General features: G+C 70.7%; 402 protein-coding genes, 1 other RNA gene and 8 pseudogenes (2 of these 411 only partly in view). 169 read left to right on the forward strand and 242 right to left on the reverse strand.

The genetic code is table 11. From position 1 onward, the window contains the following. From ABGA98_RS00545 to ABGA98_RS00570, 6 genes are all read right to left on the reverse strand, one after another. A protein-coding gene (locus ABGA98_RS00545; RefSeq protein WP_347616159.1) for an acyl-CoA dehydrogenase family protein crosses the window boundary here: on the reverse strand, positions 1-429 show its beginning. 744 nt of this gene lie to the left of the window's left edge; the window shows 429 of its 1,173 coding nt (coding positions 1-429); the start codon lies at positions 427-429; its stop codon lies off the left edge, out of view. Positions 430-451: 22 nt separating this feature from the next. Next, entirely contained in the window at positions 452-1,651 is a 1,200-nt protein-coding gene (locus ABGA98_RS00550) for an FAD-dependent oxidoreductase (protein WP_347616160.1), read from the reverse strand. Next, positions 1,651-2,769 carry an alpha/beta hydrolase gene (locus ABGA98_RS00555; protein WP_347616161.1) on the reverse strand — a complete coding sequence of 373 codons (1,119 nt, stop codon included), beginning with the start codon at positions 2,767-2,769 and terminating at the stop codon, positions 1,651-1,653. The genes ABGA98_RS00550 and ABGA98_RS00555 overlap by 1 nt, the downstream gene beginning before the upstream one ends. 86 nt (positions 2,770-2,855) lie before the next feature. Further along, positions 2,856-3,356 carry a VOC family protein gene (locus tag ABGA98_RS00560; protein ID WP_347616162.1) on the reverse strand — a complete coding sequence of 167 codons (501 nt, stop codon included), beginning with the start codon at positions 3,354-3,356 and terminating at the stop codon, positions 2,856-2,858. A 93-nt stretch (positions 3,357-3,449) separates the two neighbouring features. Then, the gene (locus tag ABGA98_RS00565; RefSeq protein ID WP_347616163.1) at positions 3,450-4,535 is read right to left on the reverse strand and encodes an alcohol dehydrogenase catalytic domain-containing protein; all 1,086 of its coding nucleotides are present in this window, start codon (positions 4,533-4,535) and stop codon (positions 3,450-3,452) included. Between the two features lie 27 nt (positions 4,536-4,562). Then, entirely contained in the window at positions 4,563-6,065 is a 1,503-nt protein-coding gene (locus ABGA98_RS00570; protein WP_347616164.1) for an aldehyde dehydrogenase family protein, read from the reverse strand. A 146-nt stretch (positions 6,066-6,211) separates the two neighbouring features. On the opposite strand from ABGA98_RS00570, the gene ABGA98_RS00575 reads away from it, so the two are divergent. Further along, positions 6,212-7,231, forward strand: a complete 1,020-nt coding sequence (locus tag ABGA98_RS00575) for an aldo/keto reductase (protein ID WP_347616165.1) — start codon at positions 6,212-6,214, stop codon at positions 7,229-7,231. A gap of 33 nt (positions 7,232-7,264) precedes the next feature. On the opposite strand, the gene ABGA98_RS00580 is transcribed toward ABGA98_RS00575, so the two are convergent. Genes ABGA98_RS00580 through ABGA98_RS00600 form a run of 5 tightly spaced genes read right to left on the reverse strand, consistent with a single transcriptional unit; the run spans position 7,265 to position 12,163 of the window. Beyond that, positions 7,265-8,146, reverse strand: a complete 882-nt coding sequence (locus ABGA98_RS00580; RefSeq protein WP_347616166.1) for a CoA-transferase — start codon at positions 8,144-8,146, stop codon at positions 7,265-7,267. After that, entirely contained in the window at positions 8,143-9,726 is a 1,584-nt protein-coding gene (locus ABGA98_RS00585; protein ID WP_347616167.1) for an AMP-binding protein, read from the reverse strand. Before ABGA98_RS00585 ends, ABGA98_RS00580 begins: the two co-directional genes overlap by 4 nt. A 20-nt stretch (positions 9,727-9,746) precedes the next feature. Then, entirely contained in the window at positions 9,747-10,517 is a 771-nt protein-coding gene (locus tag ABGA98_RS00590; protein ID WP_347616168.1) for an alpha/beta hydrolase, read from the reverse strand. After that, a complete protein-coding gene (locus tag ABGA98_RS00595; protein ID WP_347616169.1) occupies positions 10,517-11,362 on the reverse strand; it encodes an alpha/beta hydrolase in 846 nt (281 codons plus the stop codon). The genes ABGA98_RS00590 and ABGA98_RS00595 overlap by 1 nt, the downstream gene beginning before the upstream one ends. 6 nt (positions 11,363-11,368) lie before the next feature. Beyond that, a complete protein-coding gene (locus ABGA98_RS00600; RefSeq protein WP_347616170.1) occupies positions 11,369-12,163 on the reverse strand; it encodes a CoA-transferase in 795 nt (264 codons plus the stop codon). Between the two features lie 192 nt (positions 12,164-12,355). Between ABGA98_RS00600 and ABGA98_RS00605 the strand changes: the two genes are divergently transcribed. From ABGA98_RS00605 to ABGA98_RS00630, 6 genes are read left to right on the forward strand one after another with little or no spacing between them, the layout of a single operon-like run. After that, positions 12,356-13,246, forward strand: coding sequence for a DUF6282 family protein (locus tag ABGA98_RS00605; RefSeq protein WP_347616171.1), 891 nt, complete (start codon positions 12,356-12,358; stop codon positions 13,244-13,246). A 17-nt stretch (positions 13,247-13,263) separates the two neighbouring features. Further along, positions 13,264-14,199, forward strand: coding sequence for a hypothetical protein (locus tag ABGA98_RS00610; RefSeq protein WP_347616172.1), 936 nt, complete (start codon positions 13,264-13,266; stop codon positions 14,197-14,199). Continuing rightward, positions 14,196-14,963, forward strand: coding sequence for an aldolase/citrate lyase family protein (locus ABGA98_RS00615; RefSeq protein ID WP_347616173.1), 768 nt, complete (start codon positions 14,196-14,198; stop codon positions 14,961-14,963). The genes ABGA98_RS00610 and ABGA98_RS00615 overlap by 4 nt, the downstream gene beginning before the upstream one ends. Continuing rightward, positions 14,960-15,370, forward strand: coding sequence for a lipocalin-like domain-containing protein (locus ABGA98_RS00620; RefSeq protein WP_347616174.1), 411 nt, complete (start codon positions 14,960-14,962; stop codon positions 15,368-15,370). Before ABGA98_RS00615 ends, ABGA98_RS00620 begins: the two co-directional genes overlap by 4 nt. After that, positions 15,367-16,233, forward strand: a complete 867-nt coding sequence (locus ABGA98_RS00625) for an amidohydrolase family protein (protein WP_347616175.1) — start codon at positions 15,367-15,369, stop codon at positions 16,231-16,233. Before ABGA98_RS00620 ends, ABGA98_RS00625 begins: the two co-directional genes overlap by 4 nt. A gap of 20 nt (positions 16,234-16,253) precedes the next feature. Next, entirely contained in the window at positions 16,254-17,036 is a 783-nt protein-coding gene (locus ABGA98_RS00630; protein ID WP_347616176.1) for an amidohydrolase family protein, read from the forward strand. Positions 17,037-17,110: 74 nt separating this feature from the next. Here ABGA98_RS00630 and ABGA98_RS00635 read toward each other — a convergent pair whose 3' ends face one another. The 10 genes from ABGA98_RS00635 to ABGA98_RS00680 form a co-directional block, all read right to left on the reverse strand. Beyond that, positions 17,111-17,998: an SDR family oxidoreductase gene (locus ABGA98_RS00635; RefSeq protein WP_347616177.1), complete on the reverse strand. Its 888-nt coding sequence runs from the start codon at positions 17,996-17,998 to the stop codon at positions 17,111-17,113. Positions 17,999-18,014: 16 nt separating this feature from the next. Continuing rightward, positions 18,015-19,553, reverse strand: a complete 1,539-nt coding sequence (locus tag ABGA98_RS00640; protein ID WP_347616178.1) for an ABC transporter substrate-binding protein — start codon at positions 19,551-19,553, stop codon at positions 18,015-18,017. A gap of 179 nt (positions 19,554-19,732) precedes the next feature. Next, positions 19,733-20,929, reverse strand: coding sequence for a cobalamin-independent methionine synthase II family protein (locus tag ABGA98_RS00645; protein WP_347616179.1), 1,197 nt, complete (start codon positions 20,927-20,929; stop codon positions 19,733-19,735). Beyond that, positions 20,926-22,017: a peptidyl-alpha-hydroxyglycine alpha-amidating lyase family protein gene (locus tag ABGA98_RS00650; protein ID WP_347616180.1), complete on the reverse strand. Its 1,092-nt coding sequence runs from the start codon at positions 22,015-22,017 to the stop codon at positions 20,926-20,928. The genes ABGA98_RS00645 and ABGA98_RS00650 overlap by 4 nt, the downstream gene beginning before the upstream one ends. Beyond that, on the reverse strand, positions 21,975-23,225 hold the full coding sequence (locus tag ABGA98_RS00655; protein ID WP_347616181.1) for an amidohydrolase family protein: 1,251 nt from the start codon (positions 23,223-23,225) through the stop codon (positions 21,975-21,977). The genes ABGA98_RS00650 and ABGA98_RS00655 overlap by 43 nt, the downstream gene beginning before the upstream one ends. Before the next feature lie 95 nt (positions 23,226-23,320). Continuing rightward, entirely contained in the window at positions 23,321-25,849 is a 2,529-nt protein-coding gene (locus ABGA98_RS00660; protein ID WP_347616182.1) for a CoA transferase, read from the reverse strand. Further along, positions 25,846-26,868, reverse strand: a complete 1,023-nt coding sequence (locus ABGA98_RS00665; protein ID WP_347616183.1) for an oligopeptide/dipeptide ABC transporter ATP-binding protein — start codon at positions 26,866-26,868, stop codon at positions 25,846-25,848. Before ABGA98_RS00665 ends, ABGA98_RS00660 begins: the two co-directional genes overlap by 4 nt. Then, positions 26,861-27,892, reverse strand: coding sequence for an ABC transporter ATP-binding protein (locus tag ABGA98_RS00670; protein WP_347616184.1), 1,032 nt, complete (start codon positions 27,890-27,892; stop codon positions 26,861-26,863). Before ABGA98_RS00670 ends, ABGA98_RS00665 begins: the two co-directional genes overlap by 8 nt. After that, a complete protein-coding gene (locus ABGA98_RS00675; RefSeq protein WP_347616185.1) occupies positions 27,889-28,779 on the reverse strand; it encodes an ABC transporter permease in 891 nt (296 codons plus the stop codon). Before ABGA98_RS00675 ends, ABGA98_RS00670 begins: the two co-directional genes overlap by 4 nt. Beyond that, complete coding sequence (locus ABGA98_RS00680; protein ID WP_347617682.1) at positions 28,776-29,711, reverse strand: ABC transporter permease; 936 nt, start codon at positions 29,709-29,711, stop codon at positions 28,776-28,778. The genes ABGA98_RS00675 and ABGA98_RS00680 overlap by 4 nt, the downstream gene beginning before the upstream one ends. Positions 29,712-30,117: 406 nt before the next feature. Between ABGA98_RS00680 and ABGA98_RS00685 the strand changes: the two genes are divergently transcribed. Beyond that, complete coding sequence (locus ABGA98_RS00685; protein WP_347616186.1) at positions 30,118-31,452, forward strand: helix-turn-helix domain-containing protein; 1,335 nt, start codon at positions 30,118-30,120, stop codon at positions 31,450-31,452. Here the strand turns inward: ABGA98_RS00685 and ABGA98_RS00690 are convergent. From ABGA98_RS00690 to ABGA98_RS00730, 9 genes are all read right to left on the reverse strand, one after another. After that, on the reverse strand, positions 31,442-32,344 hold the full coding sequence (locus ABGA98_RS00690) for a VOC family protein (protein WP_347616187.1): 903 nt from the start codon (positions 32,342-32,344) through the stop codon (positions 31,442-31,444). The two genes, ABGA98_RS00685 and ABGA98_RS00690, sit on opposite strands and share 11 nt — an antisense overlap. Positions 32,345-32,423: 79 nt before the next feature. Continuing rightward, complete coding sequence (locus ABGA98_RS00695) at positions 32,424-33,416, reverse strand: PfkB family carbohydrate kinase (RefSeq protein WP_347616188.1); 993 nt, start codon at positions 33,414-33,416, stop codon at positions 32,424-32,426. A 22-nt stretch (positions 33,417-33,438) separates the two neighbouring features. After that, positions 33,439-34,305 (reverse strand): formyltetrahydrofolate deformylase, encoded by an 867-nt coding sequence (purU, locus tag ABGA98_RS00700; RefSeq protein ID WP_347616189.1) that lies wholly within the window; start codon positions 34,303-34,305, stop codon positions 33,439-33,441. After that, on the reverse strand, positions 34,302-35,531 hold the full coding sequence (metK, locus tag ABGA98_RS00705) for a methionine adenosyltransferase (protein WP_347616190.1): 1,230 nt from the start codon (positions 35,529-35,531) through the stop codon (positions 34,302-34,304). Before metK ends, purU begins: the two co-directional genes overlap by 4 nt. Then, complete coding sequence (locus ABGA98_RS00710) at positions 35,528-36,601, reverse strand: hypothetical protein (RefSeq protein WP_347616191.1); 1,074 nt, start codon at positions 36,599-36,601, stop codon at positions 35,528-35,530. Before ABGA98_RS00710 ends, metK begins: the two co-directional genes overlap by 4 nt. After that, positions 36,601-38,088, reverse strand: coding sequence for a hypothetical protein (locus ABGA98_RS00715; protein WP_347616192.1), 1,488 nt, complete (start codon positions 38,086-38,088; stop codon positions 36,601-36,603). The genes ABGA98_RS00710 and ABGA98_RS00715 overlap by 1 nt, the downstream gene beginning before the upstream one ends. Further along, positions 38,078-39,043 (reverse strand): methylenetetrahydrofolate reductase, encoded by a 966-nt coding sequence (locus ABGA98_RS00720; RefSeq protein ID WP_347616193.1) that lies wholly within the window; start codon positions 39,041-39,043, stop codon positions 38,078-38,080. The genes ABGA98_RS00715 and ABGA98_RS00720 overlap by 11 nt, the downstream gene beginning before the upstream one ends. After that, complete coding sequence (locus ABGA98_RS00725; RefSeq protein WP_347616194.1) at positions 39,040-39,543, reverse strand: methylenetetrahydrofolate reductase C-terminal domain-containing protein; 504 nt, start codon at positions 39,541-39,543, stop codon at positions 39,040-39,042. Before ABGA98_RS00725 ends, ABGA98_RS00720 begins: the two co-directional genes overlap by 4 nt. Before the next feature lie 1,027 nt (positions 39,544-40,570). Further along, complete coding sequence (locus tag ABGA98_RS00730; protein WP_347616195.1) at positions 40,571-40,876, reverse strand: hypothetical protein; 306 nt, start codon at positions 40,874-40,876, stop codon at positions 40,571-40,573. A 523-nt stretch (positions 40,877-41,399) separates the two neighbouring features. Between ABGA98_RS00730 and ABGA98_RS00735 the strand changes: the two are divergent. From ABGA98_RS00735 to ABGA98_RS00765, 7 genes and pseudogenes are all read left to right on the forward strand, one after another. Continuing rightward, a pseudogene (locus ABGA98_RS00735) lies at positions 41,400-41,786 on the forward strand (transposase); the annotation flags it as partial. 89 nt (positions 41,787-41,875) lie between these two features. After that, positions 41,876-42,175 (forward strand): hypothetical protein, encoded by a 300-nt coding sequence (locus ABGA98_RS00740; RefSeq protein WP_347616196.1) that lies wholly within the window; start codon positions 41,876-41,878, stop codon positions 42,173-42,175. Between the two features lie 578 nt (positions 42,176-42,753). Then, positions 42,754-43,287, forward strand: coding sequence for a MauE/DoxX family redox-associated membrane protein (locus ABGA98_RS00745; RefSeq protein WP_347616197.1), 534 nt, complete (start codon positions 42,754-42,756; stop codon positions 43,285-43,287). Positions 43,288-43,335: 48 nt separating this feature from the next. Further along, a complete protein-coding gene (locus ABGA98_RS00750) occupies positions 43,336-43,857 on the forward strand; it encodes a hypothetical protein (RefSeq protein WP_347616198.1) in 522 nt (173 codons plus the stop codon). Positions 43,858-43,882: 25 nt separating this feature from the next. Further along, the gene (locus ABGA98_RS00755) at positions 43,883-45,742 is read left to right on the forward strand and encodes an ABC transporter ATP-binding protein (RefSeq protein WP_347616199.1); all 1,860 of its coding nucleotides are present in this window, start codon (positions 43,883-43,885) and stop codon (positions 45,740-45,742) included. Further along, positions 45,739-46,188 (forward strand): S26 family signal peptidase, encoded by a 450-nt coding sequence (locus ABGA98_RS00760; RefSeq protein ID WP_347616200.1) that lies wholly within the window; start codon positions 45,739-45,741, stop codon positions 46,186-46,188. Before ABGA98_RS00755 ends, ABGA98_RS00760 begins: the two co-directional genes overlap by 4 nt. Positions 46,189-46,234: 46 nt before the next feature. Continuing rightward, positions 46,235-47,017, forward strand: a complete 783-nt coding sequence (locus ABGA98_RS00765; RefSeq protein WP_347617683.1) for a fused MFS/spermidine synthase — start codon at positions 46,235-46,237, stop codon at positions 47,015-47,017. 107 nt (positions 47,018-47,124) lie between these two features. Here the strand turns inward: ABGA98_RS00765 and ABGA98_RS00770 are convergent, their stop codons facing one another. The 3 genes from ABGA98_RS00770 to ABGA98_RS00780 all read right to left on the reverse strand — a co-directional run bounded on the left by ABGA98_RS00770 (position 47,125) and on the right by ABGA98_RS00780 (position 50,512). After that, positions 47,125-48,432: a cytochrome P450 gene (locus ABGA98_RS00770; protein ID WP_347616201.1), complete on the reverse strand. Its 1,308-nt coding sequence runs from the start codon at positions 48,430-48,432 to the stop codon at positions 47,125-47,127. Positions 48,433-48,719: 287 nt separating this feature from the next. Continuing rightward, the gene (locus ABGA98_RS00775; RefSeq protein ID WP_347616202.1) at positions 48,720-49,376 is read right to left on the reverse strand and encodes a response regulator transcription factor; all 657 of its coding nucleotides are present in this window, start codon (positions 49,374-49,376) and stop codon (positions 48,720-48,722) included. Continuing rightward, a complete protein-coding gene (locus ABGA98_RS00780) occupies positions 49,373-50,512 on the reverse strand; it encodes a sensor histidine kinase (protein WP_347616203.1) in 1,140 nt (379 codons plus the stop codon). Before ABGA98_RS00780 ends, ABGA98_RS00775 begins: the two co-directional genes overlap by 4 nt. 184 nt (positions 50,513-50,696) lie before the next feature. Here ABGA98_RS00780 and ABGA98_RS00785 point away from each other — a divergent pair, with 184 nt between their 5' ends. Further along, the gene (locus ABGA98_RS00785) at positions 50,697-51,095 is read left to right on the forward strand and encodes a hypothetical protein (RefSeq protein ID WP_347616204.1); all 399 of its coding nucleotides are present in this window, start codon (positions 50,697-50,699) and stop codon (positions 51,093-51,095) included. A 330-nt stretch (positions 51,096-51,425) separates the two neighbouring features. Next, a complete protein-coding gene (locus ABGA98_RS00790) occupies positions 51,426-53,816 on the forward strand; it encodes a tetratricopeptide repeat protein (RefSeq protein ID WP_347616205.1) in 2,391 nt (796 codons plus the stop codon). A gap of 239 nt (positions 53,817-54,055) precedes the next feature. Here ABGA98_RS00790 and ABGA98_RS00795 read toward each other — a convergent pair whose 3' ends face one another. The 6 genes from ABGA98_RS00795 to ABGA98_RS00820 all read right to left on the reverse strand — a co-directional run bounded on the left by ABGA98_RS00795 (position 54,056) and on the right by ABGA98_RS00820 (position 60,232). Next, entirely contained in the window at positions 54,056-54,604 is a 549-nt protein-coding gene (locus tag ABGA98_RS00795; RefSeq protein WP_347616206.1) for a dihydrofolate reductase family protein, read from the reverse strand. Positions 54,605-54,688: 84 nt separating this feature from the next. After that, complete coding sequence (locus ABGA98_RS00800) at positions 54,689-55,519, reverse strand: alpha/beta hydrolase (protein WP_347616207.1); 831 nt, start codon at positions 55,517-55,519, stop codon at positions 54,689-54,691. A 787-nt stretch (positions 55,520-56,306) separates the two neighbouring features. After that, positions 56,307-57,539 carry an erythromycin esterase family protein gene (locus ABGA98_RS00805; protein ID WP_347616208.1) on the reverse strand — a complete coding sequence of 411 codons (1,233 nt, stop codon included), beginning with the start codon at positions 57,537-57,539 and terminating at the stop codon, positions 56,307-56,309. Positions 57,540-57,596: 57 nt separating this feature from the next. Next, positions 57,597-57,929: a methylenetetrahydrofolate reductase C-terminal domain-containing protein gene (locus ABGA98_RS00810; RefSeq protein ID WP_347617684.1), complete on the reverse strand. Its 333-nt coding sequence runs from the start codon at positions 57,927-57,929 to the stop codon at positions 57,597-57,599. A gap of 24 nt (positions 57,930-57,953) precedes the next feature. Then, positions 57,954-59,465 (reverse strand): amidohydrolase family protein, encoded by a 1,512-nt coding sequence (locus ABGA98_RS00815; RefSeq protein WP_347616209.1) that lies wholly within the window; start codon positions 59,463-59,465, stop codon positions 57,954-57,956. Beyond that, complete coding sequence (locus ABGA98_RS00820) at positions 59,462-60,232, reverse strand: TetR/AcrR family transcriptional regulator (RefSeq protein ID WP_347616210.1); 771 nt, start codon at positions 60,230-60,232, stop codon at positions 59,462-59,464. The genes ABGA98_RS00815 and ABGA98_RS00820 overlap by 4 nt, the downstream gene beginning before the upstream one ends. A gap of 364 nt (positions 60,233-60,596) precedes the next feature. Between ABGA98_RS00820 and ABGA98_RS00825 the strand changes: the two genes are divergently transcribed. From ABGA98_RS00825 to ABGA98_RS00845, 5 genes and pseudogenes are all read left to right on the forward strand, one after another. Beyond that, on the forward strand, positions 60,597-61,985 hold the full coding sequence (locus tag ABGA98_RS00825) for an MmgE/PrpD family protein (protein ID WP_347616211.1): 1,389 nt from the start codon (positions 60,597-60,599) through the stop codon (positions 61,983-61,985). Beyond that, positions 61,985-62,914 (forward strand): ABC transporter substrate-binding protein, encoded by a 930-nt coding sequence (locus ABGA98_RS00830; protein WP_347616212.1) that lies wholly within the window; start codon positions 61,985-61,987, stop codon positions 62,912-62,914. The genes ABGA98_RS00825 and ABGA98_RS00830 overlap by 1 nt, the downstream gene beginning before the upstream one ends. A 169-nt stretch (positions 62,915-63,083) precedes the next feature. Next, positions 63,084-63,719, forward strand: a pseudogene (locus ABGA98_RS00835) (amino acid ABC transporter permease); the annotation flags it as partial. Between the two features lie 117 nt (positions 63,720-63,836). Further along, on the forward strand, positions 63,837-64,595 hold the full coding sequence (locus ABGA98_RS00840; protein ID WP_347617685.1) for an amino acid ABC transporter ATP-binding protein: 759 nt from the start codon (positions 63,837-63,839) through the stop codon (positions 64,593-64,595). Between the two features lie 2 nt (positions 64,596-64,597). Continuing rightward, positions 64,598-65,761 carry an FAD-binding oxidoreductase gene (locus ABGA98_RS00845; protein ID WP_347616213.1) on the forward strand — a complete coding sequence of 388 codons (1,164 nt, stop codon included), beginning with the start codon at positions 64,598-64,600 and terminating at the stop codon, positions 65,759-65,761. A gap of 339 nt (positions 65,762-66,100) precedes the next feature. Here the strand turns inward: ABGA98_RS00845 and ABGA98_RS00850 are convergent, their stop codons facing one another. Beyond that, positions 66,101-66,973, reverse strand: a complete 873-nt coding sequence (locus ABGA98_RS00850) for a LysR family transcriptional regulator (protein ID WP_347616214.1) — start codon at positions 66,971-66,973, stop codon at positions 66,101-66,103. A gap of 152 nt (positions 66,974-67,125) precedes the next feature. Here ABGA98_RS00850 and ABGA98_RS00855 point away from each other — a divergent pair, with 152 nt between their 5' ends. Both ABGA98_RS00855 and ABGA98_RS00860 read left to right on the forward strand, forming a co-directional pair. Next, positions 67,126-68,004 (forward strand): oxidoreductase, encoded by an 879-nt coding sequence (locus ABGA98_RS00855; protein ID WP_347616215.1) that lies wholly within the window; start codon positions 67,126-67,128, stop codon positions 68,002-68,004. A 138-nt stretch (positions 68,005-68,142) separates the two neighbouring features. Beyond that, on the forward strand, positions 68,143-68,418 hold the full coding sequence (locus ABGA98_RS00860; RefSeq protein WP_347616216.1) for a hypothetical protein: 276 nt from the start codon (positions 68,143-68,145) through the stop codon (positions 68,416-68,418). Here ABGA98_RS00860 and ABGA98_RS00865 read toward each other — a convergent pair. Together ABGA98_RS00865 and ABGA98_RS00870 are read right to left on the reverse strand one after the other, a co-directional pair. Continuing rightward, entirely contained in the window at positions 68,381-68,767 is a 387-nt protein-coding gene (locus ABGA98_RS00865; protein ID WP_347617686.1) for a TraR/DksA C4-type zinc finger protein, read from the reverse strand. The genes ABGA98_RS00860 and ABGA98_RS00865 overlap by 38 nt on opposite strands. Before the next feature lie 137 nt (positions 68,768-68,904). Further along, on the reverse strand, positions 68,905-70,017 hold the full coding sequence (locus tag ABGA98_RS00870; RefSeq protein ID WP_347616217.1) for a winged helix DNA-binding domain-containing protein: 1,113 nt from the start codon (positions 70,015-70,017) through the stop codon (positions 68,905-68,907). A 415-nt stretch (positions 70,018-70,432) separates the two neighbouring features. Here ABGA98_RS00870 and ABGA98_RS00875 point away from each other — a divergent pair, with 415 nt between their 5' ends. The 4 genes from ABGA98_RS00875 to ABGA98_RS00890 are packed head-to-tail and all read left to right on the forward strand — an operon-like array spanning position 70,433 to position 72,886. Then, on the forward strand, positions 70,433-71,149 hold the full coding sequence (locus ABGA98_RS00875) for a GntR family transcriptional regulator (RefSeq protein ID WP_347616218.1): 717 nt from the start codon (positions 70,433-70,435) through the stop codon (positions 71,147-71,149). Then, positions 71,146-72,036 carry an ROK family protein gene (locus tag ABGA98_RS00880; RefSeq protein ID WP_347616219.1) on the forward strand — a complete coding sequence of 297 codons (891 nt, stop codon included), beginning with the start codon at positions 71,146-71,148 and terminating at the stop codon, positions 72,034-72,036. The genes ABGA98_RS00875 and ABGA98_RS00880 overlap by 4 nt, the downstream gene beginning before the upstream one ends. After that, complete coding sequence (locus ABGA98_RS00885) at positions 72,033-72,203, forward strand: hypothetical protein (RefSeq protein ID WP_347616220.1); 171 nt, start codon at positions 72,033-72,035, stop codon at positions 72,201-72,203. Before ABGA98_RS00880 ends, ABGA98_RS00885 begins: the two co-directional genes overlap by 4 nt. Next, the gene (locus ABGA98_RS00890) at positions 72,200-72,886 is read left to right on the forward strand and encodes an N-acetylmannosamine-6-phosphate 2-epimerase (protein WP_347616221.1); all 687 of its coding nucleotides are present in this window, start codon (positions 72,200-72,202) and stop codon (positions 72,884-72,886) included. Before ABGA98_RS00885 ends, ABGA98_RS00890 begins: the two co-directional genes overlap by 4 nt. A gap of 13 nt (positions 72,887-72,899) precedes the next feature. On the opposite strand, the gene ABGA98_RS00895 is transcribed toward ABGA98_RS00890, so the two are convergent. Then, a complete protein-coding gene (locus ABGA98_RS00895) occupies positions 72,900-76,931 on the reverse strand; it encodes a glycosyl hydrolase 115 family protein (RefSeq protein WP_347616222.1) in 4,032 nt (1,343 codons plus the stop codon). A 202-nt stretch (positions 76,932-77,133) separates the two neighbouring features. On the opposite strand from ABGA98_RS00895, the gene ABGA98_RS00900 reads away from it, so the two are divergent. Beyond that, positions 77,134-78,126 carry a LacI family DNA-binding transcriptional regulator gene (locus ABGA98_RS00900; protein WP_347616223.1) on the forward strand — a complete coding sequence of 331 codons (993 nt, stop codon included), beginning with the start codon at positions 77,134-77,136 and terminating at the stop codon, positions 78,124-78,126. A 25-nt stretch (positions 78,127-78,151) separates the two neighbouring features. On the opposite strand, the gene ABGA98_RS00905 is transcribed toward ABGA98_RS00900, so the two are convergent. Then, positions 78,152-78,730, reverse strand: coding sequence for a TetR family transcriptional regulator (locus tag ABGA98_RS00905; protein ID WP_347616224.1), 579 nt, complete (start codon positions 78,728-78,730; stop codon positions 78,152-78,154). 92 nt (positions 78,731-78,822) lie between these two features. Here ABGA98_RS00905 and ABGA98_RS00910 point away from each other — a divergent pair, with 92 nt between their 5' ends. After that, the gene (locus tag ABGA98_RS00910) at positions 78,823-80,220 is read left to right on the forward strand and encodes an MFS transporter (RefSeq protein WP_347616225.1); all 1,398 of its coding nucleotides are present in this window, start codon (positions 78,823-78,825) and stop codon (positions 80,218-80,220) included. Positions 80,221-80,396: 176 nt separating this feature from the next. Further along, positions 80,397-81,506 (forward strand): YbdK family carboxylate-amine ligase, encoded by a 1,110-nt coding sequence (locus ABGA98_RS00915; RefSeq protein WP_347616226.1) that lies wholly within the window; start codon positions 80,397-80,399, stop codon positions 81,504-81,506. Positions 81,507-81,585: 79 nt separating this feature from the next. Here ABGA98_RS00915 and ABGA98_RS00920 read toward each other — a convergent pair whose 3' ends face one another. The 6 genes from ABGA98_RS00920 to ABGA98_RS00945 all read right to left on the reverse strand — a co-directional run bounded on the left by ABGA98_RS00920 (position 81,586) and on the right by ABGA98_RS00945 (position 89,338). Beyond that, positions 81,586-82,470 carry a carbohydrate ABC transporter permease gene (locus tag ABGA98_RS00920; RefSeq protein WP_347616227.1) on the reverse strand — a complete coding sequence of 295 codons (885 nt, stop codon included), beginning with the start codon at positions 82,468-82,470 and terminating at the stop codon, positions 81,586-81,588. Continuing rightward, on the reverse strand, positions 82,467-83,408 hold the full coding sequence (locus ABGA98_RS00925) for a sugar ABC transporter permease (protein ID WP_347616228.1): 942 nt from the start codon (positions 83,406-83,408) through the stop codon (positions 82,467-82,469). The genes ABGA98_RS00920 and ABGA98_RS00925 overlap by 4 nt, the downstream gene beginning before the upstream one ends. A 78-nt stretch (positions 83,409-83,486) precedes the next feature. Continuing rightward, positions 83,487-84,848 carry an extracellular solute-binding protein gene (locus ABGA98_RS00930; RefSeq protein WP_347616229.1) on the reverse strand — a complete coding sequence of 454 codons (1,362 nt, stop codon included), beginning with the start codon at positions 84,846-84,848 and terminating at the stop codon, positions 83,487-83,489. Positions 84,849-85,017: 169 nt separating this feature from the next. Further along, complete coding sequence (locus ABGA98_RS00935; RefSeq protein WP_347616230.1) at positions 85,018-87,189, reverse strand: alpha/beta hydrolase-fold protein; 2,172 nt, start codon at positions 87,187-87,189, stop codon at positions 85,018-85,020. Positions 87,190-87,377: 188 nt separating this feature from the next. After that, positions 87,378-88,364, reverse strand: coding sequence for a LacI family DNA-binding transcriptional regulator (locus tag ABGA98_RS00940; RefSeq protein ID WP_347617687.1), 987 nt, complete (start codon positions 88,362-88,364; stop codon positions 87,378-87,380). Positions 88,365-88,567: 203 nt separating this feature from the next. Further along, complete coding sequence (locus ABGA98_RS00945) at positions 88,568-89,338, reverse strand: FadR/GntR family transcriptional regulator (protein WP_347616231.1); 771 nt, start codon at positions 89,336-89,338, stop codon at positions 88,568-88,570. A gap of 125 nt (positions 89,339-89,463) precedes the next feature. Between ABGA98_RS00945 and ABGA98_RS00950 the strand changes: the two genes are divergently transcribed. The 4 genes from ABGA98_RS00950 to ABGA98_RS00965 are packed head-to-tail and all read left to right on the forward strand — an operon-like array spanning position 89,464 to position 93,628. Then, on the forward strand, positions 89,464-90,732 hold the full coding sequence (locus tag ABGA98_RS00950) for an extracellular solute-binding protein (protein ID WP_347616232.1): 1,269 nt from the start codon (positions 89,464-89,466) through the stop codon (positions 90,730-90,732). 4 nt (positions 90,733-90,736) lie between these two features. Then, positions 90,737-91,621 carry a sugar ABC transporter permease gene (locus ABGA98_RS00955; protein WP_347616233.1) on the forward strand — a complete coding sequence of 295 codons (885 nt, stop codon included), beginning with the start codon at positions 90,737-90,739 and terminating at the stop codon, positions 91,619-91,621. Then, complete coding sequence (locus ABGA98_RS00960) at positions 91,621-92,448, forward strand: carbohydrate ABC transporter permease (protein WP_347616234.1); 828 nt, start codon at positions 91,621-91,623, stop codon at positions 92,446-92,448. Before ABGA98_RS00955 ends, ABGA98_RS00960 begins: the two co-directional genes overlap by 1 nt. A 1-nt stretch (position 92,449) precedes the next feature. Then, the gene (locus ABGA98_RS00965) at positions 92,450-93,628 is read left to right on the forward strand and encodes a mandelate racemase/muconate lactonizing enzyme family protein (RefSeq protein WP_347616235.1); all 1,179 of its coding nucleotides are present in this window, start codon (positions 92,450-92,452) and stop codon (positions 93,626-93,628) included. Between the two features lie 144 nt (positions 93,629-93,772). On the opposite strand, the gene ABGA98_RS00970 is transcribed toward ABGA98_RS00965, so the two are convergent. Beyond that, positions 93,773-95,014, reverse strand: coding sequence for a cellulose binding domain-containing protein (locus ABGA98_RS00970; protein ID WP_347616236.1), 1,242 nt, complete (start codon positions 95,012-95,014; stop codon positions 93,773-93,775). 94 nt (positions 95,015-95,108) lie between these two features. Next, complete coding sequence (locus tag ABGA98_RS00975) at positions 95,109-96,512, reverse strand: glycoside hydrolase family 43 protein (protein WP_347616237.1); 1,404 nt, start codon at positions 96,510-96,512, stop codon at positions 95,109-95,111. Between the two features lie 561 nt (positions 96,513-97,073). On the opposite strand from ABGA98_RS00975, the gene ABGA98_RS00980 reads away from it, so the two are divergent. The 5 genes from ABGA98_RS00980 (at position 97,074) to ABGA98_RS01000 (ending at position 106,424) form a co-directional block, all read left to right on the forward strand. Then, a complete protein-coding gene (locus tag ABGA98_RS00980; RefSeq protein ID WP_347616238.1) occupies positions 97,074-98,528 on the forward strand; it encodes an endo-1,4-beta-xylanase in 1,455 nt (484 codons plus the stop codon). 458 nt (positions 98,529-98,986) lie between these two features. Next, entirely contained in the window at positions 98,987-101,713 is a 2,727-nt protein-coding gene (locus ABGA98_RS00985; RefSeq protein ID WP_347616239.1) for a beta-L-arabinofuranosidase domain-containing protein, read from the forward strand. Next, on the forward strand, positions 101,710-103,737 hold the full coding sequence (locus ABGA98_RS00990; RefSeq protein WP_347616240.1) for an RICIN domain-containing protein: 2,028 nt from the start codon (positions 101,710-101,712) through the stop codon (positions 103,735-103,737). Before ABGA98_RS00985 ends, ABGA98_RS00990 begins: the two co-directional genes overlap by 4 nt. Before the next feature lie 37 nt (positions 103,738-103,774). After that, positions 103,775-105,247, forward strand: coding sequence for a non-reducing end alpha-L-arabinofuranosidase family hydrolase (locus tag ABGA98_RS00995; RefSeq protein ID WP_347616241.1), 1,473 nt, complete (start codon positions 103,775-103,777; stop codon positions 105,245-105,247). 154 nt (positions 105,248-105,401) lie between these two features. Then, entirely contained in the window at positions 105,402-106,424 is a 1,023-nt protein-coding gene (locus tag ABGA98_RS01000; RefSeq protein ID WP_347616242.1) for a LacI family DNA-binding transcriptional regulator, read from the forward strand. Here the strand turns inward: ABGA98_RS01000 and ABGA98_RS01005 are convergent, their stop codons facing one another. Further along, the gene (locus ABGA98_RS01005) at positions 106,425-108,794 is read right to left on the reverse strand and encodes a LuxR C-terminal-related transcriptional regulator (RefSeq protein ID WP_347616243.1); all 2,370 of its coding nucleotides are present in this window, start codon (positions 108,792-108,794) and stop codon (positions 106,425-106,427) included. It lies immediately after the preceding gene. Between the two features lie 191 nt (positions 108,795-108,985). Between ABGA98_RS01005 and ABGA98_RS01010 the strand changes: the two genes are divergently transcribed. The 6 genes from ABGA98_RS01010 to ABGA98_RS01035 all read left to right on the forward strand — a co-directional run bounded on the left by ABGA98_RS01010 (position 108,986) and on the right by ABGA98_RS01035 (position 115,764). Continuing rightward, the gene (locus tag ABGA98_RS01010) at positions 108,986-109,510 is read left to right on the forward strand and encodes an ATP-binding protein (protein ID WP_347616244.1); all 525 of its coding nucleotides are present in this window, start codon (positions 108,986-108,988) and stop codon (positions 109,508-109,510) included. Positions 109,511-109,597: 87 nt separating this feature from the next. Next, the gene (locus ABGA98_RS01015) at positions 109,598-110,350 is read left to right on the forward strand and encodes a HAMP domain-containing sensor histidine kinase (protein WP_347616245.1); all 753 of its coding nucleotides are present in this window, start codon (positions 109,598-109,600) and stop codon (positions 110,348-110,350) included. Between the two features lie 169 nt (positions 110,351-110,519). Next, positions 110,520-111,935, forward strand: coding sequence for an amidase (locus ABGA98_RS01020; RefSeq protein ID WP_347616246.1), 1,416 nt, complete (start codon positions 110,520-110,522; stop codon positions 111,933-111,935). Positions 111,936-111,999: 64 nt separating this feature from the next. Beyond that, on the forward strand, positions 112,000-113,181 hold the full coding sequence (locus tag ABGA98_RS01025; protein ID WP_347616247.1) for a substrate-binding domain-containing protein: 1,182 nt from the start codon (positions 112,000-112,002) through the stop codon (positions 113,179-113,181). Further along, on the forward strand, positions 113,160-114,722 hold the full coding sequence (locus ABGA98_RS01030) for a sugar ABC transporter ATP-binding protein (RefSeq protein WP_347616248.1): 1,563 nt from the start codon (positions 113,160-113,162) through the stop codon (positions 114,720-114,722). Before ABGA98_RS01025 ends, ABGA98_RS01030 begins: the two co-directional genes overlap by 22 nt. Further along, on the forward strand, positions 114,715-115,764 hold the full coding sequence (locus ABGA98_RS01035; RefSeq protein ID WP_347616249.1) for an ABC transporter permease: 1,050 nt from the start codon (positions 114,715-114,717) through the stop codon (positions 115,762-115,764). Before ABGA98_RS01030 ends, ABGA98_RS01035 begins: the two co-directional genes overlap by 8 nt. Before the next feature lie 63 nt (positions 115,765-115,827). On the opposite strand, the gene ABGA98_RS01040 is transcribed toward ABGA98_RS01035, so the two are convergent. From ABGA98_RS01040 to ABGA98_RS01050, 3 genes are all read right to left on the reverse strand, one after another. Further along, positions 115,828-116,943, reverse strand: a complete 1,116-nt coding sequence (locus tag ABGA98_RS01040; protein ID WP_347616250.1) for an FAD-dependent oxidoreductase — start codon at positions 116,941-116,943, stop codon at positions 115,828-115,830. Positions 116,944-117,037: 94 nt separating this feature from the next. Beyond that, positions 117,038-118,537 carry a long-chain fatty acid--CoA ligase gene (locus tag ABGA98_RS01045; protein ID WP_347616251.1) on the reverse strand — a complete coding sequence of 500 codons (1,500 nt, stop codon included), beginning with the start codon at positions 118,535-118,537 and terminating at the stop codon, positions 117,038-117,040. Continuing rightward, positions 118,530-119,003 (reverse strand): MarR family transcriptional regulator, encoded by a 474-nt coding sequence (locus ABGA98_RS01050; protein ID WP_347616252.1) that lies wholly within the window; start codon positions 119,001-119,003, stop codon positions 118,530-118,532. The genes ABGA98_RS01045 and ABGA98_RS01050 overlap by 8 nt, the downstream gene beginning before the upstream one ends. 119 nt (positions 119,004-119,122) lie before the next feature. Between ABGA98_RS01050 and ABGA98_RS01055 the strand changes: the two genes are divergently transcribed. The 4 genes from ABGA98_RS01055 to ABGA98_RS01070 are packed head-to-tail and all read left to right on the forward strand — an operon-like array spanning position 119,123 to position 123,239. Continuing rightward, complete coding sequence (locus ABGA98_RS01055; RefSeq protein ID WP_347616253.1) at positions 119,123-120,040, forward strand: SDR family NAD(P)-dependent oxidoreductase; 918 nt, start codon at positions 119,123-119,125, stop codon at positions 120,038-120,040. Further along, positions 120,037-120,915, forward strand: a complete 879-nt coding sequence (locus ABGA98_RS01060; protein ID WP_347616254.1) for an amidohydrolase family protein — start codon at positions 120,037-120,039, stop codon at positions 120,913-120,915. The genes ABGA98_RS01055 and ABGA98_RS01060 overlap by 4 nt, the downstream gene beginning before the upstream one ends. Positions 120,916-120,928: 13 nt before the next feature. Further along, positions 120,929-121,381 carry a MaoC family dehydratase gene (locus ABGA98_RS01065; protein WP_347616255.1) on the forward strand — a complete coding sequence of 151 codons (453 nt, stop codon included), beginning with the start codon at positions 120,929-120,931 and terminating at the stop codon, positions 121,379-121,381. A gap of 22 nt (positions 121,382-121,403) precedes the next feature. After that, a complete protein-coding gene (locus ABGA98_RS01070) occupies positions 121,404-123,239 on the forward strand; it encodes an acyl-CoA dehydrogenase (RefSeq protein WP_347616256.1) in 1,836 nt (611 codons plus the stop codon). 16 nt (positions 123,240-123,255) lie between these two features. On the opposite strand, the gene ABGA98_RS01075 is transcribed toward ABGA98_RS01070, so the two are convergent. The 4 genes from ABGA98_RS01075 to ABGA98_RS01090 are packed head-to-tail and all read right to left on the reverse strand — an operon-like array spanning position 123,256 to position 126,981. Next, on the reverse strand, positions 123,256-124,431 hold the full coding sequence (locus tag ABGA98_RS01075; RefSeq protein WP_347616257.1) for an FAD-dependent oxidoreductase: 1,176 nt from the start codon (positions 124,429-124,431) through the stop codon (positions 123,256-123,258). A gap of 23 nt (positions 124,432-124,454) precedes the next feature. Further along, positions 124,455-125,045 carry a maleylpyruvate isomerase family mycothiol-dependent enzyme gene (locus ABGA98_RS01080; RefSeq protein WP_347616258.1) on the reverse strand — a complete coding sequence of 197 codons (591 nt, stop codon included), beginning with the start codon at positions 125,043-125,045 and terminating at the stop codon, positions 124,455-124,457. Further along, positions 125,042-125,866: a fumarylacetoacetate hydrolase family protein gene (locus ABGA98_RS01085; RefSeq protein ID WP_347616259.1), complete on the reverse strand. Its 825-nt coding sequence runs from the start codon at positions 125,864-125,866 to the stop codon at positions 125,042-125,044. Before ABGA98_RS01085 ends, ABGA98_RS01080 begins: the two co-directional genes overlap by 4 nt. Next, complete coding sequence (locus ABGA98_RS01090) at positions 125,863-126,981, reverse strand: cupin domain-containing protein (RefSeq protein ID WP_347616260.1); 1,119 nt, start codon at positions 126,979-126,981, stop codon at positions 125,863-125,865. The genes ABGA98_RS01085 and ABGA98_RS01090 overlap by 4 nt, the downstream gene beginning before the upstream one ends. Before the next feature lie 49 nt (positions 126,982-127,030). On the opposite strand from ABGA98_RS01090, the gene ABGA98_RS01095 reads away from it, so the two are divergent. Next, positions 127,031-127,771: an IclR family transcriptional regulator gene (locus tag ABGA98_RS01095; protein WP_347616261.1), complete on the forward strand. Its 741-nt coding sequence runs from the start codon at positions 127,031-127,033 to the stop codon at positions 127,769-127,771. Positions 127,772-127,823: 52 nt separating this feature from the next. Here ABGA98_RS01095 and ABGA98_RS01100 read toward each other — a convergent pair whose 3' ends face one another. Next, a complete protein-coding gene (locus ABGA98_RS01100) occupies positions 127,824-128,666 on the reverse strand; it encodes a LysR family transcriptional regulator (protein ID WP_347616262.1) in 843 nt (280 codons plus the stop codon). A gap of 72 nt (positions 128,667-128,738) precedes the next feature. On the opposite strand from ABGA98_RS01100, the gene ABGA98_RS01105 reads away from it, so the two are divergent. Further along, complete coding sequence (locus ABGA98_RS01105; RefSeq protein ID WP_347616263.1) at positions 128,739-129,905, forward strand: MFS transporter; 1,167 nt, start codon at positions 128,739-128,741, stop codon at positions 129,903-129,905. Between the two features lie 11 nt (positions 129,906-129,916). Here ABGA98_RS01105 and ABGA98_RS01110 read toward each other — a convergent pair whose 3' ends face one another. From ABGA98_RS01110 to ABGA98_RS01130, 5 genes are all read right to left on the reverse strand, one after another. Beyond that, on the reverse strand, positions 129,917-130,054 hold the full coding sequence (locus ABGA98_RS01110; protein ID WP_347616264.1) for a hypothetical protein: 138 nt from the start codon (positions 130,052-130,054) through the stop codon (positions 129,917-129,919). Beyond that, positions 130,051-130,398 carry a DUF2809 domain-containing protein gene (locus tag ABGA98_RS01115; RefSeq protein ID WP_347616265.1) on the reverse strand — a complete coding sequence of 116 codons (348 nt, stop codon included), beginning with the start codon at positions 130,396-130,398 and terminating at the stop codon, positions 130,051-130,053. Before ABGA98_RS01115 ends, ABGA98_RS01110 begins: the two co-directional genes overlap by 4 nt. Before the next feature lie 66 nt (positions 130,399-130,464). Next, the gene (locus ABGA98_RS01120; protein WP_347616266.1) at positions 130,465-131,664 is read right to left on the reverse strand and encodes a VCBS repeat-containing protein; all 1,200 of its coding nucleotides are present in this window, start codon (positions 131,662-131,664) and stop codon (positions 130,465-130,467) included. Positions 131,665-131,726: 62 nt separating this feature from the next. Next, a complete protein-coding gene (locus ABGA98_RS01125) occupies positions 131,727-133,085 on the reverse strand; it encodes a VCBS repeat domain-containing M23 family metallopeptidase (RefSeq protein ID WP_347616267.1) in 1,359 nt (452 codons plus the stop codon). 132 nt (positions 133,086-133,217) lie between these two features. Next, complete coding sequence (locus ABGA98_RS01130; RefSeq protein ID WP_347616268.1) at positions 133,218-136,274, reverse strand: BTAD domain-containing putative transcriptional regulator; 3,057 nt, start codon at positions 136,272-136,274, stop codon at positions 133,218-133,220. A gap of 137 nt (positions 136,275-136,411) precedes the next feature. Between ABGA98_RS01130 and ABGA98_RS01135 the strand changes: the two genes are divergently transcribed. Further along, a complete protein-coding gene (locus ABGA98_RS01135) occupies positions 136,412-137,413 on the forward strand; it encodes a winged helix-turn-helix domain-containing protein (protein ID WP_347616269.1) in 1,002 nt (333 codons plus the stop codon). A gap of 461 nt (positions 137,414-137,874) precedes the next feature. Here ABGA98_RS01135 and ABGA98_RS01140 read toward each other — a convergent pair whose 3' ends face one another. Genes ABGA98_RS01140 through ABGA98_RS01160 form a run of 5 tightly spaced genes read right to left on the reverse strand, consistent with a single transcriptional unit; the run spans position 137,875 to position 141,073 of the window. Then, positions 137,875-138,060, reverse strand: coding sequence for a hypothetical protein (locus ABGA98_RS01140; protein WP_347616270.1), 186 nt, complete (start codon positions 138,058-138,060; stop codon positions 137,875-137,877). 23 nt (positions 138,061-138,083) lie between these two features. Beyond that, positions 138,084-138,245, reverse strand: coding sequence for a hypothetical protein (locus ABGA98_RS01145; protein WP_347616271.1), 162 nt, complete (start codon positions 138,243-138,245; stop codon positions 138,084-138,086). Beyond that, positions 138,218-140,113, reverse strand: coding sequence for an ABC transporter ATP-binding protein (locus ABGA98_RS01150; protein WP_347616272.1), 1,896 nt, complete (start codon positions 140,111-140,113; stop codon positions 138,218-138,220). Before ABGA98_RS01150 ends, ABGA98_RS01145 begins: the two co-directional genes overlap by 28 nt. Continuing rightward, positions 140,103-140,534: a S26 family signal peptidase gene (locus ABGA98_RS01155; RefSeq protein WP_347616273.1), complete on the reverse strand. Its 432-nt coding sequence runs from the start codon at positions 140,532-140,534 to the stop codon at positions 140,103-140,105. Before ABGA98_RS01155 ends, ABGA98_RS01150 begins: the two co-directional genes overlap by 11 nt. Continuing rightward, a complete protein-coding gene (locus tag ABGA98_RS01160; protein WP_347616274.1) occupies positions 140,531-141,073 on the reverse strand; it encodes a hypothetical protein in 543 nt (180 codons plus the stop codon). Before ABGA98_RS01160 ends, ABGA98_RS01155 begins: the two co-directional genes overlap by 4 nt. A gap of 379 nt (positions 141,074-141,452) precedes the next feature. Between ABGA98_RS01160 and ABGA98_RS01165 the strand changes: the two genes are divergently transcribed. The 3 genes from ABGA98_RS01165 to ABGA98_RS01175 all read left to right on the forward strand — a co-directional run bounded on the left by ABGA98_RS01165 (position 141,453) and on the right by ABGA98_RS01175 (position 144,173). Then, the gene (locus ABGA98_RS01165) at positions 141,453-142,700 is read left to right on the forward strand and encodes a trypsin-like peptidase domain-containing protein (RefSeq protein WP_347616275.1); all 1,248 of its coding nucleotides are present in this window, start codon (positions 141,453-141,455) and stop codon (positions 142,698-142,700) included. Positions 142,701-142,806: 106 nt separating this feature from the next. Then, positions 142,807-143,457 carry a GntR family transcriptional regulator gene (locus ABGA98_RS01170; RefSeq protein WP_347616276.1) on the forward strand — a complete coding sequence of 217 codons (651 nt, stop codon included), beginning with the start codon at positions 142,807-142,809 and terminating at the stop codon, positions 143,455-143,457. Then, entirely contained in the window at positions 143,454-144,173 is a 720-nt protein-coding gene (locus ABGA98_RS01175; protein ID WP_347616277.1) for a haloacid dehalogenase type II, read from the forward strand. The genes ABGA98_RS01170 and ABGA98_RS01175 overlap by 4 nt, the downstream gene beginning before the upstream one ends. 228 nt (positions 144,174-144,401) lie before the next feature. On the opposite strand, the gene ABGA98_RS01180 is transcribed toward ABGA98_RS01175, so the two are convergent. Further along, entirely contained in the window at positions 144,402-145,265 is an 864-nt protein-coding gene (locus ABGA98_RS01180; protein ID WP_347616278.1) for an alkene reductase, read from the reverse strand. 13 nt (positions 145,266-145,278) lie between these two features. On the opposite strand from ABGA98_RS01180, the gene ABGA98_RS01185 reads away from it, so the two are divergent. Further along, positions 145,279-145,638, forward strand: a complete 360-nt coding sequence (locus ABGA98_RS01185) for a MerR family transcriptional regulator (RefSeq protein ID WP_347616279.1) — start codon at positions 145,279-145,281, stop codon at positions 145,636-145,638. A gap of 36 nt (positions 145,639-145,674) precedes the next feature. Here ABGA98_RS01185 and ABGA98_RS01190 read toward each other — a convergent pair whose 3' ends face one another. Further along, on the reverse strand, positions 145,675-146,604 hold the full coding sequence (locus ABGA98_RS01190; RefSeq protein ID WP_347616280.1) for a helix-turn-helix domain-containing protein: 930 nt from the start codon (positions 146,602-146,604) through the stop codon (positions 145,675-145,677). A gap of 93 nt (positions 146,605-146,697) precedes the next feature. On the opposite strand from ABGA98_RS01190, the gene ABGA98_RS01195 reads away from it, so the two are divergent. Further along, positions 146,698-147,009 (forward strand): hypothetical protein, encoded by a 312-nt coding sequence (locus tag ABGA98_RS01195; protein WP_347616281.1) that lies wholly within the window; start codon positions 146,698-146,700, stop codon positions 147,007-147,009. Positions 147,010-147,183: 174 nt separating this feature from the next. On the opposite strand, the gene ABGA98_RS01200 is transcribed toward ABGA98_RS01195, so the two are convergent. The 4 genes from ABGA98_RS01200 to ABGA98_RS01215 form a co-directional block, all read right to left on the reverse strand. Next, a complete protein-coding gene (locus tag ABGA98_RS01200; protein ID WP_347616282.1) occupies positions 147,184-147,654 on the reverse strand; it encodes a TspO/MBR family protein in 471 nt (156 codons plus the stop codon). Between the two features lie 49 nt (positions 147,655-147,703). Next, positions 147,704-149,908: a cellulose binding domain-containing protein gene (locus ABGA98_RS01205; protein ID WP_347616283.1), complete on the reverse strand. Its 2,205-nt coding sequence runs from the start codon at positions 149,906-149,908 to the stop codon at positions 147,704-147,706. Between the two features lie 175 nt (positions 149,909-150,083). After that, positions 150,084-151,115: a LacI family DNA-binding transcriptional regulator gene (locus ABGA98_RS01210; RefSeq protein ID WP_347616284.1), complete on the reverse strand. Its 1,032-nt coding sequence runs from the start codon at positions 151,113-151,115 to the stop codon at positions 150,084-150,086. Positions 151,116-151,258: 143 nt separating this feature from the next. Continuing rightward, a complete protein-coding gene (locus ABGA98_RS01215; protein ID WP_347616285.1) occupies positions 151,259-151,870 on the reverse strand; it encodes a helix-turn-helix domain-containing protein in 612 nt (203 codons plus the stop codon). Positions 151,871-151,939: 69 nt separating this feature from the next. Between ABGA98_RS01215 and ABGA98_RS01220 the strand changes: the two genes are divergently transcribed. Further along, positions 151,940-152,845 (forward strand): DMT family transporter, encoded by a 906-nt coding sequence (locus tag ABGA98_RS01220; protein ID WP_347616286.1) that lies wholly within the window; start codon positions 151,940-151,942, stop codon positions 152,843-152,845. A 27-nt stretch (positions 152,846-152,872) separates the two neighbouring features. Here ABGA98_RS01220 and ABGA98_RS01225 read toward each other — a convergent pair whose 3' ends face one another. Next, on the reverse strand, positions 152,873-153,457 hold the full coding sequence (locus tag ABGA98_RS01225; RefSeq protein WP_347616287.1) for a hemerythrin domain-containing protein: 585 nt from the start codon (positions 153,455-153,457) through the stop codon (positions 152,873-152,875). A 189-nt stretch (positions 153,458-153,646) separates the two neighbouring features. Here ABGA98_RS01225 and ABGA98_RS01230 point away from each other — a divergent pair, with 189 nt between their 5' ends. Then, entirely contained in the window at positions 153,647-154,849 is a 1,203-nt protein-coding gene (locus ABGA98_RS01230) for a hypothetical protein (RefSeq protein WP_347616288.1), read from the forward strand. Positions 154,850-155,001: 152 nt separating this feature from the next. Here the strand turns inward: ABGA98_RS01230 and ABGA98_RS01235 are convergent, their stop codons facing one another. Both ABGA98_RS01235 and ABGA98_RS01240 read right to left on the reverse strand, forming a co-directional pair. After that, entirely contained in the window at positions 155,002-155,247 is a 246-nt protein-coding gene (locus ABGA98_RS01235; RefSeq protein ID WP_347616289.1) for a hypothetical protein, read from the reverse strand. Between the two features lie 51 nt (positions 155,248-155,298). Then, a complete protein-coding gene (locus ABGA98_RS01240; protein ID WP_347616290.1) occupies positions 155,299-155,898 on the reverse strand; it encodes a hypothetical protein in 600 nt (199 codons plus the stop codon). Between the two features lie 410 nt (positions 155,899-156,308). Between ABGA98_RS01240 and ABGA98_RS01245 the strand changes: the two genes are divergently transcribed. The 10 genes from ABGA98_RS01245 to ABGA98_RS01290 all read left to right on the forward strand — a co-directional run bounded on the left by ABGA98_RS01245 (position 156,309) and on the right by ABGA98_RS01290 (position 164,392). Next, positions 156,309-156,509: a hypothetical protein gene (locus ABGA98_RS01245; protein WP_347616291.1), complete on the forward strand. Its 201-nt coding sequence runs from the start codon at positions 156,309-156,311 to the stop codon at positions 156,507-156,509. Between the two features lie 178 nt (positions 156,510-156,687). After that, positions 156,688-157,059 carry a YciI family protein gene (locus ABGA98_RS01250; protein ID WP_347616292.1) on the forward strand — a complete coding sequence of 124 codons (372 nt, stop codon included), beginning with the start codon at positions 156,688-156,690 and terminating at the stop codon, positions 157,057-157,059. Further along, positions 157,056-158,267: a DUF6596 domain-containing protein gene (locus ABGA98_RS01255; RefSeq protein ID WP_347616293.1), complete on the forward strand. Its 1,212-nt coding sequence runs from the start codon at positions 157,056-157,058 to the stop codon at positions 158,265-158,267. The genes ABGA98_RS01250 and ABGA98_RS01255 overlap by 4 nt, the downstream gene beginning before the upstream one ends. Positions 158,268-158,676: 409 nt before the next feature. Further along, entirely contained in the window at positions 158,677-159,684 is a 1,008-nt protein-coding gene (locus tag ABGA98_RS01260) for an ABC transporter substrate-binding protein (RefSeq protein WP_347616294.1), read from the forward strand. Next, positions 159,681-160,781 carry an iron ABC transporter permease gene (locus ABGA98_RS01265; protein WP_347616295.1) on the forward strand — a complete coding sequence of 367 codons (1,101 nt, stop codon included), beginning with the start codon at positions 159,681-159,683 and terminating at the stop codon, positions 160,779-160,781. Before ABGA98_RS01260 ends, ABGA98_RS01265 begins: the two co-directional genes overlap by 4 nt. Continuing rightward, a complete protein-coding gene (locus ABGA98_RS01270; RefSeq protein ID WP_347616296.1) occupies positions 160,778-161,521 on the forward strand; it encodes an ABC transporter ATP-binding protein in 744 nt (247 codons plus the stop codon). The genes ABGA98_RS01265 and ABGA98_RS01270 overlap by 4 nt, the downstream gene beginning before the upstream one ends. A gap of 82 nt (positions 161,522-161,603) precedes the next feature. Then, positions 161,604-162,809, forward strand: coding sequence for an erythromycin esterase family protein (locus ABGA98_RS01275; protein ID WP_347616297.1), 1,206 nt, complete (start codon positions 161,604-161,606; stop codon positions 162,807-162,809). A 109-nt stretch (positions 162,810-162,918) separates the two neighbouring features. After that, positions 162,919-163,266 (forward strand): metalloregulator ArsR/SmtB family transcription factor, encoded by a 348-nt coding sequence (locus ABGA98_RS01280; protein ID WP_347616298.1) that lies wholly within the window; start codon positions 162,919-162,921, stop codon positions 163,264-163,266. Further along, on the forward strand, positions 163,266-163,772 hold the full coding sequence (locus ABGA98_RS01285) for an SRPBCC family protein (RefSeq protein WP_347616299.1): 507 nt from the start codon (positions 163,266-163,268) through the stop codon (positions 163,770-163,772). Before ABGA98_RS01280 ends, ABGA98_RS01285 begins: the two co-directional genes overlap by 1 nt. Continuing rightward, positions 163,772-164,392: a dihydrofolate reductase family protein gene (locus ABGA98_RS01290; RefSeq protein WP_347616300.1), complete on the forward strand. Its 621-nt coding sequence runs from the start codon at positions 163,772-163,774 to the stop codon at positions 164,390-164,392. Before ABGA98_RS01285 ends, ABGA98_RS01290 begins: the two co-directional genes overlap by 1 nt. Positions 164,393-164,424: 32 nt before the next feature. Here the strand turns inward: ABGA98_RS01290 and ABGA98_RS01295 are convergent, their stop codons facing one another. The 4 genes from ABGA98_RS01295 to ABGA98_RS01310 form a co-directional block, all read right to left on the reverse strand. Next, complete coding sequence (locus ABGA98_RS01295; protein ID WP_347616301.1) at positions 164,425-164,835, reverse strand: VOC family protein; 411 nt, start codon at positions 164,833-164,835, stop codon at positions 164,425-164,427. A gap of 10 nt (positions 164,836-164,845) precedes the next feature. Beyond that, positions 164,846-165,286 (reverse strand): helix-turn-helix transcriptional regulator, encoded by a 441-nt coding sequence (locus ABGA98_RS01300; RefSeq protein WP_347616302.1) that lies wholly within the window; start codon positions 165,284-165,286, stop codon positions 164,846-164,848. Positions 165,287-165,334: 48 nt separating this feature from the next. Further along, positions 165,335-165,733, reverse strand: coding sequence for a hypothetical protein (locus tag ABGA98_RS01305; protein ID WP_347616303.1), 399 nt, complete (start codon positions 165,731-165,733; stop codon positions 165,335-165,337). A gap of 344 nt (positions 165,734-166,077) precedes the next feature. Continuing rightward, entirely contained in the window at positions 166,078-166,776 is a 699-nt protein-coding gene (locus tag ABGA98_RS01310; RefSeq protein ID WP_347616304.1) for an ABC transporter ATP-binding protein, read from the reverse strand. Between the two features lie 21 nt (positions 166,777-166,797). Here ABGA98_RS01310 and ABGA98_RS01315 point away from each other — a divergent pair, with 21 nt between their 5' ends. Then, complete coding sequence (locus tag ABGA98_RS01315; RefSeq protein WP_347616305.1) at positions 166,798-166,983, forward strand: hypothetical protein; 186 nt, start codon at positions 166,798-166,800, stop codon at positions 166,981-166,983. A 20-nt stretch (positions 166,984-167,003) separates the two neighbouring features. Here ABGA98_RS01315 and lnt read toward each other — a convergent pair whose 3' ends face one another. Beyond that, entirely contained in the window at positions 167,004-168,560 is a 1,557-nt protein-coding gene (gene lnt / locus ABGA98_RS01320; RefSeq protein WP_347616306.1) for an apolipoprotein N-acyltransferase, read from the reverse strand. A gap of 163 nt (positions 168,561-168,723) precedes the next feature. Here lnt and ABGA98_RS01325 point away from each other — a divergent pair, with 163 nt between their 5' ends. Next, positions 168,724-169,062, forward strand: coding sequence for a YciI family protein (locus tag ABGA98_RS01325; protein WP_347616307.1), 339 nt, complete (start codon positions 168,724-168,726; stop codon positions 169,060-169,062). Positions 169,063-169,134: 72 nt separating this feature from the next. Then, a complete protein-coding gene (locus ABGA98_RS01330; RefSeq protein WP_347616308.1) occupies positions 169,135-169,533 on the forward strand; it encodes a hypothetical protein in 399 nt (132 codons plus the stop codon). 40 nt (positions 169,534-169,573) lie between these two features. Here the strand turns inward: ABGA98_RS01330 and ABGA98_RS01335 are convergent, their stop codons facing one another. Beyond that, positions 169,574-169,741: a hypothetical protein gene (locus ABGA98_RS01335; RefSeq protein ID WP_347616309.1), complete on the reverse strand. Its 168-nt coding sequence runs from the start codon at positions 169,739-169,741 to the stop codon at positions 169,574-169,576. Between the two features lie 32 nt (positions 169,742-169,773). Between ABGA98_RS01335 and ABGA98_RS01340 the strand changes: the two genes are divergently transcribed. Continuing rightward, positions 169,774-170,040 (forward strand): hypothetical protein, encoded by a 267-nt coding sequence (locus tag ABGA98_RS01340; RefSeq protein ID WP_347616310.1) that lies wholly within the window; start codon positions 169,774-169,776, stop codon positions 170,038-170,040. 115 nt (positions 170,041-170,155) lie between these two features. On the opposite strand, the gene ABGA98_RS01345 is transcribed toward ABGA98_RS01340, so the two are convergent. Further along, on the reverse strand, positions 170,156-172,939 hold the full coding sequence (locus ABGA98_RS01345) for a BTAD domain-containing putative transcriptional regulator (RefSeq protein WP_347616311.1): 2,784 nt from the start codon (positions 172,937-172,939) through the stop codon (positions 170,156-170,158). A gap of 146 nt (positions 172,940-173,085) precedes the next feature. After that, complete coding sequence (locus ABGA98_RS01350) at positions 173,086-174,066, reverse strand: hypothetical protein (protein WP_347616312.1); 981 nt, start codon at positions 174,064-174,066, stop codon at positions 173,086-173,088. Positions 174,067-174,401: 335 nt separating this feature from the next. Here ABGA98_RS01350 and ABGA98_RS01355 point away from each other — a divergent pair, with 335 nt between their 5' ends. From ABGA98_RS01355 to ABGA98_RS01365, 3 genes and pseudogenes are all read left to right on the forward strand, one after another. Beyond that, positions 174,402-174,932, forward strand: coding sequence for a GNAT family N-acetyltransferase (locus ABGA98_RS01355; protein ID WP_347616313.1), 531 nt, complete (start codon positions 174,402-174,404; stop codon positions 174,930-174,932). 35 nt (positions 174,933-174,967) lie between these two features. Next, positions 174,968-175,216 (forward strand): hypothetical protein, encoded by a 249-nt coding sequence (locus tag ABGA98_RS01360; protein ID WP_347616314.1) that lies wholly within the window; start codon positions 174,968-174,970, stop codon positions 175,214-175,216. After that, positions 175,213-175,411, forward strand: a pseudogene (locus ABGA98_RS01365) (MFS transporter); the annotation flags it as partial. The gene ABGA98_RS01360 and the pseudogene ABGA98_RS01365, both read left to right, overlap by 4 nt. A 7-nt stretch (positions 175,412-175,418) precedes the next feature. On the opposite strand, the gene ABGA98_RS01370 reads toward ABGA98_RS01365, so the two are convergent. Continuing rightward, on the reverse strand, positions 175,419-176,456 hold the full coding sequence (locus ABGA98_RS01370) for an endo-1,4-beta-xylanase (RefSeq protein ID WP_347616315.1): 1,038 nt from the start codon (positions 176,454-176,456) through the stop codon (positions 175,419-175,421). A gap of 272 nt (positions 176,457-176,728) precedes the next feature. Between ABGA98_RS01370 and ABGA98_RS01375 the strand changes: the two genes are divergently transcribed. From ABGA98_RS01375 to otnK, 5 genes are all read left to right on the forward strand, one after another. After that, on the forward strand, positions 176,729-177,178 hold the full coding sequence (locus ABGA98_RS01375; protein ID WP_347616316.1) for a hypothetical protein: 450 nt from the start codon (positions 176,729-176,731) through the stop codon (positions 177,176-177,178). Between the two features lie 10 nt (positions 177,179-177,188). Then, positions 177,189-177,788, forward strand: coding sequence for a cell wall protein (locus ABGA98_RS01380; RefSeq protein ID WP_347616317.1), 600 nt, complete (start codon positions 177,189-177,191; stop codon positions 177,786-177,788). A 10-nt stretch (positions 177,789-177,798) separates the two neighbouring features. Beyond that, positions 177,799-178,566: a MauE/DoxX family redox-associated membrane protein gene (locus ABGA98_RS01385; protein WP_347616318.1), complete on the forward strand. Its 768-nt coding sequence runs from the start codon at positions 177,799-177,801 to the stop codon at positions 178,564-178,566. Between the two features lie 70 nt (positions 178,567-178,636). Then, positions 178,637-179,560: a hypothetical protein gene (locus ABGA98_RS01390; RefSeq protein ID WP_347616319.1), complete on the forward strand. Its 924-nt coding sequence runs from the start codon at positions 178,637-178,639 to the stop codon at positions 179,558-179,560. A gap of 131 nt (positions 179,561-179,691) precedes the next feature. Next, positions 179,692-180,921, forward strand: a complete 1,230-nt coding sequence (gene otnK, locus ABGA98_RS01395) for a 3-oxo-tetronate kinase (protein WP_347616320.1) — start codon at positions 179,692-179,694, stop codon at positions 180,919-180,921. 105 nt (positions 180,922-181,026) lie between these two features. On the opposite strand, the gene ABGA98_RS01400 is transcribed toward otnK, so the two are convergent. Then, on the reverse strand, positions 181,027-183,870 hold the full coding sequence (locus tag ABGA98_RS01400) for an AAA family ATPase (RefSeq protein WP_347616321.1): 2,844 nt from the start codon (positions 183,868-183,870) through the stop codon (positions 181,027-181,029). 102 nt (positions 183,871-183,972) lie between these two features. Here ABGA98_RS01400 and ABGA98_RS01405 point away from each other — a divergent pair, with 102 nt between their 5' ends. Further along, complete coding sequence (locus ABGA98_RS01405) at positions 183,973-184,587, forward strand: LysE family translocator (RefSeq protein WP_347616322.1); 615 nt, start codon at positions 183,973-183,975, stop codon at positions 184,585-184,587. Positions 184,588-184,631: 44 nt separating this feature from the next. Here the strand turns inward: ABGA98_RS01405 and ABGA98_RS01410 are convergent, their stop codons facing one another. From ABGA98_RS01410 to ABGA98_RS01435, 6 genes are read right to left on the reverse strand one after another with little or no spacing between them, the layout of a single operon-like run. After that, positions 184,632-185,822, reverse strand: a complete 1,191-nt coding sequence (locus tag ABGA98_RS01410; protein WP_347616323.1) for a hypothetical protein — start codon at positions 185,820-185,822, stop codon at positions 184,632-184,634. Between the two features lie 9 nt (positions 185,823-185,831). Next, positions 185,832-186,215, reverse strand: coding sequence for a Rid family detoxifying hydrolase (locus ABGA98_RS01415; protein WP_165975130.1), 384 nt, complete (start codon positions 186,213-186,215; stop codon positions 185,832-185,834). Between the two features lie 6 nt (positions 186,216-186,221). Next, positions 186,222-187,298: an alanine racemase gene (locus ABGA98_RS01420; RefSeq protein ID WP_347616324.1), complete on the reverse strand. Its 1,077-nt coding sequence runs from the start codon at positions 187,296-187,298 to the stop codon at positions 186,222-186,224. Between the two features lie 56 nt (positions 187,299-187,354). Continuing rightward, entirely contained in the window at positions 187,355-188,896 is a 1,542-nt protein-coding gene (locus ABGA98_RS01425) for an amidohydrolase family protein (RefSeq protein ID WP_347616325.1), read from the reverse strand. Positions 188,897-188,904: 8 nt separating this feature from the next. Continuing rightward, complete coding sequence (locus ABGA98_RS01430; protein WP_347616326.1) at positions 188,905-192,378, reverse strand: DUF4153 domain-containing protein; 3,474 nt, start codon at positions 192,376-192,378, stop codon at positions 188,905-188,907. After that, positions 192,375-193,034, reverse strand: a complete 660-nt coding sequence (locus ABGA98_RS01435; protein ID WP_342775717.1) for a response regulator transcription factor — start codon at positions 193,032-193,034, stop codon at positions 192,375-192,377. Before ABGA98_RS01435 ends, ABGA98_RS01430 begins: the two co-directional genes overlap by 4 nt. 96 nt (positions 193,035-193,130) lie before the next feature. Between ABGA98_RS01435 and ABGA98_RS01440 the strand changes: the two genes are divergently transcribed. The 3 genes from ABGA98_RS01440 (at position 193,131) to ABGA98_RS01450 (ending at position 195,410) form a co-directional block, all read left to right on the forward strand. Beyond that, the gene (locus tag ABGA98_RS01440) at positions 193,131-193,985 is read left to right on the forward strand and encodes an arylamine N-acetyltransferase (RefSeq protein WP_347616327.1); all 855 of its coding nucleotides are present in this window, start codon (positions 193,131-193,133) and stop codon (positions 193,983-193,985) included. A 9-nt stretch (positions 193,986-193,994) separates the two neighbouring features. Further along, positions 193,995-195,092, forward strand: a complete 1,098-nt coding sequence (locus ABGA98_RS01445; RefSeq protein WP_347616328.1) for a protein kinase — start codon at positions 193,995-193,997, stop codon at positions 195,090-195,092. A 123-nt stretch (positions 195,093-195,215) separates the two neighbouring features. Further along, positions 195,216-195,410, forward strand: a complete 195-nt coding sequence (locus ABGA98_RS01450; RefSeq protein ID WP_132340063.1) for a hypothetical protein — start codon at positions 195,216-195,218, stop codon at positions 195,408-195,410. A gap of 18 nt (positions 195,411-195,428) precedes the next feature. Here the strand turns inward: ABGA98_RS01450 and ABGA98_RS01455 are convergent, their stop codons facing one another. Both ABGA98_RS01455 and ABGA98_RS01460 read right to left on the reverse strand, forming a co-directional pair. Beyond that, a complete protein-coding gene (locus ABGA98_RS01455) occupies positions 195,429-195,740 on the reverse strand; it encodes a DUF3817 domain-containing protein (RefSeq protein WP_347616329.1) in 312 nt (103 codons plus the stop codon). A 3-nt stretch (positions 195,741-195,743) separates the two neighbouring features. After that, the gene (locus tag ABGA98_RS01460; protein WP_347616330.1) at positions 195,744-196,526 is read right to left on the reverse strand and encodes an SURF1 family protein; all 783 of its coding nucleotides are present in this window, start codon (positions 196,524-196,526) and stop codon (positions 195,744-195,746) included. Between the two features lie 129 nt (positions 196,527-196,655). On the opposite strand from ABGA98_RS01460, the gene ABGA98_RS01465 reads away from it, so the two are divergent. Both ABGA98_RS01465 and ABGA98_RS01470 read left to right on the forward strand, forming a co-directional pair. Further along, positions 196,656-196,829, forward strand: coding sequence for a hypothetical protein (locus tag ABGA98_RS01465; protein WP_347616331.1), 174 nt, complete (start codon positions 196,656-196,658; stop codon positions 196,827-196,829). Between the two features lie 136 nt (positions 196,830-196,965). Further along, positions 196,966-198,414 (forward strand): NAD(P)/FAD-dependent oxidoreductase, encoded by a 1,449-nt coding sequence (locus ABGA98_RS01470; protein ID WP_347616332.1) that lies wholly within the window; start codon positions 196,966-196,968, stop codon positions 198,412-198,414. On the opposite strand, the gene ggt is transcribed toward ABGA98_RS01470, so the two are convergent. Further along, positions 198,404-200,182: a gamma-glutamyltransferase gene (gene ggt, locus ABGA98_RS01475; RefSeq protein WP_347616333.1), complete on the reverse strand. Its 1,779-nt coding sequence runs from the start codon at positions 200,180-200,182 to the stop codon at positions 198,404-198,406. The two genes, ABGA98_RS01470 and ggt, sit on opposite strands and share 11 nt — an antisense overlap. A gap of 47 nt (positions 200,183-200,229) precedes the next feature. Here ggt and ABGA98_RS01480 point away from each other — a divergent pair, with 47 nt between their 5' ends. The 8 genes from ABGA98_RS01480 to ABGA98_RS01515 all read left to right on the forward strand — a co-directional run bounded on the left by ABGA98_RS01480 (position 200,230) and on the right by ABGA98_RS01515 (position 208,619). Beyond that, positions 200,230-201,336 (forward strand): histidine kinase, encoded by a 1,107-nt coding sequence (locus ABGA98_RS01480; RefSeq protein WP_347616334.1) that lies wholly within the window; start codon positions 200,230-200,232, stop codon positions 201,334-201,336. Next, a complete protein-coding gene (locus tag ABGA98_RS01485) occupies positions 201,333-201,980 on the forward strand; it encodes a response regulator transcription factor (RefSeq protein WP_347616335.1) in 648 nt (215 codons plus the stop codon). The genes ABGA98_RS01480 and ABGA98_RS01485 overlap by 4 nt, the downstream gene beginning before the upstream one ends. Positions 201,981-202,035: 55 nt before the next feature. Continuing rightward, entirely contained in the window at positions 202,036-203,511 is a 1,476-nt protein-coding gene (locus ABGA98_RS01490; protein ID WP_347616336.1) for an ATP-binding protein, read from the forward strand. A gap of 156 nt (positions 203,512-203,667) precedes the next feature. Next, positions 203,668-204,432, forward strand: a complete 765-nt coding sequence (locus ABGA98_RS01495) for a class I SAM-dependent methyltransferase (RefSeq protein WP_347616337.1) — start codon at positions 203,668-203,670, stop codon at positions 204,430-204,432. Next, entirely contained in the window at positions 204,416-204,787 is a 372-nt protein-coding gene (locus ABGA98_RS01500) for a VOC family protein (RefSeq protein ID WP_347616338.1), read from the forward strand. Before ABGA98_RS01495 ends, ABGA98_RS01500 begins: the two co-directional genes overlap by 17 nt. 279 nt (positions 204,788-205,066) lie before the next feature. Beyond that, entirely contained in the window at positions 205,067-205,357 is a 291-nt protein-coding gene (locus tag ABGA98_RS01505) for an SHOCT domain-containing protein (RefSeq protein ID WP_347616339.1), read from the forward strand. Between the two features lie 279 nt (positions 205,358-205,636). After that, on the forward strand, positions 205,637-206,575 hold the full coding sequence (locus ABGA98_RS01510) for a sulfite exporter TauE/SafE family protein (RefSeq protein ID WP_347616340.1): 939 nt from the start codon (positions 205,637-205,639) through the stop codon (positions 206,573-206,575). Between the two features lie 658 nt (positions 206,576-207,233). Further along, a complete protein-coding gene (locus ABGA98_RS01515; protein ID WP_347616341.1) occupies positions 207,234-208,619 on the forward strand; it encodes a sel1 repeat family protein in 1,386 nt (461 codons plus the stop codon). Between the two features lie 39 nt (positions 208,620-208,658). Here the strand turns inward: ABGA98_RS01515 and ald are convergent, their stop codons facing one another. Both ald and ABGA98_RS01525 read right to left on the reverse strand, forming a co-directional pair. Then, a complete protein-coding gene (gene ald / locus ABGA98_RS01520; RefSeq protein WP_347616342.1) occupies positions 208,659-209,768 on the reverse strand; it encodes an alanine dehydrogenase in 1,110 nt (369 codons plus the stop codon). Between the two features lie 58 nt (positions 209,769-209,826). Continuing rightward, a complete protein-coding gene (locus ABGA98_RS01525; RefSeq protein WP_347616343.1) occupies positions 209,827-211,209 on the reverse strand; it encodes an aspartate aminotransferase family protein in 1,383 nt (460 codons plus the stop codon). A 265-nt stretch (positions 211,210-211,474) separates the two neighbouring features. Between ABGA98_RS01525 and ABGA98_RS01530 the strand changes: the two genes are divergently transcribed. After that, on the forward strand, positions 211,475-212,830 hold the full coding sequence (locus tag ABGA98_RS01530; RefSeq protein WP_347616344.1) for a dipeptidase: 1,356 nt from the start codon (positions 211,475-211,477) through the stop codon (positions 212,828-212,830). A 256-nt stretch (positions 212,831-213,086) separates the two neighbouring features. Further along, entirely contained in the window at positions 213,087-214,232 is a 1,146-nt protein-coding gene (locus ABGA98_RS01535) for an AI-2E family transporter (RefSeq protein WP_347616345.1), read from the forward strand. Positions 214,233-214,297: 65 nt separating this feature from the next. Here the strand turns inward: ABGA98_RS01535 and ABGA98_RS01540 are convergent, their stop codons facing one another. Further along, positions 214,298-214,816, reverse strand: coding sequence for a hypothetical protein (locus ABGA98_RS01540; protein ID WP_347616346.1), 519 nt, complete (start codon positions 214,814-214,816; stop codon positions 214,298-214,300). Between the two features lie 479 nt (positions 214,817-215,295). Here ABGA98_RS01540 and ABGA98_RS01545 point away from each other — a divergent pair, with 479 nt between their 5' ends. Together ABGA98_RS01545 and ABGA98_RS01550 are read left to right on the forward strand one after the other, a co-directional pair. Continuing rightward, a complete protein-coding gene (locus ABGA98_RS01545; RefSeq protein ID WP_347616347.1) occupies positions 215,296-216,438 on the forward strand; it encodes a GNAT family N-acetyltransferase in 1,143 nt (380 codons plus the stop codon). Then, positions 216,438-217,607 carry a DegT/DnrJ/EryC1/StrS family aminotransferase gene (locus ABGA98_RS01550; protein WP_347616348.1) on the forward strand — a complete coding sequence of 390 codons (1,170 nt, stop codon included), beginning with the start codon at positions 216,438-216,440 and terminating at the stop codon, positions 217,605-217,607. Before ABGA98_RS01545 ends, ABGA98_RS01550 begins: the two co-directional genes overlap by 1 nt. Positions 217,608-217,634: 27 nt before the next feature. Here ABGA98_RS01550 and ABGA98_RS01555 read toward each other — a convergent pair whose 3' ends face one another. Beyond that, on the reverse strand, positions 217,635-218,159 hold the full coding sequence (locus ABGA98_RS01555) for a cysteine dioxygenase family protein (protein ID WP_347616349.1): 525 nt from the start codon (positions 218,157-218,159) through the stop codon (positions 217,635-217,637). Positions 218,160-218,259: 100 nt separating this feature from the next. Here ABGA98_RS01555 and ABGA98_RS01560 point away from each other — a divergent pair, with 100 nt between their 5' ends. The 3 genes from ABGA98_RS01560 (at position 218,260) to ABGA98_RS01570 (ending at position 225,495) form a co-directional block, all read left to right on the forward strand. Then, complete coding sequence (locus ABGA98_RS01560; protein WP_347616350.1) at positions 218,260-219,132, forward strand: LysR family transcriptional regulator; 873 nt, start codon at positions 218,260-218,262, stop codon at positions 219,130-219,132. Between the two features lie 21 nt (positions 219,133-219,153). After that, the gene (locus ABGA98_RS01565; RefSeq protein ID WP_347616351.1) at positions 219,154-219,780 is read left to right on the forward strand and encodes a LysE family translocator; all 627 of its coding nucleotides are present in this window, start codon (positions 219,154-219,156) and stop codon (positions 219,778-219,780) included. Positions 219,781-219,873: 93 nt separating this feature from the next. Continuing rightward, complete coding sequence (locus ABGA98_RS01570) at positions 219,874-225,495, forward strand: hypothetical protein (RefSeq protein ID WP_347616352.1); 5,622 nt, start codon at positions 219,874-219,876, stop codon at positions 225,493-225,495. A gap of 14 nt (positions 225,496-225,509) precedes the next feature. On the opposite strand, the gene ABGA98_RS01575 is transcribed toward ABGA98_RS01570, so the two are convergent. The 5 genes from ABGA98_RS01575 to ABGA98_RS01595 form a co-directional block, all read right to left on the reverse strand. Further along, the gene (locus tag ABGA98_RS01575) at positions 225,510-227,099 is read right to left on the reverse strand and encodes an acyl-CoA synthetase (protein WP_347616353.1); all 1,590 of its coding nucleotides are present in this window, start codon (positions 227,097-227,099) and stop codon (positions 225,510-225,512) included. A gap of 63 nt (positions 227,100-227,162) precedes the next feature. Beyond that, entirely contained in the window at positions 227,163-228,311 is a 1,149-nt protein-coding gene (locus ABGA98_RS01580; protein WP_347616354.1) for a thiolase domain-containing protein, read from the reverse strand. After that, on the reverse strand, positions 228,312-229,331 hold the full coding sequence (locus ABGA98_RS01585; protein ID WP_347616355.1) for a thiolase domain-containing protein: 1,020 nt from the start codon (positions 229,329-229,331) through the stop codon (positions 228,312-228,314). Continuing rightward, entirely contained in the window at positions 229,328-230,227 is a 900-nt protein-coding gene (locus tag ABGA98_RS01590; RefSeq protein ID WP_347616356.1) for an OB-fold domain-containing protein, read from the reverse strand. The genes ABGA98_RS01585 and ABGA98_RS01590 overlap by 4 nt, the downstream gene beginning before the upstream one ends. Continuing rightward, positions 230,217-231,764 carry an acyl-CoA synthetase gene (locus tag ABGA98_RS01595; protein ID WP_347617688.1) on the reverse strand — a complete coding sequence of 516 codons (1,548 nt, stop codon included), beginning with the start codon at positions 231,762-231,764 and terminating at the stop codon, positions 230,217-230,219. Before ABGA98_RS01595 ends, ABGA98_RS01590 begins: the two co-directional genes overlap by 11 nt. Positions 231,765-231,885: 121 nt before the next feature. On the opposite strand from ABGA98_RS01595, the gene ABGA98_RS01600 reads away from it, so the two are divergent. Further along, positions 231,886-232,695 (forward strand): crotonase/enoyl-CoA hydratase family protein, encoded by an 810-nt coding sequence (locus tag ABGA98_RS01600; RefSeq protein WP_347616357.1) that lies wholly within the window; start codon positions 231,886-231,888, stop codon positions 232,693-232,695. On the opposite strand, the gene ABGA98_RS01605 is transcribed toward ABGA98_RS01600, so the two are convergent. From ABGA98_RS01605 to ABGA98_RS01625, 5 genes are all read right to left on the reverse strand, one after another. Continuing rightward, positions 232,692-233,798, reverse strand: coding sequence for a nitronate monooxygenase family protein (locus ABGA98_RS01605; protein ID WP_347616358.1), 1,107 nt, complete (start codon positions 233,796-233,798; stop codon positions 232,692-232,694). The two genes, ABGA98_RS01600 and ABGA98_RS01605, sit on opposite strands and share 4 nt — an antisense overlap. A gap of 83 nt (positions 233,799-233,881) precedes the next feature. Beyond that, positions 233,882-234,619: an SDR family NAD(P)-dependent oxidoreductase gene (locus tag ABGA98_RS01610; protein ID WP_347616359.1), complete on the reverse strand. Its 738-nt coding sequence runs from the start codon at positions 234,617-234,619 to the stop codon at positions 233,882-233,884. Beyond that, entirely contained in the window at positions 234,616-235,935 is a 1,320-nt protein-coding gene (locus ABGA98_RS01615) for an FAD-binding oxidoreductase (RefSeq protein WP_347616360.1), read from the reverse strand. Before ABGA98_RS01615 ends, ABGA98_RS01610 begins: the two co-directional genes overlap by 4 nt. After that, positions 235,932-236,807, reverse strand: coding sequence for a decaprenyl-phosphate phosphoribosyltransferase (locus ABGA98_RS01620; protein ID WP_347616361.1), 876 nt, complete (start codon positions 236,805-236,807; stop codon positions 235,932-235,934). The genes ABGA98_RS01615 and ABGA98_RS01620 overlap by 4 nt, the downstream gene beginning before the upstream one ends. An 8-nt stretch (positions 236,808-236,815) precedes the next feature. Beyond that, on the reverse strand, positions 236,816-237,736 hold the full coding sequence (locus ABGA98_RS01625; protein ID WP_347616362.1) for a DUF3068 domain-containing protein: 921 nt from the start codon (positions 237,734-237,736) through the stop codon (positions 236,816-236,818). A 119-nt stretch (positions 237,737-237,855) separates the two neighbouring features. On the opposite strand from ABGA98_RS01625, the gene ABGA98_RS01630 reads away from it, so the two are divergent. Next, positions 237,856-239,109: an acyltransferase gene (locus ABGA98_RS01630; protein WP_347616363.1), complete on the forward strand. Its 1,254-nt coding sequence runs from the start codon at positions 237,856-237,858 to the stop codon at positions 239,107-239,109. Here the strand turns inward: ABGA98_RS01630 and ABGA98_RS01635 are convergent. Further along, on the reverse strand, positions 239,046-240,875 hold the full coding sequence (locus tag ABGA98_RS01635) for a hypothetical protein (RefSeq protein ID WP_347616364.1): 1,830 nt from the start codon (positions 240,873-240,875) through the stop codon (positions 239,046-239,048). The genes ABGA98_RS01630 and ABGA98_RS01635 overlap by 64 nt on opposite strands. Positions 240,876-240,988: 113 nt before the next feature. On the opposite strand from ABGA98_RS01635, the gene ABGA98_RS01640 reads away from it, so the two are divergent. Beyond that, positions 240,989-241,729: a class I SAM-dependent methyltransferase gene (locus ABGA98_RS01640; protein WP_347616365.1), complete on the forward strand. Its 741-nt coding sequence runs from the start codon at positions 240,989-240,991 to the stop codon at positions 241,727-241,729. Here the strand turns inward: ABGA98_RS01640 and ABGA98_RS01645 are convergent. From ABGA98_RS01645 to ABGA98_RS01680, 8 genes are all read right to left on the reverse strand, one after another. Then, on the reverse strand, positions 241,670-242,638 hold the full coding sequence (locus tag ABGA98_RS01645; protein WP_347616366.1) for a DUF3068 domain-containing protein: 969 nt from the start codon (positions 242,636-242,638) through the stop codon (positions 241,670-241,672). The genes ABGA98_RS01640 and ABGA98_RS01645 overlap by 60 nt on opposite strands. Before the next feature lie 5 nt (positions 242,639-242,643). Then, entirely contained in the window at positions 242,644-244,494 is a 1,851-nt protein-coding gene (locus tag ABGA98_RS01650) for a hypothetical protein (RefSeq protein ID WP_347616367.1), read from the reverse strand. After that, positions 244,491-248,687: an alpha-(1->3)-arabinofuranosyltransferase gene (locus tag ABGA98_RS01655; protein WP_347616368.1), complete on the reverse strand. Its 4,197-nt coding sequence runs from the start codon at positions 248,685-248,687 to the stop codon at positions 244,491-244,493. The genes ABGA98_RS01650 and ABGA98_RS01655 overlap by 4 nt, the downstream gene beginning before the upstream one ends. Then, entirely contained in the window at positions 248,684-249,895 is a 1,212-nt protein-coding gene (locus ABGA98_RS01660; protein ID WP_347616369.1) for a glycosyltransferase family 4 protein, read from the reverse strand. The genes ABGA98_RS01655 and ABGA98_RS01660 overlap by 4 nt, the downstream gene beginning before the upstream one ends. A gap of 103 nt (positions 249,896-249,998) precedes the next feature. Beyond that, on the reverse strand, positions 249,999-250,130 hold the full coding sequence (locus ABGA98_RS01665; RefSeq protein WP_281284010.1) for a hypothetical protein: 132 nt from the start codon (positions 250,128-250,130) through the stop codon (positions 249,999-250,001). Positions 250,131-250,254: 124 nt separating this feature from the next. Beyond that, entirely contained in the window at positions 250,255-251,835 is a 1,581-nt protein-coding gene (locus ABGA98_RS01670) for a hypothetical protein (protein WP_347616370.1), read from the reverse strand. Between the two features lie 74 nt (positions 251,836-251,909). Further along, positions 251,910-254,147 (reverse strand): acyl-CoA dehydrogenase, encoded by a 2,238-nt coding sequence (locus ABGA98_RS01675; protein WP_347616371.1) that lies wholly within the window; start codon positions 254,145-254,147, stop codon positions 251,910-251,912. Positions 254,148-254,208: 61 nt separating this feature from the next. Then, on the reverse strand, positions 254,209-254,991 hold the full coding sequence (locus ABGA98_RS01680; RefSeq protein WP_347616372.1) for a hypothetical protein: 783 nt from the start codon (positions 254,989-254,991) through the stop codon (positions 254,209-254,211). 671 nt (positions 254,992-255,662) lie between these two features. Here ABGA98_RS01680 and ABGA98_RS01685 point away from each other — a divergent pair. Further along, a complete protein-coding gene (locus ABGA98_RS01685; RefSeq protein WP_347616373.1) occupies positions 255,663-257,093 on the forward strand; it encodes an AMP-binding protein in 1,431 nt (476 codons plus the stop codon). Between the two features lie 19 nt (positions 257,094-257,112). Continuing rightward, entirely contained in the window at positions 257,113-258,198 is a 1,086-nt protein-coding gene (locus ABGA98_RS01690; protein ID WP_347616374.1) for a trypsin-like peptidase domain-containing protein, read from the forward strand. An 8-nt stretch (positions 258,199-258,206) separates the two neighbouring features. Here the strand turns inward: ABGA98_RS01690 and ABGA98_RS01695 are convergent, their stop codons facing one another. The 8 genes from ABGA98_RS01695 to ABGA98_RS01730 all read right to left on the reverse strand — a co-directional run bounded on the left by ABGA98_RS01695 (position 258,207) and on the right by ABGA98_RS01730 (position 268,564). After that, the gene (locus ABGA98_RS01695) at positions 258,207-258,743 is read right to left on the reverse strand and encodes an OmpA family protein (RefSeq protein ID WP_347616375.1); all 537 of its coding nucleotides are present in this window, start codon (positions 258,741-258,743) and stop codon (positions 258,207-258,209) included. Next, a complete protein-coding gene (locus ABGA98_RS01700) occupies positions 258,727-259,329 on the reverse strand; it encodes a hypothetical protein (RefSeq protein WP_347616376.1) in 603 nt (200 codons plus the stop codon). Before ABGA98_RS01700 ends, ABGA98_RS01695 begins: the two co-directional genes overlap by 17 nt. Positions 259,330-259,383: 54 nt before the next feature. Then, entirely contained in the window at positions 259,384-262,197 is a 2,814-nt protein-coding gene (locus ABGA98_RS01705; protein ID WP_347616377.1) for a BTAD domain-containing putative transcriptional regulator, read from the reverse strand. A 19-nt stretch (positions 262,198-262,216) separates the two neighbouring features. Further along, entirely contained in the window at positions 262,217-263,824 is a 1,608-nt protein-coding gene (locus tag ABGA98_RS01710) for a serine/threonine-protein kinase (RefSeq protein WP_347616378.1), read from the reverse strand. Between the two features lie 136 nt (positions 263,825-263,960). Then, positions 263,961-264,797 (reverse strand): phosphatidylinositol-specific phospholipase C/glycerophosphodiester phosphodiesterase family protein, encoded by an 837-nt coding sequence (locus tag ABGA98_RS01715; RefSeq protein ID WP_347616379.1) that lies wholly within the window; start codon positions 264,795-264,797, stop codon positions 263,961-263,963. Positions 264,798-264,931: 134 nt separating this feature from the next. Then, positions 264,932-266,107 (reverse strand): GEVED domain-containing protein, encoded by a 1,176-nt coding sequence (locus tag ABGA98_RS01720; RefSeq protein WP_347616380.1) that lies wholly within the window; start codon positions 266,105-266,107, stop codon positions 264,932-264,934. A 68-nt stretch (positions 266,108-266,175) separates the two neighbouring features. Then, on the reverse strand, positions 266,176-267,438 hold the full coding sequence (locus ABGA98_RS01725; protein WP_347616381.1) for an FAD-dependent oxidoreductase: 1,263 nt from the start codon (positions 267,436-267,438) through the stop codon (positions 266,176-266,178). Beyond that, complete coding sequence (locus ABGA98_RS01730) at positions 267,404-268,564, reverse strand: ATP-grasp domain-containing protein (protein ID WP_347616382.1); 1,161 nt, start codon at positions 268,562-268,564, stop codon at positions 267,404-267,406. Before ABGA98_RS01730 ends, ABGA98_RS01725 begins: the two co-directional genes overlap by 35 nt. A 603-nt stretch (positions 268,565-269,167) precedes the next feature. On the opposite strand from ABGA98_RS01730, the pseudogene ABGA98_RS01735 reads away from it, so the two are divergent. After that, a pseudogene (locus ABGA98_RS01735) lies at positions 269,168-269,368 on the forward strand (glycosyl hydrolase); the annotation flags it as partial. A 218-nt stretch (positions 269,369-269,586) separates the two neighbouring features. Here the strand turns inward: ABGA98_RS01735 and ABGA98_RS01740 are convergent. From ABGA98_RS01740 to ABGA98_RS01780, 9 genes are all read right to left on the reverse strand, one after another. Next, positions 269,587-270,774 carry a glycosyltransferase gene (locus ABGA98_RS01740; RefSeq protein WP_347616383.1) on the reverse strand — a complete coding sequence of 396 codons (1,188 nt, stop codon included), beginning with the start codon at positions 270,772-270,774 and terminating at the stop codon, positions 269,587-269,589. After that, positions 270,765-271,928, reverse strand: coding sequence for a GNAT family N-acetyltransferase (locus ABGA98_RS01745; RefSeq protein ID WP_347616384.1), 1,164 nt, complete (start codon positions 271,926-271,928; stop codon positions 270,765-270,767). Before ABGA98_RS01745 ends, ABGA98_RS01740 begins: the two co-directional genes overlap by 10 nt. Next, complete coding sequence (locus tag ABGA98_RS01750) at positions 271,925-272,500, reverse strand: hypothetical protein (RefSeq protein ID WP_347616385.1); 576 nt, start codon at positions 272,498-272,500, stop codon at positions 271,925-271,927. Before ABGA98_RS01750 ends, ABGA98_RS01745 begins: the two co-directional genes overlap by 4 nt. After that, positions 272,497-273,597, reverse strand: coding sequence for a glycosyltransferase (locus ABGA98_RS01755; RefSeq protein WP_347616386.1), 1,101 nt, complete (start codon positions 273,595-273,597; stop codon positions 272,497-272,499). Before ABGA98_RS01755 ends, ABGA98_RS01750 begins: the two co-directional genes overlap by 4 nt. Continuing rightward, the gene (locus ABGA98_RS01760) at positions 273,594-274,295 is read right to left on the reverse strand and encodes a polysaccharide deacetylase family protein (protein WP_347616387.1); all 702 of its coding nucleotides are present in this window, start codon (positions 274,293-274,295) and stop codon (positions 273,594-273,596) included. The genes ABGA98_RS01755 and ABGA98_RS01760 overlap by 4 nt, the downstream gene beginning before the upstream one ends. Further along, positions 274,292-275,797: a lipid II flippase MurJ gene (locus ABGA98_RS01765; RefSeq protein ID WP_347616388.1), complete on the reverse strand. Its 1,506-nt coding sequence runs from the start codon at positions 275,795-275,797 to the stop codon at positions 274,292-274,294. Before ABGA98_RS01765 ends, ABGA98_RS01760 begins: the two co-directional genes overlap by 4 nt. Continuing rightward, on the reverse strand, positions 275,794-277,083 hold the full coding sequence (locus tag ABGA98_RS01770; protein WP_347616389.1) for an O-antigen ligase family protein: 1,290 nt from the start codon (positions 277,081-277,083) through the stop codon (positions 275,794-275,796). The genes ABGA98_RS01765 and ABGA98_RS01770 overlap by 4 nt, the downstream gene beginning before the upstream one ends. A 3-nt stretch (positions 277,084-277,086) precedes the next feature. Continuing rightward, a complete protein-coding gene (locus ABGA98_RS01775; RefSeq protein ID WP_347616390.1) occupies positions 277,087-278,322 on the reverse strand; it encodes a sugar transferase in 1,236 nt (411 codons plus the stop codon). Positions 278,323-278,855: 533 nt separating this feature from the next. Beyond that, positions 278,856-281,750: a BTAD domain-containing putative transcriptional regulator gene (locus ABGA98_RS01780; RefSeq protein WP_347616391.1), complete on the reverse strand. Its 2,895-nt coding sequence runs from the start codon at positions 281,748-281,750 to the stop codon at positions 278,856-278,858. A gap of 68 nt (positions 281,751-281,818) precedes the next feature. Between ABGA98_RS01780 and ABGA98_RS01785 the strand changes: the two genes are divergently transcribed. From ABGA98_RS01785 to ABGA98_RS01810, 6 genes are all read left to right on the forward strand, one after another. After that, the gene (locus ABGA98_RS01785) at positions 281,819-282,280 is read left to right on the forward strand and encodes a carboxymuconolactone decarboxylase family protein (RefSeq protein ID WP_347616392.1); all 462 of its coding nucleotides are present in this window, start codon (positions 281,819-281,821) and stop codon (positions 282,278-282,280) included. Positions 282,281-282,306: 26 nt separating this feature from the next. After that, positions 282,307-282,654 (forward strand): DoxX family protein, encoded by a 348-nt coding sequence (locus ABGA98_RS01790; RefSeq protein WP_347616393.1) that lies wholly within the window; start codon positions 282,307-282,309, stop codon positions 282,652-282,654. Positions 282,655-282,891: 237 nt separating this feature from the next. Then, the gene (locus ABGA98_RS01795; RefSeq protein ID WP_347616394.1) at positions 282,892-283,476 is read left to right on the forward strand and encodes a CDP-alcohol phosphatidyltransferase family protein; all 585 of its coding nucleotides are present in this window, start codon (positions 282,892-282,894) and stop codon (positions 283,474-283,476) included. Further along, positions 283,473-284,267, forward strand: coding sequence for a phosphatidate cytidylyltransferase (locus tag ABGA98_RS01800; protein WP_347616395.1), 795 nt, complete (start codon positions 283,473-283,475; stop codon positions 284,265-284,267). Before ABGA98_RS01795 ends, ABGA98_RS01800 begins: the two co-directional genes overlap by 4 nt. Next, positions 284,264-284,824 carry a lysophospholipid acyltransferase family protein gene (locus tag ABGA98_RS01805; RefSeq protein WP_347616396.1) on the forward strand — a complete coding sequence of 187 codons (561 nt, stop codon included), beginning with the start codon at positions 284,264-284,266 and terminating at the stop codon, positions 284,822-284,824. Before ABGA98_RS01800 ends, ABGA98_RS01805 begins: the two co-directional genes overlap by 4 nt. Further along, positions 284,821-285,642: a class I SAM-dependent methyltransferase family protein gene (locus tag ABGA98_RS01810; protein ID WP_347616397.1), complete on the forward strand. Its 822-nt coding sequence runs from the start codon at positions 284,821-284,823 to the stop codon at positions 285,640-285,642. The genes ABGA98_RS01805 and ABGA98_RS01810 overlap by 4 nt, the downstream gene beginning before the upstream one ends. A 102-nt stretch (positions 285,643-285,744) precedes the next feature. On the opposite strand, the gene ssrA is transcribed toward ABGA98_RS01810, so the two are convergent. From ssrA to prfB, 6 genes are all read right to left on the reverse strand, one after another. Continuing rightward, positions 285,745-286,128: a transfer-messenger RNA gene (gene ssrA, locus ABGA98_RS01815) on the reverse strand. A 361-nt stretch (positions 286,129-286,489) separates the two neighbouring features. Then, positions 286,490-288,343, reverse strand: coding sequence for a penicillin-binding transpeptidase domain-containing protein (locus ABGA98_RS01820; protein ID WP_347616398.1), 1,854 nt, complete (start codon positions 288,341-288,343; stop codon positions 286,490-286,492). Positions 288,344-288,428: 85 nt separating this feature from the next. Continuing rightward, the gene (gene smpB, locus ABGA98_RS01825; protein ID WP_347616399.1) at positions 288,429-288,896 is read right to left on the reverse strand and encodes an SsrA-binding protein SmpB; all 468 of its coding nucleotides are present in this window, start codon (positions 288,894-288,896) and stop codon (positions 288,429-288,431) included. A gap of 53 nt (positions 288,897-288,949) precedes the next feature. Then, on the reverse strand, positions 288,950-289,858 hold the full coding sequence (ftsX, locus tag ABGA98_RS01830; protein WP_347616400.1) for a permease-like cell division protein FtsX: 909 nt from the start codon (positions 289,856-289,858) through the stop codon (positions 288,950-288,952). A gap of 20 nt (positions 289,859-289,878) precedes the next feature. Further along, positions 289,879-290,568 carry a cell division ATP-binding protein FtsE gene (ftsE, locus tag ABGA98_RS01835; RefSeq protein ID WP_132333661.1) on the reverse strand — a complete coding sequence of 230 codons (690 nt, stop codon included), beginning with the start codon at positions 290,566-290,568 and terminating at the stop codon, positions 289,879-289,881. A gap of 379 nt (positions 290,569-290,947) precedes the next feature. After that, positions 290,948-292,063 carry a peptide chain release factor 2 gene (gene prfB / locus ABGA98_RS01840; protein WP_347616401.1) on the reverse strand — a complete coding sequence of 372 codons (1,116 nt, stop codon included), beginning with the start codon at positions 292,061-292,063 and terminating at the stop codon, positions 290,948-290,950. Positions 292,064-292,185: 122 nt separating this feature from the next. On the opposite strand from prfB, the gene ABGA98_RS01845 reads away from it, so the two are divergent. Continuing rightward, entirely contained in the window at positions 292,186-293,208 is a 1,023-nt protein-coding gene (locus tag ABGA98_RS01845; RefSeq protein WP_347616402.1) for a hypothetical protein, read from the forward strand. 236 nt (positions 293,209-293,444) lie between these two features. Here ABGA98_RS01845 and ABGA98_RS01850 read toward each other — a convergent pair whose 3' ends face one another. The 4 genes from ABGA98_RS01850 to ABGA98_RS01865 all read right to left on the reverse strand — a co-directional run bounded on the left by ABGA98_RS01850 (position 293,445) and on the right by ABGA98_RS01865 (position 299,997). After that, entirely contained in the window at positions 293,445-298,319 is a 4,875-nt protein-coding gene (locus tag ABGA98_RS01850; RefSeq protein ID WP_347616403.1) for an NAD-glutamate dehydrogenase, read from the reverse strand. Positions 298,320-298,357: 38 nt separating this feature from the next. After that, the gene (locus ABGA98_RS01855; RefSeq protein WP_347616404.1) at positions 298,358-299,161 is read right to left on the reverse strand and encodes a tryptophan 2,3-dioxygenase family protein; all 804 of its coding nucleotides are present in this window, start codon (positions 299,159-299,161) and stop codon (positions 298,358-298,360) included. An 84-nt stretch (positions 299,162-299,245) separates the two neighbouring features. Then, positions 299,246-299,443, reverse strand: coding sequence for a zf-HC2 domain-containing protein (locus ABGA98_RS01860; protein ID WP_347616405.1), 198 nt, complete (start codon positions 299,441-299,443; stop codon positions 299,246-299,248). After that, positions 299,443-299,997 (reverse strand): sigma-70 family RNA polymerase sigma factor, encoded by a 555-nt coding sequence (locus tag ABGA98_RS01865; RefSeq protein ID WP_201761090.1) that lies wholly within the window; start codon positions 299,995-299,997, stop codon positions 299,443-299,445. The genes ABGA98_RS01860 and ABGA98_RS01865 overlap by 1 nt, the downstream gene beginning before the upstream one ends. A 108-nt stretch (positions 299,998-300,105) precedes the next feature. Between ABGA98_RS01865 and ABGA98_RS01870 the strand changes: the two genes are divergently transcribed. The 4 genes from ABGA98_RS01870 to ABGA98_RS01885 all read left to right on the forward strand — a co-directional run bounded on the left by ABGA98_RS01870 (position 300,106) and on the right by ABGA98_RS01885 (position 304,860). Next, positions 300,106-300,750 (forward strand): DUF4142 domain-containing protein, encoded by a 645-nt coding sequence (locus ABGA98_RS01870; protein ID WP_347616406.1) that lies wholly within the window; start codon positions 300,106-300,108, stop codon positions 300,748-300,750. After that, positions 300,747-302,279: a DUF1996 domain-containing protein gene (locus ABGA98_RS01875; protein ID WP_347616407.1), complete on the forward strand. Its 1,533-nt coding sequence runs from the start codon at positions 300,747-300,749 to the stop codon at positions 302,277-302,279. The genes ABGA98_RS01870 and ABGA98_RS01875 overlap by 4 nt, the downstream gene beginning before the upstream one ends. Before the next feature lie 66 nt (positions 302,280-302,345). Then, positions 302,346-303,209: a ferric reductase-like transmembrane domain-containing protein gene (locus tag ABGA98_RS01880; protein ID WP_347616408.1), complete on the forward strand. Its 864-nt coding sequence runs from the start codon at positions 302,346-302,348 to the stop codon at positions 303,207-303,209. 64 nt (positions 303,210-303,273) lie between these two features. Continuing rightward, a complete protein-coding gene (locus ABGA98_RS01885; RefSeq protein ID WP_347616409.1) occupies positions 303,274-304,860 on the forward strand; it encodes an NADH-ubiquinone oxidoreductase-F iron-sulfur binding region domain-containing protein in 1,587 nt (528 codons plus the stop codon). Positions 304,861-304,886: 26 nt separating this feature from the next. Here ABGA98_RS01885 and ABGA98_RS01890 read toward each other — a convergent pair whose 3' ends face one another. Further along, the gene (locus ABGA98_RS01890) at positions 304,887-305,498 is read right to left on the reverse strand and encodes a L,D-transpeptidase family protein (RefSeq protein WP_347616410.1); all 612 of its coding nucleotides are present in this window, start codon (positions 305,496-305,498) and stop codon (positions 304,887-304,889) included. Between the two features lie 289 nt (positions 305,499-305,787). Between ABGA98_RS01890 and ABGA98_RS01895 the strand changes: the two genes are divergently transcribed. Beyond that, positions 305,788-306,423, forward strand: a complete 636-nt coding sequence (locus ABGA98_RS01895; protein WP_347616411.1) for a GNAT family protein — start codon at positions 305,788-305,790, stop codon at positions 306,421-306,423. A 24-nt stretch (positions 306,424-306,447) separates the two neighbouring features. Here the strand turns inward: ABGA98_RS01895 and ABGA98_RS01900 are convergent, their stop codons facing one another. From ABGA98_RS01900 to ABGA98_RS01950, 11 genes are all read right to left on the reverse strand, one after another. Then, entirely contained in the window at positions 306,448-307,197 is a 750-nt protein-coding gene (locus tag ABGA98_RS01900) for a GntR family transcriptional regulator (protein WP_347616412.1), read from the reverse strand. Next, positions 307,194-307,508 carry a hypothetical protein gene (locus ABGA98_RS01905; protein ID WP_347616413.1) on the reverse strand — a complete coding sequence of 105 codons (315 nt, stop codon included), beginning with the start codon at positions 307,506-307,508 and terminating at the stop codon, positions 307,194-307,196. Before ABGA98_RS01905 ends, ABGA98_RS01900 begins: the two co-directional genes overlap by 4 nt. After that, positions 307,508-307,951, reverse strand: coding sequence for a cupin domain-containing protein (locus ABGA98_RS01910; protein WP_347616414.1), 444 nt, complete (start codon positions 307,949-307,951; stop codon positions 307,508-307,510). Before ABGA98_RS01910 ends, ABGA98_RS01905 begins: the two co-directional genes overlap by 1 nt. Positions 307,952-308,106: 155 nt before the next feature. Next, positions 308,107-309,024 (reverse strand): VOC family protein, encoded by a 918-nt coding sequence (locus ABGA98_RS01915; RefSeq protein WP_347616415.1) that lies wholly within the window; start codon positions 309,022-309,024, stop codon positions 308,107-308,109. Between the two features lie 219 nt (positions 309,025-309,243). Then, complete coding sequence (locus ABGA98_RS01920; RefSeq protein WP_347616416.1) at positions 309,244-310,320, reverse strand: alcohol dehydrogenase catalytic domain-containing protein; 1,077 nt, start codon at positions 310,318-310,320, stop codon at positions 309,244-309,246. Between the two features lie 100 nt (positions 310,321-310,420). Continuing rightward, entirely contained in the window at positions 310,421-311,254 is an 834-nt protein-coding gene (locus tag ABGA98_RS01925; RefSeq protein ID WP_347616417.1) for an SDR family NAD(P)-dependent oxidoreductase, read from the reverse strand. Then, positions 311,251-312,180: a fumarylacetoacetate hydrolase family protein gene (locus ABGA98_RS01930; RefSeq protein ID WP_347616418.1), complete on the reverse strand. Its 930-nt coding sequence runs from the start codon at positions 312,178-312,180 to the stop codon at positions 311,251-311,253. The genes ABGA98_RS01925 and ABGA98_RS01930 overlap by 4 nt, the downstream gene beginning before the upstream one ends. Before the next feature lie 95 nt (positions 312,181-312,275). Continuing rightward, positions 312,276-313,265, reverse strand: a complete 990-nt coding sequence (locus ABGA98_RS01935; RefSeq protein ID WP_347616419.1) for an ABC transporter permease — start codon at positions 313,263-313,265, stop codon at positions 312,276-312,278. Between the two features lie 18 nt (positions 313,266-313,283). Beyond that, entirely contained in the window at positions 313,284-314,801 is a 1,518-nt protein-coding gene (locus ABGA98_RS01940; protein ID WP_347616420.1) for a sugar ABC transporter ATP-binding protein, read from the reverse strand. Between the two features lies 1 nt (position 314,802). Continuing rightward, positions 314,803-315,840, reverse strand: a complete 1,038-nt coding sequence (locus ABGA98_RS01945; RefSeq protein ID WP_347616421.1) for an ABC transporter permease — start codon at positions 315,838-315,840, stop codon at positions 314,803-314,805. A gap of 31 nt (positions 315,841-315,871) precedes the next feature. Further along, positions 315,872-317,017, reverse strand: a complete 1,146-nt coding sequence (locus tag ABGA98_RS01950) for a sugar ABC transporter substrate-binding protein (protein WP_347616422.1) — start codon at positions 317,015-317,017, stop codon at positions 315,872-315,874. A gap of 535 nt (positions 317,018-317,552) precedes the next feature. Here ABGA98_RS01950 and ABGA98_RS01955 point away from each other — a divergent pair. Continuing rightward, positions 317,553-318,623 (forward strand): LacI family DNA-binding transcriptional regulator, encoded by a 1,071-nt coding sequence (locus tag ABGA98_RS01955; protein ID WP_347616423.1) that lies wholly within the window; start codon positions 317,553-317,555, stop codon positions 318,621-318,623. Positions 318,624-318,644: 21 nt separating this feature from the next. Here ABGA98_RS01955 and hisD read toward each other — a convergent pair whose 3' ends face one another. The 6 genes from hisD to ABGA98_RS01985 all read right to left on the reverse strand — a co-directional run bounded on the left by hisD (position 318,645) and on the right by ABGA98_RS01985 (position 326,009). After that, positions 318,645-319,970, reverse strand: coding sequence for a histidinol dehydrogenase (hisD, locus tag ABGA98_RS01960; protein ID WP_347616424.1), 1,326 nt, complete (start codon positions 319,968-319,970; stop codon positions 318,645-318,647). Between the two features lie 349 nt (positions 319,971-320,319). Next, positions 320,320-321,390, reverse strand: coding sequence for a rhamnose ABC transporter substrate-binding protein (gene rhaS / locus ABGA98_RS01965; protein WP_347616425.1), 1,071 nt, complete (start codon positions 321,388-321,390; stop codon positions 320,320-320,322). Then, positions 321,387-322,373 carry an ABC transporter permease gene (locus ABGA98_RS01970; RefSeq protein WP_347616426.1) on the reverse strand — a complete coding sequence of 329 codons (987 nt, stop codon included), beginning with the start codon at positions 322,371-322,373 and terminating at the stop codon, positions 321,387-321,389. Before ABGA98_RS01970 ends, rhaS begins: the two co-directional genes overlap by 4 nt. Further along, a complete protein-coding gene (locus ABGA98_RS01975; RefSeq protein WP_347616427.1) occupies positions 322,366-323,409 on the reverse strand; it encodes an ABC transporter permease in 1,044 nt (347 codons plus the stop codon). The genes ABGA98_RS01970 and ABGA98_RS01975 overlap by 8 nt, the downstream gene beginning before the upstream one ends. Continuing rightward, positions 323,406-324,902 carry a sugar ABC transporter ATP-binding protein gene (locus ABGA98_RS01980; protein ID WP_347616428.1) on the reverse strand — a complete coding sequence of 499 codons (1,497 nt, stop codon included), beginning with the start codon at positions 324,900-324,902 and terminating at the stop codon, positions 323,406-323,408. Before ABGA98_RS01980 ends, ABGA98_RS01975 begins: the two co-directional genes overlap by 4 nt. A 114-nt stretch (positions 324,903-325,016) precedes the next feature. Further along, positions 325,017-326,009 (reverse strand): AraC family transcriptional regulator, encoded by a 993-nt coding sequence (locus ABGA98_RS01985; protein WP_347616429.1) that lies wholly within the window; start codon positions 326,007-326,009, stop codon positions 325,017-325,019. A 101-nt stretch (positions 326,010-326,110) separates the two neighbouring features. Between ABGA98_RS01985 and ABGA98_RS01990 the strand changes: the two are divergent. Continuing rightward, positions 326,111-327,115 (forward strand): annotated as a pseudogene (locus ABGA98_RS01990) (NAD-dependent epimerase/dehydratase family protein); the annotation flags it as partial. A 659-nt stretch (positions 327,116-327,774) separates the two neighbouring features. On the opposite strand, the gene ABGA98_RS01995 reads toward ABGA98_RS01990, so the two are convergent. From ABGA98_RS01995 to ABGA98_RS02005, 3 genes are read right to left on the reverse strand one after another with little or no spacing between them, the layout of a single operon-like run. Further along, on the reverse strand, positions 327,775-329,739 hold the full coding sequence (locus ABGA98_RS01995) for an acetoacetate--CoA ligase (protein ID WP_347616430.1): 1,965 nt from the start codon (positions 329,737-329,739) through the stop codon (positions 327,775-327,777). Positions 329,740-329,797: 58 nt separating this feature from the next. Next, positions 329,798-330,655: a serine hydrolase gene (locus ABGA98_RS02000; protein WP_347616431.1), complete on the reverse strand. Its 858-nt coding sequence runs from the start codon at positions 330,653-330,655 to the stop codon at positions 329,798-329,800. A gap of 43 nt (positions 330,656-330,698) precedes the next feature. Then, positions 330,699-331,628: a LysR family transcriptional regulator gene (locus ABGA98_RS02005; RefSeq protein WP_347616432.1), complete on the reverse strand. Its 930-nt coding sequence runs from the start codon at positions 331,626-331,628 to the stop codon at positions 330,699-330,701. An 87-nt stretch (positions 331,629-331,715) separates the two neighbouring features. Between ABGA98_RS02005 and ABGA98_RS02010 the strand changes: the two genes are divergently transcribed. After that, positions 331,716-333,326: a penicillin-binding transpeptidase domain-containing protein gene (locus ABGA98_RS02010; RefSeq protein WP_347616433.1), complete on the forward strand. Its 1,611-nt coding sequence runs from the start codon at positions 331,716-331,718 to the stop codon at positions 333,324-333,326. Positions 333,327-333,369: 43 nt separating this feature from the next. Here ABGA98_RS02010 and ABGA98_RS02015 read toward each other — a convergent pair whose 3' ends face one another. The 7 genes from ABGA98_RS02015 to ABGA98_RS02045 all read right to left on the reverse strand — a co-directional run bounded on the left by ABGA98_RS02015 (position 333,370) and on the right by ABGA98_RS02045 (position 338,819). After that, positions 333,370-334,077, reverse strand: coding sequence for a haloacid dehalogenase-like hydrolase (locus ABGA98_RS02015; RefSeq protein WP_347616434.1), 708 nt, complete (start codon positions 334,075-334,077; stop codon positions 333,370-333,372). A 119-nt stretch (positions 334,078-334,196) separates the two neighbouring features. Beyond that, positions 334,197-334,823, reverse strand: coding sequence for an HAD hydrolase-like protein (locus tag ABGA98_RS02020; protein ID WP_347616435.1), 627 nt, complete (start codon positions 334,821-334,823; stop codon positions 334,197-334,199). Between the two features lie 88 nt (positions 334,824-334,911). Beyond that, a complete protein-coding gene (locus ABGA98_RS02025; protein WP_347616436.1) occupies positions 334,912-335,349 on the reverse strand; it encodes a DUF2690 domain-containing protein in 438 nt (145 codons plus the stop codon). Between the two features lie 115 nt (positions 335,350-335,464). Then, a complete protein-coding gene (locus tag ABGA98_RS02030; RefSeq protein ID WP_347616437.1) occupies positions 335,465-335,965 on the reverse strand; it encodes a hypothetical protein in 501 nt (166 codons plus the stop codon). A 125-nt stretch (positions 335,966-336,090) separates the two neighbouring features. Beyond that, positions 336,091-336,738 (reverse strand): HAD family phosphatase, encoded by a 648-nt coding sequence (locus ABGA98_RS02035; RefSeq protein ID WP_347616438.1) that lies wholly within the window; start codon positions 336,736-336,738, stop codon positions 336,091-336,093. Between the two features lie 54 nt (positions 336,739-336,792). Next, positions 336,793-337,464, reverse strand: coding sequence for a response regulator transcription factor (locus tag ABGA98_RS02040; RefSeq protein WP_347616439.1), 672 nt, complete (start codon positions 337,462-337,464; stop codon positions 336,793-336,795). Continuing rightward, on the reverse strand, positions 337,461-338,819 hold the full coding sequence (locus ABGA98_RS02045; RefSeq protein ID WP_347616440.1) for a sensor histidine kinase: 1,359 nt from the start codon (positions 338,817-338,819) through the stop codon (positions 337,461-337,463). The genes ABGA98_RS02040 and ABGA98_RS02045 overlap by 4 nt, the downstream gene beginning before the upstream one ends. 135 nt (positions 338,820-338,954) lie before the next feature. Between ABGA98_RS02045 and ABGA98_RS02050 the strand changes: the two genes are divergently transcribed. The 3 genes from ABGA98_RS02050 to ABGA98_RS02060 are packed head-to-tail and all read left to right on the forward strand — an operon-like array spanning position 338,955 to position 342,216. Continuing rightward, positions 338,955-339,872 carry an ATP-binding cassette domain-containing protein gene (locus ABGA98_RS02050; RefSeq protein WP_347616441.1) on the forward strand — a complete coding sequence of 306 codons (918 nt, stop codon included), beginning with the start codon at positions 338,955-338,957 and terminating at the stop codon, positions 339,870-339,872. After that, entirely contained in the window at positions 339,869-341,443 is a 1,575-nt protein-coding gene (locus tag ABGA98_RS02055; RefSeq protein ID WP_347616442.1) for an ABC transporter permease subunit, read from the forward strand. The genes ABGA98_RS02050 and ABGA98_RS02055 overlap by 4 nt, the downstream gene beginning before the upstream one ends. Continuing rightward, entirely contained in the window at positions 341,440-342,216 is a 777-nt protein-coding gene (locus ABGA98_RS02060) for an ABC transporter permease (RefSeq protein ID WP_347616443.1), read from the forward strand. Before ABGA98_RS02055 ends, ABGA98_RS02060 begins: the two co-directional genes overlap by 4 nt. 25 nt (positions 342,217-342,241) lie before the next feature. Here the strand turns inward: ABGA98_RS02060 and nagZ are convergent, their stop codons facing one another. From nagZ to ABGA98_RS02090, 6 genes are all read right to left on the reverse strand, one after another. Continuing rightward, positions 342,242-343,543, reverse strand: a complete 1,302-nt coding sequence (gene nagZ, locus ABGA98_RS02065; protein ID WP_347616444.1) for a beta-N-acetylhexosaminidase — start codon at positions 343,541-343,543, stop codon at positions 342,242-342,244. A 64-nt stretch (positions 343,544-343,607) separates the two neighbouring features. Beyond that, positions 343,608-345,260 carry a phosphoenolpyruvate--protein phosphotransferase gene (gene ptsP / locus ABGA98_RS02070; protein ID WP_347616445.1) on the reverse strand — a complete coding sequence of 551 codons (1,653 nt, stop codon included), beginning with the start codon at positions 345,258-345,260 and terminating at the stop codon, positions 343,608-343,610. Positions 345,261-345,271: 11 nt separating this feature from the next. After that, positions 345,272-345,532, reverse strand: a complete 261-nt coding sequence (locus ABGA98_RS02075; RefSeq protein WP_347616446.1) for an HPr family phosphocarrier protein — start codon at positions 345,530-345,532, stop codon at positions 345,272-345,274. Positions 345,533-345,647: 115 nt separating this feature from the next. Beyond that, positions 345,648-346,094: a PTS glucose transporter subunit IIA gene (locus ABGA98_RS02080; protein WP_347616447.1), complete on the reverse strand. Its 447-nt coding sequence runs from the start codon at positions 346,092-346,094 to the stop codon at positions 345,648-345,650. Between the two features lie 10 nt (positions 346,095-346,104). Then, complete coding sequence (locus tag ABGA98_RS02085) at positions 346,105-346,341, reverse strand: glucose PTS transporter subunit EIIB (RefSeq protein ID WP_347616448.1); 237 nt, start codon at positions 346,339-346,341, stop codon at positions 346,105-346,107. A gap of 51 nt (positions 346,342-346,392) precedes the next feature. Then, positions 346,393-347,427 (reverse strand): SIS domain-containing protein, encoded by a 1,035-nt coding sequence (locus ABGA98_RS02090; protein ID WP_347616449.1) that lies wholly within the window; start codon positions 347,425-347,427, stop codon positions 346,393-346,395. A gap of 124 nt (positions 347,428-347,551) precedes the next feature. On the opposite strand from ABGA98_RS02090, the gene ABGA98_RS02095 reads away from it, so the two are divergent. The 3 genes from ABGA98_RS02095 to ABGA98_RS02105 all read left to right on the forward strand — a co-directional run bounded on the left by ABGA98_RS02095 (position 347,552) and on the right by ABGA98_RS02105 (position 350,456). Next, the gene (locus ABGA98_RS02095) at positions 347,552-348,277 is read left to right on the forward strand and encodes a GntR family transcriptional regulator (protein ID WP_347616450.1); all 726 of its coding nucleotides are present in this window, start codon (positions 347,552-347,554) and stop codon (positions 348,275-348,277) included. Positions 348,278-348,308: 31 nt separating this feature from the next. Further along, complete coding sequence (locus ABGA98_RS02100) at positions 348,309-349,619, forward strand: PTS transporter subunit EIIC (protein ID WP_347616451.1); 1,311 nt, start codon at positions 348,309-348,311, stop codon at positions 349,617-349,619. A 384-nt stretch (positions 349,620-350,003) separates the two neighbouring features. Further along, complete coding sequence (locus ABGA98_RS02105; RefSeq protein ID WP_347616452.1) at positions 350,004-350,456, forward strand: Rv3235 family protein; 453 nt, start codon at positions 350,004-350,006, stop codon at positions 350,454-350,456. 144 nt (positions 350,457-350,600) lie between these two features. Here the strand turns inward: ABGA98_RS02105 and secA are convergent, their stop codons facing one another. Continuing rightward, entirely contained in the window at positions 350,601-353,390 is a 2,790-nt protein-coding gene (secA, locus tag ABGA98_RS02110; RefSeq protein ID WP_347616453.1) for a preprotein translocase subunit SecA, read from the reverse strand. A 223-nt stretch (positions 353,391-353,613) separates the two neighbouring features. Between secA and ABGA98_RS02115 the strand changes: the two genes are divergently transcribed. Together ABGA98_RS02115 and ABGA98_RS02120 are read left to right on the forward strand one after the other, a co-directional pair. After that, the gene (locus tag ABGA98_RS02115; protein WP_132596035.1) at positions 353,614-353,874 is read left to right on the forward strand and encodes an HGxxPAAW family protein; all 261 of its coding nucleotides are present in this window, start codon (positions 353,614-353,616) and stop codon (positions 353,872-353,874) included. 186 nt (positions 353,875-354,060) lie between these two features. Further along, a complete protein-coding gene (locus tag ABGA98_RS02120) occupies positions 354,061-355,257 on the forward strand; it encodes a crosslink repair DNA glycosylase YcaQ family protein (RefSeq protein ID WP_347616454.1) in 1,197 nt (398 codons plus the stop codon). A 148-nt stretch (positions 355,258-355,405) separates the two neighbouring features. Here the strand turns inward: ABGA98_RS02120 and ABGA98_RS02125 are convergent, their stop codons facing one another. From ABGA98_RS02125 to mtrA, 6 genes are all read right to left on the reverse strand, one after another. Beyond that, the gene (locus ABGA98_RS02125; protein WP_132518859.1) at positions 355,406-356,104 is read right to left on the reverse strand and encodes a response regulator transcription factor; all 699 of its coding nucleotides are present in this window, start codon (positions 356,102-356,104) and stop codon (positions 355,406-355,408) included. A gap of 172 nt (positions 356,105-356,276) precedes the next feature. Then, the gene (gene raiA / locus ABGA98_RS02130; RefSeq protein WP_347616455.1) at positions 356,277-356,945 is read right to left on the reverse strand and encodes a ribosome-associated translation inhibitor RaiA; all 669 of its coding nucleotides are present in this window, start codon (positions 356,943-356,945) and stop codon (positions 356,277-356,279) included. Positions 356,946-357,557: 612 nt separating this feature from the next. After that, a complete protein-coding gene (locus tag ABGA98_RS02135) occupies positions 357,558-358,256 on the reverse strand; it encodes a ComF family protein (protein ID WP_347616456.1) in 699 nt (232 codons plus the stop codon). Between the two features lie 62 nt (positions 358,257-358,318). After that, complete coding sequence (locus ABGA98_RS02140; RefSeq protein WP_347616457.1) at positions 358,319-360,055, reverse strand: LpqB family beta-propeller domain-containing protein; 1,737 nt, start codon at positions 360,053-360,055, stop codon at positions 358,319-358,321. Next, positions 360,042-361,706 (reverse strand): MtrAB system histidine kinase MtrB, encoded by a 1,665-nt coding sequence (mtrB, locus tag ABGA98_RS02145; protein ID WP_347616458.1) that lies wholly within the window; start codon positions 361,704-361,706, stop codon positions 360,042-360,044. The genes ABGA98_RS02140 and mtrB overlap by 14 nt, the downstream gene beginning before the upstream one ends. Before the next feature lie 102 nt (positions 361,707-361,808). Then, on the reverse strand, positions 361,809-362,486 hold the full coding sequence (gene mtrA, locus ABGA98_RS02150; RefSeq protein WP_043620615.1) for an MtrAB system response regulator MtrA: 678 nt from the start codon (positions 362,484-362,486) through the stop codon (positions 361,809-361,811). Positions 362,487-362,979: 493 nt separating this feature from the next. Between mtrA and ABGA98_RS02155 the strand changes: the two genes are divergently transcribed. The 5 genes from ABGA98_RS02155 (at position 362,980) to ABGA98_RS02175 (ending at position 368,563) form a co-directional block, all read left to right on the forward strand. Beyond that, positions 362,980-364,014, forward strand: a complete 1,035-nt coding sequence (locus ABGA98_RS02155; protein ID WP_347616459.1) for a glycerophosphoryl diester phosphodiesterase membrane domain-containing protein — start codon at positions 362,980-362,982, stop codon at positions 364,012-364,014. Then, positions 364,011-364,676, forward strand: a complete 666-nt coding sequence (locus tag ABGA98_RS02160) for a DUF4129 domain-containing protein (RefSeq protein WP_347616460.1) — start codon at positions 364,011-364,013, stop codon at positions 364,674-364,676. The genes ABGA98_RS02155 and ABGA98_RS02160 overlap by 4 nt, the downstream gene beginning before the upstream one ends. After that, a complete protein-coding gene (locus tag ABGA98_RS02165; protein ID WP_347616461.1) occupies positions 364,673-365,848 on the forward strand; it encodes a DUF4350 domain-containing protein in 1,176 nt (391 codons plus the stop codon). Before ABGA98_RS02160 ends, ABGA98_RS02165 begins: the two co-directional genes overlap by 4 nt. Then, entirely contained in the window at positions 365,838-366,818 is a 981-nt protein-coding gene (locus tag ABGA98_RS02170; RefSeq protein WP_347616462.1) for a MoxR family ATPase, read from the forward strand. The genes ABGA98_RS02165 and ABGA98_RS02170 overlap by 11 nt, the downstream gene beginning before the upstream one ends. Positions 366,819-367,189: 371 nt before the next feature. After that, positions 367,190-368,563 carry a DUF58 domain-containing protein gene (locus ABGA98_RS02175; protein ID WP_347616463.1) on the forward strand — a complete coding sequence of 458 codons (1,374 nt, stop codon included), beginning with the start codon at positions 367,190-367,192 and terminating at the stop codon, positions 368,561-368,563. An 81-nt stretch (positions 368,564-368,644) separates the two neighbouring features. Here the strand turns inward: ABGA98_RS02175 and ABGA98_RS02180 are convergent, their stop codons facing one another. Further along, positions 368,645-369,637 (reverse strand): stage II sporulation protein M, encoded by a 993-nt coding sequence (locus ABGA98_RS02180; protein ID WP_132516475.1) that lies wholly within the window; start codon positions 369,635-369,637, stop codon positions 368,645-368,647. Positions 369,638-369,689: 52 nt separating this feature from the next. Between ABGA98_RS02180 and ABGA98_RS02185 the strand changes: the two genes are divergently transcribed. Further along, on the forward strand, positions 369,690-370,673 hold the full coding sequence (locus tag ABGA98_RS02185) for an RDD family protein (RefSeq protein ID WP_347616464.1): 984 nt from the start codon (positions 369,690-369,692) through the stop codon (positions 370,671-370,673). A gap of 248 nt (positions 370,674-370,921) precedes the next feature. Here the strand turns inward: ABGA98_RS02185 and ABGA98_RS02190 are convergent, their stop codons facing one another. Together ABGA98_RS02190 and ABGA98_RS02195 are read right to left on the reverse strand one after the other, a co-directional pair. Continuing rightward, positions 370,922-372,301 carry a hypothetical protein gene (locus ABGA98_RS02190; RefSeq protein WP_347616465.1) on the reverse strand — a complete coding sequence of 460 codons (1,380 nt, stop codon included), beginning with the start codon at positions 372,299-372,301 and terminating at the stop codon, positions 370,922-370,924. A gap of 36 nt (positions 372,302-372,337) precedes the next feature. Beyond that, positions 372,338-373,735 carry a hypothetical protein gene (locus tag ABGA98_RS02195; protein WP_347616466.1) on the reverse strand — a complete coding sequence of 466 codons (1,398 nt, stop codon included), beginning with the start codon at positions 373,733-373,735 and terminating at the stop codon, positions 372,338-372,340. A gap of 165 nt (positions 373,736-373,900) precedes the next feature. Here ABGA98_RS02195 and ABGA98_RS02200 point away from each other — a divergent pair, with 165 nt between their 5' ends. Beyond that, positions 373,901-374,536, forward strand: coding sequence for a DUF305 domain-containing protein (locus ABGA98_RS02200; RefSeq protein ID WP_347616467.1), 636 nt, complete (start codon positions 373,901-373,903; stop codon positions 374,534-374,536). Between the two features lie 85 nt (positions 374,537-374,621). Here ABGA98_RS02200 and ABGA98_RS02205 read toward each other — a convergent pair whose 3' ends face one another. Next, the gene (locus tag ABGA98_RS02205; protein WP_347616468.1) at positions 374,622-375,857 is read right to left on the reverse strand and encodes an adenosylhomocysteinase; all 1,236 of its coding nucleotides are present in this window, start codon (positions 375,855-375,857) and stop codon (positions 374,622-374,624) included. A gap of 241 nt (positions 375,858-376,098) precedes the next feature. Then, positions 376,099-377,526, reverse strand: a complete 1,428-nt coding sequence (gene ahcY / locus ABGA98_RS02210; RefSeq protein WP_347616469.1) for an adenosylhomocysteinase — start codon at positions 377,524-377,526, stop codon at positions 376,099-376,101. 103 nt (positions 377,527-377,629) lie between these two features. Here ahcY and ABGA98_RS02215 point away from each other — a divergent pair, with 103 nt between their 5' ends. After that, entirely contained in the window at positions 377,630-378,055 is a 426-nt protein-coding gene (locus tag ABGA98_RS02215; RefSeq protein ID WP_347616470.1) for a MerR family DNA-binding transcriptional regulator, read from the forward strand. Here ABGA98_RS02215 and ABGA98_RS02220 read toward each other — a convergent pair. From ABGA98_RS02220 to ABGA98_RS02245, 6 genes are read right to left on the reverse strand one after another with little or no spacing between them, the layout of a single operon-like run. After that, the gene (locus ABGA98_RS02220; protein ID WP_347616471.1) at positions 378,010-378,936 is read right to left on the reverse strand and encodes a cation diffusion facilitator family transporter; all 927 of its coding nucleotides are present in this window, start codon (positions 378,934-378,936) and stop codon (positions 378,010-378,012) included. The genes ABGA98_RS02215 and ABGA98_RS02220 overlap by 46 nt on opposite strands. A 48-nt stretch (positions 378,937-378,984) precedes the next feature. Beyond that, complete coding sequence (locus tag ABGA98_RS02225) at positions 378,985-379,422, reverse strand: SIS domain-containing protein (RefSeq protein WP_347616472.1); 438 nt, start codon at positions 379,420-379,422, stop codon at positions 378,985-378,987. After that, entirely contained in the window at positions 379,419-380,093 is a 675-nt protein-coding gene (locus ABGA98_RS02230) for a hypothetical protein (protein WP_347616473.1), read from the reverse strand. The genes ABGA98_RS02225 and ABGA98_RS02230 overlap by 4 nt, the downstream gene beginning before the upstream one ends. Continuing rightward, positions 380,090-380,257: a Trm112 family protein gene (locus ABGA98_RS02235; protein ID WP_106236648.1), complete on the reverse strand. Its 168-nt coding sequence runs from the start codon at positions 380,255-380,257 to the stop codon at positions 380,090-380,092. Before ABGA98_RS02235 ends, ABGA98_RS02230 begins: the two co-directional genes overlap by 4 nt. Then, positions 380,254-381,603, reverse strand: a complete 1,350-nt coding sequence (locus ABGA98_RS02240; RefSeq protein ID WP_347616474.1) for a phosphomannomutase/phosphoglucomutase — start codon at positions 381,601-381,603, stop codon at positions 380,254-380,256. The genes ABGA98_RS02235 and ABGA98_RS02240 overlap by 4 nt, the downstream gene beginning before the upstream one ends. A gap of 42 nt (positions 381,604-381,645) precedes the next feature. Next, positions 381,646-382,014 (reverse strand): DUF3499 domain-containing protein, encoded by a 369-nt coding sequence (locus ABGA98_RS02245; protein WP_106236645.1) that lies wholly within the window; start codon positions 382,012-382,014, stop codon positions 381,646-381,648. A gap of 225 nt (positions 382,015-382,239) precedes the next feature. Between ABGA98_RS02245 and ABGA98_RS02250 the strand changes: the two genes are divergently transcribed. Next, the gene (locus ABGA98_RS02250; protein ID WP_132605991.1) at positions 382,240-382,680 is read left to right on the forward strand and encodes a metallopeptidase family protein; all 441 of its coding nucleotides are present in this window, start codon (positions 382,240-382,242) and stop codon (positions 382,678-382,680) included. Between the two features lie 246 nt (positions 382,681-382,926). Here ABGA98_RS02250 and ABGA98_RS02255 read toward each other — a convergent pair whose 3' ends face one another. Both ABGA98_RS02255 and ABGA98_RS02260 read right to left on the reverse strand, forming a co-directional pair. Then, on the reverse strand, positions 382,927-383,187 hold the full coding sequence (locus ABGA98_RS02255; RefSeq protein ID WP_020546325.1) for a WhiB family transcriptional regulator: 261 nt from the start codon (positions 383,185-383,187) through the stop codon (positions 382,927-382,929). Between the two features lie 319 nt (positions 383,188-383,506). After that, positions 383,507-385,279 (reverse strand): hypothetical protein, encoded by a 1,773-nt coding sequence (locus tag ABGA98_RS02260; protein ID WP_347616475.1) that lies wholly within the window; start codon positions 385,277-385,279, stop codon positions 383,507-383,509. A 181-nt stretch (positions 385,280-385,460) separates the two neighbouring features. Between ABGA98_RS02260 and cofD the strand changes: the two genes are divergently transcribed. From cofD to ABGA98_RS02275, 3 genes are all read left to right on the forward strand, one after another. Further along, positions 385,461-386,399 (forward strand): 2-phospho-L-lactate transferase, encoded by a 939-nt coding sequence (gene cofD / locus ABGA98_RS02265; RefSeq protein ID WP_347616476.1) that lies wholly within the window; start codon positions 385,461-385,463, stop codon positions 386,397-386,399. Next, the gene (locus tag ABGA98_RS02270; RefSeq protein ID WP_347616477.1) at positions 386,396-387,733 is read left to right on the forward strand and encodes a coenzyme F420-0:L-glutamate ligase; all 1,338 of its coding nucleotides are present in this window, start codon (positions 386,396-386,398) and stop codon (positions 387,731-387,733) included. Before cofD ends, ABGA98_RS02270 begins: the two co-directional genes overlap by 4 nt. A gap of 91 nt (positions 387,734-387,824) precedes the next feature. Further along, positions 387,825-388,589, forward strand: coding sequence for a lytic polysaccharide monooxygenase (locus ABGA98_RS02275; protein ID WP_347616478.1), 765 nt, complete (start codon positions 387,825-387,827; stop codon positions 388,587-388,589). A 62-nt stretch (positions 388,590-388,651) separates the two neighbouring features. Here the strand turns inward: ABGA98_RS02275 and ABGA98_RS02280 are convergent, their stop codons facing one another. Together ABGA98_RS02280 and ABGA98_RS02285 are read right to left on the reverse strand one after the other, a co-directional pair. Further along, positions 388,652-389,281: a response regulator transcription factor gene (locus tag ABGA98_RS02280; RefSeq protein ID WP_347616479.1), complete on the reverse strand. Its 630-nt coding sequence runs from the start codon at positions 389,279-389,281 to the stop codon at positions 388,652-388,654. Then, positions 389,221-390,429 (reverse strand): histidine kinase, encoded by a 1,209-nt coding sequence (locus ABGA98_RS02285; RefSeq protein ID WP_347616480.1) that lies wholly within the window; start codon positions 390,427-390,429, stop codon positions 389,221-389,223. The genes ABGA98_RS02280 and ABGA98_RS02285 overlap by 61 nt, the downstream gene beginning before the upstream one ends. Before the next feature lie 18 nt (positions 390,430-390,447). On the opposite strand from ABGA98_RS02285, the gene ABGA98_RS02290 reads away from it, so the two are divergent. Beyond that, positions 390,448-391,443, forward strand: a complete 996-nt coding sequence (locus ABGA98_RS02290; protein ID WP_347616481.1) for a hypothetical protein — start codon at positions 390,448-390,450, stop codon at positions 391,441-391,443. A 144-nt stretch (positions 391,444-391,587) separates the two neighbouring features. Here ABGA98_RS02290 and ABGA98_RS02295 read toward each other — a convergent pair whose 3' ends face one another. The 7 genes from ABGA98_RS02295 to ABGA98_RS02325 all read right to left on the reverse strand — a co-directional run bounded on the left by ABGA98_RS02295 (position 391,588) and on the right by ABGA98_RS02325 (position 401,101). Next, a complete protein-coding gene (locus ABGA98_RS02295) occupies positions 391,588-393,336 on the reverse strand; it encodes a substrate-binding domain-containing protein (protein ID WP_347616482.1) in 1,749 nt (582 codons plus the stop codon). Between the two features lie 79 nt (positions 393,337-393,415). Then, on the reverse strand, positions 393,416-395,989 hold the full coding sequence (locus tag ABGA98_RS02300) for a bifunctional FO biosynthesis protein CofGH (protein WP_347616483.1): 2,574 nt from the start codon (positions 395,987-395,989) through the stop codon (positions 393,416-393,418). Between the two features lie 48 nt (positions 395,990-396,037). Then, complete coding sequence (locus ABGA98_RS02305) at positions 396,038-396,934, reverse strand: DNA-3-methyladenine glycosylase 2 family protein (RefSeq protein ID WP_347616484.1); 897 nt, start codon at positions 396,932-396,934, stop codon at positions 396,038-396,040. A 30-nt stretch (positions 396,935-396,964) separates the two neighbouring features. Next, a complete protein-coding gene (locus ABGA98_RS02310; RefSeq protein WP_347617689.1) occupies positions 396,965-398,056 on the reverse strand; it encodes an NDP-sugar synthase in 1,092 nt (363 codons plus the stop codon). Between the two features lie 20 nt (positions 398,057-398,076). Then, positions 398,077-399,192 carry a glycosyltransferase family 1 protein gene (locus tag ABGA98_RS02315; protein WP_347616485.1) on the reverse strand — a complete coding sequence of 372 codons (1,116 nt, stop codon included), beginning with the start codon at positions 399,190-399,192 and terminating at the stop codon, positions 398,077-398,079. 95 nt (positions 399,193-399,287) lie between these two features. Continuing rightward, positions 399,288-400,211 carry a lysylphosphatidylglycerol synthase domain-containing protein gene (locus ABGA98_RS02320; RefSeq protein ID WP_347616486.1) on the reverse strand — a complete coding sequence of 308 codons (924 nt, stop codon included), beginning with the start codon at positions 400,209-400,211 and terminating at the stop codon, positions 399,288-399,290. A gap of 62 nt (positions 400,212-400,273) precedes the next feature. Then, positions 400,274-401,101, reverse strand: a complete 828-nt coding sequence (locus ABGA98_RS02325) for a class I SAM-dependent methyltransferase (protein WP_347616487.1) — start codon at positions 401,099-401,101, stop codon at positions 400,274-400,276. Between the two features lie 203 nt (positions 401,102-401,304). On the opposite strand from ABGA98_RS02325, the pseudogene ABGA98_RS02330 reads away from it, so the two are divergent. Next, a pseudogene (locus ABGA98_RS02330) lies at positions 401,305-401,499 on the forward strand (SPFH domain-containing protein); the annotation flags it as partial. Between the two features lie 55 nt (positions 401,500-401,554). Beyond that, a complete protein-coding gene (locus ABGA98_RS02335) occupies positions 401,555-401,830 on the forward strand; it encodes a hypothetical protein (protein ID WP_347617730.1) in 276 nt (91 codons plus the stop codon). Positions 401,831-401,873: 43 nt separating this feature from the next. Here ABGA98_RS02335 and ABGA98_RS02340 read toward each other — a convergent pair whose 3' ends face one another. Continuing rightward, a complete protein-coding gene (locus tag ABGA98_RS02340) occupies positions 401,874-403,070 on the reverse strand; it encodes a transposase (RefSeq protein ID WP_347616488.1) in 1,197 nt (398 codons plus the stop codon). Between the two features lie 16 nt (positions 403,071-403,086). On the opposite strand from ABGA98_RS02340, the gene ABGA98_RS02345 reads away from it, so the two are divergent. Both ABGA98_RS02345 and ABGA98_RS02350 read left to right on the forward strand, forming a co-directional pair. After that, on the forward strand, positions 403,087-403,257 hold the full coding sequence (locus ABGA98_RS02345; RefSeq protein ID WP_347616489.1) for an Arc family DNA-binding protein: 171 nt from the start codon (positions 403,087-403,089) through the stop codon (positions 403,255-403,257). A 97-nt stretch (positions 403,258-403,354) separates the two neighbouring features. Continuing rightward, the gene (locus ABGA98_RS02350) at positions 403,355-404,314 is read left to right on the forward strand and encodes a lysylphosphatidylglycerol synthase transmembrane domain-containing protein (RefSeq protein WP_347616490.1); all 960 of its coding nucleotides are present in this window, start codon (positions 403,355-403,357) and stop codon (positions 404,312-404,314) included. Here the strand turns inward: ABGA98_RS02350 and ABGA98_RS02355 are convergent. The 3 genes from ABGA98_RS02355 to ABGA98_RS02365 all read right to left on the reverse strand — a co-directional run bounded on the left by ABGA98_RS02355 (position 404,215) and on the right by ABGA98_RS02365 (position 408,265). Continuing rightward, positions 404,215-405,276 (reverse strand): glycosyltransferase family 4 protein, encoded by a 1,062-nt coding sequence (locus ABGA98_RS02355; protein ID WP_347616491.1) that lies wholly within the window; start codon positions 405,274-405,276, stop codon positions 404,215-404,217. The two genes, ABGA98_RS02350 and ABGA98_RS02355, sit on opposite strands and share 100 nt — an antisense overlap. Positions 405,277-405,279: 3 nt before the next feature. Beyond that, the gene (locus ABGA98_RS02360) at positions 405,280-406,173 is read right to left on the reverse strand and encodes a glycosyltransferase family 2 protein (RefSeq protein WP_347616492.1); all 894 of its coding nucleotides are present in this window, start codon (positions 406,171-406,173) and stop codon (positions 405,280-405,282) included. Between the two features lie 91 nt (positions 406,174-406,264). Next, complete coding sequence (locus tag ABGA98_RS02365) at positions 406,265-408,265, reverse strand: glycosyltransferase family 39 protein (RefSeq protein WP_347616493.1); 2,001 nt, start codon at positions 408,263-408,265, stop codon at positions 406,265-406,267. 159 nt (positions 408,266-408,424) lie between these two features. Here ABGA98_RS02365 and ABGA98_RS02370 point away from each other — a divergent pair, with 159 nt between their 5' ends. From ABGA98_RS02370 to ABGA98_RS02390, 5 genes are all read left to right on the forward strand, one after another. Continuing rightward, a complete protein-coding gene (locus tag ABGA98_RS02370) occupies positions 408,425-409,924 on the forward strand; it encodes a hypothetical protein (protein WP_347616494.1) in 1,500 nt (499 codons plus the stop codon). Between the two features lie 186 nt (positions 409,925-410,110). Then, complete coding sequence (locus tag ABGA98_RS02375) at positions 410,111-411,766, forward strand: LCP family protein (RefSeq protein ID WP_347616495.1); 1,656 nt, start codon at positions 410,111-410,113, stop codon at positions 411,764-411,766. 174 nt (positions 411,767-411,940) lie between these two features. Beyond that, complete coding sequence (locus ABGA98_RS02380) at positions 411,941-413,194, forward strand: acyltransferase family protein (protein WP_347616496.1); 1,254 nt, start codon at positions 411,941-411,943, stop codon at positions 413,192-413,194. Positions 413,195-413,250: 56 nt separating this feature from the next. Beyond that, positions 413,251-414,240: a glycosyltransferase gene (locus tag ABGA98_RS02385; RefSeq protein WP_347616497.1), complete on the forward strand. Its 990-nt coding sequence runs from the start codon at positions 413,251-413,253 to the stop codon at positions 414,238-414,240. Between the two features lie 54 nt (positions 414,241-414,294). Continuing rightward, positions 414,295-415,008, forward strand: a complete 714-nt coding sequence (locus tag ABGA98_RS02390; protein ID WP_347616498.1) for an acetoacetate decarboxylase family protein — start codon at positions 414,295-414,297, stop codon at positions 415,006-415,008. A 2-nt stretch (positions 415,009-415,010) separates the two neighbouring features. On the opposite strand, the gene ABGA98_RS02395 is transcribed toward ABGA98_RS02390, so the two are convergent. The 6 genes from ABGA98_RS02395 to ABGA98_RS02420 all read right to left on the reverse strand — a co-directional run bounded on the left by ABGA98_RS02395 (position 415,011) and on the right by ABGA98_RS02420 (position 420,802). Beyond that, positions 415,011-415,895 carry a glycosyltransferase gene (locus ABGA98_RS02395; RefSeq protein WP_347616499.1) on the reverse strand — a complete coding sequence of 295 codons (885 nt, stop codon included), beginning with the start codon at positions 415,893-415,895 and terminating at the stop codon, positions 415,011-415,013. A gap of 187 nt (positions 415,896-416,082) precedes the next feature. Next, positions 416,083-416,850: a CDP-alcohol phosphatidyltransferase family protein gene (locus ABGA98_RS02400; RefSeq protein WP_347616500.1), complete on the reverse strand. Its 768-nt coding sequence runs from the start codon at positions 416,848-416,850 to the stop codon at positions 416,083-416,085. Next, entirely contained in the window at positions 416,828-417,868 is a 1,041-nt protein-coding gene (locus ABGA98_RS02405) for an iron-containing alcohol dehydrogenase family protein (RefSeq protein ID WP_347617690.1), read from the reverse strand. The genes ABGA98_RS02400 and ABGA98_RS02405 overlap by 23 nt, the downstream gene beginning before the upstream one ends. 27 nt (positions 417,869-417,895) lie before the next feature. Continuing rightward, a complete protein-coding gene (locus ABGA98_RS02410; protein ID WP_132638236.1) occupies positions 417,896-418,630 on the reverse strand; it encodes a phosphocholine cytidylyltransferase family protein in 735 nt (244 codons plus the stop codon). A gap of 127 nt (positions 418,631-418,757) precedes the next feature. Further along, on the reverse strand, positions 418,758-419,366 hold the full coding sequence (locus ABGA98_RS02415) for a DUF5941 domain-containing protein (protein ID WP_347616501.1): 609 nt from the start codon (positions 419,364-419,366) through the stop codon (positions 418,758-418,760). A gap of 11 nt (positions 419,367-419,377) precedes the next feature. After that, positions 419,378-420,802: a CDP-alcohol phosphatidyltransferase family protein gene (locus tag ABGA98_RS02420; RefSeq protein WP_347616502.1), complete on the reverse strand. Its 1,425-nt coding sequence runs from the start codon at positions 420,800-420,802 to the stop codon at positions 419,378-419,380. A gap of 112 nt (positions 420,803-420,914) precedes the next feature. On the opposite strand from ABGA98_RS02420, the gene ABGA98_RS02425 reads away from it, so the two are divergent. Further along, complete coding sequence (locus ABGA98_RS02425) at positions 420,915-422,189, forward strand: bifunctional cytidylyltransferase/SDR family oxidoreductase (RefSeq protein ID WP_347616503.1); 1,275 nt, start codon at positions 420,915-420,917, stop codon at positions 422,187-422,189. A 26-nt stretch (positions 422,190-422,215) separates the two neighbouring features. Next, positions 422,216-423,949: a CDP-glycerol glycerophosphotransferase family protein gene (locus ABGA98_RS02430; RefSeq protein ID WP_347616504.1), complete on the forward strand. Its 1,734-nt coding sequence runs from the start codon at positions 422,216-422,218 to the stop codon at positions 423,947-423,949. A gap of 6 nt (positions 423,950-423,955) precedes the next feature. On the opposite strand, the gene ABGA98_RS02435 is transcribed toward ABGA98_RS02430, so the two are convergent. Beyond that, on the reverse strand, positions 423,956-424,972 hold the full coding sequence (locus ABGA98_RS02435) for a glycosyltransferase family 2 protein (RefSeq protein ID WP_347616505.1): 1,017 nt from the start codon (positions 424,970-424,972) through the stop codon (positions 423,956-423,958). 82 nt (positions 424,973-425,054) lie between these two features. Between ABGA98_RS02435 and ABGA98_RS02440 the strand changes: the two genes are divergently transcribed. The 3 genes from ABGA98_RS02440 (at position 425,055) to ABGA98_RS02450 (ending at position 428,348) form a co-directional block, all read left to right on the forward strand. Beyond that, complete coding sequence (locus ABGA98_RS02440) at positions 425,055-426,488, forward strand: LCP family protein (protein ID WP_347616506.1); 1,434 nt, start codon at positions 425,055-425,057, stop codon at positions 426,486-426,488. A gap of 145 nt (positions 426,489-426,633) precedes the next feature. Then, a complete protein-coding gene (locus ABGA98_RS02445; protein ID WP_347616507.1) occupies positions 426,634-427,473 on the forward strand; it encodes an LLM class flavin-dependent oxidoreductase in 840 nt (279 codons plus the stop codon). 152 nt (positions 427,474-427,625) lie between these two features. Further along, positions 427,626-428,348: a hypothetical protein gene (locus ABGA98_RS02450; RefSeq protein ID WP_347616508.1), complete on the forward strand. Its 723-nt coding sequence runs from the start codon at positions 427,626-427,628 to the stop codon at positions 428,346-428,348. A 9-nt stretch (positions 428,349-428,357) separates the two neighbouring features. Here the strand turns inward: ABGA98_RS02450 and ABGA98_RS02455 are convergent, their stop codons facing one another. The 4 genes from ABGA98_RS02455 to ABGA98_RS02470 form a co-directional block, all read right to left on the reverse strand. Next, positions 428,358-429,119 carry a hypothetical protein gene (locus ABGA98_RS02455; RefSeq protein ID WP_347616509.1) on the reverse strand — a complete coding sequence of 254 codons (762 nt, stop codon included), beginning with the start codon at positions 429,117-429,119 and terminating at the stop codon, positions 428,358-428,360. Positions 429,120-429,337: 218 nt separating this feature from the next. Further along, a complete protein-coding gene (locus ABGA98_RS02460) occupies positions 429,338-430,477 on the reverse strand; it encodes a hypothetical protein (protein WP_347616510.1) in 1,140 nt (379 codons plus the stop codon). A 277-nt stretch (positions 430,478-430,754) separates the two neighbouring features. Then, complete coding sequence (locus ABGA98_RS02465; protein WP_347616511.1) at positions 430,755-431,168, reverse strand: VOC family protein; 414 nt, start codon at positions 431,166-431,168, stop codon at positions 430,755-430,757. Between the two features lie 12 nt (positions 431,169-431,180). Beyond that, positions 431,181-431,870 (reverse strand): C39 family peptidase, encoded by a 690-nt coding sequence (locus ABGA98_RS02470; RefSeq protein ID WP_347616512.1) that lies wholly within the window; start codon positions 431,868-431,870, stop codon positions 431,181-431,183. A gap of 177 nt (positions 431,871-432,047) precedes the next feature. On the opposite strand from ABGA98_RS02470, the gene ABGA98_RS02475 reads away from it, so the two are divergent. Then, the gene (locus tag ABGA98_RS02475) at positions 432,048-433,034 is read left to right on the forward strand and encodes an AraC family transcriptional regulator ligand-binding domain-containing protein (protein WP_347616513.1); all 987 of its coding nucleotides are present in this window, start codon (positions 432,048-432,050) and stop codon (positions 433,032-433,034) included. A 7-nt stretch (positions 433,035-433,041) separates the two neighbouring features. Here ABGA98_RS02475 and ABGA98_RS02480 read toward each other — a convergent pair whose 3' ends face one another. Next, complete coding sequence (locus tag ABGA98_RS02480) at positions 433,042-434,562, reverse strand: nitrilase-related carbon-nitrogen hydrolase (RefSeq protein WP_347616514.1); 1,521 nt, start codon at positions 434,560-434,562, stop codon at positions 433,042-433,044. Between the two features lie 202 nt (positions 434,563-434,764). On the opposite strand from ABGA98_RS02480, the gene ABGA98_RS02485 reads away from it, so the two are divergent. Continuing rightward, positions 434,765-435,382 (forward strand): hypothetical protein, encoded by a 618-nt coding sequence (locus ABGA98_RS02485; RefSeq protein ID WP_347616515.1) that lies wholly within the window; start codon positions 434,765-434,767, stop codon positions 435,380-435,382. Between the two features lie 34 nt (positions 435,383-435,416). On the opposite strand, the gene ABGA98_RS02490 is transcribed toward ABGA98_RS02485, so the two are convergent. Next, positions 435,417-436,040, reverse strand: coding sequence for a DUF4240 domain-containing protein (locus ABGA98_RS02490; RefSeq protein ID WP_347616516.1), 624 nt, complete (start codon positions 436,038-436,040; stop codon positions 435,417-435,419). Between the two features lie 149 nt (positions 436,041-436,189). Continuing rightward, complete coding sequence (locus ABGA98_RS02495) at positions 436,190-436,744, reverse strand: nitroreductase/quinone reductase family protein (RefSeq protein WP_347616517.1); 555 nt, start codon at positions 436,742-436,744, stop codon at positions 436,190-436,192. A gap of 67 nt (positions 436,745-436,811) precedes the next feature. Here ABGA98_RS02495 and ABGA98_RS02500 point away from each other — a divergent pair, with 67 nt between their 5' ends. Then, positions 436,812-437,462, forward strand: coding sequence for a helix-turn-helix domain-containing protein (locus ABGA98_RS02500; protein ID WP_347616518.1), 651 nt, complete (start codon positions 436,812-436,814; stop codon positions 437,460-437,462). 838 nt (positions 437,463-438,300) lie between these two features. Here the strand turns inward: ABGA98_RS02500 and ABGA98_RS02505 are convergent. Together ABGA98_RS02505 and ABGA98_RS02510 are read right to left on the reverse strand one after the other, a co-directional pair. After that, complete coding sequence (locus ABGA98_RS02505; protein WP_347616519.1) at positions 438,301-439,053, reverse strand: ABC transporter permease; 753 nt, start codon at positions 439,051-439,053, stop codon at positions 438,301-438,303. Positions 439,054-439,106: 53 nt separating this feature from the next. Next, positions 439,107-439,754 (reverse strand): annotated as a pseudogene (locus tag ABGA98_RS02510) (ATP-binding cassette domain-containing protein); the annotation flags it as partial. Between the two features lie 87 nt (positions 439,755-439,841). On the opposite strand from ABGA98_RS02510, the gene ABGA98_RS02515 reads away from it, so the two are divergent. Then, on the forward strand, positions 439,842-440,945 hold the full coding sequence (locus tag ABGA98_RS02515; protein WP_347616520.1) for a sensor histidine kinase: 1,104 nt from the start codon (positions 439,842-439,844) through the stop codon (positions 440,943-440,945). Then, the gene (locus tag ABGA98_RS02520; protein ID WP_347616521.1) at positions 440,942-441,571 is read left to right on the forward strand and encodes a response regulator transcription factor; all 630 of its coding nucleotides are present in this window, start codon (positions 440,942-440,944) and stop codon (positions 441,569-441,571) included. Before ABGA98_RS02515 ends, ABGA98_RS02520 begins: the two co-directional genes overlap by 4 nt. Positions 441,572-441,675: 104 nt before the next feature. On the opposite strand, the gene ABGA98_RS02525 is transcribed toward ABGA98_RS02520, so the two are convergent. The 3 genes and pseudogenes from ABGA98_RS02525 to ABGA98_RS02535 all read right to left on the reverse strand — a co-directional run bounded on the left by ABGA98_RS02525 (position 441,676) and on the right by ABGA98_RS02535 (position 443,695). After that, positions 441,676-442,149: a TniQ family protein gene (locus ABGA98_RS02525; protein ID WP_347616522.1), complete on the reverse strand. Its 474-nt coding sequence runs from the start codon at positions 442,147-442,149 to the stop codon at positions 441,676-441,678. Then, a pseudogene (locus ABGA98_RS02530) lies at positions 442,146-443,049 on the reverse strand (TniB family NTP-binding protein). Before ABGA98_RS02530 ends, ABGA98_RS02525 begins: the two are co-directional and overlap by 4 nt. 46 nt (positions 443,050-443,095) lie before the next feature. Beyond that, a complete protein-coding gene (locus ABGA98_RS02535) occupies positions 443,096-443,695 on the reverse strand; it encodes a Mu transposase C-terminal domain-containing protein (protein ID WP_347616523.1) in 600 nt (199 codons plus the stop codon). Between the two features lie 497 nt (positions 443,696-444,192). On the opposite strand from ABGA98_RS02535, the gene ABGA98_RS02540 reads away from it, so the two are divergent. Continuing rightward, a complete protein-coding gene (locus ABGA98_RS02540; RefSeq protein ID WP_347616524.1) occupies positions 444,193-445,068 on the forward strand; it encodes a CDP-diacylglycerol diphosphatase in 876 nt (291 codons plus the stop codon). Between the two features lie 373 nt (positions 445,069-445,441). On the opposite strand, the gene ABGA98_RS02545 is transcribed toward ABGA98_RS02540, so the two are convergent. Continuing rightward, entirely contained in the window at positions 445,442-445,804 is a 363-nt protein-coding gene (locus tag ABGA98_RS02545; protein WP_347616525.1) for a transposase, read from the reverse strand. A gap of 9 nt (positions 445,805-445,813) precedes the next feature. On the opposite strand from ABGA98_RS02545, the gene ABGA98_RS02550 reads away from it, so the two are divergent. After that, positions 445,814-445,960 carry a hypothetical protein gene (locus ABGA98_RS02550; RefSeq protein ID WP_347616526.1) on the forward strand — a complete coding sequence of 49 codons (147 nt, stop codon included), beginning with the start codon at positions 445,814-445,816 and terminating at the stop codon, positions 445,958-445,960. 173 nt (positions 445,961-446,133) lie between these two features. On the opposite strand, the gene ABGA98_RS02555 is transcribed toward ABGA98_RS02550, so the two are convergent. Both ABGA98_RS02555 and ABGA98_RS02560 read right to left on the reverse strand, forming a co-directional pair. Next, positions 446,134-446,388: a hypothetical protein gene (locus ABGA98_RS02555; protein ID WP_347616527.1), complete on the reverse strand. Its 255-nt coding sequence runs from the start codon at positions 446,386-446,388 to the stop codon at positions 446,134-446,136. A gap of 44 nt (positions 446,389-446,432) precedes the next feature. Then, a complete protein-coding gene (locus ABGA98_RS02560; RefSeq protein WP_347616528.1) occupies positions 446,433-452,579 on the reverse strand; it encodes a DNRLRE domain-containing protein in 6,147 nt (2,048 codons plus the stop codon). Between the two features lie 531 nt (positions 452,580-453,110). Between ABGA98_RS02560 and ABGA98_RS02565 the strand changes: the two genes are divergently transcribed. Beyond that, positions 453,111-453,656 carry a winged helix-turn-helix domain-containing protein gene (locus ABGA98_RS02565; protein WP_347616529.1) on the forward strand — a complete coding sequence of 182 codons (546 nt, stop codon included), beginning with the start codon at positions 453,111-453,113 and terminating at the stop codon, positions 453,654-453,656. Positions 453,657-454,251: 595 nt separating this feature from the next. After that, positions 454,252-454,677 (forward strand): winged helix-turn-helix domain-containing protein, encoded by a 426-nt coding sequence (locus ABGA98_RS02570; RefSeq protein ID WP_347617691.1) that lies wholly within the window; start codon positions 454,252-454,254, stop codon positions 454,675-454,677. Positions 454,678-454,808: 131 nt separating this feature from the next. Here the strand turns inward: ABGA98_RS02570 and ABGA98_RS02575 are convergent, their stop codons facing one another. Beyond that, positions 454,809-455,972: an acyl-CoA dehydrogenase family protein gene (locus ABGA98_RS02575; protein WP_347616530.1), complete on the reverse strand. Its 1,164-nt coding sequence runs from the start codon at positions 455,970-455,972 to the stop codon at positions 454,809-454,811. 125 nt (positions 455,973-456,097) lie between these two features. On the opposite strand from ABGA98_RS02575, the gene ABGA98_RS02580 reads away from it, so the two are divergent. Next, positions 456,098-457,411 (forward strand): UDP-glucose/GDP-mannose dehydrogenase family protein, encoded by a 1,314-nt coding sequence (locus ABGA98_RS02580; RefSeq protein ID WP_347616531.1) that lies wholly within the window; start codon positions 456,098-456,100, stop codon positions 457,409-457,411. Between the two features lies 1 nt (position 457,412). Here the strand turns inward: ABGA98_RS02580 and ABGA98_RS02585 are convergent, their stop codons facing one another. The 3 genes from ABGA98_RS02585 to ABGA98_RS02595 form a co-directional block, all read right to left on the reverse strand. Then, positions 457,413-458,408, reverse strand: coding sequence for a GNAT family N-acetyltransferase (locus ABGA98_RS02585; protein ID WP_347616532.1), 996 nt, complete (start codon positions 458,406-458,408; stop codon positions 457,413-457,415). A gap of 65 nt (positions 458,409-458,473) precedes the next feature. Next, positions 458,474-458,983: a 5-(carboxyamino)imidazole ribonucleotide mutase gene (purE, locus tag ABGA98_RS02590; RefSeq protein ID WP_347616533.1), complete on the reverse strand. Its 510-nt coding sequence runs from the start codon at positions 458,981-458,983 to the stop codon at positions 458,474-458,476. Continuing rightward, a protein-coding gene (locus ABGA98_RS02595) for a 5-(carboxyamino)imidazole ribonucleotide synthase (RefSeq protein ID WP_347616534.1) crosses the window boundary here: on the reverse strand, positions 458,980-459,820 show its 3' portion. 308 nt of this gene lie beyond the right edge of the window; 841 of the gene's 1,149 nt are visible here — the last part of the coding sequence; its start codon lies beyond the right edge, outside the window; the stop codon is at positions 458,980-458,982. Before ABGA98_RS02595 ends, purE begins: the two co-directional genes overlap by 4 nt.

The following is a 459,820-nucleotide window of genomic DNA, read 5'->3' on the forward strand; positions in this document are numbered from 1 at the left end:
GTAGGTGCTGATCGCCCCGGCGTCGGACCCCGCGCCCGGCTCGGTCAGCGCGAAACAGCCGAGGCGCTCGCCCTCGATCGTCGGCTTCAGGTACTCCTCCTGCTGGGCCGCGTCCGCGCCGTACAGGATGTTGTCGGCCTCCCCGCCGAAGCGGAAGGGCACACAGGTCTTCGCCAGCTCGGCGTGGATCAGCGATTGGGTGACCGCCGGAAGCGCCATCCCGCCGTACTCCTCGGGCGTGCTGAGCCCCCAGAAGCCGAACTGGCGCGCCTTGGCGCGCAGCCGGCGCTCCTCGTCCCGGGGCAGCCGCGCGCCGCCGTCGCGCACCAGCCGGAGGAAGTCCTCCTCCAGCGGGAGGAGCTCCTTGGTGACGAAGGCGCGCACGGTGCCGCGGATGTCCCGCTGCTCGTCCGTCAGCTCGAAGTCCATCGGCTCTCCTTCGGTACGCCGGTCATCCGGCCCGCGGCGGCAGGTCGTGGGCGCGCACGTTGGAGATCATCGCGGCGTCCATCATCCAGTCGTGCGCCCGCAGCGGATCGGCCACGATCTCCGACATCTGAAGCTGGAACTTGCGCCGCTCCGACTCGTCCTGCTCCGCCATGGCGGTGGTCGTGCGGTGCGTGAGCTCCTGCACCGCCTCGACGGCGGCCTTGCGCCTGCGGTGCGCCCAGGCGTCCAGCACGTCGGTGCCGGCCTCGCCGCGGAGCACCGCGCTGAGCTGGATGGACAGGTCGAAGGCGTCGTGAATGCCGCCGTTGAGGCCCATGCCGCCCATCGGGCTGTTGACATGCGCCGCGTCGCCGAGCAGCAGCACCCGGTCCTTGCGGAAGGTGTCGGCCACCCGCTGGTGCACGGAGTAGATCTTCCGTTCGCGCAGCGGCAACTCGGGATGGTCGCCGAAGACGCCCCGCAGCCGGTCCGCGACGTACTGGTCGGAGAGGGCCTCATCGGTGGTGACGTGCGGCGGCACCGAGACGACGATCCGCCAGACGTCCGGCACCCGGAGGATCAGCAGGTGTTCCACCGGGTCGGCGATGTAGTTGACGTCACAGATGCCCGGCAGCAGCGTCTCCACCGGATAGTCGATGCTCAGCACCAGGTAGCGGTGCTCGTAGGTGAGCCCCTCGAACGAGCTCCCGAGCGCCTTGCGGATGGTGCTGCGCGCGCCGTCGGCGGCGAGCACCCAGCGGGCCGCGACCCGCTCTCCCGAGGCGGTGGTCAGCACCGCGCCGTCCTCGTCCTGGCTCACGTCCACCACACCCGTGGCCAGCCGTACGTCGACCGGGGCGGGGCATTCGTTGATCGCGTCCTTGATGATTTGAGTGTATTTGTACTGTTCGAGCTGCAATCTGAAGGGATAGGCGGTCTCGTCGGCGAGCATGCCGAAGTCGAACTCCGCGATCAGACCGTCGCGGCGATCGTGCACCTGGTACTTCCGCGCGACGATGCCGGCCTCCAGCATCGTGGAGACGACGCCGAGGTCGCGGGCGATCTCCATCGTCGGCGGGTGGAAGGTCGAGGCCCGCCACTCGGTGCTCAGCCGGTCGGCCTCCTCGAAGACGGTGACGGACGCGCCGCGCCTGGCCAGGGCGAGGGCCGCAGTGAGCCCGACCGGGCCGGCGCCGACCACGGCCACGTCGAGGATGCCCATCACTTGCTCCACTCGGCGATGTGGTCGCACATGACCCTGGCCAGATCGGGGCGGCCCTGGAAGTAGTGGTCCGCGCCCTTGATCTCGACCAGCTCACGCCTGTCGTGCGCGACGGCCTCGTACATGGTGCGGGCGTGGCTGGGGAAGGCGGCGCAGTCGGCTGATCCGTAGACGACCATGACCGGCGCCTGCACCTCTGGGAGAGCGACGTAGGCGTTGGCCCGGCTGTGGTCGTAGCTCCACTGGCTCAGCCAGGAGCGCAGGCTCGTGAGGTGGCCCAGCGAGGCCGGCTGGAAGTTGGCCGCCCAGGGGCTGCCCCACAGGGTGCCGGCCTGCCGGTCGGACGGGTCGAGGGCCAGGTCCAGGAAGCGCGGGTCGGCGGCCGTGCCGTGCACGACGAAGGGGAGGTCGTCGGGGGCCACCTTCTCCCCCGCCGCCGGCTCACGGACGTACCCGCGCAGCGCTTCTATCTGCTCGGTCGCCCAGGCGGTGATCCGGCGGTTGCGGTCGATCTGGGCGAGGCGGTAACGCTCGACGAACTCCTCTCCGTAGGCCGGGCCGTTGGCGGGATCGAACATGTCGAGCGAGGCGTCCCGGTCGAAGGGCCGCCGCTCGTCGGTGATGGCCGGGTCGAGCCCCTCGGTGTAGACGACCGCACGGCCGGGGTGCGCCATGGCCATGACGATCTTGTCAGCCGGGATGAGCCCGGCCCCGGCCAGGTCGACGGGGTCGCCGGCCGGGGTGTGGGTGATGGTGGGGTTCTCCGCCTGCGCCTGGTAGAGCGCGGCGAGCCCGCCACCGCCGGAGTTTCCGACCAGGACGACCCGCTGGTAGCCCAGCTCGCGAAGGTGGCGGATCGCCGCGCCGATGTCCAGGAGGCAGTTCTCCATGATGAGCGCGGAGTCGTTGCCCACGTAACGGGTGGCGAGCCCGACCGCGGCCACCCCGCGGGCGGCGAGCTCTTCCAGGGCGTAGTGACCGATGAAGTTGGACGCTGGGTGCACGATCAGCACGGCGGTCGACGGCTTCCGCAGATCGTTCTTCCAGAGGGTGGCCCAGATCTTCCCGCTCATCCGGGCGACGCCGGAGTTGATGTCCAGGCGTCCGCCAGGCGTCATCGGTATGGGGAGTAGGTCGCGGGACAGCACGGGGCGGCTCCTGATCAGCGCGGATGGGGCAGAGGTGGGATCGGCGGGGCCGTGCGCTATCCGCGCGCGGTCCACTTCCGCAGCGTCTCGGCGCCCGCGCGCGCGTCGGCGTCGTCGAGAGGGCGGGTCTGGAACGTCAGCTCGATCCGGACACCGTTCGGGTCGAAGAGGTACAGCGACTCCCAGACCCCGTCATGGTCGACGATGCCCACCGTCTCCACGCCCTTGGCCGCGAAGTGCGCCTTCCACTCGTCGAGCTCCTCCATGGAGTCGACGTTGAACGCGATGTGCCGCACCCAGGAGGGCACCGAGTCGGGGCCGGGGTTGGGCATGTCGTCGACCTCGAAGAAGGCGATGGCGCTGCCGTCGCCGAGCCCGAAGAAGGTGTGCAGGTAGGGCGTGCGGGCTCCGTTGGAAGGCACCTCGTCCAGCTGGATCGCGGTGAGCAGCTCGCACTTGAGTACCTCGGTGTAGAAGTCGTGCGTGGCTTGGGAGTCCCACGTCGGATAGGCGATGTGGTTGAGCGAGCGCGGTGCGCGGAGATCGGCTGTCGCCATCATCTGATCCTCAGTGTGTGTCAATTATCGGACAAGTAGTCCGGAATTTGAATTGATTGTCCGGCTGTGGATGTCAACTTGTCAACTACGACCTCAGGGAACGACCACGCTGCGCAGCGCTTCTCCTGCCAGCAGCCGGTCGTAACCCTCCTGCGCGCCGGTGAGAGCGAACGTCCCCGAGACGTACTCGTCCAGCGGCAGCCGGCCCCCCAGATAGAGGTTCGCGAGCAGCGGCAGGTCCCGCGCCGCGACGCAGTCTCCCCAGATGGAGACCCTGATCGACCCTCCGGTCAGGAACAGCCGGCGCAGCGGCACCTCGGCCACGTCCCCCTGCTTGGGGGCGCCGACGATCACCAGCCGCGAGCCGGGGGCCCGCAGGCCGTCGGCCGTCGCGAAGGTGGCGGGCCCGCCGACCGCGTCCAGGACGACGTCCGCGCCCAGGCCGCCGGTCAACTCGCGGACGCGTTCGCCCGGGTCCTCCTGGGACGCGTCGATGAGGCGGGTGGCGCCGAACCGTTCGGCGACGGCGAGTTTGCCGGGATTGGTGTCGATCGCGATGATCGTCCGCGCCCGCACGTACGCGGCCCCGGCGATGGCCGCGATCCCCACGCCACCGCAGCCGATGACCACCACGTCGTCGGCCGGCCCGGTCTCCGCGGTGTTGACGGCCGCGCCGAAGCCGCTGGGCACGCCGCAGCCGAGCAGCGCGGCGATGGGCGGCGGCACCCTCGGATCGATCGCGATCGCCTGCCGGGCGGGGACGACGACCCGTTCGGCCAGGCCGCCGACGCCGAGCACCGGAGTCGCGGCGGCGCCGTCGCCGAGGGTGACCTTCGGCCGGCGCGGCAGCTTCGACGCGCACGCCTCCGGCCGTCCCGAACGGCAGTGCCTGCAGTCCCGGCAGGCCACCATCGGCGCGACGACGACGCTCTCGCCCGGCGCGATGCCCGTCGCGTCCGGCCCCAGGGCCTCGACGACGCCGGCCACCTCATGGCCGACCAGGTAGGGGAAGTCCGTTCCTGACGTGCCGTGCATGAAGTGCACGTCGCTGTGGCACAGCCCGCAGGCGGTCACCCTGATCAGCACCTCGTCGCCGGTCAGGTCCCGCAGCGGGATGTCCTCGAAGCCCAGTGGCCCGTGCGCCTCTCGGACGACGGCGCCTCGGTAGTGCTCGGACATGGATCACTCCTAGGATCGGGCTGAAGGTCAGTACCAGCGGGGCGCGTCGGCCGCGGCGATGTCCACAATCACCGTCTTGAGCTCCGTGTAGGCCTCGTGCCCCACCCGGCCGAGCTCGCGGCCGACGCCTGACAGGCCGACGCCGCCGATGGGGGCGTCCAGCGCCAGCGCCCCATACGAGTTGATCCAGAAATAGCCCGATCGCACCGCTCTGGCGGTCGTCAGCGCCCGGTCCAGTTCACGGGTCCAGCAGCCGCCGACCAGGCCGAAGGGCGAGTCGTTGGCGAGCGCGACGGCCTCCTCCGCGCCGCTGAACCGCTGGACCGTGAGCACCGGCCCGAAAACCTCGTCGTACACGATGGCGGGCACGCGCGGCAGCCCGGAGGGGATCTCCAGTACGGTCGGCGCGACGAACGCGCCGGCGGGATGGACGCCGGGCGGCCGATCACCGCCCGCCAGGACGCGCGCTCCCTGCCCCACCGCCGTGTCGATCATCGCGCGGACCCTGGCGGCCTCGCCGGCCGAGATCAGCGCGCCCAGCTGGGTGTTCGCCGCGAACGGGTCGCCGACCCTGATCGAGCGCGCCACGCCGGCGACCCGCTCGACGAACGCGTCCGCGATCGACTCCTCGACCAGGAGCCGGGAGCCGGAGAAACATCGCTGCCCGGCGTTGCGGAAGATGCCGCCGACCGTGGCGTGCAGGGCGGCGTCCAGGTTCGCGTCGGCGTAGACGATGTTCGCGGACTTGCCGCCGAGCTCCAGCAGCACGCGTTTCATCCCGTCCGCCGCCGAGCCCATCACCTGCCGGCCGACCGCGGTGCTGCCGGTGAACGACACCATGCTCACCCCGGGATGCTCGACCAGCCGGCGGCCGACCTCTCCCGCGCCCTGGAGCACCTGGACGAGGCCGCCGGGGAGTCCGGCAGCCGTGAGGATCTCGGCGAACACGGGCGCCGCCAGCGGGCTGAGCTCAGGAGCCTTGATCACGATCGCGTTGCCCGCCGCCAGCGCCGGGCCGGCCTTCTGCGCCGCGAACATGAACGTGGTGTTGAACGGGATGACCGCCGCCACCACCCCCACCGGCTCCCGGAAGGTCATCCGCAGCGTGGAGCCGTCCGCCGGCAGGGTGCCGCCTTCGAGGGTGGCGGCCCACCCCGCCGCAGCACGTAGGTGGGCCGCCGCCACGAAGACGTCGCCACGCGCCTCCGCCAGCGTCTTGCCGTTGTCCAGCGCGACCAGGTGGACGAGCCGTGCCGCTTGCGCCTCGATCAGGTCGGCGGCCGTGCGCAGGATCCGCGCGCGTTCGTGCGGGGAGGTGCGCGCCCAGGCAGGCTGAGCCGCGACCGCGCCCGCGACAACTTCGTCGACGAACCCGGCCGTGGCCGCCTCGACCTGCGCGATCAGCGAGCCGTCACCCGGATGACAGGTCGGGAAGACCGCCCCGCCGCCACCGCGCAGCGCCCCTCCGGCGAAGCTGTGCGCCGCCGGCAACTCCGCGACGGCGATGTGCTCGGACAGGTTTGTGCTCATCGAGGAGTCTCCTTGGGCAGATCTGTGCCGTGGCCCAGGTACACATGCGGCCAGAACCGTGACTGCCTGCCGGACCAGCGCTCTTTACCTCGTCTGCACCGGAACGCTACCATCAAAATTCAAATATAGGACTCATCGTCCGATAAATGGAATTCGGAGATCTCATGGAGTTCACTCATCTCGGTCGCAGCGGTCTGACCGTCAGCCGTCTGGTGCTCGGCACGGACAACTTCGGCACCCAGACCACCGAGGAGGACGCGTTCCAGATCATGGATCACGCCCACGAGCTGGGGATCAACCTGATCGACACGTCCGACGTGTACGGCTGGCAGTTCGGCGAAGGACTGACCGAGCAGATCATCGGCCGGTGGCTGTCCACCGGCGGGGGCCGCCGCGAACGCACGGTGCTCAGCACCAAGCTGTACGGCCGCATGTCCGCCTGGCCGAACGACGCCGGCCTGTCCGCGCTGCACATCAGGCGTGCCTGCGAGGCGTCGCTACGGCGGCTGAACACGGACCACATCGACATCTACCAGATGCACCACATCGACCGATCGACCCCGTGGGAGGAGATCTGGGAGGCGATGGACGTCCTCAAGACCCAGGGCAAGATCGTCTATGTCGGGTCCTCGAACCACCCCGGCTGGCACATCGCCGCCGGGCAGGAGGCCGCCGCCCGGCGCGGTCACCCGGGCCTGGTCAGCGAGCAGACCATCTACAACCTGCTCGAACGCACCGCCGAGCTGGAGGTCCTGCCCGCCTGCGCGCACTACGGCGTCGGCATGATGCCGTGGTCGCCGCTCGACGCCGGCCTGCTCGGCGGGATCCTGCGCAAGGAGCGCGAGAACCGGATGGGCGCCCCGCTGCCCGGCGCCAACGTGGCCACCCACCGAGGCAAGCGACTGATCAAACTGGACCGGCACCGCGCCGCCGTCCAGGCCTTCGAGGACCTGTGCGACGAGCTCGGCGAGAGCCCCGCCGACGTCGCGATGGCCTGGCTGCTGGGCCGCCCCGGCGTGACCGCGCCGATCATCGGGCCGCGCACCCTGGCCCAGCTCCACGCCGCCACCCACGCCTTCGAGGTGACCCTGGACGACAAGACGCTCGACCGCCTCGACGCCATCTTCCCCGGCCCGGGCCCCGCGCCGGAGGCCTACTCCTGGTAGGCCCCCCCGGCCCGGGACCCGCGCCGGCCCCGCTCAGCGGAACGTCTGCTGGAGACCCAGCAGACGCCGGGCGCCCATCTTGTCCAGATACTCCTGGTGGTCCTCGACCCCGAACACGTACTCGTCCAGGTACTCCTTGGTCCGGTCCTGGGCGGCGAGATCCCGGTACTCCACCAGCCGCTCCCGGTCGTAGGCGTAGTGCCCCGGGGAGGACAGCGGATGCGAGCCGTAGGGCGCGTGGGCGACGATGTCCACGATCGCGCCGGGGATGGACACCAGGCGCGGGTCGGGGGCCGGAGCGTACTCGTCCAGGATCTCGTCCGAGCTGATGATGACGTGGTCGCTGGCCTTCGCCATCACGTCCTCGAACCGCCGCTGGCCGAAGATCTGCGCGTTGCCCTTCCGGTCGGTGACCTGCGCGTGGAACAGTCCGTAGTCCGCCCGCAGGGCGGGAATCGTGGTCACGGTACGCCCGGTGTACGGATCGATCGTCGTCCGGACGTTCTTGTTGACCTTGGGCAGGTCGGTGCCCTCGTACAGCGGAGGAAGCGGCAGGAACGGCAGCGTGCTCGCGCCGGCGCGGAAGCCGTAGACGATGTACGCCTCATCCCCCTCGACGATCTCGATCGACTGGCTCTCCGCGGCCCGGCGGTAGTTCGGCGCCATGCCGAGGAACTCCAGCCCGACATAGGACACGTGCAGCCGCTTGACACAGCCGGCGGCGATGAGCATGTCGACGGGCGCACCCGCGCTCGGCGTCGGGATCAGCTCCAGGTCCCTGACCCCGCGCCGGATCAGCGCGTTCACCAGCGCCATCGGGCCGTTGTGGGAGTGCACGCCGCCCAGCGCGATCGTGGCTCCGTCGGGGATGCCGGCGACCGCCTCCTCGGGGGTCGTCACCTTGTTCGCGCTCATCGCCTGAACTCCTTAGCCGCGGCGTCGCCGCCGGTGGTCACCTCGCCGAGCAGCCGCGTCCCGGTGACGCGCTTCAGCTCGGCCCTCCTGATCTTGCCGCCCTCGTCGACCGGCAGGTCGGTCACGAACTCCACCTCGCGTGGCCGCTTGTAGCCGGCCAGCCGTTCGGCGCAGTAGTCGAGGACCTGCTGCTCCGTCAGCGCCGCATCCGGCGCCCGCTGCACCAGCGCCTTGACCGACTCGCCGAACCGCTCGTGCGGCACGCCGATCACCGCGGCGCGGGCCACGCCGGGGCAGGCCTGCAGCACAGCCTCGACCTCACCGGCGTACACGTTCTGCGCCCCCGACCGGATGACGCCCTGCGCCCGGTCGGCGAGGTAGATGTAGCCGCGCTCGTCCCGCCAGGCCATGTCGCCGAGCCGGAGCCAGCCATCCTTGAGCACCGCGCGGGTCACCTCCGGCTGACTCCAGTAGCCGGAGAACACGCTGGCCGCCCGGATCCGCATCTCGCCGGTCTCCCGTACGGCCACCTCGCGATCCTCGGCGTCGAAGATCTTGACCTCGGCGAACGCGGCCGGCCGGCCCACCGGGACGATGGAGGCGGCCTCGGTGCGCAGGAAGTTACGGTGGTCGTCCGGGGTGAGCAACGCCACGAAACCCCCCGCCTCCGTCGCCCCGAACGCGTGGTAGAACTCCAGGTCCAACGCCTCCGCCAGGGACCGGATCAGGCTCCACGACACCGACGCGCCGCCGTACCCGACCAGCTTGAGCGCGCTCGCGCGCGTGAGGTCGAGCTCGGGCAGCGCCCGCACCAGGTCGACCAGCATGGTCGGCACCAGGAAGGCGTGCTCGACTCCGAAACTGTCGATGTCGTCGACGAACGCGGCCGGGTCGAAGCGCCTGCGCAGCAGCAGCGGGACGCCGAGGTAGGCGGTGGTCGTCACGAAGGACGCGCCGACCCCCAGCGTCAGCGGCACCGAGATCCAGGTGGGGCCGCCGCGCGGCACGTTGACCTCGCACAGGTAGTTGGCCGTGCTGGCGAGCTGCTGGTCGTGCGTGGCCATGCAGCCCTTGGACGCGCCGGTGGTGCCGCTGGTGTAGCGCAGCGAGCGCAGCTCGTCGCCGGTGCCCGTCTCGGGCACCTCGCCCGGGTCACCGGAGGCGACCAGGTGCACGAACGATCCTTGCTCGTCGTCGCCCAGGCCGATGGTGTAGATGCCGCGGATGCCCGGCACCTGCGTGGCCGCCTCGACCGCGGCGGGAGTGTCACAGATGATGACGGACGCGCCCGAGTGGGTGAGGATGCGGGCGATCTCGGGTGCGGTCAGCCGGGTGTTGATCCCCACGGTGACCAGGTTGGCCTTCCACGCGCCGTGGAAGGCAGTCACGATGTGATGGCAGTTGGACAGCACCAGCGCGACCCTCTCCTGCGCGCGGTATCCGAGCCCGATCAGCGCGTTGGCCAGCCGGTTGGTCTCGACGTCCAGCTCGGCCCAGGACAGCTGGGCCTGGTCGCAGATGACTGCGGGCAGCGGGCCTCGTCGTACCGCGTTCTGCCGCAGCAGGTTCTCGATTCGCATGCGTGTCCGTTCGTCGGTCGTCAGCGGCCGAGTGCCCGCTCGACCAGGTCGGCGATGAGGTCGGGGCGCTCGATGTGGACGTTGTGCCCCGCGCCGGGCAGCACGGTGACCGGGTGCCCGAGCACCTCGGCCATGTCCGCCGGCTCGATGCCGGGATCGTGGTCACCGCAGGCCAGCTCGACCGGGCAGGTCACCCGGCGCATGCGCGCGGCCAGCTCAGGACCGGTGGCCGGGCCGGCCTTGGCGATGCCCGGATCGCCGGAGAGCCCGTAGCCGCCGTCGCGGGCCGTGACCCCGGTGGCGCGATCCTCGTCGGTGAACGCGGGCCCGGTCATCCCGGACACCCGCCCGAACAGCTCGCGCGCCTGCTCCTCGCCGGGGAAGACCCGGACCGGCCGCTCGGCCATCGCGGCCCGCCGGGCCAGTTCCTCCTCGGTCCAGGCGACCTTCATCGCGACCACCGCCAGGGAGCCGACCGTGATGCCGCGAGTCCGGTCCGCGAGGGTCATCCCGATCATCCCTCCGAGCGAGTGGCCCACGACGGTCACCGGGCCCTGGACGCCGGTGAGCGCCGCGGCCACCGCGTCGGCGTAGCCCTCGGGCGAGTAGTCCTGACGATGGCCGGAGCGGCCGTGCCCCGGCAGGTCGGCGACCAGCCACCGGCATCGGGTGCCGCGCTCGCCGAGCCGCTCCAGCACCGGCCTCCAGACGGCTCCGGACGCGCCGGAGCCGTGCAGGAAGAGCACCGCGGGGCCGTCCTCGCCGCCGGACTCCAGGTATACGTCAGCCATCACGCCTCCGCCTTCGTTCGCGCGAGGAACCCGAGCGCCACCTCGACGAACTCGGCCGAGCGCTCGATCTGCGGATAGTGACCGCTGCCGTCGATCGTCTCGGTCCGCACGCCAGGGATCTGCCCCGCCAGTTCCTGCCAGGTCAGCGGCGGCACCAGCCGGTCGTGCCGGCCCCGGACGAGGAGGGTGGGCACGGCGACGCGCCCGTAGTCGCGGGCGGGCGGGCGCACATGCGGCCGTCGTTCGCCGCTGTCACGTCCCGGCGCGCGCAGGCTGCCCGCCGCGGCGGTCTCCCACGCGCCCGGGACCATGCAGTACTCATGGCGGCGGCGCAGGTAGTCCTCGCTGTGCTTCCAGCGCGGGTCGTGGAAGAGGACGTCCATCGACGGGCGCAGGCCGTCGAGCGTGCCGTCGAAGTCCTCCAGCACGGCGCGGGCCTCCGCCACCGGGGCCGCCAGTCCGGTGCCCACCACGACCATCGAGCGGATCGGCCACTGGGGCGACGGCCGGTTGGCGACGTCGAGCAGCATCCGCCCGCTGAGTGAGGTGCCGATGAAGTCCGCCGAGTCGATGCGCAGGGTGCGCAGCACGCCGGCGACCTGCCGCAGCATGAGGCGGCGCTGGCCGCCGAAGTCGCGCAGCTTGTCGCTGTGCCCGAAGCCGACGAAGTCGAGCGCCAGCACCCGATGGTGCTCGGCCAGCGCCGGGACGCAGTTCTCCCAGGCGAGCCGGGCGGAGGCGCCGTACTCGCCGCCGTGCAGGAGGATCAGCGGAGGACCGTCCCCGGCTTCCAGATAGTGGGTCGTGCAGCCGTCGGCGACGACGTACCGATCGTGAAGGCTCATGAGCGCTCAGACCACGGCTGGGTAGCGGCGCAGCACACCGTCGCGATCGACCTGGGTCCGGAGCAGGGTGAGTTCCTCGTCGCTGGGGGCGCTGACAGTCTGCACGTCGTCGGCGATCAGCAGCTCGAATCCGGTCGCCGCCTGGATCTTCTCGATGCTGCTCCACGGGTGGACCTTGATCAGGCGCATCCGCTTGCTCTCCGGCTCGAAGTCGAACACGCCCAAGGGGGTGAACACGCGCCGGGGGCCGTCGGACTCCGGGCGGAAGACCTTGGAGCGGGCGTCGCCACCGTCGAGCCAGCCGGCGCCACTGACGAAGTCGACCTTGTCGACGAAGATCTTCGGCGTGTGGTGCTGGGTGTAGATGTAGCTGGTCTTGAAGCCGCCGAGGAAGATCAGGCCGATGGTGCCAGGGCCGCGCACCTTCGGCTTGTGCCAGTCGCCGATCATGGCCATGTTCAGGTTGCCGTGCTTGTCGATCTGCATGCCGCCGAGGAACGCGAAGTCGAAGCGCATCGCGGTCTCGAAGTCCACGACGTCGTCGAGGCTAAAGTGATACTCGCTGGTCACGAGGTTGCGGTAGTCGGCCGAGGACTCGGTCAACCGCTGGATCTTCGGGTTCATCGCGCCGCTGCCTCCACAGAAGAAGGACAGGTTGGGCGCGTGCGTGAGCTGCGCCAGGCGCAGCCCGGCGGCGGGAATGTGCGATGCGGCGCCCACGGAGCCGAAGGCACCGTCGGCCATCTCGTGCGAGATGGAGATCGCCATCATCTCCGCCCAGGTGTAGGTCGCCTCCGGCACGTGGCCCCCAATCGGGTTCGAGCGACAGCGCAGGTCATCGCGCTGGACATCTCGCCGGGACAAGTACTTGTCAGAACAGCGAGTCGCAATTATCGTACAGTAAGTCCGTAATTTGTAACAATGCTATCGTGGCGGTGTTCCTGTCAAGGGTCATCGCACCCTGGCCGGTGGCTACGCGCAGGAGGAACAACGATGACCCGACCCGCTGTCGAGCGAGTCCTGCACGGCCTTGTCGACCTGCACTGCCACTCCGGGCCCAACCCGCTGCCACGCGCGTTCGACCACGTCCAGGCTGCCAAGGACGGCGAGCGGCTGGGCATGCGCGCCTTCCTGGCGAAGTCCCATCACCACAACACGGTGATGGACCTCCTCGCGATGGGCGACCGCCTGGCCGGCGTGAGCACCGCCGTCTACGGCGGCATCGCGCTGAACAACCAGGTCGGCGGCATCAACCCGCACGCGGTGGAGATGTGCCTGCGGATGGGCGGACGATGCGTCTGGTTCCCCACCATCTCCTCCCGCGCGCACGTCGCACACCACAACTCCGGCGGCGGCTTCCCCAAGCCGACGATCCCGCTGACCACGACCCAGGTCGACGTCCGTGGCCCGGACGGCGAGCTCATCCCCGAGGTCGGCCAGGTCATCGAGGTCATCGCCGAGACCGGGGCGCTGCTCTCCGCCGGGCACATGGCCCCCGACGACATCCGGGAGGTCTTCACCGCCGCGCGCGACGCGGGAGTCCGGCGACTGGTGGTCAGCCATCCGAACTTCGTGATCGGCTCCGACCCCGCGCAGTGCAAGGACTTCATCGAACTCGGCGCCTACATCGAGCACGAGACCAGCATGTACGACTCCGAGGTCGCCCAGGCGCGCGGCGGCCCGGACATGCTGATGGACTGGATCGAGCGGATCGGGCCTGAGCACACCGTGCTCGCCTCCGACCTGGGCCAGGTCGGCCGCCCGATGCCCGTCGACTCCTTCATCCGGGTCGGGTCCGCCCTGCTGGATCTCGGGCTGCCCGAGAAGGACCTGCGGCAGATGGTCCGCGTCAACCCGTCGTACCTGCTCGGCCTGGACGACTGACCGTAAGGACGAATCACGTGTACAGCCCCAACGACCCTCGTGCGGCGCTCAACACGAGCACGACCACGAGCACGACGGATCCGAACGCCCCCATCGCCGCGCTCGCCACCTACGAGTTCCTGACGCTGCCGCCGGACGAGGTCACGGAGCTCGGCAGCAGGACCTGGTACGTGCGCGGCCAGAACTTCGTGCTCGCCTTCACCCGCCTGATCGCCGGTGACACGCTGCGCCGCGACGCGACCGCGCAGCGGGAGGAGTACGTCATCGTCCTGCCCCATGACGAGATCACGATCGACGTGACGGCCGCCGCCGAGAGCCGGGAGGTGACCGGGCGCGGCGTGGTCATCGTGCCACCCGGCGACAGCGCCGTCACCGCCCACGGTGACGCCGACCTGGTCCGCCTGTTCGACGTGCGGACCACCGACCTCCTCGCGCGCTGCGGCAACGCCTCGGCGTACACCGAGGACCATCCGCGCGTCGCCCTGCTGGAGCCGTGGCCCGACCCGCCCGCCGGACACCGCCTGCGCGTCTACCGGAACGCCGACCATCCGCTGGAGCCCGGCCGGTTCGGCCGCATCTTCCGGTCCAGCGCGTTCATGGTCAACTTCGGCGACCCCAGGTACGGCCCGCGCAATCCCGACCGGCTCTCCCCTCATCACCACGACGACTTCGAGCAGTGCTCGCTGACCGTCGCCGGCGACTACATCCATCATGTCCGGACGCCCTGGACGTCGAAGCGCTCACAGTGGCGCGCCGACGAGCACGCGGCCGTCGGCAGCCCCTCGGTCGCGATCATCCCACCGCCCACCGAGCACACCAGTCAGGCGGTCGGCGAGGGCGCCCACCTGCTCATCGACATCTTCAGCCCACCGCGCGCGGACTTCTCCGCCAGGGCCGGATGGGTGCTCAACGCCGATGAGTACCCCGCCCCCGAGCACATCACGACGGCATGACCTTCTTCGCGAACGCCTCCGCGCAGGCGCCACGGCTGGGCACCTGGATCAAGCTGGCGACCACCGAGAGCGTCGACATCATGGCCGGCGCCGGATTCGACTTCGTGGTCATCGATCTCGAACACGCCCCGCTCGATCTCACCCTCGCGGCCCGGATGATCAGCCTCGCCACGGCCCACGGCGTCGACCCCCTGGTCCGCGTGCCCGATCATCAGGGCTCGACCATCCAGCGGGTCCTCGACGCCGGCGCGCGGGGCATCCTGGTCCCCCACGTCGACTCGGTGGCCGACGCCGAACGGGTGGTCGCGGCCACCCGCTTCCCGCCCCTCGGCCGGCGGGGCGCGGGCGGAACCAGCCGCGCCGGCAGATGGGGGCTGACGCCCCGGGACGAGTACATCCGGGTCGGCAACGAGGACGTCGTCTGCATCCCCCAGTTGGAGAGCCCGGACGCCATAGACGCCGCCGCCGGCATCCTCGCGGTGCCGGGGATCGACGCGGTGTTCCTGGGCGCCGGCGACCTGTCCGTCTCCCTCGGGCTCCGCGTGAACGATCCCGTGGTCAAGGAGTCGCTCGACCGGGCGCGGGCCGCCGCCGTGGCCGCGGGCAAGCCCTGCGGCGCGGCCTGCGTGGACGCGCCCTCGGCCGTCCGGACCGCGGCTCTCGGCCACGAGTTCCTCATCATGGGCAACGACGCCACCATGCTCGCCCGCACGGCCCATTCGATGGCGCAGGCGTTCCGTGAGCAGATCGGCGGCGCTTCGTGATCGTCGGCAGCTGGCGGCTGGTCGACTACGTGATGGAGGGGGAGCCCGACGACGGCGCGCGCCCCCTCGGGAACGAGCCGCTCGGCCTGCTCATCTACGGGCCCGACGGCCACATGTCGGTGCAGTACATGGCCGGCGACCGTCCGCCCCTGCGGTCGGACAACTGGCGCTGGGCCACCGACGCGGAGAAGCTCGCCGCCGTGCGGACCTACGGCGCGTACGCCGGACGCTACGAATGGGCCGGCGACCGCGTCATCCACCAGGTGGAGACCGCCATCTACCCCAACTGGATCGGCGCCACCCTGGTCCGCCTCGCCGTCGTGGACGGGGACCGGCTGATCCTGCGCGCCGAGCGAACCCCCGGCCGGCCGCCCACCCCCATCCTCACCTGGGAGCGCATCCGATGACCCTGATCGACGCCCACGCGCACCTGGTGACCGACGACCCGGCCTACCCGTTCGACCCGCCCGGCGGCACGGTCGGCGAGGCCGTACGGAACGACCCGATGACCGCGGAGCGGCTGCTCGCCGCGCTGCGGGAGCACGGGTTGTCCGGCGCGATCGCCGTCCAGCGCGCGCACGTGTACGGCTACGACAACAGCTACGTGGTGGACTCGGCGACACGGCACCCTGACCGGCTCGCCGCCATGTGCGTGCTCGACGCGCAGGCGCCGGACGCGGCGGAGATGGTGCGCCACTGGGCGAAGCGCGGTGCCGTGGCCGTCCGCCTCACCTCGCCGGGCGGTAACCAGCACGGCGGCACGCCCGGCACCGGGTGGTTCGCCGGCGCGCAGGCCCGCCGGGTGTGGCGGCAGGCGAGCGAGCTGGGGCTGTCGATGTGCCTGCACATCTACCGCTGGAACCGCGACGAGAGCCTGCGGGCGCTCGCCGCGGTGACCCGCGAGTTCCCCGGCACGCCGGTCGTCGTCGATCACATCGCGAGCGTCGAGACGGACCGCGCCGCCCCCTACCCGGGGGCCGACGGGCTGCTCGCGCTGGCCGACCTGCCGCAGGTCCTGGTCAAGGTGACGACGCTCAACTTCGCCCGGATCATCGCGGCGGGGATCAGGCCGTCGGTCGTGGTCGAATGGCTGGTCTCCCGGTTCGGCGCCGAGCGGGTGCTGTGGGGGTCGGACGTCACCCAGACCCCCGGCACGTACGCGGACATGGTCCGGATCGCCCGCGAGTCGGTCTCCGGCCTGTCCGACCGGGACGCCGCCCTGGTCCTGGGCGGCACGTCGGCCTCGCTCTACCGCATCGGAACACCATGACGGGCGGCCGCGTACCTCTCGTGGACACTCATGTCCACCTGTTCACCCGCGCGCTGCCCCTCGCGGCGCGGGCGTGGACCCGGCCCGAGGGCGAGCTGACGGCGGAGTCGTTCCTGTCGATGATGGACGAGCACGGCGTCGGCTACGGCGTGCTCTCGGCGATGAGCCTGCTCGGCGACCTGAACGACTACACGATCGACGCGTTGCGCGAGCACGAGCGGCTGCGCGGGACCGTCATCGTCGAGCCCACCGTCGACCGGTACGTCCTGGAACGGATGAAGGCGGACGGCGTGGTGGGCGTCCGGTTCCAGTGGCGGCGGCTCTCCGACCTGCCGGATCTCACCGACCCGGCGTACCGGCGGCTGCTGTTCCGGGTCGCGGACCTCGACTGGCACGTCGAGCTGAACATCGAGCGCGACCGGTTGCCGCCGGTGCTCGACCGGCTGACCGCCTCCGGGGTGAAGGTCGTCGTCGACCACTTCGGCGATCCGGACCGGGACGCCGGCTACGCCGGAGCCGGCGGCGCGGCGCTGCTGCGGGCCCTCGACACCGGCAGGGTGTGGGTGAAGCTGTCCGCGGGCTACCGCTTCGACGTCGGCCCGGACACCCTGGCCGGCCACGCGGCGACCCTGATCGAGGCCGCCGGGCCGGAGCACGTCTTCTGGGGCAGCGACGCCCCGTTCGTCGGCGCCCGCCGCCAGGTCACCTACCGCGACGCCGTGGACTCCTTCGCCCACCTCGTGCCCGACGCCGGACTGCGCCGCCGGATCTCACTGGCCGCGCACGCGTTCTACTTCGGCTGAGCACCATGTCTCGTACGGCGTCCGCGCTGAACGAGCCGAGCCGCCCCAGCACCGGCTGGGGCGGTTCGCGCCGGTCACTTCGGGGGCGGGGTGTGGCTCTGCAGATGCTCCGAGAACCCGGCGAAGTCGGCGGCGAGTTGCTCCGCGCTCCACCCACCGTCGCGATGCGTGACGAACGCCTCCTTCGGGTGCGCCCAGATCGCGAACCGGTCGCCACCGAACCCGAGGTACTGCCCGGTGACGCCGGCCGACTCGTCCGAGGCCAGGTAGACGACGAGCGGCGCCACGTCCTCGACCTTGCCGATGCCGCGCCGGCGCAGGTCGGCCGGGACCGGCCCGCCGGCCTCGACCGAGGCGACGACCTCGGTCAGCGCCGGGATGGTCGCGGCCATCCTGGTCAGCGCGGTGGGCACGATCGCGTTCACGGTCACGCCCAGCTTCGCCGTCTCGATCGACCACACCCGCACCATGCTGATGATGGCCGCCTTGGACGCGGCGTACGCTGTCTGGCCGAAGCTGCCGTACTGACCGGCCGGTGAGCCGACCAGGATCAACCGGCCACCGCCGCCCTGCTCCCGGAACTGGCGCACCGCGGCGCGACCGCAGGTGAAGGTGCCACGTACGTGGCTGTCCACCACGAGGTCGAACTCCTCGTCCGTGACCTTGGCCAGGGTCCGGTCACGCAGCGCGCCGGCGTTCGTGCACATCACGTCCAGGCGGCCGAACTCGGAGACCGCCCGCCGCACCAGCGCGTCGGCCGACTCCGTGGCGCCGACCGCGCACACCTCGGCGACGGCACGACCTCCGGCTGCGGTGATCGCCTCGACGGTCTCCTCGGCGACATCGGCGTCAATGTCGTTGACCACCACGGCGGCACCGGCCGCGCCCAGCGCCTCGGCGTACGCGCGGCCGAGGCCACGCCCTGATCCGGTGACGATGGCCACCTTGTCGTTGAGCCGCATGGGCTTCCTTTCTGCGTTATTTGCTGATCTTCACCGAGGCGAAGTCGTAGTCACCGACCACCGGCGCGTCGAGTCCGGTCACTCCCTTGCGGTAGGCCGCCACGTAGGTCACGCCGCACACCGGAATCACCGGCGGCCCGGCCTCCACGACCTTCTTGATGATCTCCTGCATCGGCGCCGTACGCTCCGCGACGTCCTCGCTGGCCCGTGCCTTCGCCAGCAGCTCGCTGACCCCGTCAAGGGAGAAGCCGCCCGGGTTGTACGAGCCGCCCTTCATGTAGAAGTCCTGGACGAACTGGGTCGGGTCGGGCCGCCCGGCCTGCACCAGCGCCACTGTGGCGGTGAACTTGCCGGTCCGGCGGGCGCTGATCATCTGCTGGAACTCCAGCACCTTGATCGTGGCCTTGATGCCCACCTCCTTCAGCTGTGCCTGCAGCGCCTGGGCCAGCACCTGGTACGACGTGTTGGGGCCGACCTCCAGCGTCAACTCCATGCCGTCCGGGAAACCGGCCTCGGCCAGGAGCTGCTTGGACTTCTCCGGGTCGTGATAGGAGGACACGTCGTTCAGCTCGGGCACGTTCGCCCAGAAGCCCTTCTGGAACGGCTGCACCACGCCGACACAGGTGTTCTCGAACAGGTTCTTGTTGAGCGACTCACGATCGATGGCGTACAGCAGCGCCTGCCTGACCTTCGGGTTCTTGAGCTCCGGCTGGCTGGTGTTCAGCAGGATCCCGTTGAAGGTGGTGTTGGGGGCCTTGATCACCGTCATGCCCGCCGCCTCGGACTCCTCGATCTGGTCCGGCTTGATCGAGGTGCCGTCGGCCTGCCCTGACTTCACCGCGCGCAGCCGGGTCGTCTCATCGGAGTAGACGGTCATCTCCACGCCGCCGATGGTCGTCTCGGCGGCGTTCCAGTAGTCCTCGAACTTCTTGAAGGAGACCTTTCCCACCTCAAGCGAGGTGAGCTCGAAGGCTCCGGTGCCGACCGGCTTGGACGGGAGACTGGGATCGTCGAGCGCACCGGGCGCGACCACGATGCCGGCCTCACCGGCGAGCACGCTGACCATGTAGCCGGCCGGTTCGGAAAAGGTCAGTTTCAGCTCGGTCGGGCTGACCGCTTCGACCTTGTCGAGAACCGACAGCGCCGACGCGAGGTTGCCGCTCTTCTTGAACGCCTCCAGCGACGTCTTGGCGGCCTCGGCGTTGAAGTCCTCACCGTTGTGGAACTTCACCCCCTCGCGCAGCTTGAGCGTGATCACCTTGTTCTCGTCCGAGAACTCCCACTCCGTCGCCAGTCCTGGCTCGATCTCACCGGCCATGCTCCGGCCGATCAGGCTCTCGTAGACCACGTCGAGGAACACCGGGTCGAGCGGGGCGGCCTTACGGGGGTCGAAGGAGGTCGGGTTGCCCGGCACGGCCCAGCGCAGGACGGCCGCACCGTCGGGAGCGCCGGCAGCGCTCGACGACGGCTGGTCGGTCGTCCCGGCGCCGCAGCCGGAGAGGGCGAGACCGGTGGCGAGGACCACGCCGGCCGATGTGACTGCTGCTCGTTTCACGGCTTTTGCCTCCATATTTCAGAAGCGAGCTTGGCTGGTTTGACTGGCGACCCGCGGTGCTCCCCGGCTCCGTCATCGACGTGCCGGCCCGTATCCGCGTGTCCGGTTGTTCTCGGCGACCTGTCTTCAGCCGTGACGCTGAACTCCGCCCCCACCAGGTCCTGGTCTTGAGCCGCGGGCTAGTCGGCCCACAAGCGGCTGCTGGCGATCGCGGCGCCTTCGGAGAGCGCGGCGAGCTTCGCCCACACGATCTCCTCGTGTCCCACGCGCGATCCGATTCCGCAGTCGGTCCCCGCCTGCAGGTTCTCCTTTCCCACCACACTGGCGAAGTTCGTCAGCCGTTCGGCGATCAGTTCCGGATGCTCGACCAGGTCGGTGGCGTGGCTGACCACGCCGGGCACCAGGATCTTGCCCTCGGGCAGTTTCACGTCCTCCCACACCCGCCACTCATGTGCGTGCCGGACATTTCCTGACTCGATGGCGTAAGCCTGTGTGTTGACCTTGATCAGCAGATCCGCGATGTGTTCGAGGCCGATGTCGTGCGTGTGCGGCCGGTGACCACTGCCCCAGCAGGTGTGCATCCGGATCTGCTCGGCCGGCAACCCGTCGATGCTGTGGTTGATCACCTCGACCGCGAACTCGAGGTAGCGGCGCAGGTCCTCGACCGTCCACGACGGGTGGAACTGCCAGGTGGTCGCGAACTCGGGCTCGTCGATCTGCAGCACCAGTCCGGCGTCGGTGACCGCCCGGTACTCCTCGCGGAGCGCCTCGGCGACGGCGAACATGTACTCTTCCTCGCTCGCGTAGTGCTCGTTCCGCGCGCCCGCGCCCAGGCTGAGCGGCCCCAGCGCGGCGATGAAGCCGTCCACCTCCTTGCCGTCGACGGCCGTCCTCATCGCCGCGATGTCGGCGGCGATGGCGTCCTGGCCGATGTACGTGATCGGCGAGGTGCACACCCGGCCCGACGTCGGCATCTTGGGTACGGCGCCAGGGGTCGCGAAGCCAGGCCTGACCGGCCCACCGGCTCCCGACAGCCACAGGCCGGAGGCGTAGGTGCCCGGGAAGTCCGCCCTGTCGCGCGCGGCGACGTACTCGCGCTTCGGCGGGAGGCTCGGGTCGATGGGCAGCGTCTCCCAGCCGGTCACCCGGGCGTGGATGTAGCCGCTGTAGCCGGCCATGTTCGCGGCCTTGACGTACTCGCCGTCGTTCACGGTGTCGATGCCGCACTCGATCTGACGGGCGACGACCTCGGCCACCGCGCCCGGCAGGCGCGCGTCGATGGCCTCCCGGTCGCCCTGGGCGATCAGTTCGTCCAGGTCCTTGGGACGCGGCAGGTTGCCGCCGTGCGAGGTGAGGATCCGGTTTTCGCGCCTCATGCGAGTCTCCTAGCCACGATGTCTTCTCCCGCGCCGACGCGCAGGAACTTCTGCAGTTGGTGCCGGGCGCTCGACTGCGCGACCCAGCCGGGTCTGATGGCGAAGCTGTACGTCACCTCCGCGACGTACAGGTCACCGTGGGAGTCCAGGGCGATCCCGTGCGGTGCGATGAAATTGCCGGCCGCCGTACGATCCGTCGTGGAGTCCCCCCACCGCTCGGCCACGCGGCCGTGCGGGTCCAGCACGGTCAGCCGGGCGGGCTGGTCGTGCTCCGCCTCGCCGTGCACGAAGGACCTCTTGCCCTCCGGCCGCCACAGTTCGACGACGTACACCGAGCCGTCCGGGGCGATGGTGAGGTCGCACGGGCGCCGGATGTCCGTCCACTCCTCGATGAAGCGGCCGTCGGGGGTGAAGATCTGGATCCGGTCGTTCTCCCGGTCGCCGACGAACACCCGCCCGTCCGCCGCGATGTCCAGGCAGTGCGGCAGATGGAACTGCCCGGGGCCGGTGCCGGGCTCGCCCCAGGAGCCGATCAGGTCACCGGACGCGGTGAACCTGTGCACCCGGCTGTTGCCGTACCCGTCGCTCACGTAGAGGTCGCCGTCCGGGGCGACGGCCAGGTTGGTGGGCCGGTTGAACGGCCCGCCCGCGTACCGGACGCCCTCGACGCTGTGCACGCGCACCGGACGGCCGGATGCGAACCCGGTGTCCGACGCCACGCCGGCCGTGCCCAGCGTCATGAGCAGGTCGCCCTCGGGGGTGAACTTGCGGACCGTGTGGTCGCCCGCGTCGACGCAGTAGACGCCGCCGTCCGGCCCGACGGTCAGCCCGTGCGGCGTGGTGAACAGGCCCTTCCCCCAGCTGCGGACGAAGGTGCCGTCGCGCTCGTACACGATGACCTGGCCGTCGAAGCGGGTGAACAGGTAGACGCGGTCGGCGGCGTCGACGTCCACCGCGGCCACGTCCGCGTGCTGGAGGCCGTCCGGCAGCCGCTCCCAGTCACCGTCGACCTCGAACCGGCGCCCGTGCCCGCGCATCACCGCCGTCATGACGCCGCCCCCGAACGCGGCGCCGGCAGCCAGCCCCACGGGTGCGTCCCCCAGCCGGGCGCGATCAGCGCGCCGGCCCGTACGGTCTGCACCGGCCGCAGGCCGAAGCCGCCGTGGAACACCTCCTGCTTGGTGTCGACGAACTCGAAGTCGCCCTCGACCAGGTCGAGCACCGTCAGGTCGGCTTCCCGGCCGACCGCGATCGCGCCGAGCTCATGCTCGGCGCGGATCGCCCGCGCCGCGTTCGCCGTGGTCATCCGGACCACCTCGGACAGGGTGTAGCCCACGGCCATGAACTTCGCCATGCACTCCAGCAGGGAGTGGAAGGTCTCGCCCGCCGCCGTCAGGTCACTGCTGATGGTGTCGGGGAGGAGACCGAGCGCGCGTTGCTCGCTCGCGACCCGGTAGCCGAAGTTCCCCCTGCCCAGCGCCGAATCCAGGGTGATGCCGCGCTCCCGGGCGGCCAGCAGGGCGGGCATCATCCGATCCGCCGCGTCCATCACGCCACCGTGGTTCGGCGTGCACAGATGGGTGAGGATGTCGCCCGCGTCGAGCTGTTCGATGGCGAAGCGGGTGGCCGGTTCGAGCAGGTGCGGATCAGGTCGCCGCCGCGCGGACAGGTCGCCGATGTGCACCATCAGCGGGACCCCGTGCTCCCTGGCCACCGCCTTGGTCGCGGACACGATGTCCTTGCCGTGCGTGGCGACCAGCGGTCCGACCAGCCGCAGTTTGATCCCCTGGACCAGCCCCGGGTTGGCGGCGACGCACCTGGCGATCGCGACCGGGTCGATCTCGGCCAGGTCGTTGACATCGATCATGGTGGGCATGGTGTGCGCGTAGCTGCCGATGTTCAGGTACGGGATGACCCGCGTCCTGGCGTTCGGCTGGATGTAGGCGGAGAAGACGCCGATGTTGGCGACGCCGACGGATCCGGCGTCGACCAGCGTGGTGACTCCCGACCGCACGCCGATGTCGTCGGGGTCGCAGCCTTCCATGCCCACGCCGGGGGTGATCGCCCCGTGCGCGACGTGCGTGTGGATGTCGATCAGGCCGGGGACGACGTAGCGCCCGGAGCCGCTCGCGTCGATCACCCGGCGCGCCGAGTCCGCCGGGATGTCCTTCCGCACCGCCGTGACCCGGCCGCCGGTCACGGCGATGTCCATGACGCCGTCGAGCCCCTGCCCGGGGTCCAGGACCCGGCCGCCCTTGATCAACAGGTCGCACCGGGTGGCCTGGTCCTCGCTCATCAGTCCTCCTGTCAGTGCCGCGGATCGCGGCGTGTCCCGCTCAGCGGGCCGGGGATGTGCTGTTGGCTTGCTCGTCACGGTGGAAATGGCCTGGGTCAGAAGTGGTCCCAACCCGCGGGCAACGCGGACATCTGCACGGCCCAGGCCTGTTCCAGCCTCTCGGCCGAGCCGGCGAGCCCGATCCGGTCCAGCACCTCGTACGCGTCGGCGCCGGGCCGGCGTACCGGATGGCCCAGGCGTGGCGGGTTGCCGTGCACCCGGATGGCGATGCCCGGCATCACCACCTCGCCGACCTCCTCGGAGATCTGGGTGACGGTGAGCCCTTTGGACCGGGCCCACGGGTCGGTCATCAGCTCCGCGAGGGTCGTGACCGGATGCGCGCCCAGCCCCGCCTCGGTGAGGCGGCCGGTCCACTCGCGGGCGGTGGCGGTACGGAAGGCGGTCTCCAGGGCCGCTGCCACCGCGTCGTCGTCGGACCCGTCGAGGCCGGACAGCGCCTGCTCCAGGCCGGGGACCTCGCGGAGCACCGGCAGGGACCGCCGGGCCGTCCCGAGGAAGAACCATCGATCGGCCGCCTGGTAGAACCGATGCCACGCGCCGAGCCCGAGAGCCGCCGGCCCGCTCGGCTCGGCCGCGCGCTCACCCGCGGGAACGTTCCCACCTGGCGTGACGGCCGGGAGCTCACCCGTGGGAACATTCTGGCCTGCTGCGACGGCCGCGCGTTCACCCGTGGACACGTTCTGGCCTGACGGGAGCTCGTGTGCGGGGCGCACCGCGAAACTCGCCTGCTGATAGCCGCCCGTCTGGGTGAGTGAGGTGCGCACCTGCTGGCCGGCGCCGGTCAGCTCGCGATGATAGATGCCCACCGCCGCGGCGAAGGCGGCCATGGCGCCGGTGCCGTAGTCCAGGAGGTTGTAGGGGCCCAGCACGGCCGGCCGGCCGTCGCCGCCCGCCCGGGTCATGATCCCGGTCGCCGCCTGGCCCTGGGTCTCGTATCCCCGGCGGCCCGCCCATGGCCCGCCGTAGCCGTAACAGCTGACGGAGACGTAGACGATGTCCGGGCGGCGGGCCCGGACGTGCTCGTAGCCCAGGCCGTAGCGTTCGGCGGTCCGCTCGGGGAAGTTGTGGGTCAGGACGTCCGCTTCGTTGATGAGCCGCCAGAGGATCTGCTGGCCCTGGCTCGACTTCACGTCCACGAGGATCGTCCGCTTGCCGCGGTTGACGAACCCGTGCGCGCCGACGCGCCGCTGCGGCGAGTTGATCTTCACGACGTCGGCCCCGAACTCGACCAGGATCCGTCCCGCGCTCGGCCCGGCCAGGATCTGGGTGAGGTCGACGACCCGCCGCCCCGCGTAGGGCAGCGCGACCGGATCGGCCTCGACGCGCAGCGGGCGGGCGGGGGACGCGTCGGCGGGCGACACGAGCTCAGCACTCGACAGGCCGGCCGGTGACGTGAGCTCAGCACTCGGCGGGCCGGCGGGCGACGCGAGCTCGGCGAGGATCTCGGCACGGTCCGCGTCGGGCAGGTGCCGGGGCCTGCCGGGCAGCGCGGGTGTGGCGGACAACCACACCGCCGAGCCGGGCATCGCCGTCGCACCCAGTTCCGGATCGTCGACCACGACGACCTGCCCGGAGGCGAGCGCGTGGTCGTTCTCCAGCCATTCGGCGAGCGTCCGGACGGCGGCGAGCGGGACGCCCGCCACGCCGGCGAGCTCCTCCCACTCGCCCGCCGGGCGGGTCAGGAACAGCGCGGTGAGCCGATCGTGCAGCAGCCGGCGCAGCTCCGGGTCGCGGTCCAGCCGGGCACGGTCGGTCAGACCCTCGCCCACCCAGGCCGTCACCCCGGCCGCGTCGAGGAACCAGGCGAGGAAGCGGGGCGTCGCGCCGATCGGGTTGAACTGCACGTACCTGCCGTCCGAGCAGCGGTACGTGCCGCTGCCGTTGGAGCTGATCGCCCGCTCCGGCGGCAGCCCCTGCGCGACCGGGTAGGCGCCGCTCCCCCCGATGGCCTCGAACATCGCGTCGAACAGCGGGACCTCGACCCGGTCGCCACGCCCGGTGCGCTGCCGGGCGGTCAGGCTCGCCACGATCGCGAAGGCGCCGCAGAACGCCGCGAAGTTGGACGCCACGGGAATCGCGGTGTAGGTCGGCCGGGTGTCATCCCAGCCGTCCGGCGCGTGACCGGCCCGGATCCGGCAGTTGCCGGTGGCGGCCGCGATGACGCCCTCCCAGCCGGGGACTCCGGCGCGCGGATCGTCGGCCGCGAAGCCCGGCAGCGAGCAGTAGACGAGCCGGGGGTTGGCGGCGCGCAGCTCCTCCCAGCCGAGCCCGAGCCGGTCCATCACCCCTGGCCGGAAGTTCTCGATGAGGACGTCGGCCCGCTGCACGAGGTCGCGGGCGACGCCGAGGTCCGCCGCGTCCTTCAGGTCAAGGCTGATGCGCCGCTTGCCCCGGTTGAAGAACGCGTCGTGGGCCGGGGGTGTGACGCCAGGACGGTCGACGTGCACGACGTCGGCTCCCTGGTCGGCGAGCATGACCGCGGCCAGCGGCCCGGCGACGTGGTGACCGAAGTCGACGACGCGGATCCCTTGGAGAGCTCCCGGCCGTTGCTCAGGGGTGCTCATCGCGATGTCTCCTGGGGCTCGGTGACCGGCGCGTCGTCCGGCTGGTGCAGGACACAGGCCACGCTGTGCTGGGCGCCGATCCGCAGCAGCGGCGGGTCACGGTGCGCGCACTCGTCCTGGGCGACCGGGCAGCGGGTGCGGAAGCGGCAGCCCGTCGGGGGGTTCGCCGGATCGGGCAGGTCGCCGCTGAGCACGGTGCGGCGCCGCGACCGCTGCACCTCCGGGTCGGGCACGGGCACCGCCGACAGCAGCGCCTTGGTGTACGGGTGTCGCGGGTCGGTCGCGATCTGTTCCGCGGTGCCTTCCTCGACGATCCGGCCCAGGTACATCACCGCGATCCGGTGCGACAGGTGCCTGACCGTGGCGAAGTCGTGGGACACGAGGACCATCGCCTGCCCGGTGTCCTGCTGGATCGACAGCAGCAGGTTGAGGATCTCCGAGCGGGTGGACAGGTCCAGCGCGGAGGTCGGCTCGTCGGCGACGAGGACGCTCGGCGAGAGCGCCAGCGCGCGGGCGATGCAGACCCGCTGCCGCTGCCCGCCGGACAGCTCGTCGGGATACCTGTCGACGAACGCCGGATCGAGGGTGACCCGGCCGAGCAGCTGGGCGGCGCGCTCACGCATCTCGCCCCGGCCGATCTTGCCGTGGACCAGGAGTGGCTCGGCGATGGCGTGGCCGATCGTCTTGGTCGGGTCGAGCGCGCCGTACGGATCCTGGAAGATGACCTGGAGCCGGCTGCGCATCTCCTTGAGCTCGCTGCCGCGCGCCCTGCTGACGTCCTTGCCGTCCACCTCGACCGTGCCCTGGTCGGGCTTGAGCAGCCGGGCCATCAGCCGGCCCACCGTCGTCTTGCCCGATCCGGACTCGCCCACGATGCCGACCGTGGTGCCGGCCCGTACCTCCAGGTCGACTCCGTCGACGGCGCGGACGCTCTCCAGCGTCCGGCCCAGCATGCTTCGGCGCAGCGGGAACGACTTGGTCAGGCCGCGCACGCGCAAGACCACATGATCCTCAGCCACGGACGGTTCCCTTCAGAATCAGGTCACCGGAGGCGACGCGCCCGCACCGGGTGCGGCGATCGTCGCCGATGGTCGTGTCGGCCTGTGGTCGCCGGCAGACGTCGTCGACGCTGTGCCCGCAGCGGGGCTCGAACCGGCAGCCGCCGGGGAACTGCCCCGCGGACGGGACCCTGCCCGGGATGACCGTCAGGCTGGTCCGGGCCCGGCCCGCCTGCGGCACGGCGGCGAGCAGCGCGCTGGAGTACGGGTGCCGCGGCTCGTAGAAGAGCCGGTCGACGGGGGTCCGCTCGGCCATGTGACCGGCGTACATGACGACCACGTCGTCGCAGAAGTCCGCGACCACGCCGAGATCGTGGGTGACCAGCAGGACGGCCAGATCGAGGTCGCGCCGCAGATCGCGCAGCAGCTCCAGGATCTCGGCCTGGATCGTGACGTCCAGGGCGGTGGTCGGCTCGTCGGCGATCAGCAGCTTCGGGTCGCAGGCGATGGCGGCCGCGATCATGACGCGTTGCTGCATGCCGCCGCTCATCTCGTGCGGGTAGGACCCGAGCCTGCGTTCGGCGTTCGGGATGCCCACCCGGCTCAGCAGCTGTCCTGCCTGCTTGAGCGCCACCGACCGCCGCTCACCCAGGTGCAGCCGGCGCACCTCGGCGATCTGGTCGCCGACGGTCATCGTCGGGTTGAGGCTGCTCATCGGCTCCTGGAACACCATGCCGACCGGCCCGCCCCTGATCCGGCGGAGCTCCCGCCGGCTGCAGGTGAGCAGGTCGACCCCGTCGAAGCGGATCGAACCCGCCGCGACCCGGACGGCCGTGGGCAGCAGGCCCAGGATCGCCATGGAGGTCAGCGACTTGCCGCAGCCGGACTCGCCGATCAGCGCGACCGCCCGCCCCTTGCGCACCTCGAAGGTGACGTCCTCGACCAGCCCCGGCTGCCCGACACCGCCGGGCAGATCGATGGTGAGGCCCTCGACGGACAGCAACGGCTCGGCGGCGTCGCTTCGCTGTCCCGGTCCTGCTGTCATGTCCGCCTCCTGAGTCCGACGGCGTCACGGATCGAGTCACCGATCGTGTTGAACGCGAGCACGGTCAGCACCATCGCGATTCCGGACGGCACCACCGAGAAGGGCGAGTGGAACTGGTTGGTGTACGCGGATTTGAGCATCGAGCCCCAGCTGGCGTCGGGTGGCTGGACGCCCAGGCCGATGAAGCTCAGGCTGGCCTCGGCCAGGAGCGCGACGCCCATCAGGATCGTGACCTGAACCAGCAGCGGAGCGGCGATGTTGGGCAGGATGTGCACCCACAGGGTGCGCCGGGTGGACGAGCCGATGGCCACCGCCGAGTCGACGAAGGTCTCCTCCGCGACGGCCAGCGTCGCGCCGCGTACGACTCTGAACAGGCCGGGCGCGAAGATGATGCCGACCGCGAGCATGGCGTTGACCAGCCCCGGGCCGAGCACCGCGACGATGGCCAGCGCCCCGACCAGCGCCGGGAGGCTGAGGATCGTGTCGGCCAGCCGGCCCGCGACGGCGTCGACGACACCGCGGCGCAGGCCGGCCCACAGCCCGAGCGGCAGGCCGATGAGCAGCGCCACGCCCACCGAGATGAGCGGGGCGATGACGGCGATGCGCGAGGCCTGGATGATCCGGCTCGCGACATCGCGCCCGAACTCGTCGGTGCCGAGCAGATGCGTCCAGCTGAGCTCGGCGAACCTGTTGCCGAGGTTCTGCGCCTCCGGGTCGTGCGGGGAGACGGACGGACCGGCGATCGCCAGGAAGACGAGGAGGGCGATGAAGGCGACGGCGGTCGCGCTGGCCGGCCGGCGCAGAATCGTCAGGACGACGTGCCGCGCGGGGCGCGAGCTCTTGGCGGCGACGGCGGTGGGAGTCGTGGTCGTCGTGGTGGTGGTCATGCCGTACGCACCTTCGGGTTGATCCAGCCGTAGGCCAGGTCCACGATGAGGTTGATCGCCACCACGATCAGGGCGCTGAACAGGACGTAGCCCTGGATCATCGGGTAGTTCCGTTGCAGCACCGAGTTGACGGCCAGGGAGCCGAGGCCGGAGATGCCGAACACGGCCTCCACCACGATGACCCCTCCGAGCAGCCGTCCGGTCTGCAGGCCGAGTACCGTCACGACGGGGATGGCCGCGTTGCGCAGGATGTGCCTGCGGACCAGCCAGGCTCCCGACGCGCCCCGGGCCCGTGCCGTGCGCACGTACGGGCGGGTGAGCACGTCGGCGACGCAGCCTCGGGTGTGTCTGGCGAGCTCCGCCGAGGTGGCCAGGCCGAGTGACGTGGCGGGGAGGATCACGTGGGAGAGCCACACCCCGAATCCCTCCCTGATGTCGACGTATCCGGTCGCCGGTAGCCAGGGGTTGGCCAGGGCGAACAGCGATACGAGCACCATGGCCAGCCAGAAGCTGGGCATCGCGATGCCGAGCGTGGCCAGGGCCGACACGGCCCGGTCGATCCAGCTGCCCTGGGTCAGGCCCGCGATGATTCCGGCCGTCACGCCGACCACGACCGCGACACCGATCGCCATCAGGGTGATGATCACGGTCGGCGGCGCCGCCTCAAGGATCGTCGAGGAGACCGACCGGTTGGTGAACAGCGAGTCGCCGAGATCTCCTTGCAGCACGCCGGAGAACCAGCTGACGTACTGCTCCAGGACGGGCTTGTCCAGGCCGAGCTCGGCGCGGATCCTGGCCACTTCGGCCACCGTGGCGTTCTCACCTGCGATCACCTCGGCGACATCGCCGGGAATCAGCTGCACCAGCAAGAAGGTGAGTATCGAAACAAGCCACAAGACCAGCAGACCGCCGCCGAGCCGGCGCATTACCATGCCTGCGCTCACCGCCACCTCCGTCCAGCACTGCGCGGAACGAAGACTGCGTCGGAGCCGGGCGAGACACTCGCCGGGTCCGCCCGTGTCACATCGATCCACCGCGCCGTTGTCCGATAATGGGACAAAATGTGCAATAGTTGTAAACGCAATGCTGCCCTGCGGCTACGTGGGCGTCAAGAGGGAGCCGTTGCGTAAATGGGCGGTTTCAGGATCGTTACCGGATACCCGTCGCAAGGCGGTGACCACCCGAAATGCCGTCATGGTCAGACGGCGGCGGGCACAGGTCAGTTACCACGTATAGCCGACAGGACGAGGGAGGACTGTGGGCCACAGCACAACATGGGGACGTACTCTTTGTCGTCACACACATGGCAACCCCGGCGTTCGACCTTAGGATTCGCTCATGGCCGCAGAGTCACAGTTCACCGGCCTGACCAGTGTCACCAGCGGTTCTACCGAAATCACCCAGGAAAACCGGACTCTCCGCGACCTGGTGGAGATCTACCGCCACCTGTCCGGCCTGGCTCTCCAGGACGCCGACATCGGCACGGTCGCCCATCTCGTCGCCCACCGGACCGACGTGACGGTGGCCGTCATCAGCCAGAAGATGGGCATCCTCGCCGCGGCCTCGCCCGGCGAGAGCTACGAAAGCGCCATCCAGTACGTCCACGACCATCTGATCCATCCCCGGCTGGCGCACATGCTCGCCAACGCCGGCAAGTCCCGCCACCCGCTCCGGCTGCCGGACCCGGCGCGCGGCCGGGCCCGCGTCGTGGCCCCGATCCTGGTCGGCGACACCGTGCCCGCCTATCTCGTCTCGCTCGTCGGGGCGGCCCCTGACCAGGGCGAGGACATCGACCTGCTGATCGCCGAGCATGCCGCGACGATCTGCGGGGTGATCCTGGCCCGCGAGCGTGTCATCTTCTCAGCGGCCAGCCAGGTGCGCGACGACCTCGTCGAAGGGCTGCTGTCCGGGTCCGGCCGGGACAACGACGAGGTCGTCCGCTGGGCGCAGCATCTCGGCTACGACACCGAGCGCGACCACCGCGTCCTGTCGATCATCCTCGAACCCCCCGCGGGCGACACCCAACGCAGCGCCCTGGTCACCGAACGCGCCGCGGGCGCGACCGCGCGCCTGTTCGTCGCCCAGTCCCCGGACGCGATCACCTCCGTCCGCACGGACGAGGTGGTCGTGGTGCTGACCGAGAGCACCACCCCGGGCTCGACCACCAGGGCCGAGCGGCTCGGCACCCTGTGCGTGCAACGCCTCGGGGCGCTGTTCCCCGACGTCGGCGTGTCCATCGGCGTCGGCGGCGCGTTCCGCGAACCGGCGCACATCGCCCGCTCGTACGAGGAGGCGCGGCGGACCACCGAGGTGATCCGGCGGCTCGGCCAGCGCGGCGCCGTGGTCGCCTTCGACAAGCTGGGCATCGGCCGCCTGCTGCTCCAGGTGCCCGACATCGAGACGCTGCGCGAGTTCGCCACGGACATCCTCGGCGAGGTGCTGCGCCACGAGAGGAAGCACCACTCGGAGTTCATCGCCACGCTGATGTGCTACTTCCGGGAGAACAACAGCCCGCAACGGGCGTCGAAGCTGCTGCACGTGCATCCCAACACGGTCACCTACCGGATCCACCGGATCGAGGAGATCACCGGACTGGACCTGAACACCTATCGCGACCGCCTCGCCGCGCAGGTGGCTCTGGAGATCATCGACGCCCTCGACGTCAGTGCTTGACCTCGGAGGAAGGATCGCCCGCCGTCACGACGGCGGCGGCGGAGTAGACGATGCCGGCGCCGGTCGACGAGTCGATGTAACGCGGGATCCAGCTCTCCTCGTCGTCGACCGGGGTCGCACCCCACCCGTAACAGACGTTGAAGCCGGTCGAGGTGTGGACCCGGAACAGGAACATGTTGTCCGACAGCCGGCGTCCGGGGCTGACGAAGGCGTCCATCTCGCTCCTGGCCAGGTCCCAGGCGATCTCCACCTCCTCCAGCGTCGTCGCCTCGATCATCAGGTGTTCGAGCCGGAGGGCGTCGCCCCCTTCGAGCAGGGCGATGCTGTGGTGGCGAGGATTGCACCGGAGGAACCACATCTCGCCGAGGTGCGCACCGAGGTTGATCGCGTCGGACACCTTCATGCCCATCACGCCGGCGTAGAAGTCGAGCCCTCGCTGGAGGTCCGGCAGCCGCAGCACGACGAAGCCCAGGCCGAGCGCGCCGGTGACCGTCCGCGACGTCGGCCGCCGGCCCTGGTAGGAGCCCGCCGTCTCCTCCTGGCCGACGAAGAACTCGTGCCGCAGGCCGAAGGGGTCGTCGAAGAAGATGAGCCGCTCGACGGAGCGCTCGGCCGCCAGCCGCGCCGAGCCCGCCGTCACCTCGAACCCGGCGGCGGTCAGGTGGGCCGCGACGCCCTCCAGTGAATCCTCGGTGCCGATCTCCCAGCCGAGGTAGAGCAGCCGGTCGGAGTCGCCCGGGTGGATCGCGAGGCGGTGGGACCGGTCGCACCAGCGCACCCGGACCGTGCCGTCCGGCAGCCGGTAGGTCTCGAAGCCGAAGACGCGCGGGCCGAAGCCCAGCCAATCCTCCCCCGACGCGGACCGCACGCCGATGTATCCGATGCTTCGCATGCCGCATCTCCTCGCACTTCGTGGCGCACAGGGTGCGCCACGACAAGAATACGCGGCCGGGGAAACGCGGCAGCGCCGCTCAGGTCAGGGCGGCGCGCAGCACCGGCTCGATGTCCGCCGCCGCCTCCTCCCCGTAAGCCTCGCGCAGGCGGGCCACGTCGGTGCCGGCGTCGATGACCCACTCCTGGGCGCCGTTCGACTCCAGCACCAGCGTGGCGACGAGTGCCCCGAGCTGGGCGGCCCGCTCCAGCCCCAGCCCGCCGTTCCCGCCGGCCAGGAATCCGGCCCGGAACCCGTCGCCGACGCCGGTCGGGTCGGCGATCGTCCGGGCCGGCACCACCCCGACGTGCAGCGCGGTGCCGTCGCGGCCGACGATGTCGACGCCTCGGTCGGACAGGGTGGTCACTCGCAGGCCGACCCGGCCGGTGATCTCGTCGGCGTCCCAGCCGGTCTTGCGGATCAGCAGTTCCAGTTCGTACTCGTTGGTGAACAGGTAGGTGGCGCCGTCGACCAGAGAGCGGCACTGGTCACCGTCGAGGCGGGGCAGCTGCTGCGACGGGTCCGCGGCGAACGGCACACCCAGCGACCTGGCCTCCTCGGTCTGCGCGACCATCGCGTCCGGATCGCTGGCGCACACCATGACCAGCTCGGTGCCGTACCGCTCCACGATGGGGGCGAGTGCGATGTTCTTGGTCTCCGTCATCGCCCCCGGGTAGAAGGACGCGAGCTGGCACTGGTCGTCATCGGTCGTGCAGGTGAAGCGAGGGGTGTGGGCAGACTCCACGGTGAGGACCCCGCCGCAGTCGACGCCGTGCCGTTCGAGGATCGCCCGATAGCCGGCGAAGTCGGCGCCGACGGCTCCCACGAGCACCGGGCGTTGTCCCAGGACTCCCATGCCGAAGGCGATGTTCGCGCCGACCCCGCCCCGGTGGACGACGAGATCGTCGACCAGGAAGCTCAGTGCCACCCGGTTGAGCCGGTCGGCCACGAGATGGTCCACGAAGCGGCCCGGAAAGTGCATCAGATGGTCGGTGGCGATCGATCCGATCACCGCGGTCGTCCCTGCGGGCACGGTTACTCCTCAGTGGATGTGGTCAGAAGACGATCGTGGTGCGGCCGTTCACCAGGACGCGGTCCTCGCAGTGCCAGGCCACGGCTCGCGCCAGCACGGTCCGCTCGATGTCCGCGCCGCGCCGCGTCAGCTCGCGCACGCTCGCGCGGTGCGACACCCGGACGACGTCCTGCTCGATGATCGGTCCCTCGTCGAGCTCCTCGGTGGCGTAGTGCGCGCTCGCCCCGATGAGCTTCACGCCGCGCTCCTTCGCCTGTTCGTACGGCCCGGCGCCGGCGAACGCGGGCAGGAAGGAATGGTGAATGTTGATCACCGGGACGCCGATCCGGTCCAGGAAGTCGCCCGAGAGGACCTGCATGTAGCGGGCCAGGACGAGCAGATCGACCCGGCCCCGCAGGAGGTCGAGCTGGCGCCGCTCGGCCTCCGGTTTGGTCGCCCTGGTCACCGGGACGTGCTCGAACGGCACCCCGAAAGCGGCCACCTCGCCGGCGAGGTCCGGATGGTTGGAGACCACCTGGCACACCTCGATGGGCAACTCACCCCGGCGGGCCCGCCACAGCAGATCCAGCAGGCAGTGGTCGTACCGTGACACGAAGAGCGCCACCCGGGTCGGCGCGGAGACGGCGCGGAAACGGAAGTCCGCGCCGAGCCGGACCGCGACCTCCTCCCGGAACTCGCGCTCCAGCCGGGGCAGCTCCTTGTCCAGTCCGGGCAGGTGGAACACGACGCGCAGGAAGAACCGGCCGCCCGCGGGCCCGGTGGAGTCCTGGTCGGACTGCACGATGTTGGCCCCACGCCGATACAGGAACGACGAGACGCAGGCGACGATGCCCGGCCGGTCGGTGCAGGAGACGACCAGCCGGCCGACGTCGGGGGCCGTTCCGGTCACAGCGTGGCGGGGACGGCGTCGGCGGACAGCGCGGCCGCCCGGCGGAGCACGTCGGCCCGATCGGTCCGCTCCCACGGCAGGTCGAGGTCCGTACGCCCGAAGTGTCCGTAGGCGGCGGTCTGGCCGTAGATGGGGCTGTGCAGTCCGAGATACGTGCGGAACGCGGCGGGGCGCAGGTCGAAGTGCTCGGCCACCAGGGTCCGGATCAGCGACCGGCTCACCCGCTCGGTGCCGAACGTCTCGACGAGCACCGAGACCGGCCTGGCCACCCCGATGGCGTACGCGACCTGCACCTCCACCCGGCGGGCGAGGCCGGCGGCGACCACGTTCTTGGCGACGTGACGCGCCGCGTAGGCGGCGGACCTGTCGACCTTGGAGGGGTCCTTGCCGGAGAAGGCGCCGCCGCCGTGCCGGGCGAATCCCCCATAGGTGTCCACGATGATCTTGCGTCCGGTGAGGCCGGCGTCACCCACCGGGCCGCCGATCACGAACCTGCCGGTGGGGTTGACCAGCAGGCTGCGGTGGAGCGCGTCGGCGTCGTACAGCTCGGCCGGCAGCTCCGGGATGACGACGTGCCGCCAGAGGTCCTCGCGGATCCGCTCCAGCGTGGCGTCCTCGGCGTGCTGGGTCGAGATCAGCACCTGCTCCACGCCGACCGGGACGTCACCCTGGTAGCGGACCGACACCTGGGTCTTGCCGTCCGGGCGCAGGTAGCCGAGCGTCCCGTCCTTGCGCACGGCGGCGAGCCTGCGGGACAGGCGGTGCGCCAGCGCGATCGGCATCGGCATGAGCTCGGGCGTCTCGTCGGTGGCGTAGCCGAACATCATGCCCTGGTCACCGGCCCCGGCGCGGTCGAACTCGTCGCCCGAGCGGTCGCTGCGATGCTCGTGCGCAAGGTCGACGCCCTGCGCGATGTCGGGTGACTGCTTGTCGAGCGCCACGAGGACGGCACACGAGTGACCGTCGAAGCCGTAGGCGCCGTCGTCGTAGCCGATCCTGTTGACGGTGTCCCGGACGATCTGCGTGTAGTCGAGCAGCTTCGGCGTGGTGATCTCCCCTGCCAGGACGACCATGCCGGTGGTGATCAGGGTCTCGCAGGCGACCCGGGAGCAGGGATCGAGGGTCAGGGCCGCGTCCAGCACGGCGTCGGAGATCGCGTCGGCGATCTTGTCCGGGTGGCCCTCGGTCACGGACTCGGAGGTGAACACGTAGTCGTCGTCGATCATTGCGCGGGCTCCTCGTGCGATGGGTTGAGCGGGTTCAGGGGGTGGGCGCCGGTCAGCTCGGACCGCACGGCAGCGGCTCCGGCGACCATGGCCGCGAGCTTGGCCCTGGCGACGGGCGCGGAGATGTTACGCAGCCCGCAGTCGGGGTTGATGACCAGCCGTTCGGCCGGGACGAGGCCGAGCGCGGTGCGGATCCTGGACGCGACCGCCTCCGGGGTTTCCACGTCGGAGGACTTGACGTCGATGACGCCGAGCCCGATCGTGCGGTCCCAGCCGAACTTGTCGATCACCGGCAGATCCGCGTAGCCCTTGCGCGCGAACTCCAGGACGAGCTGGTCCACCTCGGCGTCGAGCACGGCGGGGAACAGGAAGTCGTAGTGCCCCTCCCACGAGGGGCGCGCGTAGCGGTTGCCGTAACAGACGTGCAGCGCCCAGGTGACGTCGACGCCCTCGGTGACGATGTTGACGGCCTTGATCGCCGTCTCCACCTCGCCGGGGTAGCCGGCCAGGAAGGGCTCGTCGATCTGCAGCAGCCGCGCACCGCGCGCGGCCAGGGCGCGCGCCTCGGCGTTGAGCACGCGCGCGATCGCCGGCACGAGCTCGGCGGGGTCGTCGTACGCCTCGTTCCGCACCCGCCGCGACAGCGAGAACGGCCCGGTGAAGGAGAACTTGACCGGGTCCGAGGTCTGCTCGGCGGTGAAGGAGAAGTCGTCGGCCAGCATCAGCGGCGCCGTGTCCGTGACCGGCAGCCGCTCGGTGACCCTGGCGTCGTAGTAGTCGAAGTAGAAGTCCTTCGCCGTCTGCGGGATGTCGATGCCCGGCATCCTGGCGAGGAAGTAGTCGATGTCGTTGTCGCGGCGCAGCTCGCCGTCGGACACGATGTCGATGCCGGCCAGCTCCTGGTCCCGGAGCGCCGCCTTGATCGCCATGTCGTGCAGGTCCCGGAGCTGCGCGTAGCTCATCCGGCCGCGGTAGTAGTCGGTTTTCAACCGTTCCATCCACTCCGGGACGGGGTAGGAGCCGACGACGCTGGTGGGGAGCAGCGGCAGCCCGCTCATCAGGTCGGACATCAGTCCCTCACCTGCGCCGTCATCGTGACGATGTTGCCGCCCACCCGGTGCGCGAAGGGCACGTAGCGCACGTCGAAGCCGTTGCGCCGGCCCACGTGCGCCAGCAGCGGCCCGTTCACCCAGTTGACGACCGACCCCTCGTACTTGCCGGGGCCCCGGAAGTTGGTCCGGTACGCCTGCACGTCGGTGACGAACAGGTCATGGCAGACGAGCCTGCCGAACGGATGCAGCAGTCTCAGGCTGTCGGCGAAGCTCGCCACCGCCCCGTTGTTGACGTGCATGCGGATGTCGGCGCCTGATTCGAGCAGCGGCCGCAGCAGCTCACCGCTCATCTCCGGCGCGAGGGCGTAGAGGTCGAGCCCGGCCAACGGGACATACCTCTCCTCCAGCCTGACCAGGTCCCACACCGCCCGCCAGAAGGCGACGGCGGCGTCCACGTCGGCGAACCGGGCCGGATCGACCTCGGCCAGCAGCCCCGGCCCGAGCCGCAGCAGCTTGTGCACCAGGACCGGCAGCTCGTCCACCGCGGCCCCTGCCGACTCGGCGAGCCCGGCCACGCCGGCGTCGTCGAGGTAGGCGCGGACCTGCACGCCGTAGGTCCGCCCGCCCAGCTGGGCGACCTCGTCGGTCGGCAGGTTGTCATAGACGTTGGAGACGTAGACGAGGAAGACCTTGTACTTCAGGAAGCCGAGCGAGGTGCACGGCGCCGTGGCGTCCAGCACGAACGAGCTGATCCGCGCCCGGTGCTCGCCCACCGCCTCGCGGGCCAGGTCGAGCACATGCTGGGAGTAGTCGCACATCATGTAGTGCAGGCGCCGGTAGTAGTCGCGCCCGTGCTCGGCGTCGAGAGCGCGGAACTCGTCCAGGAAGACCTTCGCCTGACTGCCGTTGCCCACCCCGAGCTCGACGACGTAGAGCTCCCCGGGCAGGGCGTCGCCGTCGGCCAGCGCGTCCCAGACCTCGAAGAGGTCACGGATCACGTCCCGCGCGGCGTCGCGGTTGTGCGCGTCGCTCTCCCCGCCCGGCAGCGCCTGCTCGTATCCCCGGCCAGTGGACTTCTCCCAGAGGTCCAGGTCCTTCCAGTAGCGGGCGTTGAACTCCCAGACGCAACTGCCGCTGGCCGGCCCCCAGTCCTCCAGCAGGACCCGGCCGCTCTCCCGCTCCCGCCGCAGGGCGGCGGTGACCTCCTCAAGGGACATGCCGGCACTGCGTCGTACGTCGACCGCGATCTCGATGGCGTCGTCCCGGACGCCCAGGGGCACGATGGCGGGGCCGGGTCCCGCGCTCAGTTGTGGGCACAGCAGGATCGGCCTGACGTCGACCACCTCGCGGAAGTTCGACCTGTACTGGACCCAGTCGCACACGAGCCGGACCTTGCCGAGGTCCGTGACCTCCCGCAACGCCTCGACAACGGGCGCGAGCGAGGTCATGAGGTCCAGGGGACTCGTACCGGTGAGTTTGGCGTGGGGCCGGAAGTCAACGAGCATGACCGATGCCCTCCATGGGGTGGTGGCGGTTGTGATCGGGAAGCGCGGCCGGCGGCCGGGGGATGCCGGCCCGCCGCAGGATGTCGGGCACGCCGTGCTCGAAGCCGAGCGCCATGAGGTGGACGCCCGCGACGCCGGGGATCGTGGCGAGCCGTTGGACGGCCTCCACGCACATCCGGATCCCCTCCTCGGCGACCCGGTCGGCGGGAACCCCGCGCAACCTCCGGGCGACCTCGTCGGGAACGTGCACGCCGGGCACGGCGGTGCGCATGTACTCCAGGGCACGCAGCGAGCGGATGGGGCCGACGCCGGCGATGACCTTGCAGTGGTCGGTCACGCCGAGATCCCGCAGGCCCGCCATCCAGCGCTCGAACACCTCGAAGTCGAACACGTACTGCGTCTGGACGAACTCCGCGCCCGCGCTCACCTTCTTGGCCAGCCGGCGGGCCCGGAACCGCAGCGGCGGCGCGAACGGGTTCTCCACCGTGCCGATCAACCAGGCCGGGCGGGCGGAGACGGCCTCGCCGGAGATGAGCACGCCGTCGTCCCGAAGGGTGCGCGCGGTCCAGACGAGTTGCACCCCGTCGAGATCGAAGACCGGCTTGGCCTCGGGATGGTCGCCGAACCGGGGATGGTCGCCGGTCAGCAGCAGCACGTTCGGGATACCGAGGGCGCCCGCCGCGAGCAGGTCCGACTGCAGGGCCATGCGATTACGGTCGCGGCAGGTCAGCTGCATCACCGGCTCGACGCCGGCGCGCTGGGCGAGCAGGCTGCCGGCCAGGCTCGACATCCGGACGTTCGCCCCCTGGTTGTCGGTGACGTTCGCGGCGTCGACCCAGCCCCGCAGCAGATCCGCCTTACGCGTGACCGCCTCCGCGTCGGCCCCTCTGGGCGGGCCGATCTCGGCGGTGACGGCGAACCTGCCGGCTTCGAACGCGGCACGCAGCCCGCTCATCGCGGGCTCAACCCCAGCTCGCGTCGCAGCAGCGGGCGGGGTTCGTCCTCGCTGTACGCCACCCCCAACCCGTCGTCACGCCCCTGCCAGTAATTCACCCACGAGCTGCGGTCCCATTCGCGATGATCGACCGGGCGCTGCAGCAGATCGAGGTCGGCGCCGTGCCCCGCGCCCCGCGCCCGCTCGATCGCGGTCACCCAGACACAGACCAGATCGGGATGCACCTCACAGCGGCCGTCGGCCGCCACGCCCCCGCAGGGGCCGTTGCGCAGCTGCTTCGGGCAGGTCATCGGGCAGGTGTAGCCGGTGTCGGGCAGCGCGCACTGGCCGCACATGCGGCATCCGTACAGCTGCTCCTTCGCCACCCGCTCCACCCGGGTGAACCACCGGTAGGCCGGCCGCCTGCGTTCGAGCCAGGCCGCGAGCCTCCGGTACAGGAGGTTGGCGGCGAGGACACGGTGCAGGCCGTAACTGAGCCGAGCCCCGGCCCGGGGGACCACAGGGCGAGGCCAACCGCCACCGCCCGCACACTGCTCGCCGAAGCCCACGATCAACTCCCTCTGGCTGAACGGCTCACCGCCGACGCCGGTGAATGTCGTTCAACCGCTGAGATCGAGGCTGCCAGAGCGCTCAACGCGTGTCTTAGGCCCGCGCACCAACGCTGAGGGGCCGTTCATTGTGACGACCCACAGGGCAGGCCAGGAGTCGAGCACCGCGGCGACGGCCTCGATCTCGACGAGTTGCGGCCTGACCCAGTCCCCGACCGCCGCCGTCGAGCCGTCCTCGTTCAGCGGGCACGCGACGGCGAAGAAGATGAGCCGCGACGCGGCGGGCGCCGTGGCCGCGTCGGCGTACTCGGCGACGGCGGACAGAGAGGCTGGCCAACTTCTTGGCCGATCTTCCCCCTAGTGAACGTGATGCGCTCCTCGGCATGAGTGGGTGTTTCCAACCTGAAGCCGCAGGTCGCGGGCATGCTGCGCGGCAGAGCTTGATCGACAAGTAGAAGAGCCCCTGGTAGAAGGGTTGTCGGCCAAGATCAACCGTTAGACCAGAGGCTCCGAATTGCTGTTCTATGGTGCCGCGCTGCCGCCGGCTTCGGCGTCGGCAGCGCAACCGCCTGGCGCTACATCCGCGAGGCCATCACCCTGCTCGCGCGCCGCTCACCCCGCCTGGAGCAGGCGTTACGCGCCGCCAGCGTGCCGGCTACCCGCCCGGCTCCGTCCACGACCTCAGAGCCGCCCGCATCTGGGGCATCGTGCGCCGCCTCAAGGCCGCCGGCCTGCCCGACGTCAACGCAGCCCGCAACATCGCCTCACGCGGTGAGACGGGCTGGGCAGTGAGTCACGCTGCCTGACGCGGACCACACCGTGCACCCCATGCACGGCGAGGAGCTGCAAGCTCGGTCGTTTAGTTTACGGCCGAGAAGCTGACCTCAGGACGACATGGAAGGTCCGCGCCTTCCGAGGTCGGGACCTTCCATGCGAGCCAAGAACATGGTGACGTTGCCTGACTTTGTAGCCAGGCTATCTAGCACGCCGCCACGTGGCTGAAGGAACCGGTCCACCACTGGTGGCGGAACCCCGCCCCCCATTCCAGCGTCCGACAACTGCTGTCGGGGCCCCAGTCGACCACCGCTTTGACCCTGATCGGGCGACCGCCACAGTAGTTGTAGCGGTAATCGATCCACACGCTCAGGCTGCTGGGGTAAGCACCCGTGCAACCCACCACGTCGGCTTGGGAGGTCCCGGCTTGGGCGGGCGTTGCACTGCTCAGCAGCGTGGTCGCAGCCGCTAGGCTGCCGGCGACCGTGATCATCCGCTTGTACAGCGTCATGCTGGTGTCCCCTTCCCCGTGATTTTCGGTCCGGTCAGTGTCTGATACGCGCGTCATAACGGCGTCATAACCACACCGCCGGGGTGCTCCGATCGGAGCCGCACACCGGTGGCGCGGACGCCCGCGTACCGCGAAATTCAGCGGTCTGGAGGTCTGAATCTGCGCCTGACGATCAGCGGAACGGCTGCCGCTGGACTTGCCTCGCATGCCCGAGCCGCCGCGCCTCGTTCGGTCGGCTCTCTGCTCCTGCAGGCATAGTTCCCGTATGTGGCGCGGACCTGGTCCTCGCGAGTCGAAGGCGGTGGCGCGGGCCACCGCCTTCGACGTCCGTGGGAGGGTTACACGAGATCGAGTCCAGCGGCGCGTACGGCTGCGTCGACGGCATCGAGTGCGAGTCGGGCTTCCAGGCGTGCTGGGATGACCAAGCAGTTCGTGAACGCACCGTGTCGTGGGCCGTCGAAGCTCTTGGGGAGCAGGACGTGGTCCTGGTCATCGATGAGACGGGGGTGAGAAGTCCTCCTCCGATGCCGTGGGTGCGGCCCGCCAGTACTCGGGAGCTCTCGGCGGAGTGGGATTGTGCCAGGTGCCGGTGCATCTGTCGTACGCCACCGCGGCCGGGCACGCGCTGATCGACCGGCGGCTGTTCCTGCCGTCGGCGTGGGTCGCCGATGAGGAGCGCCGTGAGTTGGTCGGGGTGCCGGCCGAGACGATGTTCGCCACCAAGCCGCAGCTGGCCGCCGATATGCTCGCCGGTCTGCGCGGACACGGCGCGGGCCAGGCCTGGGTAGCCGCCGATGAGGTGTACGGCGGGCGGGAGATGCATACCGCGATCCGCGTCTGGACTACCGCTACGTGCTCGCCGTCAGGACCGACCATCGGGTGTGGACGGCAGCGGGCATCTCGACAGTGACTGAGCTGGGCAAACGCGTTCCTGCCCGGTCGTGGCAGCGGTTGCGGACCGGCCATGGGACCAAGGGTGACCGCCACTACGACCGGGCGATGATCAAAGTGCTCGCCGACGACACTCCCGACGGGAGCCCCGGCGGCCACAGCACCCTGATCAGCATGATCGCTTACGCCTTACTGGCCATCACGACCAGCCTGGAAAGGAGCCAGCCGCACAGCCAGCCGCTGGATCTCGTCTCGATCAGCTGCCCTGAGCTGGTGAAACTGCTGCGCCGGCTCGCTCTGCCTCGCCCCGGCAGGATATCGACGCCGGCCACGCCCTGCACTGGTCACTGTGGCACCGCCGTCACCAACATCGGGCAGCTGCCTACCACCGCAGGTGGAACGAGGTGACGGCAGCAGCGATCACGTGACCCATCCTTCAAGATCTCGATCTACAGCTGCCGTAACTGAGGAAGAGTTACACCCATCTCGGAACTGAGGACTCCCCTGCCGGCGGACAGCACAATGACCGCTGAACGCCCGTCTGATGGCCTGGTTTTTGCGACCATCACCTCGATAATTACCAAATAACGGCGCAAGCTGGGCTGTTGCCCGATGCCCACTCACTGGAGCATCAGAAACGAATCCAAAAGAGAGGACGCAAGTCATGACATCAGTTCTGACCCGAATAGGCGATCGGCTGCTCGCGCATCTCGCCCCCAAGGAGACCGCCGGCGCAGGAGGGTGCGAGTACTGGAGAGGCTGCGTGTCCGCCTTCGGCTGTGGTCCGATCCACACACAGATATTGACGGTCTACACCAACTGCCACACCGAGAGGGGAGCCTGCTGCTGACCGCAGGCGCCCGAGCCTGACCATTCCGTTCGGTCCCGCGGCCCGCCGCCGAGCCGGCCATGAATGCGCTGCGTCTCGGGGCCGTGCGGAATTCAGTCGAAGAAACAGCCTGAGGGAGTGAATCAACGTCAACGGATTGATCGCCTATATTGGTTTCGGCTGTCGGTTGCTGCTGGCGGTGGTGTTCCTTGTCGCGGCGGCGGGCAAGCTGTTTCGGCGGCGAAATCTGACTGAATTCCGGTCGTCGCTGGCGGCCTTCGGCGTGCGGCCGCGCTGGAGGCCGGCGGTCACGGCGGGAGTGGTCGGGGGCGAGCTCGCCGCGGCGGCCCTGCTGCCGGTCGAGGTCACCGCTCTGGCGGGTCTGGCCATCGGGGCGGCGCTGCTGATCGCCTTCACGTCGGCGATCGCCGTGGCCCTGCGGCGCGGCACGCCGGCCGATTGCCGCTGCTTTGGCGGTTCGGCGCGGCCACTGGGCCTACGACACCTCGTACGCAACGCCATCCTCCTGTCGATCGCGGCCTGCGGAACGGCGGGAACCGTGCTGGCCACGAATCCGGGGGCCGCGGGATGGGACGCGGTTGCCCTGCTGCTCTCCGGATTCGTGGCCCTCTTTCTGGCGGCGATGCTCATCGCCTACGACGACCTCGTGTCCTTGGTGCTCCCTCGTTGACGCCCTGCCCGCCGACCCTCGAAAACCTGACCGATCAGGAGTGTGTCGATGAATGCCGTACTGACCGCCGCGGTCGCCATCATCGGTGCGCTGTGCGGGCTCAACCTGTTACTGATGCTCGCCGTGCTCCGCCGCCTGCGCGATGACAAGCAGAAGAGCCATGACCCTCTCGCGGAGCGCGGACTGGTGCCCGAAACAGGAACCCGCGTCACCGATTTCACCGCGACGACGATCGACGGGGACGAGGTCTCGACGCACGGCCTGGACGGCCCGCTGCTGACCGGGTTCTTCTCCTCGGGGTGCCCGTCCTGCCGGGACGAGCTTCCCGCCTTCGTCAAGTTCGCCGGCGCCCTGCCCGGCGGACGCGAACGCAGCCTGGTGGTGCTCGCCGGGTCGGCCGAAGAAGGCGCGGACATCATCGACGCCGTACGCGAGGTGTCCCGGGTGGTGGTCGAGCCGCTGCGCGGTCCGGTGGAGAGCGCCTTCGGTGTACGGGTCTGGCCCAGCTTCGTGGTGCTCGCACCACGAACGGCACGGTCTCGGAGAGCGTCTCCGGTGTCGACAGGCTGATGCCTGCCCAGGCCGTCATGCGCTGATGGGAAGGGGTGACTACGCGGCCGGCGGCGACACCCGCTGGCCGGAGAGATGCTTCGCCGCCCTGGCCGTGGCGTGGCGTGTCAGGGCGGTGTTGCTGGTGGCCCAGATGGTCATGATGTTCGTCATGGGCGCCGCGCCGGTGGGTGTCGCGTGGGTGACCAAGCAAGTGCTGGACGAGCTGCTGCTGCGGCAGCGCTCCATCGGCTGGCTGGTGGGGCAGGGCGCGCTGCTGGCCGGCCTGGGACTGCTCGCCGCGGCGCTGCCGCACTTGTTCGCGTACACGCAGGCCGAGATGGGGCGGGCCGTCCGCCTCCACAACCAGGACCGGCTGTACGGAGCTTTGTCGCGTTTCTCTGGGCTGGCCAGGTTCGACGATCCGGCCTTCTACGACCGGATCCGGCTGGCCCAGCAGTCCGGGGATCAGGCGCCGCAGCTCGTCCTCGACGCTTTGCTGGCAGGAGTGCGCAGCCTCGTCACCATGACGGGCTTCGTCGTCTCGCTGCTGGCGGTGAGCCCCGTCATGGCGGGGGTGGTCCTGTTGTCGGCCGTCCCGGTCGTGGTCGCCGAGCTGAGCCTGAGCAGGAGGCGGGGCAAGCTGTTGTGGACCACCAGCCCGAACGTGCGCAGGCAGATGTTCTACGCCCAGCTCATGATCGACCGTACCGCGGCCAAGGAGATCCGCCTGTTCGGCCTGGGCGACTTCGTCCGGTCGCGCATGCTGAAGGAACTGCGTCAGGTCAACGACGCCGAGCGGGCACTCGACCGGCGTACGTTCCACACCCAGTTCTGGCTGGCCACGCTCACCGCCACGGTCGCGGGCGGCGGCCTGGTCTGGGGCGTTCTGCTGGCGCGCGCGGGCCGGCTCACCCCCGGTGACGTCGTCATCTTCACCGCCGCGGTCGCCGGGGTGCAGGCAGGGTTGTCCGGGCTGGTCGCCCAGGCGGCGAGAGGACATCAGGCGCTGCTCCAGTTCGGCCACTACCTCGACATCCTGAGCACCGAGCCTGACCTGATGACGTCGGCCGACCCGGTGCCGGCGCCACCGTTGCGGAACGCGATCGAGCTGAAGGACGTCTGGTTCCGTTACGACGAGGACAAACCGTGGGTGTTACGCGGGCTCGACCTGCGGATCTCCGCCGGCGCGCTGCTCGCCTTGGTCGGAACGAACGGCGCCGGCAAGAGCACGCTGGTCAAGCTCCTGTGCCGCCTGTACGATCCCACGCGCGGTCAGATCCTGTGGGACGGCATCGACATCCGGCTCTTTTCCGTCGCCAGCCTGCGAGAGCGCATCGGCACCGTGTTCCAGGACCACATGAACTACGACTTCACCGCCGCGGACAACATCGGCATCGGCGACCTTCCTGCGCGCGACGACCGCGACCGGATTCGCGCCGCCGCCGTCTCCGCCGAGGTACATGACACGATCGCCGGCCTGACGCGTGGATACGACACGCTGTTGAGCCGGATGTTCTTCATGAGCGCCGAGCACGACGACGACAACACCGGCCTGACGTTGTCCGGCGGCCAGTGGCAGCGGATCGCCCTGGCCCGTGGCCTGATGCGGGGACGCAGAGACCTGCTCATCCTCGACGAGCCCAGCTCGGGCCTGGACGCCGAAGCCGAGCACACGATCCACCAGCGGCTGGTCGAGCATCGCCGCGGAAGGACCAGCGTGATCATCTCCCACCGGCTGAACGGCGTGCGCATGGCCGACCATATCGCCGTACTCGACGGCGGCCAGGTGACCGAGCAGGGCACCCACGACCGGTTGATGGCCCGGGACGGCACCTATGCCAGGCTCTTCCGGATGCAGGCCTCGGGATACAGCACCGAGCCGGACGCGCGGACGCTCTCATGATGGTCTGGGCGATCGTCGTGCTCGCCACGGGCGTGACCGTGGCCGCCCTGCTACGACGGCGCATCGTGGTCGTCACGGTGACCGGGATCAGCATGACACCGACGATCCAGCCGGGAAACCGGCTCCTGGTGCGCCGGTGCGGCATCGCCGGGCTGAAGATCGGGGACATCGTGGTCCTGGAGCCGCCCCAGCCGTACATCCCCGACGAGGTCACGCAGCTCGTCCCCATGCCACCGCAACCGCGATGGAACGTCAAACGGGTCGCGGCCCTCCCCGGCGACCCGATCCCTGCGCAGGCTCGGGCCGCGACGGGAGCCGTCCGGACCGTCCCGGCAGGTTCGCTGATCGTCCTCGGTGACAACGGCGAGGGCCGCGACTCCCGCCAGGTCGGCCTCTACCCCGCCGACCGCATCCTCGGAGTCGCCCTCAGAACACTGGCGGTGTGAAATGTCCCTTCACGGCAGGGCGGTAGCGGCGCAGACCGATTTCGGCATGGTCGATCTTGTTCCGGACCAGGGCCGCCCCGGAGCCTGGATGCTGCTGCTGGACCATTTTCCGCAGTCTTTTGTGGATCTCGCCGACCCTCGTCACCTGAAATTCAGGTATATGCGGTGGCTCGCGTCGATCGCCGACATCGTCGCGGAACCCGGCGCTCCGATCAGGGCACTGCACCTGGGCGGCGGTGCTCTCACCCTCCCCAGGTACGTCGCCGCCACCCGGCCGGGCTCGGCCCAACTGGTCGTCGACCGGGACGCGGCGCTGATGGCGCTGGTCCAGCGGGTGTTGCCGCTGCCGGCCGCGGTCGCGCTGCACGTCCACATCGCGGACGCCCGCGACGTGATGTGGACGCTACCCGCGCGATCTCACGACCTTGTCGTCACGGACGTGGTGAACCGGACCGGGGTACCCGCACGGCTGACGAGTGTCGAGTTCGCCACGGAAGCCGCACGGGTACTGGACCGGAGCGGACAGTACGCGCTGAACGTCATGGATTCTGCACCTTTCGCCTTCACCCGAGGCGTGGCTGCGACGTTCTGCGCGGTCTTCGGCGACGTGGGCCTGTTCTGCGAACCGGAAGTGCTTCGCGGCGACCAGATCGGCAACCTCATACTCGTGGGTACGAACGACCGCCTGCCGACGCGGCCCCCGGCCACGCGTGCGACACGTACACCCTCTCCGGTGCGACTGCTGAGCGGTAAGGAGTTGAGCCGCTTCATCGGAGACGCCCAGCCCGTGCCCGACACGGGCGCAGTCGATTCGCCGTCCATCACCTGATCGCTTGGGGCCGACGCGGCATGAATCCCACCTTCCTACGGGAGACCGCAGGTTAGCCTCGGGTCAGCGGGAGCTGAGGGCGCGGATCGCTTCATTGCGGTCCGGCCTCAGCCTCTCGGTGTGAAGCGCGCTCTCAACCCGTCGGGCACCAGGAGTGCCTTCGGATTCGGCAACTTCTCGGTGACGTTCACCGCCTCGATGTCGTACGTGTCTGCCAGCCAGGCGATCGCGAGGGTCAACTGCACCAGGCCGAGCTGGTTCCCGAAGCAGATGCGCGGACCGGCGCCGAACGGGAAGTACGCCCGCCCAACGTAGGGGCGATCCCGGTCAAGCCAGCGTTCCGGCCGGAACTCGTGCGGATCGTCCCACCACCGCGGATCCCGGTGCACGTGGAAGGCGCTGAACATCACCTGCTCACCGCGCCGGAGCCGGAAACCGGCTAGCTCGGTGTCCCGCTGCACCCAGCGCCCCATCAGCCAGGTAGGCGGGAACGCGCGGAGCAGCTCGCTGAGGAACGCCGCCGTGTAGGGAAGATCTGTGACCGTGACCGGGTCGCCGTGCCGGGCCGCCCGGACCGTCGCGCCCTCGGCGCGAACCCTGTCCAGGTGCGCGGGCTGCAGCGCGAACTGCCGTATCGCCCAGGCGAGAGTGGCACCGGGCACGCCGTGCGAGGCACGCAGGACGACGTCGATCAGCCGTACGACGGAGGTCCTGTCGAGGTCTGCTTCCCGGCCGGTCAACAGCACGTCGAGGAGATCCCTCGCCTCCGCTCCGGCCGGCACCGTCCGCCGATCGGCCACGTGCCGTTCGAGGAGTGCCATCGCGCGCCGGCTGGTTCTCTTGATCCGCCGGACGCTGGGCAGCGGCAGCCAGCTCGGCAGGCTCAGTGAGCTGTCCATGAGCCTTACGGACATGGTCGCGCTGGCGTCGACGGCGTCGGCGACCTCCGTGACCCCGTCGCCATGGCCGCCCAGACAGTAGTCGGCGACGGCGAGACCGGAGAACTCCCGCATCAGCGGAAAGATCTCGACAGCCTGATCGCTGGAGCGGCGGACCAGCCTGTCGAGCTGTTCGAGGAAACGCGCGCCGTGGGCCGCGGCGGCCGACTTGTTGGCCCCCCGCCACCCCTTCCTGCGGGCGAGCATGTTGGACCCAGCCTGCGCCTCCCATGGATACCGGTCACCGGAGAACAAGGAGCCCTCGGTGCGGAAGTCGGTATTGGTACGGGTGAAGAGGTCATGGATGACCTCCGGATGCGAAACCACCACGGTCTCCCGGCTGAACCGGAACACGTCACCGAACTCACGCCGGCAACGGGTGATGAAGCCGAGGCGGTCACGCTCGTACTCATAGGTGGCATCCAGCAGCTGACATCCGGATGGGCCCGGTATCTGGCCAGGAACGGGGGCGGTCATTCGGTGCGGCCTTCCGGTTTTCTCCGTGAGGATGGACGGCTAGGAAAGCCGCATCCAGGACCGTCCGCAGTGGAGATCCGTTCATCGGACGGTGGGCGGCGGTGCTGAGCGCGGGCATGTCCCTCGGCGTATCGCACAACGCGGACGTGCCCCATCTGCTCAACAGCCTCGATCCAAGCCGGTCGACCCGTCCGCAGCGCATCACTGCGACTTCCGGAAGCGGCTCCACGGCGGCTCCTGACCCGCGGCGACCTGTTCCGATCCCGCGCCAGGGCCCGCCTGTTTACCTACATCGGCGGGCCCAGGTCCGACTGTATGGCGAACACCACCAGTTGCGCCCGGTCGCGGGCCTTCAGCTTGAGCATCGCCCGGCTGACGTGGGTTCGAACGGTTTCGGTGCTGACCACCAGCTCGGTCGCGATCTCGTCGTTCGACAGGCCGGCGGCCACCCAGGCCACCACCTCGCGTTCGCGCGCCGTGAGATCCTTGACATCCGGGTGCGCGATCAGGGCCGGAGCACGGCGGGTGAACTGGGAAATCACGCTGCGCGTGACCCCTGGTGACAGCAGCGACTCCCCCCGTGCCACCACGCGCACCGCGCGTAGTAACTCCTCAGGGTCGGCATCTTTGAGGATGAATCCGCTGGCACCATCCCGCAGAGCCGCGAAAACATATTCATCCAACCCAAACGTGGTCAGCATGACCACTCGGACCGACGCCAGCGCGTGATCGCCGGTGATCTCCCGCAGCGTTGCGAGGCCGTCCATCTCCGGCATCCTGATGTCCATCAGGACCACGTCCGGCGCAGTGTCGCGAACCACCGCCAGCCCGGCACGACCGTCGGCAGCCTCGCCGACCAATTCCGTGTCCGGCTCGGAGCGCAACAGCGTCCGCACCCCGACGCGGATCAAAGCTTGATCGTCCACGACCACGACGCGGATCATGTCGTCGCCTCCACCGGCATCCGGGCCCGAACGGCGAATCCCCCGCCGGGACGAGGACCTACTTCGAGTTTTCCGCCGAGCGTCTCGACCTGCGCCCGCATGCCTCGGATTCCAAGGCCCTCCTCTTGCACCGACAGCGTGCCCGCACCGGTGTCGGTGACCTCGACCAGGAGTTCGGACCCGTTGCGGCACACCAAGACACGGGTGTTCGCCACACCGGCGTGGCGCAGCACATTCGTCAGCGCCTCCCGCACGATGCGGAACGCCGCCGCGTCCACCGGCCCGGCCAGGCCAAGATTCGGTTGCACCTCCACGGTCACCTCGATCCCGGCCGCCCGCACACGGTCTGCCAACGCAGCCAGGTCATCCAGACCAGGTGCCGGCGCGTGCGGCGCGGACCCGTCGCCGCGCAGCCGTTCCAACTCCACTCGCAAGTTGTCCAGAGCCTCACGACTAGTAGCACGTACGGCCCGCATGGCGTGGCGTGCCTCGGCCGGATCGCGATCGAACACGTGCAACGCCACGCCGGCCTGCATCGCGATGGCCGCCAATCCGTGACCGATGGTGTCATGTAAATCCTGCGCCATCCGCAACCGTTCCTCGGAGGCCACCCGCCGCGCGTGCTCGTTACGCAGCCCATCAGCGGCCTCCCGCCGCACGCGTACGCTGATCCCGGCTGCCAGCGTGACCAGAGCGACCGCAGCCCAGATGAACACGTCAGTGGCCAAAGACGAAGACTCGCCGGCCATTGGAGCGGTCTTGGCGAACAGCGCCACCACCTGCACGCCGAGGTCCGCCGACACGGCAGAGGCCGCCTGGCCGATCGGCCAGGCGGCTGCCACGCTGAAGACCGCGACGGGGAGCGTCAACAGGATCGGGCCGAACGGGTATCCCGCCGCCAGATACGCCGCCACCGCGGCACCGTTGACCGCCAATGCCGCACCCGGCCGACGCCGTAAGGCCAGCGCAAGTGCCGCGGCCACCACCAGGGCGTAGGCGAGCGGGTCCAGCGGGCGAGCCGCCTCCGGCTGAAACGTGGCCGCCGGCCCTGTGCCTATCAAGCCGGCCGCCAGAAACGGCAGGCACGGCCACGCTTCGACCGACCAGCCCTGTGCCCGTTCCCAGACATCCCTCACGTTCCCGACCATAACGCCGGGTGAACGCCGCACGCCGTACGCAACCTTGCGTATACGCGAAAGCCGCAGCCACGGGGATGCCCTGGTCGAAGCTTCCGGCCCATAGTGAGCACTCCAGCTTTCACGAAAGGACGAGGCCATGAATGTCAGGCTTTCGGGAGTCCGCCTTGTCACCGTAGGCGGGTTGATCGCCGGTGCGGCCGGAATGGTCATCCAAGGGGTTTCGGGGGTCTCGATGCCGATCGTCCCACCGGGTCTGGTTCTCCTGGTCGGAGCAGCCCTGCTGATCGCCTTCACCAGGTGGCGCTGGACGCCGGCGCTCGGCGCACTGGTAGGGCTCGCCGAGACCGCGGCCATCGGCATCGGTCAACTGGACACCCTGGCCGACCCGTCCGCGCTGGGGATCTTCCTTGGCACCTGGCTCAGGGCCCTCGGCGTCGTGCTGGCCATCACCGCCGGTGTGCCGGCCACCGTGATCGCGTACCGCGGTGCGAGGGGCAGGCGTTCCGCAGACGACCTCGGCAACGGAGTTTCGCACATTGCGGATGGCGGCCGACAGTCGGCGACTTCCCGCGGCCGTTAGAGGATCGCGGACCGGCCGTACACGGCCACGTCTCCCGCCCCTCCGAAAGCCGGCTGAGACAAGACGGGGTCGGCCCGGATTTCCCGGCTACCGACCATCGGCCCGACCGGGTCGACCGACATGCGGCTCTCCGGCGAGCGTTTCGCTATATGGTTCCGGTGCGCACTTCTTCTTCACCAGCAGCCATTCGGATTTCGGGAGAAATTCGACGGACGATGGGTTGACCGCGGTCCGGTTCGGACAGGTGGATTACAGCGCATGACGCAGACCGGAATAACCCGATGGCTTTCTCACACGCATGTGGGTGGATGTGTTCATTGGAGATGCTTGATGTTCGCAAGAGAACGAGACGCAGCCGATACCGGTCCGGTTGACAAAGAACGAACCCTGGGAGGGCTGCTGCGAACGTGGCGGGAACGGGCACTGCTGACTCAGGAGCAACTGGCTCGCCGTACCGGGCTCAACGCTCGTACTGTCCGCCGGCTGGAACTCGACGAGGTTCATCGCCCGCGCACCGCCTCACTGTACGCGCTGGCCAGGTCGCTGGAACTGAAGGACGCCGAAAAGGAAGAGCTGATCGCCGCGGCTCGCACCGCTTCGGTTCGAGCGCTGAACCTCCCCAAGCTGGGAAATTCCGCGGCCGGAAGCGGCGGAGGGGCCGCCGACGGCGACCTGCGACTGTGTCTGAGCACCACACCGCGGCAACTGCCGCCCAACGCTGCACACTTCGTCGGTCGGCGTACGGAGCTCGCCGTCTTGGGCGGGCTGTTCAAGGAACCAGAATCGGCCGCGGAGCCGAATCTCCAGGTCCTGGTGATCGTCGGTGGCGCCGGAATCGGCAAGACGACGCTGGCGCTTCAGTGGTGCTCGTCGGTCGCGGACGAATTTCCGGACGGGCAGCTGTACGTCAACCTCAGAGGCTTTGGCACGCTCGCTCCCGTCGAGCCGGTGAGCGCCTTGGCCATGCTACTCCGCAGCATGGGTGTAGCCCCTCACGAAATCCCTGACGACCCGGTCGACGCGTCCGCGTTGTTCCGGACCCGTACAGCGAACAAGCGTCTGCTGCTCCTGCTGGACAACGCGCTGGACAGTGAGCAGGTCCGCCCGCTGCTGCCCGCCCCCGGCTGTACTGTCGTCGTCACCAGTCGCGACCAGCTACGCAGTCTGGCAGCGCGCGACGCCACCGCCCGTATCAGCCTTCCCCCGCTTGAACTGCGGGACGCTGTCGAGTTGTTGAGCCGGGTCTCGGGCCGGCCCACGGTCCCGTTCGATGACCCGACCGTTCGCGAGCTCACGGATCTGTGTGACAACTCACCTCTCGCGCTGCGGATCATCGGTGAACGCCTCGCGCGGCGGCCCGATATCCGCCTGTCCGACGTCGTCGACGAGATCACCCATGAGCGGCTCGAAGTCTTCCACAGCGGCGACGACGCCCCGTCGGACATGCGTACGGTTCTTTCATGGTCCTATCAGCACCTCGACAGGGACGCCGCGTGGATGTTGCGCGCGTTAGGCGCGCTTTACCCAGGGCGTGACTTCAGCTTGGCGGCGGCGGGCGCTCTCTCCGGGTTCTCTCTCAGGCAGGCGCGCAGGCATCTGGATCGGTTGGTCTCCACACACCTTGTGCAGGAGCAGAGCCATGACCGCTACAACCTGCATGATCTGGTGCGCGCGTACGCAGCCGAGGAGAGCCGCCGCCACGATGCCACTTCGGTTCGCGCCGACGCAGTCTCACGGCTTCTGACGTGGTTCATCCACGGCTTGTACGCCGCCGACGTCATTTTCACGCCCGGCCGCATGCGGGAGCCTCTGGGCGACCTGAGTGAGCTGAGCGAAACAATGGAGCCCTTCGCCTTTTCCGATCCGTCCGCGGCCCGGCACTGGTGCGAACTGGAACACCAGACGCTGATAGCATTGCCCGCCTGGGCGTACGAAAATGGCGAGTCTCTTGCCGCCTGTCAGATCGCCTTCTTGCAGGAGGTGTACCTTTTCCATTACAGCTACCATCACGAGCTGCTCAGCGGCCACAAGACAGCTGTGAAAGCGGTGCAGCAGATCGGCGACCTCCGGTTGGAAGGGCATCTGCTCAGCGCGATGGGTAACGCGTCCTCCGAGCTCCTTCGCCTGGACGATGCCGCCCAGTATTTCTACCAGGCACTGACGGCGGTCCGAGGATGCAAAGACCGCCGCGGCGAGGCCAAGGTTCTCGGGAACATCGCCATGAATGCCATCGACGTCCAGGACTATGAGACGGCGCGAAAGCGATGTGAGCAGGCAATAGCCGTGGCCGTCGACTCAGGATACGAGCGGGGTCACGCCCACACCCTCGACACGCTCGGCGAAGCGCATTTCGGCCTTGGTGACATCGCTTCGGCCATTCAATGCTGGGATCAAGCGCTCGTTATCAATCGTCGAAGCGGTGCCCTCTTCGTTCAAGCGACGAACATCTCCAACCTGGGGCGTGCCTACTCTGCTCTAGGGGACCACGAGTACGCGATCAAGCACCATCTGGAGGCGATCTCCCTATGCCGGGCGATCGAGAGCCCGCGAGGACAGGCCATGGCTATGTTCAACTTGGGTCATGCTTACCGCTCTCAGGGGAGGTTGGCGGATGCCGAGGCTTCCTGGCAGGAGTCGCTGGCCATTTTCTCCAAAATTCGAGATGCCAAGGCCGATGACGTCTGGCGCGAGCTCCAAACAATCCGCAAGGACACACAATGACACATTTTGATTCCGCGCGGTTCTGCGCGCGACGGGACGTCGGTTCGCGGACGGGATCGGAGTGGCGCTGGGCTGGTCGGTATGTCCGTACGCGACTGCGTGCGCCGGCCGGCCGGCGCCCTGACCCCCATGAGGCCCGCTCATCGCATGGTCGACCTTGCGGACGCGCTGGCCGGTCGCGACGGCGGCGCTAACAGAGCCGGCCCCGGGCAGGCAGGCTGCCTGCCCGTGAGTGCCGGTCAGGTGAGCGGCTGGTAGATCAGATGGAGGACGCCGTTCCCGAACTCCTGGTGGGCCTTCAGGCGCATGGTCAGGGGTGGGGCGTCGGGCGGGAACAGACGGCTCCCCTGGCCGAGGGTCAGCGGGTAGACGAAGAGGTTGAGCTCGTCCACCAGGCCCTCGGCGAGCAGGGCCCGCACCAGGGTGCCGCTGGCGCTGATGAAGATGTCGCCCTCGGCCTCGTCCTTGAGCTTTCGGATGACGTCGGGGTCGTACGGGCCCAGGATGGTGGAGTTTCGCCAGGTCAGCTCGCTCAGGGTGGAGGTGACGATGTGCTTGGGCGTGTCGTTGAAGAAGGACGCGTGCGGATCGCCAGCGCTGGAGCGTGTGGACCACGGCTCCTCGAATGCCTCATAGGTGACTCGGCCGAACACGATGGCGCGGCAACGCCGAGTGATGCCGGCGACGGCCTCGTTCATCGCGTCGGTGAAGGTATAGCCGGCCGACCAGCTCGGATCGTCGATCACGCCGTCGGCGGTAATGAACTCGTGGACCAGGATCTTTCCCAAGGTGATGCCTCCATATGGGGTGCCGTGCGGAAGCGCGGGCGGCACTGGCGGTGGGTGGGTCGTATGACGGGCGATCGAGCCTTGTCAGGGCTGCTTCAGCCACTCGATGAGCGCAACGGCCAAGTGCTCCGGGGACACGCCGTGGTTCTCACCGGGGAGTTCGCGAGCCGTGGCGTCCGGCAGGACGCCGGCCAGGGCGTGGGCCGCCTCCGCGAACCCCGGGAAGGCGCCGTCGCCGTACGCCACCAGCGTCGGCAGCCCGATCCCCGCGAACCGCCCGAGGGTCGCGGGGTCACCGCTCATGGTGTCGCCCATGGCGGCGGCGTCGTTGGGAAGCGAAGACGCGATCCGCTCCAGATCCGCCCAGAAGGGCTCGGCACGCATCCCCTCGACGGACTCCGCGGGGAACGCGCAGGCTTCGACGAAGAACAGGGTGACCGCGTCATCGGGACGTCCGCCGGCCAGCGCCCGCTGGACCCGCTCCCGGTAGCCGGGCGCGAGCGGCGGGCGGGCGTCGGTGACGACGAAGGGCGGCTCCCACAGCGCGAGCGCGGTGATCGGCAGACCCGCCAGCACGCCGTGCAGGGCCAGCACCCCGCCCGAGGAGAACCCGAGCACGGCGGCCGTGCCACCGACCTGGTCGATCAGAGCGGCGATGTCGCCGACCTCCGCCCGGATCGCCGCCTCCGCCGCCAGCGTCGGATCGGTGGGGCCGCTCTCCCCCCGCCCGCGCCGGTCATAGGTGATCACGGTGTGGTGGTCCGCCAGCCGCCGGGCGATCTCGCCCTCGGTGGGCTGGGTGTTCCGATAGTCCATGGCACCGTTGACGATCACGATCCCCGGCCCGGAGCCGACCGCGGTGAACGCGGTCTCGGTCCCGTCGGCCGAGCGGGTGGTGCCATTGATGGCGGTCATGTCCAACTCCCTGGATATTCCTTAGCATGAACCAGCGCGGAAACTTCGGCTCGGTTGATTACCCTCAGCGGAGGCGATCGACGTGCTCCGCGGCTGTGGCAGCCGCGACGCCGGCGTGTACTCACTTTCTGGATGCGGAAGCCTCGGCACGCACCACACGTCCGGATCGCGGGCCGTAACGCTATGGAAGAGATCGTCACGGAGCCTGAAAAGGTCTTCTGACCATCAGAGGCAAACAGCCCTGACGCTTCCGGCGCGGAGGTTGTCCTCAGCGACGCTGCCCTGACGACGCAACACCGCTGATCTCGTGCTCATGAACGCTTACCTCCGGACACTGAAACTTTCTTGAGAGTATGAGCCTTCGGCTCCGCCCAGGAAAGGGCACAGACCGGACAATTGCCGGACATTTCACCACGATCCGCTAGGGGGTCGCAGGAGTGGCGGACCATGATCCGCGTAGCGGACACATTCGCCAAGCTCTCGAACTTCGGTCGCCCGAGCATACCGTTCTGGTGACTTCAGATCAGCGTCACCGACATTCTCGATTCTTGCGGCAACAATTCCAATTAAGAACGCAAATCGTTTTGTGGTCCTGGGCAACTCGGTGACTCCTCCGGTCCCTGAAGGGAGAGCGGCTTCACCAAGCCGCTTGTACGGCCTGGCGTCCGCACGGTGCGGCCAACCCTGATCAGCACCACCGGGCGGCGCACTCCGGTGGTGGCCACGACCGGAGTGCTTCCCGCACCGCCGCATGGCACCGAGACGATGCGACCTCTCGGTGCCGACCCTAGAGCGGTCGGCAGGGGGTGATCACCTGCCGGTGGACGATCACGTCGAACCACTGCGCCAGCGACCCTCCCTCCATGTACGACTTTTGCGCGAACGTCGGGTTGTAGCCGGCGTAACCGCGTACCTTGGCCGGGGCGCGCAACCATTCACGCGCGCCCTCCGGTGCCTCGCCCCGCAGGTCCACGATGTACTCGGCGGGACCGTTGCCGGCGAAGGCGTCGCCGAAGACGCGGTTGGCGAAGCCCGGGTCCGGGCGCGGCACCGGCGCTGGAGCAGCGCCGCAGGTGGAGCCGGTGCCCAGCGTGCCGTGATCGAACTGCACGCCGATCGACCGATAGCGGTCGCCGTACCAGCGGCGCAGGTAGGAGCCGGCGTTGTCGAAGACGAGTGGCGGGCCGCCGAGTGTCAGCCGCAGGCCCGGTGCGGCGGCGGTGTGCGCGGACGACGCCCAGTAGGCGACCTTGTCGCCTGTGCGCTGCTGCCACCAGCGCAGGTTCTCGGCGGCGCGGGCGTCACGGTAGGCGTAGATGTCCTCGAACGACAGGTTGAAAGCCTCGTACCAGGACAGAATCTGGCGGGCGTTGTGCAGGGCCAGTTGCTGGTCATCGTTCTTGGGCAGCCGTTCGACCAGTCTGTACACCGCGCGGGCGTGGCTGATGAAGGGCTGCTTGTTCGTCACGCCGCGGTACCAGGTCAGGTTGGCCTGGGTGTTCTCGTGGCGAGGAGCGATGAACTTCAGATGGCGCCGCAGCTCACGCAGCCGCCACGGCGCGGCCTTGGCCACGTACGAGGAGACGGCATCGTGAGCCAGGGAGCGGGTGGCGTAGTACTCCACGCCGACGAACTTCACCGCACGGTCGGGGTTGCCCGCGTTGTAGGACCGCAGCCAGGCAAGCACGTCACGTACCTCGCGGGTCCGCCACGTCGTCGTCAGCTCGCCCATGAGCGCGTCGAGGTCGCCCTTGCCGGTGAGGACATAGCGGTTGACCCGCACGCTTGTCGTCCAGTCCTCCTCCCAAGCGATCGAGCGGAATCCCATCTCCTCCACCAGGTATTTCAGGAGACCGAACTTGACCACGGCCTCCTCGTGAGTGCTGTGAGTGGACTCGCCCAGGCCGACGATGGTGGCCCCACCGATCGACTCCTTGGTGATCTCCTGCCGGGAGTTCTGCTCGATCCAGTCGATTACCTGAGGGTCGGTGACAGGCGTGGTGGCCAGGACGCCTGCCATGAATAAATGCAACATGAGGACTCCGTTCCGAATGAGGCGATGAACCAAGAGTTCCGCTCACCGGGGTCGGAGACATCCAGCAGGCGACGCATCGCCGACTACACCGAGCGGCGTAAGCAAAGGAGCTTCAGGTCGACTTGCTGCCCGTGGTCGGCTGAGGAGGGCTTGTCCCCATTCGCGGTGATCGACCGGGCGCTGCAGCAGATCGAGGTCGGCGCCGTGCCCCGCGCCCTGCGCCCGCTCGATCGCGGTCACCCAGACGCAGACCAGATCGGGATGCACCTCACAGCGGCCGTCGGCCGCCACGCCCCCGCAGGGGCCGTTGCGCAGTTGCTTCGGGCAGGTGTAGCCGGTGTCGGGCAGCGCGCACTGGCCGCATGCGCCCGGGATTCCCTCTCGCGGGCGACGGCTCGATCACGATTGCCGGCTTCTGAGCACCATGCCGGGGGTGACGCCGCGGAAGTTTCCTGATTCCACGGTGGTGACACCGTTGACCAGTACGTAGTCGATGCCGCTTGGCGCGGCGGGAGTGGCGAAGGTGGCGTTCTCGCCGATGGTTGCCTCGTCGAAGATGACGATGTCGGCGTGGTTGCCTGTTCGCAGCACTCCTCGGTCCGTCAGGCCCATGATCGCTGCCGGTACCGCGGTCATCTTCCTCAGCGCGGTCTCCAGCGGCAGCGCCTGCTTGTCCCTGACGTACTCACCGAGGACCTTGGGGAACGCGCTGTAGTTACGCGGATGACAGGGCGCGAGCCACGGCTGGTTGAAGCCGTCGGTGCAGATCGAGACGTACGGCAGGGCGAGATAACGCTTGACCGACTCGTCGCTGGAACTGATGTCGGTGCCCATCAGGGTGTCCTGGCTCTCGAAGGGGAGCATTTCCAGGATGAGGTCGGCGACGCCTTCCGGTGTCGCTTCAACGCCGCGGGCTTTCAAGATCCCCGACAGCGTTATGCCTTGCCAGCGCTTCTGAGAGGTGTCGGTCCAGTCGAAGACGACTACGAGGTCGCCGTTGCCGTTGTGGTAGCGGGTGATGCGGTCGAGGATGGCGGCTCTGATCTGTTCCGGGTCCTGGCGGTCTTTCTCGATGAGGAGTTCGCTGGGGATGAAGATGGACGGGTTCCAGCCGAAGAACGGGTAGGGGTACTGGTCGCCGGCGACGTCGAGGCCGTCGGCCCTGGCTGCTTCGATCGCGGCGATGACCGCTGCGGTCTTCCACTGGTTACAGGCGCCGTCGGTCTTGAGGTGGGACAGCTGGACCTGGGCGCCGGAGTCGCGGCCGATCCTGATGGCCTCCTCGACCGCGGCGAGCAGGTCGTCCCCCTCACTGCGCATGTGGCTGGCGTAGAAGCCGCCGTGCCCGGCCACCACGGATGCGCACGCGGTCAACTCGGCCGTCCTGGTGGAGAGGCCGGGGATGTACTCCAGCCCGGTCGACATTCCGAACGCGCCGTCCGCCAGTCCCTTCCCGACCATGGCCAGGAGGGCCTGGAGCTGGGCCTCGGTCACCTTGCGCCGGCCGTCGGGGATTCCGCACGCCATACGGGCATAGCCGTGTGCCACGAGCGTGCCGAAGTTCACCGCGGGCGGCTGGGCATCGAGGCGGGAGAGCAGCTCGCCGGGAGGCATCTTGGCCATGCCGCAGTTCCCGGCGAGCACGGTCGTGATGCCCTGCCGCAGATAGTTCTGGAACAGCAGGTAGGAAGGGTGGTCGAACAGGTCGAGATCGGTATGTGTGTGCAGGTCGATGAACCCTGGACAGACGATCCGTCCCGCCGCCTCAATCACCTCGGTATCGGGTCCGATCTCTACAGCGTCATCGCCCACATAGCTGACCCGGCCGCCGGTGATCACCAGAGTTGTGCCGTACGGCCGGGCGGGGTCCATGGTGATGACCTTGCCGCCGCGGATGACGATGTCCGTCATGTGAGCTCCTTAGCTGGGATACCGAGTTGTTCCGCGGTGAAGCGGGCGAGCACGTCGCGTGCCGTACTCGACGACTTGTAACCGAGGGTCGTGCGAAGGGCGAGGCTCTCGGCGATCGCGGTGAACCGTTCGCGCACCTCGGGGAGCGGCGCGACCGGGTGCAGCGTGCCGTTCTCGACACCGGCGGTGAACACGGCGAGTACGGCATCGGCCCAGCGCTGCGACATCCGGACGCACTCGTCGAGGAAGGCGGGATGACGCCTGACTCTGCCCCAGACCTCCAGCCACAGCAGGTACTCCTCGAAGGTGCCCTGGTCACGGGGGATACTGAGCTCGAGCAGATGGCGTACGTGCTCGACGGTTCCCACATCGTCATCGAGGAGCCGCTGCAGGGTGGCGTGCAACTGATCGCCGGCCCAGCGGAACGCGGCCAGAAGCGCCTCGTCCTTGCTTCGGAAGTAATAGTGGATGCTGGCCTTGGAGACGCCTGCCTCGCGAGCGATGTCGGCGATGCGGGTGGCGTCGATCCCGCGCTGAGCCATGATCTTGCAAGCGGCCCGCCGGATCCGGTCCTCTGGACTGTCCGGAACGGGGTCGAGGCTGCCCTGCCCCTTCCAGGCCGCCGCGAGTTCGTGGAGGAGGGCCGCGTCCTCACCGCCCGCATGGAGCGTGGTTTCTATCCGCTTGGTCATCCGCCAGGCCCTGCGGTAGCCGGTGCCGAGCGCCTCCGCCACCCGGTTTGGCCTGGTCTTTCCCGGTGCGTCCACGATGAGGACGACCGCGTCCAGCCAATCTTCGAGGGGTACGGGCGAGCCGGCGAACGGCGTGCTCGCGGTCGGGTAGACGTGCGCGCCGCAACTGTCGCACGCGTAGGCGCGGCGGCGTGAGATGCGATGGAAGGAGCGTTCGGCGTCGCATCGCCTGCAGCGCGACTTGCCGCCGCCGGGTGCGTGGACCGTGGCCCAGAGCAGCGCCAGCGCGGCATCCCCCTTACTTGTCTCTAGTGAAATCTGTACTCACCGTTCTCCAGGCAAATACAAGGAGATTTATCCCTTGACATGCCATATTTCCGAATGGGACTGTTTGCCGCATTAAACATGTACCTGTAGAAGCATCACAAGGGGGATCCGAATGAGTGAGGCCCCGGCCGCGCGGTTCATCACCGAGCTCACCTGGGACGCGCTGCCCCCCGATGTGATCGAACGGGCCGTCATGTGCCTGACCGACACGCTCGCCGCCATGATCGCCGGACGTACGACCACGTCTTCGCTCGTCGCCGACGACCTCGCGCGGACCTGGTGGCCGGCTGGCTCCGCGACCTCGGTCATCAGCGGGCAGCGGCTGGGCACCCCCGGCGCCGCGTTCGCCAACGCGGTCGCGGCCAACGCCGTGGACGTGGACGACTGCGGCATCTACACCTGGGGACACCCGGGCGCCCAGGTCGTACCGACCGCGCTGGCGCTGGCCGAGGAACACCACCTCACCGGTCGCGAACTCATCACCGCGATCGTCGTCGGCTACGAGATCGCCTTCCGCGCCGGGCGCTGCGTCAACAAGGATCAGAGCGAGGTCCACTCGGCGGAGCGCACCTACCGGGCCTGTGGTTCCTGGGGTGCCGTGGCCTGCGCCGCGATCGCCTGCCACGTCCTCGGTCTCGACCAGAAGACGACGACGCACGCGCTGGGCATCGCGGAATACGACTCGCCCCACCTGCCGATGATGCGCGCGATCGACACTCCCGGCATGGTCAAGCACGGCGTCGGGTTCGGTGCGCTCACCGGCCTCCTGTCCACCGAACTGGCCAAGCGTGGCTTCACCGGCATCCAGCCCAGCCTCGACCTTGAGGAGTTCCGCCCGTTCACCGACGACCTGGGCGCGGACTACTACCTGCCCCGCGGCATCACCTTCAAGCGGTACTCCAGCTGCGCCTGGACCCATCCGGCGCTGCTGGCGGTCGAGGAACTACACAAGAAGAACCCGCTGACACCGGAGACCATCGAACGCGTCGTCGTCGAGACCTACCCCGATGCCGTACGGCTGGGCACCCGGATGCCGGAGACGACCGAGGAAGCACAGTTCAACATGGCGTGGCCGGTCGCGGCGATGCTGGCGGACGGCCGGGTCGGCCCTGATCAGATGGCGGACGTACGGCTGGCCGATCCGCTGATCGGGGACCTGGCCAGGCGGGTCGAGGTCGTCGTATCAGAGGAGCTCAGCCGCCTCTACTACCTGTCGGAGGTGAACGACCCGGAGGGCAGCGACTCGGCGATCGTCACGGTCACGCTGACCGACGGCACCGTGCTCGCCTCCGGCCGGGTCGACCACGTTCTCTACCCGGAACCCGGGTGGACGCCAGAGGAGATCCGGGAGAAGTTCACCTGGCTGGCCGCCGACCGGCTGGAGCCCGCGTCGATCCCGCGGCTGCTGGAAGCATTGACGAACGTGGAGTTCGCCGACGACAGTGCCGCCCTCATGGGCGACCTGGCGTCGTCTTTGACACCGCAGCGAGGAGCCCTCTGATGAAGCCGGCGAAGATTCTCACCACCGTTGCCGGGCTGATCGTCGCGCTCAGCGCGTGCGGCGGCCTGGCGTCCAGCCCGCCCGCTCCCGAAGTGGCCGCATCTTCTGCCGCGCCCGCAGGAGCAGCCGACCCCGAGGCGCAGAAGCTGCTTCCCGAGCGGATCAAGTCGGCCGGCGTGCTCAAGGTCGCCAGCAACATCCCGTATCCACCGTGGGAGATGTACACCACGGCCGGAGGGAAGCAACCGACCGGCATCGACTACGACCTGAGCCAGGCGATCGGCGCGAAGCTCGGTGTCAAGGCATCTTTCGATCAGACCGCGTTCGACGCGATCATCCCGTCGCTGCTGGCCGGTAAGGCCGACATCATGATGGCCGGCACCTTCGACACCCCCAAGCGGCGCGAATCGCTGAACTTCGTCGACTACGCCAAGGACGGGTACTCCATGCTCGTCGCCAAGGGCAACCCGCAAGGGCTGAAGGACGTTGCCGACCTGTCAGGCAAGACCGTGGCGGTGCAGTCCTCCACCTCGGAGGAGGCCTCGATCGACAAGCTCAGCAAGAAGTTCAAGGCCGAGGGCAAGCCGGGTGTCGAGGTCCTCCGCTTCCCCGGCGACAGTGAGGCGTTCCTGGCCATCAAGAGCGGCAAGGCGGCGGCCAGGGTCCAGGCGACCTCCGCCGCCGCGTACGCGGTCAAGACCTTCGAGAACGGCACCGCCTTCGAACTCGTCGACGCCCCCTCGGTCACCGCGGAGTTCGGCGGCGGCATGGAGGGCATCGGCGTCAACAAGACCGACACCGAACTCCTCAAGGCCGTCCAGGCCGCACTTCAGTCGCTGATCGACGACGGCACCTACCTCAAGATCCTCACCAAGTACGGCGTGCAGGACATCGCCGTACAGAAGGCAGAGGTCAACCAAGGTGAGTAGCTCAGGAGACCGGCCGCCACCCGCGGCCGTGGTGCCGATCCGCCGTTACGGCCGGTGGGCGGCGGCGATCCTCATCGCGTACCTCCTGTTCTCGCTCGGCTGGTCGCTGCTGCGTAACCCCAACCTCGACCTGCCGACGATCGGGCAGTATCTCTTCGCGCCCTCGATCATGTACGGGCTCGTCGTCACGATCCAGCTAACCGTCATCGCGATGGTCATCGGTGTCGTCGGCGGTGTGGCTCTCGCGGTGATGCGGCTGTCGGGCAACCCGGTGCTGGCCGCGGTCGCCTGGGGTTACATCTGGTTCTTCCGCGGCACACCGCTGCTGGTCCAGATCATCTTCTGGGGATTCCTCGGCGCGCTTTATCCCAACCTGGTGCTCGAAATCCCGCTCACCGGCATCGTGTTCGCCTCCGTGCCCACGAACGCGGTCGTCGGCGCGGCCACCGCGGCCATCATCGCGCTGGCCACGCACGAGGCGGCCTACTGTGCCGAACTCGTCCGCGCGGCGATCATCTCGGTCGACTCCGGGCAGCGCGAGGCGGCCATGTCGCTCGGCATGCCAAGTGCGCGCCGTATGCGGTTCGTCATCCTGCCGCAGGCCATGCGGGTGCTCATCCCGTCCCTGGGCAACGAGTCGATCTCCATGCTCAAGATGACCGCGCTCGTCTCCGTCATCTCCGGTCTCGACCTGATGACCAGCGTCCAGCAGATCTACCAGCAGAACTTCAAAATCATCCCGCTGCTGGTCGTCGCGTCCCTCTGGTATCTGCTGCTGACCTCGGTACTCAGCGTCGGCCAGCACTACGTCGAGCGATACTTCGGCCGCGGCTTCAGCGATGCCCCCGTCCGCCGTAAACCGCGCCGGCCGGTCGAGGACGCGCCCGTCGTCGTAAGAGAGCCGGTTCATCCTGATCAACCGATGGTCCGGGCCGAGCAGGTTTGGAAGTGGTTCGGCGCCACCGACGTGCTCAAGGGCGTCGACCTCACCGTCTACCCACGGCAGACCTTCGTCCTCCTCGGTCCCTCGGGAAGCGGAAAGTCGACCCTGCTGCGCTGCGTCAACGCCCTGGAGCAGATCGACGCCGGCGTACTGGAGGTCGAAGGCGACCGGATCGGCGTACGGCGTGACGGGGAGCGCCTGCATGAGATGACCGAGGCCCAGATCTGCGCCCAGCGGGTACGCATCGGCATGGTCTTCCAGCGGTTCAACCTGTTCCCGCACATGACCGCGATCGAGAACGTCACTCTCGGCCCCCGGCGCGTACTCGGCCTGTCCAGCGACCAGGCCGAGGCCGAGGCCGTCCGGCTGCTGACCCGGGTCGGCCTCGCCGACAAACTGGACAACTACCCGGCCCAGCTCTCCGGCGGCCAGCAGCAGCGCGTCGCCATCGCCCGCGCCCTGGCCATGAAGCCGCACCTCATGCTGTTCGACGAGCCCACCTCGGCCCTCGACCCCGAACTCGTCGGCGAAGTACTCGACGTCATGAAGGACCTGGCCAGGAACGGCATGACGATGATCGTGGCCACGCACGAGATCGGCTTCGCCAAGGAAGTGGCCGACCAGGTCGCCGTACTCGACGGCGGCGTCATCATCGAGTCAGGCCCACCCTCGGAATGCCTGGTCAACCCCAAGGAAGAGCGCACCAAGGCGTTCCTGTCCAAAGTCCTGGAGCTGTAGCCGTGCCTGAAATCCTCATCGTCGGCGCCGGAGTAGTGGGCGCGTCCACCGCGTTCCACCTGGCCGCACAGGAGTCTGTGAAGGGAAGCTCGGTCACCGTGCTCGACGCACGGCACGCCGGCGAGGGCATGAGCAGCCGCTCATCGGCTCTGGTCCGCATGCACTACACCTTCGACCAGGAGGTACGGCTCGCCGTCGACAGCCTGGCCTACTTCCGCGAATGGGCAGAGCGGATCGGCCGTCCCCCGGTCTTCCGCGAATGCGGTTTCATCCGGATCGTCGGCCCAGGCGAGGAGGAGCAGCTCAGGAAGAACGTCGAAATGCAGGTGGCCTGCGGCGCGGAGGCCGAGGTCATCACCGCTGCCGACGTCCTGGAGCTCGAGCCCGGCTGGCAGGTGGACGACGTGGTGGCCGCCGCGTACGAGCCCAGGGCCGGGTACGGCGACGGCGCCGTGGTCGCCGGCGACTTCCTTGCCAGAGCCAGGGAACTGGGCGTCGGTTACCGCCCCAACACCCCGGTCCGCGCCCTCATCGAAGAAGGCGGCCGAGTACGCGGCGTCACCACCGACGACGGTGACATCCTGGCCGACCTCGTCATCCTCGCCACCGGCGTCTGGACTCGCCCGCTTCTCCAGGGCATCGGTGTCGACCTGCCCATCGAATCCGAGTACCACGAGGTGGCCGTCCTGCGTGACGGCGGCAACGGCTCCGCCAGCCGTACGGCCTGCATCGACTCGGGGACCGGTACCTACTTCAGACCTGAGCCCGGGGCGGGCCTGCTCCTCGGCGAGTTCACCGGCCCCAGGGACGGCATCGACCCAGACGACTTCCCTCAGGTACCCGGTGACCTGGCCGTCGAGATGGTCGGCCGCGCCGCCCGCCGCATCCCCGCCCTGGCCGAGGCCGGCATCGCCGGCGGGGTCACCGGCGTCTACGACCTCACCCCCGACGCCCGCCCCCTGCTCGGCCCCACGTCAGGGCTGGAAGGACTGATCGTCGCCGCGGGCTTCTCCGGCATGGGCTTCAAGATCTGCCCCGCCGTCGGCCGCGCCCTCGCCGAACTGGCCCTGGACCGGACCCAGACCATCGACATCTCCGCCTTCAATCCCGACCGCTTCGCTGAAGGGAAGCCGATCACGCCGCTGTACGGATATTCCGACGACTGACCGGACCGACGTCGGCTTCGCCAAGCTGACGACGTCCATCGTGGCCGTCCGGGTCGTGCTCACCTCCATCGAGATCTTCACCCCGAGCCGGCTGCAGGACCTCACCGGGCGGCCGGAAAGCGCGGGCATGATCTACGCCGTGGTCGGCGCCATCGGCTACGCGGGCCGCACCCGAGCCGGTCGGCGCGCAGGCATAGTTCCCGTACGTCGAGGGTGGTGGCGCGGACCTGGTCATCGCGAGTCGAAGGCGGTGGCGCGGGCCACCGCTTCGGCATGCGTGGGAAAGTTACGCGAGATCGAGTCCAGCGGCGCGCGGTGCCCGGAACGTGGCAAAGGTCCTCACGGGTGCGCTCTGTCGCCCCCTTTCAAGCGTCCGGCCGTTTCCACGAGTCCGGCCAGTGCCGGGGAGCGCACGCCGGCCGGCCAGGCGAGGAGGGTCGTGACCAAAGGGGCGTCGAGGACGGGGACCGCGACGTGTTCCGGCCACTGCCAAGCGCGGCTGGAAGCGGGAATGACCAGGAGCGTACGCCCGAGAGCGACGAGTTGGGCCAGCTGGGACTGGCTGTGGACCTCGGGTCCCGGGCCGGGCGGGTAGGTGTCGTCATGGCGTGGCCAACGGGCGATCGGCAGGTCGGGGACATCGCTGACCTCGGCCATGGTCAGGCTGGAGCGCCGGGCGAGCGGATGCGACGCCGGCACGATGGCGACCTGGCCTTCCGTCAGGATCTCAACGCTGTCGAGGCCGGTCATCACGTCGAACGGAGCGTGCACGATCGCCACGTCGGCGCGACCGTCGCGCAGGAGTTTCCGCTGCTCACCGATCTCGCACAACACCACGTCGATGTCCACGGCTCCGGGCCGTGCGGCATAGGAGTCAAGAAGCTCCTTCAGCAACTCGTGGGAGGCGCCTGCCTTCGTGGCGAGCACCAGGGCGGACTGCGCCGATGCGGCGCGGCGAGTGCGGCGTACGGCTGCGTCGACGGCATCGAGCGCGGCGCGGGCCTCCACCAGCATGGTCTCACCTGCGGTGGTGAGCGAGACTCCCCGACGGTCCCGGTTCAGCAGCACGACCCCCAGGCGGCGCTCCAGCTGCTGGATGGCGCGCGACAGCGGCGGCTGGGCCATGTTCAGGCGCTCGGCGGCGCGGCCGAAGTGCAGCTCCTCGGCCACCGCTACGAAATACCGCAACTCGCGAGTTTCCAGGCCGTCCACCAGCGCAGGATACCGGTGATACCGGAGGGGTATCAGGCCTGATCGAACCGGTCTTGGACGGTGTCCCCTCCTCGCCAGCACCATGTGGTGTCGGGAGGCGCCCGGACTGCGAGTACGCCGGCGTCTCCCCCGCTCCTACGAAAGGCCAGAACGTGAGCACGACCTCTCCTTCCCTTCCCGGCGGCACCTGGACCCTGGGCGACCTGACCGTCACACGATTCGGCTACGGCGCCATGCAACTGGCCGGGCCCGGCGTGATGGGTCCGCCCGCGGATCGCGACGAGGCCCTCGCCGTCCTCCGCGAGGCCGTCGACCTCGGCATCACCCACATCGACACCGCCGACGCCTACGGCCCTCGCGTCACCAACGAACTCATTCGCGAAGCGCTGCACCCGTACCCCGGCTCGCTGCACGTGGTCACGAAGGTCGGCGCGACCCGTGACGAGCAAGGTGGATGGCCGCCGGCTCGTGAGCCCGACCAGCTGCGCCACGCGATCGACGCGAACCTCGAAAGCCTCGGGCTCGACACGCTGGATTTGGTCTACCTGCGCCTCGGCAACGCCGAGGGGCCCCAGGCGGGATCGCTGGCCCGAGCCTTCGAAACGCTCGTCGGGCTGCGGCAGCAGGGCCTGATCCGGCACCTCGGCGTGAGCAACGCGACAGCGGAGCAGGTCGCCGAAGCCCAGGCGATCGCGCCGATCGTGAGCGTGCAGAACATGTACAACCTCGCCCACCGCCACGACGACGAGCTCATCGACCGGCTCGCCACCGAGAACGTCGCGTACGTACCCTTCTTCCCGCTCGGCGGCTTCAGCCCGCTCCAGTCCGAGGCGCTTTCCGCAGTGGCGGCGCGGTTGAACGCCACGCCGATCTCCGTCGCGCTGGCGTGGCTGCTGCGGCGGTCGCACAACATCCTGCTGATCCCGGGGACCTCGTCCGTGCGGCACCTGCGGGAGAACGTGATCGGCGCCGGACTTGCGCTCAGTGATGAGGACGTCGCCGAACTGGAAAAGCTCAGCGGCCAGGCCTGACGAACGCAGCCCGCTCCTCAGGCCCGACCACCTCCCCGCGCGATCTCGGGCGGTCGCCAGGCAGCGGTGCTCGGCCGGCATGCTGAGGAAGTATCCGGTCCGGGAGGGGGCCCGTGGGCCGATGATTATCGTGCTGCCGTGACTGTCGATGATCCATACCGCCGTGAATACCGTTATTCGGGAGGCAATTGGCCGTTGGCTGGCCTGGCCGCCCCTCTGCTCGGTGGCGCCTTGCTGGTCGTACGGCTGTCTCTGGACGACGAGGTGCCAACCGCCGTCCCCGTCGCCGCCGGCGTGGCGTTCGGTGTTCCCCTCGAGTACGTTCCCGAGGCGATCGGACGGCCGCCGCGTCCGCAGGTCCAGAAGGCGGGGCAGGTCAGCGGCGGCGGGAGGCGCAATTCACGCAAATCTTGATGGCCGGGAGGACTTTCAGGCGCTCGATGGGGATGCGTTGCCCGCACCTCGCGCAGGTCCCGTAGGTACCATCGCGTAGCCGCTCGGAAGCGAGGTCCAGTTCGGCGAGGTGTGTCAGGGCCTGATCGAGGAGGGCCTGGACGTGGGCCCGCTCGAACGCCGTGGACGTGCCCTCGGGGTCGTGCTCGTCGTCGGAGGCCGTCAGCGCCGAAGATGTGACGATCTCGTCCCGGTCGCGGCCCAGCAGGGCGATACGGTCCGTGGTTCTGCGGCGGTCGGCGTCGAGCAGTTCTCGTATGGTCGCCTGCTCGGAGGGGGAAAGCGCGGCGTCCCGATGGTGTTCGGTCATCACGGCTCCTCACCGTCCCCACCAGATTATTCGCCGCCTTCCCCAGAGATGACCTGGGCTGGTAACAGGGGTGGTCCTGTGCCTTTCGCCCGCGAATGCCACGGACGCGGCCGCACGCCCCAGAGCTCGGCCGCCGGTCACGGCCAGCGCACCTCCGGGGTGCGTTCCACGAACTGCGCGTACTGCTCGAACGCCCGTTCAACCTCCGCCCGGTCGCTTCTGTGGAGTGGTGAGAGCGGCTGCACGGCGATCCGTACCCGGCTCTTCGCGAGGGTGCGTTTCCAGGTGGCCACGACCCGGCCGGCGCGCACCACCGTGGACTGGAAGATCCCGTTGTTACCGGGGATGATGGCCGCCTTGTGCTCGTCGGCGACCATGAGCGAGCGGTCTTTGTAGCCCAGCAGGTATTCGTCGAAGCCCGGCAGCACCAGCACCTCGTCGTCGCCCGCCGAGAGAGGGGCGGTGTCGAGGAGCGCCGCGTCGAGGTACGTCTCCACCCCGTCGACAGTCACCCGGGCCAGCGCGTCGCCGGCCACGGCGATGCCGCGTTTGGCGTCGGCCGCGGTCAGACCGGTCCAGCCCGCGAAGTCGTGCCGGGTGGCCGGCCCGCGGCCGCGGAAGTAGCGCAGGGCGATGGTGCCCAGCGCCTCGTCGCGCTCCGGCCGGTGTGGGTCGGGAACCCACTCGTCGAGCAGCACGAAGCTCTGCTCCTTGCCGATGTTGGGGGCGATGCACAGCAGGCCCCGCTGGCTGGCGTACCACAGCAGGTGGTAGCCGCGCTGGCCACTGGTGTCGATGCCCTTGCCGGCCAGCACGGCCAGGCACTCCGACCGGCTCAGCCGCTTGCCGCCGGCCAGGGCCGCGCCCAGCACCTCCATGGCCTCAACGGCGGTCTCCTCCGAGAGGCCGAGGTGTTCGCGCCGCCGCGCCGCGCCGTTCAACACCCGGACGCCCATCAATTCGAGCATCCAGCGGGCGTCGCGGGACGGGACGAAATGGATGGTGCCGCGCATCGGCCACGTGCGCAGCGCCTCACGCCGCTCCAGCGCGGCGGTGACGTCGGCGGCGGTGTGTCCGGGCAGTCGCGCGCCGAACGACCACAGACCGCTGGCCAGGTCTTGGGCCTGCATCGCCCCGAGCCAGGTCACCACCTCGGCCACGCCCGTCGCCCGGCCGGCACCGCCGGGCGACGCTCGGAGCAACAGGCTGGACATCCGCAGGCCGAGCACCTGCTGGGGGGAGAGTTCCACTGGTCAACCGTATCCCTCGCCGCCGACAATCCCGCCGATGTGATCGCCTGCTGGTTGGCGCGGCCACCACCCGCTTGGCGTACTGGTAGTGGGTCTGCCACTCGGGGTGTTCGAACGCCGGTCCGTCCTTGGAGGAGTTGTGGCCCTCGCTGAAGACGTTGACGGCGGCGATCACGTCGAGCCCGGCCGCACTCGACATGGCGGCCACCTGATCTCTAGACCACTTTCACGTAGTGGTACGGGATGCATCTGATCAACCCGGCAGCGTATTGACAGGCCATCGATCTGGAGTTCAAAATCTCTGGCAGGTGGTACGGACCACTTCGTCTATCCTGGCGTGTCTCTCCCCCTGGAGCACCATGAGTACCAAGCTTCCCGTCCGGCTCGTCGGCGGTCTGGCCGGAGCGGTCAGAGGATGACGCAGGAGACCAAGTACGAGACGCTCCGGCGCGCTCTGGCCGAGCTCATCGATGCGCGGATGGCGCCGCACGATTCGCTGCCGAGTGAGCGGGAGCTGATGCAGCAGTACGGCGTGAGCCGCATGACGGTGCGCCAGGCGGTCGATGGCCTGGTGCGTGACGGCCGCGTCTACCGGGTCCAGGGGTCGGGCACGTTCGTCGCCGACTCCGGCAAGATCACCAAGTCGCTGACGTTCAGCTCGTTCAGCGAGGACATCAGGGCCAGGCGCATGGTGCCGGGCGGCAGGCTGCTCGTGCTGGAGAGCGAGCCCGCCGAGATCGACGTGGCCCGCGACCTGTTCCTCGAGCCGGGCACGCCGGTCGTGCACATCACCCGGCTGCGTACCGCCGACGGCGAGCCGATGTGCCTGGAGAACGCCTGGGTCCCCGAGCACCTGGTGCCGGACCTGGCCGCGCGGGGACACGTGGAGAGCCTGTACGCCGTGCTGGAGGCGGCGGGCGCCGCGCCCGAGCACGCCGACCAGACCATCTCGGCCACGGTCGTCAACCGCGGGCAGGCCGAGCTGCTCGGCGTGCCCAACAGCTTCCCGGCGCTGCGCGTCTCGCGAGTGACGCACGACGCACGCGGCCGGGCGGTGGAGCGGGCCGTCAGCCTGTACCGCGCCGATCGTTACGACTACCGGCTGTCGACCGCGAGGGGCCGCAAGAAGTGAGGCTGGGCATCGACATCGGCGGCACCAAAATCGCCGTCGGGCTGGTGACGCGGGAAGGGACCGTGTGCCGCCGGGCGTACGCGCCCACGCCGGCCGCGCACGGGCCGCGGGCGGTCGTGCGGACCGTGGCGCGGCTGGCCCGCGAGCTCGGCCTGGACGGCGTCACCGCCGCGGGGGTGGGCACAGCCGGAGTCGTCGACCCCCAAGGCAGGGAGATCGCCGGAGCAACCGACGCGATCCGCGACTGGGCCGGCACACCGCTGGCCCAGCTGCTGGAGGACGAACTGGACCTGCCCGTGCTGGTCCGCAACGACGTGCAGGCGTTCCTCGCCGGCGAACTGGCGGGCTCCCCTTGGCGGACGGCGCTGGGCGTCACCGTGGGCACCGGCATCGGCGGAGCCCTCGCCCTGGACGGGCGCGTCGTGACCGGCGTCCGCGGGGCCGCCGGTCACGTCGGGCACGTGCCCGCCCCCGAAGCCGAAGGGCTGGGCTGCACGTGCGGCGCCGAAGGCCACGTCGAGGCCGTCGCCAGCGGTCCCGCCATGACGGCCGCCTTCGCCGCCCTCGGCGGTGGCGAGGAGCTCGACCTGCGCCGGGTGCTGGAACGGGCCAGGGGCGGCGACGCGGACGCGGCCGGCGTGCTGGCGCGCGGCGGCCGCGCCCTGGGCGGGGCCCTTGCGGGCGTCGCGAACGTCTGGGACCCGGAAGTGGTGATCGTCGGAGGCGGGGTGCTGGCCGCCGGGGAGCTCTACCTGGCCCCGCTGCGCACCGCGCTGGCCGCCGGCGTCCTGCCCGTCCTGGCCGGCGTTCCGGTGCTGACCGCCCGCCTCGGCGACGACGCGGTGCTGGTCGGCGCCGCCGGGGCAGCGGGGCAGGTGCGCGGATGACGCTCACACTCGCCCTCGTCCCGCTGGGCGAGCGGCCGGCCTGCGCCACCCTGCCCCGCGAGATCGCCGCGGTGGCGGGCGCCCGGCTGGGCAGCGACCCGGACCGGCACGACATCAGGACCTGGGCTGACGCGGCGAGCAGGTTCGCCGGAGGGGAAGAGGCATGACGGGAACCGACGTGTTCGGCCTGCTGCGGGGTGGCCTGGTGGTCTCCTGCCAGGCCTACGAGGGTGAGCCCTTGCACGGGCCGCAGTTCATGAGCGCGATGGCGCGATCCGCCGTCCTGGGAGGTGCGGCCGGGGTGCGGATCAACGGCCCGGCCGACGTGGAAGCCGTGCGCGCTGCCGTGCCGGTCCCGGTGATCGGCCTGTGGAAGGACGGCGACGGAGACGTCTACATCACGCCCACGCTGGAGCACGCCCTGACGGTCGTGCGGGCGGGAGCGGACATCGTCGCGCTCGACGCCACGGCCAGACCCCGGCCCGACGGCCGGGGTCTGGCCGAAACCATCGACCGCATCCACCAGGCAGGGGCGCTCGTCATGGCCGACGTCTCCACCGCCGAGGAAGGCCTGGCCGCCGCGGAGTTCGGCGCGGACTGCGTCTCGACGACCCTGTCCGGCTACACGTCCGCCTCTCCGCCCCCTGACGGGCCGGATCTGGGCCTGGTCGCCGTACTGGCCGACAAGCTGGACATCCCCCTCTTCGCCGAGGGCAGGATCGGCACCCCCGCCGAGGCCGCGCGGGCACTCGAACTGGGGGCCCATGCCGTCGTCGTCGGCGGCGCCATCACCCGCCCCGCCGACATCACCCAGCGGTTCGCCCGTGTGCTGAAGGAGACCCGCTCGTGATCGAGGTCAGGTGTCATGAAGCGCTCGCTCTCCGGGTGCTGGGGTCCTGGAAGCCGGCCAGGCCGGGGGTGTCGTCCGTGGTCAGGACGATCTGGTTGAGCACCAGCCCCGCCTCACGAGGCGCCAGCGAGATCGTGTGCTCGCCCGGCTCGAGCGCCAGCGCGGCGGCGGCGACGCTCGTGCTGCCGTACCAGGTCTCGAACCCGGTCTCCGGCCCGGACTTGCTCGAGTGGTATCTCCACTGCCCGTCGACGAGCACGTGGTAGGAGTCGGCGTCGGGGTTGGGGTTGCTGGTGTTGGCGAACAGGTAGTACGTGCCGCCGGTCCGGATGTCGACGGTGAAGTCGAGCCGCGGTGGTGCTCCCGCCGCGGAGCTTCCGTTGACCTTCTCCGCCGGGCCGGCCTTGAACAGCGCCTCCGCCTGGGCCGCCGTGGTCGCCAGCCAGTTCGCCTTGGCGCCGGCGTCGGCGGGCGGGACGACCTGGAGGCCGTTACGGGCCAGCGCCCAGCTGTGTGTTCCGTTGTTGCTCGGAGTGGCGTGCGCGGCGGCACTGTTCTCGAGCGCGTCGGCCGCGTCGATGACCGCCAGGCCGTCCTGCTCCTGGTACGGGCCGGTCGGCGCGTCGTCGGCCCTGCCCACCGTGACCGGCGCCACCCAGGCCTGCCCGCCACCGGCGGTGATGGAGAGTTCGGCCTTCCCCACCCTGTGCCCGGTGACCCGGATGCTGCCGTCCTGCACGGCGACCGACACGGCGGTCCTGTTGTCGGACTCCGCGCTCTCCACGTCCCGCACGCCGTCGACCGTGCTCGTCTCGCCCACCGACGTCTGGATCGCGGGCAGCCGGTGGAGCTCCGGCATCGTGCGCGGAAGGGGCGCCACGGTGGCCTTCTGGGGCGCGGCGATGTTGTTCGGACTCTCGGGCGGGCCGACCAGGCCGTCACCGGCCGCGCCGGCCCGGGTCTCGATGATGATCCGGTCGAAGAGGATCGCCGCGTCCGAACGGTAGACCATGAGGTCGTGCCAGCCCGGTGTGGTCACGTCGACGGTGAACCGCAGGGGTTCGATGGCATGCATGATGTTGAATCCCCAGGGGCTGGTGCTCGTACCGGCGACGGAGTTGCCGCGCAGCAGGCTGGGGGCCTGCTTGTCGAGCCCGATCGCCGTGCGTGCGGTTCGCGGCGTGCCGTCGTCGTCCGTGCCTTCGTTCAGCGTCGGGATGCGGTAGAAGGTCCCGGTGAACTTTCCGGTGGAGGTGAAGTAGACCCGGTATCTCAGGCGGGCGGTCGACTCGAAGCCGGAGTCGACCCGGGGCGCGATCTCCGGGAAGCTGCCCATCGATGCCCCGCGCTGGCCCACGCCCTCGAGTGGCGCCCAGCGGCTGCCGTCGGCGCCGGGCACGTTCTCGGCGAAGTGCTCGGCCTCGATGGCCACGTAACCGCCGGCCTCCAGGTGCGCCTTCTCGGCGGCACGGTGCAGCTCCACGGCCGCCCGCTCCGCCTTGACCGTGAACGTCGCGACCGGGTCGCCGACCTTGGCCCCGTCGACGGCGTTGAAGACCCGGATCGTCCCCGTCGTGGCCGGGTTCTTCTCGGCGACCGTCACCGTGACGCGTTGCTCTGTCGCGGTCCTGCCCGAGCGCCGGGAAAGGGTGATCCACGGAGCGTCCGCCTCGGCGACCCACTCCTGCGGGGCGGCCACGTCGTCCCGGGAGAACACGTCGAAGAACCGCGTGTCGTCGGGCGCGGCCGAGTTGAACGTCAGCGTGCCGCGCCCAGGCTCCTTGCTGCCCTCGGCGGCGGCGCCCACCGCGTCGGCCGGTGTGGCCACCCGGGCATACCGGTCGTTGGTGAGCATGACGGCGCCCTCGTTCGGGAAGCCTTCGGGATGGCTGTGGCCGATGGCGTCGTCCCACTTGCCGTCGCTGATCGTGTTCCAGTAGTCCTCGTCGGTGAAAATGCGCTGACGGGCCTGCTTGGAGAGCAGCTCATAACTTCCCGCGCTGGCGTAACGGCCCTGGGCGGCGGCGAGCTGGTTCTTCCAGTAGTAGCCGATCTGCTCGGCCATGTTGCGGTAGGACCGGACTCGGTGGAGCACCTGCTGATAGAACGCGGAGCGATAGCGGGGGTCGAGCTTCGCGGAAACACGCTCGAGAACCGCCACCAGTTCGTTGGACTCGTTGATGTAGCGCTGGAGCTCATCCCCGTCCGAGGTGGCGCTGAACGGGAAGACCTGACCGTTGTGAATCCTTCCCGAGTTCGCGTTGGACGAGTTGACCTCCCCCCACGACTCGGCGCGCTTGGTGCTCTCGAGCACGTCGAACCGTTTCAGCGCGTCGACGACCGCGGCGGCGTCGCCGCCCCTCAGCCGGAAGTCTCTCTGCACGTGCTCGGTGAGGAACTTCTTGCCGATGTTCGTGTCGTCGTAGCCCTCGACGTGCCACGCGAGCTTGGCGAACAGGTCGAGCTTGATCTCGCCGGGCTTGATGTCCCCGACGTTGAGGATCCAGTAGCGTCCCGCACCGGAGTTCCACGCCCGGTGCAGTTGCTGCACCATCAGGGACATGGGCGTCGAGTTCAGCCACAGGTAGCTCTTCGGCTCGCCCCAGTAGGAGATGTGGTAGTAGACGCCGTTCCCGCCGGGCCGGGCCGCTTCGGCCCGCGTGGGCACCTGGCGCAGGTAACCGTGGTTGTCCTCGGCCCACATCAGGGTCACGTCGCCGGGGATGTGGTCCTTCAGCCCCGCGTTGTAGAGATCGTTCATCTCCTTGTAGGGGATGAACACCTGAGGCACGGCGTCGGCTCTGCCATAGATCTCTGCGATCAGCTTGCGCTGCTCGCGTATGACGTCGGCCAACATCTCGATCTTGTCCTTGAACCCGTACGGGTTACCGGGCGTGAACACCGGATCGCTGTCGTGCACCCCGCGGATGCCCAGGGCGAGGATGTTCTCGAATTCGGCGTTGGCGACCACGCGCTGGCGCCAGTACTCCAGGATCGCGGGCTTGTTGATCGAATAGTCGAAGGCGGCCACGGCGTTCGGGCCCTTGATGTCCCACGCGTCCTTGTTGCGGTCGTACCACTGTCGCCACTCGCCCTCGTTGTTGCGCAGCATCAGCTCCGCGTGGGAGGAGGACGCGACCACGCCGAACGCCGCCGCCTCGCGAGCGTTGACCGGTGTTCCGTTGTCGTACGTCCCGGTGTCGGTGACCGCGTTGAACGCCGTCGACGCCAGGTGCATCGCCGGCCAGAGCGTGTTCAGCCTGAGCCGCAACATCAGCTCGAAGACGTGCCGGTAGTAGTTGACCTCAGGCGTGCCCTTGCCGGTGGGGAACTTCTTCTTCGCCCACACGATGGTGCGTTCCTCGTCGTTGACGAAGATTCCGCGGTATTTGACGTCCGGCCCGTCGTCGACCCTGGCCTTGCCGTTGACCTTGATGTCGTCGCGCTGCCTGACCGGCACGTCGCCGTACCAGTACCACGGCGAGACCCCGATCTCCTCGGAGACCGAGTAGATCCCGTAGATCGTCCCGCGGGCGTCGCTGCCCGCGATCACCAGGGCGTTGTCGACCCCGGGGACCGGGTTCTTGACGGTCTTGGCCGCGTACGCCTCCCACCTGCCCTCGATCCCGGCGGCCTCGTCGAACTTGCCGGCTTCGACGATCTCGTCGATCAGCCGGCTCTGGCCGAGCTGGCCGACGATGATCGCGGTCTTCTGGTCCGCGGCCTCGGTCAGCAGGGCCGGTGTCCTCCTACGGTCGGCCTTGGCCAGCCGCGCTTCCTTGGCCGGCTCGTCGTCGACGAACAGGCTCTGCACCTCACCGGGATCGATCGCCCCGGTCACCATGGCGACGTCCTGACGTAAGTCCTGGACCGCGCGACGCACCTGCTTGTAGTCCCGATCGGCGTGATCGCCGCCATAGGACGGGTCGATCAGGATCGGCGCGGTCGTGCGGCCGTCGAAGATGGTGAAGTCGGTCGATGCCGCCTGTGCCGGCGTCACCCCCACCGACGTCAGCGACGCGGCCAGCAGAGCACTGGTCGTCACAACCGCGGACCACCGCCTGACCCGACTTCCGATCGTGCGCCGCTCGTGCTGCACAGCTTGACCTCTTCGCCCGGGCTGCGACATACCTCGCTCCTCTCGCCCGACACGTCACCGTGTGGCCGGCATGATCGCAACGTAGGTACGACACGACAATTTCTGCAAGGTGTTGCCAGAATTTCCATATTCGTGGCTAGATGCGTTCGTGCAGCCCACCATCTTCGACGTCGCGCAAGCCGCCGGCGTGGCCGCGTCGACGGTCTCCCGGGCGTTCAACAAGCCTGGCCGGGTCAACGAGGCGACGCGACAGCGGATCGTCGCGGCCGCCGCGCAGCTCGGCTACCAGCACAGACCGCAGAACCGCGCTCTTGCGGGTCTGCGCCACCGCACCATCGCCATGGTGCTGTCCGACATCACCAATCCCCACTTCTTCGAGCTGATCCGCGGCGCCGAGCAGCACGCGCGGGCGTCCGACGCCACTCTGGTGATCGTCAACGCCGAGGAATCCCGGCGCATCGAGGAGAACCAGATCCGCGACCTGGCCACCGGCGTGGACGGGTTCGTGCTGGCCTCCAGCCGGCTCGGCAACGAGGTCCTGCGCGACCTCGCCAAACTGCACCGGATCGTCCTGTTCAACCGGGAGCTGCCCGGGTTGACCAGCGTGACATTCGACACCGTCACGGGCTGCCAGCAGATCCTGGAGCACCTGGCCTCACTCGGGCACCGGAGCTTCACCTACTGCGCCGGGCCACCCGGCTCCTGGATGGGTGCGACGCGCTGGGGGGCACTGAGCGCCGGGGCCGCAGCGCATGGTCTGACGGCCCACCGGATCGGTCCGTACGCCCCCAACGTCGCGGGCGGCGGGGCCGCCGCCGACGGAGCACTGCGCACCGACGCGACGGCGGTCATCGCTCACAACGACCTCCTGGCGATCGGCATCATCCGGCGCCTCGCCCAGCGTGGCGTTCGCGTCCCGGCCGACATCAGCGTGATCGGGTTCGACGACATCTTCGCCGCCGACTTCGTCCATCCCTCATTGAGCACTCTGGCCGGGCCCGGCTCGCACGCCGGCCGGCTCGCGGTGGAGCTCCTGATCGAGCAGCTCGCCGCACGGTCGTCACGCGAGGGCGAGGCGATCCGCCTGCCCACCGAGCTGGTGATCCGCGGGTCGTCCGGCCCGGTGGAACGCCGCGACTGAGCGGCCCGGCCGTGGCGGGCCGACACTAGCCGGTCAGCACCGACTGCACGGACTTCGTCACCATGTCGGCGGCGTCGTGTGCGGGCAGGCGTCCCGCGCGCACCTCGCTCGCCGCTCCGTGCAGGATGTAGTGGACGAGGCTCACCAGCCAGGTGGTGGGCAGATCGGCGCGGAAGACGCCTTGTTCCTGGCCGCGGCGGATGAGGTCGGCCATGCGCCGGGCGGGTTCTGCGTGCAGTTCGCGCACCCGCCCTGCGGGGAGGACCGCCTCGGCGGCGGCCAGCAGCGCCGCTGACTCCGCCACGATCTCCCAGCTCGACGCCAGCAGGCGGGTCATGGCTTCGTGGGCGTCCCCCGTCAGGTCGAGGGACGACAGGGTTTCGTCGCCGGCTCGCAACGCGTCCATGAGTGCCGCTTCGACCAGGTCGGCCCGGGTGCGGAAGTGCCCGTACAGGGTCATCCGCCCGACTCCGGCGGCCTGCGCGATGTCGTCCGTGGTCGTGTTCGGATCCGAGCTCAGCGATGCGCGCGCCGCGGACACGATGCGGGCGATGTTGCGCTCGGCATCGGCGCGACGTCTGGAGCGCGCGGAGGGTGCAGCCATTCCACCAGTTTAACTCGTATGCGCATATACAGGTTATAGTGACGGCTAGATCTCGTATATGAGAGTACGAGTTGTTCGCATGGAGGACACCGATGGCCCAACCAGCGGTACACCAGACCTCATCCCACGAGCCGCATCCGGCGCGGTGGCGCATCCTCGGCTTCCTCGGGGTGGCCCAGCTCATGCTGATCCTCGACGTCACCGTCGTGGCCATCGCGCTGCCCCACATCGGGACGGACCTCGAGCTCAGCCGCGAGGCGCTGACCTGGACGGTCAGCGCCTACACGCTCACCTTCGGCGGACTGATGCTGCTCGGCGGACGCATCACGGACCTCGTGGGAGCCAAGCGGGTCGTGCTCGCCGGGCTGGTCCTGTTCGCCGCCGCTTCGCTGGTCACCGGGCTGGCCGGGTCCTCGGGCATGCTGGTGGGCGGTCGCGTGGCGCAGGGTGTCGGGGCGGCGCTCCTGTCGCCCTCCGCCCTGTCGCTGGTGGTGGCGCTGTTCGACGGAGAGGAGCGGAACAAGGCTCTGGGTGTCTGGTCCGCGCTCGGCGGCGGTGGCGCCGCCCTCGGCGTCCTCCTCGGCGGCCTGCTCACCGCGGGCCCTGGGTGGTCGTGGGTCTTCTACGTCAACGTGCCCATCGGGCTCGTGATCGCCGCAGTGCTCGCCGCTCTGCTGCCGGCCCGGCCGGCCGCGTCCGCCGACCGGCCACGGCTCGATGCCCTCGGCGCGATCCTGGTGACGTCCTCGTCCGCGTCGTTGATCTACGCCCTCATCGCCGCAGGTGAGCGGGGTTGGCTCAGCGCGCTCACCGGATGGCTCGTCCTGGCGGCCGCCGCCGGCTATGCGCTGTTCGTGCTGTGGCAACGGCGGGCCCGCTCGCCCCTGATGGACGTCCGGCTGCTGGCCAGGCGGCCCGTGGCGACCGGCGCTTTCCTCATCCTGATGGCCACGGCGCTGATGATCGCCGTGTTCTTCCTGGGCACCTTCTACTTCCAGCACGCCGTGGGGTACGGCGCCCTGCAGGCAGGGCTGCTGTTCCTGCCCGTGGCACTGGCGACGATGCTCGGCGCCAACCTGACCGGACGGCTGCTCGGCCGGTGGGGCGGACGCCGGCTGGCCGTCACGGGCCTGACGGTCGCGGCGATCGGCCTGGCCGCGCCGGCGGTCTCGATGAACACGGTCACCGTCGTGGCCGGCGTGGCCGTCGCGGCGGCGGGCACCGGCGCGATGTTCGTCATCGCCTCGGCGACCGCACTCGGCCAGGTGGCGCCGCACGAGGCCGGAGTCGCCTCCGGCATCGTGAGCACCTTCCACGAGTTCGGCGCCTCCATCGGGGCCGCGGTCGTGTCGAGCGTCGCAGCCGCGAGCCTGGTCGGGACCACGTTGAGCGGCTTCACCAACGGGTTCATCGTGGCGGCCGTCTCAGCAGCGGCCGGCGCCGTCGCTGCCGCGCTGCTGACACCCGGCCACACGAACCGCCAGGCCTGAATCCTGCCGGAAATCGCCTCGACGCCGGGTGAATACCGTGGGTCTGCGGGCAAGAGCCTTCGAGACGAGGGTAGTGACCGACGTCAGCTCATATCCGCGACGGAGGCCGAGCCGGGTCGTACACCCAAGTGAAGGATCATCTGCCGCGGAGTGGCTTGCGCTTCAGGGGGCCGCTCATGAAAACGGACCGCACACCCGCACGTGCGGAGCATGATGCACGCCTGTCCCTGACGCTGGGTGTGGAAGAGGAGTTCGTCCTGCTGGACCGCTCCGACGGGCGTCCGGCCGACCGGGCGCCCGCGATCCTGGCCCTGCTCGACGGCGAGCCGCAGGTCAAGCATGAATTCCTGCGCTACCAACTGGAGACCGTCACCGGCGTGTGCACGGATCTGGGCCAGGTGGGGCGGGAGCTGGCGCGGACCCGGCGGCTGGCCGCCCGCGCGGCGGCGGAACTGGGCTGCCATCTGGCCGCCACCGGTATGACACCTCAGCGATGCCCCGGTCCGTGCCCGGTCACGGCCGACCCCCGCTACCTGCGGCTGATGGCCCGCTACGGTTCCCTGGTCGCGGGCCCCGGCACCTGCGGTTGCCATGTGCACGTCGGCGTGCCCTCACGGGAACTGGGCGTGCGGGTCCTGGCGCGGTTGCGGCCGTACCTCGCCACGCTGCTGGCGCTCAGCGTCAACTCCCCCGTCGCCGACGGCCACGACACCGGCTGGGCGAGCAGCCGCTACCTGTGCTGGACCCGCAGGCCCTCGGCGGTGCCTCCCCGGGTGTGGCGATCCGCGGCCGCCTATGACGCCACCGTACGCCGCCTGATCCTGCACGGGGATGCGCTGGACGAGCGAGGTGTCTACTTCCACGCTCGCCTGTCGCCGCGCTACCCCACGGTGGAGGTGCGCATCATGGACGTCTGCCTCACGGTCGAGGACACCGTCCTGGTCGCCGGACTGGCCCGGGCCCTGGTCGCGTTGGCGATCGACGACGAGCGACGCGGCGCGCCGGTCAAGGTCATCAGCGGCCGGCGGATCGCCGCCGACCTGCGCGCCGCCGCCCGGCACGGCCTGGCCGCGCACGCCGCCGATCCGTCCACCGGATTCCCGGCTCCGCACCGCCATCTGGCGGATGCCGTCCTGAACCGCCTGCCCGAACCCGAGCCGATCGCCGGCCTGCTCCGCTGCCTCGCCCTTCGCGGTACGGGTGCCGACAGGCAGCGCGCGATGCTGGCCCGTGCCGACACGCCACAACGCTTCGCCCAGTTCCTCGCCGAGGCCACCCTCCGGTGAATCCGCGCCGTCCACGGACCCGGCCCGGGCACCTTGCCGTGGCACGTCGCGCCGGACGCGACGGCGCGTGTGCCGCGGCCTATCTCAGTCCACCGACGGACAACCCTCCGCGCCAGTGCCGTTGCAGGGTGAAGAAGGCGATGACGAGGGGGATGACCGACACGAGCGCGCCCATGATGATGAGGCTCCAGAGGGAGGTGCTGCCCGCGTTGTTGGCCGAGGCGATTCCCTGCCAGAGGCCGAGTCCGACGGTGACGGGGAAAAGGCGGTTGTCGGAGAGCATGGCCAGGGGCAGGAAATAGTTGTTCCAGGATGCCACGGCGGACAGGAGCAGCACGGTGACCACCGCAGGCCGCATCAGCGGGAACGCGACCTGGACGAACGTTCGTATCTCACCCGCGCCATCGGCCCGCGCCGCGTCCAGGATCTCGTCGGGAACCGCGTCGCGCGCGTACACGTGCATCAGATAGACCCCGAAGGGGTTGAGAAGCGAGGGGAGGATCACCGCCCAGACCGTGTTCGTCAGTCCGAGCTGGGAGAACATCATGAAGGTCGGAATCACCAGGGCCGTTGCGGGCACCATCAGCGCGCCGAGCACGAGCGCGAAGCTGAAGCGCCTGGCGGCGAACCGGTATTTGGCGAATCCGTAGCCGGCCATGACGGCCAGGATCGTGGCGCCGACCCCGCCCGCGAATGCGTACAACGTGGAGTTGAGTATCCACCTGCCGTAGATCCCGTTGTCGTAGGTGAACAGCTGCTGGAGGTTGCCGAAATAGTCGATCTCGGCGGCGAACCACAGGGTGTTGCCGCCGCCGAACAGGCCGGGGGCGTCTTTGGAGCTGTTGACGATGACCCACCAGAACGGCACGAGAAAGTACACGACCAGAAAGCCGAGGAGCACCTGCAGGGGGAGATGGTGTTGTGGCCGGCGGCGGGCGCCGGCGCGGGAGCGGTCATTCGTCACAGGAAGCTCCTTCGCTTGCGGGTGAAGAACAGAAAGGCGTAGACGCCGACGAACACGATCCCGCCGAGAGCGAAGGAGATCGCCGATCCGTAGTTGAAGTTCGCGAGTGAGAACGCCTGCTGATAGGCGTACATGTTGGGGGTGAAGTCCGGTCCGATCGTGCCGGCCGCGAGCGACCGCAGAATCTGTGGTTCGTTGAAGAACTGCAGGGTGCCGATGAGCGAGAAGACCAGGATCAGGATCAGCGCTGGGGCGATCAGCGGAATCTTGATCCGCAGCGCGATCTGCCATTTGCCGGCGCCGTCCATGCGGGCGGCCTCATAGAGTGCCGGGTCGATGCCCTGGAGCGCCGCGTACAGGATGATCATGTAGTAGCCGGCCCACTGCCAGGTCACGATGTTGACCAGGCCGTAGAAGATCAGGTTGCTGCTGAGGAAGTCAGGCGGGGCGGCGCCGAACAACCCGAAGACGTCGGTGAGCGGCCCGAAGCTCTTGCTGTACAGGAACCCCCACATGACCGCCCCGATGACCGTGGGAATCGCGTAGGGCAGAAAGATCATGAGGCGGGAGAAGCGGGTGAACAGGGAGGTCACCGCATCGAGGATCAGGGCCATCGCGAGGGCGGCGATGATCTGTATCGGAATGGAGACCAGCGAGAAGCGGACGACGAACCACGACCCGGACAGGAAGCTCGGGTCGCTGAACGCCTTCACGTAATTGTCGAGGAAGACGAAGCTGGTGCCGCCGATCAGCTTCTTCTGGAAAAGACTGAGGTACAACGCGTACCCGAGCGGCGCGATGAGCAGAGCGAGGAAGACGATTCCGAATGGCCCGACGAAGAGCCACCCCATCAGATGCTCGCGGAGGCGAACCGTGCCGCGGGTTCTGCGTGTCCTCTCCTGGGCGGGTGGCGTGCTCTTCTCGATCAGAATGGTCACGTTGGGCTCCGGAATGTCGGTGCTGGCAGATCACGGGTGGGCCGGCCGGCCGAAGACGGGCCCGGCCCACCCTGCTGGTCACTTGACGGTGAAACCTTGTTCCTGGGCGTAGCCCACCACGTCCTCCTGAAGCCGGTCGGCCGCCTGCGCACCGGTTTCGGAGCCCTTGATGAGGGCACTGACCTGTTTGGTCATGGCGTCGAAGTAGTACTGGCCGAACGGGCTGTAGGTGACACCCTTGTAGGCGTTCGCCGCGGGGACGTAGACCTCCTTGTTCGCCTGCTGGCCATCGAAGAAGTCCACCTTCAAGTTCACGAACTCGGGGTCGTTGAGCGCTTTGAGGTTCAGCGGGAAGATGATCTGGTTGGTCCAGCCGTGGGTGAGCGACTCCTTGTCGGCGTAGAGGCCGTACGCCGCCTTCGCCGCGAGTTCGGGGTTCTTCGCCTGGCTCGTCACGGAGAAGGCCGACCCGCCCCAGTTCACCTGCACCGGGTTACCGGCATCCCACTGCGGCAGCGGCGCCACCGCGAACTTGCCGGTGTCCTCGCCCTTGCCGACGCCGGCGCCGGTGAGGTAGCCGGGCGCCCAGGCCGCCGAGATGTACGTCGCGTACTTCCCGTTGATCACTCCGGAGATGTACTCGGGCGTGAACTGGTCCTGCGTCCCGACCAGCCCCTTGCGCGCGAGGCCCGCCCAGTAGTCGAGCACGTCCTTGGAGGCCTGGTCGTTGAGCGTGATGCCGATCGTGCTCTGCTGCGCCGGGTCGTAGGTGAACGGCACGGCGCCCTTCTGGATCTGCAGCGCCATCGTGAGGGCTGACACGTTCGCGGCGAAGTCACCGAACTGCGGGCCACCCGCGTCCTTCATCTTCTGCGCCGCCTGCTCGTACTCGGCCCACGTCTTCGGCGGCTTGATGTCGTACTTGTCGAAGATGTCCTTGCGGTAGATCATCGCCATCGGGCCGCCGTCGACCGGGACGCCGTAGACCGCGTCACCGACCGAGACGTCCTTCCACGCGCCCTCGCTGTAGTCGGCCTTGACGCCGTCGAAGCCGTACTTCTTGATGTCGACGAGCGCGTTCTGGATCTGGAAGGTCGGGATCCGGTCCATCTCGATCATGATCACGTCGGGTGCGCCGGTGCCCGCCGAGATGGCCGTCTGGAACTTGTCGTACTCGTCGCTGCCCTGCCCGACGTTGGTCCAGCAGACCTGCACCTCGCCGTTCTGCTTGTTGAAGTTGTCGACGACGAGTTGCATGTTGGGGTACCAGCCCCACATCGTCACGACTGGCAGGTCCTTCTTGGGGATCGTGTTCGTGCAGTTGCTCGCGCCGCTTCCGCTCGCGTCGCTCGCACCTCCTTGCTCGCTGGAGGAGCAGGAGGCGAGCGCGGTCGCGGCGGCGAGCATGGCTGCCGCGACAAGGAGCCTTTTCTTCTTCATTGGCATGTTTCCCTCTAGATCGCAGCGCACGGGGGTTCCTGCGCTGCCGCTGAGATCGAGCGACCGGCCGGGACGGGGCACAGGTGACGCGACCTGTGCCCCGCCCGTTCGCATCGCCCTTTTGTGAGCGCTAACATCACCGACGTCCCACGACGCCTGGAAAGCCGGCCTAGCGCTTGAACAGGCGTGGCGCCAGGTCGATGAGGTTCTTCTGCCACACGTCCCAGCCGTGCGGCCCCGGGGTGACCCCGTCGAACTCGTAGCGGATGCCGAGGTCGTTCAGGGTGGCCAGAGTCGTCGCGAACGACGGGTACACGAAGTCGGTCTGGTCGCCGACGTACAGGCGCAACAGCTTGGTCCCGTTGTTGATCGCCTCCGCGTCGACGCCCGCGCCGCTGCCGAAGCCGGCCGAGAACGCCGCCACATAGGCGAACCTGCCCGGGTGCGCCTTGAGCACCCCGAACGTCTGCCCACCACCCATCGAGAGGCCGGCGAGGGCCTGCTGGGAGGGGTCGCTGGAGACGTTGTAGCGGTCACGGACAGCCGGAACGATGTTCTCCAGCAGTTCCCTGTTGAAGTCGGGCACGTTGCCGTTGCCCATCACGACCACCATCGGCACCAGGTCCCCGTCGAGGAACTGGTGGTCGAGGATCTGCTTGGCGCGTCCCATCTCGACCCAGTCCGTGTAGTTCTGTCCGCCACCGTGCTGGAGGTGGAAGACGGGGTACGGCTCCGCGCGGTCCGGGTCGTACCCAGGCGGGGTCCACACCAACGCGGTCCGGTCCTCATTCGCCACGCCGCTCCGGTACGTCATGCTCTCGACCTTGCCGCCCTTGCCGGCGGGAACGTCCGAGAGCAGGCGCGCCCTCTCGCCGGGGACGAAGAAGGTGCTCCACGTCGGCTCCGAGGTCACCTTCGTCGGGTTCGACGCGTCCTTGACCGCGACCCGATCCACCATCAGCCGGTAGTAGTAGAACCACGGGTCCAGCGGGCCCACGGTCGCTCGCCACCGGTCGCCCGCACGGGACAGCGGGACGCGCAGCCAGCTCCCGTTGGGAGCCCAGTTCGCCCACACCGTGACGTGCTGGGCGTCCTGGAAGTCCGTGGTGGTCTCGAAGGTGACGAAGCCGTCCTCGGCCACGAACGGCGTCGGAGTGGTGCCGGGCGCCGGCGGGGTGAACTCGCCCTTCAGCCGGCCGTGACCGTCGCTCGGGCCGTGATCCGACACCTCGCGGAACAGCCGCGGCACGAAGTCGATCAGGTTCTCCTGCCAGGCGTTCCAGTTGGCCCCGGCGTCGGGGTTGACACCGTCGAACTCGTACCTGACGTGGGCCCGGTCCAGCGCCTTGGTCAGCCGGTTGGTGGCGTTGTACGCGGGATCCGTCACGTTCCCCGTGTACAGGCGCAGCAGCTTGACGTGCCGGTTGATCGTGTTCGCGTTCGCCCGGCCGACGCCGTCCTCGAGGAGGCCCGAGAACGAGCCGGCGTAGGCGAACTGGGTCGGACGGGTCAGTGCGGCCCGCAGGGCCCGCGTCCCGCCCTCGGTCACGCCGGCGATCGCCTGATGCGCCGGGTCCCCATGGACGCGGTAGCGGTCCGCGACCGCCTTCCGGAGATCCGTCACCTCCTTGTCGCCGGCGGACCCGTGACCGTCGCTGATCACGACCACCATCGGCTCCATGTCCCGCTGAGCCGACAGATTGTCGAAGATCTGCTTGGCCCGGCCGAGGTCGAGCCAGTCAGTGGCGCTCACACCGTCGCCGGACTGCAGGAACAGCACCGGATATGCCCTGGGGCCCGAGGCCGGGTAGCCGGGCGGCGTCCACACCAGAGCCGACTTCTCCTGCTTCCCGGCCCGGTAGGTCAGGGTCTCGACCTTGCCGCCCTGTCCCTCGGGCACGTCCGCCAGCAGGCGCACCGCGTCGCCCGGCACGAAGAAGGTGCTCCAGAGGGGCTTGGACGCCACCTTGGTGGTGTTGGTCGGATCCTTGAGACCGGTGTCATCGGCCGTGACCTGGTAGGAGTACAGGCCCGGCTTGAGCGGGCCGAGGACTCCCGAGTAGACGTCGCCCCGGCGGGTCAGGCCGAACTCCGCCCAGGTGGCAGAGGGACCGAAGTTCCCCTCGATGACGACCTGCCCCACGCCGGCCTCGATGGCGGCCGCCGGGACGCTGAACGACGCGTAGCCGTCCTCGGAGACGGTGAGCCATGGCGTGTCGGCCGCCACCGGCCCCGGCGCGAGCAACACTGCCGCGATCGCCATGACGCCGGCGGCGATCAGCGACGTGAGCCGGCGCACGCCCTGAGGGCGCGACCTGCCGTGATAAGGTAAAAAAGGCATGCAGAAACTCCCTTGATGGCCTGGCCATGAATGGTCATCGGCGGGCCAGGCCTGGTTCAGCGGTGGTCGTGTTGGGGGTTTGCTGTCCGCACCTCCGTCCGTAACGGGTTCGGCTTGCCCACCTGACGTTCGTTGCCGCGAACGTTCAGGTGTGCTGAGACGCCGCACCTATGGGTGGCGTCACGTTCTCACAAAGTTCTCGGTGCCGTGGTCGAGCCGCGCACCACCAGGCGGGTCGGGAGCACGATCTGGCCGGGGCCCTCCCAATCGCCGCGCACCAGCGACTTCAACATGCGCGCGGCCTCGTTCCCGAGCAGATACATCGACTGGTCCACCGTGGTCAGGCCCGGCTCGGCCAGCGCGGAGTCCGGGATGTTGTCGAAGCCGGCCACCGACAGGTCGCCGGGAACGTCGAGCCCCAGGTCTCTTGCGACCTCCAGCGTTTTCAGCGCCATGCCGTCGTTCGCCGCGAAGATCGCCGTCGGGCGGTCCACCCTGTCCAGCAGCGCCCGTGCGAGCGGCGCCGCCGACTCGGGAGTGAAGTCCCCTCGCGCGACCAGCTCCGGATCGACGGGGATGCCGGCGTCGGCCAGCGCCCTCCGGTAGCCCTCCTCGCGCGCCACCGCGGAGGCCAGGCTGGAGCGGCCGGCGATGAAGGCGATCCGCCGATGCCCCAGGTCAAGGAGGTGCCCGACCACCGCGGTGGCACCGGCGAAATTGTCGGCCGTCACCGACGGCGCCGTCGAGCCCATCGCCGGATCGATGACCACGACCGGAGTGCCGCTCCGCACCTCGCCCGAGGGCGTGACGACGATGGAGCCGTCCGTGAGCGTGCCCGCCAGGCGGGCCAGATGCCGCTGCTCCCAGCCCTCGGAATAGGACCCGTAAAGGTCGCTGTTGGCGTAGATGATCAGGTCGAAGCCCGACTGGCTCAGCTCGTCCATCACGCCCTTGAGCACCTCGGCCGTGTAGGACTGGAAGCTGTGGGTCACCAGACCCAGAACATTGGTACGGCTCCGCCGCAGGCTCGTCGCCACCAGGCTCGACTCGTAGCCGAGCTGCTCGATGGCCGAACGGACCTGTGCGATCGTTCTCGCGCTGACACCGTAACGCCCGTTGACCACCCGCGACACGGTGGCGGTGGAGACGCCCGCTGATCGTGCGACATCGCTCATCGTCACCGGTGCGCCACCCTCGGCCATGCCGCCCTCACCAGTTGCAATCGTTATCGGTTACGTTTGCAGCGTCACGGTAAGCGATCAGGATTGCAGAAACAAGACCTTTTCGGACGGCCGTACATCAGGTATAACGTTGACCGGATCGCGCGGGCGCCCTGGGCGGCGATGTCGCTGCGGCAGTCGAGGACGGCGGCCGGGCGCTAGCGTTGCAGGCGCACGGGGGCGCTCGGCGCGTTGCGCCGGACGAGCCAGGCCTCGGTGATGTGCGTGAACATCGCTTCGGCGGCGCCGTCGGGGTCGTGGGCGGCGATGCGCTCGTAGATCCGGCGATGGCCCTGATTGGACGCCACGCACAGAGCGCGTTCCGGCTTGCCCATGTAGCGGGCGGTGTTGATCACCTGGCTCTCCAGCGCTCGCACCACGCCCCGGGCGATGCGGTTGCCGGACGCCTGCATGATCACGTCGTGGAAGGCACGGTCGTGGTCGGCGTACGTGACGTGGTCGTCCACGAGGTCGTCCATCCGGTCCACGAGCGCCCGCAACCGCTCGACGGTCTCCCCGCCGGCCACGCGGGCGGCGAGGTGGGCCATGTCGGACTCGAGCAGCCGGCGGGTGACGACGAGGTCGTCGAGGATGCCCAGGCTCTCGTCCATGTCGATGGTCGCGGCGAGCACGAGCTCGTCGAGCATGTCCCACATCGTGGGCGGGGTGACCATGGTGCCCGCGCCCTGGCGGACCTGGACGAGCCCTTTCTCCTGGAGGATCTTCACGGCCTCGCGCACGACGGTCCGGCTCACCGAGAAGGTCTCGCACAACACGGGCTCTGGGGGAAGGGGCGTGCCGGACGGGTGCACGCCGCGGACGATGCGCTCGACGAGCTCCGCCGTCACCGCCTTGGCAAGACTGGCCGGCCGCCGGACCCATGCGGGCGGGGCGGAGGCGCTGCCGGGCGATTCCTGCGATGTCGTCATGGCCCCCTCCAGTGCCTCGACCGGCGCCAGTATAGGGCATTCCTGTTGACGTCATACGTCATACGAGTTACGTTTCCGTGGCAGACGGCCGAGGACGCCGGCCGCGTTCTGGAGAGTGAGCAGCCATGAAGCAGCGACGACTATGGTCGGCCGTCCTCGCCACAGGACTGGCCGTGACCGGCTGCGGGAGCGCCGCACCGACACAGCCCTCGTCCGGGGACGCCACCAGCACGATCGTGGTCTGGGACTGGAAATCCGGCGAACCCGGCGTGGCCTCCTACGTGGAGAAGGCCAAGGCCGATTTCGCCAGGAAACATCCCGACGTCACCGTCGAGTTCGTGGCCCAACCGTTCGACCAGTACTACACGCTCCTCGGGGCGGCCACCCAGTCGGGGAAGGGCCCCGACGTCATGTTGTTCAACGGCGGCGGGCAGATCCGCGACCGGGTGAACACGCTGCTGCCGCTGGACCGGTACGTCGCCGACGACAGGCAGCGGCTGGCGGGCTGGGACGCCTTCAGCAAGGACGGCACGATCTACGCCGCCCCGGTGACGTTGCAGGGCCACCCGATCTACTACAACAAGACGATCTACCAGAAGGCGGGGCTGGATCCGGCGAACCCGCCGAAGACGTGGAACGAGTTCGTCAGCGGCTGCGCGGCCATCAAGAAGACGGCCGGCGCCAGGTGCCTCTCCCTCGGCAACAAGGAGGGCTTCGGCATCCAGTTCTTCATGTCGGGGCTCGGACCGGGCATCCTGACGCCCAAGGAGTACGACGACTGGATCGCCGGGAAGCGCGACTGGACCTCTCCCCATGTGAAGGAGATCTTCAACCTGTGGAAGAAGGTCAACGACGACGGCCTGAACAACGACGGGCCCAACTCCACCGCGCTGTTCAACGACGCCTTCGCCCTCTTCAACACCGGTAAGGCCGCCACCATCATCGGGCTGATGTCGGACGTCGGGCACTGGAAGGACTTCGGCGAGTTCCTGGGCGCCGGCCAGGTCGGCGTCATGACGGCCCCGGTGGTCACCGGCGAGGCCACGCCCGTCCTTCCCTACGACGGAGGCATCGGCTACGCGGTCGCCAAGTCGGCCAAGGACCCCGCACTGGCAGCCGACCTGGTGCGGTCGCTGACCTCGACCGACGCTCTGACCGCCTTCTACGCCGGCGCCGGCGCGATCACCTCCGACACCACGATCGACGTGTCGCAGGGCGCTCCCGCCGTGGCGGCGATCGTGCCCCAGATCAAGACCGGCAAGCCCGCCCTGCACGTGGCGCTGTCCAGCAAGACCCTGGAGTTGATGGGCAGGCTGTCCCAGCAGCTTCTGAGCGGGTCGGCGAGCGTCGACGACGTGGTGAGGCAACTGGCCGCCTCGGACAAGGCGAGTTGATCGCGTGCCGATCGGAGGTCCCCCGGGGGCGCGAGCCGAGCGTTTCGCGCCCTTCGTCCTGGTGGCTCCAGCCGTACTGATCATCGTGGCCCTGCGGTTGTGGCCGCTGGTGCTGGGCGTCAACTTCTCCTTCACCGGAGACGGCGAGCGCAACGGGATGCCCGTCGGCTTCGACAACTACGCCGAACTGCTCAACGACCCGTTGTTCCGCACCGCGCTGGGCAACGTCGGGCTGCTGGTGCTCCTGCTTCCCGTCGCGGTCGCGATCCCCGGCCTGCTGGCGACGTTCATCTATCTGCGCGTGCCCGGGCATCGGCTCTTCCGCGGCGTCTACTTCTTCCCCGCCGTGCTCTCGCCGGTGATCGTCGGTGCGATCTTCAACCTGATGCTCGGCTTCGACGGCCCGTTGAACACCGCCCTGGCACAGATCGGCCTCGGCCCCGTCGACTGGCTCGGCGACCCGGGCCTGGCCATGTTCACGGTCATCGGCGTGCACGTCTGGGCGACGTTCGGGATGGCCCTGGTGGTCTTCCTCGCCGGATTCTCCACCCTGGACGCCGCGCTCCTGGACGCCGCCCGGATGGACGGCGCGTCACTTCCCCAGACCATCTGGCATGTCATCGTCCCGGGCCTGTCGCGCACCATCCAGTTCGTCTTCGTGACCACCATGATCGGAATGCTGACGTCGATGTTCGGCCTGCTGTACGTGATGACCAGCGGCGGACCCGAAGGTTCGACGTACCTGCCGGAGTTCTACGTCTGGATCCAGCAGGGACAGATGAACCGCCCGGCACTCGCCTCGACCGCGTCGACGGTGTTGTTCCTCATCATGCTCGTGGTCGGAATCCTTCAGGTGGCGGTGCTGCGCCGGGCGGGGAGGGAGGACTGATGCGCGGCATGCGCCTGGGCAGGTGGCTGGCCGCCGTCCCGATGGCGCTCCTCGCGCTGGCGACCGTCTATCCCCTCGTGTTCACCACCAACGTCGCCATGAAGACCCGGCGGGAGTACATCTTCGACCGGTTCTCCCCGGCGAGCTCCCTGCACCTGGAGAACATCGCCGCGGCGTGGAACAGCGTCGGCATGGCGCGCTACTTCGCCAACTCGCTCTTCGTGGTGACGGCCGCGGTCATCCTGCTGCTGCTCTTCGGGTCGATGGCCGGCTTCGCACTCGCTCAGTTGCGGTTCCGCGGCTCCTCGGTGTTGTTCCTCGGCTGCCTGGCGGCGTTGTTCGTCCCGTTCCAGGTGATCATGGTGCCGCTGACCCGGGTCATGGCGGCCGGGGGCCTCATCGACACCTACCCCGGCCTGATTCTGACCTACGTCGCGCAGTTCCTCCCCTTCACCGTCTTCCTGATGACCAGCCACTACCGGACCATCCCCGTGGAGATCGTCCACGCCGCGAAGATCGACGGGAACTCCACCTACGGCGTCTACCGGCGCATCATGATCCCGCTCGGCGCTCCGGCCCTGCTGTCGGTCGGCATCCTCGACGCCCTGTTCTGCTGGAACGACGTGCTCATCTCCCTGCTGATGACGCCGTCACCGGAGCATCGCACCCTCATGGTCGGGGTCACCGCGCTACGCGGCCAGTACTCGGACAACATCCCCCAGTTCGCCTCGGGAGTTCTGATCGCCGCGGTACCCGTCCTGTTGATCTATCTCTTCCTGCAACGCCAGATCGCCGACGGTGTCACCGCCGGTTCCACGAAGGGCTGACATGCGCATCTCGGGGTATCGGACGCTGACGACCGTGCATGAATGGGGCCGCACCGTCGGCGACGCCAACGGCGTCCACGCCGACGGGAACGTGCCGGTGCCGATCGTCATGGTGGACACCGACGAGGGCATCACCGGCGTCGGCCTCGGGCCGCACGCGCACCTCGACGCCGTCTTCCCCGCCATCGAGGGAGAGGATCCGCGCGGCGTCACGGCGCTCTACGACCGCATGCTGCGGCAGACGTTCAAGGCCGGTCACGCGGGCGCCGTGTTCGGGACCATCGGCGCACTCGACACCGCTCTGTGGGACATCAAGGCACAGGCCGCCGGCGAACCGCTCTGGCGCCTGCTGGGCGGTCGCGACAGGCGGGTCCCCGCCTACGCCTCCGGCCTGGACATCAGCCTGACCGACGAGGAACTCGCCTCCCTCTACCAGGGGTACGCCCGGCACGGGCTGCGGGCGGCCAAGCTCAAGGGCGGCCTCGACCTCGAACGCGACCGGCGGCGCCTCACCCTCGTACGAGAGGTCCTGGCCGAGGCCGCGCACGGATCGCGGCCGGGTCTGATGCTCGACGTGAACGAGTCCTGGACCCGCAAGCAGGCGGTCCGGCACGTCTGCGAGCTGGAACGCACCCTGGACCTGGTGTGGATCGAGGAGCCGGTCCGGCGGTGGGACGCCGAAGGTCTCGCCACCGTCGGCCGCGGGATCCGCGCCTCGGTCGCCACGGGCGAGAACCTCACCGGGCTCGACCAGTACCGGCCGCTGCTGGCGGCGGGGGCCGTCGACATCGTCCAGACGGCCGCCGTCTGGGGGATCACCCATTTCCTGCGCGTATCCGCTCTGGCGCACGCCCACGACCTGCCGGTCAGCCCGATCGGCACCACCCCGATCGGCCTGCTGCACTCCGCGACGTCGGTGCCGAACCACCTGGTCAGCGAACTGCAGGACCTGCGGCCGCCGCTCGGGGTGTCCCTCGATCTGACCATCGAGGACGGCGCGTTCATCCTCGGCGACTCCGCGGGGCTGGGCCTCACGATCGACGAGGACACCGTCGCCTCGCTCACCCGCCGGCCCGGCGACGCCGTGGAGGCCGGCACCCCCAACGTCCGGCCCGAGCACGCCGGACGACGCCTGCTGACCGTGGCCGATCAGGGCGCCGGCCCACCCTCCAGCCCCTGACCCCGCACGACCAGGCGGCGACGTCAACGCGCGCCACTCGTCCACGTCACGGGCGCGCGAGGCGGCGGCCGAGGGCCGGTCGCAGGGCCGGCCGACGGAGCCTGGCTGCGTCGGCCGGTTGACCTGCGTGCCCGCGGCACCTGGTCAGGAGGCGTCGCAGGAAAGGGTGGGCGTGGCCGGGGAGCCGCCCGCGGTGAAGCCGAACGTGGTGGTGCCGTTGGGGGCGATCGAGCCGTTGTAGGCCTCGTTGCGTACGGTCACGCCGGCTCCGGAGCCGGAGCGGACGCCGTTCCACAGGCTGCTGATCGTCTGCCCTCCCGGCCAGGTCCAGCCGACCGTCCAGCCGTTGACGGCGCTGCCGCCGGCGCGGACGGTCACGGTGGACTGGAAACCGCCGGACCAGGAGTTGACGGTCTCCATCGTGGCCGTGCATCCACCGGGTGCGGGGGTCGGCGATGAGGAGCTCCCGAACTGGGAGAAGAATTTCCACACCTCCGCCTTGGTCCAGGTCGTGACGCCGTTGTCGGTGTAGGTGCCGTCCACGGGGGCGGGCGTGTGGCCGTTGTCGAACGCGGCCCAGACGACCGGATAACCGGCCCGGCACCCGGAGTAGGTGGTGACGATGTGGCCGCGGCTGCCCGAGCTCGGCTCGGGCGGGTTCTGCGCGGTACACCCGTTGTTCCGGACGAACCTGTCACGCAGCGCCCGTCCCTGCGCGATGCCGAGCACGGTGTCTCCGAGGCCGTGCAACCCCATGTACGCGACCGGCTGGGTTCCGCCGCTGCACCCGCTGAGCTGCGCGCCGGAGAAGACCGCGACCGCCCGGAAGACCTCCGGCCGCGAGCACGCGAGAGAGAAGCTCATGCCGCCGCCGTAGCTGAAGCCGGTGGCGAAGCGCTGCGAGGTGTCGACGCAGAGGTCCGCCTCGATGAGCCGGATCAGGTCGTCGACGAAGGTGACGTCCTCACCGTTGTTGTTCGCCCAGCCGTTGTTGAAGCCCTGGGGCGCGACGAAGATCGCGCCGTTGCCCGACAGTTGCCTGAGGCCGTAGAAGGACCAGGGGTATCCGCTGGCTCCGCCGGAGTCGACGTCGGCGGCGGTGCCGCCCAGCCAGTGGAAGCCGAAGATCAACCGGTAGGGGGTGCCGTTGTCGTAGCCGTCGGGCAGCCGGAGGATGAAGGAGCGGTTCTTGCCGCTGGTCTGGATCGAGTGCGTGCCGCTGCTCAGTGTCGGGGTCTTGCCGCATCCGGCGGTCGTCGCGAGGGCGCCGGCGGGCGCCGCGGCGGTGCCGGCGTCGCTGCTCATCGCCGCACCGCCCGTGACCAGCACGAGCAGCGCCGCGGCGGCGACCGCGATGGTGGTGACAAGGGAGCCGCGTCCTGACATCACGTAACTCCGTTCCTGGTGCGGATGGGGATGCGTGGGGTGGAGGAACCATTCGCTGCTCCCTTGTCCGGCGAGAGCATCGGCCGGTTCGGGACTACTGGAATGAGGAGCCGCCGGTGAACTGCCACCAGTTCACGTTGAACAGGTAGCCGCTGCCGCCGGTGTACCTGAAGTACAGGTCATGGGTGCCCGTCGCGCCGTTCACCGGGCAGGTGACCGTCGTCCACGCCTGCCAGCCGCCGGTGCCCGGCACGGTGCACGTCCCCACCAGCGGGCCGTTGACCCCGTCCAGGCGGAGCTCCATGCGGCCACCGCTGGTCGCCGAGGCCACCCGCGCGCTGAAGGACGTCGCGCCGGAGCCGAAGGCGACGCCCTTGACCTTGATGTGGTCCCCGTTCTCGATCCACCCGACGTTCATGCCGCCCTCGCCGGCGGGCTCGGTCTCCACGCCGGACGCCCAGGCGATCGTCTCGGCCTCCTGGCGGGCGTAGGGGTTCAACGTGCCCACCTGGGGCGCTCCGGCCGCGGTCATGGTGATCGTGGGGATGCTTCCGTCGGCGTTGTAGGTGAACTTCTCGACGGCCACCGAGCGGGTGAAGCCGCCACCGCCCGGCAGGGCGCCGTTGTGGTAGAAGAAGTAGGACCCGCCGTTGTAGTCGATGACTCCGGGGTGGTTGGTGAAGCTGCTGCCCTGGGTGGGCATGACGGTCCCGCGGTAGGTCCAGGGGCCGGTGGGGCCGGGCGCGGTCGAGTAGGCGACGAACTCCGAGCAACATCTCGCGGCGAAGACGTTGTAGTAGAGGCCGTTGCGCTTGTAGACCCAGGGGCCCTCCTCGTACAGGGTGGGACGGCTGCTGTCGCCGGTGCGGGTGCCGAAGCCCGCGGTGGTGAGCGGGATCTGGGTGGGGCTGCCGGAGTACGAGATCATGTCGGCGTTGAGCCTGACGTACCAGAGGTTGGGGTTGCCCCAGTACAGGTAGGCCTGCCCGTTGTCGTCGATGAAGACGCTGGGGTCGATCTCGCCGTTCCTGACGAGGGGGCGGCCTATGGCATCCGTGAAGGGCCCGGTGGGGCTGGTGGAGACCCCGACGCCGATGGCCATCTGGCCGCTCGCCCGGTCCTTCACGGGGACGTACCAGTAGAACTTGCCGTTCCTGTGGACGGCCTGGCCCGCCCACGCGTCCGCGCTCGCCCAGCTGAAGGTGGCCACGCTCATCGGCGAGCCGTGGTCGGTCCAGTTCACCAGGTCCGCGGACGACCAGACCCGCCACTCCTTCATGGTGAACCACGTCGAGCCGTCTTCGTCGTGTCCCGTGTAGAGGTAGACCCGGCCGTTGTGCACCAGCGGAGCGGGGTCGGCGGTGTAGATCGTCTGGACGATCGGGTTGTCCGCCCTGGCCGTGCCCGGGATCGCCGTCACGACGCAGAGCAGCGCCACGATCGCCACCACACAGCGCCTCGCCATGACGCCGAACCGAAGAGGGGATGCGACTTTCATGGGTCACCTTCCGAAGTCGGGCGGGCATGGGTGCGAGGCGCGGTGGGTCAGGTCTTAGGTACGCCCCTTCGCTGTTAGCGCTAACAAGCCGTCGAGCTCTCCCTGGGGCCGTGGGAAGTGGTGGCGCAACGGAGCAAATACGAGACAGAAAGGTACTGTCAAGAGCGCCTTAACGTGCGGCGGGCCGGCGGAGGCGGCACCCCAGCGCACTCACCTCGGACGATCGGGCCCGAGCGCAGCCCAGCAGCGAGAGCGTCGCCGTGAAACTTTCAGCCGAGCCTCACCCAGGCGGGTCCGACCGAAATCTTCGAGGCCGCGGGTCACACGTGGAGCCAGGACAACCGGCGCGGACGCGGGCGGGCACTCCGAAACATTTCACTACATCCTTGACAATTTTCGGCACGCTTCCCACACTGAGTGCCCAAGGTGATCTCCCTGACCAGGTCGGTAACGCTCAGCAGGGGGACCGCCGTCCCGACGCCTGTGGTGTGCGTCCCCACCGGGGCGCGGCGTCGGTCCCGCGGGATCCTTTCCCCATGGTTCGCTCTTGGAGGCTCAAGCATGCGTGTCAACGCCATGTCCCCACCCCCCGCCCGACGGTCGCCCGGCGCGCGCCGCCGGGCACTGATCACCGGCGCGATCGGCGCGATCGGCCTGGCCACAGCCCTGACGACGGCGATTCCCGCCAATGCGGCGGAGAGCACGCTGGGCGCGGCCGCCGCGCAGAGCGGCCGCTACTTCGGCACCGCCATCGCCGCGCAGAAGCTCGGCGACTCCCAGTACACGTCGATCGCCAACCGCGAGTTCAACATGGTGACGGCCGAGAACGAGATGAAGATCGACGCCACCGAGCCCAACCGGGGGCAGTTCAACTTCACCAACGGGGACCGGATCTACAACTGGGCCGTGCAGAACGGCAAGCGGGTGCGCGGGCACACCCTGGCCTGGCACAACCAGCAGCCGGGTTGGATGCAGGCGCTGTCGGGCGGCTCGCTGCGCCAGGCGATGATCGACCACATCAACGGCGTCATGAATCACTACAAGGGCAAGATCTACGCCTGGGACGTGGTCAACGAGGCCTACGCCGACGGCAACTCCGGCGGCCGGCGCGACTCCAACCTCCAGCGCACCGGCAACGACTGGATCGAGGTGGCCTTCCGCACCGCGCGCGCCGCCGACCCGGCCGCCAAGCTGTGCTACAACGACTACAACATCGACAACTGGTCCTGGGCCAAGACGCAGGGCGTCTACAACATGGTCAGGGACTTCAAGGCCCGCGGCGTGCCGATCGACTGCGTCGGCCTGCAGTCGCACTTCAACAGCAACAGCCCCTACAACAGCAACTACCGCACGACCATCCAGAGCTTCGCCGCGCTGGGGGTCGACGTGCAGATCACCGAGCTGGACATCCAGGGCGGCTCGGCCACCACGTACGCCAACGTCGTCAACGACTGCCTGGCGGTGCCGCGCTGTACCGGCATCTCGGTCTGGGGGGTTCGCGACACCGACTCCTGGCTCGGCTCCGGCGCCTCCGCGCTGCTCTTCGACGGCAACGGCAACAAGAAGGCCGCCTACACCGCGGTGCTCAACGCGCTGAACGGCGGCGACACGACGCCGCCTCCCGGCGGGGGCGACGAGGGGCAGATCCGGGGCACGGCCTCCGGCCGCTGCGTGGACGTACCCAATTCCAGCACCACCGACGGCACCGCGGTGCATCTGTGGGACTGCCACGGTCAGAGCAACCAGCAGTGGACGCAGACCTCGTCCGGAGAGCTGAGGTCCGGCGGCAAGTGCCTGGACGCCGGAGGCTCAAGCAACGGCGCCAGGATCCAGATCTACTCCTGCTGGGGTGGCGACAACCAGAAGTGGCGCGTCAACTCCGACGGCACGATCGTGGGCGTGCAGTCCGGGCTGTGCCTGGACGCCGCGGGCTCCGGCAACGGCGCGGCGCTGCAGTTGTACAGCTGCTGGGGCGGCGACAACCAGAAGTGGACCTACAACGCGGGCACGGCGTGAGCCTCACCGACCAGCCCTCTGGCACCTGGGCCCGCTGACCCGGACCGGCTCCACCCGCTGACCGCACTCCCGTGCGACCCTTCCTCGGCCCCGGTGGGGAGGCCGAGGAAGGCTGAGCCACGCCCGGCCGCAGCGGCCGGGTGTGGCCCGACAACGTTCGGCGCCCTGAGACGGCACGTTAACCCGTGTTCCGCCGCAACTTACCGCGCGGCGACAGCCGGTGGAGCCGGTGAAACTTTCACCGGCACATGCAGGGCGAAACCGCAGGCGGGAAGGGGCTTCAGCGGCCTGGCCCAGGCCGGCGAGGCATGCCCCTCGTTGACGCCGCGCCGGACCGTCGGCTGTACTCCGCGACAACGTGCTCAACGGATCCGTCCACCGCTCGCCGCGCAAGGATGTTAACGCTAACAGCCGCGACCGGCGGCGGCCGGTCACCACCCCCACCTCCAAGGAGCCCCATGTCCTTGAGCCGCCGTCAGCTCTTACAGGCCGCAGGCGCGACCACCGCGCTCACGATCGCCGGCCAGGTAGCCGGCGCCTCCCCCGCCCTGGCCGCACTCCCATGGGCCAGATCCGACATCGGCGTCTCGGCCTACGCGTTCGACCTCGGCCAGGTCCGGCTGACCTCGGGCCGCCTGCTGGACAACCAGAACCGCACCCTGAACTACCTGCGCTTCGTCGATGTCGACCGGCTGCTGTACGTCTTCCGGGCCAACCACCGCCTGTCCACCAACGGCGCGACGGCCAACGGGGGCTGGGACGCCCCCAGCTTCCCGTTCCGGTCCCACATGCAGGGCCATTTCCTGACGGCGTGGGCGCAGGCCTACGCCGTGCTCGGCGACACCACCTGCCGGGACAAGGCCCAGCACATGGTCGCCGAACTGGCCAGATGCCAGGCCAACAACGGCGCCGCCGGGTTCACCAGCGGCTACCTGTCCGGCTTCCCCGAGTCCGACATCACCGCCGTGGAGAACCGCACCCTGACCAACGGCAACGTGCCCTACTACTGCATCCACAAGACCCTGGCCGGGCTGCTGGACGTGTGGCGGCTGATCGGCGACACCCAGGCCAGGGCCGTGCTGCTGGCCCTGGCCGGATGGGTGGACACCCGCACGGCGCGGCTCGGCTCAAGCCAGATGCAGGCCATGCTCGGCACCGAGTTCGGCGGCATGAACGCCGTGCTGACGGACGTGTACCAGATGACCGGCGACTCCCGCTGGCTGGCCACGGCCCAGCGCTTCGACCACGCGGCCGTGTTCAACCCGCTGGCCGCGAACCAGGACCGGCTCAACGGGTTGCACGCCAACACCCAGGTGCCCAAGTGGATCGGGGCGGCGCGGGAGTACAAGGCGACGGGCACCACCCGTTACCGCGACATCGCCGCCAACGCCTGGTCCATCACCGTCGGCGCGCACACGTACGTGAACGGCTCCAACAGCCAGGCCGAGCACTTCCGCGCCCCTGACGCGATCGCCGGCCACCTGACCAGGGACACCGGCGAGGCGTGCAACACCTACAACATGCTCAAGCTGACCCGGGAGTTGTGGCTGCTGTCGCCGACCCGGGCCGACTACTTCGACTACTACGAGAACGCCCTGCTCAACCACCTGGTCGGGCAGCAGGATCCGACGGACGCACGCGGGCACGTCACCTACTTCACTCCGCTCAACCCGGGCGGACGCCGCGGTGTCGGCCCGGCCTGGGGCGGCGGCACGTGGAGCACGGACTACAACTCCTTCTGGTGCTGCCAGGGCACCGGGATCGAGACCAACACCAAACTGATGGACTCGATCTACTTCCACAACGGCACCACGCTGTTCGTGAACCTGTTCGTGCCCTCCACACTCGACTGGAGCCAACGCGGCATCACGGTCACGCAGACCACCTCCTATCCGGTCAGCGACACCACGTCGCTGCGGGTCACCGGCGACGCGAGCGGATCGTGGACGATGCGCATCCGCATCCCGGCCTGGACCCAGGGCGCCACCATCAGCGTCAACGGCGTGCAGCAGAACATCTCCGTCACCCCCGGCGCGTACGCCGATCTCACCCGATCGTGGACGCCGGGCGACACGGTGACCGTGCGACTGCCCATGCGGGTGATCATGAAGGCCGCCAACGACAACCCGGACGTGCAGGCGGTCACCTACGGCCCGGTCGTGTTGTCAGGCGACTACGGCGACAGCAGCCTGTCGTCGGCCCCCACCCTGGCCCCCTCGTCGATCAGCCGGACCAGCACCTCGTCCCTGGCCTTCGCGGCCACCGCCGACGGGGCGTCGGTGCGGCTGGGGCCGTTCTACGACGCCCATGACCACAACTACGTCGTCTACTGGAACACCGGTGGTCATGGCGGCACCGGCGAGGCCACCTTCCGGCTGCTCAACGCGGCCAGCGGGCTGGCCCTCGGCATCCAGAACATGTCCACCGCCGACGGCGGCCTGGCCCTCCAGTGGACGGACAACGGCACCGCCGACCACGACTGGGTTCCGGTCGTCGACGGCGACGCCCTGCGGTTGCGCAACGCGCACAGCGGCAAGGTGCTCGGCGTCGAGAACATGTCCACCGCCGACAACGCCCGGGTGCTCCAGTGGGGTGACAACGGCACCGCCGACCACCGCTGGACGATCTCGGACGTCGGCGACGGCTCCGTCAAGATCCGCAACGTCCACAGCTCCAAGCTGCTCGGCATCCAGAACGGATCGACCGCCAACGGCGCCCAGGCGGTCCAGGACTCCGACAACGGGAGCGCGGACAACCAGTGGCGCTTCGTGCCCAACGGCGCGCGGCGTGTGCAGAACGTGGGCACCGGGATGGTGCTCGGCGTCACCGCCATGTCCACGGCCGACGGCGCGCTCGTCATCCAGTGGGGCGACACCGGCACCGCCGACCACCTGTGGACGGCGATCGTCGACACCGGCGGCTACCTGCGGCTGCGCAACTCCAACAGCCAGAAGGTGCTGGGCGTGGAGAACATGGGCACCGCCTCGGGGTCGCGTGCCGTGCAGTGGGCCGACAGCGGCACCGCCGACCATCGCTGGCGGCTGCGCCACGGGTCGGCAGCCGCCTTCCGGATCCAGTGCGCCAACGGCGGCCGGGTCCTCGGCCTCGCCGGCACCTCCCAGGGCGCGCAGGTCGTGCTCGCCGACGACAACGGCTCGAACACCAACCTCTGGAGGTTCCTGTGAGACGCGTGCTCGCGGTCCTCTCGTCCCTGCTTCTTCTCGTGGGCGTGCTCGTCACACCCCAGGCGTCAGCGGCGACGGTCGACACCAACGCCTGGTACGTCCTGGTCAACCGCAACAGCGGCAAGGCCCTCGACGTCTACAACCTCGCCACCAACGACGGCGCCCGCATCACCCAGTGGTCCCGTAACAACGGCAACCAGCAGCAGTGGCAGTTCGTCGACTCCGGCGACGGCTACTACCGCATCAAGTCCCGCCACTCCGGCAAGGTCCTCGACGTCTACAACTTCTCCACCGCCAACGGCGCGAACATCGTCCAGTGGGCCGACCACAACGGCACCAACCAGCAGTGGCGCCTGGCCGACAGCTCCGACGGTCACGTCAGATTCATCAACCGCAACAGCAACAAGGCCCTCGAAGTGCAGAACGCCTCCACCGCCGACGGCGCCAACATCGTCCAGTACGACGACTGGGGCGGCGCCAACCAGCAATGGCAGCTCGTCCGGGTCGACGGCGGCAACCCGGATCCCGGCGGCACCTACACCAACCCGGTCGTCTGGCAGGACTTCGCCGACGGCGACATCATCCGGGTCGGCGACGCCTACTACTACTCGGCCTCGACGATGCACTACTCGCCGGGCGCGCCGATCCTGCGCTCCTACAACCTGGTCGACTGGGAGTACGCCGGCCATTCGGTGCCGAGGCTCGACTTCGGCTCGGGCGCCTACGACCTCAACGGCGGCCGGGCGTACGTGAAGGGCATCTGGGCCTCGACCCTGAACTACCGGCCCAGCAACAGCACCTACTACTGGATCGGCTGCGTCGAGTTCAACAGGACCTACGTCTACACCGCCTCCGCCGTGGACGGCACGTGGTCCAAGCGCTCCCAGATCAACAACTGCTACTACGACGCGGGCCTGCTGATCGACACCGACGACACGATGTACGTCGCCTACGGCAACGGCACCATCAGCGTCGCCCAGCTCTCGGCCGACGGGCTCAGCCAGGTGCGCGCCCAGCAGGTGTTCCAGACCCCGAGCAACGTCGGCACGCTGGAGGGCGCCCGCTTCTACAAGCGCAACGGCTACTACTACATCTGGCTGACCCGCCCCGCCAACGGCCAGTACGTGCTCCGCTCCACCTCGCCATGGGGCCCGTACGAGATGCGGCAGGTCCTGCTCGACATGCCCGGCCCCATCTCCGGAGGCGGCGTGCCGCACCAGGGCGGACTCGTCCAGACCCAGAACGGCGACTGGTACTACATGTCGTTCGTCGACGCCTACCCCGGCGGCCGCGTCCCCGCACTCGCGCCGATCACCTGGACCAACGACTGGCCGACCGTGCAGACCGTCAACGGCGGCTGGGGGGTCAACTACCCGAAGCCGGACATCCAGACCAGCCGGACCGTGGCGCCCATGATCGGCCCCGACACCTTCACCTCGGGCGCTCTCGGCCACCGCTGGGAATGGAATCACAATCCCGACACCAGCCGCTTCTCCACCGGCAACGGCCTGCGTCTGCAGACCGCGACCGTCACAGGCGACCTCTACAACGCCCGTAACACCCTGACCCACCGCATCCAGGGCCCGTCGTCGACGGCGACGATCGAACTCGACTACGCGCAGATGGCCGACGGCGACCGCGCCGGGCTTGCCATGCTGCGCGACCAGTCGGCCTGGATCGGTGTCAAACGCGACAACGGCGCCCACCGGGTCGTGATGACGAACGGGCTGACCATGAACAGTTCGTGGCAGACCACCGGCACCGGGACCGAGGCGGCGAGCGCGAACGTCTCAGGTGGCCGGATCTGGTTGCGGGTCAGCGCGGACGTCCGGCCCGGTTCCGGCAGGCAGGCCCGCTTCTCCTACAGCACCGACGGCAGCACCTTCGTCAGCCTCGGCCCGGCCTTCACGTTGAACAACGCCTGGCAGTTCTTCATGGGCTACCGCTTCGGGATCTTCAACTACGCGACCCGGTCACTCGGCGGCGCGGTCACCGTGCGCCGCTTCGATCTCACCACCCCCTGACGCACCACGTCGACACACAGGAAGGCACCAACCACCCATGGCGAAATCCAGATCCCTGTCCGTTCTCGCGGCGGTGGCCACCTTACTGGCGAGCCTGCTCGTCGCCCTTCAGGCCCAGTCAGCCAACGCGGCCACCGTCGACACCAACGCCTGGTACGTCCTGGTCAACCGCAACAGCGGCAAGGCCCTCGACGTCTACAACCTCGCCACCAACGACGGCGCCCGCATCACCCAGTGGTCCCGTAACAACGGCAACCAGCAGCAGTGGCAGTTCGTCGACTCCGGCGACGGCTACTACCGCATCAAGTCCCGCCACTCCGGCAAGGTCCTGGACATCTACAACTGGTCGACCGCCAACGGCGGCGCGATCGTGCAGTGGGCCGACCACAACGGCACCAACCAGCAGTGGCGGCTGGCCGACAGCTCCGACGGCTACGTGAGGTTCATCTCGCGCCACAGCAACAAGGCCCTCGAAGTGCAGGGCGCGTCCACCGCCGACGGCGCCAACATCGTCCAGTACGACGACTGGGGCGGCGCCAACCAGCAGTGGCAGCTCGTCCGGGTGGACGGCGGCGACCCCGGCGACCCCGGTGACCCCGGCGAGTGCGACCTTCCGTCGAGCTACCGCTGGACCTCCACGGGGCCTCTGGCGACGCCGCGCTCGGGCTGGGTCTCGCTCAAGGACTTCACCGTCGCCCCCTACAACGGCAGGCACCTGGTCTACGCGACCACCCACGACACCGGCACGCGCTGGGGCTCGATGAACTTCAGCCCGTTCAGCAACTGGTCGGAGATGGCCTCGGCCAGCCAGAACGCCATGTCCTCCAGCACCGTAGCGCCCACCCTGTTCTACTTCGCCCCGAGGAACATCTGGGTGCTCGCCTACCAGTGGGGCAGCACGCCCTTCTCCTACCGGACCTCGACCGACCCCGCCAACCCGAACGGCTGGTCGGCGGAGCAGCCGCTCTTCACCGGCAGCATCTCCGGCTCCGGCACCGGGCCCATCGACCAGACGCTCATCGGTGACGGCACGAACATGTACCTGTTCTTCGCCGGCGACAACGGCAGGATCTACCGGGCGAGCATGCCGATCGGGAACTTCCCCGGCAACTTCGGCTCGTCCTCCACGGTGATCATGAGCGACTCGACGAACAACCTGTTCGAAGGCGTTCAGGTCTACAAGCTCCAGGGCGAGAACCGCTATCTCATGCTCGTCGAGGCGATCGGCTCGCAGGGCCGCTACTTCCGCTCGTTCACGGCGACCAGCCTGAACGGTTCGTGGACGCCGCAGGCCGCCAGCGAGGGCAACCCGTTCGCCGGCAAGGCCAACAGCGGCGCCACCTGGACCAACGACATCAGCCACGGCGAGCTGGTCCGTGCCAGCGCGGATCAGACCTTCACCGTTGATCCCTGCAACCTGCAGCTGCTCTACCAGGGCCGCAGCCCCAACTCCGGCGGCGACTACGGCCTGCTGCCCTACCGGCCGGGCCTGCTGACCCTGCAGCGCTGACGGCGTGACCCTGGCTCGGATGCTCCTGACGTTCACGGCCCCGTCGGATGGGCGCCGTCACGGCACACGATCAGGACCATGAGGGCCGGGGTGGCGGGCTCGGTGCACGGCCGAGCCCGCCCGGGTCCCCGTACCCCGTGATTAGACTGCCGCCATGACCACGGAGTCGTCCCCTCTCACCATCGCCCAGCTCGCCGAGCTGGCGGGCGTGTCCACCGCGACGGTCTCCAAGGTCGTGAACGGCCGGTCCGAGGTGTCGTCCGAGACCCGCGCCGCCGTGGAGGAGCTCATCCGGCGGCACGGCTACCGGCGACAGCGCCGCCGCTCCACGCCGACGGCCCTGGTCGAGCTGGTCTTCCACGCGCTGGAGGGCGACTATCCCGTCGAGATCACCAAAGGTGTGGCGCGGGTCGCGCGGGAGCACGAGCTCACGGTGGGGATATCGGACCTGTGTTGTGACCGCAGCGCCGCGGACGCCTGGCTGGAAGGCGTGTTACGGCGCCGCCCGAGTGGTGTGATCGCGGTGTTCTCCGGCCTGACGGAAACCCAGCACGAACAGCTCGCGCGCCGCGAGATCCCGCTCGTCCTGCTGGATCCGGCCGACGCTCCCGCGCGGAACATTCCCTCGGTGGGCGCCGGCAACTGGAACGGCGGGCTCACGGCCACCCGCCACCTCCTGGAGCTCGGGCATCGCCGCATCGGCATCATCACCGGGCCGGACTCCGCGCTGTCCAGCCGGGCCCGTCTCGACGGCTATCGCACCGCCCTCGACATGGCCGGCGTGCCCGTCGATCCGGAGCTGGTCGGCCGGGGGGACTTCCTGATCGAGGGCGGCCTGGCCGAGGCGCACCGCATGCTGCGCCTGCCCGACCGGCCGACTGCGATCTTCGCCACGAACGACGGCCAGGCCATCGGCGTCTACCACGCGGCCCACCAGCTCGGCCTGCGCGTCCCGGACGATCTCAGCGTGATCGGCTTCGACGGCATGCCTTCGATGCGATGGGCCATCCCGCCGTTGACCACCGTCCGCCAGCCTCTCGCCGAGATGGCCGCCGCGGCCACCTCGATGGTGCTGAAGCTGGCCGGCGGCGAGCAGCCGCCGCAGAGCCGCGTCGAACTGGCCACCGAACTCGTCGTACGCGAGAGCACCGCGCCTCCCCCGCGCCCGCCCGCCTAGCTAGTCCTCCGGCGGCGGCGCGGCACGGTCGAAGTACCAGGCGGCGATCTGGGTGCGCGAGGTGAAGCCGAGCTTGGTCAGGATGTGTTCCACATGTCCCTCCGCTGTGCGGGTCGAGATGACCAGCCGGGCGGCGATCTCCTTGTTGCGCACTCCCTGCGCGATGAGGCCGGCCACCTCCAGCTCGCGCGGAGTCAGCTCCGTCGTCTCAACCCGCTGTCTCGGCGCGGCCTCCTTGTCGGCCTTGACCGGATCCGCCGGGTCCTCCAAGGCGTAGGCGACGGCCTCATCGAAGTCGAGACCGGCCCCCTGCTCGGCAGCCGCCTCGAACGCCGCTTCGCCCAGCCGTTCGCGCACCGCCGCCTCGCACTCCCGATGCGCGCCGGCGTAGACCTGGAAGCCGGGCAACGACAACCCCAGCATCTCGCGGATCGACGCGGCGGCGCCGAGCAGGCGGGCGGCCCGATCGTCTCGCCCCTGCGCGGCCGTCGCCCAGGCCAGGGACTCGATGGCCCATGCCGCGCCGTAGCGGTATCCGATGGCGCGGCCGATGCGGATGCTCGTGCGGAACAACTCCAGCGCGGCCGCCGTCTCCCCCGCCAGCCACCGTTCGACGCCGCTGACCCACACCCCCATGGAGATCTCTCCCTGCGCCCCGGCGTCCTCCGCCGTCTTCCGGCATCGGGCCGCGAACGCGGCGGCACGTGGGTCACGTCCGAAGGTGGCGGCCAGGGCCAGGTAGAAGGCGGGCAGGAACGGGCCCTGCAGCACGTCCTGCTCGGCGAGCGCGCCGGCGTTCTCCTCGTACCAGCGGACGGACTCCTCCAGCTGGTCGACCGCACCGCGACAGTCGCCGAGCAGGAGAGCGACCCGGCCCGACAGGCACTGCTCCATCGCCCGTGCGCTGCCGTCATGCCAGTCACGGGCCAGCGCGGAGCAGTCGGCGATCAGCGGGGTCGCCACGTCGACCTTCCCCTGCATCAGGGCGAACAGCGCTGCGGTCGCCAGTGCCCTGAACCGCGCCGGTCGCGCGCCCCGCACCAGCTGGAGCGCGCGGTCGAGCCAGTAACGTGCCTCGCTGAAGCCGCCCGAGTAGACCCAGTAGCCATAGAGGTTGGTGATGATCTCCAACCCGGTCTCGGCCAGGGCGGGATCTCCGAGCGAGGTCTCCAGCGCCACCCGGTAGTTGGGCATCTCGCGGACCACGCTGGCGTAGTGGTCGACCTGCAGAGGGGTGAACCAGCCGGCCTGCGTGCGCTCGCTCAGCCGCCGGTAGTGACCCAGGTGGCGCCGGCGCACCTCCGCCTCGGAACCGCCGGCGAGGTGTCGCTCCAGGCCGTACTGACGGAGCAACTCCAGCATCCCGTAGCGCAGCTGAGCGCCGCTGCGGTCAGCGGTCAGCACGGACTTGTCGATGAGCGCCGCGAGCAACGGCAGGAGCTCCTCGCGTGCCAGCCCGTCACCCGAGCACACCTCCTCGGCCGCGTCCAGGTCGAAGCCGCCGGAGAAGACGGTGAGACGCTGCCAGAGCGTCTGCTCCTGGGGCGAGCACAGCTCGAAGCTCCAGGCCACTGTCGCGCCGAGCGTCTGGTGCCTGGGCACGGCGGTCCGGTAGCCCTGCGTGAAGAGATCCAGGTGATCACCCAGCCGCTCGACGATCTGGTCGAGGGAGAGGACCCGCAGTTGCACCGCCGCCAGTTCGATGGCCAGCGGGATGCCGTCGACGAGCCGGCACAGCTCGGCCGCACCGTCGTGGTCGGCCACCAGCTCGAACGACGGGTCGATGCCTCTGGCGCGTTCCAGGAACAGCGCCACCGCCTCGCATCGGCCCTTGCCGGCGGCCGCCGGCCCGTTACCGTCCGGTGGCAGTGACAGTGGTGGCACGACATAACGGACTTCGGACGGGAGGCCCAGCGCTTCCCGGCTGGTCGCCAGGATCCGCACCTCCGGAACTGCTCTTATCAGCGCATCGGCGAAGGCGGCGCACGCGTCGATCAGGTGCTCGCAGTTGTCCAGCACCAGCAGCGTCTGCTTACCACGCAAACGGCCGATCAACGCGTCCAGGGACGTACGTGACGTGCTGTCATGCACGCCCAGGGTTTCCGCCACCGCGCGGGCCAGCAGCTCGCCGTCCTGCAGCGAGGCCAGTTGCACCAGCCACACGCCGTTGGAGAAGGCCCGGCGCATGGTGGCCGCCATGTAGACGGCCAGGCGGGTCTTGCCCACCCCGCCAGGGCCCGTGAGCGTCAGCAGCCGCGTGGACGACAACAGCCGCTTGATGTCGGCGGCCTCGCGTCGGCGCCCGACGATGTCTTTACTGTCGGCCGGAAGGTTGTCGGTCGCTCGCCTCGACGCCGTCCGTGAAGCCACGATTCATCCTATCAACGCAGTTCAGATGCGCCTTTTCCAGCAAATCGCCCTGTCCTGCGGCACTACCCGGTACGTGGTCCCCTACATACGTAGACGGGACCCAAATAGGCAGTTCCCCCGTTATCCCCCGTAGCGGGCCGACGGACGATGGAGATGTCAGGAATCCGTACAGGTCACAGGGAGTGGGCGCCATGAACAGGTTCGAGAGCGAGGCGCCTCGCCGCATCCGGAGAGAGCCGCGGCGTCATACCACGTACAAGCCATCGCATCGTCACCCGCGAACCCTGCCCTTGCGGGTCTGCGCCGGGCACGGCTGGCGCCGCCAGGCGTCGTGGCTCTTCCCACCCGTCGTCGCTTCGGTGCCGCAGGCGCGGCACAGCGTGGGCGCCCAGGCGCGGCAGTGGGGATTCGCCGACGAGAGCACCACCGCCGAACTGCTCGTCTCCGAGGTGCTCGCCAACGCGCTCGCCCACACGGAGGAGCCGGTGCGCGTCCGCATGAGCGAGGGGGACGGCGCGCTGCGGCTGGAGGTCGAGGAGCACGGCGCGGCCACGCCGCTGCCTCCCGCCCGGCTGTCCGGTCCTGACGAGGAGAGCGGGCGAGGCCTGTTCCTGCTGGAAACGCTGTCCCGCGAGTGGGGCGTGGACGGCACGAGGACGGGCAAGGTCGTCTGGTTCGAGGTCGCCGGCGAGTTCGGAGCCGAAGCCGCCGCCTGAGAAGGCCGTGGCATATGCGTATTTCCACGGTGTCGGAAGCGGCTTCGCGACCGGCATGCTGAACATCAGGATCAAGTGGAGGATTTCATGACCACAGCTGATGACTGCGGCGAGATCGTCACCCTCGTCGCGCGGATGGAACACCTGGTGAAGCGGATGCGGGCGCAGAATCGACAGTTCGTCACCGATGCCTCGCACGAGCTGGGCACTCCCCTGGCCGGCCTCCGGTTGCGGCTGGAGGAAGCGCGCATGCACCCCGGCCAGACCGACCTGGGCGATCTCGTCCGCCACGCCCTGCGGGAGGTGGACCGGATCCAGGCCATCATCGGCGACATGCTGATGCTCGCCAGGCTGGACGCCGGATCCCCGGAACCGCTCCTCGCCATCGACGTGGCCGATCTCGTCAAGGAGGAGGTCGGCAAGCGGCCCCATGTCCTGCCCATCCACCTCGACCTGGAGGAGGGCCTGATCGTGGGAGGCGTCAGCGGCACCCTCGCCCGCCTGCTCGGCAACCTGCTGGACAATGCCGAACGACACGGCAGGTCGGCGGTGCGGGTTTCCGTCTTCAGCGAGGGCGGCGAGGTCATGGTCATGGTCGACGACGACGGCCTGGGCGTTCCTCCGCAGGAGCGCGAACGGGTCTTCAACCACTTCGCCAGGACCGACAGCGCCCGCAGCCGCGGCCACGGTGGTTCCGGGCTCGGCCTGCCCATCGCCCTGGCCATCGCCGAAGCCCACAGCGGCACGCTGACCGCCCAGGAGTCGGACATGGGCGGCGCCCGGTTCGTGCTGCGCCTTCCCCTGCTGTGCGTCGACACGATGACGAGCGAAGTGGCATGAGAGCCCTCCCCGGCTTGACCGCATACGACGTTTGTTCTCCATAGCAGAATTAGGTACGCCTCCGCGGAACAGGCGGCTTAACGTGTCCCCATGCCGAGCGCATCTACGCACGTAGACGGCTCGATCCACGGCCCGGACCACGCCGTGGAGCCGTGATGGGAGGCAAGCCATGGACCCGTTCGTGTCCGCGGTGCGGCTAGCCGGAGCGATCCGTGCCCGGGAGCTCAGCCCGGCCGAGGTCGCCACCGTCTACCTGGACCGGATCGACCGGCTCGATCCGGAGATCAACGCGATCGTCTGGCGCAACGACGAGGAGGTCATGGCCGCCGCCCGCGCGGCCGAGCGAGCGCTGATGTCCGGCGACCGGATCGGACCGTTCCACGGGGTCCCGATCCCGGTCAAGGATCTGACGTCGGTGGCGGGGCAGCCCAACACGATGGGGTCGCGAGGCGTCTCCGACGCCCCGAGGACGGCGAACGACCTGGTCATCGACCGGCTGCTCGACGCCGGCTTCATTCTCATGGGGCGGACCAACACCCCCGAGATGGGCACGCTGCCCGACACGGAGAACGCCCGCTACGGGCGGACCGCCAATCCGTGGGACCTCACCCGTTCTCCCGCGGGTTCGAGTGGCGGTGCGGCCGCCGCCGTGGCGGCGGGGATGGCCCCCGTGGCCCACGGCAACGACGGCGGCGGATCGCTCCGCATGCCTGCCTCCGCCTGCGGCCTGGTCGGGCTGAAGCCCAGCCGGGCGCGGATCCCGCAACGCGCCCAGTCATGGTGGGAGTACTGCACCACCGAGGGGGTCATCTGCCGCTACGTCGAGGACGCCGCGGCGATACTGGACGCGCTCTGCGCCCCCGATCCGCTCGCCTGGTTCCAGGCGCCCGTCCACGACCGCCCGTTCGCGGCGGAAGTGGGACGCGGGACGGAGCCGTTGCGGGTCGGCCTGCTCCTCGACGCCCCCACCGGGCTGCCGGTCGATCCCGAGTGCGTCAACAGCGCCCTGGCTGCCGGCGCCCTGCTCGAAGAGCTGGGTCACGAGGTCTTCCCCGTCACTCCGTTCCTCCTCAGCCCTGAAGGCGCGCATGCCTATGTGGAGAAGGTCATCGCCGCCTCGCTCTATGTCCACCCCTTCGACGACCCGGAGGCCGCCGAGCCGTACAACCGGCACCGGTGGGAACGTGTGCGGGGCATCGACGCCGGCCAGTACGTGCAGGCCGTGGCGCTGCTGCAGGCCGAATCGCGGCAGGTGGTCGCCCAGTGGCGACGCGACTTCGACGTGCTGCTCACTCCCACCATGGCCGGTGCGCCACCACGCCTCGGCACCGTGCTGGACGACGCCAACCGGCATCCGGAAACGGCGATGCCCAGCGCCCTGGCCATGGTCTCCTTCACCGCGGTGGCCAGCGTCACGGGCCTGCCGGCGATCAGTCTGCCCGTCCACGTCGCCGCCGACGGGCTTCCCATCGGCGCGCAGTTGATCGGCGCGCCTTTCGACGAGGCCACGCTGATCCGCCTGGCCGCCGGCATGCAGGCGATGGCGGGCTGGCCCGCCGTCCGCCCACCCCGCTACAGCTCCTGAACCGCTCTCCCCACGCTCAACCGTCTCCCCGACGGAAGCATGGCCACATCAAGGAATCACCGACATGGTCAACACTCCAAGGTATTCCCGCACCCCCTTCCTCGGCCTCCTGCTCACCGCCTGCCTCGCCCTGGCGGCATGCGGCACGACCACTGCGCGAAGCGGGGCGGACACCTCGTCGAGCACGTCCGCCGCCGTGCTCGACGCCGCCGCGAAAGCCGTCGAAGACGGCTACGCCGGCGACTACTCCGAGCCGCCGACGTCGGGACCGAAGCCCGCGGCAGGCAGGAACATCTGGGTGATCACCGCGTGGCAGCAGGTCCGCGCGCTGGCCTACCAGGCCGAACAACTCACCGAGGCGGCCACCGCGCTGGGTTGGAAAGCCCACACGTGCGACGGCCTGAACAACGTCAACGGCGGCATGGCCGCCTGCGTCCGCCAGGCCACGGCGGCGGGCGCCGACGGCATCGTGCTGGTCTCGGTGGACTGCGCCCCCGTACGGCAGGCCCTCGTGGAGGCGAGGAAGGCCGGCGTGAAGATCGCCTCCTTCAGCGGGTTCGACTGCGACGACCCCACGCAGGACGGCAGCTCACCGCTCTTCGACGCCCCGGCCGGCTACAGCGCGGCCATGCCGGACCTGGCCGCCTTCTACACCCGGCTGGGCACGATGAGAGCCGATCTGGCCATCGCCGAGACCCAGGGCAAGGCCAAGGTGCTGCACATCGCCTTCCACGGCATCGCGTTCGGCGAGTACGTGGCCAAGGGGTTCGCGGACCGGATCGCCGCCTGCGGCGGCTGCGAGATCGTCAGCACGGTCAAGATCGCGCCCGCGGACGTCCCGAACATCCGGCAGAAGTTCGAGACCGCGCTGGTGCAGGTGCCGCAGGCCAACGTCGTCGCGGTCGACGTCGACCACTTCTTCGTGGCGGGCATCCAGCCCGCGTTGGTGTCCAGCCCCCGCAAGGACCTGGTGGTGATCGGCAACGAGTGCCAGATCGACAACCTGGACTACATCCGCGCCGGCAAGGGCCAGCAGTTCTGCCTCGGCGCGTCGAACGCCTACCGCGCCTACACGACGATCGACGCCCTGAACCGCGTCTTCAACGACGAGGACCTCGTCCCCGGAGGTGTCGGCATCCAGATCGTGGACAAGGAGCACAACCTCCCCGCCCCCGGCTCCGAGTACGTCGGCCCCGTCGACTACGCCGGCCTGTACGGCAAGACGTGGAACGGCTCGTCGCGGTGAAAGGCGGCCCGTCCACGACAGCCATCCGGCTGACCGGCATCAACAAGAACTTCGACGGCGTACCGGTGTTGCGGAACGTGGGCTGCACCGTCGCGCCCGGGTCCGTCCACGCTCTCCTCGGTGGCAACGGGTCCGGCAAGTCGACGCTGCTGAAGATCCTCGCCGGGGTCCACCCGGCCGACCAGGGCGGCACGATCACCATCCACGGCCGGGCGTACGCCGCGGGCTCCTACGGCCCGGCGATCGCGCGCCAGTCCGGGCTCCGCTTCGTGCACCAGGACCTGGGGCTCGTCCCCGACCTGACGGTCAGCGAGAACTTCGCGCTCGAAGGCGGCTATCCACGGCGGGGCGGGCTGGCCATCTCCTGGGGCCGGCTGCGCCGTTCGACCCGTCAGAGCTTGGAACGCGCGTACGTCGACGTCGATCCGCAGACCCTGGTGCGAGATCTCCGGCCGAGCGATCGCACGCTGGTGGCCATCGCCCGGGCGCTGCGCGACAGCGACGAGGGCAGTCACGTGACGCTCGTGCTCGACGAACCCACCGCCAGCCTGCCGCAGCACGAGGCCGAGGTCCTCCTGGAGGCGATCCGCCGGTGTCAGAGCCGGGGCCAGACGATCGTCTATGTCAGCCATCGCCTGTCGGAGGTGCTCGAGATAGCGGATCGTGTCTCGGTGCTCCGCGACGGGGTGGTGGTCGCGGAGCGCTCCACCGCCGGTCTGGACGAGGCCCGGATCGTGGCGCTCATGACCGGCCAGGAGGCGCGGAGGCCGCCTCCCCGCGGCGTGCCGGAGGCCGGCGCGAGAACGGTCCTGAGGGTCAGCGGCCTGGCGGCCGGCCCGCTGCGCGACGTCGACCTGACCGTGCGGCGCCACGAGATCGTGGGGGTGGCCGGCCTGCTGGGGTCGGGCCGTTCCACGCTGCTGCGGGCCCTCTTCGGCAACGCTCGCGTGCGGCGCGGCGGACTCGAGGTCGACGGGGCGCCCGCCCGGCTCCGGTCCCCCAGGGACGCCATCCGCCGAGGCATCGCGCTGGTGCCCGAAGACCGCGGCAAGGACGCCGCCTTCGCCGGCCTGCCGCTGTGGGAGAACGTCTCCGCGACGGCCATCAGCGCGTACTGGTCGGGCTGGCGGATGGCGCGCGCGTCCGAGCGGCGCGACGCCACGCGCCTGATCAGGATCTTCGGCATTCGCACGGCCACCCCGAACGCCCCCTTCGCCCACCTGTCCGGGGGCAACCAGCAGAAGGCCGTGCTCGCGAGATGGCTGCGGCTCGATCCACGCCTGCTGTTGCTCGACGAACCCACCCAGGGCGTCGACGCGATGGCGCGGGCCGACATCCACGAGCTCATCAGGCAGCACGTGGCCAAGGGCAACGCCGCGCTGGTCGTGTCGTCGGACTTCGAGGAGCTGGAGTCGTTGTGCCATCGCGTGATCGTGCTGCGCGGCGGTTCGCCGGTCGCCGAGCTCACCGGCCCCCGGCTCACGGAGGCCGCCATCGCCGAACTCACCCAGACCACTCCCAAGGAGCCGGCCCATGACTGACGCTTCCCCCCACTCGGCTGTGCTGCCGGACCAGGCCCCGGCCTCGCGCGGGACGCCTGTCGCGGAAGCCGGCCGTGGCCGGTCCGTGGCCGGTGTCGTCGAACGCTACGGCCTGCTCCTGTTGCTCGTCGGGATGGTCGTGTTCTTCGCCCTGCTGCCGTCCTCAGGTGAGGCGTTCCGCAGCGCGGCGAACATCACCTCGGTGCTGGCCAGCCAGGCGGTGGGCCTGACCGTGGCGTTGGCCCTGCTCTTCCCCATGGCGGCGGGATCCTTCGACTTCTCCGTGGGCGCCGTCACCGCGACCTCGTCCGTCATGGCGGCGGCCTCGGTGTCCCATTTCGGGCTGCCCCTCGGCGTGGCGATCCTGCTGGCCGTCGCGTCCGGCGTCGTCGCCGGCGCCGTGCTCGGTCTCCTGGTGGCCAAATACGGGATCAACCCGTTCATCGCGACCCTGGGCATGGCGACCCTGCTGGGCGGCGCCATCTTCGCGTACACGAACGGGTTGCAGATCAGCAAGGACATCCCCGAGACGCTCACCGACCTGGGCTCCCTGTCCGTGTTCGGCATCCCCCGGATCGTGCTGGCGGCGGCGTTGATCGCCGTGGCGGTGTGGTTCGTGATGCGGCACACTCCGCTCGGCCGGCACCTGTTCGCCGTCGGTTCCAACGCGAGCGCGGCACACCTGGTGGGCCTGAACGTGACGAGGATCAAGTTCCTGTCGTTCGCGCTGTCGGGCCTGGTCTCGGGTGTCGCCGGCGTGCTGCTCCTGGCCCGGCAGGGAGCCGCGACGTCGGACAACGGGATGAACATGTTGTTCCCCGCGCTGACGGCGGTGTTCCTCAGCACGATCGTCATCGAGGTGGGACGGCCCTCCGTGCTGGGGACCGTCATCGGGGTCCTGTTCGTCGCCGTCAGCGTCAGCGGCCTGACCCTGGTCGGCGCGCCCTCCTGGGTGAGCCAGGTCTTCAACGGCGCGGCGCTGCTCATCGCCGTCGGCCTCGCCGGTGTCAGCCGCCGCGGCGCCGATCCCGCGCGGCTCTGAGCTCCGGCGCGAAACGACGGTGCGGGCCGATGGACCTTCCATCGGCCCGCACCGTTCCCGACGTCAGCCGGCCACCTCGTTGCTCTGCCGGCCGGCCTGGGCGAGGATCTCGTCGGCATCGTCGAGCGGAGGGTGGATCACCTCCAGGATCGTCCCCTTCAGCTCCTTCGCCTGCTGCCCGGTCAGCGCCACCGCGCGGTCCCATCCGGTCGTGAACACGGCGCCGGCGGCGCCGAGGTCGAGGCACGTGACGTACGGGTCGGGAGCGAACTCGACCAGCGGCAGGCCGAGCAGGTCGGCGGCGGCGTTGTGACCTGCCACCTTCCCCATGGGGGTGGCGAACTGGCAGCTCTGCACCACGTGGTGATCGGCGTCGGCCAGGGCGGCGGCGACGTCCCCGGCGGCGAAGACATCGCCGGAGACCCGCAGATGGTGGTCGACCGCCAGCCGGCCGAGCCGGTCGCGTTCCGCGGGGATCTGCTCGGTCATGGGGTGGGCCCGCATCCCCGCCGTCCAGATGACGGCGTCGGCCGGGATCTCGCCGCCGTCCGTCAGGACGACGCCCCGGCCGGTGACCGACGCCGCGCTCGCTTCGAGGCGTACGTCGACGCCCAGCTCGGCCAGCGCCGCCGTGATCGCGGGACGGGGGCCCGGGCCCAGTTCGGGCGCGACGACGTCGGCGCGCTCCAGCAGGATCACCCGCCCGCGGGCGGCCAGCTCGGTGGCGATCTCCACTCCGGTGAAGCCGGACCCGATGACCACGGCGGTGAAGCCCGTACGGTCGCCGAGGTGAGCGTTGAGCCTGGCCACGCCGTCGGCGGTGTCGATGTCGAAGAGGTGCTCCGCGCCCGGCAGCGCGGCCCGGACGAGCCGGCTGCCGGCCGCCAGCACCAGCCGGTCATAGCCGATCGAGCGGCCCCCCGCGGTGACCGTCGAGCCTGCCACGTCGATGTCCGTGACCTCCGCCCTCAGGTGGGTCACGCCGATCGGTTCCAGGACGCGCTTGAGCGCGACCCGCGACCAGCCGGGATCGAGCTTGTGCAGACGTGGCCGCAGGACCATGTCCTCGTTGGGCGCGACGAGCGTGATGCGCAGATCGTTGTCACCTCGCGCGCGGGCGGCGGCGGCCGCGCTCCACACTCCGGCGAAGCCGCCGCCGACGATCAGGACTTCCGACATCGTGTTCCTTTCATCATGGCCGGGCTCGGTTCGTGCCCGGGTGTTCGTTCGGCCGGCGGAGCCGCTGGACGTCGTTTCGCGTGGCGACGGCCCGTCACCGCAGCCTGTCGCGGTGGATCTTGCCGGACCCGGTCCGGGGCAGTTCGTCCATGAACCGCACCGTCTTGGGGATCTTGTATCTGGCCAGCCTGCCGTCGAGGAAGGCCAGCAGCTCGTGTTCGGTGACCCGGGGGCCGGGACGTACGCGGACGAAGGCCCGCCCCACCTCGCCCCACCGGTCGTCGGGCACCCCGATGACCGCGCACTCCTCCACCGCGGGATGGCGCAGCAGAGCCGTTTCGACCTCGGCGGGATAGACGTTCTCCCCGCCGGAGATGTACATCTCCTTGAGGCGGCCGACGACGAAGTAGTAGCCGTCCTCGTCGACACGGGCCACGTCGCCGGTCCGGATCCAGCCGTTCTCCGTGATGGCCGCCGCGGTGGCGTCGGGCCGGCCCCAGTAGCCCGCCATGACGGTCGGGCCCTGGATGAGCAGCTCGCCCTCCGTGGCGCCGGATCCGGCCGCGTCGGAACGTGCCACGCGGACGTCGGAGAAGAAGTGGGGAACGCCCGCCGAGCCGACCTTCGCCGTGCTCATCTCCGCCCTGACGATGAGCGCTCCCGGAGCCGCCTCGGTGAGCCCGTACCCTTGCAGGAATCGTAGTCCGCGCTGCTGGTAGGCGGTGATCAGCGAGGTCGGCACGGGCGCTCCCCCGGCGAGCATGGAGCGGATCGAGGACAGGTCGGCCGAGCTCCAGCGGGGTGAGCGCGTCAGGTCCGCGAACATGGTCGGGACGCCGAACATCCAGGTGACCCCATGCCGCTCGACCAGGTCGAAGCATTCGTCGACGTCCCAGCCGGTCATGAGCACCGCGCAGCCGCCCTTGAGCAGGGTCGGCAGGAGCGTCATGTTCAGCGCGGCGACGTGGAACAGCGGCGCGCTGATCAGGGTGACCTCGTCGCCGGTGAGGTCGAGCTCGACGAGCACGTTCATGCAGTTCCAGATGACGTTGCCGTGCGTGAGGACCGCGCCCTTGGGGCGCCCCGTGGTGCCCGAGGTGTAGAGGATCATCGCCGGGTCGTCGTGTCCGACCGGTTCGTCGATGGGGTCGGCGGGCGACGCCCGCAGCCGTTGCTCGAAGCCGGAGGCGGACGCGGCGTCGCCGCCGACGGGGACGAGCACGGGGGAGGCGGCCACCTGCAACCGCTCGACCACCCCGGTGTGGCCCGTGGCGTGCACCAGCACGGACGCGCCGCAGTCGTCCAGCTGGAAGCTCAGCTCCGCCGCCGTGAGCCGGGTGTTGAGCGGCACGAACACCGCCCCCAGCAGATGGGCGGCGAACATGGTCTCCACGAGCGATGCCGCGTTCGGCCCGAGGTAGGCGACCCGGTCGCCCCGCGCCACGCCCATCGAGCGCAGCGCATGCGCGAACCGGGTGGTGCGCTCGACCAGGCCGGCGTAGGTCTGTACGTCGGCGCCCGCCACGAGAGCACGCCGGTGCGGCGAGGAGCGGGCACGCCTGAGGGGCCATGAGCCCAGACCCTGGTTAAGCATCCGGGATCGCCACCCTGTCCGGACCGCCCGGGGCGGAGCCGTCGAGAGCCAGATTCCTGAGGATGGTGAGCAGCTGACCCCGCTCGTCGGGCGTCAGCTTCGCCAGGAACTCCTGACGTGCCGCGGCGACGTCGGCCCGCGCCCGGTCCCGCATGGCGCGCCCGTCGGGGGTGGCCCGCACCTCGCGTGCCCGGCGGTCCGACGGGTGGGGACGCCGCAGGACCAGGCCCCTGGCCTCCAGCGCGTCGATGAGCGACACCACCGGGCTGGGATCCATGCCGAGGAACTCGGCGATGTCGCGCTGGGACAGGCCGTCGCGGTCGCACACCAGCGCCAGGACGGAATAGTGACGGACCCGCAGGTCGAGGTGGGCGAGCCTGGTGTTGGTCATGCGCACGATCACGCCGCTGGCGTGCGCCAGCAGAAACCCGGTGTCATCAAGCAGCCCGTCGTCTTGTCCACTCACGGCGACCCTCTCGTCGAAGCATTCAATGATCGAACTCTTCAATCATTGACATTATCATCTATTTCCGCGTACGGTCCAGCCTCAGACCCAACGAGAGCAGCGACGACGGGAGCGAGCCGATGGCCGACCTGAGAGGAAAAGTGGCCGTGGTCACCGGCGCCGGACGCGGGCTGGGACTGGCCTACGCCAAGGACCTGGCCGCCGCGGGGGCGCACGTGGTGGTCAACGACATCGACGAGGCGGCGGCCAGGGCCGGGGCCGAGTCGATCACCCAGGCCGGCGGCAGCGCCGTCGCCCAGGCCGCGGCGGTGGGCACCGGCGAAGCCGCCCAGACACTCGTCGACCGCGCCGTCTCCGCCTTCGGGCGGCTCGACATCATGGTCGCCAACGCCGGAGTCCTGCGCGACACGGTGTTGTGGAAGATGAGCGACGAGGACTTCGACACCGTCGTCCACGTCCACCTTCGCGGCACCTTCACCTGCGCCCGCGCGGCGGCCGTACGCATGCGCGAGCAGGGCGACGGAGGGCGCATCATCACTGTCGGATCGCCGACCGGCCAGCGCGGCACCTTCGGCCAGACCAACTACGCCGCGGCCAAGGCCGGCATCGTCGGCATGGTCCGCACGTGGGCCATGGAACTCGCCCGGGCCAGCATCACCGTCAACGCCGTCATCCCGGTGGCCGCCACCGAGATGACCAGGACCGTGCCCTTCCTGCGTACGCACATCGAGGCACTGGACCGGGGCGAGAAGCTCACGCCCTTCGCGCGGCGTGCCCTCGCCCTGGGCACGCCCGCGGACGCCGCCGGCGTGGTGACGTTCCTCGCCTCCGACGCCGCGGCCGGCATCACCGGGCAGGCCATCGGCGTCGGCGGCGACCGGGTCAGCCTCTGGTCCCATCCCAGCCAGATCGCCAGCGCGTTCGCCGACGACGGCTGGAGCGCCGACGCGCTGGCCGAGACCTGGCCGACGGCGTTCGGCCCGCACGTCCAGTCCGTAGGGGAGCCGGTCCCCCAGCCCGAGGAGCAGCGCGCATGACCCACCTGATCAGGCTCGCCTCGCTCACCGCCATAGACACGCATGTGCACGTGGAGGTGGACGACGAAGGGCATCCCTCCCTCGGCGGCGAGCTGATGGAGGCCTCCGCCGCCTACTTCCGATCGGAGCACCGCACGCCGACGGTGGACGAGATCGCCCGGACCTACCGCGAGCGCCACATGGCCGCGGTCATCTTCACCGTCGACCACCACAGGGCCACCGGGCACCCACCCATCAGCAACGAGTACGTGGCCCAAGCGGCCGCGCGCCACCCCGACGTGCTCATCCCCTTCGCCAGCATCGACCCCCTCCGAGGCAGAGCGGGCGTCGCCGCCGCCACACGGCTCGTCGGCGAGCACGGCATACGCGGCTTCAAGTTCCACCCCAGCCTGCAGGGCTTCGACCCGACCGACCCCGCGGCCTTCCCGCTGTACGAGGCGATCGCCGCACTCGGTGTCCCGGCCGTCTTCCACACCGGTCAGACCGGCATCGGAGCCGGGCTCCCCGGAGGCGGCGGCATCCGGCTCGGGCTGTCGAACCCGATGCTCCTCGACGAGGTCGCCGCCGCCTTCCCCGACCTCCAGATCGTGCTGGCGCACCCGTCCTTTCCCTGGCAGGACGAGGCCCTGGCGGTCGCCACCCACAAGTCCAACGTGTGGATCGACCTGTCGGGCTGGTCGCCCAAGTATTTCCCGCCCAACCTCGTCCGCTACGCGAACACCCTGCTGAAGGACAAGGTGCTCTTCGGGTCGGACTTCCCCCTCATCACCCCGGACCGGTGGATCACCGACTTCGACCGGCTCGACATCAAGCCCGAGGTCCGCCCCAAGATCCTCAAGGAGAACGCGGGCCGGCTGCTCGGCCTGTCGCAGTGATCGGAGAACCTCCATGACCAGAACCGTCACCGTCTCCGAACTCCCCGGCCTGGCCGGCCAGGATCTCGGACACAGCCCGTATCTCACCGTCGACCAGAAACGCATCGACGGCTTCGCCGAGGCGACGGACGACCGGCAGTGGATCCACGTCGATCCCGCCGCGGCGGCCGCCGGCCCCTTCGGCACCACCATCGCCCACGGCTACCTGACCCTGTCGCTGGTCATCCCGCTCTGGGGCGATCTGCTCGACGTCCGGGACGCCACCACCAAGGTGAACTACGGGCTCGACAAGGTCCGCTTCCCCGCCCCCGTACCGGTGAACGCCCGGATCCGGCTGCACGCGCGGGTCGCCGAGGTCACGGAGATCGCCGGCGGCGTGCAACTCGTGCTGGACGTGACCATCCACGCCGACGGGGCCGGCAAACCCGTCTGCGTGGCCCGGCCGGTCTTCCGCTACTACCACTGACCGTCGGAAGGGCGAGCAACTGATGAGCCACTACCGAAGCAATGTCCGCGACATCGAGTTCAACCTGTTCGAGATGCTGGGCATCGACCGATTCCTCGGCTCCGCCCTCTTCCCCGACCTGGATCACGAGGCCTGCCGGCACGTCCTCGCGGAGGTGGCGCGGCTGGCCGAAGGGCCGCTGGCCGCCTCGTTCTCGGATGCCGACCGCAACCCTCCCGTCTTCTCCCCCGAATCCGGCGCCGTCACGGTGCCCGGCTCGCTGAAGAAGGCGTACGCGGCCCTGCGCGCCGCCGAGTGGTGGCGGCTGGAGGCTCCGCCGGAGCTGGGCGGCGTGGCCGCCCCGCGCACGCTGGTCTGGGCGGTGGCCGAGCTGATCCTCGGGTCCAACCCCGCCGCCCATCTGTACGGCACCGGCGTGCCCTTCGCCGGCGTCGTCCATCGCGAGGGCACCGAGGAACAGCGCAGGATCGCCGCGCACATGATCGAACGAGGCTGGGGCTCCACCATGGCCCTCACCGAAGCGGACGCCGGGTCGGACGTCGGCGCCGGCCGTACGAAGGCCGTGCGGCAGGACGACGGCACCTGGCACATCGAAGGGGTCAAACGTTTCATCACCTCCGGCGACCACGATCTCACCGAGAACATCGTGCACCTCGTGCTGGCCCGCCCGGAGGGGGCCACGGCCGCCGGCACGAAAGGGCTGTCGCTCTTCATCGTGCCGAAGCTCCTGTTCGACCTGCGGACCGGCGAGCCGCTCGGCCGCAACGGCGTACAGGTGAGCAACCTCGAACGCAAGATGGGGATCAAGGCCTCCACCACCTGTGAGCTCCGGTTCGGCGAGCGGGAGCCCGCCGTCGGCTACCTGCTCGGCGACACGCACAACGGCATCGCCCAGATGTTCCACGTGATCGAGCACACCCGGATGCTGGTCGGCGTGAAGGCCATCGCGGCCTTGTCGACCGGCTACCTGCACGCGCTGGACCACGCCCGGACCCGGATCCAGTCGGCCGACCTCACCCGGCTGGGTGACAGGTCCGCCCCCCAGGTGGCCATCATCAGCCATCCCGACGTCCGCCGCAGCCTCATGCTGAACAAGGCCTACGCCGAAGGGCTGCGGGCGCTGGTCCTCTACACCGCCGGCTGGCAGGACAAGGTGGCGGCCGGCGAGCACGCGGGCTCCGACGTCACCACGGCCAGGGCCGTCAACGCGCTCCTGCTACCGATCGTCAAAGGCGTCGGCTCGGAGCGCGCGTACGAGCAGCTCGCCCACGCGCTGCAGACCCTCGGCGGCTCCGGCTACCTCCAGGACTACCCCCTCGAACAGTACGTGCGCGACACGAAGGTCGACACCCTGTACGAGGGCACCACCGCGATCCAGGGCCAGGACCTGTTCTTCCGCAAGATCGCGAGAGACGGCCGGCGGGCGCTCGACGTCGTCCTGGCCGAGATCGGCGACTTCCTGCAGACCCTGGCCGGCGACGACCGTCTGCGGCGCGAGCGCGAGGCCGTGTCGAGAGCCAGGGACGCCGTCGCGGGCATGGCCGACGCGATGCTCGGCCATGCCCGGCGCAGCAGCGAGGACCCGCGCGAACGCTACAAGGCCGGCCAGAACACCACCCGCCTGCTCATGTGCGCGGGTGACCTCATGGTCGGCTACCTGCTCCTGCGGCAGGCCGACACGGCCTGCCGCCGGCTGGACCAGGGGCACCTCTCCCCCGCCGACCGCGCCTTCTACCTGGGCAAGACAGCCGTCGCACGCTTCTTCGCGCTCACCGTGCTTCCGCTGCTGGACGCCCACCGCACCATCGTCGAGACCACGGACAACCACCTGATGGACGTCCCCGAAGCGGCGTTCTGACCGCGAGACCGCCGCCCTACGTGCGCACGGCGTACAGATCGTCGACGTAGGTGTAGTCGCGGGGGTCACGGCGGCGGAACAGCTCGTTGCGCAGCAGCCTGCCGACGCCGTCCACGTGCCACATGTCACCCCATGTCCTGGCCGTCTCCTGGATCCAGGCGGTGCGCGCGGTCCGCGCGGCCTCGTAGCGTTGGAGCGCCTCCGCCCAGCGGGGCCGTCCGGCCGCGGTGAGCTCCGCGGTCAGGTGGTACGCGTCCTCGATCGCCTGGCAGGCGCCCTGAGCCAGATACTGCAGCATGGGATGGGCCGCGTCCCCGGTCAGCACGACGCGGCCGTCCGTCCAGTTGACGATAGGCAGCCGGTCGTACATCGGCCAGCGCCGGTCGCGCCACAACGACGTCAGACCCTCGCGAACGCCGGGAGAGCAGCGCGCGAAGGCCGCGTCCAGCTCCTCGGGCCCACCCCAGTCGCTTTCCCCCCGCTCGTAGGCGGGGGAGCGGAAGACGGCGACGGTGTTGAAGATCTCGCCCCGGCGCAGCGGGTACTGGACGAGATGGCAGCCGGGGCCGACGTGCACGACCACGTCGGAGGCCAGCTCGGGATCCAGCTCGCGGCCGAGCCGTTCGACGGGGATGGCGCCGCGGTAGGCGACGTAGCCCGAGCAGACGGGCCGGTCGTCGCTGAAGCGCGCCCGCAGCCGCGAGTGCAGCCCGTCGGCCACGATCACCAGGCGCGCCCGGTGCTGGCCGAGCGAGCTGCGGACCACGGCCGCGTCCGGCCCGTCCACGACGTCGTGGACCTCACAGCCCGGCACCATCTCGACCCCGGCGCGCTCGCAGGCTCGGGCCAGGATGTCGAGCAGGTCGCTGCGGTGGATGACGACGTACGGCGCGCGGTAGCGGCCGGTGAAGTCCTCGTCCAGAGCGAGGTGGGTCAGCGCGGAGCCGTCGAGTGCGTCCTTGAACAGCAGCCTGCGGGGCCTCACCCCGGCCGCCAGCACCTCGTCCAGGAGGCCCCACCCCGCGAGGATGCGGGTGGCGTTGGGCGCCATCTGCAGGCCCGCGCCGACCTCGGCGAACTCGGCCGCCCGCTCCATGACCCGGACCGTGAACCCGGCCGACGCCAGGGCGTAGGCGTTCGCGAGCCCGCCGATGCCGCCTCCGGCCACCACGACGTCCATGGGAGCGTCCATCGTCATCATCCCCAATCGTTCGTCTACAGCCACGGCCCGAGAGCGGGCGGCTGCGGGTTCCGGCCGGTCAGCCAGGCCGCCAGGCCGGCGGCGGCCTCGCCGCTCCTTGCGTGCGTGTCCAGGGCGTCCGCGATCAGTGCGGCGTTGACCTCCTCGGGCAGGTCGGCGAAGCCGACGCCGTTGGCCAGGTCCACGGCGTGCACGGCGACCTCGCGGGTGCGCATCCAGACGATCTCGGCCGCCGGGACCGTGCGGCCCCTGGCCGTCACCACGAGGGCGTTCCACGCCTGCTCGGGCAGCCGGTCCATGTCGGCCGCCAGGTCGTGCGCCGACTGCGCGACCAGAGCGCGCAGGGTGCGGGCGGGCAACGCCGAGGCCGCCTCGATCTCCTCGGCCCGCTGGCGGGGGCCGGCGTACATGCGCCGTTCGACGCCGGTGGCGGCCCAGCTCAGCAGCCGGCGCAGCGCCTCGGCGTTGCCGTGGACGTGGGCGATGACGTGCCGCCGGGTCCAGCCGGGCAACGCCGACGGCCCGGAGAGCTGGGTGTCGTCCAGGCGATCCACGGCGCGCAGGAACACCTCGGTGCCCCGATCCATCCATGCGCGCCCGCTCATGCCGTCCTCGCGGTGTTCTCCAGGCGGCCGACGCCCTCGACCTCCGTCACCAGGGTGACGCCGTCGGTCAGGTAGCGCGCGGGTGTGCGGGCGTGGCCGACGCCGCCGGGGGTGCCCGTGGCGATGACGTCGCCAGGTCGCAGGGTCATGATCGTGGAGGCGTACCTGACCAGGTCCACGGGCCCGAAGACCAGGTCGGCGGTGTCGGCCAGCTGCGTCTGCTCGCCGTCCACGAGGCAGCGGATCGGCAGTGCGGGGCGTACGCCGCCAGGCAGCTCGTCAGGGGTGACCAGCACGGGGCCGAGCGGCGTGGTGCCCTCGAACGTCTTGCCCTGCAGCCACTCCTTGGTACGGAACTGCCAGTCGCGCATGGTGACGTCGTTCATGACGGTGAACCCGGCGATGGCGGCCGCCGCCTCCTCCGGCGAAGCCCGGCGCACCGTGGCGCCGATCACCAGGGCCAGCTCGGCCTCCCAGTCCACGGCCGAGGACTCGGGCGCGAGCTGGATGTCGTCGCGCGGGCCGATCAGGGCCTCGGCGAACTTGGCGAACAACGTGGGATGGTCCGGCAGCTCCCGGCCCATCTCCAGGATGTGCGTACGGTAGTTGAGCCCGACGCACAGGATCTTGCCCGGCCGCGGGACGACGGGCGCGAGGTCGTCGGCCCGCAGGGCCGGCCCGCCGGCACGGGCGGCCAGCTCGGGCCAGTCGTCGCGGGCCAGCAGGGCTCCCACGTCGGGCAGCCCGAGGTCCACGTACCCGTCGCCGGTGAGACGGGCCGCGCGGGTGCCCTCGGCGGTGCGGACGGTGGCCAGTCTCATGGTCGGTCTCCCTCGGTCTGGACGCGGTGCTGGTGCAGCCGTTCGAAGATCGGTGTGTCGCTGAACCTGAACAGGTCCAGGCCGTCCTCGGTGGCCAGCGTCAGCGGCTGCCACGACGGCACCACGAACAGGTCGCCGCGCTCCACGCGCCAGCTGTGCTCGGCCACGGTGATCTCGCCTGTGCCCTCGAACACCTGGAAGACCGACGATCCGACCTCTCGCGTGGCGGCGGTCGCGGTGCCGGGCGCGAGCCGGTGGAAGTCGGCGCGCAGGGTCGGCATGATGTCGCCGCCCGTGGTCGGGTTGACGTAGCGTACGGCGGCGTGGCCGGGCTCGATCGTGGCCCGGCAGCCCTCGGCCTCCAGGGCGAGCTGCTCGTTCAGCGCGCGGTCGGTGTGCTCCCAGCGGTAGGCCAGCAGCGGGGTGGCGGGTGCCGGCTGGAGGTGGGTGAGGGGCCGCAGCCCGGGATGTCCCCACAGGCGTTCGGAGCGGGAGCGGTCGGGCGCCTCACGGGTCTCCACCTCGTCGGGGCCGAACTCGAAGAACGTCGAATCCGCGAAATGCTGGAACGGGATGTCCAGGCCGTCGATCCAGGCCATCGGCCGGTCGGTGACGTTGTGGTGACCGTGCCAGTGCCAGCCGGCCTGGGGCAGGAAGTCTCCGCGGCGCATCGCGACCGGGTCGCCGTCCACCACCGTCCAGACGCCCTCACCCTCCACGACGAAGCGGAAGGCGTTCTGGGTGTGCCGGTGCACGGGGGCGTCCTCACCGGGGTTGAGGTACTGGATCGCCGCCCACAACGTCGGGGTGGCGAACGGCCGGCCGCCGAGCCCCGGGTTGGCCAGCGCGATGGCCCGGCGCTCGCCGCCGCGGCCCACCGGCACCAGTTCGCCCGCCTGCTCGGCCATCGGCAGCAGCCGGCTCCACCGCCACAGATGCGGCACGGCCCTCGATCGGGGGGAGAGCGGCATCAGGTCACCGATCTGCGTCCACAGCGGGATCAGCAACTCCGACTCGAAGCCGCGGTACAGGGCCTCCAGCGCCGGTGTGCGCTCGGGCTGGTCCTCGGCGTCGGTCGCGACGATGGGCGCCGCCGGTGGATCTATGGGGGTCATGAAAGCCACCCTGCACTATTTTCCGTTCTCCAGATAAACTCTTTCTGCCATGAGGAATAAGCCGCCGTACGCGCTCTCATCCGTGGACCACGCGCTCCACCTCGCCGCGCTGTTGCAGCAGGAAGGCCCGATGCGGGTGACCGACGCCGCGGAACGGCTCGGGGTGGCGGTCTCCACCGCCCACCGGCTCCTGGCCATGCTGGTCTACCGGGACTTCGCCGAGCAGGGGCCCGACCGCCGCTACCGGCCGGGCAAGGTGCTGCGCCCGGCCGCCGCCTCCGCCGCGCCCGTCGCCCTGCTGCGCGAGCTCTGCCTGCCGGAGCTGCGCACCCTGGTGGAACGGACCCAGGAGTCGGCCAACCTCATGGTCCCCGCCGGCACGGAGGTGCGCTTCATCGCCACCGCGGAGTCCCCGCAGGTCCTGCGGGTGGGCGACCGGGTGGGGCGCTCCCTGCCGGCGCACTGCGTGTCGGGCGGCAGGACGATCCTGGCCGCGCTGCCCGCCGAAGAGCTGGACGCCCTCTACAGCGAGGACGACAGCGTCGACCTTCCCCGCCTGCGCCGCGAGCTGGCGCTGGTGCGCGAGCGCGGCTTCGCCATCAACGACCAGCTCACCGAGACCGGCCTGACGGCCGTCGGCATGGCCATCAAGGACGCGGACGGTCTCCCCGTGGCCGCGCTGTCGCTCGCCCTGCCGACCGCCCGCTTCGACCGCGAACGGCTGCCGGGCTGGGTCGGCGCGCTCTCGTCGGCCGTGGCCAAGGTCGAGGCGGCCCTCTCCGCCCGGTGAAGGCTCCCGCCCGCTCTGGCCGGGGCGGCGACGGACGGCTCAGGTGTGCGGGTCAGATCATCCGCCGCAGGGCGGTCTCCACGGCGTCGACGAGCGCATCACCTTCGGTACGGGGGTGGCGGGCGAGGCCTAGTTCGACGTCCGGCAGGGCGGGCAACGCGGCCGGGTCGTGGCAGGCCATGGCCGGCTCCAGGTTGGCCGGCAGCAGCGCCGCGACTCCGAGCCCGGCCCGTAGCGCGGCGAGCACTCCGGCGAGACTGTTGCTCTCGAACGCCACCCGCCAGGGCCGCCCCGTGCCTTCCATCGTCTCCAGCACCGACGTCCGCCAGGAGCACGCGTTCGAGAACAGCACCACCGGCAGCGGATCGGCGTCGACGGCGACGCCCTGCCCGACCGCCCAGACCAGCGGCAGGCGCACCGTCCAGCGCGGCGCCCAGGGAAGGTTCGGGACCTCGTCGAGCACGAGTTGCACGCGGCCGGAGTCGTACGCCTCCCGCATCGCCGCGGTGGAGAGGCTGAGCACCTCCAGCGTCGCGTCGGGGTGCAGCCGCGCGAGGTCGGCGAGCGCCTGAGGAAGGCGGGAGGCGGCGAGATCCTCGTGGAGCCCCACCCCGCAGTGCCCGGTGAGCGCACGTCCCGTCTCGGCGAGCGCCTGTGCCGACAGCGCGAGGATGCGCTCGGCGTAGGGCAGGAGCTCCTCGCCCACCCGGGTCGGCGAGACTCCGGACGGCGCCCGGTGCAGCAGCGGACTGCCGACAGCCCTTTCGAGCTTGCGCAACTGCTGGCTGAGCCCAGGCTGGGTGCGGCCGAGCGCCGCCGCCGCACGGCTGATGCTGCCCGCGCGTACGGTGGTGACGAACGACCGCAGCAGTACGGTTTCGAGATCGCGTGCCATAAGCATTCATTATGCCTGGTCCAACGAAATGACGACTTCCTATGGCATTTCGGGGGATCTAACGTCACATCGGTGACCAGATTTCGACAGGTGCTGGCCGTGCCGGGCATGACGCCACTGCTGGTCATCTCGCTGCTCGCCCGCACCGCGATCACCGCGGACGCGATGGCGCTGACGATGTACGTCGTCGTCGCCCTCGACATGAGTTACGCGGCGGCGGGAGCCGTGGTGGCGGCGCTCACCGCCGGCGTCGCGCTGGGCGGGCCGCTGCTGGGCCGGATGATCGACCGGCGGGGCCTGCGTACCGTGCTGCTGGTCACCCTCGTGCCGCAGCTCGTGTTCTGGTCGGCCGTGCCCGTCCTGCCGTACGCGATCGTGCTGGGCGCCTCCTTCGCCGCCGGGCTGCTCATGGTGCCGGTCCAGTCGGTCACCCGGCAGGCGATCGCCGCGATGACGGCGGCAGAGCAGCGGCGGGCGGCGTTCGCGCTGGAGTCGGTGGTCGGCGAGCTGTCGTACATGGTGGGGCCGGCGGTGGTCATCGTGTGCGCGGCGCAGGTGTCCCCCGGCGTGGTGGCCTGGGGCGTGGGCGCCGCGATCGTCGCCGGCGGGGCGGGGATCGCCCTGCTCGATCCGCCGCTGCGGAACCAGGACGAGGCGGGCGGCGAGGCGGCGGGCCGTCCCCGGCGGCGGGAGTGGCTCGGAGCGCGCATGGTCGCCGTCCTGACGATGGGGTTCGGCGTCGCGATGGTGCTCAGCGGCGTCGACCTGGCCATCGTCGCCGCTCTTCGAGAAGCCGGTCAGGTCTCGTGGGCGGCCGTGGTCATCGCCGTGTTCGGAGTGACGTCCGTCGTGGGCGGTCTGGTGTACGGAGCGCTGCCCCGGCCGATGCCCACCTGGCTGCTGCTCGGCCTGCTCGGGCTGGCGACGATCCCGGCCGGGCTTGCCCATGACTGGCCCTGGTTGTGCGTGGCCGTCACCGGCGCCGGGCTGCTCACCGCGCCGACCCTCTCCACGGTCTCCGACGCGGTGAGCCGGCTGGCGCCCGCCGGCGTGCGAGGCGAGGCGACCGGCCTGCACTCCTCGGCGGCGAGCGCGGGGTTCGCGCTCGGCTCACCGGTCGTGGGAGTGGCGATCGACGCGTCCGTGCCGGCGGGCGGCTTCGCCGCGGCCGGCCTGGCCGGCCTGCTCGCCGCCCTGACGGGATACCTGCTCCTGCGCCGCGCCGCCTCCGACGCGTGATGCGGCGCGGGTCAATCGTCCGTGGGTTCGTTCGTGAGCCGGCGGACGCCGAGCACCGTGAAGTAGGCCCACGGGCGGCCGACCGACGCCGCCAGGCTCGCCAAGCCCGCGATGGCGGCCGTGACCAGCAGGATGCGCCACGCCGTCATCCGGTCCTCCGTAGCCAGAGCGTGTGCACGGCCCATGCCGCCGCGGCGCCGACCGCGTACCAGAAGAGGTCGGGCGGGTTGAACGTGCTGCCCAGCAGCGGCCGCAGCACGGCCGGGATCTCCCCGAGCTGGGCGAACTCGATCAGCCAGCTCGCGCCGGCCGACACCCCCGCCGCCACCCAGGGCTTCACCTTGGGCAGGACCAGCGTCACGAGCGTGTAGATCAGCACGGTGTAGAGGGCGTCGCCCGCGTACTTCGGCACGGGGCCGTCGAACAGGGCCCGCACCCCCAACCCGGCCGCGACCGTCAGGACGGCTGCGCCGAGAACAAGCAGGCGGGGCATCAGATCACATAAGCGCCGAAAGCAACTACGGGGCATCCCCGCTCAGCTCGCGCAACGGGCGCGGGATCAACGCAGATGCGTGACGGAGTCCCAGCCCGAGCCGATCTGGTAGCCGTTGCCGAAGGGCGCCTTGGGCGACACCCTGAAGTTGTTGCCGAAATACTGCAACGACCCATCCGACTTCACCGCGAGAACGTCCGCGTAGCCGTCACCGTTGACATCGGCGGAGTTGACGTGTTTCATCCCGGCCCAACCGGAACCGACCTGATAACCACTCCCGAAAGGCGCCTTCGGCGACACCCTGAAGTTGTTACCGAAATACCGCAACGACCCATCCGACTTCACCGCGAGAATATCCGCGTAGCCGTCACCGTTGACATCGGCGGAGTTGACGTGTTTCATCCCGGCCCAACCGGAACCGACCTGATAACCACTCCCGAAAGGCGCCTTCGGCGACACCCTGAAGTTGTTACCGAAATACCGCAACGACCCATCCGACTTCACCGCGAGAATATCCGCGTAGCCGTCACCGTTGACATCGGCGGAGTTGACGTGTTTCATCCCGGCCCAACCGGAACCGACCCGATAACCACTCCCGAAAGGCGCCTCCGGCGACACCCTGAAGTTGTTACCGAAATACCGCAACGACCCATCCGACTTCACCGCGAGAATATCCGCGAACCCATCACCGTTGACATCGGCCGTCCGGCGGGCACCGCGCCAGAGCGCGTCGGTCAGCGTCGTCGCGTCGTCCACCTCCAGCGCGTACTTGTAGTTGAGGTCGGGCCGTGGCACCTGGACCCGCCAGCACACCTCGCCGATGGGGGTGGTCTGCCAGCTTCCGCCGGGAAACTTCTTCAGCATCGCGTTGAGAAACGCGTTGGTCGCCCAGGTGGGGTTGGTGCGCTGCTCGGCGCTCCCCCACCAGTCCTGCTGCTGGAACAGGCCGAGGCTGGTGTGGTCTTCCTTGCTGGTGTAGTTCTGCAGCGACGACTCCACGATCACGGTGGCCAGCGAGATGACCGCGGCCCTCGGGATGAACCCGCGGGCCTTGACCGCCTCGACGACCATCCGGGCGCAGGTGATCCGGTCGGGGTGCAGTTGCCTGCGCATCTTCGAGGTCATGTGCGGCGCCAGTTCGGCGGACAGCGCACGGTCGGCCGGAGTGGTGGTGCCGCACGGTTTGGTGGCTGTGATCTCGATCGGATCGGCCGCACCGCCGGCCAGCGAGACCGAGATGAGGGCGGCGGCGAGGAATGCGTGCATGGTGTGAGCTCCAAGGGGGGACCGGCCCCGGAGCGGAGCCGCGGGGCCGGTGGTCTGGTGGGTCAGAGGAGGCGGTCGACCGTGTCCCAGCCGCTGCCGACCTGGTAGCCGTTGCCGAAGGGCGCCTTGGGCGACACCCTGAAGTTGTTGCCGAAATACTGCAACGACCCATCCGACTTCGCCGCGAGAACGTCGGCGTAGCCGTCACCGTTGACATCGGCGGAGTTGACGTGTTTCATCCCGGCCCACCCGGAACCGACCTGATAACCGCTGCCGAAAGGCGCCTTCGGCGACACCCTGAAGTTGTTACCGAAATACTGCAACGACCCATCCGACTTCACCGCGAGAACGTCCGCGAACCCATCACCGTTGACATCACCAACGGCCACATGCTTCACCTCCGCCCACCCCGAACCGACCCGATAACCACTCCCGAAAGGCGCCTTCGGCGACACCCTGAAGTTGTTACCGAAATACTGCAACGACCCATCCGACTTCACCGCGAGAACGTCCGCGAACCCATCACCGTTGACATCACCAACGGCCACATGCTTCACCTCCGCCCACCCCGAACCGACCCGATAACCACTCCCGAAAGGCGCCGTGGGGGAGGACTTGATGTTGTTGCCGTAGTAGTGGAGCGTGCCGTCGGCCTTGACTGCGAGGATGTCGGCGAAGCCGTCGCCGTTGACGTCGCCGATCGCGGCGTGCTTCATCGTGGCCCAGCCTGCCCCGACGTTCCTGCTGTCGCCGTACGGGGCCTGGCGCGAGCTGTTGAAGTTGTTGGGGAAGTAGTTGAGCGACCCGTCGGACTTGACCGCGAGCAGGTCGGCGTAGCCGTCGCCGCTCACGTCGGGGATACGGGTGCGGCCGGCGCCGCAGTTGCGGCTGACGACGTTACGGTAGGTCTGCCCGTTCTTACTGCCGTACGGCACACCGTTGAAGATGGTCTGCACCCGCTCGTCGCCTGGCGCGCCCATACCGGTCTTGCCGTCGCCGTTCTTGTCGAACCACGTCTCGAAGTGCAGGTGAGGGGTGTTTCCGTTGGACCCGGTGCCGCCGACCGCGCCGAGTGGCTCCCCCTGTTGCACCCGGTCGCCCACCTCGACCGAGCGGTACTTGAGGTGCAGGTAGGCGGTGAACCAGCCGCCCCCATGATCGATCTTCAGCATGTGGCCGCCGCCCTTGCCGAAGTACGACTTGATCACGGTGCCGGCGGCGGGTGCGATGAGCTTGGCGCCATCGGTCGCGCTCTGCGGCTCCTTCACCATGTCGAGCGCCGGGTAGTGGCCCCAGGTGTCGAAGCGCCATTTCTCCCCGCAGGGGAACGGCATCTGGAAGTCGGGACGGGCGCCGGCCTCGGCGGGCGCGGCGATCGCGCAGGCCGCCAGGACACCGACGATGAGTAAGGGCTTTCGCATGGCACGGGAACGTAGTGACGCCCCGTCATAGATCCGTCATAAGAACGAAGGACAGAGCCGGTGGGAACCACGCTGACAAATGCGCCGGTGTTCGACGAGAAGCACGGCGGTATGAGTACTCAGGTGAGACCGTCATGGGCTCGGTATCGAGCGCCTTCGGCTGTTCGGACCGCCCTTGGCGGCTCCCGTACGCCGTCGAGCGTCGTGGCCGGCCGGCAGCGGGTCACCTCGTCCGGCATGTCCCCGAGAGCGGAGCCTGGCGGGGACGCCCGCGCTGATGTCCGGGTTCACGGCCCCGATGACTGCCACCAGCTCGCGGGCCCGCACCTGGGCGGACGCCGCCGCGGCGTTGGCGCCGCGCTCGCTGTGCACCTCGGCCAGCTGGTGCAGTGCGCGCGCCTGCCAGATGGGGGAGTCGATCGAGATCGCAAGCCGGTGCGCCCGGCCGAGCCGGTGCAGCGCGGTCTCGTGCTCGCGCCGCGACCTGCTGGCCGCGCCGAGAGCCAGCCACGCCTTGGCCTCGACCAGCGGCTCGTCCACGGCGCTCGCCAGCTCGATGGCCTGACGGAGAAATTCCTCACCGCTGTCGTGCCGACCCCGCTCGATCTCTAGGTACCCGAGGCCGTAGCGGGCGAACGCCTCGCCCCGCAGGTCGCCGAGGCCCTTCACTGTGCTGAGCAGGTCGGTGAACGCCTGCTCGGCCTCGTCGAGCCGGTCGGAGCCGAGCAGCAGTTCGCCGATCCGGTAGACGACCTCAGGATGGGCGCGCCGGTCCAGCGCCCTGCTCGCGGTGAGCGCCTCGTCCAGGTAGGGGCGGGCCGAGTCGAGGTGGCCGACGTCCATGAGGAGCTGCCCGAGCAGCCTGAGCACGAGGATCTCGGCACCTGCGTCGCCCGCCTCGCGGATCGCGCGCAGCGCGGTCTCGCACTGCTCGATCGCCTCGCCGTACAGGCCCTTCATGCCCGCCGTGAAGGCCGCCACCGCGCGCGCGAGCGCCCAGCCGTGCCGGTCATCGCAGCGCTCGAACAGCTGCAGAGCCTCCGTGACGGCTGCGGTAGCCGGTCCGTAGCGGTGCCGGTACGCCTCCAGCAGGCCCATCCCGGTGAGCAGGGCGGCCGAGCCTCGTATGTTGCCCGCCGCGCGCGTGGCGAGGAGCGCGACCCGATGTGTCTCCTCCCAGTCGTCATAGTGGCCGCGGGTCTGGAACAGCGACACCGCGGTCACGGCCAGGTCCCAGCAGAGCTCGTCGAGGCCGAGCGCGGCGGCCTGACGGACGGCGGCCACGATGTTCGCGCGTTCGACCTCATACCAGGACAAAGGGTCAGTGTCGACGATGTCCATGCCAGGCGGGTTCCAGCGGGGAGCCGTTCCGTGCACGACGGTGTAGTCGCCGCCCTGGGTCGCGCGGTGCGCCCGCTCCACCAGCGCCAACCAGCCGCCCAGCACCCGCGTGACGTCCGCCTGGCTGACTTCGCGGGCGTAGATGCGGACCAGGTCGTGGAGGCGGTAGCGCATGTCCCCGGCCACCTGGAGCAACTGGGAGTCGACCAGGCTGTCGACGAGGTCCTGCGTGCCGTTCGCGGCCAGGGCCGCCCAGCCGGGGATCTCAGAGGTGTCGGCCTGGGCGAGGGCGGACAGCAACCGGAGAGCGGCGGGGTCCAGGCCCTCGGTGGACAGCGCGATGCTGCTGCGGACCTCCAAGTCACCGTGCGCGAGCTCGTCGAGCCTGCGGCGTTCGTCCCTGAGCCGCTCCACCATGTGGCCGACCCGCCAGTGTGGCCGGCTGGCGAGCCTGGCGCCGGCGATCCTGAGGGCCAGCGGGAGGTTTCCGCAGAGCCGGGCGAGCTGGGCGGTGGCCTCCGGCTCCGCACGCAGCCGGTCGGCCCCTGCGACGCTGTTCAGAAACCGTACGGACTGGGCAGGCTCCAGCTCCGCCAGCTCCACCCGGCCCACAACGGGCAGGCCGGCCAGCCGCGACCTGGCGGTGATCAGCACCCCGCACCCCGCGTCACCTGGGAGAAGGGGACGTACCTGGGCCTCGTCGAGCGCGTCGTCCAGCACCACCAGCACCCGCCGCCCCGCGATGCACTCCCTGAACCTGGCCGCCCGCTCCTCCACGCCTCCCGGCAGGTCCTGCACCGGTTCGCCCAGGGCCCGCAGGAAATCCGCGAGCACCTCTCCGGGCTCCACCCGCCGATCAGGTAGGGCGCGCAGCCGGGCGAAGAGCTGACCACCGGAGAAGCGCTCACATATGCCGTGCGCGACGTGCACGGCAAGCGTGGTCTTGCCCACCCCCGCCTTGCCCGTGACGATCGCGACCGGCACCACGGCAGCCGTGGACTCCGGCAGCAGGACCGCCGACAGCTCGGATGTCGTTGTCTCACGCCCGGTGAAATCCGGCACGTCGGTGGGAAGCTGTCTCGGGCAGGGTCTCGCACGCAGGTCGAGGGCGGGGTCATCGGTGAGGATGGCCTGCTCCATTCCCTTCAGCCGCGGGCCTGGCTCCAGACCGAGCTCCTCCAGGAACGTCGCACGTGCCTCCCGGTAGACGGTCAGCGCCTCCGCCTTGGCCCCACACCGGTAGAGGGCCAGCATGCGCAGCGCCCACAGGCGTTCCCGGAGCGGATGCTCTTCGGTGAGCGCGGCCAGCTCGGACAGCAGCTCCCGGTGGCGGCCGAGCCGCAGCTCAAGCTCCAGGCACTCCTCGAGCACGGCCCTGCGGCCGTCGTCGATGCCGGCCACCTCGGCCTCGACGCCCACGAAGTCGATCCCGGACAGGAGCGGCCCCCGCCACAGCGCCAGCCCACGTCGCAGTGACATGGCGGCATCCCGGTCCCTGCCCTGCGCCGCCGCCTGGCGGCCCGCCTCGACGTGCGCGGCCCATTCCAGCAGGTCGAGCGTGTCGGGTCCGGCCTCCAGGAGATAGCCGCCGGGCATGGTCCTGATCACGTCGGGGCAGCCGGCCGCGGCCAGCGCCTTACGCAGCCGCCCCACCGTGTTCCGGATCTGGCGCGCCGGTGACGGGACCGGCCCGGAGAAGCAGAACTCGACGAGACGGTCCACGGTCACCGTGTCGTTGGCACGCAGCAACATGAGCGCGAGCAGCCCGCGCTGGCGGTGCCCGAGATGGAGCATCTTCCCGTCCACGGTGGCCCTGACGTGCCCGAGAACCTGAAACCGTAACGCCATGTGCCCACCCTTTTACCCATTTCGCCCCCGTTGGCCGATAATCGTCCTCCAGGGCCCCACTGCGGGTCCAGGCATTGCAGTCCTGGCTTAAAAGCCCAGCTTGACCGGGATGAACAGCGGGAAGGTGGCCACGATCGATGTTACGGATCCTTTTCACCGGCGAAGACCTCGCCCGTACGCGAGTCGCGACAGCCGATCCGCTGTGGGAGATCGCGCTCAGCATGTTCCGGCTGGCGGGGCGCAGAGGTAAGGGAGCGTTCGCCACGTGGCGCCGCCGGACCCGCCAGGAGCTGGCCAGGTCGGACAACCTGGCCACCGTGCGATGCGTTCTGGGCCCGCTCTTCCCCGCTCATTCCTCGTACTTTCCCGACTTCCTCACGCCGCCCGCCGGCGTGCACGGACTGGGCGCTGGGGTCGACGCCGTGCTGAGCACGCCGCGCCCGCTGCTGCGCAGGGAACTGGACAAGCTGGCGAGGCGGACGGGCACGCCATCATGGGCGTGGGGCCTGGCCGACGGCCGCATGGACGCCTTCCATGACCTGCGCGACGGGCTGTGCGGCTACTTCGATGCCGCCATCGCTCCCTACTGGGTCGAGATCCAGGCGATGGTGGACGCCGACCGGGCCAGGCGCGGGCGCGCCTACCTGGACGGCGGGGTCGGCCACATGCTGGCGAGCTTCAGCCCGGTCATGCGGTGGCGGCCGCCCGTACTGAGCATGGACCACCCGGTCCACCGGGACGTGCACCTCGACGGGCGCGGGCTGGTGCTGATCCCGTCGTACTTCTGCTGGGGCGCGCCCGTGGCGCTGGCCGACCCGGAGCTACCGCAGGTGCTGGTATACCCGATCGAACGGGACCACCCGCTGGCCACGCCGAGGAAGCCGCCCGACAGCCCCAACGCTCGGCTGCTCGGCCCCACCAGGGCCGCCATACTGAAGTCCACCGTCGCGGGGGTGACCACGGGAGAGCTGGCCCGCCACCATGGGATCTCACCCTCCGGCGTGAGCCAGCACACCCAGGTGCTGCGCGAGGCGGGGCTCATCGTCAGCCGCAGGTCCGGCGGAAACGTGGTCCACACCGTCACGCCCCTCGGCGCGGCCCTGCTGACCGGCGGCCAGATCGATGCGGCGCAGGCATAAAAGGTCAGCCCCGCGCTCGCCGGCCGGTGAGACGGCGGCGACGTAGGCCGGCGTTCGCCGGAGCGAGCCTTTTGGGGTGTCAAAGCCTGGCCCTGGAGTCCGTTTTGCGCAGATTGTCGCATTGGTGCCCCGGGTAGCTCCCCTTGTCGAGGTTGCACCCGCAGCCGCACCGATCGCTCCACCACACCACGTTGGGAGCAACCACATGAGAACGCCGAGCCGCCTGACCGCAGCCAGGATCCTGCCCCTGCCTCGCCTCAGCGTGCCGACGCCGTTCCCGGACGACGACGATTACTCCGGCCGTCGCCGCCGCCGTCGCCACCGGCGCTGATCGGCGGCAGGAACGTGCGGCTGAAGGGCCTGCCTGGTCCCTTCAGCCGCCCCCCCCCCCCCCCCACGCCTCATCCCCCGGCAGACGGAGCCTCCCTGGCCGGAGCCTGCCTGAGGAGCCCGTCACTCACCTACGCGCACTGCTTCCTGAAGTAGACCGAGCAGTCGCTCCTCCAGCACTTGAAGACGGAGCAGCAGATGCTGCCCGTACAGGTCGTGTGGTCGAGGATGCACCGTGCCGTGCAGGCGGCCTGCGCGTCGCCGGCCGGCACGACGAAGGCGACGATCCGGTCCGCCAGATCGGTCATGAGTTTCATCTGTCCCACCTTCTCTCCGGCGACTATTCGCACACCGTTACCAAGCGGTAACTGCAGTCGGTGTTGTAGCACTTCATCTTGTAGCACCCGGTGTTCGGGTCGTAGCTGACCTGCACGCACCTTGGGGTGCACGCCGCGGCGGCCTTGACCGTCGGAATCAACCGGTCGATGAGCTTGTCGAGCATTCTGTTCTCACCTCCTTCGCTGCCTCGGGTTCACTGGGCGCGGATTCACCGAGAGACGGCTCGTGATATCCGCGGGCTTGGAGGCGGAAGAAGCGGGCGTAGGTGCCGTCCACCGCCATGAGGTCGTCGTGGTCTCCCCGCTCCGCGACGACCCCGTCCTCCAGGACGACGATCAGGTCGGCGTCCCGCACGGTGTTCAGCCGGTGGGAGATGAGCAGGCTCGTCTGGCCCGCGCGGTGCCGGCGCATCCGGGCGTGCACGTCCGCCTCGGCCTCAGGATCGAGACCCGAGCTCGGTTCGTCGAGGATCATCAGGTCCCGTCCGTCGCGGAGGAAGGCTCTGGCCAGGGCGGTTCGCTGCCACTGGCCGCCCGAGAGCACGACGCCGGTCGAGGAGTCCTCGCGGTCCTCCTCACTCGTGAACATCCGGGTGAGCAGCGTGTCGTAACCCCGGGGAAGGGACGCGAGCAGCTCGTCCACCCCCGCCTTCCGCGCGGCGGCACGGATTCGGTCCAGGTCGTCACGGGCGCCGACGTCTCCCAGGCCGATGTTGTCGCGGGCGGAGAAGTCGTAGGTCATGTGGTCCTGGAAGACGCCGCTGATCCGATCCCGCAGCGTGTCCGGCTGGACGTCGCGCAGGTCGACACCGTCCCAGAGGATGGCTCCCCGGCTCGGGTCGTAGAAGCGGCAGAGCAGTTTGACGAGCGTGCTCTTGCCGGCGCCGTTGAGCCCGACCAGCGCGACGGCCGCGCCGTACGGGATGAACAGGTCGACGCCGCGCAGGATCCAGGGATGGTCGTCGCTGTAGCGGAACCACACGTCGCGCAGCTCGATCCCGTGCCGCAGCGGCGGCAGCGGCGCGGGGTCGGCCGGCACGACGAGGTCGGGCTCGGCCCTGACCACCGCCACGTAGTGGCCGAAGAGCCGCAGGTTGTGATCGGCGGTCGCGATGCCGGTGACCAGGGTGCTGAGCCCGCCCTGGACGGCGACGACGGCGGCGGTGAACATCGACACGTCCCCGACGGTGAGCGCGCCGGACCTGGCCGCGGCGATGGCCCAGACGAGTCCGCCCCCGGCCACCACGGCGGACAGCAGGGCGAGCACCCCCTCCGCCGACAACTCCTTGCGGTCCATCCGGCGCTTGCCCTCATGAGCCGTCGACAACTCCGCCATGAGCCGGCCGCGCAGGAATCCGCCGGAGTTGAAGAGCCTGATCTCCTTGGCCGCCTCGATCGTGCTGAGCAGGTCGCTGTAGAAGACCTGCCGGCGCTCGGCCGGGCCGATCTCCCACATCATGCTCGTACGCTGCCGCGACAGCTTCAGCTGCGCGACCAGCGCCGGCACGGCGGCGCACAACACGATCAGCGTCATGGCCGGGCTGATCACCAGCACGGCTCCGACGAAGCCGACCACGGTGACGGCGGAGCGGATGAGCCCGAAGGACTCGGTGACGATGCCGTCGGCCCTGGACGCCCCCTCCTGGGCCAGGCGCAGCCGGTCGAGGAAGCGCGGGTCCTCGAAGGGCCGCAGCCCCGGGAATCGTGCCGTGGCCGCGAAGAGCCGGTCCGTCGTGGCGGCCACCATGGCCCGGCCGACCTGGTTGCCGAGGTACCTCGACCAGTGCGGCAGGACCGCGGCGGCGACGCCGATGCCGGCCAGTCCCGCGGCCAGGCCCAGTAGCTCGGTCAGGGAGGCCGCCCCGGTCAGGCCGTCGATGACCAGCTTGGTCAGCCAGGCCGCCGCGACCGGCGCCGCAGCCGTGCCCAGCAGCGTGACCGCGTACCCGATCGCGGGAACGGCGGCGGCGCTCCAGGCGGTTGCCGCCGCCTCACGCGCGGAGGCGGTCAGGCGCACCCCCTCAACGGCCATGCCGCGCCACCAGCTTCCTGATGGTGACGGCATGGAGATCGTCGGCGTGGAAGAAGCCGTGCTCGCGGGAGTCGAAGCTGGCCTCGGTGTTGTCACCGATCAGGACGAACCTGCCGGCGGGGACGACGTCGTCGTCGACGGCCTTGCGTACGTCCTCCGGGACCGGATCGCCGGGCAGGGCGGCGATACGCTTGATCAGATATTTGCTGCCGATCGGGTGAGGGCTCAGGACGACGGCGATCTGCCCGGTGCGCAGCGCCGCGAGACGCGTGCGCCGGGACAGGAGCCGGTCCCCATCGGCCAGCGACGGGGCCATGCTGTTGCCGTGGACGCGGATCACCATGTACGTCGCGCGCAGCCGTACGGCCAGCAGGGCCAGACCCGCGAGCCCGCATGCCGCCGCGAGGAACGCCCGCGTCATGGCGTCCTGACCTCGGCGGGCATGGTGTGGCCGCTGCCGGCGACCGTGCCCCCGGCGTCGATCGTGATGACCGTCGGGTACGCGTTGACCTTGAACGCCGTCTGGAGTGGCCCCTGCGGCGCCTCCACGACGACACGTGCCACCTCCGCGAGGCGTTCGACGTAGTCTGCGGAGTCCTCTCCTGGGCCGGTGTCGACCACGGCGAGCACGGCGTCCGACGTGCCGCGTGCCCGTTCCACGAAGAGCGGGAGCAGGTCCTTGCAGGGCTGACATCCCTGGGAGAAGAAACCGACCAGCGCGGGTGCGCCCAGAAGCTCGTCGGAGATCGGCTCACCGCTCGTGGTCATGGCGGCGAACGTCGGGACCCTCGCTCCGGGCGAGAGGCCTTCCGCCATCGCCGGCGGCGGCATGCTCTTGCTCTGGCTGCGCAACCGGCGGATCACACCGACGGTCAGCAGCAAGTTCACCATGCACAGCAGTCCGACCAGCACGACCGCGGCGACCAAGTACTGCAACACGCCCTCCCCCGGCCTGTCCATGAACAACGGCTGGATCCCCGTGACGGCGGACGCGGTCCCGGTCAGGACCTGTCACGCGACGCGCAGGAGACCCACGAACCGGATATTTCACGATCCCGCTAGCCCGGCCCTCGCGCGCCACTAGCCTGGCGCCGCCGCCTGTCGTGGGTCAGGTGCCGGAATGGCCCCTTCCGAACGTCCGTACGGGGCCCGGATTCAGCGGGCGGCGAAGGTGACCGCCACAGGGGCGGCCTCGCGACGCGGCATGGCCCCGGCCATGGGAGCGCCGAGCTAACAAGGATGAAACACGCGCGGGTGTTCCATGAAGCTCACCAGACCGGCGCACGCGTGCTTGGAGCGAATGTGCCTGGCCTCCGCTCGACCGACCCGAGGAGACGTCATGGACACCAACCCGCCTCGCGAGCATGACCCTTACGGCCGGAACCAGGTCGGCAACACCCAGCCCACCCGTGAGGGCTTCCACCCGCCGGGGCCGGTGTTCATCCCGCCCGGGTTCCCGCCGCCTCCTCCCCCTCCCCCTCCCGCCCCGCAGCGGCGGACGGGGATCGTGCTCACCGGCAAGGTGGCCGCGGGACTGGCGCTGGCGACGCTGGTCACCCTCGCAGGGGCGGCGCTCGGAGGCGGCGCCGTGGGGGCGCACCTGACGGCGGCCGGCCGACCGGCCGCGACCGCCACCGTCGCCGCCCCCAACCCGGTGTTCCGTACGGCTTCCGCCCCGTACACGGTCGCGCAGGTCGCCGAGCTCGTGCAGCCGTCGGTGGTGATGATCCAGGGCCAGACCGCCGGAGGCTCCGGGGTGGTGCTGTCGGCGGACGGGCTGATCCTCACCAACAACCACGTCGTGGCCGGGCAGGATCGCCTGGCGGTGAAGTTCAGCGACGGCAGGACCGCCCAGGCCGATGTGGTGGGCACCGACCCGGCCACCGACCTCGCCGTCATCCGGGCCGAAGGCGTGACCGGGCTGGCCAGAGCCACGCTGGGTGACAGCGACCAGCTCAAGGTCGGTGACGACGTCCTGGCCATCGGAAGCCCGCTCGGCCTCGACGGCACGGTGACGGCGGGCATCGTCAGCGCGCTGGACCGTACCGTGACCGCCGGGAACGGTCCGGACGGACGGCAGCAGCCCCCGGGCATGGGCGGGCAGGAGCAGGAGAGCGGGACGACCACGCTCGGCGGCATGATCCAGACCGACGCGGCGATCAACCCCGGCAACTCCGGCGGCGCCCTGGTCAACGCCGCCGGCGAGCTGGTCGGCATCAACAGCGCTGTCGCTCCCGAAGGGGTCAACCTGGGCTTCGCCATCCCGGTGAACACCGCCAAACAGGTATCCGAGCAGCTCATCAGCAAGGGCAAGGTGAGCCACGCGTACCTGGGAGTGAGCGTCACCGACGCGACGGGCCAGGTGGCCGGCGCGCTGATCAGGGAGGTGGTCCCGGGCAGCCCGGCCGACAAGGCGGGACTGAAGCAGGGCGACCTCCTCACCAAGATCGGCGACACGCCGGTCACGGGCGGCGACACGGTCGTCGGGCAGGTCCGCGGCTTCACGGTCGGCCAGCGGGTGCAGATCACCTACGAGCGGGACGGCGAGCCGGACACCGTGACCGTCGTCATGGCGAAAAAGCAATAGCCCGAAGCCGGCCCGGCGCGCGGGCCGGTGTCTCCATGCCGTTTCCGGCCGGTCGCGGGTGCGCCCGGCTTGCCTGACTCACTGTATAGCTGTTATACAGTTAGCCATGTCGATTCACACGGTCACCGTGGCGGACGCGGTCGCCGACCAGCTGCGCCGCCGGTTGTTGTCCGGGCACTACCGGGGCGGAGATCAGCTGCGCGACACCGACCTGTCGCAGGAGTTCGGCGTGGCCCGGCCCACGGTGCGCGCGGCCGTGCAGACGCTGGTGGCCGAAGGGCTGCTGGATCGCGGACGTGGACGCAGCGCGCAGGTCCGGTCGTTCACCGCCGAGGACGCCATCGACCTGGGCCGGCTGCGGCGCCCGATCGAGACGATCGCCGTTGAGATGATCATGTCACAGGCCCGGCCGCTCACCGGCATCGCCTCGGCGGCGCAGGCGTTCTCCGCGCTGGGCGACGACGTCTCGTGGGACGTGGTCGCCGGCCATGACGTGGCCTTCCACCGGGCGGTGTTCGCAGCCGCGGGCTCGGCCCGCCTGCTGCGCACCTTCGACGAGCTCAGCGCCGAGCTGCGCCTGCTCATCGCCCAGCTCCGCCCGACCTACGACAGCGTCTCCGACCTGGCACACGAGCACGAGGTGCTGCTCGATGCGCTGCGCTCCGGTGACGTCCAGCAGGCCAAGGCCGCCTGGAACACCCACTGCGACGACTCGGAACGTTTCTACCTCGACCTCATCCAGGAGCACGCACGGTGAACTTCAACGACTTCGACGCCATCAGCTTCGACTGCTACGGGACCCTCATCGACTGGGAGGCCGGCATCGCGACCGTGCTGCGCGCGTGGGCCGGCGCGCACGGTCTGCGGATGAGCGATGAGCAGCTGCTGACGGCATATGCGGCGCACGAGGCGCAGGCCGAGGCCGACCACCCCGGCGACCTCTACCCGCGGATCCTCGCGCGGGCGATGCGGGGCCTGGGTGCGCAGCTCGGCGTGCCGGTCAGCGACGCCGAGGCCGAGTCGCTGGCGGTCTCCGTGCCCGACTGGCCGGCGTTCCCCGACTCGGCGGAGGCGCTGGAGCGGCTCTCGCGGCGCTATCGGCTCATCATCCTGTCCAACGTCGACCGTGCCTCCTTCGCCGGCTCCAACAAGCGCCTCGGCACCACCTTCACCAGCGTCCTCACCGCCGAGGACGTCGGCTCCTACAAACCCGATCCCCGCAACTTCGAGGCGCTGGCGCGCGAGGCCGAGCGGCTCGGAGTGGCCGAGGGCAGGCTGCTGCACGTGGCGCAGAGCCTGTTCCATGACCACGTGCCGGCCAAGGCCGCGGGCCTGCCCACCGTGTGGATCAACCGCCGCCACGACGACGCGGGCTGGGGCGCGACACCGGAGCCGTCGGCCGGCGTCGCCCCGGACTGGACCTTCACCTCCATGCGCGCGTTCGCGGACGCGGTCGACGCCGGAGCCGCCTGACGGCCCGGCCGGGCACGGGGATCGGCGAGCCTCTGCACGTCGTGGACCGCGTGGTGGTGGGCGCGTTCGTCCTGGAACTCGCCGCCCGCCTCTACACCCACCGGGGCGCTGGCGCGCCTGCACGCCAAGCTGGACGCCCTTTCCCCGCGGGCTGAGGGCCGGGCCGGCGGGCAGGAGGACGACCCAGAAGCGTCGCCCAGCCTGTCGAACGCGAGCCGACCGGCTGCGTCACCGGCAGGGTGTGAGGGCGTCCAGGCTGGGATAGTCGGTGTACCCGGCGGCTCCGTGCGTGTACAGGTCGGCGGTGTCGATCGGCTGGAGCGGGGCGTTACGGGCGAAGCGGGCCGGCAGGTCGGGGTTGGCGATGAACGCCCTGCCGTAGGAGACCAGGTCGGCCAGTCCGGAGGCGAGCGTGGCCTCGCCGGCTTCCTTGCTGGTGGCGGGGCGGTTCTCCCCGACGTTGGCGATGAGGGTGCCTCGCCGGCGGGGCCGCAGGTCGGCCAGAGCCGGATAGCGGTCGCCGTCGGTGAGGTGCAGATAGGCCAGGCCGAGGCCGTCGATGCGCTCGACGAGGTCGCGATAGACGGGGCCGGGGTCGCTCTCCACCATGCCGAACTGCGGGTTGCCCGGCGACAGGCGTAGCCCTGTGCGGTCGGCGCCGATCGCGCCGGCCACGGCGGTGACGACCTCGACGGGGAAGCGGATGCGGCCTCCAGCCGTGCCGGGGCCGTACTCGTCGTCACGGAGATTGGTGTTGTCGGCCAGGAACTGGTGGATCAGGTAGCTGTTGGCGCCGTGCAACTCGACCCCGTCGAAGCCCGCCGCCATCGCGTTGCGGGCGGCGGCGACGTGGTCCTGGACGGCCTGCCGGATGTCCGCCCTGGTCATCACGCGGGGCGTGACGGGATCGGCCTTGCCGCCGTCCCGTACGTGGACCGGGCCGGGCGTGGGCACGGCCGACGGGCCGGCGGGGACGTCGGCTGCCAGGCGCGACAAGGGGTGACCCTGCCGGCCACCGTGCATGAGCTGGGCGAAGACGCGGCCACCGGCCGCGTGCACGGCTTCCGTGACGGCGCGCGATGTCAGGTTCAACCCGAGGTACGGCATGCGGATCGGTGAGCTGGCCCAGCAGACCGGCGTGAGCGAGCGGTCGCTGCGCTATTACGAGAAGCAGGGGCTGCTCCAGGCGGAACGCACCCCTGGCGGCCACCGCGACTACGCCGACGGGGCCGTGGAGCGGGTCATCCGCATCCAGGAGTTGTTCGCCGCCGGGCTGTGCAGCGCCAAGATCGCTCAGCTGCTCCCGTGCCTGGGCGACGGCAAGGGCGGGGCGGCCGAGCCGGCCTCACCGTGGCTGGCCGACCAGCTCACGAAGGAACGCGAGCGCATCGACCGCATGATCGGCGACCTCGTCCGTTCCCGCGATGTGCTCGACGACGTCATCAGGGAAGCCTTCAAGCGCTGAGCGTCACCGACCTCTGCGGTACGCGGGGAAGCCGGGTCAGTGCGGGCGGCGGCCACGGTACGTACGGCGGTACGCCGTGGGAGTGGTGGACGCGTCGCGTGCCAGGTGTTGCCGGAGGTTGGCGGCCGTACCGAGGCCGGAGCGCCGGGCCACCTCATCGACCGGCAGGTCGGTGCCCTCCAGCAGCCTGCGCGCTTCGAGAAGGCGCTGGGCGGCCAGCCAGCGCAGCGGGGTGGTGCCGGTCTCCGCGGCGAAGTGGCGGGCGAACGTTCGCGGCGCCAATCCCGCCTGGCGGGCGAGGTCGGCGACGGTGACGGGTTCGGCCAGGTGGTCCAGCGCCCAGGCGCACACCGCGGCCATGCCCTCGCCGCTGGGCGGCAGCGGTCGTTGCAGGAACTGGGCCTGACCGCCCTCCCGGTGTGGCGCGACGACCAGCCGCCGCGCGACCCGGATCGCGGCCTCCGGGCCGTGGTCGGTGCGCACCAGATGCAGGCACAGATCGATGCCCGCGGCGAATCCGGCGCTGGTCAGCACGTTGCCGTTGTCGGCGTACAGGGTGTCGGGGTCGACGTCGACAGCGGGGTAGCGGGCGGCGAGGTCGGCGGTGTCCATCCAGTGAGTGGTCGCCCGCCGGCCGTCCAGCAACCCCGCCGCGGCCAGCGCGAAGGCGCCTGTGCAGACGGAGACGATGCGGGCACCGCGTGCGCAGGCGGCGCGCAACGCGTCGAGCACCGGCAAGGAGGGCTCCACCAGGGGTGCGTAGCCTGGCACCACGATCGTGCCGGCGGTGTCGAGAGCGTCGAGCCCCAGCGGCGTGTGAAGGTCGAAGCCCGTGGTCGTCGGGACCGGCCCCGCCGATTCGGCGCAGACGGCGAACGAGTACTCCTCGCCGCCGAACACCTCCGCGGGGATGGCGAGGTCGAAGGCGACCACCTTCGGCAGGGCCAGACCCACAACACGGTGCATGGCAGGATTCTTACGGTAATAGGCCTTTCTGTCACTCGTCACCGGTCCGTCGCCCGGCAAGGATGACGATGCACGTCAAGGCAGGGAGAAGCCATGTTGTTCCTCGACGCGTCCTCGTTCACCGCCGATCGTCCATGGGGCGCCCTCGACATCACCGAGATCGACAACGCCACCGTCCGGCTGCACTGGACCGACGAGCCCTACGTCTGGCACGTGAACGACGGCCCGGAGGTCTTCGCCGTCATGGACGGCGCCGTCGACATGCACTACCGCCGCGACGGCCGGGAACATGTCGAGCGGCTCACCCCCGGCCGCATCTGCTACGCCGAGCCGGGTGACGAACACGTCGCGCATCCCGTACCCATGGCCCGCATCCTCGTCATCGAGCGCAAGGGCAGCGTCTAGCCGGTCCCCGCCTCGGGTGCGACGCGGCGGTTGCGCTCGATGACAAAGGCGGCCCCGCTCCTGGCCCGCGCCGCCCTCCGCACGGGCTCACCTCGACGTGTTGTGTCCAGCCGCCCGGCCGGCCCACGAGCAGGACCGGCGTCCGCCCTCCCCGATGCGAGGGCCGGGCCTGGGTCATCCATCGCGGTTCCGGCGGGCGATGGCGGTGTTGAGTGCGGTGGCGAACACCGTCCATCCCGCGTACGGCACCAGGAACAGCCCCGCGCGGCGGTCGGCCGTCCATCCCCGCCGGACGAGCATCGCGTTGGACGCGTTGAGGACGAGGATCTCGGCGAGCGCCAGCCGCGGGTTGCGCGCCCGGAAGAACAGGGCCGGCCATGCGGCGTTGAGCACCAGGTTGCCGGCCAGAGCACTCCGGAACGCCCGGCTTTCGGCCTGGTCACCGCGGGAGAGGGCCCGCGCGCCCGCATAGGTGATGAGCACGTACAGAGGCGTCCAGACCAGGCCGAAAGCCTGGGGCGGTGGCTGCCACGACGGCTTCTCCAGCCGCTGATACCAGCTGGAACGCGCGTCGGTGGCGAGCGCTCCGGCGACGGCGGTGGCGGTCACCGCGAGAGCCGTCTTCAGGAGGAGTTTCCCTTTCATCGCCGTCTCCTGCCCGGGAGCGACGCCACCGCACATGAAGCCCGCGCGGTCAGCGCACGTAGACGTTGGGCCGGGGCGGGGTGCTCATGGCGTCGCCGATGAAGAAGCTGGGGTGCGGCGGCTGGTTGTAGGCGGTGTTCTGCCAGGCGAGGGCCACGCGGTACTGCGGGTCGTGCAGCAGGGTGTGGATCTTGGTGGTGGTCGCGTGGGGTGTGGCGTAGATGCGCAGGGCGCGGTCGTCGGTGGTGGGCCAGATGACCTCCTCGCGCCAGTCGCCGAGGATGTCGCCCGACAGTGACGGGGTGGCCTTGGTGCCGTTGTTGCTGTGGACGCCGGAGGCGGTCAGCAGGCGGGTCTCGCCGCCGGTGCCGTACTTGTCGATCCTGGTCTGGTCCAGCAGCTCGCGCACCGGGTCGGCGTCCCACCAGGACAGGAAGTTGGCCGAGGACGGCTGGCGGCCGACGACCGTGCCGGAGGTGTTGCGCAGCCCGTTCTGCCCCGCCCCCGCGGCCCAGGACTCGGCGCCAGGGCTGCCGGCGTAGATGTCGCCGGCCACGCCGCGCCCGGGCCCCTCGCCGTCGGAGCTGCCGGTCTGCCACAACACCTGTCCGGTACGGGCGTCGACCATGTACAGGCCGGGCCGGTCGGCCGGCTCGGAGATCTTCACGTACTCCTGGCCCGCGCGGCCGGGGTCGAGGTCGCCCAGGTGCGCGGCGTCACCGTGGCCCCATCCGACGTTCCACAGGCGGCCGCCGTCGTCGTCGATGGCGGCGGCGCCGTAGACGATCTCGTCGCGGCCGTCGGCGTCCACGTCGCCGACGGTGAGGCTGTGGTTGCCCTGGCCGGCGTACGAGCCGTTGCCAGAGGCGTTGCTGTCGAACGTCCAGCGCTTGACGAGCCGGCCGTCGCGGAAGTCCCAGGCGGCGATCACGGCGCGGGTGTAGTAGCCGCGGGCCATGATGAGGCTCGGCCGCTGCCCGTCCAGGTACGCGGTGCCGGCCAGGAAGCGGTCCACCCGGTTGCCGTAGGAGTCGCCCCAGGAGGAGACGTTGCCGCGGGGCGGGTCGTAGTTCACCGTGGACAGCGCCGCGCCGGTCCGGCCGTCGAACATGGTGAGGAACTCGGGCCCGGACAGGATGTAGCCGGAGGAGTTGCGGTGGTCGGCGCTCGCGTCGCCGATGACGGTGCCGCGGCCGTCGACGGTGCCGTCGGCGGTCTTCATGGCGACCTCGGCCCTGCCGTCGCCGTCGTAGTCGTAGACCTGGAACTGCGTGTAGTGGGCGCCTGCCCGGATGTTGCGGCCCAGGTTGACGCGCCACAGGCGGGTGCCGTCCAGCTTGATCCCGTCGATGTAGACCACGTCGGTGGTGCCGGACTGGGAGTTGTCCTTGGAGTTGTCGGCCTCCCACTTCAGCACCAGGTCGAGGCGGCCGTCGCCGTCCAGGTCGCCGACGGAGGCGTCGTTGGCGTGGTGGCCTGCGCTGGGCGGGGAGATGGGCACGTCGAGATGGCCGTCCGCGAAACGGAGCGAGGGTTCGGAGGCCGGGCCCTCGGCGCCGCCGGTGACCGGGCGGACCGTGTAGGAGGCGTCCGCGGCCGCCCCGGAGTCCAGGTAGTTGGTGGAGTCGGTGACGGTGGCGACGCGGGTGCCGCCTCGATAGACGGCGAAGGACGTGTCGCGGGGCTCGGTGCCCAGCAACCGCCAGGAGACCAGGTTGCCGCCGCCGGAGCGGACGCTGATCAGGCCGCGGTCGAGGTCTTCCGCCTGCTTGGCGTCCGCGGGGCCAGTGGGTGTGACCGTGGGGGTGACCGTGGGGGTCGGCTCGCCGGGGTCGCCGGTGCAGGTGACGCCGTTGAGGGCGAACGAGGCGGGCGCCGGGTTGGCGGAGCCGTTCCATGAGGCGTTGAAGCCGAACGTCGTGCTGCCGCCCTGCGGGATCGCGGCGTTGTAGCCCGCGTCCTCGGCCCTGACGGCGGAGCCGTTCTGCGTGGCGGTGGCGTTCCACGCCTGGGTGATCCGCTGTCCGTCGGTGAACGACCAGTCCAGGCGCCAGCCGTTGACGGCTTCGCCGACGTTCCTGATGGTCACGTTGCCGGTGAACCCTTCGGACCACTGGGCGGCGACGGCGTAGTCGACCTCGCAGGCCACCGCGGCGGAGGCCGGCGACTGCAGGCCGACGGCGGCCGCGGCGACCAGGCACACGGTGCTGCCGAGCGTCGTGAAGAGCAGCGCTGGACGGGATAAACGTTTCATTGAACGTCCAATCGGTGTACGGATCCCGATGAGGTGCCGAGCGCCCACACGGTAAGAAGGCACTGACCAGGGTGTCAACGAGACACCGCCGTCCAGCCGGCGGGCGATTGTTACCTTTCAGGTCAGCGGCGGAAAGCGCCTTCCACGGCGCTGAAAGTTTCGTGACCGGAACGGATCAGCGGCAGGGCGGCGCGGTGGACTCGCGAACGACCAGCCGCGGCCGGTAGACCAGCTTCTGATGGCGGTGCCCCGGCCGGGTCTCGTCCAGCAGCAGCTCCGCCGCGATCCGGCCCAGCTCACGCTTCGGCTGCCACACGGTGGTCAGCGACGGGGCCAGCTGCGCGGCGAACGCCACGTCGTCGTACCCCACGACCGACATCTCCCCCGGCACCGCGATCCCCCGCTCCTTCAGGCCGCCGATCACCCCGAGCGCCGCGGTGTCGTTGAGGCAGATGATCGCGGTGGGCGGATCGGCCGCGCCCAGGACGTCCTCAAGCGCCGCCGCGGCGGTCACCGTGATGTCGGGCGACGGCACTCGGACGTCCAGAACGCCCCGGTCCGGGTCCAGGCCGGCCTTCAGGAACGCCTTACGCACCCCGGCGTGGCGCTCGGCCGTCTGCTGCACCTCGATCGCCGCGCTGAGCAGGGCGATCCGCCGATGCCCCAACGCGATCAGGTGTGCCGCGACCTGCTCACCGCCCCACTGGTTGTCCATCGACACCGAGCACAGCCGGCCGTCGGACCTGTGGTCGAGCAGCACCACCGGGACGCCCCGCCCGGCCAGGGAGACGAGCGGATCCAGGTCGGCCTCGACCGGGGTGATGAGCACGCCGCGCACGCGCTGCTTCTCCAGCTCCTGGAGGTAGTGCCGCTCCCGCCCCGGCTGCAGGTCGGTGCTGCAGGTCATGAGCATGCAACCGTCCTGGAGCAGCCGGTCCTCCACCCCGCGGCACACCTCGGTGAAGAACGGGCCGGCGATGTCCAGCGTCACCGCGCCGACCAGCGGGCTGGGCATCCCTCGTAACCGCCTGGCGGCGTTGTCGGGCAGGTAGCCCATACGTTCCATCGCCGCGTGCACGCGCCGGCGGGTCTCCTCGGCGACGAGCTCGGGACTGTTGAGGACGTTGCTCACCGTCGTCGGCGAGACCCCGGCCTCTCGCGCGACCTGGCGCATGCCGGGGCGGCGCGGCTCGCTCGAAGCGTCCACCGCAGCACCATATCCGGCCCGCGGCCGCTCGTCGGCACCCCGGTCGTCGACGTGAAACCGGTCCTGGACGCGACACGCTGAAAGCCATGACGTCACGTTGACCACGGTCCACTGACCCGCGCTTCTCGATTCCCGCCCGGTCGTCACGCCGGGGCAGGGCTCGTTCCGATCGCGGCGGCGAGCAGGGTTTCGGCCTGTTCGCGGGCATGGGCGATGGGGTCTGTGAAAATGGTGAGGCCCTGGGCGACGAGCGCTCCTTCGTGGAGCAGCATGAGCGTGCGGCCCAGGTGAGCGGCCCTCTCCGGGGCGAGGTCCCGGGCGAGGTCGGTGAACAGGGCGAGCATCCACTGCTTCTGCCCCGTGATGATCGGATAGGCCGGGTGGGACGGATCGCTGATCTCGGCGTGGGCGTTGACCATGCTGCACCCTTTGTGGCTGTGCTGCGCGGCCCACTCGCGTGACGCGTCGAAGACGGCCAGGACGCGCGCCGCCGGCGCCGGCTCCGCGGCGTCCAGGTGGCCGGCGAGGAAGGCGCGCCAGCGTTCGTCGCGATCCGCGAGATACTCCACGACGATCTGCTCCTTGCAGCCGAACCGGTCGTAGAGGGTCTTCTTCGTCACCCCGGCCTCGGCGGCGATCAGATCCACCCCGACGGCATGGATGCCGCGCTCGTAGAACAGCCTCGCGGCGGCCTCCAGGACGCGCCGTGCGGCGGGCGTCATCGTGATCCGCTGGAGCCTGTCGCTGCTGCCCATGACACTGATTATACCGATCTGTATAGTGAAGGGAAAGGTATACAGATCGGTATAGTTAAGGACGCCGTCGTGAATCTCCTGTTCTCGATCGCTTTCGTGCTCTGCTGGAGCTCCGGCTTCATCGGGGCCAAGCTCGGCGTGGGCACCGCCTCCGCGGTCACGATCCTGATGTGGCGTTTCCTGCCCCTGGCCGTCGTCCTGATCGCCATCGCCGCCCTCTCGGGAACGTCATGGAGAGGCCTCACCGCGCGCGACGTCACCCGGCAGGCCATGATCGGCGTGCTCTCGCAGAGCGGTTACCTGCTCACCGTCTACTACGCGATCCAGCTCGGGGTCTCCAGCGGCACCACGGCGCTGATCGACGGCGTCCAGCCGCTCGTCGCCGGAGCACTCGCCGGACCGTTGCTGCATCAACCCGTCGCCCGCAAGCAGTGGCTCGGCCTGGGCCTCGGAGTGGCCGGCGTGGCCGTGGTCACCCTGGCCGATGCCACGTCCGGCGCCGGCGCGGCCTGGTGGGCCTATCTCATCCCGCTCCTCGGCATGTTCTCGCTGGTGGCGGCCACGCTGCTGCAAGGCCGCTCCCGTACGCAGATCGCCCCCGCGGTGTCGATGACCGTGCACTGCGCCACCAGCGCCGTCATCTTCACCACACTGGCCGTGAGCGCGGGAGCCGCGCGGCCGCCTGCCGACACCTCGTTCTGGATCGCGATCACCTGGCTGGTGGTCCTGTCCACCTTCGGCGGGTACGGGCTGTACTGGCTCATCCTGAGGCGCTCCGGAGTCACCAAGGTCAACACGCTCATGTTCCTCATGGCCCCGGTCACGGCGGTGTGGGGAGCCCTCATGTTCCGCGAGCCCTTCCACGTGCAGACCGCTCTCGGCCTGGCCATCTGCCTCGCCGCGGTCGTCATCGTCTACCGCGGCGAGGTCTCGCCGGCCCGCCCGCGCCCGCTCGCGTCGAGCGCACGCGGGTAGGGCGCTCTGGGCCGCGCGCCGCCGTGGTCAGGGATTTTTGCCCATCGCCTGGCGGACCACGTCGCGGACGCGGTCCATCATCGCGACCGGCGTCCCGACCAGGACGTTCTTGACGGCCGACTCGGTGCCGGGGTGCGGATGCGTGGGGGCCATCGCCTCGGCGGCCTTGACCCCGGCGGCCATGCCGCGCCGCTGGGCCTGGCTGGTGTGGGCCCGGAGCTGGAGGAACTCGTAACGTTCCTCGCTGCGGGCGTGCGCCTCGACGGCGGCGCGCAACATCGCCAGGTTCTGCATGAAGCCGGGGGCGTCCGGGCCCGCCTGGTCCATCCGCGACAACATCTCCTTGGCTTCGTTCTCCTCGGCGAGCCGGTCGTCGACCACGGCGTCGCCGCCGTCGATGGTGCGGCGCGCGTAGGGGTGGACGATCTCCTCCTCGGCGGTCTCGTGCACGGCCAGCATCCGCACCAGCCGGCTGAACGCCTCGTCGCGCCCGCCGGCGGGCGCCTGCTCGACCTCGTCGAACAGGTCCCGGATCATTCCGTGCTGGGCCTGCAGCAGGTCGATGACGTCCGTCTCGTCCATCGTCTCCGGCGCCGTCTTCTGGTCGGTCATGGCGATCCTCCTCCGAGTCCAGGCGTGGCCTACCCAGCGGAAGGAACGGCACGCCGCGCACGTCAAGGAGGGCGGAAATGCTTACCGAATCCGGAATTTCAGGCGGGAGCGCGCAGAGACTGGGCCGGGAAGCCTCGGGTAGGGCGGGCACTCCGCACCTCTCTGACCAGCGCGAAGGAGCGCACGCACATGACCTTCAATCCGCTTCAGGAGCGGGGCATCCCGCTGGACAAGCAGCTGCGCAACTGGCGTGAGCTCAACGTCACACCGACCGATCCCGATCACGCCGACCCGTACACGCGGTGCCGGATCATCACGATGAACGGCATCGAGGTGGAGGCGATCATGTTCAGCCACCACCTCGCCCGCCACTGTCCCGACGTGGAGCTGAAGCAGCAGCTGGCCCGCGTGCGTTACATCGAGGCGCAGCAGCAGAAGGCGGTCAACTGGCTGCTGCCCGGCCTGGCGTCGGTGCTGGAGACCAGCATGGCGTACGAGCAGGTGGCCGTCGACCTGACCGCGTGGGTGGCCCGGATGGAGCCGGACGCGTATCTGAAGCAGGCCTACCAGTTCGGCGTGCTGGAGGACTTCGACCACCTCTACCGCTACGCCAACCTCTACGAGATGATCGAGCACCGCAAGGCCGAGAAGATCGTCGACCAGCTCACCGAGGTGATGCCCGGCCGGCCGACCTACCTGCACCACCGCGACCCCGTCGACAACGTGCGCGAGCCCTACGACAAGAGCTCGACCGCGCCCATCTCCAAGCTGCACGCGCTGACCATCATGTCGGCCGAGCAGCAGACCATGAACTTCTACATGAACGTCGGGCCCATGTACATGGAGCCGATCGCCCGCCAGCTCTACCAGGAGATCGGCCTCGTCGAGGAGGAACACGTCACCCACTACGAGTCGCTGGTCGACCCCGGCGAGAGCTGGTGGGAGATGCTGCTCAACCACGAGTACAACGAGTGCTACCTGTACCACTCGTTCATGGAGACCGAGTCCGACCCCAAGGTGAAGAGCATCTGGGAGCTGCACCTCAACATGGAGCTGGAGCACCTGCGGCTGGCGGCCGAGCTGTTCAAGCGGCACGACGGCCGCGACCCGGAGCAGGTGCTCGCGCCCGAACTTCCCGCTCCGGTGACGTTCGAGCCCAACAAGCAGTACGTGCGCGAACTCATCGCCACCCAGATCGACTACACCACCCTGGGCACCGGCTACGTGCAGGAGGCCCACGAACGCTTCGAGAAGATGCAGGAGGCGATCATGGGCGGTGAGAAGGCGCCTTCCGAGCGGGTCATCGACGACAACCGCGCCAAGTCCGGCCACGAATACCGGCTGCAGACCGAGGGGGAGCACCCGGTCCACAGTCTGGCGTACAACCGCTGATGCCCTTCGAGGCGGCGTCATCGCCCACGGCCGGGCGGCGGCGACTGCCCGGCCGTCACGCCGGTCACCCGCCGACCGACTCCTCCAGGTCGAAGGCGACGCCGGGCCCGGTCCATGGCCACCGGTCCAGGGTCGCCCCGGGTTTCGGCGGGTCAGGCGCTGGCGGCCGCCCGCCAGCGCGCCAGGATGCTCTCGTCGTCAGTGCTGCCGTGCCACGCGGCTCCCTCGGGAATGACGTACGGGAGCCAGGTCGCGTAGTCGGGGGCGTCGGGGGCGATGTCGCGCGTGCTGTCCACGCGGGTCCCGTCCGGCAACACGCCCGACTCGGGCACCCGCAGGACTCCGCCGGCCAGCATGATGGCGGTCATGAGCTGCGTCCCTCCCGTCTCACCGGTCACCGGTTCTGTCCTCAGAATAGCGCGCACGTTCAGCAGGGCAAGGAGATCCGGTCAGCCCATCCCATAGCGGCCCGAAACCCATAGATAGGCGCGCTGAGCGGCGTCCTCGTCCCCGAATAAGCTGATCAGGCGGCGGGCTCTCCCGGTGAGCACGCAGGCGAAGGCCTCGGCATAGAGCTCGGTCGGGTCCTGCCGGAAGGGGGGTGCCAGATGCGGCGCCCGCGACGCGTGCAACCGTGACCAGAACACGCCGCGCGACGGCATGCCTTCCAGGTGGTCCGTGGCGTGCCCCAACTCGTGCCCGGCCACGCTGACCGACGGAGACGGCACGCTGCCGACGCCGACGCGCCGCCGGTTGGGGTCGTAGACGCCGGCGCTGCGCTCCCAGCCGCCCTGCTGGACCGGCAGCGCGACACCGCGAAGAGCCTCGAAGCCGGGCAGGTCGGGCACGGCGCCGGGCCCGACCACGATGCCGCCGTCCAGGTGTGCGGCCAGACGGGCCCCTAACGCCCGCGGCACGGCGGACAACGTCATGATGGACAGGAGGACCTCAGCGGGCGGGAAGGTGCCGGGATTCCAGGCCCGGGTCAGCCGGCGCTCGAGCGCGCCCACGTGGAGCCAGCCCGGCCGCCCTCTGCTCTGGCCGGCCAAACCCATCTCCCCCGGTGTCCGCCCTGCACGACCGCCCAGCCGTGCCCGCAGCCCCACAGGGCGAGAGCCGTCGATGGCGATCAACGTCGATGATCGCAAAGAACTCTAGCGAGGGTTGCGGTGCCGCGCATCCGCGCCACCCGGCATGCTGGGCTCGCACGCCGACGCCGACGACGTGGTCCAGGAGGCCTGGCAGCGCTGTCGGTGCTCGCGTTCACCGTCGTCGACGGCCGCATCGCCGCCATCACGGTCCTGACCGACCGGACACGGCTGGCGGCGATGAACCTGCCTGATCCAGTGTGAGAATGGCCCATCTTCCCAGCACACCAGGCGAGGCGGTCACGGCGAACACCATCATCCTCGCATAGGGTAACCGGCAATCACTTTCCGTTACCGCCTGTGGAGGCACCATGAAGTCCACCGCCCGCATGACCGCCATCCTGGCCACCGGCGCCATGCTGACCGTCGTGCTCGCCACTCCCGCCGCCGCCGCCGCTGCGGCCCCGTCAGAAGACCTGCTCAGCTCGCTGCTCGCCCTGGTGGGCGACCTCCTCGGAGGGATCCTGGGCGGCGGAGTGTCGCTCGGCATCCTCCCCGGCCTCCTCGGCTGAGCATTCACGGCCGTGCCGGCCGGGTCGCCTATCCTGCGTCAACAGGGAGGACGACACACCCCGGCGAGGAAACCTCGTACGAAAAGTTCCGGCGGGGATGTCAAGGCGACGGCGACGGCTCCGACCAACCGGTCGAAAGGGGCCCAGCCGGGGCTCCGCGCGACACGAGGAGTACGACATGAAGTTCCTGATCGGCATGCACATCAACCCGGCCGTGCTGGACGCGCTGACCGACGAGGAGAAGGCGGCGATCGGCGACGGCCACGCCAGGTTCATCGAGGCGCTGAAGGAGTCCGGCGAGCTGATCAACACGCAGGCGCTGGTCGACCCTTCCCAGGCGGCCGTGGTGTCCGTGCGCAACGGCCAGCCCGTGGTCACCGACGGCCCTTTCCTGGAGTCGAAGGAATTCCTGGGCGGCTTCTACCTGATCGACTGCGAGAACAAGGAGCGGGCGATCGAGCTGGCGGCGCGGATCCCGGACGCCGCGATCCAGGGGCTGGGGGTCGAGGTGCGGCAGGTCATGTTCGCTGACGGGCCGTCGGAGGCATGACGGCGCCGGCCGTCGAGGACCTGCTGCGTGAGCTCACGCCGCAGGTCCTCGGCACGCTGGTACGCCGGCACGGCCAGTTCGAGGGGTGCGAGGACGCCGTGCAGGAGGCCGTGCTCGCCGCCACCGTGCAGTGGCCGGCCGAGGGGGTGCCGGACAACCCGCGCGGCTGGCTGGTGACCGTCGCGTCCCGGCGGCTCATCGACCAGATGCGCAGCGACCACGCGCGCCGGGAGCGGGAGTCGGCGACGGCCGCCGAGGTGGCGCCGCAGGACGTGCCGGACACCGACGACACGCTCCTGCTGCTGTTCCTGTGCTGCCATCCGACGCTGACCGCGGCCTCCCAGACCGCCCTGACGCTGCGGGCGGTCGGGGGCCTCACCACCGCCGAGATCGCCCGCGCGTTCCTGGTGCCGGAGGCCACGATGGCAGCCAGGATCAGCCGGGCCAAGCAGCGCATCAAGGCCGCGGGCAGCTCGTTCAGCCTGCCGGAGGGCCCGGAGCGGGAGGAGCGGTTGCGGGTCGTCCTGCACGTGCTCTACCTGATCTTCAACGAGGGTTACACCGCCTCGTCGGGCAGCGAGCTGCACCGCGTCGACCTCGCGCACGAGGCGATCCGGCTGGCCAGGATGGTCCACGCGCAGTTGCCCGGCGACGGCGAGGTGACCGGGCTGCTCGCGCTGATGTTGCTGACCGACGCCCGCAGGCGGGCGCGTACGACGGCGGCGGGCGACCTGGTGCCGCTGGCCGAGCAGGACCGCACGACGTGGGACCGCACCCTGATCGACGAGGGCATCGAGCTGGTCAAGGCGTCGCTGGCCGCCCCGGCGCTGGGGCCGTACCAGCTGCAGGCCGCCATCGCCGCGACGCACGCCGACGCGGCGACGGCGGAGGAGACCAACTGGCCGCAGGTGCACGCGCTCTATCTGATCCTGGAACGGATCGCGCCCAACCCGATGGTCACGCTGAACCGGGCGATCGCGCTCGCCGAGACCGAGGGCCCGGCCGCGGGACTGGCCCTGCTGTCCACGTTGAACGGTGACGAGCGGCTGGCCGGGCATCACCGGCTGTTGTCCGTACGGGCTCACCTGCTGGAGCAGACCGGCGACACGGCCGGTGCGTACGAGCATTACCGGCGTGCCGCGAAGGCCACCGCGAGCATCGCCGAGCAGCGCTATCTGGAGTCCCGGGCCGGGCGGGTGCGGCCCTAGCCCCGGTTGACCGTCCGGAACCACGCGTTGCTGTCCGGCAGAAGCCGTTGCAGAGCGCTTTCAGTGGCGGTTCACACCGCCTCCTGACGATGGTCGCCCGATGTCGTGCGATCGGGCGAACAGGGGGAAGCGCATGCCCCACAGGAGAGCCGTTGTCCCCGCGGGCGTGCCGCCGGGCACTGGCGGAGCCGGGATGAGGGTCGCCTCGGCCGACGTCTCCTGAGCAGCAGGGCGTGCGCGGCGAGGCGCGGCCAGCATAATGCAACTTGCTGGCAATTGCGGCATATGTGCAAAATGAGGTCGTCGCACCATCGCTCGACCTCTCACCTCCGGAGACTCATCCCATGAGCCGCACCCCAGCCATGCCGACCACTCGCGACAGCGTGCCGACGAAGGCGGTCGCCGGATCATGAGAAGGCTGCTCGTCCTGCTGGCGGCCCTGACGCTGACCGCCTGCGGGCAGGCGCCCGCCACCCAGGAGACCGGTTCGGCCGCGGCGCCACCGCCCGGTTTCCCCGTCACGGTCGAGAACTGCGGGCGCACCCTCACCTTCGACCGGCCGCCCGCCAAGGTCGTGACCGGCTATCACCCGTCTCTGGAGACGCTGCTCGCCCTCGGCCTGGGCGACAGGATCGCCGGCCGTACGAACTTCTCCGAGAGCGCGTTCCTGCCCGGCCAGAAGGAACCGTACGACAAGATCCCGGAGATCTCCCCGACGATCATGCTCCCCCAGAAGGAGGTCATGCTCGCCCAGGGCGCCGACTTCGTCCTGGACAACGCGATGGCCTCCTTCGACGCCGGCGGCGGCTACGCCACCGTGGAGGAGCTGGACACCGCGGGCTCCCCGGTGTACATCCTGGGCGGCTGGTGCAGCCCCGAGGAGACGCTCGAGTTCACCCTCGAGGACACCTTCACCGACCTGCGCAACCTCGGCAAGATCTTCGGCGTGTCCGACCGCGCCGGCAAGCTGGCCGCCGAGCTGCGCGCCCGGCTCGACGACGCGCGCGAGCGCGTCTCCGGCCGGCCACCGGTCAAGGTGCTGGCCACCGACGGCGGCAAGGGCCCGGTCAACGCCTACGGCGGCGCCGGCATCACCAACCAGATGATCACCGCCGCCGGCGGCGTGAACGTGCTGGCCGGCGTCAAGGGCGACTACACCGAGGTCAGCGTGGAGCAGATCAGCGCCGCGCAGCCCGAAGCCATCCTGGTCAGCGAGTACGCCACCCTGCGGGGCGAGACGATGCCGACCGTGCAGGCCAAGACCGCCGACGCCCTCGCCATCGCCAGGAACAGCCCCGCGGCCAAGGCCAGGCGGGTGCTCCCCGTGCCGGTCGCGGCCCAGCATCCCGGCTACCGCAACCTCCTGGCCATCACCGACATCGCCCGCTTCCTGCACCCCGACGCGTTCCCCTCATGACCAGCGAGGCACGGCAGGCGCCGGCCAGGGCCGCGAACGCCGGATCGCCTCGCCGGCTCGGCGGCCGGTTCGCAGCGCTCGTCGTCGCGCTGGCCGTGGCCGTGGTCGCCGCAACGTGGCTGGCGGTGAGCATCGGCGCGGTGCACGTCGCGCTGCCGCAGGCGTGGGGCATCGTCGCCGACCGGCTGGTGCCCGGCCTCGTCCCGCGTACGTGGACGCCGGTGCAGGCGCAGATCGTGTGGGAGTTCCGGCTGCCGCGCGCGCTGCTGGCGCTCCTGGTCGGGGCCGGGCTGGCGGTGGTCGGAGCGGTGCTGCAGGCGCTGGTGCGCAACCCGCTGGCCGACCCGTTCCTGCTCGGCATCTCGTCCGGCGCGTCCTTCGGCGCCGTGCTCGTGCTCATTCTGGGCGCCTCCACGCTGGGCGGGCTGTCGCTGTCGGGCGCCGCCTTCGCGGGCGCGCTCCTGGCCCTGGGCCTGGTGTACGCGCTGGCCCAGCGCTCGGGCCGGCTCACCCCGTCACGGCTGGTGCTGGCCGGGGTCGCGCTGGCGTACCTCTTCCAGGCCCTCTACAGCTTCGTGCTGCAGCAGGCGCAGAGCGGACGGGCGGCGCAGCAGGTGCTGTTCTGGCTCATGGGCAGCCTCGGCGGGGCCCGCTGGCACATGTTGCCGCTGCCCACCGTCGTCCTGGTCGCGGGCCTGGTCTACCTGCTGCTGCAGCACCGCCGGCTGAACGCGCTCACCGCCGGCGAGGAGACCGCCGTCTCCCTCGGCGTGAACGTGCACCGCCTGCGGATCACGCTCTTCGTCCTCACCTCCCTGCTGGTCGGCGTCCTGGTGGCCACCAGCGGCGCGATCGCGTTCGTCGGGCTGATCGTGCCGCACGCGGCCCGCCTGCTCGTCGGCGCCGACCACCGCAGGGTGCTCCCGGTCACGGCGCTGCTCGGCGCGGCGTTCCTGCAACTCGTGGACGTCGCCGCGCGGACCGTCAACGCGCCGCAGGAACTGGCCCTCAGCATCGTCACCGCGCTGTTCGGGGTGCCGTTCTTCCTGTGGTTGCTGCGCCGGCGCTCGGTCGACCGGGCGGTGACCGTCGCATGATGCTCGACCTGCGCGGCGTCTCCGTACGCCTCGACGGCCGCCCGATCGTGCACGAGGCCGACCTCCTGGTCGACGCCGGCAAGTTCGTCGCCCTCGTCGGTCCGAACGGCTGCGGCAAGTCCACCCTGCTGCGCACGATCTACCGGGCGCTGCGTCCCTCGGCCGGGCTCATCAGCGTGGACGGCGACGACGTGCACGGCCTGTCCTGGCGCGAGTCCGCCCGGCGCACCGCCGTGGTGGCCCAGGAGACGCCCTCCGAGCTGGACTTCACCGTCGGCGAGGTCGTGCTGATGGGGCGCACGCCGTACGAACGGGTCCCCGCCGCCGACGAGGAGCGGTGCGCGCGGGCCCTCGACCGCGTCGGGCTCGCGGGCGCGGAGGAACGCGTCTACGCCACCCTGTCCGGCGGCGAGAAGCAGCGCGCGCTCATCGCCCGCGCCGTGGTCCAGGAGACCCGCCTGCTCCTGCTCGACGAGCCCACCTCCCACCTGGACATCCGCCACCAGCTGGAGATCCTGCACCTGGTGCGCGAGCTGGGCGTCGCCACGCTGGCCGTGCTGCACGACCTCAACCAGGCCGCCGCGTTCTGCGACCGCCTGTACGTCATGAGCGCCGGCCGCGTCCTCGCCGGCGGCCCGCCCGGCCAGGTCCTCACCCCCGACCTGATCTCCGAGGTGTACGGCGTGCGCGCCGTCCGCCGCACCCAGCTCGTCTTCGAACGACTCAAGGAGGAGGAGTGATACGGCTTGAGGCTTTCCGCCGTTCCAGCGGGCATTGGCGCGGAAAAGTCTCCAGATAAGGTTCAGCGATAGCGTTGAAGGCATGGCTACCGGCATCCAGGACATCGCCCATGCCGTCGAGTCCGCCACCGTCATGAGGCTGCTGCCGGCCCGCCCGCGGCTGCTCGCCCTGGGCGAGCCCACCCACGGCGAGGACATCCTGCTCCACCAGCGGAACGACCTCTTCCGGCAGCTCGTCGAGCAGGAGGGTTACCGCTCGATCGCGATCGAGAGCGACTGCATGGCGGGCCTGGTGGTGGACGACCACGTCACCTCGGGCACGGGCAGCCTCGACGAGGTCATGGAGCGCGGGTTCAGCCACGGGTTCGGCGCGTCCGCGGCCAACCGCGAGCTCGTACGCTGGATGCGCGCGTACAACGACGGCCGGCCCGCGTCCGATCGGCTGCGCTTCGCAGGTTTCGACGGCCCGCTGGAGATGACCGGCGCCGCGAGCCCCCGGCAGGCCGTCACCGCGCTCCACGGCTACCTCGCGGCCTGGTTGGAGCCGGATCTGCTCCCCTGCTCCGCGGAGACGCTCGACCGCCTGCTCGGCTCCGACGACCGGTGGACCGAGCCCGCCGCGATGACGGACCCGTCCCGGTCCGCGGGGCGGTCGGCCGAGGCGAGGGAGTTGCGGCTGCTCGCCGACGACCTGGTGGCGCTGCTCGACGCGGAGACGCCGCACCTGATCGCGGCGTCCTCGCGCGACGGCTGGGACCGGGCTCGCCTGTACGGGCGCACCGCCACCGGCCTGCTGCGCTACCACTTCTGGATGGCCGACACCTCACCGGGCCGCGTGGCGCGGCTGCTCGGCCTGCGGGACTCGATGATGGCCGCCAACCTCCTCGCGCTCGCCGAGCGGGGCCCGACGCTGGTCCACGCCCACAACGCCCATCTCCAGCGGGAGAAGAGCACGATGCGGCTGGGCGACCTGCGGCCGGAATGGTGGAGCGCCGGCGCGCTCGTGAGCGCCCGCCTGGGCGAGGGGTACGCCTTCCTGGCCACGGCCGTCGGCACGATATGGCACGAGGGGGTGGGCACCCCTCCCCCGGACACCCTCGAAGGGCTCCTCTCCACGGTCCCGCACGACCACTACGTCGTGGACGCCCGCCTGCTGGCCGCCGCGCTCGGCGACCAGCCGCCCGCCGCTCGCCTGTCCCCCTGGTACGGCTACTTCCCGCTGAACCCGGCCCACCTGGCCGGGAACGACGGGATCGTGTTCGTCAAGGACGTGCCGCGCAACCCCTGATCTTCGGTCCCGCCGTCCGCACGCCCGGCGTCGCACGAAGGGGTGAGGACCACGACCGCCTGATGCCTCCGGCTTGACACATGCCTATATCGGCATATGATAGCTGCCCATGGCACGAGCAGCGACGACGTCGGACGTCTTCAACGCGATCGCCGAGCCGCAGCGCCGAGAGATCCTGGTGCTGCTGCGGGCGGGTGAGCGGCCGGTGACCGAGTTGGCCAAGGAGCTGGGGATGACCCAGCCGCGCGCGTCCAAACACCTGCGGGTGCTCCGGGAGGTCGGGCTGGTGCGGGACCGCAAGGCAGGCAAACAGCGCCTGTACGGCCTGGACGCCCGCGGGCTGCGACCCATCCACGAGTGGACCGGCGGGTTCGAGCGGTTCTGGAACGAGAGCTTCGACCGGCTGGACGCGTACGTGCAGGACCTCAAGCAGGCAAGGCAAGAAGGCGGTAACTGATGAGCGAGCAGGAACACGGAGCGCCGGCGCAGTCGGCGACGGCCGACCGCGAGATCGTGATCTCCCGGGTCATCGACGCCCCACGGGAGCTGGTGTTCGAGGCGTTCACCGAAGTCCGGCACCTGTCGCGGTGGTGGGGGCCGGAGGGGTTCACCACCACCACGCGGTCCTTCGAGTTCCGCGTCGGCGGGGAGTGGGACTTCGTGATGCACGGACCGGACGGGACGGACTACCAGGAGTGGATCACCTGGACCGAGATCGCCCCGCCGGAGCGGATCGCGCTGCTGCACGGCGAACACCGCGGCGACCCGAACGCCTTCGAGTCGGTCCTCGCGTTCGCGCCCGACGGGGCGGCGACCCGGATCGAGATGCGCACGGTGTTCCCCACCAAGGAGCTGCGCGACGAAGCGGTCGAGAAATACCACGCGATCGAGGGCGGCCGGCAGACCCTGAGCAACCTGGCTGCCTACGTCACCGAGATCGTTCGGACGGGAGCTGAGGGCTGATGGCCGGGAAGGTGTTCTTCAGCGTGTCGATGTCGCTGGACGGTTTCATCGCACCCGAGTCCCTCGGGGACTTGATGGGGCGGCAGTGGATGGAACTGCAGCGGTGGATCTTCCCGCAGCGGTTCTTCCGGGAGAACCTGAAGCTCGGCGAGGGCGGCGAGGAAGGGCGCGACAACGACATCGTGCGGGAGACGTTCGAGCGCACCGGCGCGAGCGTGATGGGCAAGCGCATGTTCGACGCCGGCGAGCAGATGTGGCCGGAGGAGGCGCCGTTCCACACGCCGGTCTTCGTCGTGACGCACGAGAAGCGTGACCCCTGGGAGCGGCCGGGTGGCACCACGTTCCACTTCGTCAACGACGGCATCGAGAGCGCGCTCGACCAGGCCCGCGAGGCCGCCGGCGACCGGGACGTCCGCATCGCGGGCGGCGGCGCGACGATCCTGGAGTACGTGAACGCCGGCCTGGTCGACGAGTTCTCGATCGCGCTCTCACCCGTGCTGTTCGGCTCCGGAATCCGCCTGTTCGAGGGCGTGGACGCGGGCCGCGTGGCCCTGGAGCCGGTCCGCGCGGAGCCGACGCAGCGGGTGACCCACCTGACCTACGCGGTCAGGGGGCGGTGACGGCACACTCCTCCTGATCCAGGAAACAGCGCTCAGGCCTTCGGGGCCTGCGCGATGCGCACCATGGTGCCCGACGGGTCGCGGAACGCGCAGTCGCGCGTGCCCCAGGGGTGGTCGATGGGCTCCTGCAGCACCTCGGCGCCGGATTCGCGGACCTTCTCGAAGGTCGCGTCGAGATCGTCGGCACGGAAGACGATCATCGGCAGCACGCCCTTGACGAGCAGGTCGTGTAGGTCGTCGCCGTCGGCCTTCGACCGGCCGGAGTGCGGGGTGGAGAGCACGTATTCGGGGGCCGGCAGGCCGGGGCTGCCGAGGGTGACCCAGCGGCCCTCGCCGGAGGGCACGTCGTTGCGTACTTCGAGGCCGAGCGCGTCGCGGTAGAAGGCGAGCGCCTCGTCGACGTCGTGGACGGTGATGTGGCAGTTGTGAAGTGAGATGGTCATGCGGACAACGCTAGGTAACCGGCTCGCTGTCCGCTTCTTCGATCCTGCTCGGCGCGTCCTTGGTGGGCCGGGTGTGCACCTTCGCCACGCACGGGGGCATCGCCGTCACGGCGCGATGCTCCCGCGCGCGGTAGGCGCTCGGCGTCTCCCCCACGAGCTGGGTGAATTTGGAGCTGAACGAGCCGAGCGAGGTGCAGCCCACCGCCATGCACGCGTCGGTCACGCTGACCCCCGCACGCAGCAGCGCCATCGCGCGTTCGACGCGGCGGGTCATGAGGTAGTTGTACGGCGTCTCGCCGTAGGCCGCCCGGAACTGCCGCGAGAAGTGCGCCGGCGACATGAGCGCGTGGCGGGCCAGCGTCGGCACGTCGAGCGGGCGGGTGTATTCGCGGTCGATCAGATCCCGAGCCCGCCTCAGGTGCACAAGGGTCGCGAGGTCTTGCCGGGTCATGGGAAAAGGGTATACCGCCCCTACCGGACCTGCGGGAACAGCGGTACGTCACCGGCGGGGCTCCCAACGGAAGATGCGGGAGGCCAGCGCGACGGCCACGATGACCCAGCCCAGCGTGGGCGCCAGGAGGAGCAGGGAGTCCGCGAGGGGGACGCCGCCGTTCCAGGCGTTGACCACGAGTTCGGTGGCCGAGCCGCCGGGAAGCAGCCGCTTGAGCAGGGTGAGCTCCTCGGCGCCGGTGATCCCCACCCAGCTGGCCACGGCGATGGTGCCGATGCTGACGGGCAGCGCGGTCACCTGGGCGTGCTCGGCGGAGTTCGTCAGCCCCGCCGTGGCGAGTCCCAGGCCGAGCATCATGATCACCATCGCGAGCACGGCCGCCGCCAGGAGGAGGACGTTGTCGGGCGCGCCCGTGACCATGGCCAGCACGGTCGTGATCACGGCCACCTGGAGCAGCGAGATGACGGTGATCGGGAGGAGCAGCCCGGAGAGGATGCCGGTGTCGCCCGCCGCGGTGGAGCGCAGCCGCTTGAGGAAGAGGTTCTGCCAGCGTGGTCACCGTGGTGGCGTAGAGCCCGAAGGCCCCCACGGTGAACATCACCACCGCCGCGATGTATCCGAGACTGCCCACAGCCGCGAAGACGTCGTGCCGGTAGATGAAGAACGAGCTGACCGCCACGGGCATGACGAGGCTGGTGACCAGAACCAGCCGGTTCCGGAAGATCTGGACCAGCTCGCTGAGAGCGATCGAGAGCATGGCGAAAGGTCCTTTTCTCGGTGAGAGAGGTCGTCTAGTCGTTGCCGAGGGCGCGGAAGACGTCGTCCAGCCGGGTCGGCCCGGCTTCGAGCCGGCCCAGTTCCACGGCGTGGTCCTGCGCCCAGCGGAGCAACGTGTGCAGGTCCTTCTGCAGGCCGAAGGTCTCGATGCGGAACGTCCCGTCGCTCTCGCTCGTGGCCTGCAGGGGTAGCGCGGGCGCGCCGCCGCCCGCGGAGAAGCGGATGGTGGCGGGCAGGGTCCGCGTCAGCTCGGAGACGGTCCCTTCCCTGTGGAAGGCGCCTCGGTGCATGAGCCCGATGCGGTCGGCGCGTTGCTGCGCCTCTTCCAGGTAGTGCGTGGTGAGAACGACGGTGGATCCGTCGTCGCGCAGCCTGTCCACGGCGTCCCACAGGTCGTCCCTGGACTGGATGTCAAACCCGGTGGTGGGCTCGTCGAGGAAGACCAGCTCGGGCGTTCCGTACACGGCGGTGGCGAAGTCGAGCCGCCGCTTCTCGCCGCCGGAGAGCTGCGACACCTTGGTGTCTGCCTTGCGGGTGAGGTCGACGACGCCGAGCACGCGTTCGACCCTGTCGGTGCGCTGCGAGAGCGTGCCGAACAGCCGTACGGACTCCCTCACCGTCAGGTCGGGAGAGAACCCGCTCTCCTGCAGCATGATGCCCATCCTCGACCGCACCGCCCGCCGGTCGCGCGGGCTCTGCCCGAAGACCCGCACGGGGAGGTGATCGTCGGGGAGATGGTGCAGCTCAGGAGCGGGTTCCAGCTCAGGGTGGAGGTCGCCTACGCGGCCGCGTACGCCGGCAGCGGCACGATGCGGCTGAACCCGATGGAGATCCTGGAGGCCCGCTGGTGCACCCCAGACGACCTGCCGGAGGGCATGCTGGAGTCGCACCGGCGGCTGATCGAAGCATCACACCCGTAGGGGAGGCGGCGACTCCGCGATCACGCCGCGCCATCACCGCGTACGCGTGTCGCGTCCCCGCCGAGCGTGTCCCTCCTCCGAAGGGCCCGCCGGGCGGCGAGCCCGACGCCGCTCGCGGCCAGGATCCCGGCGGCCATGACGGGCACCCAGTCCCCCAGCCGGACGTACGGCGTGACCTCCAGGGACAGCGGCACGTCGATCACGAAGGCGCCCCGGTACCCGGGGCCGTACCAGGCCAGCGGCCTGCCCCTGGCGTCGAACGCGGCCGAGGTCCCGTCGGCTTCCACGAGCACGGCCGGACGGCCGGACTCGACCGCGCGCACGGCTTCGAGGCCGGCCTGCTGCGCGTGCGCCCAGCTGCCGTGAAACGTCGTGAGCGAGCCCTGCACGAGGGTGAGGTCCGCGCCCATGACGGCCAGCCGGCGCCGCATGTCGGGAAAGGCGGACTCGTAGGAGATGAGCGGGCCGACCCGGTGTCCCGCGACGTCCAGGACGGTGAGCCGGCCGCCGGTAATCCGGTCCTCCGCTGCCGCGTCGGTGTGATCGGCCAGCCAGCCGAGCATGGGCCGCAACGGGATGTACTCGCCGAACGGCACCAGCCGCTGCTTGACATACCTGTTCACGACGCCATCCGCGGTGTACTGGTACGTCGCCTTGGTGATCTGTCCGGATGAGCCCCTGGCATCCACGTTGACCAGCAGATCGCTGCCCACCCCGGCGGCGGCCGTCCGCAGCCGGCGATCCACGTCGGGCCGCCGCGCCGGGTCGAACGCGACGCTGCTCTGCCCCCAGACGACGACGTCGTGATCGCGGCCGGCGAGCTCGCGGGTCAGGCGCAGGTTCGCGGCCAGGCGCCGGGCCGGGCCGGGCACATCGCCTGTCTGCACACCGGCCACGCGCATGGTGCCCGTGCCGGCGGGCTCCGGCCGTACGAGCCCGTAGCCGACGGCGAGCACGGCCAGCGTGACGGCGGCGCCCGCGCCCACCAGCCGGGTTCGCCGCCCGGCGCCGGGCAGCACGGCGGCGGAGAGCCCGGCGTTGACGGCGACCAGCACGAAGCTCAGCAGCCACACGCCGCCGAGCGCGGCCGGCGCGAGGACGGGCGGCACGCGCCACTGACTCGAACCGAGCACCCCCCACGCACCGGCCAGATGTTCCCACGAACGCAGGACCTCGATGACCACCCAGACGGAGGGCAACACCAGCAGCGCCGCGACGACCCGGGCCACGGAGGCCCGGCGGAGCAGGCCGTACGCGACAAGCCCGAACGGCACCCAGGACAGGCCCGCGATCCCCAGCACGAGCGGCGCGAACACCCCCAGGGAGTGGAGCACCCAGTGGTGCAGGACCGTGAAGAAGCCCACGGCAGCGAACCAGCCGCGCCATGCCGCCTCGACGTACGATCCCGCCCTCGCGGCGAGGACGACGAGCGGAACCAGCCCAGCCCACGCCCACCACCAGGCGCCGACGGCGGGAAACGCCGCTGCCAGGCAGGCCCCCGCCGCCAGGGCGAGGACGCGCCCGCGCAGACGGACCGCCCGGGTGGCCCTCGCGGGAGGGGTGGACTTGGTCTGCACAGGCGCCCTCTACCCGCAGGCCCGGGTAACCCTTCTGCCGAGGTGTCGTGTGGGCGTGCATCCCGATCGTCGTGTTCAGTGAAGGGGCGCACGACCGGCTCGGACCGGGGTTCGAGGCCGCGGGGTCGCCCTGACCCCACCCGACGGATCGAGGAGGACACGCGTGAAGTACGTGCTGATGTTCGTGGAGACCGAGGAGTTCGCCAAGCAGTTGGAGGAGATGGGCGAGGAGGAGCGGCAGGCCGCCTTCGAGGCGGTGGGCCGCTGGTTCGCCGAGCACGCAGGAAAGATCACCCACCACACCCACCTGGCGCCGGTGCACACCGCGACCACGGTGCGGCTCGGCCCCGGGGAGCCGGTGGTCACGGACGGGCCGTTCGTGGAGGGCAAGGAGGTGGTCAGCGGGTTCGCCGAGGTCGAGGTGGCCGACCTGGACGAGGCGCTGAAGCTGGTCCGCTCGTGGCCGGCCTGCCCGATCGTGGAGGTCCGCCCGATCTCGTGAGCGGGCATGCGACCGCGCGGCCGGAGATCGGCCGCGCGGTCCTCCTCGCGGAGTCCGGCACGCAGGTCACTCGTGCCGGGTCCGCCGCGGGCCGCCCCGGCAGCGCGGCGGTGGCGAGCTCGTCGCGGCGTCCTGGCAGGGCTGTTCAACATCATCACCGGACTGGCCGCCGTCCTCGCCAACCGGATCTACGTACAGACGCCCAACCGGCTGCTGCTCTTCGACGTCACCACCTGGGGCTGGCTCCATCTCTTCCTGGGCGTGCTCGTCCTGGCCACGGGCATCGCCGTCACCGTCGGCCAGAGCTGGGCCCGAGTGGTCGGCGTCATCCTGGTGATGCTCAACGCCCTCACACAACTGACCTGGATCGCCGTCAACCCCTGGTGGTCGCTGGCCGTCATCGCGGTCGACGTCCTCGTGCTGTACGCGCTCATCGTCCACGGCAGCGAAGCCAAGGCCGACCGGCCGTGAGGATGCGGTCAGGCGGAGCCCCTCGCCCGGCACGGGCGGATCACTGAGGTGAACGGTTGTGGAAGGTGACCTCCGGGTTGGCGGCGGACGGGCCGTCCAGCAGCGGCCGGTGTTCGCCGCGCAGGTGCCGGTTGAAGAAGGCGCCCGCGTACGCCGTGGTGATCTCGCCCGAGCGTTTGCCCGGCAGCGGCGCCGAGGGGTCGGTCATCCCGACCTGGCCGGGGCGGCGCCGTGCCCGGCATGCCCGAAAGACCAGCCTCACCCCTGACTTTCGTCAGGGGTGACGCGGTCAGCGCCGTAGCCGTACAGGAAGACGTGGACGCCGGAGGCGATCATCCGGTCGGCCTCCCGCCGGCTGGGGGCGGGGGCGTGGTGGGGCGGACCGGCGCTGATCGCCCCGGCCCGCACCAGGAGGAGACCCTCAACGAGCTGCTCGACGAGATCATCACCTGGTCACGGGCGCTCAGGCCGCTGCGCGCGGACACCCCGCAGGAGGCGCTCCGCTGACGCCGGGCGCTCAGGCGCGCGGCGAAGGGGTCGCCGGTGCCCGCGTCGCCTGAGGGCTCGCGCCGGGGTGCTCCCGGATCGAGCCGGGTAGACCGCCGGTATAGCCGCGTTCTGGTCACCGCCTGGGCGCCAGGTCGCGCCCGAGCCGGGCGAGGGCCTTGCCGGCATCGGGGTGGTTGAGCTGGACGAGGATGTCGCGGGCCTCCCGCCAAGCGCGCAGGCTCTCGCCGGTCTCCCCGGCGGCCTGGTGGGCGTCACCGAGCACGAGCAGCGTCTCGGCCTGGCCGTACCGGTCGCCGAGGTGTCTGAGCAGGTCGATGGCGCGGGTGAAGCAGGCGACGGCCTGCTGGTGCGAGCCGAGGTGGTGGTGGGCGAAACCGAGGCTGTCCCAGGTGGCCGCCTGGCCGCGCCGATCGCCCGACTCCTCGTGCATCCACAGCGCCCGGCCGCAGTACTGGAGGGTCTTGTCGTAGTCGCCGAGCAGGCCGTGGAGCCAGCCGACGGCGTTGAGCGCCCTGGCCTGCCAGGCGGGCAGACCGGCCTCGGTGTAGAGCTCCAGGGCTCGCTCCGCGTGGACGAGCGCCTCCGCGTACCTGCCCTGCCGTTCGAGCACGCCGCACAGGTTGCCGTGGACGTGCGCCCGGTTGCGCACGTCGCCGAGGGCTTCGTACAGGTCGAGAGCCGACCGCAGGTGGGCGTGGGCGTCGTCGTGGCGGTCGAGGCGGCGGAAGGCCCAGCCGAGGCGGCGGCGGGCGTGCGCCTGCGCCGCCCGGTCGAGGCGCCAGGCCGCATCGAGGCCGGTCGTCTGGACGGCGACCTGGTCGTGCAGGTGCGAATGCAGATCCAGATAGTCGTAGAGCGCCATGGCCAGCCGCCACGCCTGCGCGTCCAGTCCCGACCGCGCCGCGTCCTCGACGGCGGCGAGCAGCGCCGCGTGCTCCACGGCGAACCACGCCAGCGCCTCCCGCTGGTCGCGGTGCTCCTCGGCGACGACACCGGCCGGCGGCTCCTCCAGGGGGATGTCCTGGTGCGGGTCGAGCAGCCGGCCGCCCTGCTCCGCGGTGTGGATGTAGTGGTCGTAAAGGCGGCGCCGGGCGGCGTCCCGCTCCTCGGGCGGATCGTGGAGGCCGGCCAGCTCTCCGGCGTACGCGCGCATCAGGTCGTGGAAGGCGTACCGGGCGGGGGCGTCCTCGGTGACGAGGTGCGCGCCCGCCAGACTCTCCAGCAGCGAGCGGGCATCGCGTACGGGGATCCCGGCCAGGCTCGCCGCCGCGGCCACGCCGATGCGCGGCCCGCGGTGCGTCGCCAGCGCGCGGAACATGCGCGCCGGCTCGTCGCCGAGGATCCGGTACGACCACGAGAACACGGCCCTGACCCGGGTAGCCGGGTCCCCGGCGTCGAGCGCGTCCAGCACCCCGGGCGCCTCACGCAGATCCTCCGCGATGGCGGCCAGCGGAACGCCGGGCCGCACGGCCGCGCGGGCGGCGGCGATCGCCAGGGCCAGCGGCAGCCGGCCGCATCTCGCGATGAGCTCGTCCACGGTGTCCGGCTCGGCGGCGACCCGCCCGTCCCCAAGCTGGCGGGCGAGCAGTTCCCTGGCCTCGCCGCTCGTCGGCAGGTCCAGCGGCAGCGAGACGGCGCCCTCCTTGGCGACCAGGGCGGGCAGCCGGTCGCGGCTGGTCACCACCACGACGCAGCCGGGAGAGCCCGGCAGCAGCGGGCGCACCTGGCCGGCGTCGCGGGCGTTGTCCAGCACGATCAGCATCCGGCGGCCGGCCAGCAGGCTGCGGTAGAGCGCCGTCTGCGCGTCCAGACCGGACGGCACGCCCTGCGGCGGTACCCCGAGCGCGAACAGAAATCCGCGCACCGCCTCCTCCGGCGCCACCATCGACCCGCCGGGATCGAATCCCCGCAGGTTCACGTACAGGTGCCCGCCGGGGAATCGGTCGCGGACGCGGTGCGCCCAGTGCGTCACCAGCGCGGTCTTGCCGACGCCCGCGCTGCCCGACACGACGGCCATCGCCACCGCCGTCGGCTGGAGCGCTGCGTGGTCCAGCAGGGCGTCGAGCCGGGAGAGCTCGCCGCCCCTGCCGACGAAACCGAAGGCGTCCATGGGCAGCTGGGACGCGGCGACGGGCGGCGGCGGCTCCGGGAGCGGGCCGGGTTCGGCGGCCCGCAGGATGCGTTCGTACAGGGTCTGAAGCTCCGTACCCGGATCGAGGCCCAGCTCGTCCCGCAGCTTCTCCCGCGCCCGGTGGTAGGCGTCGAGCGCGTCGGCCGCGCGGCCCGCGGCGGTCATGGCCCGCATCAGCGACGCCACCAGCGACTCGCGCAGCGGATGGCGCTCGACCAGGGCGGTCAGCTCGGCGGTGACCTCGTGGTGGCGGCCGGCGGCCAGCTCGAACTTGGCCCACTCCTCCCAGGCCGCCAGCCGCTTCTCCTGGAGGGTGCGCACGTCGCCGGCGAGCGCGAGGCAGTCCACGCCGCCCAGCGGCTCGCCCCGCCACAGGGCGAGCGCCTGCCTGAGCACGGCGGCCGCGTGCGCGGGCTCGGCGTCGCGCGCGGACGCGACGAGCTCCTCGAACTCCGTCGCGTCCAGCCGGCCGGTGCCGGGCCGTAACTGGTAGCCGCCGCGTACGGTGGCGATGACGTCTCCACCCGCGCCGGCGGCGGCCAGGGCCCGCCGCAGTTTCGACACCAGGTCCTGGATCTGGCGGCGTGCCGAGGCGGGCGGCTCCTCCCACACGACCTCGATGAGGCGGTCGACCGTCACCGCGTGGCCGGCGCTCAGCAGGAGGGCCGCGAGCGCCCTCTCCTGGCGAGGCCCGTGCAGGGGGATCTTCCACCCGTCGGCCCGCACGTCCAGCGGGCCGAGGACGCCGAACCAGAGATCAGCCACCGGTTGCCACTCCGCGAGAAGTTCACATCAAGCGAAGTTCCATGTTACCGGCGGATAGGACACCGAGTCAGGACTTTTGTCTACACCGACGACACGACCGCTCGGAAGCGGGCGCCCGGCGCCGGGGGCGCGGGCGGCACCCCCGGTCAGCCTGACGGCACGAGGCGGCGTTCGGCGCGCAGCCCGAGCAGGGCCAGCAGCAGCGCCATGAGCACGGCGCAGCCGACCAGGCCCACGCGGTCGAAGGTGGTCGTGGCCATGACGGCGGCGCCGAACAGAGTGTGGGACACCAGCGCCCCTCCGGCCAGCCAGACCCGGTGCGTGTCCGCCCAGCCCGCGCCGGACCAGCGATGGAGCAGCACGACGGCGGCGACGGCGACGGCGGCGGCCGGGATCATCCCCAGGACCGCCCACCAGCCCCTGCCACCGACCGCCGGGACGATCGGGATGAGCAGGCCGAGAAAGGCGACGATGGCGAGTGCGGCCAGCAGGCCCACGACGGCGGGCTTCGGCGCCCTCGCGCCGGCCGGGGGCGCCGGCGTACGGCCGGGAAGCACCTTCAGGGCGAGTACGGTAAGCACCACGCCCGCCACGACGAACGCGGCCAGCGCCGGCAGCGGCGCCTGGTAGCCCGGATCCATGACCGGCGGGATGAGCACCCGCAACATGGCCACACCGAGGAGCGCGACGACGCCGACGCCGATCAGTCCGCCCCTTCGCAGGTAGGGGCGGTCGCGGTGGGCCGGGTGCAGGAGATCCGTGAGCATGATCGGGATCAGCACGCTGAACACGGCGTGGTATCCGATCTGCGACTCCCAGTAGGTCGTGTTGAGGCCGAACACGCGCGGCCCCCACTCGGCGGCGTGGTAGAGGTTGGGGCTGGTCAGCGCCTGCAGCCCGATGCCGTCCTCGGCGAGTTCGTACACCAGGGCGAGGACGAGCAGGCTCGGCCAGCCGCCGCCGGTGCGGCGCACCGCCTCCCTGATCAGCAGCACGCCCGCGCCGTACATCGGCACCAGGAGCGGCAGCAGCCAGATCATGCTCAGCGGAAGCGCGCCGAACGTCATCTCCGCGCAGATCGGCGCCAGCGCGACCAGTGTCCACGCGGCTCTCTTACGCCCCTTCATTCCCGTTCCTGTCATGACATGGCTCCCGCCTTTGATTGATTACTTGGCTAGGTAAAAAGTAACTCAGTCAAGTAAAATTGGCAAAGTCGCGGTGCGATCGGCAGGCCCTGGGGGCATCGCGGGGCGAGGAAGAACACCAGCCCGGACATATGCCGATAACGGCTACTCCCGTACGATGATCAGTCCAGCCCCAGGTCGATGAAGGCGTGAGATTCCATGCGTGACGGCGATCAGGCCACAGAATGGGACAGGACCAGAGACGACCTCATTCGCCAGGACCTCACCCGCCACAACGTCCTGGCCGAGCTCGGCCGCAAGCCATGACGGCGGGCCAGGTGAGGCTGGAACGGCTGACCGGCGAGCAGGCGCGGGCCCGTGCCGCCGAGCTGATGGACATCTACGGCGTCGCCTTCAGCGAACCGCCGTGGAACGAGGACGGATCCGGCGTCGCGGACTTCGCCCGGCGCCTGGCCACCGACACCGAACGTCCGGGGTTCGTCGCGGTGCTGGCCGTACAGGACGGCAGGCCGATGGGCTTCGGCACGGCGTGGCCCACGCGCGGCCCCTTCCCCGCCGGCCGCGCGTACGACAGGGTGCGCGCCGAGCTCGGTGACCAGGCCGAACGGCGTCTGGTCGGCGCTTTGGAGGTCGACGAGCTGGCGGTCGGCCCGCACGCGCGCGGACGAGGACTGGCCGGCCGGATCCTCGACCTGCTGTGCGAGGGCGCGGAGCGCTGCTGGTTGCTGACCTCGCCCCAGGCCTCCGGCGCGATCAGGGTGTACGAACGACTCGGCTGGGAGCGCCTGACCGGCCCGGAGGCGAAGGTGGCGGTGTTCGCGAGAGAACGGCGAGCCGGAGATATATAAGCAGATGATGTAAAAGGCTTATGGATTCCGCACTCATGAGCCACCTGGAGCTGGCCGCCGGGTTCGGTCGGGCCAGGACGATGATGCGCCTGATCGACGTGCCCAGAGACCTGTCGATCACCGCCCTGTCCACGCTGGCCAACCTGGCCAAGCGGCTGGCCGAGCTGCTCGCCGAGCTTTCGGAAGCCGACCGCGCCGCCATCGCCGCCGCCCTGCCCGCCCTCGAACGGCGCACCGCCCGCGCCCTCGGCGCCACACCGCCGGCCCAGGGAGCGGCCGGATGACGCGGGCCACCGCGGCGGGCAGCCCGTTCCGCCAGCCCAGGGCCGTGTGGGCCGTGGCGTTCGCGTGCGTCATCTCCTTCATGGGCATCGGGCTCGTCGACCCGATCCTGCCCGCGATCTCCGCCGACCTGAACGCCTCACCGAGCCAGGTAACGCTGCTGTGGAACCAGCTACCTCGTGGTGATGGCGGTCGCGGGCCAGGTCATCGCGCCCGCACTCCGAGCAGCGCCTGGTAGGCGGGCTTCGGCGCCAGGTTCTCGTCGAGCAGGCATGCCGCGCCCTCGCCGTCGAACCAGCCCGGCACCCACGAGTGGCGGTCGGTGAAGCCCCAGACGGTGAATTCCTTGCAGGCCTCGACGCTCAGGCAGTCGGTGAGCGCCCGGCGGTAGTAGGCGGCCTGGGTGGCCAGCTTCTCGGGCGTCACGGGCAGCACCATGCGCACGTCCAGCTCGGTGACCGCGATCTCCAGGCCCAGGTCGGCGAAGCGGCGCATGACGTTCGCCCAGTCGCCCGGGTAGTCGTACTGGATGCCGAGGTGTCCCTGGAAGCCGACGCCGTGGATGGGCACGCCGCGCGCCTGGAGGTCCTTGACCAGCGAGAGCGTGGTCTCGATCTTGGGGGCGTTCCATTCGATGTTGTAGTCGTTGATGAAGAGCTTGGCGTGCGGGTCGGCGCGGTGGGCCCAGCGGAAGGCGTCGGCGATGTAGCCAGGGCCGAGGTTCGTCAGCCAGATGTTCTGCCGCAGGCTGCCGTCCTCCTCCACCACCTCGTTGACGACGTCCCATGCCCTGATCTTGCCCTTGTAGCGGCGGACCTGGGTGGTGATGTGGTCGCGCAGGATCTGTTTCAGCTCGGCCGGGGTGATCGAGCCGTCGGCGACGCCCTCGGTCAGCCAGGCCGGGAGCTGGTTGTGCCAGACGAGGGTGTGGCCGCGTACGCGCTGGCGGTTGCGGTGGGCGTTGTGGACGAGGGCGTCCGCGTCGGCCCAGGTGTACGCGCCGCGCTCCGGCTCGACGGACTCCCACTTCATCGCGTTCTCGGCGGTGACGTGGTTGAACTGGTGGTTGAGCACCTTGCGGTAGTCGGCCTCGCCGCGCAGGGCGGCGATGTCGACGGCGGTGCCGATCCTGATGCCGTGCTGGTGGGCCAGCTCGCGCAGGTCACGCGGCTGGCGCGGGCCGGCGTACGCGGGAGCGGGCAGGGCGAGCGCGAGCGCCAGGGCGATGATGAGGGGCTTCACCGGCGACCTCCGAAACGAAGCGTGGCAGGGGCCGACCGCTTCTCCGAAATTTTCCGTTATAGGTCGATAATTTCTGCGGTCGCGGGAACCGTAAGCGTTCTGCAGCCCTTCGTCAACACCTGGCCGCCGCCAACGCCGCGGGCCATACCGGGCGAATCCCGACTCAATTGGGATATTGACGAAAAATCCTTACATGGTACTCATAGATCGAGTCGGAAAGTTTCAGTACCTCCTCAAGGTTCGTCCGGAGCCCACCCCCTAGGAGGACGCGCATGGCGCGTAACCCATCCACCGACCCGCCCGCCGACTTACTCGGCCCCGTCCAAGGAGAAGTCTCCTGGTTCTGCTGCGGAACCGCATGGGGACCGTGCAGCAGCACAGGAAAGGGCGCCTGCGGCACCTGCAACTCGGGAAGCCTGCAGCACGCCTGGCCGAACGCCTCCGACGCCTGCTGGTCGATCACCCGTCCCGACAGATGCGGCGTCAGCCTCTCCCGCAGGACCTGCGGATTCCGGCACCGCACCACGTCCCTCTGCGGCGGCGCCAGCGTCGTCACCGCGATCGCCGACTGCGGCCCGCAGACCGACCTGTTCTGCGGCGAGCGCAGCTGCTGCGGCTCGACCTGCGCGAACAACCGGCTGATCGACCTCACCCCGGCGGCCTACAGCCGCATCGCCAGCCTGTCCACCGGCCTGCGGCCGTGCGAGATCGCGACCGGGTAGGGGGCCGACGATGAGAAGCAGAAGAGACCTGCTCAAGTCCGCCGTGCTCGGCGGCGGCGCCGGCGTGGTAGCCGCCACCGCGCTGGGCTCGCTCGGCCCCGAGGCCGCCTTCGCCACCACGTCGGGCCCCGACCTCGAACCCGGTGCCCCAGACCCCGGCTTCGCCGAGGGCCGCATCCGCTCGATCAAGGACAACACGCTCCTCGTCCTGGGCTCGAACGCGGTGTTCCACCGCATCAGGGTCGTCGACGGCACGAGCCTGTGGAAGCTGGGCCCCGTACCGTTCGACGAGGCCAAGCCCGGTGACGGCCTCTACGCCCGCGGCGTGCGCATGCCGGACGGCGAGCTCGCCGCCGAATCGGTGTGGCTGAACATCGTCAACATCAAGGGCCACATCACGAACATCAAGGACCAGACCCTCCACCTCGACCACCACGGCAAGGAAGTGCTCTGCCACGTCGTGGCCGGGAAGTCGGTCGCCATCCGATCCGACGCGCCGCCGTCCGCGGACCTGTCGATGCTGAAGGTGAGCCAGCACGTGCAGATCCTGGGCGCCTGGCGTCCGGACACGAACGAAGTCGACATCGCCACCGTCTTCTCCCCGCACTAGGAGCATCCACATGCACGGGATCGCCGCGTCGCAGCCGTACGTGATCGCCCTCTTCCTGGTCTGGGCGGGCCTGATGAAACTGCTCAGCCGGCGGATGCGGGCGGGGGCCGGGCACACCGCCCTGGCCCGGCTGGCCGGCCCGGCGCGCGCGGTCCCCGCGTTCCGGCTCGTGGCGCTCGCAGAACTCGCGGTGGCCGCCGCGCTCCTGCTCCCACCCCTCCTTCCGCTGGAGGCCGCGGCCGCCGCGGCGCTCTGCGCCGGCTTCCTCGCGTACCTGGCCTACGCGCACGTCGCCGCGCCCACCGCGTCGTGCGGGTGCCTCGGCGCCCACTCCCGTCCCGTGGACCTGCGCGCCTTCGCCCGCGCGGCGTTCCTGCTCGTCGCGAGCCTCCTCGCGATCCCCGCCGACCCCGGCCCGCCGCTCGCGGCGCTCGTCCTCGCGGAGGCCGCCGTCGTGCTGGCCCTCTCGGCGGAGCTGGACCGCCACTGGCTCGTCCCCTTGCGGCGCCTCCTGGTACGGCTGCGCCGCCCCCTCGCCGCTCCCCCTCCGGCGCAGGTCCCGCTGGCCACCTCGCTGCACCTGCTCTACCGCAGCCCCGCGTACTGCTCGGCGTCCGCGCAGCTCACCACGGACGTCCAGGACACCTGGGACGAGGACGGCCTGCGCTTCGTCGTCTACGGGGCACGCGAGCGGACGGCGGTCTTCGCCGTCCCCCTCACCGGCGACGACCCCTCGGCCGTCCGGGTCAGCCTGGTCCGCGAGCCGACCGGGGTCTGACCGGGGGCTACCGGGCACACATTGCCGGGGCAGGTGGTACAGAAGGGATGAATACCACCACAATGGGGTGATGGGATTTCCTCCGCAGCCCCAGGAACCACAGCCCGGCTACGGTCCCCCGCCCGGTCAGGGCGAGTACGGGCCTCCTCCGAGCCAGGGCGGCTACGGATCTCCTCAGGGCGGCGGTTACGACCCGCCGACGGTCCCGGCCTCGCCGTACGGCCCGCCCGGCTACTCCGGCCCGATCCCGTACGGGTCCCCTCCCGAGCAGCCCAACAAGGTGCTGATCATCAGCGTGGTCGCGGCCGTGGCGGTGATCCTGCTGGCCGGCGGCGTGTACGGCGTGTACGCGTACATGGGCGCCCCCGACCCGGTCCCCACCGTCGCCCTGCAGACCCCTTCCCCGTCGCAGTCGGATGGGCCGTCGAGTCAGGCGTCCGGCGAGCCCACGTCCGAGCCCAGCGCCGATCCCCCGGCGGAGCCCTCGGCGAAGCCGAGCACGAACCCCGGCGAGTCGAACAATCCTGAGCCGGGTTCGCCGATCACGCACGGCGAGTTCCCCGACTGGAAGTTCAGCCTGGAGGGCGTGAGCTTCACCGCCGACAAGGTGGGCGGCTGGACGTACGACTCCTGCGACACGCTGGACGGGCAGGGCGAGCTGGCCAGCAACAGGTGCGAGCGCGCCGTCGAGCTCGCCTACTCGGCCTACTCGGGACACCTCAAGGCGGTCCAGGTCATCATGTCGTTCCCGGACGAGGCTGCCGCCAAGACCGCCGCGACGCGCCTGGGCAAGCTGCCCGCCAAGGCCGTGAAGTGGCGCAGGGACCAGGTACTCGACGACTTCGTCTACGGGAAGATCCGCTCAGGAGCGGTCGAGAAGTACGTCGTCGTCACGGCCGTCACCGCCGACAGGACGGCCCGTGCCAAGGCCACGAAGTTCCACCACTACCTGCAGGCCGACCACAAGAACTACTTCCTCTTCCGCGACCTGTGAGTTCCCGGGCCGAGCCGGTGGACGGCGACCACGGCGGCACACCGTGCCGTCCGAGACCCCCGGTCAGCGGCGGCGGCGCACGCCGATAGCGTCAGCATCATGTTCGACTCACACCAGGCCACGGGGCTTCGATGATCGGCGCCATCGCGGACGACTTCACCGGTGCGACCGACGTCGCGGTGGCCCTGCGCCGCCGTGGCTTCCGTACCGTGCTGTTCTTCGGGCTTCCGCCGGAGGCCGCGGAGCCACCCGAGCACGACGCGGTCGTGATCGCGCTGAAGACCCGGACCGCCGCCAGGGCCGACGCGGTCGCGCAGTCGCTGGCCGCGCTCGGCCGGCTGCGCTCGCGCGGCGTCCGCCAGGTCTACGTCAAATACTGCTCCACGTTCGACTCCACGGCCGAGGGGAACATCGGGCCGGTCCTCGACGCCCTGGCCGGCGCCATGGACGTGCCCCTGGTCGCCATGACGCCCAGCTCGCCCGAGCACGGGCGCACGCAGTACAACGGCTACCTCTTCGTCGGTGACGTGCTGCTCAGCGAGTCGCACATGCGGCACCACCCCCTGACCCCGATGACCGACTCGTACCTGCCGCGCCTGATGGAGGGCCAGAGCGCGCACCGGGCGGGCGTCGTGACGCTGGCGCAGGTCCGGGCCGGGGCCATCGGGCGGCGGCTGGCGGAGCTGCGGGCGGAGGGCGTGCGTTACGCCCTCGTCGACGCCGTGGACGACGCCGACCTGGTGACCGCGGGGCGGGCGCTGGCGGACGCGCCACTGGTCGCGGGCGGGGCCGGGCTCGCCGGCGGGCTCGCCGCGGCGCACGCGCGGTCCGGGCACGACGACCCGCCCGCCCCGGCGCCGCGGGGCGCCGCGGCGGTGCTGGCCGGCAGCTGCTCGGCCCGTACGCTGGAGCAGGTCGCCGCCATGATCGAGGCGGGCAGGCCGGCCTACCGGCTGGACGCGCTGGCCGACCAGGACCCCGGGTCGCTCGCCCGGGACGCGCTCGCCTGGTACGACACGCTGGACGTCGAGGCCGGAGCGCCCCTCGTCTACGCCTCGGCCGAACCCGCGGTGTTGCGCCGCGTGCAGGACGTCGTGGGCGCGGAGCGGTCGGCCGCGATCCTGGAGTCGGCGCTGGGCCGCGTCGCGCAGGGGCTGGTCGAGCGGGGTGTCAGCCGCGTGATCTCGGCCGGCGGCGAGACCTCGGGGGCCGTCGTGAGCGCGCTCGGCGTGCCGGGCGGGCTGATCGGCGCGGAAGCGGCGCGCGGCGTGCCCTGGATCCACACGGCCTCCGGCCTCGCACTCCTGCTCAAGTCAGGCAACTTCGGCGCCCCCGGCCTGCTGGTGGACGCCTCACGATGACCCGCGAGCCCGAGCCACCGGCCGAGCACTCACCATGACCCGCGAGCCGGTGGGGTCGGAGGGCTGGAAGGCGGCGCGGGGGCGGGTTGCTGACCGCCCACACGCTCAGTCGAGCAGCCCTCGCCGGCGGGCCGCCGCGGCGGCCTGCGTGCGGGTGGACACCTCCAGCTTGGCCAGGATGTTGGAGACGTGCACGCTCACCGTCTTCTGCGCGATGAACAGCCGCTCAGCGATCTCCCGGTTGGTGAGCCCCTCCGCGACCAGGCGCAGCACCTCGGACTCGCGGGCCGTGAGCCCTCCGTCGCCCGCCCCGAGACCACCGCCGGAACGACCCCCGCGCCCTCCGTCGCCCGCCCCGAGGCCACCTCCCGAACGACCCCCGCGTCCTTGACCGCCGGAGCGAACCCCGCGCCCTCCATCACCGAAGCGGGCCCTGCGGCCGAACTCGTGCAGCGCGTTCTCCAACGGCGCGGCGCGCAGCTTGCCCGCCGTCTCCCTGGCGAGATCCCACTCCGCCTGGGCCGCCTCGCGGTCACCGGCGGCGAGCAGCGCCTCGGCCAGCCGCCAGCGGGCACGGGCCGTCTCGTAGACGAACCCGTAGTCGAAGGTCTCCACCACCTGCCGCCACAGCTCCACGTCGAGCCGGCCGTGCACGCGGTGCCACTCGGCCTCCACGCGCAGGCCCCAGGCCCGGCCCTCGGGACCGAGGTGGCCGCCCTCGCCGGTGGGGCCGGCGTCGAGCGCGGCACGGGAGCGGCGGCGCAGCTCGTCGGCGCCGTCGGTGCTGCCGAGCTCCGCCAGCGCCCACAGCCCGACGGCGGCCATGCGTACGTTGCCCGACTCGCCCTCGACCAGCCGGTCCATGACCGCGTTCACGTGGTCGAGGGCGGCCCGGGGGTCGCCGTTCCACAGGGCGTGCTCGGCGGCGAGCCCCCGGGACATGTAGGCGGCCAGCTCATCGGACCAGAACGGCCGCAACCAGCCCAGCCGGCTCTCTACCGTCGGCAGGCCGCGCCCCACCTCGACGAACAGCGCGAACGACGACAGGATCGCCTCAGGCGCGGTGCCCACCCGGGCGGGGAAGCCGGCCGCGACCGTCTCCGCCTGGTCCCACTCGCCCGCGACGTAGTGGATGAGGAAACGCAGGAAGCGCAGGTCGGTGCCATAGGTGCTCCACTTGAGACCGGTCTCGAACGCCATGCGGATGCCCTCGTCGGCCACCTCCGCCGCGTGGTCGAGCAGGCCGCCCTCGTAGTGGATGCGGGCGTGGTGGAAGCGGGCGCGAAGGTCCATTGCCAGGTCGCCTGAGGCCTCGGCGGCAGCGGTCTTGATCAGCTCGCGGGCCCGGCCGACGTCACCCCGGTATTCGGCGTAGGTGGCCAGCGTGAGCAGCGCCCCGACCTCGGCGTCCCTGGCCCCGCAGGCGCGGGCGACGTCGAGCGCGCGGGCGGTCAGGCCCTCGATCTCGCGGTGGCGCGGGCTCCAGAGCAGCGTGCGGGCCTGGGTGGCCAGGGCGCGGGCGCGCTCGGGCCGGTCGCGCGCCGTCTCGACCGCGCGCTCCGCCGCCGCGATCGCGGCCTGGTGGTCGTCGGTCTCGTAGAGGTAGTAGGCGAGCCGCTCCAGCACGTCGGACGTCGGTGGCAGGGCCCTGAGCTGGGTGATCGCGCGGTGGTTGTCGCCGGCGCCGGCCGCCGTGACGGCGCTGCGGAACGCCAGCTCCTCTCGGCTCTCCCCGGCCAGCTCTGCCGCGCCGTCGACCCGCTCCCACAGGCCGAGCGCCCGGTCGTAGTGGTCGTGAGCCTCGGCGGGCGCGCCGAGGAGCGCGGCCTGGCGGCCCGCCTCGACGGAGGCCGCCAGCGCCCCGGTCAGGTCGTGGCCGGCGAGATGGTGGTGGGCCAGCTCGGCGGGAGAGGAGAGCAGCCGGGCGAAGGCGGCGTGCAGCCTGGTGCGCTCGCCGGGCAGCAGATCGGTGTAGACGGCCTCCTGCAGCAGCGCATGGCGGAAGGCGTAGCCGTAGCCGTCGACCCTGAGCAGCCCGCGCGAGACGATCTCCCGCACCGCCTCCTCGAACTCCGCCAGCGGCAGCCCGGACACCTCCCGCAGCAGGTCGTCCTCCACCCTGCGCACCGCCACGGCGGCGGCCCGCAACACGCGCTGCCCGGCCTCCGACAGCACCTCGACCCTGGACATCAGCAGGCTGGCGAGCTCGTCGGGCAGCTCGTCGCCCTCGGCCATGGCCGCGAAGAGCTCCTCCGCGTAGAACGGGTTGCCCTCGGCCCTGGACACGATGAGCCCGAGCTCCCGAACGCCCACCTCACCCATCGTGGCGACATAGTCAGACATGTCGCCCTCGCTCAGCGGCCCCAGCTCGACGTGCGTCACCGTCGGGAGCCGCTTCAGCTCCGCCAGCACCGAGCGCAGCGGATGGCGGCGGTGGAGGTCGTCGGTGCGATAGGTGCCGACGACGCAGACCCGCTCGGTCTGCACCATGCGGCTGAGGAAGACCAGCAGGTCGCGGGTGGACCGGTCGGCCCAGTGCAGGTCTTCGATCACGAACAGCACCGGCTGCACGTCGGCCAGCAGCCCGAGCAGCGACCCGAACAGCCGCTGCTGGGTGAGCCCCGCCGGCTGCGCGCTCTCCGTGCCGGGGAGCAACTGGCCCAGCATCGGATGGGCGGCGGCGGCCTCGCGCACCTTCGGCTCCGCGCCGCGCAGCGCGTCGGCCAGCGGCAGGTAGGGCAGCGCGTCGCCCAGCTCGGCACACTGGCCGGCCAGCACGTGGAAACCGCAGGCGCGGGCCTCGGCGGCCAGCTCGGTGACCAGCCGGGTCTTGCCGATGCCGGCGTCACCGCCGACGAGGGCGACGCCCGCCGTGCCGTCGGCGGCCGACCGCACCACCCGCACAAGCCTGGCCAGCTCAGCGGAGCGCCCGACGAGGAGACCTTTCACGCCAGAAACGATGCCACGCCCCTCCGACACTTTATTGGTCCGGGGAAATGGCCTCCGATTGGCCCTGATCTCCCTACCAAAAGCATTTTACGCTGCTCTTTCGTGATTCCTCCAACAACGTACGCCCTCTTCGTGACCGCCTCGCTCGCCCTGATCCTCATCCCGGGGCCGAACCATCTCTACATCACCGCCAGGGGCCTCGCCCAGGGCCGGGCGGCCGGCCTGGCCAGCGCGCTCGGCGTCGAGATCGGCACACTCGTGCACATCGTGGCGGCCGCCGCGGGCCTGTCGTACGTGATCTCGCAGTCGGCGACGCTCTTCGCGATCGTCAAGTGGGCGGGCGTCGCCTACCTCGTCTACCTGGGCATCCGCGCGTTCATGGGCAAGGACGCCGAGACCGGGACACCACTTCGGCAGCCGCTGCGCAAGGTGTTCCTCGAAGGCGTGCTGGTCAACGTGCTCAACCCCAAGGTGGCGCTGTTCTTCCTGGCGTTCCTGCCGCAGTTCGTCGACCCCGGCGCGGGCTCCCCGACCGTGCAGGTGGTGGTGCTCGGACTCACGGCGCTGCTCCTGGGGCTGGTGTCGGACGTCGTGTACGCGTTCGCCGCCGGCGCGCTGGGCCGCCGCCTGCGCCGCAGGGCCAGGGCACTCCGGTACGTCAGCGGCGTCGTCTACCTCGGTCTGGGAGTGGTCACCGCGTTCGCCGGAAGAAGATGATCCGTACGGGTGCCGGAGCCGCGCCGCGAGACCAGTACGGAGATTCAGAGGGCCAGCGCGGCAGGGATGCGGTCGAGCACGGGGCGGGGCGCCAGCCCGTACGCGTAGAAGTCGACCGCGAGCGCGCCCGCCGCCTTGGCGCCGCGGGCCTTGGCCACCAGCCGGTCGGCCGAGTCGCTGTCGGGATGGCCCGGCCGCAGCACGGCACGCACCTCACGATCCTTGCCCACGGACCGCAGGTAGGCACCCACGTCGTCGGCCACCCTGGCCGCGTCGCGCGCGTAGGCCAGCACCCCGAAGGCGGGCACCAGGTCGCCGAGCGCCACCAGGTCGACGCCGAGTTGCCAGGCGTCATGGGCGGCCAGCCCCGGCGTGGGCAGCCCGTCGGTGCAGCCCTTGACCGCGCCCGTGGAGTCGATGAACACCAGCTTGGAGCCCTCGTCCGCCACGGCGGAGGCCACCTCGGACACGAGCGTGGTCACGGTCTCCGACCGGGCCCTGGCGTAGGCCACGACCTCCGGCCCCGCGTACGCGGTCAGCGCCGCCCTGGTCACCTCGCCCTGCGCGGCCGGGTCGCCGTCGAGCACGCCGCCCACGATCCTCGCGCACTCGTCGCGCGCCGCGTCGGCGTTCACGCCCAGGTCGATCGCCCTGCGCATGCAGTAGTCGCAGAAGCAGAGCCCGAACAGGTAGGTGTCCATCGGCCCGAGCGGCACGAACGAGCGCTGCGGCCTGAGCGGCCTGAAGTGCAGCGACTCGGCCACCACGCTGTCGACCCCGAGCCTGGCCACCGCCCTGGCCAGCGCGACCGCGTATTCGCGCACGTCGGGGTGCGCGGGGCACAGGTCGGCGAGCGAGCCGCGGTCGCCGAAGCAGTCGCGGACCGTCACGTCCGGATGTTTCACGCCGAGCGTGGCGTTACGCAGGAAGACCGTCCATCCGTGGAGCTTCATGGAGCGTTGCGCACAGGCTTCGCGAAGCCCATCGAAAGCATCCCGGTAGCCCGGTACGGGAGCGAGCCGGAGCCCGGCGAACAGGTCGGGTGGCGGGGTGAAGTGGGCGCCGTCGTGGCGGATGGTCAGCCGGGACAGTCCGTGCGGAGTGACGTCGCGTGAGGCGTGGTGCACGGCGCCGACGGTGACGCCGCGCACGCCGTACGCGCTGATGGTGTCGAGCACCCGCTCGACGCCCTCGCCGCGCAGGTCCTCGACGAAGGCGTATACCGAACTGTCCACAAACAGACCTTAAGCGCTCTTGTGCGCGACGAAGTCGATCTCCACCAGGATGTCCATCAGCTCGGACCCCACGGTGGTGCGTACGGGGAAGGGCGGGTTGAAGTACGACTTGTACACCTCGTTGTACGCGGCGAAGTCGCGCTTGAGGTGCTGCAGGTGGACCGTGGCCTTGACCACGTCGTCGAAGCCGAGGCCGTGCGCGGCGAGGATGGCGCCGAGGTTGCGCATGACCCGGTGGGTCTGGGTGGCGACGTCGTCGCCGTCGACCTCGCCGGTCTGCGGGTCGATCGGCCCCATGCCGGAGGTGTAGACGAAGTCGCCCACCACGAGACCCTGGGAGTAGGCCCCGATCGGGGCGGCGCCCTCGGTGGTCCTGAGCTCCTTCTTCACGATTTCTCCCTAGAAGTTGGTGTGTATCGTGCCAACGACACGGTAGTCCTGATCCACCAGAGGCAGCTCGCGCCACTTGTCGAACGCGGTGCAGGGGTGCGAGATGCCGAAGGCCAGCAGGTCACCGACCTCCAGCCCGTCGCCGCGCACCAGGGTGTGCTGGTCCTGCATCTTCGTGACGGTGACGCCGGCGCGCCGCGGGATGGGCAGCCCTTCGTCGTACGGCGCGTCCCGTTTGCCCATGCCGACGACCGCCAGCCCCGGCTCGGGCGTGGAGAGCACGTGCGCCCACACCTCCAGCGCCGGCCGCAGCTCGCCCTGGATGCGGGTGAACGGCGTGCGCTGGCGGTAGTAGCCGTCGTCGTGGGTGACGTAGGCGCCGCTGCGCAGCAGGATGCGGGCCTGGGTGGCGACGAGTTCGCGCCCGATCACGTCGAACCACTGGCTGCCGCCCACGGTCAGGATCGGGTCGCGGACGCGGAGGTAGGCGAGCGCCTCCTGCAACGAGTCCAGATATTTCCGGACATCGTCGGCGGTCCTGAGCGCGCCCTCGTACCCCGCGATCCCCGCCGGCTCGACCCCGGGCGTCTCCTGCGCGCAGGCCACCACCGCCAGCAGGTCGTCCAGCGAACGGCACCCGGCACGCCCGCCTTCGTGCCCCAGCTCCACCAGCACCCGGAACGGCCGCGACCCCGCGTGGCGGGCCAGGATGCCGATCCCGGCCTCGGAGTCGGCGAAGCTCAGGAACTCGAACGCGGGATCGCGCTCCAGCTCACCGGCCGCCCAGGCCAGCCCTGCCGGGTCGACGACCTGGTTGGCGACCATGATCCGGCTCGCCCCGAAACCCCTGGCCGCCTCGGCCTGACGCGGCGTGGCGACGGTCAGCCCCCAGGCGCCCGCCTTGAGCTGGAGCGCGGCGATCTCAGCGGACATGTGCGTCTTGACGTGCGGCGCGAGCTCCATGCCGTGGTCGCGGGCGAAGGCCGCCATCGTCGCCACGTTGTGCTCGAGCGCGTCCTGGCGCACCACCATCAGCGGGAAACCGAGCGCTCCGTCGAAGATCGACCGCCCGAGCGTCTCCTGCACGAAGATCCCTTTCCCTCAGCGTCCGACGCTTCCCTGACATGCCTGGCATCCCGGTATCACGGCTTGAGCGCCCGCCCGGGTGTGGCGCCGGTCAGCTCTCCCCCGGCCAGCACGCGCACCCCCGACACGAGCACGTCGTCCACGCCGGACGCGAGCGTGCGCGGAGCGGCGTACGTCGCCAGGTCGGCCACCGTGTCAGGGTCGAACACCACCACGTCGGCCGCGAAGCCGCCCCGCACCAGCCCTCGGCCGGCCAGCCCGAACCGCCGGGCCGGATGCGCGGCCAGATGGACCGCGGCCCGCTCCCACGTCCAGTCGCCGAGCTCCCTGACATGCCGGCCAAGGAACCGGGCGAACGCCCCGAACCCCCGCGGATGCGGATGACCGCCCACATAGATCCCGTCAGAGCCGCCGGTCTGGAACGGATGGCGCAACATCCGGCGTACGGACTCCTCGCCCTCGGGACCCTCGTCGGGGCGGGCGGACACCACGCCCGCCTCCAGCCGCGTCTCCATCAGGAGGCGGCGGCAGAACGCGGCCGGCTCCAGCCCCGCCCGCTCGGCCGCCGCCACCATGGTCAGGCCCTCCGCCCACTCCAGCCCGGGCGCGTGCGAGACGGTCAGCCTCGGCCAGGTGCCGGCCAGCGTCGGCCACCAGTCGTCCAGCCCGTCAGAAGCGATCATCTTTAGGGCGCGGTCGGTCTCGGCCCCGGGCACGGACGGCGGCAGCACGACCATGGCCAGGATCGTGTTGCCGCGCAGGTAGGGGTAGGTGTCGAAGGTCAGGTCGACGCCCTCGCCGAGCGCCTGCTCGACCAGCGGCAGCAGCACGTCGGCGGGGCCGTACAGGTGGGAGACGTGCACGGCGGCGCCGGAGCGCCGGGCGATGTCCACGACCTCCGCCATGCCGACCCCGGCCTGCGGACCGTAGGCGCGCATGTGGGTGACGTACGGGAGCCCGCCGAGCGGGGCGCACAGCGCGGCCAGCTCCTCGGCGGAGGCGTAGCGGCCCGGCAGGTATTCGAGCCCGCTCGACAGGCCCGCCGCGCCCTCGGAGAGCCCGCGCTCGACGTGCCGCACCATCGCCGCGAGGTCGCCCGCCGAGGCGGGAGCCGACGACGGGCCCATGACGTCGTAGCGGATGGTGCCGTGGGGCAGGAGGTAGGCGGTGTTCAGCGCCACCGCCCGGTCGTAGCCGTCGAGCAGCTCCCCCACGGTCAGCGGCCCGCCCTGCGACGCGCCGTTGGGCAGTGGCCCGTTGACGGCGGCGAAATAGCGGGCGGCGTAGGCGACGGTCGCGGCCGAGCCGGGCGCGAAGGACAGGCCGTCCTGCCCGAGCACGAACGTGGTCACCCCCTGCCGGAGCGCCGCCCGCTGCACGACCGGGTCGAACACGGCCGCGTCGCCGTGGGCATGGCAGTCCACGAAGCCGGGCGCGACGAACCGGCCCGTCGCGTCGATCACGGTCGCGGCCTGCGCATCGTCCAGCCTGCCGACCGCCGCGATCCTGTCGCCGGTAACCGCCACGTCCGCCCGGAACGGCGGGGCGCCCGTGCCGTCGAGCACCCTGCCGCCGCTGATGACTACGTCGAACCTCACCCAAGGATTCAATCAGAGCCGCGGTACGGCTTCGGGCCGCACTCCACGGACTCGTTGACCGGATGTTCGGCCAGCAGGTCGCGGGCCTGCGAGCGGGCGAGGTTCCAGCCGTTCCACGGGTCGGGGCGGTCCAGCCCGTTGGCCTCGACCACGTCGGCGAGCACGCAACTGCGCTGCGGCTCGGGCAGCCGGTCCAGGGCCGGCACGGCCTCCGCGCCGAGATCGCCCAGGTAGTCGGAGTCCAGCTGGGTGCCGCCGCGCACCTGCAGCTGCGAGTACGCGACCTGCAGGTCCGGGTTCACCACCGCGAACGCGCCCAGGCCGAGCGCGGTGACCAGCACGACCGTACGCGGCAGCTCGCCGGAGCCACGCCCGGCGAACCGTACCGCCCCGGCCAGCAACACCAGCGCGAACAACGCCCCCAGCCACCAGACCGTGGCCTGCACCGACAACCGCAGCCTGGACAGGCCGTAGGCGTCGGTGTAGAGGTTCATGCGGTGCAGCGCCGAGACCAGCACCACCATCGTCAGCCCGCACAACATCGCGAGCAGCCCCGCCAGCACCCAGCGCTCGCGCCGCTCGGCCCTGAGCAGCCCGCCCGCCACGGCCACGATGCCCAGCACGAACACGCTGACCACGACCAGCTGGAAGAACCCCTGCCTGGCGTACTCGGCGTAGGTCAGCCCCGCCGTCCTCAGCACCCAGGCATCGCCTCCGAACAGCGCCGTGATCTGCACCGCCACGAACGACGCGAACAGCAGGTTCACCGCCGTGAGCGGCAGCAGCCAGATGCTGCTGCTCACCCTGAACTTCTTCTGCGGCCCCACGGGATCGTTCACCGGCCGCAGCGCGACCAGCACCACGGCGGCCAGCAGCACGGCGAAGAGCCCGAACAGGAAGATCCGCAACGGCGCGGACTCCGCCCAGTCCGGCGTGGTGGTCACCCGCTCCAGGTAGGCGGCGAACACCGCGTCCGCCGAGGCGAACAGCAGCCCGAACACCGCCAGCAGCACCGCCGTGATGCCCAGGGCGGCCAGCGTCGGCATGACACGCCGCCTGGCCGTCAGCTTCTTCAGCGGCCCGGCCAGGAACCAGTGCACGGGGCCCAGCGCGAGCACCACGGACACGCCGCCTCTGATCACGCCCAGCCAGCCCGTGCCCGCCCCGGAGACCGCCAGCGCGCCCAGCCCGGCCCCCGCCACGAGCAGGATCCCGACCAGCCAGTCGGCGTCGCGCACCGCCGCCATGGAGATCAGGAAGTACGCCAGCACCCCGAACACCACCGTCCACGGAGTCATCCGCCGCGTCACCGCCGGGAACGCCGCCGCGCCCAGCACCAGCGCCACCAGCACGAACCCCAAGCCCACCTGGGCCTCCGGCAACGCCACCGCCGCGAACACCCCGGCCCCCACCGCGGCGGGCAACAACCAGCGGGGCGCGTCGGGCAGGTCGGGCTTGGGGAACAGCGGCGGCGGCACGTACGGCGGCGGCCCCACCGGCCCACCCCCCGCCCCCGCGTAGGCACCCGGCCCCGCAGGAACGCCCGGGCCGGCCTGGCCGCCTGCGGGACGTGCCGGTCCGGTCGCCGCGCCGCCGTGGCCGGCCATCGCCCCCGCCTGCCAGCCCGCGCCTCCTGCCTGCCCTTGGTAGGGACCCACCTGGTACGCCGCCTGCGCGGTGCGCCGCGCTGACCCCGCCCCCATGGCCACGCCCACGGCACCCATGAGGGCGACGCTCACGACGAGCGTCACCAGGGCGAATCCGGCTCCCACCGCGATGCCGGCGAACACGGCGGCGAACAGCCCCACCGCGAACCCGACCAGCACCCCGATGACCCCGCCGCCGATCATCCTGGCGTAACTCGCGCCGACGGGCGGTGACCCGCCGGGCACGGTCGCGTCCACGGCTCTCCCCCCGGCCGTCGCCACGACGCCACCGGCCGCATGACCCTCCGGGGCCGCCGCGACGGCACCGGCGTCCGCCGCAGGAGCGCCCTCGACACCACCGCCGGCCGGTACTGCCCCCGCCGGCGGGCCATCCCCGACGCCAGCGGACGCCACTCCCACCACCGGAGCAGCCCTGTCACCACGACCGGCCTCCGATGCGCACCATGCCGTGGTGCCTTCGCCAGGCGCCGGCGCCCCGCTGTCACCCGGGCCGGTCGCGACGCTCATCACGGCACCGGCGGGAGCGGCCTGAGCCCTCTGCGATCCCGGCTGTGACCTTCCGTCGTCCGCCGTCGCGACCGCGCCCTCCGCAACGTCGGTCCCCCGTCCCGCGACCATCCCCGGAACGGCACCCGGTGCGGAAGCGGCGTCCGGCGCGGAAACGGCCTCAGGTGTCGGAGCGCCCCCCGACGCGGGAGCGGTCTCGGGCGCCGATGCGGTGTCCGCTCCTGGATCGGCGACAACCCTTTCCACCGCCTTGCTCTCAACGGCCGGCGACCGTTCGTCCCCCGTGATTCGTTCGTGTTCCAATGGCGTGTCCGCCATCGTCGTCCTCCCTGGTAACTCGACGACCATCCGGCACCCCGGCCAGTCGTCGATGCGGATGGAACCCCCGTGCAGCTCGACGATCTCCTTCACGATGGCCAGCCCCAGTCCCGCGCCCCCCGCGTCGGCGGTGCGTCCCGCGTCCAGCCGGGAGAAGCGTTCGAAGACGCGTTCCCTGGCCGCCGCCGGGATGCCGGGCCCCGGGTCGGTGACGGCGAGCCGTACCGCGTCGCCCTCTTCGGCGCCGCTGACGGTGACCACGCCGCCCGGCGGGCTGTGGCGTACGGCGTTGTCGAGGAGGTTGGACAGGACCTGGGCGAGCAGGTCGGGGTCGGCGCGCACCCCCAGCCGGCCCGGGACCGCCGACCGGATGGTGACGTCGTCGCGGGCCAGCGACGCCTCGCGGACCGCCTGCTCGACGAGCCGCGCCAGTTCGACGGGCTCGGGCTCGATGAGGCGTACCCCGGAGTCCAGCCGCGACAGGTCGAGCAGCTGGGCGACGAGCCGTCCGAGCCGCTCGGTCTGGGCGAGCGCGGTGGACATGGTGACGGGGTCGGGCGCGGAGACGCCGTCCACGACGTTCTCGAGGATGGCGCGGAGCCCGGTGATGGGCGTGCGGAGCTCGTGGCTGACGTTCGCGACCAGCTCGCGCCGCTGCCGGTCGACCTCGCCGAGGTCGGCCGCCATCGCGTTGAACGCCCTGGCCAGCTCCCCCACCTCGTCGCGCGAGGTGGCGCTGACGCGCAGCGTGTAGCTGCCCTTGGCGATCGTCTGGGCGGCGCTGGCCATCTGGCGCAGCGGCTTGGTCATGCCCATGGCCAGCACCTGCACCATGATCAACGCCAGGACGACGGCGACCGCGATGCGCACCTCGCCGGCCAGGCCGGAGGCGATGCCGACCTCGTTCACCACGAACGCCGTGCCCACGGCCAGCACGATGACGATGCCGAGCTTGACCTTGATCCGGCCGAGGAAGTCGAGCGGCCTCATTGGCGCACCAGCGCGTAGCCGACGCCGTGGACGGTGCGCACCACGTCGGAGCCGAGCTTGCGGCGCAGCGCCCGTACGTGGCTGTCGACGGTCCTGGTCGCGGCGGCTTCGGAGAAGCCCCACACGTCGGACAGCAGCCGGTCGCGCTCGAAGACCTGTCCCGGCCGCTCGGCCAGGCGCCGCAGCAGGTCGAACTCCGTCCTGGTGAGCTGCGCCTCCGCGCCGCGCACGAACACCCTGCGGGCCGCGGTGTCGATCTCGACCTCACCGACCCTGATCACGGTGTCCTCGACGGCGAGCTGGGAGGCGCGTTCGACCCTGCGCAGCAGCGCGTGGATCCGCGCGACCAGCTCGCGCATGCTGAACGGCTTGGCCAGGTAGTCGTCCGCCCCGACGCCGAGCCCGACGAGCACGTCGGTCTCGTCGCCGAGCGCGGTCAGCATGAGCACGGGCACCGGCCTGGCCGCCTGCATCCGACGGCACACCTCCAATCCGTCGAGACCGGGCAGCAGCCGGTCGAGGATCACCAGGTCGGGTTCGGCCCTGCCGTACTGGACGAGGGCGTCCTGCCCGTCGCCCGCCACCCTGACGTCGAAGCCCTCGGCCGCCAGCCTGTTCCTGACGGCCAGGGCGATCGTCACATCGTCCTCGACCACGAGGATGCGCCGCTGCTCTGCCACGTACGGAAGCCTAGAAGCGCGCTGTGCAGACGACACTGCTGAATCTGTGCACATCCGGTGCAGACTGGGCGGGTGAACACCGCCGCATATCTGCGCCGCCTCGGCCTGCCCGGCCTGCTCGGCGCTCCCGTCAGCGTTGAGAATCTGCGGGCTCTGCACGCCGCGCACGTCGAACGGGTCTCGTACGAGGTCCTGGAGATCTGGCTGGGCCGCCCCACCACCGTCGATCCCGCCGAGTCGGCGGAGCGGATCATCCGCGGCCGGGGCGGCTACTGCTACCACCTCAACGGCGCGTTCTCCGAGCTGATCAGGACGCTCGGCTACGACGTGACCCGGCATGTCGGCGGCGTCCAGAACCGGGGCGCCGAGCCGGGCATCACCGGCAACCACCTGGTGCTCACCGTGCGCGGCCTGCCCTCTGACGGCAACCCGGGCGGCGAGTGGCTGGTCGACGTCGGGCTCGGCGACGGCCTGCACGAGCCGCTCCCGCTGGTCGCCGGCTCCTACCGGCAGGGCCCCTTCACGTACGGGTTGCGCCCCTCGGAGGTCGCGTCCGGCGGCTGGCGGTTCGACCACGATCCGAGTGGTTCGTTCGAAGGTATGGACTTTGATCCGGCGCCCACGGATATGTCGGCCTTCGTCAGTATGCATGACCATTTGACGACGTCCCCGACGTCCGGGTTCGTCCGGGTCGCCGTCGTGCAACGGCGCGACGGCTCGGGCGTCGACCTCCTGCGCGGGCTGGAGCTGCGCCGCGTGGGGACGGGCGAACACACGATCATCCTGGAAACGGCCCGCGACTATTTCGCGGCCCTGGCGGACGTGTTCGCGCTGCCGCTCGACGACGCGAGCACCCAGGAGAAGGAGAAGCTCTGGCGCAAGATCGACGAGGCGCACAGGGCCTGGCTGGCGGGCGATCACGCATGATGGCCACGCGTGCGCACGGGCGCTATCGTGCACCTCGAGATGGGTGAGACCAGCAGGCTGGCCGGCCGCTACCGGCTGCTCAACCCCCTGGGCGCGGGGTCCGTCCTCCTGGCCTTCGACGAGGTGCGCCATCGTGACGTCGCGGTCAGGCGGCTGCGCGTGCCCGCCGAGCTGCGCGACGCCGCGCTGCACGAGGCCCGCCGGGCCACCACGCTGCGGCACGCCTCGATCGTGCGGGTGCTGGACGTCGTGATCGAGGATCGCACGCCGTGGCTGGTGATGGAGTTCGTCTCGGGCGCCTCGCTGGAGCAGGCCGTGCGTTCCCGCCGGCCGCTGCCCGTCCAGCAGGCGGCGAGGGTCGGGGTGTGCGTCCTGTCGGCGCTGGCCACCGCGCACGAGGCGGGCGTCGTGCACGGGCGGGTCGATCCCGGCAACGTGCTGCTCACCACGACGGGCCGGGCGGTGCTCACAGGGTTCGGCTTTCCCAGCCTCAGCATGCTGCCGTCCGCCGACCTGTGGTCGATGGCCGCCACGCTGCACTTCGCGATCGAGGGCCGACCGCCCGGGCAGATGCCCGCCGAGGGCGCCGACCCGCTCAGGTCCCTGGTCAGGGCGATGTTGCACCCGGCGGGGGCGCCACCGATGGACGTCGTGCGCGAGACGCTCGACCGGCTGGCCGTGGACCGCCCGCTCGACGCGGTGATCGCGGCCTCGGGCCCGCTGCCGCCCGCGGGCGCGGCCGCGATCGGGCTGGCCCTGCTCGACCGCCTGCTGGCCGTCGGCGAGTTCCACGGCGGGGTGCAGCCGGGCAACGTCATGATCGACGGCAGCGGGCGGGCGCGGCTCCTGCCGCTGTTGCGTGCCGGCACGCTCCCCGCCTACACCGCCCCCGAGGCCGCCCAGAGCCAGGGGGCCGATCTGTGGTCGCTGGGCGCGACGCTCTTCACCGCGGTCGAGGGTGCTCCCCCCGCCCCTGGCGCGCGGCTGACGAGGGCGGGAGCGCTGGCGCCTGTCCTGTTACGGCTGCTGGCGGGGCATCCGCAGGACCGTCCGACCCCCGAGGAGCTTCGCTCCGACCTTCTCGCGATCATGGCTCAACGGGGGTGAAAGCCTGCGCAACGATTGCGATACATCGCGAGCGGAACAACGACGGCGGCCCCACTCGTTGGACAGGCGACGCACAATGTGGAAGAGGCGGGGCGCGCGCTCCGCGTTCGGAGGATGTTGAGGATGTCGCCAGTCCAGAAGTACGCCATCGGTGCGGGCGCCGCGGTCCTGCTGTCACTGATGATCTTTGGCACCGGCTTTGTCACCCTGCTGGTTGTCCTCGGCGTGGTCGCCGCTCCGGTGATCGGTTACCTGATGCTCGACCCGTCGCAGCGCGAGCGCCTCAAGAGGGCGCGCAAGCGCGGCATCGGCCGCTGAGCCCGCCCGGCGGAGGCCTCAGGCCTCCGCCGCGGTCAGCGCCGCCTGCACCCGCTGGGTCACCCTGCGCTCGACGTAGAACGACAGGAACGGCACCGTGCCGCCCAGCATGACACCGAGCATGTACGGCCACGTCCAGCGTGCCTTCATGCCCAGGTTCATGACGGTGACGAGATAGATCATGTAGAGCCCGCCATGGATGGGGGCAATGATCTTCGACAGGGCCGCCTCGTCGAAGCCGTAACGCAGCACCATGCCGACGCACAACACCAGCAGCATGACGCCGACCACGTAAGCCAGCACCCGGAAGGGCTTCAGAGCCGATTCCACGATTTAACCTTCCAGAGCCATCTCAGGGGACTTGCCACGTTCCCGATCCGCTCGCACGGCATCGCGTACGAAGTGGAACCACATGAAAACGGCGAATCCGGCGAAGATCCACCAGTTGGCGGCGTAAGCGAGGTTACGCCAGGTGAGCGTGCCGCCGACCACGGGCGGGGCTACCTTGACCTGTGCCAGCGAGCCCGACGGCGGTTGCGCCACGACATAGCCGGCGCGCACCTTCTGCCCCGTCCACAGGTTGATCAGCTCGCCCGTGGACACCGTCTGCACCTGACCGGCCGGCAGCCCCTCGCCGCGGCGCTGCACGCTGTCGGTGCCCTGCTGCGGGCGCAGCCTCCCCGACACCGCGATCCGGCCCTCGGGAACGGCCGCCACCGCGGGGTCGCCCGGCGTCTTCACCCAGCCGCGCACCACCGGCATCAGCGTGCCGTCGTCGAGCCGGAGGGGCGTGAGCACCCAGTAGCCGTGGTCGCGGGAGACATTGCCGCCGGGGGCGTCGACGTCGGGCCGCCGGTCGGCCACCAGGAGCTGGCGGCCGGCGTCGTAGGAGCCCTCCGCCGTGACCCTGCGGCCGACGGCCTCGCCGTTCAGCTGGGAGCTCACCTGGGCGAGCGTGGTGACCGCGACAGGCGCGGGGTCGGTGGAGGCGCGCGGTTTCCCCGAGTCGTGAAAGACGCCGAGCTGCCAGCGGCCGAGCAGGATGAACGCGATGAGGACCCCGATGGTCAGCAGGTGCAGCCCCAGCATGCGCGGGGAGAGCAGGGTCCTCAGCATGCTGTCAAAACTATCCGCCGGGTGGGGTGGTCCCCTAATCAGGCCGCCCCTGCGGCAGGGCGCGCCCCACCCCTGCAGATCCCGCCAAACTCCGCAAATGTCACAGGCGCTCACGCTAAGCTGCTACTCATGTCTGACCAGCATATCGACCCGGCGGGCAACACCCAGCAGTTCCGCGCGTTCGCGCAGCGGCGCGAGCAGGAAGCCTCGGTCCCGCCGAAGAAGTCGCCCATCGTTCCCATCATCGCCGTCGTCGTCGCGGTCGTGATCGTCGGCGTCGCCGCCTTCCTCCTGCTCCAGTAGGCATCCGGCCAGGACGACCCGCCGCGGAGGCCGTGGCGGGTTTTCGTCGTTCCTGTGATGGTTTTCACCCTGGACCTGATCGGCGACCGCTCCGTACATTGGACTTACCGTCCAATAGGTGCGCCGCGGAGGTCACATGGCTGGAATAGTGATCGTCGGCGCCGGTCTCGCCGGCGTCTGCATGGCCATCAAGCTCAAAGAAGCCGGCCACCACGACTTCGTCATCCTGGAGAAGGCCAGCGACCTGGGCGGCACCTGGCGCGACAACACCTATCCCGGATGCGCGTGCGACGTGCCGTCGCACATGTACTCCTACTCGTTCGACCTCAATCCGGACTGGTCGCGGATGTTCGCGCCGCAGCGGGAGATCCACGACTACCTGCGGTCATGCGCGGACAGGTACGGCGTGACCCCGCACATCCGGTACGGCAAGCACGTCACCGCGCTCGAGTACGACGACGCCCGCCGCGACTGGACGGTCACCACGGACGACGGCGCCACGCTGCGGGCGAACGCCGTGGTCTCCGCGATCGGCGCCCTGCACATCCCCAAATACCCCGAAATTTCGGGACGCGAGTCGTTCGCCGGACCGGCCATGCACTCCGCCGCCTGGGACCGTACCGTCGACCTGACCGGCAAACGGGTCGCCGTCATCGGCACCGGCGCCTCCGCCGTGCAGTTCGTCCCCCAGATCGCCCCCGTCACCCGCGAACTCACCGTCTTCCAGCGCACGGCGCCCTGGCTGCACCCCAAACCCGACCTCGCCATCCCGCCCCGCGCGCGCGACATCCTGCGCCTGCCCGGCATGGCGAGGACGCTGCGCACCGCCCTCTACTGGGCCCTGGAGTCGCGCGCGCTCGGATTCGCCGTCGACCCGCGCCTGATGAAGGCGCACGAGAAGCTGGCGCTCAGGCACCTGGCCGCCCAGGTCCCCGACCCCGACCTGCGCCGCAGGCTCACCCCCGACTACCTCATCGGCTGCAAGCGCATCCTGATCTCCAGCGACTACTACCCGGCCCTGATGAGGGACGACGTCAACCTGGTCACCGACGAGATCACACAGATCAGGCCGCACTCGATCGTGGACGCCGCCGGCCACGAGCACCCCGCCGACGCGATCATCTACGGCACCGGCTTCCGGGTGCTGGACTCGCTCGCCGAGCAGCACATCGTCGGCAGGGGCGGCGTGAAGATCCAGGAAGCCTGGCAGCACGGCATCCAGACCTACTACGGCATCACCACCTCCGGCTTCCCCAACCTGTTCTTCCTGCTCGGCCCCAACACCGGCCTCGGGCACAACTCCGTCGCCTTCATGATCGAGTCGCAGGTCCGCTACGTGATCGGCTGCCTGCGCCTGCTGTCCAGGACCCGGGCCAGAGCCCTCGACGTCAGGCCGCAGGCGCAGCGGGCGTTCGACCGGAGGCTGCGCCAACGGCTCGACCCGCTCGTGTGGAACGCGGGCGGCTGCCGATCCTGGTATCTGGACGAGCACGGAGTGAACAGGACGATCTGGCCGGGCTTCACCTTCGAGTACTGGGCGCGTACGCGGAAGGTGAAACCCGGCGCCTACCAGCTCATCTTCTAGCCGGCTGCACGACCATCGCGCTGCCGCCGCCCCGGCGGCTCGGCTCGGCCACGGCCTGGATCCGGCCCCTGCCGAGGAACTCCAGCGCCGTGGCGGCGCCGATCTCCGGGTTGAGCGCGAAGCCGTGCCCCCTGGCCTCCAGCTCGGCCCCGTGCTCGTCCAGGAACGCCTGCTCGGCCTGCGTCTGCTCGGTGTTGCGCTGGGTGGCGCGCGGCGCGGCCAGCGCGTCCGGCAGGCTCATGCCGAACTCGTACCGGTTGACCAGGATCTGCAGCACGGTCGTGATGATGGTCGAGCCGCCCGGCGAGCCGGCCGCCAGCACCGGCCTGCCGTGGTCGAACACCAGCGTCGGCGCCATCGACGAGCGCGGCCGCTTGCCGGGGCCCGGCAGGTTCGGGTCGCCGGGCGCCGGGCCGAACGTGAAGTCGGTCAGCTCGTTGTTGAGCAGCACGCCCCGCCCCGGCACGACGATGCCGTTGCCACCGGTCGACTCGATGGTCAGGTTGTAGGCCGCCACGTTGCCCCAGCGGTCGGCGACGACCAGGTGGGTGGTCTCGGGGCCTTCCTTCGCGATCGGCGCGGCGCTGCCCGTAGGTTGCGGGCAGGGCTCGTACGAGCCGTCAGGGTTGCCGGGCGCGGCCGGGTGCGCCATCGCCGTGTCGCCGATCTGGCAGGCCCGCTCCTTGGCGAAGCCGTCGGACAACAACTGCTTGAGCGGCACTCCGGGGATGTCGCCGACGTACGCGCCGCGGTCGGCGAAGGCCAGCCTGGACGCCTCCAGATATTCGTGCAGGCCGACCTCGGGCAGGGCCTCCAGGATGTTGAGCGCCTCCCCGACCGTGGAGCCGCCGGAGGACGGCGGGGCCATGCCGTACACGTCCATGCCCCTGTAGGAGACCTTCGTGGGCTCGCGCAGCAGCGCCCGGTAGGCGTGCAGGTCGGACAGCTCCATCAGGCCGGGCCGGACGTTGCGGGTGCTGCCGGGGGTGACCGGCGGGCGCTTGACGGTGGCCACGATCTCCTTGCCGAGCTGCCCGCCGTACAACCAGCGGGGGCCGCGCCTGGCCAGCTCGCGGTACGTGGCCGCGAGCTCCGGGTTCCTGAAGACCGAGCCGACGGGCGGCGGGGCGCCGTTCGGGAGGTACAGCTTGGCGGTGGAGGTGAAGTCCTTGAAGCGGTCGGCGTTGGCGGCGGTCTGGTCGTGGAAGGTCTGGTCGACGACGAAGCCCTTCGACGCCACCTCGATGGCGGGGCGCAGCGCCTGGCCGAGCGACATCGTGCCGAACTTCCGCAGGGCGAGGTCCCAGTTCGCGACCGTGCCCGGCACTCCGGCGGACAGGCCGCTGGTGACGCCCTCCTCGAACGGGATGCCCTCCAGCGTCGTCGCGGTCATCGCCCGGGGCGCTGTCTCGCGGCCGTCGATCGTGAAGACCTTCCGCTTCCCGGCGTCGTAGTAGACCATGAAGCCGCCGCCGGCCAGGCCCGAGGAGTACGGCTCCGTGACGCCGAGCACCGCGCCCGCGGCGACGGCGGCGTCCATGGCGTTGCCACCCTTCCTGAGCACGGAGACGGCGGCCTTGGAGGCGTCGAGGTCGACGGTGGCCACGGCGCCGCCGTACCCCTCCGCGACCGGTGCCTTCTGCTGGGGCTGAGCCGGCGCGGGTGCCGCCGGCACGAGCAAGACGAGGACTGTTGCTGCGGGAACGATCACTCGGCGCATGGTGTCCACGATGACCCAGGTACGCCCGTCGTGGTAGGGCCCCCTCACACACAGGGATGATGCGCTGGTCAAAGCATTGATCTAGCGTGGATGACGTGCGCGGGAAGTACGGATTCGACCCCTACCTCGCCCTGATCGTGGCCGCCGCCCAGTTCGTGATCGCCAAGGGCGCGTCCTGGGGGCAGCGGTCCTTCAGGGAGCCGCTCGACCCCTACGCCTACGGGCTGCTGCTGGTCGGGCCGCTGGCGATCCTGCTGCACCGGCGTTTCCCGCTGCTCACGACCGCCGTCGCGCTGGCCGCCAACGACCTGTTCCTGATCGCCGGGTACGCCTACGGCCCCAGCTTCATCAGCCCGGCCGTCCTGCTGTTCCTGCTCGTCACGCGGGGCAGGCGGCTGATGGCCTGGATCATGGCGGCGGCGACGCTGGTGTCGTTCATCGCCTACGCCTGGCTGATGGGCAACCGCGACGTCCTCCACAGCGTGTGGATCCTGACCTTCATCATGCTGCTCATGGTGCTGGCCGAGCTGGTCAGGATCATCAGGGAACGCCGGGCCGAGCGCGAGCGCACGGCGGAGGAGGAGGCCAGGCGGCAGGCCAGCGAGGAGCGCCTGACCATGGCGCAGGAGCTGCACGACGTGCTCGCGCACAACATCTCCCTCATCCACGTGCAGGCCTCCACCGCGCTGCACCTCATCGACGCCAACCCCGAGCAGGCGAGGACCGCCCTGTCCACCATCAAGACGGCGTCGAAGGAGGTGCTCGGCGAGATGCGCTCGGTGCTGAACGTCCTGCGCGAGGGCGCCCCCCGTGCCCCCACCTCCGGGCTCGACCGCCTCGACGACCTGGTGGAGCGCTCCGGGGTGAAGGTGACGCTCGAACGCGTCGGCTCACGGCCGCTTCCGTCCCAGGTGGAGCGGGCCGCGTACCGGATCGTGCAGGAGTCGCTCACCAACGCCGCCCGGCACGCCCCCGGCTCCGACGTCACCGTGCGCCTGGAATACGGCGCGCACGAGCTGGTCGTCGCGGTGGCCGACACGGGCGCGACGGACGTCCCCCTCCTGTCCGAGGCCGGCAGCGGCAACGGCATTCCCGGCATGCGCGAGCGGGCCTCCGCCCTCGGCGGCACGCTGGTCGCAGGCCCGTCAGGCACCGGCTTCCAGGTCGAGGCCCGGCTCCCCCTACCCGAGGAGACCCCATGATCAAGGTGCTGCTGGCCGACGACCAGGCACTGGTGCGCGCGGGCTTCAAGGCGCTGCTCGACGCCCAGCCCGACATGACCGTGGTGGCCGAGGCCTCCGACGGCGCGGAGGCGGTGCGGCTGGCGGGCGAGCACCAGCCCGACGTGGTGCTGATGGACATCCGCATGCCGGGCACCGACGGGCTGACCGCCACCCGCCAGATGCCGCCGGGGCCGCACATCATCATCCTGACGACGTTCGAGCTGGACGAGTACGTCTTCGAGGCGCTGCGCGGCGGCGCCAGCGGCTTCCTCGTCAAGGACACCGAGCCGGCCGAGCTGATCCAGGCCGTCCGGGTGGTCGCGGCCGGCGAGGCGCTGCTGTCGCCCAGTGTGACCCGCCGCCTGATCGCGGAGTACGCCACCCGCGCCAAGGCCCCGGTCGCCGTCGACGGGCTCGACCAGCTCACCGAGCGCGAGCGGGAGGTGCTCGCCCTGGTCGGCACCGGCATGACCAACGACGAGATCGCGGCCAAGCTGTTCATGTCGCCGGCCACGGCCAAGACGCACGTGAGCCGGGCCATGATGAAGCTGCACGCCCGCGACCGCGCTCAGCTCGTCGTCATCGCCTACGAGTCGGGGCTGGTGAAGCCCGGGTGGGCCTGAGGTCGGCTAGCCAAAATCGAGTTAGGCTAACTGCGTTTTGGCTAAGGTGACCTCCATGGAGGTCACCAAACCGAGCGCGGTGTTCGATCGGGTCGACGAATGGAACGATCTAGTCCAGTTCGCCACCGATCCCACACCAGGTCTGCGCATCGGCGTCGTACGCGGACGCCGCCGTCACGGCAAGTCGTTCCTCCTGGAGCACCTGTGTGAAGCGGCGAGCGGGGTCTACACCGTGGCTCTCAGGCAGAACAGAGCCGCGGCGCTGACACGATTCTCCGATTCCCTGTCACAAGCCCTCGGTTATCGCCTCGGCGCCTTTCCTGACTGGGTGACAGCGCTCGACACCGCGGTGGACGCCCTGTCAAGCAGAACAACAGGCCGTCCGCCGCTGCTGGTCATGGACGAGTTTCCGTATCTGGCGGATCATTCACCGGAACTGCCCTCCGCCATCCAGGCTCTCTACGACAAACGCGGACCTCGCAAGGGCCATCCGCCTTTCAAGCTCATCCTGTGCGGCTCGGCGATCTCCATCATGTCCTCCCTGCTCGCGGGCGATCAGGCGCTGCGGGGAAGAGCGGTCCTCGACCTGCGCATCGGCCAGTTCCGCTTCCGAGACGCCGCGAAATACTGGGAGACCGACCCGCGGACCGCCTTTCTCATCGACGCGGTGCTGGGAGGCGCGCCGGGCTACCGCGACATCGTGGGCGATCCGCCCGAACCTGGCGCGAAAGGGCTTTTCCACTGGCTGGAGCGGACCATACTCAACCCATCACACGTTCTGTTCACCGAACCCGACTATCTCCTCGCGGAGGACCCCCGCATCCGTGACCGCGCCATCTACAACGCGATCTGGTGGGCGGTCGCCATGGGAGCGACCTCCCCCAACCAGATCGGCGGCCTGGTCGGCATGGACGCCAAGGCTCTGACGTACCACCTGAACGTCATGAAGGACGGCGGCTTCCTCCGGCACGAGCAGGACCTCCTGCGGCAGCGCCGCCCCACGATCACCATCGCCGACCCGACAGTGAGATTCCACAACCTGATCGTCCAGCCGAACGTCAGCGCCCTGGAGATGCGCCAGGCCCGGGTGGTCTGGGACCGTTCGCGTAAGACCTTCTCCGACAAGATCCTCGGCCCGCACTTCGAGGAAACAGCCCGCACATGGGTGCGCCTGCACGGCGCGGAGACAGGTCTGGACGACATCGGCCACGTCGGCACGACGGAGGTCGCCTGCAGGGAACACCGTGGCCACGAGGTGGACATCATGGCCGTCAGCCGGACGGCGCTGCCCCGGTCGAAGAGCGCGCGCATCACCCTGATCGGTGAAGCCAAGTGCACCAACAAGACCCGTACGATGGCCGACCTCCACAGATTGCGGCACCTACGCGAACTGCTCCTGTCGCTCGGCTGGGACGCTGGAGACGCCTCATTTGCGCTCTTCTCACGGGACGGATTCTCCTCCGACCTGGAGACGGCCGCTGCGGACGGGCAGGTGCACCTCCTGGATCTCGAAACCATGTACGCGCTCTAAGGGGTGAACCAGGTGGACACCGCTCCGGGCCCGGCCGGCGCGGTACCGCTCGGCCGGCCTGGCCTGCGTGACCGTGCTGGACATCCAGATCGGCTCGCCGCCTCGCATGACGAAATATGGTTGAACGCCGGGCTCCGCCCCTGACAGGGTCGGAGGATGCGGCGCACGTATGACGACCTCGTCCAGGACGCGGCCGGCGTCTCCGTGGACGGCTGGGACTTCTCCTGGCTCGACGGCCGGGCCACCGAGGAGCGCCCGTCATGGGGCTACGCCAGGCTCCTCGGCGAGCGCCTGGCGACGGTCGGGTCCGCGCTCGACATCCAGACGGGCGGCGGCGAGATCCTGGCCGGGGTGCCCACGCTGCCGCCGGTCACCGTGGCCACCGAGTCGTGGCCGCCCAACCTCAAGCTGGCCGCCTCCCGGCTGCGCCGGCGCGGCGCCTGGGTGGTGGCCGACGACGAGGAGCCGCGCCTGCCGTTCGCGAGCAACGTCTTCGACCTGGTGACCAGCCGCCACCCCGTGCAGACGTGGTGGAACGAGATCGCCCGCGTGCTGCGGCCCGGCGGCTCCTACCTCTCCCAGCAGGTCGGGCCCAGGAGCGTGTTCGAGCTCGCGGAATTCTTCCTCGGCCCGCTCGACGGCTCGGCCCGCGACCCCGAGCAGGTCGGGCAGGAGGCCGAGGCCGCCGGGCTCGAAGTGGTCGATCTGCGGTCGGAGCGGTTGCGCATGGAGTTCCGCGACATCGGCGCGGTCGTCTACTTCCTGCGCAAGGTCATCTGGATCGTGCCGGGCTTCTCCGTCGAACGCCACCAGGAGAGGTTGCGCGCGCTGCACGACCGGATCGAAAGCGAAGGACCGTTCGTGGCCCACTCCGCCAGGTTCCTGATCGAAGCGAGGAAACGTCATGGCCAAGCTGCGTGACGTGGTGGTCGACTGCCGGCACCCGGCCTCACTGGCGAGGTTCTGGGCGGCGACGCTCGACGGCTACGCGGTGGCCCCCTACGACGAGGCCGAGCTCGCGCGGCTGCGCGCCAACGGGATCGACGACCCGGAGGACGACCCGACGGTGCTGGTCGAGGGCGGGCCGCCCCGGCTGTGGTTCCAGCACGTGCCGGAGCACAAGGTGGTCAAGAACCGGCTCCACCTCGACGTCGACTCCGACGACCCCGACGCCGAGATCGCCCGCCTCACCGAGCTGGGCGCCACGGTGGTGGCCACCCGCGACGACTGGGTGGTCATGGCCGACCCGGAGGGCAACGAGTTCTGCGTGTTCTGATCCCGGGCTCGCGGACGGCGGAGCGCCACGTTTCCCTCATCGGGTCGCGGACAACGGACCAGGCGAAGCACCGCGCCGACCTCCGCAGATCGCGGACGTACGGACGAGGCGACTCCGCGGGCGGACGAGCGGACGAGGTCAGGCGCCGCGCCTACCTCTGCGGGCGTACGCCGGCCTGCCCTGAACACTCCCTCGGGCGCAGGGGAAACAGGACCCGGCGTGCGATTCACCGGACGGCCCCTTGGCGGATTCTGGAGGCAACCGTCAAGGAGGAGAGACATGAACACCATCGCACTGCTGGCGCCCCACTGGGGCGGCTCCGGCGCGTTCTGGCCGATCATCCCGCTGTTCTGGGGCCTGTTCTGGGTCGGCGTCGTGGCGCTCGCCATCACCGCCCGGCGCAAGGGCTGGTGGGGCCCTCGGCAGGCTCACCACGCCGGGCCTGCCGGATCTGCCGGGTCGCCCACCGCGTCCGCGGAGCGGATTCTCGCCGAGCGGTACGCCCGCGGCGAGATGGGCGACGACGAATACTACGAGAAGCTCTCCGTTCTCAAGGGCGGGGCATCGTGACTTGCCCCCCGGCCTGAGATCCGGCGATTCCCGTATAGCTCAAGCGGCGGTTCGTGTGCCGAGCGCGACCCCACCCCGCAGTGGCCCGAACCTCCGTAACCCGGGCCTTGCGTCGCTTCCACCCAAACATCACCGTCGGTGCGACAACTGTCACTCGCCGCATGCGGCCGGCCGGGTTACGTTGCGTGTACGGGCTTCGTAGAGAGTGGGGACAAGAATGCGGTCCATCACCGATTTCCGCCGTACGCTCACCGGCCGCGCCGCGCTCGCCCGCTGAGCGTGAGCGCCGCCGCCCTGCTCGCCGGTGGGATCACCGCCGGGCTCGTGGCCGGCACCGCCTCGTGCACCGCCGCACAGGGCGGGCTGCTGATGGGACTGGCCGGCGGCCGCCACGGGCGTGATCCCGCGCTCGTGGCGTGGTTCCTCGCCGGCCGGCTGGCCTCCCACACGATCGCCGGCGCGCTGCTGGGGCTGCTCGGCTCGGCCGTCACCCTGCCGCCGCGGGCGCGGGCCGTGCTGCTCGTCGTGGCCGGCCTCACGGTGATCGTCTTCGCGGTCCGCCTCATACGGCGCGGGCACGCCGGCTGCGCGGCGGCTCCGCCCGGGGCTCCGTCGGAGCCGCCGTCCGAGGCTCCTCCGGGGGCTCCGTTCGGGGTTCTGGCCAGGTACAAGGCGCCGCTGCTGGGCGCGGCCACCATTCTGGTGCCCTGCGGCGTGACGCTCGGCGTGGAGCTGGTCGCGGTCTCCAGCGGGTCCCCGGTGGCGGGGGCGGCGGCCATGGCGGGGTTCGTCATCGGTACGGCGCCGGCGTTCGCGCTGCTCGGCTACGTGCTCCGGCGCGTCTCCCGCACCCGGCTGGCCAGGCTCGCCGGGGTCGCCGCGATCGCCGCCGGGCTCTGGACCGCCGGCTCGGGGGTCAGCCTCGGCGGCTGGCTGCCCGCCCCCGATCCCGCGCAGGCGGTCACCGGGCCCGGAGGCCAGACCGTCACGGTCTGGGCCACCCGCGACGGCTACCGCCCGGCCATCGTCTCGGCCCGCGCGGGCGTGCCCGTCGAGGTCGTCTTCAAGGTGGCCGAGCACGGCTGCACGGACACCGTCGTGATCGACGGCCGCGACGTCGCGCTGCCGGCCACCGTACGCCTGCCGCCGCAACGGCCGGGAAGCCTGCGCTACGTCTGCGGGATGGGCATGTACTCCGGGATCCTCACCTTCTCCTGAGCCCCGCTTCACCGGCCTGCCGCTGCGGTGCTACCGGTCGCACCGCTCGGGGCCGTTGTCCTGTCGCTGGTCAGCACCCGTGGTCGCCGCCCCTTCATACGGGCATGGACGAGCGGCGACCGGCGACGCTGTCTCAGTCCAGGATGCTGAGCCCCCAGGGGTAGTTCGGGGGGCCCACCTCATCGCAAGCCCACGCCCTCGCGCCTTGAGCACCCACGTACGCCACCCCCGCGTCGCGGCACTCCTGCCAGGTCATGTAGTAGCCCTCGCACCACCACACGGATGGCGATGACAGGCCGCCGGTTGGCGCCACTCCGTCGCAAGCTGCCGCGGCTGCGGTTCCGGGGAAGGCCAGGCACAGCCCGGTCGCAGCCACGACGGCCGCGAGGATGCCTGTGGCAGTCCTCTTGCGCATCATCGTCTTTCTCCCTTCGGTTGCGCTCCCGCCTTGTACGGAGCTGCGGTCCAGCTCCAGCAGTGAGCGGCGTTACTCTGTGCGATCTTCATCGTCATGTGCCCGGGCAGACCGGGCCAGGGCATCATGAGGACATTCAGCGGACACAACGGCGCGACGAGAGACCGCGTCCCTGCGTTCACCCTGGAGCACTTGTCGGCGATTACGGTTCGCGATCGCGTGATCACGTGCCACTCTGTCGCCATGGCCTGGCAAGGAGAGGTGACGGCGCCGGCCGTACCGGCGCCACGCGTGGGAGACGAGCACGAGGTGCTGGCCGCGGCGCGGGCGGGCGACGCGCAGGCCGCGCACCGGCTCGGCAAGCTCTACGCCCAGCACGGTGACCGCGCGGCCGCCAAGCACTGGTGGGAGCGGGCCGCCGCGGGCGGCAACGTCGACAGCGCCTACAACCTGGGCATCTGGCACGAGAAGCACGGCAGCCTGGAGGAGGCCGTCTCCTGGTACGAGCTGGCCGCGAGCACCGGCGACGCCGAGGCCGCGGCCAATCTGGCGACGCTGCTGCTCGAACAGCGCGGCGACGCGGAGGCCGCCAGGGGCTGGTTCGAGGCCGCGGCGCGCAACGGTTCGAGGGCGGCCGCCCGCCGGCTCGCCCTGCTGTGCGAGGACTCGGGTGAGCTGGCGGCCGCCCGCGAATGGCACCGGCAGGCGGCCGCCGGCGGCGATGTGGCCTCGGCGCACGACCTGGGGTTCCTGGCCTATTCCGCGGGCGACGACGAGGAGACCGTGCACTGGTGGGAGCGCGGGGCCAGGGGCGGCCACGCCGAGTCGGCGCACTGCATGGGTCTTTACCTGCACGCCAGCCGCGACCCTGAGGGGGCGGAGGGCTACTACCGGCTGGCCGCCAAGCACGAGCACGCCGGCTCCTCGTCCCGGCTCGGCGGTCTCGCGCTGTCCAGGGGCGACCTGCGTACGGCCCGCGCCTGGTTCGAGAGGGCGGCGGGCGCCGGGCGGGTGGAGGACCAGCGGATGGCCGGGTTCGTCTGCGTGGAGCTGGGCGACAGCGCGGCGGCCAGCCACTGGTTCGGCCGGGCGGCGGCGGGCGGCGACCCCGAGTCGGCCTACGACTACGCGCTGCTGCTCATCGCCGAGTTCGGCGATCTGGCGGGCGGGCAACACTGGTTCAGGCAGGCGGCGCTGGCCGGGCACCACGCGGCCGCGGTCGAGCTGGGCGGGCTGCTGTCGGTGGCGGGTGAGCACGGCGAGGCGCGCGAGTGGCTGTCCGACCCGCCGCCGCCCGCCTGGGGCCGGTCCGCCGAGCCGGAGCTGACGGCGAGGGCGGAGCTGGCCTCCGCCGCGACCGGGCGCAGGGGCGGAGTGCCGCTGGACGTGGCGGACCTGGCGGAGGTGCTCGGCACGTGGGATCTGGTGACCAGGCCGCTGCACGACCATTCCGAGGTGGTCGGGTGGCTGGTGGAGCGGAGCGGGGTGCACGCGAGCGCGATCGAGCATCTGGCTTCGGTGCGCGGCACGCTGCTGCGTCCCGGCAGCGCGCCGTGGCCGAGCCCGGGCGAGCTCCGGCATGTCCTGGCCACCGCACGCGACCTGCGCAGGCGGTTGGGGGTGCGCTGACCGGCCGCTGGGCCGCAGCCCACCCCGCCGCGTGGACGACTAGACGACTTCGGTCAGCGGCGTGTACGCCAGCCCGAGCGCCTCGGCAACCGGCTGGTTCGTCAGCCGGCCGCCCTGCGTGTTGAGCCCGCCCGCGAGCCCCGCGTCGGCCTTGACGGCCTCCCGCCAGCCCATGTTCGCCAGCTTGACCGCGTACGGGAGGGTCGCGTTGGTGAGGGCGTAGGTGGAGGTGTTGGCGACGGAGCCCGGCATGTTGGCCACGCAGTAGAAGACCGAGTCGTGCACCGGGTAGGTGGGCTCGGCGTGCGTGGTCGGGCGCGAGTCCTCGAAGCAGCCGCCCTGGTCGATGGCGATGTCGACGAGCACCGAGCCCGGTTTCATGCGGGACACGAGGTCGTTGGAGACCAGCGTCGGGGCCTTGGCGCCGGGGATCAGCACCGCGCCGATGACCAGGTCGGCCTGCAGGACCTCCCGCTCGATCGCGTACGACGTCGAGACCAGCGTCTTGAGCCGGCCCTGGTAGATGGCGTCGATGAAGCGCAGCCGGTCGACGTTGGTGTCGAGCACGGTCACGTCGGCGCCCATGCCGACGGCGATCTGAGCGGCGTTCAGCCCCGACACGCCGCCGCCGATCACGACCACCTTGGCCGGGGCCACGCCGGGCACGCCGCCCGGCAGGACGCCGCGGCCGCCGTTGAAGCGCATCAGGTTGTACGCGCCCACCTGCGGCGCGAGGCGGCCGGCGACCTCGGACATCGGGGCGAGCAGCGGCAGCGCCCCGCCGACCTGGACCGTCTCGTACGCGATGCCCGTGGTCCCCGCCTTGAGCAGGGCGTCGGTGCACGGGCGGGAGGCGGCCAGGTGCAGGTATGTGAACAGCACCAGCCCGTCGCGCAGCCGGTGGTACTCCTCGGCGACCGGCTCCTTCACCTTGAGCACCAGGCCCGCCTCGCCCCACACCTCATCGGCGCTGTCGACGATCTTGGCGCCCGCCGCCAGATACTCCTCGTCCGTGATGGACGAGCCCAGACCCGCACCCTGCTGGACGGTGACCTCGTGGCCGTTGCGCACGAGTTCGTGAACGCCCGCGGGGGTCGCCGCGACCCGATATTCGTGGTTCTTGACCTCGGCGGGAACGCCGATCTTCATCCGTGGATCCTTTCGCGCGCCGGCACGTCGTACCGGATGGTGTGACGGCGGGCGGCCCCTAGAGGCGCGCCCATGCTTCGGTGAGCACGTTGCGGAGGATGGACCCGATCTCGGCGAACTCCTCGGGTCCGGCGATCAGCGGGGGCGCCAGCTGGATGACGGGGTCGCCGCGGTCGTCGGCGCGGCAGTAGAGGCCGGCTTCGTACAGCGCCCTGGACAGGAAGCCGCGCAGCAGCCGCTCCGACTCCTCGGCGTCGAACGTCTCCTTGGTGCTCTTGTCCTTGACCAGTTCGATGCCCCAGAAGTAGCCGGAGCCGCGAACGTCGCCGACGATGGGGAGGTCGCGCAGCCCTTCGAGGGTCTCCTTGAACAGCGGCTCGTTCCTGGTGACGTGGCCGAGCAGGTCTTCGCGTTCGAAGATGTCGAGGTTGGCCAGCGCGACGGCGGCGGAGACGGGGTGGCCGCCGAAGGTGTAGCCGTGCGCGAACATGGTGTCGCCGCCCTTGAACGGCTCGAACAGCCGCTCGTGCGCGATCATGGCGCCGATGGGCGAGTAGCCGCTGGTCAGGCCCTTGGCGCAGGTGATGATGTCCGGCACGTAGTCGAACTTCTGGCCGCCGAACATGGTGCCGAGCCGGCCGAACGCGCAGATGACCTCGTCGGAGACGAGCAGCACGTCGTACGCGTCGCAGATCTCGCGCAGGCGCTGGAAGTAGCCGGGGGCGGGAGGGAAGCAGCCGCCGGCGTTCTGCACGGGCTCGGCGAAGACGGCGGCCACCGTGTCGGGGCCCTCCATCTCGATGGCGCGGGCCACGCGCTCGGCGGCCCAGAAGCCGTACTCCTCGGGGGTCATGCCCTTGACACCGGTGATCTCGTCGGCGCGGTAGTGGTTGGTGTTGGGCACCCTGATGGAGCCGGGCACGAGCGGCTCGAACATCTCCTTGAACGCCGGGATGCCGGTGATCGACAGGGCGCCCTGCGGGGTGCCGTGGTAGGCGATCTGGCGGCTGATGACCTTGTGCTTGAGCGGCTTGCCGACGAGCTTGAAGTACTGCTTGGCCAGCTTCCACGCGGATTCGACCGCTTCGCCGCCCCCGGTGGTGAAGAAGACGCGGTTGAGCTCGCCGGGGGTGTGGGAGGCCAGTCGCTGGGCCAGCTCCGCCGCCTTGGGGTGGGCGTAGGACCACAGCGGGAAGAACGCGAGCTCCTGGGCCTGCTTGGCGGCGGCCTCGGCGAGTTCCTGGCGCCCGTGCCCGGCCTGGACCACGAAAAGCCCGGCCAGACCGTCGAGATAGCGCTTGCCGTGGATGTCGTAGATGTAGGAGCCCTCACCGCGGACGATGGTCGGGATCTCGGACTGCTGGTAGGAGCTGTGCCTGGTGAAGTGCAACCACAGATGGTCGTGCGCGGCCTTGAGGACGTCGTTTTCCGGCTGCGTCATGGCTATCTTCCCTCGTGTCTGACTTCCCACAGTTTGCCTGTTCACCTGATACTTGCCAAGCGAATCGGTCGCGACATTATGCAAGAAAATCGAGATCCGCAGAACCGCTCTGTAACAGCAACGAAATCCGTACGCCTATCGCAGCGGCTCAGCGCGGTCGGCGTGTCACGGAACCTCGTATCCTCCTCCATGACGGCAAAGCGCCTGTCACCCTGTAGAACTGTTCGAGAAATCTCTGTGAGAACGACCCCCGGGGGAACCGTCCGTGACTCCTGACCAGATCGAAAGCGCTGTCGCCGCCGCGATGCCCCAAGGCGTCGAGGAGCTCAAGCGGCTCGCCGCCATCCCTTCCGTGGCCTTCCCCGGGCATCCGGAGGAGCCGGTGCGCGCCGCCGCCGCGCTGACGGAGGAACTGCTGCGTTCCACCGGTCTGCCGCGCGTCCAGCAGCTGCAGGTGGAGGGGAGCTTCCCCGCGGTCTACGGCGAGGCGCCCGCGCCGCCCGGCGCGCCCACCGTCCTGCTCTACGCGCACTACGACGTGCAGCCCGCGGGCGACCTGAAGGCGTGGCGCACCCCGCCGTTCGAGCCCACCCTGATCGACGGCCGCCTGTACGGGCGCGGCTGCGCCGACGACAAGTCCGGCATCATCTCGCACGTCACCGCCCTGCGCGCCTTCCAGGGCCGGTTCCCGGTGGGCATCAAGGTCATCATCGAGGGCCAGGAGGAATACGCGGGCGAGCGCCTGGAGGCGTTCGTCGAGCAGAACCCCGAGCTGCTGCGGGCCGACGCCATCGTGGTGGCCGACACCGGCAACCCGCGCGTGGGCGACGCGTCGGTCACGACGTCGCTGCGCGGTATGGCCGCCTTCACCGTCGAGGTCCGCACGCTGCGCGAGGCTCTGCACAGCGGATCGTTCGGCGGCGCCGCCCCCGACGCGCTGGCGGCCCTGATGCGCATGCTGACCGCGCTGCACGGCGACAACGGCGACGTCCGGGTGCCGGGCCTGCCCAGGGGCAACTTCTTCGGCCAGGGGCCGTCGGAGAAGGAGTTCAGGCAGACCGCCGGGGTGCTCGACGGGGTCTCGCTGGTGGGCTCCGGCTCGCTGGCCGACCGTCTGTGGTCGTCCTACTCGATCACCGTGACCGGCATGGACGTGCCGACGGTGTCGGGCGCTGTCAACGCCGTGCAGCCGGTCGCCAGGGCCAGGGTGACGGTCCGCATCCCGCCGGCCGGCGACCCGAAGACGACGGTCAGCGCGGTGACGGAGTTCCTGCGGCAGGTGGCGCCGTGGGGCGTGCAGGTGGCGTTCGGCGACGTCGTCGTGGGCTCCGGCTTCCAGGCCGACTCCGGCGGCAAGGCCAGGTCGGCGCTCAACCGGGCGATGGAGCGCGCCTTCGGCCGCCCGCCGCGCGACGTGGGCGCGGGCGGGTCGATCCCGCTGGTCAACACGCTGCTGAAGCAGTTCCCCGCAGCGGAGATCCTGCTGTTCGGCGCGGAGGACGAGGACGCCGCCATCCACGCGCCCAACGAGCGGGTCGACCTGGAGGAGCTCCGCCGCGTCGCCACCGCGGAGGCGCTGTTCCTGCACGAGCTGAGCCTCCCGTCGGCGCTCGGCGTCTAAGGAGGGGTTCTCGCCGGCCCCGCCTGCCGGGCCGCGGGTGCCGACGAGCCGACCAGCCGGCGAATGCCCGGCTTGAGCGGCCGGCCCTTGTACGTTGGGTACGTCACCTCGGCATCCGGCGTGACCGGGGCCACGACCCCGGTGCCGGGCACGCCCAAGAGGTCGACGTCCGGTGCCTCCCCGGCCGGCCACGTCCGTTCGCACTGTCTCGTCGCGCGGGCCACAGAGGGGTGTGGCGCCGAGTCCCTGGAGGGTCATGGAGAAGCCGGTGGAGGCGCGCGACGAGCCGCCCGCGGTGCGGGTGCTGATCGCGCCCGCGGACGTCTGGCGCACCGGGCTCGGCATTGCGGCCGTCGTCGCCGTGGTGCTCTTCGTACGCTTCGTGCTCATCGACGCGGGATCGCTGATCACCACCCTCGTGATGGCGTGGTTCCTCTCGCTGGCCATGGAACCCGCTGTGCGCCGCCTGTCGCGGCGAACCAGCCGCGGGAGGGCCACGCTGCTGGTGATGACGCTGTTCATCCTGGCCTTGGTGATCTTTTTCGTCCTGTTCGGGAGCCTGTTCGTGCAGCAGGTCGCGGTACTGCTGGAGGCGCTGCCCGGGGTCATCACCGGCGTCGTGGAGTGGCTCAACACCCGTCTCGGCACGCGCTATGACATCCCCGACATCCTCGCCTCCGTCAACCTGACCCCGCAGCAGGCGGCCGAGTACGCGCAGGGCGCGCTCAGCGGCGTGCTCGGCCTGCTGGGGACGGTGGTGGGGGCGGTGTTCAACATGTTCACCCTGCTGTTGCTGACGTTCTACTTCTCGGCCGACGGGCCGCGGTTGCGCCGATGGGTCGCACAGTTTCTGCCTGGCCGGTTCCAGGAGGTCTTCATCGCCGTCTGGGACGTGTCCACGAGCAAGACCGGCGGGTACGTCTCTTCCCGGCTTGTCCTCGCCACCATCAACGGCACCGCCTCTGCTCTGGTGTTCCTGGCGCTCGGCATGCCGTCCTGGCTCGCGCTCGGGGCGTGGACGGGCCTGGTCGCCCAGCTCGTGCCCACCATCGGCACCTACATCTCCGTCGCCCTGCCGGTCGTGGTGGGGCTGGTCTCGCCCCGGCCCTGGATCGGCCTGGCGGCGCTGGGCTGGGGCCTGTTGTACCAGCAGGTGGAGAACCTGACACTGGAGCCGAAGATCAGCTCACGGGCGGTGGACATCCATCCCGGGGTGTCGTTCGCGGCAGTGATCCTGGGGGCGTCGCTGTTCGGTGCGATCGGTGCGCTGCTGGCCGTGCCCATGGTGGCCATGCTGCTCTCGCTGGTCGACACGTTCGCCACGCGCCGGGAAGTGCTGGAGGCCGCGGCGAAGAAGCCGCCCCCGCCGGCGGGCACGACCAGAGCGGCGCCGCCGAAGTGACGCTGGGGCATACCCTCGTCACTTCGGCGCCTGCACCGCGGACCTGCGGCCCGGCGCGGAAACCCCTACCTGCTTCTGTCGAAGGACTTCATCTCCCTGCCGTGGACCGCCAGCGCGTAGATGACGACGACGTCGAAGGCGATGACGATCGTCGACCAGAACGGGTAGGCGGGGAACCAGGCGAAGTTGACGAGCGCCTGAAGGGAGGCGAGGACGATCCCGACCACCCGCCCCCAGGTCTTACCCGACAGGACGGCGGCGCCCGCGAGGAGGACGACCACACCCATGATCAGGTGGAACCATCCCCAGGCCGTGTAGTTGACGGGAATCGCCAGGTTGTCGGCGGTGACGAGGTAGAAATCGGTGTTGAAGATCCCTACCAGGCCCATCATCGCCTGGAAGCATCCCAGGATGATCATCCCGATGCCGGCGAAGATCACCCAACCCAACCAGCCGGTGGGCCGTGGCGCCTCTTCCGCAAGTGACGTCTGCGTACGGGCCGTCTCCGTGAGCGGCGGGGTCGCCTGCTCCGGTATCTGATCCCGGGATGGCTGCTGCGTGCGCGCGTGGCGTGGGTCTACCATGCTCGGCTCCCTCCGCACGGCGGAGCTTGGGAGGTGGTCCGCGTTCGCGGCCGCGCCTGCACGCCGGCTTCGTCCGTGCACTCTCCGAGAATGCGGCGGCCGAGTCGCTCAGGAGCACACTCGTCGCCGCTCTTCTGCTCCCTCTACCCCGCCCCGTCAGCACCCGCCGCACCTTCTCCTAAAAGTGCGCAAATGAGGCGTGACCTCGCCTTGGGGCTCAGGAACACATCTTTCTCCCGAGTCCATGCTCGCGCGCACCTCTCCGGCGGTCAGGGGGTTGCGGCGTGCGCAGCCGCCCCACCATGCACGCAGAGCCAAGGGCCCCGCGACTCCCTGCCATGGACCGCCCGGCGCTCCGCTCCGTAGGTTGATCAAACGTGACCGTTGCCGACCGCCGTCCGGTGGTGCGCCATTGATCGGCCCCGGCGCCGGCTGCGTCGTCGGAGGGCGGCGGCGCTCGTCGCATGGAAGTGATCGACGTGACGCAATCTCTGTACTACGTGGGCGAACCCTCGCACCTGCGCCGGACCGAGCACGTGGGAACGCTGGACGTCGTACGGCCCGGCGAGCTGACCGCTGGGGCCCTCGCGGCGTGGCGGGCGATGCAGCGTGGCCGGCCGCAGCTGGACAACCCGTTCCTCAGCCCGGAGTTCGTCATCGCGGCGGGGAACGTCAGAGCCGACGTGCGGGTGGCGGTGCTCAGGGACGAGGCGGGCTTCGCCGCGTTCTTCCCGTTCGAGCGGGGCCGGGGCGGGGTCGGCAGCGCGGTCGCTCCGTGGGTGTCGCTCTGCCACGGAGTGGTGCACCGGCCGGAGGTTGGGGTCGACGCTGACAGGTTGCTGGCGGGCGCCGGCCTGCATGTGTGGCGGTTCGGCTGCCTGACCGGCCGGCAGCCGTGGTTCTCCGGGTTCGCGGAGGCGCGGATGGAGACGGCGGCGATCGACCTGTCCGAAGGGTTTCCCGCCTATCTGGCGCAGCTGCGGGAAAGGGCTCCCAAGTTCCTCAAGTCGACCCTGTACAAGGAGCGGAAGCTGGGCCGGGATCTCGGCGTGGTGAGTCTCGATCTCGACGTGGCCGACGAGCAGCAGTTCAGCCTGCTGCGCCGGTGGAAGTCCGGGCAGTACCGGGCGAAGGGGCGTACCGACCGGTTCTCGAAGGCGTGGGTGGTCGAGCTCGTGGAGCAGCTGCACGCGGCCGGCGGCCCCGACTTCGCGGGACACCTGACGATGTTGTACGCCGGCGGCCGGCCGGTCGCCGGGCACTTCGGCATCCGTACGGCCACCACGCTGGTCGGCTGGTTCCCCGCGTACGACCCCGCCCTCGCCCGCTACTCCCCGGGCCTGATCCAGCACGTACGGATGGCCGAGGCCGCCGCGGCGGCCGGGGTGCGCACCATCGACCTCAGCGTGAAGGCGGACTCGGAGTACAAGGACGCGCTGAGCAACGCCACGGGCGCCATCGCGTCGGGGGCGGCGCGCCGCCCCACGGGCACCGCCCGCCTGCACCACCTGCGCGCCGCGCCGGCGAACCGGTTACGGCGGCTGGTCCTGGAGACGCCCGCGCTGTATCGGCGGGCCGACCGGATGATGCGCTGGTTCGGCCGGTTGCGGGGTGCGGCGTGATGCTGCGGGCGGCGATGACCCGGCGGCTCGGCCAGCCGTGCGTGCACGTGCCCTCCGCCCGGCTCGGTCTCTACCTGGCGTTGCGCCACTGGACGCGGCCGGGCGACCGGGTCCTGATCGCGCCGACCAACTGCGAGACCGTGCTGTTCACCGCCCTGGCCGCCGGGCTGGAGCCGGTGATGGCCCCGATCAGCATCCGCGACGGCAACATCGACCCGGCCAGGGTCGACTACCGGGGGCTTGCCTGCGTCGTCACCACCCACCTGTACGGCCAGCCCGACCAGATCGCCGAACTGGAGGCCGCCTGCGGGGAACGAGGCCTCGTGCTCGTCGACGACGCCGCCCACGCGCTGGGCGTGCAGGTTGCGGGGCGCCCGCTGGGCACCTTCGGCGACGTCGGGGTGCTGAGCCTGGCCAAGCACGGCCGCGCCATGTCGGGCGGCTTCCTGACCAGCACCGACACCGTCCGGCTCGCCGAGGCTGCCGGCACGCTGGACACGCTGCTGCGGCCGGGGACCTGGCACGGCCACCTGCGTGACCTGCTGCGGCCGATGGCCCGCGAAGCCGTCACCCGAGCCGGGCTCACCCGCCCCGTGTGGCAGGTGATGAAGGCGACCGGCCTGGCCCGGTGGGAGGGGCACCGCCTGGCCGCGCGCGAGCCCGAGCTGCGCGCCACGCTGGCCATGCCCTTGAGCGACGAGAACGCGCGGCTGTCGGCGCTCGACCGCTGGCTCCGCGTCGACCAGGCCGCCTGGCGTACGCGTCAGACCGCGGGGCTGCGCCGCTACCAGCTGACCCGCCTGCGCACGGCCGAACGTGAGCGCGGGCGCAGGATCGTCGGCGTCGAGAGGCTGCGGGCGACGCCCTGGGCCGCCGACGGCGTCAAGGAAGGGCTGGCTCTGCCCCTGCTCCGCGTCCCGCTGCTCGTCCGGCAGCGGGACGCGGTGGTGCGGGCGCTCGAACGGCGCGGAGTGGTGCCCGGCTTCATCTACGACCCGCCGCTGAGCGACTATCTCGCCCTCGTGCGGCCGGGCCCCGCTCACGCGCACGCGCGCTGGTGGACCCGCCACGTCCTGCCCGTCGACCCCCTGCACGCGGAGCGCGTCGAAGCGCTGCTCACCGAGCTCGGCGTGCACCCGGCCCCGGCGCTCCATGATGTCCTGGCGTGAGGCGGGCGCCGGTCAGGAGTGCGCGCCCTACCGGACGGGCAGGGCGTAGACGCGGCGCACGCTGCTGCCCAGCCGGCTCACGTCGGTGCCGTACACGTGGAGCGACACCCCGACCTCGTCGCTGGTATTGCGCACCATGTGAATGTCACCGGGCGGCGCGAACCCGCTGACCTCGCCAGGACGGTTCGCCGCACGCCCGATCTCCACCAGGTGGTCGCCCATGTCGCGGTAGAGGGTTTCGTACTCGATGCCGCTGAGGATGCCGAACGTGCACCACGCCACATGGTCGTGGATCACCGTGAACTGGCCGGGCCGCCACACGACCGCCACCACCGAGAAGCGCTCCTCGGCGTGCAGCACGTGGGACACGTACCCGTCGGGCGAGCCCGCGCGCTCCTCCGGCGTGAGGATGTCGAGCCCGGGGAGGCCGTCGCGGAGCAGATCGGCGACGGCGTGCGCTGTGTCGCGGGGCGCTGGCTCGCGCGCCACGATCGCGGAGACGCCGGACACGAGCAAATCCAGCCCCGGACGGACGGCGGTGACGGTGCGCATGAGGTACTCCCTGGAAAATCGCCTTCCCTTCTACCGTGTCCCACATGGATCGATAGGTCCAACAGAAGTCTTCTGGCCTATCGATAGATACGATTGATAGATGCTCGACGTCACCCGGCTTCACGTCCTGGTCGCGGTCGCCCGTACGGGTTCGCTCACCGCTGCAGCCAGAGAACTCCACTACTCCCAGCCCTCGGTCAGCCATCACCTGGCCAAGCTGGAGGCGGAGACCGGGGCCAAGCTCATCCAGCGCGCCGGGCGCGGCATCCGGCTCACGGACGCCGGCCGGCTGCTCGCCGAACGCGCCGCCGACATCATCGGCCGCCTCGACGCCACGTCCGAGGAACTGGCCGCCCACGTCGGGCTGCGCACCGGCCGCGTGCGGCTGGCCGCCTTCCCCTCCGCGCTCGGCACGTTCATCCCGAAGGCGGCCGGCCTGCTCGCCGCCGCCCACCCCGGACTGCGCCTGGAGCTCATGGAGACCGAGCCGCCGGAGGCGCTCAGGCTGCTGCGGGCGGGCCGGGCGGACGTGGCGGTGATGTTCCGGTACGACGACACCGCGCCGGAGGACAACGGCCTGCACATGATCCACCTCTTCGACGACCTCAGCTACCTGGTGTCCAGCACCCCTGCCGACGGGCTGGAGAGCGGGCTGGCCGCGCATGCCGGCTCGCCCTGGATCGCGGGGTGCGACCGGTGCCGCAGCCACCTGCTGGACATCTGCGACAAGGCGGGATTCACGCCGCGCATCTCGTTCACCAGCGACGACATCGTGGCCGTGCAGGCCCTCGTGGCGGCCGGGCTGGGCCTTACCCTGCTGCCCGGGCTGGCGCTCACCGCCCACCGCCACCCCGGCGTGCACGTGACCGAGGTGCCCGGCTCGACCCGGCACGTGTACGCCGCCGTCTACGGCGAACCACCCCACCCACCGGCCACGGAAGCACTCGTGAAGGCGCTGGAAGAAAGCCTTTGACGCCGTTCCTACGATGGCCGCATGCCAGATATCGCGACACTCGCCGTCTTCTGCGTTGCCGTCCTCGGGCTGCTGCTCGTGCCCGGGCCGGCGGTCGTCTACATCGTCACCCGCAGCGTCGCGCAGGGCCGCGCCGCGGGCGTGATCTCCGTGCTCGGCGTGCACGCGGGCTCGCTGGTCCACATCGGCGCGGCGGCGCTGGGCATCAGCGCCCTGCTGGCGGCCTCGGCCACGGCGTTCACCGTGGTCAAATACGTGGGCGTGGCCTACCTTCTCTGGCTCGGCGTACGCAAGCTGATGCACAGGGAGAACGGCGCGGACACCGTCGAGCTGCACGTGCAGTCGAAGCGGCGGCTGTTCTGGGAGGGGTTCGTGGTCAACGTGCTCAACCCGAAGACGGCTGTCTTCTTCGTGGCGTTCCTGCCGCAGTTCGCCGACCAGCAGGCGGGGCCGATCGGACCGCAGATCCTGCTGCTCGGCGCGATCTGGCTGGTGCTCGGGATGGTGTCGGACGGCACGTACGCGATGCTCTCCTCGGCGCTGGCCGGCCGGATCCGCGGGTCCGCCAGGGCGCGCCGGCGGCTCGACGTCGGGAGCGGCGTGGTCTATCTGGGGCTGGCGGCGTGGCTCACATCCGCGAAGGCATGACAAGAGCGGAAATTTCCCAGCCATAGTGCGATAGTTGAGATCACAGGCTCGTCGGGGGGACGACACGTCGCGACGTACCTAATGGGCGGACCCATGGACACGCCACCACACCGCCTCGCGCTCGAACGGGTCGTCGAGGTCTACTCCGGTCACGACGACCTCGTCGGCGTGACCGGATCCGGATACGTGATCGGCGCCGATCTGGTGCTGGCCTCCGGCCAGGTGGTCGGGCCCGGCACGCCGTGCCAGGTGCGCGCGCCCTGGTCGGCCCGGTGGATCGCGGCCGAGCAGGTGTGGCGTGGACGCGGCGCGGCCGGCGCGGTGCTGCTGCGGGTGCCCGGCTCCCCGTGGGCCGAGCTGCCCGGCATCGAACACGTGCGCTGGGCCAGGGCCGCCGCGCCCGGCGTACGATGCCTGGCCAGAGGATTTCCGCGGGCGGGGCAGCGGGCCGGGTTCCGCGACGCCGAGACGCTGACCGGCGTGGTCGACGCCCCGGCCGACGCGGCGTCGAAGGCGCTGACCGTCTCCGTGGGAAACCCCGGGAGCCACGCGGTGCCGGGCTCGCTCTGGGGCGGCCTGCCGGGCGCCGCCCTGCTCGCCGAACCGGCCGGCCAGCTCATCGGCGTGATCACGTCAGGCACCGCCCCGCGGCTGGACGCCGTACCGGTGACCGCGCTGCTGAGCGACGCGCGTTTCCGCGAGCTGGCCGGCGTGCCGCCCGGCCGGCTCGAGACCGTGACCGGCGACGAACCCTCCGTGCCACTCGCGGACCTGCTGGCGCCCGCCCGTGACGACCCGCCGCCGGACGGCCCCGGCTGGACGCTGCTGGCGGCCCGTCACGCCGTCGTGCCGTTCCTGGGGCGGGAGGAGGAGCTGGCTCGGCTGCGCGCCTGGGCCGCCGAACCGGCCCCGCTGTCGATCGCGGTGCTGACCGGCCGCGCGGGAACCGGCAAGTCACGGCTGGCGGGCGAGCTGTGCGCGGAGCTGGCGGGGTCCGGCTGGGACGCCGGCCTCCTCCCCCTGGACACGCTCTACGACCCGGACCCCCGGCCGGACACGGATCCCGAACCGGACGTGGATGCCGGCTGCGCGGCGGCGGGCGGACGGGCCGGTGCCGCGCTGGACGCCGTCCGGCCGACGTTGCTCGTCGTCGAGCATCCCGAGCCCTCCGTTCCCGTGGTGGGCGAGCTGATCCGGCGGCTGGCCAAGCATGGCCGCAACCCCCGCGTACGGCTCCTGCTCGTGGCCCGCGAGCCGGGCGAGCCCGGGTGGTGGCGGCGCCTGGACACGGCGGCGGGCGGCTGGCTGCGGCGGCTGAACACCACGACGATCCAGCTCAACACCAGCCCGCTCACCCTGCCCGAGCGGACGGAGCACGCCCGCGCCGCCATGAAGGCGTTCGCCCCCGGCCGGGCCGCGCTGCCCGCCCCGCCCCATCTCGACGATCCCGAGTACGGCCTGCCGCTCCACGTCCACCTGGCCGCCCTGATGCGCCTGCGCGACGAGGGCGAGCACGCGCGCGGCGGGCTCCTGGAGCGGTTCGTCGCGCGGGAACTGGAGGAGTGGGCACCGGCCTGGCCCGCCGGTCACCAGCGGGTGGACGGCGTGACGGCGCGCCAGGTTATGACGGTGGACGCGGCGACCGCGCGCCAGTCCGTGGCGGTGGTCACGCTCACCGCGCCCGCGCCCGCCGAACTGCCCGGCCTGCTCGCGGCCGTGCCGGGACTGCGCGACGCCGCCTCCAGCGGGCCCGGGCTCGACGGCCCCGTCCACGACGTGGTGGCCTGGCTCCGCCGGATCCTCCCCGGCGGCGAACGGCTCGTCCCGCGGCTCGTTCCCCTGGGCCCTGACCTCGTGGCCGAACAACTCCTGTCCGGCACCGAGGGCCTCGAATCGCTCGTGCTCGCCCTGCACGACCTCGACGGCCGGACGACCCGGCATCTCGTACGGATGCTGGACGTCCTGCGGGTGTCCGCGGGTGGGGAGCGGGTCAGGTCGGCGCTGCGGACGCTCGTCACGGCCAGGGCCGGCAGCCTGGTCGAGGAGGCCGTGACCCATCCAGGGACGCGGCTCGGCGACCTGGTCAACGCCGTACTCGCGCTGTTTCCCGCCGAACCGGAGGTCATGGCCGGATTACCGGTACGGGCCGGCCGGGACCGGCTCGGCCTGCGGGCCCTCGACGTGACGCTCAGCGAACTGGCCGTGCACCGTCACCGGGCACGAGGCGAGCGGACCGCCCTGGCGGACGCGCTGTCCACGGTGTCGGGCCGGCTGGCGGCCGCGGGGCGCGTGGGCGAGGCGGTCGCCGCGGCGGCCGAGGCCGTGGAGATCCACGCGGCCGCTCCCCCGTACGAGGAGGCGGCCGGACGGGCGGAAGCGCTGTTCGGCCTGGGGGCCTGCCTGTTGCTGGCGGGCGAGGCCGGGGGCGCGCTCAGGCCCGCGCAGGAGGCGGCGGCCAGGTTCCGGATTCTGGCCGAGGACGACCTCCGGCATGCGGATGGGGCCGCGCGGGCCCACCACAACCTCGCGTGCGCGCTGCTGGAGAACGGGCGGCTGGGCGAGGCGGTCCGGGCGTACGAGGCGGCGGGCGGGGACGGCGAGTTCACGGGGCACCTGGCTGCCCTCCTGTCCGTGGCCGCCGCACGTCACCCCGACACGACCGGGACGACCCGAGCGGGCACGGGGACGGACGCCGTCGCGGCGCCCGCGCCGCTGATGCGGTTCGACGGGCCGGATCCCGCGGCGCTGCCCGAGCTGGCCGCCTGCCTGGCCAGGGCCGCCACCGCCGCCGTCGAGCACGTGGCCCCGACGAGCAGGGACGTGGCCCACCGCCTCCACCTTCTCGCCGCCTGGCTCGAAGCGCGGGACAAGCCGGCCGACGCCCTGGTCCCCGCGGGTGAGGCCGCCGTACGGCTGCGCGGCCTGGCCGCCGAGGAGCCGGGGCTGCGCTCCATGCTGGCGGAGACCGCGAGCATGCTGGCCAGGCTCCATGCGCGGCTGGATGACCTGGACGCCGCCGCACGTTCCGCTGCGGAGGCCGTACGGAATCTGCGTGCCCTGGTCGCGCTCGACCCCGGCGGGCATCGCGCCCGCCTGGCCGGGCAGCTGCTGGTGCTGGGCGAGTTGCTGCTGGCGGACGACCGGCCCGAGGCGGCGCTCGGCCCGTTGCAGGAGGTCATGTGCGTGGCGGCGGAGCGGCACACCGCGACGCTGGCGAACGCCCGGCGGCTGCTCGGCCTCTGCCTGGACGAGCTCGGCAGGACCGCCGACGGCGCGGCGCAGCTGGAGGTCGCCGCCGAGCTGTACGACCTGGCCGGCGGCCACGCGCGGCAAGCGGCAGCGGTACGCGCGAGGCTGGAGCGGATGCGTACGGCGCCGGACGTCCGCGACGGCGAACGACCCTGGCTGCTGGCGATGGTCGCCCGCGATCCCGAGCAGGCCGTGGCCGGCGCGGAACAGCGCCTGGCGGAGTGCAGGCAGTCCTTCGAGAGCGCGGGCGTGCCGGGGCTGGAGGAGATCCACGCCTACCTGGCCGCGCAGGCGACGCTCGCCCGCGCCTGGGCGGACGCGGGGCGGGCCGGGGACGGCCTCGCGCTCGCGATGCAGGCGGCCGAGCTGCTGCGGCGGTATCCCGTACCGGATCGGCCGCACGCGATCGCCGTGGGCATGGTCGCGGCGGCACTCGGGCGCTCGCTCGCCGGGCTCGGCCGCCACCAGGAGGCCCTTCCGCACCTGCGCACCGCGATCGAGTCCTACGAGCCGCAGACCGGTACGAGCGCCGCCTTCCGTACGGAGCTGGCGGAGCTTCTCATCCTGGAGACCGTCGCGCTGTCCCGTGCCGGCTGCCCGTCGGACGCGGAGGCCGCCGCCGACCGGCTGCTCGGGCTGTACGAGGAGCTAGTGGCGGAGGAGGGGCCCGCGGCCGGGGTGGCTCTGTGGTCGCGGATTCTCGGCATGCGGCCGTTGCCGGGGATGGACGTGCTGGAGGCCCTGGTCGAGTCCCTGGCCGGATTCGCGGGCGACATCTCGGACTTGGGGCCGGCGCTGGCGGCGTTCACCGACGCCCTGGAGCAGGATGTGCCGCTGAGCGGCGCCGGCGCCGAACTGCACGCGAAGTACGGGCTCTGCCTCGCGGCGTTCCGGGACACGGCAGCGCGGGCGGGAGACGACGGGACCACCCGCGTGCCCGCCGAACCGGCCACCCAACCGGCCGCCGAACTCGCCGCCGAACTGGCTGTCCGTGTCCACCGGAACCTCGCCGCCGCGTCAGGTGCGCACCGTACGGAGCTCGGCCTCGCGCTGGCCGCCCTCGCCAGGCTCGGCCACGCCGACCTCGCCGTCATGGAGCAGGCCATCGACCTCCTCACCGAACGACCGGACGACACACCCCACCGGCCCCGCGAACGGCCGGATGACACAACGGCCGGCACGCGAGGCCGGCCCGGCGGCGTGCTGGTCGACGTGCTGGACCGTTATGCCGTCCGGCTGCTCGACGAGGGCCGGGCCGTCGAGGCCCTGGCCCACTGCGAGCGCGCCGCCGATCTCTGCGACGAGCTGGACGACCCGGCCCTCGCCGCCGTCACCTACGCCCGGCTCGGCACCGGCCTGGCCGTGCTCGACCGTCCGCAGGCCGCGCTGGAGGCGACCACCTGGTCGCTGGCGGAGCTGGACCGCGCCGCGGCGGCGGGTCGGGAGCTGCCGCACGTGCGGGCCGAGGCCATGCGGGTGCGCGGGCAGGCGTTGCGGGCGTTCGGGAGGGAACAGGAGGCGCTGGCGCATCTGGTGGAGGCGCTGGAACTGTTCGTCCGGCTGTCCGACGCGGCGGCCACCGCCGAGACCGCCGCGACGATCGCCGACGACCTGCTGGCGTCGGGGCGGGCCGAGGAGGCCGCCGAGTACGCCAGGACTGCCGCGACCGGGTACTCCCCCGGCACCGTCAAGCATGCGCTGGCCATCCAGCGGCTGGCCAGGTGCCACCTGGTGCTCGGCGAGCTCACCGAGGCCAACGCGCTCGTGGAACAGCTCATCCCGCTGGCCAGGCGGTCGCCGGACGACCCCACGCACCGGGCGATCCTCGCCGACTCGCTGGCGCAGAGCTCGGAACTGCTGCCCCTGCTGGGGCTGGATGGCGGGACGGAGGCGGAGGCGAGAGCGCGGGAGGCGATCGCGATCTACGACGAGCTGCTGGCCGCGGGCATGGACGCGCAGGCTCTGCACACGGGCCGTGCGGGCGCCTGCCTGACGCTGGCCTCCGCGCTGAGGATGCGGGGCATGGCCGCCGACGCGATCCAGCCGCTGCGGGAGGCGGTCGCGGCGCTCGAACGCCACGGCCCCGGCCATCCCATGTTGCTGGGTCTGCTGTCCAGGGCGATGCTCATGCTGGGCGACGCCCTCATGGAGGCGGGCCGGGCGCTGGAGGCCGGGCTCGTCTTCCACCGGGCCACGCAGGTGACCAGGGACACGCTGTTCAGAGCCGTGGCGCACGCCAGGCTCGGCCTCTGCCAGGAGGAGCTGGCCAGGGACGACGCCGCCGACGCCGCGCTGCGGGTCTCCGCGGGGCTGCTGCGCGACCTGCTGGCCGACGGACGCGGCGAAGGGCCGGCCGAGTTGCTGCGTGACGTGCTGCACGGCCGGCTGCGGCTCATGGAGCGGGCCGGGCGGAACGACGAGGCGACGGCGATCCAGGACGAGTTACGCCGCCTCACCCGCGCGTAGGCGTGAGGGCCGGATCACCCGGGCGAGCCGCCCTCCGCGATCTCTCGTGCCCAGCGGTAGTCGGCCTTGCCTGCCGGTGAGCGCATCATCTCCGCCACGAACGCGTACGAACGGGGCACCTTGTACCCCGACAGCAACGTCCTGCAGTGCGCGTCCAGCTCCTCCTCCGTGACCTCGACGCCCTCCCGAGGCTCGACCACGGCCGCCACCCTGCTCCCCCAGCGTTCGTCCGGCACCCCGGTCACCACCGCGTCGAACACCGCCGGATGCCCCTTGAGCACCGCCTCGACCTCTTCGGGGAACACCTTCTCCCCGCCGGTGTTGATGCACTGCGAGCCCCGGCCGAACACGTTCACCGTGCCGTCGGTCTCGACGGTCGCGAGGTCGCCGGTGAGCAGCCAGCGGGTGCCCTCCTCGTCGGTGACGAACGTGCGGACCGTCTTGGCGGGGTCGTTGTAGTAGCCGAACGCCACCCGGCCCGACCTGGCCACCGTACCCATCTGCCCGGAGCCCGGCTCGACGGGTCTGAGCCGTTCGTCGAGCACGGCCAGCTTGACCACGGGGTTGGGCTGGTAGCGCAGGCCCTTCTCCGGGGAGGAGCCGGCCACGCCCGACGCCGTGTAGCCGGACTCGGTGGAGCCGAAGTTGTCGAGGATCATGACGTTCGGGAGCAGCTCCTGCAGCCGGTCGCGTACCGCGCCGGACAGGATGGCCCCGGTCGAGCTGACCACCAAGAGCGAGGAGACGTCGTAGCCGCCGCCCTCCAGCGCGTCCGCCAGCGGCCTGGCCATGGCGTCGCCGGTGATGTTCAGCGTGAACACGCGTTCCCGCTCGATCGTCCGCCACACCTCGGGGGCGTCGAACTTGCGCACGTACACCATGGCCGAGCCCATCCACCAGGCGATGAACGTGGCCATCTGCGCGGCCCCGTGCATGAGCGGGGGCGCGGCCATCATCACCATCGGGGTGGCCTTGACCGCCTCGTCGACGACCTCCTGCGGGGTGGCGCGCGGCTCGCCGTACGGGTTGCCGCCGCCGAACCCCATGAAGAGGTCCTCGACGTGCCACATCGCGCCCTTGGGCAGTCCGGTGGTGCCGCCGGTGTAGATGATGTAGACGTCCTGGCCGGAGCGCGGCGGGAAGCCCCGTTCCGGCTTGCCGCGTTCGAGAGCCGTCGCGTACGGCACCGCGGAGCCGATCGACGACGGCCCGCCGAGCGCGATCAGGTGCTCGAGCAGCGGCGCCGCACCGGCCACCGCGCTCACCCTCGGGTCGAACTCCACGTCGTAGATCAGCGCCCTGATGTCGGAGTCGCGGTACAGGTAGAGCAGCTCGGCCTCGACGTAACGGTAGTTGACGTTGATCGGCACGGCCCTGATCTTCAGCGTGGCCAGCATGCCCGCGACGTACGGGATGCCGTTGTAGAGCTGGATCCCGACGTGCTGGCCCGGCTGGACGCCCAGGTCCGCCAGGTAGTGGGCGAGCCGGTTGGCTTCGGCGTCGAGTTCGGCGTAGGTGCGCCGGTCCTGGCCGCAGACGACGGCCGTCCTGTCCCCGATCGTGTCCGCGAGCCCTTCGAACAGGTCAGCGTGGTTGAACTCCATGACGACCCTTCCTCTGTCCGGGGGTATGCGGGGTGTCCCCGCAGGCCGGGGTGTCCCCGCAGGTCAGGGCTTGTCGCGTCCGACGATCCACATCGCGAAGAACTGGGATCCTCCGCCGTAGGCGTGGCCGAGCGCCGTGCGGGCGCCGTCCACCTGGTGCTCGCCCGCCGTCCCGCGCACCTGCAGCGCGGCCTCGGCGAACCTGATCAGCCCGGACGCCCCGATCGGGTTGCTGGACAACACGCCGCCCGAGGCGTTCCACGGGATGTCACCGTCGAGTGCCGTGGCACCCGACTCGGTGAGCTTCCATCCCTCCCCTTCCGCCGCGAACCCCAGGTTCTCCAGCCACATCGGCTCGTACCAGGAGAACGGCACGTACACCTCGGCCACGTCGATGTCGCGGCGCGGGTCGGAGATGCCGGCCTGGCGGTAGACGTCGGCCGCGCAGTCCTTGCCCGCCTGCGGGCTGACCGTGTCACGCCCGGCCCGGAAGATCGGCTCCGAGCGCATGGCCGTGCCGTGCACCCAGGCGGGGGTGCCGGTGGCCGCGGACTCGGACGACAGCACCATGGCGCAGGCGCCGTCGCTGGACGGGCAGGTCTCCAGGTAGCGGATGGGCTCCCAGAGCATGGGCGTGGCCTCGACCATGGCCTGGTCGATGCCGGGGATCCTCAGGTGGGCGTACGGGTTCTTCAGCGCGTTCAGCCGGTCCTTGACCGCGACGAGCGTGCCGATGTGGCCGGGGGCGCCGGACGTGCGCATGTACTCGCGGATGTGCGGCGCGAAGTAGCCGCCCGCGCCCACCACCAGCGACGCGCTGAACGGCAGGTGGGTGGACAGCGCCCAGGTGGCGTTGGACTCCGACTGTTTCTCGAACGCCACGACCAGCACCCGCTCGTGCACCCCGCCCTGGATGAGCGAGGCGCCGACGAGCGCCGTCGAGCCGCCGACGCTGCCCGCGGTGTGCACCCGCATCATCGGCTTGCCCGCCGCGCCGAGCGCGTCCGCCAGGTACGACTCGGGCATCATCACGCCCTCGAACAGGTCGGGCGCCTTGCCGATGACGACGGCGTCGATGTCCTTGAACGTCAGCCCGGCGTCCTCCAGCGCCCGCAGCGCCGCCTCGCGCACGAGCCCGGCGATCGACACGTCCGTGCGCCTGCTGCGGTAGCGCGTCTGCCCGATGCCGATGACAGCACAACGGTTTCCCATTCACGCCTCCAGTACGGTGACGAGGTTCTGCTGCAGGCAGGGGCCGCTCGTGGCGTGCCCGACGGTGCGGCGGGCGGTGCCGTCGTGGATGCGCCGCGCGGCCTCGCCGATGCGGATGAGACCCGTGGCCATGACCGGGTTGGCCGCCAGCGGGCCGCCGGACGGGTTGATCTCCGTGCCGTCGTCCAGGCCGAGCGCCTCCCGCAGGATGATCTCCTCGTGCGGGAACTGGGCGTGCAGCTCCGCCACCTCGACGGGGCCCTTGCCGACCCCGGCGGCGCGTGCGGCGTCGGCGGCGGAGGCCGACCGCGCCAGGTCGCGCATGCCCAGGTAGTGGGGCTCGGTGCGGTGGGCGATGCCCCGGAAGTAGGCGGGCCGGGGGCACAGCCGGCTCGCCAGGTCGCCCGCGGCGAGCACGATCGCGGCGGCGCCGTCCGTGATGGGCGGCACGTCGGTCGTCTTCAGCGGCCGGACGGCGACGTCCTCGCCTTCGGGGTCCGGCAGGTCGAGCGCGTACGGGTTGCGCCGCCCGTCGGCCCGGCTGCGCCTGACGATCTCGTCCAGCTCGGCCCGGTCGGCGCCGGCCGCGTTCGCCTGGAGCGCGGCGTAGGAGAGCTGGTCGAGCCCGAGCGGCGCCAGGTAGTACGGGTCGAGCTGGAGGGTCATGATCGTGCGCAGGTCGCCCAGCGACGACTTGCCGAAGCCGTAGACCAGGGCCGAGTCGATGTCGCCGTGCTGGAGGCGCACCCACGCTTCGTACAGGGCCCAGGCGCCGTCCATCTCCACGTGGCTTTCGGAGATGGGCGGCCAGGCGGCGAGCGCGTCGAGGGCCGACACGAACGAGAAGGGGGCGCCCGCCAGGTAGTCGCAGCTGCCGGAGCAGGTGAAGCCGAACCGCTTGAGCCCGGTGCGCTCCTTGACCTCGCCGATCACGGGGCCGATGAGCTCGGGCTCGGTCAGTCCGGTGTCGTGGCCCGTGTGCCGCGTCTGGGCGAACGCGACGATCGCTACGTCTCTCATGGCCGCTCCACGTCGGGCTCGCCGGTGGGGGCGAACCAGCGGATGTTCGCCATGGACGCCGTCCGTTCGTGCTCGGGGACCCAGACGGCCCTGACGCGCATGCCCTGGCGTACCTCGTGTGCGGGTACGTCCCCGAGCAGGGCGATCATGGGGATGTCGCTGCCGTCGAGCAGGATGTACGCCGACACGAACGGCACCTCGGGGGCCCGCGGGTCGGGCAGGTTGTTGATGGCGAACGTGGTGATCGTCCCGGTGTCGGGGAGTTCGAGCGTCTCCGGGATGGTGTCTCCGCATTCGGGGCAGGTCAGCCGGTACGGCACGTACACCTTGGCGCAGGTGGCGCAGCGGCCGCCGAGGAAGACGCCGCGTTCGATGCCCTCCAGGAAGACGCGGAGGGCGCCGCCCGCCTGGAGGCGGTATTCGGTGCGGACGTTGGCCACGATGTCGGTGACCTCAGGAACGAAACACGAAATGTCGGTGATCTGGCCGGTGGGGTGGTCGTTCCAGACCGGCCACACCCGCATGCCCGCCCGCAGCCTCTTGGGATCACCCGCGTCCACGGCGTGCACGAGCGCGGTGTCCGCGCCGTCGAGCCTGATCAGCGCCCAGGCGAAGGGGCGGTCGAGCGGGTGGCCCGCGCCGGGCTCGGTCACGTACGCCCACGTCGTCACCGTCCCCGCCGGGCCGACCTCGACGAACTCGCCGGTGACCGGTTCGCCGGTCGCGGGGTCGTACTCGAGGGGCGGCACGAGCACCTTGCCCTCTTTCGTGCGCACCCCGACGATGCGGCGGCCGCGTAGTTCGCTGAGGAACCGGCCGATCACCGGGCCCGTGGTGCGCGTGTAACCGCCCGGGAACTCCAGAACGTGCTGGGCTACCAGCGGATCAGATGGCACGGTCGTGTCCCTCCCAGTACGGGTCGCGTAGCTTGCGTTTGAGCAGCTTGCCGTTGGGCTCGCGGGGCATCTCCGCGATGAAGTCGACGCTTCTGGGCCACTTCATCCTGGCCAGGCGGCCCTCCAGCGACGCGAGCAGCTCGGCGGCCAGCTCCGGCCCCGGCTCGATGCCGGGCGCGGGCTCGACCACGGCCTTGATCTGCTCGCCCCACTCCTCGTCCGGGATGCCGAATACGGCCACGTCCGCCACCTTGGGATGGACCATGAGCTCGTTCTCGATCTCGGCCGGGTAGATGTTGGCGCCACCCGAAATGATCATGTCGGCCTTGCGGTCGCAGAGGTAGAGGAAACCCTCCTCGTCCAGGTATCCGATGTCCCCGACGGTGAAGTAGTCCTTGAGCCGGTTGGCGGCGGTCTTGGCGGGATCGCCCTTGTACTCGAACGGGACGCCCATCATCTTCATGTAGATCGTCCCGGGGGTGCCGGCCGGCACCGGCTCGCCCTCGTCGTCCACGATCAGCAGCTCGCTGATCGGCCAGGCCGAGCCCACCGTGCCCGGGTGCGCCTTCCATCCCTCGGGCGTGGCCAGGGTGCCGCCGCCCTCGGTGGCCGCGTAGTACTCGTACACGCAGTCGCCCCACCACTCGAACATCGCCCACTTCACCGGGACCGGGCAGGGAGCGGCGGCGTGGATCATCCACCGCAGCGAGGAGAGGTCGTACGCGTGCCTGGTCTCCTCGGGCAGCGCGAGGAGCCGCTTGAAGTGCGTCGGGACCATGTGGGAGCTGGTGACGCGGTGCCGCTCGCACAACCGCAACATCTCCTCGGCGTCCCACCGGTCCATGTAGACGAGCGTGTGGCCCATGTGCAGGGCGGTCCCGCCGAACTGGGTGACCGCCGTGTGGTAGCTGGGCGAGGTCACCAGGTGGGCGTTGGGGCGGCCCGGCGTGATGCCGAACAACCCGAGCAGACCCGTCATCAGCTCGGCCGAGTCGTCGGGGTCGAGCCCGCTCAGGTGGCGCCTGACGCCCTTGGGCTTGCCGGTGGTGCCGGAGGTGTAGTGCATGGTGGCGCCGGCGGTGCGGTTCCCGGGCGCGGTGTCCGGCTGCCCGGCGGTCAGCTCGTCCACCGGGCGGAACCCGCCGGCCTGCTCGCCGAGCACGAACCGGCGCCCCGGCTCGATGGCCTCGGCGCCCCTCGCGCCCTCCTGGAGGAAGCGCGGGTGCACGAAGAACGCCTTCGCCTCGCTGTCGGAGACGATGTACGCGATCTCGGGGCCGGTCAGATGCCAGTTGACCGGGGTGTAGTACCACCCGGCCTGCAGCGCGGCCAGGTAGAGCACGAGACCGTCGGCGCCGTTCGGGGCCAGCCCGCAGATGCCGTCGCCGGGCTCAAGCCCGAGGCCGCGCAGGCCGTGCACGAGCCGGTTCGAGCGGGCCAGCAGGTCGCCGGCGCGGTGCTCCGTACCGTCGGGGTCCACGGCGGCGATCCACTCGGGGTCGGCCTGCGCGAGCCTCCAGAAACCGAGCGTGCCCATGCGATCCCCTCTCGTGCTCATGGCCGGACCCAAACAGGAACCTGTTCTCGTTTGATGGGGGGAGCGTATCCTGGGGCGAAAGTACGTAGCAAGCGCTTGATTCAGCAATTCGGAGGCATCCGTGGAGCTCCTGCCGATCAGCACCCCCCACTGCCGGATCGAACGCGACGGCCACGTCCTGACCGTCACCATGAACCGGCCGGAGGCTCGCAACGCGCTCTCCTCGGACATGCTGGTCGGCCTGGCCTCGGCCTGGGCGTACGCGTCGGCGGAGCCGGAGATCCGGGTCGCGGTCCTCACGGGCGCCGAGGGCACGTTCTGCTCCGGGGCCGACCTCAAGGCCATGGGCCAGCCGTCCACCGACCCCGAGGTCCAGGCCAGGGCCGCGCGGATCCCCAACTACCACTGGAAGGGGCTGCTGCGCGAGGACCTGCCCGCCAAGCCGGTCATCAGCGCGGTCGAGGGCTACGCGGTCGCGGGCGGCACGGAACTGCTGGTGGGCACCGACCTGCGGGTGGTGGCGGAGTCGGCCACGCTGGGCCTGTTCGAGGCCCGGCGCGCCCTGTTCCCCATGGGCGGCAGCGCCGTACGCCTGCCCCGGCAGATCCCGTACTGCCACGCCATGGACCTGCTGCTCACGGGCCGCGCGATCACCGCGGCCGAAGCGCTGTCCATGGGCCTGGTCAACCGGGTGGTCCCCGACGGGCAGGCGCTCGCGGCCGCCCGCGAGCTGGCCGAGGACGTCGCCGCCTCGGGCCCGCTGGCGGTCCAGGCGATCCTGCGCACCTACCGCGACACGCTCGGCCTGGCCGAGCCCGAGGCGCTGAAGGTCTCGGACGAGCTCGGCTGGCCGGTGATCGGCTCGGAGGACGCCAAGGAGGGCACCCGCGCCTTCCGCGAGAAACGTCCTCCCGTCTACCGCGCCCTCTAGTCGCCGGTGATGCGGCCGAGGCGTTCCAGCGCCTCGGCGTACTCCTCCACCAGCCCGAACACCACGTCCTTGGTCGACCTGACCTGGTTGGTGAGGCCGATGATCTGACCGGCGGGGAACGTGGCCAGCTCCGACACGTCCGAGCGGCCGATGCGGCGCAGCGCGTCCGACACCAGCATGAACTGCAGCGGCATCGGCAGCGTCCCCGGCGACTCCTCCGACTCCCACGCCTCGGTCCACTCGTTCCTGAGCAGCCGCGCCGGCTTGCCGGTCCAGCTGCGCGAGCGCACCGTGTCGCGGGACGTGGCCGCCAGGATGCGCTGCTTGGCCATCTCCGGCGTGTCCGCCTCCTCGACCGTGAGCCACAGGGATCCGGTCCACACGCCCTCCGCCCCCAGCGCCATCCCCGCCGCCATCTGGCGGCCGTTGCCGATGCCGCCCGCCGCCAGCACGGGCACGTCCACGGCGTCCACGACCTGCGGGATCAGCACCATCGTGGAGATCTCGCCGGTGTGCCCGCCGGCCTCCGTGCCCTGGGCGACGACGACGTCCACGCCCACCTCCACCTGCTTGAGCGCGTGGCGGGGCGTCGAGGCGAGCGCGGCGACCTTGACGCCCCGCGCGTGGGCGAGGTCCACCACGTCGGCGGGCGGCGGGCCGAGCGCGTTGGCCAGCAGCGCGATCGGGTGGCGCAGGGCCACCTCGACCTGCGGCCGGGCCGTGGCGTCCGTCCAGCCGAGCAGCACCCGCCCGGGGTCGGCTTCCGAGGACAGCGCCGGCACTCCGTGCCTGGACAGCAGGTTCTCCACGAACGCGCGGTGCCCGTCGGGGATCATCGACTGGAGGCGGCCGACCAGCTCCTCGGGAGCGAAGTCCGCGCCCTCGTACGAGGCCGGCATGACGACGTCCACCCCGTACGGCCGGCCGTCCACGTGGTCGTCGATCCACTTGAGCTCCATCTCGAGCTCTTCCGGCGTGAAGTAGAGAGCCCCGAGCACCCCCATGCCGCCCGCGCGGCTGACGGCGGCCACCACGTCCCTGCAGTGGCTGAAGGCGAAGATCGGGAGCTCGATTCCGAACATGTCCGTGACCCGTGTCCGCATGGATCGACGATAAGTCCGGGAAAGCCACACTGCAACGCGTTCTACTCTAGAACGTTCGCTCGGTCAGCCTCATGGAATGCGTTCTAGCGAGGCAGCCTGCGCCAGAGGGGGCGGGGCAGCAGCCGCAGCAGGCCGAAGGCGGGCCCGAGCGCCCGCGGCACCCAGACGGAGGACGATCCGTCACGCAGCGCGGCCACCGTGGCCAGCGCCACCTGCCGCGGCGTCGAGGACATCGGCGCGGGAGCCAGCCCCTTCGTCATCCGCCCGATCACGAAGCCCGGCCGCACGATCAGCACCCTCGCGCCCGACCCGTGCAGGGCGTCGCCCAGCCCCTGCGCGAACCCGTCGAGCCCGGCCTTGGCCGAGCCGTACACGAAATTGGCCCTGCGCACGCGCGCGCCCGCCACCGACGACAACACCACGAGCGTGCCGTGGCCCTGCTCGCGCAGCACCCTGGCCGCGTGCAGCCCCACCGACACGTGCGCGCCGTAGTTGACCGCCACGGCCTCGGCGGCGGCCACGGGATCGGCGTCGTAGCGCTCCTGGGTCCCAAGCACGCCGAACGCGGAGATCACCACGTCGAGATCGCCCACCAGCTCCGTCGCCCTGGCGAAGACGGCGCCGTGCCCGTGGACGTCGAGCGCGTCGAACGGCACGACGTGGACCTCCGCGCCGAGGTCGGGCGGGTCGAAGCCGCCCCGCGCGGCCAGCACCACCCGGCTCGCGCCCAGCCCCGCCAGCAGTCTGACGATCTCCAGGCCGATCTCGCTGCGCCCGCCGAGCAGCAGCACGGTGTCGACCCCGCCGAGAGCGTTCTTCACAACCGCAGCCTCCTGGCCAGGTCGGAGCGGAACAACCCGGCGGGATCGGCCTCGTCCCTGATCCGCCGCCACCGCTCCAGCTCGGGATACATCTCCGCCATCATGGCAGCGCCCAGCCGCGCGTCCTTGGCGAGATAGACGCGCCCGCCCGCCTCGGCCACCCGCCGGTCGAAGCCGCGCAGCAGGCCGCTCAGCCCGCGCCCGCCGGCGGGCAGGTCCAGGGCCAAGGTCCAGCCGGGCATGGGGAACGACAGCAGGCCACCCGAGCCGGGCCCGAACCTCTTGAGCACCGTCAGGAACGACGGGCTGCCGTGCTCCGACAGGGTCGCGACGATGCCGCGCAGCGTCTCCTCCGCGCCGAAGGGCACCACGAACTGGTACTGGACGAACCCGCGCGGGCCGTACATGCGGTTCCAGCCCTCGACGCCGTCGAGCGGATGGAAGAACGGCGCGATGCCCTGCGTGAGGGTCCCGCGCCGCGGCGCCCTGCGGTACCAGACCTCGTTGAACGCGCGCAGGCTCAGCCCGTTGAGCAGCCCGCCGGGCACCCACGCGGGGGCCCGCGCCAGCGCGCCCGGCGCGAACGGCGGCGCCTGCTTCACCTCGGCGGCCGTCGCGTGGTCGCCCCTGGTGAGCACGCTGCGCCCCATCCGGCGGCCCCGGGCGAGCAGGTCGATCCAGGCCACCGAGTAGCGGTGGCGGTCGTCGGTGCCCGCCATGACCGCCATCGTCTCGTCCAGGTCCGCGGTGCGCTGGACGTCCACCCGCATCATGGACGTCTCGATCGGCACGCAGCCGAACGTGACCTCGGCGATCACCCCGGTCAGGCCCATGCCGCCGACCGTGGCCGAGAAGAGCGGGTGGCCGGGACGGAGGGTCAGGACCTCGCCGCCCGCGGCCACCAGGGTCAGCGAGCGGACGTGCGCGCCGAACGAGGAGTCGCGGTGGTGGTTCTTGCCGTGCACGTCGGCCGCGACGGCGCCGCCGACGGTGACGTGCCGCGTGCCGGGGCTGACGGGGACGAACCAGCCCCTGGGGACGAGCGCCGTCATCAGGGTGTGCAGGCTCACCCCGCCGGAGGCGGTCACCAGGCCCCCGCCCTCGTCGAAGTGCCACGCGTCCAGGCCGGTGCAGTCGACGACGAGCCCGCCGGCGTTCTGCGCGGCGTCGCCGTACGAGCGGCCGAGGCCCCGCGCCACCACGCCCCGGCGCGGCGCGGACGCGACCAGCTCGCGCAGCTGCCCGACGGTGCGGGGCCTGGCGAGCCGCGCGGGCGTGGGCGCCGTACGCCCCCAGCCGGTCAGGAACGTGGTCACGCGTAGATCCCCAGGCCGACGAGGACGACGAGCACGGCGGCGAAGAGCAGGGTCGGCCGGTCGCGCAGGGCGAGTTCCTCGGGCTCCTCGCCTCCCCCGCGCTCGACCAGCAGGTTGTGCCGGAGCACGAGCAGCACGAAGGGGACGATGCTGAGCCCGTAGAACAGGTCGTCGTGCGCGTTGAGCGCCCACAGGCAGTACGTCACGATCATCGCGCCCGAGCACATGGTCCGCACCTGGGCGAGGTAGGCGGGCGAGTAGGCGGCCAGCGTCGCGCGTGTCCCCGTCGCCTCCACGAGCCGCAGCTCGGCCTCGCGCTTGCCCGCCACCAGTTGCAGCGCCGCCAGCGAGACGACCACGAGGAACCACCCGGTCACCGGCACGTCGACCGCCACGGCCCCGGCGTACGCCCTGATCACGTGGCACCCGGCGACCGCGATCAGGTCCACGACCTCCTGGTGCTTGAGCCACAGCGTGTACGACAACGTCAGGACGAGGTAGCCGGCGACCACGGCGGGCGGCTTCCAGCTCCCGGTGAGCGCGGCGACGGCGGGCGCGAGAAGCAGCAGCACGACGCCGGTCACCCGGGCGGCCCGCACCGACACCGCCCCCGCCGCGACGGCCCGCCGCCGCTTGCGCGGATGCAGCCGGTCGGCCTCCACGTCGGAGGCGTCGTTGATCAGGTACGAGCCGCTCGCGGCCAGGCAGAACGCGGCGAGCACCAGCAGCGCGGCGAGCAGGTCGCGCGGCTCGCCCAGCACGCCGGCGGCCATGGGCGCGGCGAGGACCAGGACGTTCTTCAGCCATTGGCGGGGCCTGGCGGCCCTGACCAGCGCCAGCGCCGGCGTGGCCGCCCGGGGGCGAGCCACCACGCCCTGGCTCATGAGGTCCTGCGGCCGCGCAGGGTCAGCAGGAGGCCCGCCACGAACAGCACGACGCCCACCACGCCGAGCACGACGGGCAGCGTGACCCTGATCAGGTCGATCTGGCTCTTGCCCTCCTGCGCGTCCTTCACGAGCCCGTCGACGGTGTCGTCGGTCATCTTGGCCGTGGCCACGAACGCCTTGGAGCGCTCGACGCCGTCGTCGCTCTTGAGCACCTCGTTGCGCTGCTGCTCCTGGCGGACTGGGGCGCCGGTGGTGGGCTCGATCCAGAAGGTGTTGGTGCCGGTGTAGACGCGGTCGAGCTGCACGTCGCCGGATTCGCCCATGTCGAACCACTCGGCGGGCGCGGTGAGCGTCTGCGTCTCGGTCTCGGGGACGACCTGCTCGAACTTGTACGTGTTCAGCCCGCCGACCTGCTCCTCGCCGACGAACTTGGCCTCGAACGCCTTGCCCGCCGTGGAGTTGAAGACCATGTAGCTCTTCTTCTCCACGTCGAACGGGAACTTGTAGATCTGCCCCTGCAGCTCCACCGGCTCCTTGTCGATGCTGACGCCGCAGCAGTTGAGCCCGACGCCGGAGCGCTTGTCGAAGGCGCTGCGCCGCTCGGTGAAGTCGATGCCGGGCTTGCCGTGGGTGACGTCGTTCACGGCGGTGAACTCGTCCCACACGACCCGGTCGCCGGAGGCCTCCTTCACGTCTCCGCGCGTGGTGACGATGATGTCGAGGTCGGCGGTCAGCACCTTGCCGTCGGCGACGCTGAAGTATTGTGCGCCGGTCGCCCGGAGCTTGCTGATGCCGTACTGGTCGCCTGCGGCGCTCATGAGCGCGGGCGCCACCTGGAAGCGCACCAGGGGAGCCAGAACCACGAGGAATGCCCCGACGGCGATGAGGACGCTGCCAACGACGACCCGGTTCATCGACCCTCCATGTGCCAGGTGCACGGACGCCTGTCTGGGTGGTTAAGTACTGAAACCAAGTTTCTACTCGCCGGTATGTTATTGCGGGGAGTGACCATCGTCACCAGGGATGCGGAAACGTGACCGAAACAGGTTCTACATCGGCGCGGCTGCCGGTGATCTCCGGCCGCCAGGCACCGCTCGACGGCATCCGCGCCGTGGCCGCCTTCTCCGTGCTGCTCTTCCACGTCGCGATGGAGGCGGGAACGGCGCTGGAGCCGGGGTTCCTGGGCGGTGTGCTGTCGAGGGGCGAGATCGGGGTGCCGATCTTCTTCACGCTCTCCGGCCTGCTGCTCTACCGCCCGTGGGCGGCGGAGGTGCTGACCGGCGGGCGGGCCCCTGACACGCGCCGCTACCTGTGGCGGCGCTTCTTCCGCATCATCCCCGCCTACTGGCTGGTCGTGGCCGTGGCCCTCCTGCTGTGGGGCGGGGCCCACCGGTCCGACCCGTGGACGTGGGCGCAACTGGCGTTCCTCGTGCACATTTACGACCTGACCCCGTGGTGGTACGGCCTCGGGCCCGAGGGCCTCGGCCAGATGTGGAGCCTCGCGGTCGAGCTGACCTTCTACCTCACGCTCCCGCTGATGGCGGCGGCGCTGCGCCGGTTCGCGCTGCGCGCGGGGTCCGACCTGCGGGCCAGGGCCAGGCGCCTGCTGATCGGGCTGGCCGCCTTCGGCGCCCTGTCGTACGTCTACACGATCTTCGAGTACTTCCCCGAGTACCGCCCGTGGATGAACGTGTGGTTGCCGCGCTCGTGGACGTTCTTCGTGCCCGGCATGGCCCTCGCGGTCCTGACCGTCTGGGCCAGGGCGGAGGACGGGCGGGTGCGCCGCCTGTGCGCGGCCCTGGCCGGCTCGTGGGGCACGCTGTGGCTGATCGCCGGGCTCGCCTACCTGATCGCCTCCACGCCGGTGACCGGGCCGCGCTTCGTCGGCCTGGGCGGCATCTGGACGGCCTTCTCCGAACAGGCGCTCTACACGCTCGTCGCGTTCTGTCTCGTCGCGCCCGCGGCGCTGGAGGCCCGGCGGCCCACCCGGCTGGGCGAGCTGCTCGGCGGCCGGTTCATGAGCTATCTCGGCCGCATCTCGTACGGGGTCTTCCTCTGGCAGTTCGTGGTCATCTACCTCTGGTACGACTTCACGGGCCAGCGCCCGTGGACCGGCAACCTCATCCTCAACCTCGTCGCGATCAGCGCCCTGACCGTCGCCCTCGCCGGGCTCACGCACCGTTACGTGGAGGAGCCCGCCCGGCGGCTGATCCGGTTCGTCCCTCACGCGGCAGGCGGGGCGGGCCCCGGCTCCCCGAAGGCCGCGGCCCTCAGGCAGAACGCCTGACCCTGGCCGCCCGCCGCGCTGATCCGCATGCCCTTGCCCGCCCCGTCGTGCGGCACGTAGTAGAGCGCGCCCGTCTCCCCGGTCGCCGGCAGCGTGGCCGCCCGCTCGGTGCCGCCGAGATCCACCACCACGTGGACCTGCCGGGGGCTGGTGTAGGCCAGGGCCACCACCATGCCGGGGCCGCCGGGGGACTCGACGGGGAAGACCTTGTCCTTCGCGTAACACTTCTCGCCCTTCATCGCGTCGAAGAACGGCGCCACCCGGCCCACCGGGACGAGCTTGCCCGTGGAGTCGAAGACGTACGGCTTCGCCGAGGGCCGCGGCTCGCGCATCCGCTGCCGGAGCGCGGGATCGGCCAGCGGCGCGAGCACGTAGGACGTCAGCCTGCGGGCGCCGTTCCACGGCAGGACGACCTCCGGCGGCACGGGACGCGGGTAGACGTCGGTCTCCGGCGCGGCGGTGGCCAGCGAGGCCCGCGCGTTGTCCAGATATTTCCTGACCTTGTCGCCACTGAGGGTGTCGCCGTAGGCGTTGATCGAGACCAGCGACGCGGCGAGCACGGCCACCGTCAGCACGCTCGCGGCCATGGACAACCCGCCGCCCACCGGCCGGCGGCGAGCGTCCCGCTCGCCCTCGACCGGATGCCAGGCCAGCGCCAGGCAGAGGGCGAACACCACCGCGGCGTCGGCGACGTACCGGGTCTCCGCGCCGACGAGGTCCCACGCGGTCGCCCGCGCGATCGTGGTGGGGATCGCGTCGGCCACGACGACGTACGCGGCCAGGATCGCCCACGCCCGCCACGCCCGCCTGCGGTACACGCACGTGACCACGACCAGCAGCGCGAGCAGCACCCATGCCGCGATCACGGTGGCCTGGACCGGGTCGGCCAGCCCGCCGGTGGAGGTCAGCCCGCCCCAGCGCAGCGGGCCGCCGACGGCGCCCGTGGGAAAGGTCTCCCCCAGTAACCTGCGCAGCAGCCCCGGCACCACCTCGGCCTTCGGCCCGGTCAGCGCGTCGGAGCCGGCGGTGTCGCGGCGCAGCAGGTAGAGCACGGCGTACCCGGCCAGCAGCACGCCGTGCGCCCACCAGACCGGCCTGCGCAGCTCCGTCCCCAGCGCCCGCAGCCACAGGCCCCTGCCGAGGTAGGCGCTGGTGACCCCCAGCACGACGAAGGGGATGAACACCCCCTTCGTGGAGCAGGCCATCCCGGCGGCGGTCCAGATCAGAGCGTGCCACCGGCCCGTGCCCTCGCGGACGTACCTGACGTGCGCCGCGAGCGCTGCGACCAGCGCGAGCTGCAGCGGCACCGCGTTGAGCGCCGCCGACCACCAGCTCATCGCGGGCACGGTGAGCGGCGCGAAGGCGTAGACGGCCAGGGCGGCCAGCACCACGGCGCGGTCGCCGAAGAGCCGCCGCAGCAGCACCAGGAACACGATCGAGGCGGCCGCCTGGAGCGCGAGCGTCACGAACGACACCAGCGCCCAGCTGTACGGCGCCACCCAGGTGAGCAGCCACACCAGGGCCAGCGAGCCGGGCATGAGATGCCCCTTGTGCACGCGGGTCAGGTAGTCCCAGGTGAACCCGCTGTCGGCGGCCCCGGCCACGAAGAGGAAGTCGTCCTCGACGAAGTACGCCTTGCTGAGGACGTGGGCCCTGAAGATCAGCGAGACCAGGACGAGCAGCAGGCCGACGCCCACGATCGGCCCGGTGCGGATCGAGGGCAGCGTGATGCGCACGGGCTCGGAGCTCCTGGCGCCTTCCGTCATCGTCGATTCCTTCCGCTGCGTCAGAGATCCCCCGAGTGGACTGCCGTGCCGGCCCCGCCGGGCACGTCCGCGGCAGGCCAGTAGGCGGGTTCGGTGTTGGTAGGCTCCGCGCCGTGGACACCCCCGTACCGTTCCGAGCGGATCTCGGTAGATCCGTCCGGCTGCTGCGCGCCTTCCGCCTGGAGCAGAGCGACCCCGACTTCTTCTACGGCACCCTGGCCATGGACACCGTCGCCCAGCTCGGCACGTACACGGAGCTGGCCGGCGCCACGGTGGCCGACGTCGGGGGCGGGCCCGGCTACTTCGCCGACGCGCTGCGCGCGGCAGGGGCGCGCCCGGTGTGCGTCGACTGCGACGCGGGCGAGATGCGCCTGCGCGACGGCCGGCCGCCGCGCGACGCCGTGCTGGGCAGCGCGCTCGACCTGCCGCTGGCCACCGGCTCGGTGGACGTGTGCTTCTCGTCCAACGTGCTGGAACACGTCCCCGACCCGCTCAGGATGGCCGCCGAGATGGTCAGGGTGACCCGGCCCGGCGGGATCGTCTACCTGTCGTACACGGTGTGGCTGTCGTTGTGGGGCGGCCACGAGACCTCCCCCTGGCACTACCTGGGCGGCCACTACGCCGCCCGGCGGTACACGCGCAGGCACGGCAGGCGGCCGAAGAACGTCTACGGCGAGAGCATGTTCGCCGTCGGGGTGGCCCGCCCGCTGGCCTGGGCCAGGCGCTGCCCCGACGCCGACCTGCTGGACGCGGTCCCCCGCTACCATCCCCGCTGGGCCCGGCATGTCGTCCACCTACCTGGCGTCCGCGAGCTGGTCACCTGGAACCTGCTCCTCGTCCTGCGCCGCAGGTGAGCGCCGCCGCATGAGCAGCAGCGCGGCCACGACGCAGCCCGCGCCCGCCACGCCGCCGCCCACCGGCGCGACCGTGCCCAGCAGCAGGATCCAGCGGCGGTAGGCCGCCGCCGTGTCCAGCGCCGCCACCACGTCGGCCTCGCTGGTGCGGAACGTCGCGTCCAGCGCGGTCAGCCGGCCCCGCCCGTCGGCCGTGACCAGCGTCTCCTTCACCTCTTCCACCGTCCTGACCGGCTGCCCGCTGACCGGCTCGACCCAGTACGTACGCCGGACCTCGGCGTAGCGGCCCAGCCCGACGTCGCCCTTGCCGGGCAGCCCGACCAGGCGGCGCGGCAGCGGCGCCGTCTCGCCCGGCACCAGCCGGCGCGGCGTGCGCTGGACGTAGCGGTAGGTCTCGACGCCGCCTATCCGCTCGACCCCGTCGAAGGCGGCCGTGACCGGCACGCGCAGCCGCAGGTCGAACAGCGCGTAGTCGCGGCGCTCGGCGTTGAAGGGCCAGCGGAACGCCTGGCCGGACTGCCGGATCGTGGTGTCCTCGTCCAGGTACTCGCCGCAGCAGTTGACGATCGCGCCCGTGCGGCGGTCGAAGGCCAGGCGCCGCTCGTGGTAGTCGAGCCGCTCCTCCTCCCGCGTGGCCAGGGAGACCGACTCGCCCCACACCGCGCGGTCCTCGTCGCCGGCCAGCACGTCGCCGATCAGCCAGCGGGTCTGGACCAGCTCGCCCACCACCGGCCGCATCGTGGCCGGGTCGAGGTAGGTCGCCGACTCCGCCACCGACCGGGTCATGCTCTGCTGCTCCAGCGGCGCCTTGAGCACCTGGGCGGCCACGTACAGGCGGGTCAGGGGGATGAGGGTCAGCAGGAAGGCGCCCACGCCGGCCAGGACCAGCGCGAGGTTCCTGCGGCTCATGACGATCATGGTCGCGGCACCGCCTGCCCCGGCGTCACGTCGCCGACGCAGACGCCCGGCGGCAGGTCGTCGATGACGATGCGGTCGGCGCCCGGCTCCGCGAGCACGAACACCCGGCCGATCCCGGCTCGCAGCGCCACGTCGGTGGCGCGGTCCGCCATCCACAGGGTGACCTTCGTGTCCGCGCGGGCGGCGTACCCGAGCCTGACCAGGGTGCCCTCCGCGCGGGTGACGCGGTTGTCCAGCGGCACCTGCACGGTCCCGCCGGTGACCGGCCAGCACCGGTCCCGGGTGCTCGGAGCGAGCGGGACGCCCTGCACGTCCACGGGCCGCAGGCGGCCCTGGTCGTCGAAGATCATGCCGTCGAGCGCCGCGGGCGGCGCCTGCATCGTGGCCCTGAGCCGCGGCGGGGCCAGCGCGCCCAGCACCTTCGACGTCAGGCTGTAGGCGCCGTAGCTGCTCGGCAGCACGTCGGGCGGCACGAGCCGGTCGTAGATCACCGTGCCGGGCGCGGCTCCGGCCAGCTCGGCGCGTGCCGTCTCGATGTAGCGGTGGCGCCGCTCCGCGCCCAGGTGCCCGGCGAAGGCCGAGACCGACACCAGCGACGCGCCCACGAACAGCCCGAGCGCCGCGCCGCAGACCCCGCTCACCCGTTCCCTGGCGGGCAGCGCCCGCCGGTACGGCTCCGCCTCGCCCGGGAGCGGCAGCAGCACGAGCCCGGCGACGAGGGCGACCAGCGGGACGGCGTCGGCGACGTAGCGCGTGTCCGTGCCGGCGAACGAGCCGAACAGGTGGACCCGGCCCCAGAGCACCGGAAGGGCGTCGGCGACGAGCACGTAGCCGAGCAGCAGCGCCCACGCCAGGCCGGCGCGCCTGCGATAGTACGTGGTGACCGCCACCATGGCCGCGAGGGTCACGAGGGAGGCGATCACGACGGGCGGCGGCGGCGAGGCGACCCCCCAGTCGTTGCCGGCGAACCACCGCCACGGGCCGCCCAGCACGGTCGTGGCGAAGGTACTGCCGAGCAGCTCCCACAGGAAGCCCGCCGCCTGGTCGAAGATCGGCAGTGCCCCGGTGCCGGGCGCCGACGCCGACCGCTGGACGTAGAGCGCGCCGAAGCCCGCCAGCACGGCCAGCTGCATCGACCAGGCCGCCAGGTGCCCGCGCAGCGCGCGGCGGACGCCGCCGTGATAGATCGCCGTGAGGGCGAACAACACCAGCGGCAGCGCGAAGCCCTTGACGAACCCCAGCAGCCCGAACAACACCCACAGCGCGGCGGCCACGGCGTGCCGCAGCCGGCCGGTCCGCAGGTGGTGCCAGTGCGAGGCCACCGCCATGGGCAGGGCGATCTGCAGGAAGACGGTGTTGAGCCCCGCCGCCCACCACACGAGCACGGGCACGGTGACGGGTGCGACGAGGAAGACGAGGAGCGGCGCGAGGATCGCGGGCCGCGCGCCGAACACGACGCGGAGCATGCGCAGCACGGCCAGGGCGGCGCAGGCGTGCAGCGCCAGGACCATGCCCGCCGCGTACCCCCAGCCGAAGGGCTCCAGCCTGGCCGACAACCAGGCGAGCAGGAAACCGCCCGGCATGAACTGCCCGAAGTGCACGCGGGTCAGGTAGCCGAAGGAGAGATCGTTCTCCACCGCCCTGGCCACGAACTCGAAGTCGTCCTCCTTGAAGTAGGCGTGCTGGGCGATGGCCGCCTTCCACGCCATGGCCGCGCCGACGAGAACGAGCGCGGCCAGCAGCACCCCGTGCCGCCCTGCCCACCGGGACGCCGCCGCGGCGGTGCGGGCGATCGGGGCCGGGACGGTGATGACCATCCCGGTGCGCGGCTCGGTCGTCCGGCTCACGGAACGCTCGTCATGGCCGGGCCGCCCGCGGCGACGGGTACGCGAAGTTCGGACGTCCGCGCGGCCCGCCTGGCGGGGATCTCGGCGAACAACTGCGCGAGGAGGGGCAGGCAGAGGAGCTGCGGCCAGAAACCGCCGGCGCCGGCGGCCACCAGGACCGCGGCGGCCACGAAGAGGGCGACGCCGCCCGGCGGCCCGATCAGCAGGCGCCGCCACCGCGGCACGCGCGCGTGCTCGGCCGCGCGCAGCGACCGCGACCACACCCCCAGCGCGTAGGCGGCGCCCGCGACGCCGGCTCCCACCGGTCCGCCGACCCAGAAGCCCAGCGCGACGGCGAACGGCGCGAGGTGCGCGGCGCGCAGGCGTGCGGGACGGACCAGAGCCCGGTGGCGCGCGGGCGGCGCCGTCCTGACCAGGGCCAGCAGCACGACCAGCAGCGCCAGAGCGCCGCCCACGGCCAGCCCCGCGCGGTAGCGGGAGTCGGGCTCGTACGTGAGCGTGACCGCGCCCGCGACGTGCGACGGGAGGAACCACGCCTGCCGCCAGCCGTCCAGCCGGACCGGCTTGAGCTCGACGGCGCCCAGCCTGGCACGCCAGCCGGGGTTGAAGTTCTCGTTGACGACCAGGTAGGAGTCCTTCGTGACGCCGACCTGGACCACCCGCTCCCCCTCCTCCCACGACGTCACGGCCACCTCGCTCATCTCCACGGGCGCGACCTCCTGGCCGCCGTCCTCGTGGCGGACGATCGCCGACTCGACGCGGTAGGCGTCGCCCGGCCGCAGGGACAGCCGCGCCTGGCCAACCTCCAGCCGCAGCGGCTCGCAACTCTCGAACGCGACGGGCCTGCCGGTGACCACGTCGTTCAGCGAGCCGTCGACGATCCTGGTGTGCACGGTCTCGCCACCGGCGGTGAACGTCGGCCCGAACCCGCAGGGCACGCGGAGCGGGAAACCGGTCAGGGCGCCGAGCGGGCGTACCCCGGGGAAGGAGACCTCGGTGATCTCGACGGGACGGCCGCCCGACGCCCCGAACTCCAGCTCGACCTTCTTCGCCTCCATGGCGGGGAAGCGGATGATGCCGCCCTGGCCCACCCAGCTCTGCCTGACGCCGCCCTCGGCGCGGATCGTCACGCGGACAGGAGGTGCCCCGAGGTAGGAGTCGGGCGTGACGACGCGGATGTGCGACAACCGCGTCCTACGGGCCAGCTCGACGCTCAGCGTGGGCTTCGGGTCGAGCGGGTCGGCGAACCACGCGGTCTTCGGGTCTCCGTCGAACGCCCACCGGCCGGCCGCCGCGCCGTGCTCGACCACCGTCGAAGAAGCCCGCACCTTCACGGCGTCGCCGGGCAGCGTGGTCAGCCGCTCGATGGCCGTGCGCTCGGTGAGCACGGTACGGCCGGAAAGCTCGTACGAGCCGTCCTTCCTGACGGTGAAGGAACGGTCGAAGCCGTGCCCGTCGTCGCCCAGGACCTCGTGGCCCTCGGCGCAACTCCAGGCGAGCGAGCCCCTGACGCAGCCGGGAACGTCACCGGTCCTGCTGAACGCGACCGTCGCCGGCTCGCCGGCGCCCGAGGCCGTGCCCGGGTCCGGCACGGGCTGCTCCGTGCCCGGGTCCGGCACGGGCTGCTCCGTGCCCGGGTCCGGCACGGTGATCGAGCGGGTGGGGTGCACCCCCGGAACGGTCAGCTCCGTGATCCCGACCCGGCCGCCGAGCCCGCGCTCCGGCTCGCCGGCGGTGGACACCACCTTCAGGCGCAACCGGTCGGCCCGGCCCGCCGGCACCACCAGCTCCTGGGCGTCCGACGTGGCGCGGACCTTCTGGCGCAGCGCGCCGTTGCCGGTCTCCACCACCACCTCGGCGGGCGCGGGGCTGATGGGCGAGTGCTCGAAGGAGACCTGGAACGTGGCGACGTCCAGCGGCTCGGTGAAGGCGACCTCGATCCACTCGCCGGCCGCGCCGTTCCAGCCGGTGGAGCGCCAGCTGGTGCGCCGGTCGCCGTCGAGCGCGGCGAACGGCTGGTGGCCGGGCTCCCTGCTGCGCGGGGCCGCCGTGACGTCCGCCTCGGAGCTGGACGCCGTGACGCTCGCGATCCCGGTGAACGTGGCCGTGGCGAGATACCGCTCCCACCCCGGGTCCAGGATGTCGTTCGACGGCGAGGCGCCGCGGAACGGCTCGGCCGCGGTGAGCGTGGCGCTGGCGTTGCCGCGCAGGTCGGGGTAGGCGAGCTCGCGCCGGCGCAGCGTGTCGGTCAGCACGGTGTCGCGCCCCGGCACCTCGACGCGCCCGTCGTCGTCGTTGAGCAACACGGGCCTGTCGTCGTCCAGGAGTCCCTGCTCGGCCAGGTCGAGCACCGCCTCGGGGGCTCCTCCGACGCGCAGCGGGCGGGTGGCGTCGACGGTGCCGACGAGCGGCGCGGCCCCGGGCACCCGGTAGATCTCGACCGCGGGGTAGGGCTGGTCCAGCCAGGCGGCGGCCTTGCCGTACTGGCCGATGCCCACGCCCGGACCCATCCGGGCGGCGAGCTCGATGCCGGGCGAGTCCTCCAGCGCCTGGTGCACGCGGGCCGGCCAGGCCGTGCCGATGGTGGCGCGGTCCAGGTCGTTACGGACCACCAGGTACGTCACCCCCATGCGGCGCAGCGTGGCCGTGAGCCCCGCGGACCCCACGCCGGCGGACAGGCGCTCGTCGACGGCCGCCATCAGCCGCGAGATGCCGGCCGACCCCCACGGCACGATGGTGTGCGTGGCCCAGCGGACCTGCGAGAGCGCCTGCAGCGGCTCGTCGAGCGGGCGGCCCCAGAGGTACTCGCCGCGTTTGGCCCCCGGCACGGCCAGCACCATCCCGTCGCCGGCGTTGCGGCCGACCCAGGAGATGGCCTGCTTCCAGTAGTCGGGGATCGTGGTGAAGCCGCCGGCCGGCGCGAGGCCCGCGTACAGGATGGGCAGGCCCGACAGTCCCACGAGCCCGGCCGTGACGGCGGTCAGGGGCACGCGCAGGCGCGGGCGCGCCGTGGCGAGGAGACCGGCGACCCCGAGCGCGACGGGCAGCCTGATCAGCGCGTCGAACTTGTGCAGGTTGCGGAAGGCGGCGAGCGGGCCGTCCAGCAGCTGCACCATGAGCTCGTGGTGGGGGGTGCCGGGATGGCCCGTGGTGATGACGGCGACCCCGCACAGCAGGCTGATGAGGAGGAAGGGCCGCTCCGGCATCCTGCGGGAGGCGAGACCCGCGATGCCCGCCGCCGCCACGGCGGCGGTGACCACGATCAGCCACGGGACCGTGGACTGCTGGTGGGCGTCCGGCAGCCAGGTCTGCCCGTCCACGGTGAGGAAGCTGAGCCAGCTCGACGTCCCGCGCAACGTGTTGACCAGCGAGGTGACGCCGGTCGTCGCGCTGGCGGTCTCGATGTAGGGCAGGAAGGAGAAGATGTAGCCGCCGAGCGTCAGCAGCGGGGCGAGCCACCACATCGAGGCGAACACGATGAGCGGCAACCACCAGGCGACGAGCCGCCGTTTGTCCGGCCCGCCGCGCCGCGTCAGCAGGTAAAGCAGCGGCACGGCGAGCACGGCGTACTCGGCCACGGCGTTGACGCCCCCGCAGAAGAGGAAGGCGAGCGCCGACAACCCGGCCGCCCGGCGGGGCTGCAGCTCGCCTCTGGCGCCCTTGACCAGGGGGAGAACGATCCACGGCAGGACCGCGCTGGGTAGGAACTCCGAGGAGTTGATGCCGATGAGCGCCTGCGCGTGCGGTGCGAGCGCGTACACGAATCCGGCGATCACGCGGGTGTACGGGCCGCCGATGCGCAGGGCGCGGGCGAGCTGCACCACGCCGAGGAAGGCGGTGCAGAGGACCAGGGACATCCACAACCGCTGGACCATCCAGGAGTCCATGCCCAGCTTGAGGCAGAGCGCGTAGAACGGTCCCATGGGAAAGAGGTAGCCGTAGGCCTGGTTCTGCAGGTGGCCGAAGTACGCGCCGTCCCACAGGTGCAGGGCCCGGCCGAGGAATCCCAGCGGATTGACCGCCATGTCGAGCTTGGTCTCGGGGATGATCTTCTCGGTCGCGGTGTTGAACGCGATGGCGCCGAGCAGGAGGCAGGAGGCGAGGAGCCGCAGCCTGTGCCTGACCCGGATCTCGTAGCTCTCGGCGGCGGACTCCGCGAGCTCTTCGTGGAGTCCAGGCGAGGCTTGGGTCACTGATGGGCTCCGCCGCGATCTTGGAGTTTCGCCAGGATAAGTCCGGTTATGCTAGCCCCAGTTCGGGCCCACGTAAATTCGCGCGCCCACGCCCGGCAGGCGTCGGCCACCTCCGTCCTGCGGCACGGGTCCGACAGCTCCTTCAGCGCCCGTTCGACCACGTCGGCCAGGCGCTCGTCCTCGCCCACGAGCCATCCGGTGACGCCGTGGCGCACGGAGTCGCGCAGGCCCGCCACGTCGTAGGCCACCGTCGGGACCCCGAGGGCGGCGGCCTCGATCACGGTCAGCCCCCAGCCTTCGAACTCCGAGGCCGTCACGTTGAGGCGCGCGGCGCCGAGCAGCGCGTTCTTGCGTGCCGCCGGCAGGTATCCGTGCAGCACGGCCCGCCCGTGGAGCCCGTGGTCCGCGATCCGCCGGGCCAGCGGGCCCTGTTCCGGGCCGCGCCCGATGACGTGCACGGTCAGCCCCGGCCACGACGCGTCGAGGTGGGCGGCCAGGTCGACGACCCGCTCGATGCGCTTGTGCCCGACGAGCCGCCCCGCGTAAACGATCGTGGGCTCGCCCCGTCCCGGCTCCGGCGCGACCGTCCCGGGCTCGGCGCAGCCGTTGGGCACGACGGTGATCGGGGCGAGCCAGCGCAGCTTCCCGGCCAGCTCCTGCTTGGACGACTCCGAGACGGTGACGGTCAGGCAGCGGCGGTAGAGCAGCCGGGCGACCGGCCCTTCGACGAAGCAGCCGATCCTGGCCAGCCAGCGCGGCAGGAAGGCGTGGAACTGCCGGTCGTGGACGTGGTGGACGAGGCAGAGCACGGGTGTGCGGCGGCGTACGACGAGGGGGGAGAAGAACGGGATGCCGTTCATCGTGTCGATGACGGCGTCGACCCGGCGCCGGTGGAACAACAACCAGAGCGGCACCAGCACGTAGACCAGGTAGGGGTTGCCCATCCTGCGCAGCCGGATGCCCTCCAGGACCTCGGCGCGCCGCTGTCCCCGCTGGCGGCCGGTCACGAAGGTCACCACGGCCCCCTGGGCCAGCAGGAACCGGCTGACCTGCCAGGCGTACTCCTCGGCGCCGCCGGCGGTCGACTGCCGGGGCTCGCGGAAGTTGAGCATGGCGACGCGGATTCCCGCGAGCGGCCGCTCTCCCCCTTCGCCGCCGGCGCGCGGCGCGGGCGGGGCCGCCGCCTCCGGCTCACCGGTAAAGACCACCGTCACTCCTCACAGCGGGCGTGCGGGCATGGCGAAGCCAGCCCCTGTGCTGTTGAGCTGGTACGACGCCGTCAAGCAGGGACGGCCCGCCAAGGGGCCAGGATCACCTGGTGCCGTAGTTGTAGAGCGGCTGGTTCGGCGGGGTCAGGGCGGGTGACGCCACATTGACCACGGCGACGGAGGCTCCGACCGCCAGCAGAGCTCCGATGGCCAGGGCCACGAGAAGTCGCAACAACAGAGCACTCCTTCCTGTCAGTGGCGCAGTGTGCCGAGACTAGAACCTGTTCCGCCTTGAAGCCATAACATTGGTCAAACCGTGATAAAGCAAGTTACCCTCCGGTATATCATGAAACGGCCGGTCAACGCCGCAACAAGTGGAGCTCTTCGCCGCGGAAGACGGTCTTCCAGCCGGCCCGCTCAAGGAAGAACTCGTTCTGACTCGCCGCCACCAGGACGTACCTGGCGGGCAGGCCCGCGTGGTCGCCGGCGGCCAGCAGCCCGGCGACGCGCCGGTTGAGCGGGTCCTCGCCGCGCACCCGCAGCCGGCCACCGTCCGGCAGACCGACGTAGAGCGTGTCGTCCGCGATCACCCGGCGCTCGAAGAGCTTGGTCGCCGGATCGAGCACGACCCGGCCGCCGTTCCAGGCGAAGGCCCGGTGCGCGCCCCAGGGCAACGACACCAGCGCGCCGGGGGCCGCGTCGTCGTTGACGATCCGCTGCACGGTCCGCCACTCGGGCGGGTACGCGGCCACCGCCAGCCGCCCGAAGGCCCCGTACGCCAGCGTGGGCAGCACCAGCACCGGCGCCAGCACCCCGACGAACGCCGGCGCGCCCGACCGCAGGGCCGCGGCCAGGCCGACCGCCGCCACCAGGACGAGCGGCGCCAGGTAGACCTGGCCGTCGCGCAGCGGCCCGAACCCCGGCCACACCGCGATGAGCCCTTTGAGCGCCTCCCGCCCCGCCGGGAACGCCCCCAGCGCGGCGACGCAGAACCCGGCCGCGGCCGCCACGGCGAGCCCGCCCCACCACGCGGGCCGGTCAGGGCGTGAGCGGAGCCGGGCGTACCCGAGGACGCCGGCCGCGACCAGGAGCAGGCGCGTGGTGGCGGACCACCACGACTCCTGGCCGGGCAGCCCCGCGTCGGCGCTCCAGATGCCGCCCAGCGAGAAGAGGCTGGCCAGCACGCCGAAGGGACCGTCGGCGCGGGCCGCGAACGCGTCCACCCCCGCCGGGTCCGTCACCGCGCCCGAGCCGAGCGCGGGAAGCGCCCACGGCAGGCTGTACACGACCAGGATCCCGGCCACCACGGGCACCCTGCGGCGCGCGACGGCGATCGGCAGCAGCGTCAGCGCCGAGACCAGCATCGCCTGGAACCCGCCGACCGCCGCGGGGAGCAGCGCCGCCGCCAGGCGGGTCCAGCGCAGGCCCGTGGCCCGCACCGCCCACGGCAGCCCGGCCACGCCGAGCAGCAGCGCCCACTGGCCGAGCATGAGCCGCTGCGCGAGATAGATGTTCCAGGCGAAGCAGGCCGCGGCGACCAGCCGGGCCAGCCGGCGCTCCGGCGGCACCAGCGCCGCCGCGCCGGTCGCGGCCAGCACGAAGATCCCGGCCAGCAGCCCCTTCTGCACGATCTCCACGGGCAGCACCCGGGACAGGAGCGCCACGACCAGGTCGCTGGGCACGGCGCGGGGGAAACCGCCGCGGTCCGGCAGCAGGGGCGCGTCGGGCACGAAGACCAGATCGTACCGGAGCACCAGGCCCCAGCCCAGCGCGGGCCCCAGCGCCAGCGCCGCCAGAGCCGCGCCGAGCAGCACGGGCGCCATCCGGGCAAGCGCCGGGCGTGCCTTCATCCGCGCCTTCGTCCGCGCCGCCATCCGCGCGAGCGTCAGGCGCGCGCGGACGGGTTCCGGGGGCACGGGCGACGACCGCTCGACGTCCACCGCGGCACCGCCTCTCCCCCGGTCCTCGGACATTCCAGGCACAGGGGAGAGTAGCCGCCACAGACTTACATGCGTTACTTACCGGGCTCCGGGTCTCGCGGCAGGCCCAGCATGCGCTCGCCGATGATGTTGAGCTGCACCTCGGTGGTGCCGCCGTAGATGGTCATCGCGCGGGTGGCGAGCACCGCCCGGTTCCAGTAGCCGGCGTCGCCGAGCTTCATGTCGGCGGCCGTCACCGCCGCCGGGCCGAGCAGTTCCACGGCTGTCTCGGAGACGTGCTGGGCGTGCGAGGTCGACAGCAGCTTGCGTACGGAGGCGTCCGCGCCCGGCTCGGAGCCGGCCAGCTGCTTGAGCGTGACCCGCAGCGACAGCGCGTTGATGGAGTGGCCCTCGCAGACCACCGCGGCCACCCGCTGCGCCTCCACGGGCGACAGCTCGCGGCCCAGCCGCCCGGCCAGGCCGAGCAGGTCGGGCACGGAGGAGCCGGTGCCGCCCGAGCCGGACGACAACGAGACCCGCTCGTTGGACAGCGTGTTGCGGGCGACCTTCCACCCCTCGCCGACCTCGCCCACGACCAGGTCGTCGGGGACGAACACGTCGTCGAGGAAGACCTCGTTGAACAGGTTCTCGCCGGTCATCTCCGTCAGCGGCCGGACCGTGACGCCCGGGGCCTTCATGTCGACCAGGAAGTACGTGATGCCCTCGTGCTTGGAGCCCTCGCTGGAGTTGCGGGCGATGCAGATGCCCCATTCGGCCACGTGGGCGACCGAGGTCCAGATCTTCTGGCCGTTGAGCCTCCAGCCGCCCTCGACCCGCTCCGCCTTCATCTGCAGCGAGGCCAGGTCGGATCCGGCGCCGGGCTCGGAGAACAGCTGGCACCAGATCATCTCGCCGCTGAGCGTCTTGGGCAGGAACCGTTCCTGCTGCTCCTGGGTGCCGTACGTGGCGATGGACGGCACCACCCAGGCACCGATGATCATCTGGGGCAGCCGGACCTTCGCGGCCCTGAGCTCCTGCGCGATCAGCACCTGCTCCAGCGGCTTGGCGTCGCGCCCCCACGGCCTGGGCAGATGGGGCATGACGAAACCGCGCGAGGCGAGCGCCCGCTTCTGCTCCTTGCCCTCCAGCCCGGCGATCTCCGCGATCTCGGCGCGGATCGACTCGCGCAGCTCGCCCGCGTCCTCCGGCAGGTCGATCTCCATCGAGCGGGAGACGCCCTGCAGGGCGAGCGTGGCGACCGCGGCGGCCCACTCGGACGACGGGCCGAGCAGGGCCCGCAGGGTGAGCGCGCGACGGTAGTAGAGGTGCACGTCGTGCTCGAAGGTGTAGCCGATGCCGCCGAACGTCTGGATGGCGTCCTTCGCGCACTGGACGGCCGCGTCGGGCGCCATCATCCCGGCGACGGCCGCGGCGAGCTCCAGCTCCTTCGCCGCGCCCGCGGTCGCGCTCTCCTGAGCCTCCACCGGCTCCTCGGGACCGGCGTCCCGCTCCGCCGCCCTGGTGGCGTCCCAGACGGTGGCGCGGGCCTGCTCCAGCGCGACCAGCATGCGGGACAGCTTGTGCTTGATGCCCTGGAACTGGCCGATCGGGCGGCCGAACTGCACGCGTACCTTGGCGTACTCGGCGGCGGCCGTGACGCACCACGAGGCCAGTCCCGACGCCTCCGCGCCGAGCACGATCGCCGCCAGGTTGCGGACGTCGGCGCCCTCGACACCGTCGAGCACGCGCTCCGCGGGCACGGTCGCGTCCGCGAACTCCACCCTGGCCACCGGCCTGGTCAGGTCGAGCGACGGGAGCGCGGTGACCGTGGCGGCGGAGGCGTCGGCCACGACCCACTCCTCGCCCTCCGGCGTGGTCACCGGCAGCACCAGCACGTCCGCCAGGGAGCCGCCGAGCACGGGCTCGGCCGTGCCGGAGACGACCAGGGAGCCGTCGTCGTCACGGACGCCGGTCAGGGCGCCGGTCAGAGCGACAGCGCCGGTGAGCGTGCCGTCGCCGAGGCCCTCCAGCAGGTCGTGCCGCTTGGAGGCGTGGATCACCGCGCTCGCCAGCACGGTCGGCACGTACGGGCCCGGCGCCATCCGCTCGGCCAGCGCCTCCACGGCCACGGCGGTCTCCAGCAGCCCGTAGCCGGACCCACCCGACTCCTCGGGCAGGTGCAGGCCGAGCAGCCCCTGCTCGGCGAGGCCCGGCCAGAACGGCGGGCGGCCGTCCATCTCGGCGCGTAGCAGCTCCGCCGGGATGTTGCGCTCCGCCCAGCCGCTCACCGACTCGCGGAGCGCCCCGTGCTCCTCGCTCAAACCGATCGCCATGCTCATCCTCCAGCCAGGTCCTGCGCCATGCCAGAACCATATTCTAGAGGATGCTTCTGGCCTAGAGCGGGCGAACCTGCTTCACGATGGTGCTCAGGTCACGCCAGCGCTCCTTGTTCGTCTCGGGGATGGAGGCCATGAGCAACGTCGGCTTCGTCCTGCCCACCTCGACCACCGTCACCATGGCCTGGGCGACCTGCTCCTTGCCGTCGAAGGTGTAGGTGACCTTGTAGCCGAGCGTCCACCCCTTGCCGACCGGGATCTTCTGCGAGGCCGTCCACGAGAGCGTGGCGCCCTTCGGATATTGCGTACGGATGGTCCAGCGGGCCGCCTCCGTGGCGATCGCGCGGTAGTCGGCGTTGGAGGAGGGCTTCTTGTCCGGCCCGTCGGCGGGGTATTTCGCCGAGGCGATCACCGTGTGCGGGATGGCCACCTCGCCGATCCGCTGCGCGATCGAGAACGGCGGGAAGTCCCTGGCCTTCCACGGCGAGCCGAGGCGCGGATATTTGATGCCGGTGTTCTTGTCGGTGATGGTGCCGGTGACCTTGGCCGCCTTGCCGGACAACGCCGGGAACTTCTTGCTCTCCGGCACCGGCGGCAGCACGATCGGGCTCTCGCTGACGGTCGGGCTGGGCGTCGCCGACGGGGTGGCCGAGCTCGGCACGGGAGCGACGGCCACCACCTCCTCCGGCTGCCCCTGGTTGGCGGGCACGTCGCCGGAGAAGACCACGAAGACCAGCAGCACGGCCAGGACGGTCGCGAGGCTGGCGCCGGCCAGGTAGACGACCTTGATCGGGATGTCGCCGAGACCGCGGGACGCCGGCTTGGATGTGCGCTCCGGCACCGGATGCGCCTGCGGCTGCATGAACGGCTGCGCGGGTGGCGGCTGGTTCGCGGGCGGACGCGGCGGCTGGTGCGGGGGCCGCGGCGGCTGCCGGCCACCCGGACCACCTGGACCACCCGGACCACCCGGACCACCCGGACCACCCGGACCACCCGGACCAACCGGGCCGCCAGGGCCGCCCTGGGGCGGGTTTCCGGCGTTCGGCGGCCGGCTTCCGGCGCCCGGCGGCTGATTTCCCGGGCCCGGAGGCCGGCTTCCGGCGCCCGGTGACTGATTTCCCGGGCCCGGAGGCTGGTTCCCGGCGTTCGGCGGCTGATTCCCGGAGCCCGGGACTTGGTTCCCCGCGTTCGGAGGCTGGTTGCCGGCGTTCGGCGCCTGGTTTCCAGGCTGGCCGGACGGCTGGCCCTGAGACGGGCCGCCGGGTCGGCCCTGGGGCTGCTTCGCGGGTTGACCAGCGGGTTTCACCGGAGTGGACGACCCCTGCGCCGACGGCCGGGCGATCTGGACCGTCTCCTCGGCGGGTAGGACGATCTTGCGGAACGGGGTGGTGGGTGGATCATGTTCAGGTCTCTGGTCGCCGTCGTCCGCCATGGCCTTGAGATTACGTCACCTCGGTGAGGCATAAATCCTCTATTCCCCTTGCAGAATCTTATTCTGTAAGGTCAGCGAACATGAGGGGTTTCTACGAGATCGCGGCCATCGACCCTGAACGCCCCGCCCTGCTCGGCGACAAGGAGGTCACCTACGGAGCGCTGCTCGACCGGGTGAACCGAGCGTCCAACGGACTGACCGCGCGCGGAACCGGCCCTGGCGACTGCGTGGTCACCGTGCTGAAGAACGGGCTCGACGCCCTCACCATGATGCTGGCGACCTACCAGATCGGCGCGTACCTGGTGCCGGTCAACTGGCACTTCACGGCCGAGGAGATCGACTACATCGTGACCGACTGCGGCGCCACCGTGGTGGTCGGGCCGGACGCGCTCACGGTCGGCGAGCTCGTGACCGGCTCGCCCGCCGTCGCCCCCGAGCACCGCAGGGCCGGATCGATGATGCTCTACACCTCGGGCACCACGGGCCGGCCCAAGGGCGTGCGGCGGCGGCTGCTGGACCTGACGCCCGAGGAGCTGTACCCGATCCTCATGCGCAAGAGCTGGCGGCACTTCGGGCTGCCGATGGGCGGCGTGCACCTGGTGTGCTCGCAGCTCTACCACTCGGCGCCGTACGGGCAGGCGATGATGGCGCTGCAGTTCGGGCACGCGATCGTGGCGCCGGAGCGGTTCGAGGCGGCCGGCGCGCTGCGGCTGATCGAGCGGCACCGGGTGACGAACGCCTTCATGGTGCCCACGATGTTCCACCGGCTGCTCGGGGTGCCCGATCGGGAGTCGTACGACCTGTCGTCGCTCACCCATCTCTACCACGGCGCCGCGCCGTGCCCGCCGGCCGTCAAGAAGGCGATGATCGACTGGCTGGGGCCGGTGTTGTGGGAGTACTACGGCTCCACCGAGGCGGCCGTGGTGACCATGGTGTCCTCGCAGGAGTGGCTGGCCAGGCCGGGCACGGTCGGCAGGGCGCTGGACGGCATGACGTTCACGATCGTCGGCGAGGACGGCCAGGAGGTACCGCCGGGCTCGCCGGGCCAGGTGTACGTCGACGGGATCAACCGGTTCGAATACCACCGCGACCCCGGCAAGACGGCGGCGGCCATGCGCGGGCGGGCGTACACGCCGGGGGACATCGGCTATCTCGACGACGACGGCTACCTGTTCCTGCTCGACCGCCGTACCGATCTGATCATCTCCGGCGGGGTCAACGTCTATCCGGCCGAGATCGAGGCGGCGCTGCTGGAGCACCCGTCCGTGGCGGACGTCGCGGTGATCGGCGTGCCCGACCCCGAGTGGGGGCAGAAGGTCGTGGCGCTCGTGCAGCCCGCGGCGGGCGTCTCGGGTGGCGCGGAGCTCACCGCCGATCTGCTACGCCACTGCGAGTCCCGGCTGGCCCGGATGAAGCATCCGCGGGTGATCGAATACCGCGCGTCGTTGCCGCGTACGCCGACAGGCAAGCTGAGCAGGCGCAACGTCCGCGAAGCGTATCTTTCGAGGTGAGCTGGGCACAAAGCCCTGTATGAGGGAGTTCGTCGCAGGACTGGCGGCCGCCGCAGTGCTGCTCGCAGGCTGCGGGTCGGCCCCGCCGTCACCGGGTGCCGCCACGCCGACAGGTACGGGCACCGCCTCGCCGGCGGAGACCGCCTCCCCGACCGGCTCCCCCACGGTGTCGCGGCTCCCGGTCGAGGCGGCGTACGAGCAGGTCATCACGAACGTCCTGCCGTCCATCGTGCAGATCACCACGAAGGTGGGCCTCGGATCCGGCGTCGTGTTCGACACGGCCGGGCACATCGTCACCAACGCGCACGTGGTCGGCCAGGCCCAGGAGATGGAGGTCACGCTCGCCAGCGGCGGCCCGCCGCGCCCGGCCAAGCTCGTCGAGTCGTTCCCCGCGGGAGACCTCGCGGTGATCAGGGTGGACCGGCCCGACGGCCTGCGGCCGGCGAAGTTCGGCGACTCGTCGAAGTTGCGGGTCGGGCAGATCGTCCTCGCCATGGGCAACCCGCTGGGGTTCTCGGGCAGCGTGACGGACGGCATCGTCTCGGCGCTCGGCCGTACGGTCACGGAACCGCAGTCCGCCGGCTCGCCCGGTGCCACGATCGCCGGGGCGATCCAGACCTCGGCCGCGATCAACCCCGGCAACAGCGGCGGCGCGCTCGTGGACCTGTCAGGTCAGGTGATCGGCATCCCGACCCTCGCCGCCACGGACCCCGACCTCGGCGGGGGCGCCGCTCCCGGCATCGGCTTCGCGATCCCCAGCAACACCGCCACCGACATCGCCGCGCAGATCGTCAAGGACGGCAAGGTCACCAACACCCACCGGGCCGCGCTGGGCATCAGGGGCAGCACGGTCGTCGGCGAGGACGGGCAGCCCTCCGGCGTGGGCGTCGTCAGGGTCGAGCGCGGCGGGGGCGCGGAGAAGGCCGGCATCCGGGCGGGCGACGTGATCGTCTCGATCAACGACGAGGAGACGCCGACCATGGCCGAGCTTTCCGAGGCCATCACGGCGCTCAAACCCGGCGACAAGGTGCGCGTGGGGGTCATCCGCTCGGGCGGGGAGAGGGAGACGATCACCGTGACGCTGGGGCAGCTGCCGGGCGAGTGACCCCGGGATCACTGCTTGGCGGTGAAGACGATCTCGACGCGGCGGTTCTTGGCCCGGTTCTTCTCCATGGGCTTGCCGTCCACCATGTTGGGCAGCTTGGGCCGGCTCTCGCCGTACCCCTTCGCCTGGAGCGTCACGCCCGAGCCGGTCAGCAACCCGCGCATGGCCGTCTGGACGGCCTGCGCCCGGCGCTGCGAGAGCGTGACGTTGTAGGAGTCGCTCCCCTGGTCGTCCGTGTGCCCCTCGATCCTGACGACGCCGCCCGCGCCCTCGGCGTCGATCTTCCCGGCCACCTGCTCGAGCCGCTGCTCGGCCTTGCCGGTCAGCTTCCACTTGTCCAGCTCGAACAGCACGTCGCTGGTGAGCGCGACCGTCACCTCGCGGCCCTGCTTGGTCTCGCTCTGCGTGCCGTCCAGCGACTCGACCTCGCCGATGACGTCCTCCACGGGCAGCACCAGGTCCTCGACCGCCCCGGTCGCGTCCGGAGGCGTGCTGGGCGCCGGCGACAGGACGAGGGACAGCGCGAGGCTAAGAGATCGGAACATCGGTGAACACGCCGAACATCGGCATCTCAACGTTGATCTTCGTGACGTCGGCGGGCGGGGCGGCGAAGACCGCGTACAACGTGGACGAGTCACCCTTCTCCAGGAACTGGCCCTGGGTGCCCGAGCACACGCACTCCGCGTCCTCGCCCGTGCCGTTGCGGGCCACCCGGTAGCGTTTGGCGTTGACCGGGTCGATCAGGGAGACGGCCTCCACCGTGTAGTCGAGCGGCGCCCCGCTCATGCCGTTGTGCAGGTTGATCTTGCCGTCGAGCGCGGTGACCGTCCAGTTGAGGCTGATCGTCCTGCCCTGGCGCTTGAGCGCGGTGATGTCCACCTTGGCCTTGCCGTACGTGTCGCCGGCGCCGACGTTCGTCGCCCGGGAGGCGATCGCCTCGGCTTCCTGCGGGGGCGCGCTCTGCTGCCCCGCGGACGGGCTCTGCTGGTCCGCCGCGGAGGAGGACGCCGGCGCCTCGGGGGCGCTGCTCTGCGGCTGCCTCTCCTCGCCCCCGCCGCCCGGCCGGCCGGGAAGCACGCCGCAGCCCGCCAGTGCGACGGCCGCGAGGGTCAACGCGATCGTCTTACGCATATCGTGATCACCTTCGTCTTCGGGGATGTGACCCTCACCGTAGGAAAGCGACCTTCAGGATGTGCATAGTCCGCGTCGCCTGCGCGTTTCCTGTGCGAGCCGCTGAGCCTCGGCCTTGCCCGATTCATCACCGAGGCCGTCAAACTCTGCCATAGCACTCATAAGGGCCTCAAGTGCGCCTTCGAGATCGGCCAGGTCGAGCATCGCCCGGGCCAGGGCCAGCAGGGCCTGCGCGGCGCCCCTGCGGTCCCCGTACGAGGTGAAGGTCTTCAGCGCCGCCCGCGCCGAGGCCGCCGCCTCGGCGGGAGCCCCCTCCGTCCTGGAGAGCTCGGCCAGCACGAGCAGCACCCCCGCCTCGCCCAGCGGGTCACCCAGCTCCCGGTACGCGGCCAGGCTCGCCTCCAGCGGGCCCGCGTCCATGCGCAGCGCGCCGAGAGCGCGTAAGGCGTCGGCCCTGCCGCGCCGGTCGCCCGCCTCGTCGAAGACCTGGAGCGCACGGGTGAAGGCCCGCTCGGCCTCGTCCGCGCGCGTCTGGACCAGGCCGAGCCGCAACGTGATCCGGGCCAGCTCCAGCCCCTCGACCAGCGGCTGCGCCGCCCGCAACGCCGCCGCGGCCGCCTCGGTGCGCCCCTCGGCCCTGTGCAGGTCGGCCAGGCCGCGCAGCAGCAGCGCCTCACCCTGCCGGTGGCCCGCCGCCCTGGCCGCGTCGAGGCCGGTCGCCGTCGTGGCGTGCCAGTCGTCGTGGTGCGCACCCAGCTCGAACAGCGGGGTCAGGTAGAACGCCAGCCGCCATGCGGCCTCGTACAGGCCGGCCCGGAAGAAGTCGTCGACGGTGGCCACCAGGAACCGGCGCTCGGCGCTCAGCCACCGCGCCTCCCGCCGTGCCCACCCGGTCTCCAGCCCCGCCCCAGCCCCGCACCCGCCCAGCCCAGCCGGAGCCGCCGGCATCGAGCCGGTCGGAGCCGAACCCGTCAGAGCCGAGCCCGTCAGGGGCCAGCGGCTGAAGCCGGTGTCCCAGTCGGCCGCCTCCGGCGGGGCTCCTGCCCGGCCGGGCGGGTGGATCTCCGTGCGGCCGGTGCCGGGCTCCGCGGGCAGGAGGGCGGCCCTGGCCTGCCTCGTCCGCTCCAGGACGGTCGCCGCCCTGGCCTCCAGGACCGTACGGGCGCCGCCGCCCTCCTCGGCCAGCCGCTCGGCGGCGTAGAGCCGGGTCAGGTCGTGCCAGCCGTACCGTTCCTGGCCCGCCTCGTCCAGGCCGCGCGACTGCAGCAGGCCCGCCTCCACCAGCGGTTCCAGGTCCGCTCCCAGCACCCACGGCGCGAAGTCCGGCGCGGACAGGGCGCCGAGCTCGCGCAGCAGCCGCCGCTCCGGATCGGGGAGACCGCGGTAGCCGAGCGCGAGGCTGCCGCGTACGGCCAGGTCGCCGGCGCTGAGCTCGTCGAGCCTGCGCCGCTCGTCGCCCAGCCGTCCCGCGAGGTGATCGAGCGTCCAGCCCGGCTTCCTGGCCAGCCGGGACCCGGCGATGCGCAGGGCCAGGGGCAGCCCTCCGCAGAGCCGGACGATGCGCAGGGCCGCCTCCGGCTCCGCGCGCACCCGGTCGTGTCCCGTCACCCCGCCGAGCATGGCCACGGCCTCGTCGTCGTCGAGCACCCCCAGCTCGTACGCCCGCGCCGCCTCCAGCCCGGCCAGCGGCGACCGGCTCGTCACCAGCGTGAGGCTGCCGGGACCCGTCGGCAGCAGCGGGCGCACCTGCGCCTCGTCGGCGGCGTCGTCCAGCAGCACGAGCAGCCGCCGGCCCGCCGTCATGCTGCGGTAGAGCCGGACCCGCTCGTCCAGCGCGGGCGGGACCGCGCCGTCGGGGCAGCCCAGCGAGCGCAGCAGATCTTCGAGCACGGCACCCGGCGGCCGGGCGCCGAGCGCGGCGTAGAGGCGGCCGCCGGGACGCTCGATCCCGGCGGCGGCGTGCACGGCGACGGCCGACTTCCCGCACCCGGGAGGGCCGTGCAGCACCAGGTGCACGGGCGCGGCCGCCTGCTCGCGGGCCGCCGTGCCGATCCAGTCGAGCACCTGCCGGCGCCCGGCGAAGTCGGAGACGTCCGGCGGCAGCTCGTTGACCGGCGCCGCGTCCTCGCGGCTCCGCCGGTCAGCGGACCCTGGCTGCTCGCCCGACAACACCCGCCGGTGCGCCTCGGCCAGCTCGGCGCCCGGCTCCAGCCCCAGCTCCTCGACCAGCGTGCGCCGCGCGTCCTGGTAGGCCCCGAGCGCCTCGGAACGGCGGCCCGCCTGGTGCAGCGCCTCGATGAGGCGTACCCACGCCCGCTCGCGCAGCGGATGGGCGCCCACCAGCGCCCGCAGCTCCCCGACCACCTCGGCGCCCCTGCCCAGGCTCAGGTCCAGCCGCACCCGCTCCTCGATCGCCGTCAGGCGCAGCTCCTCCAGCGGCACGGCGTACGACCTGCGCAGCACGGACGACTCGACATCGGCCAGCGCCTGGCCTCGCCACAACCCCAGGGCCGCCCTGAACCCGTCGGCCGCCTCCGCGATCCGCCCCTCCTCCCGCAGCCGCCTCGCCTCGGCGACCAGCCGCTCGAACCGGTGGCAGTCGACGTCGTCGGGATCCACGTCCAGCAGATAGCCGCCGGGCACCGTACGGATGCCGCCGACCAGCTTGCGCAGCGCGCTGACGTACACCCTGAGCACCGACTCCGCCGACGCGGGCGGCCGGTCGTCCCAGACCACGGACATCAGCCGCTCGACCGGCACCTGCTCGCGGGCCGCCAGCAGCAGCGCGGCCAGCAACGCCCGGTGCTTGGCCGGCCCCGGCGCCTGCTCGCCCTCGACCCGCAGCGGCCCGAGCACACCGAACCGCACGTTCACGTACCTTTCCGCATCACTCGCCCACGGGCCGGAGCGCGAAGGAGTCGAAGCGCACCCGGGCGGGCTCGGCGGTGCCGGAGGCCGCGTGCACGCCGGCCTCGTCGGGCCCATAGGGGGCGTCGGCGTCGGACGCCTGCGCGACCAGGCGTTCGTTGAGCCACATGCGCAGCGTCACCTTGCCCCCGCTCTGGCCGCACTCCGCCACGATGCGGTTGCCGGCCGCCTTCTCCGCATCCGCCGGGCCGAACAGGGTCTGGCCCCGGGTGCCCGTGCGGCGTTTGACGATCGTGACCCTGCCCGAACCGCTCACCGCGAACTCGTAGCGGTCACCGGATCGGGCCGAGCCATGGCACCACACACCGTACTCCCCGGCGCCCTCCTCCAGAGTCGCCTTCGCGCTGATGATCACGCCGCCGGCCGGCTCCCGCCGGGGCGCCGACTTCCACAACCGCCAGGACGGTTTCACGGTCAGCTCGTACGCCGGGCCCGCCAGCCGGGCGTTCCCGCCCTCCGACGGGCCGACCGCCCAGGCCTCCCCGAAGCCGGCCTCGTACGGCCAGCTCACCCGCAGGAGGCCGGGCACGGTCACGGCGGCGGTGACGGCGGCCACGAGCACCGCCGCACCCGCCGCCCACGGCCACCGCCGCTTCCCCCGCCGGGCCGGCGGCGGCCCTTCATGGCCACCTCCCGGCCTCTCCGGCGGCTGGGCGGGAGACCGGCCCTCGCGGGACTCCCCCGGCCAGGCAGGAGGCCGGCCCTCGCGGGAGTCCCGGCGGGGGCCGGTGGGGACCGTGCCCGTCCAGGTGCGTTCGACCACTTCGGTGGCGGCGGCCAGGCGGGTGCCGCCCACCAGCTCCGACAGCAGTGCCTGCGCGCCCGGCCGCAGGCGGGGGTCCTTGGCGAGGGCACGCTCCACGATCCCCCTGATGCCCTCCTCCAGCCCGTCAAGCCGGGGCCCGTCCTGCATGATCCGGTAGAGGACCTCACCCGGAGCCCCGCCCCCGAACGGCAGCCGTCCCGTCCCCGCGAACGCGATCACCCCGCCCCAGGCGAACACGTCGGCGGCGGGTGTGAGCGGCTCCCCGCGCACCTGTTCCGGCGCCATGAAGGCGGGCGTCCCGAGGATCGCCTGGCTGGCCAGGCTGTCGTTGTCCACGAGCTGGGCGATGCCGAAGTCGATGACGCGGGGGCCGAGCGGCGACAGGAGCACGTTGGACGGTTTGAGGTCGCGGTGGATCACCCCGGCCCCGTGGATGGCGCTCAGCGCGGTCGCGATGCCCACCGCCAGCGCCTCGAGGTTGCCGCCCGACAGCGGTCCCTGGTCGTGTACGGCCTGCGCGAGGTCGGGCCCCTTGACGTACTCGGTGACGAGGTAGGCGACCTCGCCGTCGATGCCGGCGTCCAGGACGGACGCGGTGCAGAACCTGGCCACCCGGCGGGCCGCCGCCACCTCCCGCTCGAACCGCCGGCGGAAGGCCGGATCCCTGGCCAGCGCCGGGTGGATGAGCTTGACCGCGGCCAGGCCGCCGGTGGGCGTGGTCGCGAGGTGCACCTCTCCCATGCCGCCCCGGCCGAGGACGCGCCGCAGCGCGTACCCGCCTATGACCCGGTCGCCGTCCATCGCAGACAGAGTAGCCAGATCCCGGCATTCGCCAGCCTGCCAACCACCCGGCGGAGCCGATCAGGCCGTACCAGGCCGTCATGCACGCCCGCGCGAGGCCGGTCAGGCCGTCGCCGGGCGGTCATGAGCGTGGGGGCTATGCCGCGGCGCGCCGGCGGTCGTGTTCGCGCAGGAAGTCCCGGAGTCCCGCCAGGTCGTCGGTGTTGATGTGGTCCACGTCGGCCGCGACCAGCTCGCGCCAGAGCGCGTCCCGCGCGGGGCCGGCCGTGTCGGGGGTGGCCCAGAACCGCACCCGCTGCCCGTCTCGGTGCGCGGTCGCCACGATCTCGCGCAGTTTGTCCCGTTCGGCGGCCGGCATCTCGCCCTCGCCCAGCCAGCTGAAGTGGTTGGTCCAGTTGTCGCTGATCAGCGGGATCAGGCCCGGGTCGCCCTGCCCCAGGTCGCCCATGCGCCCGTCGTAGAAGGCGTAGCGCCGCTCCTGGCCGGCCATGAGCTCGCGCGGCCGTTCGCCGCTGACGACCACGGTCACCGCGCCGGGCCGCACCTTGCCCTTGTGGTAGGTGGTGAGCATCCTCTTGTACGCCTTGAGCACCCGGTCGAGCTCGGTGTACGTGGCCTCGCCGTTGTTCTTGATGTCCACGAGCAGTTGGAGCCGCTGCCGGGTGCCGGGGAAGACGCTGCCGTGGCGCACCCGGCGGATCAGCGGGTCGAGGTAGAGCGACTGCAGCGTGCGGCCGGGCCGCAGGTCCTCGGGGTCGTGCCCGACCCGCAGCTCGCCGTCCACCAGGTAGATGTCGGCCTCGACGCTGGTGAACCCGTGGTCGAGCGCGTCAAGGAGCGGCCGCTCGTGCTCGTAGTCGTTGTGCGCGTGGGCGCGTGGCAGCGGCTCCGGCCGGCCGGCCGCCTGAGCGGGAGCGGCCGCCAGCAGCATGGTTCCTGCCGCGACCAGGACGCCGAGGGTTCGACGCAACATCGCATCTCCTTGACATGGGAGGTAAGGGATGCGTGACACGTTACGCGTGCAAGTTGTGACATGGGTGACATCTTGCCTAATTGTCGGCGGCTGGCACGCGGCTCACTCGACCAACCGGATGCGGCCGGCGCGGCTCACTCGACGAACTCGATCTGGTGGTCCTCGACCTCGCCGCTGTCGGCCCATCCCGTCGGCGAGTCCACGGACTCCGCCCTGGCGACCATGCGCAGCCGCATCCAGACGGGGCCGGCGGGCAGCGTTTCGGGAAGGAGCCAGGTCAGCTCGGCGTCCGCGGCGCCCTCGCCGACCAGCGTGCCGGCCCGCTCGTCGGCGTCGAAGCGGCCGTCACGGTCGAAGTCGATCCAGCCGGCGACCCTCGACGGCGATCCGGCGGTCACGGGCACCGAGATCCTGCACCTCCGGCCGCTGAGCGTGCTCCGCTCCTCCCCGGCCTCCATGGCGTCGTCGCCCGTGTCCAGGGGCAGGGCGCGCGGGGTCATGCTCACCGCCTCGGTGTGGTCGTCGCCCACGGACCACCCCAGATGGGAGTCGGTGATCGCGTGCGAGGCCACACCGTACGAGGCAGGCGCGTCGGAGACGTCCTCGGCCAGTGACAGCTTGAACGCGGCCCACAACTGCGGCATGGACCCGCCACGACCGTGGCGCACGTCATGCGCCTTCAATTTGATCGTGAACGCGCTGACCGTGCCGTTCACCTTGGCCGTCCCGCAGGTGTAGACCACCCCGCAGGTCGTCGAACGGGCGGAATAGACCCTTTCCGGGATGATCGCGCCGCTCGTGACCCGGTACCCGGGAAACCCGGCCGCCAAGGAGAGGGCGGGCCTGGCGGGTACGCCGCCGACCAGCTCGACGGCGGGCCAGTAGTCGTCCCGGCGCTTCCTGGACTCGCCCGAGGAGCCGCCCGTGCCGAACACGTGCAGCCGCGGGTCGCGTACGGGCCTGGAGAAGGTGAACGTCAGCAGGGCGACGTCGCTCCACTCGCCGTCCTCGGCCTCGAAGTCCTCGTAGAGGTCGACGAAACCCGCGGACGTCTTGGTGTTGGCCGGGATCAGGTATTCGTCGTCGGGCGCCGCGGGGTTGGCGGACGACGGCTCGGCCGACGTCACCCGCGCCGTCCCGATCATCTCCTTCCGCACCGTCACCGTCACACCGGACGGCGTGCGGCCCGAGGCCACCATGGCCGAGTTGGTGAACGACGATGGCGCGCTGTCGGCACGCGCGACGGGAGCGACCCCCGAGACGCCGACGAACGCCGTGGCCGTGCAGGCCACCATCACGCGAAAAGCCATAAGTGCTCCCCCCAAGCTGGTGATCCCAGATGTACCGTCCTGCCTGATCAGCGAGCGGGGGGACACGGTCAAGACATCGGCAATTTCGCCGTACGACGCGCTCTGCGCAGATGGCTCACGAGACCCCTGGTCACGCGGCGGGCGGCGAAGTCGCACCCGCACACGAACCGCATGGAAGGCCCGAACGTGGCCGCCGCCGCCAGCCCGACCAGGCGGAGCCCCGCGACGGGCGTCTCGAAGGTGGCGCTGAGCCGGGGCGCGGGGCCCGACGACGCCACCGCGCGCCGCAGGTCCCCCCGGAGCATCGCGATTCTCTCGACGTCCACGCGGTAGCCGGTGGCCGCGATCACGTGCTCGGTGTCGAGCGTGGTGGCCGCTCCCGACAGGTCCCTCAGGTGCAGCCGGACGCCGTCGCCGTACTCGGCGCCGGTCAGCCGCGTGCCCAGGATCACCTTGACGGCGCCGTCGAAGCGGTCCCGCAGCCACCAGGAGCCGGCGGGTCCGAGCGTGTTGCGCACGATGTGGTCGCGGGTCGCGGCCGGCAGATACCTGATCGTGCCCGGCAGCCGCGACCAGGCCACGGAGGGCCAGCCGCCGCCGAGACTGGACCGCGGCGCCCGTACGCGGGCGAGCAGCGAGCGCCGCTCCTCGGGGACGTCGTTCCAGGCCAGCCTGTCCGCCCTGGCCACGATCCGGACGCCGGCCCCCGCCTCCGCCAGCAGCGTCGCGATCTCCAGCGCCGACTGCCCCGCCCCCAGCACGGTCACGTCGCGGCCCGCGAACGCGCCCAGATCGTGGTGGTCGCAGGCGTGCGTGGCGGCCTCGGGCGGCAGCCCGGCCAGCGCGCCGGGCCGGTAGGCGAACGGCAGATGCCCCACGGCCAGCACCGCGGCCCTGGCCAGCACGGACGCCCCCGACGACAGCGAGAGCGCGAACAGGCTGCCCTCCGAGCCGACGGCCGTCACCTCCGACTCGTCCAGGGCCTGGCCCACCGTCCGCGCGCGGAACCACTTGCCGTACGCGACGAACCGCTCCACGGGCACCGGCTCGCCGTACGCGTAGCGGTGGTACGCGTCGAGGCCGTAGCGCCGCTCCGGGTCGCCGAGATGGGACGCGGCGGCCTCCGACTTCAGCAGCATTCCGCGGGGCATGTGGAATTCCCACGCCCGCATCGGTTTTCCGAATATCCGGACGTCGAGTCCCGCGCACAGCGCGTGAGCCGCCACGGAAAGCCCGTACGGGCCCGCGCCCACGATCGCCACGTCAATCACTGGCGTACGCAAATTTCCTCCACTGTCATTTCCGTGACCCGGCGAGCCGGGCGAAACCACGCTTTATCGTCTGCCCGGCCATTCCCACGAAAGGCCGGAGGTCGTCGGCCGACAACCAGGCATATTCATCGGCCGCGTACAGGGCGCGCAGGCTTTTCGGGCCCGCCGTGAAGAGGTCGTAGTTCTCCACCACGTACGTCCGTCCGTGACCGGCCCGCCCCCGCGTCGTCCACCGGCCGGAGAGGTGCAGGTGGGCGGCGCGCACGAGGTCGAGTCCTTCGCGGTCGGTGAACAGGCGGAACTGGGCGCCGAGCCGGGGATTGAAGTCCAGCAGGTGGTAGGTGTCCGCCGCCGCGTCGTGGCGGAAGTCGATGTCGACGACCCCGCGGTATCCCAGCGTCACGGCCAGCTCGCGTGCCGTGCCCTCCACGACCGGGTTGGGCAGCCACCGCCCCCAGGTGGTGAGCCCGGCGCCTCTCGGGTAGGCGCGCTCCTTCCGTCCCGCGCCGCCGTACAGGCAGCGCGAGTTCTCGTCGAAATAGCCGTGGAAGAACCAGTCCGAACCCGGCCCTCCGGGCACGAAGCGCTGGAACAGCAGCTCGCGCCCCTCCACGTGCCGGAGCAGCTGTTCCACCTGCTGGGTCCGGCGCACCAGCCCGGTCCTGCGCAGCCCGATGCCCGCGGGCAGGAGCCACGGCTGGGCCCACTTGGCGACCAGCGGCAGCCCGAAGTCGGCGACGGCCGCCGCCGCGTCGCCGGCGCCGGTGATCAGGCGGGTCTCCGGCTGGACGACGCCGAGCGTGGAGCAGAGCTGGTTCAGCAGGCGCTTGTCCGCCAGCGTGCGCGGCAGGCCGGGCATCTGGTCGGGCATGAGGTAGAAGGGACGCAGGTCGGCCGCGTGCTCGGCGACGGCGATGGCCCCCGCGTCGTCCAGCGTCAGGAGCACGGCCGGGCGTCCGATGCGGTCGGCGGCCCGCGTGAGCGCCTGGACGGTGTCCCCGCCGCGCGACCACGTGTGCATCCGCGCCAGATACCGCGAGCGGTACGTCGGCGCGTGCGTGCCCTCGACGAGCCCGTGCACCTCCACTCCGGCCCTGCCGAGCGAGCGAATGGCGCCGAGCGTCCCATGATGAAAGACATTGGAGTCCAGTCGCAGCACGAGCGCCGGGACGGTGCAATCGAGCATGATTTACGTCCTCCTCCTTACGAAAAGCTATTGATCCGGCAAATGGCAGGTTGAATATCCGATCGGCCGTTATTCGGGGTGTAGGGAATGAGGGAAAACTTCGACGGGGGATATGCGATGGTGATGAGAAAGGGCTATCTGCGCTGTTCGCTGGCGATCGTCACGATCGCGGCGGCGGTGTGGCTGGGCCTGGGCGCTTGGGGCGACGACCCGCCGGAAGACCGGCGAGGTCACGGCGCGGCGCTGGGAGTCTTCCTGGGCTCCGACTCGCGCGGCCCCCTGCACCTGGAACGCTTCGAGTCCTGGTTGCACAGCAGCGTGACGGTGGGACGCACCTACCTGCCCGGCGAGACCTGGCAGTCGATCGAGGGGGCCGAGTTCGTCCTCGGCCCCTGGACCCGCTGGCGAGCCGCCAGGCCGGACCGGGTCCTGGCGCTGAACGTGCCGATGATCGCTCCGAACGAGTCGGGGATGCCGGACGCGGAAGTGGCGCAGCGGCTGGACGAGGGCGCCCGAGGCGACCACGACCACCGTTTCGGGGAGCTCGGCAGGAAACTGGTCTCCGCCGGCGCCGGCGACACGATCATCGTGCTCGGCTGGGAGATGAACGGCACGACCTACTCCAGCCGCTGCGCGCCGAACCCGGAGGCGTGGAAGCAGTACTGGCGGCGCATCGTGGCGGCCATGCGCGCGGCGCCCGGCCAGCGGTTCCGCTTCGACTTCGCGCCCAGCCGCGGGCTCGACGCGATCCCCTGGACGGAGTGTTACCCGGGTGACGACGTGGTCGACATCATCGGCATGGACAGCTACGACCAGGGGCCGGGCGAGGACTTCTCCGACTACGTCAACCAGCCGTACGGGCTGCAGGCGCACGCCGACTTCGCCGCCCGGCACGGCAAGCCCCTCTCGTTCCCCGAGTGGGGGTTGTTCCGCAACGGCGACCGGCCCGACTACGTCCGCCGGATGCTCGACTGGATCGACAGTCACAACGTGCTCTATCACTCGATCTCCGATTACTGTCCTCACGGCATCTGGCAGTGCTCGTCGAACCCGCGCTCGGCGGAGGTCTTCCGCGAGCGGCTGCACCGGCGCCCGTTCCCCGTGCCGACCCCGAGCAGCCCGAGCGTGCACGAGGCGAGCGCGTCCATCGACCGGCCCACGTCGAACCCGCCCGCCAGCTCGACGGCGGCCGACCCCTCCGCGGCGGCGAGCGCGGGGCTCCCGAGCCGGAGCAGCAGTGCCTCGGCCAACGCCCTCACGTCGCCGGGCGCGACGACCGCTCCGACTCCGCCGGACACCAGCTCGGAGATCCCCGGCACGCCGTAGGCGATGAGCGAACGTCCCGTGGCCAGCGCCTCCAGCGCCGTGAGCGGCAGCCCCTCCCAGCGGGAGGGCAGGACCACCACGTCGGCCGCGACGTACCAGGGCCTGGCGTCGGCCGCGTCGCCGGCGAAGTGAACGCGCGGCACGGCCCGCGCCCGCAGCGTGGGCAGCAGCGGGCCGTCGCCGACGACGACCAGCCGGGCCGCGCCGTCGCGCGCGGCCACCCGCTCCCACGCCGACAGCAGCAGGTCCTGGCCCTTCTGCCGGGCGACCCTGCCGACGCAGACCGCCAGCGGCGTCCCTTCCGGGATGCCGTGGGCCGCGCGGGCCGCCGCGCGCTCCTCCGGGCCGGCGGGCCGGAACCGGCGCAGGTCCACGCCGTTGCGCACCACCACGAGCTCGGCCGGCACGCCGTGCCGCCTGGCCAGCTCCGCTTCGCCCGTACCGACGCAGATCACCAGGTCGGCCCAGCGCGCGGCCAGCCGTTCCCAGCCCAGCGCCGCTGCGGCGAGCGCGCCGCGGGCCGCCAGCCACGACCAGCCGTGCGGCTGGAAGAGCGTGGGCACCCGTCCCCGCAGCGCGGCCCTGCCCGCCAGCCCGGCCTTGGACGAGTGCAGGTGCACCACGTCGGGGCCGAACTCCCTGACGATCCGCGCCAGCCGGGCCGCCTGCCCCGCGTCGGCGAGCCCCGGCGCGCGGGTCGCCTCCCAGGCCAGGCAGGGCACGCCCAGACCGGCCAGCTCGCCGGCGAACCGGCCGGCCGGCGGGCAGGCGACCGCGACCCGCCAGCCCCGCCGCGCCTGATCGGCGGCGGCCGTCGCCACGTAGGCGCCGACCCCGCCGTCCACCGGCTGCGTGACGTGCAGGACGCGCGGCGTCACCGCCATGCCGCGAACCTCTCCGCGAGCCGCGGGCAGCGCCGCTTCAGCAGTTCCCGGCCCGCCGCGCGGGCACCGGCGCTCGCGGCGTAGGCGGCGGACCGGACGCCGCGGCCGAGCATCACCCGCTGGTTGACGACCGCCTCGCAGCCGAACTTCGCCTTGTGCGGCTCGTCGCCGCGCAGCAGGCTCAGCACCGGCCTGCCGAGCCGGTGGGTCGTCTCCAGGTTGTCGCGCAGCAACATCGTGAGGACGTCGGCCTCGGCGCGCAGCTCCGGATCGGCGCCGTACAGGTAGCCGCCCACGAAGTCCTTGCCGACCACGGTCAGATCGCAGGCCCGCAGCCGCCCCCGCACCCTGAACTCCTTCAGCACCGCGCGCTCCTCCACCACCAGCGACCGCGTGGCCCGCGTCAGATGGTCCATGAACCGCGGCTGCGTGTGCTGCACGTTGATTCCCCGGCTCTCCCACTGCAGGGTGTGCAGCCGCAGCAGCTCGGTCACCGACTGCTCGACCCGGTCCGGCTCGACCACGTCCACCGACAGGTCCATCGCGTCGAGCTTGCGCAACGCCGTCCGCAGCCGGCGCGCCCGCCGGCCGTTGAGCGCGGCCGCCACCTGCTCGATCGGCCGCCCCGGCAGCTGCAGGCAGGTGGACGCGGGCAGGGTCCAGGCCCGGGCGCCCCAGAGCCCGGCCAGCCGCAGGACGGCCGCGCCCGGCCGGGCCTCGGGCAGGTCGATCACGTCCCAGCCCGGCTGGGCGAGCAGCCCGGCGCGCAACTCGCGCAGGCCCGCGTCGCCCTCGGCGTCGTCCACCATGATGTCCGTGAAGTCGGACTGCCCGCCGCCGACGGGCGTCAGCACCCGGCAGCCCAGCCGGTACTCCAGCCTGAGGGGCGCCGCCACCACCAGCCGCCCGCCCCGGTACGCCAGGAACACCCGCAACCGCCCCGGAGTTCCGTAGGCCCGCCACCAGGAGCAGAGCCAGCTGTACGACTGGAACGGCGTGGCGGCCGAGCTGCGCGCGTACAGGTCGGCCCAGTCCTCCGCCAGCCCCGAGAGCGCGTTGCGCGGCACGACCCGCAGCGTGAGCCGCGGAGTGTGCGCGGGCGAGAGGGCAGGCGAGCCGTTCGAGGTGGACGCGCCGGGCGTCGCGGCGCTCACGCCTCCGCCCCGCTCAGCACCGGCGCCGGCTCGCGCCGCGCCTGCCGCAGCGCCTGCGGCGCGGCCAGGCGGACCAGGCCCGCGACCAGGGCCGTCCCGAAAGCGCCGACGGCCACGCTGGCCAGCGGCACAGGGGCCGAGGGGCGGGTCGGGATGGACGCGCTGGCGAAGGGCGCCAGCCGCACGCGGGTGTCGGTGGCGTGCCCGTTGGCGTACGTGATCAGCGCGGTGGCCGCCCGGTTGACGCGGTCCGCGGCCTCCCACCCGGTGGGCGCCACGGACGTGAGACGCACCAGCGGGGCGTCCGGCGAGGCCGCCACGCTCAGGCTGCCCCATTCGGTCTCGTCGCCGGTGAGCAGGCCGGGGTGGCCGGAGATCCGGGCGTAGGCGGAGGCGAAGTCGATCGCCTGCGCCGGGTCGCCGCCCGCCACCACCACGACGTAGGCGTCCGCGGTGTAGACGGCGTCCCTGGCCACGGCGTACGCGGCCCCGCCCGACGCCCCCAGCGCCAGGGACAGCGGCAGCCACCATCGCGCGAGCACGCCCATGATGCGGGCCCGGGTCCATGTCATCGTTGATCCTCCGTGGGTGCGGCGCCCAGCAGGCGCAGATAGAGCGACTCCAGCCGGTCGGCCTGGCGGCGGATGTCGTAGAGGCGGACGGCGTCGGGAGGGGGCAGCCTCCCCGGCGGGCAGGCGGCGAGCGCGGCCAGTTCGGCGGCGAGCCGGTCCGGAGGGACGCGCCTGGCCCCGGGCGCCGAACCCGGCGGCAGGTCGTCGATGGCCGGGCAGGTGTCGTACAGGACCGGGAGGCCCGCGGCGAGCGCCTCGACGACCGCGAGCCCGAACGTCTCCTCCGCCGACGGCGCGGCCAGCACGTCCATCGCCGACAACATCGCCCGCACGTCCGTCGACTCGCCGGCGAAGATCACCCGGTGTCCGGCGCCCACCGCGCCGGCCAGCTCCCGCAGGCGCGGCTCGCACGAACCCGAGCCGACCAGGAGCAGAACGGCGGATTCGAGCGCGGGCAGCGCCTCGATCAGCGCGTCGAAACGTTTGCCCGGCTCCAGCCGGCCGACCCCGCCGATCACGAAGGCGTGCGCGGGCACCCCCAGCCGCCGGCGGGTGCGCCGGCGCAGCGCCGCGTCGAAGCCGAACGCCCCGCCGTCCACGCCGTTGGGGATCACCACGATGCGCGAGCGCGGCACGCCCCAGCCGGCCAGCCGGTCGGCCACGGTCGGCGAGACGGCCACGGTCAGGTGCCCGAGCAGCTCGCTGGCGAGGTACAGCGCCCTGACGGAGCGGGTGAGGCGACGCCCCTCGATGTGCTCGCGGCCGATCGAGTGCTCGGTCGCCACGATCGCGGGGACGTTCGCCAGCCGCGCGGCCAGCCTGCCGTACACGCAGGCGCGGTAGAGGTGGGTGTGCACCACTTCGTAGCGGTGCCTGCGCATGAGCCGGGCCAGCCGCCCGACGGCCCGCAGGTCCCGGTTCCCGCGCATCCCGACCTGGTGGACGCGCACGCCGGTGCGCGCGATCGCGTCCGCGACCACGCCGGCGCCGGTGAGCACCGCGACGTCGCACCGGGCCCGCAGATGCGGCAGCAGGAAGCGCAGCTGCTGCTCCGCGCCGCCCGCCGCCAGACCGGTGATGACATGCAGGACCTTCACCAGCCCCACCGGACCTGGTGACGCACCCGCTTGGCGCGCAGCCGCAGCGCGCCGTCCCGCTCGCCGACGTAGGTGCGCGGCAGCGCGTAGCGGCCGCTGAGCTCGGACTTCCAGATCGCGCAGCCGTAGCCGTAGCCGGCCCTGCGGACGGCGTCCACCTCGCGCGCGCCGGCGTGCCCGTACGGGTAGCAGTATCCGCTCACCGGCTCGCCGAGCAGGTTCTCCAGCGCCGCCTTGCCGGCCGTCACCTCGTGCCAGAGCTCGGCCTCGCTCAGGCCGGTCAGCGAACGGTGCCCCGCCGAGTGCGAGCCGACCTCCATGCCCTGCCGCGCGGCCCGGCGCACGCCGTCGGCGTCCATGAGGGGCTTGCGCGGCCCCGTGGCGTCCCACGCGTTGTGCTCGCCGACCAGGTCGGACACCACGAAGACCGTGGCGGTGAACCCGCGTTCGAGCAGCGCGGGGACGACCTCGCCGAGGAAGTCGGCGTACCCGTCGTCGAACGTGAGCCCGACCAGGCGCCCGGCCTTGCCCTCCGCGTGGGCGCGCAGCAGCTCGCGCATGGAGACGCCGGTCAGGCCGCACCGGGCCAGCCAGCGCAGCTGCCGGTCGAAGCGGTCGGGTGAGACGGTGATCTGGAAGGGATCGCTGTCATATTTCTCGACGGAGTGGTACATGAGCACGTACGGCATGGTGGTCATCCGCGGCCTCGCGTCCTGATCGAGCGGGTGATTTCGGTGAGCGTGGTCGTGGCCCCCGCGAGGGCCGCGACGGCGCAGAAGGCGGCGGCGATCGCGGCGCCGGTCAGGCCCAGGGCCACCGGCTGCGGCAGGCCCGCCAGCAGCGGCCGCGTGGCCCAGCCCGCTCCCGCGCCGGCCGCGGCGGCCAGGAGCAGCACGCCGATGGGCGTGGCGGCGTCGCGCAGCGGCAGGGCGACGACGCGCCTGCGCAGCCCGGCCAGCAGCACCACGCCGGTCAGCGTGATCCCGGCCGCGTTGGCCGCGGCCAGCCCCATGACCCCCCACTCCGGCCGGGCCAGCACCGCCGTCGCGGCCAGCCCCGCGGCCATCGCGAGCGCCGGGTACCAGGAGGCGCGGGGCCCGCAGAAGTACGTGCGGCACACGACCCCGACCACCGCCTGGCCGAGCAGCCCCAGCGTGTACACCTGCATGATCCGCGCGGTGGCGGCGGTGTCCGCCTCGGTGAACGCGCCGTACTGCAGCAGGACGGCCACGACGTCGGGAGCGCAGACCAGCAGCGCCGCCGTGGCGGGCAGCACGATCGCCGAGGCGGCGACCAGGTCTCCGACCAGCCTCCTGCGCGCCCGCGCGCCGTCACCGGCGGCGACGGCGCGGGCCAGGTCGGGGAAGGTCACCGTCGCCACGATCAGGGACAGGACCATCGGCACCTGCGCGATCTTCTGCGCGTAGTTGAGGTGCGAGATCGACCCCTCGGGCAACGAGGAACCGACGAACCTCTCGATGAAGACCTGGCTCTGGCGCGCGAGCGTGAAGATCGCGATGGGCAGGAACGCGGCCAGGGGCAGCGGCACCCCGCGCGTGGGGCGGCGGGGCGGGCCGAAGCGCCGGACGAACGCCGGGGCCTGGACGAGCACCATGCCCGCGCCGCCCACGGCCACGCCCACCGCGGCGCCGTACGCGCCCTGGTCGCGCAGCGACCACAGGCAGACGATGATCCCCAGGTTGTAGGCGACGTAGATGGCGGCCGGCGGCGCGAACGTCTGGTGCGAGCGGAGCGCCGCGCTGAGGTACCCGGCCAGCCCGAACGTCAGGATCGTGACCGAGGCGACCCGCATGCAGTCGGCCGCGAGGTCGGCCCTCGGGATGCCGGGGGCGAGCAGGCCGACCAGCCACGGCGCGCCCGCGGCGGCCACCGCGCTCAGCGCCGCGAGCGCGAGACACAGGTACGGCAACGTCGACGACACCAGGACCCGCGGGTCGTCGCCCGCCTCCACCGCCCGGCTGAACAGCGGGACCAGCACGAAGGCCATCGCGCCCTCGATGAGCAGGGGCGCCGCGGTCTCCGGGATCGTCCAGGCGACGAGGAACGCGTCGGTGCCGGCGTCGGCCCCGAACGTCGTGCCCAGCAGCAGGTCGCGGACGAAGCCGAGCAGCGAGCCGAGCCCGATGAGCAACGCGGTGACGCTGACGGCCTTGACCGCCGGCGAGGTGGCCGTCGTCATCGTGCCCCGCCCAGCCCTGACCGGGGCCCGGCCAGGGCGCCGGTCACCGGCGGCGGGCCCGCGCGCCGGGTGACGCGCGCGAGGACCAGCCCCAGGACGACCGACATGACCAGCGTCGGAGGGCCGCCGATGTCACCGTAGACGAAGTCGGCCAGCTGCCAGGTCAGCAGCCCGGCCGCGATCACCGCGCCCCCTCGGACCGCCCACCACGCCATGGCCCCCAGGCAGAGGCCCAGGGCGGCCAGCCCGAGCAGGCCCTGTTCGCTGAGGGTCAGCAGGTACATGTTGTGCGGGGACAGCAGCGGCTGCCGCTGGAATCCGTGCACCGGGTCGTCGGTGTCGCTGCCGGACGACAGCTCGATGGGCGCGTACGTGTCGCGCAGCTCCGCGAACCGGCGCGGTCCGACCCCGGTCAGCGGGTGGTCGAGCCACATGTCGGCGGCGGTGCGCCACAGGGTGTACCGGTCGCTCAGCGACTGGTCGGGCTGGGTCACGGCGGAGGCCATCGAGGCGACCCGCCGTCCCAGCACGTCCGATCCCGTGCCGAGGCCGGCGACCAGCACGATCCCGGCGGCGGCGCCGGCGAGGAGCACCCGGGCGGCGAGCACCCGGCTGCGCATGAAGAGCATGACCAGCACCGCGCACAGCAGGGCGAGCCAGGCGCCCCTGCTGAGCGACAGGGCGAGGGGCACGCAGAGCAGGGCGGCGCCCCCGAGCGCGGCGGCGCGCCGCCGGCCGCGTACGGCGAGCCCCACGCCCAGCAGGATGATCGCGCCGAAGCTGACCACGCTCGCCATGCCCATGACGTCGAGCGCGCCGAACGTGCCGACGGCCCGCACCCGCTCTCCGGCGTACGACGCCCCGGTGCCGGTGAACGCCTGGACGCATCCGACCACGCCCTGCACGGCCGCCGCGCCGACGACGGCACCGCCCACGATCAGGCTGTCGGCACGGTCGCGCACCGTCACCATGACGGCCAGCGGGACGATCACGAACACCTGGACGTACCTGAGGTAGCCCGGCACGCTCGCCAGCATGTCGGGCGAGGCCAGCACCGCGATGGCGGCCGCGCCCGCGACGGGTGCGAGCACCAGCGCGCGGGCGGGCAGTTCGGCCGCGCGCGGGCTCGCGACCAGGAGGGCGAGCGCGACGGCCGCCAGCGCGACGGAGGCGATGTCGGCGGCCGTCACCCGCACCCCGGCGAGCGGGCCGTCGAGCCCCGCCGGCAGGCAGGTCAGGAGCACGGTCGCGGCCGCCACGAGGCTGGGTCGGTGAAGGGCGCCCAAGGGTCAGCTCCCGCCCAGCCGGAGCAGCGACCACACGGTCCGCATCATGATCTTGATGTCGGCGCCGAAAGACCACCCGTCGATGTAGTGGTTGTCGAAACGGGCGCGGTCCTCGATCGAGGTGTCGCCGCGCAGGCCGTGGATCTGGGCCCACCCGGTGATCCCGGCCGGCAGCCGGTGCCGCAGGCCGTAGCCGGGAATGGTCCGGGAGAACTCGTCGACGAAGTGCGGGCGTTCCGGCCGGGGACCGACGATGCTCATGTCCCCCTTGAGAACGTTCCACAGCTGCGGGAGCTCGTCGACCGACGTCCTGCGCAGCAGCCTGCCCACCCGGCCGACCCGGCTGTCGTGGGCGATGCTCCACAGGGTCGCCGACTCGTGCGCGTCGGCGGGTTTCATCGTCCTGAGCTTGATCACCTCGATCGGCTCCCCCTGGCAGCCCACCCGCCGCTGCCGGAAGAACGGGCTCTGGCCGACCTCCGCGCGAATGATCAGCGCGCAGAGCGCCAGAACCGGCGCGGTCAGGATGAGGCCGATCAGCGCGATCGTGACGTCGAGTGCCCGCTTCAGCGGCCAGAGCGCGCTGTGCTGCGCGGCGGGACGCATGCGGAGCAGGGGGAAACCGCGGACGTGCTCGCGCAGCGTGACGAAGTCGACGATCAGCTCGTTCAGGTCGAGCGCGAGGTACACGTCGCAACCCAGCGCCCTCGCCGTCCGCGCGAGCGGCTGCTGCCCTGCCCCCGCGAGGATCACCGCGCGGACCTCGTAGGCCTGGATGATGTGCGCCGCCTCGCTGGGCCGGCCGAGAACGGGCAGGTCGGAGGTTTCCCCGGCCGCCTCGTCCAGGAAGCCCAGGGGGAACAGGCCGTACTCCGGGTGGTCGAGCAGGCTCTCCGCCAGCCGGCGGCCGTACGGTCCCGCGCCGATCACCAGGGTGGGCGCCGACCGTCCGTACCGGTGCGCTCTGCGGGCGACGAAGGCGAGCATGCTCCTGCCGCACACGGCGAGGAAGGTGTAGAGCACCGCGCACAGCACGACCGTGACGAACGACGCCGGCTCCCGGAAGGCCACGCAGGCGGCCACGAAGCCGGATCCGGCGATCCAGCCGCCACGGTCGAGGCCGGAGGCCAGGATCCGCGGCGCGTACACCCGGCCGAGGCCGTTGAGCGCGACGACCAGGATGGCCGCGACGGCGACGGGCGGGATGCCCCGGCCCACCTGGGCGGCGGTGAAGGCCATGCACAAAAGGTCGACGCCGATCAGGACGAGTGGTTGCGCTGCTCGCCATGGTCGTGACCTTCGGCGCTCTGCCGGCCGCGCGGCCCGGCGGTCGCCCCCAACGCTAACAGCCACTGCTTCTCCGGACGTAGCTCGTTCGACCGGACTGACCTTCGATCAGCCAATCCCATCCACCCATGAAGCCCATAGTCGCCTTTTCGGCAACCTGCCGCGGCATAGGCGTTGAGCAGGGGCTTTCCTAGGCAATACGCGAACAATCCCGCAGCGAGCGATTTGATGGTAGCTCCACCACCCGGAGAAAATCGAATACGTGACGGGCGAAAGCACCGCGCCGCTCGGCAACATTTCCTTGGCCATTCTTTGAGCAGGCGAAAGCAATTCCGATGTTTAGCTCCGGATTTATGACGCAAAACGGCGGCGCCCACCGGGACACCGCCGTTCTGGAGCCGAACCGGCCCACCGCCGCAGGATGCCCACGCCGGGAGTGTTGCGGCCGGCGCGCGCCGGTGGAGGAGAACGCGCCGATCGACGGGTCAGCCGAGGTCGGTCAGGAACGCCCCAACCGCCGCGGCTTCGGGCACGCCCAGGCCGGCGTAGAGGCGCTGGGCCCGTTCCGCGTGGTCCCGCGCCGCGTCCACGCGGCCACGATCGTGATGGACGCGCGCCAGTCCCTCGTGGGCGCGCGCCTCCTCGGCCCGGTTGCCCACCTCGCGCGCGACGGCGAGGGCGTCGCAGTGACGCGCGAGAGCCTGGTCGTGATCGCCGAGGCACCGGCCGGCCTCCCCCAGCCCGTTGAGTGGCGCGGCCTCCTCACTTCGGCCGCCCAGCTCGCGATAGAGCTCCAGCGCGTGCCGGTGCTGGTCGCGGGCCTGCTCGTAGCGCCCCTGCGCCAGATAGACCTGGCCGAGAAGGTCGAGCACGCCGGCCTCACCGCTCCGGTTCCCCAGCCGGCGGTGGAGCGCGAGGGCACGGCGATGGTGGTCGAGCGCCGCATGGTGGCGTCCCTGCCGCTGGTGGCTGATGCCGAGGCTGCCCAGTGTGTAGGCCTCCCCGACGGGGTTGCCGATCTCGCGGCTCAGGGCGAGGGCCTGCTCCAGATGGTGGTCCGCCCGCTCGTACGCGTGCCGTCGCAGGCACACGTTGCCGAGCGTGTTGTGCGCCCGCGACTCGCCGAGCCGGTCGCCGGCCGCGCGGCACAGGTCCAGAGCCGGCTCGCAGACCTCGTACGACTCCTCGTAACGGCCCTGCCGCCAGCGCGCCCAGGCCAGATCGAGGCGGGCCAGTGCCTCACCGGCCGTGTCGCCCCTGCGGCGGGCGGCCTCCAGTGCCTTCGTGTGCACGGTGATCGCGTCGGCGTGGTGGGCGTGACCGTCGAGGTAGGGATGCACGATGGTCGCCAGCCGGCCCGCGTGCACCGGCCAGTCGCCGTCGGCCGCCAGGCTGCAGGCGGCGACGAGGTTCGCGCGCTCGGCGTCCAGCCACGCGCTCGCTTCGGCGTCGTCCGCGAACGACACGGTCCCCGGCTCGGCGAGTGACGGCCTGCGGAGCCCGCCGAACGGGTAGAGAGCGGCGATCGCCGCGGCCGCCGTGCGCAGGTAATGGTCGAACAGGCGGGTCAGGGCGTCGTGCCGGGCCTCACCGGTCTCCTCGGCGGAGACGGTGGCGCGCGCGTGGTCGCGGAGCAGGTCGTGGAACGTGTATCTCCCGGGCTCGTACTGCGCCACGACGTGGGCGTCCAGCAGGTCCTCCAGCAACGTCTCCGCATGGTCGGCGGGGACGCCGGCCAGCGCGGCGGCGGCGTGGACATCGACGTCGCGCCCGGGATGCAGGCCCAGCAGCCGGAACATGCGTTGCCGCTCCGCATCCAGATGCCGGTACGACAGCGTGAACGCGGCCGCGACACCCCTGTCAGGGGTGGACAGCTCGGCCAGCCGGCGGCGCTCGTCACGCAACCTGCCGGCCAGATAGCCGGCGGTCCAGCGAGGGCGATGATGCAGCCGCGCGGCGGCGATCCGCACGGCCAGCGGCAGGAACCCGCACAGCTGCAGCACGTCGAGGACCGCGCTCGGTTCGGCCGTCGCCCGCTCCCCCACGATCGAGGTGAACAGCCGCACGCCGTCCTTGGCCGGCAGCACGTCCATGGACAGCGTGCGGGCGCCGTCGAGGTCGACCAGCCGGCGGCGGCTGGTGACCAGGACGAGGCTGTCGGAGGCGCCCGGCAGCAGGGGCCTGACGTGGTCGGTGCCGGCGGCGTTGTCCAGGACGATCACGACCCTGCGCTGGGCGAGCTCGGCCCGCCACAGCGCGGCCCGCGCGAGGACCGAGGAGGGGATACGTTCGGCCGGCACCCCGAGCTGGCGCGACAGCGTCTCCAGCGCGGCGCCCGCCTCGATCGGCTCGTGTCCCGCCGTGTGCGCCTGCAGGTCGACGAAGAGCTGCCCGTCGGGGTACTGGCCGGCCAGCGCGTGCGCGGCGTGAATCGCCAGCGCGGTCTTCCCGATGCCCGCCATCCCGTCGATGGTCAGAATCGTCGTACCGGGCCGGAGCCCGGCGATCCGCTCCAGCTCGGCGGTCCGGCCGGCGAAGTCGGGGATGTCGTACGGCAGGAAGTTCGCCCGCCGAGGCTCGCGTACGGCGGCCTTGTCCCGCGGCTGAGGCTGTGGATCCGCATCGCCCCGCAGCACGGCCTGCTCGATCGCCACGAACGCCCGTCCGGGATCCAGCCCCTGCTGTTCCACCAGCGACTCGCGGAACGCCCTGGCCACCGACAGCGCGTCGGCCTGCCGTCCCGCGCGATGCAGGGCGAGCATCAGCTGACCCGACAGCCGCTCACGCAGCGGGTGCGCCGCCACGTGCGCGGACAGCTCGTCGATCAGGTCCTCGTGCCGGCCCAGCGACAGCTCGAGGTCGGCCAGGCGCTCGATCGCGGCCAGTCGCCGCTGCTCCAGCCGGCTTCGCGTGCTCTCAACGTAGTCGGCGTGCACGTCCGCCAAGGGCTGCCCCCGCCACAGCGCGAGCGCGTCGCGTACCTGGCGGGCGGCGCTGTCCGGATCGGCCTCCTTCTGGGCGGCCGCCATCCGGCCGGCGAACTCCTCCAGATCGAGCTGTTCCGGTTCGATCGCGTATCCGCCCGAGCGGGTCACGAGCAGCCGCGCCGCACCCGCTTCGCGGAGCACCCTGCGGATGGCGGTGACGGCGGCCTGGATCTGCGCGCGGGCGGTGTCCGGCGGCGTCACGCCCCACACCGCGTCGCTCAGCTGATCGGCGCTGAGCACGGTGCGGGCGTGCAGCAGCAGGTACGCCAGCACCGCACGGTGACGTGGCGCCAGGCCGGTCAGCTCCCGGCCGCCGGCCATGACGTGCACGGGGCCGAGAACACCGAACCGTACGCCCACCCTCGCCTCCCCCAGCGACGCATAACCGTCCATAGCGGACGCATCGCGAATGTATCAACCCGGCTTTCCATGATGAGTGCACAGGTGAGAGGAGATTCCGCATGGAAGCCCGCATGAAGAACCCGGCGTTCGTGCTCCCCGAGACCATGAAGGGGATCCAGGCCATCTACCAGGGCATCAACCAGGGTGGCGCGCCCGGCGAACTGCTGGAGATCGTCGCCCTGCGCACCAGCCAGATCAACGGCTGCGGCGCGTGCGTCCACGCCCACGTCCAGAACCTCAAGAAGTCCGGCGAGTCCGACGAGCGCGTGGGCAACGTGGCCGCCTGGCGGGAGGCGCCGTTCTACAGCGACATCGAACGCGCCGCGCTGGCCCTCACGGAGTCCGTCACCCGGATCGCCGACCGGTCCGCGGACGCCGTGCCCGACGACCTCTGGGACGAGGTCGCCGACCACTTCGACGAGCGGCAGCTGTCCGCCATCATCCTGACGATCTCCATGACCAACTTCTTCAACCGCATCAACGCCACCGTCAAAGAGCCCGCCGGCACGTCCTGGGCCTGACGAGATCAGGAATCGAGAACCCTCTGATGTTCACTGCGTACGTCATCGTCGCCGTCCTCACCGCCGCCTGGGTGGGCTTCTCGGCCGTCTCCGTCTTCATCCGCGCCTCCTGGGTGGTGGGTCCCCTGGCGGACTACGGGGTGCCCCGCACGTGGTGGCCCTGGCTCGGCGCCGCCAAGGCCGCGGGCGCGGCGGGCCTGCTCGTCGGGCTGGTCGTACCCGTCATCGGCGTCATGGCCGGGATCGGCCTGGTGGCGTACTTCACCGGGGCCGTCATCACCGTGATCCGCGCCCGCTCGTACGCGCACATACCGTTCCCGCTGCTCTACCTGTCGCCGGTCGCGGCGTCCCTGGTACTGGGGTTCCTTGCCTGAGCACGCGAGACGCCCCTCCGCCCGCGCCGTTCGCGCGGGCGGAGGGGCGTGCTCAGTTCGAATTGCCTCGAATGCTTGCCCTCCCCTGATCCAACAGGCCCGCGGATAAATACGATCAGCGTGATGCCTAATCGTTCAAGGTCATGCTGCGGCCCTACGCGTGAGTAGCGCTACCTAGGGACAGTTGCGCTGAACTCCCCATGTATCGGCCTGCCGTGGCGCGAGACATTGGCCGACATGAACGGTCTGTACGCGCTCAAACCCTGGTACGCCGCCCGGCTCAGCGGGGTGCGGGCGTTCCTGGTCACCCGTGGTGTCCACCCCTCGGCCATCACCGTGTCGGGCATCGTGTTCGGGGCGGCGGCGGGGGCCGTACTCGGTCTGGGCGAGACGGGACCGTGGGCGGCGCTGGCCGTCGCGGCGGCCCTCGCCGGACGCCTGGCCTGCGCGAACCTCGACGGCGGCGTCGCCCGCGACGGCGGCCGGAGCACCAGGTTCGGCGCCGTGGTCAACGAGCTGGGTGACCGGCTCGCCGAGTACGCGGCGCTCGCCGGATGCCTGGCGCTGGCCGACCCCGCGCTCGTGGCCGCCGCCGCGCTGGCCGCCACCCTCCCCTCGTGGGCCGCACTCGCGGGCGCCGCCGCGGGGGCGCGGCGTCCGCAGGGCGGCCCTGTCGGCAAGACCGAGCGCTGCGCGCTGCTGGTGCTGCTCGCCCTCACGGGCTGGACGGGCTGGCTCATCGTGCTCGCCGCCGGTTCCCTGCTCACAGCGGTCGTACGGATCACGCGCGTCCACCGCGAGCTGCGGGAAGCCGCGTCATGATCCTCGACACCGCCCCCTACCTGGCCGGAGCCCTCGGAGTGAGCGGGCTGGCGGTGTGGCGGTCCAGGCAGCGCGAGCTGGTGCGCCGCTGGACCACCTGGGCCGTCGCCGCGCCGCTCGTGACCGGTTGCCTCCTGCTCGGCCCTCGGGGTGCCGCCGTGCTCGCGATCCTGCTCGGCGTCGTCTGCGCCGTCGAATACACCCGCCTGGTACGGCTGCGCGCCCCCGAACGTGTCATCCTGATCGCCCACGCCACCCTGCTCCCCGTCGCCGCCCTGATGGGCGACGTGTACTGGCCGGTCGCCGTGTGCTTACCGGCCATGGTGCTGGCGCCGGTGCTGTCCGGCGACGCGGAGGACGGATCCCGCAGGGCCGCCTTCGGGATGTTAGGGCTGCTCTGGCTCGCGCCCCTGGCCGGGCTCGTCCTGCTCGGCCCCGCCCAGGCGTTCGCGCTCTGCCTGGCCGTCGCCATCGCCGACGTGGCGGCGTGGTGCGGCGGCAACCTCGTCGGCGGCCCGCGGCTGTCACCGCTGTCACCGGGCAAGACCTGGAGCGGCGTGCTGGGCGGCGCGGCGGGCGGGCTCGGCGTGCTGGCCCTGCTCGGGTCGCTCACCCCCGCTCTGGCCGTCGCCGTCGCCGTCGGCGCGCCCCTCGGCGACCTGGTGGAGTCGATGGTCAAGCGCGGCGCGGGCGTCAAGGACGCGGGCACCTGGCTGCCCGGCTTCGGCGGCCTGCTGGATCGTGTCGACTCCCTCCTGATCGCCCTGGCCCTGGCGGTGGTGCTCCCATGAACGGCGCTCTCCTGCGGCGATGGTTGTGGCGCACCGCCTTCACCTGCAACGGCGGCTTCCGGGTCGAAGGGACGGTCCCCGACGGGCCGTGCGTGGTCGTCGCCAACCACTCCTCGCACGCCGACACGGCGGCGCTGCTCGCCGCGTTGCCCGCGCGCAGGCGCCCCGTGGTGGCGGCCGCCGCCGACTACTGGTTCGCGGGCCCGCTGCGCTCGCTCGTCTGCCGCACCCTCGTCGCCGGCTTTCCCGTACGGCGCGGCGGGGGTGGCTCGGCCGACCTCGCGCACGCCGTACGGGTCCTGGAACAGGGGCGCATCGTCGTCGTCTTCCCCGAAGGCACGCGCTCGCGGGACGGCCGGGTCGGCGCGTTCCGCTCCGGGGCAGCGCGCGTCGCCGAGAAGGCGGGCGTACCGATCCAGCCCGTGACCATCCACGGCACCTCCGAGGTGCTGCCCGTGCACGGGCGGGTGCGGCGGGGACAGGTGCTCGTCCGCTTCAACCGGCCCGTTGCCGACCTGGAGATCGCGCACAACCTGATCGAAGGAGATATTCCATGAAGTGGACCCTCATGCGGTTCCTGCTGCGCACGGTCGGCCGGCTCAGCGAAGGCATCCGCATCGGCTACCGACACGGCTTCGACAGCGGCACGATGCTCGACTACGTCTACGCCAACGAACCCCACGGGCGGCTCGGCCTGGGCAAGCTCATCGACCGCGTCTATCTGAACGCCGTCGGATGGCGTGCCATCCGTGCCAGACGGGCCCTGCTGCACGACGTGCTCAGGGAGGAGGTCTCGGCCAGAGCCGGCCGGGCGCTGATCCTCGACGTCGCCTCAGGCCCCGGCCGCTACCTGCAGGACCTGGCCAGGGAACAGCCGGAGACCCAGGTGGTCTGCCGCGACCTGACGCCCGACGGGCTGACGCTCGGGAAGAAGCAGGCGGCGGCGCGCGGCCTGACCAACATCGTGTACGAGCAGGGCGACGCCTTCGAACCCGCACCGCTCGACCGCCCTGCCGACATCATCGTGGTCTCCGGGCTGTACGAGCTGATCCTGGCCGAGGAGCAGATCAGCACATCGGTGGCCCGCCTGCGTGACCTGCTCGCGCCCGACGGTGTCCTGATCTTCACCACCCAGACCCGCCATCCACAACTCGAGTTCATCGCCAACGTGCTGCCCAACCGCGACGGCGCGCTGTGGGTCATGGAGTGCAGGTCCGTGCAGCAGGCGCACGGCTGGGCGCGGGAAGCAGGCTTCGAGGACGTCGTCAGCCGCATGGAGAAGGTGGGCCTCTTCGCCGTCACGACCGCGCAGAACGCAGGCGTCCCGCACAGCCGCCGGCTCGACCAGGAGGCGTGCGAAACGGGCCGGTTGTAGTGCTGTGCGCGTGGGGCTGAGCAGGCTCTCACTAATGCGCCCGGCAACAGGAAACCGCCCCTTACCTGTGGTGTTCCACACGTAAGAGGCGGCCTGATGTCACAGTGGAGGTGGCGGGAATCGAACCCGCGTCCTTCAACCCCAAGTCAGGGCTTCTCCGGGCGCAGCCTGCTGTGCTTTTCTCAGCCCCGGCGATCACGCAGGCGAGTCGCCGACGGGCTCAGCCACTGTTGGATTTCCCGATCTTCCCCGTGGCCGGGTCGACCGGTTGAGCCTTCTAGCGATGCCAGACACCGGGCCGAAGGCACTCCCGGGCTGACAGTGGTTTCGCTGCTTAGGCAGCGAGGGCCAGGGAGTCCCTGGCCGCCACAGTGCTCTTGGAATTGGCACTTGTTGTTTGCGGTCACAGGATTAACGAGGTTATGTCCGCCGTCCTCGGCCCGCTTCACCTGGCTTGCAAGGCCAAAGTCGAAGCCAGTCACCCCCTGTGCAGTTGTCAACACATCTCTCGAAAGAGCTGCGCGACACGAATGTACATGGGACAACACCCTCCGCGCCAACTTAATTCCCTCAAGGCGAAACCCCCGGGAGCGTGGCACGGTGGCACGCGCTCCCGGGGGCCGACCGGCAGGGTCGAGCCGGTCCGGACGGCAGGACTTCCCCCGAGATGAAGTCCTGATCTCATCACGGCGACTGGGATCGCAACCCCCCGAGCGAGCCCAGTCACTCAGTAAGACGCAACCGACTGCCCGAATGGTTGCTCACCGTCACGAAAAACTCACATTCGGTCGCCGACCGGCCTCCACGAGTGCACCGGGCCGCCCTCACCGACCTCGCCGACCGGCCCTCATGGGTTGCGGAGGGCCGCGAAGAAGCTGCCCGCCACCGCGCCGGCGTCGTAGTTCTTCGCCAGCACCGCGATCGCCACATTCCCCTGCCAGCCGACGAACCAGGTGTGCTGGTCTGCTGCCGACGTCGTCACGCCGTAGACCTTCCCCCTGCCCGCCTGGGCGGGCGTGCCGGCCGCGCCGGCCCGCATCATCGCCGTCAGCGCCATGCGGACCTTGGGATCGAGGGGCACCGGCGCGGGCTGGGCGGTGGGCACGACCTCGGCCGCGGGGTCGGGCGACTTGGGGTCGGTGACCAGCACGGGCGGATGCCAGGTGCCCGAGGCGACGGCCGCGGCCACGAGTGCCATGCTCAGCGGGCTCACCTCGACGTTCTGGCCCGCGATGACCCTGGCCTTGTCGGCGTCGCCGGCGAGTTCGGGCAGGGCGCCGCTGAACGACTTGAGCGGCAGCCGCCACGGCTGCCCGATGCCGTACGCCTTGGCGCTCTTGGCGAGGTCGTCGGCCGAGACCCGGCGGGCGAGCGAGGCCAGCGCGGTGACGCACCCCTTGGCGAAGTGTTCCTGGAACGTGGCCGACTGTGCCAGGCCGACGCTCCCGCCGGAGTTCGCGAACTTCGCGCCCCCGACGGTGCGCTCCTGCGGGCAGGCCAGCCGCTGTTCGGGGCTCACCCCAGCCTTGAGCAGCGCGTCGGCGGCCACGATCGAGAACGCCGTGCCGGCGGGGAACTTGCCGGCCAGCGCGTGCTTCTCCTGGTGCAGGTTCTTGGTGCCGACCGCCCGGATCTCGCCGGTGTTGCGGTCGACCGCCACCAGCGCGCTGGTGCCGGTGACGGCCACCGCCCGCTCGGCCGCCGCCTGGACGGCGCGGTCGATCGTGGTCTTCACCGAGATGTTGCGCCGGCCCGGCCACTCCTTCAGCAGGGCGACCTGCTCTCCGGTCTTGGTGTCGAGGGTGATCACCTTGGTCTGGGTGGAGCCCGTCAGGTATTCCTGGTAGGCCTGCTGCAGGCCGCTCTTGCCGACCGAGTCGCCGGCCCGCTGCGGGCCGCCGAGCTTCTGCTCGCTCTCCGGCGTGAGCGCGCTGACGGTGCCGACGATCTGCCGGGGCGCGTCGGGGTTGACGGGCTGGTCCTGCGGCTCGATCTCGATCCCGGCGATGGCGTCGAGCTTCGGCTGCATCGTCTGGTAGCGCGAGCGCCCGAACGTGACCAGCTGCACGAACTTGTCGGGCGGTGACGACCTGATGCGGCTCAGCAGGCGGTCCTGGGCGTATCCGGTGACCTCGGACAGCTTGGCCACGACCTCCTCCGCCTTGCCGCCCAGCTTGGCGGGATAGACGCCCGCGACGTAGAGGACGGTGTCGGTCTGCAGCGAGTCTCCCGACCTGTCGAGAACCGGCTGGCGTGGCGTCGGGTGGGTGTCGACGGCGAACCGCTGCCCCTCCTTGAGCTGCGGATGCAGCACGGAAGGTGACCAGCGCACCTTCCACACGCCGTCGACCAGGTGGAGCGGGAGCACGCCGTCGTATTCCCAGAGCGGGTTGTTCTCCCCGAGATCGACCTCGGCGTGGAATCCGGCCCTGGACTCCTCGCCCGTCACGCTGACGTCTGTGATCTTGAAGCGGAAGGAGGCCGCGTCGAGCTCCAGCTTGGCGTCGGCCAGCGCCTTGCGCACGGTCGCCAGGTCGCCGTCGGCGCGGCCGGCCGCCAGGTCGTAGTCGCCCGACTGCCAGCCCACGAGGAAGTCGCGCACCGCGTCGTGCGGTGACGGCTCCTCGAAGCAGCCGGTCAGCATCGTGCTCGCGAGCGCCAGCGTGAGGGTGGCGGTGACGGTGCGGCGGGCGCGTCTCATCGGTGCGCCGAGGGTGCGACTGACGCTCCCCGTCGGTGCGGTGAGGATGCGGCGGGCGCGTGTCATCGGTGCGGTGCCGCCGCTCTCATCGGGTGCGGTGCCGCAGCGCCCGGGCCATCTCGCGCTTGGCCTGCTGCTCCGCCAGCGCGTGCCGTTTGTCCCAGTCTTTCTTGCCGCGCGCCAGGCCGATCTCGACCTTGGCCCGGCCGTCCTTGAAGTAGAGCACCAGCGGCACGATCGTGAGCCCGCCCTCCTTGGTCTTGGCGGCGAGCTTGTCGATCTCCTTGCGGTGCAGCAGCAGCTTGCGCTTGCGGCGGGCCGCGTGGTTGGTCCACGTGCCCTGCGAGTATTCGGGGATGTGGACGTTGAACAGCCACGCTTCGCCGCCGTCGATGCTGGCGTAGCCGTCGGCGAGCGAGGCGCGGCCCTCGCGGAGCGACTTCACCTCGGTGCCCTGCAGCACGAGCCCCGCCTCGAAGGTTTCGTCGACGTGGTAGTCGTGCCGAGCACGTTTGTTCTGGGCGATGACCTTCCGCCCGGTCTCACGTGGCATGCTTCGACTTTACCGGCGGCCGGAGCGGCGGCGGCCCATCCGCGCCCGCACGGCTAGACCCTGAGGTAGCGGCGGAGTGTCACGAACGAGGCCAGCACACAGATCACGACGCCGATGACCATGGTGATCGTGATCGTCTGGGCCACGTCGTTCCAGCCGAGCTGGGAGGTGGCGTCGCCGAAGAAGCTGCCGAGCTCCTCGAACAGGAAGACCTTCGCCATGATCAGAATGATCGCCGAGAACACGCCGCCGATCAGGCCGGCGATGACGCCTTCCATGACGAAGGGGAGCTGGATGTAGAGGTTGGACGCGCCGACCAGCCGCATGATGCCGGTCTCCCTGCGTCTGTTGAACGCCGACAGCCGGACCGTGTTGCCGATCAGCAGGGCGGCCGCCAGCACCAGGATGATCGCCACCGCCAGCGCGACGAAGGCGAGCCGGTCGAGCATCACGAAGAACGGGCCGATCAGCTGTTTCTGGTCGAGCACCTGCGCCACGCCCGGCTGGCCCTGCACCGCCTGGACGATCGGACCGTAGTTGTCCGGGTCGACCAGCTTGATGCGGAACGACTGCGGCATGTCCTCGACCTTGGCGGCGTCGACGAGAGCCTTGTTGGCGGAGTAGGAGTCCTTGAAGTTCTTGTACGCCGCCGTCTGGTCCTCGAAGTACACCTCCTTGACCCCTGGGATGGCCTTGATGTGCGCTTCGAGGGCCGTGATCTGCTTGCTGGTGGCCTCCTTGCCGTTACACGCCGGCATGGCGGTGCCCTTGCCACACAGGAAGACGGAGACCTCGACCTTGTCGTCCCAGTAGCCCTTCATCAGGCCGACTTGGGCGTTGATCATCAAGCCGACGCCCAGCATCGCCATACCGACCGCCACGGTGATGATCACCGCGATCGTCATGGTCAAGTTGCGACGGAGGCCGATCCAGACCTCGGAGAAGATGAAATTCGCCCGCATGTTCTGTCTGCAGCTCCCTGTCAGTACGCCTGGCCGTAAACGCCACGCGACTGGTCACGGACGATCTTGCCGTCCTCCAGCTCCACGACACGCTTGCGCATGGAGTCGACGATGGCCGCGTCGTGCGTGGCCATGACGACCGTGGTGCCAGTCCTGTTGATGCGGTCGAGCACCTTCATGATGCCGATGCTCGTCGCGGGGTCGATGTTGCCCGTCGGCTCGTCGGCCAGCAGGATCATCGGCCGGTTGACGAACGCTCGGGCCATGGCGACGCGCTGCTGCTCGCCGCCGGACAGCTCGTCGGGCATGCGGTGGGCCTTGCCTTCCAGGCCGACCAGCTCGATGACCTCGGGCACCACCTTGCGGATGAACCGCCGCGGTTTACCGATGACCTCGAGCGCGAACGCCACGTTCTCGTAGACGTTCTTGTTCGGGAGCAGTCTGAAGTCCTGGAACACGCAGCCGATGCGGCGGCGCAGGTGCGGCACCTTGAAGTTGGACAGACGCGACAGGTCTTTCCCGGCGACGTGGATCGCGCCGCCGTTCGGCCGCTCCTCCTTCAGGATCAGACGCAGGAACGTGGACTTGCCTGATCCCGAAGGACCGACGAGGAACACGAACTCGCCCTTGTCCACGTCAACAGACACGTGGTCGAGAGCGGGCCGGTTCTGGTTCGCGTAGACCTTGATGACATTATCGAAATGGATCACGAGAGCATCACGGCATGCCAGTCTAGGGGTCAGGACGGAAGCGAGGGTGGCATATGCCCACTTCCCGCCACTGGCCGACCGGGGGCGTCTTCTTTACCGATGATCGACGTTCCGATTGGCCAGACGACAGTCTAGAGGGAAGACTGGCATGGAACGTCCATAACGGAAACAAAACGATTGTGCGGCTAGACTTGGGGCTGTCATGAGCTGTGAACACCTCGTATGCGCGCAATGCGCCCACCCCGTGATCGAGGGACGCTGCCCCGTCTGCCGCGCCAGCAGAGAACGTATGCACCAGCACGGCTTCGCCGGGCTGTCACCCGCCGTCGTCCTCGTGCTCCTCGTCGTGCTGCTCTTCGTGAGCCTCGTGCTCAACCACCTATTCGGCGTCTGACTCCTGGCGCCGCATCCAGCGGATCTCCGACTCGATGAACGTGTCGAGGTCGCCGTCGAGCACCGCCGACGGGTTGCCCGCCTCGGTGTTGGTGCGCAGGTCCTTCACGATCTGGTAAGGGTGCAGCACGTAGTTGCGGATCTGCGTGCCCCATGACGTGGTGGACGCGCCGCGCAGCTCCGACATCTTCTCCGCCTCCTCCTGCCGCTTGCGCTCCAGCAGCTTGGCCTGGAGCACGTTCATGGCGGTGGCGCGGTTCTGCAGCTGCGAACGTTCGTTCTGGCACGAGACGACGATGCCGGTCGGGATGTGGGTGATGCGCACCGCCGAGTCGGTCGTGTTGACGCCCTGGCCGCCAGGGCCGCTCGAACGGTAGACGTCGACGCGGATCTCGTCCTCGTTGATGTCGATGTGGTCGGTCTGCTCGACCACCGGCACGACGTCGACCCCGGCGAACGACGTCTGCCTGCGCCCCTGGTTGTCGAACGGGCTGATGCGCACGAGCCGGTGGGTGCCGTGCTCGCCGCGCAGCGTGCCGTAGGCGTAGGGCGCCTTGACCGTGAACGTGGCCGACTTGATGCCGGCCTCCTCCGCATAGGAGGTGTCGTAGACCTCGGTGGCATAACCCTTGCGCTCGGCCCAGCGCAGATACATCCGCAGCAGCATCTCGGCCCAGTCGGCGGCGTCGACGCCACCGGCCTGGGAGTTGATCGTGACGAGCGCCTCGCGGGCGTCGTATTCGCCCGACAGCAGCGTGCGGACCTCCATGGCGCCGATGTCGGACCTCAGCGTGTCGAGCTCCTTGTCGGCCTCGGCACGCGTGTCGTCGTCGCTCTCCTCGGCGGCCAGCTGGTAGAGGACCGTCAGGTCGTCGAGCCTGCGCGCCAGGCCCTCGACGCGGTTGAGCTCGCCCTGGAGGTGGGAGAGCTTGCTGGTCACCTTCTGTGCCAGGTCGGGGTCGTCCCACAGGTCAGGGGCGGCAACCTGCTGCTCGAGCTCGTCGATCTGCTTGCGCATCGCGTCGAGGTCGAGCACGTCCTGGATGCTGCGGAGCGTGCCCGCGAGCTCGTTGATCTCTTCTGCCGGATCCATACCTGCCACGCCTCCCTACACTAGCCTCCTCCGGGGAGTTCACCTTCCAAGCGTCCCTGTCAAGCGCCGGCGACCCGCTGATCGGTGTCGGGGGGCCTCGGCGTGCCGCCGGCCCGAATACCATGGGCCAGGTGCGTGTACATGGTCGGCGGACAGCGCTGGCGCTCGCCGCCGGCTTGCTTGCCGTGGCGACCGCCTGCACGAGCGATGCCCAGCCACGATCGACCCCCACCAGCTCCGCCGCCGCCGCGACCTCCTCCCCCTCACCGTCTCCTGACGAGCCGGAGGTCACGCGGACGGAAGCGGCCGAGGTCTTCACCGAGGTCACCGTCTCCGACGACGTGCTGCGGGTGAAGAGCGACCTTCAGGGGCGCCTCGGGCTGGCCGTCGATCTCACGGCCGGCGGGCAGACCCGCATCACCGTGGCCGACTACCTGTCCACCGACTACGCGCCGCGCCGCTACACGTGGGGGTCGCCGACCCTGTTCGTGCCCCGGTTCGAGCAGGGCGAGGAGTCGCCGTGGTTCAGCGCGCTGGCGACCCGCGACGGGCATCCGACGCTCCTGACGTTCACCAGGTCCGACCGCTGGCGCATCAGCTCCGCGGCCCAGCTCGAGCCCGGGCGGGAACTGCCGGAGATCGAACTCGACGCCGACGGCTACGCCGACGCGGTCGCCTCCGACGACAAGACCGTCACGATCAGCCCGCAGTTCATGGGGCCGGTGCATGCGAGCGTGGCCGAGACGGGCACCGCCGGGGTCACCGCCGGGCTCGTCGCGGAGGGGCCGTACACGACCGAGGTGGCCGAGCAGATCGCCTCGCACCGCGAGGACGCCAAGACCGAGGGCTTCAGCTACGACTCGATCTTCAGCGCCGACAACTACCCGGTCTACGCGCTGCGCACCAAGGACGGCGGGGCGCTCATCCAATATTCCCTGTCCCGCACCACGACCACGACGACGCGCACGGCCGAGGACGACTACATCCCGGTGCCGAGGTCGGCCAGGTGGGCGATCAGCACGCCGGTGCTGCGCCGCACGCTGCGGCTGGTCGAAACACACCAGTACGCGACGGTCGTCCCTCCCCTCACCGCCCCCAAGGCGGCTCCCGTGATCGCCCACGACGGCGCGCTCACGCGTGCGTCCGGAACCTGATCTTCTTTACGGCCTCTTGTTCTACGGCCTCTTCTTTACGGCACAGCCGACGGCCCCGCACGCGCCGTAGCCCCTTTCCGTCCGTCATGGCCGGTCGTGAAGGCTCACGGGTGGCTCGCCGTGACGAGCGTCTCCTTGGCCGTCTTCTTCGCCGAGTTCTTGACCCGTGAGGCCCGGCCCGGGCATGCCCTCGGGGCAGGGGTGGGGCGGGCACCCTCTGGCGCCCGCCCCTTCCGTCAGGACTCCGTGTGGGGGAGGTTGCTGACGGACACCAGGGTGCGGATGGCGCGCAGGGCGACCGAGAGGGTGGCCAGGTCGAAGGTGTCGCTCTCCCAGATCTCCGACAACGTCTGCCGGGCCCGGAAGACGGCCGCCGTGTTGGCCTCCGTCCACCTGGCCAGCCGCTCCTCCGGCGGCAGGCCCGGCGTGCTGTTGGCCAGCACGTCACGGGTCAGGGAGGCGTGCGCCGCGTAGAGGTCGTCGCGCAGGGCCGAGCGGGCCATCGAGTTCCATCGGTTGTCCCTGGGCAGCGCGATGATGCGCTCCCGGATGCGGGCCAGTTGCAGCCGGTCGGCCAGGTCGAAGTAGACCTCCGCCGCCTCGTGGACCGGACGGTCGGTCACGGAGGAGATCTCCACCATGTCCAGCATCGAGTACGCGGGCACCATGGAGGCCACCCGCTCGGCCAGCTCCGGCGGCACGCCCCTGGCGAGGAACGAGTCGCGGCGCTCCTCGTACGCGGCCAGGTCGGGACCGGTCAGCAGCTTGGGGATGTGGGAGACCACGCCGTTGACCGGCTTCATGAACAAGCCGACCGACCCGGCCAGGTCCAGCGGCGGCCGGCGGTTGACCAGCAGCCAGCGGGTGCCGCGCTCGACCAGCTTGCGGGCCTCCAGCAGCATGGCGATCTGGGTGGCCGTGTCGACCTGCTTGTCCAGCGACTCCACGTCCCGGTAGAAGCTCGGCAGGTCGAACACCTCGCGCGCCACGAGGTAGGCCCGCACGATGTCGGGCGTCGAGGCGCCCGTCTCTTCGCCGAAGCGGTACATGAACGTGGTGCCCATGGAGTTGACCAGCTCGTTCACCACGCAGGTGGTGATGATCTCCCGGCGCAGCGGGTGGGCGTCCATGTACGTGCGGAACTGCTCACGCAGCGCCGACGGGAAGTACGACACCAGCCACGAGGCGAGGTAGGGGTCGTCGGGCAGGTCGGAGGCGAGCACCTCGGCGTCGACGGTCAGCTTCGTGTAGGCGAGCAGCACGGCGAACTCGGGGGCGGTCAGGCCGAGCCTGGCCTGCCGGCGTTCGGCCAGCTGCTTGTCGGAGGGCAGGAACTCCAGCTCCCGGTTGATCAGCCCTTCACGTTCCAGTCGCCGCAGGTAGCGGGCGTGGATGTGGAGCATCTCGACGGCCTGGGCGCGGGCGGCGGCCAGGACCACGTTCTGGGCGTGGTTGTCGCGCAGCACCAGGCGGGCGACCTCGTCGGTCATCGAGGTGAAGACCTGGTTGCGCTGCTTGTCGGTCAGCTCGCCGTCGCGGACGACCTGGTCCAGCAGGATCTTGATGTTCACCTCGTGGTCGGAGGTGTCGACGCCGGCCGAGTTGTCGATGAAGTCGGTGTTGATCAGGCCGCCGTTCAGCGCGAACTCGATGCGGGCCAGCTGGGTGAACCCCAGGTTGCCGCCTTCGCCGACGACCTTGCAGCGTAGATCGGCGGCGTCGATCCTGAGCGCGTCGTTGGCCTTGTCGCCCACGTCGGCGTGGGACTCGGAGCCCGCCTTGACGTAGGTGCCGATGCCGCCGTTCCACAGCAGGTCGACGGGGGCCCGCAGGATGGCGCTGATCAGGTCGTTGGGGGCCATGGAGTTGACGCCGGCGGGGATGCCGAGCGCCTCGCGCATCTGGGGCGTGATCGGGATGGACTTGGCGGTGCGCGAGAAGACGCCGCCTCCCGCCGAGATCAGCGTGGCGTCGTAGTCCTCCCAGGAGCTGCGCGGCAGCTCGAACAGGCGCTGCCGTTCGCCGAACGAGCGGGCCGCGTCGGGGGTGGGGTCGACGAAGATGTGCCGGTGGTCGAATGCGGCCACCAGCCGGATGTGCTGCGACAGCAGCATGCCGTTGCCGAACACGTCGCCGGACATGTCGCCCACGCCGGCCACTGTGAAGTCGGTGCTCTGCACGTCCACGCCCGTGGTGCGGAAGTGGTATTTGACCGACTCCCACGCGCCGCGGGCGGTGATGCCCATGGCCTTGTGGTCGTAGCCGATCGAGCCGCCGGAGGCGAAGGCGTCGCCCAGCCAGAAGCCGTACTCCTTGGCCACGGCGTTGGCGATGTCGGAGAACGTCGCGGTGCCCTTGTCGGCGGCCACGACGAGGTAGGTGTCGGTGCCGTCGTGCCTGACCACGTCGGGCGGCGGGACGACCTGGCCGTCCACGAGGTTGTCGGTGACGTCGAGCAGGCCGGAGATGAACATGCGGTAGCAGGCCACACCCTCGGCCTGCACATCTTCCCGCTTTCCGGACGCAGGCGGCTGTTTAACAACGAACCCGCCCTTAGATCCGGTCGGCACAATAACGGTATTTTTCACCATCTGGGCCTTAACCAGACCGAGAATTTCCGTACGGAAGTCCTCCATCCGGTCAGACCACCGCAATCCACCCCGCGCCACTTTCCCGAACCGGAGATGCACGCCCTCGACCCGCGGCGAGTACACGAATATCTCGAACTTGGGCCGCGGAAGGGGCAGGACGCTGATGGCCTGCGGGTCAAACTTGAGCGATATGTACTCTTTTCGCCGCCCATTCACCGTCTGGAAATAGTTGGTACGCAGCGTGGCCTGGATCATCTCCAGGTACGCCCGCAGCACGCGGTCCTCGTCCAGCGAGGCCACCTCGTCGAGCGCGCCCAGGATCTCCTCGTGGATCGCGTCGGCCAGCTCGGTGCGCACGTCGTCGGGCCGCCGCGGATCGTGACGGGCCTCGAACAGGCTGACGAGCAGCCGCGCCAGCCGCACGTTGCCCAGGAGCACCCGCTCCATGTACGCCTGCGAGAACGTGCTGCCCGCCTGGCGCAGGTATTTCGCGTAGGCCCGCAGGATCTCGGCCTGCTCCCAGGTCAGCCCGGCGCTCAGGATGAGCGAGTTGAAGTCGTCGGCCTGCACCCGGCCCGTCCACAGGGCGGTGAGCCCGTCCTGGAAGAGCCGCTTGAAGTCCTCCCTGCCGACCTCGTCGGACGGCGTGTAGCGCAGCCCGAAGTCGTAGATCCAGGCGTTCTTGGTGGTGGGGTCGTTATCGCGGTCGACTTCGTACGGCCGCTCGTCGACCACCTCGACGCCGAGCCGCTGGATGAGCGGCAGCACCTTCGACAGCGAGATGGGCGAGCCGACCTTGTAGATCTTGAGCCGCCGCTCCCCCTCGGCCGCGTCGTACGGCTCGTAGAGGTTGAGCTCGACCTGCCCGTCGTCGTCCGCGCCGACGAGCTGCTCCAGCCGCTGCAGGTCGACCACGGCGACCTTGGGCGGGAAGTCCGCTTTGTACCCCTCGGGGAACGCGGAGGCGTACCGGCGGATGAGCCCGGGCGCCTCCTCGTCCGACGTCAGCTCCACCAGCGCGGTGGCCAGGTCGTCCTCCCAGGAGCGGGTGATGGCCGCCAGCCGCGCCTCCAGCTCCTCCACGTCCACGCCCGGCGGCGGCAGCTGCTTGCCCCGCTCCCCCCGCACGACCACGTGCAGGCGAGCCAGCACCGACTCGCCGATCATGGCGCTGTAGTCGAGCGAGGCGCCGCCCAGGGCCTTGATCAGCACCTCCTGCATCTTCAGCCGGACCTTGGTGGTGTAGCGGTCGCGCGGCAGGTAGATCAGGCAGGAGATGTAGCGGCCGTAGTCGTCGCGCCGCAGGAACAACTTGACCTGCTTGCGCTCGCGCAGCCGGAGCACGCCCAGCGCGATCGGCAGGAGCTCGTCGATCGAGGTCTGGAACAGCTCGTCGCGCGGGAACGTTTCGAGGATCTCGATGAGGTCCTTGCCGTCGTGGCTGTCGGGCGCCAGCCCGGCCTGGTCGAGGACGTCGGCCAGCTTCCGCCGGAGCACGGGGATCCGGGAGATCGACTCGTTGTAGGCCACATGCGTGAACAGGCCGAGGAAACGCCGCTCACCGATCACCTCGCCCTCGGGCGAGAACACCTTGACCCCGATGTAGTCGAGGTAGGTGGCGCGGTGCACGGTGGCCCGGGAGTTGGCCTTGGTGATGATCATGAGGTGCTTCTCGCGCGCCTTGGCCCGCAGCTCGGCGGGCAGCGCGGAGAAGCTTTCGGAGCTGACCTTGTCGTCACGCAGGATGCCCAGCGCCGCACCGGGCAGCGGGCGCAGCATCTCGCCCTCGTCGGTGTGCTCGAGCCGGTATTCGCGGTAGCCGAGGAAGGTGAAGTGCCCGTCGGCGAGCCAGCGCAGCAGGTCGATGCTGTCCTCGACCTCCGCGGGCTCCAGCGGCGGCGGGTTCATGCCCAGGTCTTCCGCGGTCTGGACGGCCAGCGCCCGCATCTTCCTGAAGTCCTCGACCGCGTTCCGCACGTCGGTGAGCACCCGCAGCAGGTCGCCCTCGAGTGTCTTGAGCGCGCGCGGGTCGGACTGCCGGTCGATCTCGATGTGCATCCACGACTCGACCAGCATCTGGCCGGTGACGTCCTGCTGGTCGGGGCCGAGCATCCGGCCCGTCATGTCGCGGCGCACCCGCATCTGCGGGTGGACCAGCAGGTGCACGCCCAGGCCGTGCCGGTCGAGCTCCATCGTCACCGAGTCGACGAGGAACGGCATGTCGTCGGTGACCACCTCGACGACCGAGTGCCCGGGATCCCACCCGTTCTCGTCGACCGCCGGGGTGTAGGCCCGGACCGCCGGCCTGCCCTGCGGGCGGACCTCGGCCAGCTGCCTCTGGGACATCGCGGGGCCGTACACGTCAACGGGGTCGCGGTCGAGCAGGTCTTCCGGCGCGACGTGCCGGTAGTAGAGCCGGAGGAAGGACAGCGCCTCTTCGGCGCTCATGTGCTCCGTGCTCGTCGCGCAGATCTCGGCGGCTCGCTGGAGCAGCTCATCCTTGGCCTCGTCGAGCGGCATTTCGCTCTCACTCCTTTGTGAGGGTTCGCCATGGCTGTTCATAGCCAGGCCCTTAGTTCCCACAGCAGCGGGAAGTAGTGCAGGCGCGTTCTACCGCGCAGATAGGGGGCGCCCGTCGAGCCGCCTGTGCCCGACTTGGTGCCGATCTGGCGTTCGACCATCTGGACATGACGCATCCGCCACAGCGCTGTGGTCTCGTCGTGGGTCAGCAGGTCTTCGGCCAGTTGCCACAGGTCGTCGTGGGACCTGCGGTCTCTCGCCACGGCCAGCAGCGAGTTCATGATCTCATCATCGGAGACCGGCAGGCCACGCAGCGACAGCGCGTCAAGATAGGCGTCCCACAGCGTGGGCTCCGACAGCCTGCGGCGCAGCCTGGCGAGATCGGCCTCCTCGGCGTGCCGGAAGCTGCCGAGGTAACGCTCGTCCTTCAGCCCGGACAGGAACTCCAGCTCCCGGAACTGCACGGACTGGAACCCGCTGGCGGGCTCCAGCATCGAGCGGAATTCGAGGAAGTCCTGGGGCGTCATCGTCTCCAGGACCTCGACCTGCTCGACCAGCACCCGCTCGACCGCGTGCACCCGCCGGAACAGGTGCCTGGCCCGCCACGCCTCGCCACGGGACATGGCCTCGCGGACCGACTCCAGCTCATGGAGCAGCAGCTTGAACCAGAGCTCGTAGACCTGGTGGATGGTGATGAAGAGCAGCTCGTCAGGGGCCTGCGACCGCGGCTGCTGCTGGGCGAGCAGCGCGGGCAGGCGGAGGTAGCCACCGTACGACAGCCGGCCGCCTTCCTCGCCGAACCGCCGGCGCGGGGGACGGGGCGCATCGTCGTCGATGCCCACCGAACACCTCCCCCCGACCACCCGGCACTTGCCGCCGGGCGCACGTCTTGCCGATACCGATACCACCCGAAAAGGGAATAGACGTCAACGTGACATCGACATCGGGGGATCGTCGTCGGAGGTCGAGGAGGCGTTCTTGAGCTCGTCGAGCTGGTCCGGCAGCCCGGCGAACTCCACCAGCTCCGCCTGGCATCCTTCGCATGTGTCGAGGTGGCGTTCGAAGGCCTCGTGCTCCTCTTCATCGAGGACGCCGAGGACGTAGGCGGCCACCCCGTCATGCATCAGCCGGCTACCCCCTTGTCCCGCAGCAGTTCGCGGAGTGCCCGGATCCCGTAGTAGAGCCGGGACTTCACCGTGCCCGGTGGGATCCCCAGAATCTCCGCCGCCTCACTTATCGTACGGTCTCGAAGGTAGGTCTGCTCAATGACTTCGCGGTGTTCCGCGGACAGGGACCGGAGGGCGTCCGCGACGACCATCGCCGACAGAGCCCGATCCGAACCGTCCGGCACCGCCATCATGTCGACTTCGGGCGGCTCGACCTCCTGCGGCCGAACGCTCTTCCGCCGACGACCATCAATGACTATGCGACGGGCCACGGTAAGCAGCCACGCCCATATAAGGCTTGGTTCCCATTGCAGTCTTGCCGAGTTCCGCCAGGCCCGGACGAGCGTCTCCTGTACAACGTCTTCGGCCCACTGAAGGTCGTTACCTGTGGATTTGCGGACGTGTCGCAGCAGAGGGCCGCCGAACTCCTGGTAAAGCACCGCAATGCGGTGCTCCGCCTCGGCATCCGCACTCTCGAACCTGCCGTCGAGGTGACCTAGCACGGGGCACATCTTTACACCTTCGTTATCCAAGCGGTAGCCACTCCGATAACTCCAGTCATTTCTAACTATCTCCGGCCATAGATGAACCGGGGGTGTGAAGCCCGCGTACCTCCCACCATGCACAGGCTTTTGCGCGGCGAGGTGTTCATGCTCGGCGGTTTCGTCGTGGCGGCCGCGGTGACGATCCTGCTGGTCATGCCCCCGGTGATCGATCCCGCTGCCGCCCAGTGGGCGCAGACGCCCACAGGGCCGCTCACGGCCGCCGACCGCGACCTGCTGGTCAGGGTACGGCAGGCCGGCCTCTGGGAGATGCCCGCGGGCGAGTACGCCAGGACCCGCGCCGAGTCCCAGCGTGTCAAGGAAGTCGGCAGGCTGATCATGGAAGATCACATGAAGCTGGACCTGCTGACCCGTCAGGTCGCGAAGAAGCTGGGCGTGGCCCTGCCGGACGAGCCCAGCCCGCAGCAGCAGAGCTGGATGGCCCAGCTCGCCGCGGAGAGCGGGCCCGCCTTCGACAAGGACTACGCGAACCTGCTGCGTGCCGCGCACGGCAAGGTCTTCACCACCGTGGCGGCGGTGCGGGCGGGCACCCGCAACTCCGAGATCAGGAAGTTCGCCGAGGAGGGCGTGAAGTACGTCATGAGACACATGGCGCTGCTGGAGTCCACCGGCCTGGTCGACCACAACGCCCTGCCGGAGCCTCCCACGCCCGCGCCGGCTCCACCCGTCGCGTTGGCGGTCGATAAGAGGAGACACACATGAGGAGATCCAGACGCATGGCCGCGGCCATGTCCGCTTTGGCCGTGACGGCGAGCGGGCTGGTGTCCGCGGCCGTCATCGGGGCCGGCCCGGCACGCGCCGACATCTGCGACTCGGCCGATTCCCCGTCGCAGCAGGAACCGCGGGATCAGAATCAGCGGCGAGACTCCGACCAGCGGAACAGGAACGGACGGAACCAGGGCCAGGACCGCGACCCGCGGGTCCCCGACCAGAACCAGGACCAGCAGGACCCGAACCAGGACCCGAACCAGGGACGCCAGGACCCGAACCAGGACCCGAACCGGGAGCAGGGCCAGGACCAGGGACAGGGCCAGGATCAGCAGGACGCCGATCAGCAGGCTCCCCAGGGAGGCGGCGCCGCGGTGAACCCCGCCGGCTCGCCGGACGACACGGCGCGCGTCCCCGAGCCCGAGGAGAGCGCCACGGTGCAGTCGCGCCGCGGCCGGCCGGACCCCCGCCCGACGCGGACCCAGGACCCGGACGACGACCCCACCGGCAACCCGACCGACGACCCGACCGGCAACCCCACCGGCAACCCCACCGACGACCCCACCGACGACCCCACCGACGACCCGACGCAGAGCCCGCCCCCGCAGGGAACGGCGTCGCCCTCCCCCTCCCCCACCCAGGGCGGCGACGGTACTGACTGCGACCTCGGCCCGTTCACCGATGACTTCGTCGACATCCGCCAGGTCCAGCCGGTCGACCAGGTGCGGATCGGCAGGGACGGCTCCCGCGGCTCGTTCGTCTCCCGCTGCGGCACCAACCAGAACCGCCACCACAACCCCGACAACTTCATCGTCGCGCCCGGCGTGAGCAACGGGGCGCACCACCTGCACGACTACGTGGGCAACCTGTCGACGGACGCGTTCTCCACCGACGAGAGCCTGGCCGCCGCGGGCACCACCTGCCGGCTGGGCGACAAGTCCACGTACTTCTGGCCCGTGATCAGGGACCGCAGGTCGAACGAGAACGCCGACGACCCCGACGGCAACGTCGGGCGGCTGCTGCTGCCCCGCGCCGCGACGTTGCAGTTCCGCGGCAACGCCACCGACGACGTCGTGGCGATGCCGAGGTTCATGAGGATCATCACCGGTGACGCCAAGGCGGGCACGAACGGCACCGCCAACGCCAAGGCCGGCTGGAGCTGCTCGGGATTCCAAAATCGCATAAGTCCCGACAAATACACGCTTTGCCCGCGTGGCAGTCAGGTTCTTCGTATCCTGGATTTCCCTAGCTGCTGGGACGGCCAGAACACCGACAGCGCCAATCACCGGACGCACGTGGTCTTCCCCGACCAGAACGGTGCCTGCCCTCAGGGCACTCGGGCGATTCCCCAACTCCGCATGACCCTCGCGTACAACGTCCCACAAGGCCCGTCGTACGCCGTGGACGCTTTCCCCGAGCAGAAGCACAATCCGGTCACCGACCACGGCGACTTCGTCAATGTGATGCCCGATCGGCTGATGCGGACCGTCGTCTCATGCATCAACCGGGGCCGCCGTTGCTGATCTGACATGCCCTCACGGGCACCAGCCTTCCGAGTCGCACCCTCACCCGACCTTGGAGGGAAATAGATGCTCCATAGACGATCCCCCAGGCACGCCCCCACCAAGCTGGACACCAGAAGCGTCCGGCTGGGGGCGAGCGCCTCGATCATGGCCATCCTGTTGTCGGCGTTCGCGCTGACCAGGACGGAACGTGGCGTGGCGCTGCTCGGCCGAGGGGTGGGCTTCCTCGAGTTCTACGCGGGCGTGTTCGCGCTGGTGCTGCTGACCGCGACGGTCGCGCTCGGCCTGCTCACCACCGAACGCGTCTTCCTGACACCGGCCAACCGGGTCAGGGCCCAGCTCGCGCACAGAGCCACCGCGTTCATCGGGCTCGCCTACCTGATCACGCACATCACCCTCATGATCAGCCTGGGGCACGTGCCGCTGGGGGCGGCGGTCGTCCCCGTCGCCGGGCTCTACGTGGGGTTCGGCGCGCTGGCCTTCGACCTGATGGTCCTGGCCGTGGTCACGGGAATGTTGAGGGGGCGCTTCGCCGTACGGACCAGGCCATGGATGTGGCGGATCCTCCACGCCGCCGCGTACGTGGCCTGGCCGGTCGGCATCATGCACGGGCTCACCGCCGGCCGTCCGCCGGCCGGCTGGGTGGCCTGGTCCTACGTGGCCTGCCTGGCGGCGGTCGGCTCCGCGCTCTGCGTGCGGGTGCTGGCCTCGCTGCGCCGGCCGCCGATCGTGCCCAAGAGGGTCGAAGGGCCGGCGGTGACGTCGCCGGCCACCGCGGGCGTGCCGAACCAACGGCCGCAGAAGGTCCCGGCCGCCGCCGGGGCCGGCACCAGGACCGGCACCAGGACCGGCACCAGGACTGGCACGGTGAACGTCAACGCACCCGTGAGCCTGGCCGATGCCAGGCGCAGATACCGGGAGGTCGGATGAGCCTGCCCGCGACGATTGATCAGGAGCGACCGTGATTCCGGCCCGAGTTCCCCGGGTGTTACGCATGGGTCCGGCCCGGCTCACCGCCGGGCTCGACCACTGCCGCCGGCTCGACCTGCCCGCGCACCGCACGCTCCACGGGGTCGTGGAGCCGCGCGAGCTGGGCGAGCTCATCTCCCTTGCCAACGATGTGGACATGCGTGGGCGGGGCGGCGCGGCCTTCCCGTTCGCGCGCAAGCTGCGGGCGGTCGCCGACGCGGCGGGCACGGGCGAGAGCGTGGTGCTGGTCAACGGCGCCGAAGGCGAGCCGGCCAGTTCCAAGGACGCCATGCTGCTCACTCGCAACCCCCACCTGGTGCTGGACGGCGCGGTGCTGGCCGCCGAGGCGCTGGGCGCCCGCGAGGTGGTCGTCGCCACGGCCGGTGGCGAGGTCGCCGAGGCGTCCGTCGCCGCCGCCGTGGCCGAGCGCCGGGCCTCGAACGTGTCGGGCGGTGCGGAGAGCCGGGTCCCGATCCGGGTGGTCGGGATCAAGGAGAGGTTCATCTCCGGCGAAGGGGGCGCGCTCGTCAAGGCCGTGAACGGCGAGGAGGGCATCCCGCCCGGCCGCAAGAAGCGGGCCGCCACGAGCGGCGTGGACGGGCTGCCGACCCTGCTGTCCAACACGGAGACGTACGCGCAGTTCGCCCTGCTGGCGGAGTACGGGCCCGAGAAGTACGCCGAGGTCGGCACCAGCAAGGAGCCCGGCACCATCCTGCTCACCGTCAGCGGCGGCGCGGCCCAGGGTGCGGTCATCGAGGCGCCCACGGGCACCTACCTGGCCGACGTGCTCGCGCTGACGGAGGCCGAGATCGGCGACGGCGTGCTCGTCGGTGGCTACCACGGCGCGTGGTTGTCCGCGGAGGTCGTCCAGACGGCCGTGCTCTCACGCGAGGGCATGAAGCAGGCAGGAGCGACTCTCGGGGCCGGGATCATCGTCCCGCTCGGCGAGTCCACCTGCGCGCTCGGCGAGGCCGCCAGGGTGTCGGCCTACCTGGCGGCCGAGTCGGCGGGCCAGTGCGGTCCGTGCCGCCTCGGCCTGCCGGACCTCGCCAGGGCCATGTACGCGCTGGTCGAGGGCACGGGTTCGGTGGACGCCGTACGCCGCTGCGTGCGCGGCGTCGAGCGGCGCGGGGCGTGCTTCCACCCCGACGGCACGGCGAAGTTCGTGTTGTCGGCGCTGGACGCGTTCGAGACCGAGATCGCGCAGCACCTGGAGCACGGCTCGTGCGGCCGGCCGATCCGCGGCGTGCTGCCGATGCCCGAGCGCGAGGCCGACCCCGAGTACCGGCTGGAGGTCGACTGGTCCCGCTGCCAGGGGCACGGGCTCTGCGCACACCTGCTGCCGGAGTTCGTGGACCTGGACGACTACGGGTTCCCGTCGTTCAGGAACGTCCCCGGCTACCTCGCCAAGGAGGCGCGGCGGGCGGTCGACATGTGCCCGGCGCTGGCCCTGCGGCTCGCCCGGACCACCGGGAACGGCCCCACACCCGCCGGCTCGCCCCTGCGGCTGGTCAAGGACGGCGTGCTCAGGAAGGCCGGGGCGAGCATGCCCCGGCTCACGCGCGTGAGCACCGGCCCGAACGTCTCGAGGGTCGGAGGCACGGCGGGGTGACGCGAAATATCCGAATATTTCAGTAATTACCATTTCTGTCGTACATATACCGGCTCCCCCATGCCCACCATTTGGTAGAGCCGCTTGGACGTTTCCATCGGGACGCGTACGCACCCGTGGGACGCCGGCCGGTTCGGGACTTTCGTGGAGCCGTGCAGCGCGATGCCGCCGACGAAGTAGAGGGAGTTGTACATCGACCCGAGCGGCCCGGTCGTCCACCCGGGCGCTCGCCGGTTGACGCGGAAGTCGCCCACGGGCGTGACCGCGTCGCCGCAGCGCCCGTTGAGGCACCAGCGTTTCTGGGCACCGCTGGAGATGTGCGAGATCAGCGCGGGACGGTGCTGGCGGTAGACGATCATCAACTGCTCCCGGAGCCTGACCTCGACCCGGTTCGCCGGGCCGTTGGGCACCAGCGCACGGGTGCGAAGCGGCCGGTCGAGCGCCCGCCAGACGTCCGGCCCCACCGCGCCCCGCACCTGCATCTTGTGGCTCTTCTGCACTGCCCAGACCGCGAACTTCGTCTGCTCGTCGTAGCGCCCGTTGATCTCGCCGAAGTAGTAGCGGCCCTGGTGCAGTCTCCGCTGGAGCAGCTCGATCTCCTTGCCGCGGTCGCCCGGCCGCAGAAGGGGCGCCTTCACCTCGGCCCATTCCACCGGTATCGAACGGTCTTTGTCCGCCATCGCAGGTATGCCCATCAGCAAGGGCGCCCCGCATCCAACGGCGAAAGCGCCGATTCTTCGAAACTTTATGATCATAATTCGATGCCTACCCACATCGTCGAGAATTCACCTCATGCATGGGTTTTGTCCGGTAAAGGCAGCGAATTAGCGAATCCCGCTATAAACGGGCATTCCCCATTTATTCGACTATCACTCCCGGCGAAAAACCGGTCGCGAACGGGCACGCCGGCTGCCACCATGCGGTGGTATGCGGAACTGGCCCCTGTTCGACCTGTCCATCACCACCCCCCGCCTGGAGCTGCGCCTCCCCTCACTCGACGAGCTCGACGAGCTCGCGGACCGCGCCGCCGAGGGCGTCCACGAGGTGGGATTCATGCCGTTCTTCTTCCCCTGGACGGACGCCGAGCCCGCCGAGCGGGCCAGGAGCACGCTGCAGTACCACTTCCGCGCGTGGGGCTCGCTCGCCCCGGAGAAGTGGTCGATCGACTTCGTGGTCGTGTACGACGGCCAGGTCGTCGGCACGCAGGGCATCACCGCCACGTCCTTCGCGGTCACCCGCGAGGTCGGCACCGGCTCGTGGCTCGGGCAGCGTTTCCAGGGCAAGGGCATCGGCACCGAGATGCGCGGGGCGGTGTTGCACCTCGCCTTCGCCGGGCTGGGGGCGCGCCACGCGACGACCGAGGCGTTCGAGGACAACCCCGCCTCGCTGGCGGTGACGAGAAAGCTCGGCTACCAGGAGGACGGCATCACGGTCCACGACCGCCAGGGCAAGCCGGCCGTCACCCGGCGCTTCCGCCTGGCCAGGGAGGACTGGCAGGAGTCACCCGGTTTCGAGATCCACAACCTGCCCGCCTGCCTGCCCCTCCTCGGCCTCGGCGGCTGAGTGCCCGGCGGCTCCGGGCGCGCCTCAGACGATCTCGGCGTCGGGCGAACGCAGCACCATGCGGAGCGCCTCGCGAATGGCCCGCGGATCATATTCGGGCACGAGCAGGGCCGCGGCGCTCAGGGCCACACGCGCGTAGTGGCGGGCCAGGGCCACGCTCGCCGCCTCGACATCCCTGTCACGCACCGCGACCAGGATGTCGTGATGCTCGCGCAAGCCCTGGCCCCAGGCCGTCGGCACCTGCGTGGTGTAGGAGAACCGGTATCTCTCGGCGTGGTCGGCGGCCCGATCGATGTCGGCCAGCAACCTGTCGCCGGCGAGCGTCAGGCAGGATCGATGGAACTCCCGGTGCGGTTCGTGCCAGGCGTCGTAGTCATGGTTCTCCGCGTGCCGGCGCATCGTCTGCTCCAGCTCGGCGATGCGGGCGATCGCCTCGTCGGTGAGGCGGGGGAGGGTCAGCCGCAGCGCGAGGATCTCGAGGCTGATACGCACGGCGTAGATCTGGTCGAGGTCTTCGATGGAGAAGGGCGCCACGCGCACCCGCCGCCTGGGCTCGCTGACCACGAGCCCTTCGCGCTCCAGCAGGCGCAGCGCCTCGCGCAACGGGGTGCGGCTCACTCCGTAGCGCTCAGCGAGCTGGACCTGGCTGAGCACCTGGCCGGCCTCGAGCTCACCTCGGATGAGAGCCTCTCTCAGCCGGGCGTGCACGAGGCTGACGCCGTGCTCCCGCTCACCGGAGTCCACGGCGCCGTCGCCCGCTCGCGTAACCGTCACCGTGGATCCGCGGCCACGTCTAGTCTGGTCACGAACACGTCCAACCCCTCCTGACCCGCTGTGACGGCGACCCGGCTGCCGAGCCCGACCGTCAGCGACACGCCTTCGCGCAGGAGCACCGAGTCGTCGCCGATGGCGCCGGCTCCGCTTCCGGAGATCACGAAGGCCGCCAGTTCGACATTGTCCGCGACGAACTCCTCCCGCTGTCCAGGCGCCAGGCGCAGGTGCTGGAAATCTCGCCACGGGCCGGCGAAGTAGTCGCCGGCCGCGAGGGTCTGCCCCGGCTTGAGCGTGGTCACGAGCCCGGCCATTAGGCACCTTCCTTCTCGTCGACGGCACGCTGCGTGCCTGGGTTGCGCTCTTCGGTGGGACGCCGCGGCGGCAGAGCCCTGCTGATCGCGGGCGGGAAGACCTCGATCACCACGTAGTCGAGCCGCTCGTCTCCGGTGTTCCAGGCCGCGTGGCTGCTGTGGTGCGGAGTCAGCACCAGGGTGCCCGGCGCCACCTCGTGGGTCTCGCCGTCGAGCTCGATCACGCCCGTCCCCTTGAGGAAATACCAGATCTCCTCGGTGTGGCTGTGCACGTGGAGCCCGGCCCGCGCGCCCGGCTCGAGCGCGACCCATTCGATGCCGTCCCAGTCGCCGTGCAGATGCGAGCCCGTGGCCAGGCGCTTCCACAGCAGGGCGCCCGCACCGCCGTGCACCCCCATGACCGTGGCCGGGGCGTCGGCATCCCCGACGATGACGCTTGACATGTCTCTTCGTCCCCTTCGTTTGACAGAAAGTGTATACAGTTGTTGGTTCCTGGAACAAGACGGCCCCATCGCGAGCGTCCTGAATTCGCGCTTTCCTGGAGCTTGTTCGATGACGGTCGCCGTGTTCTGTATGCAGCTCCACCTTGGGTGGTGTCCTACTGGTGGGCGTCCGTCATCAGCGCGGCGAGGTCCTCGGGTTTGAGGAACGACGGCGGTGGCGGCGGGCCCCAGTTGTAGAGGCTCTTCATCCCCTCCCACACACCCGGCTCCCACAGCTGATCGTCCACGATGCAGTCCATGTCGGAGTAGTACTCGGAGAAGTTGCCCGCCGGGTCGCGCAGATACCAGAAGAAGTTGGATCCGACATGGTGGCGTCCCATCCCCCAGACGTGCCGTTCGGGATGCTCCTCCAGCATCTGCATGGCCCCGCGCCCCACCTCGTCGACGTCGTCGACCTGCCACGACGTGTGGTGCAGGAAGGCCACGGGCGCGCGCTGCACGAGCAGGTTGTGGTGATCGGTCGAGCAGCGCAGGAACGCCGCGCGACCCGCGACCAGGTCGCTCACCTTGAAACCGAGTCCCTCGGTGAAGAAGCGCTGCGTGGCCTCCTGGTCGGTCGAGCCCAGCACGGCATGACCGAGCTTGCGCGGGCGCACCCGGCCGTCGCGCAGCACGCCGTCAGCGCGGGCACCCTGCCTGTCGATCCTTCCCGGGCCGTTGTAGACCGGCGCCGGGCGCGCCTCCTGCACCGGCCGCGGCGCGATCTCGACCGTGGCGCGCACGCCGGTGACGGGCTCGACGGCGCTCACCGATCCCGTCGCCCGCTCGGTGGCCAGGTCCAGCCCTCGCAGCCCGCGTTCCACCCGGTCCAGGTCATCCGGATCGTCCACCCCGACGCACAGCTCGATGATCCGGCGCGTGGGGGCGTACGTGAGGCGCAACTGCTCCCCGCCGTCGAGCGTCGCCAGACGCCCGCCGCCCAGCGGGGTGAGCCCGAAATCGGTGTAGTAGCGCTCGGTCTCCTCGACGTCGGGCACGCCGATCGTGAGTGAGGTGAGTCCGTGAGAGGGCATACCGCCTCCTTTCTTTCGTGTTGCCGCCCGTCAGTACAGGCCGTGGATGGTGCCGCCCACGTCGAAGGCGGAGCCGATGATCCGGCGGGCCGGCGGCGACGAGATCGGCGCAGGCCGAGCTCCGGCCGATCAGCCACCACACGGTGGCGCTCACCGTGTCGGGTCGGGTGGTCGCGTCCCGGTCCTGAGGGGCGTCGCGCCGGGACCGGACCCGCGCCATCACTCCTCCTCCGAGCCGAAGTCCAGCAGGACCTTCGGCCGGGCGCGGTCCGGCTGGGCGAGCCGCTCGAACGCCTCATCGGCCCGGCGATAGGGATAGACGTGGTCGATCAGCGGGGCGAGCGCCACCCCGCCCCTGCCGATCACGCCGAGCAGGCGGTCCCAGTCGTCGATGCCGGACAGCACGCCGTGCACCGTCGCGCTCTTCACCACCAGCGAAGCAGCCGGGAAGTGCGGCACCGGGTGGTGGGGCACGCCGACCAGTCCCAGGCGGCCGCCGTACGCGAGCGCCGACGGCGCCTGGGCGGCGGCCTCGACCGCGCCCGACGCCTCGATGACCACGTCGTATCGGTCGTGCTCGACGTCCCGGGGCGTCAGCACTCCGTCCGCGCCGAGGCTGCCGGCCAGGTCGAGCCCGTACCGCTCCACGCCGGCGACGTGCACGCTCGCCCCGCGTGCCCGCGCGAGCTGCATGGTGACGAGCCCGAGCGTGCCGGTGCCGTAGACCAGCACCGAGTCGGTGTCCTGGACCCCGGTGCGCCGCACCGCGTGCAGCGCCGTGCTGGACGGTTCGAGCAGCGCGGCCTCAGGACCGCCGACCGTGGCCGGCAGCGGAGTGAGCACCTTGGCCGGGACGCAGGCGAAGCGGCCGGCCACGCCCGGGTAGTCGCCGAGGATCCCCATCTCCGAACGTGCCCGGCACAACACGCGCCGGCCGGCCCGGCATTCGGGGCACGCGTCGCAGGTGACGAAGTTGTGCCCGGCCACCCGGTCACCGCGGGCGAAGCCGCGCACGTCGTCGGCGACCTCCACGACCGTCCCGCTCCACTCGTGCCCGAAGATGAACGGATAGTGCTTGAGCCCCTCGCGCAGATACATGCTGGAGCCGTCGTAGAAGGACGCGTCGGCACCGCACAGTCCGACGTACGCGATACGGACGACGCAGTGGCCGGGTCGCGCCGCCGGCGCCGGCACCATCCGCAGTCGCAGGTCCCGAGGGCCGGCCATGGTCAGGGCCGGCATCAGCTCACCCGGCCGCGGCGGCCGCGGCGTCGTGACCGGCGTCGCCGTCGTCATCGCGCTCCTCCCCCGCCGGGCCGCGCGGGCCGGCGGTTCCGTGCTCGTGCCGTCTCGTGCATGTCGGGATCCTTACTCGTGTACCGGGTGCGGCCGGGCGTCAGCGGGAGACCCATCCGCCGTCCGCCAGCAGGCTGCTGCCGGTGATGAGCTCCGCGGCCGGTGAGGCGGCGAAGGCGACGACGTCGGCGACCTCTTCCGGCGTGCCCATGCGGCCGAGCGGGATCTGCGCGAGTACGGACTCCCGGAAACGGGGGTCGGCCAGGTACGCGCCCGTCATCGCCGTCTCGACGAACGTCGGCGCGACGGACAGGACGCGGATGCCGCGCCCGGCCAGCTCGACCGCCAGCGCCTTCGTCAGCCCTTCGACCGCGTGTTTGGTGGCGCAGTAGACGCTGCGCTCCGGCGCGCCGACATGGCCCATCTGGCTGGTGACGTTGACGATCACGCCACGCCGGCCGCGATCGAGCAGGGACGCGACGAAACGCTGGGTGGTCAGGAAGACCGCGCGGAAGTTGAGGGCCAGCAGATCGTCGAGGTCCCGGGCGGCCACCTGGACGAACGGTTCGGGGCGGTTCGTCCCCGCGCAGTTGACGAGGATGTCGGCGTCTCCGGCCTCTCGCATGGCGGCGGAGAGTGCGGCGTCGTCGGTGAGGTCCACCGGGACGGTGCTCGCCCGGCCTCCCCCCGCACGGATGGTGTCGGCCACCTCCCCGAGCTCGGCCGGGCTGCGCGCCATCAGCACGACGTCCGCGCCGCGAGCCGCGAGCGCGCGGGCGGCCGCGCGGCCGATGCCCCGTCCCGCCCCGGTCACCAGCGCCCGCCGTCCCCTCAGGGAGCTCCGGTCCTGCGCGTGCCCGTCGCCCCGCCCGTCGCCCCGCCCGTCGCCCTGCCCATCTCCCTGCACGGCCGCATGCGCCCGGCGGTCGTTCACGCCGTCGCGGCGGCGGTGACGCCGCCGGCCCGCTCGGCCGCCGGGCCTGCCACCCGGTTGGCCAGGGTCCCGAGCCCGTCGATCTCGACCTCCACGAGGTCACCGTCCTTGAGCAGAACCGGCGGCGTGCGCTTGAAGCCCACCCCGGCGGGCGTGCCGGTCGCGATGATGTCGCCGGGCTCCAGGGTCATCGCCCGGCTCAGGTGGGAGATGAGCCGGGCGACGGAGAACACCATGTCCGCGGTCGTACCGTCCTGAACCGTCGCCCCGTTGACACGAGTGCGCAGCCGCAGGTCGTCCAGATCACCGACCTCGTCCAGCGTCACCAGCGACGGTCCGCACGGCCCGAAGGTGTCCACGGCCTTGCCCATGGTCCACTGGCTGGTCGCCGCCTGCATGTCGCGCGCGCTGACGTCGTTGAACACGGTCACCCCGGCGACGTGCCGCAGGGCCAGCTCCTCCGGGATCGCGCGGCCGCGGCGGCCGATGACCACGGCCAGCTCGGCCTCGTAGTCGACCCGCTCGACGGTGTTCGGGAGCACGATGGCGTCGGCCGGGCCGATGAGGCTGTTGCGGAACTTCGCGAACACCATCGGCTCGCTCGGTAGTTGCAGCCCCGCTTCCTCGGCATGGTCGCGGTAGTTCAGCCCGATGCAGAGGATCTTCTCCGGGTCGGGCACGGGCGGGAGCAGGCGGACCTCGTCGAGGGCGACCCCTTCTCCCGCACGAGCCAGCGCGCCGGCGGCGGCGGCCACCGCCACGTGGTCGAGTTCCCTTTCGAGGTACGCCCGCACCGGCAGCGGCCGCGGCAGCCCGGAGTCTTCCCCTGCCGCCCTGGCCACGGCACTCGCCAGGTCGACGACGCGATCGCCCACGAGGACGCCGCTCGCCGCGGCGCCATCGACGGCGTAGGTAACCAGTCTCATTACGTTTCCCCTTCTCGAATATCCGCTCGCGACGCGTGTGCCTCGGCGCTGAGCGGCCGGCTGTGCGTTCGGGTACGGGCCGTCCCGGCGCCGGGTTACTTGATCACCGACAACTTCGCCCGGTCGATGGTCAACGCGACGGCGACGATGATCACCGCGCCGAAGATGACGTTCTGCAGCACCGGGTCGATCCCGACCACGACCATGCCGATCTGCACGACCGTCACGGTGAGCACGCCGACCAGCGTCCTGCCCACGCCGCCCACCCCACCGCTGATCGCGGTGCCGCCGACCACGACGGCGGCGATGGCCGGCAGCAGCAGGCCGGAGGCGAGGGTCGGCGAGCCGAACGACGTCCTGCCCACGAGGACGATGGCCGCCATCGCCGAGGTCATGCCCGTCAGGGCGAAGGCCGCCGCGCGGACGCGGGTCTTCGGCACGCCGGACATCAGGGCGGCCGACTCCGCCGACCCCATGGCGTACAGGTAGCGGCCCCAGGGCAGGTATCGCACCATCAGCCCCACGATGGCCAGCACGACCAGCCCGAACACGAACCCGGCCGGGATGCCCGCGAAATAGTCGTTCACCCAGGAGATCGCGGCCGAGCCCTCGGCGAGCGGCGTGTTCGTCGCGTCCGACGCCTCCAGCGACAGGCCCGAATACAGGCCGAGCGCGCCCAGCGTCACGATGAACGACGGGACCTGCGCCACCGAGTGGATCACCCCCACCACGGCGCCCGCCGCCGTCGCGAGGACGACGACGCCGGCGACGCCCGTGATGCCCGCCTGGTTCGCCCAGCTCACCAGAAGCACCGAGCAGAGGGACGTCAGTGCCGCCACCGACAGGTCGATTCCGCCCAGCAGGATCACCGGCGTCAGCCCGACCGCCAGCAGGAGGATCGGCGCGGCCTGGACGGCCACCGACCGCAGGGACGCGAGTCCGAGGAATGCGGGGTCGCGCACCACGATGAGCCCGACCAGGGCGACGAGCAGCACGGCGGGCAGGTAACCGCCGATGTCGAGCCGCTGGGACGCTCCTGTCCGTCGCGGGATGTTCACCGGTGACATGACGCTCCTGTGTTCCATCAGTACGACCTCGTGGCCCTAGACCATCAACTTGACGAGCTCTTCGGACGAAGGGGGCGCATCGGGCACATCTGGGAAGCGGCCCGTCACCCGCCCGTCCCGCATGACGACGATCTCGTCGGACAGTCCGAGCAGTTCCTCGAGGGTGTCGGACAGCAGGACGATCGCGACTCCCCTGGCGGCGGCCGCGCGTACGTGCTTGTAGACGTCGGTCTTCGCCTTCAGGTCCAGCCCGCGCGTCGGGTGGTCCAGCACGAGCACGCGCAACTGCGGCAGGGCCAGCCACTTGGCCAGCACGACCTTCTGCTGGTTCCCGCCGGAAAGCTGCGAGATCTTCACCCGGGCGTTCGGGGCCTTGACCCCGAGCCGCTCGATCCAGCCCTCGACCAGGCCCGACTCACGCGCCCGGCTTAGCAGGCCCGCGCGGGTCAGCGCAGGTGTCGAAGCGAGCACCAGGTTCTCGGAGATGCTGCGCTCCGCGACCATGCCCTCGTGCTTGCGCTCGGCGGGCAGGTAACCCACGCCCAGCCGCACGCCGTCGCGGGGCGAGGCCATCGTGACCTCCTCGCCTTGGAGGCGTACGCGTCCGGCGGTCGTCGGAAGCGCCCCGAACAGGGCCCGGCACAACGCCTCGCGGCCCGAGCCGATGACACCGGCCACCCCGACGATCTGGCCGGGACGCACCGAGAACGTCACGTCGCTGAACGAGCCCTCGGCGGTGAGCCCGTCGACCTCCAGTGCCATGGCGCCGCGGTCGTAGGGCGCCCGGTCGCCGTCCAGGAAGTAGTCCTCGGCCCTGTTCTCGCCCACCATCAGGGAGTAGAGCTCGTTCTCGTCGCAGGTGGCGGCGTCTCGCTCGGCGACGCGGCGCCCGTCGCGCATCACGTAGATGCGGTCGGAGATGGCGAGGACCTCGTCCATGCGGTGGGAGACGAACACGATGCTCGCGCGGCGTTTGAGCCGGCGGATCTGGGCGAACAACGTCTCGATCTCCGCTGCCGACAACACGCTCGTCGGCTCGTCGAACAGGATCAGCAGGTCGCCGTCGGTGCGCTCCTCCAGCGCGAGCACCTTTGTCAGCTCCACCATCTGGCGGTCGGCGAAGGACAGGCGCTGTACCAGAGCCGACGGGGAGATCTCGCTGCCCGTCTTGGCCAGTTGCTCACGCGCGAGCGCGTTGAGCCGTCGCCACTTGTAGACGCCGCCCGCCGTGCCCGGATTCGGCCGGCCCAGGAAGACGTTCTCCGCCACGGTCAGGTTCGGCACCAGCGACTGTTCCTGGAAGACCATGCCGATCCCCTGCTCGGCGGCGTGCGCGGGGTTGCGTACCTTGATGGGGGAGCCGCGCATGACCAGCCGGCCGGAGTCCGGCTGCTGCACACCGGCCAGCAGTTTCAGCAGCGTCGACTTGCCCGCGCCGTTCTGCCCGATGAGCCCGACGACTTCGTTGGGGCGGATCTCCAGATCCACCTCGTCCAGAGCGACGGTGCGGCCGTACCGCTTGCTCAGGCCTTCGATCGACAGCAGAGGGGACATGTCACTTCACCACCCTGAGCCGGTCGCGGGCGCCCCAGCCCGTCGCGACCACCGCCACGATGATCACCGCGCCGACGACGGCCTGCTGGACGTACGGGCCCACACCGCTGAGGATCATCCCGTTGCCCAGGACGACCAGGACCAGGACGCCGAGGACGGACTGGAACACCCCGCCCCGCCCGCCGGCGAGGTGGGTCCCGCCCAGGACGACGGCGCTCAGCGCGGGGAAGAGCCGGTCCGCGCCCGCGTTGGCGTTCCCCACGCCGAGTTGCGCGGTCGCCATCAGGCCTGCCAGCCCGGCCAGGGCGCCGGCGATCACGAAGGCGAGCGTCTTGTAGGTGTCCACGCGGATCCCTGCCAGCCGCATCAGGTCCTCGGCGCCGCCGATGCCGTAGACGTGACGCCCGATCCGGGTGTAGCGCAGGAGCACGGCACCCGCGACGGCCACCAGCACGGCGATCGTGACCAGGCGGCTCACTCCGAACCATTCCCCCAACGCCCAGGAGCGGAAGGACCGGTCCCGGACCACCGGCTGCTGGTCGGGGAACAGGTAGCTCGCGATTCCCAGCCCGATGAACCAGGTGCCCAGGGTGACGATGAGGGAGGGAAGCCGGAGCCTGGCGTACAGCAACCCGTTGACCAGCCCGAACGCCGCGCCGATCGCGATGCCGCCGGCGACGGCGACGAGGCCGAGGTCATTGGAGTTCAGGCTGTTGGCGAGCATGAGCGACACGCTGATGCTCGTCGACGCCATCACCCCTTCGGCGCTCAGGTCGATGGATCCGGTGAGGATGACGAACGTGAGCCCGACGGCCAGCACCATCGGGATCGCGGCCTGGTTGGCGATGGTGCGCCAGTTGTCCGCCGTCATGAACTGCTCGTTCAGCATGGAGAACGCGGCCGTCAGCACGACCAGCATGACGATGGGAGCCCACTGGTCGATCCGGCCTGGCAGGAGGCGCGACATCCGTTGTGCGGGGGGCACGCGCACGGCCGGAACATGCTCGCCGTCGGGGGTGATGGTGTTGTTCAAGGTCACGATTGGTCCTTGGTGTCCCGCGGGCACGTGGTCATGAGTCGGACATCTCGACGATCTGCCCGGGCGAGTCCGCCCAGAAGTTCTTCTTCAGCGCGTCGTAGGTGTACCTGGCGTCGCCGGCCTTGCTCTTGAGCAGCTTCGAGGCGTTCTCCGGCGTGGCCAGTTCCTGCTTGAGGTAGAAGTCGCGCTGGGCGTGCGACAACTTCTGCGGGTCGACGTCGCCGACCATCGCGGCGTAGGCGAGCCCGAACGTCACGGCGCCCTGGAGGTATCCGTCGACGCGCATCGAGGTGAGCATGTCGCCGCGGACGATCGAGGCGAGCGCGTCGGCCGACCCGTCCGATCCGGTGACCTTGACCCGGGAGTTCAGGTTGTGGGCTCGGAGCGCCTCGACGGCGCCCAGGGCCATGCCGTCGTTGGCGGCCCACACGCCGTCGATCTGCTCGCCGTACTTGCCGATCCAGGTTTCGGTGATGGTCTGGCCCTTCGTCTGGTCCCAGTTGCCCACCTGCGAGTCCAGCAGCTTGACGTCCGGGTGTTTGGCGAGGGCCTTCTTCAGGCCGGCGATGCGTCCCTTGGCCGAGGGATTGTCGGGCACGCCGTTGAGGGCGACGATGTTGCCCTTGCCCCCGAAGCTCTCGAACAGCGCCTCCGCGCTCTTCTCCCCGGACTCGACGCCGTCGTACGCCTGGTGGGCCACCCAGCAGCCGCCGCCGAAGTCCCAGGGGTGGATCTCCGCGGGCCGGTTCCACAGCGTGAGGATGCGCGCTCCGGAGTTCGCCGCCATCTGCACGAGGGGCTTGGTGAACGCTGTGGAGGCCGGGTCCAGCACGATGGCGGTGTCTTTCCCGCCGGCCGCCAGGAGGCCGGTGAACGTGTTGAGGTGCTTCTGGCCGTCGAAGTTGCTCTCGTAGGCCTTGACGTTGCTCTCGGGGACGCCCGCCGACTTGGCCACGGCCTTCGCGCCCTGGATGAACTCCTGCGAGTAGGTGCTCGAGAACGCCCCGACGCCGAGATAGATCTTCACGTTCTTCGGATCCGACGGCGTGGCGCAGGAGCCGCCGGCGGCGGTGCCCGATCCCCCAGGCCCGCTGCTACAGGCGGGCACGAACAGGGCGACGGCCGCGGCGAGCCCCATGGCCGTCGTACGACGCGAACGGCTGGGAGTTTCGGGCATGTCTGTCTCCTTCGATGAACGTCATACAGCCGCGGCCGGAGAGCCGGGTCGATGAGGTGGCCGGATGAGGGGCTCAGCGCCGTGTCACTGTGGCGGCCTGTCGGCAACGCCGTACGGCGGATGTATGAGAAAGACCGTGGCGTTCGCCGCGAAGTGGGGCCAACTGTATGCAGTTTGAAGAAGACGTGTCAACGATGTGACGGGGAATTTGCCCGTTTACGCCCCCGACACCCAGGACAGCACGGCATAATCCATCGTCATCCACCCCGAAATCTGGGCACTCCGCGTTCGGCACGGCTGGCTGTTGACCGGCTGAAGATGAAAATGCATACAGTTCGCGCCTGGTGCGCCGATGCCCGGCGCCCAAGGGCCGGCCGCGGGCCAGATCCGGCGCTGCCGGGCGCGGGCCCGCACGGGTTCGCAGCCGCCCGCGGGGCCTCGATCTGCATGCGCATTCAATGACGCCCTGGGCTATCATGAGCGCGCTGATGACCTATCGCAGGGTGTGCGGCGGGGGCACCGAGAAGGGGGCGTCATGGCGCAGTCGCCGGCACCCGGTGGCCGGCGGGCCGCGAAAGGCAAGGCCGGCGGCCCTGCCCCGCAACGAGCGAGACCTGTCACCAGCTACGACGTCGCCGCCCTGGCCGGCGTGGCGCAGCCGACCGTGTCGCGGGCGCTGCGCGGCGGCAGCGTCTCCGAGGAGACCCGGTCACGGGTCCTGGCCGCCGCCGAGCGCCTCGGTTACGTGCCGAGAGACGCGGGGCGCAGCCTTGCGACCCAGCGCACCCACCGCATCGGCCTGGTGGTGGCCGACCTGCGCAACTTCTTCTATCTCGGCGTTCTGACGGCCTTCGAGCAACGGCTGGCGGAGGCCGGGTTCCAGGTCACGCTCTTCCGCGAGGCCGACGACGCCACCCTGCTCGCCCGGCTTTCGTCGGGCGGCATCGACGGGGTCGCGCTGACCTCGCTCACCTTGCACTCCTCCCTCCCGCGAGAGCTGCGCGAGCGCGGGATCCCGACCGTGCTGCTCAACCGCGAAACCGCGCATCCCGACGTGGACGCCTGCGTCTCCGACAACATCCGCGGCTCGCGCCTGGTCGCCGAACGCCTGGTCGAGCTGGGCCATCGCCGCATCGGCGCCATCTTCGGCCCGGCCGACACGAGCACCGGACGCGACCGCGCGCGAGGGTTCCGCGACGCCCTCGCGGAGGCGGGCGTCGCGCTCCATCCGGCCGCCTGCCGCGAGGTGCCGTACACCCATGCGGCCGGCCACTCGGCCCTGGTGGAGATCCTTGACTCATCGCCCGCGCCGACCGCCGTGTTCTGCGCCAACGACGTCCTCGCCATCGGCGCGCTGAACGCCGCGAAGGCGCGCGGCGTCGACGTGCCGCGCGACCTCACCGTCATCGGTTACGACGACATGGACATGTCGTCGTGGGAGATCATCGACCTCACCACCGTCCACCAGGACATCGACACGATGGCGCGCACGGCCGCCGAGCTCCTCGTCTCCCGCGTGGAAGGCGCCGACGAGGGCCTCCGGCGGGTGGTGGTGCCACCGCGGCTGGTCATCCGCTCGACCGACGCCCCGGTGCGGGCCGGCTGAACCGGCCCGCACCGCGGGTCGTCACCCGCCCGCCGCCCGCAGGCCGAGGTCGCTGAGCCAGCCCGGCGTGCCGTCCTGCGCGGCGGCGCGAATGTCGCCGGATCTGGCGTGCCCCTCGAAAAGCTCCACCCGCGACGCCCGGCCACAGATCCGGCCCAGCTCCGCACTGGTGGCGGGGTCGACGACCTCCTGGTAGGTGACGGTCTTGAGATATTTGCCCACCCACAGGCCGCCCGTGTAGTTCGCGGCGCCGCGGGTCGGCAGCACGTGGTTGGTGCCGATCACCTTGTCGCCGTAGGAGACGCACGTGCCCTGGCCCAGGAACAACGCACCGTAGTTGTGCAGGCGGGTCAGCGCGTCACGGGGAGCAGCCGTCAGCACCTGCACGTGCTCGGAGGCGAACGAGTCGGCGATCGCCCACGCCTCGTCGATGTCCGCCGCCACGATCACCTGGCCGTGGTCGCGCCACGCGGGCCCGGCGAAGTCCCTGGTCGGCATCTCCGGCAGGATGCGCTCGATCGTGTCGATGACCTGGCGGCCCAGGGCCTCGCACGTGGTGACGAGCACCGCCGGCGAGTCGGGGCCGTGCTCGGCCTGGCTGAGCAGGTCGACCGCGACCGTCACCGGGTCGGCGCTCTCGTCGGCGATGACGAGGATCTCGGTCGGCCCGGCGATCAGGTCGATGCCCACGGCCCCGAAGAGCTGGCGCTTGGCCTCGGCCACGTACGCGTTGCCCGGGCCGGCGATCAGGTCGACCCGGCCGATCGTCTCAGTCCCCATGGCCAGGGCCGCGACGGCCTGGACGCCTCCGAGGAGGTAGATCTCGTCGGCGCCGGCCAGCGACATGGCCGCGACGGTCGCCGCCGGGATCTCGCCCCGGATCGGCGGGGTGCACGCGACGACCCGGGGCACGCCCGCCACCTTGGCCGTGACGATCGTCATGTGGGCGGAGGCGACGAGCGGATACCGCCCGCCGGGCACGTACGCGCCGGATGCGCTGATCGGGATGTTCTTCTGCCCGAGGTGCACTCCGGGCAGCGTCTCGACCTCGAAATCCGTGATCGACTCCCGCTGTCTCTGAGCGAAGCCGCGCACCTGCGCCTGCACGAACGCGATGTCCTCGATCACCTGAGGGTTGACGCCGGCGACGATCTCCTCGATCTGCTCGGCCGACAGCCGGAAGGACGCGGGAGACCACTGGTCGAACTTCTCCGAGTAACGGCGTACGGCGTCGTCGCCGTCCTTCCGGATGTCGGCGATGACCGTGGCCACCGTCTCGCGTACCTGCTCGCTGACCTCCGCCAGGTCCGTTGTGGTGGGCACCGCGCTTTTCAGAACAGCCGACACGTCCGTTCCTCCTTGGGTTCGCTTCGTCACTGACGCCCCACGTAGAGGACGCGAGAATGAGCTCAAGAGTGCATTGCATGCGCATGCATTGTCAAGGCGCACCCAAGACGATCGCCCGGCCGGTAACGGCACGGGCGAGCAGGAACAGCATGGTGAACGGCGGTTCTCAGAGTGTTCCGCTGATTAGCATCCGGATGCATACCCGGGAAGGGGGCGCGCGTCCGGCCAGGGAGGTCCCGCCCACCGGTGTCACCGACGAAGAACGGCGGCCCCGTGACGGGACCGCCAAACCGTGTCTTCCAGGCTGACGGCGTGCGGCCCGGGTTCCGGGGCCGCGCGCCACCGCGCGTCAGAAGTCGAACTGGTCGATGTTGGAGGCGTCGAAGGTGAACGGCGGCCCGAGGATGACCTCACCGTTCTCGCCGATCGTGCGCTCCCCCAGCTTGCCCGCCTTGAACGTCTCCCCCTCGGCCCCGGTGATCTGCCCCGACACCAGCGCCGCCGCCGCGTACGACGCGAGATAGCCCAGGTCCTTCGGGTTCCACAGGGCGAACTTCTCCACGGTCTTGTCCTTGACGAACTGCCGCATCTGGTTGGGCGTGCCCAGGCCGGTCAGCACGACCTTGCCCTTGTACTTCGAACCCGAGATGTAGCGGGCCGCGGCCGAGACGCCGACCGTGGTGGGCGAGATGATGCCCTTCAGGTCGGGATAGGCCTGCAGCAGGCCCTGCGTCTCGGTGAAGGACTTCTGGTCGTCGTCGTCCCCGTAGGCGACCTTGACCAGCTTCATGTCCTTGTACTCCGGCTTGGCCAGCTCCTCCTTCATGAACTCGATCCAGGTGTTCTGGTTCGTCGCGTTGGCCGTGGCCGACAGGATGGCGATCTCGCCCTTGTGGTCGATCATCTCCGCGAGCAGCTGCACCTGGCTGCGGCCGACCTCTTCTGAGCTGGCCTGGTTGATGAACAGGTCGCGGCACTGCGGCGCCGCGTCCGAGTCGTACGACACGATCTTGATGCCCTTGGCGCGGGCCTGCTGGAGCGGGCCGCAGACGGCGTTGGCGTCGTTGGCGGCGATGAGGATCGCGTCGTGGCCCTGCTGGGTCAGCGTGTTGATGTAGGAGATCTGGGACGACGCCGACGCGTCGGACGGGCCGACCTCCTTGGCCTCGCCCTTGAACTCCTTGGCCGCCTCGATCCCGGCCTCGTCGACGATCACTTCGTACGGGTTGTTGATCTGTTTCGGCAGGAACGCCAGCTTGATGCCCTCCTTGAGCGGCGCGTCGGGGTTCGCCGAGAAGGCGGCCGAGGAGGCGGGGGCCTCCTGCGGAGCGGCGGTGACGGACGATCTCGTGGTGCCGCCGCAGGCCGCCACGCCAAGGACGAGCAGCGTGGCGACGGCGGTGAGGCGCATCGGGGTCATGGTGTTCCTTTCAGGGCCGGCCTGATGAGGGAGACGAGGCGCGGGGTGAGCACCGACACGATGAGGAGGAGCCCGGTGACGATCGACTGGATCTCCGTCGACACGTCGCCGAGCATCAGCAGGTTGCGGAGCAACCCGATGAGCAGCACGCCGGCGATGACCCCGCCCAGCGTGCCCTTGCCGCCGTCGAAGTCGACCCCGCCGAGCAGGACGGCCGCGATGACGGCGAGCTCGATGCCCAGGCCGTTGTCGGCGCGGGCGGAGCCGTACCTGAGGGTGAAGACGACCCCGGCGAACGCCGCGACCGTGCCGGAGACGACGAAGAGGAGGAGCTTGATGCGCTTGACGCGGATGCCGGAGAAGAACGCGACCTGCTCCTGCGCCCCGATGGCGTAGAGCGAACGGCCGAAGCCGGTGGAGTGCAGCACCACTCCGACGATGACGGCGAGCAGGATGAACAGCGCGACCGGGTACGGGATCGGCGTGCCGGGCACGTCGTCCACGGCCAGCGCGACGTAGCCGGGCGGGAACTGGGCGATCGCCTTGTCGCCGAGCACCACGTACGCCAGGCCTCGGTAGAGGGCGAGCGTGCCGATCGTGACGGCCAGCGAGGGAAGGCCGAGCCGGGTCACGAGCAGCCCGTTGACCAGCCCGCAGACGGCGCCGACGAGCACCACGAGCGGGATGATCGTCTCGATCGCCATGCCGCCTTCCCACATGGCGCCGACGAGCGCGCTCGACAGGCCGAGCACGGAGGCGACCGACAGGTCCACCTCGGCGGCCACCACCAGCATGGTCATGGCCAGCGCGATGAGCGCGATCTCGCCCAGGTCGCTCAGCGCGAACGACAGGTTGCCGGTGGTCGCGAAGCCAGGGGTGGTGAAGGAGCCCGCCACGAAAACGGCGACCAGCAGCGACGCCACCAGGACGTCCCACCGCAGGGCCCTGCCCATGACGGAACGGCCGCCCGCTTGGTCAGCCATGACGGCTCCTGTTCCTGAGCAGGCGGGCCACCCTCATGGCCAGCACCCGGTCGACGCTGATGGCGAGCAGGAGCAGCGCGCCGGTGATGGCCTGCTGCCAGAAGGGGTTGACGCGGAGCACCACCAGGGCGCTGCCGATCGTGGTGAGCAGCAGCGCGCCGAGGGCCGCCCCGTAGACGCTGCCGACCCCGCCGGTGATCGCGACGCCGCCCACCACGACCGCGCTGATCACGATCAGTTCCCAGCCGTTGGCCGAGTCGCCGATGACCGTCCCGAACCTGGCCAGCCAGAGCACGCCCGCCACCCCGGCCAGGCAGCCGCTGACGAGGTAGGCGGTCAGGACGCGGCGGCGCACCGGCACGCCGGCCAGCCTGGCCGCCTCAGGGCTGGAGCCGATGGCGTAGAACTCCCGGCCGCTCGGGTAGGAGCGCAGGTAGTAGCCGATCAGCACCATGACCACGAGCGTGATGAGCGGCAGGTACGGCACACCCAGCACCGACCCGTTGCCGAGCGACAACAACGCGGGCGGCAGGTCGACGGCGTTGATCTGCCGGCCGTGCGCGATGTAGTGGTCGACCCCCTGGATCACGTAGAGCGTGCCGAGCGTCACGACCAGGGCCGGGACCCGGCAGAAGCTGACGAGGAGCCCGTTGAGCAGGCCGCAGGCCGCGCCGATGGCGACCCCGAACACGACGCCGGGCACCAGGCCCCAGCCGCTCGCGAGCACGTCGGCGGTGACGAACGCGACCAGCCCCACCACGGAGCCGACGGACAGGTCGAGGTTGCGGGTGATGACCACGACCGACTGCCCGACGGCCAGCAGGGCGAGGATCGCGGTGTTGAGCAGGATGTCCTCGATGCCCTGCCCGGACAGGAAGTTGGGGTTGACCGCGCCGGTCACGCCGATGAGCAGGGCCAGGGCGATGAGCAGGCTCAGCTCGCGGGCCCTGAACACCAGGTCGACCAGGCTCCTGGCGCTGCGCCCTCCGGGGGCCAGCTCGGACGGCGCGGCCACCGTGCTGGTGGGTCCGGTCACGCGGCCCTCCCTGTCGCGGCGCTCATCACGCTCTCCTCGGTCGCCTCGGCCCTGGGGATCTCGGCGGCCAGCCGGCCCTCGTGCATGACCAGCACCCGGTCGGCCATGCCGAGCACCTCCGGCAGCTCGGAGGAGATCATGAGGACGGCGATGCCCTGGCCGGCCAGCTCCGACAGCAGCCGGTGCACCTCCGCCTTGGTGCCGACGTCGATGCCGCGCGTCGGCTCGTCCACGATGAGCACGGACGGCTCGGTGGCCAGCCACTTGGCCAGCACCACCTTCTGCTGGTTGCCGCCGGACAGCACGCCCACCCCGTCGGCCAGCCGGGCGAACTTCAGCTGCAGCCGCAGCGCCCAGTCCCTGGCCCGGTCGCGCTCGGCCCTGCGGGAGATCGTCGGTCCGCGGCGCAGCTCGCGCAGGCCGGTCAGCCCGATGTTGCGCTCGATCGACAGGTCCATGACGAGCCCCTGCTGGCGGCGGTCCTCGGGCACCAGGGCCAGGCCCGCGTTCATGGCGGCCGTGGGGCTGCCCGCGGGCAGCGTGACGCCGTCCACCGTGACGGACCCGGCGTCCCAGCGGTCGATGCCGAAGACGGCCCTGGCCACCTCGCTGCGGCCGGCGCCGACCAGCCCCGCCAGGGCGACGATCTCGCCCCTGCGCACCTCGAAGGACACGTCGGTGAACACGCCCTCGCGGGTCAGCCGCTCGACCTTCAGCGCGACCTCGCCGACGGCCGTCTCCTCCTTGGGGAACAGCGTGGCGACCTCGCGGCCCACCATGCGGCGGATGAGGTCGTCGTGCGTGAGGCCCTCGACGGGCTCGCTGGCGATCCAGGCGCCGTCGCGCAGGGTCGTGACCCGCTGGCACAGGGCGAAGATCTCGTCCAGCCGGTGGGAGATGAACAGCAGGGCGCAGCCCTGCTCGCGCAGCGCCTGCGCGACCGAGAACAGCCGGGTCACCTCGTGGCCGGAGAGCGCGGCCGTCGGCTCGTCCATGATCAGCACGCGGGCGTCCCTGGAGATCGCCTTGGCGATCTCGACGAGCTGCTGGTCAGCGATGGACAGCCCGCGCGAGGGCTGCTCGGGGTCGAGGGCCACGCCGAGCCGCCCGAACAGCTCGCTGGTCCGCGCGTGCATGGACCTGCGGTCGATCCGGCCGAGGCCGCGCCTGGGCTGGCGGCCCATGAAGATGTTCTCGGCCACGGACAGGTCGGGGAAGAGGGTCGGCTCCTGGTAGATGACGGCCACGCCCGCCTGCTGGGCGTCGGCCGGTCCGGCGAAGTCGACCGGCTCGCCGCCGAGCAGCACCTGGCCGCTGTCGGGGCGGTGCACCCCGGCGAGCGTCTTGACCAGGGTGGACTTGCCGGCGCCGTTCTCCCCCGCCAGCCCGTGCGTCTCGCCGGCGAACAACTCGATGGAGACGTCACGCAGCGCGCGCACGGCGCCGAACGACTTGCTGACGTTCGCCAGGGCCAGCGTGGGGGGAGCGGCCATCCATCCTCCCGAACAACAAACGTTTTAACGGGTGGCTGTCCGGAATCTAGGCGCTGTGTCCAGCGAGCGTCAATGCCTTGACCGAAGCTATGGCGGCATTGTGATTGCTACGTTTTAATCACGTCCGGGACCTGGTGGAACACGGGTCCGCCGCCGGCTTCGACCGGGCGGCGCCGCGAGCCGGCACGCCTCGCGGCGATACCGGCCGGGCGACATGCCGTGCTCCCGCTTGAAGGCGTTGGCGAACGCGTACTCCGAACCGTAGCCGACCCGGGCGGCGATCTCCCCCAGCACCGCGTCCGACTCCCGCATGAGCCGGGCCGCCAGGGCCAGGCGCCACCAGGTCAGGTAGGTGAGCGGCGGCTGCCCCACCAGCGCCGCGAACCGCCGGGCGAAGGCCGACCTCGACAGGCCCGCCCGTTCGCCCATCTCCCGGACGGTCCACGGATGCGCCGGATCCCGGTGCACGGCGTCGAGCACGGCGCTGATCCCCGGATCGGCCAGGGCCGCCACCCAGCCGCCGACCTGGCAGCGCCCCGGCTCCCCGGCGAAGCAGGCCCGCAGGATGTAGAGCAGGAGCATGTCAAGGAGCGACGTCACGATCGTGTCGGCGCCACCACCCGGCCGCTGGACCTCCGTGCTCAGCAGGCCGATCGCGGCACCCAACTCGGCGTCCCGGCCGAGCGCCCCCGGCAGGTGCACCAGGTCGGGCAGGTCGGCCAGGATGGGGTGGGCGCGGCTCGTGTCGAACCGGTAACCACCGCACAGCAGCACCGTCGCCGCGCCCGTGCCGCCGAACGAGTCCGCGGCGAACAGGCCGAGCTCATCCTCCAGCGGGTCGCACGCGGGCTCGGCCGGCGGGGTGGACGCCGTGTCGGCCATCGCGTAGCCGTGCCCGCGCGGGAAGAAGAGCACGTCGCCCGCCGACAGCGCGATCGGCTCGCCGTCCGGTGGGATCAGCCGGCCGGTTCCCTCCAGGACGACCTGGAACCCGGCCGAGCCGGGGACCGTCGGGAACCGCTGGCCCCAGGGTGCGTGCCACGCGACGCGGGCCGCCCGGGGGCGCCCGGTGCGCATGAGCGCGATCACGTCACTGAGCACGTCCATAGCCCGGAGTCTAAGACGATGACGTATGAAATACGCGCCGATGACGCATTGGATGTCTCGATGGGCGCTTCTACGGTTGCTGGCGACGGAAGGAGCGTTCTATGGGTGCGGTTCTGGTCACCGGGGCGACCGGCACGGTCGGCAGCCAGGTGGCGAAGCAGTTGCGGGCGGCAGGCGCCGAGGTCATACCCCTGACGAGGGGTTATGCGGGGGGTGACCTCAAAGACCCCGGATCGTTGCCTCTCGACGGGGTGGAGTCGGTGTTCCTGGTGTGGCCGTTCGCGACGGCCGAGGGTGCGCGGGCGGTGGTCGACGTGCTGGCCGCGCGTGCCCGCCGCGTGGTCTACCTCTCCTCGGCCGCGGTCCGCGAGCACGAACGCGAGGTCGAGCGGCTGATCGAGGAGTCCGGGCTGGAGTGGACGTTCCTGCGCCCGCACGCCTTCGCGGCCAACGCGCTGCGGTGGGCCAGGCAGCTCAGGGCCGGAGTCGTGCGCGCGCCGTACGGCCGGGCCGCCATGGCTCCGGTGCACGAGCGGGACATCGCTGCGGTCGCCGTACGGGCGCTGCTGGAGGACGGCCACCACGGCTCCGCCTACGTGCTGACCGGCCCTGAGCCGATCACCCAGGCCGGCCAGGTGGACGTCATCGCCGAGATCACGGGATTCCCGGCGCGCTGGGAGGAGGTCCCGCCGGCCCATGCCCGTGCGGAACTCCTGGCCGAGGGGTGGGCCGCGCCCGCCGTGGAGGAGGCCCTTCAGGCCCAGGCCACCCTGGTGACCGCTCTGCCCCCGGTCACGCGGACGGTCGAGGAGGTCACGCGGAGGGCCGCCAGCACGTTCCGCGAGTGGGTCGCGGAGCACGCCGCGGCCTTCCGCACCGCCCCTGTCCCGGCCGGCACCATGCGCGCCGCCCGGATCCACGAGTTCGGCGGCCCGTCGGTGATCCGGCACGACCGGATCCCGGTGCCGCGGCCCGGCCCGGGGGAGGTGCTGATCGAGGTGGCGGCCACGTCGTTCAATCCGGCCGAGATCGGCCTGCGCTCCGGCCTGCTGACCAAGGTCTTCGGGACGAGCCTGCCGCGCACCCTCGGCTGGGACGTCTCCGGCACCGTGCTCGAGATCGGCGCGGACGTCACCGGCCTGGCTCCGGGCGACCGCGTGTTCGGTCAGGTGGACGGCGCCGCGGCCGAGTACGTGACCGCGCCCGCGGACCTGCTGGCCAGAGCCCCGGAGAGCATCCCGCTCGCCCACGCGGCCACCATCCCGGTGGCCGGGCTCACCGCCTGGCAGGCGGTCCACGAACACGCCCGCATCACCAGGGGACAGCGCGTGCTGATCAACGGCGCGGGCGGCGGCGTCGGCATGTTCGCCGTCCAGTTCGCCCGGCTGGCGGGCGCGGTCGTGACGGCCACGGCGAGCCCGCGCAGCGCGGCGGCGGTCAAGGGATACGGCGCCGATGAGGTGATCGACTACACCGCCACGCCGCTGCCCGACGGCATGGACGTGCTGCTGAACCTGGCCGCCGTCCCTCCGCCGGCCGCCGCCGCGCTGGCCCGGCTCGGGCGCACGGTGGTCACGATCGCCACCCCGATCGAGGGGGGGCACACACTTCGTGACCCGCAACGACCCCGGCCGGCTCGCTCAGCTGGCGGCCCTGGTGGACCGGGGAGACCTGGTCGCCGGCCCGTCCGAGTGCCACCCGCTGGCGGCGCTGGCGGAGATCCACCGCAGGGCGGAATCGGGGCAAACCCGCGGAAAGATCGTCATCACACCGGTCTGAAGTGCCGCAGGACCTCCGGGTTGGCCATGGCGTCGGGGTTGGCCGCCTGCTCGACGGGCGCGCCGAGCAGGATCTTGCGTACGGGCACCTCGAGCTTCTTGCCCGACAGCGTGCGCGGGATGCCCGGCACGGCGTGGATCTCGTTGGGCACGTGGCGGGGCGACAACTCTTTGCGGAGGGCGTCGCAGAGGGCCCGCTGGAGCGGCTCGGTCAGCTCGGCCCCTTCGGCGAGCGTGACGTACAGCAGCAGCCGCCCCTCCTGGCCGAGCTGGCCGGTGTCGATCACGAGGCTGTCGGCGACCTCCTCGAACCGTTCGACGACCCGGTAGAACTCGCTGGTGCCCATGCGGACGCCGCCGCGGTTGAGCGTCGAGTCGGAGCGGCCGTAGATCACGCAGCTGCCGTCCTCGTTGATCTTGATCCAGTCGCCGTGCCGCCACACGCCGGGGTAGACGTCGAAGTAGCTGCCGAAATAGCGCTCGCCCGACGGGTCGTTCCAGAACTTCACCGGCATCGACGGCATAGGCCGGGTCACCACCAGCTCGCCCACCTCGCCGACGACCGGCTTGCCCGCGGGGTCGTACGACTCCACCTTCGCCCCCAGCGACCGGCACGGGATGATGCCGGCCCTGACCGGGTGGAGCACGGTGGCCCCGACGAAGCCCGTGCACACGTCGGTGCCGCCGGAGAACGACCCGAGCGGGATGCCGGGCAGCTCGGCGGCCAGCCACGCGAACCCCTCGGGCGGCAGCGGCGACCCGGTCGAGCCGACGCCGCGCAGTTTCTCCAGCCCTTCCGGATGGAGGCCGGCCTTCTGCGAGGCCATGATGTAGGGCGCCCCGACCCCGAAGTAGGTCACGTTCTCGGAGTCGGCGATCCGCCACAGCGCCGCCGACGACGGATAGGTGGCCGAGCCGTCGTACAACACCGGCGTGGCCCCCACCAGCAGGGCGCCGACGAGGTAGTTCCACATCATCCAGCCCGTGGTGGTGTACCAGAAGAACACCTCGCCCTCACCCATGTCCTGGTGGAAGGTGAGCGACTTGAGGTGCTCCAGCACCACGCCGCCGTGCCCGTGCACGATCGGCTTGGGCAGCCCGGTCGTGCCGCTGGAGTAGAGGATCCACAGCGGATGGTCGAAGGGCACCCGCTCGAACTCCAGCGGACCCTCCTCGGCGCGCAGCCCCTCCCAGCCGATCACCTCGCCGTGCGGCGGCTCCGTGGCGTGCGCGGGCGCCGGCTCGGCGTGTTGCGGTGCCCGGCCCTCCTCGGCCGCCGCCAGGTAGGGGATCCACACGGTCGCGCGCAGCGAGGGCAGCGCGGCGGCGATCTCGTTGACGGCGGCCGAGCGGTCGTAGCTCTTGCCGTTGTAGTGGTAGCCGTCGACCGCGATGAGCACCTTGGGCTCGATCTGCGTGAACCGGTCGACCACGCTCGGCACGCCGAAGTCGGGCGAGCCCGCCGACCAGATCGCGCCCAGCGAGGCGGTGGCCAGGAAGGCGATGAGGGCCTGCGGGATGTTGGGCACGTAGGCGGCCACCCGGTCGCCGCGCCCGACGCCCAGGCGGCGCAGCCCCGTGCGCACGCGGGCGACCTCGTCGCGCAGCTCGGTGTGGGTCATCTCCTGGCGGGCGCCGTCCTCCGAGACGAACACCAGGGCTGCGCCCCCGGCCCGCGGGCGCAGCGCGTTCTCGGCGTAGTTGAGGGTGCTGCCGGCGAACCACGTGACGCCGGGCATCGTGCCGGACAACACCGGCCCGTCGCCGCGCTCGCCGATCACGTCGAAGTAGTCCCAGATCGACGTCCAGAACTCCTCGGGGTTGTCGACGGACCACCGCCACGCGTCCTCGTAGTCGGCGGGCCGCCCCAGCCACTCCAGGTAGCGGGTCAGCCTGGCCGATGCGACGACCTCTTCACTCGGCTCCCAGACGAGCTCGCCCTCAGCAACCATGTGTCCCATCCTGTCGCTTGATCAACGGAAAGTCATACCCGGGCTTCCCCACAAGTTGCTACTTCCTCAGGTGGTCCACCGCCATACGCGCGGCCGTGCCGATCACCGCGTCGGCGCGGGGCTGGTTGAGCGCGGTGCTGAAGGAGCGGGTGAACACGGCCACCGCGTAGCGCCTGCCGTCGGGATATTCGACGACGCCCGACTCGGTGCGCAACGTCGGGGCCGTGCCGGTCTTGCCGCTGACGGCGACGTCGTCGTACGGGAAGCCGGAGGCCAGCCGGTGCGGCCAGACCTGCTTGTTGAGCGTCGCGCGCATCCAGGCGCACGACTCGGCCGAGGCCGCCTCGTCCCGCCAGATCAGCCCGAACAACTCCGCCATCTCGCGCGGGGTGCTCCGGTTGGTCCGCTCGGGGTCGAGCGCGCTCAGGCGCGCGATGTCGTCGGGATCGACGAACGGCCACGGGTGGCCGGCGTCCTCGCGCATGCTGTCGTTGAACTCCTGGCAACTCTGCAGGACGCGCGTGCCGTGCAGCCCCAGCGCCGCCAGCATCGTGTTGACCGCCTCGCGCCCGACCCTGGCCAGCAGCACGTCGGCGGAGCCGTTGTCGCTCACCGCGATCATCAGGTACGCCAGGTCGCGCAGCGAGAGCGTCACCTCGTCCAGCATCGCCGAGATGCCCGTCGGCCCCGACGACCGGCCGGCCACCGGCACGGTCATCCGGCCCGCGGGGTCGAGCAGCCCGGCGTCGGCCTGCCGGCAGAACTCCACCAGCAGCGGCACCTTGAACATCGACGCCGTGGGCAGCGGCACGTCGGCCCCGTGACCGATCTCCCGGCCCGAGTCGACGTCGACGGCGTGCAGCCAGCCGTTCACGCCGGCCGCCCTGAACAGGGCGTCGAAGTCGGGCGTGCTCACGTGCCCTCCTTCACCGGCCGCGTCAGCGGGTCGCGTCCGCGCCTCATGCCAGCATCCCCGGCCTGCGGCTGATCCGCCGTGCGGGTACGGCGCCCTCGTCCGTCATCCCCGCTCTCTCCTTCAATGTCCGTACGGCCACGGCGGAGAACTCGCCGATCAGGTCGTTGCCGGACGCCGTCGCCATGCGCCAGGCCGTGGAGACCCGGGACATGATCGGCGAGCCTAGCAGCGGCCGCCAGGCCAGCCCCGGGAGCTCTGCCTTCGGCCCGAACGCCACCGCCGCCCCGGCCAGGACCAGCCCGAGCCCGGCGCCCTGGTGCACCTGCGCGGGGACGAAGCCGTGGCGCCGGCATTCCGACAACATCTCGGCGTGCAGCCCTGGCTCGCCCACCTTGGGCGGCATCACCAGCTCGCGCCCTGCCAGGTCGGCCAGGTGCACCTCGCCGACGGCGGTCAGCGGGTCGCCCTCGGCCAGCAGCACGCCCTGCGCCTGCACGAGGATCCGGCCGTACTCCAGGCCGGGCGCGGAGACCGGATGGCGGACCAGGCCGACGTCGATCGTGCCCTCCGCCAGCGCCGTCACCTGGTCGGCGGTCCAGATCTCGGCGGGCGCGAGGCGTACTTCCGGCTTGATCTCGCGGAAACCGGCGACGAGCGCCGCGATCGCGGCGGCGGCCAGGTCGGGCGGGACGCCGACCTTCAGCACCGTGCCCTGGCCCTGCCTGGCCAGTTCGTGCAGCCGGTCCACCCTGGCCACGATCTCGCGGGCCTCGCCCAGCAGCAGCCGGCCCGCCTCGGTGAGCCTGACCTGGCGGGCCGAGCGGTCGAACAGCCGCACGCCGAGCTCCTCCTCCAGGCGCTTGATGCGCTGGCTGAGCGGCGGCTGCGCCATGCCGAGCCGGATCGCGGCGTTGCCGAAGTGGAGTTCCTCCGCGACCACGGTGAAGTAGCGGAGGTGCCGGACAAGGTCCATGAACAGCAACTATATCCAGATATGTATCCTTCGAGCGGCCATATCAGTATTGGACATCCGCGCTCCCGCTCTGGTGTCCTCTCCGTCATGGCACCACAAACGGGGACAAACTATGCCTACCTCCGGCCCGAACGACCGCCGCGGCGCCGGAGCCGGCGATGGCCGTGGATCGTCGCGGGACTGCTCGTCCCGGTCGTCGCGGCCGGCGGCGTCATCTGGGCGCTGCGCACGGAGGGCTCGCCGGAGCGGACGGCCGACGAATACCTCGCAGCCTGGTCGACCCAGGACTACGCGGCGATGCGGGAGCTGGTCGTCGACCCGCCCGCCGACTTCGAGCGCTGGCACCGGCGCTTCCTCGCCGACCTCAAGGCGACCCGGGCCGGCTTCCACCGCCCCGAGCCGTCAGGCGTCTTCGCCCGCTCGGCCTCCGACGGCGTCGTCGGCTTCACCGCCCAGCTGACCGGGGAGCACGACTGGCGCTACAGCGGGGCGCTCAAGCTCGTCGAGAGCGGCCGTAACTGGAAGGTGGCCTGGACCCCCGCCGCCCTGCACCCCCTGCTGAAGCAGGGCCGCTCGCTGCGGGTCGTCACGGAGCGGGGCGACGCGCCCGCGGTCGTGGCCGCGGACGGCACCACCATCAGCACCCCGGACGCGCCCGGCTCCGTGCAGCAACTCGTCGAAGGGATCAAGCAGACCCTTCCCGACCGCTTCAAAGTGCCGGAACGCTCCAGAATCGACCTGTACGAAGGGGACAAGGTCCTCCAGACGGTCGTGAAACCCGCCGGGAAGCGCCCGTTGCGGACCACGATCGACCTGAAGGTGCACCGGTCGGGGGCCCGGGCGCTCGAAGGCGTGTCCAAGCCCCGCTCGCTGGTGGCGCTGCGGGCCTCGACCGGGGAGATCCTCGCGGCGATCAACGCGCCCGGCGGGTTCAACCGGGCCCTGCTCGGCAAATATCCGCCGGGCTCGACCTTCAAGGTCGTGACGGCCTCCGCCCTGGTCGCCGACGGAACCGAGCCGAGCGAGCAGGTCGCCTGCCCCGCCGAGCGGAACATCGGCGGCTTCCCGTTCCACAACGCGGGCTACGAGGACTTCGGCACGCTGTCGTTCCGTGACGCGTTCGCGCATTCGTGCAACACCACGTTCGGCGAGCTCGCCGTGACCGAACTGAACGGCGGCCGGCTCGGCGAGGTCGCCGGGAGCTTCGGCTTCGGCGTCCCGATCACGCCCGGCGTGCCCGCCGTACGGGCGGAGTTCCCCGACCCGAAGGACGACACCGACCTCGCCTCCGCCGCCATCGGGCAGGGCAGGGTGCTGGCGAGCCCGCTGAACATGGCGTCCGTCGCCGCGGCCGTCGCCTCCGGCGCGTACATCCCGCCCAGCCTCGTCAAGGACGAGCACATCCCCGACGCGCAACCGTCCCGGCCACGCCCGCTGGAGCGAGGGGTGGTGGCGGCGCTGCGCAAGCTCATGCCTGCCGTCGTCACCGACGGCACCGCCCACGCCGTACGGTTCCCGGCCGGCACGGCGGGCAAGACCGGCACCGCGGAGTACGGCTCCGGCAAGGAACCGCCCGCGCACTCCTGGTTCATCGGCTACAAGGGGGACCTGGCGTTCGCGGTGGTCGTCGAGGGCGGCGGGGCGGGCAGCGCGGTGGCGGCCCCGATCGCGGCCCGCTTCCTCGACGCCCTGCCCTGACCCCCGCGGTGCAGGCCGGCCGGCATCGCGGTCGAGCGGGAGGTCAGCCGGCTTTGCGGTCGAGAGGGGACGTGAGGCCGGCGACCGCGGCCACCACCTCCGAGGCGTTGGACAGGTCGGGCAGCACGATGTCGGCGCCCGCCTCGCTGAGCTCGGCCGCCGTCGACCGCCCGGAGGCGATCCCGATCATGGCCGCACCGCCGATCCTGGCGGCCTGCACGTCACGCGTGGAGTCGCCGATCACCACGGTGTTGGCCGCGGTGAACGGCACCCCGAGGCGCTGCTTGGCCCGCGACTGCGCGACCTGCAGCAGCGTCGCCTTGGGATAGACCTCCTCGCCGTAGCCGCCGAGCTCGAAGTCGATGTACTTGTCCAGCTTGAAAGCCTTGAGCTTGTGCACGGCGTTGCTCTTGATCGTGCCGGTCAGCACCGTCTGGACCACGCCGTCGAGCTTGGACACCGACTTGAGCGCGTCTTTCGCCCCGGGCATCATCCGGCCCTGCTCGGCCAGCCGCCCGCGCCGGTCGGCGAAGGCCATGGCCAGGGCCGCCAGGAACTTGGGCAGGTGGGCGTCCTCGGCCTGGACGCCGTTGACGGCCAGCGTCTCGAAGACGATCTCGGAGTCGGGGCGGCCCAGCGGGGGAACGAGCTTGACCAGCGGTCGCCCGGTCACGAGGCGGAACGCCTCGGCGTAGGCGTCCCTGGTCACGATGGCGACGTCGACCAGGGTCAGGTCGACGTTCCAGAGCACAAGGCGGTTGATGGCGGCCTCCTGAGGGGGTGATCCCTGCCAAGGGTACGGCCGCGACCGGGCTCAAGGCCCGCGCCCGCGCGATTTTCGTTATGCCCCGAGCATGGCGCGAGCGCTGTCTAGGCGTGGTCGAGGGCGTCGGCCAGGGTGTCGACCACCGGCAGACCGGTGCTTTCGAGATCGGCCCTGGTCGTCATGCCGCCGGTGTAGAGCACCGCCCTGGCTCCCACGTGCTTGGCGGCGAGCCCGTCGTCCACGCTGTCGCCGATCACCAGGATGTCGCTGGGATCGATGCCGAGCGCCGCGATGTGCGCGGTCATGTGGGCCGCCTTCTCGCCGCCGGTCAGCCCGAGCAGCCCGTCGATCCTGGTGAAGTGCCGGGTGATGCCGAACGAGTCGACCTTGGGCACCAGATGGGCGTGCGGCGCCATCGAGCAGAGCGACTGCGTGCCCGTCCAGCTGGAGAGCACGACCTCGGCGCCGGCGGCCAGCCGGCAGCTGTCGCACAACCGGTAGTAGTGCTCGTGGAAGCCTTCGTCGAGCAGCTGCCACTCGCCCTCGGTCAGCGGGCGGCCGAGCAGGCGCTCGTAGGCGAGCCAGACCGGGCGCGTGTAGACCGCGCGGAATCCGTCGGCGGTCATCGCAGGCAGGTCGTACGGCTTGAAGACTTCGTTGGTGGCTTCGACCACGGCGTCGAGATCGTGGAAGAGAGTGCCGTTCCAATCCCAAACAATGTGCTTTGTCATGTCATGACCAGCATAGTGGCCCGGCGTGACATTCCACGGAACACGCGGAGGCCGCGGGCCGTCCGGCCGCGGCCTCCGCTCGCATGCGTCAGCCGCAGGCCTTCGCGGTCGTGCCGGAGCCGTTCTGGCCACCCCGGCCGCCGCCCCACTGCGCGGTGGCGCTGCCCCAGGCGCACATGTTGTTCGCCCAGATCATGTCGCCCCAGTGGCGGCCCCCGTTGCCGGCCTTGTAGGAGAAGGTGTCGTAGCGCCCGTCCCTGGCGTAGACCTTGATGGTGCCGCTCATGCTGGCGCCGACCTTGATCTCGGTCCAGTTGGTCTTGCACCTGCCGGACCACATCAGCTTGATGGTCCCGATGGTGCCATGGGCACGGCTCTTGATCTTCGCGGTCTTCACCGCGCGGGCCGAGTTACCGCAGCCCGACTTGTAGGGGTCCTGGTGGTCGTACGGCTTGGCTGCCTGGGCGTTCGCGGGAGAGCCTGCGAAGAGGGCCGCCGCCGCTACCGCCCCCGTAACGACAGCCACAACTCGAAGCTTCACTGAGAACCGACTCCTTTGGGTAAAGAACAGTGCTGGGTCGGGACAATAGCGGGTAAAGTCACGGGCCGGTCAAGGAAGTGTGTCGGACGTAACGTCACCGTTACTCACCGAGAAGTTCGGGGATCTCCTGGGTCGCATACCACATGAGCTCGTGGGCCTCCGCGCCGTCCACGGTGAACTTCGCGTCGTCGTCGCCCGCGTCGGAGGCCGGCAGCGCGGCGATGGCGGCCTCGATGTCGGCCACCGCGTCGTGGTCGTCGACGTGCACGGCGGCCACCTTGGCCAGCGGGACCGGCCCGGCGAGGCGCACCCTGCCCCGCTCCTCGAGACCGACGCCGGCGGACACCTCGCGGTCCGGCACCTCGGCCGCCACCACGACACGCCTGGGCGCGGCCCTCCCGCCGACGGCGGCCAGCAGGCGCAGCGAGGCGCGGGCCGCCTCGGTGAGCGCGACGTATTCGAGCTCCTCGGTGTCGCCCGAGGCGTACCACTCGGTCAGCGCGGGGGTCACCGCGTAGCCGGTCAACGGGGCCGGGCCCACCTCTCCCGCCTCGACCGCCGCGGCCAGGCCAGGGAGAGTGCACGGCAGATAGACGCGCATGACGTACCTTTCCACGCTTTCGCCAGGGCTCGGCCATCGGGAAACCTGAGCCACCAGACCGACACCTTACTGATCGGCGCCCTGCTCATCAGCCCGCCGCCTGACCGCGATGCCCCGGCAGGTTGTCAGGCCCGGCGCAGCGTGAGGCGGAGGAGGGACTCGAGCTCCGTGATGGTCGACTCCGCGTCGCGGTGGTGGATGCCGGCGATGCCGAGGGCGCGGGCGGCCAGGATGTTGGCCTCGATGTCGTCGATGAACACGCATTCCTCGCCGGGGAGCCCGATCCGGCCGAGGGCGTGGTGGAAGATGCGCGGCTCGGGCTTGCGCATGCCGACCTCGCCGGAGATCACGACCGCGTCGAAGAGGTCGTCCCAGCCGTCGCGGGCATACGTGTTCGCCCAGGAGTTGGAGAGCAAACACGTTTTAAGACCATTTTTCCGCACATCGCGGAGCAAGTCGTACATCTCCTCGACCCGCTCGAACCCCGCGAACATACGATCCAGCAGCCCCTCCGCCACCGGCGGCACCCCGTCGAGCGTGAGCAGCCGGGCCGCGAGATCGCGCTCGAAGGCCGAACCGTCGAGCTCGCCGCGTTCGAGCGCGTGGACCGTGCTCTCCCCCGCGCCGTCGCCGTAAGCGTGATCGACCATCTCGCGCATCACGACGTAGTAGTGCTCGGCGTCGATCCGGTCCTCGCGAATCCACCTGCCGATGGAGTCGGACATGCTCGTCGTGAGCACCCCGCCCCAGTCGATCAGCACACCCGTGACCACGACCACCTCCAGGCTCGAACGTCGTTCCAGAATAAGGTGTCCCGCGGCCCGCGCTCACGCCCGGCCGCGAGGCACCACCAGCCCCGTTTCGTACGCCGCGACGACCGCCTGGGTCCTGTCACGCAGGCCGAGCTTGTTCAGCACGCGGCTGACGTGCGTCTTGACCGTCTCCTCCGTCACCAGCAGCCGCCCCGCGATCTCCGGATTGGACAACCCCTCCGCGACCAGTCTCAGCACCTGCGTCTCGCGCGGGGTGAGCCTGGCCAGCTCCGCCACGGGAGCCTCGCCCCTCGGGCCCTGGCGGGCGAACTCGCTGATCAGCCGCCGGGTGACCGCCGGGGCCAGCAGCGCCTCGCCCGCAGCGATGACGCGTACGGCGTCGAAGAGCCGCTCGGCGGTGACGTCCTTGAGCAGGAAGCCGCTGGCCCCGGCGCGCAGCGCGTCGTAGACGTACTCGTCGAGGTCGAACGTCGTCAGGATGAGCACCCGTGGCCCGCCGGGCCCCGCGAGCAGCCGGGTGGCCTCGATGCCGCCCATGCCGGGCATGCGCACGTCCATGAGCACCACGTCGGGCGACCGCTCGCGGCACACCCGCACCGCCTCGGCGCCGTCGGCGGCGGTGCCGGCGACCTCGAAGTCCGGCTGGGTGTCGAGCAACTCGGCGAACCCGGTGCGCACCACCAGATGATCGTCGGCGATGACGACACGGACCTTGGGACCACTCATCCGCTCGGTCGTTCCTTTCCCGGGAGGCGTTCGTCGCTGCGCGGGAGGCGGGCCTCGACGAGGAACCCCCCGCCCGGCGCGGGGCCCGTGTGCAGGCCGGCGCCGACGGCCGCGGCGCGCTCGCGCATGCCTGACAGACCGTGACCACCCTGCTCATCACCGGGCTCATCACCGGGCTCATTACTGGGCGGTCCCGGCCCGTTGTCGCGGACGCGCAGCCGCACGACCTCGTCACCGTAGTCGAGCTCCACGTCCACGGCCGCGCCCGGGGCGTGCCGCCGCACGTTCGTGAGAGCCTCCTGGATGATCCGGTACGCGGCCAGTTCCACCCCCGGGTCGAGCTCCACCGGAGTGCCGCGCAGGACGAGCCGGGTGACCGTGCCCGACGCCTCGCGCGACGCGTCGAGCAGCTCGTTGAGCTCGTGCAGGCGCAGGCCCGGCTGAGGCCGCCAGGCCGGCTCCGCCTCCGCGTCCTCGCGCAGCACGCCGAGCAACCGCCGCATCTCGGTCAGCGCCGCCCTGGCGGTGTCGCCGATCGCCAGCAGCCGCTCCGCACCGGCGTCGGGCATCCCGGGGACGGCGAGCCGGGCCGTCTCCGCCTGCACGGCGACCATGGAGATGTGGTGGGCGACCACGTCGTGCAGCTCACGGGCGATACGGGCGCGCTCGCCCCTGGCCGCGTGCTCCAGCAAGCTTTCCGACATGACCTGCCGGGCCGCCGTGTCGGCCATCGCCCGGCGGCGGGCCCGCCGCGCGATCCCGGCCAGCGCGGCCGCCGGGGCCGTGCACGCCGCCAGCAGCGCGAGCATCCACGCCTGGCCGTCCGTACGACCGGCCGCCGCCAGCGCCACCGCCAGCAGCGGGAACGGCGCCACGGCCAGCACGGCGGGGACCGGCGGCCCGTGGTGGCCGGACCGGTAGGCGGCGATCAGCTGCGTGACCGTGCCCGCCACGGTGAACGTGTCGAAGGCCGCGATCGACATCACCGCCGCCGCGCAGGCGACCAGGGCCCCCGCGAACGGCTGCGCCCACAACAGCGGCAGCGGGAGCGTGGTGGCCAGCGCGAGCAGCGGCAGCACGATGAGCTGGGCCGGGTCCGGCACCCAGGGCTCGGCGCCACGCGCCCCGGGACCCGCCCGGTCCGCGGTCGGTGGGGCGTCCACAAAGGTGCCCGCGGGCACGCTCACCGTGTCGCCCAGCACCGGCCGCGTCGACGAGAGCGCCGCCAGCGACTCGGCCACGGCGAGCAGCGCCGGCAGCACGCCGGTCGCCAGGGGCGCATACGGCGCCAGCGCCGTGCACGCGGCCGGGATCCGGCGCACCCACGCCATCCGCCTGCCGCCCGCTCGCCTCACGCAAGCCATTGTCACCGCCCCGCGGCCCGCCGCCATCCCTCGTACGAGGGACGGGCCGTCGCGGGCGTCAGGGAGGGCGGAGATGGCTCCGTCGCGTGACGACCGGCACGGGGTCCGCTGCCTAGTCTGCCTGGCGTGGAAGCAACCATCGAAGTCTCCGGGCTGCGCAAGCGGTTCGGCGCGACCCAGGCCCTGGACGGGATGTCGTTCACCGTACGGCCTGGCCAGGTCACCGGGTTCGTCGGCCCCAACGGCGCGGGCAAGTCCACCACGATGCGGGTGGTGCTCGGTCTGGACACCGCCGACGAGGGCAGGGCGCTGGTCGGCGGGCGGCCGTACCGGAGCCTGCGCACCCCCTTGCGGCACGTCGGCGCGCTGCTGGACGCCGGTGCGCTGCAACCGAGCCGCACCGCGCGCGACCACTTGTTGTGGCTGGCCCGCTCCCAGGGGCTGGGCGCCGGGCGGGCCGACGCGCTGCTGGCGCAGGTCGGGCTGGCCGCCGCGGCGAGACGCCGCGCGGGCGGGTTCTCGCTGGGCATGCGCCAGCGGCTGGGGATCGCCGCGGCGCTGCTGGGCGACCCGCCGATGCTCATGCTGGACGAGCCGTTCAACGGCCTCGACCCCGAGGGCATCGTGTGGATCCGCGGGCTGCTGCGGTCGCTGGCCGCCGAAGGGCGGGCCGTGCTGGTGTCCAGCCACCTGATGAGCGAGCTGCAGGACACCGCCGGCCACCTCGTGGTGGCGGGCCGGGGCCGGGTGGTCGCGGACACCAGCGTGGCCGACCTGATCGCGGCCGCGTCCGGTGGCCAGGTCACGGTCCGCACGACGGCACGGGAGCCCGCGATGTCGGCGCTAGCCGGAGCGGGCGCCACGGTGACCGTCACCGGACGTGACACGCTCACCGTCGCGGGGCTGGCCGCCGAGCACGTCGTACGGCTGCTCGGCGACCGGTCCGTGCCGTTCTCCGAGGTGAGCGCCCACCGGGCGACGCTGGAGGAGGCGTACCTCGACCTGACCAGGGATGCGGTCGACCACCGGGGAGCGGCGCGATGACCGCCGTCACCCCCTACCGCTCGGACCTGCGAGCCGGGCGGGACGGGTTCTGGCAGCTCGTACGCGCCGAGTGGACCAAGTTCCGCACCGTTCGCGGGTGGGTGGCCGGCGTGGCGACCGGGGCGCTGCTCATCGTGGGACTCGGATTGTCGTTCGCCGCGGGCAGCCACTCCTCTTGCAGCAATGGGCCGGTGGAGGTGCCGTGTCCCGTCCCTCCGCTGGGCCCCGGCGGCCAGGCCGTGGAGGACCGGTTCTTCTTCGTCCACCAGCCGCTGGACGGCGACGGCGCCATCACCGCGCGCGTCACCTCCATGATCGGCCAGATCCGCAAGCCCGACGCCACCCCTGGCGTCAGGAACGTGGTCGAAGGTGTCGTGCCCTGGGCCAAGGCCGGCCTCATGATCAAGGAGAGCACGGAGCAGGGCGCCTCCTACGCGGCCGTGATGGTCACCGGCAACCACGGCGTGCGCATGCAGCACGACTTCACCGAGGACGTGGCCGGCCGCCCCGGCGGCGTCTCACCGCGATCCCCGCGCTGGCTGCGGCTGACCCGTACGGGTGACACGATCATCGGCGAGGAGTCACCCGACGGCAGGCGGTGGACCCGGGTCGGCACCGCCCGCCTGGAGGGCCTGCCGACGCAGGTCCGCATCGGACTGTTCGCCGCCTCCCCCGGCGACCTCACGATCTCGCCGAACGCCGCCGGCGGGTCCGTCGCGGCGTCCCGCTTCACGGAGGCCACCGCCGTCGCCGACCGGGTCAGCGTGCGCGGCGCCGGAACCGGCGGCACGTGGAAGAACGACGACATCGGCGTCACGATGGGACTCGACGGCGTGACCCCCCATCACCCGGGCCGGCTGGAGCGCTCCGGCGGCACGTTCGCCATCACCGGCGTCGGGGACATCGCGCCCCTCACGGGCGAGAACACCGTCGAGCGCACGCTGTCCGGCGCGATGGCGGGGCTGATCGCGACGATCGTCGTGGGGGTGCTGTTCGTGACCGCCGAATACCGGCGGCGGCTGATCCACACCACGATGCTGGCCAGCCCGCGCCGGGGCCGGGTGCTGGCGGCCAAGGCCGTGGTGATCGGCTTGGTGACGTTCCTCGCCGGGCTGGCCGCCACCGGCGTCACGCTGCCGGCCGGGCGGCGCATCCTGAGCGGCAACGGCGTCTTCACCCAGCCGGTCCCCCTGCTCACCGAGCTGCGCGTGATCGCGGGCGTCGCCGCGCTGCCGGCCGTGGCCGCCGTCCTCGGCCTCGCGCTCGGCGCGCTGTTCCGGCGCAGCGCGACGGCGGTCGTCGTGGCCGTCGCGGCCACCCTCGTCCCGTACGTGCTCGCCGTCATGTCCTTCCTGCCGGAGAGCGTGTCGGAGTGGCTGCTGCGGATCACGCCCGCGGCCGGGTTCGCGATCCAGCAGAGCGTGCCCGAATATCCGCAGGTGATCGCCCACTACGCGCCGGTGGCCGGCTACTACCCGCTGGCGCCGTGGGCCGGCTTCGCCGTCCTGTGCGGCTACACCGCCGCCGCCCTCGCCCTGGCCGCGTACCGGCTGCGCGGGAGTGACGTATGAGACACGCCGTGTACGCCGAGTGGACGAAGCTGCGCACCGTGCCGGGGCCCGGGTGGCTGCTGGCCGGGACGGTCGTGCTGACCGTGGCGCTGAGCGCCGTGGCGGCCGCTTCCGTGACGTGCGCGTCGGCGGGCTGCGGCCACGACGCCGCCAGGATCGGCCTGCAGGGCGTCCAGCTCGGCCAGGCGACGGTGGCGCTGCTGGCCGTGCTGATGGTGTGCGGCGAATACGGCACCGGCCTGATCCGCACCAGCCTCGTCGCGATGCCGCGCCGCACCACCGTCCTGGCCGCCAAGGCCACCGTGCTCACCGGCCTGACGCTGGCCGCGGGGACCGCAGGCGTGCTGGGGTCGGTGCTGGCCGGGCGGCTGCTGCTCCCTGGCAGCGGATTCACCCCGGCCCACGGCTACCCGCCGCTGTCGCCGGCCGACGGCCCGACGCTGCGCGCCGCCGCCGGGTCCGTGCTCTATCTGGCGCTGATCGCCCTGCTCAGCCTGGGCGTCGCCACCGCCGTACGAGACTCCGCCGCGGCCACGGGCGCCGTGCTGGGCCTGCTCTACCTGTTCCCGCTCGCCGTACGGATGGTCGCCGACGAGGGGACGCAGCGGTTGCTCTGGCAGCTGTCGCCGGCCGGCGCCGGGCTCGCGGTCCAGGCCACCACCGACGCCGCCGTCCTGCCGCTCGGCCCGTGGGCGGGGCTGGGCGTGCTCGCCGCGTGGGCGGCGGCCGCGCTCCTGGCCGGCGGGCTGCTGCTGGGCCGGCGCGACGCCTGAACGTCCGGGACGGATCGTAGCGGCCTCAACCGCCCGAGACCCGGGCGGCCAGCTTGCGGTGCTCGGCGGAGCGCAGCACGCGGGCCGCCTCCGCAGCGGAGGCGACGGGGGCCTCGGCCAGCAGCCCTTTCGACTGCTTGAGCGTGAGCAACCTGGTGACCGACTGGTCGAGCCGCTGCTCGGAGATGCGGCCCGACTTCACCGCCGCCAGCACCGCCCGGTGGGCCTCGGGCAGGTCGTTGGGCATGAGCAGCAGGTCGGCGCCGGCCAGCACGGCACGGACCGCCACCTCGCCGTCGTCGTACTTCGTGCGCGCCCCGCCCATGTTGAGCGCGTCGGTGGAGATCACGCCCTTGAAGCCCAGCTTCTCCCGCAGCAGGCCGGTGAGGATGGGCTTGGACAACGTCGCCGGGTCTCCCGACGGGTCGAGCTTGGGGAAGACGATGTGGGCGCTCATCACGGCGTCCACGCCCGCGGCGATCGCGGCCTTGAACGGCGGCGCGTCGATCCGCTCCCACTCGGCCCTGGTGTGCTTGATCACGGGCAGCCCGCTGTGGCTGTCGACGGTCGTGTCGCCGTGGCCGGGGAAGTGTTTGACCGTGGCGGCGATCTTCGCGTCGTCGAAGCCCTTGACCGCCGCCGTGACCATCTTGGCCACCTTTTTCGGGTCGTCGCCGAAGGCCCGCCTGCCGATCACGGGGTTTCCCGGGTTGACGTTGACGTCGGCGACGGGGGCGAAGTCGAGGTTGACGCCGAGCGCCCGCAACTCCCGGCCGGTGGCCGCGGCCACGGCCCGCGACAACGACAGGTCCTTCTTCGCGCCGATCTCGCCCGCGCCGGGGAAGTCGGTCATGACCGCGGACATCCGCGACACCAGGCCGTTCTCCTGGTCGGTGGCCACCAGGAGGGGGACTCCCTTGGCCGCGCGCTGCATGCCGTTGGTGAGGCCGACGACCTGGCGGGAGCTCTTGACGTTCTGCGGGAAGAGGATCACGCCGCCCAGGTGATATTTCCTGATCACCTTGGCCGGGGTCTGGGCGCCGTAGCGGGCGTGGTTCTCCCCCGACACCGAGGAGGCGGAGGTGCCGTAGAGGACGGGCATGAACAGCTGGCCCACTTTCTCCGCGACGCTCATCTCGGCCAGCGCGCTCTTGACGGGATCGGGCTTGTCCGGCGTCTGGGGCGGGCGCTGCGGGGTGGATTGCGTGGGTGGCGCCGCCTTACCCCCCGGCGGCGTCGTGCCCGCCGAACCGCCGCCGCCGGCGCACGCGGCGAGCGCGATCGTCAGGACACCTGCCGTTGCGATGCGTCGAGGGGAGTGAGGCATGCCTCCTAAGGTATCCGTGCGACGACCCGGCCGGGCCCCGCGCCCGCGGGCCCCGGTTCCCTCGTCAGAGCCCCAGCCTGCCGAGTTCGGGAAGGTGCACGCGGGCCGCCGCACGCGCGGCGCCCGCGGTCGTCTGCTCCCGCGCCGCCTCGGCCGCGAACGCGCACTGCTGCAGGGTGTGCGCGGCCAGTCCGGCGCGTACGGCGGGCAGCGCCCCTGCCCCCATCGACAACGTCGTCGCCCCCAGGCCGACGAGCACGCACGCCAGCGCCGGATCGGCGGCCGACTCCCCGCAGATCCCGCACGGCTTGCCCGCGTCGTGGGCGGCGTGCGCAGCCATGGCGACCAGGTCGAGCAGCGCGGGCTGCCACGGGTCCTGGAGCGCGCTCACGGCGCCGAGCTGGCGGTCGGCGGCGTAGGCGTACTGGGACAGGTCGTTGGTTCCGATCGAGACGAAGTCCACGGGCGCGAGCAGGTCCTTGGCCCGCAGCGCGGCGGACGGGATCTCGATCATCACGCCCACGCCGCTCAGCCCTTTGGCCCGGCACCGCTGCGCGAACCAGTGGCTCTCCTCGGCCGTGGCCACCATGGGCGCCATCACCATGAGGTCGTCGGTCGCGACCTCGGCCAGCGCGCCGAGCTGTGCCTCCAGCACCTCGGGGAACTTACGGAACGCCCGCAGGCCCCGCTCGCCCAGCGCCGGGTTCGGCTCTGTGGTGGAGGGCAGGAAGGCCAGCGGTTTGTCCGCGCCGCTGTCGAGCGTCCTGACGACGACCTTGCCACCGGGGAACGCCTCCAGCGCCGCCTGGTAGGCACGCCGCTGCTCCTCGGCGGACGGCGCCTCGGCGCGGTCGAGGAAGAGGAACTCGGTCCGGTAGAGCCCGATGCCCTCGGCCCCCGCCTCCCGGGCGGCGGCCAGGTCGGCCGGGCTGCCGATGTTCGCGAAAAGCGGAACGAGGTGGCCATCGGCGGTCCGGCCGGGGCCCTCCGCCCCGGACACCGCGGCCTGCCTGGCCGTCGCGGCGCCGACGGCCTCGGCCACGTCGGACTCGGCCGGCTCCAGGCGCACCTCGCCCGAGCCGCCGTCGGCCATCACCCGCACGCCCTGCCGGATCGTGGTCGCGCCCGGGCAGGCCACGACGGCGGGCACGCCCATCGCCCTGGCGATGATCGCGGTGTGGCTGGTGGGGCCGCCCTCCTCGGTGACGAACGCGGCGACGTCGCCCCTGGACAGCAGCGCGGTGTCGGCGGGCGCGAGGTCTCGGGCGACCAGCACGTACGGCTCCGCCGGCGCGGCGGGCAACCCCGGCATCGCGTGCCCGTAGAGGAGCGCGACCACGCGGTCCCTGATGTCGTTGAGGTCGGCGGCCCGCTCGCCCAGGTATCCACCGGAGCCGGCCAGCACGTCCCGATATTTCGTGAAAGCTTCGTAGACCGCTCTCGGCGCGGCCAGCCCGCGGTCGATCAGGGAGCGCACCTTCACGACCAGGCCGGGATCCTCGGCCATCAGCGCCTGGGCCTTGAGGATCTCCTCGGCCTCGCCGCCCGCCTGGTTGCCGCGGGCCTCCAGCTCGCCCGCGACCCGGGTGAGCGCGGTCATCGCGCGCTCCTTCTCCTGCTCCGCCTCACCGGTGTAGGTGGCGCCCTCGGGGGGTTCGGGCACGGAGGCGGTCAGTACGTACGCGGGGCCGTGCCCGATGCCCGGGCTGACCCCCACCCCCCGCAGATTCATGGCTTACCGGCGATCTCTGCCAGTTCGTCGAGCACCTCTTCCGAACCCTCGCCCGCCGCGGAGATCACGACGGTCTCGCCCTGGCGGACGTCGAGCCCCAAGATCGCGAGAATGCTCTTGCCGTTGACGGGGTCACCGCCGTGGGCCTTCGCCACCGCGATGTCCATCGGAGCCTGTTTGGCCCGCTGCACGAACGTCGCCGCGGGCCGGGCGTGCAGCCCCACCTCCGCCGCTACGGTGACCTTGCGCTCACCCATCTGCTTCTTCCTCCTTCTGCGCCGGTCCGGACCAGCCGGACCCGGGATTAGTACGGCGCCTGCCCGATCGGGGTCGAATCGGCGGCATGCCTATTGTGACGCCTTGGCAGCGGGTCTATTCCCATGTGAACAGCTCGTCTCCTGCCTGCACCCTGCCCCGAGCGACCCCGGTCACCGCATCGGAGAGCGCGTCCAACGCGACCACCGGGCAGACCGGCGAGCGGCCGCCCGCCTCGACGGCCGTCGGGTCCCACGCCACCACCGCCTGACCGGCGCACACCCTGTCGCCCTCGGTCGCCAGCAGCCGGAACCCCTCGCCCCTGAGCTGGACCGTGTCGATGCCCAGATGCACCAGCACGCCTCTGCCGTCGTCCCCCACGATGACGTACGCATGCGGATGCAGCTTCATGATTTTTCCCGCTATGGGAGCAACGGCCTTCCCCGGCCCTCTCAGCGGATCGATCGCCGTTCCCGGCCCCATCATGCCCGCGGAGAACACCGGATCGGGCACCGCGGCCAACCCCACGGCCGCCCCCTCGACCGGGGCGAGAACAGTCGTCATGATCTCGCTCTCAGCCGATGACGTCCTCGATGTCGCTGGCGATCGTGTCCGCCTCCGGCCCGACGACGACCTGGACCACGTTGCCCGCGGCCATCACGCCGTGCGCGCCCGCCGCCCTGAGCGCCGCCTGATCGACCATGGACGCGTCGCGCACCTCCGTACGTAGCCGGGTGATGCAGGGCTCTATCTCGATGATGTTGCCGGCACCGCCGAGCGCCGCGATGATCGCGTTGACGTCAGCCGCCATCCGGTCCTCCCTTGCGCTAACACTCCGACCAGGCTAGACGACGCTGTGTGATCAGTCCGTCTGAGTGACCTTGTTGAGGCCGCGCGGCGCGTCGGGGTCGATGCCGAGCCTGCGGGCGAGCGCCTCGGTGAGCAGTTGCCCCGGCACGATCAGGCCCATCGGCGCGACCCACTCGGGCAGGTCGGGACCGTTGAGCGCGGCCGTGCCCGCCCGCGCGAGCGCCTCGCCGCCCCCGATCGTGTACGCCGCCGCCCCCGCGGCCACCACCCGCTCGGCCAGCGCGACCGTACCGGACAGGGTGGGGCTGTTCTCGGAGGCGACCAGCAACGCGGGGGTGTCGGCGTCGACCACGGCGATGGGCCCGTGCAGCAGGTCGGCGTACGACAGGCCCATGGCGTGCAGGTAGCAGGCCTCCTTGAGCTTCAGCGCGGTCTCCAGCGCCGTGGAGAACGCCAGCCCGCGCCCCGACACCACCACGCCCGGCTTGTCCGCCAGCCCTTCGACCAGGGCGTCGAGGTCGCCAGGTGCCGCGACGAGCTTCTCCACGGCCTCGGGCACCCGCCGCAGCTCCGCCACGTCCACGTCGGCGCCGAGCCCCAGCGCGAGCACGGCCAGCGCGGCGAGTTGCGTGGTGTAGGTCTTGGTCGCCGGCACGGCCTCCTCCTCGCCGGCCACCGTGCAGAGTGCCACGTCGGCGGCCTGGGCCAGCGGGCTGTCCGCCCCGCCGTTGGTGACGCCGACCGTCCTCGCCCCGCAGTCCTTCGCCCAGGCCAGCGTCTCGACGATCTCCTCCGTGCGCCCAGACTGCGAGATGGCCACGGCCAGCACGCCGTCGAGGTCGAGCCGGCGCCTGTACGTCGTCGCGATCGACGGCGCGGCCAGCGCGCACAGGCGGCCCGCGTGCGACTCGACGAGGTAGCGCCCGTAGACCGCCGCGTTGTCAGAGGTGCCACGGGCGATGAACAGCAGTTGCTTCGCGTGCTCGCCCACCGCGCGCACTTCGTCGACCCTCGGGAGCAGGGCGTCCAGCGTGGCCTGAATCGCGGCCGGCTGCTCGGCGATCTCGCGGCGCATCTTCGTGGTCATCTCGGGCTCATCCCTCAAATCCGTAGGGCTTAGACTTGACCGTCTTTTGCGACATGTGGTCTAGTCCGGACTAGACCAGTACGAACCATAACTCATTGCCCTGGTCAGTTCGAGAGGAGGATCCGTGGCGCACATCGATCCGGACAGCCCGGTGCCCAAATACTTCCAGCTTCGCGAGATCCTGCTGGACCTCATCGACAGCGACGAGCTCAGCATCGGCGCCGCCATCCCCTCCGAGCGCGAGCTCTGCCAGCGCTTCGGCCTGTCCAGAATGACCGTACGGCAGGCGGTCGACCACCTCGTCTCCGAGGGGCGCCTGCACCGCGTCCCCGGCAAGGGCACGTTCGTGGCCCGGCCCAAGATCGAGCTGGCGCTGCAGCTGACCTCGTTCACCGACGACATGAGGGCCCGCGGCATGATCCCCGGCTCGCGCGACCTCGACAGGAGGATCGTGCGCGCCAGCGCCCACCTGGCCAAGGAGCTGGGCATCCAGCCGGGCGAGGAGGTGCACTTCATCGAGCGCCTGCGCACGGCCGACGGGGAGCCGCTGTCCATCGAGCGGGCGCACATCCCGGTCAAGCTCGCCCCCGGTCTGGCCGACCACGACCTGTCCGACAAATCACTGTATGAGCTGCTGGAGAGCCGCTACGGTCTCGTCATGGACGCCGGCGAGCTCACCATCGACGGCGGCATCGCCGACCCGAGCGACGCCGACCTGCTGAAGCTGCCGCGCGGCGGCGCCGTGCTGCTGCTCCAGCGCAGGTCGTTCGCCGGTGGCGTCTGCGCGGAACTCGGCGTGTCCACCTACCGCGCCGACCGCTACCAGCTGCGCACCCTACTCGAGCCCTGAGGGTCGGCTCCCACCCCCGGAGGAACGCCCGGTGAACGAGACCGCCGCCCGGCCTTCGCCGGGCGCTCGCGTGATGACCGTGCTCCAGCGGCTGGGCCGCTCCTTGATGTTGCCCATCGCCGCCCTGCCCGCGGCGGCCCTGCTGCTCCGCGTCGGCCAGCCCGACATGCTCGGCTCGAACGGCGCCGAACCCGGCGGCCTCGCGGACGTGGCGGGATTCGCCTGGGTGGGCCAGGTGGCCGAGGTGCTGGCCGCGGCCGGCGGCGCGCTGCTGGAGAACCTGCCCCTGCTGTTCGCCGTGGGCGTGGCCATCGGCTTCGCCCGCAAGTCCGACGGCAGCACCGCGCTCTCCGCCATGGTCGGCTACCTGGTCTTCGACCGGGTGACGAAGGTCATGTTCTTCGGCTCCGACATCCGCGACACCGTCGCGATCAAGGAGGTCCAGGACCAGGGCGTCGTCGAGATCATCGACTACGGCATGCAGAACCCCACCCAGGTCCTCGGCGGCATCGTCATGGGGCTGGTCGCGGCCCTGCTCTGGCAGCGCTTCCACCGCATCAAGCTGCCGACGTGGCTGGCGTTCTTCGGCGGGCGCAGGTTCGTACCCATCATCACCGCCATCGTGGCGCTGCTCATCGGCGTGCTCTTCGGCTGGCTCTGGCCGGTGCTCGGCGAGTGGATCCGGCACGCGGGCGAGGCCCTGACCGCGATCGGCCCGATCGGCACCGGCCTCTACGGGCTGATCAACCGCCTGCTCATCCCCCTCGGCCTGCACCACTTCGCCAACTCCGTCGTCTGGCACGTGGTGCCGCAGTGCGACGTGGGCGGCCAGTTGCTGGGCGGCGACTGGAACTGCTATTTCGGCGGCGCGGCGCACGCGGGCCAGTTCATGGCCGGCTTCTTCCCCATCATGATGTTCGCCCTGCCCGCCGCCGCCCTGGCCATGTGGCGCGCCGCGCCGCCGCACCGGCGGGCCGGCGTGGGCGGCATCATGTTGTCGGCGGCACTGGCGTCGTTCGTCACCGGCATCACGGAGCCGATCGAGTTCGCCTTCATCTTCGTGGCGCCGCTGCTCCTGGTGGTGCACGCGATCCTGACCGGCCTGGCCATGGCGCTGACCACGCTGATCGGCGGCCAGTTGGGCTTCGGCTTCTCCGCCGGCCTGCTCGACCTGCTGCTGAACGCCAGCAAGTCCAACACCGAGAACTTACCCGGCATCCTCGCCCTCGGCGCCGTCTACGGCGTGCTCTACTACGTCGTCTTCACGTTCCTGATCCGCAGGCTCAACATCCTGACGCCCGGCCGCGAACCCGAACCGGACGTCGACTCCGGCGAGACCTAGCGCCGGTTCCCCGCGATCCGCCGCGGGGTGGTGAACCCCGCGACCCCCGCGAACGATGTGGGCGGACCACCATCACGAGCCCTGACCGGTCGTCGCTGTTCGGCGGGCTGTAACGCGTGTTGTTCACCGTACTGATCCGCTCCCTGCACCTCCCCACGCCCGGCCGCGAACCCGCCTGAGTTCAGGACGGCCGATGCGTACGCCGCTCCGCGCCCGAAACGGCGGGCAGCCCTCGACGAGGGGGGTCCAGCTCCGAAGGACCTTCTTCTCGCGGCGGGACGAAAAGCGACCCCAGCCGGGGGAAGCTGGTGGCCGCTGTATTCCTGGGCCGGGCCGAAAACTCCTTATGACGTTTGTTTCTCCGCCTGAGCACTTGGAGGATGCGTGTCCGCAACACCCCACGTCGGCATCACCCCCGTCCCCGAGCCGCCCTACGACGACGGCCGGCGCAGGGCGGGCAGCGCGGCGTCCCGGACCCACGGAGCCCTGGCTCTGGACGCGCGCCCCCTGGTGTGGGGAGCACCTGGAGCGGCCCCGGACGAGCGCAGGCTGCGCCATCTCGGGCAGGCCCTGGCGGAGGTGCTCACCGGCCGCCGCCCGCCCGAGACGCTGGCCGGGCGGCTCACCGAGCGGGCCTACCGGGATCTCGTCAGGGCCGGGCGGATGATCGCGGCCAGCCGCCCCCCGTTCGCCGGGAGGCCGCACGTGACCGAACCCAGGGAAGGCGCCCTGGAGATGTGCGTGGTCGTGCACTGCGGCGAGCGCGACCACGTACTCGCCGCCCGCCTGGAACGGCGCGGCCACCAATGGCTCTGCACCGACTTCGAGACCGCCTGACCCCTCCGACGGCCTCACCTCATCGAGCGAGACCCCGCACAACCGTGGCCCAGGCAGAAAGACCACGCAACCGGCCGCCCGAAGAGGGTGCGTACAGAGCCGAAGACCCCCACCCCGGAAAGGTGAGGGTCTTCGCAGGAACCGTCAGGCGGCGTTCTTCGGGTCGCCGTGGCAGCGCTTGTACTTCTTGCCCGACCCGCACGGGCAGGGCGCGTTGCGCTCCACGTTGCCGTAGGCGGCCCGTTCGGCGGAGGTCGTGCGCACCTTGGTGTGCTCGACCTCGCCCTGCTCGCCGGGCGCCGAGTATTCGAGCTCGGCCGGCCGCTCGGGGCCCCGCAGCCCGCGCGCGATGATCGAACGGGTCTCCGCCAGCGCGTCGTCCTCTTCGGCGACGATCGGGTTCTCCTGCACCTCGACCTCGAGGTTGAACAGGAACCCGACGGAGTCCTCCTTGATGCCCTCGAGCATCGCGGTGAACATCTCGTAGCCCTCGCGCTGGTATTCGATCTGCGGGTCCTTCTGCGCGTAGGCCCGCATGCCGATGCCCTCGCGCAGGTAGTCCATCTCGTAGAGGTGCTCGCGCCACTTGCGGTCGAGCACCGAGAGGATCACGCGGCGCTCGAGGTCACGCGTGGTCTCGGGACCGAACTCCTCCTCGCGCCTGGTGTACGCGGCCAGCGCGTCGGCCTTCATCCGCTCGCTGATCAGCTCGGCGGTCACCTCCTCGCGGGAGCCGGCCTCCTCGACGATGTCCTCGATCGTGACCTGGACCGGGTAGAGCTCGCCGAACGCCTTCCACAACTTCTCGAGGTCCCACTCCTCCGCGAAGCCCTCGGACGTGGCGCCCTGGACGTAGCCGTCGATGACGTCGCTGATGAAGCCGCGCACCTGCTCGTGCAGGTCGGCGCCCTCCAGCACGCGGAGGCGCTCGGCGTAGATGACCTTGCGCTGGCGGTTCATCACCTCGTCGTACTTCAGAACTTCCTTGCGGATCTCGAAGTTCTGCTGCTCGACCTGGTGCTGGGCGGAGGCGATCGCCTTGGAGACGATGCCGGACTCGATCGGCTGGTCGTCGGGGATCTGCAGCCTGGTCATGATCATCTCGACCCTGGCCGAGTTGAACAGGCGCATGAGGTCGTCGCCGAGCGACAGGTAGAACCGCGACTCGCCGGGGTCGCCCTGACGGCCGGAGCGTCCGCGCAGCTGGTTGTCGATGCGCCGTGACTCGTGCCGCTCGGTGCCCAGGACGTAGAGGCCGCCGAGCTTGGTGACCTCGTCGTGCTCGGCCTTGACCGCCGCCTTGGCCTTCTCCAGCGCCTCGGGGTAGGCCTTCTCGTATTCCTCCGGCGTCTCGACCGGGTCGAGCCCGCGCTGGCGCAGCTCCTGGTCGGCGCGGAACTCGGGATTGCCGCCGAGCTGGATGTCGGTGCCCCGGCCTGCCATGTTGGTGGCGACGGTGACGGCGCCCTTGCGGCCCGCCTCGGCGATGATCGACGCCTCACGCGCGTGGTTCTTCGCGTTGAGCACCTCGTGCTGCACGCCGCGCCGCTTGAGCGCCTTGGACAGCCGCTCGGACTTCTCCACCGAGGTCGTGCCGACGAGGACCGGCTGCCCGGCTTCGTAGCGCTCCTTGATGTCGTCGACCACCGCGTTGAACTTGGCGTCCTCGGTCTTGTAGACCACGTCGGCCTGGTCCTTACGGATCATCGGCCGGTTGGTCGGGATCGGGACCACGTTGAGCTTGTAGGTCTTGTTGAACTCGTTGGCCTCGGTGACGGCCGTGCCGGTCATGCCGGCCAGCTTGTCGTAGAGGCGGAAGTAGTTCTGCAGGGTGACCGTGGCGAGCGTCTGGTTCTCGTCCTTGATCTTGACGCTCTCCTTGGCCTCGATGGCCTGGTGCATGCCCTCGTTGTAGCGGCGGCCGTGCAGGATGCGGCCGGTGAACTCGTCGACGATCAGCACCTCGCCGTCGGCGACGATGTAGTCCTTGTCCTTCTTGAACAGCTCTTTGGCCTTGAGCGCGTTGTTCAGGAAGCCGACGAGGTGGGTGTGCTCCGGCTTGTAGAGGTTGTCGATGCCGAGCCAGTCTTCGACCTTCTCGACGCCGGACTCCAGGATGCCGACCGTGCGCTTCTTCTCGTCGACGACGTAGTCGCCGGTGCTCTCCTCGCCGGGGTTCTTCGCCTCGACGCCCCTGCGCAGGCGGGGCACGATCTTGGCGAACTCGTTGTACCACTTGCCCGACTGCTCGCCAGGGCCCGAGATGATCAGCGGCGTGCGGGCCTCGTCGATCAGGATCGAGTCGACCTCGTCGACGACCGCGAAGAAGTGGCCGCGCTGCACGCACTCGTCGAGCGACCAGGCCATGTTGTCGCGGAGGTAGTCGAAGCCGAACTCGTTGTTGGTGCCGTAGGTGATGTCGGCTTCGTACTGCCTGCGGCGCTCGTCGGGCTGCTGGCCCGACACGATGCAGCCGACCTCGAGGCCGAGGAAACGGTGGATGCGCCCCATGTTCTCGGCGTCGCGCTTGGCGAGGTAGTCGTTGACCGTGACGACGTGCACGCCCTTGCCGGCCAGCGCGTTGAGATAGCTCGGCAGGGTGCAGGTCAGGGTCTTGCCCTCACCGGTCTTCATCTCAGAGATGTTGCCCAGATGAAGGTTGGCGCCGCCCATGATCTGCACGTCGAAGGGTCGCTGGCCGAGCACCCGGCGGGCCGTCTCACGGACCGTCGCGAACGCTTCGGGAAGCAGGTCGTCGAGGCTCTCGCCGTCGGCGTGGCGCTTGCGGAACTCGTCCGTCATCGCCCGCAACTCCGCGTCGGACATGCCTGTGAAATGGTCCTCAATGGAGTTGACCTGGTCTGCGTACCGCTTCAGCTTGCGTAGGATCTTGCCTTCGCCGGCACGTAGGATCTTGTCGAGAATGGCTGCCACTTTATGTAAAGCTCCTCGCAGGTCTACCCCGGCGGCGCCGCCAGGAGGAGAGGCCGAGACAAACTTCCCCGTTGCCATGGTAGGCGGTTCCGCAAGCAGACACAGCCACCGTGCCGACGAGGGCGCAAGACTGGTCTGGGAGAATGGGCTCAAGGCAGAGGATATGCCGGTTGAGAGTCGGCTCGCACCAATAGCGCGATAACCGGCAAAGGAAGGATTTGTCATGGTTGAGGGGAAGAAGTCGGAGCAAACCGAGAATCTTGGCAGCCACGGCGGGCGCGCGTCATCGTGGCTGGCGGTGACCGTGATGCTGGTGGGCACGGTGGTGGCCGGCTTCGGGCTGACCGCCGGTAACTGGACGCTCGTCTGGATCGGTGCCGGTGTGTTCGTCGTGGGCGGCATCCTCGCTCTCGTCTTCGACATCTTCACCGACGTCGTGATCGACGCTCCGCGCGTGGGCATGCGAGCCGAAGACCACCGCTGACATACGCTCCGCACGGCGGGCGCCCGTCCAACGGGCCGCCCGCCGTTTTCCATTCCGGCGCTCCCCCGGGCGTGTCCCGCCCCACGACCCCCCTACGCCGGCCCTCACCCCGGCGGTCCGGGCGGGCGGTTCTGTCGGTGGCCGCCGCTAGATTGCTCGCATGCACCGCCGTACGGAAATGCCGACATGACCCCCCTGCCGGATCTGACCGCCGACGAAGCACGACGCATCATCCTGCGCGCTCAGGGCCTCATCGGGGCCGACGCACGCAAGGGTGGGGTGCACGCCATGCTGCGCAGGCTGGGCGCCGTGCAGCTCGACACGATCTCGGTCCTCGCCCGCTCCCACGAACTGGTCGCCTACGCCCGCCTGGGCGCGGTCGGCCGGTCCAAGATCGAGCGCGCATACTGGCACAACCCCGCCCAAAGCTTCGAATACTGGTGTCACGCGGCCTGCATCCTGCCCATCGAGCACTGGCCGCTCTATTCGTTCCGCCGCCGCGCCTACCGCGAGCGGCGCTTCCGCTGGCACGAGGTCCCCGACGACGTCGACAAGCTGCTGGAGAAGGTGCGCGAGTCGGGCCCGCTGACGACGTCCGACGTGGGCGGCGCCAAGAACGGCGGGCCGTGGTGGGACTGGTCCGACTCCAAGATCGGCCTGGAGTGGCTGCTCGACATCGGCGAGCTGGTCTGCACCCGCCGCGTCGGCTGGCGGCGCGTCTATGACCTGGCCGAGCGCGCCGTCCCCGCCGACCTGCTGGGCGACGACCTGTCCGACGAGGAGTGCATCACGCGCCTGGCCGCCATCGCGGGCCGTTCGCTGGGCGTGGCCACCCGCACCGACCTGATCGACTTCCTCCGGCTCAAGGGGCGTCACGCGGCGATACTCGACGAGGTGCTGCTGAACGGTGCCGCGGGGCTGGTGCCCGTGGCCGTCACGGGCTGGCCGGGCAAGAAGGGCCTCGCCAACGCGTGGGCCGATCCGGCCGCCCTGGCATCCGAGCCGCGCGGCCGCCACCGCACGACGCTGCTGTCGCCGTTCGACTCGCTCATCTGGCACCGCGGCCACACCGAGCGCGTCTTCGGCTTCCGCTACACGCTGGAGCTCTACGTGCCCAAGCACAAGCGCGTCCACGGCTATTTCACGATGCCGGTGCTGGCCGGCGGCCGGCTGATCGGCCGCGTCGACCCGGCGCGCGAGGGCACCACGCTGGTGGCCAGGCAGCTCAGCCTGGAGCCCGGCCTCTCCTCCGCCCGGTGGGCCGACGCACTGCGCGAGGCCCTGTGGTCGGCGGCCGACTGGGTCGGCTGCGACTCCGTCCGTGTCGACCGCGCCGACCCTCCCGAACTCGCACCGATCCTGAGCACGACCGGGAGGGGTTGAGCACCGTTTCGAGAGGCGCCATGTCCGAGATCTTCGGCTGCGTGCCCAGAGCGGGGGTCCAGCACTATGGGAGGTCTGGGCGGCAGCTCCCTAAGAGTGCTGCCGCCAGGTCGAGGCGATCTCGACATCGGCTGCGCTCGTGGACCTCCTACGTGATCTCCAGCATGCGTTCGCGCACCGCGTAGACCACGGCTTCCATCCGCGAGTGCAGTTGCAGCTTGTCGAGGATGTTGCGCACGTGGTTCTTCACGGTGTTCTCGGAGATGAACAGCTGCTTGGCGATCTCGCGGTTGTTCATGCCCTTGGCCACCAGCCGCAGCACCTCCATCTCCCGGTCGGTCAGCCGGGGCACGGGGAGCTGGGGCGGGCGCTCGGCCTCCTTGCGGCTCATGTTGGCGAACTCACTGATGAGCTTGGCCGCCATCGCCGGGTTGATTAACGACTGGCCCTCGTGCACACCGCGCACCGCGGCGGGGACGTCGTTGATCTGGACGTCCTTCAGCAGATAGCCGGTGGCGCCCGCCTTGATGGCCTCGAAGAGGTCCTCTTCCTCGTCGCTCACCGTCAGCATGATGATGCGGGTGCTCGGGACGGAGGCCTTGATGCCCTTCGCCGCCTCGATGCCGTCCTGCCGCGGCATGCGCACGTCCATGAGGGCGACGTCGGGCATGAGGCGATCGGCCAGTTCGACCGCCTCCTGCCCGTCGCTCGCCTCACCGACCACCTCGATGTCGGGCTCAGCGGCCAGCGCCAGCGCCAGGCTGCGCCTGATCAGCTCATGATCGTCCACGATCAGCACGCGGATCGGCTCGCTCTCGGACGCGCGGACCTCGCCGGACTCGGTCACGAGGCCTCCTTGCGCAGCCTCGCGACTGTGTGTTCGTCGCTTCGCTCGCTCATCTGAACCTGACTGAGCTCGCTCACGTCTCCTCCTCGTCGGGGGGCCAGAGCCGTTGAACCGCCATGATGGCATGGGTGCCGCGGTTCTCGGGTGGTCGAGAAGATCTTTCAGCGCGCTGTCAGGGCTCTACGAGCCGCAGCACACCATAGTTGTAACCGCGTCTGTTGTAGACGACACACGGCTGGCCGCTCTCCTTGTCACGGAACAGGTAGAAATCGTGTCCGACCAGTTCCATCTCGAGGAGGGCCTGGTCGATGGTCATGGGCTCCGCCTTGTGGAACTTCTCCCGGACGATGAGCGGACCGTCGCCGTCCATCTCGATCGGGACGATGTCGTCGTAGAGCTGGTCGCTCTTCTCCTGTTCGTCCTCGTCCGGCTCCTGGGCCTGTTCGGGGACGGAGGGCCGGGTGATCGGGGGAAGCCCGGCGGCGTCAGGAAGCGTCGCGGTGATCTCCGCCACAGAAGGCGGGCAGTGGTTGCCGTGATGGACCTTGCGCCGGTCGGCCAGGCGCCTGAGGCGGCCTTCCAGCTTGTCGAGGGCGAGATCGAGGGCTGCGAACCGGTCGTCGGCCGACGCCTCGGCGCGGATGGCCGGTCCTTTCGAGTGAATAGTGAGCTCGACGCGCTCGCGTCGGTCGGCGAGGCGTGGGTTACGTTCCTTCGACACCTCCACGTCGACTCGGATGATGTTGTTGTCCAGACGTTCGATCCTGGCCAGCTTGGTCGTCACGTGGTCTCGGAACCGATCACTCACTCCTGTGTGCCGGCCCTTGACGATGATGTCCATGCAACAGCCCCCCTTCGTCTAACGACTGAGCAAGAGCGCCCGACGATGTGCGTGCCGGGCGGGGTCTTCTGTCTGCCTTTCTGCCACCGTTACCCTCTTCCGACTCGGCGTCACCGGGAACTCAGTGGGCACCCGCCCGGCCGACCTGGTCTTCGACCCCACATCCGCCTGCTGAGGGTCTCGCAGCTCAGTCGCCACTACTGCCCTTCTCTTCTGGCGAGGGACATCTGGCCCCTCGGGAAGGCAGGACTTACCCCTAAGCCGCACCGTGATCGGTCGACAAAGAGTCGCCTTACGTGGACCGTTTTGCCTGCGGCTGGCATCGGCTAGCAGAGCCGGGGACACCGGCTCTGCGCAACCACGGACCCGAACGGGTGCCATGTCAGAACGCTATCCGCATCCAGGGAGAATGTCAGCCGGAGGGTCGATCAAACGATCACTTTCCGTGATTTTCCACGGTACGGAAAGCGCATTCCGAAGCCCGGCGCACCCGGCCGGCACCCCTTACGGACACGAACGTCCTGACCGCTGAGCTGCCCCGGCACGCCACTCGGGCAAGGCACCTGTCACCTTCAGGTTAGAGCGGCGAATTGGATCTTTCTTTACTCACCGTCACCGTAACGACTTCCGCGATCTTCGGCGTGTCGCGGCGACGGTGACCGCCAGCGGCGTCGGCACGCCGGCCGACCGCAGGGCCCGCGCGGACTCGGCGAGAGTGGCGCCGGTGGTCACGATGTCGTCCAGGAGCAGCGCAACGGGCGCTGGAGGGCCTCCGGCGGGCGAGTGGACCTGGAGTGACCCCGTGAGGTTGGCGGCCCTCTCGGCGGAGCTCAGGCCCGCTTGGTCGGCCACGCCCCGAGCCTGGACCAGCCCCGTCCATGCCCTCGCCGGCATGCCCAGCGCCCGCAGGTCGCGGGCGACCAGCACGGCCAGCCGCCCCACCGGATCGTGCCCCCTGCCGCGCAGGCTCCGCCGCGCGCTGGGCACGGGAACCACCGCGAACCGGCCGCACGCCCACGATGCCCGCGTCCGCCCGATCGCCGTCACGGCGGTGAACGTCGCCGCCTGCGCCAGCACCCCGGCCAGCGCCACCGCGCCGCGCTCCTTGTAGGCCACCACCGCCTTCCTGACCACGCCGGTGTAGGGCGCCGCCGACCAGCAGTCGGGCAGGCCGGGCGGGGACGGGTCGGGCCTGCGCGGCGCGGGCGAGGCGGTCAGCTCGGCGACGCAGCCATCGCACAGGCGCGCACCCTTGGCGCCGCAACCGGCGCACGTGCCGGGGAGAACCAGATCGAGAACGGCGGTCACCACGCCGCCCAGCATGCCGCCCGGCACCGACAGTTCCCGGCGACCACGCAGCGGCGGGGCGGCGGTCAGCCCAGGGGGAAGAGCGGGCTGCCGGCGTTGGACTCGACCTTCGGGACCCAGGTCTGGCGGTCCTGGTTCAGTTCGACGATCTTCGTCTCCTTGTCGGTCCTCACCTCTCCCAGCACCCGGTCGTCCAGCGCCGCGAGCGAGGCGAGCCGGTCCTTCAACGGCACCCCCACCGTCTCCCCGTCGCCCACGTTGATCTCGTTCAGTATCTGCCCGGCCTTGCTCTCCACCAGGACCAGCAGGTGCTCGTCATCGCTCCAGGTGACGTCGACGATCTCGTCTCCAACCTCGGTCGTGGCCAGGCTGCGGAAGTTGCCGAGCACGAGCCCGTCGGGAGTGGAGGTGAGCGCGCCGATCTGCACGGTGTTCTCGCCCGTGGTGACGGACACCCGTACGCCGTCCCTGGCGATCCTCAGGCGGGCGACGTCAAGGCCGGCGAGCTTGGGCGCCGAGACTCGCTCGGGCCCCCGCCCGCTCGCCGGGTCGTACCGGAGCAGGACGCCGTTCTTGTTGTCGTACGTCCACAGGGTCCCGTCCCGGTGGAACGTCGGCGGCGTGAGCTCCGTGCCCTGGATGACCTCCTGCCAGCGTCCGTCCTGCGCGAGCTTGGCCATGGAAATGCCGGTGGAGGTCTTGGCGGCGATGAGGCCGGTCTCCTCCTTCGACAGGGCGAAGTCGGTGTAGCCCGCGCGCTGCTCGCCCGCGGCGCCCGGCACGGCGCCGCCGGGACCTTCCTTGCCCATGAAGTGCACGGCGCCGTTGTCGACGAAGTAGGCGGTGTCGCCCCCGTCGTCCAGCCAGGGGTCGGCGGGATCCGGCCGGTCGACGGCGTACGTCTCGCCGTCGACCTGGATCTCGATGATGCGCCCCTTGGCGACGTCGTTGTCGGCGAAGCTGTGCCTGATCTGCGCCCTGAGTGCGGCCTCCGCGCTCAGGTCGAGCGGATCGAGCGGGCCGGAGAGGTTGACCAGCACGCGCTCCTCGTTCCACCTGATGGACTCGATCGTCGTGTCCTCGGGGAAGCTCGTGGTCACCGCGTCGCGAAGGGCCGTGGTGGGCTCTTTGAGCAGGCGTTCGAGAATGGTCCGCGCGAAGCTCTCTGTCGGCTTCATCCGCAGGCGCACGCGGTCGACGACGAGCCGATCCGGCATGTCGGCGTTGAGGTAGTAGAGGTTCGCGGGGCGGTACGCGCGCACCACGTCGGAGTTGGTGAGCAGGAGCCCGGCGGGCAGCTTGTTGACGAGGTAGCCGCCCTGCTGGGTCTTGACCAGCTCGAACGTCCCGCCGTCCCAGGTGCCTGCCGTGGGGGCATAGGCGTCGTCGGTCCCGATGCTGGCCACCCACTGCGCCTTGAGCGTCACCTGCAGCACGGTCTCCGTGCCGTCGCGCGGCGTGGGATAGGTGATCTCGAACGCGTCCTCGATCACCTTCACCGGGCCGGCGGCGCTCCACTTGGCCCGTGCCTCGGGGGTCAGGTATTGGGGCAGGATCGACGGGTCGTCGGCGTAGGCGGCCATGGCGGCCTGCAGGCCCTTGATGGTGTCCTCGGGCCCCCAGTTCGGCTGGGGCGGCATGGCGATCATGCGCTGGAACGGCTTGTTCAGCGGGTCGCCGCCGGTGCCGTCGTCGCCCACCATGTACGGGCCGGTCACGGGGATCACGGTGCACCCGGTGCCCGCGGCGACCATGGCGAGAACGATCGCGACCGAGGCGCCGAGCCGCCTAATCGTCGTCATGACCGCCCCCGTCCGCCGTGGCGGGCAGCAGTACGGGGGTCATGGCGCCGCGCCACGTACGCCGCATCTCGATCTCCGGCGGCACCAGCGACAGCGGCGAGCCCTTCAGGTCGGCCCCTGCCGCCCGGGGCAGCGTCAGCCTGAACTGCGACCCCTCGCCCGGCTGCCCCCACGCCTGGAGCCAGCCGCCGTGCAGCGTGGCGTCCTCGCGGGAGATCGCCAGCCCGAGCCCCGTGCCGCCGATGGTGCGCGCACGCGAGGGGTCGGCCCGCCAGAACCGGTCGAACACCAGCGTGTCCTCGCCGTTCTTCAGGCCGATCCCGTGGTCGCGCACGGCGATGGCGACGGCGTCCCTGTCGGCGCCCACGGTGACCACGACGTCCCTGCCCTCGCCGTGCTCGATCGCGTTGAACAGCAGGTTGCGCAGGATGCGCTCGACCCTGCGGTTGTCGATCTCGGCCATGCACGGCTCGTTGGGCAGCCGCAGCTCGAAGCGGGTCGAGTGGCGCTCGGCCAGCGCCTCGGAGTCGCCGATGGCCCGCAGCACGACGTCACGCACGTCCACCGGGTCGAGGTCGAGCGTGGCGGCGCCGGCGTCGTAGCGGCTGATCTCCAGCAGGTCGGCCAGCATCGCCTCGAACCGCTCCAGCTGCGCCTGCATGAGCTCGGCGGAGCGGGAGGCCATCGGGTCGAAGTCCTCGCGGGCGTCGTAGAGCAGGTCGGCGGCCATGCGCACGGTGGTCAGCGGGGTGCGCAGCTCGTGGGAGACGTCGGAGACGAACTGCCGCTGGACCTGCGAGAGCTCCTCCAGCTGGTGGATCTTCAGCGCCAGGTTGGCGGCCATCTCGTTGAACGAGTTCGCCAGCCGGGCCAGGTCGTCCTCGCCGCGCACTTTGAGGCGTTCGTCCAGCTTGCCGGCGGCCAGGCGTTCGGCGGCCTGGCGCGCGAGCCGTACGGGAGAGACGACCTGGCGGGCGACCAGGTACGCGATCGCGGCGAGCAGCAGCACGAGGCCGAGGCCCACCACGACGATGGCGAGCCTGACGTTGGTGAGCAGCTCCTCTTCCTCGGTGAACGGGAAGAAGTGGTAGACCTCGTAGTTCTGGCCGCTGCTGGGCACGTGCACCACGCCGCCGACCACGAAGGTGAGCCGGGGCTGGCTCTCGCCGGGAAACTTGATCTGCTGATGGATCCCGACGGGTTTGCCGTATTCGTGGTTGCGCATGTAGCGCTGCAGGTTCGCCCTGAGGCTGGGCGGCACGCTGGAGCGCACGACGCTGCCCGAGGCCCGCGACTGGCCCGGGATGGCCGGGTTGAGGATCAGCACGTCGTAGCGCTTCTTGGAGCCGTCCTCGCCTGAGCCCGTGACGGTGTCCATGACCTCGTCCAGCGGGTTGACCGCGCCGCTCTTGGCGGTGTCGGCGGTCTTGGTCTGCTCGTCCGTGTCGGGGGCGAGGGCGTCGGCGATCTGCAGGCGGTCGGCGAACGCGTCGCTCACGGAGGACTGCTGGCTGCTGTCGACCACCGACTTGTTGATCTGGCCGAACAGGAAGGTGCCGAGCACCACCACCACGATCACGGAGATCACCAGCGTGCTGGTGACGACCTGGAGCTGCAGCGAGCGCCGCCACACGCTGCGTGTCCTGCCCACCGCACGACGAACCCGCCGGCGCGCTCCGCCGAGAATCTGGCGGAGCGTGCGCCTGCGTGTTCTCGTCTTCGTGGTCGGGGGCATGGCAGGGCTGGGCGGGGGTCAGGCGGGTCCGGCTTTGTAGCCCACGCCGCGGACGGTCACGACGATCTCGGGGTGCTCGGGGTCCTTCTCGATCTTGGCCCTGAGCCGCTGGACGTGTACGTTGACCAGGCGCGTGTCGGCCGCGTGCCGGTAGCCCCACACCTGCTCGAGCAGGACCTCGCGGGTGAACACCTGGCGTGGCTTGCGGGCCAGCGCGACGAGCAGGTCGAACTCGAGCGGCGTGAGGTTGATGGTCTCCTCGCCGCGCTTGACCGAGTGTCCTGCCACGTCGATGGTGATGTCGCCGATCTGCAGGATCTCGGGGGTCGGCTCGTCGGTGCGGCGCAGGCGCGCCCGCACCCTGGCGACCAGTTCCTTCGGCTTGAACGGCTTGACGATGTAGTCGTCGGCGCCGGACTCCAGCCCGAGGACGACGTCGATCGTGTCGCTCTTGGCCGTGAGCATGACGATCGGAACGCCCGACTCCGCCCTGATCCTGCGCGCGACGTCGATGCCGTCGGCCCCCGGCAGCATCAGGTCGAGCAGCACCAGGTCGGGGCGTGTATCCCGGAAAGCGTCAAGGGCTTTGTCACCGTCGGAGACAAATGACGGCTCGAAACCCTCCCCCCGCAACACGATCCCCAACATCTCGGCGAGAGCGGCGTCGTCATCGACGACCAGCACGCGACCTTTCATGGCCCCTCATTCGTTCTACGCATTCTGGGACATACCCGCACGATCGCTGAAGGTTACCCTTGGCGGGCTCATGAGTGTGACTCGGAGCCCCGCAAAAGGCGAATTTCCGGTCCGCCCCCGCGATCGCCATCTCAGTCTGCGGTAACAGAGCAACTTTCTGCCATCCCTGGACGCGAACACGGGCCGGATTCGCCGAAGAATGCGGCCAAGCCGGGGCGTCGGATCATCCCGGCACCACCGGGCGACACCAATGTCCCGCCCAGCATGCCAGGATTGGGATATGTCAGACGGTCACGGTCCCACGCCCGAGACGCCATCAGGCTGGTCGGCCGAACAGCCCCCGCCGTACAGCGCCCCGCCGGCCTCCCCGTGGACCGCGCCGGGCTCGCAACAACAATCTCCCTACGGGGTTCCCCACGGGCAACAACCGCCGCCCCACGGACCCCAGCCACCTTATCCGCAACACCCATACCCCCAGCCCGGATACGGCGCCATGCCGCCGCCGCCCGCGCTCCGGCCGGGCATCATCCCGCTGCGCCCGCTGCAACTCGGCGACCTGCTCGACGGCACGATCAAGCTCATCAGGTCCAATCCGAAAGCCGTGCTCGGCCTGTCGGCCGTCGCCGCCCTGCTCGCGTCCGTGCCCCTGGCGGTGGGGCAGGCGTTCCTGCTCAACTCAATGGGCAGCGCGCTCGCCGACCCCGACAGCCTGGTCGCCACGCAGGGCGAGCTCACCGGCCTGTACGGCTTCGCCGCCCAGTACGGCGGCACCCTGCTCTCCTACGCCATCCAGTTCGTCGTGGTCACCCTGCTGACCGGCGTGCTGACCCGCATCCTCGGCCGGGCCGTCTTCGGCGGCAAACTCACCGCCGGCGAGGCCTGGCAACTGGTCAAGGGCCGGGTGCCTGCGCTGTTCGGCGTGGTGGGGCTGATGGCGGCGATCATGCTGGTGCCCGCCCTCGTCTTCGTGCTGCTCATCGTGGCCTTCTCGCTCAACGCCGGCGCCGGCGACCTCGGCTGGCTGGCCCTGCTGAGCATCCTGTTCATCGTCGTTTACATCGGCTACTACCTGTTCATGAGGACCCGCTTCGCGTTCGCCTCGCCCGCCGTGGTGCTCGAGGGCCGCAGCCCGCTCGACGCCATGCGCCGCTCATGGCACCTGGTGACCGGCGACTTCTGGCGGGTGTTCGGCATCCTGCTGCTCACCTCGCTGCTCGTCGGGCTCGTGGCGGGCATCCTGTCGGTGCCGTTCACGATCGCGGGCACGCTCTTCGGCATGCTCGGCGCGGGATCGGCGGCCACGGCGGTCGTGTCGGCCGTGCTGATCGCCATCGGCGGCACGCTGAGCGCCATGTTCGTCTATCCGTTCGAAGCGGGGGTCGCCGGTCTGCTCTACGCCGACCGCCGCATGCGGAGTGAGGCGTTCGACCTCGTCCTGCAGACCGCGGCCATCGAGCAGCAGCGCCAGGGCTGGGTGCACGCCTCCGCCGACGAGCTCTGGCACCCGTCCAACTCCGCCAGGTCGTGAGCCCGATCGACAGGGAGGAGGCCGCGCGGCAGGCCGCACGCGAGCTGCTCGACCCCGCCTACGAGACGGAGTCGCTGCCCGACCGGATCTACCGATGGGTCATGCAGTTCCTGGGCGACCTGATCGACGCGGCCACGGGCGGCGGCTCGGCCGGCGGGATCATCGCGTCCGTGGTGATCGTGCTGATCATCCTGGGGGTGATCGTGCTGATCTCGTGGCAGCTGCGCAGGTCCGCGCGTAAGAACGCGCCGGCGACGGGCGCGCTGTTCGGCGAGCGGGCGATGAGCGCGGCCGAGCACCGGCAGGCGGGGGAACGGCTGGCCGGCGAAGGGCAGTGGACTCCCGCCGTCCAGGAACGCCTCCGTGCCATCGCCCGCGACCTGGAAGAGCGCGCGCTCGTCGACGGCATGCCCGGGCGCACGGCCGACGAGCTGGCCGCCGAGGCCGCCGTCTCCCTGCCGGGCTTCGCGGACGAGCTGGCCGCGGCGGCCCGCTCGTTCGACGACGTCACGTACGGCGGGGTGCCCGGCACCCGCGACGCCTACACGCGGATGGCCGCCCTCGACGACCGCGTCAGCCAGGCCCGCCCGGTCCCCATCGTGTCCCCCGCTTCCGCGGCGCCCGGCGCGAGCCCGTGGCAGGGGAGCGGAGGGGCCTCATGAGCGTGACCACGACGCCTCCCGCCGCCGGATCCCGGCCGACCTCCCCGACCCCCCGCTCCACCTGGCGCGCCGGCCGGCTCATCGTGCTCCTCGGCCTGGTCGTCGTGCTCGCGGCGGTGGCGAGCGTGCTGCTCGGCTCCGGCGGGCGCCCCGCACGGCCCCTCGACCCCGACGACACCTCGCTGGCGGGCTCCAAGGCCCTGGCCGAGCTGCTGCGCGAGAAGGGCGTCACCGTCGACCGGGTCGACTCCGCCCAGGCCGCCGTCGACAAGGCCGCCACGGGCGACCGCCTGCTGCTCATCACCGACCAGACGTACGTCGACCAGCGCCGCCTCGCCGGGCTCCCCGGCGACCGGCTGATCGTCGGCGACGTCATCGGCCTGCCCGCCCTGGCCCCCGGCGTCAGCACGCTGCCCCAACCCGCGCGCCCCCGATCGCGCGAGCCCGAGTGCCCGCTGCCCGCCGCCCAGGCCGCCGGCAGTGCCTACCTGGGCGGCGTCGCCTTCCGCGGCCCGCCCGGCTCGACCGGCTGCTACCCGGCGGGCGACGCGCACACGCTGATCAGCTACGCCAACGGCGGGGGCGTCACCACCCTCGTCGGCGACGGCGGCTTCATGACGAACCAGCGGCTGGCCGAGGACGGCAACGCGGCGCTCGCGCTCAACCTCCTCAACACCGGCAAGCCCGTGACCTGGCTCGTCCCCCCGGACAACCCGCCGCCCAGGGAGCTGGCCGGCGAGCGGGGCCAGTCGATGTACGACCTGATGCCCGCCAACGTCCGCTGGACCATCTTCATGGCGATCATCGCCGTGGCGCTCACGGCGTTCTGGCGGGGCAGGCGGCTCGGGCCGGTGGTGGTGGAGAAGCTGCCCGTCGTGGTCAGGGCCGCCGAGACGGTCGAGGGGCGTGGCAGGCTCTACCGGGCCAGGCACGCCAGGGAACGCGCGGCCGCCGCGCTGCGCGCGGGCACGGTCGACCGGCTCACGGCCAGGCTGGGGCTGGGCCACGGCGCGGGGCCGCAGGAGGTCGTCGCGGCGCTCGCCGCCCGCACGGTGGAGGACCCGCACCAGCTCGGCGCGGCACTGTACGGGCCGCCGCCGGCGGACGACGCCGGCCTCGTCGAGCTGGCCGGATACTTGGACCTGATCGAAAGGCAGTTGAGTGAACTTTGACGAGACCTACCGCGTGACGGGTTCGGGCGACTCGGCGAGAGAGGCGCTGGCTGCGTTGCGCACCGAGGTGTCCAAGGCCGTGGTCGGTCAGGACGCGGTGGTGACGGGGATGGTCATCGCGCTGCTGTGCAGGGGCCACGTGCTCCTCGAAGGCGTGCCGGGCGTGGCCAAGACGCTGCTGGTGCGCACGATCTCGGCGGCCTTGTCGCTCGACTTCAAGCGGGTGCAGTTCACGCCCGACCTGATGCCGGGCGACGTGACGGGCTCGCTGATCTACGACGCGAAGACCGCGCGGTTCGAGTTCCGCGAGGGCCCGGTGTTCACCAACCTGCTGCTCGCCGACGAGATCAACCGCACCCCGCCGAAGACGCAGGCCGCCCTGCTCGAAGCGATGGAGGAGCGGCAGGTCAGCGTCGAGGGCACGGCCCGGGCGCTGCCCGACCCCTTCGTGGTGTGCGCCACCCAGAACCCCGTCGAGTACGAAGGCACCTACCAGCTTCCCGAGGCGCAGCTCGACCGGTTCCTCGTCAAGCTGACCGTGCCGCTGCCGCCGCGCGAGCAGGAGATCTCGGTGCTCGACCGGCACGCCCGCGGCTTCGACCCCCGCGACCTGTCGGAGGTCAAGGCCGTCGCCACGGCCGCCGACCTGGCCGCGGGCCGGGAGGCGGCGGCCGGCGTGCACGTGGCGCCGGAGGTGCTCGGCTACATCGTCGACGTCGCCCGCGCCACCAGGAGCTCGCCGGCGTTGCAGCTCGGCGTCTCGCCGCGCGGCGCCACCGCCCTGCTCGCGGCCTCCCGGGCGTGGGCGTGGTTGTCCGGGCGCCAGTACGTCACGCCCGACGACGTGAAGGCGCTGGCCAGGCCCGCGCTGCGGCACCGCGTCCAGCTCCGGCCGGAGGCCGAGCTGGAAGGGGCGACCGCGGACGGCCTGCTCGACGGCATCCTCGCCTCCGTCCCCGTCCCCCGCTGACGGGAGGAGCGACCCATGGCACTGAGCGAACCCGACGTAGCGAGCGGAGTGGAGGGCCGACGCAGGAGGCACTCCGCGCAGCGAGTGAGGAGGGTGAGCGACCCATGGCACTGAGCGAACCCGACGTAGCGAGCGGAGTGGAGGGCCGACGCAGGAGGCACTCCGCGCAGCGAGTGAGGAGTGTGAGCGACCCATGGCACTGAGCGAACCCGACGTAGCGAGCGGAGTGGAGGGCCGACGCAGGAGGCACTCCGCGCAGCGAGTGAGGAGGGTGAGCGACCCATGGCACTGAGCGAACCCGACGTAGCGAGCGGAGTGGAGGGCCGACGCAGGAGGCACTCCGCGCAGCGAGTGAGGAGGGTGAGCGACCGATGGCACTGACCGGACGTGCCGGGCTTCTCGCGGCGATCGGGATCCTGGTGGTGATGTTCGCGCCTCTGCCGGGGCCCGCGCTGGCCGGGGTGTGTTTGCTGCTGGCCGCCGCGATCATCGTGGACCTGGTGTTCGCCGGCGCGGTGCGCCCGCTCAGGTTCCACCGCTCCGGCGAGACCCTGATGCGTCTGGGCCAGCGGGCCACGGTGGAGCTGGTGGTGGAGAATCCGGGTCCCCGGCGCGTACGCGGCGTGCTCAGGGACGCCTGGCAGCCCTCCGCGGGAGCCTCGCCCCGCGTCGCCCCGCTGGACGTGCCGGCCGGCGAGCGTCGCAAGATCGTCGTGACCCTGGATCCGACCAGGCGCGGCGACCGGACGTCCGTGGCCGTCACCGTGCGCTCGGTGGGGCCGCTCGGCCTGGCCGCCCGCCAGGGCAGCCACCAGGCTCCGTGGTCGGTGCGGGTGCTGCCGCCGTTCCTGTCGCGCAAGCATCTGCCCTCCAGGCTGGCCAGGCTGCGCGAGCTGGACGGGCAACATCCGGCGCTGGTGCGCGGGCAGGGCACCGAGTTCGACTCGCTGCGCGAATACGTGGTGGGCGACGACGTACGCTCCATCGACTGGCGGGCCACCGCGCGCCGCCACGACGTCGTGGTGCGCACCTGGCGTCCCGAGCGTGACCGCCGCGTGCTGATCGTGCTCGACACCGGCCGCACCTCGGCGGGCCGGGTGGGTGACGCGCCGATTCCCCTGGCCGGCGCGGGTGGAGGCGGCGGCGGGCTGCTGGCGCGGCCCGATCCGCGGCCGGCGCCCGGCTGGCCCCGGCTCGACTGGTCGATGGACGCCGCGCTGCTGCTGGCCGCCCTGGCCGCCAGGGCCGGCGACCAGGTGGACTTCCTGGCCTACGACCGGGCGGTACGCGCGTGGGTGAGCGGCGAGTCGCGTACCGAACTGCTGTCGTCGCTGGTCAACGCGATGGCGCCGATCGAGGCGGAGCTGATCGAGGCCGACTCGCAGGGCATGGTGGCCGCCATCCTGTCCAGGGCCAAGCGGCGCTGCCTGGTCGTGTTGCTGACCGACCTCAACTCGGCGGCGCTGGACGAAGGGCTGATGCCGGTGCTGCCGCAGTTGTCCGCGCGGCACCTGGTGCTGGTCGCGGGGGTTTCCGATCCGCGGGTGGCGGCCATGGCCGGCCGCCGCGACTCGACCGAGGAGGTCTACGACGCGGCCGCCGCCGAGCACGCGCAGCTCGGGCGCAGGCGCATCACCGCCAGGCTGCGCCGGCACGGGGTCGAGGTGGTCGACGCGGCGCCGGACGACATCGCGCCCGCGCTCGCGGACGCGTACCTGGCGTTGAAGGCCGCAGGACGCCTCTGACAGCGGAGGACGCCGCGGGGGCGAGGCCCGGGAGGACGCCGCGGGGGCCGGGTGCGGCAGGGCGTCCCTGACGGCTTGTTGTCAGGCTGACGGGGCGACGTCGGGGGCGCGTTCGAGGTCGCCGGTCTCGTTCCGCGCCAGCGCCCGGCGGCCGAAGACGATCACGTACGTCAGGAAGACCGCTTCGGCGAGCACCCCGATGCCCACCCGCGCCCACGTCGGCAGCCCCGACGGGGTCACGAACGCCTCGATCAGCCCCGACACGAACAGCACCACGACCAGCCCGAGCGCCACGCTCATCACCGCCCTGCCCTGCTCGGCCAGCGCCTCGACCCGCTTGCGGGGGCCGGGGTCGACGACGGTCCAGCCCAGACGCATGCCGACGGCCGCCGCGAGGAACACGGCGGTCAGCTCCAGGAGCCCGTGCGGCATGATGAGGCCGAAGAAGATATCCAGTTTGTCCCTGGAGGCCATGAGGCCGCCGGAGACGGCGACGTTCTCGGCGTTCGCGTAGAGCGCGTACGGGATCGGCAGCCCCAGCAGCACCGAATAGGCGATCATCAACGCCGAGACCCACGCGTTGTTCACCCACACGCGGCTGGCGAAGGACGCGGCGGGATTCTCCGAGTAGTAGTCGGCGAAGTCCTCCTCGACCAGCTGGGTGATCTCCTCAGGGCTGGCGATGGCGGCCTGGACCTCGGGGTTGTTCGCGACCCACGCGCCCATCACGAACGCGACCACCAGGAACGCGGCCGAGCTCGCCAGCCACCACCACCGGGCCCGGTAGGCGACCACGGGGAACGTCACCGTGAAGAACCTCGTCAGCTCCCGCCAGGCCGGCGTGTGCGCGCCGGTCACCGCGGACCTGGCCCTGGCCACCAGCGCGGACAGCCGCCCGGCCAGCATCGGGTCGTTCGACGAGGAGCGCACGATGGACAGATGCGTCGACACCCGCTGATACAGGTCGACCAGCTCGTCCACCTCGACGCCCGTCAGCGACGAACGGTTCTTCACCAGGTAGTCGAGCCGGTCCCACACGGGGCGGTGCGCCGCGACGAAAGCATCGATGTCCACCCGAACATTCTGGCCGCTCAATCAGTGCGACATAGCCGTTAGGCTCCGACTTATGTCGGAGGTTGTGACCGGCGACGCCGTCGTCGTCGAAGTGCGGGTGGCCCAGATGCCCTCGCGGGCGCTGGCGGTCGTCATTGACATGGCGGTGCAGTTCACGGCGATGTTCGGCGCCTACGCGCTCTTAGGAGCGTTCGCCGGCGTCACGGACCTGGCCATGTTCAGCGCCGTCATGATCGTGCTGATGGTGCTGGTGATGATCGGCTACCCCGTGATCTTCGAGTCCGTCACCAGGGGCCGCAGCCTCGGCAAGCTGGCGCTCGGACTCCGGGTGGTCAGCGACGACGGCAGCCCCGAGCGCTTCAGGCAGGCACTGTTCCGCGGGCTGGCCGGGGTGGTGGAGTTCTGGCTGCTCGCCGGCGCGCCGGCGCTGATCGCCTCGCTAGTCTCGCAGCGGGGCAAGCGGCTGGGCGACGTGTTCGCGGGCACCATCGTGATCTCCGACCGGGCGCCGCGCGACGCGGGGCAGGTCATCATGATGCCGCCGCCGCTGGCGAGCTGGGCGGCCACGCTGGAGCTCTCCCAGCTGCCCGACGAGGTGGCGCAGGCGGCCAGACAATACCTGTTGCGCTGGGCCGACCTGTCCCCGCAGGTCCAGCACGAGATGGGCGTGCGCATCGCGACCCAGGTGGCGTCCTTCGTCTCCCCCGCGGCCCCTGCCGGGGCGCCGCCGTACGCCTACCTGAGCGCCGTCCTGGCCGAGCGCCGCCGGCGGGAGCAGGCCCGGTTCGCGCAGCGGGCGGGAAACGGCGGCGCGGCCCAGGGCCCGTACGCGCCGCCCTCGCCGGTCCCGTACCCGCAGCCCGGCCCTCCGCCGCCGGGCTCATATCCACACCCCGGCCCTCCGCCGCCGGGTTCGTACGGCCCCTACGCGCCGCCAGGGCCTCCCCCGGCGGCTCCCCACCTGCCGCCCGGCGCGCCCGCCCCCGCGCCGGAGCCGCCACAGGCGACCCCGGGCGGGTTCGCGCCGCCCCAGTGAGCCCCACTCACGGCGCGAGGCCATGAGCACGTGAGGGAGCGCCGTCGTCTGGAGGAGCGCCGGGAGCGCAGCGACCACAGCGGGGGAAGACGCCGGCACACGGCGACCGAACCCGCCGAACGGAGCGAGGCCATGAACCCGTGAGGGAGCGCCGTCGTCTGGAGGAGCGCCGGGAGCGCAGCGACCAGAGCGGGGGAAGACGGCGGCATCTGGCGACCGAACCCGCCGAACGGAGTGAGGCCATGAATTCAGTGCCATCCGTTGCGGTACGACTCCTGCGTCTGTGCGTTGAACCGGTCGGTACGCACGTGCCTGGCGCTGTCCGTGAGCCGGTCGTCGATCTTGATGACGTCGAAGCCCTCGTGGAAGTCGGCCGCGTAGATGTAGCCGTTGTAGTAGTAGGCGGACCAGATGCCGCCGCCACCGCCTCCCGAGCGGGGGCCGCGTTCGAAGTAGCCGATCTCCCTGGGGTTGGTGGAGTCGGTGAAGTCCCAGACCGACAGCCCGCCCATGTACCACGCCTGGACCATGATGTCGCGGCCCTTGACGGGGATCAGCGAGCCGTTGTGGGCGACGCAGTTCTCGCTGTCGTCCTGGTGGCGGGAGATCTTGAAGTAGCTCCTGAAGACGAGTTGCCCGCGCGCGATGTCGTAGATCGCGTCGGCGCCGCGGTTGGGCCCGGTGGCCTCGTTGCAGGTGGGCGCGCCCCCGCCGCCGAGCTCGTCGGTGAAGACGACCTTCGTGGCGTTGTTGCTGAAGGTGGCCGAATGCCAGAAGGCGAAGTTGGGGTCGGTGGTCCTGGCGGTGACCTTCGGGTCGAGCCGGTCGGAGATGTCGAACAGCACGCCGTCGCCCATGCACGCACCCGCCGCGATGTCCTTCTCGGCGTACGCGGTGATGTCGTGGCAGCCGGTGGTCGGGACGAGCAGGCCGGGCTGGTCCTCGTTGCCGCCGTCGGGGAAGACGACCGGGGTGGCCGCGACGTGGGCGGCCTCCGGGTGGCGCAGCGGCACCTTGATGATCGATATCTTGTCGTGCGGCGGCTGGCAGTCGGGGAAGTTCGCCGCCGGCAGGTACGAGGAGACGTAGACGTAGACGTTCTTGTTCCGGTCGCGGCCCTTGCCCGGCACCAGGGTCAGGGTGTGGGAGCCGCAGGCCGTCTCGACCGCCTTGACGTACCTCGGCCTGGTCTTGTCGGAGATGTCGAAGATGCGAACGCCTTCCCAGGCGTCCTTCTCGGAGGCGGGCCGGTCCGTGCTGGCGCAGGAGTCGTCGCTGCGGGAGCTGTCGACGGCGGCGAACAGCAGGTCACCGTAGACGCTGACGTCCATCTGCCCGCCGGGGCAGACGACGGAGCTCACGGCCCTGGCTTTCTTGGGGTCCCTGATGTCGTAGATGGAGAAGCCGCCGTAGTTGCCGACGTAGGCGTAGCCGCCCTGGAAGGCGATGTCGGTGTTGATGGTCGAGGCGATGGCGTCCGGTTTGGGGACGTTCCTGACGTGGGTCACGTTGGGGCTGGTGACGACGGCGTCAGGTGGCGGGATGTCGCTGGCGGTCGCGGGTAACGCGGTGAGGAGCAGGGCGACGGCTGCCCCGGCCATCGCGAGGACACGGCGCGGGCTGGACATGGGGGATGCCTCCTTCGTACGGGGACCGGCGGCCGGTCAGTGGTGACCGTGGCCACGCTCGGGGTAGGACGTCTGGGTTTGCGCGTTGAGCTCGCGCATCTTGACGCCGTTCGCCCGGTTCGTACGCCAGTCGTTGATCTTCAGCACATCGAGGCCCAGGTTGAAGTCGGAGCCGTAGATGTGTCCGTTGTAGTAGTAGGCCGACCAGAAGCCGCCGCTGAGCGCCGGCGCGGTGTTGTCGGGGCCGCGCTCGAAGTAGGCGATCTCCTGCGGGTGCGCCGAGTCGGTGAAGTCGACCACCGAGATGCCGCCCTGGTACCACGCCTGCACCATGATGTCGCGGCCCTTGACCGGGATCAGCGAGCCGTTGTGGGCGACGCAGTTCTCGCTGTCGTCCTGGTGGCGGGAGATCTTGAAGTAGCTCCTGAAGACGAGCTGTCCCCGCATGATGTCGAAGTAGGCGTTGGCGCCCCGGTTGGGCCCGATGGCCTCGTTGCAGGTGGGCGCGCCGCCGCCGCCGAGCTCGTCGGTGAAGATCACCTTCGTGCCCTCGTTGTTGAACGTGGCCGAGTGCCAGAAGGCGAAGTTCTCCTCGTCGCGCGCGGTCGCGGTGACCTTGGGCCGCTCGGGGTCACGGATGTCGAGCAGGATGCCCTCACCCATGCAGGCGCCCGCCGCGATGCCCTTCTCCGGGTAGGCGGTGATGTCGTGGCAGCCCGTGGTGGCGGACCTGCCGTCGGGATAGGGCAGTTGCTTGCCCGGGTAGCCGCCGTCGGGGAACAGGTTGGGCGTCGCGATGACGGTGGCGGCGGACGGGTCCCGCAGCGGCACCTTGATGATCGAGATGAGGTCGTGCGGCGTCCGGCAGTCGGGGAACGCGTCGCTCGGGCCGTAGGAGGAGACGTAGATGTAGACGTTGCGCCCATGCCGGTCGGGGACCAGGGTGTGCGTGTGCGAGCCGCAGTTGGTCTCGACCGCCTTGATGTACTTCGGGTGTGACTTGTCGGAGACGTCGAAGATGCGTACGCCCTCCCACGACTCCTTGACGGAGGCGGACTGCGAGGTGCTGTTGCACGAGTCGTCGTTACGCGAGGAGTCGACCGAGCCGAACAGCAGGTCGCCGTGGACGCTCACGTCCATCTGGCCGCCGGGGCAGACCACGGAGCTGACGAGCGAGGTTCGCTTGGGGTTGCGGATGTCGTAGATCGAGAAGCCGTAGTAGTTCCCGACGTACGCGTAGTCGCCCTGGAAGGCCATGTCCGTGTGGATGTGGGCCAGGGCCTCGGGCTTGGGCACGTTCGTGACGTGCTTGATGTTCGGGCTCATGACGATCTCGCCAGGAGCCGGGATGTCCGCAGCCTGGACCGGCAGGGTGGCGCCGGCCAGCGCGACCAGGGCCGCGACCAGGATGAGGACCCTGCGGCGGGTGAACACTCGGGGACCTCCGATAAAGGGGGCATAAACCTCGTTATGGTCGCTCTGTTCACCGCCGTTGACCAGCGTCCAATCTGTCAATTTTTGTTCCGGTTCGATCTCTTTCCTAGCCGGGGTTCATGACTTAGAGTGCGCATTCTCCACCACGTTAGTCAGGGAGGCTGGGTGCGCGCCGCGCTCATTGTCGTCATGGCCACGGTCGTCACCCTCACCGGCTGCAGCTCCAGCACGGCACCTCAGGCGCCACGGGCCGACTCGACCGCCCCCGTGATCGCGCCCGGCCGCCCGGGCGAGCAGGACAGGACGCTCTCGCCGGCCGAGGCCGCCACCGCGGTGCCCTCCCCCACCCCCAACGCCGCCGACGTGACCTACGTCCAGGACATGATCGTCCATCACCGGCAGGCCCTGGACATGGCGCTGCTGGCCCCGAACAGGGCGGAGTCGGCCAAGGTGAAGAGCCTGGCCGACCGGATCAGAGCCGCCCAGGCGCCCGAGATCCAGTACATGACCACGTGGTTGCGGGAGCAGGAGCAGAAGGTGCCCGACCACCACGCGGCACACGACGGCATGCCGGGCATGGCCACGCCGGAGCAACTGGGGGCGCTGCGGGCGGCCACGGGCAAGGACTTCGACCGGATGTTCCTCCAGCTCATGATCAACCACCACCAGGGGGCGATCACGATGTCGGAGAAGGTGCTCAGCGGCGGCTCCCACATCAGGATCGAGGAGCTGGCCGGCGACGTGAGCGTCACCCAGATGGCCGAGATCCGCCGCATGCGCGAGATGCAGACGGCGTTTTGACGCGCCGCGGGCGAAGCACCGCCCTCCAGGAGCCGCGAGCGAGAAGGTACGCCCCTCAGCAGCCGCGAGCGAGAAGGTACGCCCCTCAGGAGCCGACGCGCCAGGAGTGCAGGTAGTCCTCCTGCTCGGCGGTGAGCTCGTCGATGCCGATGCCGGTGGCGGCCAGCTTGAGCCTGGCCACCTCGTGGTCGATCTCCGGCGGCACGTCGTAGACGCCCGGCTCCAGACGCGCCCGCTCGCCGGCCAGCCACGCCACGGCCAGCGCCTGCGCCGAGAACGACATGTCCATGACCGCGGCCGGGTGCCCCTCGGCGGCCGTCAAATTGACCAGCCGGCCCTCGGCGAGCAGCAGCAGCCGGCGCCCGTCGGGCATGACGTACTCGTCGGTGTTGGGCCGCACGCCACGGATCACCTCGACGGCCAGCTCGTCCAGCGCCCGCACGTCGATCTCCACGTCGAAGTGCCCCGCGTTGGCCAGGATCGCGCCGTCCTTCATGGCGGCCAGGTGCTCGGCCCTGATCACGTCGCGGTTGCCGGTCACGGTGATGAACAGGTCGCCGAGCAGCGCCGCTTGCGCCATCGGCCGCACCTCGTAGCCCTGCAGCGTCGCGTCGAGTGCCTTCACGGCGTCGATCTCGGTGACGATCACCCGCGCGCCGAAGCCCTTGGCCCGCTCGGCCACACCGCGCCCGCAGAACCCGAACCCGGCCACGACCACCGTGCGCCCCGCGAGCATGATGTTGGTGGCCCGCATGATCCCGTCGAGCGTCGACTGCCCGGTGCCGTAGCGGTTGTCGAACATGCGCTTGGTCCGGGTGTCGTTCACGGCCACGACCGGGAACTTCAGCGCGTGCTCCGCGGTCATCTGGCGCAGCCTGATGATCCCCGTGGTGGTCTCCTCGCAGCCGCCGCCGACGCCGTCGAGCAGGTCGGTACGCTCGGTGTGCAGGATGTTCACCAGGTCGCACCCGTCGTCGAGCACGAGATCGGGCCCGAGATCGAGCGCCTGGTGGATGTGCCGGTAGTAGGTCGGCCGGTCGACGCCGGCCCGCGCGTGCACCGCGATCCCGTACGCGCGCAACGCCTCGGCCACGTCGTCCCGCGTCGACAGCGGGTTGGAGGCGGCGAGCGCGATCTCGGCGCCACCCGCCTTCAGCGCTCCCATGAGGACGGCCGTCTCGGCGGTGACGTGCAGGCAGGCCGCGATCTTCAGCCCGTCCAGCGGCCGTTCCACGCCGAAGCGCTCGCCGATCGCCGTCAACACCGGCATCGAACGCGCGGCCCACGAGATCTGCCGCTCACCGCTTTCCCAGACGTCCATGGCTCACCTGTAACCAAAGAAGACGGCCAAGAACGCGCTCGTAACGGCGAGATTCCCGTGAGCCTTCACGACCGGCCATGACGGACGGAAGCGGCGTCGGCGCGTGCGGGTGACTTGGCCTGCCGTAAAAGATGGGGTTGGTGCGCTCCGCGGGAGCGCGCACCGCTCCGAGGGGAGAGCCCTCTCGGAGCGGTGGTGAAGCGGAGAAGCCCTCAATGACAGCGGAGGAGCTCCCGAAGGATCAGTACCGGTAGTGGTCGGGCTTGTACGGGCCCTCGACGTGGACGCCGATGTAGGCCGCCTGCTCCTTGGTGAGCTCGGTGAGCTTGACGCCGAGGGCGTCGAGGTGCAGGCGGGCGACCTTCTCGTCGAGGTGCTTCGGCAGCGTGTAGACGCCGATCGGGTAGTCGGCCGTCTTGGTGAACAGCTCGATCTGGGCGATCACCTGGTTGGTGAACGAGTTGGACATGACGAAGCTCGGGTGGCCGGTCGCGCAGCCGAGGTTCATCAGGCGGCCCTCGGCGAGCACGAGGATCGTGTGGCCGTCGGCGAAGACCCACTCGTCGACCTGGGGCTTGATGGTGTTGCGCTGGATGCCGGGCAGCTTGGCGAGGCCGGCCATGTCGATCTCGTTGTCGAAGTGGCCGATGTTGGAGACGATCGCCTGGTGCTTCATCCGCGCCATGTGGTCGGCGGTGATGATGTTGAAGTTGCCCGTGGCGGTGACGAAGATGTCGGCGATGCCGACGACCTCGTCCAGTGTGGTCACCTGGTAGCCGTCCATGGCCGCCTGGAGCGCGCAGATCGGGTCGATCTCGGTGACGATCACGCGGGCGCCCTGGCCGCGCAGCGCGTCGGCGCAGCCCTTGCCGACGTCGCCGTAGCCGCAGACCACGGCCACCTTGCCGCCGATGAGCACGTCGGTGGCGCGGTTGAGGCCGTCGATGACGGAGTGGCGGCAGCCGTACTTGTTGTCGAACTTCGACTTGGTGACCGAGTCGTTGACGTTGATGGCCGGGAAGAGGAGCTGGCCGTTCTTGTGCATCTCGTAGAGGCGGTGCACGCCGGTGGTGGTCTCCTCGGTGACGCCCTTGATGCTCTCGGCGATCCTGGTCCACTTCTTGTCGGCGCCGACCGTGCGGTTGAGCAGGTCGATGATGACGTGCCACTCTTCGGGGTCGTCGGCGGTGGCGGCGGGCACGGCGCCGGCCTTCTCGTATTCGGCGCCCTTGTGCACCAGCAGCGTGGCGTCGCCGCCGTCGTCGAGGATCATGTTGGGGGCGCCGCCGTCAGGCCAGGTCAGCGCCTGCTCGGTGCACCACCAGTATTCCTCCAGGGTCTCGCCCTTCCAGGCGAAGACCGGCACGCCCTTCGGGTCGTCGACGGTGCCGTCGGGCCCGACGACCACGGCGGCGGCGGCGTGGTCCTGCGTGGAGAAGATGTTGCAGCTGACCCAGCGGACCTCGGCTCCGAGCGCCACCAGCGTCTCGATGAGGACGGCGGTCTGGATGGTCATGTGCAGGGAGCCCATGATCTTCGCGCCCGCCAAAGGTCGCGTGTCCGAGTAGTCGCGGCGCACGGCCATGAGGCCGGGCATCTCGTGCTCGGCGAGCCGGATCTCCTTACGACCGAAGTCGGCAAGTGAAAGGTCTGCGACCTTGAAGTCCATCGGGTTTCCCCTCGCGTCACTGATGGTTGTCGCCGACGAGTCTAGGCACCGTTCGTACGACGACGCACGCCGAGAAGGGTGAAACTGACGTAAGAATGTAAGGATGCGCATCACGGAAGCCGCCAAGCGGCTCGGCATGTCCCCGCGGATGCTCCGTTACCGGGAGGCACTCGGCCTGCTGCCCCCTGTGCGGGAGCAGGGGGCGCACCGGCGGTTCGGCCCCGAGGAGCTGGCCGCCGTGGCACAGGGCGTCGAGCTGGAGAAACGGTTCGACGTGTCGCCGGCCGAGCTGGCGTTCGCGCTGCGGGTGCTGAGCGAGCCGGCGGTGGCGGCGGCCGTGCGCGACCTCGGGGTGCGGATCGGGCGCATCCAGGTGCCCCGCAGGGCCCTCGACTTCGAGAAGGAGAAGGCCCTGCGGCTGCTGCGCACGTCCGGCGGCGCCCAGGAGGCGGGCGTGCGGGACCGGTCGAGGCCGGGCGGCGCTCAGGAGGCGGGCGTGCGGGACCGGTCGAGGTCGGGCTCGAGGTAGATGACCCTGGCGATCGGCACGGCCGCGCGGATACGCTGCTCGGCCTCGTCGATGCCGCGCGCCACCTCGCCGGCCGTCTCGTCGTGCGAGACCGCGATCTTGGCGCCCACGAGCAGCTCCTCCGGGCCGAGGTGCAGCGTGCGCATGTGGATGATCCGCTCGACCTCGGGCGCGCTCTCCAGCGCGCGGCGGATCTGATTCTCCACCTCCGGCGAGGCGCCCTCGCCGACCAGCAGCGACTTGGTCTCCACGGCCAGCACGACCGAGATGATGGCGAGCAGGGTGCCGATCATCAGGGTGCCGATGGCATCCCAGACGGGGTTGCCCGTCACCACGGCCATGGTGACGCCGAAGAGAGCGAAGATCAGGCCGAGCAGCGCACCCAGGTCCTCCAGCAGGATGACCGGCAGCTCTGGCGACTTGGACCGGCGGATGAACGAGACCCACCCCTGACCGCCGCGCACCAGGTTGGCCTCCTTGATGGCCGTCCGGAACGAGAAGATCTCAGCGATGATCGCGAAGATCAGCACGCCGAACGCCCAGGCGGGCGACGTGAGGGGCTCGGCGTGGGTCAGCTTGTGGTAGCCCTCGTACAGCGAGAAGAGCGCGCCGATCGCGAACAGCACCACGGCCACCACGAACGCGTAGAAATAGCGCTCGCGACCGTAGCCGAACGGGTGTTCCTTGGTGCTGGCGCGGGCCGCACGCTTGCCGCCGACCAGGAGCAGCACCTGGTTGCCGGAGTCGGCGACCGAGTGGATGCCCTCGGCCAGCATCGACGATGACCCGGTGAAGAACGCCGCCACGAACTTGGCCACGGCAATGGACAAGTTTGCGACCAACGCCGCCATGATCGCTTTTGTTCCGCCGCTCGCGCTCACCGGTCTTCTCCACTCATAAGATCAATTACAAAGGCCTGGAAGGGGATCCTATTGCGAAATCCTGGCCTTTAGCTCACTGATCGCCGAGACCGAGCTCGGATCGACGGCGTATCCCAGCGCCAGATAGGTGCTCGCGTAATCGCCGAGCACGATCAATGAGGCCATCCGCTCCAGCGGGTGCACGCCCTCCGCCGCCAGCTCGGTCACCGGCACGTCGCGCTCGCGCGCCAGGCGCAGCGACGCCTCGCGCTGGCGTGTCAGCTGGGGATGCTCCTCGACGTCGCGCAGCATGACCAGCCTGAGCGCGTGCGCGGGGGCGTCGGCGAAGATGTCGCGCTCGGCCATCGGCCCGTCGAAGGTCGCGACCTGGCCGTGGCCCGCCTCGGGCAGCTCTCCGAAGATGGCGGGATATTTCGCGTTGGTGTTGAGCTGGCAGGCCAGCCGGTACGCCGCCACCGACGCCGCGGCCGACGATCCCCAGATCACCGGAAGGCTCTCGGCCAGGTCGAGCGCGAGCGACTTGCCCGGATTGACGAACGACTCGCTGGCCGGCCGGCACCGGTGCGCCATCTCCTCCAGCGCCGTGGCCACCCGTTCGAACAGCTCCGCGTCGGCCGGCCAACCAGCCGCAGCGCGGCGGCCGCCACGATCAGCGGCACGGCCAGCAGCCAGATGTTGACCCTGGACTGCCCGCTCACCGGCACCGGCACGTAGAGCGCCGACGCCTGGGTGGCGATCGCCTCCAGCGGCGAGCCGGGCGCGCCCACGCCCAGCAGCGTGCACCCGCGCCGCACGGCCTGGGTGGCGACGGCCAGCGTCTCCTCGGTGTCGCCCGAGCCGGAGACGGCGATGACCAGGTCGGTGGCGCCGACCCAGCCGGGAAGCTGGTAGGAGCGCAGGGTGATGATCGGCAGCGGCGCGCCGTTGCCGGCGGCCGCCGCCATGATGTCACCCGCGATGCCGGAGACGCCCATGCCCGCGACCACGATGGCGCGCGGGCGCCCCATCTCGGCCAGGCGATCGACACGGGACTCGACGGCGGTGCGGTAGCCGGTGCGTACGTGGGCCGCCGCGGCGGCGACCGCCGGCAACATGCCCCCGGGATCGCCGTCGCTGAGATGCCGCTGGTCGTCGAGCCGCCCCGGCTCCCAGGTCACGGCTTCCTGGCCTCGTCGACCAGCAGAACGGGGATGTCATCCCGGACCGGGTAGATGAGGCCGCAACCGGTGCAGGCCAGCTCTTCGGCCTCGGTCTCGGCGCGCAGGGGCGCCTTGCACGCCGGGCAGGCCAGGATCTCCAGCAGCCAGTCGTCGATCTTCACTCTGACACCTTTCCCACAATGGCGAGGACCTCGTCCCTGATCGCCGTCATCTCGGTCTCGTCGGCCGCCTCGGCGTTCAGCCGGAGCAGCGGCTCGGTGTTGGAGGGCCGCAGGTTGAACCACCAGCCGGATCCCGTCACGGTCAGCCCGTCGAGCTCGTCGAACTCGCCCCGGCCCGCGAACGCCTCCCGCACCCGCCGCAGCGCCTCGTCCTGGTCGGCGACCGCGCTGTTGACCTCACCGGAGGCGTGATAGCGCGAGTAGGCCGCCACCAGCTCGGACAGCGCCCGCTCCTGCTCGCCGAGCGCCGCCAGCACGTGCATCGCGGCCAGCATGCCCGAGTCGGCGAACCAGAAGTCGCGGAAGTAGTAGTGGGCCGAGTGCTCGCCACCGAACACCGCGCCCGTGCGGGCCATCTCGGCCTTGATGAACGAATGCCCCACCCGCGTCCGCACCGGAACCCCGCCGTGCTCGCGGACGATCTCGGGCACGCCGTGCGACGTGATCAGATTGTGGATGATCGTCGCGCCCGGGACCTTGGCCAGCTCGCGCACCGCGACCAGCGCGGTCACGGCCGACGGCGAGACGGACTCTCCCCGCTCGTCGATCACCCAGCACCGGTCGGCGTCGCCGTCGAAGGCCAACCCGAGGTCCGCACCGCTGTCGACGACCGCCCGCTGCAGGTCGACGAGGTTCTGTGGCTCCAGCGGGTTGGCCTCGTGATTGGGGAAGCCGCCGTCCAGCTCGAAGTAGAGCGGGACCAGCTCGATCGGCAGCCCCTCGAACACGGCGGGAACGGTGTGCCCGCCCATGCCGTTGCCCGCGTCGACGACCACCTTGAGCGGCCTGACGCCCGCCAGGTCGACCAGTGTGCGCAGATGATGGGCGTAGCCCGGAAGCAGGTCCTTCTCGATCAGCGACCCCGTCGGCGTGGCCGTCACGCCGACCAGCTCCGCCGCGCGGTCGCGGATCTCCGTCAACCCCGTGTCGCCACCGATCGGCACCGCGCCGGACCGGCACATCTTCATGCCGTTGTAGCGGGCGGGATTGTGGCTGGCGGTGAACATGACGCCCGGCAGCCCGAGGCTGCCGCTCGCGTAGTAGAGCAGGTCGGTGGAGCCGAGCCCGGCGTGCACCACGTCGGCCCGGCGCGAACGCGCGCCGCGGATGAAGGCCTCGGCCAGCGGCACGGACGACTCGCGCATGTCATGGGCGACCACGACCGACCCGGCGCCCGTCACCTCGACGAAGGCCGCCCCCACGGCCTCGGCGGTCTGCTCGTCGAACTCGTCGGGAACCACTCCGCGAACGTCGTACGCTTTAAAGATCTTGGCGAAATCGCCCACTCCGCAGCTCCGCCCTTGGTCGTTTCCTCCGTTGAAACGAGCCTACCGGTCGCGGTGCTGCTGGGCCGACCTCAGAACGCGCAGGTGTCCGCGCCTGCCGACCTCGACGCCCTGGCCGACCGGCTCGCCCCCGCCGGACGGCGTGGGCCGCGCCGCCTCCCTGACCGCGTTGGCCAGCGCCTCCAGATCGTCGGAACTGGGCGAGGCGCCGTCCGTCGGCAGCCGCACCACCTCCCAGCCGCGGGGGGCGGTCAGCCGCTCGGCGTGTTCGGCGCACAGGTCATAACAATGTGGCTCCGCGTACGTCGCCAGAGGGCCGAGAACAGCGGTCGAGTCGGCGTATACGTACGTGAGCGTGAAGACGGCAGGCTGGCTGCAGGCGGTGCGGGAACAGCGGCGGACGGGGCTCACGGAGGGACCGTATCTGGTAAGAGTGCGAGGCGCCACTATCTGAGCACTCTTAACGAGCGTGTCGCCACAATTCGGACACCTGTCGCAGCCTTTCCACCGATTTCCCCGCCAGGGACCCGGTCTTCGAGCCCGAACATTTCCCGCGTTCCCGGGGCAGAACAGTCCGACGTGAACAGGTGACGCCGCTCCCCGGAAGCGCCCGTACGCACCCGTACACTTGAGCCCGTGACTCACAGGCGCGGTCCCAGGCGGCGCGATCGCCACGGTCGCGGTCTCCGCGGCCCGCTCGCCCCCTCCCACGTCCCCATGGCCAAGTCCCGCAGCGAGCGCTTCGACGACCTCGTGCTCGACGCGGTCGACCGGCTCAGGCCCCGGTGGGAGCGCCAGTTGTCGGCGGTGGAGTTCGCGGTGGAAGAGGTGCCGCCGCTGAGCGAGCTGGGCGACGGGCCGCAGCTGAGCTCCGACCCGATCCCGTTCGGCCGCGCCGACGCGGCCGCCGGCCCCAATCCCGCCTCGATCGTGGTCTACCGGCGTCCGCTGGAGGCACGGGCCCGCGACCGCGACACGCTGGGGGCCATGGTGCACGACACGGTCGTGGAGCAGGTGGCCACCCTGCTCGGCCTGGCCCCCGAGACCGTCGATCCGGGCTACGACGACCGCGGCTGAGGCCTGCGGGGCCTCGGCGCTCCGCCCGCCACGCGGTCGGGCCTGCGGGCTCTGGCCGGCCAGAGCCCGCAGCGGCTCCCCGAGCCAGCGCCCGCCGTCGTGAGCGACGACGATCGCGGTGACGTAGGGACGTGCCAGGGGTGGTGGCTCCTGGTGATCAGGCGCGCCCACCTTACCGGCGAACCCCTTCAGGAGATGCGAAAAAGGGCCACACGGCAGCCCGCGTGACCCCCTCGCCCATATCTCTCAAACGGCCTGGCGCTTGATCCGTCTGCGCTCCCGCTCGGACAGCCCACCCCAGATGCCGAACCGCTCATCGTGCTCGAGTGCGTATTCCAGGCACTCGGCACGGACCTCGCACGATCGGCAGACCTTCTTGGCCTCTCGGGTGGAGCCGCCCTTCTCCGGGAAGAACGCCTCCGGATCAGTCTGCGCGCACAAGGCGCGCTCCTGCCATCCGAGTTCTTCAGCGTCAAGCTGATCCTGTGCGATGACCGGATCGGTCACTGCACACCTCCCTGCCGCCCGCCCGCAATGGAGCCCCCCATGGACGCCTTCCTTATTACCCACCCACTGGAAGGCGTAACAACATGGTTGTAATTACACGCGCGTGCCGCACGTGGCGTCAAGCGGCATGCAGGTATCCGGGGAAAGACCAGACCTCGCCCCGGTGTGCTTGGCATGTGATGTTCGCACCCGGCCGACACCCATGTGCGCGCGGCGTCAGCCAGGCTTGTTCAACGCTGTCAGCGGTCCGAACCGTACCAGGGCGGGATAGACGGCCGCCCGTGGCCCACCTTCTCTCTAGCCGTTCATTGCCGGTCCGTTACCTGCGTGGCTCATTGGGGGTGTATATGGCTGTCGGGTCGATCGGGTCGTCTCCAGGACGGCGCTGGTCGCCGCCGAAGGCGTCCGGCCCGAACGACGGGTCGAGCCGCATCGTCGCGTCCCCGGCCGGGACCTGGTGGGAGGGCTGGTACTGGCCCTGCTGCGGCTCGTACCCGCCGCCCTGCTGTTGATGGGGCTGCTGATAGGGCTGCTGGGGGTGGCCGAACGGGTCGTCGTACGGCCGGGGCGGCTGGCCCGTGTAGTCGGGCACGCGCAGCTCGGGCTGGGTGCCCGGCAAGGAGTGCTGGTAGGTGTCCGCCTGCTGGTAGGCGTCCATGAGCTGCTGGGAACGGGGGTCGACGGGCGGCTCCTGGTACGCCTGGGGGGTGGCATACCCCTGGCCGGAGAATCCCGTGAACGGCTGGCCGCCCTGCTGCGGGTCCGCCTGCTGCGGGTCGAACGCGCTCTGGCCGAAGTACGGCTGCTGGCCGTCCGCCGCGGGGGGCGGGACGTTCGGGCTGGTGTCGCCCTGGGGGTAGGCCTGCTCGGCGGGGGCGAAGGCGCTGGGGGCGGCGTCCGGCGGCGCGTAGGGGTTCTGCTGGTCGGCGGGTGGGGCGTACGGGTTCTGCTGGTCCGGGGACGGACCGTAGGGGTTCTGCTGGTCGGCCGGAGGGGCGTACGGGTTCTGGCTGGGCTGGTTGTGGATGTTGGGCTGGCTGTCCGCGGGGACGTACGGGGCCGGCTGGTACTCGGCGGGCGGAGCGGCGTACTCCTGGCCCGCGGGGGCCGTGTCGGCGGGGGTGTAGGCCGGCTGGCCGAAGCTCTGCGGCGCGAAGGCCTGGTCCGGCTGCTGCTGGTCCGAAGGGGCGGCGGGCAGCGCGCCCCTGATCTGCGGCTGGGGCTGGGGGTCAGGCTGGCCGTAGTGCTGGTTGTCGGCCGCGGGCGCGTAGCCGGGCTGCTCGGGCTGGCCGTAGTCGGGCTGCTGGCCGTAGTCGGGCTGCTGGCCGGACGGAGGCTGCTGGCCGTAGCCGGGCTGCTGGCCCGACGGGGCGTAACCGGGCTGACCGGACGGAGGCTGCTGACCGTAGCCGGGCTGCTGACCCGACGGGGGTTGCGGGCCGTACCCGGGCTGGCCGGACGGAGGCTGCTGGCCGTACGCGCCGGAGGGCTGCTCCTGGCCGTAACCGGGCTGCTGGCCGAACGCGGCCGGCTGCTCCTGCTGCCCGAAACCGGGCTGGCCGGGCTGGCCGGGGCCAGGCTGGCCGCAGCCGGGGGCGGGCTGCTGCTGGCCGTAGTAGGGGGGCTGCTGGCCGAACTGGGGCTGGTGGTAGACCTGCGCGGCGGGACGGTCGGGGACGACCTGCGGCAGCAGGTAGACGAGGGCGATGGCGGTCAGCGCGAGCGCGGGCGCGCCCAGCAGCACGAGTTCGAACGCGGACCGGGCGCCGTCGCCGGTGAACACGCCGAGCACGAGCGAGAGCATGCCGCCCACCGCGGCCATCGCCAGCCCGGCCACCGCGGCGTACGCGACCGGCTTGGCCTTGGGCGACGGCTCGCCGACCTTGGTGAGGAGCAGCACGGACCCCACGAACAACGCCACCACGTACGGGCTCGTCATGTCGAGGGTGTTCCAGGAAGCACGTTCCATGATGGTCGTGTCGGGGTCCCCGACCAGGACACGACCGAACCTCACCAGGACGTACATGAGTCCTAGGACGACCATGGCCCACGCGGCCGGCTCCCTCAGCCGGGCGACGTCAAATTTGCTCACAACTACCCCCATCGGACCCTTTAGCCCGAAGGGAGTTTGCCACATCACTGACGGGGCTCGCGGGAGTCCCAGAAACCTCTTCCATCCCAATTCTACAAATATCCCCATGTACAGGGGTTTCGGCACGGCCAAACCCGGTCCCGGGGCAGGCCTGTCAGAACCCGGTGGAAGACTGGGCCGCATGCACATCGTGTCCCTCGCCGGAGGCATCGGCGGCGCCCGTTTCCTGCGCGGCCTGCGCGCCACCGAGCCAGACGCCTCGATCACCGTCATCGGCAACACGGGTGACGACATCACCCTGTTCGGCCTGCGGGTCTGCCCTGACCTCGACACTGTGATGTACACGCTGGGCGGCGGCATCGACGAGGAACAGGGCTGGGGCCGGGCCAAGGAGACCCACGTCGTCAAGGAGGAGCTGGCGGCCTACGGCGTCGAGCCGCAGTGGTTCGGGCTGGGCGACCGCGACTTCGCCACCCACATCGTGCGCTCGCAGATGCTGGAGGCGGGCTATCCGCTCTCGCAGATCACGCAGGCCCTGTGCACGCGCTGGCAGCCCGGCGTGCGGCTGCTGCCGATGACCGACGACCGCTGCGAGACCCACGTCGTGATCGAGGACGACCGTGGCAAGCGCGCCGTGCACTTCCAGGAGTGGTGGGTACGCCTGCGCGCCTCGGTGCCCGCCCAGTCGTTCGCGCTGGTGGGGGCCGACACCGCGAAGCCCGCGCCCGGCGTGCTGGAGGCCGTCGAGCAGGCCGACGTGGTCATCCTGCCGCCGTCCAACCCGGTGGTGAGCATCGGCACGATCCTGCAGGTCCCCGGCATCCGCGACGCCCTGCTGCCCAAGACCGTGGTCGGCGTCTCGCCGATCATCGGCGGCGCGCCGGTCAGGGGCATGGCCGACGCCTGCCTGACGGCCATCGGGGTGGAGACGACCGCGCAGGCCGTCCTGGAGCTGTACGGCTCCGACCTCGTCGACGGCTGGCTGGTGGCGGAGGAGGATCACGCGGTCGCCCTCGACGGCGTCAGGGTGGTCGCCAGGCCGATCCTCATGCACGACCCCGACGCCGCCGCCGGCATCGCCCGCACCGCCCTCGACCTCGCCCTGGAGCTCGCCCGATGACCCCGTCCCAGCCCTCGTCGCCCGCGACCGCCTCCGACCGGCCGGCGGCTCCCGGGCCCGCGGGCGCCGCGCGGCGGATCGAGGTGATCGCGGTCGCGGGCATCGGCGAGGTGCGGCCGGGCGACGACGTGGCGGCCCTGCTCAAGGACGCCGGGCTGCGTGACGGCGACATCGTGGTCGTCACCTCGAAGATCGTGAGCAAGGCGGAGGGCAGGGTGCGGCAGGCACCCGACCGCGCCCAGGCGATCGAGGACGAGACCGAGCGCGTGGTGGCCCGGCGCGGCGACACCGTGATCTCGCAGACCCGCCACGGCTTCGTCATGGCCGCCGCCGGCGTCGACGCCTCCAACACCGAGCCCGGCACCGTGCTGCTCCTGCCCGCCGATCCCGACGCGTCGGCCAGGCGCATCAGGGCCGGCCTGAGCGTGCGCGCCGGGGTGATCGTCTCCGACACGTTCGGCCGGCCGTGGCGCAACGGCCTCACCGACGTGGCCATCGGGGCGGCGGGCGTGCGGCCGCTCGACGACTTCCGGGGCGCGTCCGACGGCTACGGCAACGAGCTCAGCGCGACGGTCACGGCGCTGGCCGACGAGATCGCGGGCGCGGCCGAGCTGGTCAAGGGCAAGCTCGACGGGGTTCCTGTGGCGATCGTGCGCGGGCTGTCCCACCTGGTCACCGACGACGACGGACCGGGCGTCAGGCCGCTCGTGCGGGCGGCCGACGAAGACCTGTTCCGCTACGGGTCGCGCGACGTCGTGTTCGCCCGCAGGACGATCAGGGAGTTCGCCGACCGGCCCGTCGACCCCGCGGCCGTGCGCAGGGCCGTGGCGGCGGGCATCGCGGCGCCGGCGCCGCACCACACGACCCCGTGGAGGTTCGTGCTGGTCGAGTCGCCCGAGACGAGGACGAAACTGCTCGACGCGATGCGCGAGGCGTGGATTCATGACCTGCGCGGCGACGGGTTCACCGAGCAGTCGATCGCCAAGCGGATCAAGCGTGGCGACGTGCTGCGCAACGCCCCCTACCTGGTGGTGCCGTGCCTGGTGATGGAGGGCTCCCATACCTACCGCGACAAGCGGCGCAACGCCTCCGAAAGGGAGATGTTCGTCGTGGCGACGGGTGCCGGGGTGGAGAACTTCCTGATCCAGCTCGCCGTCGAGGGGCTCGGGTCGGCGTGGGTGTCGTCCACGATGTTCTGCCGGCCGGTCGTGCGCGAGGTGCTCGGCCTGCCCGGGTCGTGGGATCCGATGGGCTGCGTGGCCGTCGGGCACGCGGCCGCGCCGCCGCGCGAGCGGGCGCCGCGCGACCCTGACGATTTCATCGTCACGCGTTGACCGGGTGACGGAACTCCAGTCAGCCGGGCATTTACCGTTAGGAAAGTTTCCTTTACATTCGGCTCATCCCCCCATGTGAAGGAGCCGCCGAATGAGAAGGACGCTGACCTTGTTCGCCGTGGTGGTGGTCGCCTTCGCCACCACGGTGTTCGACACCGCCCCGGCGTTCGCCCACGGCTACGTGAACTCGCCGCCGAGCCGCCAGGCCAACTGCGCCCAGGGCAAGGTGCCCGACTGCGGCAACATCATCTACGAGCCGCAGAGCGTGGAGGGGCCGAAGGGCCTGCGCAGCTGCCACGCCAACCTCCCGCAGTTCGCCCAGCTCAGCGACGAGAGCAAGCCGTGGCCCGTCGCCTCGGTGGGCGGCACGACGACCTTCACCTGGACGTTCACCGTCCAGCACGCCACGCGCGACTTCGAGTACTACATCGGCGGCACGCGGGTGGCCGTCTTCGACGGCGGCGGCCGGCAGCCGCCTTCCACGGTCTCGCACACGGTCGACCTCTCCGGGTTCTCCGGGCGGCAGAAGATCCTGGCGATCTGGAACATCGCCGACACGGCCAACGCCTTCTACTCGTGCGTCGACGTACGCATCGGGGGCGGGAGCGACCCGGACCCCACCGCCACGCCGACGCCCACCCCGACCCCGACCCCGACCCCGACCCCGACCCCGACTCCGACCCCGACTCCGACCGGCACCCCGACGACCCCCTCGGGCACCTGGAAGGCCGGCACGGCGTACACGACCGGCAGCACGGTGACCTACAACGGCGCCACCTACCGGTGCGTCCAGGCGCACACCGCCATCGCCGGGTGGGAGCCGCCCAACGTGCCCGCGCTCTGGCAGCGCGCATAGGGCGTCTGTCGAAGTGAATCGGCCAGGATGCGGCGGGGCCGCGTCCTGGGCCGCCCCGGCGATCAGGGCTCGACTCTGCCGCTCGCCCATGCCCAGGCCGCGATGGCGACGCGGTTTCTGGCGCCGGTCTTGCGCTGGATGACCGCGATGTGGTTCTTCACCGTGCCCGGAGAGAGGAAGAGTTCCGCGGCGATCTCGGCGTTGGTCTTGCCGTGCGCGAGCAGTGCCACGATGTCGTCCTCCCGCTCGGTGAGGACGACGTTCGGCGTCTGGTGTGGCAGGCCGTGCCGGCGCAGCAGCCGGACGGTGAGCTGCGGGCTGATGAGCATGTCGCCGTTCATCGCGGCCCTGATGGCCTCGATGAGCAGAGTGGGGCCGGAGCGTTTGAGGATGAACCCGGCGGCGCCGTGCCGCAGTGCCGCGTGGACGTACTCGTCGAGACCGAAAGTGGTGACGATCACCACGTGGATGCCGGTGTCGGCAAGGGCACGAGCCACCTCGATGCCGTCGGCTCCGGGCATCCGGATGTCGGCGAGCACGACGTCGGGTTTGATCGCCTTGGCGGTGTCGATCGCGGTGCGGCCGTCGGCGGCCTCGGCCACGACGGTCATGTCGGGCTGGGCATCGAGGATCATGCGGAAGGCGCTTCGGATGCCTTCCTGATCGTCGGCGATGAGGATGCGGGTGGACACTCCGGCGATTGTGCCAGCGGCAGGTACGCGGTCAGCGACCACCCGTCCGGTACGGCCTGCGTGACCAGTTCCCCGCCCTGTTCCTCCACGAGTGCGGTCAGGCCGGGCAGGCCGGATCCGCCGCGCCGGCCGCTTCCCGCTCGGGTCACGCCGTCGTTGGTCATGGTGATCTTCAGGAGGCCGGTTCCGGTGCTGATGCCCAGGTCGACACGGCTGGCCTCGGGAGCGTGCCGCCGGACGTTCGTGAGTCCTTCGATCACGATTCGGTAGGCCAGGGCCGCGGTCTCCGCCGGGACCGCCACCTGCGGGTCCATGCCCAGGCGGACCGGTGCGGGTCCGGCGGCGGAGAAACGTTCGGCTGCCTCGCGAATGCCGCTGAGGTCACCGGTGGGGGTGAGAGGCCGATCGCGGTGGAGCATGTCCAGGGTACGGTCCAGCATCGACATGGCGCGCTGGCCTGCGGCTTCGACGCGTTCGAGCGCTTGTAGCGGATCGCCGGCGATCCTGCCCGCCTGGGCGTGCGCCACCATTTCGCTGATGTCGTGGGCGACGAAGTCGTGCAGGTCTCTGGCCAGCTGGAGTCGCAATGCGGTGCGGGTGCCGGCCACGGCGCGGGCCTGTCGTACATCGAGAAAACGCAGATAGCCGCCCACAGCGGCGGCCAGGAGCGCGCCCGATCCCCAGAACGCGCACACGCCCAGCCCTTCCAGCGCTGAGGCGGGAGTGAAGGAGCGCAGCAGCCAGGTGGCCGCGGCCAGGCTCGCCGTGGGCGCGGCCACCGCCGCCCGCCGTGCCGGTGCGTACCGGATGACCAGGCCGACCAGCGCCATGAGCGCCAAGCTCTCGATCATTCCCAATACGGCGGCGCCCGGTGCGGACTGCGCCATGCCGATGACGTGAGCCAGCGTGACGGCCAGCGAGCCGACGGCCGCCACACACGTCAGCGCGGGCAGACCCGACCTGAGCGATGACCGCCACAGCACCGCCGCAGTCGCTGCGACGGGAACCAGCAGCGATATCGACACGGCAATCCACATCAAGCCCACCAGACCGACGATACGACCACCCTGGCATCCGGCCACAGTGCCGTTCGGCACCTGTACCGGCGGCCGGAGGTGCCGTTCGGCATCTGGGCCGCTGGGCTCCACCCGGAGATGCTGATCAACATGACAACCATCACTTCTGCCTGGCGAGGCTATGCGACGGCACTGTGGGCGCTGGTCTATGGACTGCTCGGCTCGGCGTGGGCGCTCGGACTGCCCGGCTTCCCCTGGGGTGCCTCCGACCCCGACCCGGACGGGGCACTGTCCATCCTGGCCGGCACGACACCACGTTTCGGATGGTGGATCGCCGCCTTCAGCCTGCTCACCGCGGTGACCGCGTTGGCGCTCACGCGCAGGAGCGAACGTCGAGCTCCGTTGTTCTTGGCCTGGCCGATCGCCGCGATCCTGGTCCTGGTGATTCCCGACTCGCGGCTGATGATGGGCGTCGCCTACACGCCGCTCCTGCTGGTGGCGCCGGTCTTCGGCTGGGGCCTGGGCGGCGCCACGTTCGCCGATGCCTGGCCATGGCCCGTACTGAACCAGCTCGTCTGCGTGCTGGGCGGACTGCTGCTGGCCGCCGCGGCGCTGGCGTATGGCCGTAGCCAGGCCGGCACGCGCTGGTTCACCCCGCAGCGGGGCCGCACGGCCGTGTACGTGGCCGTCGTCGTGCCTCTCGTGTACTGCGCCACCCGGTGGGCCTGGGCACTGGGCATCCCCCTCGGTGTGAGCCCGGAGTTCCTGGCCGAAGGTGAGGACGGCCTGTGGCTGGCGGGCGCCTATCTGGCGACCTTCGGCGCATTCGGCGGCGTACTCACCCTCGGGCTGACCCAGCGGTGGGGGGAGATCTTCCCGCGCTGGATTCCCGGCCTGCGCGGCAGGCGGGTACCGCCCCTGCTGGCGGTCATCCCGGCTGGATTCGTCTCGATCATCGTGACTGTGGCCGGGCTGACCTACATCCGGTGGACGATCGCCGGCCGGTTCGCCCTGTCCGAATGGGGTGCCTGGCTACCGGAGTGCTTCTGGCCGATTTGGGGCGCCGCGCTGGCCATCGCCACCGTCTCCTACCACCTGCGCCGCAAGGACGACGCAAACGGGGTAGCTGCCGGTATTCGTCACTGACGTGTTGCCGCAGCCGAACCTGATCGCGGTGACGGGGCCCGGAAGACGTCGGCGAGCACCGCGGGCAACCGGTCAGGCAGGATGTGCCGATCGCGCTGATGATGGCGCCCCAGCCCTTCAGGAAGAGACTTGTAGGCGCGGGCCTCAGGTCGTCGGCTTGCAGGTGGGGTGGCACAGGCGGCGGGCCAGGGCGGCGAGGAAGACGTCGATGATCTCCTCCGGCTCCTTCGCCGCGTGCAGCGAGCCGTTCGTGGCGGCCGCGATCTGCGACAGGCTCGCCCGCTCCACGTCCTTGCCGAACGCGATGATGATGATCTGGACGGGCCGGTCCGGGTTCCACCCGTCCCGCAAGGCCTGGAGAAGCCCCGCGAGGTCGGTGCCTTGACCGTCGTCGCGGCCACCGGTGATCACCAGGAGCGTGTTGTTCATGTCGTCGCGGTAGTCGCCGGTGACCTTGCGGAAGCCGCTCAGTATCGAGCCGTAGAGCGAGCTCTTCGTCTTCGGGTGGGCGGTCATCGTGCTGGTCAGCTCGTCCAGCCGGCTGCGCCGGATCACCTGCCCCGACTCAGGTTCGTTGATCGGCCCGAGCGTGACCCGCTCCCGGTAGCCCTTGATGCCGCCGAGCCGGTCGGCGAACTCCCAGAAACCCATGTGCGTGGAGTCGGGGAACAACCGCAGCCCGATCTTGGCCGCGTCCAGCGCCACCCTGATCTTGGTCTTGCCGTCCAGCTTCTCCGCCATGTGCTTGGAGGCGTCGGTCAGCACCAGGATGTTCGTCGGCGGGGCCAGCCTGCTCCAGGCGGCCAGCGCCGCGTCGATGTCCTGCGGCGACACCGACGGCCTCGCCCTCGGAGCGGCCGAGGGGATCTGCGGCCCGGCAGAGATCGGCCCCTGCCGCCCGTCGCCCGACCTGAACCCGGCCCGCCGTACGATCTCCTGGGCCTGCGGCCCCTCCAGCCAGCCGGCGAAGGCCGCGGACGCCTCCGCGACCGCCGGGTCGGTGGCGGTGACCACGTACGGATAGTCGAGGTTGATCGTGCCCTCGCGCGGGTGCAGCGCCACCACCGGGTCGTCCGACGGGCGCAGGTTGTGCTGCCGCACCGACTGCTCGGGGACGATCACGACCGGTCGTTTCCAGAGCGCGCGGTCGTCGACCGCGTCCAGCATGCTGCGGTAGTCGGGGGCCGAACCGGCCTGCGCCCACCGTACGAACGCGGTCAGCGCCTTGTCGGCCTCCGGGCCCGTGCCGACGACGTCCCTGGCGGCGGCCACCGTGGCGATGCCCGCCCCGGCGAGGGACGGGTCGGGCACGCGGACGATGTCGGGCTCGTCCTCGGTGGGCGTCAGGCGCCCGCGCACGGTCGAGGGGAAGACCATCCGCCAGTTCATCTCGGTCCTGCCGACGGAGAACCGCTCGGCCAGCGACTGGCGGGTCGCGAACACGAGCGGCGACGTGGCCACCACGCTCTCGCCCGCGGGCAGCGCGCTCGCCCCTTGCTGGCGGGCCAGCCTGATCCACGCGGAGGAGTCGGCGATCCAGCCGTCGGGCCGCTCGCGCAGCACGCCCGCCCGGTCCCCGATCAGCGTGCGCAGGACGGTGGCCGGCGGGTGCTCGGTCACCTGGACCAGCACGCACCGGCCGCCGACCGCCGTCTTCGTCTCGTTGAACCGCCCCGCGGCCTCCATCGCCGCGGGGGCCACGTCGACGGCTGCCGCCACGCTCACCAGAACAGGCTCTCGTGCGCTGCACAGCACGCCCCCGCCGCCGAGCACCGCGACGGCGCCCGCCGCGACGATCGCCACGGCCGTGAGCGTCGCCAGCATGCCCCGCCGGAACGCCTTCCTGCGCCGCCGCTCAGGGGGCAGCGCGGCACGGTGCCGACCCAACCGCACGGTGAACCTCTCTCCGGGGAGTGACGATTCTTCCAGCGCCTCCCGTGGCGGGCGCAAGGCTTGTTAGAACATGTTATAACTAGGCGATCGGAAGAGACCTTCTGACGCTCTGGCACACGCCGTCACTCGCCTGCGAGGCCCGCAGCCGCTCCGCCGCCGGAGTCGCGTACTCCGTCGTGCGCTGCCTGGCCGGGCGGCCCGTGGCCTCGACCATCTCCCGCAGCTCGCTGATGGTCTTGTAGGAGCCGTTCTCCGAGCCGGCCATCCGGCTGATGGTCTCCTCCATGAGCGTGCCGCCGAGGTCGTTCACGCCGCCCTGGAGCACCTGGCGGCACAGGTCGTCGCGGAGCTTGACCCAGGAGCACTGGATGTTCCTGATCGCGCCGTGCAGGAGCAGCCTGGCCAGGGCGTGCACGGCCCTGTTCTCCTGGGCCGTGGGGCCCGGCCTGGCCAGGCCGGCCAGGTAGATGGGGGCGCTGGTGTGCACGAACGGCAGCAGCACGAACTCCGAGAACCCGCCGGTCCTCTCCTGGAGCCGCCGGATCAGCTTGATGTGCCTGACCCAGTGCAGGTGGTTGTCGACGTGCCCGTACATCATGGTGGACGTCGTGGGGATGCCCACCTCGTGGGCCGTGGTGATCACCTCGACCCATTCGGCGGCCGGCAGCTTGCCCTTGGTCAGCACCCACCGCACGTCGTCGTCGAGGATCTCGGCCGCAGTCCCGGGCAGCGAGTCGACGCCTGCCTCCTTGGCCGCCTCCAGCCAGGCGCGGACGGACATGTTCGTCCGGCTCGCGCCGTTGATGACCTCCATCGGGGAGAACGCGTGCACGTGCATGCCCGGCGTCCTGGCCTTCACCGCCCTCGCGATGTCGAAGTACGCCGTGCCGGGCAGGTCGGGGTGGATGCCGCCCTGCATGCACACCTCGGTCGCCCCCGCCTCCCACGCCTCCTGCGCCCGGTCGGCCACCTGGTCGAGGCTCAGCGTGTACGCGTCGGCGTCGGTCCTGCGCTGGGCGAACGCGCAGAAGCGGCAGCCGGTGTAACACACGTTCGTGAAGTTGATGTTCCTGTTGACGACGTAGGTCACGTCGTCCCCGACCGTCTCCCTGCGCAGCCCGTCGGCGATCGCGGCCAGCTCGTCCAGCGCCTCGCCCTCCGCCCCGAGCAGCGCGACCGCCTCGGCGTCCGTCAGGCCCGCGGGATCCGCCTCGGCCCGCCTGAGCGCCGCCCGCACCTCGCCGGGCGTCGCGCCCCCGCCCCTGGCCGGCGTGGCGGGCTCCGGGACGAGGCGGTCGCGCAGTGCCGTCCAGTCGCCGTAGACGTGGTCGAAGTCGTCGCGCCGGTCGCTGGTCCGCCCGGTCGTGTCGACCTCGACGTGCAGATCGACCCGGCCCGACGCGGTGAACCCCCCGTCGGGCTCCTGCCAGGGCAGCCCGCGCAGGACGGCGTCCTGCCTGGCCAGGCCCGTGGCCGGGTCCGCCAGGGCGGCCACGTGCCCGAGCAGCCGCGGGTCGAGCCAGGGCTCCCCCGCCAGCACGTACTCGGGATAGATCGTCAGCCGCTCCCGCAGCAGGAAGCCCTCATCGGCGGTGCGGGCCGCGAGGTCGTCGATCTGCGGCCAGGGCCGCTCCGGGTTCACGTGGTCGGGCGTGAGCGGCGACACCCCGCCCCAGTCGTCGATGCCCGCCCGGATCATGAGCGCGTACTCGGCGTCCACCAGGTTCGGCGGCGCCTGGAGGCGGACGCGGGGCCCGAGGACGAGGCGGGCGACGGCGATGGTGGCCGCCAGCTCGTGCAGGTCGGCGTCGGGCAGCCCGCGCATGGCGGTGTCCGGCTTGGCGCGGAAGTTCTGGACGATGACCTCCTGGATGCCGCCGTACTCGCGGGCCACCCGCCGGATCGCGAAGATCGACTCCGCCCGGTCCTCCACCGTCTCGCCGATGCCGATGAGGATCCCGGTCGTGAAGGGCACGCCGCTGCGGCCGGCGTCCTCCAGTACCCGCAGCCGCACGGCCGGATCCTTGTCCGGCGAACCGTGATGGGGCTGCCCCTTCTCCTCGAACAACCGCCGCGACGTCGTCTCCAGCATCATCCCCATGGACGGCGCGACGGGCTTGAGCCGCTGCAGGTCGCGCCAGCTCAGCACCCCCGGGTTCAGATGCGGCAGCAATCCGGTCTCCTCCAGCACCCTGATCGCCATGGCCCGCACGTAGGAGAGCGTGTCGTCGTAGCCGTGCGCGTCGAGCCACTCGCGGGCCTGGCGCCAGCGGTCCTCCGGCCGGTCGCCCAGCGTGAACAGCGCCTCCTTGCACCCCATCGCCGCCCCCTGCCTGGCGATCTCCAGCACCTCGTCGGGGCTCAGGAACGGCGACTCCAGCTTGTGCGGCGCGGTCGCGAACGTACAGTAACCACACCGGTCCCGGCAGAGCCGGGTCAGCGGGACGAACACCTTCCTGCTGTAGGTGATGACGCCCTCGCGGCCGGCGGCCGCCAGCCCGGCGTCACGTACGCGGGAGGCGTGGTCGAGCAGGGCGTCAAGCTGCTCGCCCCGGGCGTGCAGCAGGACAGTCGCCTCGGCGACGTCGATGGCCTTGCCGTCGCGGGCGCGGGCGAGAGCACGGCGGAGCGCGGAATCGCTGACGAGACTCATAAGGGCACAGTACGTGGGGCTGAGTTCGCCGCTCGCACCCAGGGCGGCTCAGAACGCGCGGTAGTCACGCGCGGGCATCCGCGGCCCGCGGGCCGGCGGGCGCAGCCCGGTGAGCCAGACCAGCACCGCGGCGCGGTGCCGATGCCCTTCGTACGGCTCCAGCAGCCGCAACATCCCCTGATCGTCGGTCTTCTCCCCCGTCAGCGCGTAGCCCACGAGCTTGGCCAGATGGAAGTCGCCCACGCTCACCGCGTCGGGGTCGCCGAATGCGCGCTGGCGCACCTCGGCCGAGGTCCACACCCCGATCCCCGGCAGCGCCCGCAGCAGCCGGTCGAGCTCTTCCGTGGTGGCGGCGGCCTCCAGCTTGGCGGCGTGCCAGGCGGCGTTCGCGATGGTCCTGGCGCGCACGGCCTCGGCGCCCGCGCGGTGCCAGTGCCAGCTCGGGATCTGCCGCCACACCGCGGTCTCCGGCACGACCCGCATCCCTTCGGGAGCGGGCCCCGGCGCGGGCTCGCCGTAGCGGGTCAGCAGCCAGCGCCAGGCCCGCCACGCCTCCTGCCCGACGACCTTCTGCTCCAGCACGGCGGGGACGAGCGCCTCCATGACGCGGCCGGTCCTGCCGATCCGCAACCCCGGATTTCTGCGTACGGCCTCCGCCAGGACCTCGTGCCTGGCGCTGAAGCCCGCAACGTCGTCATCAGCCCCGAGCAGCGCCGGCAGCGTCTCCAGCGCCCACTCCGCGCCCGGCCCCCACGCCCGCCCGTGCACGGACCGGCCGTCGACGCTCACCCGCAGCGTGCAGGGCCCGTCGGGGGTCCTGGACGTGCGCCACACGACGCCGTCACGCCCGCGGCGCCAGGTGGGGTCGCCGCCACCACGCCGGTGGGGCTGCAGGGCCAGCCCCACGTCAAGCGGCCCGCCGGGCTCCCACCTGCGCTCCTTCACCCTTTCAGTGTGCCGCGAGCGTGCGGCGTCTCAGACGTCGCTGGAATAGCGCACCGCGCATTCGGGCAGCGCGATGTCGGGCCAGACCCGCACGCCGTGCTGCAGCTCGTTGCCCGGCCCCACGACGGCCCGGTCGCCGATCACCGCGTCGTGCACCGCCGCGCCCGCGCAGACCCGCGCCCCCGTGCCCACCACGGAGTCGGTCACGACGGCGCCGGGCTCGATGACGCAGTCGTCGAGCAGCACCGAGCCGGCGACCGAGGCTCCGGCGCCCACCACGACCCGCGCGCCCACGGCCGTGCCGCCCTGCACCTTGGCCTCCGCCGAGATCCGCGCCCCGTCGAGCGCCAGGTATTCGCCCGTGGCCCCGGGCAGCGCGGGCGAGGCTAGCCGGCCCAGCACCAGGTCGCGCGACCCGCGGACGAACGCGGCGGGGGTGCCGACGTCGAGCCAGTAGCTGCGGTCGGCGTAGCCCAGCACGAGCTCCCCCGACTCGATCAGCCCGGGGAACGTCTCCCGCTCCACCGACACGACCTCGTCGCGCGGGATCGAGTCGATCATCGACCGGGTGAAGACGTAGCAGCCGGCGTTGATGCGGTTGGTCACGGGGTTGGGGGTCTTCTCCAGGAACGCGGTCACCCGCCCGGAATCGTCGGTCGGCACGCATCCGAATCGGGTGGGATCGTCCACTTCTGTCAAATGGAGCGTTACAGCGGCCCGTCGTGCGAGGTGTGTGCGCACCTGATCGCCGATGTCGTGCCCGGACAGGATGTCGCCGTTGAGGATGAGCACGGGGTCGGAGGGGTCCGAGGTGAGCGCCTCCGCGGCGTTGCGGATCGCGCCGCCCGTGCCGAGGGGTGACTCCTCCGTCATGTATTCGAGCGAGAGCCCGAACGCCGACCCGTCGCCGAAGGCGGGCTCGAACATCGCCGCCTTGTAGGACGTCGCGAACACGATCCGGCGCACGCCGAACGATCGCGCCCGGGCGAGTTGGTGGGCCAGGAACGGCACCCCGGCGGTCGGAAGCAGCGGCTTCGGCGTGCCCAGTGTCAGCGGACGCAGGCGCGTGCCCTGCCCCCCGACCAGGAGGATCGCCTCGAGGTCCGGCAAAGAGCTCTCCATCACTCCGTGAGGTTACCGAACTATTCGATCGCGCGTTGATAGGAGCTGAGATGCGCCTCGGCCGAGGCGTCCCAGGTGAATTCGCGGGCGCGGGCCAGCCCCGCCTCCCGCAGCTGCCGCCTGCGCTCGGGCGCGGCGAGCAGCTGTCCGAGCGCCGCTCCGATGCTGCCGGCGTCGGGCTCGGTGTAGGCGACCGCGTCGCCGCCCACCTCGGGCAGCGACGAGCGCTGGGTGGTCAGCACGGGCGCGCCGCAGGCCATGGCCTCCAGCACCGGCAGCCCGAAGCCCTCTCCCCGCGAGGGGAAGGCCACGACGAGCGCCCCGCCCAGGAACCCCGGCAGATCGGACGCCCCCAGGTAGCCGGGCCGTACGACCTTCACGGTGGCCTCGACCTCGCGGCAGGCGGCGTCCACCTCGTCGTCGTGCACGCCGCCGCCGAGCACCAGCGCAGGGGGCCGCTCCAGCGTCGCGACGGCGGAGGCGAAGCCGCGGATCAGGTTGGGGACGTTCTTACGGGGGTCGAGCGCGCCCAGGAACGCCACGTAGGGCTGCCCGTGCAGCCCGCAACGCAGGGCCGCCCGGCGGATCTCCTCCTCCGACGGCGGGTGGAACTGCGCCAGGTCGACGCCGTGGTAGGCGACGTCGATGCGGGTGGGGTCGGCGGCGAGCACGCGCACCAGCTCGTCCCTGGTCGCTTTCGACGGCACGATGATCCGCCGGGCGCGTCGCACGGCCGTACGGGTGGCGGAGCGGAAGAACGACGCCCGGGGGCGGTGCCGGTCGGGCTCGGTGAACCAGGTGGCGTCGTGCACCGTCACGACCGTCGGCAACCCTGAGCCGAGCGGGATGGTGTAGTAGGGGGCGTGGATCACGTCCGCGCCCGCCTGGCGGGCCAGCAGCGGCAGGCCCGTCTGCTCCCAGGCGAGCCTGGCCGCCCTGTTGGTGATCGCGACGGGCCCGGCGATGACCTGCGCCGAGGGCGCGAGGCGCCGGTATCGCTCGGCCTCGGACCGCTGGCAGACCACCGCCACGTCCGCCCCGGCCCGGTGGAGCCCGGCCACCAGCCCGTCCACGTATCTGATCAACGCGCCGCGGTCCGCGGGGACCGCCGCCGCGTCAACGAGCACTCGAGGCATACGAAGATCTTCTCCCCTCAAGATCCACGCGGGACCCGGCAGGTCCCCCTCTGGACTTCAGCCTATGGCCAGCGTCCCCTCAATCGTGGCCCAAATCACACCTTGTCGCGACGTGCGGCGATTCCCGCCAGCCCGGCGCAGATCAGGTCCCCCAGGATGATGACGACGCGCGACGTGAGCGCCACCGCGATCGCGGGACCGGCGGCCAGATGAGAGGCCAGCACCCCGACCATGGCGGCCTCCCGCACCCCCGCGCCGGCCGGCACGACGAAGGTCAGGATGCCCAGGCACCAGGACAGCGCGAACGCGCCGATGGCGAAGAGCAGCCCGCCCTGGGGAGCGATGAAGAAGAAGTGCACGCCGTACGCGGTCCAGCCGGCCAGCGCCCAGCCGAGCGCGGCGAGCATGCCGCGGCGGGTGAGCGGGCGTTCGAGCGGCTCGCGCTTGAGCCGGCGCAGGGCGTAGCCGATCACGCCGTTGACGACCTTGGGTTCGAGCAGCACCAGCAGCAGGGGCAGGAACAGCAGCAGCCAGCCGAAGCGGTCCCAGCCGAGCGTGACCAGCGTGACGAGCAGGCCGGTGGCCAGCTGGATCGGCATCATCAGGAAGAACGCCGCCGCGCTGCGCGAGCGCGGCACGCCGAGGTCGCGGCCCATCTCCATCTGCGCCAGCACGGGCCAGATCGCGCCGGGGATGTACTTGCCGAGCTGGCCGACGAAGAAGACCTTGGCCGCCGCTCTGAGCGGCAGCCGGGAGCCGAGGTCGGACAGCAGGGTGCGCCAGATGAGCATGGCGGCGAGCAGCGCGGCGACCACCGCGACCAGCGACCCGGCCAGCGCGGGCCACGTCAGGCCGGCGAATCCGGCCACCACGTCGTCCCACTGCCCGGCCACGGCCCATCCGCCGAACCCGAGCGCGATCAGCAGGAACCCGTACCTGATCGCGGTCCGTGCCACGGGCCGCCTCGGGCGGGCCGCCTCCTCGCCCGCGCCGGCCGAGCCGTCGCTCACGCCGGTCACGCCCGGTCCGCCCTCACCCAAGCCACCCGTGCCCGGTCCGGTCGCGCCCGGTCCGCCCGTGCTCACAGCGGGCGGACCGGCTCGGGCGGCTGCGGCAGCGCGGCGCCCGCGGGCCGCCGCGGCCTCTTGGTCGCCACCCACAGGTAGGTGGGCACGACCGGCAGCAGCAGCCGCAGCACCCCGCGCGGCGCCCTGGACAACACCGCCTTCACCACCCTGCCCAGCACCCCCGGGAACAGCTCGGCCCCGGCGAACCGGGTGGGCGTGGCCAGCACGGGGAACGTGTAGTCCCACACGTGGAAGGCGCGCAACATCCTGCGCAGCCCGCGCCGGGTGCGGAAACGTTCGTAGTAGTGGTCGGCCCGGCCGAACGCCCGCACGTAGCGGTCGGCGGCCGCCGGCGGGAGGTAGGACAGGAACGGCAGCTTGTAGTGGGGCTCCATGACGCCGAGCCGGTTGCCGAGCCCGAGATAGAGCACCCCGTCGTCCGACAACACCCGGTGCATCTCGGCCACCACCGCGTCGGGGTCGACCACGTGCTCGTAGATGTGGTTGAACACCAGCACGTCGACCGACCCGTCGGGGAACGGCAGCGCCGTGCCGTCGCCGCACACGAACGCCACCCGCTCGCCGAACCGGTCGGCCGCCTTGCGCAGGCCCGGCACGTCGATGTCGATGCCCATGGTGTGCTTGGCCCCTGCCTGTGCGAGCTCGTCGGCGATGAACCCGGCCGAGCAGCCCACGTCGCCCACGGTGAGCCCGCCCAGCGGCCCGTGGAAGTGCTCCAGCACCGCGATGATCTTCGCGGCCTTCCGCCTCCGCTTCTCCTCGTCGAGCATGGCGGACTGGAATTCGCTGTATTCGAGCTGCGCGACCCGTTGCTTCACCACGGTGGCCACAGTACCGACCGCGACGCCAATCCGATGTCAAGCCGCTTTGGTACGGTGGCCGACCCGGCTCAAAACCGACAAACGGGGGCGAAGTGACGTTCTTCGACAAGATCAGGGCCGAGTTCATCGACATCGTCGAATGGCTCGACGACAGCCGTGACACCCTGGTCTGGCGATTCCCCCGCCACGAGAACGAGATCAAGATGGGCGCCCAGCTCGTCGTCCGCGAGTCGCAGGCCGCCATCTTCGTCAACGAGGGCCAGATCGCCGACGCGTTCGCGCCGGGGACGTACACGCTGGAGACCCGCAACCTGCCCATCCTGTCCACGCACAAGGGCTGGAAGTACGGTTTCCACTCCCCCTTCAAAGCCGAGGTCTACTTCGTCAGCACCCGCCAGTTCGCGGACTTCAAGTGGGGTACGCAGAACCCGATCATGGTGCGGGACGCGCATCGTGGGCGACTGCCGCCGGCACATCGGCGGCGACGCGCAGCGCGTGCACTCCGTGAACACCGCCTACTCGAACGTCACGTTCAAGCTGGTGCTGCTTCCGGTGTGGGTCGGCAACTACATGTTCGGCGGCAGGACGTACCAGGTGATGATCAACGGGGTGAGCGGGGAGGTCCAGGGCGACCGGCCGTACAGCGCGGTCAAGATCACGCTGGCGGTGCTCGCCGCGCTGGTCGTGCTCGTGGCGATGGTCTGGCTCGTCCGGGGAAGGAACGCTTGACGCGCTCCCCGGCCTGAAGGCTGGGGATTCAGCCCGTGTCGCTTCATGCGGCACCTCTGAGGCTTCCTGCTTCACCGGCCTGCGCCACCGTGAGCGGTGGTCTTACCCGGCCTCCACAAGCGTTTAACCTCTCCGCCCGTCCGGCGGCGAGGATGTTGAGCGCGGCGTTGACATCCCGGTCGTGGACCGCCCCGCACGAACAAGCCCACGACCGGACCTCCAGCGGCATGGACTCGGCAACCGCGCCGCAGGCCGAGCACAGCTTGCTGCTGGGGAACCAGCGATCCACCTTCACCAAGATCCGGCCGTGCCGGGCGGCCTTGTAGGCAAGCATGTCAACGAACGCCGACCATCCGGCGTCGTGCACACTCTTGGCCAGCTTCGTGCGGGCCAGGCCCTTCACACACAGGTCCTCCACCATCACCGCTTGGTTCTCACGGATGATCCGGGTGGACAGCTTGTGCGCGAAGTCCCGGCGCGCGTCGGCCACCCTCGCGTGTGCGCGGGCGACCCGGACGACGGCCTTCTTCCTGTTCGCCGACCCCTTCGCCTTGCGTGACAGGGCCTGCTGTGCCTTACGCAGCCGCCGCTCGGCGCGGCGCAGGAACCGAGGGTTGTCGATCTTCCGGCCGTCCGACAGCACCGCGAAGTGGGTGAGCCCCAGATCGATACCGACCTCGTTGGTGGCCTGGGGCAGCTGCTCGTCGCCGACCTCGACCACGAACGAGGCGAAGTATCGCCCGGCTGCGTCCACAACGACCGTGACGCTGGAGGGCTCCGACGGCAGGGAACGCGACCAGCGCACCGGCACGTCCCCGATCTTCGGCAGGCGCAGCTTCCCACCCGCCGTGACCGAAAACCGGGAGTTCTTGGTGAACCGGATCGCCTGCCGCCGATCCTTGCGGGACCGGAACCGGGGCGGGGCAGCCTTCGGCCCCTTGCGCTTGCCGGTGATCGAGGCGAAGAAGTTGCGGTAGGCCGTGTTCAAGTCGGCCAGCGCCTGCTGCAGCACCACCGCCGACACCCCGGAAAGCCAGGCCCGCTGCGGCGTCTGCTTCGCCTGCGTGATGACCCGCTTGGACAGCTCAGCGTCCGAGACGTACGGCAGTCCCTGCTCGCGGGCGTCCTGCCGTGCGCGCAGCCCGTCGTTGAACACCGTCCGCGCACACCCGAACGCCCGCGCCAGCGCTTGACGCTGACCGGCGGTCGGGTAGAGGCGGAAGTTGTACCGCAGCTGCACGGCACGATCCTACCTGATGCGACACTACAATGGTGTCATGATACGGATAACGCTCCGGCTGCCCGACGACGTCCACGCCCGGGTGACCGCCCGCGCCGAAACCGAGCGGCGATCCCTGAACTCTCAGATCGTGCACCTGCTTGAGAAAGCGCTCACCGCCGACGAAGCGCACGACGAATCACCCTGACGGCGAATCGGCGATTCTGCCCCGCTACGCGAGACAGTCCGCTTCACCCCCGACCTGAAGGCCGGAGCACTGCGGACGAACCCGGTAGCCTGGCCCAATGTTCCGCCGCCTGCTGCGCGTCGTCCTCGCTTTGGTCGCGCTCGGTTTCCTGGGCTACGGCCTGGCCGCGAACTGGGAGGAGACCACCGCCGCCGTGGCCGCCATGTCGCCGTGGGCGGTCCTGGGGGCGTTCGCCGCGGTGCTGCTCGGCCAGTTCTTCATGCTCGTGGCCTGGCGCGAGATCCTGGCGGGGCTCGGCACGCGGGTCCCGCTGCGGGTGGCCGGGCGGATCATGTTCGTGGGCCAGCTCGGGAAATACATCCCGGGCGCGGTGTGGGCGTACGCCGCGATGATGGACCTCGGCCGTGACCACGGCAGCCCGCCGCGGCGCACTTTCGCGACGATCTCGCTGGGCCTGGTGATCAACATCGGCGTCGCGATCTCGATCGCCGCCGCCACGCTGGGCTCGCAGGAGGTGGTGCGGCAGGCCTGGTATCTCGTGCTGCTCGTGCCGGTGATCGTCGTCTGCCTGCACCCCAAGGTGCTCGCCTGGGGTCTCAACCTCGCGCTGCGCGTCGCCCGCAGGGAACCGCTGGAGAGCGTGCTGCCCGGCCGCACGGTCGTCGTCGCGGTGGCGTGGACGGCGCTCGGCTGGCTCGTGTACGGCGTGCACATCTGGCTGCTGGCCGGCGTCACCGACCTTTACGTCGTGGCCACCGGCGCCTACGCGTTCGCGTGGGCGACCGGCATCCTCACGGTCGTCGTGCCCGCGGGGGTCGGCATCAGGGAGGGCGCGCTGGTGCTGGTGCTCGGGCCGATCGTCGGCACCCCCGCCGCGCTCGCGGTGGCGATCGTGTCGCGGCTGGCGTTCACCCTGTCCGACGCGACGGCCGCGGGGGTGTCGTGGCTGCTGGGCCGTCAGGCGCCGAGCAGCACCCCCGTGTACGCGGACCAGAACGGCTCGGGATCGACCGCCTTGACCCCCGACCGCAACCTCTCGGGCTCGCCGGAGGCGTAGAACCGCTCGATCGTCGCGCGGAGCGCGCCGGCGTCGCCCGGCTCGACCAGGAGCCCGTCGATGCCGTCGGTGACGTGGTCGGCCAGCGCCCCGACGCGGGTGGCGATCACGGGCACGCCGTGCTCGTGGCCGAGCCAGACGTTCTGGCTGGCGGTCGCGGTGCGGTAGGGCAGCACGAGCGCGTCGGCGGCGGCGAACAACGCCGGCACGTCCTCGGCCGCCACGTAGCCGGGCCGCAGCTCGACGCGGTCGCCGAGGCCCAGCTCGGCGATCAGCGCCCTGGTCTCGTCGAGCCCGCCCCAGAATTCGCCCGCCACCGTCAGCGCGACGCCGTCGGGCAGCGCCCGCAGCAGCAGGTCGAGCCCTTTGTACGGCCGGACGATGCCGAAGAAGAGCAGCCGGCGGTGCACGGCGGTGGACCTCGCGGCGGTGGTCGAGGGCAGGTGCGGCGGCAGCCCCGCCACGCTCACGGGCGTGCCGGTCAGCCCTCTGGCCAGCGCGGCCTGCTGCTCGGAGTGGGTCAGCACGGCGTCGACCCGCTTGAGCAGCGCCCGCATCAGCGGCTGGTCGTAGGGTTTGCGCTCGTGCGGCAGCACGTTGTGGCACAGGGCGACGGCCTTGGCCCTGCGCCCCAGGCCGAGCAGGATTCCCAGGTAGGCCGGGACCTGCACCGGGCTCAGCACCGCCAGCACGACCAGGTCCGCCGAGCGCAGCCGCCGCCCGGCGGCGACCCATCCGTCGGGCCGCCGCCAGTCGAGCCTGCGCGCGGTCTTCGGATAGGGGCTGCCCTCGGGCGCGGAGATCGTCTGCCGGCCGGGATAGAGGAACGACGGATACTGGGCCCGCCACGACTCGATCACCACGTCGTGTCCCAGCGCCGCGAGCCGGTGTGCCAGCTCGGTGGTGTGCTGGGCCCCGCCCCCTTTGTACGGGTAGGTCGGGCCGACGATCGCGATGCGCACCGGTCAGTCCCCGCGCGAGCGCACGATCAGGTCCGCGAGCAGCGCCACGGACCCGATCAGCAACCCGGACAGGAAGATCATCACGGTGTTGGCCGGGAAGTAGAACGGGTGCTGGATCATGTCCCAGATGCCCTTGACGAGCCCGATGCCCACCAGCCAGAGCGCGGGCGGCATCAGCACCTTGAGCGGGTTGAAGTACATGATCATCCGCAGCACCTGCAGGATGTAGCGGTAGGCGTCGGAGACGAAGCTGAACTTCGACTTGCCGGCCCGCTTGGCGTAGCCGATCGGCAGGTAGTAGACGTCGTGCTGGTTGGACAGGAACGACAGCGTGATCGTCGTGACGCAGGAGAATCCGGGCGGCAGCAGCCGCAGATAGGGCTTGGCCACCGGCCTGCGGAAGGCCCGCAGCCCGGAGTTGAGGTCGGGGATCTTCTGCCCGGCCAGCTTCTCCGCCACCTTGCGGATCACCCACTTGGCGGGCACCCGCAGCAGCTTGTGCGAGCCCTCCTCGCTGGTGCGCGCGCCGACCACCATGTCGATCGTGCGATCCTTCTCCAGGATCTGCACCAGCTCGGGGATGCGCTCGTTGGGGTAGGTCATGTCGGCGTCGGTCCACACGACGATCTCGCCCCTGGCCTCCTGCGTGCCGATGCGCCGCACGGTTCCGGCGCCGCCGTTGCGGTGGAAGGCACGGATGCGCAGGTGGGGGTAGCCGGGCGCGGCCTCTTTCAGCCTGGCCAGCGTCTCGTCACTGGAGCAGTCGTCGACGGCCACGAGCTCGTAGGTGTAGCCGCTCGAGTCCATCGCCTTGGTGATGCGCTCGACCTCGTCGATGACGTGATCCTGCTCGTTGTAGCAAGGAAGGACGATCGTGACGTATGGCGCTTCTTCCACGGCAGATCCACTCTTGGAGGCGTCAAGCGTGCTCACGGGGATCGAGGTTACTCTGCCCAGAGGAGCACCGAGTCTACCCTACAAGATCATCTCATTCGGACACGGCCATCCAGACGTTCATCCGCAGGGTCCAGGTGCCGTTCGGGGCCTCGATCAGCGAGCGCTCGTCCTGGCGCGCGACCAGCCCCATGATCTGTGTCGCCCGCCCGTACGGCGACACCTGGTCCTCGTCGGCGGCCAGCACGACCGGCACGCGCCCCGTGCCCCGCACCCGCTCGATCAGGCGGCGGACCTGGTCCTCCGGCGCGACGTCGGTGAGCACACGCTTGACCGAGGCCGCGGGCCGCCCGCACGTGCCCCGCACCGCCTGCATGAACCGGTCGCCGGTGACCCGCTCCACGAACAACACCGACGCGTTCCGCGGGATCTTGCCGCACATCGCCTCGACCGCCGCCGCCTCGCCCCGCTCGATCGGCGTGAACGCCGTGCCGATCGAGGTCACGGCCGGGGGCACGAGCATCAGCACGACCGCCGACGCCGTGCCCCAGCGCCGCACGCGGGTGCCACGTTTGGCCGCCTGGTCGCGCAGCCAGGCCAGCGCGTACGTGGCCAGCAGGATGAGCCCCGGGATGACGACGGGGACCAGGCGGCGGGCGGCCCACGGATGGTCAGGGGTGATCTCGGGCCGCAGCAGCGTGGTGACGGTCGTCCAGCCGACGACCGCGAGCGGCAGCAGCCACTCCACGGGCGTGCCGTCGCGCAGCAGCCGGCGGACGAGCAGGGCCGCGGCGATCGTGGCCAGCACGACCGCGGGCAGGCCGACGTACCAGACCGCCCAGTGCAGCGAGTATTCGAAGTAGAGCCGGGTGCCGTCGGGGGCCATGCCGTTGGCCCGCTGGATCGCCTCGATCATCGTGAAGGTGCGCTGGTCGCTCTCGTGCGCGGGCACCCGGGTGACCGTCTGCACCCACGGCCGCGCGTAGAGGCCGGCCATGAGGAGCACGGTCAGCCCGGCCCCCGCCATCGGCAGCCACCCCGGCGGCCGCCACCGCGCCAGGAGCGGCGCGGCGGCCGTACCGGCCGCGGTGAGCACGAGCACGCCCGCGCAGATGAGCAGCAGCGGCCGGATCGAGCCCGCCAGATAGTTCAGGTACGGCCGGGCCAGCACGTATCCGGCGAGCATCCCGAGCCCGCCGCCGGCGACCAGACCGGCCAGCAGCCCCGGGCCCAGAGCACCCCTGTTCCTGGCCGAACGCCGCATCGCGATCAGCAGCCCCGCGAACGCCAGCACCGGCAGCACGTCGCGCAGCCCGTCGATCCTGACCAGCACGGCCAGCCCGAACACCAGCCCCGCCAGCACCCCGCGCCACCACCCCGGCCTGGCGAGCGCGTCGCAGGTCAGCGACAGGCCGCCGAACAGCAGGATCAGCGACGGGATCTCGCTGAACGTGGTGCGCGAGGTGTAGAGGATCGGCAGGCTCACCGCGAGCGCCACCGCCGCGACCACCGCCCACCGCGCGCCGGCCAGCCGCGCCACCACCCCGGCCAGCGTGAGCACGGCCAGCGCGCCCAGCACGGCGGGCATGGCGAACGGCGCCCCGAACCAGTTGCCCACCGCGAACAGCAGCGGCGCCCCCGGCATGAACTGCGGCACCACCCCGCCGGGCACGTCGAAGAAGCCGACGCCGGCGAAGATCAACCAGGGGTCGGACCCGCCGAACGCCTCGGCCTGCCGGGGGATGGGCAGCGAGCCGTGGTCCGCGATCCAGGCCGCGTAGAGCGCGTAGGTCGCCGGATCGCGCCTGACGGCGATCTGCTCGCTGTGCAGCAGCGTGTTGAACACGCCCGATGCCAGGGCCACCGTCGCGACCCCCGCGACCTGCAAGGACGTGGCCTCGACCAGCTTGCCGAGCCGCCGCGTGCCCGCCCAGCACAGCAGCGCGGCGGCGGGCAGCCCGAGCAGCGCGGCGGGCAGCGGCGCGAAGTGGCCGAGCAGCAGCAGCGGCAGCCCGGCCAGCAGCCATCCCGCCACGGCGAGCGCGGGCAGTACCGTGAGCGCGGCGAGCAACCGGCCTGGTCGATCGTGTCCCATCGGTGAGCGAGCGTATCCAACCGCGAGCACCGGGCACGCCGATGGCGGGGGCGTGGCGCGCCACCAGTGGCACGGGTTCCGCGCGATCGCCGGTACCGTACGGTGGCAGACCGCCCGGGGGGTGGCGGCCTGGGGTGTCCGATCGAGCACCTCTGCGGCGTGCCGGAGATTCGGGAGGACGTACGGGTGATGTCGGAGGCTCGTGCGGAGGCGCCCGCGCCGGCCCGCCAGGGCAGGCGGCGTCTCCCGCGCGACACCCGCCGCCGGGCCCAGCGCTTGATACGGCGGCACGGATGGTTCCTGGCCGTGCTCGGCCTCGGCACGGCCCTGCGCGTCCTGGCGATGGCGGGTTACCGGCCCGCCCTGTGGTTCCCCGACAGCTACACCTACATCGTCACCGTCTTCCACCCCCGCCCCGACCTCGTGCGGCCGGCGGGCTACTCGATGTTTCTCAAGCTGCTCGAGCCGCTGCACTCCTTCGCCGCGGTCGCGGCCGTGCAGCACCTGCTCGGGCTGGCCACCGGCGTGCTCGTCTACCTCGCGGCACGCCGCGTCGGCCACCGGGCCCCCCGGTGGGCGGCGACGCTGGCCTCCGTTCCCGTGCTGCTGGACGCGTACCAGATCGAACTCGAGCACCTGCTGGTCGCCGACACGCTCTTCATGTTCCTGGTCGTGGCGGCCGTCTCGCTCAGCGTGACGCGGCGGCCCGCCACCGTCGCCGCCATCGGCCTCCTGCTGGCCGCCGCCGTGCTCACCAGGACGGTCGGCCAGCCGCTGATCGTCGTGCTGGCCGGCTGGTTCGTGTTGCGCCGGCGCATCCGCCCTGCCGGGGTGCTGCTCGCCGCCGCCCTGGTGCCGCTCGTCGCGTACGGCGCCTGGTTCTACGCCACCTACCAGCGGGTCGGCCTGGTGGGCGCGAACGGCGCCTTCCTCTACGCCCGCACGATGTCGTTCGCCGACTGCGACAGGATGGACCCGCCGCCCGATCTGAAGGTCCTGTGCGACCCGCGCCCTCCGGAGCGGCGACCGCCCTCCCAGGAGTACATCTGGGCCAAGGACGCCCCCCTCGTCCTGCAGCCGGGGATCACTTTCACCCAGGAGAACGACGAGCTCGCGGCCAGGTTCGCGGCGCTGGCGATCATCACCCAGCCGCTCGACTACGCCGCCTCCGTGCTGAGCGAGCTGGGCCGCACGTTCGTCTTGGGCCGCCCGGTCTATCCTGACGCCGAGATTTACGGCTACTACGAGTTCCCGGTCACGGAGCCGGGCCCGCCTGGCCGTTATCCCGCACAGGTCGGCGCCGAATATGCCAAGCTCTACGAGCAGGGTGCGATCGGCACGAAGATCGTCGAGCCTTACGCCGGATGGCTGAGGGCCTACCAGAGCGCAGCGCGGCTGCCCGGCCCGGTGCTTCTGGGGGTGCTGCTGGTGCCGCCGGTGGCGGGCGTCGCCGAGCTCCGGCGCAGGCGGCGGGGCCGGCCTCGCGCGGGGGCTCCGGCCTGGCTGGTGCCCTGGTCGGCGGCCGTCGTGCTGCTGGTCGCACCGGCCGCGGTCGCCGAGTTCGACTATCGCTACGTGCTGCCGGCCGTACCTCTGGCCTGCCTGGCGGCGGCCCTCAGCCTCAGGCATGATCGACTGCGACGAGAACCCGGAGGGTGAAAAGACTTTGGCGATGATATTCCACCCAATATCCGGCTCTGAGTATGCTTTGCCGCGAAAACGTCACACCCGGGTCACGACCGTTGCCTACGATCATGGCCACGGGCACGCCGCACGTGTCCTACTCTCGTTGCCCGGAGCGACCAAGCCGGCGCGTCAGGCGCAAGAAGTGAGGCTGGGGGGCGTATGAGCGACTACAGGGGCGCGCCAGTAGCCGATTTTCCGCACGAGCACCGAGGTGCTCACTCCCAGCCGGGCAGCAGGATGGCCCGCAGAGCGGCGGGCTCCGCGCCGCCTCCTCCCCCGCCTCCTGACGACGACCGGCCACCCCGCGGCCACCGCGGCGGCGGCGATCAGGGCGGCAGGATGCGTGTGCTGGCCTGGGTCAGCATCGGCGTCACCTCGCTCATGGTCGCGGGCGCGCTGACCGGCTACGTCGTCTACCGCGACGCGTTCGGCAACATCAAGCAGAAGAGCATCAACAACGACATCATCAACCCGCGTCCCGTCGACACCGGCGCGCTCAACGTGCTGCTCGTGGGCTCCGACACCCGCGCGGGCGAGGGCAACGCGAAATACGGCCAGCAGACGGCCAGGCAGGCCGACGGCGGCGGCAAGCGCACCGACACGATCATCCTGCTGCACATCTCCCCCGACCGCGACCAGGCCCGGTTGATCAGCTTCCCGCGCGACTCGATGGTGCAGATCCCGAAGTGCAAGAACGAGACCACCAAGCAGGAGATGCCCCCACGCCGTGACATGATCAACTCGGCGTACAACTCGGGCGGCGTCGCGTGCACGATCTCCACGCTCGAGACCCTCACCGGCATCCGCGTCAACCACTTCGTCGAGGTCGACTTCAGCGGCTTCAAGAACATCGTCGACGCCCTGGGCGGCATCGAGATCTGCCTGCAGAACGGCGTCAACGACAAGGCTTCCAAGCTCGTGCTGCCGCCCGGCAAGAGCCTGCTCAACGGCGAGAAGGCCCTGGGCTACGTACGCCTGCGCAAATACGGCGACGGCAGCGACCTCCAGCGCATCAAGCGGCAGCAGATCTTCCTGAGCAAGGTCATCGCCAAGGCCACCAGCAGCGAGCTCATGACCGACGTCGGCAAGCTCAGGGACTTCATCGCGGCCGCCGCCGGCTCGGTCACCATGGACCCCGCGCTCGCCAACGACACCGAGAAGCTCATCTCCATCGCCATGAGCACGAAGCAACTGACGGCGAAGGGGGTCGAGCTCACCACGGTCCCGGTGTTGCCCGACCCGGAGAACCCCAAGGCTCGCGTGATCTGGAGGCAGCCCGACGCCGAGAAGCTCTTCACCGCGATCAAGACGGACACCGAGGTCACCGAGCCGTCGCCGTCCGCCAGCGCCAGCTCCAAGCCCAAGGTCACGCCCAAGCCGGAGCAGGTGCGGGTGCAGGTGCTCAACGGCACCAAGGCCCAGGGCAAGGCCGGCGAGGTCGCCGCCCAGCTGGCCGAGCAGGGCTTCAAGGTGGTCGGCCTGGGCAACTACGAGGCCGCGGACGGCGCCAGCCTGGCCAAGAGCGAGGTCCACTACGCCAAGTCGGTCGACACGGCGCCCGACTACGCCGACGTGCTGGCCAAGGCCGTCCTGCCCAAGCCCTCGCCGGCGGCGGGCAAGGTCAAGGCGACGGCGGCGCAGCCGTACACGTCCGCGACCAGCGCCACCGGCACGGAGGCGGCCAAGCTCAAGGGCACCCCGGTGATCCAGTTCGTCATCGGCGAGGACTTCGACTCGGTCAAGGTCAGCAAGTTGCCCGACAGCGTCGAGCAGAGCTCGATCAACGCGTCCGAGCAGAAGAACGTGTGCACCTGACGCTCCAAGTTGCCTGTGTAATCGGGTCATATCTCCCGCGTGAGGGACAGCACCCCTGAGAGCGGGATAGTGTGTTGCGGGTCGGCGACGCAGCGCGACACGGGGCCGCAAGGCTGTCCGGGTCGTGCTGCCGTCGTGTTCCCCGGCCCCGAGCGAAGCTGAGCGACTCCCCCAGTGTCTGACACCAGATGGTCCCCACAGGTCACGACCCCGCGGAGCCCCGACGGCGCGGACGGGCCCGCCGACACGGGAGCCCGATGGCCACTGCCGGAGGAGACCTTCTGGAGCGAGGCCACCGACCCGCACGGCGTGCCCCCCGGCGAGCGCACCGCACCCCAGCCGGCGGTGCGGGCCGATCGTCCCGTGATCACGGCGCCCGCCGCGCAGCCCCAGCCGCAGCCGCAGCCCAAGCAGCAGGCCGAGCAGCCGCCCAAGCGCAAGCGCGATCCGTTCCTCGACAACGTCAAGTTCGTCCTGATCGCGCTCGTGCCGCTGGGCCACTCGCTGGTCCCGACCCTGTCGGCTGACTCCTCCAGGTCGCTGTACATCTTCATCTACACGTTCCACATGCCGCTGTTCGTGCTGATCAGTGGCTACTTGTCCAGAAATTTCTGGAACTCCAACGCGAAGACCAACAAGCTGGTCGACACGTTCCTCGTCCCCTACGTGATCGTCGAGGTCGGCTACGCCGCGCTCCGCTTCGCGCTGGGCCAGAAGTGGAGCCTGACGATCATCGACCCGGCGTGGCTCAACTGGTATCTCCTGGCGCTGCTGTTCTGGCGCCTGTCCACGCCGGTGTGGAAGCGCATGAAATATCCCGTCCCCGTGTCGATAGCGATCTACCTGTTCGCCGGGTTCTCGCAGATTTCGGGCGACTTCAGCATGGACCGCTTCTTCGGTCTCCTGCCGTTCTTCGTCATCGGCCTCGTGATGCAGCCGGAGCACTTCGAACTGCTCAACCGGCGCTGGATCAAGATCGTCTCGGCGGTCACGGTGCTCGGCGCGGCGGCGGTGGCCATCTACATCGCGCCCAAGGCCCCGCTCGGCCCCTTCTACTACAAGAACAGCTATCAGGACCTCGACCTGTCCTGGTACATGGGGCTCGGCCTGCGCGTCGGCCTGCTGGTGTGCGCGCTGGCCATGTGCTTCGCCGTACTGGCGCTGGTGCCCAGGAAGGAGACCTGGTACACCGACCTCGGCACCCGCACGCTCTACTGCTACCTGCTGCACGGCATCCCCGTTCTCATCGCGAAGGACCAGGGCTGGCTCGAGTTCCCGTGGCTGCACGGGCCGCTCGGCGTGCTGGCGATCAGCTTCAGCTCCTTCGCACTGGCGATCGTGTTGTGCCTGCCGGAGACCCGCACGGTCTTCAAGTGGGTGCTTGAGCCCCGCCTGACCTGGCTCTACCGGCGGCCATCCCGAAGTTAAGCAGCCGTTCGGCCCGCATTAACGCCTTTGACCTGGTTAGCGCCGAGCATCGACACATGCGCGCATGTGTCGCCACGACCGTCCATCATCCCGAGGACGCCCGGATCATGCACCGGCAGATCCGGGCGCTGCTCGACGCGGGCCACGAGGTGACCTACGTCGCGCCGTTCACCTACTTCAACGTGACGCCGGCCATGGGACTCGGGGCCGTCGACGTGGCGTACCACGCGTCGCCGGGCCGGGCCCGCGCGGCGCTCAGGCGCGGCGTGAAGGACGCGGACCTCCTGCTCGTCCATGAGCATCGGCTGCTGCGCACGCTGCCCCACCGGCGCCCCCCTGTCGTCTGGGACGTACGCGAGCAGGTGACCCCGGCGCAACTCGCCCGGGCGGGACGCCGGCACCGGGTGATCACCCCCGCGGTGGTCCCCGAGGCGACCCTGGTGTCGGCCGGACCACCTCCGCCCGGCGACACCAGGGTCGTGCACATCGGCCGCCTGTCGGCCGAGCGCGGCGTGACGGAGCTGATCGGGCTGGCCGAGCGGCTGGTCCCGCACGGGGTGAGGCTGGACCTGATCGGCGCGGCGGCCCGCGACGTGCGGCCGCTGCTGCGCGACGCGCAGCGCGTCGGCCTGCTCGACTGGTACGGCTACGTGCCCAACCGGCACGCGCTGCGCATGGCCGAGGGCGCGCTGGCGGGCCTGTCGCTGGCCGGCGACGCGGTGCGGACGGCACCCACCAAGATCATGGACTACATGGGCCGGGGGTTGCCCGTGATCGCCACCCCGCAGGCCGCCTCGCTGGTCGAGAGGGCCGGCTGCGGCCTCGTGGTGCCCCTCGACGTGGACGCCGTCCTCAACGCCGTCCTGGACCTCAAGGAGGACCCGGTACGCCGGCTCAAGCTGGGCGCGCTGGGCCACGCCGAGGCGCGCCTGCGCCACCACTGGCCGGACCACGCTCAGGACTTCGTGCGCCGCGCCGAGTCGTGGGCCGGTCTGACCGCGCACGCGCTCGCCCCCGTGCCGGTGGGAAACTCACATCACACCTAGACGGCACCTGGGCGGGAATGGTCACACGGCTTGCCGGTTGATGTACTGGGAACCATGGCATCGCATCTGATCCTGGGCCGGACGGTCGGCATGCCGGTGCGGGTGCGGGACGCGGAGATCTGCGGCGCCTTCTATCCGGTGCGCGCCGACGCCGCCAGGGCGGTCATCGCGTACTCCGGGCTCGACGTCGCCGAGGTCCTGCCGGGCAAGGCCCTCTGCGTGCTGCTCTTCGTCGACTACCGCGACGGCGATCTCGACGCCTACCACGAGTTCGGCATGGCCTTCCTGGTGCGCCCTCCAGGCGTGTCGGGGCCCATGAGAGCGGCCGACCTGTCGCGGACCGGGGTGTTCGTGCACTGGCTGCCCGTCGACCAGCAGTTCACGCTGGAGGCCGGGCGGACGTTGTGGGGGTTTCCGAAGGAGCTGGCCGACATCGAGTTGCGGCTCGGCTCGCCGTACAAGCGGTGTGTGCTGCGCAAGGACGGCAGGCTCGTGCTCGACATGCTGGTCAAGCCGGGCGTGCCGGTGCCGGGCGCCACCGTCATGGCGCCGCTGGACGCGTACACGCACCGGGAGGGCGTGACGCGGCGCGTGCCCTGGTCGGTGCGGGCGCGCGGCGCCAGGGTCCGCCCCGCCGGGGCGCTGATCCGCCTGGGCAACCATCCCATCGCCAAGGAGCTGAGCGAGCTGGGGCTGCCGAAGCAGGCGTTGTTCAGCATGAACGTCTCGCGCGCCGAGATGGTCTTCGGCGCGGCCGAGCGGGTCTGAGCTCAGACGATCGGCGGGCGGCCCAGCTTGACCATGCGCCAGGCCGTGCGCCAGGCCATGGGGCGGCGCTCGCCGGCGGAGGTGCGCAGGCCTTCGAAGAAGCCGGCGAACCACGCTTTGAGCGCGCCACCCGAGCCGCGCTCGCGCACGATGGTGAGGACGACCCAGTTGGTGAGGTAGAGGCACGCCAGCGGCCACGGCAGGTTGCGCCGGGCCAGCCACACCCGGTTGCGGGCGTTGAGCCGGTAGAACTCGGTGTGCCGCGTCGGCGGCACCTGCGGGTGGTACATCACCGTCTCGGCGTCATATTCGATGCGGTAGCCCTCGCCGAGCAGCCGCCAGGCCAGGTCGGTCTCCTCGTGCGCGTAGAAGAACCGCTCGGGCAGGCCGCCCACCTGCAGGAAGGCCGAGCGCCTGATGGCCGAGGCGCCGCCCAGGAACGTCGTGACGGGCGACGAGCGCTGCGGATCGCCCGCGCGCAGGCGGGGGACGTGACGCCGCTGCCCGATGCCGCCGTCGGGATCCATCACCCGGAAGGAGATCACCGCGAGGTCGGGCTCGGTGGCGAAACGGTCGCGTACGTGGGCGACCACTTTCTGGCTGGCATACCAGCCGTCGTCGTCGAGGAACAGCACGACGTCGCCCGAGCACTCCTCCACGCCGCGGTTTCGGCCTGCGGGAATGCCGGTGTTCTGGTCGAGCCGGATCGCTTTCACGATCGCGGACGACCCCTCGGGTGGCGTCGCCGACACCTCGGGCACGTCGGCGCCATTGCCTACGATCACCACCTCGACGTCGCCGTCGACCTGGTTGAGCGCGGACTCGACCGCCCGGTTCAGCTCCGCGACCCGGTTGCCCATGGTGAGGATGACGCACGAGATCTTCAACGAATCATCGTCCTGACGCGTTGAGAGCACGGGCGGAGCATTCTTTCATGATCACCGAGTCTGCTGGTCTGCATCGTTTGGGATATGGGTGGAGCTAAGCGTATCGGAACCGTCAGTGAACCCCCACCGAACGGCGGACGTCCGATCAATACGACGGACGAGGGGCTCTTCCGGTTCCGACATGAGATCACGCAAGTCGCCTCGATGCCAGGATGCTGACCAAATGCAGGACAACCTGGAGGCAGGCAGCGACGAAACAGGCGACGAGCAACACCCTGGTGGGGGTGAGATCGCCGATCGCCAGGTCGATCACCGCGGTCGCCAGCGCGAGCAGCGACAGCTCCACCGGCTGCACGATGCGGTGGAACTTCGTCGCCGACAGCACCCGCCTGCCCAGCCCCAGCAGCCCGGAGCGGAACTGTCCCACGGACGCCTCGGTCGCGGCCGTCAGCCCGCCCTTGGCCCGCGCCACGTCCACGAGGTCGGTCTCGGCCTTGATGAGGATCGCCCCCAGCGCGGCGCCGACCCCCAGCACGGTGTACCAGTCGGGCAGGACGGCCGAGGCCCGCCAGCCCAGCCCGGCCAGCAGCGCCGCCTCGGTGAAGTAGGCGCCGACGCGGTCGAGATAGACGCCGACCAGCGAGGTCTTGCCCGTCCAGCGGGCCAGCTCGCCGTCGGAGCAGTCGAGCAGGAGGTAGACCTGGATGAGCAGCGCGGCGAACACGGCCGCCCAGAGCCCTGGCAGGGCCAGCACGACGCCGGCCACGATGCCGACCAGCGTCATCACCCACGTCAGCTGGTTGGGCGTGACCGACGTCTTGGCCATCAGCCACGTGACGTAGATGGACATCCTGCGCATGTAGAGGACGCCCGCCCAGTGCTCGCCGTTCTTGCGCTGGAGGTGGCCCTCGGGCTGGGCGACCCGCCGCAGGTCAGCGACCGAAGGCCCGGACATAGTCCTCCACCCGATCGTGGATCTCGGAGTCCTGCATGCGCAGGTGTTCCAGGATCGTGTAGCGGCCGGGGCGGGTGGCCGGCGCCAGCGCGACGGCCTCGGCGAACTGCTGGCTGGACAGCCCGATGTCGGCGGGGACGACCGGCAGCTCGTGCCGGCGCAGGCAGCCGGTCACCTGCGCCACGCGAGCGTCGTCCTCCCTGAGGAAGAAGCAGAAGGCGGCACCGATGCCGGCGAGCTCGCCGTGGTTGGAGGTGCCGGGGAAGAGCTGATCCACGGCATGAAGGATCTCATGGTCGCCACCGCTCGCGGGCCGGGACGAGCCCGCGATCACCATCGACATGCCCGACAGAATCAGCGATTCGGCCAGCACGGTGAGGAACGCGTCGGACTCGATGGAGTCGGCCCGCCCGATCAGCGCCTCCGCGGCCGTACGGGCCATGGAGCAGGCCAGCCCGTCGATCGGCTCGCCGCGCTCGACGTTGCCGAGCTGCCAGTCCTCGATCGCCGACAGGTTGCTCACCACGTCGCCCACGCCCGCCCGGACGAGCTGCTTCGGCGCGTTGTGCACGAAGTCGAGGTCGACGAGGATCGCCAGCGGCATCGGCACCCCGAACGTGCCCTTGCCGCCGTCGTAGACCAGGGAGGCGGTGGGCGAGCAGATGCCGTCGTGGGCGAGGTTGGTGGCCACGGCCACCATCGGGATGCCGGCGAGCGACGCGGCGTATTTCGTCGCGTCGATCGTCTTGCCGCCCCCGACGCCGACCACGACTTCGTAGGCGCCCTTGCGCAGGTCGGCGCCGAGCGAGACGGCCGCGTCGACCGTGCCGTCGGCCACCCTGAAGATCTCGGCCTCCCCCAGCGTGGGCGCTATCAGGCTTTCGATGTGGTCGCCCTGGCCCGGCCCGACGGCCACGGCGACCCTGCCGGAGGTGGCCACGCGGCTGTCGGCCAGCAGCGCGCCGAGCTCCGCCACCGCGCCCCGCCTGACCTGCATGGTCAGCGGCGTCGGCAGCATTCTCGCTAGAAGCGGCATCGCGCCCCCTCAGTAGCGCACGGCTATGGTGCGGGCCTTCGCCAGGTCGTCGTGGTTGTCCACCTCGACCCAGTCGACCTCCCCGATGGGCGCGGCGTGGATCAGCTCGCCGCGCTCGACCATCTCCTGGTAACCGTCCTCGTAGTAGAGCTGCGGATCGCGCTCGAACGTCGCCTTGAGCGCGTCGGCCAGCCGCTCGGCCGCGCCCGGCCGGATGAGGGTGGCGCCGATGTACTCGCCGTAGGCCTCGGCCGGATCCATGAGCTTGGTGATGCGGCGCAGCGCGCCCTCCGGCGAGAGGGTGACCTTCATCTCCTCGTCGGCGAGCTTTTTCACGTTGTCGACGGCCAGCAGGATGTCGCTCGTCTCGGGCGCCGACAGCAGCGTCTTCTCGACCGAGACCGGGTGCACGGTGTCGCCGTTGACCAGCAGCGCGCCCTGGGCGAAGTAGTCGCGCGCGCACCACAGGGAGTAGGCGTTGTTCCACTCCTCGGCCTTGTCGTTGTGCACGAGGGTGAGCTTGACGCCGTGCCTGTCCTCCAGCTCCTCCTTGCGGTCGTGGACGGCCTGCGCCGCGTAACCGACGACGACCACGACCTCCCGCAGGTCCACCTCGGCGAGATTGCGCAGCGAGATGTCCATGATCGTGGTCTCGCCGTCGACCGGCACGAGCGCCTTGGGCAGCGTGTCGGTGTACGGCCGCAGGCGTCGTCCGGCCCCGGCGGCCAGAACCATTCCCAGCAACGTGCACTCCTCAGTCGTAACGTGCGGCGGGGCACTGGACGCGACCCGCGTAGGGGGTGGGGCGCTGGACGCGCCACCGTAGGCCCAAAGGTTAGTTCCCTTTCGGCCTACGGTGGGTAATCTGCCGTCAGTCTTGTGTTCCCGTTTCCGCCGCTTCCGCCCCCGCCTGGGGTGCGGCCAGCCAGCAGGTGAGGCTCTCCCAGCCGAACAACGCCCACAGGTAGAGCGCGAACACCACATAGCCGCCGGTCAGCCAGCCCGTGAGGGCGACCAGCGAGACCACCATCATCCGCCCGTCCCAGCCGAGCCCGAACGTGGACAACCAGGCCGGCGCGTAGACCCGCTGGCGCAGCCGGTGCACCAGGTCGTAGTGGTGGAAGGCCAGCGCGCCGATCAGCATCATGATCAGTACGGGGTGCACCCCGTGGGCGAACCCGCACGCCGCGATGAACGTGTACTCGATGACCCGCAGGATCGGCGGCACGAGCCAGTCGAGCCGGCCGTCGTGCGCGTGGCTGCTGCCCGGCCCGGCCAGCAGCAGCGTCACGGCGGGCGCGAACACGGCGAGCCCGTCGGACCCGGCCACGCCGAGCACCAGCAGCACCCCGGTGACGAACGTGCCCGCGATCACCGGCGGCAGCGGCGGGAGTTGCCCGGCCACGAGCAGGCCCATGGCGCGCGAGAGCGGCCCGTCGTCGCGGTAGGCCACGACCGTGCTGCTGGGGACGGGTGCCATGTGAACCGATGTCACCGTGCCGACCTCGCGATCCGTCCGAAGAGCTGGTAGAGGGCCGCCACGCCGCCCCAGCACAGCAGCGCCAGGAACGTGACCTTGGCGTTCCAGCAGGCGGCGGTGATGGCGATCAGGGCGGTGCGCTCGCCGATGGGCAGCACGATGATCTTCTTGAGCCAGCGGGCCACGGTGTCGCGTTCCAGCCGCTGGGCGAGGCCGAGCACGCCCCTGGCGCGGCGGGCGTCCTCCGACTCCAGCAGGGAGCGGGCGGGCCGGCCCCAGGCGGCGCCGACGCGGGAAGCGTCGGCCACGGCCCCCGCGTACGTGTAGTCGACGGCGTGCCGGACGATCTGCAGGATCATCGCGGCGACCGCTAGGTACCAGATGCGGGGCCCGGCGTACCCGGCGGCCAGGCCGATGTAGACGACGTATTCCTTGAGCCGGTCGGCCATGCCGTCGGCCCACGCGCCGAGCGGGGAGAACGTGCGGGTGTAGCGGGCGAGCTGGCCGTCGAGGCAGTCGAGCGCGAACGACAGGTAGAGCAGCACCGCCCCGGCCAGCCGCGTGGCCGGGGTGCCTGCGGAGAACCAGACGGCCGACAGCAGCGCCAGGCCGACGGAGACGCCGGTGACGGTGTTGGGCGTCAGCTTGAGCGTGGCGGCCGGCTTGATCAGGTGGCGGGTCCAGGTGGAGACGAAGTAGGTGGCGAAGAAGCCGTCGTCGTGTTTGACGGCGGTCTCGACCTTGACCTTCGCCTCGTCGACCTCGGCCAGCTTGGCCAGGGCGGTGTCCGCGGAGATCTGGCCGGTCACCCGGTCGGCGTGCAGCGGCCCGAGCGTCGCCGCGCGCACGGCCACACCCGATCTGACCAGCCCGACGAGCAGCAGGTCGACGGCCTCGACCGGGGTGACAGGGCCGAGGCGGCCGGTGTCGGCCAGCTCGGCCAGCTCTTCGGCGATGTCGGCCAGCACGCCGAGGTCGGCCTCGGCCGCCTGGAGCAGGCCCCTGAACGTGGCGTTCGCCTCGGGGACCAGGTGGAACGAGCTGCCCGCGGCGACGACCTTGCCGCCTTCGACGCGTACGGGCGGCCGGAGCGGGGCCGCGGCCGTCTCGCGGCAGACCAGCGCGCCGGTGTCGTGGGCCGGGTGTTCGAGCAGCAGCGCCAGCGCCTCGGTGTGGATCACGAGGTCGCCGGGCAACACGGCGACGGCGCCGGTGGCGGTGCGAGCGATCTTGGCCACTCCTCGCAGGTCGGCGCCGAGGCCGCCGCTGGGGGTCACCACCTGCACCTCGCGCACCGGCAGCGTGGCGAGCTGGTCGCTGAGCCGATCGAGCAGCGTGCCGTCGGCGCACGAGAGCCCGCATGCCGGGGTCGTGGCGAGGACCACGACCGCGGCATGAGGGCTGGTCGTGCCACCTCGCGTCATTGAGTCGGGCAAGGCACAGGTCTCCTCCCGGTCGGGTCGGGAGTGCGTGGGCACGCGGGTGCGTAGCCACAGCGTAGCGAGAGGTCATCGCGATATCACGGACCAGGACCGTTAGGCTCGCGGTATGACGTCACGGCTGCGGTCGGTTGGGGTGCTCCTCGCGGGTGGCGTGGGGCAGCGGTTCGGGCACGACACGCCCAAACAGCTCGTCGAGGTCGCCGGGCGGACGATCATCGAGCACTCGCTGGCGGCGTTCGAGCGTGCCCCCGAGATCGACGAGATCGTGGTGCTGATGACGCCGGGACACGCCGACCGGGTGCGCGAGATCGTCGCGCGGGGCGGCTACGGCAAGGTCAGCCAGGTCGTCGACGGCGGCGCGAGCCGCACCGAGAGCACGTGGCGGGCACTGCGGGCGCTGGGCACGCAGGAGTGCAACGTGCTGCTGCACGACGCCGTCCGCCCGCTCGTGGAGCCGCGCATCATCGCCGAGTGCGTCAGGGCGCTGCGCGAACATCCCGCCGTCAATGTGGCGATCCCGAGCTCCGACACGGTCCTGGTGGCGAAGCCGGCGCCCGGCGGCGAGGTGATCGGCGAGGTGCTCGACCGGACGCGGCTGCGGCGCAGCCAGACGCCTCAGTGCTTCCGGCTCTCGCTGATCCGCGAGGCCTACGAGCGGGCGATGGCCGATCCCGGCTTCGGCGAGCGGCCCGCCACCGACGACTGCGGAGTGGTGCTGCGCTACCTGCCCGACGTTCCGATCCACCTGGTGCCGGGCAGCGAGCACAACATCAAGGTCACCCATCCGGCCGACCTGCACATCGCCGAGCGGCTCTTCCAGCTCGCCGCGAGGGTGCCGGCGGGCGATCCTGGAGGGCTCGTCGGGCGGAGCGTGGTGGTCTTCGGCTCCGCGGAGATCGCTGAGCTGGCCGCCGCCCGCGGCGCCCGGGTGCACGCCTTCTCGGAGGCCGACGGGGTGCGCGTCGACGACGCCGGCGCGGTGGCCAAGGCCCTCGACGGCGTGGGAGACGTCGACCACGTGGTGAACGCGGCGGTCGCCGGCCACACGGGCGGGCTCGCCGAGGCCACCGGCGAGAGCGTCGCCGACACGGTCAGCGTCAACCATCTGGGCGCGCTCACCGTGGCCCGCGCCGCCCGCCCGCACCTGCGCGGCAGCCTGCTGCTGCACAGCCCGCCCGGTTCCGGGGCGCTGCACGCGGCCTCGCGGGCCGCGGTGGCCGGGCTCACCCGGGCACTGGCCCGCGAATGGGCCGCTGGCGGCATCCGGGTCAACTGCATCAATACCGGCACTTCTCCGCACCTCATCGCGCAGACCTCGCTGGACATCCTCATCTCCGACCTATCAGGGCAAGTCATAGAGGCAGGCGTGGACGGCGCTTGACCTGAGAGTTGTTACCGTGCGATCACATGAGGAGACTCATCGTGATCGCGGCACTGCTCGGCTGCTACCCCGTCCTGCTGGCGTCGGCCCTGTGGCCGGCGCCGGTCTTGTTCGGGGCCGTCGCCGCGGCCTCCTACCTGGTGGAGCGGGTGGCTCCGCGGGCCGGCAGGCCGCTGCCCGACCTGCTGTGCAAGGTGCACCTCGGGCTCACGCTGCGCTTCGCGGCCAGGGAGACCATGGCGCTGCTGCTGGTGGCGCGGACGGCCGGGCCCGACTCGCCGTGGTTCCTGGGGATGGCGGCCGGTGTGTTCGCGATCCACGTCGTACGGGCCGGGCACGCGGGGCTGGCCCTGCGGCTCAGGCAGATGCTCAGCCGGATGCCGGTGACGACCCGCAACCTCGACGTCTCCGCGCTGCGCATCCCCAAGCTGCCGCCCCGCTTCCTGCGTGACGACCGGAGCGTGCGCTTCCTCTATCTCGACGCTCTGCCGGTGCTCGGCGCGGCGTTCGACGCCAGGGTGGCGGCCCTGGGCGCGGGCCTGGCCGTCGCGCTCGGCGCCGCCGGCACGCTCGCGCTCATCCCGTACGTACGGCGCGCCGCCCCGCTCACCGACAGGGCGAAGGTCATGGAGGTCGTGGGCAGGCAGGTCGAGAGGTACCGCCCCGAGGTCATCCTGTACTTCTCCGGCGCCCCCGCCGCCGCCTACCAGGCCAGGATGTGGCTGCCCGTGCTCGAACGCATCCACAGGCGCGCCATCGTCGTGCTCCGCGAGCGCGGCATGGCCGCCCATCTGGAGCCGACCACCCTGCCGATGTTGTGCTTCCCGTCGTCGGCCGACCTGATGAGCTTCCGCGCCCTGACCGCCGCCAAACTGTGCCTGTACGTCTCCAACGCCGGCCGCAACGTCCACATGCTGCGCATCCCGACCCTGCGCAGCGCGTTCCTCAACCACGGCGACAGCGACAAGGAGGCGTCGTTCAACCCGTTCTCCCGGGTCTACGACGAGGTGTGGGTGGCCGGGCCGGCGGGCCGCGACCGTTACCGGCGCGCCAGGGTCGGGGTCAGGGACGAGAACATCCACGAGGTCGGCAGGCCGCAGCTCGAGGGCATCTCGACGGAGGGGCCGGGGCTGCCGTACCGGACCGTGCTCTACGCCCCCACCTGGGAGGGCTGGAGTGACGACCTGCTGCACACGTCGCTGACCAGCATGGGCCCGCGCCTCGTGCGGGCGCTGCTCGACCACCGTCCGCGCCTGCGCGTGATCTACAAGCCGCACCCGCTGACCGGTCACCGCGACAAGAGCGCCCTCCGGGCGCACAGGAAGATCGTCGCCATGATCGAGGAGACCGAGCTGGCCACGTCGAAGGCCAGGCACCCGTCGGCGGCGGCCGGCGAGGCGCCGGCGATCAGGCATCTGATCGTCACCGGCTCCGAGCCGCATCTCTATGACTGCTTCAACGAGTGCGACATGCTCGTCACCGACATCTCCAGCGTCGTGGCCGACTTCCTGGCCAGCGAGAAGCCGTACGCGGTGACGAACGTGGCCGGCCTGCCGGAGCAGGCCTTCCACGAGCGTTACCCGAGCACAGAGGCGGGCGAGCTGCTCGGCCAGGACCTGGCCGGGCTGGCGGACTTCCTCAACGGGAAGGACACGCTGGCCCGGGCCAGGGTCAAGCTCAGGAGCTATCTGCTCGGGCCGGAATATCCCGACGCGCTGGCCCGCTTCAACGCCGCCATCGAGCGGGTGCTCGCGGGCTGAGCGGCGTCACCGCGGCGGCCTGGCCAGCTTCTTGGGGCTGGTGAGGAAGCCCCAGCCCCAGGAGCAGTGCATGGTGGCGTACACGATCGGCAGGCGCAGCTTCGCGGCGGCCGGCAGACCGCTGCCCGTCAGCGCCGAGCCGGCCACGATGGCCAGCGCGTAGCCCCCGGGGACGACCAGCGCGAGCGGGAAGAACGGCGAGGCGACCAGCGCGAGCAGCATGGCCAGCACCGCGGCGGGCGGCGCGAGGTAGCGCAGGTTGATCGTGCCTTCGTGGGTGCGCGCGACCACGTGCCGCCAGCGGCCGTAGTGGAAGTATTGCCGGGCCAGCGCCTTGACGTTGGGCCGCGGCCGGTAGGAGACCCGCATGCGCGGCTGGAACCACACCAGGCCGCCGCTCTGGCGGATGCGGTGGTTCATCTCCCAGTCCTGGGCGCGCTGGAAGTGCTCGTCGTAGCCGCCCACCCGGTCGAGCGCCGAGCGCCGGAACACGCCGAGGTAGACGGTGTCGGCCGGGCCCGCCGTGCCGCCCACGTGGAAGGCGGCGGAGCCCACGCCGATCTTGGAGGTCATGGCGCAGGCCACGGCCTGCTCGAACGGCGTGACGCCCTCGGCCGCCATCACGCCGCCGACGTTGTCGGCGCCGGTCTCCGCCAGCGTCTCGACCGCCACGCGCAGGTAGTCGGAGGGCAGCATGGCGTGCCCGTCGACCCTGGCGATGATGCCGTTGCGCGATGCGGCGATGGCGGCGTTGAGCGCGTTGGGAGTGCGGCCCGTGGGGTTGGGCACGACGGTCACCCGTGGATCGGCCGCCGCGATGGCCTCGGCGACCTCCTGGGTGCGGTCTTGGGAGGGACCCACGGCGAGGACGACCTCGATCTCACCGGGGTAACTCTGGGCGAGGACCTGGTCGACGGCCTCGCGGAGATGCCGCTCCTCGTTGAGGACCGGCATGACGACGGAGATGGGGGGCCAGGCACGCGTCTCCGCGGGGGCGTGCGGCGAGTCGGGGAACTGCTTCATGGCGGGGCTCACGCTACTGTACGAGCAGGGGAGGAGGGCAATCGAAAGCCCGATCCTCCGGCGTGAACAGAGGGGGACTTGCATGCGCGAGCCGGGCGAGGAGGACGCCGGTGTGCTCGTGGGCGGAGACGCCTATGGCGGTGTCAAGCTCGCCCCCGGCCGCACCCGCAGGCCGCTCAGAAGCGCCAGGGCCCGCCGCCGCAACGTGCTGATCGCGGGTTTCCTGTCCACGTGCGTGCTGGTCACGACCGGCGTGGTGTGGGCGACCCCGCGCCAGATCGGCACGGTCGACGCGGGCGTGACCGCGTCCTCCTCCCGCGGCGCCGAGAACATCCTGCTGGTGGGCGTCGACAAGCGCGACGACCTGACCCGCCAGCAGCAGAACCGGCTCAAGCTGGGCCGCGAGTCCGGGCAGCGCACCGACACCATGATGGTCATCCACCTGTCCGAAGACCACCGCAAGGTCACGGTGGTGAGCCTGCCGCGCGACACCTGGGTGACGGTCCCCGGCAAGGGCGACCACAAGATCAACTCTGCCTACCAGTTCGGCGGGCCCAAGCTCGCCAGGCAGACCGTCGAGTCCGTCACCGGGCTGCAGATCAACCGCTACATCGAGGTCAACATCCTCGGTTTCATCGACGTCGTCGACTCCCTCGGCGGGGTCACCGTCTGCACGCCGGTGCCGATCAAGGACCAGCGGATCGCGCTCGACCTGCCGGCCGGCACCCACAGGCTCGACGGCGTCCAGGCGCTCGGCTACGCCCGCACCCGCGCCACCGCCCGTTCCGACCTCGACCGCATCGACCGGCAGCAGCAGGTCATCTCCGCGCTGCTCAACCGGGCGCTGAGCGCGGGCACGCTGGCCAACCCCGGCACGCTGGCCTCGTTCGTCAACTCGACGCTGAGCACGGTCAAGGTCGACCCCGACGACGGGCTGATCGGCCTGGCCACCCAGCTCAGGGACGTCTCGCTGGAGGACGTAAAGTTCGCCGAGGTGCCGCTGGCCGACGTCGACTACAGGACGCCCACCGGAGAGTCCGCGGTGTTGTGGGACAAGGCGGCGGCCCGCGACATGTTCTCCAGGATCGACGCCGACCGCGACCTGGCCGCGCCCACCCCGTCGGCCACTCCCTCGGCCAAGCCGTCGCCCATCCCGCCGGAGAGCGTCTCGCTCAGGATCAAGAACGGCACGCTGATCAACGGTCTCGGCGCCCGCACCAAGGAGGCGCTGGTCGCGTACGGGTTCAAGGTGCCCGGCCAGCCGGGCAACACCAGGCAGCACGACTACGACAAGACCGTCGTGCGCCACGGCAAGGGCCAGGAGGCCGCCGCGCGGGTGGTGGCCGACGCCATCCCCGGGTCCGAGCTGCGCGAGGTGGACATCAACGGCATCGAACTGATTCTCGGCAGCGACCAGCCGAAGGTCCGGCAGAAGGGGTCGAAATCCATGCCGACCGCGAAGCCGAGCGTTACACCATCCACCAAAACGGCAATGCAGAACATATGTAAGAAATAGGCATATCTTTCTGCAGGTCGGGACAGTGCTGGTCTCCACGTACAAGCAGGTCCGTCAGCGGCACGGCCGCCTGATCCTCGTGGCTACGCGGCACAGGCTGAATCTCCGGCGTTCACCGGGGAGCGCGTCAATACTGGAGAGCATCATGAGACTTGGCGTCATGTTCGACCGGGACCTGCCGCCCGAGCAGCTGGTCCCGTTCGCCGGAGAGCTCGACGGCACCGCCGTCGACGACCTGTGGGTGGTGGAGGACCTCGGCTGGACGGGCGGCGTCTCGGCGGCGGCCACCGCGCTCGCCGTCACGTCCCGCCTGCGCGTCGGCATCGGCATCACCCCCGCTCCCCTGCGCAATCCGATGCTGCTGGCGATGGAGCTGGCCAATCTGGCCCGCATGCATCCCGGCCGGCTGGCCGCCGGCATCGGTCACGGCGTGCCCGCCTGGATGCGCCAGGTCGGCGCCGCCGTTCCCTCGCCGCTGTCACTCCTGGAGGAGACGATCACGTCCGTACGCGCGCTGCTGCGCGGCGAGACGGTCACCCTGCACGGCCGGTCCGTGCACCTCGACGGCGTGTCGCTGGTGCACCCGCCGGCCGAGCCGCCGCCCGTGCTCGCCGGGGTGAAGGGCCCGCGCTCGCTGGCGTTGTCGGGACGGGTCGCGCAGGGCACGATCGTGCCCGAAGGCATCGGTCCCGCGCGGTTGCCCGGCGTCCGGTCGCAGATCGGCGGCGGCGCGGACCACGAGCTCGTGGTCTTCACCTACCTGCACACGGGGGGCGGCACCGCCGAGGCGGTCGAGGAGACGGTGGCCGGACAGGCGGAGTTCCTGGGGGTCGCGCCCGCGGACGTGGTGATGGCGACCGGCACACCCGCGGAGGCGGCGGCGCAGGTCAAGAGCATGTGGGCGGCCGGCGCCGACACGGTCGCGGTGCGCCCGCTGGGATCGGACCCGCTGCGCCACGTCGACGCGCTGCTGTCGGCCCTCTGACGCGATCCTGTGGTCGGCCGTTCGACGCGGCCGGGGAGGCGCCTTCGGCCGAATGGCCGAATGGCCGAATGGCCGAATGGCCGATGGGCCGCCGGAGGCGGTCGGTCCTCCGGCCGATGGCGCGCGGGCGGCGTTCGGCCACCATCGTCCCCATGAGGAAGATCACATTAGCGGCGGCGGCCGTGGCCCTGGCCGCCACCGGCTGCGGCGTGGAGCTCGACGCCGCGGAGGTGCGCGCCGCGGAGTCGTTCGTTCTCACGGGCCCCGAGTTGCGGATCCGGTCGTCGCTGGGCGGCGTGCGCGTGCTCCAGGGAGCCGGAGGGCGGGTCGAGGTGGAGCGGTGGGTGCGCGGCAAGGCCGCTGACGAGGGCAACGCCACCTGGTCGCTGCGCGACGGCACACTCCGCCTCAGCGCCGACTGCACCATGATCATGGGCGACTGCGGCGCCCGCTACCACGTCCGCGTCCCGCCCGGCGTACGACTGTCGGTCGAAGCGGCCGACGGCGTCATCCTCAAAGGGCTTGCCCAGGACGTGGACGTGGTGAGCCGTGACCGCATCCAGGTGATGGGCGCCTCCGGGCGGTTGCGGCTGCGCAGCGAGGGCTCGATCACGGCCGAGGGCCTGACGTCGGACGCGGTCAGGTGCCGGACGGTCGACGGGCGGATCGACGTGGCGTTCGACCGCCCGCCCGCCGACCTCGACCTGCTCTCACGCGAGGGCATGGTGACCGCGAAGGTGCCCTCCGGCTCGTACGCGGTCACGGCCACGAGCAAGGAGGGCCGCGCACGCACCACGGTCAAGCGCGAGGCCGGGAGTTCCCGCACCATCGTCGCCCGCAGCGGGTCGGGGGACGTCCGCGTCCTCGCCAGGTGAGCGCGTGCCCTACTCCCAGATGGCGGCGTACCTGCCGTTCTCGGCGTTCACCTGGACGGGGTGCAGCCCCCGCCTCTTGAGGGCGTTGAACCGCTGCTGGTAGCCGGCCGCGGACATGTCGACGTAGTGGGCCCAGGACTTGCGTCCGTCCTTGCGCCACACGGCCGTGTACGTGCCGTCGGGCGCCACCGCCACCTTGACCGGCCGGTAGCCCTGGCTCTTCTTCGCGTAGAACTCCTCCTTGTGGCGCTCGCGCGACATGCCGTAGGTGTACTTCCAGGTGCCGCCGGGGTTGGCGGTCCACACGCCCACGTAGCGGATGTCGCCGGGGGTGCCGTAGGCGTCGACGGAGGAGAGCGCCAGCCCCTGCGCCGCGGCCTCCCTGTTGTAGGCGCCGAACTGTGCGGGCGTGAGGCCGTGCTTGGTGAGGAACTTGGTGCTCTTCTTCTCCCAGATGGCCGTGAACACGGCGGAGGAGCCCGAGCCCGTGGCGGAGACGGAGATCGGCTGCGCTCCCTGCCTCATCGCCGCGTCGAACTTGGCCTGGAAGTCGGCTGCGGACATGCCCTGCCAGATGCCCCACTCCGGCGCCGAACCGCCCTTGACCCACACGGCGGCGTAGCGTTCGCCGTCGGAGACGTTCACCGTGATAGGCCGGTATCCGCGACTCTCGAGGGTTTTCACATGCGCCACGCTCTTGGCGGGGGTCGCGTTGTGGTAGGCGTACCATGCCGGCGCCGCCTGGGCTCCGGCCGCGGGTGCCACAGCCACGGCCGGAGCGGCGAGCCCGGCAACCACGGATGCGACGACTGCGATCTTCCTTTTGGTCTGCATGACCCTCCCCAGACAGGATTTTTTACCGAGTTTTTAGGCGGGGTAAGACCATAACAGGGGATACATGCTGACCGCTGGCGAGTGTTGTGAGCCGCGACAAGCGTGGACGCCGGGTTAAGCGCCGGTTCGCCCTCGGTCAAGAGGGCCGCGAGGGCTCAGCCGACCTTCGCGAAGGGCGTCGGCACCTCGCCCGTCCAGCGGTAGAGCTCGGCGTGCCCGGTCTGCTTGGTCTCGCCGTCCTCCGTGATCGTGCCGGCCCTGGAGGCGTAGTAGCGGCCCCGGCCGAGCGAGACCAGGCCGTACTCGCCGGTGAACTGCCACCCGCGCACACCCGACTCCTCGTGCTCCAGCCCGCCCGGCGCCAGGGTGAGCAGGTTGCCCTGCTCGGGCTCCGGCTGGCCGACGATCTCGCCCTTCCTGGGCTGCTCGTCGCCCTTCACCATGAAGAAGGGGTAGTTGGGGAACTGCGGCTTCTTCCCCTTGTACACGGCCATCATCCAGTTGCCCGTGTGGTCGTCGTACTCCAGGTTCTGCACGCCGTAGGTGGTGTTGCCGGTGTAGACGAAGTATTTCCCGTCCACCTGCTCGGGGCCGCTGGTGTGCGGGTCGCTCTCGGTGAGCGGCTTCTCGTACTTCTTCCACCGGCTGATGTCGTACTGGAGGAGGACCTGGTGGTCGTTGTCCTCCCTGCCGACGTGGGAGTAGATGCCATACGCGACGGTCAGCCGCTCCTTGCCGTGCTTCTTGCCGAACTCCGGCCCGAACGACACGCCGTCGATGCCGCTGCACCCGTACCTGTGGTCGGGGGTCTCGGCGATGTTGCCGTCGAACTTGCCGTCACCGTTCATGTCGGCGACGTAGTCGTCGACGACCTCCTTGAGGTAGACGGTCTTGACCACGTCGGTGGTCTGCGCGTCCATGTTCATGCTGGTGATGCGGTCGGCGTCGAAGATGGCGATGTAGAACGACTCCTGCGCCTTGTACTCCAGTGAGCCGTACACCCGCCCGTCCTTGGCGTTGAAGTCAAGGTCGCCGAGATGTCCCGTGAAGCCCGTCACCGAGCCGACCGGGTTGCCCTTGAGGTCGGTCTTGACGAGCAGGTTGGTGAAGGAGAAGTACATGTACCCCTTGCGCTGGTCGATGGCGATGCCCTGGACGTGACCGGCGGTCCAGGCGCCACCGTAGATCTCCTTCGGGAGATCCCGGGGGCGGTCGGCGGGGGTGGCGGAGACCGCGGAGGAGAGCAGGCCGAGGGTGGCGGCTGCGGCGAGAGTGAGCGTCAGGACCTTGCGCATGTTGCAGTACCCGTTTCCGATTAAGGATCAAACCGAAATCAGACGGTATACCGGCTGGGTGTCATTGTCTGACATTTACCTGAACCAGCCACGAACGGCCACCAAACTACACATTCAGGGCATTACGCCCCGTGCGTAACACTCGACGCGGCGGCCGAACGTGCATCGGATGGACGCTCGCATACGAAGGTCCGTGGCGTGGCCTACCGCTGCCGATCGCTCGGCGGAGCAAACGACATGGCGCTCCATGTCACCACGGTGCTCGAAGCCGGCGGCCTCACCACGTCGCGGGCGGGAGGCCCGGCGCGGTGGACGCGGCGACCAGTTCGACTTCGAACCCGTCGCGGTCCTCCAGGTAGGCGGCGTAGTGCTCGCCCCCACCGGCATGCGGGTGGCGGTCGGGGAACAGCAGCGTCCAGCCGTACGCCGGCGCCTCCCCCACCAGCTCGTCCAGCCGGGCCCGCCCGTCCACGTGGAAGGCCAGGTGGTTCAGGCCGGGACGGCAGCGGTCGTGCCGGTCGGCGGTGAGCGCCGGCGACTGCTCCAGCACCACGTACGTACGCCCCGACCGCCAGCTACGGCCGTCGCTCCACTCCTGGTAGGGGGTGTAGCCGAGGGCGCGCAGCAGCCACTGCCAGCTCTCGGTGGCGCGCCCCAGGTCGGGCACCCACAGCTCGACGTGATGCAGCACCCGAGCAGTAGATCATAGTTTCGAGATGGAGTACATGTTGCCGCCCGGCTGCAGGATCTTGGCCAGGGTGGAGGCCTTGATGGTGTGGGAGCCGCCGGTCGGCTTCCAGGGGTCGTAGACGGTGATGGTGTTCGCCAGCTTGTCGTAGCCGTACGCGATGATCGCGTGGCCGACCTTCGAGCCCTTGACCTTGCCCTTGTTCCAGGGCAGCTGCTCCATCCACACCGCGAGCACCGGCGCCTTGCGCAGCTCGCCCACCTGGGTGGAGATCCGGTCCATGAGCACCAGCGCGTTGCCGTCGGCGTCGGTCGTGCTCGTGACCTTGTACCCCTTCGACTTGAGGTAGGTGTTGATCACCGGAATGGCGTACTTGCCCTTGGTGCCGCCGGAGGCGGTGGTCTTCATCTTCTTGGCCAGGGTCTTCTGGCTGACCTTGACGCCGAAGGTCGACAGGCTCATCGACGACGAGGCCGGCACGCAGAAGTAGTTGGTCTGCTGGTACTGGCCTTTCAGGCTGACCTTGTACTTCAGCGGGCTGAGCAGGCCCTTGGTGCTGGCGGTCGGAGTCGGCGTGGGGGTGGAGGTGGGGGCCGGGCTGGGCGTGGGGGTGGCGGGAGAGGCGTGAGCCGGAGTCAGAGAGGTGAAGCACAGAGCGCCCACGGTCACGGCGAGGCCGACGGCGGTCCCTGTCCTGCGGTTCATCACTTGATCGCTCCATGTGTGCACACAAACGACTGACAGTGGTCAAGGACCGTAGTTGAGTTGTTAAAAGAGTGCAAACAGTTACGGTTGGTGACGATGAGGCAGAAGGGTCGATGAGTCCCTAATGTCCGGCAGATCGTCTGTTAGCGTCATTCGTGCAGCGAGAGGGTGGTGCACATGTCGGCGAGCGGCGTGGCGATCCAGTTCGTACGTGCGGCCGTCGCCTCCGCGGAGACGCCCGATCCCGACATCAGGCGCGCGCTGTCCGCGCTGACGCGGCCCGGCGCCACCCACGTCGGCTGCGCCCAGACGGTCGAGGCGATGCGGGACCTGTGGCGGCACAGCGACGACGAGCTGCTCAGGCTCGGGCCGCGGCCGATCCCGCCCGGCACCTTCCGGATGATCTCGCTGGGGCTGATCCACGCACCCGACCTGCGGGCCGCGATCGAGCGCCTGACCGAGTTCGCGTCGATCACCACGGGCTACTCGCGCAGCCGCCTCGTCGTCGACGGCGCCACCTGCCGGATCGAGATCGCCGCCGAGCCCGGCGCCCGCATCACGCCGCTCGCCGCCGAGATCATGCTGGCCCTCGTGCACCGCTTCCCGGCCTGGCTCGCCGGGCGGCGGATCGTGCCGTCCCGGCTGGAGCTGCCCTTCCCCGAGCCCGAGTACAGCGACGCGTACGTGCCGGTCTTCGGCCGGATGCCGGTCTTCGACGCCCCGGCGGTCTCGATCAGCTTCGACGCCCGGCACCTCACGGCCCCCGTCGTACGCGAGGAAGCCGACCTGCTGCGCTACCTCCGCCGCTGGCCGGCCGACCTGATCCTGCACCGCGACTACGGCACGACGACCGCCGCCCGCGTACGCAACGTCCTCGAACGCGGCGACACCACCGAATGGACACGCGCCGACGACGTTGCCGCCAGGCTGTCGATCAGCCCTCAGCACATGCGCCGGCTCCTCCGGCAGGAGGGCACGTCGTTCCAGCGGATCCGGGAGGAGGTGCTGCGGGACCTGGCCGTCGCGAGCCTGGAGCGCGGCAGGGAGTCGATCGAGGAGATCTCCTCGCGGCTCGGATTCTCCGAGCCCAGCGCGTTCCGGCGGGCCTTCACGCGCTGGGTCGGCAGCCCGCCGGGCGCCTACCGCGCCCGGCACACCGTCTGACCCGGGGCTATCGGGTGCGGCGGCGGACGGCCAGGCCGATCGCGACGGCCATCCCGGCCAGGCACAACCAGGCGAAGGCGTCGCCGATCACCCGGTAGACGGTGGTGGTGCCGCGCACGGGCACGTCGGAGAAGACCACGTGCCGGTCGCCGCCCGCGTAGTCGTGCGCGGCCAGCACCCTGCCCTGCGGGTCGAACGCCCCCGACACCCCGAACTCGGCCTGCCGGACCATCGCGTACCCGTTCTCGATCGAGCGCAGGCTCGCCTTCTGGTTGTGCACCGGCCCGATCTCCGCCCAGTCGCGGGCAGGCACGAGCATGATGTCGGTGTCCACGCGCATCAGCTCGGGGAAGTCGGCGTCGAAGCAGATCACCGTGGCCAGCCGCCCGTACGGCGTCCGCGCGACCGGCACCACGCCGTCGCCCGGCGGGTAGAACTCCAGGCCGGGAATGGGATGGGCCTTGTTGTAGACCCAGACCTGCGTGCCTGCCGGGTCGTACAGGTAGGTGCGGTTGGCCGCGTACGGCGCCTGCGGCAGGACGACGGACACGGCGGCCTGTAGGTAGATCCCGCTCTCCCGCGCCACGGCGGCCACCTGGCCGAGGAACGCCTGCTCGTCGGCGGCCAGGACGCCGGCGGCCTGCTCGGACCACATAACGATCTTCGCGCCCGCCTGCCCCGCCTCCCGCGTCCTGGCCAGCAGGTTGGCGTTGACCTTGCCGAAGGCCGCCCGTACGGTCGCCTGGTCCTGTCCCGCCACCTGCTGCGGGGTGAGGTCCGCGCTGAGGGTGGCGCGCAGTTCGCGGGTGACCGAGGTGTCCGGGCTGATGCCGGCGACCCGCACGGCGCCGCCGTCCGGCGTAAGGAACACGAGCCGGGCCCCGCCGGCGAGAAGGGCGACCAGCAGCACGGCGACGTACGCGGCCGCGCCACGGAGCGCGTTCGCCCGCAGGCGGTTCTCCCAGAGCTGGTTCGCCGTCGTCGCGAACCAGCCGATGAGGAAACCCACGCCGTACGGGCCGGTCAACGCCACGACCTGGAGCAGCGCCAGGTCGTCGTGCTGGGTGGCGGCCGGCACGCCGAACGCGGTGCCGAACGGGCTGAGCAGCGTCATCAGGAACTCGCAGGCCGCCAGCGCCGCCGGGAACAGCAGCAGGGACGTGACCGTACCCGCCCTCGGCGTGACGAGCCGGTCCACGACGTACGGCACGACGGTCAGGGTGCCCAGCGCGAGGATCCCCACCACGACGACCACGGTCATCGGCACGGCGGTCTCGACCAGCCAGAACACGCCGGCCAGCGCCGAGGCCGCCCACACCGCCGCGAGCCCGCCGAGGGCCGGGCCGGTCCGTACGAACCTCAGCAGGAAGACCGGGGACAACCAGGCCGCCACGGCGATGTCGAAACGGCCGTGCACGGCGAAGAGCCACAGCAGCGTCCCCGCTCCCAGCCAGGCCCACCGCCACCGATGTCCGTCAGGAACCGCCGGCACGGCCTCGCTCCGCCGGTCGATCTGCTCTGTCCGCATCTGATCCTTCCCCGCCGTCGAAGCCTCCGCCCGGAGGGTTCGACCAGTGCCTCGCGCGACGGCCGATCCGGTCGCGGACCGACGCTAACCGCGGCACCCTCCCGAGGGCTGTGACCCTGCCTCTCCTCATGCATGACCGAACCGCTCCTCGCCCGGCCAGGAATGCCTGGCTAGAAGGGGAATTCGAGAAGATACTGAACGGGTGGAGCGCGAGCGGCCGAGCCAGAAGCTCCTCTGGAGCGTCTTGGCCCCTGTAGCGGTGGCGATCATCATCGCGCTCCTCCTCGGCCCCACCGGCAACCCCTACGACTGGTTCAAGAACGAGCAGCCGTCTCCCTCGACCGGCTCAGGATCACCCAGCACTCCTCCAGCGGAGACCGCCCAGCCGAGCAGCCCTCCGTCCGAGACGCCCATCGGCGACGATCCGCCGCCCATCTACCGGCAGAAAGGCATCAACCTTTCGAAGGGCTACAGGATTACGTTCACCGACAGGCCCATTCGCCCGAACCAGGAGAACGGGGTCATGGGCATGAGACATGATGGTTACGTGTCGGTGCGCGGTGGACGACAGGTGGTCCTGCTGAAACCCGGGCAACCACGCGAATACCGCACCTGCCGCGACGACACCCGCTACTACCAGAACGTCACCATCCCCGGCATTCCCGGCTCGAAGCTGCCCGAGGGCGCGGCGCTCTGCGTCACCGACACGGACAGCGGGCTGATCACGCTCGTCAAGGTGACCGGCTGGAGCGACTCGGACGAGGATGCCGACTACATGACCCTCGACATCACCATCTGGCAGGGGCCGGTCCACGACTGAGCCTCACGGCCGGCCCTCACCCAGGGCGTGTGTGTCACCGGTCTCGGTAGGCGGCGATCCGCGGCAACCTGCGAGCCAGCTCCTCCTCATCGTCGAAATCCCAGTTCTCGCCATGGGGAACAGAGCCGAGCTCTGGCACCAACGGGAAGCCCGAAGACTCGACGCGTGCGTATGCGGCTTCGAGCAGTTCGTCCGGCTCCTGCCCGGTCACCCGCTCGTAGGCCTTCCTGGCCGCATAGGCTAGCACCTCGAACCCTTCCGACTCTTCCCTCTGCTGCTCCGGATCCTCCGGCGGGCGCCTGGTGCGGTTGGTGTACGCCTTCTCCAGCTCCAGCAGATGGAGCACCTGAGGCACCTCGATCACCCGATCAGGGCATTCGACGACGCTCTCGAACGTCGCACGTCCCAGACTGACGAGCCAGCTCACGAAGTACTCGAACCCGTCCAGCGACCCCATGCCGAACATGAACCAGTACGCCGCGTACAGATCAACCGTGCAGCCGCGATCATGAGTGGTCTTCCACCAGACCTCATAGTCGACGATCTCTTCGACCGGACGGCGGGAGAGCTCGCCCTCCAACCACTCCAGGCGCTTTCTTCTGGTGCCGGTCTCGCGTCCGGAACGCTCGATCAAATCCCAGAACTCATCGAGATCCATGCTGCGTGATGCTGGCATCCGCGGAACGCCATGTAAAGATCGCAAACAGGCGCCTGCCGGGTCAGCAGCAGAGTGGCCGGCAGGCGGCGGATCTCAGGCGCTGTCAGCGCCACGCCGGACACGCAAGCGGCAGGCGCACGGTCGGTTCGTCAGGCCGTGGAGTTGCTCGACGAGGGCTGGGGTGATGGGTGTCCGTCCACACGCTCCAGCACGACGACGGGGATCTGCCTGCCGGCCGCTGCCTCGAACTCGGCGAACTTCGGGACGAGCGCCACCTCTTTCGCCCAGAGCCGCTCGCGCTCCTCGCCCTGCGCGAGCCGAGCCACGACCGGCACCGTCTCCGTGCCCACCTCGACTGTGGCCTGCGGATTCGCCATGAGGTTGTGGTACCAGACCGGATGGTGCGGACTGCCGCCGTGGGTTCCGAAGATGGCCCAGCCATCGCCGACCGGCTGGTAGAACAGCGGGCTGATCCGCTCGCGCCCGGTCCTGGCCCCGATGTGGTGCACCAGGATGAGCGGCATGCCTCGCTCGTCGAACCCGGGAAATCGGGGCGGGATGGGTCGGCCTGCGGCGAATTGCTCTTCGCTGCTCCAAGGCACGTAGCCGACGTTCGCGCGGAACTCGGCGATGATCCGATCGTTCCAGCTGCCGATGGCAGGAGCTTTGACCTCGGCTGCGGTGGTCGCGGACGAGTCGGACATGGCATTCCCTTCGCTATCCGGAGCAATTGCTCCTCAAAGTAGCACAGAGCGGAGCATGTGCTCCGGTATGCTCGGCCGTATGGCAGTGGCTGAACCGGAAAACACCACCCGGCGCCGCGCGCCGCGCGCGGACGCGATCCGCAACCGGGAAGCGATTGTCGAGGCCGCCGCCGAAGTGCTGGCCGAGCAGGGCGCCGCAGTGGACGTACGCGAGATCGCCCGCCGCAGCGGAGTGGGCATGGGCACCCTCTACCGGCATTTCCCGAAGAAGGAAGATCTCGTTCACACGGTCCTGCGCAGGGACTTCTTGAACTGGGCGAAATCGGCACGCCAGGCGGCGATCGATGCCGAGGACCCCTGGGCGGCACTTACGGACTTCTACCAGCAGGCCCTGACCGGCTACGCCCGCCACCGCGCGATCATGGAGAACTTCGCACTGACCTGGGCCGACCCCGATCTGGAGGGCATCCATCAGCTTCGCCTCGTCATCGAGCAACTGTGCGCCCGCGCCCGCGCCACGGGCCTGCTGCGCCCCGGCGTCACCACTGATGACCTGCTGCTTCTTCTGGTCTCGCTGGGCCACGCCCTCCAGATCACCGACGAGTGCCGCCCACAGATGTGGAACAGGCTGCTGCACATCTCCCTCGACGGCCTGCGCGCCGGCCACCGCGAACCACTTCCCGCCGACACCAAGCCACCGCCCGGCGCTGCCAGCTGATGGTGTTCTCCGAGCCATGACCTGGCCAGCCGCGAAAACAGCTCGATCATGCCGGTGAGCAGTAGTTACGCTTGTGGACGTCTCGCATCACTTTCCACTGATTCCAGTGCTCCCACGGAACAGCGACGGAACAGAGGAGGACTTGGAGGCGACTGTGGCGATGCCGAAGAAGGGCTCGCGGCTCATCACCGTCGACGGTGCCGTCTTCCGCTGGCGTGTCCGCCGCAAGCCGACCTACTGCCAGGGCAACAGCTGGACCCCGCTCCGCTTCGCTGTCGAGCGAGCCGAGGAGCCGGGCGGCGTTCTCGTAGTGTCACTTCCCTGCGCCCGGCCGGACAACTGGCTGGGAAAGCGAACGATCGCGATCCGTCCCGTCCTCGTCGCCGGATGCATCCGGCGGGCCGTCGACCGAGGATGGAACCCGGCGCAACCGGGCTCGCCCTTCACCCTCACCGTCGCTGAGGACGAACTGGCCGCGCTCTTGGGCGAACCGCCTCAGTACCTGGTGCCGTTCCTCTGGGGCATGATCCCGGAAGGCGGCGGCATCGAAGACCTCCCTCGATGCACTCAAATCTGGAGTCGAGACGAACCGAACATAAACCATGCTGTCGGTTTTCGAAGTCGCCTGCACGGATGCGCGGAGTGGTCTGCACACCCGCAGCGGGTGCGGGCGTGCAGACCATCCGTGGTGATGTGCGGCTTAGCGGTGGGTGGCCGCCTGAGCCTGGCGCGAGCGCCAGCGCCGGGGCACTGCTTTCTCGACGAGAACCTGCCGGTGGATGAACCGTCTCTACGGATACGGCCTGGCAAGTGTGGCAGCTCAGGCAGCACCTGGGCGTCAGGATCCGTGGCGGGATCGCTCGTTGGTGATCACCGCGATCAACAGCGGGATCACCGCCCACGCGGCGAGCGCAGTGAACGCCGTCCAGGTTGGCATGATGTCTGGGACCTGCTCGATCAGCTGGAGGGCCGGGTACGCCGGCAGAAACGGGCTGATCTGCTCGCCCCAGGGCAGGTTCATGGCGAGGAACGGCAGCACAAGAACGATCGCCACCAGCGCCACGGTCGCCACGGCGCCGTTGCGCAGGATCGTGCCGAGCGCCAGTCCGAGCAGCGTGGTGACCACGATCATCAGCGTGCCGCCGGCGATCACCGTCCAGGTTCCGGCAGGCAGCAGCGAGGGGTGGAACTCCGCGGCGACGAACCGCCCGAAGAGATAGCCGGGCACGGAGATGAGCAGCGAACCGCCGACCGCGGCTCCGCTCAGGACTGCCGCCTTGGCCATCAGCACGCGGGCCCTGGACGGTGTTGCGACGAACGTCGTGTCGATCATGCCGGACGCGTGCTCGCCGCTGATGCTCATCGTGCCCAGCATGCCGAGCGGCAGCTGGGCCAGGACCACTCCCACGTACACGGCCACGACGATTCCCATGGCGGCCTGATCGCTCGTACGGGCGGGATCCCAGCGCGAGATGACGGCGGAGGCGCCCAGCACGGTGAGCGCGAGCGACACCAGCACCCCGATGCCCAACGCCCACCAGGTCGAACGCAGACTCCGAAGTTTGATCCACTCGGCGGCGACCGCGCTCACGGGGCGCTCCTTTCGATGACGTTCATGAACGCGTCCTCCAGCGACATGCCCGGGCCTACCAGCTCTGTGATCGCGGCGTCGGCGCGCAACCTGCCCTGGGCGACGACGATCAGATGATCGGCCGTGACCGCCATCTCGCTCATCAAGTGGCTCGACACGAGCACGGTGCGGCCCTCGGCGGCGAGGGACTTGAGCAGGCCGCGCATCCAGCGGATGCCTTCGGGATCGAGTCCGTTGGTGGGCTCATCGAGCACGAGCACTTCCGGGTCGCCCAGCAGAGCCGCGGCGAGCCCCAGCCGCTGCTTCATGCCCAGCGAGAATCCGCCGACGCGCTTGCCTCCCTCGTGGCCGAGCCCCACGAGCTCCAGCAGCCCGCCGATGCGGGTGCGGGAGATGCCGTTGGAGCGGGCCAGCCACCACAGGTGCTGCTCTGCCCGCCGCCCGCCCTGCACCGCGGTCACGTCCAGCAGCGCGCCGACCTGGGTGAGCGGACTTTTCAGCTCCCGGTAGGGCATGCCGTTCACTGTGGCCCGTCCGGCGGTGGGCTGGTCGAGGCCGAGGAGCAGCCGCATGGTCGTGGTCTTGCCGGCGCCGTTCGGGCCGAGAAAGCCGGTGATCCTGCCGGGCGAGACCGTGAAGGAGAGGTCGTCCACGGCAAGTGTCTGTTTGAAGCGTTTGGTCAGTCCGGTGACTTCGATCATGTCTCTCACGATCTGCCGCAACCGGCCCGTCGCGCATCGGTCTTGGGACCGATACGGCCGGCCCGGCGACCGGGCTAGGTTCATACCGTGCGCGAACAGATCCGACTTCCCCTGCTGAGCCGGGTGCCGGCCTGGGCCTGGGTGACGATCGACGCCGGAATCGCCCTGGTCTTCGCGGCCTCCTTCATCGGGCTCGCCTCATCGAGGAACCTGTCGGAGCCCGACGTGGTGGACTACGGGGCGGCCCTTGTGACGAGCCTGCCCGTAGCGGTCAGGCGGTTGTGGCCGCGCTCGGTGTTCGTGATCGTCCTGCTGGGCGGTCTTGGGATGCGCGAATTCCTCATCCCGCACGCCGACCTGCTCTGCCTGCCTCTTGCGCTGTACACGCTGGCCACGCGGAGCAAGGCTGTGCTCCCGCTGCTCGTGGCGGGCGTGGTCACCATGCAGGGCGTGGTGGAACTCCCGCTTTCGGTGGTGGTGCGTGACCAGCTCGGGCTGGTGCTGGCGATCTTGGCAGCTTCATGGGCCACCGGTACGGCTGTGCGACAGCGCCGGCTCTACACCGAGCAACTCGCCGCGCAGGCGGAAGAGCGGGCGCGTGCGGAGGCGATGGCGGAGCGGCTGCGCATCGCCAGGGAGTTGCACGACGTCATCGGCCACAGTCTCAGCACGATCGCCGTGCAGGCGGGGGTGGCAGGCCATGTGGGCGGGGCGGAGGAGATGGGCCACGCGCTGGCCTCGATCGAGGAGACCAGCAGGTCGGCCCTACGTGAAACCAGGCAGTTGCTCGGTGTGCTGCGTGAGGACGGCGAGGCCGAACTCGCCCCCGCCCCGGGACTGGCCGATCTCGACGCGCTCGTCATGAGGACCAGGGCGGCGGGCCTGGAGGTGGAGCTGCAGATCAACGGCGATGTGGGCGGGGAGATGGAGCCGACGGTCTACCGGATCGTGCAAGAGGCACTGACCAACGTGCTCAAACACGCTGGAGCCCGCCATGCCCTGGTGCGGATCGAAGGGCAAGAGGACGGGCTGACGGTGGAGGTCACCGACGATGGCACGCGAGGCCAGGCACGGCCGTACGGACATGGCCTGACAGGGCTGCGCGAGCGCGTGCACCTCTTCGGCGGCGAGTTTGAGGCAGGGGCTCGCCCCGTGCGCGGCTTCCGTGTGATGGCCAGGCTGCCGCTATGATCAGGGTGCTGGTGGCCGACGATCAGGCGCTCATCAGGGCGAGCTTCCGCAGGTTGATCGACTCCGCGCCGGGGTTCCAGACAGTTGGTGAGGCGGCGACGGGCGCGCAGGCGGTGACAGTGGGTGCTCGCGATCGTCCCGATCTGGTGCTCATGGACGTGCGCATGCCGGAGATGAACGGGATCGAGGCCACGCGTCGCATCTGTGCCGACTATCCGCAGACGCGCGTGCTCATGGTGACCACCTTCGACCTGGACGAGTACGTCTACGGAGCGCTCCAGGCCGGCGCCGCGGGCTTCCTGCTCAAGGACACTCCACCCGCCGAACTGATCAGGAGCATGAACGTCATCGCGTCGGGCGAGTCGCTGCTGGCGCCGACCGCGACGCGGCGGTTGATCCAGCGGTTCGTGAACCCGCCATCGCGGGCGGGTGGCCTCGACATCACCGAACGCGAGCGTGAGGTCCTCGTCCTGGTGGCCCGGGGCATGTCCAATGCAGAGATCGCCCAAAGCCTGTACGTCAGCCTCAGCACGGTGAAAACGCACGTCAGCAACCTGCTGACCAAGCTCGATGCCCGAACTCGCGTCCACCTGGTCATCGCCGCCTATGAGGCTCACCTTGTCTGAGGAGGTCTCTTTCTCCGCCGCCCAGTAGATAAAGATCATTTTTTTGATGAGCGCGCGATCCGCGCGCGGCTTGTGCAGCCTCAGGACCCATGTAGCCTGCTGTTTCACAGGCGACCACCTATGAAACACGCGTCGCGGCCGAATGCGTCCAGGGCGAACGCTGTTTCATAGGTCGGTGCAAACAGATGGACGACGTGATATCCGGCCCGGCCCGGCGGCAGTAGCACCGAGTCCTGCCGGACGTAGGCAGAGAAGGCCTGCCAGCCGTCGGCGGGATTCAAGGTGTCGGCCAGCCACGGCACGCATCCGGTGATCGTCATCCGGCGCAGCCGGCCCACCTCGATGCCGGTCCGGGCGGCGAGCGCGTGCACGATGATCGTGGGCGTCTGGTAGTCCAGGTCTGCGCCGCGGTCGAACTGTGCCGTCGGCGGGCCGAGGTTGTGCGTCAGCAGCTGCTCGACCGACAGACGGTACAGCCCGGCGAGACGGCCGAGCCAGGAGGTGAGCGCCTCGCCGGGGGCAGGCTCGGGGTGGACGGGCCAGCGGCGCACACCGCCCGGCAGGTCCGCGCGTGTCACACCAGCTCGCGTTCGAACTTGCGGCGCCGCTCGGTCGGGCCGGCGTAGCTCGCCAGGAGCAGGGTGCGCTGGTTGATGGCCTCCTCGCCGGACTCGATCGCCGCGGCGGCGGCCTCGGTGAGCAGTGCGGCCAACTCCCCGATGGTGCCCTCGCTGCGGGTCAGCAGGTAGTCGGTCATCTCCGGGGTGGCAAGGTGGGAGGCGCGGCGCAGCGGGAAGGCGGCGGCGAAGCTGGCCATCAGGGTGCTCGCCTCCCGGTCGGGCTGCCAGCGCGGCAGCACGAACGGGGCGAAGCGGTTCTCCAGCTGGTCGTCGGAGCGGATCGCCAGATAGGCGTCCCGGGTGCCGACGCCGACCAGCGGAATCTTCAGTTCGTTGCCCAGGAAGCGCAGCAGGTTGAGGAACTCGCGGCGCGCCTCACCGCGGCCGGCCAGCACGTTGTGCAGTTCGTCGATCACCAGCATCCGCGCGCCGGCCTGCCGCAGCAGCCGCACCGCGAGCTGCTCCAGCTCGGCCAACCGCTGGCGGGGCCGCATTGGCGCGCCGAGCGCGGTCAGCAGCGCGGTGTAGAAGCGGGCCACGTGCGGGTCGGAGGGCATCTGCACCATCAGCACCGGGATCTCCTCCCGGTCCGGGTGCGAGGTCGGCGCGTGCAGGCGCCGGAACTTCTCCAGAATCATCGACTTGCCGTTGTTGGCCGGCCCGATCACCAGCAGGTTCGGCATGCTTGGCCGGCCAGTTCAGCAAGGTGTGCAGCTGGTCCAGTGCCTGCGTGGCGCGGGTGTAGCCGATCCACCGATCCGCTCGCACCCGGGCCAGCCGTTCGGCGGCGGGCAGCCGGGCCACCGGCCGGGCGCTTTCATGCAGGTGCGACAGGTCCTCTGCCGGCCCCGGCTCCAGCTCGATCTCCGGCCCGGTCTTCGGTTCGCTGTTCACCACTGCTCGATCACCTCGAACGGCCGCACCGGCGTGTCGTCCACGCACCCCTCGGCCGGCGGCGAGGTCGGCGGCGAAGCTGCTCGCGGCGCGGGGGTCGCCGAGCGACGCTCGACCTCCCGGCGGGCCCGGCGGGTCTTGGCCGCGCATTCTCAGTGATCTGCCGCATCTGCTCCACCATGGCGAACAGGGCGTTCTCATCGACCTGGGCGCGGCCGTCCTGGCGCAGCCGGACGATCGCGGCGCGCTGTTCCCACACGCTGATCGGCGGGCGCGACAGCATCCGGTACGGCACCGCCAGGTAGGCGTGCCCGTACGGGTCCAGCACCCAGACCCGGGAGAGGTCGCGCGGGTCGCGGCGCAGCACGAACTTCTCCAACCCGTCGCGGCGGGCGATCCAGGGCTTGAGCACGTCGCTGTAGTACTGCACGTGGTCGATCGTGAAGCCGGTCCGCCTCAGCGTCCGCCGGATCACCGGCAAGAAGTCGACCAAGAACGCGGTCTCGCTGGTCACCGTGGCCGGACGGCCGCTGGCCGCGACACCTTCGGCCCACCGTCCGGCCGGGGTCTGGCCCAGCGTGCCGTGCACCTGGCCGTGGTAGGCGGCCACCGCCAGGGCCAGCCACCTGTTCAGCTAGAAACCCTCCGCTTCGCCGCGCGGAGCGGTGTACGGGCGTGGGCCGGGGAGGTGCCGCTCGAGGACGCCGCAGCCGCCTTCGCCAGGGCGACCAGCGGCGCGGCCCGTTTCCGCATGGTGCTCGTCACCGGGAACTGACCACCGACCGGCTGCCATCTCAGGGAGTACGTGGCACGCCAATTGTCGACCTCGTGATGACATGTGCCGGTGCGAGTGGATGGGCGGACATCGCGAAGAGCGTCTCGTTCTCGCCAGCGAAGGCCCAAGTCTCGAACCGGTAGGTTTCGACCGCTGATCGCGAAGGGGAGCATTCTGATTCGTGCGTGCCGACTCCCCGCTCGGGGGACGGCACCGCGAAGGCGCTGTTCGGCTCTCGGTCCGAGAGCGTCTCCGGCCGTGCGCCGGACCTGTACATCCCGTGTGGCGGATGCTCGCGGAGATCTTGGGGGTTGTTCATGGGTGAGAACGGCATGCCGGAAAACGCGACGGACGGGCTGACCCGGCGCCGGTTCGTCCGCTTCTCCGGCGCGGCCGGCGCGAGCGTCGTGCTCGCCGCCGCCGGCCAGGACCTGGCGGCGGCCGACGGACCGAAGCCACCGCCCCCCACCGTCGGAGGCCCCGACCCGACCGTGTGCGGCAGCACCAGCAGCACGGATTCCCTGTGGGTCTCGATGCAGCGCTGCCACAGCACCAACAGCTGCCTGCAGAACGGCGACGACTACGTCGTGATGCCCGGCAACAACAACGCCTCCGGGTACACGAACTACATCCTCGTTCCCACTCAGCGGATCAACGGGATCGAGTGCCCCTGGATCTGCAACAGCCACGCCCCCAACTATTGGGACGCCGCGAACTACTTCGCCACGAGGCAGCCGACTGTGGTGCGGCCACCGGTTGGGCTGGGGATCAACTCGCAGCGCGCCCGGAACTTCAACCAGCTCCACATCCACATGGCCACCGCACGGCCGGTGTCCCGGAGCGACCTGGAGTCGCAGCAGGGGAGCGCCGCTCACAACGTCGCCGACTGGGCGCACACCCGCGTGTCGGTCCGCGGGTTCAGCGAGCAACTCGGCATCCTGCCGCACGTCTACCGGGTGCTGATCTGGCCGGGGTTCAGCCACGACAATCTCTTCGACATGCTCCGGACCATGCTCGTCCACGCGATGGGCCAGGGCGCGACCGTGGCCGACGCCCAGGACCAGATGCGGTTCCAGACGCTGATCGTGATTCCTCGGACGTCCGGCGGCTACTTCATCGTGAACAGCGAGAACCAGCTGCGCGACCCGAACAACCGCCAGCTCGTCGGGACCGACACCTGCGACCCGCTGCTCCTCCTGCACCCCTGAGCGCGTCAGCTCGCCTCAGAGACCGCTCTGGACGGGGCCGTTCTGGACCGGGGCCGCCCATCCCGCCCGCCGGATGCATGCCAGGCTGAACGACCTCCGCCATATCCAGGCGACCACGCTGCTCCTGGCCCCAATGCCGTTCAGATAAAAAAATGATCACGGTCCCGTCTGTGCGGTCGATGGCGTGGGCAAGAGTGCGACGGTCGGCGGTCCTGCGTATCGGGTGCCTTTGTCGGAGGGGCGTCGTTCGCGGTAGCTGCTCTTGCGAGAGCGTTTGACGGCTCGCGGGTAGGAACGGTGGCGGCGGTGCGGGTTGGTGTTCCGTCGGTGCGCGACCTGGTGGAGGGCCCGGTTCCAGGAGGCGTCGTGCGGCTCAGGGGGGAAAGGCCGCGCGGTCGGTGACCGAGCGGCGCACGATGCGGACGGTGCCCAGGAACTTGATCCGGTCGGGGTCGATGCCGGCCGTGGTGGCGGCGGTGCAGATCAGCGTGCATAACGCCCAGTGGGTGAGCAGGTAGGCCCAGATCTCCTGATAGGCCAGCTCGGGGGTACGGGAGCGCAGGATCCGACCAGGCCCGCGTAAGTGCGTCTTCAGCTGGTCGATGCCTGTTTCGGCCTCCCAGCGATCATGGTAGCAACGGGCCAGCTCCTCGGCGGTGGCCTCGGCTGGGTCGAGAATGCTGGTGATCAGCCGGATGTGCTCGCCTTTGCGGTCGGGCACGGTGTAGTCGACCACCCGGACTCCATGGCCAACTTCGTGGTCACCGACCTGACCGCACTCGTCCGGATCGTCAAGCGCAAGCTCAAAAAGATTCAGTACCGACCCCACCCGATCGACGGCTGTCTGGCTCAGACCGGACTCATCATCGAGGAGACCACCGTGACCACATGACCGGCTCTACGAGTTCAACCCGTGTAGCCGACGGCCTTCAACTGCTCGGTCTCACAATCTGAGAACGCTTCAGCTCTACGCCGACATGTCCCCGAACATAACGGTTCGAATGCACCAAGAGGCACCCGTAGCTTGATGTATGAGTACGCCAAGTGTGTCGCCATCGGCGAGGGCTACTCATCGGGATATTTCTTGCAATACTCGCGTGCTGCTAGAAAGCAGGCAATTGCGGAGATTGTGATCACCGCGGCGGACGCTGCCAATATATTTACCCCCCGCTCTCCATCTGCAATGGCAATAGCGATGCGAATGGGGGTGAGAATAAGCCCTAGCAACGCTACCTTCCACCAGATCAGGCCTCTGAAGCTTTTGAGCCTCATGAACACTGCCCCCAGAAAATGACATAGATTGAGATAGAATTCCGGCATGGGGCTCTTGCCCCATGCCGGAATCATATGTCAGTGCGAGTTGTTCAGCAACTTCTCATGTCAGCCCCGCACGCCCACCCTGCTCCACCGAGGACGATGGCGAGCTGTGCTCCGATCCATGTGAAGAAGCGCCCGTATTTGCTACCGAATAGATTTGATATCTTATGGCCTATCTCGTTGAGGGCGCCAACTATGGCCTGGCCAAATTTTTTTCCAGCCGCAGATTTGATGAAGGCTGCTCCTGCACTACCGCCTATGAGTCCATTGACGAGGCCGCCGACCGCTTTGTCTCTGAATTTGCTCCAGCTGAACGGTTCGCCGGTCATATATGTCTCCGCCAAGTAGTCGACGGCCGCGCCGACTCCACCGGCGACGACGGCGCAGAGCACTGCGCCAACGCCTGCCGTGAATGCCGCACATACTGCGCCGAAGACCCCCGCTACAATGGCTGCGATACCGCCCTTGATAAGCTCGCACCAGAAGCCGCACTCTGCTTTGCCGGCGACGTCGTAGCAATTGATGGGGTCCGCAGAGCAGTAATCATATCTGTTCGCGCTGCCGCTGAGGACGGGATCGACTTGCAGAAACCTGCCGGTGACGGGGTTGTAGAGGCGAGCGCCCATCAGCACTAAACCGGCGAGGGCATCGACGGATCGCTGCTGATTGCCAATCCATCCGTAGCGCTGTGGGTTGCTGGTGTTCTCAGCCCTAGCGATACCGTACTCGGTTTGTTCGAAATATGACGTGATGCTTGTTGCCGCAGCACTGTTGTCGCAAGTGGCCACGATGTCACCATGGAGGTTGACGAGTTGCAGAGAACTTGTTCCGTCACTCTTCTGTATCGCGGCCAATCCGGTGAAAGCGACGATGTTTCGCGTCCACGTGCCATCGGGCTCTGCTATCCAGGCCGGGCTATCGGCCTCCCCCGCATAATGGTTGACCATTGTCTGCGGCGAGCTATTGCCTGTCTTGGTCATCGTGCGAATTCGACCTAGCGGATCAAGTACGAATGCCCTCGCTTGGCCGTCCTGGGTGAGTGAGGCGACCATGTCATTTGCGTAGTATTCAACCTGCAGCTGGCTTCCGCCGCCTACATGTGAGGCCGGTATGGTACGCGTACGGCCTAGGTCGTCGTAGGCGTAGCCGGCATTTGTGATCCGATCTGCCGCGTCATAGCTATAGGACTCGACGATGGGGTCGGTCGAGGAACTGCACCCTCCCGAGGAGTCAGGACCCTGAGTTGTCAGGCTAGACCGGTTCGTGTTCAGGTCGAACTCGTAGGTCCTGGTTACGCACGTGCCGGCGTAGGTATCGGCAACTGCGGTTAAGCGGCCGTGTGCGTCGTAGGTGTAGCGCTGATTACTGCCGTTCGGGCCATTGTTCACAACCGTGAGCCCGTCTGCGTTGGACTTGCTTGAGAATCGCAGCCACGGCATGTTGTCCTTGGCGTAGGCAAGTCCGACCTGCTTGCCGGTGTTATCGTATTCGTAGGTCGCCGACAGTCCATTGGGATAGGTCTGTACGGCAATCCGACCGCCAGCATCATATGCTGCTGTGAAGGCGCCTACGCTGCTTGCCTCAATCTTCGTCGGTATTCCGCGCCGTTCGATGCGCCCGACAGCGTCGGCGCCGTTGTAGGTGTATGTTGTCGTCCCCTTTCCGTCATTCAGTGTGGCTATCTTGCCGTCCACCGTGTACGTCATCGTGGACGTGTTGCTGTCGGCGTCCGTGACCGAGACAATGCGCCCAAAACTGTCATACTGCTGTTGGATGGCTACTCCACCCGAGGAGGCTTGCGTCCGCAGACCAGTATTCGGGTCATAGGTGTACGTGACCTCTGGAACAGAGTGCCCGCCCTCGCTCTCGGGAGTAACGGTCAATGTCCCGCCCACGGGCCGTCCAGCGGCATCGAACTCTGTGGTCGATGTGCGTATAACCGATCCGGACGTATCTGTCGAGCTTGCCTGCTGGCCAAGGTAAGAGTATGTGATCATTGTGGTGGGCAGCGGCTTTCCCGCAGGTTGATCTGCGGGACCCGTACGACACTTCAGCCCGGCCCAGCCTGGCTTGTTTCCGCATGCAGTAACAGAAGGATGAGGCCCTGCTGTGTAGTACATGAACGTTGTCGTACCGGCATCTGCGCCTGTCGACTTCGGCGTGCGCCGTTCTACTTCTCTGCCTGCGGTGTCATAACGGATGCGGGTAGTGATGTCCTCCTGGTCCGGCATGACTGTCGTTCCCGATGTGGGGAGGCGCAGGTCCCATCCGGATGGATCTCCCGATCGTATCGGCTCGTAACCGGTTTTCGTCTCATCGATGTCGGCAGGGCCCGGTACGGCCACCCCGTCCAGAACGACCGGTTCGGTCTTCGACGAGGTCACCAGATGATAAGCCTTGTCGTTGGTTGGTTTCCCTTCGTCGTACGACACGGTCGTACGCGGCCGGGCCGAGACTTGCGTGCCATCGGCCAGTACGACCTGACGTGCCTGATCCTCTCCGGATAGCAGGTCACTGTCGTCGTTGAAGATTCTGGTGCGGGCAAGAAGATTGGCCCGTTCGGCTGAGTCGGTTCGGCTGGCCACATAAGGATCGGTGTTGCTGGTCGGTGTCAGCGCTTGGGCCAGGTTATCTGGTGAGAGTTCCCATACAGCGTTTCCTTTGTCGTCGTGGCTAACTGCCGACACCTGCCATGTGCCCGCACCAAAGGATGCACCGTTGACCACTCGTCCATTGACATCGAGATACGCTAGTTGAGCATATTCCCAGTCGGCGTTGGTGGGCCTATAGGTGCCATCCGTGTGTCGCGCCGGAACGTGTGAGGCAGGGAACATGGCCGTTCCGATTATGGGCGGATTAGTCACCTGACCCCATCGAGCGGTCTCCGCCTCAATGAGGTTGACTGGGGCATCTGTGCCGCCGATCGGAACGTCATAGGTGATTGCTTGAGTGGGGTCGACGTCACCTCCTTCGCGTTGTACGTGTGCCAGGCGGCCTCGGTTGTCATATTCGATCAGCCAGGGTGAGAGGCCCGCAGGAGTAATCTGGGAGAGGCGGCCTTCGCCGTTGTAGTAGTAGACGGTGCCGAGATTGCTGCGAGGATCCGTCGCCTGCCTGAGATGCCCGGTCGAGTCGTACAGGTATGCAGCCACAACCGTGGACTTCACGGTGTTGGTCTCCGGGTCGAACGCGGTGAACGACACGTTCTTGACCTGGTTCTTGTAGTCACCCCATCCGGACGCGACACCTGTGGCAGTCGTGGAGGCGCCATAGGAGAGTTCCAGCGCCCGGCACCCGGCCGCCAAGGTAGTTTCGCAGGTAACACCGTCGGGCACTGGAGCAAGGATGCGGGTGATCCGGCCCTGCCCATCCCTATAGTAGGTTACGGCCGATTCCTCGGCTGCTGTCTCAGCACGGGTCACCAGCCAACGGCCGTTGATCTTGGTGTAAGTGGTCCTGTTGCCGTCGGTGTCGGTGTGTACGAGTTCTTCGTCCGTGGCAGTGATGCGGGATCCATCGGCCGCGTCTCCTACGCCCCTATAGCTGGTGCCCTTCTTGACGTACGACAGAGTCGTGCCGTCTGCGCCCACCAGATAGACGGACGAGCCTCCGCCGGCTGGGGAGAAGTCGGCCACACCGGACGGGGCAGATGGGAAGCCCGCCCGCCAGCCTGGGCCGAACACCTGGGTTTCCCCCAGTTGCTCATCCACGCGCTCGGCTTGCGGATACAGGCTGGTGTGGGTCCTGCTCACTTCCATCCCGAAAAGTGAGACATCAGAAGAGTCGACAGCGAAGTCACCGGTTTGCAGGGCAAGTTTTCCAGGCCCGATCTCCGCCGTGCCGTACGACTTTCCGAATGCCGAATCCTCCAGTGTGATCATCACGTGTGCTGAGCAGTCATAAACGACGTCTCCGCCCGAGAAGCAGGCGCGGACGTAGACCAGGCGATCGTCGAGGCCGGCGTCGTGCAGGGTCTTTGTAATGTCCCAGCTGAGTGGGGAGAAGTTCTTGGAGGTGTCGGCACGGGTTTGCGGCCAGTTGCTGATCGGTTGAGTGGTCCCGGGGACGTGGACGTCGTTACTCGGGATGGTGGCCCATTCCCATTCCAGGGCAGACCCGGTGTTATACTCATAAGTGATCTCGGTGCGTCCGGGATGCGCGGCGGCGTCGAGAGTGAGGTATCTCTGCGTACGGTTCTGAGATTGAGCTGTAACCAAGCCTCCTGGCCCGGCACCGAAGCTATACGTCGTGACGTCCGAGGTGTTGTGAGCCTTGTCTCGTGTCTTGACGTAGAGTGTGTGCCAGCCGTCTTCGACTGCGAATTTGTTGGAGCGGGTCTCTCCGAGAGACATCTCCCAATGGCCCGCCTCCATCACGTTGTATTTGCTGGTGTCGTCTAAGGCCCACAGGTACTCGGTAACATCTCGGACCCCTGATTCAAAGGTGCAGCTGACGCCGTCGTCGGTGTGCGGTCCCCAACTGCCCTCAAGATAAGGGCGGTTGCAGTAGACGACCGGCGGCTGCGGACGCGTGGCGTCGACACCGAGGAGTTGCCACTGGGTCCAGGCAGAGTTGGTGGAGCCGTCTGTAGCCCGCGCTCGCCAGCGGATGCGCCAGCCGTCTGAGATGTTCCCTGCCGGCACAGTAATGTTCGCCACCTCGCCCGGCTGAGTGTCGGTGGAGACACCCGACCAAATGAGTCCGCTGCCTTGTGCCGGGATGTTGGGGTCGTGCTCGACTTCGAACTCGCCCCGCAGATTGCTGCTGGTGCCCCGTACTCCCACCGACAGCGTTGGCGTGGTGGTTGTGGTAAAAAGCCTTCCGCTGATCTGGGGCTCTTCTCCCACCTCTGGCTGAATCGGTCTGGTGGGGCTGGCCACGGGTACGGCACGCGGATGCTCCACTATAGGGGTGCTTCCGTAGGTGACGACGAGCTTCGGTGCCTCAGAGGAGGTGAAGTCCCATGAAAAGACGGGTTGGGTCTTTTCCTCGTTTGAGACTTTGAGCAAAAGGCCGTGGCTCCCTGCTCCGCTGGCCCATGCCTGCGCGATCGCGGTCACGGTCACAGCCCAGGGCACATCGCTCGCGGGGGATGAGTTCGCTGTGCAGATCGACGGAGGGCTGACGGTGACTTCACCGTCATCGGTTGTGGTTGGCTGAGTGCTCCAGAAGACATCGCTGTCGTTCCACGCCCGCGTGATCCGCCTGACTTGCAGCTTTTGGTTCAGGGGACAGCCCCACAGGTCGCCAGTCAGCTGCACTTGTGCGTCGGTGATCTGCTGTCCAGCTAAGGAGGAGGTGTCGAAGCCAAGCAGTGCCCGCTCAATCACCTTGGCGCCCCAGTTGCTGGGACACACGTAGTTGGTGACTCCGACGGACGCCCCCCAGGCCACGAACTGATCACCATTGGGGCACGTTGAATTGATGGTATTGGTAGCTTGAGACGTCAGCGTCACCGTAGGGTCGACTGTGACAGGATAAACGGTTCCAGGATCGGTGAGAAAGGCCGGATCTGGCCTGAGAATCAGTCGCCGCCCGTCGTCAGCCTGACGTATAGCCAGGCTGACTGCTCCCCTATCGGGATGATCTGTGCTGGCTGCCGTTGTCTCTGCGGCTGTAGCCTGAGCCGATTGGGATCCGAACATGATTGGTCGAGGCGCGGCTGCAACGGTTTTCCCCTTGGCGTCCTTCAGCGCCAGCCCGCCGCTTGAGGTTTTTGTGATGGTGAGGCCTTCGGTGCGGAGCGGAATCTCGTACTCAACGGGTCCTGTGGGACGTTGACGTAAAACCACGTCGTGTCGGAATCCGGTGGCAAGTGCAGTCAGGACGAGATCGGCGCCCGGGCCAGCGGCGTCAGGATAGGTAGCCTTATTGCCCTCGACCTTGGGCTTGGGCAGCGCAGTGGGCCAGGTCAGCATATAGGACTGCCCACCCGGACGGTCCAGCACGGCTAATGGTTCCCCGTCACCTCCGGCGGAGAATTTCACATCAGCGATACTGGCCTTAGGCTTCAGCACTCCGCCATGGACGGTAAGCGTGGTGTCTATCGGGGTCCAGCGATCGCCCTGCTTGACCCGGACTGGTCCGCTGGCTGCTTCCAGCGTGATCGTGCCGTCAGGATTGATGTAAGTGAGCGTCGATTCGGTGGTTTCGCCCGTTACTAGAACTCGGCTGCTTTGCTGGCGTGCGGCCAAAGCCGCCGAAACGCGATCTGGGCTCTCCACTACGGGGTGCGGCTTTGCCGACGGTGTCAGTGTTTGTGTCGTGGATATCGGAGTGGCTGCTGCAGCTGCGTGAGCGGTGGACAGAAGTAGAGCTACTACTAGACCAGTGACGAGAGTCGCTCGGTACCATGTTCGCCCGTCTTTGGACGCACCGGGGTGAGCTTCGCGGGGGATATGCACCCAACCTCCAGCATGAAGATCACTAAGGCACTCGATCCTAGATCGATAATGAAAGGTGCGATAGATCCAGATCTGTCGTGAAGGCATCACGGAGGGCTGATTTCCCGATTGACCGTACGTGCCCCTGCGAACCGTCCTGCGCGTTCTGACGGGTGCTCGCCAAGGGATGCGAATTACACAGCTTGAATTCGTAGGGTCATAGGGTCGTGACGGTGCGCTGTTGCCGGTGTACGACCGATGTATGCGCTACAGAGGCTGAATTACTGAGGTGTCACCTCGCGGTTGCCTGTGCGGGGCGGGGTTGGGGAGTATCCCGGTGGGATGCGTTATCCGGATGGTGGTGGTCTGACCTCGGCGGCGCGCGCCAAGCGTGAACAGGTCCGCTTGGAGGCTGCCGGGTTGTTCGCCGCGGGCGTGTCGCCGCCTGAGGTGGCCAGGAAGCTGCGGGTCTCTCGTAAGTCGGCCTATGTCTGGCACAAGGTGTGGCGTACCGCAGGAGTTGAGGGGCTGGAGTCGAAAGGGCCGGGTGGGCCGCGCTGCCGGCTGAGCGAGGCGCAGGTGCAGCGACTGGAGGCGGCGTTGGACGCCGGTCCTGCAGTCTGGGGGTGGCAGGAGGATCAGCGCTGGACCCTGGCCCGGGTGGCGGCGCTGATCGGCCGGTTGTTCCACGTCACCTACACCCCGCGCGGAGTGTCCTATCTGCTGCACCGGCTGGGCTGGAGCCCGCAGGCAGCCCAGCGCAGGGCTGCCGAACGCGACGAAGAAGCGATTGCGACCTGGGTGAAGGACACCTGGCCGCTGGCGGGACCACCGCGCAGGACCAGGACGCGTGGATCTGCTTCGCCGACGAAGCAGGCCAATCGCTGAGGCCGCCCAAGGCCCGTACCTGGTCCCGCCGTGGACACACCCCCGTCGTCACCGTCTCGGGCAAGGGATCCGGCCGCGTCAACCTCACCGGGCCGCTCTGCGTCAAACCGGGACAACGAACCCGGCTGCTCTACCGCATCATGATCTACCGGCGGCGCAAGCACGAACGCAGAGGGTTCGGCGAGAGCGACTACGCCCGCTTACTCGACGCCGCTCACCAGCAGTTCGGCGGCCCGATCGTGCTCATCTGGGACAACGTCAACATCCACGTGGATGCCCTGATGCGCAGCCTGATCGAGGCACGCCCGTGGCTGACGGTATTCTGCCTGCCGGCCTACGCGCCCGAACTCAACCCGATGGAGTTGGTGTGGTCACACCGCAAACGCGCCCTGAGCAACCTGGCCCACTGCCCCCTCGACAACCTCCCCAAGGTCATCCGCAGCCGGCTCAAGCAGATGCAGTACCGCCCCGACCTCCTTCCTGGCACACACCGGCCTGATCATCAACCCAAGATCGCCATGAAACCCCAGACTTTCATCCTCTGTACGGGCAACGAGGCAGGTACACCCCCGCAGAGCAGGAACGACGGGAACGTCTGCGGTTACAGACAGCCGAGCGGTTCGAGGACGGGCACGGCACCAGACAGATCGCTCGTGAACTGCAAGTCCACGAGCGGACGGTGGCCAGATGGCGCAAGTCCTGGCGGGAGGGCGGCACCGAGGCGCCGCGCTCGAAAGGGCCGGTCTCACGCGAGAAGCTGACACAGACGCAGTGGGCCCGGCTGGAGACCGAGCTCAACCGGGGCCCGCTGGCGCACGGGTTCGGCGATGATCAGCGCTGGGCTCTGGGCCGGGTCAAGACCCTGATCGGCAAACTGTTCCACATCGGTTACACCATCGGGGGCGTCGGCAAGCTACTACGACGGCACGGCTGGTCGGTGCAGATCCCGGCGCGGCGCGCGATGGAACGCGATGAACAGGCCATCGCCACCTGGGAGCATGATCCGATCGTACGGACTTAGGCTTCTCCGTTCCGCTCTGCTCCGTGTCTCACGGAACAGCCACGGAACAGCACTCGTTGAGCCCCGAACCTGCACGCTGGCGAACCCCGGCTCTCCACCATCGAGGACCGGGGTTTCCGCTGCTCAGAGCCCTACTTCAGGAGCTGGCGGGCCATCACCATGCGCTGGATCTGGTTCGTACCCTCGTAGATCTGGGTGATCTTGGCGTCGCGCATCATCCGCTCCACCGGGAAGTCCTTCGTGTAGCCGTACCCGCCCAGCAGTTGCACCGCGTCCGTCGTGATCTCCATGGCGGCGTCCGAGGCGGCGCACTTCGCGGCGCTCGACAGGAAGGTGAGGTCCTTCTGGGGTTCGCCGTGCATGGCGCGCTCCGACTTCGCGGCCGCGTGGTACGTGAGCTGCCGGGCCGCCTCCAGTTTCATGGCCATGTCGGCGATCATGAACTGCAGCCCCTGGAAGTCGGCCACGGGGCGGCCGAACTGCTTGCGTTCCTTGACGTAGCCGATCGCGTAGTCGAGGGCTCCCTGGGCGATGCCGAGGGCCTGGGCGGCGATGGTGACGCGGGTGTGGTCGAGGGTGGCGAGGGCGGTTTTGAAGCCGGTGCCGGGGTCGCCGATCATGCGGCTGGCCGGAATGCGTACGTCGTCCAGGATCACCTGGCGGGTGGGTGAGCCCTTGATGCCGAGTTTCTTCTCCTTGGGCCCGAAGGAGACGCCTTCGTCGGATTTTTCGACCACGAAGGCGGAGATGCCGCGTGCCCCTGCGGACGGGTCGGTGACCGCCATGACCGTGTAGTACTCGGAGACGCCGGCGTTCGTGATCCACATCTTGGTGCCGTTGAGCACGTACGTGTCGCCGTCCGCGACCGCGCGGGTCTTCATGGCCGCCGCGTCCGAGCCCGCCTCCGGCTCCGACAGCGCGTACGAGAACATGGCCTCCCCCCGGGCGACGGGCGCCAGGTAGCGGGACTTCAGCTCTTCCGACGCCGAGAGCAGCAGCGGGACGGTGCCCAGCTTGTTGACCGCGGGGATCAGGGAGGACGACGCGCACGCGCGGGCGACCTCCTCGATGACGATCACCGTGGCCAGCGCGTCCGCCCCCGCGCCGCCGTACTGTTCGGGGACGTGGGCGGCGTGCAGGTCGGCCGCGACGAGCGCCTTGTAGACGTCCCAGGAGAACTCCTCGGTCTCGTCGGCCTCTGCGGCGTGCGGAGCGATCTTCTCGTCGGCCAGGGCGCGGACGGTCTCCCTGAGCATGTCGTGTTCCTCGGCGGGCGCGTAAAGAGGGAAGCTCATGCGACAGATACTAGGACGTCCGACCATCTTGTTACCAGCGGGTACGGTTTGCAAAAGGGAGGAGGTGGCACGAAGGAGATAGCGCGGGCCGGTAACATGCCTCAGCGATCGAAAGGAGCTCTCTCGTGCCATATCGCCTCACGGTGATCGGGACCGGATACCTGGGCATCACCCATGCGGCGTGCATGGCCGATCTCGGATACGAAGTCCTGGGCCTCGACATCGACGCCGACAAGATCAACCGGCTCAGCAACGGGCAGCTCCCGATCCACGAACCCGGGCTCGAAGAGGTGCTCCACCGCGGGCTCGAATCCGGCCGCCTGCGCTTCACCTCCTCCTTCGAAGAGGTCGCCGCCTTCGGCGACGTGCACTTCCTCTGCGTCGGCACCCCGCAGAAGCGCGGCGAATACGCCGCGGACGTCTCCTACGCGGACAGCGCCATCGAGTCCCTGGCCCCGCTCCTTGACCGGGAATGCCTGGTGGTGGGCAAGTCCACCGTGCCCGTCGGCACCGCCGAGCGGCTGGCCGACAAGCTCACCCGGCTCGCCCCCGCGGGCGCCGAGGCCGAGCTGGCCTGGAACCCCGAGTTCCTGCGGGAGGGTTTCGCGGTCAAGGACACGCTCAACCCCGACCGCATCGTGCTCGGCGTGCGCAGCGAGCGGGCGGAGAAGGTGCTGCGCGAGGTGTACGAGCCGCTGGGCGAGATCCCGTTCGTGGTGACGGACTATGCGACGTCCGAGCTGGTCAAGACGGCCGCGAACGCCTTCCTCGCCACCAAGATCTCCTTCATCAACGCCATGGCCGAGGTCTGCGAGGCCGCCCACGCCGACGTCAAGCAGCTGTCCGAGGCGCTGTCGTACGACGACAGGATCGGCGGGCGTTACCTCAACGCCGGGCTCGGCTTCGGCGGCGGCTGCCTGCCCAAGGACATCAGGGCCTTCATGGCGCGGGCCGGCGAGCTGGGCGCGGACCAGGCGCTGACGTTCCTGCGCGAGGTGGACGACATCAACATGCGCCGGCGGGCCCGCATGGTCGACCTGGCAAGGGAGCTGGCGGGCGGCTCCTTCCACGGGTGCACCGTGGGCGTGCTGGGCGCCGCGTTCAAGCCCAACTCCGACGACATCCGCGACTCCCCCGCGCTCAACGTCGCCGTGACCATCGGCCAGCAGGGCGGACAGGTCACCATCTACGACCCGATCGCGCTCGACAACGCTCGTAAGGCTCATCCCGAGCTCAACTATGGCGATTCCGCCGTCGAGGCGGTGCGTGGGGCGCACGTGGTCCTGCTGCTCACGGAGTGGCAGGAGTTCCTGGAGCTCGATCCCGAGCAGCTGGGCGCGGTGGTCGCCACCCGGCGCATCGTCGACGGCCGCAACTGCCTCAACCCCGAGTCGTGGCGCTCGGCCGGCTGGCACTACCGCGCCCTGGGCCGCCCGTGAGTCATCGCAGGTGGAGCACCCACTGGGTGGTCAGCGGGCGATAGCCGCGGCGCGCCCAGAACGGCGTGGACAACGGGTTGGGCAGCGCGTGGTGGAGCATCATGGACGACACCCCGCGCTCCGACGCGTGGCGGTGGGCCACGTCGACGAGCGGCGCGCCCACGCCGCGGCCCCGCCAGGCCGGCTCGACGTACATGACCCCGAGGTAGGCCACGGGCGAGTCACGTACGTCCTTGCCGATCCAGCGGGAGCGGCCCGGCGGCTGGACGATGACGCAGCCCACCGGCCGGCCGCCCGTCTCGGCGACCCAGCACCACTCCAGCGGCAGCACCTCCGCCGCCACGAGTTCCTTGATGCGTGCCGGTGTCGAGTCACGCACGGCCACCCAGCCGAACTGCGCGTCGTAGGCCACCAGCCGCTCGTACATCCGCACGACGGCCTCCGCGTCATCCGCGGTGGCCCGGCGGACGGCGGGCGCGCCCACCTCGCGCTCACCGAGCCGGCCGGCGCCGGGCGTGTTTGCCGAGCGCTCACGGGGAGGGCGGGCGGCGGGCGTGTTTGCCGAGCGTTCATGGGGCGGGCGGGCGCCGGGCGTGTTTGCCGAGCGCTCGCCGAGCCGGCGGACGGCGGCCACGGAGATGGGTGCGAACCCCCGCACGGCCAGAGCCCTGACCGGCGCGGTGTCCCTGCTCGGCCACGACACGGCCAGCGCCTGCCCGGGGCCGGGATCGCGTAACCCCGCCATCCACCGGTCGAGCAGCCCGCCCAGCGCGGCCTCGGGGTCGGGGCCGCCGACGCGGGCCTGGAGCCGGTGGACGACGAGCGGCGACCAGGAGGCGCGCAGGTCGTCCCGGTCGATGCGGTCGACGGAGGCCAGCCCCGCGGCGTCGCGGGTCTCCAGCCGCACCCCTCCCGCGCCGGGCAGCCCGTCGTGTCCTGCGACCAGCGGGTCGGCCGCCCGCACCCGGGCGGCATGGCCCCTGATCACGTTGTCCATCCACGGCACCCTAGCCGTACGGCCAGGCCCGTGGGAGCGCTTTCCCAGGGGCGTCCGGGCCTGGGTCAGAGCTCGGCGGCCTCGGCCCGCAACCGCTCACCCTTGGCGTACGCCTGCTCCTTCAGCCGCGCCTGGAACTCCTCCATGCGCGCCCGCAGCCCGTCGTCGGAGGCGGCGAGGACGCGTACGGCCAGCAGCCCCGCGTTGCGGGCGCCGCCGACGGCCACGGTGGCCACCGGCACCCCGGCCGGCATCTGGACGATCGACAGCAGGGAGTCGAGCCCGTCGAGGTGTTTGAGCGGCACCGGCACCCCGATCACCGGCAGCGGCGTGACGGAGGCCAGCATGCCGGGCAGGTGGGCGGCGCCGCCGGCGCCGGCGATGATCACCTGGAGGCCGCGGGAGGCGGCCTGGCGGCCGTAGTCGATCATCTCGACCGGCATGCGGTGGGCCGACACCACGTCGGCCTCGAACGTCACCCCGAACTCGGCGACCGCCTCGGCGGCGGCCTTCATGACGGGCCAGTCGGAGTCGCTGCCCATGACGATGCCGACGCGCGCCGCGGGCGCACTCATGTGTACTCCCCGGTGGTGAGGTAAACGGCGGCGTGGCGGGCGCGGGCGCGCACCTGGTCGAGGTTGGAGCCGAGGGCCGTCACGTGGCCGATCTTGCGGCCCGGACGCACCTCCTTGCCGTAGAAGTGCAGCTTGATGCCCGGATCGTGGGCGAGCACGTGCTCGTAGCGCTTGAACAGGCCGGGGTCGTCGCCGCCGAGCAGGTTGGCCATGACGACGACGGGCGCGGTCATCGTGGGCGAGCCGAGCGGCAGGTCGAGCACCGCCCTCAGGTGCTGCTCGAACTGCGAGGTCCTGGCGCCCTCGATCGTCCAGTGGCCGCTGTTGTGCGGCCGCATGGCCAGCTCGTTGACCACCAGCCCCTGCGTGGTCTCGAACAGCTCCACCGCCAGCAGCCCGGTCACCCCCAGCTCGTGGGCGATCTTCAGGCCGATGCGCTGGGCCTGGGCGGCGTCTTCGGGGTCGAGCCCGGGCGCGGGGGCCAGCACCTCGACGCAGATGCCGTCCTCCTGCACGGTCTCCACGACCGGGTAGCTGACGCCCTGCCCGTGCGGCGAGCGGGCCACCAGCACCGCCAGCTCCCGCTCGAACGGCACGAACGCCTCGGCCATCAGCTCGACGCCGGACGCGAACGCCTCCGCGACGTCGGCGGCCGACCTGCACACCCACACGCCGCGGCCGTCGTAGCCGCCGCGCACGGCCTTGAGCACCACCGGCCAGCCGTGCTCGCCGGCGAAGCGCTCGGCGTCGGCGGCCGTGCCGACCCTGGCCCAGGCCGGGCAGGGCACGCCGATCGCGGTCAGCCGCTCGCGCATGACCGCTTTGTCCTGGGCGTGC

This window comes from Nonomuraea sp. B1E8, from assembly GCF_039871515.1.
Lineage (GTDB): Bacteria > Actinomycetota > Actinomycetes > Streptosporangiales > Streptosporangiaceae > Nonomuraea.

Coding starts and splice junctions, on each gene's coding strand:
- ABGA98_RS00550 (WP_347616160.1), bottom strand. CDS start 1,651: ATGGGCATCCTCGACGTGGCCGTGGTCGGCGCCGGCCCGGTCGGGCTC.
- ABGA98_RS00555 (WP_347616161.1), bottom strand. CDS start 2,769: ATGACGCCTGGCGGACGCCTGGACATCAACTCCGGCGTCGCCCGGATG.
- ABGA98_RS00560 (WP_347616162.1), bottom strand. CDS start 3,356: ATGGCGACAGCCGATCTCCGCGCACCGCGCTCGCTCAACCACATCGCC.
- ABGA98_RS00565 (WP_347616163.1), bottom strand. CDS start 4,535: ATGTCCGAGCACTACCGAGGCGCCGTCGTCCGAGAGGCGCACGGGCCA.
- ABGA98_RS00570 (WP_347616164.1), bottom strand. CDS start 6,065: ATGAGCACAAACCTGTCCGAGCACATCGCCGTCGCGGAGTTGCCGGCG.
- ABGA98_RS00575 (WP_347616165.1), top strand. CDS start 6,212: ATGGAATTCGGAGATCTCATGGAGTTCACTCATCTCGGTCGCAGCGGT.
- ABGA98_RS00580 (WP_347616166.1), bottom strand. CDS start 8,146: ATGAGCGCGAACAAGGTGACGACCCCCGAGGAGGCGGTCGCCGGCATC.
- ABGA98_RS00585 (WP_347616167.1), bottom strand. CDS start 9,726: ATGCGAATCGAGAACCTGCTGCGGCAGAACGCGGTACGACGAGGCCCG.
- ABGA98_RS00590 (WP_347616168.1), bottom strand. CDS start 10,517: ATGGCTGACGTATACCTGGAGTCCGGCGGCGAGGACGGCCCCGCGGTG.
- ABGA98_RS00595 (WP_347616169.1), bottom strand. CDS start 11,362: ATGAGCCTTCACGATCGGTACGTCGTCGCCGACGGCTGCACGACCCAC.
- ABGA98_RS00605 (WP_347616171.1), top strand. CDS start 12,356: ATGACCCGACCCGCTGTCGAGCGAGTCCTGCACGGCCTTGTCGACCTG.
- ABGA98_RS00615 (WP_347616173.1), top strand. CDS start 14,196: ATGACCTTCTTCGCGAACGCCTCCGCGCAGGCGCCACGGCTGGGCACC.
- ABGA98_RS00625 (WP_347616175.1), top strand. CDS start 15,367: ATGACCCTGATCGACGCCCACGCGCACCTGGTGACCGACGACCCGGCC.
- ABGA98_RS00635 (WP_347616177.1), bottom strand. CDS start 17,998: ATGCGGCTCAACGACAAGGTGGCCATCGTCACCGGATCAGGGCGTGGC.
- ABGA98_RS00645 (WP_347616179.1), bottom strand. CDS start 20,929: ATGAGGCGCGAAAACCGGATCCTCACCTCGCACGGCGGCAACCTGCCG.
- ABGA98_RS00655 (WP_347616181.1), bottom strand. CDS start 23,225: ATGAGCGAGGACCAGGCCACCCGGTGCGACCTGTTGATCAAGGGCGGC.
- ABGA98_RS00660 (WP_347616182.1), bottom strand. CDS start 25,849: ATGAGCACCCCTGAGCAACGGCCGGGAGCTCTCCAAGGGATCCGCGTC.
- ABGA98_RS00670 (WP_347616184.1), bottom strand. CDS start 27,892: ATGACAGCAGGACCGGGACAGCGAAGCGACGCCGCCGAGCCGTTGCTG.
- ABGA98_RS00675 (WP_347616185.1), bottom strand. CDS start 28,779: ATGACCACCACCACGACGACCACGACTCCCACCGCCGTCGCCGCCAAG.
- ABGA98_RS00680 (WP_347617682.1), bottom strand. CDS start 29,711: ATGGTAATGCGCCGGCTCGGCGGCGGTCTGCTGGTCTTGTGGCTTGTT.
- ABGA98_RS00685 (WP_347616186.1), top strand. CDS start 30,118: ATGGCCGCAGAGTCACAGTTCACCGGCCTGACCAGTGTCACCAGCGGT.
- ABGA98_RS00690 (WP_347616187.1), bottom strand. CDS start 32,344: ATGCGAAGCATCGGATACATCGGCGTGCGGTCCGCGTCGGGGGAGGAT.
- metK (WP_347616190.1), bottom strand. CDS start 35,531: ATGATCGACGACGACTACGTGTTCACCTCCGAGTCCGTGACCGAGGGC.
- ABGA98_RS00710 (WP_347616191.1), bottom strand. CDS start 36,601: ATGTCCGACCTGATGAGCGGGCTGCCGCTGCTCCCCACCAGCGTCGTC.
- ABGA98_RS00715 (WP_347616192.1), bottom strand. CDS start 38,088: ATGCTCGTTGACTTCCGGCCCCACGCCAAACTCACCGGTACGAGTCCC.
- ABGA98_RS00720 (WP_347616193.1), bottom strand. CDS start 39,043: ATGAGCGGGCTGCGTGCCGCGTTCGAAGCCGGCAGGTTCGCCGTCACC.
- ABGA98_RS00730 (WP_347616195.1), bottom strand. CDS start 40,876: ATGACGCTGTACAAGCGGATGATCACGGTCGCCGGCAGCCTAGCGGCT.
- ABGA98_RS00740 (WP_347616196.1), top strand. CDS start 41,876: ATGATCAAAGTGCTCGCCGACGACACTCCCGACGGGAGCCCCGGCGGC.
- ABGA98_RS00750 (WP_347616198.1), top strand. CDS start 43,336: ATGAATGCCGTACTGACCGCCGCGGTCGCCATCATCGGTGCGCTGTGC.
- ABGA98_RS00755 (WP_347616199.1), top strand. CDS start 43,883: ATGGGAAGGGGTGACTACGCGGCCGGCGGCGACACCCGCTGGCCGGAG.
- ABGA98_RS00760 (WP_347616200.1), top strand. CDS start 45,739: ATGATGGTCTGGGCGATCGTCGTGCTCGCCACGGGCGTGACCGTGGCC.
- ABGA98_RS00765 (WP_347617683.1), top strand. CDS start 46,235: ATGGTCGATCTTGTTCCGGACCAGGGCCGCCCCGGAGCCTGGATGCTG.
- ABGA98_RS00770 (WP_347616201.1), bottom strand. CDS start 48,432: ATGACCGCCCCCGTTCCTGGCCAGATACCGGGCCCATCCGGATGTCAG.
- ABGA98_RS00775 (WP_347616202.1), bottom strand. CDS start 49,376: ATGATCCGCGTCGTGGTCGTGGACGATCAAGCTTTGATCCGCGTCGGG.
- ABGA98_RS00790 (WP_347616205.1), top strand. CDS start 51,426: ATGTTCGCAAGAGAACGAGACGCAGCCGATACCGGTCCGGTTGACAAA.
- ABGA98_RS00800 (WP_347616207.1), bottom strand. CDS start 55,519: ATGACCGCCATCAATGGCACCACCCGCTCGGCCGACGGGACCGAGACC.
- ABGA98_RS00805 (WP_347616208.1), bottom strand. CDS start 57,539: ATGGCAGGCGTCCTGGCCACCACGCCTGTCACCGACCCTCAGGTAATC.
- ABGA98_RS00815 (WP_347616209.1), bottom strand. CDS start 59,465: ATGACGGACATCGTCATCCGCGGCGGCAAGGTCATCACCATGGACCCC.
- ABGA98_RS00825 (WP_347616211.1), top strand. CDS start 60,597: ATGAGTGAGGCCCCGGCCGCGCGGTTCATCACCGAGCTCACCTGGGAC.
- ABGA98_RS00830 (WP_347616212.1), top strand. CDS start 61,985: ATGAAGCCGGCGAAGATTCTCACCACCGTTGCCGGGCTGATCGTCGCG.
- ABGA98_RS00840 (WP_347617685.1), top strand. CDS start 63,837: ATGGTCCGGGCCGAGCAGGTTTGGAAGTGGTTCGGCGCCACCGACGTG.
- ABGA98_RS00865 (WP_347617686.1), bottom strand. CDS start 68,767: ATGACCGAACACCATCGGGACGCCGCGCTTTCCCCCTCCGAGCAGGCG.
- ABGA98_RS00875 (WP_347616218.1), top strand. CDS start 70,433: ATGACGCAGGAGACCAAGTACGAGACGCTCCGGCGCGCTCTGGCCGAG.
- ABGA98_RS00885 (WP_347616220.1), top strand. CDS start 72,033: ATGACGCTCACACTCGCCCTCGTCCCGCTGGGCGAGCGGCCGGCCTGC.
- ABGA98_RS00890 (WP_347616221.1), top strand. CDS start 72,200: ATGACGGGAACCGACGTGTTCGGCCTGCTGCGGGGTGGCCTGGTGGTC.
- ABGA98_RS00905 (WP_347616224.1), bottom strand. CDS start 78,730: ATGGCTGCACCCTCCGCGCGCTCCAGACGTCGCGCCGATGCCGAGCGC.
- ABGA98_RS00910 (WP_347616225.1), top strand. CDS start 78,823: ATGGCCCAACCAGCGGTACACCAGACCTCATCCCACGAGCCGCATCCG.
- ABGA98_RS00915 (WP_347616226.1), top strand. CDS start 80,397: ATGAAAACGGACCGCACACCCGCACGTGCGGAGCATGATGCACGCCTG.
- ABGA98_RS00930 (WP_347616229.1), bottom strand. CDS start 84,848: ATGAAGAAGAAAAGGCTCCTTGTCGCGGCAGCCATGCTCGCCGCCGCG.
- ABGA98_RS00935 (WP_347616230.1), bottom strand. CDS start 87,189: ATGCCTTTTTTACCTTATCACGGCAGGTCGCGCCCTCAGGGCGTGCGC.
- ABGA98_RS00940 (WP_347617687.1), bottom strand. CDS start 88,364: ATGAGCGATGTCGCACGATCAGCGGGCGTCTCCACCGCCACCGTGTCG.
- ABGA98_RS00945 (WP_347616231.1), bottom strand. CDS start 89,338: ATGACGACATCGCAGGAATCGCCCGGCAGCGCCTCCGCCCCGCCCGCA.
- ABGA98_RS00950 (WP_347616232.1), top strand. CDS start 89,464: ATGAAGCAGCGACGACTATGGTCGGCCGTCCTCGCCACAGGACTGGCC.
- ABGA98_RS00960 (WP_347616234.1), top strand. CDS start 91,621: ATGCGCGGCATGCGCCTGGGCAGGTGGCTGGCCGCCGTCCCGATGGCG.
- ABGA98_RS00965 (WP_347616235.1), top strand. CDS start 92,450: ATGCGCATCTCGGGGTATCGGACGCTGACGACCGTGCATGAATGGGGC.
- ABGA98_RS00970 (WP_347616236.1), bottom strand. CDS start 95,014: ATGTCAGGACGCGGCTCCCTTGTCACCACCATCGCGGTCGCCGCCGCG.
- ABGA98_RS00975 (WP_347616237.1), bottom strand. CDS start 96,512: ATGAAAGTCGCATCCCCTCTTCGGTTCGGCGTCATGGCGAGGCGCTGT.
- ABGA98_RS00980 (WP_347616238.1), top strand. CDS start 97,074: ATGCGTGTCAACGCCATGTCCCCACCCCCCGCCCGACGGTCGCCCGGC.
- ABGA98_RS00985 (WP_347616239.1), top strand. CDS start 98,987: ATGTCCTTGAGCCGCCGTCAGCTCTTACAGGCCGCAGGCGCGACCACC.
- ABGA98_RS00995 (WP_347616241.1), top strand. CDS start 103,775: ATGGCGAAATCCAGATCCCTGTCCGTTCTCGCGGCGGTGGCCACCTTA.
- ABGA98_RS01000 (WP_347616242.1), top strand. CDS start 105,402: ATGACCACGGAGTCGTCCCCTCTCACCATCGCCCAGCTCGCCGAGCTG.
- ABGA98_RS01010 (WP_347616244.1), top strand. CDS start 108,986: ATGAACAGGTTCGAGAGCGAGGCGCCTCGCCGCATCCGGAGAGAGCCG.
- ABGA98_RS01015 (WP_347616245.1), top strand. CDS start 109,598: ATGACCACAGCTGATGACTGCGGCGAGATCGTCACCCTCGTCGCGCGG.
- ABGA98_RS01020 (WP_347616246.1), top strand. CDS start 110,520: ATGGACCCGTTCGTGTCCGCGGTGCGGCTAGCCGGAGCGATCCGTGCC.
- ABGA98_RS01025 (WP_347616247.1), top strand. CDS start 112,000: ATGGTCAACACTCCAAGGTATTCCCGCACCCCCTTCCTCGGCCTCCTG.
- ABGA98_RS01035 (WP_347616249.1), top strand. CDS start 114,715: ATGACTGACGCTTCCCCCCACTCGGCTGTGCTGCCGGACCAGGCCCCG.
- ABGA98_RS01040 (WP_347616250.1), bottom strand. CDS start 116,943: ATGTCGGAAGTCCTGATCGTCGGCGGCGGCTTCGCCGGAGTGTGGAGC.
- ABGA98_RS01045 (WP_347616251.1), bottom strand. CDS start 118,537: ATGCTTAACCAGGGTCTGGGCTCATGGCCCCTCAGGCGTGCCCGCTCC.
- ABGA98_RS01055 (WP_347616253.1), top strand. CDS start 119,123: ATGGCCGACCTGAGAGGAAAAGTGGCCGTGGTCACCGGCGCCGGACGC.
- ABGA98_RS01060 (WP_347616254.1), top strand. CDS start 120,037: ATGACCCACCTGATCAGGCTCGCCTCGCTCACCGCCATAGACACGCAT.
- ABGA98_RS01065 (WP_347616255.1), top strand. CDS start 120,929: ATGACCAGAACCGTCACCGTCTCCGAACTCCCCGGCCTGGCCGGCCAG.
- ABGA98_RS01070 (WP_347616256.1), top strand. CDS start 121,404: ATGAGCCACTACCGAAGCAATGTCCGCGACATCGAGTTCAACCTGTTC.
- ABGA98_RS01075 (WP_347616257.1), bottom strand. CDS start 124,431: ATGGACGCTCCCATGGACGTCGTGGTGGCCGGAGGCGGCATCGGCGGG.
- ABGA98_RS01080 (WP_347616258.1), bottom strand. CDS start 125,045: ATGAGCGGGCGCGCATGGATGGATCGGGGCACCGAGGTGTTCCTGCGC.
- ABGA98_RS01085 (WP_347616259.1), bottom strand. CDS start 125,866: ATGAGACTGGCCACCGTCCGCACCGCCGAGGGCACCCGCGCGGCCCGT.
- ABGA98_RS01090 (WP_347616260.1), bottom strand. CDS start 126,981: ATGACCCCCATAGATCCACCGGCGGCGCCCATCGTCGCGACCGACGCC.
- ABGA98_RS01095 (WP_347616261.1), top strand. CDS start 127,031: ATGAGGAATAAGCCGCCGTACGCGCTCTCATCCGTGGACCACGCGCTC.
- ABGA98_RS01100 (WP_347616262.1), bottom strand. CDS start 128,666: ATGGCACGCGATCTCGAAACCGTACTGCTGCGGTCGTTCGTCACCACC.
- ABGA98_RS01110 (WP_347616264.1), bottom strand. CDS start 130,054: ATGACGGCGTGGCGCATCCTGCTGGTCACGGCCGCCATCGCGGGCTTG.
- ABGA98_RS01115 (WP_347616265.1), bottom strand. CDS start 130,398: ATGCCCCGCCTGCTTGTTCTCGGCGCAGCCGTCCTGACGGTCGCGGCC.
- ABGA98_RS01120 (WP_347616266.1), bottom strand. CDS start 131,664: ATGCACGCATTCCTCGCCGCCGCCCTCATCTCGGTCTCGCTGGCCGGC.
- ABGA98_RS01125 (WP_347616267.1), bottom strand. CDS start 133,085: ATGCGAAAGCCCTTACTCATCGTCGGTGTCCTGGCGGCCTGCGCGATC.
- ABGA98_RS01130 (WP_347616268.1), bottom strand. CDS start 136,274: ATGGCGTTACGGTTTCAGGTTCTCGGGCACGTCAGGGCCACCGTGGAC.
- ABGA98_RS01135 (WP_347616269.1), top strand. CDS start 136,412: ATGTTACGGATCCTTTTCACCGGCGAAGACCTCGCCCGTACGCGAGTC.
- ABGA98_RS01140 (WP_347616270.1), bottom strand. CDS start 138,060: ATGAAACTCATGACCGATCTGGCGGACCGGATCGTCGCCTTCGTCGTG.
- ABGA98_RS01145 (WP_347616271.1), bottom strand. CDS start 138,245: ATGCTCGACAAGCTCATCGACCGGTTGATTCCGACGGTCAAGGCCGCC.
- ABGA98_RS01150 (WP_347616272.1), bottom strand. CDS start 140,113: ATGGCCGTTGAGGGGGTGCGCCTGACCGCCTCCGCGCGTGAGGCGGCG.
- ABGA98_RS01155 (WP_347616273.1), bottom strand. CDS start 140,534: ATGACGCGGGCGTTCCTCGCGGCGGCATGCGGGCTCGCGGGTCTGGCC.
- ABGA98_RS01160 (WP_347616274.1), bottom strand. CDS start 141,073: ATGGACAGGCCGGGGGAGGGCGTGTTGCAGTACTTGGTCGCCGCGGTC.
- ABGA98_RS01165 (WP_347616275.1), top strand. CDS start 141,453: ATGGACACCAACCCGCCTCGCGAGCATGACCCTTACGGCCGGAACCAG.
- ABGA98_RS01170 (WP_347616276.1), top strand. CDS start 142,807: ATGTCGATTCACACGGTCACCGTGGCGGACGCGGTCGCCGACCAGCTG.
- ABGA98_RS01185 (WP_347616279.1), top strand. CDS start 145,279: ATGCGGATCGGTGAGCTGGCCCAGCAGACCGGCGTGAGCGAGCGGTCG.
- ABGA98_RS01190 (WP_347616280.1), bottom strand. CDS start 146,604: ATGCACCGTGTTGTGGGTCTGGCCCTGCCGAAGGTGGTCGCCTTCGAC.
- ABGA98_RS01195 (WP_347616281.1), top strand. CDS start 146,698: ATGTTGTTCCTCGACGCGTCCTCGTTCACCGCCGATCGTCCATGGGGC.
- ABGA98_RS01200 (WP_347616282.1), bottom strand. CDS start 147,654: ATGAAAGGGAAACTCCTCCTGAAGACGGCTCTCGCGGTGACCGCCACC.
- ABGA98_RS01205 (WP_347616283.1), bottom strand. CDS start 149,908: ATGAAACGTTTATCCCGTCCAGCGCTGCTCTTCACGACGCTCGGCAGC.
- ABGA98_RS01215 (WP_347616285.1), bottom strand. CDS start 151,870: ATGGGCAGCAGCGACAGGCTCCAGCGGATCACGATGACGCCCGCCGCA.
- ABGA98_RS01225 (WP_347616287.1), bottom strand. CDS start 153,457: ATGACCGACCAGAAGACGGCGCCGGAGACGATGGACGAGACGGACGTC.
- ABGA98_RS01230 (WP_347616288.1), top strand. CDS start 153,647: ATGACCTTCAATCCGCTTCAGGAGCGGGGCATCCCGCTGGACAAGCAG.
- ABGA98_RS01245 (WP_347616291.1), top strand. CDS start 156,309: ATGAAGTCCACCGCCCGCATGACCGCCATCCTGGCCACCGGCGCCATG.
- ABGA98_RS01250 (WP_347616292.1), top strand. CDS start 156,688: ATGAAGTTCCTGATCGGCATGCACATCAACCCGGCCGTGCTGGACGCG.
- ABGA98_RS01255 (WP_347616293.1), top strand. CDS start 157,056: ATGACGGCGCCGGCCGTCGAGGACCTGCTGCGTGAGCTCACGCCGCAG.
- ABGA98_RS01260 (WP_347616294.1), top strand. CDS start 158,677: ATGAGAAGGCTGCTCGTCCTGCTGGCGGCCCTGACGCTGACCGCCTGC.
- ABGA98_RS01265 (WP_347616295.1), top strand. CDS start 159,681: ATGACCAGCGAGGCACGGCAGGCGCCGGCCAGGGCCGCGAACGCCGGA.
- ABGA98_RS01270 (WP_347616296.1), top strand. CDS start 160,778: ATGATGCTCGACCTGCGCGGCGTCTCCGTACGCCTCGACGGCCGCCCG.
- ABGA98_RS01275 (WP_347616297.1), top strand. CDS start 161,604: ATGGCTACCGGCATCCAGGACATCGCCCATGCCGTCGAGTCCGCCACC.
- ABGA98_RS01280 (WP_347616298.1), top strand. CDS start 162,919: ATGGCACGAGCAGCGACGACGTCGGACGTCTTCAACGCGATCGCCGAG.
- ABGA98_RS01285 (WP_347616299.1), top strand. CDS start 163,266: ATGAGCGAGCAGGAACACGGAGCGCCGGCGCAGTCGGCGACGGCCGAC.
- ABGA98_RS01290 (WP_347616300.1), top strand. CDS start 163,772: ATGGCCGGGAAGGTGTTCTTCAGCGTGTCGATGTCGCTGGACGGTTTC.
- ABGA98_RS01295 (WP_347616301.1), bottom strand. CDS start 164,835: ATGACCATCTCACTTCACAACTGCCACATCACCGTCCACGACGTCGAC.
- ABGA98_RS01300 (WP_347616302.1), bottom strand. CDS start 165,286: ATGACCCGGCAAGACCTCGCGACCCTTGTGCACCTGAGGCGGGCTCGG.
- ABGA98_RS01315 (WP_347616305.1), top strand. CDS start 166,798: ATGGTGCAGCTCAGGAGCGGGTTCCAGCTCAGGGTGGAGGTCGCCTAC.
- ABGA98_RS01335 (WP_347616309.1), bottom strand. CDS start 169,741: ATGACCGACCCCTCGGCGCCGCTGCCGGGCAAACGCTCGGGCGAGATC.
- ABGA98_RS01340 (WP_347616310.1), top strand. CDS start 169,774: ATGCCCGAAAGACCAGCCTCACCCCTGACTTTCGTCAGGGGTGACGCG.
- ABGA98_RS01350 (WP_347616312.1), bottom strand. CDS start 174,066: ATGAAGGGGCGTAAGAGAGCCGCGTGGACACTGGTCGCGCTGGCGCCG.
- ABGA98_RS01360 (WP_347616314.1), top strand. CDS start 174,968: ATGAGCCACCTGGAGCTGGCCGCCGGGTTCGGTCGGGCCAGGACGATG.
- ABGA98_RS01375 (WP_347616316.1), top strand. CDS start 176,729: ATGGCGCGTAACCCATCCACCGACCCGCCCGCCGACTTACTCGGCCCC.
- ABGA98_RS01380 (WP_347616317.1), top strand. CDS start 177,189: ATGAGAAGCAGAAGAGACCTGCTCAAGTCCGCCGTGCTCGGCGGCGGC.
- ABGA98_RS01385 (WP_347616318.1), top strand. CDS start 177,799: ATGCACGGGATCGCCGCGTCGCAGCCGTACGTGATCGCCCTCTTCCTG.
- ABGA98_RS01390 (WP_347616319.1), top strand. CDS start 178,637: ATGGGATTTCCTCCGCAGCCCCAGGAACCACAGCCCGGCTACGGTCCC.
- otnK (WP_347616320.1), top strand. CDS start 179,692: ATGATCGGCGCCATCGCGGACGACTTCACCGGTGCGACCGACGTCGCG.
- ABGA98_RS01430 (WP_347616326.1), bottom strand. CDS start 192,378: ATGAGGCCGCTCGACTTCCTCGGCCGGATCAAGGTCAAGCTCGGCATC.
- ABGA98_RS01450 (WP_132340063.1), top strand. CDS start 195,216: ATGTCGCCAGTCCAGAAGTACGCCATCGGTGCGGGCGCCGCGGTCCTG.
- ABGA98_RS01460 (WP_347616330.1), bottom strand. CDS start 196,526: ATGCTGAGGACCCTGCTCTCCCCGCGCATGCTGGGGCTGCACCTGCTG.
- ABGA98_RS01465 (WP_347616331.1), top strand. CDS start 196,656: ATGTCTGACCAGCATATCGACCCGGCGGGCAACACCCAGCAGTTCCGC.
- ABGA98_RS01470 (WP_347616332.1), top strand. CDS start 196,966: ATGGCTGGAATAGTGATCGTCGGCGCCGGTCTCGCCGGCGTCTGCATG.
- ABGA98_RS01485 (WP_347616335.1), top strand. CDS start 201,333: ATGATCAAGGTGCTGCTGGCCGACGACCAGGCACTGGTGCGCGCGGGC.
- ABGA98_RS01490 (WP_347616336.1), top strand. CDS start 202,036: ATGGAGGTCACCAAACCGAGCGCGGTGTTCGATCGGGTCGACGAATGG.
- ABGA98_RS01495 (WP_347616337.1), top strand. CDS start 203,668: ATGCGGCGCACGTATGACGACCTCGTCCAGGACGCGGCCGGCGTCTCC.
- ABGA98_RS01500 (WP_347616338.1), top strand. CDS start 204,416: ATGGCCAAGCTGCGTGACGTGGTGGTCGACTGCCGGCACCCGGCCTCA.
- ABGA98_RS01505 (WP_347616339.1), top strand. CDS start 205,067: ATGAACACCATCGCACTGCTGGCGCCCCACTGGGGCGGCTCCGGCGCG.
- ABGA98_RS01515 (WP_347616341.1), top strand. CDS start 207,234: ATGGCCTGGCAAGGAGAGGTGACGGCGCCGGCCGTACCGGCGCCACGC.
- ald (WP_347616342.1), bottom strand. CDS start 209,768: ATGAAGATCGGCGTTCCCGCCGAGGTCAAGAACCACGAATATCGGGTC.
- ABGA98_RS01525 (WP_347616343.1), bottom strand. CDS start 211,209: ATGACGCAGCCGGAAAACGACGTCCTCAAGGCCGCGCACGACCATCTG.
- ABGA98_RS01535 (WP_347616345.1), top strand. CDS start 213,087: ATGGAGAAGCCGGTGGAGGCGCGCGACGAGCCGCCCGCGGTGCGGGTG.
- ABGA98_RS01540 (WP_347616346.1), bottom strand. CDS start 214,816: ATGGTAGACCCACGCCACGCGCGCACGCAGCAGCCATCCCGGGATCAG.
- ABGA98_RS01550 (WP_347616348.1), top strand. CDS start 216,438: ATGCTGCGGGCGGCGATGACCCGGCGGCTCGGCCAGCCGTGCGTGCAC.
- ABGA98_RS01555 (WP_347616349.1), bottom strand. CDS start 218,159: ATGCGCACCGTCACCGCCGTCCGTCCGGGGCTGGATTTGCTCGTGTCC.
- ABGA98_RS01560 (WP_347616350.1), top strand. CDS start 218,260: ATGCTCGACGTCACCCGGCTTCACGTCCTGGTCGCGGTCGCCCGTACG.
- ABGA98_RS01565 (WP_347616351.1), top strand. CDS start 219,154: ATGCCAGATATCGCGACACTCGCCGTCTTCTGCGTTGCCGTCCTCGGG.
- ABGA98_RS01570 (WP_347616352.1), top strand. CDS start 219,874: ATGGACACGCCACCACACCGCCTCGCGCTCGAACGGGTCGTCGAGGTC.
- ABGA98_RS01575 (WP_347616353.1), bottom strand. CDS start 227,099: ATGGAGTTCAACCACGCTGACCTGTTCGAAGGGCTCGCGGACACGATC.
- ABGA98_RS01580 (WP_347616354.1), bottom strand. CDS start 228,311: ATGGGAAACCGTTGTGCTGTCATCGGCATCGGGCAGACGCGCTACCGC.
- ABGA98_RS01585 (WP_347616355.1), bottom strand. CDS start 229,331: ATGAGAGACGTAGCGATCGTCGCGTTCGCCCAGACGCGGCACACGGGC.
- ABGA98_RS01595 (WP_347617688.1), bottom strand. CDS start 231,764: ATGGGCACGCTCGGTTTCTGGAGGCTCGCGCAGGCCGACCCCGAGTGG.
- ABGA98_RS01605 (WP_347616358.1), bottom strand. CDS start 233,798: ATGCGGACACGGGTCACGGACATGTTCGGAATCGAGCTCCCGATCTTC.
- ABGA98_RS01625 (WP_347616362.1), bottom strand. CDS start 237,736: ATGAACCGGGTCGTCGTTGGCAGCGTCCTCATCGCCGTCGGGGCATTC.
- ABGA98_RS01635 (WP_347616364.1), bottom strand. CDS start 240,875: ATGACGGAAGGCGCCAGGAGCTCCGAGCCCGTGCGCATCACGCTGCCC.
- ABGA98_RS01645 (WP_347616366.1), bottom strand. CDS start 242,638: ATGAGCCGCAGGAACCTCGCGCTGGTCCTGGCCGGCGTGGGCGCCTTC.
- ABGA98_RS01675 (WP_347616371.1), bottom strand. CDS start 254,147: ATGGCGATCGGTTTGAGCGAGGAGCACGGGGCGCTCCGCGAGTCGGTG.
- ABGA98_RS01685 (WP_347616373.1), top strand. CDS start 255,663: ATGAGGGGTTTCTACGAGATCGCGGCCATCGACCCTGAACGCCCCGCC.
- ABGA98_RS01690 (WP_347616374.1), top strand. CDS start 257,113: ATGAGGGAGTTCGTCGCAGGACTGGCGGCCGCCGCAGTGCTGCTCGCA.
- ABGA98_RS01695 (WP_347616375.1), bottom strand. CDS start 258,743: ATGTTCCGATCTCTTAGCCTCGCGCTGTCCCTCGTCCTGTCGCCGGCG.
- ABGA98_RS01700 (WP_347616376.1), bottom strand. CDS start 259,329: ATGCGTAAGACGATCGCGTTGACCCTCGCGGCCGTCGCACTGGCGGGC.
- ABGA98_RS01710 (WP_347616378.1), bottom strand. CDS start 263,824: ATGGACGGCGACCGGGTCATAGGCGGGTACGCGCTGCGGCGCGTCCTC.
- ABGA98_RS01715 (WP_347616379.1), bottom strand. CDS start 264,797: ATGTTGCGTCGAACCCTCGGCGTCCTGGTCGCGGCAGGAACCATGCTG.
- ABGA98_RS01720 (WP_347616380.1), bottom strand. CDS start 266,107: ATGGCTTTTCGCGTGATGGTGGCCTGCACGGCCACGGCGTTCGTCGGC.
- ABGA98_RS01730 (WP_347616382.1), bottom strand. CDS start 268,564: ATGCTCGATTGCACCGTCCCGGCGCTCGTGCTGCGACTGGACTCCAAT.
- ABGA98_RS01740 (WP_347616383.1), bottom strand. CDS start 270,774: ATGGCGGTGACGCCGCGCGTCCTGCACGTCACGCAGCCGGTGGACGGC.
- ABGA98_RS01750 (WP_347616385.1), bottom strand. CDS start 272,500: ATGACATGGACCCGGGCCCGCATCATGGGCGTGCTCGCGCGATGGTGG.
- ABGA98_RS01760 (WP_347616387.1), bottom strand. CDS start 274,295: ATGACCACCATGCCGTACGTGCTCATGTACCACTCCGTCGAGAAATAT.
- ABGA98_RS01765 (WP_347616388.1), bottom strand. CDS start 275,797: ATGACGACGGCCACCTCGCCGGCGGTCAAGGCCGTCAGCGTCACCGCG.
- ABGA98_RS01775 (WP_347616390.1), bottom strand. CDS start 278,322: ATGGCCTTCACCGCCGCCCAGGTGGGCCGGGGCATCCCGCCCGTCGCC.
- ABGA98_RS01780 (WP_347616391.1), bottom strand. CDS start 281,750: ATGGACGGTTATGCGTCGCTGGGGGAGGCGAGGGTGGGCGTACGGTTC.
- ABGA98_RS01785 (WP_347616392.1), top strand. CDS start 281,819: ATGGAAGCCCGCATGAAGAACCCGGCGTTCGTGCTCCCCGAGACCATG.
- ABGA98_RS01790 (WP_347616393.1), top strand. CDS start 282,307: ATGTTCACTGCGTACGTCATCGTCGCCGTCCTCACCGCCGCCTGGGTG.
- ABGA98_RS01795 (WP_347616394.1), top strand. CDS start 282,892: ATGAACGGTCTGTACGCGCTCAAACCCTGGTACGCCGCCCGGCTCAGC.
- ABGA98_RS01800 (WP_347616395.1), top strand. CDS start 283,473: ATGATCCTCGACACCGCCCCCTACCTGGCCGGAGCCCTCGGAGTGAGC.
- ABGA98_RS01805 (WP_347616396.1), top strand. CDS start 284,264: ATGAACGGCGCTCTCCTGCGGCGATGGTTGTGGCGCACCGCCTTCACC.
- ABGA98_RS01810 (WP_347616397.1), top strand. CDS start 284,821: ATGAAGTGGACCCTCATGCGGTTCCTGCTGCGCACGGTCGGCCGGCTC.
- ABGA98_RS01820 (WP_347616398.1), bottom strand. CDS start 288,343: ATGAGACGCGCCCGCCGCACCGTCACCGCCACCCTCACGCTGGCGCTC.
- smpB (WP_347616399.1), bottom strand. CDS start 288,896: ATGCCACGTGAGACCGGGCGGAAGGTCATCGCCCAGAACAAACGTGCT.
- ftsX (WP_347616400.1), bottom strand. CDS start 289,858: ATGCGGGCGAATTTCATCTTCTCCGAGGTCTGGATCGGCCTCCGTCGC.
- ABGA98_RS01850 (WP_347616403.1), bottom strand. CDS start 298,319: ATGCCGCTCGACGAGGCCAAGGATGAGCTGCTCCAGCGAGCCGCCGAG.
- ABGA98_RS01860 (WP_347616405.1), bottom strand. CDS start 299,443: ATGCATGACGGGGTGGCCGCCTACGTCCTCGGCGTCCTCGATGAAGAG.
- ABGA98_RS01865 (WP_201761090.1), bottom strand. CDS start 299,997: ATGTGCCCCGTGCTAGGTCACCTCGACGGCAGGTTCGAGAGTGCGGAT.
- ABGA98_RS01870 (WP_347616406.1), top strand. CDS start 300,106: ATGCACAGGCTTTTGCGCGGCGAGGTGTTCATGCTCGGCGGTTTCGTC.
- ABGA98_RS01875 (WP_347616407.1), top strand. CDS start 300,747: ATGAGGAGATCCAGACGCATGGCCGCGGCCATGTCCGCTTTGGCCGTG.
- ABGA98_RS01880 (WP_347616408.1), top strand. CDS start 302,346: ATGCTCCATAGACGATCCCCCAGGCACGCCCCCACCAAGCTGGACACC.
- ABGA98_RS01885 (WP_347616409.1), top strand. CDS start 303,274: ATGGGTCCGGCCCGGCTCACCGCCGGGCTCGACCACTGCCGCCGGCTC.
- ABGA98_RS01895 (WP_347616411.1), top strand. CDS start 305,788: ATGCGGAACTGGCCCCTGTTCGACCTGTCCATCACCACCCCCCGCCTG.
- ABGA98_RS01905 (WP_347616413.1), bottom strand. CDS start 307,508: ATGGCCGGGCTCGTGACCACGCTCAAGCCGGGGCAGACCCTCGCGGCC.
- ABGA98_RS01910 (WP_347616414.1), bottom strand. CDS start 307,951: ATGTCAAGCGTCATCGTCGGGGATGCCGACGCCCCGGCCACGGTCATG.
- ABGA98_RS01915 (WP_347616415.1), bottom strand. CDS start 309,024: ATGCCCTCTCACGGACTCACCTCACTCACGATCGGCGTGCCCGACGTC.
- ABGA98_RS01920 (WP_347616416.1), bottom strand. CDS start 310,320: ATGACGACGGCGACGCCGGTCACGACGCCGCGGCCGCCGCGGCCGGGT.
- ABGA98_RS01930 (WP_347616418.1), bottom strand. CDS start 312,180: ATGAGACTGGTTACCTACGCCGTCGATGGCGCCGCGGCGAGCGGCGTC.
- ABGA98_RS01935 (WP_347616419.1), bottom strand. CDS start 313,265: ATGGAACACAGGAGCGTCATGTCACCGGTGAACATCCCGCGACGGACA.
- ABGA98_RS01940 (WP_347616420.1), bottom strand. CDS start 314,801: ATGTCCCCTCTGCTGTCGATCGAAGGCCTGAGCAAGCGGTACGGCCGC.
- ABGA98_RS01950 (WP_347616422.1), bottom strand. CDS start 317,017: ATGCCCGAAACTCCCAGCCGTTCGCGTCGTACGACGGCCATGGGGCTC.
- ABGA98_RS01955 (WP_347616423.1), top strand. CDS start 317,553: ATGGCGCAGTCGCCGGCACCCGGTGGCCGGCGGGCCGCGAAAGGCAAG.
- rhaS (WP_347616425.1), bottom strand. CDS start 321,390: ATGACCCCGATGCGCCTCACCGCCGTCGCCACGCTGCTCGTCCTTGGC.
- ABGA98_RS01970 (WP_347616426.1), bottom strand. CDS start 322,373: ATGGCTGACCAAGCGGGCGGCCGTTCCGTCATGGGCAGGGCCCTGCGG.
- ABGA98_RS01980 (WP_347616428.1), bottom strand. CDS start 324,902: ATGGCCGCTCCCCCCACGCTGGCCCTGGCGAACGTCAGCAAGTCGTTC.
- ABGA98_RS01985 (WP_347616429.1), bottom strand. CDS start 326,009: ATGGACGTGCTCAGTGACGTGATCGCGCTCATGCGCACCGGGCGCCCC.
- ABGA98_RS01995 (WP_347616430.1), bottom strand. CDS start 329,739: ATGGTTGCTGAGGGCGAGCTCGTCTGGGAGCCGAGTGAAGAGGTCGTC.
- ABGA98_RS02005 (WP_347616432.1), bottom strand. CDS start 331,628: ATGGACCTTGTCCGGCACCTCCGCTACTTCACCGTGGTCGCGGAGGAA.
- ABGA98_RS02010 (WP_347616433.1), top strand. CDS start 331,716: ATGGCACCACAAACGGGGACAAACTATGCCTACCTCCGGCCCGAACGA.
- ABGA98_RS02020 (WP_347616435.1), bottom strand. CDS start 334,823: ATGACAAAGCACATTGTTTGGGATTGGAACGGCACTCTCTTCCACGAT.
- ABGA98_RS02030 (WP_347616437.1), bottom strand. CDS start 335,965: ATGCGCGTCTATCTGCCGTGCACTCTCCCTGGCCTGGCCGCGGCGGTC.
- ABGA98_RS02040 (WP_347616439.1), bottom strand. CDS start 337,464: ATGAGTGGTCCCAAGGTCCGTGTCGTCATCGCCGACGATCATCTGGTG.
- ABGA98_RS02055 (WP_347616442.1), top strand. CDS start 339,869: ATGACCGCCGTCACCCCCTACCGCTCGGACCTGCGAGCCGGGCGGGAC.
- ABGA98_RS02060 (WP_347616443.1), top strand. CDS start 341,440: ATGAGACACGCCGTGTACGCCGAGTGGACGAAGCTGCGCACCGTGCCG.
- nagZ (WP_347616444.1), bottom strand. CDS start 343,543: ATGCCTCACTCCCCTCGACGCATCGCAACGGCAGGTGTCCTGACGATC.
- ABGA98_RS02075 (WP_347616446.1), bottom strand. CDS start 345,532: ATGGGTGAGCGCAAGGTCACCGTAGCGGCGGAGGTGGGGCTGCACGCC.
- ABGA98_RS02080 (WP_347616447.1), bottom strand. CDS start 346,094: ATGACGACTGTTCTCGCCCCGGTCGAGGGGGCGGCCGTGGGGTTGGCC.
- ABGA98_RS02085 (WP_347616448.1), bottom strand. CDS start 346,341: ATGGCGGCTGACGTCAACGCGATCATCGCGGCGCTCGGCGGTGCCGGC.
- ABGA98_RS02090 (WP_347616449.1), bottom strand. CDS start 347,427: ATGACCACGAAGATGCGCCGCGAGATCGCCGAGCAGCCGGCCGCGATT.
- ABGA98_RS02115 (WP_132596035.1), top strand. CDS start 353,614: ATGGTTGAGGGGAAGAAGTCGGAGCAAACCGAGAATCTTGGCAGCCAC.
- ABGA98_RS02120 (WP_347616454.1), top strand. CDS start 354,061: ATGACCCCCCTGCCGGATCTGACCGCCGACGAAGCACGACGCATCATC.
- raiA (WP_347616455.1), bottom strand. CDS start 356,945: ATGGACATCATCGTCAAGGGCCGGCACACAGGAGTGAGTGATCGGTTC.
- ABGA98_RS02140 (WP_347616457.1), bottom strand. CDS start 360,055: ATGACGACGATTAGGCGGCTCGGCGCCTCGGTCGCGATCGTTCTCGCC.
- mtrA (WP_043620615.1), bottom strand. CDS start 362,486: ATGAAAGGTCGCGTGCTGGTCGTCGATGACGACGCCGCTCTCGCCGAG.
- ABGA98_RS02155 (WP_347616459.1), top strand. CDS start 362,980: ATGCCGCCGCCGCCCGCGCTCCGGCCGGGCATCATCCCGCTGCGCCCG.
- ABGA98_RS02165 (WP_347616461.1), top strand. CDS start 364,673: ATGAGCGTGACCACGACGCCTCCCGCCGCCGGATCCCGGCCGACCTCC.
- ABGA98_RS02175 (WP_347616463.1), top strand. CDS start 367,190: ATGGCACTGACCGGACGTGCCGGGCTTCTCGCGGCGATCGGGATCCTG.
- ABGA98_RS02185 (WP_347616464.1), top strand. CDS start 369,690: ATGTCGGAGGTTGTGACCGGCGACGCCGTCGTCGTCGAAGTGCGGGTG.
- ABGA98_RS02190 (WP_347616465.1), bottom strand. CDS start 372,301: ATGTCCAGCCCGCGCCGTGTCCTCGCGATGGCCGGGGCAGCCGTCGCC.
- ABGA98_RS02205 (WP_347616468.1), bottom strand. CDS start 375,857: ATGGACGTCTGGGAAAGCGGTGAGCGGCAGATCTCGTGGGCCGCGCGT.
- ahcY (WP_347616469.1), bottom strand. CDS start 377,526: ATGGACTTCAAGGTCGCAGACCTTTCACTTGCCGACTTCGGTCGTAAG.
- ABGA98_RS02215 (WP_347616470.1), top strand. CDS start 377,630: ATGCGCATCACGGAAGCCGCCAAGCGGCTCGGCATGTCCCCGCGGATG.
- cofD (WP_347616476.1), top strand. CDS start 385,461: ATGCACATCGTGTCCCTCGCCGGAGGCATCGGCGGCGCCCGTTTCCTG.
- ABGA98_RS02270 (WP_347616477.1), top strand. CDS start 386,396: ATGACCCCGTCCCAGCCCTCGTCGCCCGCGACCGCCTCCGACCGGCCG.
- ABGA98_RS02275 (WP_347616478.1), top strand. CDS start 387,825: ATGAGAAGGACGCTGACCTTGTTCGCCGTGGTGGTGGTCGCCTTCGCC.
- ABGA98_RS02290 (WP_347616481.1), top strand. CDS start 390,448: ATGACAACCATCACTTCTGCCTGGCGAGGCTATGCGACGGCACTGTGG.
- ABGA98_RS02300 (WP_347616483.1), bottom strand. CDS start 395,989: ATGAGTCTCGTCAGCGATTCCGCGCTCCGCCGTGCTCTCGCCCGCGCC.
- ABGA98_RS02310 (WP_347617689.1), bottom strand. CDS start 398,056: ATGGAGAGCTCTTTGCCGGACCTCGAGGCGATCCTCCTGGTCGGGGGG.
- ABGA98_RS02315 (WP_347616485.1), bottom strand. CDS start 399,192: ATGCCTCGAGTGCTCGTTGACGCGGCGGCGGTCCCCGCGGACCGCGGC.
- ABGA98_RS02345 (WP_347616489.1), top strand. CDS start 403,087: ATGCGACACTACAATGGTGTCATGATACGGATAACGCTCCGGCTGCCC.
- ABGA98_RS02350 (WP_347616490.1), top strand. CDS start 403,355: ATGTTCCGCCGCCTGCTGCGCGTCGTCCTCGCTTTGGTCGCGCTCGGT.
- ABGA98_RS02365 (WP_347616493.1), bottom strand. CDS start 408,265: ATGGGACACGATCGACCAGGCCGGTTGCTCGCCGCGCTCACGGTACTG.
- ABGA98_RS02375 (WP_347616495.1), top strand. CDS start 410,111: ATGAGCGACTACAGGGGCGCGCCAGTAGCCGATTTTCCGCACGAGCAC.
- ABGA98_RS02385 (WP_347616497.1), top strand. CDS start 413,251: ATGCGCGCATGTGTCGCCACGACCGTCCATCATCCCGAGGACGCCCGG.
- ABGA98_RS02390 (WP_347616498.1), top strand. CDS start 414,295: ATGGCATCGCATCTGATCCTGGGCCGGACGGTCGGCATGCCGGTGCGG.
- ABGA98_RS02400 (WP_347616500.1), bottom strand. CDS start 416,850: ATGTCCGGGCCTTCGGTCGCTGACCTGCGGCGGGTCGCCCAGCCCGAG.
- ABGA98_RS02405 (WP_347617690.1), bottom strand. CDS start 417,868: ATGCTGCCGACGCCGCTGACCATGCAGGTCAGGCGGGGCGCGGTGGCG.
- ABGA98_RS02415 (WP_347616501.1), bottom strand. CDS start 419,366: ATGGCACCCGTCCCCAGCAGCACGGTCGTGGCCTACCGCGACGACGGG.
- ABGA98_RS02425 (WP_347616503.1), top strand. CDS start 420,915: ATGACGTCACGGCTGCGGTCGGTTGGGGTGCTCCTCGCGGGTGGCGTG.
- ABGA98_RS02430 (WP_347616504.1), top strand. CDS start 422,216: ATGAGGAGACTCATCGTGATCGCGGCACTGCTCGGCTGCTACCCCGTC.
- ABGA98_RS02435 (WP_347616505.1), bottom strand. CDS start 424,972: ATGAAGCAGTTCCCCGACTCGCCGCACGCCCCCGCGGAGACGCGTGCC.
- ABGA98_RS02440 (WP_347616506.1), top strand. CDS start 425,055: ATGCGCGAGCCGGGCGAGGAGGACGCCGGTGTGCTCGTGGGCGGAGAC.
- ABGA98_RS02445 (WP_347616507.1), top strand. CDS start 426,634: ATGAGACTTGGCGTCATGTTCGACCGGGACCTGCCGCCCGAGCAGCTG.
- ABGA98_RS02450 (WP_347616508.1), top strand. CDS start 427,626: ATGAGGAAGATCACATTAGCGGCGGCGGCCGTGGCCCTGGCCGCCACC.
- ABGA98_RS02460 (WP_347616510.1), bottom strand. CDS start 430,477: ATGCGCAAGGTCCTGACGCTCACTCTCGCCGCAGCCGCCACCCTCGGC.
- ABGA98_RS02470 (WP_347616512.1), bottom strand. CDS start 431,870: ATGAACCGCAGGACAGGGACCGCCGTCGGCCTCGCCGTGACCGTGGGC.
- ABGA98_RS02475 (WP_347616513.1), top strand. CDS start 432,048: ATGTCGGCGAGCGGCGTGGCGATCCAGTTCGTACGTGCGGCCGTCGCC.
- ABGA98_RS02480 (WP_347616514.1), bottom strand. CDS start 434,562: ATGCGGACAGAGCAGATCGACCGGCGGAGCGAGGCCGTGCCGGCGGTT.
- ABGA98_RS02490 (WP_347616516.1), bottom strand. CDS start 436,040: ATGGATCTCGATGAGTTCTGGGATTTGATCGAGCGTTCCGGACGCGAG.
- ABGA98_RS02495 (WP_347616517.1), bottom strand. CDS start 436,744: ATGTCCGACTCGTCCGCGACCACCGCAGCCGAGGTCAAAGCTCCTGCC.
- ABGA98_RS02500 (WP_347616518.1), top strand. CDS start 436,812: ATGCTCGGCCGTATGGCAGTGGCTGAACCGGAAAACACCACCCGGCGC.
- ABGA98_RS02520 (WP_347616521.1), top strand. CDS start 440,942: ATGATCAGGGTGCTGGTGGCCGACGATCAGGCGCTCATCAGGGCGAGC.
- ABGA98_RS02540 (WP_347616524.1), top strand. CDS start 444,193: ATGCCGGAAAACGCGACGGACGGGCTGACCCGGCGCCGGTTCGTCCGC.
- ABGA98_RS02550 (WP_347616526.1), top strand. CDS start 445,814: ATGGCCAACTTCGTGGTCACCGACCTGACCGCACTCGTCCGGATCGTC.
- ABGA98_RS02555 (WP_347616527.1), bottom strand. CDS start 446,388: ATGCCGGAATTCTATCTCAATCTATGTCATTTTCTGGGGGCAGTGTTC.
- ABGA98_RS02565 (WP_347616529.1), top strand. CDS start 453,111: ATGCGTTATCCGGATGGTGGTGGTCTGACCTCGGCGGCGCGCGCCAAG.
- ABGA98_RS02575 (WP_347616530.1), bottom strand. CDS start 455,972: ATGAGCTTCCCTCTTTACGCGCCCGCCGAGGAACACGACATGCTCAGG.
- ABGA98_RS02585 (WP_347616532.1), bottom strand. CDS start 458,408: ATGGACAACGTGATCAGGGGCCATGCCGCCCGGGTGCGGGCGGCCGAC.
- purE (WP_347616533.1), bottom strand. CDS start 458,983: ATGAGTGCGCCCGCGGCGCGCGTCGGCATCGTCATGGGCAGCGACTCC.